Here is a 461,373-nt window from a genome sequence, read left to right as displayed (position 1 = left end):
CCTCTGCCAGGTCATCGGCGTTGGCCGGGTCACGGTAGGCGTGCAGGTGGGGAAGATCAGATCCGTTCATGGCGAGGCTCCGTGCAAGGCATTCGGTAGCCGCCACACAGAGGTGGCGGACGGTACGTGGTTCGAATCCGGGTTGACCTCAAGCCGGCGGGCGCGAACGCCCCCACGCACCGCCCGCCATAGCCGGCAGACGGATTGCCAGCCGGTGGACGCCGACTGGCAAGCGCAATCACTCAAGGTCAACACGGGATTCGAAACCCGGCCACCCGTTTTCGGTGGCACGCCATCTGAGCCCGCGTCGCTGGGCAATGCCAATCAGAAGAGTTGCAAATAGCTCAAGATTGGAGACGCTTTCGGCATTGAACCACGCTGTTAAGTACTGGCAGCGCTGATTGCCGCGATGATCCACCGCGACCAGGCAATCTGCGACAGGCGTCGTGGTTGGGTGAAGGAGTGGGGGACGGCAGGCGGTTCGAAAACGACAGGGCTGACGGCCCTACCAATCGGTGCATTCGCAGTCGGGGCTCCGGGTTGACGCTTTCAGCGCCCCGGCGCACTCTGAGTGCTCGGGTCGACAACCCGTTCAGGCGCCCAGCGGCACGGTGGAGTCAGGAGGTGAAACAGCCATGAGCCAACTCACCGACGGATTCGGGCGCAGCTTTCCCTACCTGCGCCTGTCGTTGACCGAGGCCTGCAACTTTCGTTGCAGTTACTGCCTGCCCGATGGCTACCAGGCCGATGGCCGCCCGCGCTTTCTGGCGGTGGACGAGATCGCCCGTCTGGTGCGCGCGTTTGCCATGCTGGGGATGACCAAGATCCGCCTGACCGGTGGTGAGCCGAGCCTGCGCAAGGATCTGGACGAAATCATCGCCACGGTGGCAGCCGTGCCGGGCATCCGCAAGGTAGCCATCACCACCAATGGCACGCTGCTGCCGCGTCGCCTGCCGGGCTGGCACCGCGCCGGCCTGACCGCGCTGAACGTCAGCATGGACAGCCTGCAGCGCGAGCGCTTCAGCACCATCACCGGCCACGATCGCCTGCCGGAAATCCAGCAGGGGCTGGAGATGGCGCAGGCACTGGGGCTGCCGGCCATCAAGCTCAATGCAGTGCTGCTGCGCGGCCTGAATGACGACGAGCTGCCGCAGTGGATGGACTTCCTGCGCGACCGTCCCTTCAGCGTGCGCTTCATCGAGCTGATGCGTACCGGCGACAACGAAGCCTATTTCCAGCGGCACCACCTGCGTGCCGAACACGTGATCGATCAGCTGCATGCCGCCGGTTGGCATGAGCGCCCGCGTGCGGCCGATGCCGGCCCGGCGCGTGAGTTCAGCCACCCGCAGCATCGCGGCACGGTGGGCATCATCGCCCCGTACTCGCGCGACTTCTGCAAGGGTTGCAACCGCCTGCGGGTGACCGCCAAGGGCGACCTGCGGCTGTGCCTGTTCGGCGAATTCGGCGTGCCGCTGCGCCCGCTGCTGCAGAGCGACGACGACCAGGACGCGCTGCTGGCACGCATCACCACACAGCTCGGCCTGAAAGCGGCCGGGCATGGATTGCATCAGGGCCAGACCGGGTTGACCCCGCACCTGGCGTCGATCGGAGGATGAGGAACACGATGAGTGGTGAATTGACTGCGGCCTTCCACATGGCCGATGTGCGCGACAAACGCGTTACCCGCCGCCGCGCGGTGGCGGTGGGCGAACTGCATGCTGGCCCGGTGGCCTACCCGCTGATTGTCGAGCGCCGCCTGCCCAAGGGCGACGCGCTGGTGATGGCCGAGATTGCCGGCCTGCAGGGGGCGAAGATGGCCTCGATGCTGATGCCGTTGTGCCACCCGCTGCCGCTGGAGCTGGTGCAGGTGTACTGCGCGCCAGTGCCGGAGCGGCAGTCGATCCGCGTGTGGTGCGAGTGCGCCAGCGAGGCCCGCACCGGTGTGGAGATGGAAGCACTGGCCGGGGTGAACGCCGCACTGCTGACCCTGTACGACCTGAGCAAGCCGGTGGAGCCGGCGCTGCGCATCGAGGGCATCCGTCTGCTGTTCAAGGAAGGCGGCAAGCGTGGCCTGTGGCTGCATCCGGATGGTATGGACGACGGTGAGCGCGAGCGCTTCAGGCCGCGCCCGCCGAAGGGCTTGAACGGTGCTGCCTGTGCGGTGATCACCCTGAGCGATCGCGCGAGCGAGGGCACGTATGCCGACGAGTCCGGCCCGAAGCTGGTGAGCGGGTTGCAGTCGCTCGGTGGCGAGGTGGTGGCTGCCGAGGTACTGCCCGATGGCATCGAGCCGCTGGCGGGACGCCTGCGTGCGCTGGCGGGCGAGGGCGTGCGCCTGTGCCTGTGTACCGGCGGCACCGGGCTGGGCCCGCGCGACCTGACCCCGGAGGCGCTGCGTTCGTTGAACGCGCGACCGGTGCACGGGCTGGCGCAGATGGTGCGTGCGTTGAGTGCGCAGCACACGCCGATGGCCTGGCTGAGCCGCGCTGAGGTGGTGCAGCTGGATGACATGCTGGTATTTGCGCTGCCGGGTAGCCCGCGTGCGGCTGCGCAGTGCCTGGACATTCTGGCGCCGGTGCTGGGCCACGCGCTGGCGATGGTCGATGGCGGTGGCCACGCATGATCGCCTACAGCGAAGCGCTGCAGCACCTGATGGAGGCAGCCACACCGCTGCCAGCCGAGCGGCTGACGCTGCATGAGGCGGGTGGTCGCATCCTGGCCACGGACATTATCAGCGGGCAGTCGCTGCCGCCGTTCGACAATTCGGCGATGGACGGCTTCGCGCTGCGCGCCAATGGCACGCCCTTCGAAAGCGGTACCGGGTTTGCGGTGCAGGGCTGGCAGGCCGCAGGCGATGCCGGTGTCGAGGGCGGCGAGGGCGCATGGGAAATCATGACCGGCGCGCGCATGCCGGTCGGGCTGGATACGGTGGTGCCGATCGAGAACGTTGAGATCCTCGCCAGCGAGGATGGCCGTCCGACCCGCATTGCGTTGAAGAGCGCGGTGAAGCCTGGCCAGAACGTGCGCCTGCGTGGACAGGATGTGGAAGAGGGCGAGCGCGTGCTGCAGACCGGGCAGGCGCTGGACATCAACGCACGCACCCTGTTGCACGCCATCGGCGTGGCCGAGGTGGCGGTGGTGGCACGGCCGAAGGTCGCTGTCATTGCCACCGGCAAAGAGCTGGTGACCGAAGCGGCGCAGGCGCTCGACTCCGGACAGATCCGTGACAGCAACCGGCCCTATCTGATCGGCCGCCTGCAGGCCGCCGGTGCCGAGGTGGTGTGGCAGGGCACGGTAGGTGATGAGGTGGCTGCCTTCGATGCAGTGCTCGATGACGCGCTGGCGGCAGGGGCACAGGTGCTGGTGAGTACCGGTGCGGTGTCGGCGGGCCGCTACGACTTCATTCCCGATGCGTTGCGCGCGCGTGGCGCCCGCATCGTGTTCCACAAAGTGGCGATCCGCCCGGGCAAGCCGCTGTTGTTTGCGGTGCTGCCCAATGGCGCGCTGTATTTCGGTCTGCCGGGCAACCCGGTGTCGGCGGCAGTGGGGCAGCGCTTTTTCGTTGAACCGGTGCTGCGTCGCTTGCTGGGCCTGGCCGCCGAGCCACTGCTGCAGCTGCCGTTGCAGGCCGACGTGCGCAAGCCGCCGGGCCTGCGCTTCCACGCGCGGGCGCGGGTGGAAGTGGACGCGCAGGGGCGCTTGAGCGCACGCGTGCTGGCGGGCCAGGAATCGTTCCGTTTGAAATCCATGCTGCAGGCCAACGCCTGGGTGGTGCTGGAGGGCGAGGGTGACCTCGCCACGGCCGGCACACCGGTGCGCGTGCAGGGCTGGGGCCATCAGGACCCGCTGCAGCTGGCGACCCAGGAGTCGTTATGAAACAGGTGAATCTGCAGTTGTTCGGTGCGTTTTCCGATCTGGATGCCAGCCGCGAGATCGCGCTGGAGGTGGCCGGTGGCACCGTGGCCGATCTTCGCCAAGCGTTGCGTGAGCTGTTGCCGGTGCGCTTTCCCGGTTTCCGCGCCGGGTTGCTGGACTATTCGGCCTTCGCCGACCAGCAGCGCGTGCTGCGTGACCACGAAGCGTTGCCCGCCGATGGCAAGGTGGCGATCCTGCCGCCGGTGAGTGGGGGCTGAGCCATGAGCAACGTGACTGCGAAAGTGGTGGACCGCGCGCAACGCGCCATCGACCCGGCCGAAGGCATCGCAGCGGTGTCCGACCCGGCATTCGGCGGCATCGATGTGTTCATCGGCAAGGTGCGCGACTTCAATGTGGGGCGGCCGGTGACCGGCATCACCTACGACCTGTTCGAACTGCTGGTGCTGAACGAGATCCAGCGCTTGGCGGCAGAGATCGAGGCGACGTTCGGGCCGAAGCTGAAGCTGTATGTGGCACATGCCAAGGGCCGTCTGGGCATTGGCGATGTGGCGGTGGTGGTGGCCGCAGGCAGCCCGCACCGTGATGAAGCGTTCCGCGCGTGCCGACAGTTGATCGAGGCGGTGAAACACCAGTGCCCGATCTGGAAACAGGAACATTACGAAGACGGCGACAGCGAGTGGAGCGAAGGCTGCACTCTTTGCCGCGCCGACAGTGAACCGGCACATGAGCACCACTGACGGCAGTAGATCCACGCCATGCGTGGATGGCGCCTTCTCCGCGCGCCCGGCAGAAGCAGCCACGCATGGCGTGGCTCTACTGAGGCGTACCTGCACGGTTGCGCCATGCGTGGATGGCGCCTTCCCCTCGCGCCCGGCGGAAGCAGCCACACATGGCGTGGCTCTACCGTGAGTATGACCTTGCCCAGCCCCATCGCCGGTATCGTGCTGGCCGGTGGCCTGTCCAGCCGCATGGGCCGCGACAAGGCGCTGCTGCCCTGGCAGGGGCGCACGCTGCTGGAGCACATGCGCGGCACGTTGCGGCTGGCAGGGGCAGACCGTGTCTGGGTGAGCGGACGTTACCCGGCCTTCGGCGGCGTGCCCGATCAGATCACACGGTGCGGGCCGCTGGGCGGCCTGTACAGCGTGGCGATGCAGATGCCCGATGGCCCGGCCTGGGTGGTGCCGGTGGATACACCCCGGTTGACGCCAGCGCTGCTGCAGCAGTTGTGTGACCGGCACAGCGGCGCTTGCACGATCTTTGAGGGTCATCCGCTTCCGATGCTGTTTAATGTAGGCAACGAAAGCCGCACGATCCTCGAAACCATGATCCACGATCCCCTAGGCCCGCGCTCCCTGCAGGCCCTGCAACACCGGCTGGATGCGCAGACCCTGCGCTTGGCCCATGCCGATGAAGGCGCCTTGGTCAACTGCAACACCCCTACTCAATGGGAGGGCGTTGTCTCATGAAGGTGCAGCTGCAGGAACAGACAATGCGCCTGCGCCTGGACGAGGCCGAGCTGGCCACGCTGCTGGTGGGTGAAACGGTGGAGAACCTGACCCGGTTCGGCGGCAGCGGCGGCTGGGGTACGGCCGTCTCGCTGCATGGTGGCGAATCGGCCGTGCTGCTCGACAGCGGCACCGATTGCCGCCTGGTGCTGCCACGGTCGGCGGTGGAGGATCTTGCCGGACGCCTGCCGTGCCGCGATGGCCTGGCCTTTGCGCTGTACCTGGATGACGGCACCACGCTGCAGCTGCAGTTCGATGTGGATGTGCGCGACAGCGTGCGTCAGCGCGGCCCGGGCCGACGCGGGACCCCGCCCGCGGCGTGACGCACGCAACGCCCGGGCGGCGGCGGGCCGTGCCGTATGATGGACGCTTCCGTTCGAGCGTTGTTGTGATGTCTTCGATGCCGCCCCCGCAGCTGCGCCCCGGCAGGGCAACGCCCAATCCCGCTGCCGCCGATGACGGCGATGCACTGCATTTCTGCAGTACGTGCGCGTTCTCGGATGCGTGTACGTCGCAGGGCTACGACAAGGCTGCCCTGGGCGAGCTGCATGTGCTGGTTGACCATGTCGGCCCGTTCCATGCCGGCGACTACCTTTTCCGTGCGGGCGAGCCGTTCGACTCGATCGCGGCGGTGCGCGCGGGCATGGTCAAGACCTTCGTCGACGACAGCCAGGGCAACGAGCAGGTGCTGGGCTTCGCGTTGCCGGGCGAGGTGATCGGGCTCAACGCCATTCACGGCTCGCGGTTTCCGTGCAACGCGGTCGCGCTGGACACGGTGTACCTGTGCCGCATTTCCTTCCCCAAGCTGAGCCTGCTGGCCACCCGCATGCCGGGTCTGCAGGCCAAGTTGTTCAGCCTGCTCAGCGCGGAGATCGGCAAGGTCGCCACCCTGGCGGCCAATCATCGCACCGACGAGCGCATGGCGGCCTTTCTGCTGGACATGTCCGAGCGCTATGCACGGCGCGGGTTCTCCGCGACCCGCTTCAACCTGACGATGGCCCGCACCGAAATCGCCAACTACCTGAGGATGGCGCCGGAGACGGTCAGCCGGGTGCTGCGTCGGCTGAGCGATGAGGGTGTCATTGCAGTCAATCAACGTGAGATGCTGCTGCTGCAACCCGAGCGGCTGGCGGCGCTGGCCGTGGCCAGGGATTCCGAACCGGACTGAACACGGCCAAGGAGCCGATATGAAGACGCTGGGCGTGTTGTTGCTGGGGATGCTGGCTGCACTGCCAGCGTGGTCGGCCGAGCTGACCGTGTCGGCGGCATCCAGCCTGACCGAGAGCTTCCGCGAGCTGGGCGCAGCCTATGAGAAGGCAAACCCGGGCAGCAAGGTCGACTTCAACTTTGCTGCCTCCGGCGTGCTGCTGCAGCAGATCGCGCGGGGCGCGCCGGTGGATGTGTTCGCCTCGGCTGATGAAACAACGATGGACCAGGCGGCGCAGCAGACGCTGCTGGCAGCGGGTACGCGTGAGGTCTTCGCAGTGAACGCGCTGTGGGTGGTCGTGCCGCCGCAGGCGAAGGCGCCGCCGCGCGCACTGGCCGATCTGGCGGGTGCCGCCGTGCAGCGCATCGCACTGGGCAACCCGGACAGCGTGCCGGTGGGTCGCTATGCAAAGGGTGCGCTGCTGGCCGCAAAGCTGTGGCCGGCAGTGCAGGGCAAGGTGATCAGCACGCAGAACGTGCGGCAGTCGCTGGATTACGTGGCACGGGGCGAGGTGGATGCGGGCTTTGTCTACGCCACGGACGCGCAGGCAATGCCGGATCGCGTGCGGCGCGCGTTCGAGGTTCCGGTTGCCGGACGCATCGCCTATCCGCTCGCGGTGGTGCAGGCCAGCACGCAGCCAGCGGAAGCCAAGCGCTTCGCTGCCTTCGTGCGCTCGGCGCAGGGCCAAGCGATCCTGCAGAAGCACGGATTCGGCAAGCCCTGACGGATGGACCTGGACTGGAGCGCACTGGGATTGTCGTTGAAGGTGGCCGGCTGGGCTACCGCGATCAATCTCGTTGCAGGCGTGGCACTTGGCGCGCTGCTGGCGCGACGGCGCTTTCCCGGTCGGGAACTGCTGGATTCGATACTGACCCTGCCGATGGTGCTGCCACCGACAGTGCTGGGCTACTACCTGCTGGTGCTGATCGGGCGCAATGGCCCGATCGGTGCGTGGCTGCAATCGTGGTTCGGCATCAACCTGGTGTTTACCTGGCAGGCGGCGGTGATCGCTGCCGCGGTCGCGTCACTGCCGTTGGTGTTCAAGCCGGCACGCGCCGCATTTGAAGAAGTAGATGGTCAGCTGGAGCAGGCCGCACGCACGCTGGGTGTGTCCGAAGCGGCGGTGTTCTTCCGCATCACCCTGCCGCTGGCATGGCGCGGAATTCTGGCTGGTCTGCTGCTGGCGTTCGCACGGGCGATGGGTGAGTTCGGCGCCACGCTGATGGTGGCCGGCAGCATTCCCGGCCGCACGCAGACGCTGTCGATCGCCATCTATGAAGCGGTGCAGGCGGGGCAGGATGGCAAGGCCAATGCGCTGGTGATACTGACGTCGGTGGTATGCATCGTGATCCTGCTGCTGGCCGCACGACTGGTGGGTGGGCGCCGCCGGGAGCTGCGCGATGTGGCTTGACCTGCAGGTACAGCGACGATTGCAGGCGTCCGGCCAGACCTTCGAATTGGACGTGGCACTGCAGTGCACGCAGCGGCAGGTGGTGCTGTTCGGGCCCTCGGGTGCCGGCAAGAGCCTGACGCTGAAAGCGGTGGCCGGCCTGTTGCGCCCGGAGCATGGACATGTGCGCCTGCACGGGCAGACGCTGTTCGATGCAGATGCTGGGATCGATCTGCTACCGCAGCGTCGTCGACTGGGTTACGTATTCCAGGATTACGCGCTGTTCCCGCACCTGAGCGTGCGCCAGAACGTGGCGTTCGGGCTGCAGCGCGGCTGGTTGAACCCGCAGCGCGGGACCCGCATCGAGGCAGTTGAGCAGTGGTTGCAGGCGTTCCGTATCGAGCATGTGGCGGATCTGCTGCCGTCACAGGTATCCGGTGGCCAGCGCCAGCGTACGGCGTTGGCGCGTGCGCTGGTGACGCGGCCGCAGGCCTTGCTGCTGGACGAGCCGTTCGCAGCGCTCGATCACGACCTGCGCCAACACCTGCGTCAGGAGCTGGAAACCGTGCTGGATGAAACCGGTATTCCGCTGCTGCTGATCAGCCACGATCCGCAGGATGTGGCGGTGTTCGGCCAGCAGGTGGCACGCGTGGTGGATGGGCGAATCGTCGGCGATTGACGCGTGGCGGATGGCCGCATCGTCGATGATTGACGCGTGGCGGTAGTGCCGGCCGCTGGCCGGCAGCTTGGTAGTGCGGAGAGCAGCCGGCCAGCGGCCGGCTCTACCCGGTAGGGAGGCTCCCCTCAATACAGCTCGCAGTGGGCGCGGCCCTCGCCGCGCAGGGCGTCCCAATGGCCCTCACCGCCGATCGCGTCGATGGCGTCGCGCACAGCGCCTTCCAGGTGGCTCTTGTTGCCACACAGGTAGATGTGGCCGCCACGGGCCAGCACATCCTGCATCTGCGCACCCTGCTGCTGCAGCACATGTTGCACATAGACCTTCTGCGCCGCATCGCGCGAGAACGCGGTGTGCAGACCAGCCAGTACGCCACGCGCCTGCCAGTCCTGCAGCTGCTCGCGGTACAGGAAGTCGTGCTCGCGGTGCTTCTCGCCGAACACCAGATGGACCTCCCGTGCATCGCCGGTGGCCTGCAGTTCCTGCATCAGGCCCATCAGCGGCGCGATGCCGGTACCGGTGCCGACGAGCAGCAGGGGTGCATTGCCGCTGTCGGGCAGGTGGAAGCCCGGATTGGAGCGGCAGTACACGCGGGCGGTTTCGCCGCCGTGCAGCAGGCCGCCGGTGGCAGTGCCGAAGCGTTCGCGGCCACGCAGGGTGTAGCGCACTTCGCGCACGCACAGGCTCAGCTGATCATCGTGCGGATGCGAGGCGATGGAATACGCACGGGGCAGGCGTGGCGACAGGATGTCGCGCAGGCGGGCCAGCGGCACGCTGTCCGGGGTGGCGTGGTCCTGCAGCACGTCCAGCAGGTCCAGGCCATGCAGGTAGGCCTCCAGTTCGCGCTTCTGGCTGATCTTCAGCAGGCCCTTCAGTACTTCGCTGCCGCCCAGCTTTGCCAGCTCGCGCAGCACGCCCTTGCTGAGCAGGCGCAGCTCGCGGTCGCGCAGGGCATCGACGGCGCTGGAATCACCCAGCCAGGTGGCCAGTGCCTGCAGCAATGCCGGATCGTTTTCCGGAACCAGATGCAGGGTGTCGCCGGCCCGGTAGACCATGCCGCTGCCGGCGATGTCCAGCTGCAGGTGCCAGGCCGCAGGGTCACAATGGCTCAGGCGTCGCCGTTCGACGATGCGAGCGTTGAAGGCATTGTCTTCGCCATAGGCCGTCACCTGCAGGCGGAGATCCTGGCCCGCAGCCGCATCACCCTGCAGTACCTGGCCCAGCACCGGCCGCCACTGCTGGAAGAACTGCTCGTAGCCGAGGTCGGCATCGACACGGTGCAGCAGCGGTTGGGCCTGACGCTCGCTCAGCGCTGCATCCAGCGCCTTGGTGAAACCGCAGAAGCTGGGGTAGCCGGTATCACCCAGGCCGAACACCGCATAGCGCAGACCGGGCAGGGCGGGCGCTTGGCGCAGCGACTCGAAGAAGCTCTCGCCATTGGCCGGCGGCTCGCCGTCGCCGAACGAACTGGAAATGGCCAGCAGCACATCGCCGTGGCCGAGACTGGCCACATCGATGTCGTTGAACGGAAGGACCTGCGGCCCATGCGGCTGCAGGTCCGGGTCTGCGCCCAGGCGCTGGGCCAGGGCGCGGGCGTTGCCCGACTCGGAGGCAAAACCCACCAGCAGCCGGCTGATGGGCATGCGTGAGGGGATGGCGTTCACGCAGCCTCGTAGAAGTCGTCGAACTTTTCCTTGCTGAACTCAACCAGGTCGTAGTTCTGCATCAGGTCGTTCACCACGCGGCGGATGCTGATGTACGAGGTGATGTTGCCATCGGCATCGAACAGCGGCTGCACGGTGGTGTCGACCACGTAGAGCACGCCGCCCTTGCCCAGGTTGGGCACGATGCCGGTCCAGGTCTTGCCGGCCTTGATGGTGTCCCACATGTCCTTGTAGACGGCCTTGGGCACGTCCGGATGGCGGACGATGCTGTGCGGCTGGCCGATCAGTTCCTCGCGCGCGAACCCGGTGAGCGTGCAGAACAGGTCGTTGGCATAGGTGATGTTGCCCTGCAGGTCGGTGGTGGAGATCACCATCACGTTCTGCATGGCATTGAGCAGCTGGGCGTTGTCGGGGGTGTAGCTCATCGCAGGTCCTTTGGATGCCGGTGACGCCGGCGTATTGGGTTCCTGCATAGAGATACGCGCCCGCGGCGGTGGGCGGATTGATATAGGTCAAGCGTGTGCCGCGAGGGTCCTGCGACAGGCTGTCGCAGGCCAGGTGTTGATGGTCTGTAAAGCCGAACAAGAGCTCGGCTTTACAGGAAATCCTGCTCACCCCATCAGATACCGCAGCACACCCGCCGATACCACGCCGATCAGCACCGTCGGCAGCATCGACAGCCGCGTGGCCGCAATCAGGGTGATTGCCAGCGCGGCCAGATCGGCTGGCTGGTCGGACACGAAGTCCGGGGCGATCACCGAGATCAGCACGCAGCCCGGGGCGGCTTCCATCACCGTCACCGCGCGCTTGCTCAGGGTACGGTTGCGCAGCGCGAGAAAACCGATGATGCGGGTGAGATAGGTGGCGGCGGCCATCAGGATGATGGTCAGCACCGAGGTCCAGTGGATCAGGCCGTTGAAGATCATGCGTCCTTCTCCGCCAGCAGCCAGGCCGCGGCGAGACCGGCCAGCGCGCCGCTGGCTACGTACCAGGCGCCGGGCACCAGCAGGTACGTGCCCGCTGCCACCACCAGGCTGACCAGCCATGGCCGGGCGGCGCGCATGCCTTGCCACATGCCACGCAGCAGCACCAGGAACACGGCGGGGAAGGCCATGTCGAAGCCGTAGGCATGGATGTCGCCGAGCAGCGGGCCGACGATCGCGCCCAGCGCGGTGCACAGCACCCACACGGTGTACAGGCCGGCCGATACGCCGAGGTAGTAGGCCAGGCTGAAGCCCAGTGCGCGGCGGCGCGCATCGGCCACGCCCAGTGCCCAGCTTTCGTCGCACATGAAGAACAGCGCCGGCAGCACGCGACGGCGCGGCAGGTGCTGCAGCATCGGGGCCAGGCTGGCGCCCATCAACAGGTGGCGGCTGTTGACCAGTGCGGTGATCGCCACGATCAGCGCGATGTGCGGCGGCGAGGTCCACAGTTCGACCGCGGCGAATTCAGACCCGCCAGCAAAGTTGAGGCCGGTCATCAGCGGCACTTCCAGCGCCGACAGACCCTTCTGGGCGGCCTGGGCACCGAGCACCAGGGCAAAGGGAATGAAGCCGATCATCACCGGTACGGCGGCGCGCAGACCGCGCAGGAATTCGGCGCGAGGTGCGGTGTCGCAGGCGGGATCAGGCAGGGGCAGGGTGGTTCGGGCGTCCATGGATCAACAACGAGTGGGGGTGACCCATGCTAACGGCCTGTTCACGAAATCGGGTTGCGTTGATGCCATTGGTTCGGCCGAAGGTGCAATATCATGCGGTGATCCGGTCAAGGAGTGAAATTCCATGCAGTACCAGCTCGACAACCTGGATCGTCGCATCCTGGACGCCCTGCAGCGCGATGGTCGCCTGCAGAACCTGGAGCTGTCCCGCCAGGTGGGGCTCTCGCCGTCGGCCTGCCTGCGCCGGGTTCGCCTGCTGGAAGAAGGCGGTTACATCGATCGCTACGTGGCGCTGCTGAATGCGGCCAGGATCGGCCGGGGGTTCACCGTGTTCGTGCGTGTCTGGCTGCGCGGCCAGGACGAGGACACCACCAATCACTTCATCAACAGCATCAAGTCCTTCCCGGAAGTGCTTGAATGCCATCTGATGGCTGGCGACTGTGACTTCCTGCTGCGGGTGGCGGTGGCCGATCTCGACGCGTACCGGCAGTTCCAGATCCAGCACCTGAACCGCATCGCCGGGGTGCAGAACACCAAGACCGAAATCCCCATGCAGCGGATCAAGCAGACCACTGAACTGCCGGTCTGAACCGACCCTGCGCGTCCCCTGCGCCCCGCCGTCATCGCAATGACACGTGACGCCGCTACGGTTTGACCCGCTTGCCGGCCGTGTGCAGGTCGACCCACCTGGTCGCACCGCGTTCCGCCGCTGCAGCCGATGTCGCTGCCGAGGGTCATGTGTTCTACGTCAGGGGGCTGAATGGACAGCATGCAATCAGACGTTGGAGGGTGGCCGCCGCCGGGTTGCTGTTCGCCTTCGCTGCTGCCGCACAGGACGACATCCGTTCCTATGACATTCCCGCGCAACCGCTGGAACAGGCGGTCGAGCGCTTCAGTGTCGTCAGCGGGTGGTCGGTGATGTATCCCGGCGATCTCGGCACCGGCCGCAGCAGCCATCCGGTGCAGGCCAGCCTGCCGCCACTGCAGGCGTTGCAGGTGGTGCTGCAGGACACGGGTGTCGAGGCCGAGCTGATCGGTGCACAACGCGTGGTGCTGCGCCGCGGTGCACACGCGGCCACCGGATCCTCCCTGACCGATGTGGCCGCCGACCCGGGGCAGCGTCGCCGCTTCGGCGACCTGCAGCAACGGCTGCGCACCGCTTTCTGTGGCGACCCTGACCTGGCGCCGGGTGCCTATGCGGCGACGCTGCGCTTCCGCATTGCCAACGATGGACAGGTGCTGGACCCCGAACTGCTTGGCGGCAGCGGCAGCGCACGCCGCGATGCGCGCCTTCTGCAGGCGATGCAGGCCCTGCGGTTGGGCGCCGATGCTGCCGCGCTGCCGCAGCCGGTGACCCTGCAGATCCGTCCTTCCAGCGCGGGCCACGACTGTGGCCGGCGCCCGCCCCAACCATGACGTCAAGGAATCGAACATGAGCAACAGCACGGCTGGGGCGGTGGACCTGATGGACCATCTGCTGGGCGCCTACGACGAACTGAAGCGCCGACTGGTGCGCAAGCTGGGCTCGGAAGAGCTGGCCGGCGACGCGCTGCAGGACACCTGGATGCGCCTGAGTACGCGTCGACACCGCTTGGACCCGGTACAGAACCCTGCGGCGTATCTGCTGCGCATGGCGATGAACACCGTGATCGACCGCCAGCGCGCCGACCATCGCCTGCTGAGCCTGGAAGAAGTGGATACGCTGATGGACATGGCCGATCCCGGCCCGGGGCCGGCACAGGCGGCCGAGCAGGAGATGGCGCTGGAAGACATGGTCGGCCTGCTGCAGCGGATGCCCGAGCGGCGTCGCCGGATACTGCTGGCGATCCGCGTGGACGGCCTGCAGCAGCGCGATGTGGCCGAGCATCTGGGGGTGTCGCTGCGGCTGGTGCAGCGTGAGCTGAAAGCCGCACAGGATTACTTGGCCGAACGCAGCGGGCAGGGGCGGTAGGTGCGGTTCTGAGGCACGGCATCCGTCTACACTTTGACGCCGAGCAGAACCCCGCAGCGTGCGGGGACGGCAAGAGCCCTCATGGACGCTGACGATCAACCACACCGCCCGCTCGACGCCGTGGAGCGCCAGGCCCACGCGTGGGTGGTGCGGTTGACCTCGGGCGAGGCCACGGCGGCCGATGGCCGGAAATTCCGCCAATGGTGTGAGGCCGATCCTGGCCATCGGCACGCCTTTGCCCGCGCGAAGCGGCAATGGGAACAGGTACGCCTGGCCGGTGAGCAGGTGCCTGCCGCCGCACGCCAGCCGCCAGCGGCAACCCCGGCGCAACGCTGGAGCCGGCGCGCGTTCCTTGGTGCAGCCGTGGCGGCACCGGCAAGCCTGGCCGTGGTGGCCGCGCTGCACCCGCCGCTGGGCCTGTGGCCTTCGGTGACGGCGATGACGGCCGATTTCCATACCGGTACCGGCGAGCGGCTGCTGGTTGCGCCGACGCCGCATCTGAAGATCGAACTGGATACGCAGAGCAGCCTGCGCCGGCGCACAGACGCGCTGGGTGAGGGCTTCGAGCTGGTGCAGGGACAGGCGGCGATCGACGCCGCAGCGGGGACACGTCTGGCATTGTTCGCCGGTCCGGGCTGCCTGGTGGCCGACGAAGGTGCAGCACGCCTGGATGTGCGCAACACCGATGGCCAGGTGCGCGTGACCTGCCTGCGCGGCAGCGTTCGCATCGAGCATCCGCAAGGTCGCCTGCAGCTGCAGGCCGGACAGCAGACGGTGTATGACGAGCGCCTCAGCGGCGTGGTGGCCGAAGCCGTAGCGGCCGAAGTCAGCGCCTGGACTGAAGGCATGCTGGTGTTCCGCCGCGCGCCGCTGCGTGAGGTGGTGGCCGAGATCAACCGCTACCGGCGCGGCAAGGTGCTGCTGGGCGAATCGGCACTGGCGCGCGCCCCGGTCAGCGGCCGCTTCCGCATCGATGATCCGGATGCCGCACTGGAGCAGCTCGGGCAGACCATGTCGCTCGGCCTGCGTCGCTTTCCCGGTGGAATTGCCGTCTTGGGGTAAGACCCTGGCTGCGCGCAACGCGCGCGGTCGCTGCATGCATGGAGAGGCCAAGGATGCGCAACGAGACCATCGGTGTGTTGGATCTGCGCCGCAATCTGTCGGCGCTGCTGGAAACCACCCAGCGGCGGCCGCTGATGGTGCACCGCTACGGCGCGCCGTGGGTCTGCGTGGTATCTGACCCGCAGTGGCGACAGCAGGCGGTGTTGCTGGAATTCGAGCCGCAGGACCATCCGTTGGCGATGCTGTTGCGGCTGCAGCGGCAGGCGCTGCCGCTTTCCGAATCGGGAGCGCTGCCAGCAGCGGCATTGGCGCGCGCGCTGCTGCTGATGGCGATGCATGGCATCGAGGGACTTTCGGCGCTTCACGATCACGTGCGCTACCACCGCTTGTGGCACTGGTTTGTGGCCGCCAGCGATGCGCAGATGGAGGGATGGCAGCTGCCGCTGCTGCAGGCGTCGATGGCGGCACTGTTGGATGACCCTGATGCGATGCACGCACTGGCTGCATTCGCACAGCGCAGCGACGTTGCCGTGCTGGCCCGGCGCTGTGGTGGCGATGCTCCGCGCCTGGACCTGGAAGCCTGCAGGCGGATGACGCTGCGGTGACATTCCCGCGATGCTGCCACGCACTGCTCAACATCGCGTTCGTGCTGTCGCTTCGGTTGCCTTGCTGACGTCTTCTGCAGAGTACGACGCTCCCGCGTCGCGGAGCGCAGGCGACGCCGATGAACGACAGTCGCAGGATCAGCATGCTGGAGCTGGATCGCCACCTGAGCCAATCGCTGGAGCAGGCGCGGCATGCGCCATTGAATGTGCAGCGCTACGGACAGCCATGGGTGTGGATGCTGTCCAGCGATGCCTGGGCCGATGCGGCGCGATGGTCGGCGCTGGATGCCAGTGGGCATCCGCTGATGCTGCTGCGGCAGGTGCTGGACGCGCGCCTGCAGCCATGGCCTGAATCGGCCATGGCCACGCTTGCACAGGAGTGCGGGGAGATGCGCATGCTGCAGCGTGCGGTGCTGCTGGTCGCGCTGCGTGCCCCCGGCAGTGCGCAACGCCTGCACGACGATCTTCGCTATCACCAGGTGTACCGGCAGTTCATCGGCTTCGACCATGGCATGGCCTGGTCGCCCCTGCAGTGCATGCGCCTGCTGCAGGCGTGCGCCACGCCACTGCTGCAGCACTGCGTGGACGACACGCTTGCGCGTGTTCCGTCGTCGCTGCTGGACGCTGCCTGCGTGGCCAATGCACGCCGCGTGGGTGATCGGCTGCAGGAACAGCGGATTTCTGCAGGATGTTTATCGTACTGACACATGCGCCGCTGACCATGGGGCAGCGGTCTCTTCCAGGATGATGAGGGCGGAACAATGGCAACGCAGATGGGTGGTCGCAGGGCTCGGCAGCAGGGCTTCAGCCTGATCGAGATCATGGTGGTGGTGGTCATCATCGGCATTCTGGCTGCACTGATCGTGCCCCGGTTGATGGATCGCCCTGATCAGGCCCGCGTGGTGGCTGCACGCCAGGACATCGCCGCGCTGATGCAGGCGATGAAGCTGTATCGGCTGGACAATGGTCGCTACCCCAGCGCCGAGCAGGGGCTGCAGGCGCTGGTGAAGCCACCGCAGGGCAGTGCTGCGATGCCGGTCACGCCGTATCTCGACCGCCTGCCGGATGACCCGTGGGGGCACCCGTACCAGTACCAGAACCCCGGTGCGCATGGTGATATCGATGTGTTCTCACTGGGGGCCGACAGCAAGCCCGGCGGTGAGGCCGGCAACGCGGATATCGGCTCCTGGCAGTTGTGAGGCCAGACAATGGCACGCCGGAAAATTCCAGATTCATTTGCCCGCCAGCAGGGCATGGCGGTGATCGTGGCGATGCTGGTGGTGGCACTGGTGGCGATGATCGCCACCGCGCTGCTGACCCGTCAGTCGGCACAGCTGCGTGCGGTACGCAGCGATCAGCTGCGCATGCAGGTGCGTATGACCGTGGATGCGACGCTGGAGCGCGCGGCGCAGCAGTTGCGTGACGACGCGCGTGAGCAGTTGACCACCGTTGGCAGTGGACGCTGGGCACGGCCGCTGCAACTGCAGGTGCCATTACCTGTGCACCTGCAGCTGGTGGACGCGCAGTCGATGTTCAACCTGCGTACGCTGCTGGCCGACGGCCAGCCTGCGGCAGAAGCGATGCGCGCGTTCACCACCCTGTGTGCCGGGCAGGGGCTGCCTCGCGGCGCATGTGCCAGCGCCGCAACGCAGATCCAGTCGCGCCTGCGCGATGGCGAGCGACAGGCGCGCGCACCGTTGCCGCGCGAGTCGCTGATCGAGCAGGTGCTGGCCGGCGCCGATCCGCTGGCGGTCCAGGCACTGGCACGGCGTACGGTGGTGCTGCCTGCGCAGACCCTGGTCAACGCCAATACAAGTGATATCGCCGTACTGCAGGCGATTGCACCCGGGGTGGACGCCCCACGCCTGCAGGCGCTGCTGGGCGAGCGCGATCGTGGCCACTGGCTGCTCAATCGCGGTGACATCGCCAACCGGCTGCAGCTGAGCAGCGAACAGATGGCGTTGATGCCGCTGGGTATCCACAGCGAGTGGTTCCTGGCGGTTGGCGAGGTGCAGGCAGACGGAGCCTCGGTGGATTTCCGCGCATTGATCTGGCGCGAGTACCGCGACGACAGCGTACGTGTGCAACGGGTATGGACAAGGATCGGTGCATGAGCACGCAGCTGAGAATGCGCCTGCCGGCGCTGGATCGATTGGATGGGGACAGCGCGGTTGAGTGGACGCAGCTGCACAAGGACCGTGTGCTGGCAACGGGCAACGACCGTCTGTCGACGCTGGGCCAGCGCTTTCCGCAGGCGGTGGTGCATGCGAGCCTGGACCCGCAGGACCTGATCCTGCTGGAGCTGCAGCTGCCGCCGCTGTCCGGGCGACGCCTGCAGGCGGCCCTGCAGGGCGAAGTGGAAGCGATGCTGCTGGATGATCTGCAGGAGGTCGCGCTGGGCCATGGCACGCAGGCGGCCGATGGCACGGTGGCGGTGGCGTGGCTTGGTCTGCAGGCAATTGCGCGGGTACAACAGCAATTGCAGGACTGTGGGCTGCAGTTGCAGGCGCTGCATCCAACGCCCTTGCTGCTGCCGTGGTCGGCCGGGCAGGCCACCTTGCAGGTGTGTGGCGAACACGTGCTTGTTCGCTGCGGCCGTGATCGTGGCTTCGTGCAATGGTGCAGTGGGCGTGATCTGGCCTCGGTGATGCAGGTGCTTGCCGCGCGGCTGCAGCAGGCTGGCGTGCAGGCCGTTCAATGGATCGATGCTGTACCCACTGCCTGGGCCGAGCGCCTGCCAGCCAGCGTACTGGCGCAGGCGGTGCAGTCCAGCGGTCCGCTGCCGGGCTGGTCGTTGCCGCTTCCGGCCACGGGAGCAGGTGCGCCGCGTCTGGCCATCGGCCTTGCGTTGGCAGCGGTAGTGCTGGCTGCGATGGGTCTGCAACTTCAGGTATCGCGCTGGCATGGCGAGGGTGAAGACCTGCGGCAGGACATGGCGCGGCAGTTCAACACGCACTTCCCGGAGATCCACGATGTGGTCGACCCGGTGTTGCAGGCGCGGCGGGCACTGGCAGTACCGGCAGCGCCACGCGCACTTCCTGCCGTGCAGCAGCAGGTTGCCAGCGTGCTGCGGGCGATCCCTGAGTTGGCTGGCCAGGTTCGCAGCCTGCGCTATCAGCCGGGCCAGCTGGACATGGAATTGGACGCCGACGCGCAGGCGTTGGCCGAGGACGCGCAACGGCTGGAGCGCTGGCAACAGGCGACGCAGGCACAGGGGCTGCAGCTTGCGCGCGAAGCCGGTGGCCGGTTGCGGATCAGCAGCGGGGCCGCGCCATGACCGCAGCCGGGTTGCGCCCAGCGGCCTCTCTGCGTGGATTGCAGCAGCGTTGGCAGCGGCTGGCGGCGCGCGAGCGCGCGATGCTGCTGATGATGTCTGCAGCGATAGTGGCGGCTGCACTGTGGCTGGGCTGGCTGCAGCCGCTGCTGAAACAGCGCAGCCATTGGCAGGCTGAACTGCCACGGCTGCAGGCGCAGTCGGCGGCACTTGCACCGCTGCTGCGCGCCCGTGAACAACAGCAGCAGGTGCGCAGCCAGCGGCCTACGCTTGCCGGGCTGCGCCAACAGATCGCCGCTGCCGGCCTGGCTGGCAGTCTGCATATCGAAACGCGTGACGGGCGCTGGCACCTGCAGGTGCAGGCTGTGCCCGCCGATGCGCTCTGGAACTGGCTGCTGCCCTTGCTGGCCGATCCGGCCATCGAACTGCAGCAACTGCAACTGCAACGCACAGGGGACGCGAACATGCCGGCGGCACGGATTTCCGGAAACATCGTGATGGCCGCCAATGGCGGTGGCCATCCATGAAGTCGATGCGCAGCCTGGGCTGCAGCGCGGTACTGGCACTGGTGGTGGGCCTGGCCCATCTTCCGGCGGTGCAGGCGCAGGACGCCAGTGGCGAACCCGTGCAGTTGAACCTGGTGGACACCGACATCGGTGGGGTGCTGCGCATGGCGGCACGCTTCACCGGCCGCCAGTTCCTGGTCGACCCACGGGTGACCGGCAAGATGACCGTTGTCTCCGATGGGCCGGTCAGCCGTGTGCAGGCTTACCAGCTGCTGCTGGGTGCATTGCGCATGCGCGGCTTTGCCGTGGTTGAAGGCGGGGGCGTCAGCCGGGTGGTGCCACAGGCCGATGCCAAGCTGCTGGGCGGTCGTGTTGGTGCTGGCGGCGCGGGAGGCGAGATAACCACGCGCACGTTTGCCCTGCGCTACGAGAGTGCGGCGGCGCTGGTGGCAGTGCTGCGGCCGATGATCACCGCGGACAATCCGATTACGGCGAATCCAGGCAACAACACGCTGGTCATCACCGACTACGCCGACAACCTTGAGCGCATCGCGCGGGTAATCGCCAGCGTGGATACGCCGGCCGGCATGGACACCGACGTGGTCAAGCTGCAGCAGGGCATTGCCGTGGACGTGGCGGCGATGGTCGCCCCGTTGCTGGATGCGCAGGGCGCGGAGCCGGCGCAGAAGGTGGTGGTGATGGCCGACCCGCGCAGCAACAGCGTGCTGCTGCGCTCCAGCAGCCCGGGCCGGACACGCCTGGCGCGTCAGCTGGTGGAGAAGCTGGACAAGGCCCAGGATGAGTCCGGCAACCTGCATGTGGTGTACCTGCGCAATGCCCAGGCCACCCAGCTGGCCGGGGTGCTGCGTGGCGTGGTGGCAGGGCAGAGCGATGCGCCGGCGATGGGCAGCAGCGACGGCATCACCGCATTGCCGGGCGAGACCAGCCGCAGCGCCAGCACGCCGGCGCAACCTGCGCAGGGCAAGAGCAAGGGCAATGCGCTGGAATCGCCGCGGCTTGACCCGGGTCGTCGCGAGCCGATCGATGCCGGCAGCAGCGGTTTCAGCCAGAACGGCATCTCGGTGCAGGCAGACATCGCCACCAACACCTTGCTGATCTCTGCCCCGGAGCCGGTGTACCGCAACCTGCGGCGGGTGATCGACCAGCTCGACCAGCGCCGCGCACAGGTGCTGGTGGAGAGTCTGATCGTGGAGGTCAACCAGACCGATGCCGCTGAACTGGGCGTGCAATGGATGCTGGGCAACGGCCGCACGTTCGGTGGCACCCATTTCGGCGGTACCACCGGGGGCAGTGGCATCAGCACCACTGCGCGCACCACGCTGGATGTACTGCCGAAGGACGGCCTGAACATCGGCGTGATCGACGGCACGATCAACCTGCCGGGCGTCGGCCAGATCCTCAACATGAAGGCGCTGGCCAACGCCCTGCAGAGCAAAGGCGGCGCCAACATCCTCTCCACGCCGAACCTGATGACCCTGGACAACGAAGCGGCCAGCATCATGGTCGGGCAGACCGTGCCCTTCGTCAGTGGCCGCTATGTGACCGACGGTGGCGGTGGCAGCAACAACCCGTTCCAGACCATCGAACGCGAGGACGTGGGCCTGAAGCTGCGGGTGCGCCCGCAGATTTCCGAGGGCGGCACGGTGAAGCTGGACATCTACCAGGAAGTCAGCAGCATCGATGCGCAGAGCTCGGGCAGCGCGGGCATCATCACCAACAAGCGGGCGCTGGATACCAGCGTGCTGCTCGATGACGGCCAGATCATGGTGCTGGGCGGCCTGCTGGAAGACAGCGTCAGCCATGGCCGCGATGCCGTGCCGGGGCTGGGGAAGATTCCGGTGCTGGGCGCGCTGTTCCGCAGCGACACGCGCAAGCGGGCCAAGACCAACCTGATGGTGTTCCTGCGCCCGCACGTGGTGCGTGACCCGGCCGCTGGACAGCGCCTGACCCGCGACCGCTATGACTACATGCGCAATGCACAGGCCGCTGCACAACCGGTACAGAGCTGGGCATTGCCCGCACTGTCGGCACCGCAGCTGCCGCCGCAGGACCTGTCGGTGCTTGGCCAGGGCAATGCGCGTGATGGCCAGGGCCAGCCGTTGCAGAATGGCAGCCTTGCGGCGTTGTATCCGGCCGGCGAGGGCAATGTGCAGGTGGTGCAGTACGCGCAGGGGCTGGATGCGGCACGTGCGACCCAGGCCGTGGCACAGGTACGCGCGCTTGGCCTGCAGGCTTATGCCGAGACCGCGCCGGGCGAAACGGGACAGCGTCTGCGGGTGCGGGTGGCGCGCGACCCGGCCACGCTCGACCCGGCACTGCAGCAGCTGCGCGGGCTGGGCTACACCCCGGAACTGGTCATCGGGCCATGAGCATGCCCGTGCCGTTGCCATTGCTGCCGTACGCCTGGGTGCGCAGCCACGGGGTGATGCTGGCCGAAGCAGGTGGCGCGCCGGTCCTGCTGGGCACCGCCGAGACCGCCGCCTGGGCGGTGGCCGAGCTGCGACGCCGGCATGGGCCAGTACCGTTCCAGGTGCTGGATGCAGCGGTCTGGCAGCAGCGGTTGGGCGAACAGTATCGTGACGGTGGCGATGCCGCTGCGGTGGTCGGCGCGGCCGAAAGTGAAGTCGATCTCGACCGGCTGATGCAGGACATGCCCGAGGTGACCGATCTGCTGGATGCGCAGGATGACGCACCGGTAATCCGCATGATCAACGCGCTGCTGGCGCAGGCCGCGCGCGATGGCGCCAGCGACCTGCACATCGAACCTTTCGAAACGCATTCGGTGGTGCGCTACCGCGTCGATGGCACCCTGCGTGACATGGTACAGCCACGGCGTGCGCTGCATGCGGCGCTGGTATCGCGCATCAAGATCATGGCCCACCTGGATATCGCCGAGAAGCGCCTGCCGCAGGATGGGCGCATCGCCATCCGCGTGGGCGGCCGACCACTGGACATCCGCGTGTCCACGGTGCCGACCGGACATGGTGAGCGCGCGGTGTTGCGCCTGCTGGAGAAGGATGCCGGGCGTCTGCAGCTGCAGCGGCTGGGCATGGCCGACGACACCCTGGCCACCTTCACCGGGCTGATCCGCCAGCCGCACGGCATCGTGCTGGTGACCGGGCCGACCGGCAGTGGCAAGACCACATCGCTGTACGCCGCATTGGGCCAGCTCGACAGCAGCACCAGCAACATCCTCACCGTGGAGGATCCGGTGGAGTACGACTTCGCCGGCATCGGCCAGATCCAGGTCAACGCACGCATCGGCATGAGTTTCGGCACGGCATTGCGCGCGATCCTGCGCCAGGATCCGGACACCATCATGATCGGTGAGATCCGCGACCTGGAAACGGCGCAGATCGCGGTGCAGTCGTCGCTGACCGGTCACGGCGTGCTGGCGTCACTGCATACCAATGATGCGATCTCGGCGGTGACCCGACTGGCCGACATGGGCGTGGAACCGTTCCTGCTGGCCTCATCGTTGCGCGGCGTGCTGGCGCAGCGGCTGGTGCGCAGGCTGTGCCTGCAGTGCCGGCGTGCCGAACTCGATACAGAGGGCCGCACCGTGTGGCGGGCGGTAGGCTGCTCCGCCTGCGCGAACAGCGGCTACCGCGGGCGCACCGGCATCCATGAGCTGTTCGTAGTGGACGAGCGCGTACGGGCGTTGATCCATGAAGGGCAGGGCGAACCGGCGCTGCGTGAGGCCGCGCGCCGTGCCGGCATGCGCACCCTGCGCCAGGATGGGCAGCGCTGGGTCGACAGTGGGGTGACCACGCTGGAGGAAATCCTGCGCGTGACCGGCGACGACTGAGGCGCGCATGGCACTGTTCGACTACCAGGCCGCCAACGCACAGGGGCGCATCGAGAAAGGGCAGCTGGACGCCGACAGTGCGCGCGGCGTGCGCCAGCAACTGCGTGGGCGTGGGCTGACACCGGTACAGGTGTCAGCCGCACGCAGTGCTGGAAGTCGCTGGGGCGCGCGCAGGCTGTCGGCCAGCGAACTGGCCTGGGCTACACGGCAACTGGCCAGCCTGCTGGCCGCCAGCCTGCCGCTGGAAAGCGCATTGAGCGCGGTGATCGAACAGGCCGAACGCCCGCACGTTGCGCAGGCGCTCACCGCAGTGCGTGGCGATGTGCGCGCCGGTCAGCGGCTGACTGTGGCGCTGGCGGCGCGGCCACGCGACTTTCCGGCGATCTATCGTGCGTTGGTGGGTGCCGGCGAGGATTCCGGCGATCTGGCCCGGGTAATGGAGCGCTTGGCCGACTACATCGAAGAGCGCAACGCGCTGCAGGCGAAGGTGCTGACGGCATTCATCTACCCGGCAGCGATCAGCCTGGTGTCGGTGGCGATCGTGATCTTCCTGCTCAGCTACGTGGTGCCCCAGGTGGTGACTGCATTCGTGCAGGCGCGGCAGACGCTGCCGATGCTGACCCAGGTGATGCTGGCGGCCAGTGCTTTCGTACGCGCGTGGGGCGTATGGACGGGGATAGGCATCGGCGCACTCGTGGTGGGCTGGCGGCTGGCACTGCGGCGACCGGATCTGCGCCTGCGCTGGGACAGCCTGCTGTTGCGCGTACCGATGGTGGGGCGCTTCGTGCTGGGCGTGAACAGCGCTCGCTTTGCATCGACACTGGCGATCCTGCTGGATGCCGGTGTGCCCTTGCTGCGCGCACTGGATGCCGCACGACAGACACTGGGCAACGCGCTGCTGGCGCGCTGTGCGGATGATGTGGCCGCACGCGTGCGCGAAGGAACCGCGCTGGGCGCTGCGCTGAAGGTGCAGAAGGTGTATCCGCCGATTCTGGTGCATCTGGTGGCCAGTGGCGAGAAGACCGGTTCGTTGGCACCGTTGCTCGACCGCGCCGCACAGACCATCTCGCGCGAGATCGAACGCCGCGCGATGGCACTCACGGCATTGCTGGAGCCAACGATGATCCTGGTGATGGGCGGCGTGGTGCTGACCATCGTGCTGGCCGTGCTGATGCCGATCATGGAAATGAACCAGTTGGTGCAATGACGTGCATCCACGCATGGCGAGGATCCACCGACGTCCGGATTCTCCACACAATCCTCCACACCTTTTTCCGATCTTCCACAGGTTTCTTAAGCGGCCTGTCATCGGCGACGACCAGCATGTCCCTGTCGCCGCAGAGTGGGCTGGGAGGCCCTCGGCGGCAGCAGGCGTGTAGTGACCGTTCCTCCCTTGGTGTTTCACCTTCGCAGTAAACCCTTCAGGAGAAGATCATGAACAAGTACAAGACCCTGGCCGCGCTGGTTGCTACCGCGCTGCTCGCCACCGTCGGCGCCGCTTCGGCCCAGACCGCTGTCACCGGTGGCGGCGCCTCGCTGCCGGCCGACCTTTACAAGGGCCAGACCGACAGCATCCTGCCGGCCAACTTCAGCTACGCCGTGACCGGTTCGGGCACTGGCAAGAAGGCCTTCCTGGAAAACAACTCGGCGCTGTTCTCGACCACCGGCACCGTGCATTTCGCTGGCAGCGATTCGGTGCTGAGCGGCACCGAGCTGAGCACCTACAACAGCACCTACAACGTCTCCACCGATGCCAACCGCTACGGCGCGCTGGTGCAGATCCCCTCGGTCGCCACCTCGGTCACCATTCCGTTCAACAAGGCCGGTTCGGCGGTTGACCTGTCGGTTGCCCAGATCTGCGGCATCTTCTCGGGCAAGATCACCAGCTGGTCGAGCATCGACAGCAACCGCAGCGGCAACATCCAGGTGGTCTACCGTGGCGAGAGCAGCGGTACCAGCGAGCTGCTGGCCCGCTTCCTGACCAGCGCCTGCCAGCCGGCCGACGTCTCCGGTACCACCCTGAAGCTGACCAACGGCGTGCCGGCGTTCTCGGTGCAGTCGACCTTCGCCAACCTGTTCACCAGCGTTCCGTCGAACTTCATCGCCGCTCCGGCTACCGGTGGCACCTCGCTGTACAACGCGGTGTACGCCGTTGACGGCCGCGTTGGCTACGTTGGACCGGACGTGATCCCGAGCCTGGTCGACGCCACCAAGGTGGCCAAGGTCAAGGGCTTCTCGCCGGATGAAGTGAGCGTGCAGGCGACCCTGGAAACCGCTGCTCCGCCGACCGGCGCCGCTGCTGAAAACCCCGCCAACTGGGTGCCGGTGTTCGGCAACCCGTCTGCTGGCTATCCGATCGCTGGCTACACCAACTTCGTGTTCGGTCAGTGCTACAAGAACGCCACTGTCGGCGCCAACGTCCGTGGCTTCCTGACCCGCCATTACGGCAGCGTCGTGGTCGCCGGCGTCGAGCAGGGCCCGAACGATGCGGCCATCCGCGCGCACAAGTTCATCCCGCTGACCAAGGCCTGGCGTGATGCGGTCCGTACCCGCTTCGCGACCGCCAGCAATGCCGGCGCCGTGAACAACCCGAGCACCTGCGCCAGCATCGGCCGTCCGCTGTAACTGTCTGCAAAGCAACACCTGCTGATCGAAGCGCCGGCCGAAATGCCGGCGCTTTCTTTCGTGGTGGCACCGCATCCGCGCTGAACTGTCGTCTTCACGCCGCGGCCACCGTCTATCAGGTGCAGGGCATGCGTAGCGCAGGCCCCCTTCGTACTCGCCGCCGCCAACGCGGCCCATCAGGTTGACGAGGTCCCCGATGTCGCACCCGCATTCGCCCGCTGCCCGTTTCTCCGCCTCCCTGTGGCGCAGCCACCCGATGGCCTGGGCCGTGGCCGTGGCGCTGGGCACCGTGGTTGCTCCTGCCAGCCAGGCGCAGCAGGCGTTCAGCCCCGGCTGGTTCGCCGACCGCGGCGCCGCCCAGGGCGCGGCAGCGCAGAGTGGCCGCATGCCCAATGGCGTGCCGATCCAGTTCCAGCTGCCTGCACAGCAGCAGGATGCGGCGCGACAGAAGCTGCAGCAGTCGATCGACAACCTCGGCACGGCCGCGCAGGCCATCGCATTGCAGCAGCGCATGCAGGAGCAGGCCAGGCAGGCGCGGCGCGAGGCGGGCTTCGTGGTGGCCGATGGGCTGGGCAAGGATGGCCTGAAGGTGGACGGGAATCCGCTGACCCGTGGCTGGATCAATGCCCGCGAAGCGATCCAGTCGCAGGGCGCCGACGGCCGGGTGCAGGTCAGCATCGAGCAGACCGCTGACCAGGCGATCCTGAACTGGGAAACCTTCAACATCGGTGGCAACACCACCCTCAAATTCCTGCAGAACCCGGACTGGGCGGTGTTGAACCGGGTCAACGACCCCAACGCACGGCCCAGCCAGATCCTGGGCCAGCTGAAGGCCAACGGCACGGTGTTCGTTGCCAACCGCAACGGCGTGGTGTTCGGCAACAACAGCCAGGTCAACGTCCGCAACCTGGTCGCCGCCGCAGCACGGATCAGCGACGCGCAGTTCCGTGACAACGGCCTGTACAGCGCCGACGCGAATACGTCGGCCCTCACCGATGCGGTGGGCAAGGTCATGGTTGAACGTGGCGCGCGCATCACCACCCATGAGCCCACCAGCGCAACGCGCGGCGGTGGCTATGTGCTGCTGGCCGGCCACAGCGTGGAAAACGCGGGCCAGATCGAGACGCGCAAGGGCCAGGCCCAGCTGGCGGCCGGTGACAGCTTCGTGATCCGTCGCGGCGTGGGCACGGCGCAGAACACGGCTTCGACCACCCGGGGCAATGAGATCGCTCCGCGCTTCGTCGCCGACAGCACGGCCGGCAGCGTTCGCAACAGCGGTCTGATCCAAGCGCGCGAGGGCGACGTCACTCTTGCCGGCCGCACGGTCGAACAGACCGGTGTAGCGGTGGCCACCACGACGTTGAACCAGCGCGGTACCGTGCATCTGCTGAGTTCGTCCTCCGACAGCAAGGGCAGCGTGACTCTGGCCACGGGTTCGACGACGGCGGTGCTGATCAAAGATGACGGCAAGACCACTGCGCTGGACAGCCAGCGTGATGCGCTCATCAAGGAGTCCGGTGAACAGGACAAGCTGCGCGGGGCCAGCAACAGCGGCACCTTCGACAACCTCTCGCGCCTGCAGGATCGACGCGAGCAGTCGCGCATCGAGATCGTCTCCGGCGGCGACGTGAACTTCCAGGCTGGCTCGCTGGCGGTGGCGACCGGTGGTCAGGTGATTTCCGATGCCAGCCGCCGCAGCTATCTGGACGATGGCGCCCGCGTCGACGTGTCTGGTGCGGTCGGTGTGCAGGTGGCAATGGAGAGCAACAACGTCAAGGTGAAGGTGCAGGGCAACGAACTGCGCGATTCGCCCGACAACCGTGACAGCGGCAAGCTGATCAGCAGCGAGGTGTGGATCGACCGTCGCCAGTTGACCGAGGTGGCCGCAGGCACGGGTGGCTATGAAGGCACTCGCTGGTATGCCGGTGGCGGCTTGCTGGAAGTGAGTGGCTACCTCGACAACCAGGGACATTCGATAGGCGAATGGGCCGCGCAGGGTGGCACCGTCCAGCTGGCTGGCAAGGAAGTCGTCAGCCACGCCGGTTCGCGTATCAATCTGGCAGGTGGCAGCCTCGATGTGCAGTCCGGCGTGGTCCAGCAAAGCTGGCTGCGTGGCCGCGATGGCCAGCTGTACCGTCTTGATGATGCCCCGGCAGAGATGCTGTACGACGGCCTGTACCGGGGCTTTGAGGTGAAGCAGGAGCGCTGGGGCGTCACCGAATCGTTCCGCAATCCGCTGGTGGCACCGGCGCAACGCTACGACAATGGCTACACCGTGGGGCGCGATGCGGGTCGGTTGCTGATCTCGGCGCCTACCGCCGTTCTGCAGGGGCAGGTGGACACGGCCGCCTTCCAAGGGCTGCAACAGACACGGCGACCCGATCAGGGGCAGGATGGATACGCGCAGGCGCAGACGGCGGCTGCCCGCAACGCTCAACTCTGGCTGGGCCGCTACGACAACACCGGGCGCAATGCGGTGTACGACTCGCACGTGCGGATTGGCGAGATCGCCGCCGACGGCCGCCCCTGGTCGCTGCAGGCGCCGGTGGAAGAGTCACAGCGCAGCACGGTGTCGCTGGACAGCAATCTCCTGAGCGCACAGCGCTGGGGCCGCGTCGACATCGCCACGGCGGGACGTATTGAACTGGATGGCACGCTCAGGCTGCAGGAGGGCGGGCAGCTTGCTCTCACCGGTAGCCGCGTCAGCTTCGGCGGTACCGTGCAGATCGCGGGTGGGCAGGTGGAGGCCGGCAACCTGCTTCCGGTGCTCGGTCGACCCACCGCGTTGCTGTCCGCCGGGCGTGGCGCGGTCGATGTTGCCTCTGGTGCGGGGTTTGATCTTGCTGGTGGTTGGAGCAATCCCTTTGCCGTGTCGGATGGGGGCGACACGCAGGCGTGGATTGACGGTGGACAGCTGCGCATCAATGTCAGCCATGACATCACCGTGGCTGAGGGCGCACGTATTTCGGTGGATGCGGGTGGCAGCATCGATGCAAAGGGCAAGGGCCGGGTAGGCAAGGGCGGCAGCGTCAGCCTGCTGGCGGCCAGCACCGATGTCGCCACCGATGGCAGTGGCCGGCTGCGTATCAGCGATGGCGTCCGCTTCAGTGCGCTCGGCAGCGGCAGCGGCGCCTTCACCCTTGCGACCGGGGGCAGGGTCGCCATTGGCGGTGCGGCGTCGGCGTCGGAAGCGCTGCGGTTGCAGGCACCGCTGTTCAGCAGCGGCTTTTCCCGCTACGACATCGGTGGCCACAACGGGCTGACCGTTGAAGACGGCGTGCAGTTGAATGTGGAACAACCGTTCCTGCGCCTGGCCGAGGGTGCGCAGAGTGCCTCGAGCCGTGAGCAGGGTCTGCAGGCATGGTCACCCTTGTTGTACATGGTGGATCCTGCCAGCGGTCGCGTCAGCCAGCGCGCGGGTGCGAGCCTGACGCTGCGCGCCGGGCATCTGCTGTCGGCCGGTGACCTGCACATCGGCAGCAATGCCGTGCTCAACGTCGACCCAGGGCAGTCGATCGAATTGTTCAGTTCCGGCGACATCAATGTAGCGGGCACGCTGAAGGCGGCGGGCGGTCGCATCCGTCTGGATGAAGCCTTCGATCCATCGACGGTGCGTGCCGACGGACGGCGCGAACGCCGCTGGACGATCGCCGACGGGGCGCTGCTGGATGTGAGCGGCGATGCAGTTTCCGCCGCCGATGCGCGCGGGCAGCTGCGCGGGCAGCTGCGCAAGGGTGGCACGATCGAGATCGGCGGCGCACTGGATTGGGAAGACCAGGACAGCGTGCGCCACCTGCCACCCGACACCTTCGTGGTGGTCGAGCGCGGGGCGCGACTGGATGCCTCGGGAGCATCGGCGCTGCTCGATATCGACGGCAGCGGGCGTATCCGGGTGGACAGTGACGGCGGCAGTATCGTGCTGCGCGCGGGCAATGCGCTGTATCTGCACGGTGTGCTTGAGGCGGCGGCAGGTGGCGAGCAGGCGCGTGGCGGCACGTTGGGCGTGGCCTTTTGGGGCGGCACCTATGGCAGCACGGCAAAAGATTCCGAGGTGCTGGCGCCACGGCTGATCACGCTCACCCAGAACACGCGGCAGACGGAGGTCCTGCCCGCGCGCCTCGAGTACGGTCACGCTGCGCTGTCGGTTCAGCAGATCAACGCGGGCGGCTTTGATCATCTCTCATTGTTCGGTGATGTGCGGGCGCAGGGCGACGTCAATCTGCGCATGGACCAGAGCCTGCGGATTCACGGCGTGAACGAGCGCTCACTGGGGTTCGCACCGGGCAACAGCGAGGGCAGTCGCCTGCAGCTGAGTGCGCCCTACGTCCGCCTTGCGCAGGGGCGCTGGTGGCAGCCGGCAGGCGAAGGCACGCTGCGCCCGCTGGAGGCATCGTTCGACGCGGGCAAGCAACATCGTTTCGATCTCACGGCTGACCTGATCGACCTGCGCGATGTCACCTGGCTGGCCGGCTTCGATCACGTCGACCTGCGCAGCAGCGGCGACATACGCATGCTGGCCCCGGTCGCCAGCAGTTCGCAGGAATCCACCCTTGCAGGCCCGGGGTCGATCGATATCAGCGCCGCGCGCCTGTATCCGGCGGCCCAGGCCAAGGGTCGCATCGTTGCAGGCGTTCCGACCATCGGCCCTTCTGGATTGCCGTCCTGGGAAAATCCAGAGGCCGTACTACGTATCCATGGTGTTGGCGGTGCCCCGCAACCGGTACCGGATTCGGTCTTCGGCAGCCTGGAACTGGTCGCGGCGACAGTAGTACAGGGCGGTAATGTCCAGGCTCCCTGGGGCCGGGTGCAACTTGGTGGCAGTCAGTTCAACGCAAACCGCGGCAGCCGGGTCGACCTGCTTGCCGGCAGCGTGACCTCGATCAGTGGCGCCGGCCTGGCGCTGCCATTCGGCGGCACGGTGGACGGTGTGACCTGGCGAAGAGGCGGTGCCGAATTCGATGTGCTTGGCCCCGGATCGGTCAATATCCCGATTGGTGTGGACATCGTAGCCAATGCGTTCAACGGCGCCACAGGCAGCGTCGTGGATGTTTCCGGCGGAGGTGAGCTGTCCGGCGCTGCTTTCGTGGCCGGGCGCGGCGGCTCGGTCGACATCCTGCGACACCCGTTGGCAGACGCGAATCCGCGCTATGGCTTCCGTCGCGCTGGCAACGCGGTCTATGCCATCGTGCCGGGGCGATCAGACGCGCAGGCACCGCTGGCGACAGCCGACGGCAGCACCAACCCGCGTGTGGGTCAACAGATCACCGTGCCTGCAGGCGTGCCCGGGCTCCCGGCCGGCACCTATACGCTGCTGCCGGCCACCTACGCCCTGCAGCCCGGCGCGTTCCGTGTCGAGATCGGGGCAGAGAGTGCGATCGGCAGCGCCCAGCCGGTATCGACAGGCACCGGCTCCTGGCGGCTCAGCGGCCATCAGGGTCAGGGTCTCGGCGGCGCGGTCTCGCCGCTGCTCACCGACCTGCTGTTGACGCCCGCGGAGACTGTACGGCGCCATGCCAGCTACAACGAAACACCCTACAGCGCATTCGTGCAGGGCGTGGCCGAACGCCGCGGTGAAGCGCTGCGCTGGCGACCGATGGATGCCGGCAACCTCAGCCTGATGCTCGGCGATGGCGCGGGTCGCATGGGCACACCGGCCGTCACCTTTGGTGGACTGTCCCGCTTCAGCCCAGGCAGCGCGCAGGGACGCGGTGGCATTCTTTCGGTCAACCTCCTTGTCCCGCAGGATGCCTTGCTCGAGATCGTCGGCGACGGGCGCGGCGTGCCCAGCACCGAACGCGGTGCCACCGTCTTCGATACAGCGCTCAATGCGTTGCGCCCGGCAACCTTGTTGATCGGCGGAACGTTCCGCCGCGATGCGACCACCAGCACAGTGGAAGGCAACGCGACGCGCCTGGCCGTGCGCAGCGGCGTCAATCTGCTGGCGCAGGAGGTGCTGCTCGCGGCTGCCTTCGGCGGCAAGGGCATTCTGCTGGAACAGGGGGCCTCGATCGACACCCTGTCCCAGGCCGATCCCTCGCGCGTGGACCAGGCCACGGCGCCCTACCTGGTCACGGGTGGATTGCTGGCGGTGTCCAACCAGCGCCTGACAGCGCTGAGCGCGCAGGGCGGTTCGGCGGCAGGGGCGGTGGCGATCGATATCGGTGGCTGTGCGGCGGGCTGCAGTGGGCAGACCCGTTTGCTGTCTGCTGGCAGCATCAATGTGGTCACCGACGGCGCCTTGAACATCGGTGATGCGGTGAGCTATGGCACCCGTCAGCTGGGCCTGGGCATGTCTGCGCTCAACCTGGGCAGTGCCGAGGCCATTGCAGCGGCGGCGGCGGCCGGCGGCCTGCCGGCCGGCATGACCATGAACCAGGATGTCCTGCAGCGGCTGCTGCGCGGCAACACTGCGTCTGGCGCGCCTGCGCTGGAAGCACTGAGCCTGACCGCGCGTGATGCGATCAACGTGTTCGGCAGCGTGGACCTGGACACCCGTGACAGCGCGACCGGGCGCAGCAGCCTGCGCAGCTTGGTGCTGGGTGCACCGGCCATCCACGGCTACGGTGCCGCCACCGACCGCGCACGCATCTTTGCCGATACGCTGGTCTGGGACGGTACGCTGGCGGGCACGACGTTGCCGGGCGGCGAACAGGCACAGCCGGGCGGGGAGGCGATGGTCGGTCGTCTCGGCAGTGGCCAGCTGGAGATCAACACGCGCACGCTGCAGTTGGGGCGAGCGCCGTTTACCCGGCCCAATTCGTCGGTGGCCGCCGATCGCCAGGTCCTCGGCTTTGCCGGGGTCACGCTGGCAGCGTCCGAGCGGATGCTGTTCTCGGGCAAAGGCAGTCTCGATGTTTTCCAGCAGCAAGGCGACTACGTGGCTGGCAGCGGCTGGCAGCTGACGGGAGGCGCGCTGGATATCGTCACGCCGCTGCTGACAGGCGATGCAGGCGCGCAACTGGCGATACGCAGTGGCGGCAACGTGCAGCTGCGCGGCGCAGGCGCCACCGCAGGCAATGACGCGCTGGGGGCGGAGCTGTCGATCAAGGCCGACCGCATCGCGATCGACAGCCGGGTGGCGCTGGCCTCCGGCCGGTTCGATGCCAATGCACGCGAGGGAATTTCGCTGGGCGGCAGCGCCGTGCTGGACCTGGCCGGCCGCAAGGTCAGCCTGTACGACGTGGACAAGTACAGCTGGGGTGGCGATGTCACGTTGTCATCCAGCGAGGGCGATATCAGCGCCGATGCGGCTTCGCGCATCGACGTATCGGCACGCAACAACCGTGGCGGTCGTTTGACGGTGCAGGCACTGGGCAAGCAGGGGGGCCGCGTGGCGCTGGCCGGAACACTGCTGGGCGGTGCAAGCGGGCGCTACGATGCCGGCGGCACCGAGGTGCCCTACGACGGCGCTGAACTGGTGTTGCGTGCACGCCAACTGCAGGACTTTGCCGGGCTCAACACACGGCTGACGAGCGGTGGCATTACGGGTGGCCGTGCCTTCCAGTTGAGCGAAGGTGACCTGGTGATCGGTAATGAAGTGAAGGCCCGCCACGTCGATATCAGCCTTGATGGCGGCAGCCTGCAGGTCAGCGGCCGCATCGATGCCAGCGGCGAACAGGTCGGCAGCATCCGCCTGTCGGCACGCGATGTGCTGCGCGTGGACGGCACGCTGGATGCCCACGGCAGCGGCCTGCGCGTGGACAGCTACGGCAAGATCATCGACAGCCCGAACCGGGCCACGATCGAGCTGACTTCGGCCAACGGGGGCCTGCAGCTGGGCGGTGCGTCGGCGCTGGATCTGCGTGCCGGCACCTCGGTGCCGGCTGGTACCGCTGCGGGGCAGAACGATGGACGTGCACGCGGCAGCGTCAAGCTCAATGTGCCGCGCGTGGGCACCGATGATGCGGCCATCGACGTGGCCAACGGCATCCGCATCGTCGGTGCCGGCGATATCCAGGTCAACGCAGTGCGCATCTATGATTCGGCGCCGCTGGCCAGCGCGCCGGACGTGCATGGCCATCGCCCGCAGGTGATCAACCAGCGCTGGCTGGATACGGTGGTGGACCCGGACAACAGCGTCTGGATGAACGGCGCGCTGGTCAACACCGGCCTGCAGCAGCGCACTGGGGCCTTGGGCAGCTACCGCCTGCGCCCGGGTGTGCAGATCGTGGCGCGGACCAGCGCCGACAATCCGCGCGGCGATCTGGTGGTGGCCGGCGATATCGATCTGTCCGGCTACCGCTACGGTCCGCAGTCGAACCGGATCGACCCGACGCGCCGGGGCTTCGGTGAATCCGCCGCGCTGGTGCTGCGTGCCGAGGGCGATATCAATATCTATGGCAGCATCAACGACGGCTTTGCGCCGCCGCCGGCCAATCCCGATGAGGACGGTTGGGTGCTGCTGGAGGGGCGCAGCGCAGGCTCGCCCAACACGGCCTTTGGCGGCGACCTGATCGTGCCTGGGGAGGGGGTCCAGCTGCAGCGCGGCACCGAGTTCCGTGCGGGCGCCACGTTGAACTATGCACTGCCGTTCGAGGCTGTGACGCTGCCCGTTGGAACCGAGCTGCCCGCGGAAATGACGTTGTCCGGGCAGCTGTTGCTGCCGGCGGGTACGGTGCTGGGCGCAACGGTGACAACCGATGGCGGCCAGGTGATGGCGGCCGGCACTGTACTTGCCCAGGCGCTGACACTGCGGGCCGGTGCGCGCTTGGGCGCGGGCTTCCGCCTGCGCACGCCAGCGCCGGTGGCCGCACAGGTGTGGCCGGCCGGCGTTGCCCTGCCGATGGCGATGAAACTCTCCGGTGCGCTGGATCTGCACGCCGGTGCGATCATCCCGTCGATGACCAGGGTGGAGCTTGCCGGCGACGCGCCGGTGAAGCTGCGGACTGCGGATGCCAGCGGTCGGCAGGGACGCAACTGGGCGCTGGCGGCGATGCTGCCCGAAGGCACCACGTCGTGGGATCTGACCGCGGTGGCGGGTGCGGATACCACCGCCGCCGACCCGCGCACCCGCCGCTGGGGCAGCGAGGGCAGCATCGTGCTGGCGGACAGCCACTACAGCACCATCGGCACGGTGACCACGACGACGGAATGGAAAGGGGATCGTCTCCTCAACCTCGAAGGGTCGCTGTTCTGGTGGGGAGATGACAGCCTGGTCGGCAAGTCGCCCAAGGAAGTCGCGGAGCTTCTGGGGGTGCTGGAAGAATCGGTCTGCAGCGACGGCCCCTACTGCATTGCGGCACCGCGCCTGGTAGACAAGGAAGGGTCCTTGCAGTGGTGGGGCGATGAATCGTGGGTCGGCAAGCCGGCATCGGAACTGGGTGTCGAGCTGGGCATGTCCGAAGAAGAGGTCTGCGCGACGATGGGCTACTGCTACGGCGGCGGCACGTTGACCGAAGTGACCACTTACGGCAAGCGTTTTGGCGCCCCTGCCTGGAGCGTGCTGCGAACCGGCAAGGGTGACCTCGCGCTGCTGGCTGCACAGGACGTGCGGATGAAGTCCGGATTCGGTGTGTACACCGCAGGCGCGCCGACCCATCTGGGAGATGGCGCGGATGCGCAGTTCAATGCGGCGCGCGCGGCAGCGCCGGGCAACACGCTGCTGTTGGGTGCGACGCAGGCGTCGGGCTCCTACAACGCGGCCATCGCCGGTTACCGGGCGTGGTATCCGGACCAGGGTGGCAATCTGCGCGTTGAAGCAGGCCGCGACATCATTGGCGATACCTGGAGCTTCCGTGCCGAATCGGGAACATCGCAGCGCGACCAGGCCCGGCATTCCAGCGCTGCAGTGGGCAACTGGCTCTGGCGCCAGGGCTCCGGGACCACCGGTGGTGTCGTGCAGAGTTCTACCAGCTGGTGGATCAACTTCGGAACCTACAGCACCGTCGGCGCCGAACGGGACGCGACGCCACGCCTGGTCGGCTTCACCGGTTTCGGCACATTGGGCGGTGGCAACCTGAGTCTGGATGCAGGCCGTCACATGGGCATGCTGGACAGCATGGGCAATGCGCTGGGCTATGAGATCTCACCCCATTCAAGCGCGCTGTCAGCCGCGGTCGGCTCCACCGGCCGGGTGGTGGGCGGGGTGCTGCATCTCACCGGTGGCGGTGACCTGGAACTACGCGGTGGCGGCGCCCTGAATCCTGGCCTGCGCGCCAGCAGCCGCGGCGGTGCGCCTGATCTGCAGGACCTGGACATCAACGGCGCGTTGACCAACACCCGCGGCAATACGCGCATCGATGCCTCGCGCATCGGCGGTATCAGCGCCGTGCAGACCAGCTACGGGCAACTGGGGCTGAAGGACCCGTTCATGGCCGACAGCCCGGCTGCGATGGCCGGTCCGGTGCTGGTGCTGGGTGATTCCACCGTACAAGTGCAGGCGCGAGGTGATGTGGTACTGGGCAGTGCCGCTGACGCAGGCCGCGTGCCGGTGGCCAATTTTAACGACATCGTGCTGGATGACGGCAGTCATGCCGCCGGTTCGAGCTGGTTCTCGCTGTGGACGCCGCGTACTGCGCTCGACCTGTTCTCCGCAGGTGGAAATCTCTCGCCTGGCCTGGTGGGAACGCAGCACGCCACGGGCAGCAACCAGGGCAAGGAGGAGCTGAACGTCCGCCCCAGCAATGGGGACATCTACCTCAACTACTGGCTGTATCCATCACGGTTCTCGGCCGTTGCCGCCTCCGGCAACATCCATCTTGCGAGCCTGCGCAGCATCGGCAGCACCGATGCCCAGGACATCATCCTGTTGGCGCCCTCGATGACGGGTCGGCTGGAAGTGCTGGCAGGAGGATCCATCCTGGCCGCCGACCGTGCCACCCAGATCGCACGCTCCAGCAGCGATGCGCGCATTCCCACGCCGTTTGATCCTGGCTTCATCGCGCAGGGACCAGGAAGCGTGGGGACAGTGCGCAGCAATGTGTCCGTGGACGGCACCGGCGTGAGTCCTCAGACATCGCTGCCGTTCTTCGCGTTCGGTCCCAATACAGCGCTCGGCACACTGCTGCCGAACGCTCCCACCGTGGCGAGCCGGTTCTATGCCGTTGCCGGTGACATCATCGGGTTGAGCAGTGGTGGCCGCCGACAGCTGATGCAGAACACCGGTACCGCGAACCGGACCCTGTTTGATTGGTATGAAGCGGGATCGGCGGTACAACTGCGCGCCGGTCGCGATGTGATCAATGCGAATGTCACCGCGCTCAACACCAGCGGTACCGATATCAGCGGGATCGACGCTGGGCGGGACATCATCCGCAGCAACCTGACGGTGGCCGGCCCCGGCAATGTCGAGGTGAATGCCGGCCGCCAAGTGCGCCAGGAAGAGGCCGGAAGCATCGTCAGTCTGGGAGGCGTCGCGCAGGGTGATACCCGCCCAGGTGCGAGCATTGCGGTGACGGCGGGCAACCAGAACATCGACTTCGATGCACTTCGCGTGCGTTACCTCGACCCGGCCAACCTGGCCGATCCGGCGCAGTCACTGGCGGCGCAGCCTGGCAAGGCGGTAAAGATCTACGACAAGGAACTGAAGCAGTGGCTGCAGCAGCGCTTCGGCACCGCTGCCGAAGGCACGCATGCGCTGGCTGCGTTCGATGCGTTGCCGAAGGAGCAGCAGCGCATCTTCCTGCGCCAGGTCTACTACGCTGAACTGCGCGAAGGTGGTCGTGAATACACCAATGCAGAAGGGTCGCGTTTCGGCTCCTATCTGCGCGGGCGCGAAGCGATCGCCACGCTGATGCCGGACAAGGATGCGACTGGCGCAACGATCAACCGTACTGGCGATATCCTGATGTATGGCGGCTCCGGTGTGCGCACCGAAGCGGGTGGCAACATCGAGCTGATGGCACCGGGCGGGCAGATCGTGGTGGGTGTGCAGGGCGTGGTGCCTCCGGCCAGCGCGGGCCTGGTCACCCAGGGCCAGGGCGACATCCGGTTGTTCAGCCAGGACAGCGTGCTGCTGGGCCTGTCGCGGGTGATGACCACCTTTGGTGGTGACATCCTGGCTTGGTCCGAGCAGGGCGACATTAACGCCGGCCGTGGTTCGCAGACCACGCTGCTGTACACCCCGCCGCGTCGCGCCTACGACACCTGGGGCAACGTGATTCTGTCGCCGCAGGCACCGGCCAGCGGCGCCGGCATTGCAACGCTGAACCCCATCGCCGAAGTGGCGCCGGGCGATGTCGACCTGATCGCGCCGCTGGGCACCATCGACGCGGGTGAGGCAGGTATCCGTGTGTCGGGCAACATCAACCTGGCGGCATTGCAGGTGCTCAACGCCGCCAACATCCAGGTGCAGGGCGACAGCAAGGGCCTGCCGGTACTGGCCTCGGTGAACGTCAACGCGCTGGCGTCGGCAAGCGCTGCGGCCAACAGTGCCAGCCAGGCCGCACAGGACGTGATGCGCAAGAGCCAGGACGATGCGCGGCGCAACCAGCCGTCGGTGATCAGCGTGCAGATTCTCGGCTTCGGCAGTGCCAGCAGCAGCATCGACCCGCCAGCACGCGGAAACACGGCCGCCGCCACGGGCTACGACGTCAACAGCGCCTTCCAGTTCCCGCAGGCGCGGGCAGACGCAGGCAAGCAGCCGACCCAGTAGACCCACGCCACGCGCGGATGGAGGAACGGTGCGGACCAAGGTCCGCACACACCACGCGCAGCACACAGGATCGGGCCAGCTGCCAGGGAGCGGTGGCGGCCCCAGCCAGGACGGCTCCGAGGGCAGGGAGCAGCCATCAGCGGTGAGGACCACCGACACGGCGTCGCCGGGCGCGGGACAGCGCCCGGCGACCGGAGGGGCTGGTGAACAACATCCACGCCACGCGTGGATGCAGCCCAGTAGATCCACGCCATGCGTGGATGCAGTTCAGTAGATCCACGCCATGCGTGGATGCAGTCCAGTAGATCCACGCCATGCGTGGACGCAGTTCAGTAGATCCACGCCATGCGTGGATGCTCCTCTCAGAGCGCCAACACCCGCCGGTAACTCAACGGCCCGCGTCCATCACGCAACCCCAACCTCAACTCCAGACCGGTCGCCGGCAAAACCTCCCCCTGGCTCGGCAGCATCGCCCAACCCACCCCCGGCTGCCACGCCCGCACCTCAAAGCGCTGCACATCACGCGCCACCATCAGCCCGCGCGTTGGCTCGGGCGCAGGCAGCGGATAATGATCGGACGGCGCACCGCTGGCACGCCACAACGTGCTGCCTTGCCGCCACCAGCGAACGCGCTGCCACTGCAGCCCGTCACTGCCGACGCTGCGGGTGATCTCCAAGGTGAAGCCGCCATCAGGGTGGCGCTCACTGGTCAACGACGGCGGCAGCAGCCGCGCAGGCTGATCGGCCGGACGTACCGCGCCGTTCATCAGCGCATCGTCGGCCCGCATCTCGATATCGCGCTGGAACTGCTGCAGCACCCGCATCGCCGTGCTGGTTTCGGCATCGGCCTGGCGCAGGCGCTGATCGGTGCTGGCCACACTGTCCAGTGCGCGCCAGCAGATCACCGCCAGCACGCCCATGATGGTGATGGCGATCATCACTTCGATCAGGGTGAAGCCACCCGCAGCGCGTTTCATGGCGCCGCCGTCCATGGCAGCTGCAGGCGCGCCAGCGATTGCTTCGGTGCATCTTCGGCCACCACGCTCAGCTCCAGCTGTGGTTGCCCGTCGGCGCCATTGCCGAGGTGCTGCTGTACCAGGAAACGCGTGCGCCCCTGGAGGCACAGCAGGCGTGCATCGCCGGGCGGCTGTGCGGCCAGGCGCAGCTCCTGCCAGCGGTCCTGCGCGCACAGCAGCGCCAGCCGACGGTCACGCAGGCGCGACTGGTCATCGGTCGCCACCGCCACCGAGCGCATCACCGCTGCCAGTGCGACCGCCACGATGGCCAACGCGATCAGCACCTCGATCAGCGTGAATCCGTGTTGCTTCCGCTTCACTGCACGACCTGCAATTGTCCGCTGCCATCATCACGAAGACGCAGTCGACGACCGTCCAGCGACAACGCCAGCTCCCACGGCACGCCGATCCATTCAGGACTCAGCTCGATGGCGGCAGCCGGTTGCACTTTTATGCCGTGGGTCTGCCACTGCTGGGGACGCAGCAGGTCATCGCGCTGCAGCTCGACCCAGCCTTCGCTGTCGCGGCGGCTGAAGCGATAGCCTTCTGCGCTGGCCTGCCAGCGGATGGGCCGACCATCGATGCGTGCTTCATCGCGGGCGACCTGCAAGCGCTGCGCCAACCGCTCCGCTTCCTGGCGCAGCTGCCGCGCAGGGTCGAGCAGGCTGCCAAGGCCAAGACCGATGCCCGCCGTGCAGATGCCGATGATGACCAGTACCACCATCAGTTCAATCAGGGTGAAGCCGCGTGGCCTGCGTTGCATCGGACATCGCCTCCCGTCCTTGCCGATAGCTGCCAGCGTAGGCGCGGATGATGAAACAAAAGCGTCAGCGACAGCTGCTAGCGTGGCCGCACAGGACCCTGGCGAAGGTGCGGAACATGGACGGCAGGTGTTGGGATCGCAATCGCATGCTGACCCTGCTGGCGGCGATGCTGCTGCTGGCCGTAGCGGGATACTGGGGCATGGCCCTGTTCATGGCGCCGGCTCACGTTGCCACCGCCGCTACGCAGGTTGCCGTGCCCGCTGGCCCGGCCTTCGACAGCACCGCAAGCGCGCCGTTGGTACGGCTGCTCTCGCCGGGTGCGGTGCAGACTGACGTGGCCGTGTTGGGCGTAATGGCTGGGCCACATGCGCCGCTGGCGCTGCTGTCGGTGGATGGCGCACCTGCCCAGGCCTATGCACCGGGCCAGCGTCTGGGCCCATCCACCGTGCTGGCAGCAATCGGCGCCAACGCGGTTGAGCTGCAGCAGGCAGGACAACCGCGCTCGCTGCCCGTGCCCGAACTGCCGCCGCTGCCCACCGATGGCATCGTCCCCGCCGCAGTGGGGCGGCACTGAACACGGCTCAGCGCGCTGGACGCTGCGGCACCACCGAACGCCCGAATGCATCACCCATGCGTTGCCGTGTGCCCTCCAGGTTGTACTGCAGCATCTGGTTGCCGGGCTTGCGCATCAAGCGTTCGGCCTCGGGAAGAGCAGGGCGGGCGGCTGCGTTTGGTGCCGGCGCCAGCTTGCGTTGCAGGCAGTCCCAAGCGGGGATGCGCTCGCCATTGACCTGTACTTCGATGCATGGCGCTGCATCTGCCTGTTTGGCAGCCTGGTCGGCCCGCGCCCAAGGCGAAGCCAGAGCCAGAACCAACGCCAGACAGAGGGCAGGGCGGATCGGCACGAGCAGGGTGATGTGCATCTTGAATCTCCCGAGGCGGCAAGGGCTCTGCAATGAAGACGTGTGCCATGCGCAGTGTCCGCCTGCGTCTGTTTCAGCATCGTCAACAGATGACAGTGCTGTCACAAAAATGTTGGCGGTTTTGACGCGGCCTGCACGTCCTGTTGGTAGACCCACGCGCCGCTCCCTGGCCATTCCCTTCGATACGACGCGATGCCTTCGATGACTCCCGTTCCGTGCCGTGCCGCTTGCCTTCCGCTGCGCCTGCATCCTTTGCTGCTGGCCCTGTCGTCGTTGCCATTTCCAGCGCTCGCGCAGGACGCCGCGCCAGCGCCCACAGTGAACATCAACGAGTACATCGTGCGCGGCAACACCGTGTTCGATGCACGTCAGATCGAACGTGCGGTCGAACCCTTCCTCGGCCCCGGCAAGACGCTCGCCGATGTCGAGAAGGCACGTGATGCAGTCAACGCGTTGTACCAGCAGGCCGGCTACCAATCGGTCTATGTGGAGCTGCCCGAACAGCAGGTCAACGCGGGTGTGGTGCTGCTGAAGGTGCAGCAGACGCCCATTGGCCAGCTGCGCGTGGTCGGTGCGCGCCATGACTCACCCGAACGCATCCGCGAACGGGTACCGGCGCTGGCTGAAGGGCGCGTGCCCAACTTCGACCAGGCACAGAGGGAGTTGACTGCGCTGAACGAAGGTGGCCGTCGCCAGGTGCTGCCGCTGGTACGCGAAGGCCAGGTGCCGGGCACCATGGATGTGGACCTGCAGGTGGAAGAAAAGTCGCCCTGGCGTGCCAGTGCGGCGCTCAACAACGACCACAGCGCCGATACCGAGAAGCTGCGCCTAAGCGCGTCGCTGGCCCACGACAACCTGTGGAAGCGCGGGCACAGCGCCAACATCGGCGTGTACCTTGCGCCGGAAGACACCAAACAGGCGAAGGTGTTCTCGGCGTCGTACACGATGCCGTTCGAAGGCACGCCGTGGAGCCTGGAGGCATCGGGCTACAAGTCCGACAGCCGCGTACTGAATGCAGGCGGGCAGGTCGGTACCGGTACCGGCACCAATGTGATCGGTAACGGTCATTCGATCGGCCTCAAGCTCAACTACCGCCTGATCGGCAGCAGCCAGTGGTGGCGCCAGCTCAGCCTCGGCGTGGACTTCAAGGACACCGAAGAAGACACGCAGATGGGCAAGGACAGCCTGAAGACGCCGCTGAAGTACGCACCGGTCACGCTGGCCTTCGTCGGCGTGCGCCAGGGCGAGAACGATCAGCTGAGCATCAACACGCAGCTGGTGGCCGGAACCCGGCGTCTGTTCGGCTATGGAAGCAACGCCACCGATTTCGGTCAGAAACGTTACTGGGCCGACCCGAGTTTCGTTGCGTTCAAGGCGGATGTTTCCAACACGCACACCTTCGGCAACGACTGGCAGTGGTATGCACGCGGCTCGCTGCAGGTGACCGATGCGCCGCTGGTCTCGGCCGAACAGTTCGCCGCCGGCGGCATGTACACCGTGCGTGGCTACCTGTCGGCCGAAGCGATCGGCGACTACGGTGGCCTGGCCAACCTGGAATGGCGTACGCCGGCATGGTCGCTGTGGAGTGGTACCGACCTGCGGCTGTACAGCTTCGCCGATGCGGCCTACCTGCGCCTGCGTCAGCCACTGCCGGAACAGCGCGACAAGTACAACCTGGCGTCGGTCGGGTTGGGCGCGCAGCTTCGCCTGGGCGAACACCTGCAACTGCGCCTGGACTACGCCTGGCCTTATGCCGATGGCCCGGTCACGCGCAAGGACGACCCGCGCCTGCATTTCAACATCAGCACCAGCTACTGACCCTTCCCTCGAGATGCGTTCTCCGGAGACCTTTTGCATGGACCGTCTGCTTTCCCGAATGTTGCTGCTGCTGGCTGCGCTGATCGCGCTGCCCGCCGCCGCGGCCGATGCCAACTGGTGGCAGGCCGAATGGAAGTACCGCAAGCCGATCACCGTCGATGCCGGTCCACAGGGGGCGGGGTTGGCCGGCAATCCCGGGCGTACGCCGCTGTTGCTGCGCCTGCATACGGGCAATTTCGGTTTTGATGGCACCCAGGACGGGGGCAATGACCTGCGCTTTGTTTCGGCTGACGGTCGCACCGTGCTGGCCCATCAGATCGAGCAGTTCGACCCGAACCTGGGCCTGGCGCTGGTCTGGGTGGACGTTCCGGCGCTGACCGCAACCGCGCCGCAGACGATCTGGATGTACTACGGCAACGCGAAGGCGCCGGACAGCGGCAATGGCCAGCAGGTGTTCGATCCGGACTACACGCTGGTCTACCACTTTGCCGAAGCCAATGCGCCGGCGCGTGATACCACGGCCTACGGCAACACGGCCGGGGCGGTAGTGCCTGCGGCGGAAAGTACGGTGATCGGGCGGGGCGTGCAGCTGGGCGCTGGTCCACTGCCGCTGCCGGCCAGTGCTTCGCTGGCACAGGAAGCGGGTGCGCCGCTTACCGTTTCTGCCTGGATCAAGCCGGGCGCGCTGACCACCGCGCAGGCGATCTATGCCCGGCGCGATGGCAGCGCCGAGCTGGTGCTGGGCATCGACAACCGCGTGCCGTTCGTGCAGCTCAACGGTCAACGCAGCACGCCGGCACAACCGATCCCGGAAGGACAGTGGGCGCATCTCGCGCTTACCGCCGAGAAGGGGGCGCTGCAGCTGTATCTGAACGGTCGCGTGGTGGCCCAGCTCAGTGGTGAGCTGCCAGCACTGGCCACCGCAGCGGTGGTGGGTGCCGACGCACCGGGTGCGACGCAGCCGCTGGCCAACTTCGATGGTGCGCTGGATGAACTGCGGATCTCACGGGTGGCGCGCCCGGCTGCGCTGTTGCTCGCCGATGCCACCGCGCAGGGCGCCGATTCGCGCCTGATCAGCTACGGTGCTGACGAGCAATCGGCCGGACAGAGCCACTTTGCCTTCATCCTCAAGGCGATGCCGTTCGACGCCTGGGTGGTGGTCGCCATCCTCGGCCTGATGATGCTGTTGTCATGGGCGATCATGATCGCCAAGAGCCGTCATTTCGGCCGCACCAGCAAGGCCAATGCAGTGTTCACCGAGAGCTTCAGCAAGCTCTCCGGCGTGCCGCTGCGCACCTTGTCCGAGATGGATCGGCAGGGCAAGGTGCCGACGGCGATGCACGACGGCTCGCTGTGGCGCATCTACCAGGTGGCCATCGATGAAATGCAGCAGCGCCATCAGCGCGACGGCAACTCCGGCTATCTGAGCGCGGCCACCATCGCCGCCATCCGCGCGTCGATGGATGCGGTGATGGTGCGCGAACAGGAAGCAATGGCACGGCGCATGAACTGGCTGTCGACCACCATCGAAGGCGCGCCGTATGTGGGTCTGTTCGGCACTGTGATCGGCATCATGCTGGTGTTCGTGGTGGCGGCGATGGCCGGTGCGGTGGACATCAACTCGGTGGCGCCGGGCATGGCGGCAGCGCTGCTGTGTACCGCCGCCGGCCTGGGCGTCGCGATCCCGGCACTGTTCGGCTACAACTGGCTGGGCGCACGCGCCGAAGCGATCGGCGCCGACATGGCGGTGTTCATCGACGAGTTCGCCGCCCGCCTGGCCGAAGAGCAGGACGGGCGCGGCCCGGCCGCGGTCCAGGGCTGAGAGACCGGCCATGGCCTACAAGGCGAAATTCGGCATCAAGAAGCGCGAGAAGGGCATCAACGTGACGCCCTTCGTCGACGTGCTGCTGGTGGTGTTGGTGATCTTCATCCTGACCAGCAACGCCTCCATTCCCGGCATCGAGGTCAATCTACCGAAGGCCAGCAACAGCACCGCACTGGAGAAGCCCAAGACCAAGGCGATCACCATCGACCCCAGCGGCCAGGTGTTCCTGGATGCCTATCCGGTGACGATGACCGAGCTGGAGGACCGCCTGCGTACCGAACGTGCGACCTCGCCGGATTTCCCGGTGATCGTGCGCGGTGATGCGCAGGTGCAGTACGCGCGTGTGGTCGAGGTGCTGGACCTGCTGCGGCGACTGGAGCTGGCCCAGGTCGGCCTGGTCACCGGCAAGGCGCAGGGCTGAGGCATGGCCGGCCATCGCCCCCCCCTGCAGGAGCCGGGTACGCGCGGACGCCAGTTGCTGGTGACGATCGCGCTGGTGCTGGCGGCGCTGCTGGTACTGGGTGTTGCCCTGTGGTGGCTGCTGTTCAAGGACACCGCCAGCACCCGCCGGCCGGTGGTGCAGCCGCCGATGCTGGCGTTGCCACCACCGCCGCCACCACCGCCGCCACCGGAAAAACCGCCCGAGCCGGAGACGCCGCCGGAAGAGACCGTGCCTGAGCCGGAACCGCTGGACCAGCCAACGCCGGCCGAAGAGCCGACGCCGACGCCGGACAATGCCGACCCGGTAACCATGGACGCCGATGCACAGGCAGGCGGAGACAGCTTCGGCATCCAGTCGGGCAGCGGCGGTGGCTCGTCCGGCGTTGGCCGCGGCGGTGCCGGTAATGCCAGCTATGGCCGCTACCTGGGCTATCTGATGCAACAGGCGATCTCGCGCGATGCGCGGGTCAAGCGCCTGGCGTTCCAGCTGCAGGTGAATGTGTGGCTGGCGCCGGATGGCCGGCTGGAGAAGGTCGAGCTGGTGCGTGGCAGCGGCAACGAAGAGGCCGATCTGGCCGTGCTCGATGCGCTGCGGCAGATCGGCAAAGTCGACCAGATGCCACCGGCGTCGCTGGATTTTCCCGCGCGCGTGCTGATCCAGGGGCGCCGCCCCGGCGCTTGACCGATGACTTCCGTGATTTCCCTTCTTTCGATGAGAACCGTGATGAACGACCACGACCGCGCTCGAACCGCATCCCGCCGCCCGCGGCCGGCCCGACGGGCGCTGCTGTGCTGCGCCGTACTGCTAAGCCTGGCCGTGCCCGCCAGTGCGATGGCGGCCGAAACCACCATGGTCAAGCTGATCAGGGGCCTGATCGCCAGTGGCGCACTCAAGCCCGAAGACGGCCAGGCCCTGCTGGTACAGGCCGAAGCAGAAGCGGCGGCTGCGCAACGTGTCACTGCGAGCGGCGCAGCCAACAGCGGCGGCGTGGCGCTGGAAGCGGGCGACGTGCGCGTACCGTACGTGCCGCAGAGCGTGCGTGATGGCATCCGCGATGAAGTGCGCCAGGACGTGATGGCGCAGGCCAAAGCCGAGGGCTGGGCCGCGCCGAACGAGGTGGCCGAGTGGACCAAGCGCATCAAGGTCACCGGTGACATGCGCGTGCGCAGCGAGTCGCGCTTCTACTCCGAGCGCAACAGCGACATCGAAACCAACTGGGCCTCGGTGAATGCCGGCAGCGGTTTCGATACCAACAACAATACCAACCTGCAGCTGCCGCCGCTGCTCAATACCCGCCAGGACCGCCGCAATCTGTGGCGCATCCGGGCACGGCTGGGCGTCGAAGCGATGATCGGCGAGCACACCACCGCAGGCGTGCGCCTGGCCAGCGGCAGCAGCAACGGGCCGGTGTCCACCACCGAACAGCTGGGCGGCGGCCTGGGCAAGAAGGACGTGTGGCTGGACCAGGCATGGCTGGCCTACAGCCCGGCCGACTGGGTGACGGTGCGTGGCGGACGCTTCGGCAATCCATTCTGGACCAGCGACACGCTGTTCTCCAACGACCTGAACTTCGATGGCCTGGCGGCCAACCTCAGGTACGACATCGCTGACGACGTCGGCCTGTTCGGCAACCTGGCGGTGGTGCCGTTGGAGTACACCTCCGACAGCGCTCCCAGCCAGAGCCGGGTGAAGACGCCCAACGAGAACAAGTGGCTGTCCGGTGCACAGGTGGGGGTGAACTGGCGCTTCAACGATGACAACAGCCTGCGTGCAGCGCTGGGCTACTACGATTTCAAGAACATCAGTGGGCGCCTGTCGTCGCCGTGCGCGCTGTATGCAGGCGCCGTCGGTTGCGATACCGACTGGTCGCGGCCGGCGTTCATGCAGAAGGGCAACACCCTGATGCTGATCCGCGATATCGCCCGCAATCCGCTGGATCCGGCCAACACGCCCACGCCGCAGTACGTGGGCCTGGCCTCGGCATTCCGTCTGGCGACCTTCAACCTGCGCTGGGATACACAGCTTGCGCAGGACATCGGCATGCGCCTGGACGCGGACTACATCCGCAACCTCGCCTATGACAAGCAGGCCATGTTCGCCCGGGCCAACAACGGCATCGTCAACAACTATGGCGCCGGTGGCACTGCCAGCATCGATACCTTCCGCAGCGGCGACACCGCCTGGATGCTGCAGGCCACCTTCGGTGCCACCGAGCTGAAGGAGAAGGGCCAGTGGCAGGCCCTGCTGGGCTACAAGCGGATCGAGGCCGATGCGCTGCCTGACGCCTACAACGATCCGAACTTCCACCTGGGCGGCACCAATGCGCGCGGCTACTACGTCGGCGGTGCCTATGCGCTGGATGCGCGCAGCTGGATCAGCGGCAAGTGGATGGCGGCCAAGGAAGTGTCGGGCCCGCCGTTGTCGATCGACGTTTTCCAGCTGGAGTTCAACACCGGTTTCTGATCGGACAGCGTGACCGCAGTCACGACAGGCGTGGCGGGGGCGCGGCGATGCGCCCGTCTAAGGAAGGAAGACCACGCGTTGCACAAAGGAGGAGTGGATGAGCCGTCGCAAGCTGTTCGAGAGTTCCGAGCCCGCCGCACAGACACTGGGCATCGGGCCGGCCTATGTCTCGGTGGAGGGGTTGCGCCAGCACCTGGCCGAATTCCTGCTGTATGCAGGGCGCCCGGTCGTCATCATGCGCGGGCGCAGCGAGGTCGGCTATTTCCTGCCGGCACGCTGCTGGCGGCAGCGCGAGGATGATCCGCTGGCTGCCGCTGCCGCCGATCAGCTGCTCGATGCCGCCGGCTTCCAGGCCGAAGACATCCAGCAGGTCGAACAGGAGTTCAACGCCATGCGCCAGCGCACCGTGCTGCATTCACGGCGTTGAGGGGCCAGTAGATCCACGCCATGCGTGGATGGGCTTATGCTGCCGCCCCGCGCTCGCTGGTGATCCGTGCACCCTCGCGCATCACCAGCGTCACCGGGGTCTTTTCCACCACCTCCAGCAGGCGCTGCCACTGCGCATCACTCAGCTCGGCGGTGGCATGCAGCACACGGTGCACATGGAAGCGCCCGTCCGCATCGCGTTCGGAACGCAGCTCGGCGTGGAACTCGCCCAGCTCCCAGCCCTTGCGCTGGGCATACATGCGCAGGGTGATGGCGGTACACGCGGCCAGCGAGGCCAGGTACAGGTCGAACGGGGCAAAGCCCTTGCCCTGGCCACCGAGCGAGGCGGGCTCATCGGTCGCAACATCGAAATGGCCGTTGCTGATGTGGTGCAGGTAGTTGTCGGCGGTTGAAACAATGCGTGCGTAGGCCATGGGAATCCCCGGTTGTAGCGCCGAGCCATGCCCGGCTGCAGGAGAAGGCGGCGCCAGCCGACGCCGGAGCCGCCACGGAATCACTCCGTACGATCGTACGAGAACTGGATGCCGGCGGTACCACCGGTTTCGATGAAGAGATTCATGAAGGCCGGCACCGTCTCCGCCCGTACCCAGTCGCGCTGCAGTTCGCAGAACAGCTGCGTCACGCTGATCAACTGGCCCCCGGCCTGTTCGATGCGGCGCAGCGCGGCATCATGCGCGGCCAGCGAGGTGCCGCCCACCGCATCGACCACCACGTAGACCTCATAGCCTTCCTTCAGCGCATCCAGTGCCGGGAAGGTGAGGCAGGCTTCGGTCCACAGCGCGGTCATGATCAGTTTCCTGCGGCCGGTGGCTGCCACGGCCTTGCGGAACTCGACGTCTTCCCAGGAGTTGATGGTGGTGCGGTCGTAGGTCGGGTAGTCGCCCAGCACCTTGCGCAGCTGCGGGATCGGCGGCTTGTTCAGGCCGGTCTGCACGTTCACGGTCGAATGCACGATCGGCAGGCCGTAGGCGACCGCCGCCTTGGCGGTGCCGACAATGTTGTTGACCAGCAGCTGGCGGTCCATCGATGCGATGGAGTTCACCTGTACCGGCTGGTAGTCGATGATGATGAAGGCGGAATTCTGCGGCGTCAGCAGGTGGTCGCTGACGGGGTCACGGATCGGTTCACTGGCCATGAGGGTGTCCTGGTCGGGGTTGGCTTGCGGTGGAGCCGGTGGCGTGCCGGCAGGCGGAAATCGCCGTGGATGCAGTGGGCTCAGCTGCGCTGCGAATCCAGCTGCTCGTGGTGCTTCTGCACGTCCTGCGCCTTCTGGTAGCTCTCGATCAGCAACTGGTAGTTGGGGAAGATCTGCGTGTAGATCGCAGCCCATTGCTGGGCGTCCTCACGGTTCCAGGTGCGCTGGATTTCCGAGGCGACCGCAGCGGTATCCATCGGCACCACGCCGGCCTGCACCACGCGCGCCAAGGTGATTTCCTCGGCCATCTTCGAGTAGGTGCCGGAGGCATCGACCACCGCGAACACCTGGTAGCCGTCGGCGACGGCGGCAATGGAGGGGAAGGCCATGCATACGCTGGTGATGGTGCCGGCGATGATCAGCTGCTTGCGGCCGGTGGCCTTCACCGCGGCGACGAACTCGGGGTTGTCCCACGCATTGATCTCGCCGCGGCGTGCCACGTACTGCGCATGTGGTGCGGCGTCGTGGATCTCCGGGATCAGCGGACCGTTCGGTCCCTGCGGTACCGACGCGGTGGTGATCACCGGCATCTTCGCCAGCGTGGCCATCTTCGCCAGTGCGGTGGCGTGCGCGCGCACGGACGTGAACGGCATGTCACCGATGGTCTGGAACAGGCCACTCTGGTGGTCGATAAGCAGCATCGCGGCGTTATCCGGGTCGATCACCGGGCGGGCGCCGTTGAAGTTGGAGGGGGTACTCATGGTCAGTTTCCTGGTTAGGGGGCGAAAGCCCGGAATGCGGCGGGCCGGTTGCCCGCCGCAAGGCACTGGATCAGTGCGCGATCTGGCCGAAGCGGCCGCCGTTGAAGTCGTTGACGGCCTGGCTGATCTCGGCCTGGGTGTTCATCACGAACGGCCCATAGCCCACCACCGGCTCGTCGATCGGTTCGCCGCTGAGCAGCAGCACGGTGGCGTCGCTGTCGGCGTCGATGAACACGTCGTCGCCGCTGCGGTCGAAGGTCACCAGCTGTGCTTCGCCGACTGCCTGGCCGCCGTTGATCCGCACCGTGCCCTTCAGCACCACCAGCGCCAGGGTGCGGCCATCGGCCACCGGCAATTCGGCGTGCTGGCCCTGCAGCAGGCGGATGTCCCACACATCCATGGGGGTATGGGTACGAGCCGGTCCAGCATGGCCATCGAATGCACCAGCGATGACGCGTACGCGGCCGGCGCCATCGGGCAGTGCCACCGAAGGAATCTGCGCATCGAGCAGGGTCTGGTAGCCCGGCGCGCCCATCTTGTCCTTGGCCGGCAGGTTCACCCACAGCTGCACCATGTCCAGCGTGCCGCCGCGCTTGCTGAATTCCGGTGTGTGGAATTCTTCATGGAGGATGCCGGAGGCAGCGGTCATCCACTGCACGTCACCCGGGCCGATGGTGCCGCCGGCGCCGGTCGAGTCGCGATGGGCGACTTCGCCTTCGTAGACGATGGTGACGGTCTCGAAGCCGCGATGCGGATGCTGGCCGACCCCGCGCGGGGTCTCGCTGGGCGGAAAGCTGTACGGCCCGGCGTAGTCCAGCAGCAGGAACGGGCTCAGGTGCTGGCCGTGGGTGTTGTAGGAGAACATCGAACGGGCGGGGAAGCCGTCGCCCACCCAATGCGGGCGGGGGGCGCTGTAGGTACCGGTGACACGCTTCATGGCGATCTCCTGACCGGGGCAACCGGTCGCTGTTTTTCGTTGCGGAGACGATATCGCCGTGACAATGGCCTCGGTAGTCGGCAGAATTTGCCGTCATAGTCCTATTTCGTGAACGATGAAGGCCCGGCAAGGGCCGCAGGAGATCGTCCCGTGTTCATCGCCGACATCCGCCGCTGCGACCTCAACGACCTCTTCTACTTCGCCATGGTGGTCGAGCATGGCGGCTTCTCGCAGGCAGGGCGTGCACTTGCCATGCCCAAGTCCAAGCTCAGCCGCCGCATTGCCTTGCTGGAGGAACGGCTGGGGGTCCGTCTGATCCAACGTTCCACCCGCCGCTTTTCGGTCACCGAGATCGGCCAGGACTACTACCGGCACTGCAAGGCGATGCTGGTGGAGGCCGAAGCCGCCGAGGAGGCCATCGCGCTGTCACGCGCCGAGCCACGGGGTACTCTGCGGCTGGCCTGTCCGATCGCACTGCTGCACGCGCGCATTGGCGACATGCTGGCCGACTTCCTGGCCCTGCATCCGCAGGTGACCCTGCAACTGGATGCCACCAACCGTCGCGTGGACGTGGTGGGCGAGGGCGTGGACGTGGCCATCCGTGTGCGCCCGCCACCCTTGGAAGACAGTGATCTGGTGGTGCGCGTGCTGGCCCGTCGCGTCTGGTGCACCGCTGCCAGTCCGACCCTGCTCAAGCGCCTGGGTACGCCGAAGGTGCCGGCCGATCTGGCGATGATGCCGACCGTGGACCTGGCATCGCCAGCACAGGTGCATGCCTGGGAATACGCCGGGCCAGAGGAGGTGACGGCCAGCGTGCACCACCGCCCGCGGCTGGTCAGCGATGACATGATCGCCCTGCGCAGTGCAGCGGTGGCAGGTGTCGGCGTGCTGATGCTGCCGCGGATGATGATCACCGACGAACTGGCCAGCGGCGCGCTGGTGCCGATCCTGCCGCAGTGGCAGCCCAGGCACGGCATCGTGCATGCCGTGTTCCCCTCACGGCGCGGCCTGCTGCCGGCGGTGCGCGCGTTGATCGACTACCTGGCCGAGCGCTTCGAGGCGCTGCAGGAACCGTAGGCAACACATCCACGCAATGCATGGATGAGGTTCGGGGATTCGCTTGCCGCGCATCGCCGCGCGGCCCACAATCCACGTCCGGACCGTCGCCATCACGCCCATCATTCCCCGGTCCGGCCTTGGCACTTATGTCTCCCAATGCCCTGGCGCTGATCGAGCTGTTGATCCGCGAGCGCCGTGCGTTGTCCCGCTTCATTGCCCGCTACCTCGACCCGGCCAGTACCGAGGACACCCTGCAGAACCTTTATCTGAAGGCCAGCAGCGTGCCCGGCGACCCGCCGATCCTGGAACCGCGCGGGTATCTGTACCGCATGGCTTATCACCACGCGCTCAACCGCAGCCAGGCCGACGCACGCGAACGGCGGGCGATGGCGGAGTACGCCAGCGACCTGGCCGATGCCAGCAATGATGGCGAGGCGCAGGCGCTGGACCAGGCCCAGCTGCGCGAGATCAGCCAGACCATCCTGGCGCTGCCGCCACAGGTGCGCGAGTGCTTCGTGCTCAACCGTTACTTGGGCCTGAGCGAGCGCGAGATCGCCATGCGCCTGGGTATTTCCAAGAGTGTGGTGGGCAAGTACGTGCTGCGCGCGGCCCTGCTCATCCAGCAACAGCAGCGGGGAAGCCACGCATGACCTGCAGGTGCCGTGGGCAGATGCCGCTCGCCGTTGTCTCAACTGTAAGGCGCACCCGTTGGTGGTGCCGCAGGCCACAATCATGACTACGTCCATACCCTCGCCGCGTCAGGCCAGGCAGGCGTTGCGCTGGGTGATACGGTGCAATGCGGGCCGGTTGCCGGAGCGCCAGCAACGCGCCCTGCAACGCTGGCTGCAGGCCGATTCCCGGCATGCCGATGCCTGGCGCCAGCAGCAGGCCTTCTGGCAAGGCCTGGATGCCGCCGGTCCGGATGTCCTGGCTGCGCTTCCGGAACTGACCGCCGAACCCGCGCTGCGGCCGCTGCAGGCACGTCGTCGACTGCCCTGGCTGCTGGCCAGTGCGGCGGTGCTGCTGCTTTCGGTGACAGCGGGGCCGCAGGCGTGGCTGCTGGTCCGAAGCGATGTGCGCAGCGGCAATGCGCCGCGCACGGTGCAGTTGCAGGATGGCAGCACTGCCATATTGGATGCAGGCAGCGCGCTGGCGCTTGATTTCAGCGCCGGCCAGCGCCGCCTGCAGTTGCTGCGTGGCAGCGCCTGGTTCCAGGTCGCGCACGAAGCACGACCGTTCCGGGTGGAGGCCGGTGGTGGCGAGGTCCGTGACATCGGCACGGCCTTCAGCGTTGCATTGCAGGATGCCGTGGTGACCACCGAGGTCAGCCAGGGCGAAGTCGAGATCCGGCCGGGACATGTCGCTGCGCAGCGGTTGCAGGCCGGGCAGGCACGCGCGTTCCGTGATGGCCGCTGGCTGCAGCCTCTGCAGCTGACCGATGTGGAGGCCATCGCACCGTGGCGACGCGGCGAGATCGTCATTGATGATCTGCCTGCGCAACAGGCGATCGAGCGCCTTGCCCGCTATCGGCGTGCGCCGGTCTGGGTTCTGCGCGGGCAGGGCGCACAGGTGGCGGTGAGCGGCTTGTTCCATCTGCAGCAGCCGGATGCGGCGATTGCCGCCGTGGCACAGCAGGCCGGCCTGCGCAGCCAGCGTCTGCCGGGCGGCGCGTTGTTGTTGTGGTGATGTCGAGGGGTTGCGGGTGGGCCCATCCACGCATGGCGTGGATCTATCAAGAGCCCGGGTAGATCCACGCCATGCGTGGATGATCTGCCGATCAACCAAAAAAACCGTGGGCAGATCCGGCCCCACCGTGTCTTTAGTGGTATAGCCAGAGCGAAACCGCGTTTCTTCTCAAGCCAACCGAACCGCGTGCACCCGATGTGCGCACGGTCCCGCCACCTTGAGGAGTCACCGTTCATGCCGTTCCCGGCATCCGCCCGTCATCGCCGCGCCACCGTCCTCGCCCTTGCAATCGCCACGGCACTGGTTCCCTTCGCATGGGCGCCGACCGCCCATGCCCAGGCCACTACCGCCTCCGTACGCACGTATGCCATTCCCGAACAGGCCTTGGCCGACGCAGTACGCAGCTTCGGCCGCCAGTCGCAGGTGCAGGTGGTGTTCCGCAGCGATCTGGTGGAAGGGCGGCGCTCGCGTGCAGTGCAGGGCCAGTACAGCCCCACCGAAGCACTGGACCAGTTGCTGCAGGGCAGTGGCCTGCGCGCGCAGCAGGAACCGGGCGGCACCTGGACCCTGCAGGCCGCCGCTGACGGCGGGGTGGTGGTCACCGACACCCTGAAAGTGGGCGGGCGCCTGCAGGCCGACGGCGGCGAAGCACGTGATCGTTGGGGATACGACGACGTGTTCGCGCTCGACCTGAGCACGGCCTATTCCGGGCGCGAACGCGTGGAGCGCTATCGCGGCGCCAACCCGGCCGACGTGGTCAAGGACCTGGTCGGTGTGTTCAGCGGCGACGCCCGCAACAGCGGCGCGCTGGACCTCAACATCCGCGGCATCCAGGGGCCGGGACGGGTGCCGGTCAGCATCGACGGTGGCGAACAGGCGCTGACCGTATGGCGGGGCTACAACGGCGTCAGCAACCGCAACTACATCGATCCCAACCTGATTGGTGGCATCCAGGTCATCAAGGGGCCAGCGTTGGTGCGCGATGTACACAGCGGTATCGGCGGAGCGATGGTCATCAAGACCCTCGACGTCGACGACATCGTGCCGGCCGGCGAGCGCTTCGGCGGGGAGCTGAAGATCGAAGGCAGCAGCAATGCGGTGTCACCGCGGCTGCCACGGCTGCACACCGGTGAGGACTACCGCACGGTGGATGGCTTCCCGCAGCAGTCGCCGAACTCGCCCTATGCTGACCGCACCTTGGTGGTGCCGGTGAAATCGCGCAGCGGTGACAACCCGCTCGATGGCGATGACCAGGCCTGGCGCCTGGCGCTGGGCTGGCGCGGTGAGCGGGTGGACGTGATGGCGGCCTACGCGTGGCGCAAGCGCGGCAACTATTTTTCGGGCAGCAAGGGCAGTGCCTACTACGACCAGGACCCGCGCGAGCAGTACGAATACCAGGGCATCGATTACATCACCACGCTGGCGCGCTACTTCAAGCCGGGTGATGAAGTCCCCAACACGTCCAGCGAACAGGAGTCGTGGCTGCTGAAGGCCACCTGGCAGATCACCGACGATCAGCAGCTCAAGGCCACCTGGCGGCACACGCTCTCGCACTATGGCGAGATCATGCCCTCGCGCATCCTGTCCGCACCGGATTACGGGCGCATCCAGTGGCCGCTCAGCCGGGTCGATTCCGATGCCTGGAACCTGGAATACCGCTGGCAGCCGGCCGGCAGTCGTTGGCTCGACCTGCGTGCCAATCTGTGGCGGACTGAAACCAACAGCGATACCTACACCGCCGGCGGTTTCCCCAACTTCGCCTCGGGCAACCCTGATTGGGATTCCAGCCGCAGCCCGATCCTGCGCAACACCGCTCTGGCCAATGCCCGCAACGACCGTACCGGTCTGACCCTGAGCAACCGCTTCGGCCTGCATTCCACGCTTGACCTGACCGTGGGCGGCAACTGGCAGTATGAAACGCTGCGTTCAGGCGATCCGTACTTCGGCGTGACCGACGGCTGGCGCATGTACCCGCGCGCCGGGCGGCGCCAGGAAGGCGAGGGCTACCTGAGCCTGGAATGGCGGCCGGTCGATTTCCTCACCCTCAATGCCGGCGTGCGCTACAGCCGCTACTGGGCCTTTGATGACTTCCTCGGCGAGCATCCCGAACTGCTGACCCGCGGGGTGGGCGGCAAGCAGGCGAGCTACCGGGTCAATGAGCTGCCGGAGCGCCCAGCCAGCGTGCAGGCGCAGGTGGATTCGCTCGAAACCGAGCGCGCCTTCTGGGAGAGCATCGGCATGGGCTGGTTCGTCGACGATGCGATCCGTGGCCTGCTGCAGAGTTACCAGACGCCACAGCCGGTGGAGCACACCATCGCCTGGCTGCCCGATGCCGACGGCAACTACTCCCGTGCCACCAATCCGTGCCTCAATGGCGAAGTGGCTGCCATCCCCGGCGCGCTGCCGTTGTTCCCCGGCAGCGACCAGGTCTGCAGCATCCGCAACACAGTGCAGTCGCGGCCGGTGGATGGACGCAATACCCGCCGTCGCGACCATGCCTGGCTGCCCACCTTCTCGGCAACGGTAAACCTGTCGCCGGCCGCGCGCATCTACCTGCGTTACAGCGAGGCGGTGCGCTTCCCGAGCATGTTCGAGAGCACCATTGCCTTCTCCAGCAGCCTCAATCCGCTGTATGCGCTCAAGCCCGAGCACGCCTACAACTACGAGCTGGGCTATGTACATAATCTCTCCGCGTTGTTCGGCGGCACCGCCGATGCCGACGTCAAGTTGGCCTACTACGTGCACAAGACGCGCGATGTGATCGAGCGCGACGCCTACTTCCTGTTCGACAACATCGACAAGCAGACCATCCGTGGCATCGAACTGCAGGCGCGCTTCGACAATCGACGCTTTTTCAGCGACCTGGGTATCGCGCGCACGCTGGAAAACGAGGTGTGCGACGAGAGCAGCGCGGTGCTGCTCGACGCCAACCGCGGGCTGGTGCCGAACTGCGTACAGGACGGTTTCGTGGGTGGCTACCTGCTGACCCAGGCGATTCCCAAGCTGTCGGTGAATCTGTCACTGGGCACGCGCCTGTTCGATGAGCGGCTGGAACTGGGCAGCCGCATCGTGCACTACCGGCGTCACGACAACCCCGACCTGCAGGTCTACCGCGATCGTCTGCTGGCAGGTGGCAGCAGCCTGCTCTGGCAGAACGTGCCGTTCACCTGGGGAAACATCACCACCGTGGATGCCTATGCGCGCTGGCGCTTCAACGACCACGCCAGCGTTGAACTGGTCGGCAGCAATCTCGGCAACCGCTATTACGTCGACCCGGCCACGCGCTCCACGCTGCCGGCGCCGGGTCGCACCGTCAAGCTTGCGCTCACTGCGCGCTTCTGAGTTCCACCGTTGCAAGCGTTGTACCTGTAGTTCCCTCAATCCAAGGAGTTTTTCCATGAAAATGATCTCCCGTTCCCTGCTTGCCGTCGCCGCCAGCCTGGCCCTGGCCGGTGCCGCCCACGCTGCCGATATCGTCGGTGCGGCCAGCGCCGTCACCGATCCGCAGTTGAACGTCAACGTCGGCGAATCGCAGGTCAATGGTGGCCCGCACTCGGCAGGCAAGGCCGGTATTGGCGTCGGCACCGTCTCGGGTGGCACGCGTGTGGACTTCCAGGGCTTGAGCGCCTACTCGGCACCCACCGTCATCAACGGCACCACCGTGCGCACCCTCGCCATGCCGATCACCGGCACCCCGGGCAGCCACGCCGGCATGGGCCACTTCAACTTCGTCAAGGTCGGTAGCGGCGATGTCTGGTTCGGCGAATGGTCCAAGGATGGCGCGGCTGGCGGCTTCAACAACCGCCAGGTCTATTTCGCCGGTGACCGCGCGGGCACCACGCTGCCGGCAGGCGTGGCCACCTACGCCGTCGCAGGCCTCAACAAGTTCAACGGCAGCAACCTGCTCAGCGGTACCTTCCGCGCTGACTTCGGCACCGGCCGCCTCAACGGCGCGCTGGCCGGCTCGGGCCTGACCGTGGCCGTGGCTGCATCGATCAACAGCGCCAACGCGTCGTTCGCCGGTTCGGCCACGGCCAACGGTACGGTTGCCGGCACCAGTCAGGGCCAGTTCTTCGGCGCCAACGCCGCCACCCTGGCCGGCATCGCCACCTTCGCCGGCAACAGCCAGTACGACACCGCCTTCGGCGGCAGCAAGAACTGATCGCCACGCCCCTGACGGGGCAGGGCAGGGACAAGCCGCGATCCGCCAGTCCCTGCTTCGGCCCGCGATAGTGCTTCAACCGGATCGAACATGCGCCACCTTCTCTTTCTTGTCGTCCTGCTGCTGGCATGGCCGCTCAATGATGCCCGCGCCCAGCAGGATGACCTGCGCCGCGTGCTCGAACAGGGCAGCGAGCTGCGTCATCAGCAGCAGGATCAGCAACGCCTGCGCCAGGCCGAGCACGAGCGGCCGACCATCACCCTCGATGGCCAGCAGTACCGCGTGGAGCGCACTGTCGACGACCTCGGCCAGGCGCTCTATCTCTCGCTGCAGCACCAGCAATGGCAGGCCGTGGCCGCCTTCCTGGCGGAGTACATTGAGCTGCCCGGCCACGATCCGCTGCTGCGCCACTACGCGCAGGGCGCGGTGGCGCGGGTGGCTGGCCAGCACCGCAGGGCCGCCGCCGAATACGAGGCCGTGCTCCCCGCGCAGCCGGACTTCCTGCCGGCGCGGCTGGAACTGGCGCGTGTCTACGCCGAAGACCAGCGCGACCGCGATGCCATCGCCCTGTTCGGGGCGATCGCAGCCGGCATCGATGGCGACGACCCTGCAACGACGGGCGTGCGTACGCGGGTGGACGGCTACCTGCAGGCCCTGCAGGCGCGCCAGCGCTGGAAGGGAGGGATCGCCGCTGGCCCCGCCTGGAGCGACAACATCAACCGCAGCTCGGCCAGCCGCACCTGCCTGTTCGGTGACGGCACCACTTGTTTCATCGAACGCCGGTTGCCCGATGCACAGGCAGCGTTCGGCCTGGACTATGACGCCAGCCTGGAACGGCGCTTGCCGCTGTCCGGCCACCATGGGCTGTACCTGCGCGGGCTGGCGTTCGGCCAGGCGTGGCGCGGGCACAGCGACTACAACGAGCTCAATGCCAGCGTGCAGGCGGGTTACAGCTGGCGCAGCGCGCGGCATACCGTACTGCTTGCACCCAGCTACGATTACCAGGGGCTGGGCAACCACGCGCTGCAGGGCGGTGCCGGCCTGCATGGCGAATGGCAGTTCGCCGTCGATGCACGCAGCCTGCTGAAGCTGGAAGCCGACTGGAAGCGCCAGCGCTATCGACAGCAGGGGTTGGCCAGCAACTACGACGGTGAACTGGCGGCGATCTATGCCACCTGGTTCCGTGCGCTCAACCCGCGCTGGACGGTGTTTGCCGGGGTCGACCTGAGTGACAGCAGTGCCGCCGATCCCGCCAATGGCTACCGGCAACGCGGCCTGCGCCTGGGCGCAGCGCGCCAGTGGAGCGGCACCACGGCCACCGTGTTCGTGTCGCTGCGCGAGCGGGACTACGATGCCTGGAGCCCGTTGCTGGAAGCGCGTCGGCTGGACAGCGAGCAGAACCTGATCGCCATCGTGCGCAGCGAGCGCCTGGCCGTAGCCGGGCTGGTGCCCAGCCTGAGCCTGCGTTACGCGCGCATCGACAGCAACGTGGACTGGCTGTACAGCCACGACCGCAGCCTGTTGAGCCTGAAATGGGAGCGGGCGTTCTGACCCGTCGGGGCGGGAGGGCGGGACGGTCCATTTATCCCCAATTTGGCCAAATTGGGTATAGTGGCCTCATATCCTTCCGCTGGAGCCGTGCCATGACCCTCCCGCTCGACCTGCCCGGCCTCGACAAGGCCCCGGCATCCTCGGTCAAGACCCGTGGCTGGCCCAGCCTGATGCGTACCGTGCGCGAGAAGCAGGCGCTGGTCATCACCAACCACAATCACCCCGAAGCGGTGATCGTGGACATCAAGACCTACCAGGAGCTGCTGGCCAGGGCCAGCGGCAGCGACACCGAAGAGCGCAGCGACGTGCTCTCGCGCCTGCGTACCGAGTTCGACCAGGCGCTGGCCGGGCTGCAGCAGGGTGAGGGGCTGGGCAAGGTGATGGGCAAGCCGATCCGCCGCGGCCACAAGGTCGCGCTCGGCCGTCCGCTCTGACTCATGGGGCGGATCCTGGCGTTGGCCGGCGTCAACGGCGCCGGCAAGAGTTCGCTGCTCGGGACCTGGCTGGAGGCCGACGGCCTGGGCTGGTACAACCCGGACAGCTTCACCCGACGGCTGGTGGAGGCGGGCTGGCCGTTGGCCGAAGCCAACGCTGAAGCGTGGCAGGAGGGCGCACGACGGCTGCGCCAGGCGATCGCCGACGGCAGCGACTTCGCCTTTGAAACCACCTTGGGCGGCAACACCATTCCGCGTCTGTTGCGGGAGGCCTGCAGCCAGCATGACGTGGCGATCTGGTTCTGCGGGTTGGCCACTGTCGAACTGCACGTGGCCCGCGTTGCGGCCCGCGTTGCTGGGGGTGGTCACGACATTCCGCAGGACAAGATCCGCGCACGTTTCGACTCCGCCCGCGAGAACCTGCTGGCATTGATGCCGCACCTGGCCGAACTGCATGTGTATGACAACAGCGCGCCAGCGGATCGCTACGGACGTGTTGCCCCCTTGCCGGTGCTGGCGCTGGATCGGCAGGGCCTGCAGTATCCGGTGTCGGTGGTGGAGCTGCTGCACACCCCGGACTGGGCCAAGCCCATCGTCATGCGCGCGATGGAACTGCATGCCGACAGCACGCCGCTTGCCGGCCCGCCTGTGCGATGATCCGACTCCGCAGATTCATTGATCGAGGGACAGGGATGTACGAGCGGAAGCACTGGCAGGCCATTGGCCTGCGCGCGCTGGTGGCGGCCATGGCATTGGCGGTGGCGGCGCCGCTGCTTGCCCAGGATGCAACGCCGGCTGACGCCAAGGACGAGGCGAAGAACGAGCCGATGAGCTACGACAAGGCACGTCGTGCAGCCGAGGCGTCCCTGCGCTTGCACCCGGGCACCGACAGCCAGTACGACTACCGCCCGCTGTGGGCCGGCAATGCCGACCTTGATGGCGATGGGCGCGCGGAAATCGTTTATCTCTACACCGCGACCCAGACCGGCAGCGCGATGCAGCTCAACGAACTGGTGGTGATGACCCCGCTGGCCGAAGGCGATGTACGGGTCCAGGCCGCGTCACCGGGAAAATCCGCCTATGACGACGAAACCTACGCGTTGATCCGCGCGTCCGGCTACGCCGATGACGCTGCCGTGCACATTCCCGGCGACATGGAAACGATCACCATGGACGGCGACCGTATCCGTGTCACCTTCAACAGCACCCGCAATTCAAAGCTGTGCGTGCGTGGCAAGGTCGCTTGCCCACCGGAAGGGCAGCATGCCTGGGTGTACCGCTGGACCCCGGGCAAGCTGACCCGCGCCGAGTAATCCGCATCACCGGCAGCGCCGGGCAATGCCCGGCGGATGCAGGGCATTCACCAAGGAGAACACCATGCACGGACCTGCATTTTCCCGTTCCATCCTGTTGCCCGCCGTATTCGCACTTTGCACGCTGGTTGGCGGTAACCCGGCATCTGCGGCGTCGACCGCATCGCCACCGAGCCTGGTACAGGCGTTCCACGCAGCCGAAGCGTCGCTGCGTCTGATCCCTGGCGATGACATCGAGAGTGATTTCCGCCCGGTGTGGACCGCCGTTGCCGATCTGGACGGTGATGGTCATGCAGAGGTCATCTATCTCTATACGTCGACCTATACGGGTGGCTCGTTTGCACAGAGCAATGTGATTGCGGTGATGACGGAACTGGGAGCGGATGATCCACGCGGCAAGGAAAACCCCAAGAGCCTGTCGCGGGTGGAAGCAGAGGACTTCGCCGCCATCCGCGCGTCAGGTTACGGCGATGATGCGGGCGAGCAGATTCCGGGTGCCGTGCATTCCATCAGGATCGAAGGTGACCGCATCATCGTCGCGTTCAAGGTCGTTGCCGGAGCGAGCACCTGCGATGTCGTGGGCTACAAGCATGTCTGCCCGCCGGATGGCGACTATGTCTGGACTCTGCGCTGGACGCCGGGCAAGCTGGCCCGCGCCGACTAGCGCTGCGCTGACGGCAGCGCCAGGCAATACCTGGCGCCACCTCAACCACTCAGGCCGGGGTCACCTGTTCCGGCTCGGCTGCGTCCGGCAACGGCGGCAGGGCGCGGTCCACCGTCACCGGCGCATCGCTCTTCAACAGCGCGGCCGCCTCCTTGTTGCAGCCCACGGCCGGCGGCGAACCGCGCAGCGGCAGGCCGGCGGTTTCCTTCACGAAGATCATCGTGATCAGGCCGATCACCGCTGCGCCCATCAGGTAGTAGGCCGGCACCAGCGGATCGCCGGTGCGTTCCACCAGCCAGGCGGTCACCAGCGGCGTGGTGCCACCGAACAGCGACACCGACACGTTGAACGCAATGGACAGCGCGCTGTAGCGCACCGGCGTATAGAACAGTGCCGGCAGCGTGGAGGGCATCGAACTGGTGAAGCACACCAGCGCCAGGCCCAGCAGCATCAGCCCGAGGAAGATCAGCCAGTCGTTGCCGCTACCCACCAGCAGCAGGCTCGGCACCGCCAGCACCAGCAGCGCGATGCAGGCGCCGATGATCATCGGGCGCCGGCCCAGCTTGTCGCTGAAAAGGCCACCGACGATGTTCAACGGCATCATCACCAGCATCACGATGATGATCAGCAGCAGACCCTTGCTCTCGGCATACCCCATGGTCACGCTCAGGTAGCTGGGCATGTAGGTCAGCAGCATGTAGTCGGTGACGTTGAACACCAGCACCAGGCCCATGCACACGATCAGCTGGCGACCGTGCACACGCAGCAGCTCACCCAGGCCCGGGCGCTCGTGATCGCGCTTCTCTGCTTCCTCTGCATAGGCGCGGAACGCCGGCGTTTCCTCCAGCCGCATGCGCATGTACAGGCCCAGCAGACCGAGTGGGCCGGCCACCAGGAACGGAATGCGCCAGCCCCAGTCCAGCATCTGCTCGCTGCTCAACAGCATGTGCAGTGCAGTGACCGTACCGGCACCGGCGATGTAGCCGCCCAGCGTGCCGAACTCCAGCCAGCTGCCCATCAGGCCGCGGTTGCGATCGGTGGAGTACTCGGCAATGAACGTTGCCGCGCCGCCATACTCGCCGCCGGTGGAGAACCCTTGCACCACGCGTGCAAGCAGCAGCAGCACCGGCGCCCAGATGCCGATGCGTTCGTATGAGGGAATCAGGCCGATGGCGAAGGTGCCCAATGCCATCATGATCATGGTGAAGGCCAGTACCTTCTGGCGCCCGTAGCGGTCGCCCAAAGGCCCGAAGACCATGCCGCCCAGCGGGCGTACCAGGAAGGCCACGGTGAACGTGGCGAACGCGGCGATCACCTGCGCGGTGGGGTTGCTGGACGGGAAGAACACCTGGCCGATGGTGACGGCAAGATAGCCATAGACACCGAAGTCGAACCATTCCATGGCATTGCCCAGTGCAGCGGCGCCGACGGCGCGCTTGAGCATGGGCTTGTCGACAACGGTGATCTCGTCGACCTTCAGATGGCGGCGGCGTTTGAACCAGCCGAAATGGGCGTGGGCATCGGAGTTGTCCTGCATGGGGACTCCCTTGGAAGAATGGAAATGGAGTGGAATGGGCGGTACGGATGTCCCGAAAGTCGGAAACGGCGATGCTGGCGCAGCAGGCGCAGGGGCATCGAATGGAAGGCCCGGAACGGGGCGAAAGGTGTGTGCAATAAAGGTGTGTGCGATCAAACGCCGCGCACGCAACAAGCATTGCCCGCTGCCAGAACGCGGGACAATCGGATGGGTCCGATTACGTGTCAGACCGCGTCAGTGCACGTGTGGTGGTGGCAGGCGCAGGGGGCAGGCGGGGCAGGGCCCGCAGGCGTCATCCGCCGGGATCCAGCGCGAGGCGATGGAAAGGCGAGGGGGAAGCAATGATGGAAAGCGAAGCGCCGGTCGGCAGTGCTTCCCGCATGCCAGCAACAGGTGCTGACGCGCAGTGGGTCGTGTCGATCATGCGTTCATGATAACGGTTACAGTGTGAGCGTGCCGAGAATCGCACCTGTATGAACGCAGCGTTCCACCTTGCCTGTTCATGCAGATGACCCGCGCACATCAAATGAACATGTTGTGCTCACCTCGCTCACGCCATGCCTTCTACGGTGGTCATGAACCAACGCAAGGAGTAACGCATGACCCGTCGCATTCCCGAAGGTACCCTGGTAATCGTCGCCGATGGTGGCTCGGCCCGCGTGTTCACCAACGTCGGCAGCGAGCAGAAGCTCACCCTGAAACAGGAAGGCGAGCTGCGCCTGCAGGACATCAGCGAGCAGGGTGTGTCCGGACAGGGGCCTTCCGGCGCGGTGCCCAAGGACATGTCGATTTCGCAGCTCAACGAAGCGACCTTCGCCAAGCAGGTGGCCGAACAGCTCAACGAAGATGCGCTCAACAACCGCTACGCGCATCTGGTGCTGATCGCCGATCCCACCACGCTGGGCCGCATCCGTCCTTTGCTGCACAAAGAAACGCAGGCGCGGTTGCTGGTCGACATCGCCAAGGATCTGACCAACGCGCCGCTGGAAGACATCCAGCGCACGCTGCAGGCGTAACCGGCATGCCCTTCATGCGTGATCATGTAGCCGCCGAGCCGGCCCGCGCTGAGGTGGATGCGCAGTCCGGTTGGTTGCTGCTGGAATTCGGCGCGCCGTGGTGCGGCCATTGCCAGGCCGCGCAATCGGCGCTGCAGGCCTTCGTGGATGCGCATGATCTGCCGCACTGGAAAATCGAAGACGGCAAGGGCAAGCCGCTGGGCCGCTCGTTCCAGGTGAAGCTGTGGCCGACGGTGATCCTGTTGCGTGACGGCAAGGAAGTGGCGCGCGTGGTACGGCCGGTGGATGCAGCAGACCTTGCAACGCTGCAGAGCGCGCTGCCGGATTGAAAGCCTCCTCTAGAGCCGAGCCCACGCTCGGCTCGTTCCGGCAGTTGCCGTAGTGCCAAAACACACCGAAAGCACCCAGCCGCGCCCGCAAGGTGAGAAGCCCCTTACCAGCTGTAACTCACACCCACCTGCGCACTGGTCTGGTGGAAGCCGCTGGCCTTCTGCAGCGACAGCCCGCCCCATGCTCCCACACCGTTGCCGAACGTCAGCGACGCACCGGCACTGAACTCGCCACGACGGCGTGGAATGCGTGCGTCTACCTGCTCGTCGTCCATGCGGATCTGCGACTCGGCGCGGGTGTGCAGCCAGTGGGCCGCGATGTATGGCTGTACTTCGGTGGCCCCATCACCCCAACGCGTCGCGCCGGACAGGCGCAGTCCGGCGCGGCCGAACAGACCGTCGGCATCGTCGGTGCTCACCACCGTACCGTTGGCTTCGGTGTGTCGGTGGCTGTGCCAACGGTTGTAGCCCAACTGCAGCTGCGGCTCCACGAAGATGCCAGCATTGCTGGTACCACCCACGCGGTAGGCGTAGCCGGCTTCAACGGTGCCCTGCCATGCACGGGTGCCATAGCGCTCGTCAACCAGCCCCACACCTTCCACGTGATTGCGGAACTGCGCGCGCTGCAGCGAGCCGTCCACGTAGAAGCCCGCATACGGGTCGACGCCGTGGCCGCCGCGCCAGGTGCCGTATACGCCCAGCGCCTCCCCCTCCACCTTGCCACGCGCGTAGTAGCCGGTAAGCGTGTTGGTGGAAGTGCTGCTGGCATTGCCGCTGGCCAGCATCAGGCCCACGCTGCTGCCGGAATCGTGACGCCACACATCGGCACCTACGGTCAGTGACTGGCTGTTGCCGCGGATGACCAGCTGACGGCTGACCGCCTCGAAACCACTGCGTGAACCCTCCACGCGTGCCCACGCACGGCCACCATTCTGGCCAGCCTCGCGCTCGTGGTAGCCGAGGCGGAACATCGTCTGCGCCGCCTGCAGGTTGGCCAGATAGGCGCCGGGTTCGGGGCGCAGCACAGGCGTCGGGGCGATTGGATCAACTGGATCGAGCGGATCTATTGGATCAACCGGATCAACCGGATCAACCGGAGGCGTGCAGCTGTTCGGATCTACGTCGCACGGATCGGGTGTAGGCGGTAGCTGTGAGCGCAGGTACCAGTTGCCATCGCTACCCGTTCCCTTGTGCAGGAAATAGTCGTACTGCCCGCCCACGGCACGGCCAGCCAGGGTGAACGTGCCGTTCGACGCGCCGCCCACCTGAATCAGCTCGATGCCTTGGACGGTCTGCGCACCGGCACCGCCCACATTGTTGACGCGTACATGGGCGGTGCCGCTGGTATCGCCGCCGATGATCAGCTTGTCAGTGGCTGCGCTGTCGCTGGCCAGCACGGTATTGAGGACAATCGTGCCACCGCTGCCGGTGAAATCGCCGAGTATGTTCAAGACGTGGAATGTATCCCCCCGTCCAAGCGCAATCAGGCCATCCTGGTCGAGCCGCAGGCTATCGATGTGGCTGTCGGCAGTCAGTTGCCACCGCGCATCCTGCACAGCAACTGCCCGCGCCTGGTCGATCTGCCCGATCAACGTAGCGCCATCACGCAGGGTGACATCCAGCGCGGCACCTGAGTGGCCCACCAGGTTGCCCACCAGATGAGAGGCAGACACCAACAGGTCCACCTGGGCGCCAGCCTGCGCGCGCAGGAGGGTGCCGCTGCCTGCGCTCAGTGTCGTGCCGCCGCGTAATTCGATTGGAATGACCGCCGAGGCAGCAGGGGTCACCAGGATCGCATCCCCCGCGCTTGCCTTGACCTGGACACCGTCCAGCAGGATGCGGCTGCCTTGAAGATTGGAATCCACGCGCAGTGCCGAAAGGGTTCCGTGGATATGACCGCCATATGCGGCGAGCGAACTGCCGCCCTGTAGCCGTAGACCGATGCCGTTGGAGCCCTCGCCACTCAGGTGACTGTCACGGAGCGTCAGACTGGCGGTCCCAGACAGCGCCACTGCAATGCCATCCGTCGCGAGGACAGAGGTACCCATCACGTGCGCCTGCGCGGTAGTCGCATTGTCGATGATCTGCAGCCCCAGCCTGCGGCCACTGAGGGTGCTGTTGGTGATCTCGGCGCTGCTGTCGGTCATGGTCATCGCGACATCGCCGGCCTGGATGTGGCTGTCGGTGATCCAGGCTTTGCTGTCCATCAGCTTCACCCCGGTACTGGCGAAGTAGTTGGTAGCCTCCACTCGCACATCATCGAGAAAAACCTGTGCGTTGTCAGCGGCGTCCACGCCAATCTGATTGGCGGTCACCGTGGATCGGCTGACATGCACCTCGGTGCTGCTGCGCAGCGCCTCGATGCCCGTGCCCGTTGCAATGATGTCGAGATCTTCCAGATGGCCCACGCTGTAGCGGAAACGCGCAGCAACCGTGCCCCTGCCGAGAGTACCCAACGTTCCACCACGGACTTCGACATGCCCGCGCGTGGCGATCACTTCATTGATGTGGGCATCGGTTGCCTTGAGGCGGGAATCGCTCACGAATGCGATCAGGGCTCGGGATTGGGGTGACAATTCGAGCAGCGCGCCATCGCTGATGAACCAGTCCTCGGCTCGATCACCGGGTTGGACAACATGGCTTGCATCAGGCCCCGATACGGCGCCAGCCAGCGCGTGGGGCGAAGGGATGACGAGCGCGGCCATCAGTGCCATGGGCAGCGTTCGTGCGTGCGGAAAAACTGGCATCGGGCGGATTGCCATGGTGTTGATCTTCTTGAACGGGGGGGGCTTGCCCCAGCCGATGCGCGAGTGGCGCTGCTCGAGCCGATACAGTGTTGAACGCAGGGGCCGCAGGCGCCATGCAATTTGTTGCAAAGAGCGGTGTGCGACGGGCGACCTTTCGTGAAACGGGAAGAAGCGCCTGCCGCGGCCGGACGCAGTTGCCTGCCGGTGTCCCTGACGTCACTCAACCGCACCGCAGCATGCCAGCGCTTCATCCCGGTGCTAGGATCTGATCACCACCTGAATCGATCCAAATGCCGATGCCCACGCTGGACCGTCGTCTCCTGATCGCTGTCGCCGCTACGGCGATGTTCGCCTCCGGCTTGGCTGTGGCCGCCCCGGCCAGGACTGCCGCCGACAAGGCCTATGCCTCGGTCGATCCGTTCATTGGTACCGGCGGCGAAGGGCATACGTACCCCGGCGCGACGGTGCCGTTCGGCATGGTCCAGCTCAGCCCCGATACGCGCATCCAGCCGCGTGAGAAGGCCTACGGCTGGGCGGCCGGCTATCGTTATGACGACAGCAGTATCGTCGGCTTCTCGCACACGCATTTTTCCGGCACCGGTCATTCAGACCTGGGCGACATCCTGCTCATGCCGTTCACCGGCAACCCGGGACTGGAGCGCGGCGACCCCGAAAAACCGCGCAGCGGGTATGCCTCGCGCTTCGGTCATGATACCGAGAAGGCTGAGCCGGGCTATTACGCGGTCACCCTGGACGACTACAAGGTGCGCGCAGAGCTGACCACCAGCGCACGCGTGGGCGTGCATCGCTACGCGTTCCCCAAGGGCACCGACGCCAAGGTGCTGCTGGACATGCGCACCAGCATGTACGACTACCCGGGCAAGATCCTGTGGTCGCGGGTGCGCGTGCGCGGCGATGGCACCGTCACCGGTTTCCGCGAGACCCGCGGCTGGGCCGCTGGCCGCCAGCTGTATTTCGCGATGCGTTTCTCGCGGCCGCTGGCCAGCCACGAACTGCACAACACCGAACAGGACATCGTCTACAAGGGCTTCGCACCCCCCGGCGAGAAGGACCCGACGCAGCGCGCGCAGATCGAGGGGCGGCAGCTGGTAGGCACCTTCGACTTCGGCAAACTGGATGCACCACTGGTGGTGAAGGTGGCGATCTCGCCGGTCAGCGAGGCCGGCGCCATCGCCAACCTTGATGCCGAAGTGGCCGACTTCGATTTCGACCGCGTGCGCGCGCAGGCAAAACAGGAGTGGACGCAGGCGTTGTCGGTGCTGGATATCGACGCGCCGGAGCACGCACGTCGCAGCGCCTACACCGCGCTGTACCACACGCTGCTGGGGCCGACGCTGTTCATGGATGCCGACGGCCAGTACCGTGGCTCCGACAACGCCGTGCACCAGGCCAAGGGCTATACGAATTATTCGACGTTCTCGCTGTGGGATACCTACCGGGCCCTGCATCCGCTGCTGACCCTGGTGCAGCCGGAGAAGCGCAACAGCGATTTCGTCAATTCCATGCTGGCCCATCATGAGCACAGCCCCTACGGGATGCTGCCGGTGTGGTCGTTCCACGGCCTGGAAGACTGGTGCATGATCGGCTACCACGCGGTGCCGGTGATCGCCGATGCCTACGTGAAGGGCATCCGTGGCTTCGACGCCGACAAGGCGCTGAAGGCGATGGTGGAGACCGCCAACTACGGACCGTATGACGGCATCGCGCAGTACCGTGAGCTGGGCTACGTGCCGATCGACGAAGAAGGTGAAGCAGCCAGCAAGACGCTGGAATACGCCTTCGATGACTGGACCATCGCGCGCATGGCGCAGGCGATGGGCAAGACCGATGTGGCGGCGACCTTCGACAAGCGCGCGGGCAACTGGCGCAATGCCTTCGACAAGGACACCGGCTTCATGCGCGCACGCAAGCGCGATGGCAGCTTCCGTACGCCGTTCGACCCCAGCGCCAGTGGCTACGGCACCGACTACACCGAAGGCAATGCCTGGCAGTACTCGTGGTACGTGCCGCAGGATGTGGCAGGCCTTGCAGCAGCGCATGGTGGCAGTGACAAACTGCTGGCACGCCTGGATGAGGTGTTCAACGCCAAGGTCGATCCGGCCATCTTCGAACACATGGAAGACATCACCGGCCTGATCGGCTGGTATGCGCATGGCAACGAGCCCAGCCACCACGTGGCCTACCTGTACTCGTATGCCGGCCAACCGTGGCGCACGCAGGCACGCCTGAAGCAGATCATGGACACCCAGTACGCCGACCGCCCCGATGGCCTGGCCGGCAATGATGACGTTGGCCAGATGTCTGCGTGGTATGTGTTCACCGCGCTGGGCTTCTACCCGGTGGCGCCGGGCTCGGGTGAGTACATCCTCGGCCGCCCGTTCCTGCCCAGGACCGCAATGCGGTTGCCGAACGGCAAGACCTTCACCATCGTGGCCGAAGGCCTGGACGACAAGCACACCTATGTGGGCAGCGTGACCCTCAACGGCAAGCCGTTGCAGCGCACCTTCCTGCGCCATGACGAGATCCTGGCCGGTGGCGAGTTGCATTTCACCATGCAGGCCGAACCGAACAAGGACTGGCCGGGGCAGGGCGCGCAGGCACCGTATTCGATGAGCCCGTGACGCAGCGCCCACCAAGGTGGGCGACTACCGATGTGGCGTGATCTGGTAGATGCCAACCTTGGTTGGCATGCGATCTACACCATCCCACCATTGGCCCGCAGCACCTGGCCATTGATCCAGCCACCATCGGCACCCGCAAGGAACGCCACCGCACCGGCGATGTCTTCCGGCGTACCCAGCCGCTCCAAAGGATTCATCTTCGCCAGCCGTTCAATCAGCTCCGGCGACTTCCCGTCCAGGAACAGATCGGTGGCGGTCGGCCCGGGCGCCACCGTGTTCACGGTGATGCCGCGCCCACGCAGTTCCTTGCTGAGTATCGCACACATGGTTTCCACCGCGGCCTTGCTGGCGGCATACACGCTGTAGTTTTCCAGCTTGATGCCAACCACGCTGGTGGACAGGGTGACGATGCGGCCACCGTCGCGCATGCGCCGCGCGGCCTCGCGCAGCACATTGAATGCCCCCTTGAGGTTGATGCCGATCACGCGGTTGAACAGTGCATCATCGCTGTCGGCCAGCGTGGCCAGTTGCAGCACGCCGGCACTGTTGACCACCACGTCGATGCCACCGAAGCGCGCCTCGATCGCGTCGAACAGGGCATGCACAGCCTGCGGGTCGGCCACATCGGCCTGCAGGGCCACGGCGTGGCCGCCATTGGCGGTCAGTTCGGCAGCCAGTGCCTCGGCCTCGTCGCGGCGGCCGGCATAGTTGATCACCACGGCGTGGCCGTCGGCGGCCAGACGGCGCGAGATGGCAGCGCCGATGCCGCGGGAGCCGCCAGTGACCAGGGCGACAGGAACGGAAGCAGGGGACGTCATGGCAGGTTCCAGAAGGTCGCGCCGGCATGGCGCAAGGCCATCTTCGTCTCTCCGCTGTCGCGGATAATCATGGATAATCCGGAAACATCATCCGGCCAGCCGAACAATGGACCGATTCACCGCCCTGCGTGCCTTCGTCCGGATCGTCGAGCGCCGCAGCTTCAGCCGTGCCGCCGAAGACCTGGGGCTGCCGAGGGCCACCGTAACCGACGCGATCAAGGCATTGGAGCAGCGCCTGGGCGCACGTCTGTTGCACCGGACCACGCGCGTGGTGGTGCCGACGCTGGAAGGTGAGGCGTTCTATGGCCGCTGTCTGCGCCTGATCGCGGACATGGACGATGCCGAAGCCGCGTTCCGTGACGTGTCACCGCGCGGGCCACTGCGCATTGAAGTGCACGGTACGCTGGGGCGTCACCTGCTGTTTCCGCACCTGCCGGATTTCCTGCAGCGTTACCCGGATATCGAACTGGAAGTCAGCGAGGGTGACCGCTATGTCGACCTGCTGCGGGAGGGCGTGGACGGGGCCATCCGCGTGGGCACCCTGGCCGACAGCGACCTGGCCGCGCGGCGCTTGGCGTTGCTGCGCGAGGTCACGGTAGCTTCGCGCGCCTACGTGCAGTCACACGGGCGGCCGGAAAACATCGCTTCGCTGGCGGCGGGACACCAGATGGTCGGCTACCGTTCCAGCGCCACCGGCCAGCTCATTCCGCTGGAGTTCCAGCAGGGTGGGCAGGTTCGCCACGTGCCGCTGCCGGCACGCGTGCGGGTCTCCGGTGCCGACGCCTTCCTCGGTGCCGCGCTGGCCGGGTTGGGCATCATCCAGGCACCGCGCTACCGGATGGACCCTTACATCGCGCGCGGGCAGTTGCTCGAGCTGTTGCCCGAGATGCCACCCACACCGAGCCCGGTCAGCCTGGTCTATCTGCGCAACCGCACGCCATCGCCGCGGCTGCGGGTGTTCATCGACTGGGTGGCGGCAGTGTTCGAGCACGCAGGCTGACGCCGACCTGCCGCTCAACCCAGGCCGGGCAGCGGCGCGTGCGATGACACCAGCTGGCGGTCGCTCAATGCCTGCCAGAACGCGGCGGGAATCGTCGCCGCGGCCAACGCCAGATTCTCGGCGATGCGCTCGGGACGGCTTGCACCGGGAATCGCCGCTGCCACTGCCGGGTGCGCCAGCGAGAACTGCAGCGCGGCGGCGCGCAGGTCCACCTGGTGTTCTGCCGCAACCCCGCGCAACGCCTGTACGCGGGCCAGCACCTCTGGCGTGGCGGTCTGGTATTCGTAATGCGCGCCGCCGGCGAGGACGCCGGAGTTGTACGGCCCGCCGACCACGATGCCGACTCCACGTGCAACGCTGGCCGGCATCAACCGCTGCAGGGCCTCTTCGTGGTCGAGCAGGGTGTAGCGCCCGGCAATCAGGAAACCATCCGGGTCGGCCTGCTGCAGCGCCATTTCGCAGGGCTGCACGCGGTTGACGCCCAGGCCCCAGGCCTTGATGACGCCTTCCTCGCGCAGGCGGGTGAGCGCCACGGCGGCGCCGTCCATCGCCTGGTGGAAGACCTCCTTCCAGGCATCGCCATGGAAGTCACGCGCCGGATCGTGGATCCAGACGATGTCCAGGCGATCGGTACGCAGGCGCTGCAGGCTCTCCTCGATCGCGCGCAGGGTGCCGTCGGCGCTGTAATCGTAGACGATGCGGTTGGGCAGGCCATGCTCGAACAGGCCGCCTTTCTCACCAAGGTCGCGCTGGGTGGTGTCTTCCACCTCGTCCAGCACACGGCGGCCGACCTTGCTGCTCAGTACATAGGCATCACGGTCGTGATGCTGCAGGGCCTCGCCCAGGCGCAGTTCGGCCAGGCCAGCGCCGTACAGCGGCGCGGCATCGAAGTAGCGGATGCCCTGCTGCCAGGCTGCTTCGACGGTATCCAGCGCCTCCTGCTGGGGGATGTTGCGGTACATGTTGCCCAACGGGGCGGTGCCGAAGCCGATGGGCGAGGGAATGGAAAGTCGCATGGGAATCTCGTGGGGAAGGGACAGTCAGTCGTGCGGGGGGCAGCGCCTGCAGCGTGCCCTGCATGCGGTGGAAGCGGCCATCGGTGGCGGTGAACCACGCCAGCGAATGGCCGTGCAGGAAGTCATCGACGTGCACCACGGTGGCACCGTCGGCTTCCTGCCAGGAAATGGCATAGACGCCCTCCGCAACCTGCCGCCACTCGCAGCTGGCTTCGCCGTGGGCACCGGCATAGGCACCGGAGACGATGGCGTAGTGCACGCGATGGCCATCAGCGCTGTAGCGGTTGTCGGCGGCCAGGCCGTCATAGCTGACCCGGAAACGGCGACCGGCGAACATCGGAGGGGTGGCACTCATCGGATCGCCACCGGGTTGATGTTGACCTGGGTGGAGCCGACGTACAGCGGCTGGCCGAGCACGAACAGGAATTCCCAGGCTTTGTCGCGCACAAGCGCGCGGCTGTCGATCAGTTCCAGGTTGTAGATGCCGCGCTTGGCCAGCATGTACTGGTTCACCGGGAACTCTTCGGCGCCGTGCGGGTTGGGGTAGACCTCCGAGGCCCAGGTGTCACCGCCGAAGGCGACGATGCCCTGGTCGGCCAGCCACTTCGCCGCGTCCATGCCGATGCCCGGCTCGACTTCCAGGAACTGCGTGTTGTTCTTGCCGATCAGCTCCAGCCAGCCGGTGTTGAACAGCACCACATCGCCCTTGCGCAGGGTGAGGTGCTGCCGCTTCAGTACGGTCTGGATGTCGGCAACGCTGAACTCGGTACCGCCGGGCACGATGTCCTTGCCGTAGTGCGCGGTCATGTCCAGCACCACGCCGCGTGTGACCAGCGGCGGCACCTTCTCCACGCCCAGCCTGCGCACGCCATCGACACTGACGAAGTCGGCGGCCTTGTTGCCGTTGTAGTAGACATTGTCGATTCCGATGTGGCCGATGCCGTTGAGCTGGGTGCCGACACCGGTCCAGGCGTTCACCAGTTCATCGTTGAAGGTGAATCTGTTCGGGCCCAAAGACTTGCCCGCCTGTTGCCCGACCTGCACGTTGTACAGGCGGAAGCTGCGATGGCGGAAGGCGGGCAGATTCTTGTCCACCGGTACCGCCAGCGGATAGGTCTGGCCGGTCTTCACCAGCGACACCGCTTGCTTGACCACATCGGCGGTGAGCAGGTTGGCCGCGCCGATCTCATCGTTCGCGCCGTATACGGAGGGATACCAGTCCGCAGCGAGAGCGGCGGAGGGCAGAGGGAGCCCGGCCAGTGCGAGCAGGGCCAGAGAGGTAATGTTCATTGCGGGGCTCCAGTGTCGGTCACGCGTGCGCCGCGAACTGCGGCAGCACGTACTCGGCGATTTCGTGGAAGGTCTCGGCCAAAGGCCGTTCGTTGCGGCGGAACTGCAGGCCGATGTGATCGACGCCGGCGGACTGCATCGCCTCCAGTTCGGCCAGCAGCGCGTTGCGGCCGCCGCGCAGGCCGAAGCGCCAACGCTGCAGCGGTGCGTCGGCCTGTTCCAGCAGATCCAGGTGGATGAAGCTGGCATAGGGTTTGCTGCCGGCCACCGCGCGCCATGCCGCCACGCGGTGGGCGTGTTCCTGGGGCGTGCCGGGGTAAGCCAGGCAGCCGTCCATATGCGCGCCGATCCAGGCCGGCTGCTGCTGCGCCAGGCCGGCCACCAGCAGCGGCAGCGCCGGACCACCGGCAGGCAGTACTTCCAGTCCCCGCGGCAGCCGTGCAGCGGTGCCTTCGCGCAGCAGCCCGATCTGCTCGCGGAAACGCGTGCCACGGGTGTCGAAGTCGCGGCCGAACAGCGGATACTCCACCGGCCGGTCGCCGCTGGCAACGCCCAGCAGCAGGCGATCACCACTGAGCTGCTGTACGCTGCGTGCCGACTTCAACGTCAGCAGAGGTTCGCGGATCGGCAGCACCACCGCGCCGGTCCCCAGCAGGATCTCTTCGGTGATGCCGGCCAGGTAGCCGAGATAGGTGAACACTTCGAACACCTGCGCGGCATCGCCGAACGCCGGGTCGTACACCGGCACGTCGCGCACCCACAGCGCACGGAAGCCGAGGCTGTCGGCCAGCCGGGCAAGGTCGGCGTGCTGCTGCAGGTCCGGTTCGCCCGGCAGGCGGCGCGCCGTGCGTCTTGCCTGTTCGCCCAGCGGCGTCCAGTCGTTGTCCAGCGGCGCTTCAATGCCAATGCTGAAGCCGCCCGCCTGCAGTCGTGTCAACGCAGTAGCCATCAGCGCGTGCTCCTCAGTCCCAGGCAGGCGCCAGGCCCGGCGGGTCGACTTCGCGGCCGTTGCGCTCGAGTGCGGCGATCGCAGCCATGTCTTCGGCATCCAGCCGCAGCTCGCGGGCAAGCAGGTTGCTGGCCAGGTTTTCGCGCTTGGTCGAGGAGGGAATGACGGCGTAACCCAGCTGCAGCGCCCAGGCCAGTGCGACCTGGGCCACCGTGGCCTGGTGCTTGTCGGCAATGGCGGCCAGCACCGGGTCCTTCAGTACCTTGCCGTAGGCCAGGGTCATGTAGGAGGTCACCGCGATGCCCTGTTCCTGCAGGAAAGCGGTCAATGCCGGGTTCTGCAGATAGGGGCTGAGTTCGATCTGGTTGGTGGCGATCTGGCCCTGGCCAACGACGGCGATGGCCTGGCGGGTCAGTTCGATGTTGAAGTTGGATACGCCGATCTGCCGGGTCAGGCCCAGCGTCTTCGCTTCGGCCAGTGCGGTCATGTACTCGCGCAGCGCGACCGCGCTGCCCGGTGCCGGCCAGTGGATCAGCAGCAGGTCGACATGGTCGGTGCGCAGCTTGGCCAGGCTCTCGCGCAGGCTCGGCAGCAGTCTGTCGGCGGCATGGTTGTCGACCCAGATCTTGGTGGTGATGAACAGTTCGTCGCGCGGTACACCGGATTCGGCGATTGCCTGGCCGACCTCGGCTTCATTGCCGTAGATCTGCGCGGTGTCGATCGCGCGATAGCCGAGCTCGAGGGCGTTGCGAACTGAATCGATGACGGTCTGGCCGGTCAGGCGGAACGTGCCGACGCCAAAGGAAGGAAGGCTCATGGGAACTCCAGCTGGGTAGGGAGCGGTGTGCTCCGATGGGGGCCAGTCTGGTCGCTTTACATTTGCAGATTAAGCCGTGTATACGGGAAATGCTTTTGCGCGGAGGTAAAGAATGAAAACGACCCTGGATGAGCTGAAGGCGTTTGTCGCCGTGGTCGACAGCGGCTCGATCACCGCCGCCGCCGAGGCGCTGGGACTGACCATCTCGGCCACCAGCCGTACCCTGGCGCGCTTGGAGGACAAGCTGCAGACCACGCTGCTGCGGCGGACCACGCGACGGCTGGAGCTGACCGAAGAGGGCGCGGCGTTCCTGGACTACGCGCGCACGATCCTGGCCACGGTGGACGAAGCCGAGGAACAGATGGCGGCGCGCCGGCAACAACCGGTAGGACGGTTGCGGGTGGATGCAGCCACGCCGTTCATGCTGCACGTGATCGTGCCGCTGCTGGCCGGCTTCCGCGAGCGCTATCCGCAGGTGCAGTTGGAGCTGAACTCCAACGAGGGCATCACCGACCTGATCGAGAAGCGCACCGACGTGGCATTCCGCATCGGCGTGCTGCGCGATTCCACCCTGCATGCGCGGCCGATCGGCCACAGCCGCATCCGCGTGGTCGCCAGCCCGGAGTACCTGCGGCAGTACGGTACGCCCACCCGCATCGCGCAGCTGCGCGCGCACACGCCGCTGGGTTTCACCCACCCGGGTTCACTCAACGAGTGGCCGCTGACCGATGCCGATGGCGGTCCATTGGTGATCCAGCCGGCCATTGCATCTTCCAGCGGAGAAACGCTGCGGCAGATGGCGGTGAACGGGCTGGGCATCGCCTGCCTGTCCGATTTCCTGACCCGCGAGGACCGGCGCGAAGGGCGCCTGGTACAGCTGTTCGCCAAGCAGACCCAGGAGGTCCGCCAGCCGATCAACGCGGTGTACTACCGCAACACCGCGCTGGCCGCGCGCATCACCTGTTTCGTCGATCACGTGACGCAGACGCTGGGTCAACGCCCGTTCGACGAATAGCGTCCTGGCGGCCGGTGCCTTGCGCGGCCCAGGTGCTGGGCGTGCAACCGGCCACGCGCTGGAAGGCCGCCGCGAACTTGCTGGGATTGGCGTAGCCGCAGGCCAGCGCGACCTCGGTGACGCGCTGCCCCTTGGACAGTGCGTACTGCGCCCAGTGCATCCGGCGCTGGGTCAGGTAGGCATACGGTGGCATGCCGGTAGCGGCGCGCAGGGCGCGGCTGAACGTGGTCGGTTCCATGCCGAGTACGTCTGCCAGCGCTGCGACATCCAGCGACTGGGAACGGTGTTCATCGATGAAGTCCTGCAGCTGGCGCAGCTGCCGCGATGGCAGTGGCGCAGGCATACGCGGCCGGGCGGGCGATTGGCCGGCAAGCTGCGCCAGTCGCCGCACCACTACCTCTGCACCGTACTGCAGGAACCCGGGCACGCAGGCGTCAACCTGTGCGCTGGACCATAACGCCTGCAGTACGGAGGCGATGACCGGGTCGCGATGCAGTCGCAGGGAAAGGGAAGGAATGTCCGGGAAGCCGCCAGGCGCATCACGCCACTGCGCGGTATCGATGGCCATTCCCAGCAGCTCCACCGCAGGGCTGGCGTAATGCCCATGATCGCCGGGCAGTACCACGTTGAACTGGCCTGGATTCCACGCCGCCTGCAGAACCCCGGCGCTGGTGCGTTGGTAAAGGTTGCCGCCACCGGCCAGCAGCAGGCCCAGCCGCAGCTGGTGCGGGTGCCCCATGGGGCCTTCGCTGGCCTGGAAGCCATGGCGTAGCAGAACGACCGAGCCATCCTCGCTGGTCACGGTTCCTTCCATGGGCAGGGTGGCTTCCCGGTGCAACTGGTCGGCGAGGGCGGGCATGGCAGGTCCAGGAATGGAGCAGCGCTGACTGCAATGGAGTGGCGGCGGATGCGGAATGTTACATGATAACAGTTTGCGCCAACCGGCCCGCCAGGCGCGTTTCCGTTCCTCATGAGGTTTCCCTTGAAAGCCCCCGTTTCCTCCGTTGCCCTCGTCGCAGCGTCGTTGCTCGTTCCTGCTCTTCCCGCCCACGCGCAGTCCGCCGATGCCACCACCCTCGATGGCGTGGTGGTCACCGGCTCCAAGCGCGATACGCCCTACCTGAAGAGTGACCTGTCGGTGACCGTGCTTGACCGGCAGGCGCTGAAAGAAGCCGGTGTCACCGAGTTCCGTGACCTGGACAAGCTGGCCCCCAATGTGAAGTTCAACGTGATGGGCCAGCTGAGCAACATGTTCATTTCCATCCGCGGCATCGAATCCAATCCTTTCCTGGTCAACCGCGCGTCGGTCTACATCGATGGCATTCCGTTCCGCGAGCTGAGCAACGCGGTACTCAACCAGGTCGAATCGGTTGAGGTGCTGCGGGGGCCGCAGGGAACCCTGTACGGCGCCAACAGCGAGTCGGGGCTGGTGCTGGTGCGAACGCGTGGCCCGGCCGATACCCGCGAGGGCGAGTTGAACGTGCGCAGCACCTGGTTCGGCAACGGCAACGGTACGGCCGTGGATGGCTTCCTGGCAGGCCCGCTGAGCAAGGACGGCACGCTGTCGGGGTCGGTGGCGTTCATGGGCTCCGATGAGGATGCCCACCTGAAGAACCTGACCCCGTATGGCGCGCGCGGCGAAGTGAAAGAGGGTTACCTGCAGGGCAAGCTGCGCTGGCGGCCCAGCGATTACGTGACCGTCAACGCCTTGGCCTATCACCTGCGCACGCGCGCACCGGGCATGTTCGAGTACGAGTACCTGCCGCTGGATACCGGCCTGTACAACCGCACCTATGGCGAGCGCCTCAATGGTGGCCGCCACGCAGGTGACTTCACCTACATCAACGACGCGCCCAAGCGCACCGAAAAGGACGAGACCGTTGCAGGTCTGAGCGCGCAGTGGCAACTGCAGGCAGGCACCCTGGATGTTGCCGCCTCGTACCGCAGCGAGGAAACCACCTCGGCCGGCTACGACTTCGACATGACGGCCAGCTCCGCGCTGGCCGGTTACATCTACGACAAGAAGAATGCATGGAATGCCGAGGCGCGCTTCAGCTCGCCCAGCGATCAGGCGCTGACCTGGATGGCCGGTGTGTCAACCTATCGCATCGACAAGGATTCGATCCAGGGCACCTTCGTCGGCCCGGCGCTGCGCGGGCTGGACAGTTACAACCTGGCGCCGCGGCAGACCTCCAAGGGTGAGGACTACAGTGTTTTCGCGACCGCCAGCTACACGCTGCCGGCACTGCCGAAGCTGACTGCCAGCCTCGGCATCCGCCACGAGCAGGCCCGCCGTTCCACCGAGCAGCGTGCCGGATTCCTCGACCTGGGTGCGGGGGGCCTGGTGCGCTACCGCGACGCCGCCCTGGCGCATACGTTCTCGGCGACGTTGCCGCGCGTCTCGCTGCGCTATGACGCCAGTGATGACCTCTCGTTCTATGCGGCCTCGGCCAAGGGCTACATCCCCGGTGGCTTCAACCTGGCCGCCGCGCAGAGCGATGTGATCAACGACAAGGTGCTCCGCTACGAATCCGAACGCATGTGGAGCCATGAAGTGGGCTTCAAGATGAACCTGGCGGGCGGCCGTGGCCATATCGGCGGCGCGCTGTTCCATATCAGCTCGGACAACTGGCAGGAAATCCAGGTGGCCACCGATGCCAACGGCCGGCCGATCTCCTCCGACTACGTGGGCTCGGATGCCTCGATACGCTCGCGTGGTGCAGAGCTGGAAGGCGTGTTTGAAGTCGCGCCCGGGTTCACGGTGATGGCCAATGTCGGCTATGTCGATGCGACGTACACCAAGCTGTGGGTGAGCCCGCAGGAGAACCTGAACGGCAAGCGGGTCAAGCTGACGCCGCACTACACCGGCTACCTGGCGGCGCGGTATCAGTTCGATTCCGGCATCTATGCCCGGGTGGAATCGCAGTTCACCGGTTCCAGCGCGCTGGACGAGCGCAACCGCGCGTTCCAGCCGGCCGTGGCCGTGCTGGGCGTGCAACTGGGTTACGAGCAGGGCCCGTGGAGCACGCGCGTGTTCGTGCAGAACCTGACCGACAAGCGCCGCATCAACGGCCTGATCTTCGACAACCTGGCCTTCGGCCGCGATGGCAACTACTACGGGCCGGTGGACAGCCCGCGCATTGTCGGTGCCGAGGTCGGCTACCGGTTCTGAAGGGTCATCAGCCGGCGGACCGCAGGGCCCGCCGGTTGCGCAGATGTGCGATGGCCAGCATCACCCCACCGCAGGCGGTGGCAGCGCCATGCCAGAGCAGCGATTCCTTCAATGGCAGGTACAGCGAGGCGGACAGCAGCAGGATCGCGCCTGCCATGGCCACGCACAGCGGCACGGCGCGTCGATGGCGGCGCTGGCCGGCGGCGGTGCTGAGCAGAGCGATTGTCGAGGCCAGCAGGGCGAACAGCCATTCCCAGCGCGACATCACCAGCAGCGCGGTCATCACCCCGTGGCCAGGGTGCTGGAACGAGCGCAGCGCCATCATCGCCGCAGGCGTGAACGCCAGCAGCAAGGGCAGGGCCACGCAATGCGCGGCACAGGCCAGCGACAGCCAGGCGCCTGCCAGATCGAAGCGGGGATGCCAGCGTGCCGAAGCTGGCGGCTGGGCGCGGGCCCTTGCGGGCGAGGTCGGGATGTGGTCCATAATGTTACATAGTAACAATACGGAGTCGCCCCATGAAACGTTCTGCCGTCCTTCTACTGCTGCTTGCTGCCCATTCTGCGAATGCCCACGACGTGCGCCATCACGATGCACATGTCCACGGCCAGGCCGATGTCGATCTGGCCGTGGACCAGGGAACGCTGGAACTGGCACTGCGTGCGCCGGGCATCGGCATCCTCGATTTCGAACGACCACCTGCCGACAGCCGCGAACAGGCCGCATTGGCGCGGGCGCGATCGATCCTGCAGAGCGGTAGCTGGGTCACGTTGCCGAGCGCTGCACAGTGCCGGCTGGACCATGCCGAGGCCACTGCGGAGGGTTTTGCACCCGTGGCAGTGGCAACGCCGCCAGGCCAGCACACGCACGCCGGATTCACCGTAGCACTGCGCTACCACTGCGCCAACCCGGCGGCATTGCGTGGGCTGGCATTGCCGTTGCCGACGCTGTTTCCGGGTCTGCATGAGGTGATCGTCAATACCGCAACGTCGACCGGGCAAGGCCGCAGCGTAGTGACTGCCGACAGCCTGCGGGTGCCGTTGGCGCCATGAACGAGGCCGCCATCATCGACCTGCAGGACGTGCAGTTCAGCTATGCAGGGCGCGCGGTGCTGGACATCGCACAGTTGCAGGTTCGCGCGGGCAGCAGCGTGCTGCTGCGCGGCACCAGCGGCTCGGGCAAGAGCACGCTGCTGGGCCTGCTGGCAGGCATCCTGCTGCCGGGCCGCGGCAGTATCCGTGTCGCCGGCCACGCGGTGAACACGCTCGGTGCCGCCGCGCGCGATCGTTTCCGCGCCGACCAGCTGGGCGTGATCTTCCAGCAATTCAACCTGCTGCCGTTCCTGAGCGTGCGCAACAACATCGCCCTGGGCGTGCGCTTCTCGCCGTTGCGCAATGCGCGCATCGACGGTGGGCTGGATGCCGAGATCGCGCGCCTGCTGCGCGCGCTGCAGCTGGACCCGGCACTGATGCCGCGTGCGGCGGGCACGCTCAGCGTCGGCCAGCAGCAGCGCGTTGCCGCTGCCCGTGCCTTGATCGGCCGCCCAGCGGTACTGCTGGCCGACGAACCGACCTCGGCGCTGGACCCCGACGCGGCCACGGCCTTCCTGCAGCTGATGTCCGCGCAGTGCCGCGCCGCCGGTACCACCGCGCTGGTGGTCAGCCACGATGACCGCCTGCAGCCGCTGTTCGACCAGGTGCTGTCGCTGGGTGATCTGAACCGGGCAGGGGGTGCACATGTTTGAGTTGGCCTGGGCCAGCCTGCGCAGCCGCGCCTTGAGCGTGAGCCTGACCGTGCTGGTCATCACTCTGAGCGTCGTCCTGCTGCTGGGGGTGGAACGCATCCGCACGCAGGCCCACGAGGGCTTTGCCAGCACCGTCTCGGGCACGGACCTGATCGTGGGCGCGCGCTCGGGGCCGGTGAACCTGCTGCTGTATTCGGTGTTCCATATCGGCGACCCGACCAACAACGTGTCCTGGCAGTCCTACCAGGAACTGTCCGCGCTACCGCAGGTGAAATGGGCAGTGCCGCTGTCATTGGGCGATTCCTGGCGTGGCTATCGGGTGATCGGCACCACTGCCGGATACTTTGAACATTACCGGCATGGCGCAGGGCATCCGCTGGCATTCGCACAGGGCAAGCCGTTCGACGACCTGTATGACGCGGTGGTTGGTGCTGAAGTGGCACAGGCGGCGCACATCGGCGTGGGCGCTGACATCGTGCTGGCCCATGGCACCGGTGCGGTAACCCTGGCCACGCATGCGGACAAGCCGTTCCGTGTGGTCGGCATCCTGCAGCGGACGGGCACGCCGGTGGATTCTTCCGTGCTGGTGTCACTGCCAGCGATCGAGGCGATCCATGTCGACTGGCGTTCCGGCGTGCAGCTTCGCAGCCAGCATGTCAGCGCCGAACAGGCACGCCAGCTCGACCTGACCCCGACCAGCATCACCGCCTTCATGCTGGGCCTGAACTCGCGCATCGCAACGTTCGGCGTGCAGCGCAGCATCAACGAGTATTCAGACGAAGCGCTGCAGGCGATCCTGCCCGGCGTGACCCTGCAGCAGCTCTGGCAGTCGCTGGGGACCGCCGAGCGCGCGTTGCAGTTGATCAGTGCGATGGTGGTGCTGCTGGGCATGGTTTCGCTGATGGCGCTGCTGGTATCGACGCTGCAGGAGCGCCGCCGCGAGATGGCGGTGCTGCGTGCTACCGGTGCGCGTCCGGCCTATGTCGCCTGCCTGCTGGTGGTTGAAGCCGTGGCCACCGCGACGATGGCCTGCGCGTTGGCGCTGGCGGTGCTGACCTGCGCCAGCGTGGTGGGGCGCAGCTGGGCGCTGGCCAATTTCGGTCTGTCGATCACCCACGTCTGGCCGGACGCGCGCGAACTGGCCTGGGTGGGCGGCGTGCTGCTGATCAGCGCGGTCGCAGGCCTGCTGCCTGCGCTGCTGGCCTACCGGCGCACCCTGGCCGATGGCCTGGCGCCTGCGTCATGAGCATGGGCGTCCGCGGGTTGCTGCTGGCTGCGGCAATGCTGCTGGTCGCCTGCACGCGGCCGACCGATACCGGTATGCAGGCACTGCCGCCGTCGCCGGTGCAAGACAGTGCCCGTGCCGAGAGCGAGCAGGAACTGGACTGGTTGCAGATGCTGCCGGGCGATGAACTGGCAGCACTGGAGCGCGGTGAGGGGCCGGAGGTGCAGCACAGCGGCAACCGGCGCATGGCCCAGTTCGGTACCTTCCGTACCGTGGACGCGGTACTGGATCGCGCGGTGCGGTTGCCGGGCTATGTCGTGCCCTTGGCCAATGCCGCAGATGGTCGACTGCTCGAATTCCTGTTCGTGCCGTACTACGGCGCGTGCATCCACGTGCCACCGCCGCCACCGAACCAGATCGTGCACGTGGTGCTGCCGCGGCCGATTGCCATGCCCGACATGTACTCGCCGTTCTTCCTGGCCGGCGTGCTGCGTGCCGAGCGGGTGGACGATGATCTTGCAGGCTCGGCCTACAGCATGGCCGGCGCCGAATTGAGGCCTTATGAACCGTAGCGCGAAGGTGTTTGCCGCTGTGTTTGCCGCTGTCCTGCTGGCGGGTTGTGGCCGGCCCGCCGTGGAGACCCCGCCACAGGCCAGCAACGCTGCCGCTCCGCCAGCGGCGCCGTCTGCAGTGATCGATCGCTGGGACGCGCTGATGCCCGGGGAGGACAGCTTCCAGCGTCCACCGCCGCAGATCGGGCTGTCGCGTGGTAACGGTTTGGATGGGGTAGGCGGATTGATCGACGACACCGGTTCGGGCTCGCTGCCGGGGCAGGCCATCGATCATTCCAGCCCTCTGCGCGCGCAGCAGTTCGGCTCGTCGGCGGTGGTCGATGGCGTTGATGGACGGGCGTTGGACCTGGATGGCTATGTGGTGCCGCTGGCGATGAACGACGCCGGGCAGGTGGACGAACTGCTGTTCGTGCCGTTCTATGGCGCGTGCATCCACGTACCGCCGCCACCGCCGAACCAGATCATCCATGTGACCCTGGCCACTCCGATCACGATGGGCGCGTTGTGGGATCCCTACCGGCTGTCAGGGCGCCTGCAGGTGAAGCACTTCGAGGCGGATATCGCCAGCGCGTCCTATGACGCAGCCGCGGCGACGCTTTCCGCGATCACCCGATGACCAGGCTCCGCGCACGCACCGTCGCGCTGCTGATGGTGGTGCTGCTGCTGGCAGGGACCGGCGTGGCGCTGCTGTGGAACGCAACGCACGCGCCCTCGCCACCGGCAGTGGCATTTCCCGCACCGGCGGCGGAAGCGCAGGCACGCATCGAACATCACATGGCTGCCGACAAGGCCTTTCGTGATGACCTGCTGTTCCTGCTGGTGGCGACGCTGCGCGACCGTTGCGAACCGGCGCAGGCGGGAGTGCTGGCACGCATGGCCAATCGTGCGTCGCTGCCGGTGTTGGCGGCGGTCAGCACCGTGACCACGCAGGATGCGAGCCTGGACCGGCCGATCTACCAGTACATCCAGCACCGCGCCGATGCCACCGGCTGCGGCCAGCCACTGCGCCTGCCGGCAGGCGATGGCGGCAGTGTCGAGGTGGATATCGAACAGTACGCACGCACCTTCCCGGACAGCTACTTCGATCCACAGCGCAGCAGTGCGCCACGTGACTTCGGCGGGCGCCCGCTGCCAGAACGCGCCGGCAACGCCTGCAACAGCGTGGTCTATTCGGTGCTGCCGCTGGGAGGGGTGGATTGGCGCTGCAGCACGCTGCGCAGCAACGCCCGTGCGCGGGTGCGCGCGTTGTGCGAAGACGAGATGCAGCGGCAGCACGGCCATCTGCGTGGCGAGCTGGATGCCGCGGTGGGACAGGCCATGCAGGACCCGATCGTGCAGGCGGTCGCGGCATTGCCCGCAGAGTGCAGGTAAGCCAGGGCCTCTCGGCAGCGGGTATCGCACCTCCCGGAAGCTGAATGGGGTTCGCTGGGACGCCCATAACTATACAGGACGTCCTGTATAGTTATGGGCGTACCCCTTCCCATCCAGGTTCCCATGGCTCTCTCCCAGCCCTTGGACGGTGCTCCGTCCCTGTCGCGCGCCCGCCGTTGGTCGCTGCTGTTCACCGTTGCCGCCGGCCTGCTGCTGGTCACGCTGGACAACTCGGTGCTGTACACCGCGCTGCCCACCCTGACCGAGGAACTCTCGGCCAGCGCTGGGCAGGCGCTGTGGATCATCAACGCCTATCCGCTGGTGATGGCCGGCCTGCTGCTGGGTGCTGGCACCCTGGGTGACCGCATCGGCCACCGCCGGATGTTCCTGATCGGCCTGGTGGTGTTCGGCATCGCCTCGTTGGCGGCCGCGTTCTCTGCGACCGCCGCGCAGCTGATTGCAGCGCGTGCCTTCCTCGCGGTGGGTGCGGCGGCGATGATGCCGGCCACGCTGGCATTGATCGGGCTCAGCTTCCATGAAGAGCGCGAGCGCAACATCGCCATCGCGATCTGGGGTTCGGTGGCCATCGTCGGTGCAGCCCTGGGACCGATCATCGGCGGCTTGCTGCTGCAGCACTTCTGGTGGGGCTCGGTGTTCCTGATCAACGTGCCGGTGGTGGTGGTCGCCTTCATCGCGACCCTGCTCCTGGCGCCGGAGGGGCAGCGCGACAGCACGCGGCCGTGGGACCTGCTGTCCTCGTTGCTGGCACTGGCCGCGCTGTCAGGCCTGGTACTGGCGATCAAGTCGCTGATCGCCACGCCGCCCTCGTACGGTGTGGGCGCTGTCTCGCTGCTGCTGGCGCTCATCGCCGGCTTCGCCTTCAGCCGTCGCCAGCAGCGGTTGCCGTATCCGCTGCTGGATTTCGCCATCTTCCGCAACCCGGCCTTCCTTGCCGGCACCCTCTCGGCAGTGTTCACCCTGTTTGCGATGGCCGGGCTGCAGCTGCTCACCACACAGCGTTTCCAGCTGGTGGCCGGCCTCAGTCCGTTGCAGGCGGGCCTGCTGGTATCGGTGGCGGCGCTGGGCAGCCTGCCCAGCGCGTTGCTGGGCGGCAGCGTGCTGCATCGGGTCGGCCTGCGCCCGTTGATCTGTGGCGGCCTTGCGGCTGGCGCGGTGGGTGTCGGCGTGGTGGCGCTGGGCTTCCCGCACGGCCTGGGCTGGGTGGTGGCCGGCATGGCGATCACCGGCTTCGGCATGGGTGCTGCGATCTCGGTGGCGTCCACCGCCATCCTCAACAACGTGCCACCGCATCGTGCGGGCATGGCCTCGTCGGTGGAGGAGGTGTCCTACGAGTTCGGTGGCCTGCTGGCGGTCGCGCTGCTGGGCAGCCTGAGCGCTGCGATGTACGGCGCGTTCCTGCCGGAGTCGGCGGACATTCCGGTCGCCGCGCGCGAGGGTTTCACCCAGGCATTGCACGTGGCGCGTGACACGGGTCAGGGTGAGTGGTTCGCCCTGGCCACCGCGGCCTACGATCGCGGTTACCAGATCGTGCTGCTGGTGATCAGCGCGGTGCTGGCGGCCGGCGCGGTGATCATCGCGCGCCTGCTGCGTGGACGTGCCGGTGGCCGCGACGGCGCTGCCGATCGCGTAAAATAGCGGCAATGAGAACCAGCAAGCGCGAGCGCATCCTCGACGCCGCCGTCAGCGTGATCAACCGCGACGGCGTGCGTGCGGTCACCTTTGAATCGGTGGCGGCCGAGGCGCAGTTGACCCGTGGCGGCCTGCTGTACCACTTCCCCTCGCGCGAAGCGTTGCTGCGCGGCATCGACGAGCACCTGGTGCAGAGCTGGGAAGCATCGATGGAGGCGCTGCTGGGCAAGTCCGCCGGCGAGGCCACTGCGCTGGAGCGCTACCAGACCTTCGTGCGCGTTTCGGCGCAGAGCGCCACCCGCGCCGAGCTGATGTTCATGCTGGACTCGGTGGACCCTGAGTTCCCCAGCGACCGGCCGTGGGCGCCGGTAGTGCAGCGCTGGGCACCTTCGCCACCGGCAGCTGGCAGCGACGACCCTGCGGCGCTGGACAATTTCGTGGCGCGGCTGGCCGCAGACGGCCTGTGGATCTACGAGGCCATGTACGAAGGGCAGCTGGACGAGAACGTGCGCGCACAGTTGACCGATCGGATCGGCGGGCTGCTCTCTCCCGAGCGGTCACCGAAGGACTAGCCGCGCGCTACAGCGCCGCCAGCCACGCGCGGGGCGAGAGCCCCAGGCGCTTGCGGAACGCCTTGGACAATGAAGCGGTATCGGCAAAGCCGACGTCGGTCGCCACCTGCTTGGCCGCTGCCCCCGCGCGCAGCTGCGTGCAGGCCAGGCTCAAACGCCAATCCAGCAGGTAGCTGGCCGGCGTGGTCTGCATCACGTCCTTGAACACCGCCGCGAACGCGCTGCGCGACAGCCCGGCGATGGCCGCCATCTTCGGCAGGGTCCAGGCCTGCTGCGGCGACTGGTGCAGGGCCACCAGCGTGCGTGCCAAGCGCGCATCGGACAGCCCGCGCATCAACCCGTGGCTTACCCCTGCAGCATCGGGATGATCGATCACCCAGCGCAGTACCTGGATCAGGGCAACCTCGAACAGCCGGTTGGTCAGCAGGCGCGAGCCGCAGCGTTGCCGGTCGGCTTCTGCGAACAGCAGGTGCAGGGTGCCGTCCAGTTCACCGATGGCCGACAGCGGCACCACCATCACCGGCGGCAGCGACTGGACGACCGGATTGCGCGCGCCGCCATCGAAATCGAGCGTGGCGCAGGTGAAATCAGGACCGTCCAGCGGCGCGTTGAGGAACACATGCCGCAGTGGCTGCGGGTACAGCAGCAGGCTGGGGGCGGTGACCTTCAGCTGGCGCGTGATGCAGTTCGCGTCGGGGTGATGCACCTCCATTTCCCCCTTTCGCAGGATATGCAGGAAGGCACGCCCCGGCTGCGGTTCGAACACGTGCCGTCCGCACAATGGGCCGGAATGGAACAGCGCTGCCTGCACCCGGAACCGTTCGAGCAGGGTCGACAGCCGGTCGGTCACATCGTCGGACGGTGGGGATGAGGGCGAGGTGGTGATCATGGATGAATGGACAACATATCTGGAGATAAATGCTCTATTCGTCCTGCGAGTCTACCTACGATGAGCCCATCGTCCAATCCCGGGCGCTATCGCAAGGAGTACCCCATGTCCCGCATTCCCCTGATCGACCCGACCTCGACCACGCCCGAGCGCCAGGCCCTGCTGGGCCAGGTCCACGCTGCCTTCGGCGCCACGCCGGCGATGTTCCGTGCCGTGGCCAACTCGCCTGCCGCGCTGCAGAGCATGTGGGGCGCATTTGGCGCGCTGGGTGCCGGCCGTCTGTCGCCGCTGCTGGGCGAACAGATCGCGGTGGCCATCGCCAACCGCAATGCGTGCGAATACTGCCTGGCAGCGCACACGGCGCTGGGGCGCAAGGCCGGCGCCAGTGGCGAACAGATGGCCGCTGCACAGATCGGCCAGTCCAGCGATCCGGCCACCGCCGCCGCCTTGGACTTCGTGCTGAAGGTGGTCGAGCAGCGTGCGCAGATTGCCGACGCTGACGTGCAGGTGCTGCGCGCGGCTGGTTTCGATGACGAGCAGATCGTAGAGATCCTGGCCCACATAGCGCTCAACCTGTTCACCAACTACGTCAACGTGGCCTTTGACGTGCCGGTGGACTTCCCGAAGGTGGCGCTGCGCTGAGGTCGCGCCGTCAGGCAGGCGGGTGGCCGTGCAGGCCATCCCCCTGCAACCGGTCCGGGTGGGTGTACACGTTGAAGCCCCCTTCGCGAGCGAAGCCCACCAGGCACAGACCGGCACTGCGGGCCAGATCGATGGCCAGCGCGGTGGGCGCCGAGACGGCCGCCAGTACGCTGGCACCGGCGCGAGCTGCCTTGCTGACCATTTCATAGCTGGCACGGCTGGACACCACCAGCAGGCCGCCATCAATGCTGTGTTCGTTGTGGTGCAGCGCACCGATCAGCTTGTCCAGCGCGTTGTGACGGCCGACGTCTTCGCGCACCCAGCCGATGCGGCCGCTGGCATCAGCCCACGCCGCTGCATGGGTCGAACCACTGGCAGCATTCATCGGCTGGTGCGGGGCCAACCCGGCCAGCGCCCGCTGCAGTGCAGCCGTCTGATACATGCGGCGGTCTTTTACCGGGGGCAGCGGACGCAGCACGTCCTCCAGTTGACGTGCGCCGCACAACCCGCAACCGCCACGACCAGGCAGCAGGCGGCCATTGTCGGGGTCCAGCCCTGCGCCAGGGGCGTCGGCGGACACGGTCATCTTCAGCTCGATGCCTTCCAGTTGTGGCTGCACCTCGGCGGACAGCAGCTGATCGGGGCGCTCGATCAATCCTTCGCTGAGCGAGAAACCCAGGGCGAAATCTTCCAGGTCGCATGGCGTGGCCATCATCACCGCGAAGGCGGCACCGTTGTAGCGCATCACCACCGGCACTTCTTCGGCGATCACGTCCACCTGTTGCTCCTGCCCTGTGCTGCGCCAGCGTTGCAACGTGCGCAGTGCGGTGCCGGCGGGCGGAGGAGAAGGCGGCGTCGATCCGGGCATGCGGCACATCCTGGGCAAAGCAGAAGGGCAGGCTACGCCCGCAGAATAGCGCAGCCTTCCAGTGAAGACGCGGCGGTAACCGTTGCCATGGCAGCCTGCGGTACCACAGCCGGGCTATGGCGCCGCGGTTGCCGGCGTGCTTGACTGGCCACGGCAGCCGGGCGCGGGCCCGGCACTGCAGGCAGGCACTCCACCAACGCAGGTTCCAACGCAGGTTCCCGACCATGTCCGAACAGAAGCCGCCGCGTTACAAGCCCTACAACCAACCGGCAGGCGGCTGGGGGGCCGCCGGTGCGACTGCCAAGGTGCTGCTGCAGCAGAGCGTGATCGGCAAGGGATCGAAGGCATTGCTGGCGATGAACCAGCCGGGCGGCTTCAAGTGCCCCAGCTGCGCGTTCCCCGATGCCGACCACCGCAAGAAGCTGGAATTCTGCGAGAACGGCGCCAAGGCCCTGGCCTGGGAAGCGACCCAGCACCGGGTGACCCGCGAGCTGTTTGCCCAGCACACCGTCACCGAGCTGATGGCGCAGACCGACTATTGGCTGGAACTACAGGGCCGGCTGACCGAGCCGATGCGCTACGACGCCGCCACCGATCACTATGTTCCCTGCGAATGGGACGAGGCGTTCGCGCTGATCGGCCGCCATCTGCAGGCTTTGGACAACCCCGACCAGGCCGAGTTCTACACCTCCGGCCGTACGCCCAACGAGGCGGCGTTCCTGTATTCGATCTTCGTGCGCGAGTTCGGCACCAACAACTTCCCGGACTGCTCGAACATGTGCCACGAGCCGACCAGCCGTGGCCTGCCGCCGGTGATCGGCGTGGGCAAGGGCACCATCGTGCTGGACGACTTCGAACACGCCGAGGCGATCTTCGTGATGGGCCAGAACACCGGCACCAACTCGCCGCGGATGATGAGCAACCTGGTGGAGGCGCGCAAACGTGGCGTGCCGATCGTGGCGGTCAACCCGATGCCGGAGCGTGCGCTGATCCGCTTCACCGAACCGCAGGACGTGGTGCAGATGGCCACGTTCGGTTCCACCGAGATCACCAGCGAATTCGTACATGTCCGCATCGGCGGCGACCTGGCGCTGATCAAGGGCATGATGAAGGTGATGTTCGAGCGCGAGGCCCAGGGCGAGCAGGTGTTGGATCATGCCTTCCTGGCCGAGCACACCGTTGGCCTGGAGGCACTGCGCGAGGATGTGCTGGCGCAGGACTGGGATGAGATCGTGCGGGTGTCAGGCATCGCGCAGGAGCAGATACGGCGCTGCGCGGAGATCTACATCCGTTCGCGCGCGACGGTCATCTGCTATGGAATGGGCCTGACCCAGCACCAGCAGGGTTCGCGGCTGCTGCAGCAGGTGGCCAATCTGCTGTTGCTGCGCGGCAACTTCGGCAAGCCGGGTGCGGGCATCGGCCCGATCCGCGGGCATTCCAACGTGCAGGGCGATCGCACGGTCGGTATCGATGAGAAGCCCACGGCACGCTACCTGGATCGTGTGCAGCAGGTATTTGGTTTTGATCCGCCACGCGAACACGGCCACCACGTGGTCGAGTCGATCGCGGCGATGCTGGATGGCAGCGCCAAGGTGTTCATCGGCATGGGCGGCAACTTCATCCATGCGGTGCCGGATACCGAACGCGCCTATGCAGCCATGCGCAAGCTGGAACTGACTGTTGGCATCGCCACCAAGCTCAATCGAGGTCATCTTGTGCATGGCCGCGACGCGCTGATTCTTCCGGTGGTGGCGCGCTCGGAGTGGATCCGCACGCCACTGGGGGAGCAGTTCGTCACCATCGAAGATGCGATGTCCAACGTGACGGCGTCGCGCGGCGTGCTGGAGCCGGCCAGCGAGCACGTGCTGCCGGAGGTGGAGATCGTCTGCCGCATGGCGATGGCAGCGTTGCCGGACAGCAAGGTGGACTGGGCCGCCTACATGCATGACTACAGGCCGATCCGCGACCTGATCGCGGCTGTCTACCCGGACATCTACGCGGGCTTCAACGAACGCATCCAGGCACTGCACGGTTTCCACCTGGACATTCCGCCGCGCCGACGCGTGTGGCCGACGCCCAACGGCAGGGCCAACATCCTGGTCATGCCGGGCCTGGAAGTGAACACGGTGGTCGATGACCCGGAGATGCTGCGGCTGGCCACGGTGCGTTCGCACGACCAGTACAACACCACCATCTACAGCTACAACGATCGCTACCGCGGTGTGTACAACGACCGCATGGTGGTGTTCATGAACATCGAAGACCGTTTGGCGCGCGGGCTCGGCAAGGAAGCCCTGGTGAGCCTGGAAACGATCAGCGACGATGGTGTGACGCGGCGCATCGAAGGCCTGACCGTGCTTGACTATCCGATGCCGCGCGGTGCGCTGGCCGGCTACTACCCGGAGCTGAACCCGCTGCTGCCGCTGGACTACTACGACCGCATCAGCGGCACGCCGGCGGCGAAGTCCATTCCGGTGCGGATGCGTGCGCAGGTCGAGGTGCCCGCGTAAGGCCCCGCCCTTACGATTTCTCGTTGTCGCTCAGCACGATGCTGCCATCCAGCAGCACAGGAACCATCTGGGTCCAGCCCTTGGCGTTGTAGTCGAGGCTGACCAGGTACACCCAGCCGCGCGCTGCGTCTTCGGTAGGCGGCGCAGCGTCGGCGGTGAACCGCTGCAGGCTCACCTCGGAGACCACGAAGTCATCGCCGGGATAGCGCAGGCGTATGTGGGCCAACGCTGCTGCCGTGGCTTGATGCACCGACAGTGGCGGCTCGGTGCGCGCCGGGTCGAAGGCGGGCAGCGTATGCAACCGCGTCGCGCCCACCTGCCAGCGCTCATGGGTGTTGTCGGCATCGCCGCTGGACAGCACGGTCCATTGGCGTTCGCCTGCCATGACCGGAAGGCCCAGCAACGCAGACAGCAGGAGGGCGGCAGGGGCGCAGCGGACAGGCATGGAAAAGCTCCGGTGAACGTCGTCCATGATGACACCAGGCAGCGACGACGGGCGCGTCGTGCGTCGGCTATCATCAGCCCGTGGATATATCCGGCCTGCTGCTGCGACTGATGCTGCTCCTGACCCTGGTGCTGAACGCACCGGCGCTGGCGCTTGCCTCGGGCGGCATCAACGGTCAGGCCAGCGATGGTCATTGCGGTACACCCCACGAGAGCGCCGACACGGGGATCACTGCCGCGCCCACATGCTGCGATGACCAGGACGCAGGCGCGTGCATCAGCGAGGTTTGCGAATGCGTGCCGGCCAGTGTGGCCATGCTGTCGTCGGCGGCAAGCCTTGCTGCATGGCCGCTGCGTGCAGTGCCCGGTAATGCGCTGCATATGGGTCATCCCGCGCCTGCGCTGCCGCACCTGATCCGTCCGCCAATCGCCTGATCGCGCGCAGGCATTGCGTGCCTGCGGCGCTGCAATACCCCCCTCATCTACCTGGCCCACGCGAATCCGTCGTGTGGGTGGCAGGCGCTCGCGCCTGCGATTGCAAAGGACAACCTGACATATGAACCGCACTCTTTCCCTGAGCCTGTTGCTTACCACCGTTCTGCTTGGCACCGCCTGCGCGCGCGCCTCCGAAGAGGCGGTGTCCTCGCCCGCAACCGCAACCGCAGCCGCCTCGGCAGTCGCGGTGACGGCTGAGGCGACGATCGATCCAGAACTGCCGCTGGCCATCGTCCACAAGACGGCCAGTTGTGGCTGCTGTGGCGTGTGGGCCGACCACCTGAAGGCCGCAGGCTTCCCGGTTGAGATACGCGACACCGATGACATGCATCCGGTCAAGCAGCGCCTCGGCGTACCGGCCGGCAAGGCGTCCTGCCATACCGCCGAGATCGGTGGCTATGTAGTGGAAGGCCATATTCCGGCCAGCGACATCAAGCGCCTGCTGAAGGAACGGCCGACGGCGCGTGGCCTGGTGCTGCCGGGCATGCCGGCCGGATCTCCGGGCATGGAAATGCCTGATGGCTATGTGCAGCCGTATACGGTAGAGCTGGTGCTGGCCGATGGCAGCACCCAGCCCTTCGCTCAGCACGGGCAGGGTGGCTGACAAGGTTCAGCGGGCGCGGCGGCGGATTGCCGCCGCGTCTGTTCAACGCTGCTTTTCGCGTTCCTTCTTCAGCTGCGCATCGAAATTGCGTTCGGCCGTGTCAGCGTAGCCCTTGCAGGTCATTGCCTTGGCTGCCGCCGATGCACCCGCACTGTAGTTCCAGCCGCTGGAACCGGGATGCGGGGTCAGCAGGATATCGCAGGGCAGGTCGCGCACCGTCGCGAAACTCCGACGGTAGTCATCGATCAGGTGCGGGTAGCGCGGGTTGTCCTGCAGTTGATAGCCCGGTGCGCTCAGGCTGTCGGCATAGACGATGCGAACGGGTTTTCCTTCGCGGGTGTCCGTCCAGGTCCAGGCGGTGCTGCCCGGGGTGTGGCCGGGCACGAAGTGCGCGGTGAAGTCGATGCCACCGAGCGAGACCATCTCGCCGTCCATGATGATCCTGTCCGCGGTTGCCGACGGATAGGTGATGCCGTCGCCGAAGTGCAGGTCGTTGCTGCCTCCGCGTGCCAGCAGCACCGCCGATTCGGCATTGGCCGCGATCTGCGCACCAGTACTGCGTTTGAGCGCTGCAACCGGGCCGGCGTGGTCGGCGTGGGCATGGCTGAGCAGGATCAGGCGCAGATCCTGCGGCGCAACACCGCGCGCTTTCATGTTGCGCAGCAGATGGTCGGCCATTTGCGGCATGCCGCCATCGAGCAGCACCGCGCCCTGCGACGTCTGCACCAGCAGCGCGGTCAGGTCTTCGGTGCCGATCTGCCAGGTGTGGTCGGCAATCTGCAGCGGTGCCATCGGCTGCAGCCAGGAGGCATCTACTGTGTAGGCGCGCAGTTGCGGAAGCGCTGGTTCGGCGGCGGCAACGTTGGCAACGGCGAGGAAGGTGGCGAGGGGGACGACGAGACTCTGCAGGCGCATGGCGATGGCTGATGGAGAAGGTGAAACGAGGCTAGCACGCAGTGCTGGAGGCCCGTTTCGCACATTTCTAATGGCAGGCATGAGCTGCATTGCATGCGCAGGGGAGCTGGTGCAGGACGGCGGGGTGAAAGGGCGAAGCCGTTCGCAGCACGCCGACCGCCGGCGGGGTAACCTGCCCGGACCACAAGGAAGGAGAAGACGCATGTGCATCGCGTGCAACCCGGGCGCCGCAGCGTATCTGCAGGCACGACGTGAGTTTCTCGGCGCCATGGTGGGGCTGGGCGTGCTGGCCGTCGGTGGCGCTGCGCTGTCACCTGCTGCCCGAGCAGGCGCCGTTGCGGCCGCTTCCGCAGGGCCCGCTGACCAGATTTTCCACAACGGGCCGATCATCACCATGGCTCCTCACCCGCACCCGCGCGCCGAGGCGGTGGCCGTGCGCGATGGCCGCATCCTTGCGGTGGGCGCGAAGGAGCAGGTATGGCAGCATCACGGGCCGAACACTGAGCTGGTCGACCTCAAGGGCCGCGCGTTGCTGCCGGGCTTCATCGATCCGCACATGCATTCGGCAATGGCCATTCTGTCCGAGTGGCTGGACGTCACTCCGTTCAGCACGCGTACGCTGGCCGATGCAATAGAGAAGATCAGCATGGCAGCCAGCGCGCTCAGGCCCGGCGAATGGCTGCGCGCGCAGGGCATCGACCCGTCGCTGATGCACGGTGACCCGATCACCATGGCGGCACTGGACAAGGCCGCACCGGACAATCCTGTGTTCGTGCTGGAGTCCAACGGCCATATCGCGTACAGCAACAGCAAGGGCTTTGCCGCAGCCGGAGTGACCGACGCCACGCCGGACCCGGACCAGGGAAGGTACATCCGCAGGGATGGCAGGCTGACCGGGCGCATGGAGGAGTCCCCGGCGATGAAGCCGTTCATGGCGGTTGTGCCGATGCCCAGCCAGGCGCGCTACGCCGAACTGGTCCAGCAGCTGTTCGCCGATGCAGCCAAGGCGGGCTGTACCAGCCTGCATGATGCGGGCATCGGCACCGGTGGCGTCTCCGACCTCGATCTGCTCAACACCGTGATGGCGGCCAATCCACCGGTGCGGTATTCCGGCTTCCTGACCTCGGATCTGATGGATGACTGGGTCAGGCTCGGGTTGAAGCCGGGCCACGGCAACGACACGTTCCGCCTGACCGGCATCAAGTTCTGGTCCGACGGTTCCAACCAGGCGCAGACCGGTTACCAGCGCGAGCACTATCTGCATTCTGACAAGCGTGGCGCGCTCAACTACACCCAGGACGAGCTGGTCGCCGGCGTCCAGCGGGCGCACGACCTCGGCTGGCAGATCGGCATCCACGCCAATGGCGATGCGGCCATCGACACCACGCTCAATGTGTACCAGGCGGTGTTGAAGAAGACACCGCGCAAGGATCATCGGCATCGCATCGAACACTGCAGCGTGCTGCATCGGGAGCAGATCACCCGGTTGTCGCAGCTGCAGGTCTCGCCGTCGTTCCTGATCGGCCATGTCCACTACTGGGGCAGAGCGTTCCGTGATGACATCCTGGGGCCGGAACGGGCAGCGTTGTACGATCCGTGCCGGTCTGCACTGAAGGGCGGGCTGCGGATTTCGCTGCACTCGGATTTCAACGTCACCACCATTGCGCCGCTGCGCTACATCGACAATGCGGTGAACCGGGTGATGCTCGATGGTGGCGAAGTGCTCAATCCCGACGAGTGCATCAGTGTCGAACAGGCGCTGCGTGCGGTCACCCTCGATGCCGCCTGGCAGTGTCGAACCGATGACATCGTCGGCAGCCTGGAGCCGGGCAAGTATGCGGACCTGGTCATCCTCGACCAGGATCCGCTGAGTGTTCATCCCAGCAAGGTCGGCAGCCTTACGGTGCAGGAAACCTGGCTGCAGGGCGTGCGGCGTTACAAGGCCTGATCCGACCGTGTGGCCCCGGCATGCAAAGTTGCCGGGGCCGCACGTTCCTGGCGTCCTCAGTAGCGGTACTGCCACCCCAGCGTCAGCACGCGTCCGCGCCCGGCAAAATAGCTGGGGTTGGACGGCGTGGTCTGCGAGTAGTAGGTGATGTACTGCTTGTTGGCGAGGTTCTGCACGCCCAGGGTGAAACTGCTCTTGTCCAGCGCATAGCGGGCGACCAGGTCGAACGTCGTGTAGCCCCTGAAGCTGGCCACCGGCGCGCCGCGCAGGTCGAAGTCGCGATCGAAGGCATGGCTGGCCTGCAGACGGGTGCTGAACTGCGAGGTCCAGCCCTGTTCCCAGAACGCGGTCAGCCGGTTCGGGGCGATGTTGACGCCCGCCAGGTCGCTTTCCAGTTGACCATCCAGGTTGGCGTCGTAGCGGCCATTGGCGCGGGCGTAACCGAGGCCGAGGCGGCTGTCACCCAGGCGCAGGCGCAGGTTGGTCTCGAAGCCTTCAACCCGCGTCGCCTGACGCTGCACGTTGTAGGCATCGATGCCTGCGTCATAGACCAGTACCGAACCCAGCTTGGATTCGGAGGTGTAGTACGCGATATCGCCGCTGACGCGACCATCGTCATATTCCAGCCCGATCTCGCGGTTGTCCGACACCACCGGTGACAGGTCCACCAGGTTGTCCACGCGCTGGCCATCGCGGTTGATGGCGCGCAGCACGCGGCCGACGTCGGCCACGGTGTAGCCTTCCGAATACGACGCGTAAGCGTTGAGGCGATCGTTGATGTACCAGACCGCGCCGAAATTGGGCAGCGTCTCGCTCATCGTCGGTTTGCCACCGGCCACCTTGCGTGCGCCGTAGCGGGGCAGGGTGGTGTAGTCGCCCACTTCCAGTTCGCCCTTTTCGTAACGCAGTCCAGCGGACAGCATCACGTGGTCGGTGGGCCACCACTGCAGTTGCAACAGCGGCGACAGGCTCTGGTAGGTGGTCAGCGGTACCCAGTTCAGGCCGCTGGCCAGCAGTACCTGGTGGGTGCGGTCACGCAGGCCGTCCAGGCCCAGGGTCACGTCCAGCGAGGTGTCGCCGATGCGGCGCCAGCTCTGGGTCAGCTTGAAGCCGCGTTTGTCCGATTCGTTCTGGGTCTGGTCCCAGGCGGCGTTGGCACCCGTGTTGCCCCACGGGTCCCACTGGCTGGCACCGTAGCGCCCCTCGAAATCCACCGCAAATAGCTGCGCCAGGAACTGGCCGCCGAACAGGTCGGCATTGCTGTAGTCCAGGGTCAGTGAACGTGAGCGGTTCATCGGCGGATCGAGCGGCGTATCGCCGGGTACCGATGTGGCCGGGCGACCGGTGCGGAAGTTGCCATCCACGGGCAGGTAGTTGTCCATGCCACGCAGTTCATAGCGATTGGCCATCAACTGCAGGCGTTGTCCCTCAGCAATGTTCCAGCCAAGCTTGGCGAAGATGTTGGTCGAGGTCGAATCCATCAGTTCGCCCTGCGCATTGGTGCCGATCGCACGGCCATCGCCGTCGTAGTACAGGCCCTGCCGCTCATGGGCCAGGCCGGCCACCAGGTCGAACTGTTCGCCGCGGATACCCACCAGTGCCGAAGCACGCTGGCCATCATCATCGCGGCGGCCTGGCGAAGCGGCGGTGAGCGACAGGTTGCTGTCCAGCAGGAAGGCGCCTGGATCGCTCGGCGCACTGCGGGTGATGATGTTGACGATGCCACCGGTGCCGCCGATACCCTGCAGCGCGTTGGCACCGTGGATCACTTCGATGCGTTCGATCATCGCCGGATCGATGGTATGTGAATCACGCGAGCCATCGCGCAGCGGCGTGGACTGTGGCACGCCGTCGACCATGTACAGGATGCCGCGCCCGCGCATGCTTTCGCCATAGTTGGACATCTTCTCGCGCGCCGGGGCGAAGGCCGGGATCTGCGAGGACAGCACCCGGGACACATCCGAGCCCAGTGCCAGCTGTTGCTGGATGTCCTCACGGGTGAGCACGGTGATGGTGTTGGGCATGGCGGTCTCGCCCTGCGGCATGCGCGCGGTGGACGCCGACACGGTCACTCTGCCGAGCGAAGTCGCGGCTGCCGGCGCTGCTGCCGTGCGCGGGCTGTCCGCTTTTGCCGCCGGCGTCGCGGTTGCGACCGCACTGCGGATCACGAATACGCCTGGCGAGCGTTCCTCGACGTCCAGACCCTGGCCGGCAATCAGCCGTTGCAGCGCCTCGCGTGGGGCATAGCGGCCGTCCAGCGCTGGTGCCTGGCGGCCGGCAACGCTGTCCGCAGCGAACAGCAACTGGACGCCGCTCTGCCTGGCCACCGCATTGAGTGACTGCTGCAGCGGGGCGGCTGGAAGATCGATGTCCACCGTGGTGGGGGCAGATTGCGCCGCGGCCGGAAGGGCGGCGCACAGGCTGACGGCCAACAGAGCAGGTGTCAGGCAGCGCAGGGCGGCGGGCAGGGCAATGCGGGTCATGCGGGGTCCTTCAGAGGGATTCATGCAGCAGCCGGATGAGACGGGCCACAACCCACCCTTTGGTGCGGAATTCAACGGCGTGATTCAACGGCGTGCGGAGATGTGCACGCTGCCATCGTCGCGGGGATGGACGGAGACGGGCAGGATCTCCGGCAGCAGCGCCAGCGCGGTGGCGGCATGGTCGCCATCGAACACGCCCGAAACCTGCAGCGTGGCCAGGCCGGGTTCGTCCAGTACGATCGCGCCGCGGTGATAGCGCTGCAGGCTGCGCACCACTTCGCTCAACGGGGTCTGCGCGAACTGCAGCCGGCCCTCGGTCCATTCCCCGCTGCCGGTGGCGATCGGCTGCGGTTGCTGGACCGGCCCCGTCCCTGCCAGCAGCTGTTGTCCAGGGTGCAGGCGCTGCTCGTCATCGCGGCCAGCCACGCGCACGCCGACCTTGCCGCGCCACAGGCGGACTTCACTGCGGTCACCGCGTCGATCCACATCGAACACCGTACCGTAGTTGCGCACCTGTACCGGTCCGGCATCGACCTGGAACCGGCGCCAGCGCGACGGCGCCACATCGAAGCGGGCGCGTCCGGAGACCAGCACCGTTCGGCGTGAACGCAGATGGCTGCGCACCTGCAGATGGCTGTCTGCATCCAGTTCGATGCGGCTGCCATCGGCCAGCAGCACACTGCGACGCTCGCCGATGGCCGTCTGGTAATCGTGCTGTTGCCAGCCGGGATCGAAAGCGTAAAGTCCGCCCAGTCCGGTTGCCAACAGCAGGCCGAGCACGGCGCCGCCGATCCGCCGGCTGCGATGAGGCCGATACAACTGCACCGGATCGGGCACCGGAAACAATGCTTTGAGAGTGTCCCGATGTTGTTCCAGCACACGATCGGGCGAAGGCGCGCCGGTCTTGTCCGGGCGTGGCGTGCGCGGGCGGCGTGGTGCTGTCACGTCAGCCCCCGCACATCCAGCAAAAGCCGGCAATCGACCATCGCCAACCGCAGATGCCGCTCGACGGCCTTCAGGCCGATGCCCATGCGCCGCGCAACCGCCGCCTGAGGCACGTCATGGATCTTGTGCAGGATGAACACCTGGCGGCGTCGACAGGGCATCGCACGGATGACCTCGACCAGTCGTTCCAGTTCCTGCGTGGCGACGGCCTGCCTGGCAGGGCCGGCGCCTTCGCTGGCGGCATCGGGCAGTTCGGCACGGGGTTCCACCCACTGGCGGCGCAAGTCTTCGGCACGGCAACGATCAACCGCGGCGTCATGCGCCATCCGCCGCAGCAGCGCCATCGGCTGCCGCACATCGGCCGGGGCCGGGCGTTCCAGCAGGCGGATGCAGACATCGTGCACCACCTCGCGGGCCAGCCCGGGTGAGGCGAAGCGACGGCGCAGGTAATCCACCAGATCCTCGTAGTGGCGCACCAGCGAGGACACCAGCGGCAGCGCAGGTGGTGGGGAGTGCGGTGGCGTGGACATCCGGGAAAGCGGCGCAGGCGGGAAGGGTGGGGCCACGCAAGGTCAGCCCTGCGCGGCGCCACGATAGTAATGGGAACTGTTCGCATTTGCTATCAGGTGTGCCACAGCGGGATTGTTCGTGGCCGCCGGAAAGTGAATCCACGATCACCCTCTGCAGCGCACACTCGGCCGCAGATAGGCTGCAGGGCAGCCATCGGGGAGAGTGACCATGCACGTGCTTCTGGTGATCGTCGGCGGGTTCCTGTTGCTGGGCGTCTTCGTCCTGTTCGGCAGGCTCTGGAGCACAGGCAGCTCACAGCTGCCAACGGCGCTGTTGGCCTTCATCGGCACCTGGCTGCTGGTGTCGGTGGCCAATCTGTGGGTGGGGGTCAGCCGGGCGGGCTATGCGGTGCGCGAGGAGCTGCCGATCCTGCTGCTGGTGTTTGCCGTTCCGGCGCTGGTAGCCGGCGTCATTTTCTGGCGGCTGGGCCGCTGAACCGAGGATCCGCGATGCCGGCAACACCCCGTCTTCCTGCGCTGCGTCGTCGCGACGGCCATCATGCGCGGGTGACCTACGAAGAACTGTTCTTCGATCTGGTCTACGTGTTCGCCGTCACCCAGCTCAGCCACCACCTGCTGCACCACCTGGGCCTGCTGGGCGTGCTGCAGACGCTGGTGCTGTGGTTTGCGGTCTGGCTCGGCTGGCAGTACGCGTGCTGGGTCAGCAACTGGTTCGACCCGGAAGCGCCGCGCATCCGCGGCCTGCTGTTCGTCACGATGCTGCTGGCGTTGCTGATGTCTTCGTCCATCCCCGAAGCCTTTGCCGGACGCGCGTGGATATTCGCTGGCGCCTACGCCACGATGCAGGTGGGGCGGACGCTGTTCGTCCTGCTGGAAGTAGGGCGCGCGCACCCGCTGGCCGCCAATTTCAGGCGCATGCTGGCCTGGGTCAGCGTTTCGGCCTGTTTCTGGCTGGCCGGTGCAGCGGTCGAGGGCAATGCGCGGCTGGCACTGTGGGCACTGGCCGTCGCCTGCGAATACATCTCGCCGATGTTCGGCTTCGCGTTTCCCGGCCTCGGCCGCTCGCGTACCCGCGAGTGGACCATCGAAGGCGGGCATCTGGCCGAGCGCTGCCAGCTGTTCGTGATCGTCGCACTAGGTGAGACGCTGCTGGCAACCGGCGGCGTGTTGAGCGAGGTGGAGCACTGGAGTGGAGAGGTGGTTTCGGCGGTGCTGGCGACCTTTGCCGGTACGATCGCGATGTGGTGGCTGTACTTCGGCATCTCCAGCCGGGACGCTACCGACACCATTACCCGTTCCGATGACCCGGGCCGCATCGGCGCCTACTTCCACTACGTGCACGCGCTGCTGATCGCCGGCATCATCGCCACCGCCGTCGGCAATGACCTGGTGATGGACGAACCGGAGGCGGCAGTGACCCTGCCGTATGCCGCGATGCTGGCGGCGGGACCGTTGATCTACCTGCTGGGCAGCGCGCTGTACAAGCGGGCGGTCTACGGTCGCGTGCCGCGCTCCCATCTGGCAGGGGCGGCGGCGCTGATCGTGCTCGGCTTCGTGCTGCCATGGATGCACCTGCTTGCCGCAGGGTGGTTGACCAGCATGGTGCTGCTGGCGGTGGGGCTGGCCGATACCCGGTTGAAGCGGAGCATCGCAGCGGCGCGCACGTAAGTGATGGTCTGCCCGGCAGACCTCAGCTCAGCACAGCTCCGCAGCCATCGCCGCCAGTCGGCTCACGGTGTTGATGTTGCGCGCGGTTCCTTGTGCGGCGAAGGGGATGCGCAGGCGCGAACCGGCCATGCCATCGCCGTAGTGGATGAACAGCTCGCGCTGGCCCAGCGCCAGCTGCTCTTCGCCAATGCCCGTCACACCGTGCAGCGGGTCCTTGGGCAGCGGCTCATCCATGAACAGGGCGACGACACGGTTGCCGGCAGCATCCCTGAAGGGGTTGCGAGCGACCACTACGGCCATCTCGGCAGCGGTACGCACCAGCACGCCCACCGGCTTGCCGGCATAGGCATGCAGGCGTTGTGCCAAGGTGTCGCGCACACCCGCCTCGTCGAGCGGGCTGCTGAACACGGCATTGCCGCTGGCGATATAGGTGCGGACATCGCGGAATCCTGCGCCCTGGCACATACCCACCAGTTCGGCCATCGGCAGCTTGCCCGTACCACCCACATTCACTGCGCGCAGCAGGGCCACGTAGGCGGTCATGGCGCGCTGCCCTGCAGCCGGTCATACATCCGCACCAGGTCGACCAGAGTGCGCGCGCCCATCTTGCGCATCAACTGCGCGCGACGCACCTTCACTGTGATTTCGCTGACACCAAGGTCAGCGGCGATCTGCTTGTTGAGCCGGCCCCGTACCACGCCGGCAACCACCTCGCGCTCCCCGGCGTTCAAGGTGTCCCAGCGCTGCCGAAGTGCACCCAGCACGTCACCCTCGCGGCGCCGCTGGCGATCGATTTCGATGCCCTTGTGGATGGCGTCCAGCAGCTCCTGGTCGCGGAAAGGCTTGGTCAGGAATTCGATGGCGCCTTCCTTGATCGCATTGACGCCCATCGCGATGTCGCCGTGCCCGGTGATGAACACCACCGGCAGCTGCAGGCCGTGGCTGCCCATGGTGCGATGGAAGTCCAGTCCGCTCTGGCCCGGCATGCGCACGTCCAGCACCAGGCAGGCCGGGGCGTCGTCGATGGTGTGGGCGATGAAGTCGCCGGTCGAGGCGAAGGCCCGTACCTGCAGGCCCATCGAGGCCAGCAGGTCTTCCAGCGCGGCACGCACCGATGCATCGTCGTCGATCACATAGACGATGGGAGCGGGTTCAACGGCTGTGGCGATGGGTTTACGCATGCGTACCTTCCGTGTGCGTGGGCAACTCGAAGATGAAACAGGCGCCGCCGCCTGTGGGGCGCTCGGCGCGGATATGCCCGCCATTGGCCTCGATCATCGAGCGACTCAGGCTGAGGCCCAGGCCCAGGCCGTTCGACTTGGTGGTCCAGAATGCATCAAATACGCGGTCAGGCTGATCCATGGGCAGGCCGATACCGCGGTCGCGCACGCTCAGGCAGACGTGGCCGTGCCCATCGTGCGTGGTCAGCAGCGACAGCCTGCGCTCGCCCGTGGGCGTACCAGCCATCGCGTCGACAGCGTTGAGGATGAGGTTGCCGATCACCTGCTGCACCTGCACGCGATCGGCATGGGCGGGGGGCAGATCGTTGCCCAGCACCAGCGCGACCGTCACACCATGCTGCTCCAGTTCGCTGCGCGACAGCGCCAGCATTTCTTCCACGGCCAGATTGAGGTCGAAGGCCTGGCGCTCTGGCGCAGCCCCTTGGGTCAGGCCGCGGATGCGGCCGATCACGTCACTGGCGCGATGGGCGTCGGCGACGATGCGGGCGATGGTCTGACGTGCCTTGTCCAGGTTCGGCGGATCCTGGGCCAACCAGCGCTGGCTGGCTTCGGCACTGCTGGCGATGGCCGCCAGTGGCTGGTTCACCTCATGCGCGATGGAGGTGGTCAGCTCGCCGACGGTGGAGGCGCGGGCGACCCGCAGCAGGCGCGCCTGTGCATCCTGCACCGCAGCCTTGGCCGCTTCCATCTTCAATGCCAGATACGTGGTGATGCCGATCACCAGCATGCCGATCGCCGAATTGACCAGGCCGATGCGGTAGGTGCCGAAGCGGGTCAGGAAGAAGCTGAGGCCGGTCAATGCGATGCAGACTGCCGCAAGCAGGATGAGGCCGCGTGCTGGCAGCCGCCGCGAGGCCGCCAGGATGACCGCCGCGTAGAAGCAAGCGGCGGCAACGGCGTAGTCGGTAACCGTATCGACCAGGAAGATGGCCGCCATCACGATGATCAGGGCCAGCACGACCAAGGGGCGGCGGGGCGACAGCGATGGCATCGGGACGGCTCCCTGGCGTGGGTGGAAAGGATAGCAAAGCGCTGTCCGGTCGATGCCGAGCTTGGTCGGCATGCACCAGAGGGATGCAGGGTAGTGCCGGCCGCTGGCCGGCATCCGCAGGATGTTCCCGCAGTTCATGAGGTTGCCGGCCAGCGGCCGGCGCTACCGGGCGTCATTCCTCCAGGCTGGCGTTCCAGAATCCCTGCAGTACACCCGGCGTGGCCGCCAGCGTTGCCAGCACGGCATCCAGCTCGCCGCCATCGACCGTGGTGGCGTACAGCACCGCTTCGATCTCGACATCGCGCTCGCCGAACGGGCGCTGGTCGACCGCGCGCACCGGGTACTGTGCCTGTTCCAGCAACAGCAGAAGCCGGTCCAGCACCTCGGCCTGCTGCTCACGCTGGCAGACCACGTTGATCGCGTAGGTTGCCTCGCTGAACGCCTCCGGCAACGGCTGCCGCTGGATACGGTTCACCACCGGCCGCAGCAGGGTGTTGGCGGCCAGCACGAATACCGCAGCCAGCACCGCTTCGGGCAGCAGCTTGATGCCGGCACAGGCGCCGACCGCCGCCGAGCCCCACAAGGTGGCTGCGGTGTTCAGGCCCGATACCTGGGCGCCATCCTTCATGATCGCGCCGGCACCGAGGAAGCCGACACCGGAGATCACATAGGCCACCACGTGCAGCGGCGATGGCGGACCGCCGTACATGTCGTGGAAGCGCACGGCCAGGTCGACGAACACCGCGGCGCCCACCGCCACCAGCGTATTGGTGCGCAGGCCGGCGGTGCGCTGGCGGAACTGCCGCTCCAGGCCGATCAGCGCGCCCAGCACGAAGGCGACGGACAGGCTGATCAGCGAGCTGAGGGTGGCGCCCGCGTTGAACGCGGGCAGATGGGGGTTGAGGTCCATGAGGGTTCTCCCTGCGCCAGGCGCGTTTACTGCCAGCCGTAGCGGCGGATGTAGAGCTTCTTCAGCGCGGTAGTCAGCACCGCATAGCCGAACAGGATCGCCACCAGGAACGGCCAGTAGCCGGCCGGCAGTGCCTGCAGCTTGAAGTAGCCCGCCAACGGGCTCATCGGCAGGATCACGCCGATCGCCATGATCGCCCCGGTCATCATCAGCAGCGGCGGCGCGGCGATGCTCTGCAGGAACGGCACCTTGGGCGTGCGGATCATGTGCACGATCAGGGTCTGGGTCAGCAGGCCGACCACGAACCAGCCGGACTGGAACAGGCCCTGGTCGGCCGGGGTGCGTGCATCGAACACGTACCACATCAAGGCGAAGCAGCTGAGGTCGAAGATCGAGCTGATCGGCCCGAAGAACACCATGAAGCGACCGATGTCTGCCGGGTTCCACTTCAGCGGCTTGCGTACCAGCTCCTCATCCACGTTGTCGAAGGGAATGGCGATCTGCGAGATGTCATACAGAAGGTTCTGCACCAGCAGCTGCAACGGCAGCATCGGCAGGAACGGCAGGAACGCCGAGGCCACCAGCACCGAGAACACGTTGCCGAAATTGGAGCTGGCGGTCATGCGGATGTACTTCAACATGTTGCTGAAGGTGCGCCGCCCCTGGATGACGCCTTCCTCCAGCACCATCAGGTTCTTTTCCAGCAGGATGATGTCGGCGGCCTCCTTGGCGATGTCCACCGCGCTGTCCACGCTGATGCCGATGTCGGCCGCGCGCAGCGCCGGGGCATCGTTGATGCCATCACCGAGGAAACCGACCACCTTGCCCTGGGCGCGCAGCTCGCGCACCAGCCGTTCCTTGTGCAGCGGCGTGAGGCGGGCGAACACGCGGTGTTCCTGCAGCGCACGCGCCACGGCCGCATCGTCCATGCGCTCGATCTGCGGGCCGGTGACGATCGTGTCGGCGTCCAGGCCGACCTGGGCACAGACCCGGGCGGTGACCAGCTCGTTGTCGCCGGTGAATACCTTTACTTCCACGCCGTGCGCGGCCAGCGCCTGCAGGGCCTGCGCTGCCGACTCCTTCGGCGGATCGAGGAAGGCCACATAGCCCACCAGGGTCAGATCGCGCTCGTCGGCCTGCGAGTACACGCTCTGGGTGGCCGCAGTCTCCTTCATCGCCACGGCCACCACGCGCAGGCCCTGTTCGTTCAGTTCCTCGGTGGTCTGCCGCACGCGGGCCAGGCGCTGCTCGTCCAGCGGCATGTCCTGGCCGTTCTCGCGTACGGTGCTGCATACCGCCAGCATTTCTTCCACCGCGCCCTTGCAGATCAATTCGTGATGGTCCTCGCGCTCGGATACCACTACCGACATGCGGCGGCGCTCGAAGTCGAACGGGATCTCGTCGACCTTGCGGTAGTCCTGCGACAGGCGCAGCGAGCTCTGCAGCTCCACATGTTCCAGCACGGCTCGATCGAGCAGGTTGATCAGGCCGGTCTGGAAGTGGCTGTTGAGGTAGGCGAAGGTCAGCACATCCTCCGAATCCTGCCCGAACACATCGGTGTGCCGCTCCAGCGCGATCTTGTCCTGGGTGAGGGTGCCGGTCTTGTCGGTGCACAGCACTTCCATCGCGCCGAAGTTCTGGATCGCATCCAGGCGCTTGACGATCACCTTGCGCCGGGACAACAGCACCGCGCCCTTGGCCAGCGTGGACGTGACGATCATCGGCAGCATTTCAGGGGTCAGGCCGACCGCCACCGACAGCGCGAACAGGAACGCTGCGGTCCAGTCGCCCTTCGTCCAGCCATTGACCAGCAGGACGAACGGCACCATCACCAGGGCAAAGCGGATCAGCAGCCAGCTGACACTGTTGACGCCAGCCTGGAACGCTGTCGGCGCACGATCGCTGGCACTGCTGCGCTGGGCGAGGGTGCCGAAGTAGCTGCTGTTGCCGGTCGCCAGCACCAACGCAGTTGCCGTGCCGGACACCACATTGGTGCCCATGAACAACAGGTTGGCCTGTTCCATCAGGCCAGCCTCGGCGTTGCCCGCCTGCACGAACTTCTCCACCGGCAACGATTCGCCGGTCATCGCGGCCTGCGCGACAAACAGATCCTTGGCCGCAAGCACGCGGCAATCGGCCGGGATCATGTCGCCGGCCGACAGCACGATATGGTCACCCGGCACCAGGTCGCGGATCGGCAGGTCCAGCAGGCGTGCCGGCCGCCGGCTGTGCAGTTGTGCGCCGAAGTACTGGTCGGCCACTTCTGCCGCTTCGGTGCCCGCAGCGCGGCGCAGCACGCGTGCGGTATTGCCCACCAGGGCCTTCAGCCGTTCGGCAGCGCGGTTGGAGCGACCCTCCTGCACGAAGCGGATCAAGGTGGACAGCACCACCATAGCGCCGATCACCACCGTCGCCTTGGCATCGTCGGTCAGCCAAGACACGGCGGCCAGCACCGTCAGCAGCAGGTTGAACGGGTTGCGATAGCACTGCCAAAGATGGCGCCACCACGGCAGCGGCTTCTCGTGGTCGACCTCGTTCGGGCCAAAGCGCAGCAGGCGCTCTTCGGCTTCGTGCGGGCTGAGACCATCGACGTGCGACTGCAGGGTGGCCAGCGCATCGGCTTCACTGCCCTGTGCGAGCGCGAGCAGTCCAGCGGTGAGCGTGGCGGGCGCGGCCTGCGTGCTGCCACGGCCGTAACCAGCTTCGGGCATCGCACGGCGACCGAACAGGTTGCCCGCGCGGCGGCTGCGCAGGAAGGCGTTGAACCAGGCGTTGAGCAGGCTCATGGGAAGGTCCTCTTGGAGCGGCGCCGGGCGTAACCGGCGCGTGGAGCGGAAGGGGCGGGGAGTCAGGCGTGGCGCATGGCCAGCACCGATGGCGACCAGGGCTGCATGCGCAGCCGTTGGCTGCCGCCGATGCACAGCGGCTTCATCGCATCGCGCAGCGGGTAGGGCAGGTGGCGCAGCACATTGATGCGCTCGCTGATCGGCAGCAGCGACAGCGCATCGGCCACCACCCGTGGCGAGCCGAGGGCCAGCGAACGGGCGAACAGGACAGGGCCGTGCTGCAGCAGCAGGCTGCGCAGGGCGGAAACATCGCGCTCACCGATCAGGCGGCGGACGGTGATGTAGAGAATCTTGTAGGACATGGGATTCCTCCGGGCAGGCGCTGCCCGGGGCTCCCATCGCTTACACGGACAGGAACCGGCCGTCAGTCGCCAGCAGTAAACAAGGGGACAGGCAAGGGCGCGCGTCGCGCCCGGCAGGGTCGGGATCCATCTGCGTTTCCGCGTGGGGCGGCCAGTCGCTGGCCAGTGGCGCTATTGTCCGCGCTCGTATTCAGCAGGCCTAGAGGCCCGTGGGTTAGCCCGGCTATACCTTGGTATAGAAAAAGGGGCCATTGGCCCCTTTTGTTCAGCTGCGGTCGGCGAAAGCGTCGGTGGCCCGCACCAGCGCATCGGTCGTGGCCGCTTCGTTGGCACTATGGCCGGCGATGACCATCTCCAGGGTGGCTTCCGGCCAGGCTTTGGCCAGGTCCCAGGCGCTGCGTGGTGGGCAGATGATGTCGTAGCGACCCTGCACGATGACGCCCGGCAGGTGGCGGATGCGCTCGATATCGCGCAGCAGCTGGCCGCGTTCCAGGAAGGTGTTGTGGCGGAAGTAATGCGCCTCGATGCGCGCCTTGGCCAGCGTATCAAGCGGATCGGTAGCGGACACCGCGTCGACGTCATGCACCAGCGTGGCGGCATTGTCTTCCCAGCCCAGCCAGGCCTGTGCCGCTGCGATGCGGATGGCTTCGTCGGCGTGATCCAGGCGCTTCCAGTAGGCTTCGAGCATGTTGCCGCGCTCGTCCTCCGGGATGTGGGCCTCGTAGCGATCCCAGCGCTCCGGGAAGATCCAGCGCGCACCGCCGTTGAGTTCGGCGAACCAGCGGTTCTCTTCCTCGCGGCCCAGGAAAACGCCGCGCACGATCAGCCCGGTGGCGCGATCGGGATGCGCCTGTGCGTAGGCCAGTGACAACGTCGAGCCCCACGAGCCGCCGTACACCAGCCAGCGATCGATGCCCAGGTGCTCGCGCACCTTCTCGATGTCGGCCACCAGATCCTGCGTGGTGTTGTCGCGCAGTTCGCCGAACGGCGTGGAGCGGCCGCTGCCGCGCTGATCGATCAGCACGATGCGGTAGCGCGCCGGGTCGAAGAAGCGGCGATGCGTGGGCGAGATGCCGGCGCCGGGGCCGCCGTGCAGGTACACCACGGGAATGCCCTCAGGTGTGCCGCACTCTTCGACATGCAGGGTGTGCAGCGCATCGACGGGCAGCGTGTGCTCGCGGTACGGGGTGATCGGCGGGTACAGCGTGCGCATGGCGATGCCTCACAAGCGGGGTGTACAAGGATAGCGGGGCGCATCGGCCAGCGTCATCCGTCTCATGTTCAAGTACTCTCTGCGTTCAAGGGGTAGCGCCGTCGATTCCTGGCGATATGGACCCGGCAGGAAGCAGAGGATGAATGGCATGAGCGCGCAGGATGTCGCTGCACGATACCCCACGGCGGGCGGCGCCCTCAGCAGCGGCGCCCGTGAGTCGATGAAGTGGCTCGCGTTGCTGTCGATGACCGGTGACCACGTGGCCAAAGTGATATTCGGTGGCTATGTGCCGGTGGTCAGCGAGCTGGGGCGCATCGCCTTCCCGCTGTTCGCGCTGGTGATGGCCTGCAACCTTGCCCAGCCGGGGGCAGATCTGGGCAAGTCGATCCGGCGCCTGTTCGCTTGGGGCCTGGTTGCGCAGCCGGTGCACGCGCTGGCCTTCGGCCACTGGTTGCCCCTGAACATCCTGTTGACCTTCGGCTTGTCCGCCGTGGCGGTGCATGCGCTGAGCAACAATCGGCAGCTGTTGCTGCTGGCTACCGCAGGCCTGCTGCCGTTCGTCGTGGATTACCAATGGGCGGGCGTCGTATTCGTGATGCTGGGCTGGATCGCCTTCCGGCACCGGGCGTACTGGCTGCTGGCATTCGGATTCGGCGGGCTGTGCTGGGTCAATGGCAACGGATGGGCGTTGCTGGCCATACCGCTGGTGCTGGCATTGGCCAAGGTGCCATGGGCGGTGCCCCGCTCGCGATGGGCGTTCTACGTGTACTACGTGGCGCACCTGGCGGTGCTGGCGGCCTATGCGCAGTGGCTGCGCTGAGTACCGCCATTCATCGCAGTGGTGAGCTGCCCCGATCGCGTCGCGGGTGTCATGCGAGGCCGCAACGCACGCCTGGCACGCTCGCCTCTACAATCGGCCCATGCCGACCACGCCAACCCTCGAAGATCTGTGTCGTTACGCCGTAGCCCGCACGCTGTTCACGCCGACCACGCTGCTGACCGCGATCCGTCGCCTGGGCTTCGTGCAGGCCGACCCCATCCGTGCGCCCGCGCGTGCCCAGGACCTGACCCTGCGGCATCGGGTGAAGGGCTATCAGGCCGGGGACCTGGAGCGCCGCTACAGCCGGCTGCCGATCGAGGAAGACTTCCTGGTCAACTACGGTTTCCTGCCGCGCGAACACCTGGCGTTGATGCATCCGCGGGTGTCCCGCAGGCCGTGGGACGCCGGCACGCGACGCAAGGCGGCCGAGGTGCTGGCGTTCGTGCAGGAGCGGGGTGCGGTGCATCCACGCGAGGTCGATCAGGCGTTCGCGCATGGCCGGGTGACCAACTACTGGGGCGGCACCAGCAATGCCAGCACCCACCTGCTGGACGGCATGCACTACCGCGGCATGTTGCGCATCGCCCGTCGTGACAGTGGTACCCGCATCTACGCCGTTGCGTCACATGCACTCGCCGAGGGCGGCAAGGCCGCACGCCTGCAGCGCGCCACCGCACTGATCGACCTGGTGGTGCGCAAGTACGCGCCGATGCCTTCGGCCAGCCTCACCTATCTGGCGCGGCTGCTTGGCTATGGCGCTCCACATCTGTCCGTTGAGATCCAGCAGGCACTGCGGCTGGCGCGCGAGCGACTGGCTGGCTGCATCATCGACGGAACAAGCTGGTACTGGCCGGCCGAGGAGAACCCCCGTTCGCGGCGCTACCAGGCCGATGAACAGGTGCGGCTGCTGGCACCGTTCGATCCCGTGGCCTGGGATCGGCGACGGTTCGAGCTGCTCTGGGGCTGGGTCTACAAGTTCGAGGCCTATACGCCGGCGGCCAAGCGTCGCTTCGGCTACTACGCGCTGCCGCTGTTGTGGCGCGACCAAGTGGTCGGCTGGGCCAATGTCACCGCCAGGGATGGCGCTCTGCAGCCGGATGTCGGATTCGCCAGTGCCTCACCCATGAAGGACGTTCTGTTCCGCAATGCGCTGGATGACGAACTGGAGCGGATGACGCGATTCCTCACCGGATGAAGTCTTGCCTTGAGGTGACAGCGGGCGCTGTTGCTAGTCGTCGCGCCGCTGCGTGCGCACCCGTGCACGCGCGTCGTAAAGCTGGCTGTCCGCATGATGGATGGTGTCAGCTACGGACTCACCCGGCGCGCTGACCGCCGCGCCCATCGAGAACGCCGTCGGCGACTGTGCTGCATTGGTGTCGTACCAGCCCTCCAGCAGGGCAAGGCGTTCGGACGCCGATGCGGTCAACACCACCAGGAACTCGTCTCCGCCCAGGCGGACCACGGTCTCTCCCGCGCTCAGTGGCGCCTTCAGGAAGGCGGCAAACTCGACCAGGATCGCGTCGCCGCGGCGGTGACCCTGCGCGTCATTGATCCGTTTGAAATCGTCGAGGTCGAATACCAGGCACGCCCACGTTCCGGCGGTCATCTCGTCGAGCCGGTGCAGGTAGCGGCGGTTGTGGCACTGGGTGAGTGGATCCTTCAGAGATAGTTCGCGCAGGCGCTGCTCCTGCAGGCGCAGTGCGGTGACATCCTGGGCGTGGCCAAGCACGAAGGGCGGCTGTCCCTCGCTGTCGAGCACGTTGTTGTAGGCCCAGTAGCGCAGCGTTCCATCGGCGGCAATGAGTTCGATGACGCCGGCATCGGTGTGGTTGGCTTCGATGCGTTTCAGGTAGGCATTGAACACATCGCGGCGCTCGGGCGGCATGTAGTCGCACAGGCTGCGGCCGATGATCTGGCGTTCCTCATAGCCCAGAGACTGCAGCGCCGCTGGGTTCACCGAGGTCAGCGTGCCATCCAGCGTATGCGTGCAGATCAGCCCCAGGCTGTAGTGGAACAGACGCCGATAGCGCACCTCACTCGCTTCCAGGGCGTCCAGCGCCGCGCGCTCTTCGGTGACGTCCTGGATCGCGCCCACCAGCCGCGGATGGCCCTCCACCTGCTGCCGGTTGCCCACCACGCGGGTCCAGATGCTGCGTCCATCGGCTGTGCTCATCGGCAGCTGCACCTCCCAGGGCGTGCCATCCTCCATGCAACGCTGCACGGCAGTCTGGATGATGCTGCGGCTGTCCTGGCGGTAGAACGACAAGGCCGATTCGAGTGTGGGCTGGTAGCTGGAGCGCACGCCGTGGATCTGCTTGGTCTCGCGCGTCCAGCGCACCTCACTGGTGTCCAGGTCCAGTTCCCAGCCGCCGACCTTGGCCGCGGTGTTGGTGCGCTGCAGGAAGTCCTCGCTGCGCTTCAGATCGCGATGCAGTGCCTGTGCCTGGTCGATCTGTTGCAGCAGTGCACTGCGCTGTTCAAGCACCTGTGTGGTGACCCGGCCAAGATGGACCATCAGTTCCCGTTGTGAAGGCGACAAGACGCCGGGTAGCGTGTCGAGCAGGCACAGTGTGCCGATGCGCGCGCCATGGGCGGTGGTCAGTGCTATTCCGGCGTAGTGGCGTACCCGGTGCCCTGCGGTGACCAGTGGACTGCTGGCGAACCGCGGGTCCTGCCGCGCATCTGCAATCTCCAGCAGCTCGTCCTGCTCGATGGCATGCGAACAGAACGAAATCGAGCGGGGCGTTTCGGTGATGTCTCCGAGCCCGATGCTGGACTTGAACCATTGCCGTTGCGCGGCAACGATGGAAATCAGCCCGATGGGCATGCCCGTGGCGGCGAGCGCGGCGGCAACGATGGCATCGAACACGGGCTCTGGCGGCGTATCGAGAACACCGAGGCGGTCGATCTCGAGGAGTCTGGAAGCTTCATCCATGGCAGGCACTGCGTCTCCGGCAGGGAAGGGCAGGTCACAGCGATCACGCTAGGGCGCGGCACGTTATGCCGTTGCGTGGAATAGTGATGCTGGTGTCAATGCTTTTTCAGTGATGGGTTTCATGCAGGTTTCCTTCGCGTTGCCGCGCGGGGCGCGCGTACCGAAACGTGACGATGGTCGCGCACATGCCAGCGCCAGGGAAAATCCACGGCGCGGGTGATGCCGATGCGCGGCCCCACCACCGGATCCTGCGGCGGCGACATGCCGTCGTCCAGTATCGTGATGCCGTGGCTGGCGGTTACCAGGTCGGCGCCGTCGAAGTGCCGGTCCAGGCCAAACGCCTGCGACAGCTTGCCGGGGCCACTGGCCAGGTCGTGGTCGCGGCGGGCGGCAGGTCGCAGCGGATACATCAGTTCCTGCCCGGCGACCGGCGCGGCGGCACGCAGCAGAACCGCAACACCCTCGCCGACGTCTCCGCAGACGACATTGCTGCCCCAGTGCATGCCATAGGTGAAGTAGACATAGAGATGGCCTGCTTCGCCGAACATGCTGGCGTTGCGCGCGGTCATGCCGCGCCAGGAGTGCGCCGCCGGATCGTCGCTGCCGGCATACGCCTCGACCTCGACAATGCGTGCCACGCGGCCATCGTTGCGCACCAGCAGTTTGTTCAACAGCTCTGGTGCGACCACTGTTGAAGGCCGCTGATAGAAGGCGCGCGGGAGCCGGGCCCCGTCAATGGGCAGCGCGGCGAACGTGGCATCTGGATCGATTTGCTTCGGCATGCTGGAATCATCGCCTGTCAGCGGTGAAGCTGTCGCCAGTGCGGCGTCAGTCCGCCGTGGCCGGACGATCGAGCGCGGCCCGGCGCGCGGCAAACACCTCCGGCGTCTGCGGTTTGATGAACAAGGCCACCAGTTCCGGGAACTCCTGTTTCACCGCAGACTCGATGCGGGTGATGCAGGCCTCGATCTGCGGCGTGGTGCGATCATCCTCGAATTCCGCACTGAGCATCGCCACCACCTGTTCCGGGCCCATCTGCAGGGTGGTCACACCGTTGGCGCGGCGCAGATCCGGGTCGGTCACGGCCACGGCCATGATCCGTTGCGCCACCGCCGGGTGGGCCGGCTCACCGATCAGCAGGCCCTTGGTCTCGCGCGCGAGCAGGAACGCGGTCAGCGCCAGCACACCGGCAATGCACAGCGAGGCGACCCCATCCAGCACCGGCATCTCCAGCAACTGCGCGGCCAGCAATCCGACCAGGGCGAAGCCGAGGCCGAGCAGGGCGGCACTGTCTTCCAGCAGCACGGTAAAGGTGGACGGATCCTTGCTGCGACGGAACGCCTCGAAATATCCCAGCGAGCCCTTGCTGCGGCGGAACTCGCGCAGCGCCACCCACCATGAAGCACCTTCGAACAGGATGGAGATGCCCAGCACGCTGTAGCTGATGGCGTGATTGGTGGCTGGTTCCGGCCTGCGGATGTGCTGAATGCCCTCGTAGGCAGAGACGCCGGCGCCTGCGGCAAATACCAGCAGGGCGACGATGAAGCTCCAGAAGTACAGCTCGCGGCCGTAGCCGAAGGGGTGCAGGGTGTCGGGGGCCTTCTCGGCACGGCGCAGACCGTACAGCAGCAACACTTCGTTGAGGGTATCGACCAGCGAGTGCACGCCCTCGCTGAGCATGGCCGAGCTGCCGGACAGGCCGGCGGCGATGAACTTGGCAATGGCGATGGCGAGGTTGCCTGCCAGTGCAGCATAGATGACCAGACGTGAGCCGGTGGGACGGGACATGGCAGCGCGACGGTGGAAGCGATGGCCGATGATCGCGCTGCCGCTGTCCCGGTGGTGTGCAGGACCGCCGCTGCGGGTCAGGGACGCTGTCGGGCACGCAGCATCAGCGCAAGCACCACGACACCCGCAGCGATGCTGGTATGCCCGGACAGGCTGGCGAGGCCGAAGCCAACGCCCTGCGCGAGGACTGCCGTGGCCAGTGCCAGCAGCAGCAATGCCCAGCCGGCAATGCGCCAGTGACGGCTGCGATGCCGCGCGAACGTATGGCCACACAGATCGCGCTGGTGGCGCTCCATCGCCAGGGCCAGGCAGACGAACCCTGCCAGCGAAAGCACGAACAACAGTGCATGCACCATCACCCGACCTCCGCTGCCGAACGCACGGATGCGCTTTGCGGCGCGGCCGATGCGCGCGGCCGTCGGGTCTTGGGCGTGAAGCGCCAGGCGCGCCATCCGATGTACGCATGCAGCATCGCCAACGCCAGCAGGGCCAGGTCCGCGCCGGCCCACGCCCAGTCGCCAGCGCCCAAGGACCGCCATAGCGGATGAGGGGTGCTGAACGCGGTCAGTGCGGGAAGCAAGGCAAGCAGGATGGCCGCCAGCGCGAACTGCTCGACCCACGCACGTTTGGGTGGGCGCAGGAGGGCATGGACGAACATTGCCGCCCACGCCAGGAAGAACACATGGACTTCCCACGCCGCGCGACCGGCCACCGCGACCGGCAGCAGGCGGTTGGCCCAGAAGAACGCCGCCATCGCCACTGACAGCCCAGCCACCGTGCCGATGTTCAGGCATTCGACCAGCCGGAAGCCGAAGTAGGGGCGTTGCGGATCGGGCAGCTGGCTGCGTCGCTTGACCGTCCACAGCACCAGCCCGCTGCCGACCATCGCCGTGCCAGCTAGGCTGACCAGGAAGTACAGCCAGCGGGTGGCCGCATCGGCAAACCGGCCCAGATGCAGGCCGTACAGAACGCCCTGGGTCTGTGCAGCGGCGCCCGAGGACTCCTTTGCCAGAAGGAGCTCACCGTGGCTGCCATCGAACAGCAGGTAGTTCGGGGTGGTGGATACGCGGGTGGACTGTGCGCGCACCACCGCCACCCGAGCCTGTGCATCCCCGGGGTTCTGGATCTGTATGCCGCCCACGCCGCCAGTGCCCCAGCGATGCTCTGCCTGGCGCACCATCGCGCCGATATCCGCCAATGGCGCAGCGCTTCCGGCGGCGGGATGTGGTGGCAGGAACAGCCGCATTTCGCTGACCACTTCGGCCTGCTGCCGTTTGTCGTCCAGTGTCGACAGCCCCCACGGCATGTACAACACCGCCAGCATCACCAGCCCGCTCCAGGTGATCATGAGGTGGAACGGCAGGCCCAGCACCGAAACGGCCGCATGGCCGTCCAGCCACGAGCGCTGGCCCTTGCCCCAGCGGAAGGTGAAGAAGTCGGCGAAGATTTTCTTGTGGGTGATGACACCACTGACGATGGCCACCAGCATGAACATCGCGCACACGCCGACGATCCACCGACCCCACATCGCTGGCATGTAATGCAGGTTGAAATGGAAGGCGTAGAAGAAGTCACCGCCGCTGGTATCGCGTGACTGCAACGGCGTGCCGGTGGCGGCGTCGAACAGACCCGAATCGAACCCGTGGCGACCGCGCCCACCCGGGCTGGCCCACATCGCTGACGCCCACGGCGTACGTTCGCTGGGCAGGGTGATGTTGATCTGGGTGACCGCAGGCGCGTTGGCAAGAACGTGGGATGTCAGACGCGTGGCAATGTCTGCCGCAGCGGGCAGGGCCTGCGGTGTGTTGATTTCCGGACGCGTGTAGCGGGAGATCTCATCACGGAAGTAGCTGGCGGTACCGGTGAGAAACATCGCGTACAGAATCCAGCCTGCCAGCAGGCCCACCCAGATGTGCAGGTCGGACATGGTCTGGCGGATGCCTCGCGGCATCGCCGCACGGGCGGCGGACGACCTCATGGGCCTGCTCCGGCAGAAACCCGGTAGACCGCCGGCAGCAACAGCATGGCGGCGATCCCCAACCCCAGCCAGGCCCGTGCCGCCGAGCGCACCGCGAATACCCAGATCACCGCGCCGGCATACAGCAAAAAGCTGGACAGCATGCCGGTAAACACGGCCTGTTGCGGATCAATCGGCAATGCGAGGGCCGCGACGCTGCACAGCGCAGCCAGGGCATAGCCGCCGAACAGTGCAGCAGCGATACGTGACATCAGCGGCAGCCATGCGGCTACCGGAACAATCCAGCGAGCATTCACGGAAACGAACTCCAGCGCGCCAGGCCCGAGGACCTGGCGCGGGTTGGCAGGCAATCAGAAATCAACGGTGGCCGACAGCAGCGCAGTGCGCGGCGAGCCCAGTCCAGAACCGAGGCTGCCGGCCCAGTACGACTTGTTGGTCAGGTTCTGTACGCTCGCCCGCAGCACCAGCGGATGGCCAGCGGCCTGCGTGGCGTAGCGCGCGCCCAGGTCGAACACCGTGCGGCCTGGTACCCACTGGCTGTTGTCGGCGTTGAGGTAGCCCTTGGACATGCTGATGGCGTTGCCGGTGAGGGTCAGGCCGGGCAGGGCGGGGACGTCCCATTCCGCGCCGAGCTTGCCCTGCCATTGCGGCGTGGCCGTGGCCAGTCGCCCCTCGTTGATGCCGCCCTGAGTGCGGGTCAGCTTCGGCTGCAGCCAGCCGATGCCGCCGAGCAGGCGCAGCTGGTCACTGACCTGCCCGAACACGGTCCATTCCACGCCGCGGTTGCGCTGCTGGCCACCGAACGAGAACACATTGCTGGCCGGGTCGGTATAGGAGCCGGGCTTCTCGATCTCATACACGCTGAAAGCGCTGGCCAACTGGCCGAAATCCATCTTCGCACCGATCTCGCGCTGCCGCGTCTTGTAGGGCGGGAACACTTCGCCGGCATTGGCGGCAGTGACCGGTGCCGTGGTGCCCTGGCTCAGGCCTTCGATGTAATTCGCATACAGCGACAGGCGTTCGCTGGCCTTGAACAGCAGCGCCCCTGCGGGCGTGTTGGCGCTGGCATCGTAACGCGCGGTGCGCTTGCCGGTTGCGCCATCCAGAGTGTCGCTCAGCACGGTCTGGCGGCGGATGCCCACGGTCAGCTGCAGCCGGTCGCCGGCGAAAGACAGCGTGTCGGCGATGCCGACGCTGGTGGTGCGCACTTCGCCGGTTTTCGGCAGCGAGGCGTCACTGAAGCTGCGATCCACCGCAGGGCCCCAGTGCGGGTCGTGGATGTTGGTCAGCCAGTCCCGCGGCAGCAGGTTGCGCTGGAAGCCAAACTTGTAGTCGTGGTGATACCACGCGGCGCTGAGCGCCAGCGCGTGGTCGACCGGACCGGTGCGGAAGCGTGCGGACAGACCGGCCTCGGCCGTGTCCTTGCTGTAGATGAAACGCTGATGGGCAAAGTTGTTGCGGAAGTCACCTGCGCTGTTGACGATCAGCGTGGTGCCACTGGCGATGGAATCGAAGTCGGTGTGGCCATGGCCGTAGGCTGCGTAGGCGGACAGCTGCTCGTTGATGTCGAACTCCCAGCGCAGCGCCGCTGCCTGGTCCTTGACGTTGCTGAAGGTCCAGTCCGGCGCGAACAGGGTGTCTGCCTTTGGTGGGCGCGGCACCGCCAGCCCCGCCGCCAGCGACACGCCACGATTCAGGCCATCAACATGGTCACGGCTGGCAAACAGATCCATCGATACCCGCGAGCGCTCGCCACGCCAGTCCAACCCCAGCGATGCCAGCTGCGATCTGTGCTGCTGGTTGCGCGTCGCGGTGTCGCCATCGCGGTGCACGGCATTGAGGCGCACGCCGAACTGCTTGCCGGCACCGAAGCGGCGGCCGATATCAAGATGACCGCCGAACTGGGCATCGCTGCCGTAGCTGGCGGTGAAGCGGGTCAAGGGCGTCTCGTCGGCCCGTTTGGGCACCAGGTTCACCGCGCCGCCCACCGAGCCACCGGGCGGCATGCCGTTGAGCAGCGCCGACGGTCCTTTCAGCACTTCGACGCGCTCGGCCAGCTCCGGTGTTACGCGGTAGTAGGGAATCAGTCCGTACAGGCCGCCAAATCCGATGTCCGACGAGGCCACGCCGAAGCCGCGGATGTTGAAGTAGTCGGTGATGCCGCCGCTCGAGCCGCTGCTGTAGACACTGGGATCGGTCAGCGCGATCACCCGCACCAGGTCCGGTGCCTGGATGTTGTCGATGAACTCGGCCGTGTAGCTGGTGGTGTTGAACGGCGTATCCATGAAATCGCGGGCGCCGAGCAGGCCGACGCGGCTGCCGCGTGCGAGCTGGCCTCCGGCGTACGGGGACGTCGGTGAGCGCTTGTCGGCACGGACGTTCACCGACGGCAACTGCGTGGCCCCCTGATCGGGCTCGGCCGCGTGTACCAGCGGTGCTGCCAGCAGCGATGGCAGCAGTGCCAGCCGTGCGGTGCCAGCCAGCAAGCGCAGGCGAGGAAGGGTGGGGATGGATGTCAGGCAGATCATGGGGGTACTCGTCGTGGGAAGCGGTGCGTTCGGCCAGCGCGGCGCCGTCGATGACCTGGGGGCAGGACGACGCGGGCTGCAGGGATGGCTGGCAGAGGGCACGCAACACCCTGCGACGGGCAGGGGACATCGGCGATCTGTGGCTCGGTGGAACGATCTCCGTGCTTCGGGGCGCGGAGGATGGAGCGGGTGGATGAGGGGCGGATCAGATGTCGTCGGCGAGGTCGTCGACATCCTGCAGGCCACCGCCACGTGCGAGTACGCGCTCGTAGTTGCGGCGGCGACGCTGGTCGGTCTCGCTGGTGGTCTCGCCGCGTTTCCAGTAGCCGGCAACTGCGACATCCGCTCGATCCAGGCCGATGTCATGCAGGAAATGGCGGCGCAGCTCACGCATTTCTTCACGCTCGCCGGCCGCCCACACCACGCTTGCCGCGCTGGTGCTGCGGGCGCGCGCGGTGCGCAGCAGCGGCGTCGGTGCAGCTGTGGAGGGTGCCTCGATACGGTGCAGGACCACGCCGGCAACCGTAGGCAGTTCGGCCACCGGCAGCGGTTCATCCGATGCAATCCAGGCCTCGGCGCGCAGGCCCTCAGGCCATTGCTGCAGCAGCGCGTACAGGGCGGGAATGGCGCTCTGGTCGGCGAACAGCAGCGCACTGGCGCCTTGCCTGTGTGGCACCTGCAGATGCGGGCGCGGGCCGGTCAGGGTGAATGTATCGCCTGGCTGCAACGCAGCGACCCAGGCCAGCATCGGCCCCGGAGATGCGTGCAGCACCACATCGAACACGAAGCGACCTGCGGCAGGGTCGACGCTGCGCACGGTATAGATGCGCGAGACATTGCCGAACGTGGCACCCAGCGCGATCCGCACCGCCGTGTTCGCGCGAAGCCAGGGTGCCAGATCGGCCTGCGCAGGCAGCTGCGCGGTCACCCGCAGCAGACTGCCGGCCGGTCGCGCTACATCGACGACGCCGACCCGCAACGACTGCAGGCCGCGATCGTGGTCCGCGCCGCGGAGAGGGCCGCGCGGATCTTCGGCAATGGAGGTGTCGGACATCGGATAGGGCCTGGAACTGCGCGAATGCGAATTAGTTACATCATAGTAAACTAATTTCACGCTGCCGCAACAATGCGGTTGCCGGCGCATTGACCAATCCGCCGGCGCTGACCACCATGGCGTGTAATCCATCCAGATGCCGCGCACCGGAGTTCCATGGCTGCACCGAAGAAGAGCTCGACGCGCGGACGACCGCCCAGCATCACCCGTGAGCGGATTGCCGACGCCGGCATCGAGATGACACTGCCGAAGCTCAGCTTCGTCGGCGTGGCCGCGTTGCTGGGCGTCAGCCATATCGCGCTGTACAAGCATGTCGCCAACCTGGCGGCGCTGCGCGAGCAGGTGGCCGAGGCCATCTTCGAGCGCTGGCAGGCGCCGCCGTTGGCCACGGGCAAGGGCGCGACGATCGAGGGTGATCTGTTCACCTTCCATCGATCGCTGCGCATGCTGGTCGAACATAACCCGGGCCTGGCGCCGTTCCTGGTCAGCCATGGTGCAAAGACACCGGAGATGGTCGAACGCATCCGCCAGCACCACGCCGCATTTGCGCGTGCCCACGACCTGCCGCTGGAACAGGCCGCCTGGCTGCTGTCCACCGTGGCGTACCACTGCGTGGCGTTGGCTGACACGGTGTATGCACGGCACGAGACGGTGGACACCTCACGCCGCGCCTACGACCCGGAGCAAGCCGAGGCCGAGTTCGATCGTGGCATGCAGGCGCTGATACGTGGCGCGTTGGCGATGTGCCGGGGCCAGGAAGCGGGGTAGGTTCGCTGCGTCGATTGCAGGTGCGGGCGCGGGGAGCGCCGCCCCGTGGCGACGCCACCCGGCGGGGTGCCCGCTAGTTCGGGGACACCAGGATCGCAGCGTCGAGCACCGGGAACGATTGCGGTGCCTGGCCCGACGAGGCGACCAGGCGGATCTCCAGCGTCGTCGAACCGCCGCCGGCAGCATCCGCGCGCAGCGCCCCCAGCGTCTGCGGCAGTGGTACGGCGAACGTCGTTGGATGATCGTGGCCCATGGCCGCCATGCTCGGCCCGAAGAATGAGACCGTGCCGGCGTAGTACGGACTGTCCGCGCTGACCGAGGTGACGTCGGCCGGTGCATTGATCAGCACGTCGAACTCGCGCGTGTTGTGCAGTCCATGGGGACGCTCGAGGGTCACCTCCGCAATCAGCATGCGCGGGCCGGTGGCCGCCAGATGCGCACGAACCGCTTCGTTGGGCACGGCTACACGCACGGCGCCGTCGGTCCGCTTGCCGCGCACCAGCCGCGCGGCCTTCGCGGCGTTCGGAGCCGTTGCGGCCTGCTCTGCGGCACGGACACCGCGGCCATAGACGTAGTCATAGTCGAACGCGGTGGTGGAGAAGAATTCCGCGGCCGGGCGCGTGCCGACGTAGCGGCCCTGGCCATTGACGAAGAAGCGGAACGGTTCGTCCATGAACTGCCGGCGTTCGGCAGCGTCGGTCGGCATGATCGGGCGGCCGAAGGCCTGCTGCCTGCGTGTCCACACATCCCACAGGCGATCCATGTTGGCGTGGTGCAGGTAGAAGATCGGATCCAGAGGCGACAGGAAGTTGGTCATGTTGCCGTAGGGGCCGGGATCGACGGCGCCGACACCGCCAATGCAGTTGTGCACCTTGTTGTGCGGGAAGCCTTCCAGCACCGAGAACTTGGTGGCCCCATCGGGCTGCAGCACGTGCGAGGTGGTGCGCGAGCTGGTGAAGCTGCGGCTGATGTCAGGGTTGTTGAACTCCACCGGTGACAGGCCGGCACGGATGGTGTCGGCGGACACGGCGGAGGCCGTCTTCGGGTCGAAGCCCGGGTGCTCGCGCCAGAGATAACGGGCGCCACAGGTAACCGCGTACGCCGCATTGCCGGAAATGCCGGTCTGTTCCTTGGCGTTGTAGCCGGTGACATCGTTCCAGACGTCTTCGGCGCTGTTGTAGCCTCGCAGCGACAGCTGCTGCCGCTGCCCACTGTCCAGGGTGTTCCAGTGGCGCTGCAACGCAGGCTTCATGAACTGGGTGAACACCGCCAGGTTGCGGGTGTAGGGTGTATAGGCCTTGTCGGTCGGGGTCAACAGACCGTCGAACATCACAACCGGAATCTGCGGAAGTTCAGTCCAGTCCCAGTACGGCATGGCGAACTGGCGATCGCCGCTGAGCTCGCGGATGGTCTGTTCGAAGTAGCCTACGTAGCCGCGGTGCCAGACATAGAACCACCAGTTGCCGTGAGGGCAATCCATCAGGTGCACGAACGCATTGCGGAACCAGTTGCGCGGGTCGTCAGCCGGCAGCGCCAGCATTGCCTGGATGCCGCGCGCATAACTGGCCAGCATGCGCTGGCCTTCAGGGCTGGTGACGTTGTAGCGGTGGAAGCGCGCCACTGCGGTACCGTCGGTCGCGCTCTGGGCACTGGCCAAGGCACTGGGCGCGAACAGCGATGCCAATGAGGCGGTGGCAGTGGTTGCTAGGAAATCACGGCGTGTATAACGCATAGCGTCCTCCCTGGTGATTGGTTCAACCGCGTCGGGTTACGAATCACTGCAAGGGCCCGCGGCTGCTGCCACGGGCCGGACGGAGACATCCAGCCCCGCCGCCCGGATCGACGGGCGCGAAGGCGCCGCCGGACCAGGCGGCAGCAGTATAGGCACGGCATTGCGCCCGGATCTGGGCAGTACGCCACAGTCATGGCCGGCCTTGGCCGGCCGGTTCGACTATTCCGGGCCGGTCTTCACCCGCGCCACACGCTTTCGATACTCATACACGTTGTCACCGCGGATCCGCTTTTCCTGCGTCCCGCTGATGCTGTCCACGCGACGATCCGAGCCGGTCACCGGCTGCGCCTCGACAGCGGTTTCGTGTTCGAACGAATGCGATTTGTCGGTGTTCCGGTAGAACCGGTACAGCGCCCAGTACAGCGCGGTTGCGCCGGCCGGGCCTGCAGCCAACAACCAAAGACCACTGTCATCACTCATGTGCTGGCCACCAGGAAGGCAATTGCGAGGGCTTCGATGATGGTGCCGGCGGTCAGCGCCGCCAGCAGCATCTTCCACTGCTGCACGGGCACGCTGCCCATGGTTTCACCGGTCCGGCCGTTCACCGCGATGTAGTGCAGCATGCCGCCGTTCTTGCCGGGCTGGTGGTACGAGTACAGCCACACCGGCAGGTACATGGCCACCCAGCGGGTGCCGTGCACCTCCAGCTGCTCCTGTTCCCAGCGAACGCCACGGTCATAGCGGCGCACCGTGCCTTCCACCTGCGCGCGGGCGATCGACAGCAGCTGGTCTTCCAGCCGCGGCCGCAGCTTTTCGACATCCAGGTTGCGCTTTTCCGAAGTGAAGCCCGCCAGGTAGGAGGCGTTCCATTTCACTGCGTTCTTGGTGTCGAACGGCAGGATGGTGTTGATGATGTTGTTGGTGTTGGCGCGCGTGTCGAGGTTGCCGCGCTCGGCCGACGATTCCAGTGGCAGGTCGTCCACGGTGAAATCGACCTGGCGTTCCACCTGGTAGATATCGGCGTCGTAGTAGGTCTGCTTGTTCTTTTCGCTGCCACGGGTGTATTCGCGTGTCTTGATCTCGCCCTTGCCGGCCACGGCCGCACTGACATTGCCGTCGACGATCATGTAGGGCAGGTACACACCCACCACATTTTCCGGGGTGAACTGCTCCTTGAACGCCTTGAGCGCGAACATCCGGCGCTTGTCGACGAACTGGCGGATGCGCGCGACTGCATCCTCCTTCTTGATGTGGAACGGCAGCACGGCGTCAGGCACGGCGCCGTTGGCGATCTGTTCGTTGACGCCGAACACGTGCCGGCACCAGTGGCAGCGCGCTGTCATCGTGCTTTCGGTGTTGACCGTGACTTCGGCGCCGCAACCGGTGCACTTGAAGGTCATCAGTGCCGAGGTGTCGGCATCGATATCGCGTGCGCCCGATGCGATGACGGTGCCACGCAGCTGGTCGATGGCTTCACCAAGCCCGAATTCCTCCTCCACCCGTGCGCCATGCCATTCGTGACGGCAGTACAGGCAGACCAGGATATCGGTGCCCAGCTTGGGCCGGATATCGGTAGCGCCGCACTTCGGGCAGCGGTTGAGGCCGTCTTTCAGTTCGGCCGCGGAGGTATCGATGGCGACCGGGTCGGGCGCCTCGACCTCGTTGCGGATGGCCTCAGGCAGCTTCGACGTATCGAGCGGGAAGCTGCCGGGCAGGGGAGGGACGTCCTGCGGCGAACCCGGCCCGTCCAGCACCGCCGCCGGCAGGGGCGGCGGTGCTGAAGCGGATCGGGGCAGCGGCGGAGGCGTGTTTCTGGGATCGGACATGGTAGTTGCGCGTCCTGCGTCTTCTTACAGCCCCAGCGCCTTGGCCTTCAGCGCGTCATAGTCGGTCTGGGTGATCAGGCCCAGATCCAGCATTTCCTTGGCCTTCTTCAGCTTGGCCACCGGGTCGTCGGCAGCCGGAGCGGCCGGGGTGGCTGGCTGCTGCAGGTTACCCGCGCCGAACATGCCCGACGCCATGCCCACACCGACAAGGCCGGCAGCTCCGCCGTTCTCGCCTGCGGACTGGATGCCCTGGGCAACGCTGGCCTGCAGGTTGGAATTGCCGCGCGAGCCGGACAGAGCATCGGCGCGCTGCACGGTTTTCAACAGCTCACGGGTGTTGGCGTCGTACTCGATCGAGACAATGGCGGTCTTGACGATGGCCAGGCCGCGATCGGACTTCCACTGGTAGCCCTGTTCGACGGCGGCCGACAGGCTCTGCGCAAAGCCCAGCGAATCCTGCTGCAGCTTGGTGATGCGGTTGCCCTTGCCCGGATCGTTGGTGTACAGGCTGAATGCCGGCGCCAGCGAACCCACCACTTCATTGAACAGCTGGCTGGCAGCGGCGTTGTCCAGATCGGTGAAGTCGAACACCTGGCCCGGTTGCAGGTAGCTGGCCGGAACGAAGTTCTTCACGAACAGGATCGGGTCGACGATCTTCAGCGTGTACGAGCCACGCGTGACCGCGCCTACCTGGGTGTTGAGGAAGCCGTCGTCCCAGTAGATTTCCGACTGGGTGCCGAAACGGTTGTCCGGCAGTTCCTTCAGCGAAACGAAGAAGGCGGCCTGCTGCGAGCCCGGCTGGCCGCCGAACTTGAAGCGCTCCCAGCTCTGCTTGATGAAGGTGCTGACCAGGCCGTCGCCGGCAAAGATCGACTGCGAGTTCAGATCATCCGAGCGCCACTCGTAGCCACCCGGCTCGGCGACGAAGGCGGTGATCGCGCCATCCTGGAACAGCAGCAGGCCATAGCCTTCCGGCACCACGATCTTCGAGCCGTTGCTGATGATGTTGGAGGAGCCGCTGGTGTTCGAGCCGCGCCCGGCATTGGTGCCCTGCGGCACCGCTGCAAACAGGGCTGCCGTGGACGGCAGGCCGGTCGGCACGGTGTAGAAGTCTTTCCATTGGTCAGCCAGCACGCCGCCGACTGCACCCTTCACCGCTTGTACCAGACCCATGACCCACTCCCTGTAGTTGCCGGACAGGCACCACGCCTGTCGTGCTCGGCTGACTATAGAGGAGGCAGGCTACGCCCGGCTAGCGGCCGGGCGAGCCCCCATTCATCTCGCCGTTGCAGGCATGCTGCGCCTGGAGGCCCCGCCGCAGCCCGCAGCAGCTGTAGAGCGTTTCACCGCACCGATTGCGGCACCCGGCGCAGCTTCTCGGTGTCGTACCCCATTGCCTTGATGCGGGCGACCGCCTGCTGATACTCGGCCTCGCTCACCTGCGGCGTACGCGCCATGTACCACACGTAGTCGCGCTTGCTGCGGGCCACGATGGTCTGGGTGTAGCCCTCGTCCAGCCAGGCAATGAGGTACTCGGCCTGGATGGGCCAGATGAACTGCATGCCCCAGACCGCACCATTGCCATGTTTCTCCACCCGACCTACCGGGTGCATCGACTTCTGTGGCGACTGGAAGCTGCCCTTGCGATAGGTGAAGGTGGTCTTGATGCGCCCATCGGCCTGCAGCGCGTAGCTCTCCACGGCGTCGAAGGCCTCGCGTTCGGGCCACGAAGGAATATGGGCAATGACATACCAGTCGCCCATGAAACGGGGCACGTCCACCTTCGGTGGCAGCGGGATGGGGCGGGTGTCGTGGCTGCTGCAGCCTGCGCCGAACAGGGCCACGGCCAGCAGCGTGAACAGTGGGGCGATACGCATGGTGGCAGTCTCCTTCAGCGCGGGCGGAACAGGTAATGGGCGACCAGCCATTGCTGGCCGTCGTCGTAGCCGAACAACTCGGCGCAGGCCATCCAGAACATGCGCCAGCGTTGCCACCAGATGCGTGCGGCGGTCTCGTCGCCATAGGTCTGCGTCAGGATCGGCAGCAGCTGTTCGCGGGCGGCATCCTGGTTGGCCAGCCAATGGTTGGCGGTGCGCTGGTAGTGGGTGCCATCCAGCAGCCAGCGCTGGTCCAGCACCAGATCACGTTGGAAGTGCAGCAGCGTGTCTGCGGCCGGCATCAGGCCGCCGGTGAAGAAGTGGCGGCCCATCCAGTTGTCGTCGCCCTCGGTCTCGAACGGATACATCAGTGTGCGATGCGCGAAGATGTGCACGAACAGTGCGCCGTCCGGCTTCAACCAGCGGGCGATGCGGCCCAGCAGGCGGTCGTAATTGCGCACATGCTCGAACATCTCCACCGACACGCAGCGGTCGAATGCAGCAGCAGGCAGGTCCAGCTGGTTGACGTCGCGGGTCAGCACCTCGACGTTGCCGAACCCGCGCGCCTCGCACTGCGCCAGGATATGGTCGCGCTGGCTATGCGAGTTGGACACGGCGGTGATGCGCGCGCTCGGGTAGCGCTCGGCCATCCACAGCGTCAGCGAGCCCCAGCCGCACCCCAGTTCCAGGATGTGCTGGCCGTCGGCCAGCCCGGCGCGCTGCCCGTACAACTCCAGCATCGCGTCCTCGGCCTGGTCCAGCGTCTCGCTTCCGGTACGGTAATAGCAGCTGCTGTACTTCAGGCGATGCCCGAGGCAGCCCTGGAAGAAGGCGGCGGGAACCTCATAGTGCTGGCGGTTGGCTGCATCCACGTGCAGGGCCAGCGGGCTGCTGGCCAGTTCGGCGATACGGCGGCTGAAGCGCTGCGACTGCTCCTCCATGGTGCCGGCCGACTCTTCGGCCAGACGTTGTGCGCAGAGGCGACGGATGCCCGCGCGGAGCGCCGCATCGGGCAGCCAGCCACGCTCGGCCCAGCCGGTGAGGCCGGCTTCCGTATCGGCAACCGAAGCAGGGGAAGGGGTGGCGCTCATCGGGAATGCTCCTTGGGGGTGCGCGGAAACCAGGGAAAGAACATCGGAGTGCTGCGCTGGTAGTCGCGGTAGTCATCACCTCGACTGCGCAGCGCCTGCTTCTCGGTAAAGGGAACGCCACTGAGGTAGCGCAGGAATACGTACATCAGCACCGGCCCGGTCCAGGCCAGCCACCACAGCGGCGACCCCACTGCCAGCAGTACATAGGTGAACCAGTGCAGCCACTCGAAGAAGTAGTTGGGGTGGCGCGTATACCGCCACAGCCCTTGGCGGCAGGTACGGCCCTTGTTGGCCGGGTCGGCACGGAAGCGTGCCAGCTGGCGGTCAGCCAGCGCTTCGCCACCCACACTCAGCAGCCACACGGCGACCGCCGCTGCGATCCAGCCAGGCATGTCGCTGCGCGGGTTGCTGGCCACGGCCACGAACGGCAGCGCAAACAGCACCACCAGCGCTGCCTGCGCCATGAAGAAGCCGAAGATCTTTCCCTGGTGGCCGTGCCAGTGCTCACGCAGATAGCGGTAGCGGCCGTCCTCTGCTTCGCTGCGCACACGGCGCCACAGATGCAGCGCAAGGCGGCTTCCCCACAGCCCACCCAGCACCGCCAGCGCAATGCGCGGCTGCAGCGCGCCATCGCCCAGCCATGCAAGCAGCAGGGCGCCTGCCGCCACCCCCTTTGCCCACAGCACATCGACGATGCCGATGTTCTGGTGCCTGCGCTGCCACGCCCAGCCCCAGGCCATGATCAGCACGGCGTACAGCAGTACCCACCACACGCTGTTCATCAGGTTGCTCCGATCAATGGGGTGTCGGGGTTGCCGGGCGTTCCGCGGCGGGCCACTGCGCACAGCAGCGACAACGCCACGCACCAGCCCAGCGCCAGTGTTGCCACGCCCTGCCAGGCCGGGGCGGTGAAATGCACTGCCTGGAAGCCGCGCGACGCTGACAGATAGGCCAGCGGCGCCAGCAGGCCGAGGGCCACAGGCAGCAGCCAGTGCCGCTGCAGGAAGGCCATCGACGCAGTCAGCGTCATCGCAAAGGCAGCCCACAGGGCGAAAATCCATGGAGGCGGCACCCAACCCAGCGGCGCAGCGGCGTACTGCACGCCACCACTGGCGGCAGCGCAGCCATCCACCAGCCAGGCACAGGCCAGCGCGAGCAGAAGCAGACGCAGGTCCAGGCGGGGCTGCGACGAGGTGAGCAGCTGACTGCCGATATACACGGTGGCTGACAGCAGGGCAGGCCATTGCCAGCCTCGGCCTGCGCCGGCAACGGCGCACAGCCACACCATCTGGTTGCCGATTACGTTGAGCCAGGTGCGGCGCATGTCAGCCGATCCGTTCGCCATGGGCATCCGCTTCGGGGCGGTAGCCAGGGCGTGCCAGCAGCAGATGCGACACGCCGATGGAGCGCTCCAGGAAGCCGCCCTCGCAGTAGGCCAGGTAGAACTCCCACAGCCTGCAGAATCGCTCATCGAAGCCCTGCGCGCGCACCGCGGGCAACTGTGCGAGGAAGCGCTGCCGCCAGGCGCGCAGGGTCAGTGCATAGGAATGGCCGAAGTCCTGCTGGGCGATCAACTGCAGGTCACTGGCCCGGGTCTTGGCAGCCAGGATGGCGTGGATCGAGGGAATGAAGCTGCCCGGAAACACGAAGCGCTTGATGTAGTCCACGCTGCGCCGCGCCTGCTCATAGCGCTGGTCCTCGATGGTGATGGCCTGCAGCAGCGCCACCCCCTCAGGTTTCAGCAGCCGCTGCAGGGTGGCCATGTAGGTGTCCAGGTACTCGGCACCGATGGCCTCGATCATCTCGATGGACACCAGCTTGTCGAACTGTCCTTGCAGGTCGCGGTAGTCCTGCATCAGCAACGTCACGCGATCCTGCAGGCCGGCTTCGCGCACGCGCTGCGCGGCCAGTGCGTGCTGCTCGGCGGAGATGGTGGTGGTGGTGACATGGCAGCCGTAATGCTGCGCGGCATGCACGGCGAAGCCACCCCAGCCGGTTCCGATCTCGACCACGCGATCACCCGGCCGCAGTCGCAGCTGCTGGCAGATGCGGTCCAGCTTGCGCCGCGACGCACTTTCCAGCGAGTCACCGGCATCGGTGAACAGCGCCGAGGAGTACATCAGGTCTGGCGACAGGAACAGGGCGAAGAAGTCATTTCCCAGGTCGTAGTGGGCGGCGATGTTGCGACGGCTGCCTTCACGGCTGTTGCGCCGCAGCCGGTTCCAGCCGCGCAGCAGCCAGCCACCGATCCGTGCCGGGCCGCGTTCCATGCCGTCGAGCAGGTCGCGGTTGCGTACCAGCAACTGCACCAGCGCCACCAGGTCACCGCAGCGCCAATCACCGTGGATGTAGCTCTCGCCGGCGCCAACGCTGCCGTTCGCGGCCACCTTGCGGTAGAAGGCCGGGTCATCGATGGTCACGGTCACGTGCAGGTCGCTGCCTGCGCTGCCCAACTGCACCTCGCCAAACGCGTCGCGCACGCACAAGCGACCGCTGCGCAGCGGCGCAAGCTGGGCCAGCAGGCGTCGGCGCAGGAAAGCATCCAGCGTGCCGGGCAGGGGCAGGGCGGCCGAGGGGGTCATTTCGTTCATCGCGGTTTCTCGGCAAGGGAAGGGTGGTCGTGCACGGGGTTGCGCTTGAGCCAGAGGCGCAAGGCCTGCCAGTGGATGGCGGTAACCACCTGTGCGCTCATCAGCGGGTAGCAGGCCAGCACCCGGGCAAGCCCACGGCCATCGATGGGCCGCCGCTGCATGCTCTGGGTCGCATCGAACTGTCGCTCGCCGTCGCGCCAGACCTGCATGTGCACCCGAAGGTCGTCAGCAGGTGCGGTGAAGCGCCAGTCATACGCACAATCCATCGGCATGAAAGGTGAAACGTGGAAGGCCTTGTCGAACTGCCAGCGTAGGGCGCGGCCCTGCCGTATCGCAGTTTCGACCGGAAGCACGTAGGCGTGTCGCTCCTTCCAGGGCGTATTTGTGATCTCGGCGACGATGCAGTCCAGGGTTTCGCCGTCAGCCTGGTAGCAGTAATAGAAGCTGACCGGGTTGAATACGTGGCCACCAAAACGCAGGTGGGTCAGCAGCCGCACCGGGCCGTCGGGACGCCGCCCGAGTACCGTCGCTGCATGGTCACGCAGTGCGTCGGCCAGGGAGGTCGCGGGATCGCCGAAGTAATCGCTGCGGCGGAACTCTGCCACGTTGCGGCGACCGACCGACCACAGCCAGCGCCCGGCAAAGACCTGGTCCAACTCGTCCAGGTCCAGCAGCAGCTGCGCGATCGGGTAGCGGAACGCGTGCGGATGCGGGTGGTAGCGACGATGCTCGACGTGCCCGAAGTAGATGGCGCTGGCGCTCACGCGGGCACCTCCGCCTGCTGTGCACAGTGGCTTCGGGATGAGCGCGCCTGCAGCGCGTCGACCACGCGGCGGGCACTGCGGATGCCATCCTCGTGGAAACCCCAGCCCCAGTAAGCACCGGCGAACCAGGTGTGGCGATGGCCCTGCACCTCGGCCCAACGCTGCTGTGCCTGTACTGCGCCGTGGTCATGTACCGGATGTGCGTACTGCAGGCGACGCAGTACCTTGGCCGGATCGATGGCCTCGCTGCGGTTGAGGGTCACCACCAACGGCGTGTCGCCGGGCAACCCCTGAAGCTGGTTCATGCAATAGCTGACCGTGCAGGGCGCGGACGGATCGCGCGGCACATGCGCATTCCAGGCTGCCCACGCCTTGCGATTGGCCGGCAGCAGTGAGGCGTCGGTATGCAGCACGGCCTCGTTGGGCTGGTAGCGGATCGCGCCAAGCACCGCGTGCTCAACTGGATCCGCGTCAGGCAGCAGGGCCAGGGCCTGGTCGCTGTGGCAGGCCAGGATCACTTCATCGAACCCTTCAACGCCGGTCGCGGTGTGCACGCGCGCGCCCCATGGCATGCGCTCGACCGCGTGCACCGGGCATTCCAGCCGTTCGTGCACCCGCCAGCGCGCACGTAGCGCATCGACGTAGCGTGCCGAGCCGCCCTTGACCACGCGCCACGGCGCACGTCCGGTCATCTGCAGCATCTGGTGGTTGGCCATGAACTGCACCAGGTAGCGCGCCGGGAAGTCCAGCACCTGCGCGGTGGGCGACGACCACAGCGCCGAGGCCATCGGCAGCAGATGCTCCTGCACGAACGCCTCGCCATAGCGCTGGGTGTGCAGGTACTGGCCAAGCGTCGGGCCATTTTCCTCGCCGAGCAGCAGCGGTGCGTCACGATAGAAACGCCGCAGGTCGGCCAGCATTCCCCAGAAACGCGGCGAGAGCAGATTGCGGCGCTGGCAGAACAGCCCGCCCAGCGATGTGGCGTTGTACTCCACCCCGCTGCGCTCACTGTGCATCGAGAAACTCATCGTGGTGGGCTGCGAGGCCACCCCCAGTTCATCGAACAGGGCCGACAGCAGCGGGTAGTGCAGGGCATTGAAGACGATGAAGCCGGTATCGACCGCCATCCTGCGACCATCCACCGTCACATCATGGGTATGGGTGTGGCCGCCCAGGTAGTCGTTGGCCTCGAACAGGGTGACGTCATGCTCGCCGTCCAGCCACCACGCGCTGGCCAGACCGGCGATGCCAGAGCCGATGATCGCGATGCGCATGTCAGTGCCTCGCCTTGGCCAGCACCCAGGCCGGGATCGGCTTGAGGCCCTTCACCAGGCCCAGCACGGCCATCACGCGCAGGCCATACCAGCTGATGTCGATCTCCCACCAGCGGAAGCCCTGGCGCGCGGTGCCGGGGAAGAAGTGATGGTTGTTGTGCCAGCCTTCGCCGAAGGTCAGCAGGGCCAGCCACAGGTTGTTGCGGCTGTCATCATGGGTCTCGAAGCGGCGCCGGCCGAAGCGGTGCGCCAGCGAGTTGATGGTGACCGTGGCGTGGAACAGCACGACGGTGGAGATGAAGAAGCCCCAGACCAGCAGCTGCGGGCCGGAGGTATGCAAGGCCGGGGCCATGCGCTCGAGTACAGCGCCGAGGCCATACAGCGCAGCGGCCAGTACCACCGGAACCACGGTGTCGAAGCGGTCCAGCCAGCGCAGCTCCGGGTACTTGGCCAGATCGGGGATGCGCTGCAGGTCAGTGGCAAAGGCGCCGCGGGTGAGGAACCATCCCATGTGGCTGCGCCAGAATCCGCGCTGGCGCGGGGAGTGCGGGTCCTGCGGTTGATCAGCGTGGCGGTGGTGATGGCGGTGGTGTGCCGCCCACCACAACGGGCCGCGCTGCACGCTGGCGGCACCGATGACTGCGAACACGAACTGCACGGTGCGCGACGCCTCGAACGTACGGTGCGAGAAGTAGCGGTGATAGAACGCGGTGATGGCGAACATCCTGATCGCGTACAGGAACACGGCGACGACGACGGCCGTCCAGGACACGCCCACCCAGATCACCCCGAGGCAGGCCACATGCAGCAGTGCGAAGGGCAGGGCGCGCAGCCAGTCGATGCGGTCATCCTGGCCGCCGTCCGCCGCCACTTCGCTTCCGGCATCGGTATCGAACCAGCGCTGGAAGGTGCGCAACAGGCGCGAACGTCTGCGGAGTGGAGGCGCTGCGGATGCCATGGACGGAAGCCCGAGGAAGTCGATTGCCTACCTCTACGCGTTGCAGTGCAGGTTGGATGCAGTGGATTGCAGCCGGCTGCGCTTTCACTTGGCCGTAACAATGCAACTCGCTACCAGTGGTCGCTGCTGTTCCATACGCCAGCGTTGCTCCGGCTGCTCGGTGGCGGCGGCGGCAAAGCGCACGGTCACCTGCGGATAGTCGCCACGTGCATCGCGCAGGTTGCTGGTGCCACGGAACTCCAATAGACGGCGATCGGCATCGGCATAGACGAGTGACAGGCGCGGGGCCACCGCACCGAACCAGGTATCAAGGCGGACGTCCATGGCGTGAGCGGCAAGCCCTTGCCAGCGCACGGGGCCGCGGTACTGCACCTGCACGGGATAGAAGCGCTGCCGCCCGGGCACCAGAAAAGGCAGGCTGACCGGCGTACCACCCAGCAGCGTCTGCCAGTGGGCCCGTACGGCGGCATCGAAGCCGGCATCGATCACGGCATCCGCCGGCAGAGGCAACTGCTTGGTTCGGGAGCGCGCGGAGGAATCTTCCTTCCAGTCGACATGGACCCCGTCACGGTCGACCAGCACGCGGGCCGCTTGGCCGCTGCGCGCGTCCTGCAGCACATAGCCCCGCGCTTGCGGCCGTGCGGCGGCCGGCATCTGCTTGCGGGCGAACGGTTGGCCCGCAGGGCAAAGGTAGTCCACCCAGCGCTCGCTGCCATCGCCGGCTCCGCGCTGCCAATGCACTTCGCGGTAGGCGGTGGCGCCGCCGGGCAGGGTGGCAATGCCTTCCGAACGCAACAGCGGCGCGGCGCCGACGGCGCAAGGCGTGAACAGCAGTAACCAGGCAAGACGCATCGGGGCGATCCATGGGAGGATTGCCAGGCTGTACGCACGCCAGCGCCGGCTGGATGCACGCTGGCAGCAATCCGGGGTGCATCCAACCGGCGCTGCTGTGCGTAGAGGGAAGGACTCCTCTTCACTCAACGGCTGCCCCCGCCGATGTACCGTCCTCCCGCCAGCCCCTCTCTTTCCTTCGACACCGCGCGGATCGTGTCCAGTTCACAGCAGCCCAGCAACGAGCCGACGAACTGGAACGGCGAAATGGACGGCGTCGCCCGGCTGCGCGATCGTGACTGCTTCATGCGCATCTACGACCATTTCATGCCGCGCCTGTGCATCTATCTGCGCGGCCTTGGCGCACCTGCGGCGGTGGCCGAAGAATTGGCCCAGGAGTGCCTGCTGCGCCTGTGGCTGCGCGCAGCCGAATTCGATCCCGCACAGGGCGCACTGAGCACCTGGCTGTACCGCATCGGCCGCAACCTGCACATCGACCGCGTGCGCCGTGAGCGCAGCTGGATGCAGGTGCAGGAAGCGGTGGAGGATGCCGCTGCTGGTGACGTAAGCGAACGCAGCAGCGCCGAACAGTTTGCCGACCATGCCCGTCTGCGCCAGCGTATCAACGAGTTGCCGGCCACACAGGCGCGCCTGGTGCGGATGTCCTATTTCGAGGCAAAGAGCCACAGTGAGATCGCACAGGCGTTGGGCATGCCGCTGGGCACGGTCAAATCGCACCTGCGAAGGGCGTTCCTGCAATTGCAGTCGAAGGTCGGGGGTGCGTCATGAACCCGCACCATCACCTGCATGAGTCGACGTTGATGAGCTACGCCGCCGGTGCCCTGCCGACGCCCTTGAGCATCGTCGCCGGCACGCATCTGGAACAGTGCCCGCACTGCCGCCAGCGCCTGCGCGAAGCGGAGGCCATCGGTGCCGCACTGCTGGAGCAGACCCAGCCGCCGGTAGCTGAGGCGCGGCGGGCAGGGCTGCGCGCCGCAATGCTTGCGCAGCTCGGTGAGGACCACGCCGGCATCGTACCGAGCCCGCTGCGGTCAATGCCGCCGGAACGGCCCGAGGCGGACCCGGACCATCTGCCGAAGTCGCTGCATCCTTACTTTGGCGATTCGCTGGGCCGGTTGCACTGGCGCTGGATGGCGCCGGGCGTGCATTGCATCCGGGCCGAGCAGATGCCTTCGCTGATCATGCTGAAGATCGCGCCGGGCAAATGCCTGCCGATGCACAGCCACGGCCGCAGCGAACTGACCCAGATCCTGCGAGGCTCCTACAATGATGCGCTGGGGTTGTTTGCGCCGGGCGATGTTGCAGACCTGGACGAGGACGTCGAGCACCAGCCGGTAACGGCGCCTGGTGTACCGTGCATCTGCGTGTCCGCGCTGGACGCGCCACTGGTGTTCAGTGGTTGGCTGGCACGCAAAATCCAGCGCTTCGTCAAACTCTAGTCTTATTCAAGGTAAACGGATGCACGAAACACGCCCACTGCGGATTCTGCTGACCGGTGCAACTGGACTGGTCGGGCAGGGCGTTGCCCGTGCCTGCCTCGCTTCGCCGCAGGTTGCGCGGACCGCAGCCTTGGTCCGCAGCAAGGCCGGGCTCGACGCTCGAATCGAGCAGATCGTGCTGGTGGATTTCCAGCAGGCCCGCAACGTCAGCCCGCAGTTGGGAGGTTTCGATGCCTGTTTCTACTGCGCCGGCGCGCCACCAGTCGGCACTGCCGAGGATGAGTATCGGAAGGTGACGCTCGATGCCACCCTGGCTGTGGCTGCAGCGTGGGCGGAAGCGAATCCGGACGGCCGATTCCTGTATGTCTCTGGCGCCCACGCCAATCCACACAGCCGGATCATGCCGCTGCGCATCAAGGGCGAGACCGAGACTGCATTGGCGCAACTCCCTGTGCGCACCGTCATGCTGCGCCCTGCCGGGGTACGCCCTGTCGCCGGGACTGGCACCCGCCATGCAGCATTGAAGCCGCTGTATCGCTTTGGCGGCCCCTTGATGGCGGCAGCCGGCCGCATGCTGCCCTCGTTGGTGACCAGCAACGAGGCCATCGGCCGCGCGATGATCGTGCTGGCGACGATGCCTGACCCACCACCGGTGCTGGAATGCGCGCAGATCAATCGGCTGGGTGCCGCTGCTGCTTCCTGACAGGCGCGGTGCACATCTGCTGCACATCGCCGGAACTACAGTCGTCGATCATCCTTCTGTGACGCATCGACGTGAACCTGCAGCCATCAGCTTCCCTGTTTCGCCCATCGCGCCCCGCACCTGACAACGGCCGTTTCGACCTGCTGGATGTCAACGCGCTGCAGGATCCCGGCAGCGGTCGCATCGTCCATCTCTATTCGCTGGTGGCGCGCTGCCTGTGCTGTGAGCTGGTGTTCAAGGCACAGGAAGGCGATGGACTGGTCAGCACCTCTGCCGCACGCGTGCTGCGTTGTCCGACCGGCTGCGGTGAGCAGGCCTTCAGGGGCAGCGCGCTGCGTCAGTGGCGCCAGGCATCCAACGCTCCGTAAACGGTGCATGGCTAGAGCACGGCCGGATTGGCCTGCCACACGGCGTAGTTGAGCGCGCTGGCGAACGCCACCCATGCCAGGTAAGGCAGCAGCAGCCACGACGCTGCCGGGCGCACGCGATGGAAGGTCACCACGGTCGCCACGATCAGCGCCAGCAACAGCAGGATGTCAGCGAACGCCAACGCCCCCTGTTTCCAGCCGAAGAACAGCCAGCTCCACAACACATTGAGGGCAAGCTGCAGCAGGTAGAGCGCCAGCGCAGGTGTGGCCGTGCGCCACCCGCCCTGGCGCCAGACCAGCCACGCCGCCAGCGCCATCAGTGCATACAGCACCGTCCACACCGGACCAAACACGCTGGCAGGTGGCGCCCATGCAGGCAACACGAGTCCAGCGTAGAAGTCCGCTGCCGAGATCGAGGCGCGGGCGCCCAGCGCTGCTGCCAGAAAAGTGACGAACACCCAGCCCAGAAGACCAACAACCTGCCTGCGGACATTCATGGTGTATCTCCTTCAGCACTGCCACCGGTTGTGACAGCGCGTTGTACGCAGATGCGTCGCGACTGGATGCGGTCTTCGGGTCAGTCGGCCGTGCCGCCGGCGCTGGACTGCGCAGGGGCTGGCAGCAACGCAGGCCGACCATCGAACCATTCGCGGGCGCCGGCCAGATGCCATTGCCGGCGCTGGCCATCCAGCTCGATGCCGGCGCCCAGCAGGCCCCAGCGCAGGTAGAGGTCGCCGCGCTTGCGCTGGTCCAGCAGATCCAGCCGTGCACGCAGCGAAAGACGCTCGTTCTCCGCCTGCAGCCCATCCAGTACCAGATGCCCGGCCCGCCAGCGCAGTCGGGTATGCGCGTCCACCTGGCCGGAATCGAGCAGGGACAAAGCCCAGCGCGGGTAATCGCTGCGTTCGGCAAACAGCGCCAGCAGCGGGCCGGCGTCGCGCATGGCAAGGTCCGCACGCGCGTCCACCTGGAAGGGTGACTGCGCATCGATGTCGCCACGGGCGACGGTGAGGCGGCCCCACCACGGTTGTGGTCGCTGCTGGTCACCGACCTGCACGTTACGCAGTTCGATCACGCTTCCGCCCAGATCGAACCGGCGCTGGCTGAAATCGCCACGCTTCAGCCTGCCATCAACCCGGGCGTCGCCCTGCAGGTCGAGCCCGGCCACCTGCAGGCGTGCGCGTTGACTGCGCAGGCGGACACTGCCGTTGCCGACCCGGCCCTGTGTATCAAGCTGAACATCGCCGCTCACCTGGCCGGCGCCTCCCAGTAGCCGCACCTGGCCGCTGCCCAGGTAGCGGTTGTAGGCGGTGAGGTCTGGAATGGTCGCGTCATCGAAGCGCAGCTGCGCACGCACACCCTTGCGTAGCTCGCGCAGGCGCCCGTCACCGGTCAGTGTCAGCGCCAGGTCGCGCCCATCGAACAGCGTGGCGCCTTTGGCGCCGCCCGCACGGGCATTGAACGTGGGGAGCTTCACTGCCAGCACGGCGCGCGTCGGCGTCCCGGCCTGCAGTTGGCCGTGGGCGCTGGCGGTTCCCTGCATGTGCACGCCGGCCACTTCGGCTACTGCCCGCGCCGCAGGAATGTCCACGCTGCTGCCGGCGGCCAGTTCGCCGTTCTGCAGGCGCAGGTCCGCGCGCAGCACGCCACCGCCCTGCAGTTGGAACCAGGGCTTCTGCACGAACAGTGCGGGAATCCAGTTGAGCGATGTGAAGGTCCATTCGCCCTTGACCGTGCCAGAGGTGCGTCCCAGCATCTCGCTGGGATCATCAAATGGAATCTGTCGCCCGGCGATGCTCAGGTCCGCGTCCAGTGCAGCGGCGATTCCTTCGCGTTGCGGCAACCGCGCCTGCAGACGGATATCGCGAGCGGCATCCAGCTGTATCGCCAGCGTTCCTCGATCCGGTGCGCCGGCCCCTACCTGCAACGGAACCCGCCAGACGGCATGACTGCCTGGCTGCAGTGCGCCTTGGTCCAGTGTGATCGAGGCCTGCAGCTGCCCCGGTACGGCGGCACTGGCAACGGCGGGTCGTTGCGTGTCCGTATCCAGGCGCAACCCCTGGCTGCGCGCCTGCATCTCCAGCGCAGCATGCAACAGGCCCAGTTTTGCCAGCCCCGGCGCCTGGTCGCGATAGTGCCGTGGATAGGAGAAATGCGTCTTCAACTGCATGTCGCCGAGCAGTTGGGTGCCGGCAAGGCTGACATCGGCATCAGCGAAGGCCACCTTCGAGTCCAGCAGCTCCGATGGTCCGCCGCGCAGCTGCTTGACGAAGCCGACGGTGCCGCTGCCCTGGCCGACGATCAACAGCTTGCCGACGCGGACGCTGCGGATGCTTTCGCTGTGGATGGCATCGAACCGCAACGTCCAGCCACGGTCGCCGCGCGGTGGAGAGGGAATGGCCTCATCCACGCGCGCGATCTCGGCGGCTACACCGGTCGCGTGCAGCGACGGCACGCGCACCTCGCGCTGGAACAGCGGTAGCACGGCGAGTCGTGCACTGGCCCTGTCCGCGCGCAGTACATACACCGTGTGATTGACGTGGCCGCGCATCTGCACGTTCCAGGCGATGACATGCCCCGGCAGCAGCGTGATCGCAGGCCCGGTGGTCATCACGAACTTGTGCGGCTTGCGGTTGGTGACCTGATCAAACAGGGGGGTATTGAGAAAAATGTTACCTGCGAGCAGATACAGTAGATACAGCCCCAGCAGGTAAGGCAGCAGCGTGCGGCCGTAGTGCAGCCAGCGCTGCGGGCGGGCGAGGGAGTGGGGCATGGACCCTCGGGGTGGAGTGGGATGGCCATCACTATCGTGGATGCTGCTGCGGCGTGATGTGAACGTGCTGCGCACGCAGCGTCCTATAATCGGCACGTCTCTGTTCAAGGAGGTCACGGCATGAATGCCCAGACCAGCAAGGAAGGCGCAACCCCGGATGCGCCGCGCGATGCCGCCACGGCGTCGTTCGATCCGACCTACACCTCGGCCAACAGCGAGGTCCGCGCTTCCGTCGGCGGTTACTCGGTCACGTTGAACGAAGGTGACGGCGCGCTGAAAGTGGGCGCTGAGCAGAAGCGCTCCGCGTCCAGTCTTGCATCGCAGTTCCAAGGTGCGTCGCTGAACATGGCGGGCAGCCCGACAGCCGATGGCGGCAGGGATTACCTGCTCACGATGGAGTCGGTGGTGGGTGCAAGCGTGAAGGGTGCCGGCTTCCAGGACACCAGCAGCACCGGTGTGCGCGGGCGCTACAGGGTCACCCTGCCCAGCGACGCCCTGGACGTCGATCCCACACGCATCAACCCGTTTGATCCGCAGACCATTCCCAAAGGTGGCAGCGTCACCCTGGATGGCCAGCAGTTCACCGGCACCGCACTGGAAGGCAGTTTCCGCAACATCGCCATGCAGAGCCAGACGACCGAGGCGAGCGGTGCCAGCTACCGCGTGGATCGCCTGGATGATGGCCGGGTGCGCGTTACCACCGGGCCGAACGAGGCGGTCGAGGCCTTCAATGGCATGGGCTTCAACGCAGGCAGGTTCAGCGCGATTGCCGGTCGCCAGGATGCGCTCGGTCACTCCGCCGTACGCACCGCCTCTTTTGATATGAATCAACCCGAAGGCCGCCAGGCCTATGAACAGTTCATCGACAACGGCACGATCAGTGGCCAGACCCCGGGCGTGCAGGATCTGGCCACGGTCGAGCGGCTGGGCATGAGTTCGCAGACCCGGCTGAAGGTCGGCTACGGCGACACGTTTGGCATGGATCTGGCGGGTGCACGCAACAGCGGTGACGTGGTGCAGGTCAGTCGCGAAGACGGCAGCCGCACCGAAGTGCGCAGTGTGCAGTACAACGGCAACCTGCCCGCAGCCCGGGTCAGCGCGTACGGCGCCGATGGCCAAGAGGACACGGCGCAGCGCCGCTACGAGTTCACGTTCGACCTGCGCGAGCCTGCGCAGGGCGAGCAGATCGCCGGCATGGTCAATGCGGCACTGTCCGGTGACCCCGCAGGTGATCGCGGGCCGGTGAAGACCGGCGAGCTGAACACACTGAGTTTCAGCGAGGCCCAGATGCGCACCCTGATGGAGCGCACCCAGTCGATGGTCAAGGACAACCCGATGCTGGGTCCGTCCTGGCAGGTCCTGGCAGAGGACGGCAGCGGCAAGCCGCAGCAGGATGTGGACGCCTTCGCCCTGGGGCTGGCGCGCAACCAGGGGCAATCCACCTACGGCATGGCCGAGCGAATGTTCCACATCGCCGCGGCTGGCGGCAGGGATCTGCAGAAGATCGACGCTGGCGTGCAGGGCGAGCACCTGCAGTCACTGGCGCCGCCGTCACCGCTGTTGCCCCTGAAGGACCCCCGGCACACTGCCAGCCCGGACCATGGCATGTGGCTGCAGAGCCAAGGCGCGGTGGGTAGCCTCGACCAGGCAATGGGGCGACAGCCCGATGAAATGAGCGAACGCCTTGGCATGGCACTGCTGGTAGCGGCCAAGGACAAAGGCCTGCAGCGGATCGACGAAGCTGTGCTCAGTGACGACGGCAGGTATGCGTTCGCCGTGCAGGGCCAGCCGCACGCTGCGGATCGGCAGATCGCCCGCGCCGAGACCGCGCAGGCGGTGGCGACGCCGGTTGAGGACCAGGTACGTCAGTTGCAGGATGCACCCGAGCGCAGTGGCGCCGCGCAGCAGGATGCCCGGCAGCAGGAGCAGGCCGTACAGGAGCAGACCGCGCGGGCCATGGCGCGCTGACGCGCGCACGGGCCGGCCGCGGTCATCGCGCGAATGAGCCCTCCGGCGGGCACTGGTGCTCGGCCGAATCGACGACCATGCCCAGGTAAGGTTCGTCGATGCCCTGTGCGGCCAGCAACCGGCGCTGCCAGCCTTTCGCGGCGGGCACGTCACTGCTGAGGCAGGCATGGCGGGCGGCGGCCTCCAGGTTCCATGCAGTGGGGTACTCGGCCAGGATGTCCTGCCACCCCTGTCGCATCAGCGGCCAGTCGACTGCCGAGTTCTGGAACAGCTGCTGCCCCGACACGCCTTCGCTGACCGATGCGTACAGGCGTGCATACAGGCTGGCGCGGCGGCGCTTGGATGTTCGTGCGATGGCATGCCGCGCGAAGGCTTCCATCTGCTGCGCATCGCCCTGCCAGTGCGGGGTGAAGCGCTGCATCGCGATCAGATACAGCGGGTCATGGTCGGGAAAGAGTGTACTGCCTTCGTCGACCAGCGCCATGAACGCGGCTTCGTCCACCCCTTGCCGCAACGCGATCAGGATGGACATTTCATACCAGTAGGGGTCGCGCTTGGCGATCGCCTTGTGCTCCTGCATATAGGCTGCTGCCACCGCGTTGTACTCGTTGAACTGCTGCCAGTCCTGCGCCGCCACCTCGTTCGCATAGCCATCGCCACGGAAACTCCAGGCAAGGTTGAGCGGCACGCGCGCGGCGACCAGGTGCGCCGACGGAGAACGCGGTGATTGCCGGATCCACCGCGCGGCCCACGCGGTCCAGTCATTCCACTGTTGTACGTCCTGATGCGCGGTGCCGATGCGGCGCGACATGCAGATGTAGAAACGACCGAGATTGGAATAGCCGCTGGCGTTGCGCTGGCCTTTGCGGAAGCGCTCGGCCATGGCATCCAGCGCCTTGAAGTCGTCGGCGTCCATCAGTTGTGCCACCTGCTCGCACAGGGCCAGTGAATCGGGATCTTCCGCAGCCCGGACGGGCGAAACGGAAAGACAGGCCACGCTCAACAGCGTACCGACGAAGTGCATCCTGCGCATCGGGATCGTCCTTGAAATTGGGGGCCGGAAATGGCTTCAAGCCGGCCCCGGCAGGCGCAGTATCCCACTGCCCGCCCCCCATCGGAAGCGCCGCGGCCTTCTGCGCTACGCTGGGCACATGTCCCAGAGCCCTGAACTGCTGCGCCGCCTGCTGCGCGCCAAGGACCACATGGACCGCGCCAGCCACGAAGACTGGCCGGTGGCACGGCTGGCGCAGGTCAGTGCGGTCTCCGCCGCCCATTTCGCACGCTCCTTCAAGGACGCGTTCGGGGTGCCGCCGCACCGCTATCTGCTCAGTCGACGCATCGAGCGCGCGGTCGCTCTGTTGCGCGATACCGACCTGCCGATCACCGAGATCGCGCTGCAGACCGGCTGGGCCAGCCTGGGCACCTTCGGCCGCATCTTCCGCGACATCACCGGCGACAGTCCGGGTGCCGTCCGCGACCGCGAGCGTGCCAGTGCCCCGGGCCAGGGCCCTGTACCCGAGTGCCATGCGCGTGCCTCGCAGCGCCCTGACCTGAAGATCGCAGTTTTGGAGAAGCGCCGCCGCAAGGGTCTTGTTAGCGTAGATCCCACCTGAGGGAGGATCCTATGACTGGCATGGTGAATGTGGTGGGGTTGTACGTGCACGACCAGGACGCGGCGCTTGATTTCTACGTCAACACGCTCGGCTTCCAGGTGCACACCGATGTTGGCAGCGGCGACTATCGCTGGTTGACGGTGCATTCCGGCGACAAGGATGGCTTCCAGCTGGGCCTGTTCAAGCCGGGGCCGCCGGTGCACGACGCCGCCACTGCGCTGACCCTGCAGCAGATGGTGGCGAAGGGCGCGATGCCACCCCTGGTGCTGGCGGTGGACGATTGCCGCGCCAGCTACGAAAACCTGCGGGCACGCGGCGTGGAATTCACCCAGGAGCCGGTGGAGCGCTTTGGCGCGGTGGATGCCGGCTTCCGCGATCCGTCCGGCAATGGCTGGAAAATGATCGAGCGCCCCGCAAGGACGCCGCAATGAGGGCCGGCGGCTGGGCGCGTCCCGTCCATCGCTGGACCTCGATCGTTTTTACACTGGCGGTGATCGCCAACTTCGTGGCACGCGGGATGGGGCAGGGCGAGCCCCCGGCGTGGATCACGTACTCGCCGCTGCCGCCGTTGTTCCTGCAGTTGTTCACGGGGTTGTATCTGTTTGCGTTGCATTACTGGCGTGGATCTGTCGGCTCGCGTGCCGAGGCTGCCCCCTGAGGCAGGTCAGCAGAGGTCATCCAGGCTGAGCTGTAAGGCGCGATGGCCCGGCGGAGTGCACTTCGCCGGGCCATCGGATACTCAGCTCAGATCACATCCGCTCGGCTGCGGCCAGCTGGCGCTGGGCAACATGTTCTTCAACGACGCCGGCGCATTGATCGCCACGTAGCTGGCGCCCAGCAGTTCTTCCAGATCCGCGATGGTGACCAGATAGCTGTCCAGGCTGCCCAGTCCCGTTTCATTGGGAATGATCCAGCTGATGGCCTTGGTGGTACCAGTGTTCGGATCCTTGGTGATGATGGTCTTCCAGAAGAATTCCGGGGTCGGAATGCCATGGCTGGCCAGGAAATAGTCATTGGACGCATCGCCGTAGACAACGCCGCCATAGACGTCGACCGGAGCGATGTCCCGATAGCATTCGGCCACGTTCTCGGCCTTGACCCAGATGCCCTGGTTGAAGCTGGAAACCTGCGGCACGATGTTGGTCATGTAGTTGGCGCGACGGATGTAAGTGGCGTCGTAGTCCATGTGATTGGACGTCACCAGATGGCCGCGGTCGTAGCCGGACTGCACGCTAGCATAGGACGCCGTGCTGGTCTGGCCGAGGCAGCCTGCCGGCAGGTCCGGGTCCCGGTAGAAACTGGACGGTCGCGCGGCTGAGCCGGTGTCCGCCACCAGTGTGTATTCGTACCGGGTCGCGCTGTGGATGCTGCAGTCATAGGTCAACACGAACCCGCCCTTGTTGAGGGTCACGACCTGGGCATGTGCGGCCCCGGCAAAAGTGCTGAAAACAAGGGCAAGGAAAAACGTGGCAAGGCGCATTGCGGATCTCCACGGATATGGGCAAGGCGCAGTCGTCCACCACGGCGGGCCAGGCCATTCCGTGTGAAGGACGATGCGGTGACAGGTATTGGGGACGCGACCCGGCCGTGGCCGGTATTGCCTGGGATCTCGACCGCGCACTGGCGTCAGGAAAGCTGTCGCGGTGTCGTTAGCGTCATTTTTTGGCGCCAACAGGTCAACGACCAAAGTGCGAAGGTGTGACTGCGCGCAAGCACTGGGCTCCTGTCAGATCAGGGCGCCCATGCGTGAAAGGAAGACCTGTTAGTGGCGTGCCTGGGCGATACCTGTCCGCAGGGTGTCTGCCGAGAATTAACGTGATGCATCACAGGCGCCAGGTCTGCACGGCCAGATGCCCCGTAGCGGCCCCACAGCGCGGGTGCATCAAGGCGGGCCAGCCCAGCTACATCGTCGACATGACGCACGAGATTGGACAAAGGCGCACCTGCGCGCTCCGTCCCTGGGTTCTTGACGCCGCCTTGGCAGCGGGCGTGGATACTTCCGCCGTCGTTCGTCGAGGAGGATCGAAAATGGGCAGCGCCCAGACCGTCATGACGCCGCGCATCCTGCGTGTGGACGTGATTCCGCTGGACTGCGGTGAAACGGCCGTGGTGGTGGAGTTGGTGTCGGCTCCCGGCAGAGCCTGGGAGAAGGCGCTGAAACGCGTCCTTTCAGAAACCGAGGGACTCGAATCGGCGCAGTCACGCTGCGACGGCCGCTTTGTCTATCTCATCGGGCTCGAGCCCGCAGGTCGCGGCATGGTTCATTGCGTGAACCAGCTCCTGGCTGCCACCCACGAGCGCGTTGCGCCGCCGAGCAGGCATTCCACGCCCCTGCGGCTGCAGCCTGCGGGCATCGTAGCCAGCGCCAGCACACGAGCTTCTTGTAACGGAGGGTGACGCTGAGCCCGCAGGTGCCGGGGGGGGAGAACGCGCGAACGCCGGAAGCGCACGCTGGAGGAGATCTCAGCGCTGACTTGAAGCGATGCGGGTTGCCCGCCTGCAGGCTGTGCCTTACTGCTTTGGCGGTGACTGCGCTGGCGCCTTGTTCTCACTGGCAGCGCCCGCTCCCGAGTCCTGTTCCTCGGAGGCAGCGGTACCACTTCCGCCGCCGGGCACGTTGCGCGCCGGTTCACTGGCTGGCGGGGTTTGCCGAACCGCATCGGCATGCTGTGCCTTATCGGTCCGTTCGCCCTGATCGCAGGCGGACAACGCCATCGCCGCCACGGCACAGAGCAGTAGTACCCGCATGGTCAGACTCCAGAGTGGAAAGCCCCTTGTTTCTAGCGCTGAGCGCGTTGTCCGGGCGTGACGGGGCCGCTTCGCCGCCGGCGGAAATATGCCACTCCTGGCGCTGAAATGGACGCCGCTTTGCCCTTCAAGGGCCGTCCCGCTCACCCCGTCACGACGAGCAGGTGCGCTACAGTTTCTCTCGTAGGTGCCCCCCGCGTCGCGGTCAGGGGCAGCCGAAGACGTGACGCATCAGGAGTCCACATCATGAGTGTTCCCGAGGGATTGGAAGGGAGTGGGCAAGGCCTGACGCGCAGAACCTTCCTGCTGGCCGTCGGCTCGGCTTCACTGCTGGTTGCCTGCAACGGCAAAGCGCCAGCAACTGTTGCCAGTGCCGCCCCTGCAAAGCAGGCGGACGGACGCTTTCTGCAGCTCTCGCAGGCGCTGACGGGCAAGACCGATCTCGATCCGGCGACCGCCGGGCGCATCGAAGCCGCATTCGCCAAGCTGCATCCCGAGATGCACGCCCAGTTCCCGGCACTCGCGGCGAAGGCGCAATACGTGCAAGGCCCTGAAGCACTGCTGGAGGCGGCAGGCGATGCACGCGCTACAGCACTGGCCATCATCACCGCCTGGTACACCGGCAGCGTCGGCAAGGGCCCGCAGGCCATTACCGTTTCCTATCGCGACGCGCTGATGCAGCGCCCCGTGGACGATGGCCTGTTCCCGCCGACCTACGCACAAGGCGGCCCTGCGTGGTGGACGGCTGCGCCGCCGCCGACGGTACGAGCGCACGGCTGAGCCAGCGCTTACATCTCTTTCCCGTAATTGATCTGGATTCCCCTCATGAAAGCTCCGGTTTTCCGTGATGGCGATGCCGATGCCGATGTTGTGATCGTCGGTTCGGGCGTCGTCGGCGCATTGATCGCCCATCAGTTGGTTCGTGCCGGAAAATCGGTTCTGGTCCTTGAAGCCGGCCCCCGCCTGCATCGTTCCGACGTGGTTGAGAACTGGCGGAACGTCAGCTTCGAGCGACGCATCGGCAGCGACTTCCAGGGGCCGTATCCGCAGTCGCCGCTGGCCACTGCGCCGCTGTATTTCCCGGCCAACGACTACGTGGGTCTGACTGGCCCCGATGCCAGCAGCTTCCACCAGGGCTTCATCAAGGCCGTGGGTGGCACCACCTGGCACTGGGCTGCCTCCTGCTGGCGCCACCTGCCGGTGGACTTCAAGATGCAGTCCACTTATGGGGTAGGGCGCGACTGGCCGATCAGCTACGACGACATCGAGCCCTACTACTGCCGCGCCGAGGAGGCCATGGGCGTCTCCGGGCCGAACGACCCGGGCAGGCAGAGCCCCTCCGAGCGCTCCAAGCCCTACCTGGCCGACATGATTCCCTGGGGCAACGGCGACAAGGTGTTCGCCGAGGTGGTCAATCCGCACGGCTACAACCTGGTGCCCATTCCGCAGGGCCGCATGGTCACGCCCTGGAATGATCGGCCCGCCTGCTGCGGCAACAACAACTGCCAGCCGATCTGCCCGATCGGCGCGATGTACAATGGCATCCATACCATCGAAGCGGCCGAGAAGCTGGGTGCGCAGGTATTGGCCGAAGCCGTGGCCTACAAGATCGACACCGATGCGCAGAACCGGGTGACGGCCATCCACTGGTATGACAACAACAAGGTCAGCCACAAGGCCACCGGCCGCAGCTTCGTGATTGCATGCAACGCCCTGGAAACTCCGCGCCTGCTGCTGCTTGCCGCCAACGAGCAGAACCCCAACGGCATCGCCAACAGTTCCGACCAGGTCGGGCGCAACATGCTTGATCATTCCGGTTTCCACTGCTCGTTCATTGCCGATCGCCCGATCTGGCTGGGACGCGGACCGGCGCAGTCCAGCTGCATGGTCGGCCCGCGCGATGGCGCCTTCCGTTCGCAGTACTCGGCCACCAAGATCATCCTCAACAACATCAGTCGCGTGGCGATCGCCACCGATCAGGCGCTGCAGAAGGGGCTCGTCGGCGACGCGCTGGATGCGGAAATCCGCCGTCGCGCAATCTTCGGCGTCGATCTTTCGATCAGCCTGGAACCGCTGCCGGACCCGAGCAATCGCCTGACGCTGTCGAAAACGCGGGTTGATGGCCATGGCCTGGCCTGCCCGGATATCCACTACTCGCTGGGAGATTACGCCCGAAAGGGCTATGACGAGTCCTGCAAACAGCTGCGGCATATCGGCTCGCTGTTCAACGCCGAAGAATTCGTCATCACCACCGCGCTCAATGCCAACAACCACATCATGGGCTCGACCATCATGGGTGCGGATCCGCGCGATTCGGTGGTCGATGGCGAATGCCGCGCGCACGACCACCCGAACCTGTGGTTGCCAGGCGGCGGCCCGATGGTGTCGGCCAGTGTGGTCAACAGCACCCTGACCATGGCCGCACTGGCATTGCGGGCTGCAGATGCCATCGAGCGTGCGGCATGAAGACCTTCGCGTCGGCTCTGCTGATGCTGCTGGCTGCAGCCAGTCAATCCGCGCGCGCAGACGAGGTCGCCGAACGTGGGCGCTACCTCTCGGTCGCCGCAGACTGCGTGGCGTGCCACACCAGCCCCAAGCAGGGCAAACCCTACGCGGGTGGCTACGCGATTGCGTCCCCGCTGGGTGAGATCTGGGCCAGCAACATCACGCCCTCCAAGAGCCATGGCATCGGCCTCTACAGCGAAGATGACTTCGCCAAGGCCGTGCGCGAAGGCGTGCGCAAGGACGGCGCTCATCTGTATCCGGCGATGCCCTATACCTCGTATGCCAAGCTGACCGACGAGGACATCCACGCGCTGTATACCTACTTCATGAAGGAGGTGGCGCCGGTCGATGAGGAAGCGCACGCGACCGAGCTGCCGTTCCCCTTCAGCATCCGGCAGTCCATGGCGGTGTGGAACCTGCTGTTCCTGGACAAGGAAACGTTCAAGCCCGATGCGGGCAAGAGTGCGCAATGGAATCGCGGCGCGTACCTGGTGGAGGGTCTGGCGCATTGCTCCAGCTGCCACAGTCCGCGCGGGCTGATGATGCAGGAAGTGGGCGGCAAGGCCTTTGCCGGCGGCTCGCTGGGTGACTGGTATGCACCCAACATCACCTCCCATCCCACCAGCGGTATCGGTGGTTGGAGCGATGCAGAACTGGCCCAGTATCTGAAGACGGGCCGCGTCGCCGGCAAGGCACAGGCCGGTGGCGGCATGGCCGAAGCGGTGAGCAACAGCCTGTCCAAGCTGCAGGACGAGGACATCGCCGCCATCGTCGCCTACCTGCGCACGGTACCAGCCGTGGCCGACCCTGACGCCACGCGGGCCGCCTTCGCCTGGGGCGATGTCGCCACCACGCCGGGCGAGCAACCAGTACGCGGCACAGGCGCCGCACTGGCATCGGGCGGAGTGCTGTATTCGGGCCTGTGCGCAAGCTGCCATGGATCGCGGGGCGAGGGCAGCAGGGACGGGTACTACCCCTCCCTGGTGCACAACACCACCGTCGGCATGACCCGCCCGCAGAACCTCATCGCCACCATCATCGGCGGCATCGACCGCGATGTGCATGGCGAACACGTGTTGATGCCGCACTTCTCGAAAGGCTCGTTCGTGCAGGACCTGAGTGACGCCGATATCGCAGCGGTGGCGACCTACGTGCGCACACAGTTCGGGCCGGGCGACCAGGTCACCGAGGCACAGGTGGCGCTGACCCGTGCCGGCGGCGAAAAGCCACTGCTGGCGAAGATCGCACGCTTGTGGCTGCCGATGCTCATCCTTGCCGGGCTGGCGCTGGTAGGCGTTGCGCTGCTGGTGCGCCGCGCCTGGAAGAAACGCAAGGACAGGAGGGCTGCAGCATGAAGCTGCTCTCCTTGAACGGCATCGGGCTGCTCCTGCTCGCGGTCAACGGGACGGTCTCGGCCGCCGAAGCGAGTGCCCCCGCCAAACCCAAACCAGTGGACAGCATCGTACAGACGCCGCTGAGTGCCGATTGGGCCGCACGCCTGTGGCTGCAGGACCGCGGCGTAACCCCAAGCGCACGCATCGTGATCGGCACTGGCGTCAACAGCGACGGCTACAAAGGCAGTGGCTGGTCCACCGCCGAGCACATCGACCTGGGCGCGACGATCGATACCGGCAAAGCACTCGGCTTCGACGGTACGCTGCGGGTGGTGTTCTCCGATCGCTTCGGCAACGCCATCAACGAGCGATCCACGGGCTCCTATATCCAGAACCAGGCCTTCTATGGCCAGGGCCAGAACCTGCGTTTCAACGAGCTCTCCTACGAGCGGCTGCTGCTGGACAAGCGGCTGAGCCTGAAAGGGGGTTTCTACTCGATGGGCAACGACTTCGGTGGCTTGCCCTACACCTGCAACTTCAACAACAACGGCCAATGCGGGCATCCGCTGGGCCCGATCTACAGCTCTGGTTGGCTGGACAACCCCACGGGCCAGTGGGGCCTGCGGGTGAAGTGGAACGATCCCTCAGGCTGGTACGCGCAGACCGGCATCTACGACGTCAATCCAACGCGCAAGCAGGCCAACAGTGGCTTCCGTGTTTCGACGAAGGGAAAGACCGGCTTGTTCCTGCCTGTGGAAGTGGGTTACAGCCATGGCAAGTCCGGTGCGGACTACGGTGGCACCTACAAGATCGGCTACTACCTGGACACCTCCAATGCCGATGACATTGGTAATCCGGCCGCGCCTCGCGCCTCGCATCGCAGCGGTTCGTACGTGCAGGCCGCGCAGCGGGTGTGGAAGCCCGAGGGCGATACGGTGCGCGGCATCTCGGTGTTTGGCGTGGCCACCCGTGCCGACGCAAAAACAGGCCTGATGCGCTACTCGTGGGAAGCGGGCGTGAGCTGGCGCGGCGTGATCGCGTCGCGCGAGGATGATGTGCTCAGTCTGGCCTGGAACCGGCTGGATATCTCCGACCGGCTCGCACGGCATCAGCAGCTGACCGGAAAGGATGTGCAGAGCAACGAGCAGTTCGTCGAGCTCAATTACGGTGTGCAGGTCGCCCCGTGGCTGGTGCTGCGGCCGGCGGTGCAGTACGTGGCACGGCCCGGCGCCTATGCCAGCCGACCCGACAGTTGGGTGTTCACCCTGCAGGCGCAGGCGACGCTGTAGGCGTATTCAGACCCGCGGCGCGGGGCGGCAGGCCCGCCGCCCCATGCTGCGGCGCAAGGTGTCAGCCACCATTCGCACTGGTACGGTCCAACCCGTTGCACCACCAACGACGGGGAGAGACGACGATGCGCAAGGTATTGCTGCTGTTGATCCTGCTGACCGGACTGGCGCCCACCGCCTGGGCCGCCACGGTCAAGACCACCCACCGCACCGTTCCCAGCTGGGACGGCACACCCCTTGGGGTCTTTGTCATCGAGCCCCAGGACGCGGGTGGCGGAAAGTACCCGCTGCTGGTGATGCCCAGCAGCTGGGCCGTGCCCAGCGTGGAGTACGTCGGGGTGGCGCAGTCGCTGGCCAAGCGTGGCTATGTGGTCATCAGCTACAGCTCGCGCGGCTTCTGGGAGTCCGGCGGGGCCATCGATATTGCCGGGCCAGCCACGGTCGAGGATGTCAGCGCATTGATCGACTGGGCGCTGGACAACACCCAGTCCGACCCGGCGCGGATCGGCGTCTCAGGCATCTCCTACGGCGCCGGCACCAGCCTGCTGGCGGCGGCACGCGATCCCCGCATCAAGGCGGTGGCCGCCCTCAGCGGATGGGCCGACCTGCAGGCGTCGCTGTACTCCAACGAGACCCCCAGTGCGCAGGGAATCGCGCTGCTGGTAGCTGCCGGCCTGGTCACCGGTCGCCCCGGGTCCGAGCTGGCCACGATCAACCGCAACGTCGTGGTCGGCAACTATCAGGGCGCAGTGGAATCGCTGTTGCCGGTGGCCGCGATCCGCAGCCCCGCTGCGAGCATCAACGATATCAACGCCAACCAGCCCGCCGTATTCCTGGCCAACGCCTTCAACGACAGCCTGTTCCCGCCGGGTCAGCTGGTGGATTTCTTCAACCAGCTGAAAGGCCCCAAGCAGCTGCAGCTGCGCCACGGCGACCATGCCCTCAACGAGGCCTTGGGCGCACTGGGCATTCCCAACGAGGTCTATGACTCGGTGGGCGACTGGTTCGACCATTACCTCAAGGGCGTGACCAATGGCATCGACCGCGAACCGGCGGTGCAGCTGAAGTCACAGAAGGGCAGCTGGAGCCGCTACCCGAACTGGCAGGCGACCAACAGCGGCGCGGTCAGCTACGCGCTGACCGCGCCCGGCGGCCTGCTTCTGCCCACCGGAGGCCTGGCTGAAAACGGGCGCAGCAATGGCTGGAACTACCGCATCGGCAGCGGCCTGCCTACCGCCGCCAATTCCGGCGTGGCGATGGTGTCCGGCTCACTGCAGATGATCAACCTTCCGCCGGGCGCATACGTGCCTTTCATCGGGCGCAACGCCGCCGGCGTCTGGCAGGGCCCGATCTACTGGAATGCACGCCGTCTGGATGGCGCGCCGGAAGTGCGCGTGACCGTCACCCCCAGCCGCGCCAACACCACGCTGTATGCCTATCTGTACGCGGAAGATGTGCTGGGCAATGGTCAGCTGATCAGCCACAAGCCCTACACCCTGCGCGGCGTTGCGCCGGGCCAGGCGACCACCCTCGATCTGCGACTGGAAGCAAGCAGCTGGAACATTCCGGCGGGCAGTCGCCTGACGCTGGTGGTCGATACGGTGGACCTGCGCTACGCAGGCATCAGTCAGCTGGGCGGGGCGGTGACCTTCAGTTCGCCCGCGTCAGCGCCATCGGTGTTGAAGGTGCCGTTGCATTGACTCCACGCCGCGCCCGCCATGGCGGGTGCGGCCGCTCCGGGGGCACACCGGCGGCAGATGCCGCGTGGTGTGCTCAAAGCTTGCCGGCCACTCTGTAGCGGGAGACACCCAGTTCGATCAGCACCTGCAGCTCATGAAGCAGAACAGGGTCCCAAGCATCGAAGTTGAAGCAGGACTTTCCCTGCATCCGCTTCTTCAGGGCCGGGCTGATGTCGGCCAGCAACTCGGGGAAGGTGTAGATGGGCATGAAGTGGAACGAATGCCTGCGAGCCGACGCCTTCACCGCGCCGAAGAACTGCGCCTTGCCCTTGGCGTCTACGTTCCTGCAATTGGCGTAGAAATGATCGTCCTCGTCATGCACGACGAGAAGATCGGTCTTGTAGGGAAGCAATAGATCACGCAGGGCGACGAACAGATCCGTCGCGGCGCCGTCCATGTTGAGATTCGACTGGGCAGCAGGTGCTTGCGGGATTTTCATGGAAGTAGCCCGGAAGGGAGCGCAGCTGGGAGATCGTGCGCAGGTTCTGCTGGGCCAGCCTATCACGGGGCAGTAAGACGGCAGCGGCAGATGGCTATGGACTTATAGCCACGAGCACCTGACCATGGCGCTCCAAGAATACCCCCGCAACCTGGCAGCTCGATGAAAACACTGGCTTTGATCGCACTTTCCCTCTCCATCTGCATCAGCCTGGCGGGTTGCATTGCGCCGTTTCGTGTAAAGGCGCGCGAGTATGCGACGGCCGATATGCCGCCGCCAGAAAAGCGCGATGCACCCGCTCCGTCAGCGCCACCGCAGTGATGCCCCGTCGGTCAGCATCACCCGCAGCAGCGGCATCGATTTAAACCCTTTCCGCGTGGACACTGGCGCGGACGGATTGGCCATATCGCGCAGCATCGTGCCGAAGGCCTCGGTGGTCATCGATGATCGCACTGAAAATACGGGTTCAGACGGTGTCACCACGCTGGACTACAGCACGCGCAACGACGTTGAGATCGGCGGGCTGGATACGCGCACGGGTCCTGTAGTGGTCGATTACAGGAACCGTCCCTTTGATGCGGTTCTGGGTTGGAAGTTCTTTGAAGGGAAGGTGGTCGAAATCGACTACGACCGGCAGCAGCTGGTCGTCCACCGCAATCTGCCGGATGTATCCGGATACACCCGCGCCAACGTCCGCTGGATCGATAATACGCCCGCAATCGAAGTCACGCTCGGCAATGGCGACGCCATCTTCAAACCGTGGCTGGCACTACCAGTACGTTGTCGTGGAGCCGGCCAGCAAGCAGTGGCTGCGCCTTGCGGTCGGCGCCATCGCACTGGCGTGCAGCAGGGCCAGGGCGCGGCGGCTTCAACCTTCCACGGCCTCTTGTGAACGGCGCGCGGTAACAGCACACTCCTCGCCAGCCATTCCCTTCAAGAGACGTCCATGGCCGTTCGCATCACCTGCCTGTGCGGCGCAAATGTCATTGAACTGCACGGTGCTCCCGCTGCGCAGGCGAACTGCCATTGCGCAACGTGCAGGGATTTCTACGGCGTTGCGATGCTCTCGGCCACCGCATGGTCGGCTGGATCGGTGGCCGTTTCAGGAGAGAACAACGCGCGCTTTCAACATCCGTCCAAACAGCTTTCCAAGACCTTCTGCCTGAACTGTGGCGATGTGTTGTTTGGCACCAATCGCCTGGGCATGCGCGTGGTTCCCAACGCTGTGGTTGCCCGAGCTGCTGATGGCGTACTGGATGCAGCGTTTGCGCCAACGATGCATCTGTTCTATCGGGAGCGTGTCATCGACGTTGCAGATGCGCTGCCGAAGTTCCTCGATGGGTGGGACGGCCCGCTTCATGCGAGCCAGGAACATCCGCAGCCATGTCCTGGCCCCTGAAGATGCGAGGAAGCAATTCCATGGATAAATCGTTGGGCAAGATCAAAAGGACTGCGCAGATGAGCTCGCCAATCAGCCAGGAACTGGTACTGGATACGCTCCGGAAGAGCCTTGAAGGCCTGCCCGCGACCAATGGTGTGGGCCTGCCGTTACTTGCAGTCTGCGCAGCATTTGATGACTTCAACGCGCTTTCCATTGGAAGGAAGCTTGATGAGGAAGCGCTTACCAGCCTGTTCCTGGGGCACCTGGGGTCGAGCATCCGCCATGCAAGCTGCATCTGGCCAGCAGGCGACGTTGGCGGCAATCGCATAGGTCTCCGCTGGCTCCATTACAGCCGCCCGGCAGAGAACGTTTTTGGCAGTGACTTTGCGTTGCTTATCGCGGCACCTGGGCAGGACGAGCGCTACCGGTTGGCGGTCTTCCAGGCCAAACGCTGCGATGGGTCTCCTGTTGACCTGAAGAGGGCACCCACCTGGGATCTGGGTGAAAGCCCCGATGGCAATGTGGCTCCACCATCGACCAGCCAGGCCGATAAGGAGCAACAGAACAAGGAATTGAAGGCAAAGCGTGTGGCGGAAGCCGACGCCGAGCTTGAACGCTATCTTGGGTGGTTACAGAAAACAGATGCCGTGCTTACGGCTGACGAGCTTTCGGAGATCGAACAGCGACAGCCTGGCAAATGCTGGCAACTTACCAAACTGGTCATCCTTTCCCTCAGGCTGAGGCACAAGTTCAACAGGCCGGCGGCGGCGAGCGTGAATTATGTGCTGTGGCCAGAGCAGACCGGCAAGCCTGTGACCTATGCGCCCGTGGCCCATGCCAGATTGGAGCGTCTGGTTGAGAGCAACAGACCTGCAACAGCGCCGGTGGCGCAGCAGGATACGGCTTCCGGGGAAACGCTTGGGCGTAGCAGGCAACGTCTGGAACCACCCACAGGCGAGCTTCGCACGCTTCTGATGACGTGGCTGACGGAAGACGGGGGCAGCGGCGACTCCTTGAGCGTGGACGAAGCTGCCGGCGCCTGCCAACTGATCACTGACTGTGTCGGCTCGGTCGCCATCGTCGATCTTCGCAGTTCAGGGCCCGCGCTCACCCTGGATAGCAAGATCGGGCTGGTAGAACCCGCTGCAGCACTGTCCACCTACGAACACGCGTTCGAAGGCACCGGGTACAGGCCCTGATGCAGATGGGCGAAAGGTGCACGGGCTCTGCGATGCTGCAACCCGCATCGTGCGGGTTTCCGCAGAACCGTCTTCGCCCTGCAGGTGCTGGCCTCAGCGGGCATCGGTGGCGCCACCCGAATCATGCAGGCTGCGCAGTCTCTTCTTGTTGATCTTGCCCACACTGGTGCGCTCCAGCGAATCCACAAAGCTGACGCGGTCGGGTATCGCGTAGCGGGAGATATCCCCAGAGCGGCTGCGCGCTGCGACCAGCTCGATGATCTCCGCTTCCGTCACATCACTGCCTTCCTGCCTGACCACCAGCGGCAGCGGTCGCTCACCCCATTTCTCATCGCTGATGCCGATCACGGCGACCTCGTTGACCGCGGGATGCAGGGCAATGATGTCCTCCAGGGCGAGCGAGGAGATCCATTCGCCGCCGGTCTTGATCACATCCTTGATGCGGTCGGCCACGCGCAGGTAGCCGCCGCCATCGATGTTGCCGATGTCACCGGTATGCAGGTAGCCGCCTGCCCACAAGGCCGCCGAAGCATCCGGGTTGTGCAGATAGCCCTGGGTGAGCCAGGGCGTGCGTACCACCACTTCGCCGGTAGCGATGCCATCGTGGGCAACGTCGTTCATGTCTTCGTCCACGATGCGCAGGTCCACCAATGGCACCGGAATGCCGGCCTTGGTGCGCAGTGACAGCTCCTCATCCGGGTCGTCCAGGGCGTGGGCATCAATCTGCGCGACGGTGAGCAGGGGGCAGGTCTCGGACATGCCGTAGCCGCCGAAGATGTCGATGCCACGGGCCAGTGCCTGCTGCGCCAGTGCCCGCGGCAGTGCCGCACCGCCGATGATCACTTTCCAGCTGCGCAGGTCGGTATCGGCCGCAGTGGCATGCCCCAGCAGCATATGCAGGATGGTCGGCACACAGTGCGAGAACGTCACCTTCTCGCGGGCGATCAGCGCCAGCAGCGTGCCCGGCAGATAGCGTCCGGGGTAGACCTGCTTGATGCCCAGCAGCGTGGCCACGTACGGCATGCCCCAGGCGTGGACATGGAACATAGGGGTGATCGGCATGTAGACATCGTCACGGTGCAGGCGCCCTTGACTGGATGCACTGCCGAGCGCGGCCATCGCCGCAAGTGAGTGCAGTACCAGTTGCCGATGGCTGAAGTACACCCCTTTGGGCAGGCCCGTGGTGCCGGTGGTATAGAACGTCGTGGCGCGGGTGTTCTCGTCGAAGTCGGGGAAGTGGGTGATGGGCGTGGCCTCGCGCAGCCCGGCTTCGTACTCGGTCACGAAACCTGCTGGCAGTGGGCCATCCTCTTCGTCCAGCAGCACGCGCGTGCGCAGATCCGGCAGCTGTTCGTCGATGGCTTCCAGCACCGGCAGGAACTCGCGGTTGGCCAGGAGTACCCGCGCGCCGCTGTGATTGAGCGTATAGGCAATCTGCTCAGGCGCCAGGCGGATGTTCACCATCATCAGCACCGCTCCGATCATCGGCACGGCGAAGTAACTCTCCAGGTATCGGTTGCTGTCCCAGTCCATCACTGCCACGGTATCGCCGCGCTTGACCCCCAGCGAGGTCAGCAGCCCGGCCAACTGGCCGATACGCGCCTGCAGGGTGCGGTAGTCGAAGCGCACCTTGTCGCCGTAGACGATCTCCTGCTGCGGACGCACGGCCAGCGGCGTCAGCAGCAGCTGCTTGATCAGCAGGGGATAGGCATGAGCCTCGGCGGCGGACGCGTCTGTAGCGGTGGCGAATGACATGTAAGGACTTCCTGGTGGGCGGCGTGTCAGCGGCTCGGGGTGGCCTGGATCGCGGGAATGGACAGCTGCTCGCGCATCAAGGGCGCTTCCGCGCGAGGGCTCGGCTGGATGAGCGCATCCTTCGGCAGTGCCTGCGTTGGGTCCTCAAGGTGACCCCATACCTGGTCCAGTGCCGCGAACAGGTAGGGCAGCAGCGGCACGTAGCGCTTGCGGTAATCCGGGAAGCCCAGCAGCGAGTCGAAGTGCTGTGCGTGGTTCACCCGCCAATAGGCGATCTGCGCCCCCGCCTTGCGCGCAAATGGCACGTAGCGATCGCTGGTCATGCTGATCGGCACCAGCCCATCGTCGATGCCATGGATCACCACGATCGGCAGGCCGCGACGCGGAGCCTGGGCGGTGGCCGCGGCGATGCCGGCGCGCACACGCCGTGCATCGGCGCTATCGCCATTTCCGAGTGCACGCAGGCAGTTCAGGCCACGCAGGGGGTCAGCTTCCGCGCCGGCAGCATTGCCATCCACCAGCATCACGCCACTGCCCGGCGGAATGCCGCTGCCCTCGCTCCACCAGGTTGCACGCATTTCGGCTGCGGCTGCGGCCGGTGTGCCGTCTGCCCCGGCGGCCGAGAAGCTGTACGCGCAGGGATGCTCGCCAGCACCGTAGCGCCCATAGGCCGACGAATAGGTGGCCGCGATGGCGCGCCACAGATCGAACCCGGTCGAGAACGCACCGGCGCGAAGTGCATCGGAGCTCAAGCCAGTGTCGTGCAGCTGCTGCCGTGCCGACCGTGCCTGTGCCGCGGTGTCATCACCTTGCACCAACCCGGCGGACTTCAGCGTGGCACATCGCTGGGTCCACACCGGCACAGCCTGCGCTCGCATCGGCGGTTGCGGCAGATCATCGTCTGCCAGCAGCGCGCAGGGCATCAGCAACGCGGCCTGGGTGACGAAGTCGTACAGTGGCGGTGCGCCTGCCACCGAGATATTGGGTTCGCCGGCCACCATTGCATCGAACCAGTCGCCTTCGATCTCCGCCGCACGCAGCACGGCGCCACCGCCATTGGATACGCCCACACCCAGTGTGCGCGTGTTGGCTGCCGTGAATGGCGTCGATTCCGGGTAGGCGCGCTCCAGGGCCTGCAGGCCGAACTGCAGCGCCTGCAGCAGATGCCCGCCCCAGTCTGCTTCCGGGTTGTCACCCGAATGGGCATGTTTGAAGGCGATTCCCTGGGTGGCTGCCGCACCCGCAGGAACAAAGGCCAGCGCACCTTGGCTTGCGGGCGTGCCGTCGTCCTGGAAGCCCGTCTTGGCGTCCAGATCGTAATAGTCACTGCCGGCGCCCTTGTCGGTGTAGGCGACGGCGCAGCCGTGGGCCAGGCCCCAGCTGCCGGCAACCGCAATCGCGCCATAGATGCCACGCGAGCCGGAAGACGCAGCGACGAGCAGGCAGCGCCGCGAGGCATCGAAGTTGTCAGGCACCTGCACCAGAACGCGATGGGGCTGGCGTGCGCCAGGAATGCGCGCATAGGCCGAGAACTCGCGGCCGGGTACCGCCTGCAGGCTGCCGTAGACATCGCCAAAGCCACCGCCGGGGGTCAGGTCGGCGATGCCACGCCAGGTGCTCCAGATCGCACGGCGCCGTGCCTCTTCGGCCGTGGGCTGGCCCGGGTTGCTGAAGGCTGGCGCGGCTGCCGAGCGCAGGGCGTCGATATCCAGTCCCGCGGTCAGCAGTTCATCGTTGCCGCGATGCACGGTTTGCCGCCACTGCTCGAACACCGGAACAGCAGTGATAGGGCGGGGCGCGGCAGCCTGGGCGGCGGAAATGCTGCCCACAAGAAGCGGCAGCGTGGCGCACAGCAGCGTAACGGGGCGATGGATGTTCATTGCTCCACCCTAGCAATCCGGGCGGCACACGCCAGCGTACCTTGGTACCCGTGCCCAGGCGCGGACGATTTGCTAACCTCGGCTGGACATGCCGACCCTGCTCATCGCCGACGACCACCCCTTGTTCCGCGCGGCGCTGCATCGCGCGGCCGAAGAGGCGGTGGCGGACCTGCAGATCAGCGAGGCCGATTCGCTGCACAGCGTGCTTGAAGCGATCGAGAGCCAGCAGATCGACCTGATGCTGTTGGACCTGCATATGCCTGGCAACCACGGTCTTGCCGGGTTGGCGACCATCCGTGCACTGCAACCGGGGCTGGCGATCATCATCGTTTCAGCCAATGAAGAGCCGCACGTGATCCGTCGTGCCATCGACCTGGGCGCAGCCGGCTACCTGCCCAAGAGTTCAGGGCTGACCGACCTGCAGTCCGCGCTGCAGACGGTGCTGGAGGGCGAGCGCTGGATTCCGGCGCTGCTGCGCGAGCCGGTGGCGCGGGTCGCGCCCTTCAGCAAGGACGCCGATCTTGCCGCACGCTTGTCCAGCCTGTCCGCGCATCAGTACAAGGTGCTGAGCCTGGTGGCCGAAGGGCTGCTCAACAAGCAGATCGCCGACCGGCTGGGCGTACAGTTGCGCACGGTCAAGGCGCACATGACCCGCATAATGGGCCGGCTGGGCGTGCGCAATCGTGCGCAGGCCATTCGTGTGCTGCACGAGATGGGGCTGACCGATCCCTCGCGGCAGATCGAAGAGACGCAGGACGCCTGACGCCTGGTCAGGCCTTTGCCGTAGCGGCCGTTGCCAGCAGATGGTTGATCGCCCAGCGCAGGGCCAGCGGCTTGAACGGCTTGTTCAGCAGCGACAGGCCCACGCTGCGCACTGCCTCGCGGGTGTCGCTGCCGGTGTCGGCGCTGAGAATCACCGTCGGCCGCGTTCCGTGGACGGCGACAAGGCGCTTCCACAGTGCGACGCCCGTATCGCCATCATCAAGGTGGTAGTCGAACAGCCACAGTGCCGCCTCCTGTGCTGAAGCACCCAGCGCATTGACATCGCGCGCCGCGATGACATCGCAGCCCCAGGAAAGCAGCATCTGTCGCATCGCCTCCAGCGCCTCCGGATCGTTGTCGACCACCAGCACGCGGATGCCCCTGATGCTGCTGTTGCCAGCGGCGGGTTCAGTGCGCGGTGCCGCAGGCGGTACTGCCCGCGCCACGGTGATTGAAAAGGTCGAGCCGCGGTCGAGCACGCTGTGCAATTGCAGCGGCGCATGCAGCAGGTCGGCGATGCGGCTCGCGATGGTCAGACCAAGACCGAGGCCCTGGCCGTTGCTGCGGTCACCACGATGGAATTCCTCGAACACCACCGCCTGCTGCTCCGGCGCGATGCCGGGGCCGCTGTCATGCACGCCGATCGATAGCGCCTGGCCATGCCGACGCACGCCCAGCAGCACGCCGCCATGGCGGGTGTAGCGGATGGCATTGGCCAGGAAGTTCTGCAGCACGCGGCGCAGCAGCAAGGGGTCGCTGTGTACCCACGCACGGGTCCGCACATGGCGGAACTGCAGGCCGCGCGCCGCTGCCAGCACGGCGAACTCCTGTGCAAGCGGGTCCAGTACGGTCGACAGCGCGAACGGGCGCGGATCGGCCACCAGTCCGCCGGCTTCCAGTCGTGAAATATCAAGCAGGCCCGAGAGCAGGTCGTCGGTGGAATCCAGCGCACCACGAATCTGGCGCAGGAAGCTGTCCAGGAACTCCGATTCGATGTGTTGCGACATGGCATCGGTGAGCAGCTGCGCCGCATGCAGGGGCTGGATCAGGTCGTGGCCAACGGCGGTGAGGAAGCGTGTCTTGGCCACGTTGGCCCGCTCGGCTTCATGCACGGCCTGCTCCAGCCGGGCGGTGCGGTCCTGCACCCGGCGCTCCAGGGTTTCGTTGCTGCGCTTGAGCGCGTCCTCTGCCCGACGGAAGGCGGTGACATCGGTGAAGGTGGCCACGTAGCCGCCACCCGGCATCGGGTTGCCGCGGATTTCGACGATGGTGTTGTCCGGGAAGATCCGCTCGGACAGATGCGGGGTACCGCGCCGCATGTGCACCACCCGGCGTTGCAGCGCCTTGTCGCGCGAGTCGCCAGGAGTGTCACCGATCTTCAGCTGTCCCAGCGCCCACGCCGTCAGGTTCGACACCGGCTGCCCCACCTGCAGCAGCTCCGGCGGGAACTTGAACAACGCGGCATAGCGACTGTTCCAGGCCACCAGCTGCAGCTGCGCATCGACCACGCTGATGCCCTGGCTCATGTTTTCCAGCGCGGCCTCCAGCAGCCGCTGGTTGAAGCGCAGCACCTGGGTGGCCTCACCGACCGCGCGGGTGACGGCGTCCAGCGGCGCAGCGCCACCATCGCGGGCCGCCTCCACCAGCAGCCGCGCCATGCCCGCACCGACCACGGCGGTCAGCTCGCGTTCGATGGCGGTGACCCGGTCGTGATCCAGCATCTGCCCGGCATGCCCGTCCATCAGTTGGCGTGCCCGTTCCTGGCCGAGGAAGCGACCGGCCGTCTTGCGCAATGATGCGGCGGCGACCGCGTCGCGCTGCCGAGGCATCGATGGGCGCACCGCACGCGACACCAGCACCACGGTCACCAGGTTGACCGCCAGGCTTGCGCCCATGCTGATGGCGATATGGCCCGGCTGCATGCGCAGCGAGAACATCGCCAGCCAGTGCAGCCCGTCTGGGCTGGCCGACGGCGGCGGGGCGGGGATCACCATCGGCAGCAGCACCAGCCACAGCCAGACCAGTGAGCCCAGCACGATGCCGGCGATGATGGCCAGGGAGGGCGTGCGCGGCCGGTACACCGCCAGCAGCACTGCCGGGGCCAGCTGCGAGAGGGCGGTGAACGACATCAGGCCGAAATCGCTGAGCGCTTCGGTACCGCTCATCGCGCGGCTGTACAGCCACGACATCAGGAACACGGCGAGGATGCCGGCGCGACGGAAGGCCAGCACGCGCGGTCGCAGATCGGCGGTGGTGACGCCGCCATCGACGCCGGCGAACAGCCGCGAGCCCACACCGTGGTTGCCGAGCATGATCGACAGGGTCAGCCCGGACAGGATCATCATGCCGGTGGCCGCGCTCAGGCTGCCCAGGTAGGCCAGCAGCGCCAGCAGGTGGTGGCCGCGTTCCTGCGGCAGGGCCAGTACATACAGGTCGGGCGACACCGAAGACGGCAACTGCGCGGCACCGGCCAGTGCCATCGGCACCGACGGCAGGCCGATCAACAGCAGGTACACCGGGAACAGCCAGCGCGCCGTCTTCAGGTCCGACGACTGGCGCAGTTCGACCACGCCCACGTGGAACTGGTGGGGCAGGGTAAACGCGGCCATCGCACCGAGCGCCACCATGGTCAGGTAGTCCGGCACCACTGCCTGCGGCGGCAGGTGCACCATTTTCTCAAGCAGCGGCGTGCCGGCCTTGTGTACCGACAGCGCGGCATACAGGCCGATGGCCAGCAGCGCGGTCAGCTTCAACAGCGATTCCACGCCCAGCGCGACTACGATGCCGCGGTTGTGTTCGGTCGCCGACGCTTTGCGTGCGCCGAACAACGTGGTGAACGCCGCCATCGTCAGAGCGAACCAGAACGACATGTCCAGCTGCCAGCCGACGGGCGCGAACTGGTCGCCGAGCAAGGCACCAAGGCCCTGGCTGACTGCTTTGAGCTGCAGTGCGATGTAGGGAATGATGCCGAACAGCGCGACCAGGGTGATGGTGATGCCCAGCCCTTGGTCGGCACGCAGCCGTGCGACCACCAGGTCGGCGATGGTTGCACTGTTGTGCTGTTTGGCCAGTCGTCCCAGCCGCACCAGGAACGGCAGGCCGAAGGCAAAAATGAGCGCCATGCCGATCAGTGTCGGCGGAATCGGAAAGCCCCACTGCACGCCCTGCGAGGCGGCCCCGTAGTAGGTCCATGCCGTGCAGTGCACGCCCAGCGACAGCGCGTAGATGGCCGGCCAGACCTTCGACAGCCGATGCCCCTGGCGCTCTCCCCAGAGGGCGACGCCGAACAGCAGCACGGTCCACGCGATGCAGGCGAACAGGACGATGGAGGGCGTCAACATCGCTCCAGTGTAGAGAGAACCGCGGCGGGCGGGCAGCCGGCCGGCGCTAGTCGGCGAGCACGATCAGCGACAGCTGTTCGGCGACCACGGCCACCTCACCGGTGGGGATCACTTCCACCGTCTTGTGCTGGGCCAGCAGCCACTGCCCGGGCCTGCGTGCCTCCAGTGACAGCAGCTGCGAGCGCACCCGCACCTCGGAACCGCTGGACACAGGCGCCAGGAAGCGGACCTTGTTCAAACCGTAGTTGAGTACGTGGGCGATGCCGGGGAAGCCGGCCAGGGCCGCCACGTCGTCCTCGACAGTGAGCGAGAGCAGAAGGAAGCCGTGCGCGATGGTCTGCCCGCCCGGCAAGCCGGTCTGTGCGCGGGCCGGGTCGGTGTGGATCCAGTTGTGGTCACCGGTGGCGTCGGCAAAGGCATCGATGCGCGACTGCGTGATGCCCGTGCTGCCGCTCAGCCGCTCGCTTGCTGCCCATTGCCGCAGTGCCTGCAGGGCAGCAGGCAACTCATCCGTTGAAACGTCGGCAGTCATCGCACACGCTCCAGCAACGCCAGGATCGCATCACGCGCCTCGGGTTCGGACAACATCGGCGCATGGCCCACCTCCGGCACTTCAACGAGGCGGGCAGTGGGCGAGGTGGCTTCCATCTGCCGCGCAACATCGGCAGGCAGGATGTCCGACAACGCCCCGCGGACCACCAGCACCGGCACGCGCGCGGTCAGGCCACGCACCGCGCGCCACAGCACCGGGCGCAGCAGCCACAGCACCCACGGCCGTGTGGTGCGGATCACCGCCGGGTCGTAGTCCAGTTCCAGCAGGCCATCGCTGCGCTGGCGGAAGGTGCGTACCGCCATCGCGCGCCAGTCGTCGGTGGTAAAGCGCGGAAAGGCAGCCTTGCCGATGGATTCCACATACGTCGTGGCCTGTGCCAGGTCCATCGGTGGCACGGGCTTGCCGGCGTACTTGCCGATCCGCGCCAAGGCTTCGCGCGGCACCTTGGGGCCTGCATCGTTCAGCACCGCAGCGGCGATCAGCCCGGGCGCACGCGAGGCGAGGGTGATGGTGACCAGCACCCCTAGCGAGGTGCCGACGAACACCGCCTTGTCGATGTTCTGCGACCGCAGCAGGGCCACCATGTCGTCGGCATATGCGCGCGGGTTGTAGCTGGACGGGTCCAGCGCACGTTCCGAGCCTGCGCGCCCGCGCAGGTCAACGGCGATCACCCGCCAGCCGACGGCGGTCAGCGACTGTGCAAGGGCATCGAAGTCGGCGCCATTGCGGGTCAGGCCCGGGATGCAGACCACCGTGCCACGGGGCGGTTGCCCCGCGCCCGGGGCATGGTCGCGCGCATGCAGGCGCAGGCCATCGTCACTCTTCCAGTACAGATCATCGTAAGACGGTGTCATGCAGACGCTTCCTAGAAATCGTAACGGACGCTGAGGCTATATTGGCGCGGCGGCCCATAGAAACCAATCAGCGTGCCGACCGCCGGGATGTTGTAGCCGGTGGTGCGGTATTCCTTGTCGGCCAGGTTGGTGCCCTGCAGTGAGAACGTCCAAGCATCGTCGAGCTTCCAGATCACGCCGGCATTGACCAGCCCATAGCCATCCTGGCGGATCACCGGGCTCAGGTCGGTGGTTGGCCACACTTCGCTCTGGTAGCTGTAGCTCACCCGTGCGGACAGGTTGCTCCCATTGGCCAGGTCGGTGCGGTATTCCACGTTCAACGCGCCCGAGAAGTCCGGTGCGTTGGTGAATTTCATCTGCTTGGCCACGTTGACGCCACGATCCATGTACTCGTCATACTTGGCGTCCAGCCATGCCAGGTTGCCGGAGATCAGCCAGTGCTGGCTGGGCAGGTACTGGTACTCGATTTCCAGGCCGTTGATGGTGCCGGCGCCGGCATTGGTGAAGTCGCCGAAGAAGGAATCGTCGACGCCGTCGCCATTGGTATCGATGCCGGTGAACACCGACAGCTGGATGTCCTTGTACTTGTTGTGGAATGCCGACAGGTTCAGGAACAGGCGCTGGTCGAGGAAGGCCATCTTGCTGCCGATCTCGAAGCTGTCCACGGTCTCGTCATCGAACGGCTCGGCCGAGCGCGGCACCGCCACAGCGTTGGCGCGGATGTTGTAGCCGCCGGACTTGAAGCCACGCGTGGCCAGGCCATAGACCATGATGTCCGGGGTGATCTGGTAGTCCAGCGACACCTTCGGCGAGACGTTCTTGAAGTTGGTCTTCTTGTCGAAATCGGCGGCGATGGCGATCGGGCGGGTGAACGTCGCATCCGAGTAGAACCGGTTGAGCACGATCGCGCGCTTGTCCTCGTCGGTGTAGCGCGCGCCGACATCCAGCTTGAGGCGGCTGGTCAGGTCGAACGTCCAGTCGGCATAGACCGCGATGCTGTCGGTGAGCACCTTGCCACGGGTGTCACCAAACTGCAGGTTGAAGAAGTTGTTGCGGATCTGGCCACCGGCCTCGCCACTGAACTGGTACACGCCCACCACGCCGCGCACGCGTCCGCCGGCATCGTAGTTCAGCTGCACCTCGTTGCTGACCTGGTCGTCGTGGTAAATGCCACCCACGTCGGCCAGTTTCACCGGCGTGGTGTCGAAGTCGATATTGGCTTCGCTGTCCGATTCGCGCTTGGCCACCACGTACTTCAGTGCAACGTCCTCGCTGGGCCGCCAGTTCACCGTGGCCGAGGCACCCTTGGTCTCCACGCTGTTGAGGTTGCGCATGCCCGAGCGGATGTCGTAGCGGTCATCCATCGGCGGGTAGGCGCGCACGAACGGATTGGGCGCCAGCATCTTAGAGCCACGCATACCGGACTGGTCATCGATCCAGTCCAGGGCGAACTGCACGTCGAAATCATCGCCCGCATAGGCACCCAGGTTGAAGCGTGCAGCATTGATCTGCTTGTCACTCACCGGTTGGTCGGTGAAGGTGTTCTCGCCGAAGCCGTCACGATTCATGCTGGCTACCGCCACGCGCGCACGCAGGCCGCTGTCGGCGCCGCCGATCGGGCCACCGATCGCCGCCTTGGCGTCGAGCTGGCTGTAGTTGCCCACGGTGATCTGGGCAAAGCCTTCGGTCTGGGTGGGCAGGCCGCGCGAGATGTATTTGATGGCACCGCCGATGGTGTTCTTGCCGTACAGCGTACCCTGCGGGCCGCGCAGCACCTCGATGCGCGAGACGTCGAACACGTCCAGCAAGGCACCCTGCGGGCGGGCGATGTAGACGTCGTCCAGGTAGATGCCCACGCCCGGGTCAGCGCCCCAGGTGGGATCGGACTGGCCGACGCCGCGGATGTAGGCCGTGACCGTGCTGCTGGCTCCGCGCGCCGCATAGATGGTCAGGTTGGGCACCTGTCCATCCAGGTCGCTGATGTCCTGGACATTCATCTTGTCCAAGGCTTCGGAAGTGAAAGCGGTGACGGCAACCGGCACCTCCTGCAGGGTTTCCTCGCGCTTGCGCGCGGTCACCGTGATGCTGTCCAGGTTGGTCGCCGAAGCGGTCCGGCCTGCCGCCGGCGTGCCCTGCGGTGCTTCCTGCGCCAGAACCGGCCCGGTGGCCAACAGCGTGCCGATCATCAGGCTCAAGCAATTCCGTTTCATTCGGTCCTCCCCCAAGGCAGATGGCCCATTGCCACCCATGCTGCCTAGGCTAGCGGCGCCGTGGCACACCGGCGAGTGGACCTAGGTCCAGTCGGCAGCGGTCGCCAGATCCGGATACTGGGCGCGTCCCCACCTGGAAGCGCCGTATGTCGTTACTGATCGTACTTGCAGCGCTGGCCTTCCTCATTCTGGTGGCCTACCGCGGTTACAGCGTGATCCTGTTCGCGCCCATCGCCGCACTGGGCGCCGTGCTGCTGACCGATCCCTCGCTGGTGGCACCGATGTTCACCGGCTTGTTCATGGACAAGATGGTCGGCTTCCTCAAGCTCTACTTCCCGGTGTTCCTGCTGGGCGCAGTGTTCGGCAAGCTGATCGAACTGTCCGGCTTCTCCCGCTCCATCGTCGGTGCTGCGATCCGGTTGTTCGGCCCGCAGCGGGCGATGCTGTCGATCGTGCTGGTATCGGGCCTGCTCACCTATGGCGGCGTGTCGTTGTTCGTGGTGGTGTTCGCGGTGTATCCGTTCGCCGCCGAGATGTTCCGCCAGAGCAACATCCCCAAGCGCCTGATTCCGGCCACGCTGGCGGTGGGCGGCTTCAGCTTCACCATGGACGCGCTGCCGGGGACGCCACAGATCCAGAACATCATTCCAACCACGTTCTTCGGCACCGATACCTGGGCGGCACCCGTGCTGGGAACGCTTGGCGGCATGTTCGTGTTGGCGGTTGGCATGGCCTACCTCGAGTGGCGCCGTCGCGTTGCGCTACGCAATGGCGAAGGCTACGGCGATCCGGCCACCCTGGTGAACGAGCCCACGCCGTTCGCCGGCACTCATCTGGCACATGCGGGCATTGCCGTGCTGCCGCTGGTGCTGGTGTTCGTCTCCAACAAGCTGTTTACCCTGGGCATGCCGCACTGGTACGGCGCCGAGCACAGCTTCGTACCGTCGATCATGGGCAGCGCCGCGCCGGTGGTGCAGAACGTGGCGAAGATCACTGCAATCTGGGCGGTGCTGGGTGCGCTGCTGGTGGGCATCCTGTCGGTGCTGGCGCTGGCCTGGCGCCCGGTGGTCGCCCAGTTTGCCGACGGCACCAAGGCGGCGATCGGTGGTGCAGTGCTGGCAGCCATGAACACCGCCTCGGAATATGGCTTCGGCGCGGTCATCGCCGCGTTGCCGGGTTTCATGGTGGTGGCCAACGCGCTGGGCTCCATCAAGGATCCGTTGCTGCACGAAGCGGTGACCGTAACCGGCCTGGCCGGCGTCACCGGCTCGGCATCGGGCGGCATGAGCATCGCCCTCGCGGCAATGTCGGAGACCTTCATCGCCAATGCACAGGCCGCCGGTATTCCGATGGAGGTGCTGCATCGCGTTGCCGCGATGGCCTCCGGTGGCATGGACAGCCTGCCGCACAACGGTGCCGTCATCACCCTGCTGATGGTGACCGGGCTGACCCATCGCCAGGCCTACAAGGACATTTTCGCAGTAACCATCATCAAGACCCTCGCGGTGTTCGTGGTGATCGGCATCTATTACGCCACCGGCTGGGTTTGACAGCGGCGTCGCAGCACCCTCTGGAAGGTCGGTCCACGAGGATTTCCGGTACCACTTCATCCACGACTCATGCATGAGGATCTGGTCATGAAATCTGGAATCGATTCAATCAAGGCGCTGACGCTGCTGCTGTGCACCTGGCTGGCCACGACGGGTGCCGCATTCGCAGCAGGTCCCGCCGGGCATTGGGATGTTGGCCTGTACGGCAATTTGTTCGGCGCCCGCGAGTACCAGGTATGGGTACCCGCCGGCTACGACGAAACGCAGCCGCTGCCCCTGTTGCTGGTGCTGCACGGCTGCGTGACCGGGCCGAACCTGATGGGCGAGGCCTCCGGCTTCAATGAGGTGGCGGATACCGAAGGCTTCATCGTGGTCTACCCGCGGCAGAACGTGACCTCCAATCCGGCACGCTGCTGGAACTGGCAGTTGCCGATCAACCAGGCGCGCGACAGCGGCGAGGCCTCGATCCTGGCCGGCATCGTGGATAAGGTGAAGGCGGGCTACAGCGTTGATCCGCATCGGGTCTACGTCACCGGTATTTCCGCTGGCGGGGCGATGACCTCGATCATGCTGGCCTGCTATTCGGATGTGTTCGCTGCGGGCGCGATCCATTCCGGCGGCATGTACAAGGGCGCGACCACGATCTCCGGCAGCGCCTACGCGCTGTTGGCCGGCAGCATCTACTCACCGGACAGCAACGGGCGGCTGGCCTGGCAGTGCTCGGGTTCGCCGTCACCGCGACCGATCCCGGTGCTGGTGTTCCATGGCACCGCCGACGCCACCGTGAACCCGGTGAATGGACAGCAGGCCGTGCGCCAGTTCCTGCAAACCAATGACCTGGCCGACGATGGCCTGGACAACGACTCGGTGAAGTATGTGCCGACCAACACTTTCCACGGACAGGTGCCGGGTGGGCGTGCCTATACGGTCGACACCTACACCTACGGTGGCAGGACGCTGGTCCAGCATTACGTGGTGCAGGGCATGGGTCATGCCTGGAGCGGCAGCCAGTCCGGGTTGCCGTTCACCGATCCCAAGGGGCCGGATGCCACGCTGATCACGTGGCTGTTCCTGAAGGATCAGCAGCGCTGAATATCGGGGCGCAAGGGTAGGGGAGGCGGCGCCAGTGCGGGAGTGGAGGGCTCCCGCACTGGCGCGCGGCCTCGTCCCGCTCAGCGCTGTGCCAGAAGCTCCTCGCGGATGATCTGTGCGCCCGCGCTGAGCGCGCGCAGTTTGCCTCTTGCCACATCACGCGACAGCGGCGCCATGCCGCAGTTGGTGCTGGGGTAGAGCTTGTCGGCATCCACGAACTTCAGCGCCTTGCGCAGGGTGTTGGCCACGTCTTCCGGCGTCTCCACCGTGCTGGAAGCCACATCAATGGCGCCCACCATCACCTTCTTGCCACGCACCAGTTCGATCAGGTCAATCGGCACGTGCGAGTTGTGGCACTCCAGCGAGATGATGTCGATGCTGGACGTCTGCAGCTTCGGGAATGATTCCTCATACTGCCGCCATTCCGAACCCAGCGTCTGCTTCCAGTCGGTGTTGGCCTTGATGCCATAGCCATAGCAGATGTGCACCGCGGTTTCGCATTTCAGCCCTTCGACCGCGCGCTCCAGGGCGGCTACACCCCAGTCGTTCACTTCGTCGAAGAACACGTTGAATGCCGGCTCATCGAACTGGATGATATCCACGCCGGCGGCCTCCAGTTCCTTCGCTTCCTCATTGAGGATCTTCGCAAACTCCCATGCGAGCTTCTCGCGGCTCTTGTAGTGCGCGTCATAGAGGGTGTCGATCATGGTCATCGGGCCCGGCAGTGCCCATTTGATCGGCTGCGTGGTCTGTCTGCGCAGGAACTTCGCGTCTTCCACAAACACCGGCTTCGGGCGGCTGACAGCGCTCACCACGGTGGGCACGCTGGCGTCGTAGCGATCGCGGATACGGACGGTTTCACGCTTCTCGAAATCGACGCCGTTGAGGTGTTCGATGAAGGTGGTGACGAAATGCTGCCGCGTCTGTTCGCCGTCACTGACAATGTCGATGCCGGCGTGCTGCTGTTCCTGCAGGGACAGGCGCAGGGCGTCCTGCTTGCCTTCATTCAGCGCTTCATCCTGCAGCTTCCAGGGCGACCAGAGCTTCTCGGGCTCCGCCAGCCAAGAGGGCTTGGGCAGGCTGCCGGCGGTGGAGGTGGGGAGCAGTTTCTTCGTCGACATTGCGTCTTGTGTCCTGGGGGCGAATGGAAAATCGATGGATCAGCGGGCGGCCCACTGCTCAAGCGCAGCGCGGTGCGGCTTGATGAAGTGCTCTTCAGTGAACTTGCCCTGCTTGACCGCGAGCTGGCTGCGCTCCTCGCGGTCGTAGACGATGCGGGTGGAGGAGTAGTCCTGATGCTTCAGGCTGGGCTGGTAGACCTTGCCGGCCACGGAATTGGCGTTGTAGATCTCGGGGCGGTAGATCTTCTGGAAGGCCTCCATCGTGCTGATGGTGCCGATCAGTTCCAGGTTCGAGTAATCACCCAGCAGGTCGCCCTGGAAGTAGATCGCCAGCGGCGCGACGCTGCCCGGCGGCATGAAGTAGCGCACCTTCAGCCCCATCTTGTCGAAGTACTGGTCGGTGGGGGAGAACTCGCCTTGCCGGTACTCCACGCCGAGGATGGGATGGTGGTTCTCGGTGCGGTGGTAGGTCTTGCTGCTGGAAACGCTGATGCAGATGACCGGCGCCTTGCTGAAGTTCGCACGGTAGGCCTCCGACTCCAGGAAGTGCTGGAACAGCTTGCCGTGCAGATCGCCAAAGCCGTCGGGAATGCCGAAGGTGGCCTTGCCCTCGTTGCTGGCGGGCAGTACCACGCTGAAATCGTAGTCGCGCACATACGACGAGAAGTTGTTGCCGACAATGCCTTCGGTGCGCGTACCGGTGAGGGTGTCGACGATGGTCGGCCGCAGCACCTCGATCAACGGGAACGTATCGCTGCCGTTGCTGCCATCGATGTGCATTTCCACGGAGATGATGTCCAGCTCGACCACATAGCGGTCCGCGCTCGGGTTGTCCCAGTGCGCGAGGTCGTTGAAGCGGTTGTTGATCATGCCGAGCGTGTTGCGCAGGTTTTCCTGGCGCGATTCGCCGCGGGCCAGGTTGGCGAAGTTGGTGGTGATGCGCGTGCCATCAGCAGGCTGGTAATCCTCGTTGAAAGGAATACGGGTGATGCTGAAGGTGAAATTGTTGGTCGTCATGGGCGGCGTTCCGGTTTGCGGGGTGACACCCGAATGCAGGTCGATGGCATTCGGCATTCAGAGAGCGGCAGCGGCCACAAGGGAAACAGGTGCTGCGCGATGGGAGAGGGCAAGCAACGGCATGGCCCGCTGTACCGCCAGGCGCGCCCGCTGGATCAGCGCTTCGTCGTGTACGCGGCCGTCGGCGAAATCGCGGTCGGTCGCGTAGACGCCCAAGGGCAGGGTGCGGGCCTGGAAGAAGCTGAAGAGCGGCCGCAGCTGGTGGTCGATCATCAGCGCGTGGCGCTCGCTGCCGCCGGTGGCGGCGAGCAGGATAGGGGTATCGACCAGCGCGTCCTGGTCGATGAAATCGAAGAAGTGCTTGAACAGGCCGGTGTACGAACCGCGGTAGACCGGCGTGGCCACCACCAGAACATCGGCCTGCTCGACAGCGGCCAACTGCCGCTCCACGGTCTCGGGCAACTGCGAGCGCCGCAGCGCACCAGCCAACTGCGGCGCCAGCTCACCCAGTTCAATCAGGTGCGGGTCGCAGGGAATGCCTTCGCCGATCAGGTCCAGCAGGTGCTCGGCCAGGGTCGCGGCTCGTGAGGGGCGCTGCAGCCCGCCGGAAACGGCGACGATACGGAGGGGGCGGGTCATCTCTTCGCTTTCAGCAGGGGAGGGGCACCTTCGGGTGATCTGCAAGGGCGCAGTCCTGCAGGCCGGCGGGGTGACCGGGCTGGAGGCATCCAAAGGCATGAGCCGATGCTAGCCAGCCCTTCCCATGACGTAAAATGGTATTACTTCACCAATCCATGAGTGAGATTCATCGTCATGTTGGAGCGGATCCATCTCAGCATCGTGCAGCAGGTCGAACAGCAAGGCTCACTGACCGCTGCCGCAGGCGTGCTCAACCTGACCCAGTCAGCCCTGAGCCACAGCATGAAGAAGCTGGAGCAGCAGCTGGGCACCAACGTCTGGCTGCGCGAAGGCCGCAGCCTGCGTCTGACCCAGGCGGGCCAGTACCTGCTGGCGGTGGCCAACCGGGTGCTGCCGCAGCTGGACCTGGCCGAAGAGCGGCTTGGCCAGTTCGCGCAGGGCGAGCGCGGCGCGCTGCGCATCGGCATGGAATGCCATCCCTGCTATCAGTGGCTGCTGAAGATCGTCTCGCCCTATCTGGCCACCTGGCCCGACGTGGATGTGGACGTCAAACAAAAGTTCCAGTTCGGCGGCATCGGCGCGCTGTTCGGCTATGAAATCGACCTGCTGGTTACCCCCGACCCGCTGCTGAAGCCGGGCCTGAAGTTCGTTCCCGTCTTCGATTATGAGCAGGTGCTGGTCGTGGCCAAAGGCCACGCCCTGGCAAAGGCGGACTACGTGAAGCCGCGCCAGCTGTCCCAGGAAATCCTGATCAGCTACCCGGTGCCATTCGAGCGCTTGGACATCTACAACCAGTTCCTGCTGCCGGCCGGTGTCACGCCGCGGCGCCACAAGACCATCGAAACCACCGACATCATGATGCAGATGGTGGCGAGCGGTCGCGGCGTGGCCGCGATGCCGCGCTGGCTGGTGGAGGAGTATGCCGCCCGCATGGACGTGGTGCCGGTGCGGCTGGGTGCGAAAGGCATTCCCAAGCAGATCTATCTGGGCGCGCGCGAGGCGGATACCGGCATCGATTACCTGCAGGCGTTTGTCGAGCTGGCACGGCACAGCTCCACCAGCGCCGGCATCCTGCGTGGAGCCGGCTGATGTCGGCTGGCATTGATCGCTTGGGGCAGCCGTCGAAAGGGCCTGTTGACCGCGCGCAGCGGGCGCAGGCCTTCGTCAGCGCCGTTTCGTTGGAGGTGAGCGCCAAGGCCATGCCTGCGCTGCACGCCGAGGCCGCGCGCATGGCACAGGGCACGACGGTCTCCATTCCCTACCTGCCAAGCGAGGACGACACCGCCCGGCTGGCTGCAGCACGCACGGTGCGCGAGCTGGGGTTCGAGCCGATGCCACACCTTTCGGCACGCCGCATCGGCTCGCGGGCAGCGCTTGAGCGCTTCATCGACCGTGCCGTGATCGACGCCGGCGTCGAGCGCTGTCTGGTGATCGCGGGGGATCTCTCCACACCTGCCGGGCCGTTCGCCGATAGTGCATCGATCATCGAGAGCGGCGTACTCGAGCGCGCCGGCATCAAGGTTGTGGCTGTGGGCGGGCATCCGCAAGGCCATCCGGTGATGAGCAGCGTCGATCGGTGGCGCGTGCTTGAACGCAAGTGCCAGCGCATTGAAGCACGAGGCATGGCACCGTCGGTCATCACCCAGTTCGCATTCGATGCCGATATCGTTCTGACCTGGTTGAATGAACTGCGCGCACGTGGCATCAGCCATCCGGTGCTGGTCGGTGCTCCCGGGCCCGCCAGCATCGCGCGACTTGTACGCTATGCGGCAATGTGCGGCGTAGCTGCAAGCACCTCGATGCTGTCGCGGTACGGCATCTCCATCGGCCGCCTGCTGGGTAGTGCTGGGCCGGATGTGTTCGTGGATCGCCTGGTGGACGGGTTGACCGAAGCCCATGGGCAGGTCAGCCCGCATCTGTTTCCCTTCGGCGGTATCGCACAGTCCATGGACTGGGTGGAGCACTACCGGAGGCATGCGGATGAGCTCATGACCCAGGACGGACGTCGCTCTCCGCATCGTCCATCCCCGGGCTGACCCGGCGGCCGATGTCCTTCAGGCGGGCGAGCTGGTCAACCATCGACGGTGCATCGTCGAGGCTGCCGACAAAGGTCCACAGGTAGGTCATCACCGCATAGACGTGACCCGGGGTCACACCATCGGTTGTGGCCAGGCGGCCAATGGTCAAGGCGAACAGCACCGCGGCCGCCGCGCCGACCACCACGAAGGCACTGGCTTCGCGATCTGACAGCAGGATGCGCAGCCGCGACAGCGTGGCGTAGTGACGGCGCAGCACCGATGGACTGACCCGGTCGACCAGCCGGATTTCATGCTCCAGCCGATTGTTCAGGCGGCCATGCAACTGCTCGTTGCGGCGAGCGAACGAGGGCAGCAACAACAGCGCACCGAGCAGGGCAATGAGACTGGCCGCGCCAACCAAGGGTTCGATCGCCAACAGCATCGCCGCCGCGCCGAACATGGAGACCAGCGCCGTAGCGATGATCGGCACGTGCTTCTCGAAGAAGTCGACGAACTCGCGGGCCAGTACCACGCGCGCCGCCGAGGTGGACGTGGCCTGGCCGAGACGCCGCTGTGCCTGCACCACATTCACCGCCAGATCGGCATAGATGCGGGTGAAGGTGCGGGTATCGACAGCACGGCGGGCGGCGCCCACCAGCCAGAACAGCAGCACCACGCCCGCGTAGGAAATGGCATGGCCGACGTTGCCACGGATGATCGCATCCACCGCGAAGCCTGCGAACAGTGGATACGCCAGCAGCAGCGAATTCTCCAGCGCCACCAGCGAGAAGGTGCCGGTGAGCTGCCAGGGATAGGTGCGCAGAATGACCTTCAATGTAGCGGCCGCATTCTGTTGGCCGATGCTGCCGGCCGCGGTGGCCGGATCGTGCGGGTGTTTCATGGGAACGCCTGGGCGGTTCGGGGGCAGGGCAGGGGCGGATGCCTGGCATCTCCCTGGTGGTTGCCAGTATCTGCAGCCCCTTGGAGTGGGCATGGAGGAACGATGGAGATCGCGTGGAGATGCCGGCGGCGTTCAGCGACGGGCGTGCACCGGCCAGCGGATCTCGAATACTGTGCCGCCCCGTCCGCTCGGACGGCACTGTGCCGTTCCGTGATGGGCCACGGCGATCGCACGCACCACGGCCAGGCCGAGCCCGGAGCCGCCACTCTGCCGCGACCGTGACACATCGGTGCGCTGGAAGGCATCGAAGATGCTGTCGCGCAGTTCATCCGGCACGCCGGGCCCGCCGTCGTCCACGGTCACGGCGCAGTGACCCTCGGCCAGCTTCACATACACCCGCAGCGGGCAAGGCGTAGCGTGGCGGCGCGCGTTTTCCAGCAAGGCCAGTACGGCTTGGCGGATGCGGGCCGGATCGCAGTCCGCCAGCGCGGCGCGCGCCTCCAGCGTCACTGAAAAGCCACTCTCGGCCAAGGCATCGGACATCGCTTCCACTACCGCAGCCACCTGCACGCTGACGTCGCTGCGCTGCAGGCGCAGGTCCAGATGACCACTTTCGGCCAGGCTCACCACCCGCAGGTCTTCGATGATGCGGGTCAGGCCTTCCAGCTGGGTCAACATGCTGGTGAACTGCTCCAGCCGTGGCTCGAACACACCATCGGCGATGCCCTGCAGACGACCGCGCAGAATGGTCATCGGCGTGCGCAGTTCGTGCGCGATGGCCGCGTTCCAGAACACCCGGTTCTGCGACATCCGGCTCAGGCGCTCGGCCATGGAGTTGAAGTCGCTGACCAGCGTGGCCGCTTCGGTCATCGAGGTATGATCGCCGCGCGCACGCGCATCCAGATCGCCGGTGGCCACCCGGCGCAGGCTTTCGGCCACCGAGTTCAAGGGGGTGATGATGCGCCAGGTCAGGCGCGAAGCGATCAGCGACGCCAATATGATGACCACCATGGCGGTCAGGCCGATCCACAGCCACTCCAGCCCCGACGGCAGCATCGTCTGCGGGGTGTCGTACCAGCGCGGGTAGAAGACTTCCATCAGGTAATAGAACAGATAGAAGCCGGCGATCGACAGCACCGTCGAACACAGCGATGCCACCACGATCGAAAGCGTGATCTGGCGACCTATGCTCTTGCCTTTGGTAGTCATCCGTCAGCCCAGCAAGCGGTAGCCAACACCGCGGATGGTGGCAGGAATACCGGTCACTCCTGCGTCCTCCAGCTTGCGGCGCAGCTTGCTTACGTGGCTGTCCACGGTGCGTTCCTGGGCATCGCCCTCAGGCAGGCAGGCGTGCAGCAGATCGGCGCGTGCATGTACCTGGCGCGGCGCGCGGGCCATGTGCACCAGCAGGCGGAACTCGGTGAGGGTGACGGTCACCGCATGTCCGTGGCCTTCGATATGGACTGTCACGTCGTGGCTGCGCAGGTCGATTTCGAAGGGCCCCTGGCGGATCACACCGTCGGTCGCCTCTGACGCAGTAGTGGCACTACGCCGCAGCACCGCCTGGATACGCGCGACGATCTCGGCCGGGTTGAACGGTTTGGCCACATAGTCATCGGCGCCTACGCGCAGGCCGGTCAGTTTGTCCAGGTCCTGGTCGAGCGCGGTGAGCATGATGACCGGGGTGTCGCCGCGCCGGCGCAGTTCGCTCAGCACCTGCCAGCCATCCAGCTTCGGCATCTGCACATCCAGCAGCACCAGGTCCGGGCGCAGCTGGCGGTGGCTGGCCAGCGCGGCCTCGCCGTCGATGGCCCGCGAACTGCGCATGCCGGAACGCGCCAGATAAGCACCGAGGATGTCGGCGATCTCGCCTTCATCTTCGGCAATCAGGATCAACGGCATCTGATGGGTGCGGATATCGCGCTTCATTGCAGGGCAGGGGGCTGACGACCCCAGCGAGGCTAGCGCCGATTGATGGAGGCACGGTCGAGATTGTGTCGAGATTGTGTGGACCGGGCCGGGGGATTCAGCGGCCGGTGGTGCACCTGAACGCACGCCTGGGCTCCACGCGATCTCCACACTGGCTCCAAAGAACGTCCACCTGCCGCTTCCACACTGGGGCCTTGGCGGTCGCGATGGGTGACCGCAAGCAGCCGGGCATCTTGATGAACACCCGCAGGACTCTGATGTTTGCCGCCGCCGTAGCCGTCCTTGCGGGCAGCGCAGGGTGGTGGGCGTTCGCCGATGGCGATGAGGGCGCCCTGATCACCGCGCCGGCAAGGGTAGCGGATCTGGAGAAGACCGTGCAGGCGGTGGGTCGGGTCAATCCGAAGGAACTGGTGGCGGTCGGCGCGCAGGTGTCCGGGCAGGTCAAACGCCTGCACGTGGTGCTGGGCCAGCGCGTGCACGCCGGCGACCTGATCGCCGAGGTCGATTCGCAGCCGCAGCGTATCGCCCTGCGCAGTGCGGAGGCGTCCACCAATGCGCTGCGCGCGCAGCAGACCGCCAGCCAGGCCCGCTATGTGCAGGCCAGTCGCATGCATGAGCGCCAGTCACAACTGGTGGCATCGCGGCTGGTCTCGCAGGAGGGCTTCGAGGCCGCGCGGGTGGCACGCGACGCGGCACGCTCGGAAGTGGCGGCATTGCAGGCACAGATCGACCAGGCGGTGACCCAGGTGGAAACGGCACGGATCAACCTGGGCTACACCCGCATCCTCTCGCCAACCGACGGCTACATCGTCGCCATCGTCACCAAGGCCGGGCAGACGCTGAACTCCATGCAGACCACGCCGACCATCGTGATGCTGGCACAGATGGACACGATGACCGTACGTGCCGAGATCGCCGAGGCCGATGTGGAGCTGATCGCACCCGGCCAGCCGTTGTGGTTTTCGACGCTGGGGCCGAGCGGGCGACGCTACGAGTCCCACCTGCAGCAGCTGGAGCCCGCGCCATCCTCGATTGCCGACGTCGCTGCCGGCAGCACAGGCGGCTCCGCGCAGACGCCGAAGGCGGTGTACTACGCAGGTCTGTTTGATGTGCCCAACCCTGGCCTGAAGCTGAAACCTTCGATGACGGTGAAAGTGACGCTGCAGCTGGCACGGGCCACCAACGCGCTGCAGGTACCGTTGACGGCGCTGACCGGGGTGGACAGCAAGGATGACAATCGCGGCACCGTGCGCGTGGTTGACGCCAAGGGGCGCGCCCACGAACGCGCGGTGACGACCGGCCTGCGCACCGCCACTGCCGTGCAGATCCTGTCCGGGCTGCGGGCCGGTGAGAACGTGGTGATCGGCCAGGCACCCAGCGGCGGCGAACCGCAGGCCACCAGCCTGCTGGGGACGTGAGCATGGCCACGCCTCTGCTTGAACTGCACGATGTATCTCGTGCCTATCGCTCGGCCGCCGGTGACGTGGTGGTGCTGAAGAATATATCGCTGCGCATCGACGCCGGCGAGTTCATCGCCATCATCGGCCCGTCGGGCTCGGGCAAGTCGACCCTGATGAACATACTTGGCTGCCTGGACCGGCCGACCGCAGGCAGCTACCAGGTGGACGGTGCGGCCACCGAGCAGATGCCGCCGGACGAGCTCGCGCGCCTGCGCCGCGAGCACTTTGGCTTCATCTTCCAACGCTACAACCTGATGGAGAACCTCAGCGCCCTCGAGAACGTGGCGCTGCCGGCGGTCTATGCGGGCGTGCATGCCGAGAGGCGCAACGCGCGTGCACGCGTGCTGTTGGAAACGCTGGGCTTGGGTGAGCGCGTCGCGAACCGGCCGAGCCAGTTGTCTGGTGGCCAGCAGCAGCGGGTGTCCATTGCCCGTTCGCTGATGAATGGCGGTGAGATCGTGCTGGCTGATGAACCCACCGGCGCCCTGGACCATGCCAGTGGTCAGCAGGTGATGGCAGAACTGAAACGCCTGCATGCGCAGGGTCACACGGTGATCCTGGTGACCCATGATGCGGCGATTGCCGCCAATGCGGCCCGCGTGATCGAGATTGCCGACGGCAGGGTCGTCGCGGACGGCGCGGTTGGCGGCCGAGTGACGGTGCACACCGGTTCTGCTCCCGGATCCGCAGGGTCACCCGCCAACGAACGCCGCTCGCGTCTGGATGCAGTACGCGAGGCTGCACGCATGGCGGTGCGCTCGATGTTGGCGCATCGCCTGCGCACCCTGCTGACCATGCTCGGCATCATCATCGGTGTAGGCGCAGTGGTGACGGTCGTTGCGTTGGGCAAGGGTGCACAGGCGCAGGTCGAGTCGCAGATCAACGAGCTGGGTGCCAGCACGTTGGAAATATTCCCCGGCGCCGATTTTGGTGATCCACGCTCGGGAGAGATCGAAACCCTGGTAGTTGGTGATGCTGATCATCTGGCAGCGCTGAGCTACGTGGACAGCGTCAGCCCGAACCTGAGCGGATCGGTGCCCGCGCTGCAGGGCAGCCGGCGTGCCAACACCCAGGTGCTGGGTGTCGGTGCGGATCTTCCGCGCGTGCGTGGGCTGCGCCTGAAGGCCGGACGCTTCTTCACCGAGCACGAAGTAGAGGCGTACCGTGCGGTGGGCGTAGTCGACCAGAAAGCGGCCACGGCGCTGTTCAGCGGCGAACCGATCGGCAGCACCGTGCTGCTGGGCGGCATGCCGGTGGAGGTCATCGGCGTGGTGGGGGCCAGCGCATTCGCCGGTGGAGCCACACCGACGGTGTATGTGCCGCATACCTCGGCCGCCTCACGTCTGTTGGGCAGCCAGCGCCTGGAGAGCATCACCGTGCGTGTGCGCGACAACGTGTCGACCACGGCCGCCGAAGCCCTGCTGGGCGCCGAACTGCAGCGCCGGCACGGCGGCCGCGATTTCTTCATCTACAACGCCGACCAGATCCGCAAGGCGGTGATGAAGTCCAGCCAGACCATGGCCGCGCTGGTGTCGGCCATTGCCGCGGTGGCACTGGTGGTGGGTGGGGTGGGGGTGATGAACATCATGCTGGTGTCGGTGAAAGAGCGCGTGCGCGAGATCGGCGTGCGCCTGGCCGTGGGCGCGCGGCAGGGCGACATCCTGCGCCAGTTCCTGATCGAGGCGGTGCTGATCTGCCTGTTCGGTGGCGTGCTGGGGGTGCTGCTGGCCTTCGGCGTGGGCGCGTTTTCCAGTGTGTTGTCGCTGGGCATGCCGTTCCTGTTCACCGCTGGACCGGTGCTGGTCGCACTGGCGTGTTCGTCGGCCATCGGCCTGGCCTTCGGTTACTTCCCCGCGCGCAGTGCCGCGCAGCTGGACCCGATCCAGGCGCTGGCGGCGGAGTAGGGGGCGAGCCTGCCCAGCCGTGAGAACAGGCACAGGCGTGGGCATTGGCCATCGGCTATCTTAGGGCCCCATTCCGTACCTCCCTTCCAGCGGCGACGCATGCACGCGACTTCGATGAGTGTCCGAAACAGGAGATGGCTCCGCTGCCTCGTGGTGTCCGCCGCGCTGTTGGCTGCAGGCTGCGCCAGCGAAGCGGCTCCAACAAAGGATCTGGGTGCGGAGATCGATGAGGTTGCCGCAACGCTGATCCAGCAGCCGTTGCTTCATTCGGCCTCGATCGGCGTCGTGTACCGGGGCAAGGAATTCATCCGTCATCGCGGCGACATGGAAACCGTGAGGCCAGGCCCTCCCACCGATGCGACCCTCTACGAGATCGGTTCGTTGAGCAAGACCTTGGCGGGCACGCTGATGGCAAATGCTGTCCTGGAACACAAGGTGGGTCTGGACGACGATGTTCGACAGTACCTGCAGGGGGACTATCCGAACCTGCAGTACAACGGCGAGCCCATCCGTGTCCGCCATCTGCTCTCGCACACCAGCGGCCTGCCGAACATGTTGCCGGAGCGTGCGAACACGGTGCTGGCGGACTTCACCGATCATCGTACCCCCGGCGAACTCAACGCCATCTACGCGCACTACGGCAAGGCTGATTTCTTCAAGGATCTGCACGCCGTTGAGATTGGCCAAGCGCCCGGCAAGGATTACGCGTACTCCAGTGCCGGCACCGAACTGACGGCGCATATCCTGGAAACCGTCTACAAGAGCGACTACGAATCATTGCTGCGCCGATTCCTTGGCGATTCCGCGGCAGTGACCGGCGTCAAGCTCAAGCTGAGCGACGACGAGGCGCCGCGGCTTGCAGTCGGTTATCACAGCGACAACCCGGTGCCGACCACGTCGATGCCGCAGTTGCCGTGGGGCGCATCCGGGAACGTAAAGGCGACTGTCCCGGAGATGGTGAAGTACCTCAGGTTCCAGCTGGCCAACGGGCCCGTAGTAAAGGAATCGCATCGGCCCTTGGTCAAATTCGATTCCGAGTTCAGCATCGGCTACTTCTGGAACATCGTCGCCGGCGATCAGCTGAAGGGCGTCTACTACGCCCATCATGGTGGCGTGCCCCGTTCGCAGTGCTACATCTACATCATGCCGAAGTACGATCTTGGCATCTTCGTCATCACCAACCAGAGCGGTGACCAGACGGCGCGCGCCATGGAGACGGCGATCGATACGCTGGTCGAGAGGATCGCCGCGCGGGAGGCTGCCGCTGGCAGTGAAGTTTCCCGATAGAGACTGTAATCTCCGTCTGTCCGGTGTAGTGCCGAATGGTGTTGGCACCCCCAGGCAGGAGCATTTCGCGTTGATCACCCGTACGTTGAACAAGGTTCTGCTGTTCGCAGGCCTTGCACTTGCCATGGCGCCCACCGCGCCAGCAGCAGAATCGATCCGCAAGGCCGTTCCCAAACAGGAAGACATCGATCGAGCGCTGGCGCTCGTGTCCTGCAAGGCAGATCACACCGCATTCCGGACCTTGGCCAATCAGATGCGCGGCATCGCAACCAGCGGGAAGTCATCGGCTGGCTGGGAGTCGATCGCCGGCAAAGGTGGCGGTTACAGCAACGCACTGGGCGATATGCCCGGTGTAGTCGCGGAAATGCAGCTTCCAGCACCGGTTCTCGTCTTCGGTCATCCGTCCAGACGGTTGATACTTTCGCGCAGCTCCGTAGTGGCTGTCTTTGATGAAGCCCTTGCTGCGGACCTCACCAAGGCCCTGTCCCTCGACGCGCCGGGGACGCAGGGTGCCCCCGCAGGAATGCGCGTCGTCCAGTCAACGCCGGAAGCCCAGGGCGACGGTATTGAAGTGACGGCACTGGTGGCCCAGCGCATCGAGGCCGACCCAGAGCCGATCGCCGTAGCCGGGTGCCTGTACTTCACACGGTGAGGTCCGGAGTCCTATCAGAGCCGATCAGGTAGCCGGCGAAGGGCAGTGCAGATCTACGTGCAGCGACATGTCAGAGTGCGCGAGAGCCGGCGTCTGGTACGCTCATCGGGGAGCCATTCCCAGACCTGTTTTCCCCGGCCTGCCCCAGGGAGTCAACAAGACACGGGCGTGGCGTTCAAGGGCTTCTGGGCTTCAGCCGTCGTTTCCATCCTTTCATCAGTCCCCACCGGGTCCTGTCGCACATCCATCGCCGGCGTTGATGCCTTCGGCTAGGCTTGCGCAGATGACCACAAGGATGAACGATGAACCGCTGGCTCTTTCTGCTATGTGCCGCACTCCCGCTCGCCGCCGGGGCGGTCGTCATCCGCGATGACGTTGACGATGCGAGGTATCGCATCGAAGGGTCCGTTTTTCCCGCACTGGCAGACATGCCGGGCGAGGGCCATGGCGTGCTCATTGCCCCGCAGTGGGTGGTGACCGCAGCGCATGCCGCACCGATGGAGGGGATGGGCGCAACGATCGCCGTCAATGGCAGCACGTACGGCGTCGAGCGCGTGTTCCTGCATCCCGGCTACAGAAGGATGCCCGAAGCCTTGGGTAAAGAGGCCCTGGCGACGGGAAATCCCTCCGGAATCCACGCTTTCCTGGCAGGGTCGGATGACATCGCACTGATCAGGCTTGCGGCACCGGTGAACAATGTCAGGCCGGTCGCTCTCTATCGCGGTGCGGCTGAGGTCACACAGATCGCAGCGCTGATAGGGAAGGGCGCCACAGGCAATGGCGCCGTTGGGCTGGTGCCCGGCGGTCCGCATCGCACGACGCTGCGGCGTGCATACAACGCAATTACTGGCGGTAACGATCGGTATCTCTGGTGCCGGTTCGATGCTCCTCCGCATGGTCTGCCGCTTGAAGGCGTACTGGGAAACGGCGACAGCGGTAGCCCACTGCTCATCAATAATCACGGAATCCTGTAGCTGGTGGGCCTCGGTTCCTGGATCACGGCCGTTCCCGAGCACGCGCTTGAAGCGGGCTTCTATGGCCAGGTTGTCTACAACGTACGTGTATCGCGTTACATCGACTGGATCGAGAGCGTAGTGCGCACCAGCGATGATGCGTCACGCTGATCCTCAGTTCGCCTCACTCTTTGAGGGGTAGTCGCGGTTGGGCGTTCAGCGCATCGCGCATGTTGTCGAGGTGGACCGCGGGGCGGGAACCCGCCAGACCTCTTCGCCCTCCTCGTCATCGCCGACGTAGAACGCGATGCGCCCATCCTCCTCGTAGCGGAGAGTAGGGCTGAAGGTAATGGTATCGATTTCGCTGCCCTTGCCGATGAAACGCATTTCGCCGCCACAAACAAAGTTCGAACCGGGCTCCTCTCCCAGCGCGCCACAGTTCAGTGGCGAGGATTCGGCACGCAGTCGTCGCGTTCGTGCCAGAGCGGCAGCTCCAGCGCATGGCGCTTCAGCATGGCCTGGATGCACGCGTGCGCCTGGTCTCTTTCCGCGTGCTCACACTGGTCCAGAATCTCTGCAGCCAGCGTTTCAAACTGCGGCCAGAACTGTGCCGGATGGCGCACCTGCGCCAACCAGTGCACCAGCATGTCGGCCAGCGCATCAAGCTGCACCTGTATTTCGGGGCGGACGTTCATCCCGGGGCCGCACTAAGATCAAGCGCAACACGGTAGTGATGACCATCGTCGCGCAGCGGGACGGTAAGGTCCGGCTGCAAGGCGCCATCCACATGCAGCGTTGGCTGGCCCTGCGCAGTGCGGGTCACCACGAACTCATAGAAGCTGCGACCGAAGCGGTAGCTCAGTTCGAAGGACGGCCAGTCATCGGGCAGGCACGGTGCAAGCGACAGGCGATCCCCTTCACGACGTATGCCCAGCAGGGACTCCACCAGCAGGCGATACATCCAGCCGGCCGAGCCGGTGTACCACGTCCAGCCGCCGCGCCCGACATGCGGAGACACGGCGTATACGTCGGCTGCCAATACATAGGGTTCGACGCGGTAGGTCTGGACCGCGTCCGGGTCCAGCGCGTGATTGAGCGGGTTGATCATGCCGGCCAGCTCCCAGGCACGCGCCGCATCGCCCTGCTGTGCGAATGCCATCGCCGCCCACACGGCCGCGTGGGTGTACTGGCCGCCATTCTCGCGCACGCCCGGTACGTAACCACGGATGTAACCAGGGTCTTCCGTGGTCTGGTCGAAGGGCGGATCGAGCAGCTGGATCAGCTGGGCGTCCTTTCGCACCAGATGCGTGTAGAGCGAATCCAAAGCTTGCTCAGCCCGCTCAGGCGCGGCGACACCTGACAGCACCGACCAGCTCTGGGAAATCGAATCGATGCGGCATTCCTGGTTCTGTGACGAGCCCAGCACTGCGCCGTTGTCGAACCACGCGCGGCGGTACCACGCGCCGTCCCAGGCATGCTGTTCCAGGTTCTGGCGCAGGCTTTCGGCTTGCTGTTGGCACCACTGCGCACGGGCGGCATCGCCACGCGCGTTGGCCAGCCCGATGAAGCGCTGCAGCGTGTCATGCAGGAAGAACCCGAGCCACACACTTTCGCCGCGCTGCTGGTCGCCGACGCGGTTCATGCCGTCGTTCCAATCGCCGCTCCCCATCAATGGCAGACCGCGCTCGCCGAGCAACCGGCAACCGCGCTCGAGGGCGCGGACGCAGTGCGCATACAGCGTGTCGCGCTGTGTCGACGGTGTAGGCAGGTCGTAATACCCTTCCTCTTCCGGCGTCACCGCGCGGCCCTCGATGAAGCCAACCACTTCGTCCAGCACGCCGGCATCGCCGGTGACCTCCAGATAACGGCATGCGCCTTGGGGCAACCACAGATAATCGTCCGAGCAGCGGGTGCGCACGCCGCGACCTTGCGGCGGGTGCCACCAGTGCATCACATCGCCTTCGGTGAACTGGTGTGCAGCGCACAGCAGCAGGTGTTCGCGGGTCAGGTCCGGGCGCGCGTGCACGAGGGCGAGCGCGTCCTGCAGCTGGTCGCGGAAGCCGAACGCGCCGCCTGACTGATAGTAGCCACTGCGTGCCAGGTAGCGGCAACCCAGGGTCTGATAGACCAGCCAGCCATTGGCCAATGCGTCCAACGCCGGGTCCGGCGTGCGCACCTGCACCGTGGCCAACACATTGCGCCAATGGATGCGCACGGCGTCCAGCGCGTCGATGGCCTCCTGAGCGCCCTGGCGGCTTCGTGCCAACGCCAGCGCTTCCTCGCGGTCGCGCCCTGCGCCAAGGCGGAAGGTCGTTTCACTGCGGTCGCCCGGGGCCAGCTCCAGCGGCACCTGGATCGCCGCGCAGGGATCCAGGCCCGCCCCCACCCGAGCATCCAGACGTTCGCGGCGCAACGCCGCCGGTGCGTGCAGGCTGCCGTTGCGGCCGATGAACTCCAGGCGATCACAGGTCCAGCCGCAGCCATCGGCATCGGTGTCGAAGAAGGCCATCCGGCCGCCGAAATCGGTGCTGTAGGCGTTGCGCGCCAGCAGCGCCCCGGTCTGGTGGTCGCGTTCGGTCACCACGTGCATGCGCGACTTCGCGCGCAGGTCACCCATCACCCATTCGACGTAGCCGATGGCCGACAGCCGCCGTGTGCTGCCCGACAGGTTGTGCAAGCGCAGGACCGAGAACTTCAGCGGTGCGGTGACATCGACGAAGACCCACAGCTCGCTGGCGATGCCGTCTTCGATGTGCTCGTAGACCGTGTAGCCGAAGCCATGGCGGGTACGGTACGCCCCGGTGCCCCGGCATGGCAGCGGCATCGGCGACCAGACACGGCCGGTGTCCTCGTCGCGCACGTAGAAGGCTTCACCGCCCGTGTCGGACACCGGATCATTGAGCCAGGGCGTCAAGCGGAACTCGTGTGCGTTCTCGAACCACGTGTAGCCTGGCGCGCTCTCGCTGACGACCGTGCCCAGGCGAGCGTTCGCGATCACGTTGGCCCATGGCGCTGGCGTCGGCGCGCCTTCGCGCAGCACCACGACGTATTCGCGGCCGTCCTCGCTGAAACTGCCGGTGCCGTTGTCGAACTGGCCAGCTCCGCGGTAGGGGAGGAAAGGCCACGGGTCGTCCACGTCTTCATCGTGTTCGGCGCCCGGGGGCAACCCGAAGTCGGGGCCCGAATCGGCGACGATGGGCAGCCCAGTGGTCGGCTCCGGCGACAGTGCCAGCTCCTGCTGCACTGCCTGTGGCGTCAGTGGCGGGATCCGTCGCGGGGGCAAGGGCTGACGCCCCACCTGCGCAGCCAGCGTGCCGTCCTCGTCGCTGATAACCGCCCGCGCCACCGCCTGCAGCAGAATGCGGTCCTCGTGGGTCATGTTCTGCACCGGCCGAACGAAAATGCCGCCAGGGCGGTCGAGCAGGCCGGTCTCCGAACTGGCGGCCACCATTCCCAGAATCTGGTCCTGCAGTTCCTGCCGATAGCCGGCCTTGCTGTCGTTCCAGATGACCAGGTCGGTGTTGAGTCCTTTCTGGCGCCAATAGGCGTGCGCCTGCACCAGTTGCCTCACCAGTTCCACGTTGTCCGCGTCGGTCACCTTGAGCAGCACGATGGGCAGGTCGCCGGAGATGGCATGGCTCCACAGCCCGGATTGTCCGCGCTGGTTCTGCAGGAGGACGCCGGCACCCGCGCGCAGCAGGGGACCGGCATACAGCACATGGCTGGCCAAGCGTTCGTACAGCGCCGCCTCGGCCTGACTGGCGTTGATCTGCCGGCGCACCACCTGGCTATGCGTCCACGCCAGGTCGAAGACGCGGTCGGCCAAGCGGCGATCACGGTATTTGTCTACCAGCACCTCGCAACCGGGGCGGTCGGCGCCGACGCCGTACACCATGTCCAGCTGCACGGTCTGCTCGGGCTCAAGCACCACGCGGACGCGGATCGCCACGATCGGATCGAGCACCGAGCCATCCGAGCCGGAGAGGTCGGTATCGGTGGTCAACGCCTGCGGCGTCCGCGGCGTGTTGCCACGGCCAAGGAAACGCGCACGGTCGGTTTCGTAGGAGATCGACACCACCTCCGCGTCATGCACCGCGACCAGATGGAACATCCACGGCGGTACTTCGTCGTGCGAACGGGGCCGGCGCGTGCACAGCACGGCCTGCTTGGCGGCCAGGATCTCGCTCTGCACGAAGAGATTGCTGAAGGCCGGATGCGCATCGTCGGCCGCCGCAGGTGCCAGCACCACTTCGGCATAGGTGGTGACTTCCACCGTACGCTGGCGACGGCTGCGGTTGGTCAGACGCAGGCGCCTGAGCTCGATGTCATCCTCGGCGGAGATGGCCACCTGCAGGTGGCTCTCGCAGCCGCGGCGCGTACCACGGAACTCCGCCTTGGCATCCGAGAAGATTGCCTCGTAATTGTCCACCGCCACGCAGGTTGGCTGGTACGCGGCAGACCAGAACTCGCCGCTGTCCACATCGCGCAGATAGCAGAACGACCCCCAGGCATCGGTGGTGCCGTCTTCGCGCCAGCGGGTGAGCGACAGGTCGCCGTGGCGGCTGTAGCCGCCACCGGCATGGGTCAGCATGCCGTGGTAGCGGCCGTTGGACAGCAGCTGGACCTCCGGGCGCGGGCCACCCGGGTCCCGCAGCACACGCAGGGACGTCTCGTGCTCGGCCATGGCCGAGTGCTCGCCCAGGGCTTCGACCTCATGCGGATGGAATACGCCGATGCGCGGGATGCGTTCCTGCAGCAACAGCAAGGTGGCCTGGAACTCGACATCGGCAAGGAAGCGGCGCTGCATCGGCTGGTCACGCAACAGGTAATCCAGCGACAGCAGGCCCATGCCCTGGTGGTGGGCCATGAACGAACGCAACAGCACGTGATCGTGCCCAGGCGGCAGCCGGGCGGGGGTGTAGTCGATCGCCTCGTACATGCCGAAGCGCCCAGAGAACCCCAGTCCTTCCAGCACCTGCAGGTTCTGGCACGCCGCTTCCGGCGCCACCATCAGCGCCATCATGCTGGCATAGGGCGCGATGACCCGATCCTGGCCCAGGCCACGCTTGAGCCCCAACCCCGGCACACCAAACGCCCGGTACTGGTAGTTCAGGCGGGCATCGACGGCGTTGTAACCGGATTCGGACACGCCCCATGGCAGGTTCAGGGTGCGACCGTAGACGATCTGCGCCTCGACCGCATGCCGTGCGGTCTGGTCCAGCAGCGTGTCCGGATAGCTGGGCATCACCAGTTGCGGCATGAGGTACTCGAACATCGAGCCACTCCACGACAACAGCGTCGGCGTGCCGTTGACCTCGGTGAGCATCCGGCCAAGTGCAAACCAGCTCTCCTGCGCCAACTGCCCTTGGGCGATGGCGACGAAGGCGCACAGCCGCGCTTCGGAGGCCAGCAGATCGTAGAAGCTGTTGTCGAGGCGGTGGTCGTCGACGTTGTAGCCGATCGAGAGCAGGTTGCGGGTGCGGTAGAACAGGAACCCGTATTCCATCAGCGAGAACTGCCCGGCGCGGTGCGCCAAGGCCTGCAACTGCTGGATGCGCGCGCGTGCATCCGCACCGACGGTACCGGGCAGCGCGGCCAGCTGGCGAAGGCTCGGCACCTGCGCTTCGTCGTCCGCATGGGCATCGGCGGGGAGGTCGGCAAGCGACGCCTGGGCAGCATGGCATTCGGCGGCGAACAGGGCTGGCCAGTGCAGCTCACCGTCCTCGGGCGATGGCGGTGCTGGCCATTGCGCCAACACGGCGTCGGCTAGACCGACCAGCTCCTGCAAGCGGGCGAGGATCTGCGCCGTTCCGACGGGGCGGTCGACACGCGCTGACGCCAGACGCTGGCGCAGGTGGTTGAGCGCCCCGCCCAGTGCCGCATCGTCGGGGCGATGACGCTGCCGTTCCTCTTCCAGTACACCGAGCGTATCGGCCAGGCCGTCGAACGTGTGCGGCGCCAACACCGGCGCGTCCACCAGCGCGAGCAGGCCCTGGCGCAGCGTCAGCAGATGCCCGGCCAGGTTGCCGCTGTCCACAGTGGAAACGTAGCGTGGCGGCAGTGGCGCCAGGGTTTCGGTGTCGTACCAGTTGAGGAAGTGGCCGCGATGGCGCGGCAGCTGGTCCAGCGTATCGAAAGTGAGGGCGGTACGTTCAGCAACCGCGCCCAGCTGCAGATAGCCGAAATCCCACGCCGACAGATTGGCCAGCAGGGACAGGCCGATGTTGGTTGGCGAGGTACGCCGCGCCACCACCAGCGACGGATGCTCCTGGATGTTGTCCGGTGGCAACCAATGATCCTGCTCGCGTACCCAGGCCTGGAAGAACGACCAGGTGCGCCGCGCCAGCCGGCCAAGGAACGCCCGCTGTGTAACGGAAAGCTCCGCCACGCTCGCAACCGGCGGCCGGCCCAGCCACGCCATCAACGCGGGCGCAAAGGTCCACGCCAGCAGCAAGGGCAGGGCGAGCGGCAGTGCCTGCGGACGCACGCTGGCCACCACGGCCACCAGCGCGAGCGCCAGCAGCGAGGCCGGCGCCATCACCCGCCATTCCGCGCCACGGTCGCTGCCCAGGCGGCGTTCGACTTCGCTGGAGGGGTTCCATTGCAGCAGGTGACGGCGTGTGATGGCCATGCGCCAGAGCGTGCGCAGCACCGCGTCACTGGCCAGCAATGCCTCAAATGGCAGACACGCGACCTGGGTGGCCGCGCGCAGCAACGACTGCAGCGTACCGCGCCCGACCTTGATGTAATGCGCTTCCAGCGGCGTGTCGTCCGGAACGCTCAGGGCATCGCGCAGCATGCCTATCAGCGGCGGCGCGAACCACAGCGCCAGCACCCACGCCGTCCATGCAACAGGGTTTCCGGCATACAACCAGCCCACCACCAGCAAGGCCAGGGCAGCGATCGGCACCAGGCTGCGGCGCAGGTTGTCCAGCAACTTGCCGCGTGACAGCAGACTGAGCCGGTTGCGTTCCCATCCCGGGCCCGGGCGCGGCGTCCACGGCATCAACCACGGCAACAGCTGCCAGTCACCGCGGATCCAGCGCGCACGGCGCTTGGCGTCGGCGGCGTAGCGCTCGGGGTAGTCCTCGTACAGGCGCACATCGCTGACCAGCCCCGCGCGTGCATAGCAGCCTTCCAACAGGTCGTGGCTGAGGATGCGGTTCTCGGGCAGGCGGCCCTCCAATGCATGCTCGAAGGCCTCGACGTCATAGATGCCCTTGCCGACGAACGAGCCTTCGTCGAACAGGTCCTGGTAGACGTCCGAGACCATGCGCGTATACGGATCGATGCCGGGCTCGCTGCCGAACATCCGGGCAAAACGCGAGGTGCGGCGCCGGCCCAGACTGGTACCCACGCTGGGCTGCAGGATGCCGTAGCCCTCCACCACGCGTTGCAGCGTCGGATCGAAGCGCGGGCGGTTGAGCGGGTGCGCCAGGGTGGCGACGAACGCGCGTGCCGCATCCCGCGGAAGTTGCGTGTCCGAATCCAGCGTGATGACGTAACGCACGCCGATCAGCGCGGCGGCGTCACCGACGATGCGCATGAACGCGGCCGCATCACCCAGGCGGAGCAGGGCATTGAGTGCGGCCAGCTTGCCGCGTTTGCGCTCGTGTCCCATCCACACGCCTTCACCCGGGTTCCATTGCCTGGAGCGGTGCAGCAGGTAGAAGCGATCACCGCGCTCGGGCGCGTAACGCCTGTTCAACTCCTCGATCCGTGCCGTGGCGTGCGCAAGCAGGGTGTCGTCCGTCGCCGCCGTGGCCTCCGCCGCGTCGAGAAAGTCCGTCAGCAGCACGAAGCGCAGCTGAGGGTCGCGGTTGGCCAGGAAGCGGACCTCCAGCGCTTCGACCAGCACGTCGATTCCGTCGGTGCTGGACAACATCGAGGGGACCGCGACCACGGTGGTGCAGGCGGCAGGGATGCCCTCGCTGAAATCCAGCTTGGGCAGCGGCCTGGGTGCGACCAGCACCGTCGCGGTCCAGTTCACCAGCACGATGCCCAGCTCACTGAAAACCAGCAGCCCCAGCAGCGCGGCCAGCCAGAGGGGTACCGCGCCACTGCCGGTTGCCAGCAGTCCAGCGGTGGCCAGGACCGCCAGCAGGGTGATCGGCAGCAGGTACAGCGCAAGCGGCACGCGATGTGCCAGTCGCCGTGCCTTGCGGTGGCGCGGTGCGGCCTCGGCCACCGCTTCAACGGTGGCGTCCACGCCTTCGCCAACCAGCCAGTAGCCCACGTGCGTGCGCGGTCCATCCGGCGGTGTCGCCGCGCGTGCCAGATCCAGCGCGATGGTGGCCACGCGCTCCTCTGCCATGCGGCTACCGCGGGCGATCTTCTCCACCACGTGGCGATAGGCATCGCGGGTGGCGAAATCCATCTGCGCATAGACGGCCATCGGGTCTTCCCGCAGCCGCTGCTCCACCACACTCATCTCTTCAACAAAGGTGCGCCAATCCATGGTGGACAGAAAGCGCAGGCTGCCGATGCTGTTGCCGATCGATACCTGATCGGCTGCCTGCTGCTGGCCCTCGGCGGCGACCAGTTCGTCGATGCGCTGCCCAGCCGCTGCCGCCCACTGTTCCAGCCAGGCGACGGGCATGGCCCATGCACCACCGCGCCCATGCAGCGAGCGCGTCAGTTCTGCGATGAACGCACCCGTCAAGGGCGGCGCGGAACGTGCCATGTCCGCAACCACCAGGACCACATCGGTAGGCGTCTCGGAAGCGGCTTGATTGAGGTTGTCCGCCCATTGCGAAGCGAGGCGACGGTCGGTCCCATCGCGCATCACCCGCGCCGCCATTCGCCGCAGGTTCTCCAGCAGGGCCAGGCGCAGCATGATCGGCACCGCCCACAGCTCACCCAGGCTCAGCGGCGCAAGCGACTGGTATGAGGCGATGAAACGGCCCAGCGTATCGGCGTCAATGCGGCCGTCGCCGTGCGCGATGGCCTGCATCGACAGTTCATACACCCGCGGCAGCCCGGCCGATGGGCCGGAGGCGAGTGAAGGCAGCTGCCGGCTGTAGCCACGCGGCAGATGGCGGCGCGCGGTCTGGATCTGTTCTTCGATCAGGTAATAGTTGTCGAGCAGCCATTCCCCCGCCGGAGTTACCGGCCGCTGTTCACGCACCACGCTGCTGAGCAACGTGTTGGCGTCTTCCAGCACACGCTCGTTGGCCTGCAGGCGATCAAGCAAGCGCTCCGGGCTGGGCCGCAACCGCACGCGATGCTGGCGTGCGAGCGCGCGGCCGTACACCTCCATCTGTTCAACGCTGTACAGCGCGGCACGCAGTGGGCCCTCGGTGGCCTCGATGGCGGGGACCGAGGCTTGTCGCTCACGCCAGCGCCAACGGACAAGACGACGCAGACGGAGCCAGCGACCAAAGAGACGACGAAGGTGGGGCATGGGTTACCGAGGGGAGGCAGGTCGCGTCCTGCATGGTTGCATTGCGGGTGCCGTGGTAGCTGTGAAGGCCGGGTCTGGTTCGCGTGGTCGGCGCTGCCATGGCGCCCATCCCCTGGCGCTTAAATCGCAAGTATCAGTAGCGGCTGATCCTGCAGACCGGGTTTCGACGCCCGGCCTCCCGTCTTCGCTGGCATGGCAAGGAATACCCAATTGCGCGTGATGCCACGCCACACGATGGACAGACATCTATATCTTCCATGCATTGGGCATATGCATTCCCGATCTTCTCCCCGCATGACCCGGAGGGTAGATTCCCCTGACAATCTGTCACGGAGTGACCCATGCAGACTCGCACGCGCCTTCGCACTCTGGTGCCCGGCTTCTCCTCCACACTGCTCTGGACTGCGGTTTCCCTCTGCACCACGACCGCCATGGCCAACGAGCCACTGCAGATCGATTCGCAAGGGAGCTTCCTGGCAGGTGGCACGACAAAGAAGGAATCTGGCACGTTCGATTCGTTGAAGCCCTCCCATCCGGAGGGCCAGAGCTACCACGGTGATCACGTCTATGCCTTCTACCAGAAGCCGGTGAATGCGCGTTCGCTGCCGATCGTGATGTGGCACGGTGCGGGCCAGTCTTCCAAAAGCTGGGAGACGACGGCCGATGGGCGCGAGGGCTTCCAGAACCTGTTCCTGCGTCGTCGCTTCACTACCTACCTGATCGATCAGCCACGGCGAGGCAAAGCCGGCCGAAGCATGGTCGAGGCGACGCTGAAGCCCGTGGCGGACGATCAGATGTGGTTCAACCAGTTCCGGATCGGCCTCTGGCCGAACTACTTCGGTGGCAGCCAATTCCCGAAAGGGGAGGCCACGCTTGACCAGTTCTTCCGCTCGGTCACGCCCAACACCGGCCCCTTCGACCTCGGCGTAGTGTCGGATGGGGTAGCGGCCGTGCTGCAGAAGACAGGGCCTGCGATTCTGTTTACCCATTCGCAGGCGGGCGGCCCTGGCTGGATGACAGCCATAAAGAGCCCCAACGTCCGCGCAATCGTCGCGTTCGAGCCTGGTAGCAGCTTCGTGTTCGCAAAGGACGATGCGCCGGCACCGATTCCCAGCGCGTTCGATACCGTCGCCCCCGCGCTGGTTTCGCCCGCGGAATTCAAGGCGCTGACCCGGATTCCGATTCTGGTGCTGTATGGCGACAACATCCCTGACAAGCCCGTTGACCTGCCCGCTCAGGACAGTTGGCGGGCCCGGTTGGAAATGGCCCGCGCCTGGCGTGATGCCGTCAATCGGCAGGGCGGTGATGTCACCCTGATCCATCTGCCGGACATGGGAATCCGTGGCAACAGCCACTTCCTGTTCTCAGACCTCAACAACGACCAGATCGCCGATCTGGTGAGTGAGTTCCTGCAGAAGAAGCATCTGGATCGTTGAGCCGGCCCGCCCCGTGCATCAATCACGCCATGGCGTGCGGCGCCTTGGATGCTGCGCCGCTCGCCAATTCGCCATTCATATCATGCATGCATGAGTGATATCCGGCTGATGCTCTGTTTCCATGAGTGCACGGGCGTTAGGTTAACGCCTGAACCCCACCAACGTCGGTCCGCAACACGCGCCGGCAGGGGTAACGTACAAACCCGGAGCACTTCAATGAAGCACATCGTGCGCGCCACGCTGTTGGCGATGTCTCTTGGCTTGGCAGCAGGCAACGCGTCCGCTGCCGACTACACGCTCAACCCCTTCAAATTGGCCTACGAAGGTGCGATCACGCGCAATGTGCCCAGTGAGGTCAACGTCCATTCGGTGTCCTATCCGCTGAATGGAATCGAGATCGCGGCAAACTTCTACACGCCCGCCAATTTTGATGCCTCGCGGAAGTACCCGACCATTGTGGTTGCCCACCCCAATGGCGGGGTGAAGGAGCAGGTGTCCGGCCTGTACGCGCAGCGTTTGGCGGAGCAGGGCTACATCGCCATTACCGCCGATGCAGCCTATCAGGGTGCGAGTGGCGGCCAGCCGCGCAGCGTGGACATGCCTTCCCACCGCATCGAAGACATCCACGGCATGGCGGACTTCATCAGTCGATTCCCCTGGGTCGACACCACGCGCCTGGGCTTGCTCGGCATCTGTGGTGGCGGCGGCTACTCGCTGGCGGCCGCGCAGACCGACAAGCGCTTCAAGGCCGTAGCCACGATCAGCATGTTCAACTCTGGCCGAGTGCGCCGCAACGGTTATGCGGACTCGCAGCTGGACACCGTCCCGCAGCGCCTGCAGCAGGCTTCGCAGGCGCGCGCACAGCAAGCCGCCGGCGGCGAAGTGCTGTACTCCGGCGACGCCAACCTCAGCGACGAGCAGATCGCCAAGCTTCCCTTCGATCTGTATCGGCAGGGCTATGCGTACTACTGGAAGACGCATGCCCATCCCAATTCCACCTTCCGCTACACGACCAGCAGCCTGCTGGACCTGATGCGCTGGGACGCCACCAACCAGATCGAACTGATCAACCAACCACTGCTGATGATTGCCGGCAGCAAGGCGGACAGCCTGTACATGACCCAGGATGCCTTCGCCAAAGCAACCGGTACCACCGACAAGCAGCTGGTGCTGCTGGAGGGGGCCACGCACATCGAGACCTACTGGGTGCCGAAGTACGTGGATGCTGCCGTCGCCTCGCTCACCACGTTCTATACCCGGACGCTTGCACCATGACCCCGCCTCGCAAATCTCCCGCGCAGACTGCGCTGCTGGGCGCTGCATTGAGCGTCGCGGCACCGTTCGCTGGCGCCGTCGAAACACCCACGCAGCAGATCACCCGGGCGGGAACGCAGTCGTCCGTTGCCGGTCCGGCAGCGACCTTCGTCGGCAAGGTGCGGGTAGATCCGCTGTTCCCGGCGGACGAGCAGGTGCGCGTCTCTTCCGCATACGTCAGCTTCGAACCGGGTGCGCGCTCTGCCTGGCACACCCATCCCGCCGGTCAGCGACTGGTGGTTACCTCCGGCGTTGGGCTGACCCAGGAATGGGGCAAGCCGGTGCAGCAGATACACGCCGGGGATGTGGTGGTGTGTCCGGCCGGGGTCAAGCATTGGCACGGTGCCGCGCCGCACAGCGCAATGACCCACCTCGCAGTAACCAGCGTGACAGATGGGAAATCGGTGGCCTGGCTGGAGCAGGTAAGTGATGACCAGTACCGTGAGGCATCAGCTGGCATCGAGGCACCCGTTGCCGGGCCTCTTTCGCCCAGGCAGCAGGCGATCCCGCTGATTGCCGCCGCTGCGGCCAGCAGTGACATGCCCCAGCTCAACACCGCGTTGGGCCGGGGGCTGGATGCCGGCCTGACCGTGAGCGAGGCAAAGGAAGTGCTCGTGCAGCTGTATGCCTATGCGGGGTTCCCAAAGAGCCTCAATGCCCTGGGCGAACTGATGAACGTGGTGCGCAAACGCGAGGAGCAGGGTATCGCCAGCGCACCCGGGAAGCCGCCCACCGGGAAGGCCCAGGTGGGCGATGCATTGCGCGCCGTGGGTACCGCAAACCAGACACGGATCTCCGGTGCCCCGGTGACCGGGCCGGTCATGGACTTCGCGCCCGTCATCAACCAGTTCCTGCAGACACACCTGTTCGGCGACATCTTCGAGCGCGACAACCTGGACTGGCAGAGCCGTGAGCTGGCGACGGTTGGCGCACTGGCCGCCATGCCCGGCGTGGAAGCGCAGCTGCGCTCACACATGGCGGCCAGCCAGCGCGTGGGCCTCAGCCGCGCACAGTTGCAGCACCTCGCCCAGCTGCTGGCACACAGCGGATATGCGGCCGCATCTGCCCGCGCAGTGCAGGCTCTGGAACAGACCCCGGCACCTTCGCCATGACCGTGCCGCCGTTCAATCCCGATAGCGCAGCGCGTCACGCAGCACCGTGAACGCAGGCGATGACTGCCTGCGGCTGGGGTAATACAGGTGGTAGCCGGGGAAGGAGGGGCACCAGTCCTGCAGCACATGGACCAGGGTGCCTGCCTGCACATGGGGGCGCACCAGATCCTCGGGCATGTACGCCAGCCCCAGGCCTTCCAGCGCGGCGCCCAGCCGCAGGGCAATGTTGTTGAACACCAGCTGGCCTTCCACGCGTACTTTAAGCTCCTGGCCCTTCTTCTCGAACTCCCAGGCGAAAATGCCACCGTGCGTTGGCAGGCGGATGGTGATGCAGTTGTGCCGGGTCAGGTCGTGCGGTGATCTAGGCTTCGGATGGCGCTGGAAGTAGGCAGGCGACCCGACCACGGCCATGCGCAGGTCGGGCCCGACGCGCACGGCAATCATGTCCTTGGCTACCTGCTCGCCCATGCGGATACCGGCATCGAAGCCCTCCGCCACGATGTCGGTCAGCCCGTAGTCGACAATCACCTCGATGTTCAGGTCGGGATTGGCCGGGAGCAGCTTGCCCAGTACCGGTTGCATCACGGTGAGCGCAGCGTGCTCGCCTGCGGTGATGCGCAGGCGACCGGCGGGTTTGTCGCGGTACGCGTTGAGCTGGGCAAGCTCGCTATCGATCTCCTCGAAGCGCGGTGCAATCACCCGCAGCAACTGCTCGCCGGCCTCTGTCGGCGAAACGCTGCGGGTGGTCCGCGCAAGCAGGCGTACACCCAAGCGCTCTTCCAGCTGGCGCATCGATCGGCTGAGGGCAGGCTGGGACATGCCCAGCTGGGCAGCGGCCCGGGTAAAACTGCGTTCCCGCGCCACCAGCGCGAACATGGCCAGCTGATCGTAATTCTCGACACTCATTGATGCGCACCGGGCATAAACGATATCCGATTATGCCTCTGCAGGAATGTGTTTTGGGGGCGTAGATTGGCGCCATGACGATTCCAACCCTCAACTCTGGTCGCCGGGCATTTCCTGGAGGCATTCGTGATGCAGGCCGACCAGGAGCGCAAAACCATGGAGAGCGTCAACGCCTGGTTGGCCACTCCGAACACTGCCCGATGAGGATTCGACCATGAAGTTCCGTTCCCTTGGACAAGGCCTTGAAGTTTCCGCCCTCGGCCTGGGCTGCATGGGCATGAGTTCGGCGTATGGCCCGGCCGCCGACAAGCAGGAGATGAAGGCGCTGATCCGCACAGCGGTTGAGCACGGCATCACCCATTTCGACACCGCCGAAGCCTACGGGCCCTTTGCCAACGAAGAACTGGTCGGCGAGGCACTGGCGCCCGTTCGCGATCAGGTGGTGATCGCCACCAAGTTCGGCTTCGACATCGACCCGGTCACCGGTGCCCGCGGCGCAGGCACCAACAGCCAGCCTGCACACATCCGGGCCGCTGTCGAAGCCAGCCTGAAGCGGCTGCGCACCGAGCGCATCGACCTGCTGTACCAGCATCGTGTTGATCCGCCGGTGCCCATCGAAGAGGTTGCCGACACCGTGAAGGCGCTCATTGCAGAGGGCAAGGTTGCGCATTTCGGCCTATCCGAAGCAGGCATGCAGACAATCCGCAGGGCGCATGCAGTGCAGCCGCTGACGGCTGTGCAGAGCGAGTACTCGCTGTTCTGGCGTGAGCCGGAAGCAGAGCTTCTTCCCTTGCTTGAGGATCTGGGCATTGGCTTCGTACCCTTCAGCCCGCTGGGTGCAGGCTTTCTGACCGGAAAGATCGACGAGCACACGCAGTTCGATGCAACGGATTTCCGCAATGCGGTGCCGCGCTTCTCCGCCGAATCACGCCGGGCCAACATGGCGTTGGTGGAGGTGGTGAAAGCGATGGCTGCAGAGAAGGGCGCCACGCCGGCCCAGGTCGCTTTGGCTTGGCTGCTGGCGCAGCGACCGTGGATCTCGCCGATCCCGGGCACGACCAAGCTCCATCGGCTGGATGAGAATCTGGGCGCAGTGGATCTGGTGCTCGATAAGGCCGACCTGGCGAAAATCGATAACGAAATGACGCAGATCAGGATCAGTGGCGCACGTTTGCCGGAGGCCGCGTTGAAGATGACCGGCAAGTAGGCATTCCTGCATCGCCTTGCTGCAGTGCAGAGGGGAGGGTGCAGGCTGTATCGCTGACACCTGTCACTTGTCCGGGCAATGCGTACCGCCAATAGTGAGCGCCACCGCCGCCTCCCTGGCCGGCGCTCACCGAAAGGACCTCCCGTGAACCTGCTGCAGCAACTCCTCTCGCAGACCCCCATCTGGGTCTGGGTGCTTCTGGCGTTCCTGGTCTCGCGCGGCATCGCGGCCATGCGACCGGGACAGACCTCGCTGCGGAAGCTGGCCATCGTGCCCGCGCTGTTCAGCGTCTGGGGCATCTGGTCGATCAGCCATCGCTATGGCGGCTCGCCAGTGGCGTGGGGCGAGTGGCTGGCCGGCATCTGCGCGGGCGCGGCATTGGGCTGGCTGCTGCTGCGCCGGGCGACGCTGACCGTGGACGCCTCCACGGGCACGCTGTGGCGCAGTGCCGACTACAGCCTGCTGCCACTGCTGTTGGTCACGTTCGTCATCAAGTACGGTTTTGAAACGGCGCTCGCCGTGGCGCCCGGCCTGAGCAGCAACGCAGGTTTCAGTGCCGCCTATCTCCTGCTGTCTGGCGGATTCACCGGCATCTTCATCGGCAAGTACTGCCGTTATCTGGCCGCGTTGCGCCGGGCGGCGCCCAGCGGGATGCAGCCTGCGGGCTGAGTCCAGCCCAGGATGAGGGGCGGTGCACGCGCTTCGGTCGCGCCCTCGCCACATTCACCTCGCAGCAGCGAAAATGCATCCTTGGGGGCGCTTTGATGCGCACCGCTCACTGCCTGCAGGAACGCAACGATGTCCAACAACCCTTTCGGAGAATCCTCGTGCGCTGCCGCAGCCGGCGGCTGCGTCGAGGTGCGCGGCGCGCGCGAGCACAACCTCAAGAATGTCGATGTCTCCATTCCGCGCAATGCGCTGGTGGTGTTCTCCGGGGTATCGGGTTCGGGCAAGTCATCGTTAGCCTTTGGGACGGTCTTCGCTGAGGCGCAGCGGCGCTACTTCGAGTCGGTTGCGCCGTATGCACGGCGCCTGATCGACCAGGCGGGCGTGCCCGATGTTGATGCCATCGATGGGCTGCCACCGGCAGTGGCCCTGCAGCAGCAGCGTGGCGCCAGCAATGCACGTTCGTCTGTGGGCAGTGTGACCACGCTGTCCAGCCTGGTGCGCATGATGTATTCGCGTGCGGGGGCATACCCGGCCAATCAGCCCATGCTGTACGCCGAGGACTTCTCACCCAATACGCCACAGGGTGCCTGCAGCACCTGCCACGGCCTTGGGCACGTCTACGAGGTGACCGAAGCGTTGATGGTTCCGGATCCGACGCTGAGCATCCGCGAGCGCGCCATCGCCTCCTGGCCGCCGGCCTGGCATGGCCAGAACCTGCGCGACATCCTGGTCACGCTCGGCTACGACATCGACATTCCGTGGAAGAAGCTGCCGAAGAAGGACAGGGAGTGGATCCTGTTCACCGAGGAAACGCCGACCGTGCCGGTCTATGCCGGCTTCACGCCTGCCGAGACCCGTACCGCGCTCAAGCGGAAACTTGAGCCCAGTTATATGGGCACCTACACCGGCGCCCGCCGCTACGTACTGCACACGTTTGCCAATACCCAGAGCGCGCTGATGCGCAAGCGGGTTTCCCGCTACATGGAGGGCAAGCTGTGCCCGGCCTGCCACGGAAAGCGCCTGAAGCCGGAGGCGCTTTCGGTCACCTTCGCCGGTGTGGATATCGGTGAATTCATGCGGCTGCCGCTGGATCAACTGGCGGATCTGCTTGAGCCCATCGCGCACGGCGATTTCAGCGCGCACAGCCGTGGCTCACGCAACAAAGGGGCCGCCACACGCCGCGATCGCGCCCAGCGAGCGGCCAGCGGTGGTGCCAGCCATGCCGCGGCCCCCGACGTACGACTGACCTCGGCATTGTCGGAAGAGAAGCGCTTGGCTGCACAGCGGCTCGCAAGCGGGGTCATGGCGCGTGTAAGGCAGTTGCGTGGCCTGGGCCTGGGGTATCTCTCGCTGGATCGCGCCACGCCGACACTGTCGGCCGGCGAGCTGCAGCGCTTGCGGCTGGCGACGCAGCTCAGCTCTTTGCTTTTCGGCGTGCTGTACGTGCTCGACGAGCCATCGGCCGGCCTGCATCCCGCCGACAGCCAGGCGCTGTACGACGCGCTCGACCGGCTGCGTGACGGCGGAAACTCGGTCTTCGTTGTTGAACATGATCTGGAGTTGATGCGCCGCGCGCAGTGGCTTGTGGATGTCGGCCCAGACGCGGGCGAGCATGGCGGGCGCGTTCTCTACAGTGGCGAGCCCGACGGTCTGCGGCTGGTCAAGGAGTCCCGGACCGCCCTGTATCTGTTCGACCAGATGCCGGCGGCCGCCAGCCGGCAGCGCAGCGCCAACAGCTGGCTGGAGCTGAAGGGCATCCACCGCCACAACCTGCAGGGCGTGGATGCGCAGGTGCCGCTGGGGTTACTGACCGCAGTGACCGGCATTTCGGGGTCGGGCAAGTCCAGCCTGATGGCGCAGGCGCTGCCTGAGCTGATGCTGCTGCACCTGGGGCATGAGCCCGCGGACGATGGCGCCGAGGGCGCGTCCACGGACGGGCCAACAGTGATCGAAGTGACGCGAGGTCGGTTGGCAGGCGATGTGGACGCCATCCAGCGGGTGGTGCAGGTGGATCAGAAGCCCATCGGCCGCACGCCACGGTCCAATCTGGCCACCTATACCGGGTTGTTCGACCACGTGCGCAAGCTGTTCGCCGCGACGCCGGCCGCACGCCGCCGGCGTTTCGATGCGGGCCGCTTCTCGTTCAACGTTGCCAAGGGCCGATGCGAGACCTGCGAGGGCGAGGGTTTCGTGAGCGTCGAACTGCTGTTCATGCCCAGCGTCTATGCACCGTGCCCCACCTGCCACGGCGCCCGCTACAACGAGGCCACGCTGAAGGTGCTGTGGAACGACCGCAACATCGCCGAAGTCCTGCAGATGACGGTTGACCAGGCGCATGCGTTCTTCATCGAGGAGGATGCCATTGCCCGCCCGCTGCAGCTGCTGAAGGAAATCGGTTTGGGCTACCTGAGGCTGGGCCAGCCGGCCACGGAACTGTCAGGCGGTGAGGCACAACGCATCAAGCTGGCGACCGAGCTGCAGCGCAGCCAGCGTGGGCGCACGCTTTACGTGCTGGACGAACCCACCACCGGCCTGCATGCGTCGGACGTGGACCGGCTGCTGGCCCAGCTGCAGCGGCTGGTTGAAGCCGGAAATACGGTGGTGATGATCGAGCATGACATGCGTGCTGTCGCGCAGGCGGATTGGGTGATTGACCTCGGGCCTGGCGCCGGCGCTGCGGGTGGCACCATCGTGGCCGAGGGAACGCCGCAGCAGGTCGCCCGCGCCAAGGGCAGCAGGACGGCGCCCTTCCTTGCGCGGGAGCTGGGGCAGGGCGACTGAGTCGAGGGCGGATCTGGATGGGTTGTTGATCGGCGGCTGGGCCATTGGCTGCCTTGTGGCCGGGAGCGGACTATGGCGAGGCCAAGGGGCGCCCGCGCCGAGTCGCCCCAGGAGAGTGCCCCATGACGCGCTTGTAGGCGCGACTGAACGCTGCCTGCGACGCGTAGCCGAGACGCTCTGCCACTACCTCGATGGAGAGGCTTTGGTGGGTCAGCCATTGACTCGCCAATTGCATTCGCAGCTCGGTCACGTACCGCAGGGGCGCGGTTCCAACAACGGTCTGGAACCGGTCTGCAAAGACAGAACGTGAGATGTTGGATTCTGCAGCCAGCGCTTCGACGGTCCAGTCACGCCCAGGGTCTTTGTGCAGGGCAAGCAACGACAGCGATAGACGAGGGTCGCGCATGGCCATGACCAAGCCGGATGCGCCGTCGCAACCGCGCTCGACCCAGTCGCGGACAATCATCGCGGCGACGGCATCCGCCAGTCGGGCGAGTATTCCTGCAAATCCAATACGTCCGGAGCACACCTCGCGCTTCATCGCGTCGACCATCGGCAACAGCCCGGGGAACTGAGTGCCGTTGCCATCGGCCAACATCACCGCCGGCATCACCTTGCTCAACCCTTGCATGCCACCCAGATCGAACACCATGCATCCGTGGAAAAGCACGGCGCTTGGCACGGCATGGGTGCTCGGGCACGTGTCTATCCCGCTCACCGTGTCACCCAGCGGAGCGGCGTCTATCGTTTCCAGGCACTGGACGGGATGGTTCTCGCCCGACAGCAACGCGTGTCCTTCTCCGCGGGGAAGAAGCACGACATCCCCGGCGGAGAGCACGTGTTGGCTGCCGTCCTCGCCACGAAGAATCGCAGTGCCCACTGCCACGTAATGGAAGTAGGCATGCCCTGGCTTCGGCGGAAATCCAAGCCCAAAGGTCGGCCCGGTCTGAATGCGTCGGTATTGAACGCCATGCAGTCGCATGCCGGTCAGCAGCTCGCTGATCAGGTCGGAGGGCAGGTGTGGGGCGTGGCTCATGGAGACGACTCGGGGTTTCGATCAAAAATGCAGGCCGAACAATCATAGATCATCCTGCCATGGCTCCCTAGACTCTCGGCTGCACGAATGCACTGGGATCTTTGATGAGCAATAACGTAGTGGATACCGCGGTCGCGCCTGATTCTGTGACCCGGGATAGCGGGGAGCCGTCGTCATCGGCATGGGTGGCCGTGTTTTCGCTGGCCATGGGTGTCTTCGGGCTGCTCACGGCCGAATACCTACCTGCCAGCCTGTTGACACCAATGGCGGCGGACCTGGATGTGTCGGAGGCGCTGGCGGGTCAAGCCGTGACGGTCACCGCGGTAGTGGCGCTGTTCGCCGGCCTGCTTGTGCCCCGGCTGACCCGTTCGATGGACAGGCGCTTGGTGCTGTTGAGTTTCACGGGTCTGATGATCCTCTCCAATGCCTTGGTGGCATTGTCGTCCAGCATGGGCGTCCTGCTGGTGATGCGCGTCCTTCTGGGCATCGCGCTGGGCGGTTTCTGGAGCATGGCAGCGGCCGTGGCCATGCGGTTGGTGCCGCCGCAGCGCGTGCCTCGCGCGCTTTCCATCATCTTCAGCGGCATTGCGGTCGGCACGGTGGTGTCGGTTCCCTTGGGGAGCTACCTCGGCGGGCTGCTGGGTTGGCGCAGCGCCTTCTGGGCGGCGACGGCGGTAGGTGCACTCACGTTTGCGTTCCAGTGGTTCACGCTGCCCCGAATGGCCCCGCGCAAGGCTGCAGCCCCAGAGTCGGTGGTGAGGCTCTTGCGCCGGCCAGGCGTTGCGGTCGGCATGTTGGGCTGTGTTCTGGCGCACACCGGTCAGTACTCGCTCTTCACCTATATCCGCCCGACGCTGGAGAGCTTGGGGCAGATGAGCGCCGATGGCGTGGCGCTGATTCTGCTCGGATTCGGCGTGGCGAACTTTGTCGGCACACTCCTGGCCGGCTGGCTCATGGAGCGCAGCTTGAAAGTCACGTTGGTGATCATGCCTGCCTTGGTTGGGGTAGCCGCGCTGGGCATGGTCCTGTTGCCGGTGGGCGTTGGCGGGCTGGCGATGCTGGTCGCGCTGTGGGGCCTGGCCTTCGGTGGCGTGCCGGTTGCGTGGTCGAGTTGGGTTGCACGTGCGGTGCCTGACCAGGCCGAGAGTGCCGGCGGGATGGTGGTCGCTGCTGTGCAGTCCTCCATCGCCGCGGGGGCCGCCTTGGGCGGTCTGGTGTTCGGGCTGGGGGGCATTGTTGCCGTTCTCACCGTTGCAGCGGCGGTGATGCTGCTCGCCAGCCTGCTCATTGCATTCCGGGTCAGGGTGAGCGCGGCGACGTTGTCGGCAGGTCCGGCGCTTCATATTTAGGCGACATCCGACCACTTCCGCTAGAGTGTCGCACCCCGTTTGAATTGGCGCTCGCACCCGAGCATGCGCTTAGAGGATGTCGTTGTTGTGTTGAAGGGTTTGGTGGTGTTGCTTCTGGTTTCTGCGTCGGTTCCTGGTGTGGCAGCAGAGCTGGTCGGCCGCGCGACGGTGACGGACGGGGACACCCTCACCGTGGCCAAGCAGCGCATCCGCCTCTGGGGCATCGATGCGCCTGAAAGCGCCCAGCAATGCACCGCCAAAGACGGACGTCCCTGGCCCTGTGGCCGGCGGTCCGCCGGCGTGCTGGACGCGTATCTGCTGGACAAGACCATTCGTTGCCAGCCCAAGGACACCGACCGCTACGGCAGGGTGGTGGCGGAGTGCTTTGTCCAAGGGACGTCGGTCAATCGGTGGATGGTGCGCTCCGGCTGGGCGGTCGCGTATCGCCAATACGCGACGGCATTCATCGCAGACGAAGCCGACGCGCGCCAGCATCAGCGGAACCTCTGGCAGGGGCCGTTCCAGATGCCAGCTGACTTTCGTCGCAGCAAGCGTGACCAGACGGTACGACAAGCCCCGGTGGCCGCGCAGCCGGCGCCGGGCGGATGCCGCATCAAGGGCAACATTTCCCGCCAGGGCAAGAAGATCTACCACGTGCCCGGCCAGCGGGACTACGAGCGCACCAGCATCGACCTGAGTCGCGGCGAGCGCATGTTCTGCAGCCCCGGGGATGCAATGCGCGCAGGGTGGCAGCCGGCGAGGCGCTGAGCTTCTCAGACCCTCCCATGCAGGCGACGGCGCAGCGCCCCTGCCGCCGCCGCGACGACCATCGCAGGCACCGCCAGCACCAGTGCATACACCAGTCCGGCCAGCAACAACGGGCCAAAGCCCGAGACCACGGCCACCACCGGCACCTGCAGCGCCATGAGCAACAGTCCCCATAGCCACGCCTTGCGGGGAAAACAGGCGCCTAGAACGGCGGCGATGCCCAGTGCGATGGGATAGACGACGGTCCAGAATGCAGGCGCGTCCCAAGGCTCGCCACCTGGCGTCCGCCAGGCCACCAGTACCCAGAACACCACGCCGACCTTCAGCGTGACAGCCGTTGCTGCAAGAAGATGTCCCGTCGCCCGCATCGTTGTTCTCCTGCACGAACATGCAGGATGCCACGATCGCGTTTCTCTTCGCGGAAACCAACCAGCGTGCCGAGCTCATTGATGCGTTCGGCAAGCTGTCTGGCAAGGGGTGGGAAGCTTTGCTCCTGAACGTACGGCGCAAGGCGAAGATGATATAGCGCGCGCCTGAGCCGCCCCGGCTTTACAGCTCCACCACCACTTTGCCCTTCGCCCGCCCGCTCTCCACATAAGCCAACGCGCCTTGGGTGTCCTGGAACGGAAACACCCGGTCAATGATCGGTGCGATCGCGCCGGATTCCACAAGCGATGTGATGGTGCTCAATTGCGCCCCATCGGCTCGCATGAAGACGAAGGTATACGTCACTCCCTTCTGCTTGGCCTTCCTGCGGATGCCACGGCTGAGCAGACGCATGACCTGCTTGAGCGGCCAGGCGAGCCCGCGCGTTGTCGCAAAGGCGGGCGTGGGCGGACCCGAAATGGAGATGAGATGTCCGCCCGGCTTGAGGATCTTCAGAGAGCGCTCCAGTTCATCCTTGCCCAGGCTGTTGAGCACCACATCGTAGTCGCGGAGTTCCGAGGCGAAATCTTGCCGCTTGTAATCGATGACGACATCCGCGCCCAGCTCCTTCACCCATGCGACATTGGCCGTGCTGGTCGTGGTCGCCAAGAAGGCTCCCAGATGTTTGGCCAATTGGATGGCCACGGTGCCGACGCCGCCGGATCCCGCCTGGATGAAGATCTTCTGTCCCGGCTTCAGCTGCGCGGTTTCCACAAGCGTCTGCCACGCGGTCAGTGCGACCAGCGGCAGCGAGGCGGCCTCCACCATGTTGAGGTTGCGGGGTTTGGGCGCTACAGAGCCCGCTTTGACCGCGATGAACTCGGCGAACGTGCCGATGCGATCATCGTCAGGACGTGCATACACCTCATCGCCCGGCTTGAACTGGGAAACGCCCGCGCCCACACGCTCCACCGTACCGGCCAGGTCGTTGCCCAGAATCAGCGGCAGGCGATACGGCAGGACCGCCTTGAACTCGCCACGCCGGATCTTCGTATCCAGCGCGTTGACGCTGGCCGCGTGCACGCGGATGAGCACATCGCCGTCGCGCAGCGGCGGCGTTGGTGCATCACCGACGTGCCCCGTTTCCTTCTTGCCATACCGGTCAATGAGGAAGGCTTTCATGCGCGGTAACGCTCCGCAACCTGCGCCTGGCGGAGATCCGAGAGCAGGCCCTGGCGCGATGCCTCCAGCGTGTCCCAGCGTGCGGCCACATGCAGCGGCGGAATGGTCACGGTCTCGCGGCGATCAAAGCCGACCAGGGCGGCATCAACCAGTTCGCCAACGTCCATCACTTCGGGCAGCGTGTTGATGTCGATGCCGGCACGCTCCCAGATCTCGGTGCGGGTGGCCGCCGGCAAGACGGCCTGCACGTAGACGCCCTGGGGCGACAGTTCCAGGCTGAGACCCTGCGAGAGGAACAGCACGAAAGCCTTGGTCGCGCCGTAGACGGTCATGCCAAGCTCCGGTGCCAGGCCGACGACCGAGCCGATGTTGACGATCGCGCCTTCGCCGGCGGTGGCCAATCGCGGTGCAATGGCAGCGGCCAGGCGCGTCAGGGCGAGGGTGTTCAGTGTCACCAGTTGGTCGATGCTGTCGGCCGATTGCGCGGTGAAGCCACCGGACTGCGCGATGCCTGCGTTGTTGATCAGGATGCCGATACGGGCATCGTCACGCAGGCGGGCTTCCACGGCGGCCAGATCGCTGCGCTGGGTGAGGTCGGCCGGCAGGACGTCTACGGCGACCCCGGTGTCCTGGCGCAGGCGCGCGGCCAGTGTTTCCAGGCGCGTCTTGTCGCGCGCAACCAGCACCAGGTCGTGGCCGCGGCGTGCGAAGCGTTCGGCGTAAACGGTGCCGATGCCGCTGGAGGCGCCGGTGATGAGGACGGTGGGAAGCTGGCTCATGGTGTGTCTCGTGGAATTGGAAGGGGCGAACGGCGTGTGCAGCGCGGCGCTGTCGAACGGGTTACTGCGGCGCCGTATCGGTCAATGCGGGGTAGTCGGTGTAACCCTCCGCACCGCCGCCGTACAACGTCGCTGGATTCAACGCGTTCAACGGCGCGCCGGTTTTCAGGCGTTCGACCAGATCGGGATTGCTGATGAAGCCGCGGCCAAACGCGATCAGGTCTGCATTGCCAGCGGCAAGGCGTGCGTTGGCCAGTTCAAGGTCGTAGCCATTGTTGGCCAGGTAGGTGCCGGTGAAACGTCGGCGCAGGCTGTCAAAGTCGAACGGCGCTACGTCGCGCGGGCCGCCGGTAGCACCTTCCACCACGTGCAGGTACACGATGCCCAGTGCGCTGAGTTGATCGACGATGTAGTCGTACTGCGGCTGCGGATCGCTGACGGTGGAAATCGCGTTGGCCGGAGAAACCGGCGAGATGCGCACACCGGTGCGGTCGGCACCGATCTGCTGCGCCACGGCGGCGGTGACTTCCAGCAGCAGGCGTGCGCGGTTCTCGACCGAACCGCCGTAAGCATCGGTGCGCTGGTTGGCGCCGTCCTTGATGAACTGTTCCAGCAGGTAGCCGTTCGCACCGTGGATTTCGACCCCATCGAAGCCGGCGGCGATGGCATTGGCGGCGGCCTGGCGGAAGTCGTTGACGATGGCCGGCAGTTCGTCGATCTCCAATGCGCGCGGCTCGGACACATCAACAAAGCCGTTGTGCACGAACGTCTTGGTCTGCGCACGGATGGCCGAGGCGGAGACGGGTGCGGCGTGGCCGGGTTGCAGATCCACGTGCGAGATGCGGCCCACGTGCCAGAGCTGCACGAAGATGTGCCCGCCACGTGCGTGTACGGCGTCGGTGACCTGGCGCCAGCCGTCGATCTGATCCTGCGTGTAGAGCCCGGGCGTGTCCTGGTAGCCCTGGGCCTGGGCCGAGATCTGGGTGGCCTCGGTGATGATCAGGCCGGCCGAGGCCCGTTGGGCGTAGTAGGTGGGCGCCAGCGGGCTGGGCACCAGGCCGGCATCGGCGCGGTTGCGCGTCAGCGGTGCCATCACGATACGGTTGGCCAGCGTCAGTGGGCCAAGGGGGTAGGGCTGGAACAATGTCGTGGTCGTCATCTGATGTGGGGCTGGTGGTCGTTGCCACAATGATGATGACCATAATCCATGATGTCAATGGTTTGATGATGAACGTAATCCATATGTGCTAGACTGCCGTCCTTCCGCAGCACAGCCCCTGGGGCATCGGGTCATGAAGGTCACCAAGGCACAAGCGCAGGCCAACCGGGCGCACATTGTCGAAACCGCATCCACGCTCTTCAGGGAGCGGGGCTACGACGGTGTGGGCGTTGCAGACCTGATGGCGGCTGCAGGGTTTACCCACGGTGGCTTCTACAAGCATTTCGGCTCCAAGACCGACCTCATGGCCGAAGCCTCCATCTGCGGCCTGGCGCAATCTGCCGACGCTGCGGCGGGCATGGATCTGGCTGGATTTCTTGGCTACTACCTTTCCCGGGAGCATCGGGATGACCCAGGCCACGGCTGCACGATGGCCGCGTTGAGTGCAGACGCCGCGCGCCAGCCGGCAACGGTCAAGGCAGCCTTTGCCGCCGGCATTGAAGCCCAGATAGGGCGCCCTGCCGGCGAGGATGAGCCGATGGGCGAGCACGCCAGCCCGGAGGCGCGTGCGCGCCGGATAGCCCTGATGGCCATGGCCGTGGGCGCGGTGGTGCTGTCCCGGTCCTGTCCGGATGATTCGCCGCTGGCGGACGAAATCCTGGATGCGTGCCGGGCGGCTGTCCTGGCGCGCCTGCCGGATGCATCCGATCCCTGAGTCGCGCCTGCGCGCGTGCGTCTGGGCCGTCAGCCGGTGCGCGCGATGCAGGCCGCCGTGCTTCGGTCCGACCTGGCACCACCGCGGACCTTAAGCGTCCCGCTTCAGCCAGCCCACCAGCGCCGAAAATGCCGGCGAGGGCTGCCGGCGGTTCGGGTAGTACAGGTGATAGCCCGGAAAAGGCACGCACCATTTGTCGAGCACGGCAAGCAGCCGGCCCTCGGCAATGTGATCGGCCACCATCGGCTCAGGCACGTACGCCAGGCCCAGGCCGTCCAGGGCGGCATTGATCACGTGGATCATGCTGTTGAACACCAGTGGTCCGTCGCCGCGCACGGTGAACTCCTTGCCTTTCTCCTCGAACTCCCACGCATAGATGGCGCCATTCGGCCGATGTCGGATGTGCACACAGCGATGTTGCGTGATATCGGCAGGCTTCCTTGGCTTGGCATGCTTCTCGAAATAATCGGGCGATCCAACCACCACCAGGCGCCAATCCGGCCCGACCCTGACCGCGATCATGTCCTTGCTGAGCGCCTCACCCAGCCGGATGCCGGCGTCGAAGCGCTGTTCCACCACATTGGTGAAGCCGTAATCGACGTAGAACTCCAGTGTGATGTCCGGATACTCGGCGAGGAATCCGGCAAGGCGAGGGCGGATGATGGTCTCCATCGAATCGTCCGTGCAGGAGATCCGCAGGGTTCCGGCCGGGCGATCGCGCAGATCCCCCAATGCCTCCACACTGGCGCCGATCGCCTCGAAGTGCGGTGCGATGGAGCGCATCAGGCGCTCGCCCGCCTCGGTCGGGGAGACGTTGCGCGTGGTCCGGGCCAGCAGCCGGATGCCCAGGCGCTCCTCCAGCAGCCGCATCGAGTGGCTGAGCGCAGAGGGTGTCACCCCCAGGCGAACAGCAGCCTTGGTGAAACTCTGCTCCTGTGCCACCACCAGGAAGGCTTGCAGGTCGTTGGTCTTCACGCTGCTCATGGGTCAATTGTGAGCTCAACTCAGTAATGCATCAACTTTCAGCCGGCTTATCGCGGTAGCAGGCGCCGCCTATCGTGGCGACCTGAGTTCCCACTGAGGCCGTCCGCACATGAAACCCACCACGCTGCTGCTGGCACTGATTGCCAGCCATTTCGTTCCGCAGTCGGCCGTGGCCGCCGAGGCACCGGTCACCGCAAGAACCGCCGGCGCCGACAATTTCTACAGAAGCGCCAGCGTAAAAGGCGAGCGCGTCAGCTTCCGCAACCAATACCAGATGGAGGTGGTCGGAACGCTGTACCGGCCTCAGGGCCAGGTGCGGGGTGCCCGCGCGCCAGCCGTGGTAGTCGGTCATCCGATGGGCGCAGTGAAGGAGCAGAGTTCACAGTTGTACGCGCAGAAGCTGACTGAGCAGGGCTTCGTTACGCTGGCGATCGACCTGTCCTTCTGGGGTGAAAGCGCCGGTACGCCTCGGCACCTGGTGTCGCCGGAGATCTATTCGGATGACATCAGCGCGGCGGTGGACTTCCTGAGCGCGCAGTCGTTCGTGGACCCGGAACGAATTGGCGGCTTGGGTATCTGCGGCAGTGGCAGTTTCGTGATCAGCGCTGCGAAGATCGATCCACGCATCAAGGCAATCGCGACGGTCAGCATGTATGACATGGGCGCCGCTGTGCGCCAGGGGTTGAACAACACGCAGTCGCTTCAACAGCGCAAAGCGATGATCCACGCGGCGACGAAGCAGCGCCTGGTTGAGTTCAACGGTGGGCAGGCCGCCTATGTGCCGGGCACCGTGAATACGCTGGATGCCGATACGCCGGACGTGCAGCGTGAGTTCTTCGATTTTTACCGTACGCCGCGCGGTGCCTATGCGGCCGCAGGCGAGCAGCCCGAACGAACCACCCAGCCGCTGTTCAGCAGCCTGGTCAAGTTCGTCAATTTTTATCCTTTCAACGATATCGAGACCATCTCGCCTCGGCCGATGTTGTTCATCTCGGGCGACCACGCACATTCCCGTGAGTTCAGCGAGGATGCGTACCGCAGGGCAGGGCATCCGAAGGAACTGTACTGGGTGAAAAATGCCGGTCATGTAGACCTGTATGACCGCGCCGACCTGATTCCCTTCGCCAGGTTGGCGACGTTCTTCCAGCAAGGCTTGGCTGGGAAATGAGCAGCAACGACGCAACGGCTGACCGGGCCAACTGGGGAGGTGTGCTGGCGATGACGCTGTGCGTGTTCGCACTGATCGCCTCTGAGTTCATGCCGGTGAGCCTGCTCACGCCCTTGGCGGCTGACCTCGGCGTGTCCGAAGGGCTGGCCGGGTATGGAATTGCCATCTCCGGCGCCTTCGCAGTGCTGACCAGCTTGTCGATCTCCCGGTTGGCCGTCAGCATCAACCGGAAGACGCTGCTGCTGACGCTCACCGCGGTGATGGCGGTGTCGGGCGTGGTGGTGGCGATGGCTCCCAGCTACCCGATGTACATGATGGGCCGGGCGCTGATCGGCGTGGTGATCGGTGGGTTCTGGTCGTTGTCTGCGGCCACGGCCATGCGCCTGGTGCCTGCAGCGCAGGTGCCGCGAGCACTGGCGATCTTCAATGGCGGCAACGCGCTGGCGACGGTAGTGGCTGCACCCTTGGGCAGCTATCTTGGCGGCGTGATCGGATGGCGCGGTGCGTTCCTGTGCCTTCTGCCTGTGGCAGCCATCGCGCTGGCATGGCAGTGGCTGTGTCTTCCTTCCATGCCCGCAGAAGGAAGGCAATCCCACGGCGGGGTACTGGCCCTGTTGCGGCGGCGGGTAGTGATGCTGGGCATGGCGGCGTGCGGCGCCTTCTTCATGGGGCAGTTTGCCTTGTTCACCTATGTGCGCCCGTTCCTGGAAAAGGTCACGGGGGCAGGGGAGTCCGCGGTTCCTCTGGTGCTGTTGGCCATTGGTGCAAGCGGCTTTGTGGGCACGCTCGCGATCGGGGCATTCATCAGGCGTGGCCTCTACCGCACACTGGTGGCTGTCCCGATCCTGATGGCGGTGATTGCCGTAACGCTGGTGCCCCTGGGTTCACACCTTTGGCCCACCGCCGTACTGCTTTCGGTATGGGGGCTGCTGGCCACGGCTGCACCGGTGGGCTGGTGGAGCTGGCTGGCACGCACGTTCACCAGCAACGCCGAGGCGGGCGGGGGGCTGATGGTAGCGGTGGTGCAGTGCTCGATCGCGGTGGGTTCCACCCTCGGTGGCCTGCTGTTGGACAGCGCTGGTTTCGCCAGTACGTTCCTGGCCGGTGCAGGCCTGCTGTTGCTCGCGGCCTTGCTTGCCTATGTCACGGCCGCCGATGCTGCATCCGCGTCCGGCTCGGCGGTTGCCGCGGAAGCCCGAGGCTGATGGGACGTTCGGCGTGGATCATTGGGCAGTTGCTTTCGCTTTGCCTTGCATTCGCGGCGGTGTCTGCATGTTCTGCCGAGCAGAATCAACACGCCGTTGCGCTCATGAAAACGGCGCCCAACCCGAAGGTCACTGCAATGAAGATCCGGCTGATCATCAACGACCAGACGCTGTCGGCCACGTTGGAGGATAGCGTTCCCGCACGCGAGTTCGCCGCCCAGTTGCCGATTACCCTTCAGCTTGAGGACTATGCTGCTACGGAGAAGATCGCGCAGCTCCCGCACCGCCTCAACATTGCCGGCGAACCAGACGGGATCACGCCAGTGGCCGGCGATATCGCCTTCTACGCGCCGTGGGGGAATCTGGCGATCTTCCACAGACCGTTCGGCTACTCGAAGGGGCTGGTGCTGCTGGGACGTATCGAAGGGGGCCTGCAGGCTCTTCGCACGGCGGGGCCGGTGGAGGCACGCATCGAGTTCGAGTGGCCGTCCGGCCGTATCCCCCTGCACACGACCGCTGCAGCAGGCGTCGAGCCGCGCGCGCAGTCGGCGTATCACGCTCAGCCGGCGGGCCAGCGGCGGGTGCTCACCTCTGGCGCACACGAAGGAGCAGCTATGAACATCAAATACAACGGGGTTTCTGCCACCGAACTGGATTCCCGCCAGCAAGCCATCATTCCACTCAGCGCCTCCGCAGCGGCCGGCGACATGACCGGCCTTCGGCAGTGGTTGAATCAGGGATTGGACGCAGGGCTGAGCGTGGTCGAAGTGCGCGAAGTCCTTGTGCAGGTTTACGCGTATGCGGGCTTTCCGCGGAGCCTGAATGCGTTGAGCGAATTGATGAAAGTGGCACAGGCACGCAGGCAGCGGGGCATCCAGGATGAGGCCGGCCGCGAGCCCGGCAGGCCGATTCCCAAAGGCGACGCCTTGCTCGCTGCAGGCACGGCCAATCAGACCAGGCTGGCTGGCGGCCCGGTCTCAGGGCCATTGTTCGATTTCGCACCCCAGGCAAATGAGTACTTGCGTACGCATCTGTTTGGCGACATTTTCGAGCGCGACAACCTTGATTGGCAAAGCCGCGAGTTGGCCACGGTCAGCATGCTGGCTGCGCTGTCCGGGGTGGAGCCCCAGTTGCAGTCTCACATTGGCATCAGCATGAACATAGGACTTCGCCCAGAGCAACTGTATGGGCTGGCTGCTGTTCTCGAAGCACGCTTCGGCCTGGAGGCGGCGGAACGTGTTCGTGTCAGCATTCACCGTCAGCTTGAGGCCCGGCACGAATGATGTTCAAGCAGGAGATACCGTCGAATGGCGCGCGCGCATTGGAGAATTGATTGAACAAGATGATCATCGGCACCTTGATCAGCATGGTGGCATGCTCCTTCAGTGTTGGCGCGCAGGAGGCACAGATGACAAGGCTCTCAAAGCTCACCATCAATGCAGACCATCTGCCGGCCTATCGGGATGCCTTGGCTGAAGAAGTTCGCGCTTCCATGGAGCTGGAGCCAGGCGTGCTGTCGTTGTACGCGGTCTTTGACAAGGAAGATCCGACCCGGCTGACCATCCTTGAAATCTATGCGAGTCGGCAGGCTTACGAACAGCATGTGAAGAGTTCGCATTTCCTGAAATACAAGAACGGGACGCTGCACATGGTCAAGTCACTGGAATTGGTCGATGTTGACCCACTTCTGCCGGCGCTGAAGATCAAGTAGCCGTCAGGTGGGGGCGATACCCAGGGGGCAGGCGCCTGCCGATAGGCTGCGGTTGTTGTTCACCGTCATCGTGGAGGACGGTCTTCGCCTGTTTCTGCAGGATCGGTGTCTCTATGAAAAGGCGGGGCAGCATCAGGTCCCGCAGAATGGCGTGCAACGGGGCGCTGCGGGTCATTGCCGGACACGGCGGCAGGTGCCTGTGATAGCGTGCCGGGATGAAGATCCTCGCCGTATCCGGTAGCGCTCGCCGGCTGTCCACCAACACTGCATTGCTGAGGGCGCTGGAAGAAATTGCCCCGCCGGATATCGCGCTGAGTACCTACGCTGACCTTGGCGGACTGCCCGTTTTCTCTCCCGATCTTGAAGATCTGCCCTTGCCTGACAGCGTCGTGCACTTCAAGCGATGCATTGAAGCCAGTGATGGCATTCTGATTTCAAGCCCCGAGTACGCAAGAGGCATTCCAGGCGGCTTGAAGAACGCCATGGATTGGCTCGTCTCGGGCGATCTTGTGGTTGCAAAGCCCATCGCCCTGGTGCATGCATCCCATCGCGGCGAAGACATGCTCGCGGCTCTGCGGCTTGTGTTATCGACAATCAGCTCCCGCTTCAACGAAGCACTGTTCCTGCGCTTCCCCTTCATGAAGATGGAGCCGGAGGCCATTGCCGATGCCGTAAGGCAGCCGGTCAATCGCGGACCGGCGGAGGCCTTTCTTCGGGAATTTGCCCGCTACTGCCGGCGACCAGAGGGCGATTGAACATGATCGTTGGTGCAGTCTGCTGACAAGGGCTTGCGGCGTCAGCGGTTCACCGGCACTTGCAGATGGGAATACCCCGCGGCCTCCACGAACTGCGGCAATGTCCACAGCTGGCCGTTGGGCCCCCACGTGCCATCGGCAACATCGCTCACCATGATCGAAGCGGCCAGCCGCTGCGTATCCGGCAAGGCCAGCGATTCCACAATGGCCTGGTGCACAACCGCCGCGTAACGGGATCGGTGCTGTTCGTCGAGTACGCCGGCAGGGGCCAGGACGTGGACCAGGCACGGAATGACGTGGAGGAAGTCGGCACTGCCGCCACAGCGCCAGAAGCCGGCCGGCACCTCCTCGGCAATCACCCAGCACAGGCTGCGTTGGCGAGGATCAGGTCCCAGGCCACTGCATTGCGTTGCAGCGGTGTTCACGGCGGCGATCATCCGCTCGCGCTGAAGAGCGGTCAGTGCGTCGGCGGGTGTCTTGATGAGGATGGTGGGCATGGATAGCGCTCGTGGGTGAGGGAGCGCCCATTCAACCGCGCGACGGCGCGGACCTGAAGTGGCTGATTTGCCAACAATCGCGCACAATCGGCCAATGCATGATTTCGTCCTGGTGGTGCCGCACGCCCCCTTTGCCTCCAGCGTCACCCTCACTCTCGATCTTCTGACCACCGCAACCAAGCTGGCGTGCCGGGTCGGGGTTGCACCGCCGCGCTGGCGGGTCTGTGCGGTGACGCCAGGATGCATTCCGCTTGGCAACGGCCTGCAACTGCAGGTGGAAAAGTTGCCTGTGCGTTCCTCTGCGCACGAATGCTGGATCCTGCCGGGCCTGGACATCGACGATGCCAGCCAACTCGATGCTCGCCTGAGCCAGCCGGACATCCCGCCTTTGCTGGCGGCGCTGCGTCGCCATGCCAGGGCGGGCGGCACGATTGCAGGCTCCTGTTCGTCCGTGTTTCTGCTCAACGCCGCCGGATTGCTGGAGGGACGCTGCGTGACCACAACGTGGTGGCTGGCCTCTGCGCTGCGGCGCGTGGCGCCCACTACGCGTGTGGAACCCGATCGCATGGTGCATGCGGATGGCCCGCTGGTCACCGCCGGCGCCGCGATGGCACACATGGACCTGGTGCTTTACGTCCTGCGCCAGCGCTTCGGCGAGCAGCTCACTGCCATGCTGGGCCAGGCATTGCTGGTCGAGCAGCGTCGCCTGCAGTCGCTGTACATGTCGCCGGCGATGATGGTGCCCGACAACAATCTGATAGCGCTGTTGACCAGCCACATTGCAGAAGCCCTGCCGGAACCAGTCACGGTGGGCACGCTTGCAGCGCGGGCCAACATGTCCACACGCACCCTCAACCGCCAAGTGAACAAAGCGCTCGGCTACGGGCCGCAGCAGCTCATCCAGTCGGTGCGCTTGAACCGGGCGCGGGTGCTGCTGGAAAGCGGCGGGCTTTCGGTGGAAGAGGTGACCGCGCAGGTGGGACTCGGCGATTCTGCGACGCTCAGGCGACTGCTGCAGAGGCGATTGGGCCTGAACCCCACCCAGGTTCGGCGATGAGGGGGCGCATCGCGAGGCGCCGGCTTGCGAACGCCCGTTCCGTTCGAGCGCACGCATTCATTCACAGGCCCTGTTCTATATTCCGGGCCACAACGCCGCATACTGCGGCGGCACCGGGAGTCTCCCCATGAAAGCCGGACGTTTGCTTGGCCTTGCCCTGGGCGCCGCAGTGACCCTGGTTGCCGCCCCTGCCTGGGCCGATCCGCCGCATCATGCACGTGGCAACGGACCGCCGCCCCATGCAGGCGGCCCTCACAAGCGCGACGCACCACCGCCGGGCTGGCAGAAGAAAGTATGGCGCCGTGGTGACCGCCTGCCGTGGGCCGAGGTCGACCGGCGCTACTGGGTGGACGACTACGCGCATTACCGTCTGCGCGACCCCGGCCGCGGCCAGCGTTGGGTACGGCAGTCCGATACAGACTATCTGTTGGTGGAGATCGCCACCGGCGTGATCATCGACGCCTTGCGTCGCTAGAGATTGCGGCAGAGGGCCCCAGGAGTCGCGCAGCCGCTCCGGGGCCTTGGCTTATGACCATGGCGGCCGGGCAGGCCTGGGCAGAATCCGCCTCAGGAGCGGGTCGACTGCGTGTCTTCCTGCCTCCGGCAGCAGCGCCTGGGAAGCAGCCTGCCATTTCACCGGATGCAGCAGGACCAACCGCCACACTCGCCACTTCCTTGGAGCCACCGGCGCTCGCAGAATCGCCCGATGTTCGATCTTCAACGTCTCCGCACCCGTATTTCAGCGATGGTGCTGACCGAAGGATGGCGCCGGCGCGCGGCATTGTGGAGCGGGGCGGTGGCGGTGGCGCTGGTTGCCATCGTGTTCGCCAAGGCCAGTGATGCCGCCTTCCATGTCTTCCAGCGTGTCATTGCCCATTCCCCCTGGTGGGCGTTGCTGCTCACGCCGGGCATCTTCGCGCTGCTGGCCTGGCTGACCGCCGGTGCGCTCAGGCCCACCCGTGGCAGCGGCATTCCGCAGGTCATCGCATCGCTGGAACAGCCGGACCCGGAATTCCGGCAGGTCAACCTCTCGCCTGCGGTTTCGGCGGGCAAACTGCTGCTGACCTCGCTGTCCCTGCTTGGCGGCGCATCGGTTGGCCGCGAAGGCCCCACCGTGCACGTCGGTGCCAGCCTGATGTACCTGTTCGGGCGCTGGTTCGGGTTCAAGGATCCCCGCGAGCTGTCGCACTTCCTGCTGGCAGGGGGCGCGGCCGGCATCGCTGCGGCCTTCAATACGCCGTTGGCGGGCATCGTGTTCGCCATCGAAGAGTTGAGCGGGCGCTTTGAGCACCGCTTCTCGGGCACCCTGCTCACGGCGGTCATCGTGGGCGGCGTGGTGTCCCTCGGCCTGCTGGGCAACTACACCTACTTCGGCCACGTCTCGGCGCTGCTGCCCCTGGGCCAGGCGTGGGGCGCCATTGTGCTGTGCGGCGTGGTCGCCGGCCTGCTGGGCGGACTGTTCGCCCGGGTGGTACTGCTGACCATGTCCGGTCATCCGCGCTGGTTGGGCAGGCTCAAGCGGGACCATCCGGTGCTACTGGCCGCGGCCTGTGGCTTGATCGTGGTGGTACTGGCGCTGATCTTCGGCGACGGCGCGTTCGGTACCGGCTATGAGCAGGCGCGCAGTCTCGTGCAGGGCCAGGCCATCGTCGGCCACGAGTTCGGGCTGATGAAGCTGCTCGCCAACCTGGCGTCCTACGTGGCGGGCATCCCCGGCGGTCTGTTCTCACCCGCCTTGGCGGTGGGGGCCGGGCTGGGGCACAACCTGGCGGTGCTGATGCCGGCGGTGGACCCGAAGGCGTTCGTGCTGCTGGGCATGTGCGCCTACCTGACAGGCGTAACCCAGGCGCCACTGACCTCGGCGGTGATCTCGCTGGAACTGACCGACAGCGGCGATCTGCTGCTGCCGATCCTGGCCACCGTACTGATTGCCCGGGGCGTGTCCGGCATGGTCTGCCGGGTGCCGATCTACCGCGGGCTGGCCGAACAGCTGCTGGCCAGCAGCGCAGTTGATGGCGGCCAGAAAGTCACAGCTGCACCACGCCCTGCGGACTAAGCCGCGCTCAGGTCTGCGCGCGCCACTGGCTCATCAGCATCTGCAGGAACCGCTCTGCGGTGGGCGAGAGCAGGGCACCGCGACGGCGCACGATACCGATGGTGCGCGACACCACCGGGTTGCCGATCGAACGCGTCACCAGCGTCGGATGATCGCCATCAGGGGTCGCCATTTTCGGCAGCACCGATACCCCGATGCCGGCCTCGACCATGCCCAGTGACGTGGACAGGTGGGTCACTTCGTAATGCCAGCTCAGCTTGAGGTTCTCGCGCGCCAATGCGCCGTCCAGCAGCGTGCGATTGCCACTGGTGCGATGCACGGTGATCAGCTGGTGCCCGGCCAGATCGGCCCATTCCACCGTGCGCTTGCGGGCCAGCGGATGATCGCGCCGGCACGCCAGCACGAATGGGTCCTCGGCCAGCACGTCGAAATCGAGATTGGGGTCGTTGGCGCCCATGAAGTTGATGCCGAACTCGACCTCGCCGCGCTCCACCGCCTGCAGGCCCTCGGTGGCCGGGATATCGAGGATGCGGAAGCGCACGTTCGGATGCGCCTCGTGGAAGCGCGCCATCACGCTGGGCAGGAAATAGAACGCCGCCGTAGGCAGGCAAGCGATGGTCACGGTAGCGCCGCGGGTGTCTTCGCGGCCGCGCAGTGAGAACAGCGATCCATCGAACTCTTCCAGCATGCGCCGCACCAGCGGCAGCAGGTTCTCGCCCACGGCCGTGGTGCTGACGCTGCGCGTGGTGCGCTCCAGCAGCGGCGAGCCCACCGCCTGTTCAAGCTTCTGGATGCGTCGGCTCAATGCCGGCTGGGAGACATGCAGGATCTCGGCAGCGCGATGGAAGCTGCGTGTTTCCGACACCAGCAGGAACGCGCGCAGATCCAGAATTTCGCAATTGATGCTCATCAGGTATCAATCATCCAAAAATCAGCAATTCACAGATCAATTGAGGTCATGCCAGTATCGAATCACAGAGGGGTCATTCATCCCCTATACGCATCAATCTATCACACGTATGTCCAACGATCTGCTCAGCATTCCCTGCGTATTGATGCGCGGCGGCACCTCCAAGGGACCGTTCTTCCTGGCCAGCGATCTGCCGGCCGATCCCGCCGAGCGTGATCGCCTGCTGCTGGAGGTGATGGGTTCGGGCCACCCGCTGCAGATCGACGGCATCGGCGGCGGCAACTCACTGACCAGCAAGGTGGCCATCATCGACCGCTCCTGCCGGCCCGATGCCGACGTGGACTATCTGTTCGCCCAGGTGCGGGTGGAGCAGCAGGTGGTCGATACCTCACCCAACTGCGGCAACATGCTGGCGGCAGTGGGCCCGTATGCGATCGAGCGCGGGCTGGTGCAGGCACAGGACCCGCAGACCGAAGTGCGCGTGCACAACGTCAACACCGGCAAGCTGATCATCGCCACGGTGGAAACGCCGGGCGGCAACGTGGTCTACCGGGGTGATACGCGCATTGCCGGCGCACCGGGCTCGGCCTCTCCGGTCCGGCTGTCCTTCCTGGATGCGGCCGGCGCACGCACCGGCAAGCTGCTGCCCAGCGGCCATGCCCGGGAAACCATCGACGGCGTGCCGGTCAGCCTGGTCGACTGCGCGATGCCGCTGATGCTGGTGCAGGCCGAAGACCTGGGCATACGCGGCGATGCCTCGCCTGCCGAACTGAATGCGGACGCTGCGTTCATGGCACGGCTGGAGGCGCTGCGTATCGAAGCCGGCGCCCGCATGGGCATCGCCGACGCCGGCACCAAGGTCATTCCCAAGCCGGTGCTGCTGTCCGCACCACAACACGGCGGGCAGCTGCAGGTGCGCTATTTCATGCCGCACCAGTGCCACACCGCGCTGGCCATTACCGGTGCGGTGGGCATCGCGACCGCCGCCGTCACCCCGGGCACGCTGGCCCACACTTTGGTCGGGTGCCTGCCGCTGCCCGGCAGCATTACCCTCGAACATCCGAGTGGGGCCCTGGAGGTGGGCCTCAGTCGCAGCTCGGACGATGCGCCGGTGGTCGCCAGCGTGGTGCGCACCGCACGTCGTCTGTTTGAAGGTCGCGTGTTCGCCACGTCGCCCGCGCCCGCCAGGGCCAGTGCTACCCAAGCCCGCCAATGGACGTCAGCGGCATGATCTGAAACCGGCCGGGCCGGCACAGCGGTGCTTGCCCGCCACCACAACGTAGATGCTTCACTCCTGGGAGGGATGATGTACAAGCAGTTCTTCATGGCCGCGCTGTGCGCGGTCGGCCTGGCCGCGGCCGGATGCAGCAAGCCGGACGCCACTGCCGCCGGCGGTGCCGCGCGCGGCGGCGACAATGCCCCGGTGCGCATCAGCGTCGGTTCCTACAACCTCAACAACCTGCCGTTCTTCATCGCCGACGCCAAGGGCTACTTCAAGGACGTCGGCCTGGAAGTGAAGACCGAGAACTTCGCCCAGGGTGGCTCCAAGGTGCTGCAGGCGCTGGTTGCCAACTCCACCGACGTGGCCGTCGGCTTCTACGACCACACCATCCAGATGCAGGCCAAGGGCAAGGACGTGGTCGCCTTCGTGCTGCTCTCGCGCAATTCCGGCCTGGTGATGGCCGGCCGCGAAGACGCCACGTTCGATCCGGCGCGCCCGCAGACCATCAAGGGCCAGAAGGTCGGCATCACCGCACCGGGCTCCTCGTCGGACTTCTTCGTGCGGCATTTCCTGGCCCAGCATGACATCCCGGTCGACAGCATCTCGCTGATCGGCGTGGGTTCCGGTGCCGCTGCAGTCGCCGCGCTGGAGCAGGGCAAGATCGACCTGCTGGTGAACTACGATCCTGCCGCCACCCTGATCACCGAACGCAAGGTCGGCAAGATCATCCTCGACGCACGCAGTGATGACGGCGCCCGCCAGGTCTATGGCGGCCTGTACCCGACCTCGGTGATGTACGCCAACCAGAGCTTCCTGGACAAGCGCCCGGAAGCGGCCGAAAAGATCGCCCGTGCCGAGCAGATGGCGCTGAAGTTCATCGCCGACAACAGCGCCGAGGACATCGTCGCGGCCCTGCCTGACAGCTATGTCTCCGGCGACCGCGCCACCTATGCCCGCGCCGTGGAGAACGCCCGCGCGATCTTCACCACCGATGGCCACTTCACCGCGGCCGATCTGGAAACGCCGCTGAAGGTGCTGCGCGAATTCAACACGGACGTTGCCAAGGCCAACATCGATCTGTCCAGGACCTACACCAATGCCTTCGTCGAGCGTGCCCACGCTGCGGCGCCGGCAGCCCAACGTTAAGCGGAGGTAACCCCATGGCCCTCAATGCCACCGTGCGCCAGCTCAACGGCGCGCCGCAGCTGGAGCCTGCACAGACCATGGTCGCCATCAACAAGGTGACCATGTCCTTCGGCGAATTCACCGCCGTGCGCGATGTCGACATCCAGGTGGGCGACGGCGAGTTCCTTGCCATCGTCGGCCCCACCGGCTGCGGCAAGAGCACCATCCTCAATTCCGTGGCGGGTCTGCTGACGCCGTCGTCCGGCGATGTCGCCATCGATGGCCGCAAGGTCAGCGGCGTGCAGGAATCGGTCGGCTATCTGTTCCAGCAGGATGCGCTGCTGCCGTGGAAGACCGCCTACCAGAACGTCGAACTGGGTCTGCGCTTCCGTGGCGTGCCTGAAGCCGAGCGCAAGGCCAAAGCCAATGCCTGGCTGGCCAAGGTCGGCCTGACGGGCTTCGAGCACCGCTACCCGCACCAGCTGTCCGGCGGCCAGCGCAAGCGCGTGCAGATGGCGCAGGCGCTGATCGTCGAGCCGAAGGTGATCCTGATGGACGAGCCGTTCTCGGCGCTGGACATCCATACCCGCCACCTGATGCAGAACGAACTGCTGCGGCTGTGGCAGGAGGATCGCCGCTCGGTGATCCTCATCACCCACGATCTGGAAGAGGCGATCGCGCTGGGTGACCGCGTGGTGGTGCTGTCCTCCGGCCCGGCCAGCCGCGTCGTGCGCAGCTTCGACGTGAACCTGGAGCGGCCGCGCAACGTAGCCGAAATCAAGCTGGACGAACGATTCACCGACCTGTACCGCGACATCTGGGCCTGCCTGCGCGGCGAAGTGGAGAAGAGCTATGCACGCCAAGACTGACAAATTCATCCAGTTGGCCCTGGTGGTCGCCGTGTTCGGCGGCTGGGAAGGCGGCATCGCGCTGGGCGTGATCGATCCGTTCTTCTTCCCCTCGCCAACGGCGATCGTGCAGCAGGCCTGGACCTGGCTGTCCGATACATCGTTCTACCAGCACGTCTACATCACCCTGACCGAAACCGCGCTGGGCTACATCATCGGCACCGGGCTGGGCGTGGCCGGTGGCGTGTGGCTCGGCCTGAGCCGCCGTTCGGCACGCATCCTCGATCCCTTCATCAAGGGCTTCAATGCGATTCCGCGCGTGGTGCTGGCGCCGATCTTCGTGTTGTGGCTGGGCCTGGGGCTGTGGTCGAAGGTGGCGCTGGCGGTCACGCTGGTGTTCTTCACCACCTTCTTCAACGCCATGCAGGGCGTGCGCGAAGTGAACCCGGTGGTGCTGGCCAATGCCCGCATCCTCGGCGCAGGCCGCAGCGACCTGCTGCGTCACGTGTACTTCCCGGCTGCGGCCAGCTGGATCCTGTCCTCGCTGCGCACCTCGGTCGGTTTCGCCGTGGTCGGCGCGATCATCGGCGAGTACCTGGGTGCCTCGGCAGGGCTGGGCTACCTGATCGCCCAGGCCGAAGGCAACTTCAATGCCGTGGGCGTGTTTGCCGGCATCATCATCCTGGCCGCCTTCGTGCTGGTCATCGACGCCATGCTGGATGTGGTCGAGAACAAACTGATCACCTGGCGCCCGAACGCGCAGACGCAGGCCACCAGCTGAGCGCGGCCGCTTGAGCCCGCTTGCCGCGCCGCCGGGCTGATCCGGCGGCGCGCGCCTCCTTCCCCGATCTTCCCCCGCACCACCGCAACAGGCCAGCGCCAGGCCAGGGGGCCGGCTGGCCGGAGAGAGAGACCATGAACCATTCCACCGTGCTGCTGCCGGCAGCGCTGTCGATCGCGCTTGGCCTGCTGTTGGCCACTGGCCATGCCGGCGCCCAGTCCACGTCATCACCGCCTGCGCCACTGAGCCAGGCCCAGCTCTCGCAACTGGTGCAGCAGCAGGCCGTGCAGATCCAGCAGCTGGAGGCGCGCCTGCGCGCTGTCGAGGGTGGGCAGGGCACTGCAGCCCAGTCACCGACAACGGCAACGCCCGCACCCGCGCTGGAAACCCGGGTTGCCGCGCTGGAATCGGGCCAGTCCAAACAGCCCAAAGTGTCCTGGTCGAAGGGGGCGCCGGAGTTCAGCAGCGCCGACGGCAGTGTCACCTTCCGGCCGCGCGGGCGTCTGTTTGTTGATGCCTCCAGTACCGACGGTTCCGCGGTGAACGACCGCAACCTGTCCGGCACCGAAATCCGTTCGGTGCGCCTGGGCGCCGAAGGACGTTACGGCATCCTCGGCTGGGCCGTCGAAGGCGATTTCGCCGACAACGTCGTGGCCTGGAAATCGGTCTATGCCACCGTCGATCACCGCCTGTTCGGACTGCCTGCCGACCTCACCGTCGGCAACCGCCTGAACGATCGCGGCATCGACGGCTCCAGCAGCACCTCCAACACACCCTTCCAGGACCGCAACGTGGTGGGCACCTTGATGCTGCCGCAGCGCGGGCTGTTCGGTGTCGGCCTTGCCGAGCGCGTGTACGGCAAGGGCTGGCACGCCAGCCTCTCGGTGGCAGGCAATGACCTCAACAACGCCGGCACCGACAACGACAGCCAGACCTGGGCCACGCGCGTGCACTGGAATCCCATCGAGAGCTCCACCGCGACGGTGCATCTGGGCGCATGGGCCTTCCACGAGGAGATCGCCGCCGGCGCCAGCAGCGTGGTGCGCAGCTCGGCCATCACCGGGCACTTCAACGATCTGGTCAAGATCACCCCGGGCGCGCTGCTGGGCGCTGAGCGCAGCACCGCCTATGGCGCGGAGCTGGCGGGCTTCTTCGGCCCGGCCTGGGCGACCGGCGAATGGGGCACCCGCAACCTGCGCGGCGCCGATGCCAGCGGTCGCTACGACCTTGACCATCAGGCCTGGGCCGTCTCGGCCGGCTGGTTCCTGGCTGGTGCCACGCCAGCCTATTCGGGCAAGGCCGGCACCTGGGGCCGGGTGAAGGTGGCCGACCCGGTCACGCGCGGCGGCAGGGGCGCGTGGGAGCTGAAGGCACGCTATGAAGACGTGGATTACGCCGAACTGCCCAGCGGCGGTACCGGCCATGCCTGGACGCTAGGCACGAACTGGTACCTCAACGATTTCAGTCGCGTGATGTTCGAGGCCATCCGCTGGCAGACGAACAACCGCAGCGGCACCGGGCCGGGGAAGGACGAAGGCACCACCTTCAACACCCGCCTGCAGGTGGCGTTCTAGGCCAGCACTGCGCCCGCGCCCTGATCAGAGCAGCAGCAACGCCCCGATCAGCGCGGGTGGCATCACCAACGCGCCGACCCGCAGGAAGTCGAGCGCGCTGACATGCTCGCCTTCGCGGCGCAGCGCCACCAGCCACAGCATGGTGGCCAGCGAGCCGGTCACCGACAGGTTCGGGCCCAGGTCCACGCCGATCAGCAACGCCGCACGCGTCTGCGCCGGCAGCTCGGCCATCTGCCCCAGCGAGCCGGCAGCCAGGCCGACCGGCAGATTGTTGGCTATGTTGCTGAGCAGTGCGGCTGCGGCGCCGGCCATCCAGCCTGCCTGGTGCGGCGAGGTCTGTGCCAGCGTCTGCAGGGCGCTGGCCGCCGTCTGGATGACACCGGTCTGCGCCACCGCTTCAACCAGCACGAACAGGCCGGCCACCAGCGGCAGCACGCCCCACGACACGTGACGCAACAGCGGCAGCGGGCCGCGGCGCTGGCGGATCGCCACCACCGCTACGCTCAATGCACCCGCACAGAAGGTGGCCAGGCCCAGCGGGCCATTCAGTGCGGAGGTCACCAGCAGCACCGTGCCGGTGAACAACACGCCCAACGCACTCAGCCGGCCACCCTCGGTAAGCGGGCGGTGCGCGGGTGCGGCGGCCAAGGGCTGCGCGATCTCGCGGCGATGCACCCAGCGCAGCACCAGATAGGTGGCGCCGATGGCAGCCAACGAAGGCAGCGCGAACTGCGCCAGCCACTGCAGCAGCGAGGGCATGTGGCTGCCATACACCACCAGGTTGGCCGGATTGGAAATGGGCAGCACGAAGCTGGCCGCGTTGGCGATGAACGCGCAGACGAACAGATAGGGCAGGGGATTGGCGCGGGCCGCCTTGCATGCCGCATAGACGGCGGGCGTCAGCACCACCGCCGTGGCATCGTTGGACAGGAACACCGTCACCACCGTGCCAACCAGGAACACCAGATCAAACAAGCGCCGCCCCGAACCGCCGGCATGCCGCACCGCATACAGCGCCAGCCAGTCGAACAGACCCTCGCGCCGTGCCAGCTCGGCCAGCACCATCATGCCGATCAGGAACAAGTACACATCCCGCCCTTCGGCTACCGCGTGCCAGGTCGTGCCGAGCGACACCGCCCCGAGCAGCGGCAGCAGCGCGGCCGCGCCCAGCGCCCACACGTATTCCGGAATACGGAACGGCCGGAACAGCAGGCCGACGGTGGCAACGGCCACGGCCGCCCAGATGATGAGGGGGGAATAGGAAGCGAGCATGGAGTAGGTGGGGTCTCAACTGCACCGGCGCGTAGCCAACAGCAACGCGCGCGCTGCACCGCGGCAAGTGCGAGAAAGCCGGCATCATACCCGGTAGATGGTTCATGCCATTCACGCGTGACGCGTCACGGTAATCCCGATCCCCGTACCCCACAATGCAACGGGTAGTGCCGGCCGCTGGCCGGCAAAACGCCACCCCAATCCAGTCCCGCCCACGATGTGGTGCCCGCCACAAACCCCAGCGGGGCAGAGGGCGCAATGGACATGCTCCCGCATCACCTCTGCCCATTGGATTCAGAGCAAATTCACGCGCAGTCCAGCGTAATCCGGCCACCCGCCACCGCTCTCAACCACCATCCTATGCAGACGTTTTCAGTGAACCAGCGGAGATCTTTCGGTGGCTAAATTCCTGCGGACAGGCGCCCTCCTGGCAGCGCTGCTACTGATCTCGGGCGCGGCCATATCCTCGACGCCTCCTCGTATCGCAGTCTATCGTGGCGAGGCGGGATGCGATGACTGCTCAGAGACCGTTCGACGCTCGATCGAAGCATCGGGAAAGTACCAAGTGGAGTACGTCGGGCCGGATGAGCCGCTGGACGTTACCCCTGAAAACCTGAAGCGTTTCGACCTCTACATCCAGCCTGGCGGAGGCCAGAACATCCCGGCTGCGCTTCGAGCTTTGGGCGGGCAGCGTTCAAACGCCATCAGGGCGTACGTCGATCAAGGCGGTCACTACCTTGGCCTATGTATGGGCGCGTATTTGGCGGACGCGAACAACCTGGGCTTGATTGACGAAGAACTGGACAGTGCCGTCGGCCGTCCCGGCTTCCCGGTGCATTCGATTGACGACGCCGCCGTTGCCGTGGAGTGGCTTGGGCATCAGGATCAGATGTTCTTCCAGGACGGGCCCTATTTCCCTGCATCCCCCTCAGCTGGGTTCAAGGCGCTTGGGCACTATGAAAATGGCGACATTAGCGCCGCCGCGTACCGATACGGCTCGGGAAAAGTTGTTCTGACTGGCCCGCACCCGGAGGCTGGCAGAGCGTGGTTTGAGCAAGCCGAAATCCCAGTGAGCCGAATGCCAACATCTGACGTTATGGGGAGCGTGCTAGCCGAGGCCCTGGCGCGATAGCGCTCGTCACTCACAACGCTCTTCCTCAGGCACGCCGCCAGCGACCATCAGCAGCAATCGATCCTGCACGGTTGGCTCCTGCACGCCCGCCAGGAACTGCTCCAGATAGCTCAATGGCTGCAGTGGCCACTCCAGCGTGGCCTGCAGGTAGAAGATCGCCGGCGCCCGTCGTTCGGCCCCAAGTGGCAGGCTGATCAACAGAAGGGACTGCTGCCTCTCCACGTACAGAACGGGCACACCCTTGCACTGAATCTGGAAGGAAGACGCTGCGTTCGGCCCATCCAGGAACTCGAAACCATCCCGTGCGCGCGCCTCTGCGAATCGGAGTGCGTGGCGGCGTAGCGTCGAGAACATCTCATCGGATACGCCCCGGTACGCGAGGATCTCTGGCTCTTCAGGCTCTGGCCAATGAATCAGAGCTGCAACGACCAGCGCCAGAAAAAGCACCCACATCATCCCGTGGTGCACCTTTATCTGCGGAGGGCGCACAACGAGCGTGCACTTCACCAGGGCAGCCTTCAGCCTTCCGGCTGCAGCCGTTCGCTTGCGTGGGCTGCGAGCCCCATACCGGCCATGATCAGCCCCTCCATCACCCGGTCGCCGACGTACTGGTCCGGCTCGCCGTTCTGGCGGGTGCGTTCCGCCGCCAGCAGCACTTCCAGCACCACCCGCAGACCCGTCAGCGAGCAGTCGGTGTCCGCCAGCGCCATCTGCCGGCCACGCAGCTGATGGCGCTCTGGCCACGGCTGGCCGTTGGCGGCAACGCCCGAGCCGATGCTGTGCAGCAGCGCGATGAGGGTGTTGGGATCCACGGCGGGCTCGGCCGAGGGCGCCTCGTTGATAGGCTGTGGGGCAGGGGAGTAAGACGTGGTCATGGCAGGGCTCCTTGCGTGCAGGCAGAAGCCGCCACCGATAAAGGTGGCGGACGGTGCATGGTTCGAAACCCCGTGTGTGGATGACCGGGCAGGCGCAAGGCCTCCACGCACCGCCCGCCATAGCCGGCAGACGGATTGCCAGCCGACACCGCGCGGGGCGGTGCCGGCTGGCAAGCGCAAACTACATCCACACAATCGGGGTTTCGAATCCCGGCCACCGATGCTCGGTGGCATGGCAAGGAATACGCCCGGTTGTGTGCGATGCCAATACAGTAAGGGCAATGCCGTCACCGTTTTCGACGTTTTCAGAATTGTTGCATGGCAGGGAAGGGCGCTAGAGGCTTGGCCTGCAAGGGCTGTCGACTATTGCCATTTACTGGGGACGTCGTTGCTGCCGCCCATCTTACGGTCCCGCGGGCGGGGCAGATGCGACAACTGGTCAGCAGAGTCGGGGCCCGTTAGAAGCTCTTTTGTCGTCGCCTTAGCTCGATCCAGCTAGACGGTATTGGACCCCACCACAGAGCTAGGCGATACGATCGCTTGTTAGCCGCACCCGATCGCCCTAAGATCGAGCTGAAATACAGAGTCATTCAACAGATAGTCAGGGGTCTATGGGAACTTCAGACGCAATTGCGGCCTTGGCGTTGATGGTCAGCCTTGCTTCTGCCTACATCAGTTTTAGGGCTTTCAAGCACTCTGTTAGTGTTCACGATCTGGAGTCAAGCTTGGCCTTTGATCGCGACAGATCCGAATTACTAGTGCAGGTCGAGCAAAGTCGCAAATTATTCTCTGCTGCAAGGCGAGAGATTGAGCAAACTCAGTTTGTTCTTTCGCAAGAGCCAGAGCAGATCCGGCTAGCATTAAACTGCTACGACAGTCTGTTCACAGAGTTCCTTCCAAAGCTTATCGGTGCTGAAAGGCAGGCATCCTTGCTATGGGAAGAGATCTTCAACTGGCGAGACAAGGCAGGGCGGAGCGCGTTCGTCCATCATACCCCACGATTTCGCTCGCTAATTGAAGATGATCGCGTGGTTCGCGATTCAGCCTTGTTCTGCAACAGCGAGGTTCGGGCTCAGCTTGCAAAAGCGCAAGACATGTATCGGAAGGGACAGTTAGCATAGCCTCCTCAGCAGCCAGCGCAGCTACTAGCGCCGCTTCTTGAAAACGATGAGCCGTCCCTTCTTCGGGTTCCAAGTGCTAACGATTCCTCGAATCTTGAGGTGCGTAAGCAGGGCAACATGGGCCGGATCATCCGGCACGCTAGGATTGTCTCGACCAGGCTTGGCTAATTTTCGGTAAGGATCACGCATGCCAACAAGTATCGCCTTCAGTTGATCTTCCGCGATGCTATCCAAGTGATCCCCAAGCAAGTGAACCATTAGGGTCGGAGACACTCCGGCCTGGGCGAACTTGATCATTAGCTCTAAAGGAAGTTCCCACCCATCCGTTGCAGCATACCGAGCGATCTCCACCATCGCTGGCAGGCTTGTTCCCTCAGCATACGTAACAGAATTCTCCATTACCGCATGCTTTACAGTCACGTCGACCAAGGCGCTTGCCATCAGCTTGGGCAGGTCAGGTCCAACCAAGGCCGGGCTCATATACTGCACAAAGCCATTCGACACTGATATGACGCGCTCCCGGGTGTCCCACGAAGCGGCTCTCAGATGCTCATACGTCGCAGCCTCGTCCTTAATGATCTTGTTCTTTACAAGGAGCGGGAACAGGTCCCCATCCTCAACCGGCACATCTTCTGCGGCGAACACTACGTCAAGCTTCCGTACGATCAAGGCGCGCAGCTTGGCTGCAAGCGTAGCTTTGGCCTGAAGCACTGCCATGGCCGCCCTGGACTTCTGCTCCGACCCCGAATCGCTCTCCACTCTGATGCCACGCTCGCGCTTCAGCACCGCAGCCAAACCCTCATCAACCTTACCGTAGTGATCAAGATAGGCAATAACATTGCGAAGGGACGCAGGAAATCTTCGTTGGGCGGCCAATACAGGGTACACGGGGGGTGGTGCATTGCTTAAGTCATCCACGACACACTCGGTAGAAGAGTGCTCTACGAGCGTGGCAATCAGCGGCATGGGCCGCTGACGGACATCCTGAAGGATCTGAGTGAATCGTTCGACAGATCGAATGGACCGCTCTTTTGGCTCCAGCAACTGGACATAAACTGGAAGATTGGCGACAAGATAGTTGTACACATAGATGCGCTTGCCGAGCAGAACATCCAGTGCGATATCTAAATCTCCGTCATTGATGCGCGCAAGGTTATCCCGGCTGATGGCATAGAGGTTGCGTGACGCAAGCTCTTGGACCAATGCGCGAGGCAGCGGGGTCAGATCAACAAGCTTCAACTGGGCTTTCGCGAAAAGCCATGCGACCCTTGCGGCAACATCCTGAACTTGTACTTTCTCGCTCAATAGGTCGGGGAGCTTGGAGTAGTTCTCGGCCAGATAATGGCGGACGGGCAGATCAGTCTTGTAGTCAACGCCAGCCTTCAACGAAGCCAGGGCAATCCCGACCAGCTCTCTCTGCAGAGTATCGGTGATCGGGTCAAGCGCGACCAACCATGTGAGAACACTAGGCGTTAGAGGCGCTAGCTGTCGGATGAGTTCGCCGCTGAACTCACCGCCACTCACATAAGCTCTCACGAAGGCGAGCTGAGCCTCTCCACCTTCAGCAATGGACTCGATCATGACCTTCGCGAGGCTTGCGCGAGCCTTGTCACGCAGGAGGTAATCAAGAAGTCGTATGTTGTAAAGCGCAGAATCGGCTAGGGAACCCGCACCGACTTCGAGGATGACAGCCTTCGCGTCCTCTTCCTCCAGCTGGAAATTGATATCTGCCTCTGCTCGCTGAAAATGATGAACAACGAAGTTCATCGCGGCAGATGTGGTGCGAGTTCCGTGGAAAATTGCGGTACAGAGCGCGAAGTTGCGATTGATGTGACCCGCACGCACCAGCTCAAAGGCAAGCCGAGAGGGGAGCACCTTACGCACCAACTCACGCAGGTCACCGACACCGAGGCGCGGCCATAGATCACGGCGCGCTATCAGCTCATGGATATCCGCGCGCCGAAGGAATCCCGCAACGTCCCCCAGCGCGGACAGGGATGCCACAACGGAGTCGCGATCGCTCTTGTCCCACTCGTCTTTAGAAAAGGGGCCGATGGCTGCCTGAAGGTTTTCACGTTGAAACGATAGAGTGGCAATGTGACTTTGACGGAAATACAGCTGCGCCTGGATCAAAGTGTCGTCTGTAGCCTCGATGAAATCGCGCCAGAACGAAGCGCCTTGGACGTCCTCGTCCGAAACAGAGCTCCCGCCTCTAAGCAGCAAAATGCGATCAAAGGCGTACTCGCTCGCCTTGGCGACCTGCTGGACAAACGCCGAGAGCTTCGTTCCTAAGACTTTGCTCCGCCCCTCAATCCCATCGATGGTGGAGAAGCGCTCAGACAGGCTCGCCGATTCAATCGCTACCGACCGCAATCCATCGCCCGACAACTTTCGTCCAACCCTGTAGAGTGCATCAAGGCGACTCGCTCCAAGACGGATGGCTTCGAAGTCAGATAGGTGCGTGCTCTTGTAGAGCATCATTGCAAACAGCTCGCTTTCAGATATAAGAAGGCGCTTTCCGTCCCCTGATCGAATCCGCTCGCGGAACAAGATGAACTCGTTACGGACGTTCTTGAGTAGGCGCATGTCTGGCACGTAGCGACTGACCAGATCGATTAGCTCAGGGCTGATTTCAAAGTCGTTGGAGCCGAAGAGCCGGATAGCAACGTTCTTGGCGTTGTAATGAGTTATGAACGGAACAACAGGAATGACCAAGTCAAAGAACTTGGTCCTGTTCGCACGACTGCTCTCCAGATGCGACTCTGCAGCGTCATCGCCATCCAGTCCAATAAGTCCGTTGACCTCCTGTATCCAGTGCGTCGGCGGCTTCTGTTCACCGGGCGAGCCCTTATCGGGATTCGTGCCGTCGGTAAAATGCGTCGCTTTGACGGGCTCCGCCTCGGCGTCCGCGCCCAGCTTCTCAAAGATGCTGTCCTTCATTGCATAGATGAAGCGCACTGGGCTGTTGCGACGAGCATTGAGCAAGGTATTCAGAGCTCTCAGTGTCTCAAATATGTGCGTATCGTCGAACCGGTCGATGTCCTCAAAGACAACGATGTTCCTCCCGGACACGTCGAAGAAGTAGAAGATCTCGTCAAGGTACTGGTCGAAGTAAGTCGGATTGTGCTTATCCAACGTAACAGTTGCCGGTCCCGCCGAAAGCTGTTTTACCGTCAACCTGCCGTAGGTAAGCCACCTGAATGAAAAGGCGAAAACTGCCGACGCGGCGAACACATTGAGATGGGCCCATTGGGACGAGCCACTCCAGCTGAGTGCGTCGGCAAGCTTGTCTGACCACCCCAGAAGCATAAATCCAACTGAGACCGCGACACCTATCAGGCACGCGGCAGCGACCTCCCAGGACGTGTCGAAGTGCTCGATTCGCTTGAATCTGGAGGCTGGCGTCTTCCGCGGATCTTCCCGATAGAGAAGCTGCTTGACGATCTCGCGCTGAATTCGATTGGTAACACTATTGGATACATCTGCAGGATCCAGTCCTGGAGCCGCAGGCGAAAGTGCTGAAAGGGAGATCTCCACGACCTTGTCAGGCGCTTGCTGCACTATACGCTTGAGAATACTGCTCTTGCCGACGCCATAGTTGCCAGAAAGGGCAATATTGCGCACGCTCTGGTTGCCGAGCGCATGCTGAATCTCTCTGAAGTACACCCCGTGGTCAGCTTCCTCGTATTCTGGGGTAAGAGGCAACAACCCCAAGGGAGGGGGCTCCTCCGGATACTCGTGCTCTTCCTTCCCAGTAGCGGCTTCTACGAATACAGCATCTGAGCTGAGGGAGGGGATCGACGCATCCTGAAATCCGTCCTCAGGCGAGTTTTGGCCGTTCATGACTTCCTGTCCAAGTGCCTCATGCGATATGCCAAGCGTAGCGCAGGCCGAGGCGTGGAAACAGTGGTCGGCCGGGGGCTCGGCCTTCGGTGCCGCACTCCCGTTGGACGCCCTGCGATCTTCACCAGCCCTCACTCCATCAGGTTCCCGGATTATGTCCGGCGTGCCATTACCTAACCGGACAATTGGATCTCCAATGACACAAACGAGGCCATTGAGCAGATGGAGATTTCGCATTGCTGCCAAGCGACGCCACCCACTGCAACGGAAGCGTGAGCATCGCTATGGATCGGGCGTTCGCTCGCCAGCGGCAGGGCTGAGGCGATAAGCTTCCCGCAGCTTTAAGGGGAAGCTCATGCTTAAAAGGATTTCAGCAGGATTGCTGCTTATTTCGCTTGCCTGCTCTGCGCAGGCTCAGTTGCAGTCCGCAACGGGCCCAAGAGCCAAGCCATTGCCGCCCGCGCCCAAGGCTGCCTACAACTCAATGTCGAAGAGCACCACGCCCTTCAACTGCCAAGAATTGGCATGGCCGAATCATCCGCATCCGGGTATGAAGGCCTACTGCGAACAAGTTGAGGCACGCACTCTGTCGAGTGAAGCCCAACGCGCAGGGCGTCCAGGTCCGTCGAACAGCGTTATCGGCCTGCCGCCCTTAGGTTCTGAGGCTTCCAGGCGTTCGGGAACCGCCTGCATCGGCGGTCAGGCGTTCCGAAAACTGCCGAACGGCTGGGAGCAGATCCACGCTCCCGCAGGCGGCTGGCAGCGCTGCCGCGAGCAGTGATTCGGAGGGAGGGATGTGGGAGGCGGCGCGCATGTGAACTGGCCAGCCTCGATTGGCGTGATTCGTCACGTCTGTACGCGCTTTGAAGTGAGCACTATGCTGCACCCACAAGCGCGCAGTTAATCTCAGGTGCAAAATGACTATCAGCAAGGAAGAGTCGAACCGACTTCGCGACGTGCGTGGAAGTGAGTTCTTTGAGCGCTATAACAATCCGAACCCATACGCGCACAGTCTCCTTCAAGGCCACCTTTTCATAGAAGAGCAACTTGAAGTGATTATCATGTCCGTGTTTTTAGAGCCCGAGGCTGTAATCGAGGCAAGGCTAAGTTTTTGGACCAAAATGAAGCTTGCACAGGCAGTGGCTGGCAGGAGTCTCGACATCTGGCCCGCACTTGAAAAACTCAACTCCGCTCGAAACGAGCTTGCCCATGGACGGGACCTGTCTATCCTTGAGAGAAGAATCGATGATTTCCTGAATGCAATGCCCGCCAAGGGAAAGCCGCATCATCAGAAAGATGTTTCGCGCACACGCAGATTGAATTTCGGAATAGTAAGGGCTGCCGCCTACATCTCTCGGACTGCAGAAGACTATCGTCCCACGGAGCCCGCCACTGCCGAATGATCTAGGGTGTAGGGGCGGCACCCCTGCGAAGACGCGTCACCCGTGCCGGTATGGTTTTGGCCCACGGTCCATATAGACCACATTGGAGGGTTCGGCGGCGGGGCCGCGATCACCCACGCCCAACCGCCGTTTCTGGCGAATTCTGAGCGCCTCGGCAAGGTAGATGTCGCTGGATTTCGTTGTGGCAGAAGCCGTTCGGGGCGGTACCGAATGCCGAAGAGGCCATCGGGCGGAATCTACCTGACGCGCCCGATGCCACCCACAGTGTCGAACGCCCCGCTGCTGGTCGCGGGGCATCAGCGCAATCACCCGCCGGCGGGGCAGGGCAGCGGTGCCGCCGCAGATTCTGCTCGCCGCACCAGACCCGCAAAGGTAACCGTTCCATGATGAGCAACGCCCAATTGAACCGAATCCCCGGCATCGAACTGCAGCTCTTCAAATGGATCTCGCTTGTCGAGGCCGACGAGATCCCCGACTGTGTTGAGCTCAAGCGCGCAGGCACCCGGATCTGGATCAAGCACGCGCGACTGGTGCTGGCCGGACTGGGTGATGACGTCCCCGTACTGACCCTAAGCAACATCCAGCTCAACCCCCGCCTCAAAGGCCGCGGTTGGCTGACCGAATTCATTGAGCTGTGCGATACATTGATTCCGTGGCCGGCGCTGTTTGTGGAGCGCGTACAGAATCCCAGGCTGCCCGCCTTCCTCAGACGCAAAGGGTTTATCGAACTGCAGCACGCCAACTTCTATCGTCCGTCAAAGGCCTGGCGAGCACGACACGGTTGGTCGCGCGACCAAGCCCTAGCCGCACAGCGGCAGGCTGACCGAGCACACGTAAGACCCCTATGGGAGAACCCCGACGCCATCGCCCATTTCATCGCACGACAGAAGGAGAAACCCCGATGACATCCACCATTTCCCGACGCGCGCACGCAGCCGACATGACCATGCTCGTGCTCTTCACCGCGCTGTTTCCGGTCATGTCAGCGCTGCATGCCCGGGTTTCCAACGAGCTGTATCACGTTCTGGCCGGCGTGCTGCTCGGCGGGATCGCCGCGCTTAGCCACGCCTTGCTCCACGATGGCTTCGTGCGCTGGCGCCACGCCGGTGTGGCGGGCATTGAACGGTCCCGTTCATTGCGGGTACTGCTGGTGGGGATGGTGTATCCCGTGCTCGGGCTGGTCAGTGGCGTGATTGCACTGTTTGGCATCACACCCAACGTCGGCCCGCACTACGCGATCGGTTTCGCAGCCGGCGGAGCGGTGATGGGCTGGCGCGCCAAGGCGGCGCTGGCGCAAAAACGAGCGCTGGGCCTGTGACCACGGGCGCCAGCGATGAGCGCTCACCGTGCTTGGCGGCAGCCACAATCCCGATGGATAGTCCGTGGCGAAGGCTCATAGATCTGCTCAGTGCTTGGGAATCAGGCCTGCTGCGCCGAGAGGATATCCTGTCAAGGCGCGAGATCGAGCTGCGGAGTCAGGGCAAAAAAGTACAAACGTAGTTGCGCCGCCAGCGAAAACGCAGTCGTGCCGAAGAGTACAAATTTACTTGGCGCAGAAGTACAGATTTAGTTGTCCCGTCAGCCGCAGCCATTGCTGATTGACGTAGAAGAGACGCCCCGCTGCAAATCCTTGATTTGCCTAAGAGAGCCGCCTGGATCGCGACCACTTCTCCGTCGTAGCTCGGCAGAAAAGTCTCCCCCTAATCCATGAGTGGAGGTTTAGATGCCCCGCATTGGCAGATGCGGCGGAAGATGTGCCCCCTAATCAGTGAGGGAGCGACCGATGATTCGACCTGATTGCCGGTGATCCAGCGGCATTGCGCCAGGGCTCTTATTCGTTTGGGCGCGTCTCAGTCATTGCGACTAGACGGAGGTAGAATGAATTCAATCAGAGGACGGCGAGGGCACTATGGATTGGCTGAAGACAATTCGCATCTACTGGCCAGCCACTGTAACGCTGGGGAGCTCGTTCATCGCGATGGCTCTCTTCGCACCCTTAAAGGCAAATCCGCTGACAGCTGGCATTTTCGACCTGCTGAAATGGCTGCCTATTGCCGGGATCGGCTTCGGAGTTTTTTACGGTGGCTGGATTACCTGGCGCCTTATGCAAGCGGAGCGCGGCGAGGGGCCCATATGCCCTAGGTGCAGCGGACCTCTCGGCTTCGTGAAGCATGCTCCATTCAGCCCTCATCGAACCTGTCTGGCATGCGGAAAGCACGCCAACGAGAGACACTATCGTTAGAGTGAAACATCACTTGATGCTGCGCGCTTGGTAGTGCGATCGAGCACGATTGCGCGCTGGACTAGCCAGTGCCTGCTTCAGGTTTAGCTGCAGTGGGCAACAGCAAAGGTGTCCCGCATGATTGCTGCTCTTTCAGGCTCTAATCTCTTCACTACCTATGCACCTATGCGGCGTCCGGTAGAGCTGGCTCCGCGTAACGCCGGTGCACCCCAGAAATCTGACGCCTTTCGGGTTCACCGACGGCCTGTTCTGGAGGCCCATCGCACAAGGTGCGCTGGGCCTTAGCGGTGGCCAGTCGCCCTTGGACCGAACATCGAATATGGCCTCAAGGTGGCGCGATTTCGGCCGATGAATGCCCTTCAACTTCCAGAAGTACGCACGAATGGGCAAGAAGAGAAAGGTGAGTCAGCGACCGAGTAGTGCCGCCTCACGAGGCCACGGTGACAACTCCAGCGTCGCTCCCAAGGTGACTACAAAGGACGATGAATTTGAGAAGGAACTGCGTGACTTTCTAGAACTGATGAAGGGCCTCGCGCTGGGTTTGGCAATGCTTGGTGGAGCGTTCATCGTTATGCGTAGCTCCATGCCAACTGCCTTGCGCGTCATCGGCCCGTGGGCATGCGCAACGCTGGGACTTTCCGCCGGAATGGCCTCTGCCCTGATCTATGCCCGTCACCGATTCAGCGTCAAGGGACAGCCCTTACCGATCGTCATTATTCGTGGATTTGGGCTGATCACGCTGCTTCTGACAATTCTTGGCACCTTCGTCGTGGCTGGCGAGATCAACCGACAAACTTCGGCACCTGGCAAAGCGTTGTTGGCTCCAACTACAACTTGCCCATCCAAGAGTGGAGAAGTAGTTGCTTCAGAGCGTAGCTAGAATCCTAGCGCCCGGTGACTGACCGGGTTCGCCGGCGGCGCGTTTGCTTGCATGTTCCCGGGGCCGGCACCGCCTCCAGCCCCTGAGCGAATCCGCGACTCAGGCTGGTGAGCATGACCGCCACTAACAGAAATGGATCCGCGCCCCTGGCAATCTGAAGCGAGACTTCATAGAAGCAGAAGTCATGCCGATGGAGCATGATTTCGAACTCCGGTCCCACAAAATCCGGCATCGCCTGGCATTCGCATCCTTGGCCGGCGCGTGTGGCAGGCACCCGAGGGCAGGGCGGGGGTGCCGAGAATGGGGAGCGGCACGCTCCCCATTTGGAACTCAAGCCTGATCGTCAACTAGCGCAGTTGGCCCGCTGTTCTTAACAGCCTGGATTCCTGCCTCGCGGGCTTGGGTGGATGAGTAGGTCTCACTGGTACCAATGCGCTCGCCATTAGCGGCCTTGAGGTTGAACATCGGTTGGCCGTTGGCCGCGCTCTTGCGCTCATAGCGCGAATCGTCAGGAGAGTTCGTCTTGACTGAAGCAATTCCAGTCAGTGCCCCTTGCTTTGAAGCGTACAACTCACTGGTGAGGATGATCTCGTTGTTGCCGGCCTTAAGGACAAAGCGGTACTGCGCTCCCGAACGACTCAGAACATATCGAGCTGCCATACAAGTTCCCCTAGCTGCGCCTGGATTGGCCAAGCGAATCTGTCAGAGGAAATCCCGAGTGTCTATCAGGGAAAGCCGCACCTCGATGAAAGATCGGCAGCATCCGGCAAAAACCCAAGTCACATCGACACTTACATAGCCCTGGCAAACATAAGATGCGTTGTGCCAAATAACGTATTGATTTAATTGACATCTTTAAAAGTCCACATTGCACGATGCCACTTCGAGGTGCCAGCCTGGTCCGGCAACGCCTGGCTAGTTGTGCGGGCTACATGGCTGCATTGCCGACGGCCCCATGGTGGTACAGCATCATGCAGAGCCACGACGGCACTGAGCATCAACGGCCGCAGCTATCAGAACGATTGCAGGCAGCTCATTTGATGCCTTGAGCAAGGATGATGGCGTGGAGATCAGCGGACACGACCGCGAGTCAACAAATCGCCTGCCTTGCAGTCTGTACAGAAGACTACGGGGTGACTCTTGGGGCGCTTCGGCAAAAATGTAGCCAACTTTTGAAGCAGTTGGGGCGAATGCCTGCTGCAGCGGGGGCGATTGCTCAAAGCAGCCCAACGACCCAGCCTGCGCCAGATATGTATCATTTCGCATAATGTATATTATGTTCAAAGCAGCAGGCCGTAGCCGATGCAACTCAGTCTGCCGCCCCCAGCGCCCCAGGCACCACCAAGTCCGCCACTGCCAGCCTCCGAGTCACCACATCCGTCGGAAACGCCAGATCCAGTCACCACAACGTGGCTCGGCAGCACATCCCTGCATCAACGCACGTGTACCAGCAGCCGACCACGCACTTTGCACCCGGTCAACGTTGAATTCTGAGCGCCATCCAGCCCCTCAGCCCTGCAGATTTCAACAACGCTCAAACGCAGATCCGTCGTGACGCGTCACGTTAACAGTCCTCACCAGCCCCGGCGAACGATCCAGAGCATCCAACGCCAGCAGACGCAGCCGGCCACCAGGCTGCGCAAACCCCGCGCCGATCACGACACAACGCTCCAACTTTTCTCGTTTTCCCTTTAGGAAAAGTCTCAAAAATTGAGCGTTTTCGATGCTCGACGCGACAGCAGCGCCAGAATGGTCGCCACGCCACTCGGCGCTGACAACACCCCCGCGCATGAACGGATTCCCTGCACCGCGCCGGCTTCGCCTGGCGCTGCTCGATGACCATGACGTCGTCCGCCGCGGCACCGCCTTTCACCTGGGCAACGACAGTCGCTTCAAGATCGTGGCCAGCCACAGTGACAGCCAGACTTTCATACTGGCCCTGCAGCAGTGCCACGCAGACGTGGCCATCATCGACATCACCCTTGCGCCCGCCGACATCAGCGGTGCCGAGCTGGTGCAGCATCTGCGGCGGTCGCTGCCGCGCGTAACGCTGCTTGGCTTTGCCGGCGAGAACTCGGTAGCGGTCATCAATCACCTGTTGGACGCGGGCATCAGCGGCTTTGTCGGCAAATCCGAGCCGCTGGCCGAACTTTCCGACGCGATCGTGCGCGTCGCCCAGGGCCTTTGCCGCATCCCGCCTTCGTGCAAGCTGCTGACACCCTGTGATGCCCTGAGCCGGAATGAGCGCGAGGTCATGCGCCTGGTCCTGGATGGGCTGACCGTTTCGGAGATTGCATTGCACAGGCACCGCAGCGTCAAGACCGTCAGCACACAGAAGGTTGCCGCCCTGCGCAAGCTGGGCCTGCGCAATGATGCGGAGATCTTCGCGATGCGGCAGCAATTGGAGGCCCTGTGATCGCGCTGCCGAGGCGCGTCCGCAACCCCATGCTGTTGGCGCTGCTCACCCTGCTTCCGTGCACGTCTGCGGGCGATATCCAGCATGAAGAATGGGGCTCTGGACGCGAGGTCCGGGTGGCCGCAGGACCCACGCTGCACCCGGCTCCCGACGACGCTACCGATCCCGAGGTGCTGCAGACGCTGGCGCATGGCTATGCCGCGCTCGTCGCCCGTCATTCCGGCCTGGCCTTCGTCGAAATCCCTTTTCCCAGTACCCTCGCGGCGATGATTGCCGTCTGCGAGGGACGGGCTGATCTGGCATTGGTGCAGGGCGCTGGCGATGGCGCACGCCTACCCTGCCCCAGCCTGGCGCCCTCGCGCAGCTTTCCGGGTGGCGCAAGCGTGCTCGCCGGTCGCATTGGCGAGCGCTTGCCGCGCCGTGTTTCCGATGTCGGCACGCTGCGGATCGCTGCCGTTGCAGGAGGCCCTTACCCGACGTGGCTCGCCGATCGGCACCCTGACGTAGCCGTCCTGCCCCAGCCCAGCATGCGGGCAGCGTTGGCGGCGGTGGATGCCGGCATTGCCGATGCGGCAATCGGCCTGGAATCCACGGCGGGCGCGATGACGCGGCGTCACTTTTCCCACAGCCTGCGCCTGCAGGTGCTTGATGCCAGTTTTCCAACCCAGCTGTATCTCCTGGCCAGGCGCGAAGACCAGGGGCTGCTTGAGCGCATCGAGGTGGCGCTGAATGACATCACCATCGAAGAGCATGCCCAGTTGCTGCGCCGCTGGGCCCAGCAGGCGCTGCCGATCGCGTTCGGCCAATCAGTACGCGAAGGTGTCGACCGCCTCGCACTCTGGCTGTTGCCAGTGGTGGCTCTGCTGCTGACGCTGCCGTTGCTGGCGATGCGCATACGGCGCCAGCAGCATGGTCGCGATCAGAGGCAGGCGCAGATGACGGGCATCATCAGCCATGAGGTGCGCAATTCCGCCCAGGCAGTCATGGCGTCAATCGACCTGTTGGGCCAAGCGCAACTGCCTGAAGGCCAGCGCGAGCTGGTGACCGCCGCGGCCAATGCCGGTCATACACTGCGCGGACTGCTCAATCGCGCAGTGGATTTCTCCCACTTGGTCAGCGGCACCTTCCGGCCAAGGCGGGTGCCCTGCGACGTTCCCGCGCTCTGCACGCAGGCGCTGCAGGCCATTGCGCCACAGGCGCAGAAGAAGGCACTGAGCCTGCAGTTTTCCGCGCCGCAGGCAACCTTCCCCACCCTGCTGACAGACCCGGACTGCCTGCGCCAACTGCTCGACAACCTGCTCGGCAATGCCGTCAAGTTCACCGACGTAGGTGGCGTTGAACTACGCCTCCAGCTTGATCCGCCGCCAAAGGCCGCGTCGCTGCTGATAGAAGTCATCGACAGTGGCATCGGCATTGCGCCAGCGCAGATGCGTGACCTGTTCAAGCCCTTCCAACAGGCCGATGCGGGCAGGCAGCGCGGTGGCAGCGGGCTGGGCCTGTCCATCTGCCGCACGTTGGCCGAAGCGATGGGCGGCAACCTGGACGCCTACAGCGTGCATGGTCGCGGCAGCCGTTTCATTCTTCGTCTGCCGGCACAGCGGGTGCCGGAAGACGTGCCGGCAACTCCGGCAGCCCCTGCCCCGCCGCCGTTGGCCGGTGCGCGCATTCTGCTGGTCGAGGATCACGCACTGAACCGACAGGTCATTGCAGCGCAGCTGCGACGCTGGGGCGCGACCGTGCTTGAGGCGGCAACTGCCGCCGATGCATTGTCGATGCAGGCGAAGGCACCCTGCCCGCTGGTGCTGCTCGACATCGGTCTGCCGGGAATGGATGGCTACGCGTTGGCTCAGCAACTGCGGCTGCATGAGGCAAAAGGCGCGCCCCGCGCCCGACTGCTTGCGCTCTCCGCCTTCACCGGTGGCGACCACGCGCTGCGCTGCCAGGCTGCCGGCATCGACGCCGTGCTGGTCAAGCCGCTGCAGATCGATGCACTGCTACAGGCGCTGGATCAGCCTGCACCCGTCCGTACCGGCGAGGGTATTGACCACGAACTGGCGGCCGCCTACGAAGAGGATATCGATCACGAACTGCAGTGCCTGCAGGAGGCGATCGGTAGTTGTGACGCTACGCGACTGCGCCATCACGCGCATCGCCTGCAGGGTACGTTGCAGATGCTTGGCGAGGGCGGCATGGCGGCGCTTGCCGGCGCACTCTGGGAACTGGGCGACCGCATGCCACCCAGGTGGACCGAGGCGGACCACCTGCTGGCCCAGATACAAACCTGGCGCGGCTCCCGGGTTGCGGGAGCCGCGCCAGCGCCCTGAATCAGGCGGCGTTGCGGCCCGCCTGACGGCGGGTCAGGTCGTTGAAGCGGCCCAGCGACATCAGGTGCTGGTGGATCAGCGCCAGCCAGCCGTTGCGGTGCCATTCGATGACCGTCGCGTCCGGAAGCGCGATGAACTTCTCGACGTCCACCACGAAGAAGCCGTTGAGGTTGAACTCACGGCCGTCGGGCAGGCGCACGGTGGCATTGCGCTCGACCAGCAGGCCGTTGTCGACCAGCGCCTTGGAGAACGCCTGGGTCTGTTCGTGTTCGCGGGTGAACTGGCCGCAGAACTCGAGTGCCTGCTGCACCATGTCGGTGGCCTTGCCATCGACGAACAGCGGCTGGCCTTCTTCGCCGCCACGGACGATGCGCGTGCTGTCTTCGTCGATGCCGAGCAGGAAGTCATTGTCCGCGCCGGTATCGATGAAGATGAAGGGATGACGGCGCAGGTAGGCCGGGATGTAGGTCTCGTCGTCCCACAGGCCATCGGTGATGAACAGGTTGTCGGTGGTCACACCCACGGCGGCCATCGGCACCGCGCTCGGGCCTGCGAACAGGATCGGGAAGTGGTGCAGCGCCAGCGAGAATTCGCCCAGCACCAGTGGAATGGAGTTGGCGTTGGCAGCGAACTCGAGCTTGCCCGGCAGGATGCGCAGATCGGCGTGCAGATCGGCCTGCAGCGGCACCGGACGGGTGTAGAACAGGGGCGCGCTGCTCGGCGCAGCTTCGGTGGTGGTGTCGCTGGTGGTGGTCATCGTGGAAACCATGTCGATCATGCGCGCCTGCCATCCCGGGCGCGCCAGCGGGAACAACCTGAATCCCGCATTATCAACAAGGCAGGTGACAACGGCCACCCCGCAGCCGACTTATTTCAGCTGCAACGGGTAACGCTGCCACAGAACGTGGACCAGAAAGCCGGCCAATTCGGTGTCGCGTGCACTGACCGCCGCGCGGATCTTGTCCAGCAGGACCATGTCGCTGCAGTGCCGCACGTCGGCGTGATTGGCCTGCCCCGCGCGACGCGCCCGGTAGCGTGCAGCCCGCTGCGCATCGCTCATTGCGTACCCGAACTTGGGCGGCCGACCGCGTTTGCGCGGCAGGGTCAGCTCCAGGGTTCCGGGATCATTGTCATCACGCATGGGCAGGGTGCGGGCGGCGGCAAGCAATGGGGGGTGCGCAATTTATCGTGAGGCATCACTTTAATCCAGCTTTTTCTGCAGTTTTGTTGCAATGCAGTGCAAGTGCGTCGTGCACGGATGGCACCCATCCACGCATGGCGTGGATCTACCGAAGGCCAGCAAGGCCAGCTTTGCAGTAGATCCACGCCATGCGTGGATACGGATCCCGCCAGCGCGCAAAAAAAGGGAGCCCGCGAACGGGCTCCCCTGCGCTTTCCTTACGATGCACGCACCGGCTCGTAGCCATGCAGATGCGATTCGCTGCTGGCGCGGCCCTGGCTCAGCGAACGCAACGAGGTGGTGTAACCGACCAGCTGCGCCAGCGGCGCGAAACCGCTGACTTCGGCGCGACCATCCTGGTCGTCGATGCGGGCGACGCGGCCATGGCGACGATTCAGATCGCCTACCACGTCACCCACCGAGGTCGACGGCGAATGCACCGTCACCGCCATCACCGGCTCCAGCAACTGCGTACCGCTGGCCGCCAGCGCGGCCTTGATGCCCTCGCTGCCCGCCCGATGGAACGCCATCTCCGACGAATCCTTCGCGTGGGTCTGGCCATCCACCAGGCTGACCTCGATGCCCACCACCGGGTGGCCTTGCGGCCCTTCCGACAGCGCGGCACGAACGCCCTTCTCCACCGCGGCGATGAAGTTGCGCGGCACCACGCCACCAACGATGCGGTCATTGAACACGACCTCGCCGTCGTCGCGCGGCGCCACATCCAGCACCACGTGCGCGAACTGGCCCTGGCCACCGGTCTGCTTGACCAACCGGCCCACAACACCTTCAACGGCACGCTGCGGCGTCTCCTGATACGCCACGCGCGGCGCGCCAATGCCGATGTCCAGTTTCCATTCGCTGCGCAGGCGCTCGACCATCACTTCCAGGTGCAGCTCGCCCATGCCCCAGGCCAGGGTTTCACCGGTATCGCGATCGGTTTCCACCCGGAACGAAGGATCTTCCTGGGCCAGGCTGGCCAGACCCTGCGCCAGCCGGATCAGGTCGGCCGCACGTGCCGGCTCCAAGCGCCATGCCAGCACCGGGGCCTGCGCCTGGATACTCTCCAGAAGCAACGGCTGCCCTCGCCCGCTCAGCGTTTCACCGCTGACCGCATCCTTCCAGCCCAGCACCGCCACGATGTCGCCGGCCACGGCCTGCCCGATGTCCTGGGTCTGGTCGGCCTGCACGCGCACCAGCCGGCTGATGCGGCGCCCTTGCGGATGCTGCGAGCTGGCCACGTTGTCGCCCACCTTCAAGGTGCCCGAGTACAGCCGCACGAAGCTCAACGCGCCGTGCTGCTGGTGGGTGATCTTGAACAGCAGGCCCGCCAACGGGCCGTCCGGGTCTGGCGGCAGCAGCACGGCGCCGCCCTCGCCTTCGGCCGTAGCGGCAGGACGATCCAGCGGCGACGGCAGGTAATCGACCACCGCATCCAGCAGCGTTTCGATGCCCTTGTCCTTGAAGGCAGCACCGGCCAGTACCGGCACGCCAGCACCGGCCAGCGTCGCGCGGCGGATCGCGGCGCGCAGCATCGCCGCGTCGATGTCGCGACCTTCCAGCCATGCCGTTGCCAGCACATCGTCATGGTCGGCCACGGCTTCGACCAGCGCATTGCGCTGCGGCCGCCACTGCGCGCGCTCGGCATCGCTCCAGGCTGTCACCGTCGCTGCGCCTCCGTCCTGCCAGTGCAGCACGCGGCCATCGACCAGGTCGACCCAGCCATGGAACTCGCCTTCGCTGCCCAGCGGCATACCCAGCGCCCACGGGCGCGCCCGCAGCTTGTCCTGCAGCTGCTCCAGCACGCGCTCGAACGAGGCGCCGATGCGATCCATCTTGTTGACGAACGCAATCAACGGCACGCCATGCCGGCGCGCCTGGCGCCACACGGTCTCCGATTGCGGCTGCACGCCGTCCACGGCCGAGAACACGGCCACGGCACCGTCGAGCACGCGCAGCGAGCGCTCGACCTCGATGGCGAAGTCGATGTGGCCTGGTGTGTCGATCAGGGTCAGCTGATGCAGTGGCAGATCGCGCGGCGCCCACTGGGCGTGCACGGCAGCAGCGCCGATGGTGATGCCACGCTCGCGTTCGATCGCCGAGAAGTCGGTGGTCGCGTTGCCGTCGTGCACTTCGCCGACGCGATGGATCTCGCCGGTCTTCCACAGAAGGCGTTCGGTAAGCGTGGTTTTGCCTGCGTCGATGTGGGCAATGATGCCGAGGTTGCGAAGACGCGACAGAGTATGGGTGTTCATGAGATGGGTTCCTGCTGGGCCAACTTCGGGGGCCGCACACCCCGGTTGGCTACAGGGTGTGCGGCTGGCGTTCGGTCTCGGCGATCTGGTGCATGGCACGTTCTCCTTGCGGGTGAAGCGGGTAGAGGGAGGGCGAAAACGAAAAGAGCGCCCCGGAGGGCGCTCTGTGGATGGTCCAGCGAAGGCCGCGATCAGCGGCCTCGTGGGGCTCCAGGCAGGCACGCCCGCTCCGCGCTTGCGCGGGTCAGGGTGAAAAACTTCAGGAGCGGCATCCGGTTCATGCGGCGCATTCTAGACCTGTGAATCTGGCGCGCAAGTGAATATTGCGCACATGGATGGAACGATGAGCCCCAAAGCAGAGCCACCGCATGGGTGGCTGCAACCCAGGACGCCAGGCGGCTTACTTGCAGTCGTGCAGACGGCGGGCATCACCCACGGTCGCGGCATGCTGCTCTACGGTCGACACCCAGCCCTTCAGGGGCATCGCCGGGTCGGTGCGCGGCTTGCGCGGACCGCCATGGATCAGCACTTCGGTCCAGCTGCCAGTTACTGGCAATCTCACCCCATGGCATATGGCGACTCATGCCGTTTCGCCGCCGCTTACTTGGTGAGCTCTGGTTGGCCAGACAAGCCCTCGTCGCAAGGATGTCGCTAAAGCCCCGCCGCAAAGCCTGCCTGCGGATCACTCGCTTGGACGTCGCAACAGCGCAAAGATCCGTGCAACCACGCTTTTATCGGGCAGATGGCAGACCTGGATCTGCGCACAAGGCTACAAGCACTTGCCTGGGCGACCAGGCGCACCCAATGATTTCGTACGCCACCTGCGCAAGCACCCGAAGATCGATCCCGAGAAGCAAACGGCCTGACTTTGAATATCCTCGCCCTGATACTGACATCGACCAATCTCATTCACATCTTCACCACTGGACCGGAATTTGTCCGAGAGAATCCAAAAAACTTCCACTGCAACCAGCCTGATGTAATCGCGAAAGCAGTGGAAAAAGTAAGATCCGAAGCCCGCGATCGCATGTATGTAGAGGGACTCTCCCAGCTTTCAACGCCCCGCAGATCAACCGACGACCTGGAGGAATTGGTTGATTCGATTCCAATCGATCTCAGAGTCACCCAGACCAAAGCGTCAGAAAGCGCCTTTGCGCTCATCGAGTGTGAAGCCACGATAGAGTTTGAAATTCCGGATCACACCATGAATGTGATACGCAGGGATCAACGCTCCAAGGACGTCACGACACGCGGCCACGCGCAACTCACCGACAAGGGAATTTTCTGGGGCAATTTTAGATTTGGGGTTGAATTTGACGGAAGGAGGCCAGCCATTGTCGAGCTGTCTGGCCTGCAATTTCCACAAGTCCTACTGTCAACCATTGCGATCACGATAGCGGACAGCGACATCATCCTTGAGCGTCGTCTGGCAGTGGTCGCTGCCGATTTCTACATTGTGGATAAAGACCTCAACTCCTTCTGGAGAGCGCTCTCGACACAGCAGCGCCTACGCATGCGGAGGTCGCAGCGCGAGTGGATTGTCGAGAAGGTGAGAACCTGCAGCGATGCTGATGGAAAAGGTTACGAGTCCCTGCCGATCGTTGAGAAAATTGACGCTCTCAATTGCCATCGCAGAATGACAGAGGAGCGCCTGACACTCCTTTACAACTAGCCGCGCCTCGCAGAAAGGTGCGGCCACTGCCGTCAACATCATAGCCTTGGGCCCGAGCAGGCCAGCCGCGCGTACTGGGCATTCAGCAGTACAACATAGGCACTCCTGACGCTCCACATCGGCTCCGCCCATGAACCCAGCCAGGACCGCGCCTCAAGACTGAATATCTTGAGTTCCCCAAACGCCCTTACTTGCAGTCATGCAGACGGCGGGCATCACCCACGGTCTCCGCATGCTGCTCTACGGTCGACACCCAGCCCTTCAAGGGCATCGCAGGGTCGGTGCGCGGCTTGCGCGGACCGCCATGGATCAGCACTTCGGTCCAGCTGCCGGTGGGTGCCAGCTCGGCCAGACGCGCGGCCTGGTCTTCATCGGTACTGAAGGTGTCGCCCGGCGAGGACGGCTTTGCGTTGTTGACCGTCGCCTGCTTGCGAACGCGCACACGCAGGGCGCCGTCCGGCATGCGCTGGGTGGCCACTTCGTAGCGCTCCACGCCGTAGGCCCACGTGGATTCACCGGGGCGACGCGTCTCGGTGCCGTCATCGGCCACTTCGATCGACTCGCCGGTGACCGCGCCCAGCGCAGCGATGCCGCCGAAGCCAGCCATCATCGCCTCGTAGGCCACCATCTGCCGCTGTTCGACCGACAGCTTGCTGGCGTCCGGCTTCATGCCAGGCAAATTGAGATAGGCCGCCTTCTTGCACAACAGCAGCACACGCTTGTCCTCCCAGGCCATGCCGATCTCACCATTGCCGAAGTACTCGGTGGTGAACGACGAAACCGCTGCGCCCTCGCCGGTCGAATGGCGCGTCTCGATCAGCGACGCCTGCTCGGATGCAGTCATCAACGAGACCTTGGTGGTCGCAGCGGCGCTTGCGGCGCCAACAACGCCGATCAAGGCGACAAACAGCGCGCAACGCGGGCGGGAGAGATTCATCAGGCCATTCCTTTGCAAAAAATCGAGCCGCACATGATACGCGGCACGGCCGGGCATGCCCGCTTCGCGTCAGGTAACCACCACCAACGGCACACCGCGACGTGGATGCTGCAACACCACCACGTCCTGCTGGTAGACACGCTGCAGATTGGCCTCGGTCAGCACCTCCGATGGCGTGCCGTCGGCCGCCACCCTGCCCTGCTCCAGCAGCACAATGCGATCGGAGTAGCCGGCCGCCAGATTGAGGTCATGCAGCACCACTATCACGCACGCACCAGCCTCGGCACATGCACGCACGCTGCGCAGAGTGCGCTCCTGGTGGCGCAGATCCAACGCAGCCGTAGGCTCATCCAGCAACAGCAAGGGCGTGTCCTGTGCCAGCACACGGGCGAAGGTGGTCCGCGCCGATTCGCCCCCGGACAGCTGCTGCACTTCGCGCAGGCGCAGCGCCTGCAGTTCGGCAGCATCGATCGCGCGTTCCACCTGCGCATCGTCCACCTGCGGATCCGGCGGATGCGGCAGGCGCCCCATCGCCACCACTTCCTCCACGCTGAAGGCGAAGCGCACGCCATGTTCCTGCGGCATCACCGCACGTTCGCGTGCAAGGGGCCCGGCCTTGTAGTCACGCAGCGGGCGTCCGTGCAGATGCACGTCGCCACCGTCGGCGCGCAGATCGCCGGCCGCCACCCCCAGCAGCGTCGACTTGCCGGCACCATTGGGCCCCACCAGCGCCGTCACCGTGCCCGGCTGGAATGCGAGGGTGATGCCATGCAGGATCTCGCGCTGTTGACGGCGCACCACCACGTCGCGCAATTGCAGAAATGCGCTCATGCGGCTGCCTTGCGACGCTGCTGCAGCACCAGCCACAGGAAGAACGGCGCGCCCAACGCAGCCGAGAACAGGCCCAGCGGAATCTCGGCAGGCGGGTCCAGGGTGCGCGCAGCGGTGTCGGCCACCACGATCAGCAGCGCACCCAGCAGGCCCGACAACGGCAGCAGCCAGCGATGGCCAGGGCCGACCAGCAACCGCGCCACATGCGGCACCACCAGGCCGACGAAGCTGATCGAGCCAGCGAACGCCACCGCAGAGCCCACCAACAGCGCACTGAACGCCACCAGCAGGCGTCGTGTACGTGCCACATCGAGCCCCAGGTGCTGCGCCTGGCGCTCGCCCAGCGCCAGCATGTCCAGCGGCGTGGCCAAGCGTTGCAGCGCAAATGCACCAATGGCGAACAGCGGCAGCACCGCCACCACATCAGCCCAGTTGGCCCGCGCCAGCGAACCCATCTGCCAGAACACCAGCGATTGCAGCTCGCTTTCGTTGGCGATGTAGGTCAGGAAACCGATCAACGCCGAGCAGAAGGCGGCCATCGCAATACCGACCAGCAACAGCGTGGCGTTGCCACTACCCTTGCCCGGCCGTGCCAGCGCATAGGTCAACCCGATCGCGGCGGCACCGCCGCCGAACGCCGCCACTGGCACCAGCCAGCCGGCTGCACCCGCGGCACCGAGTACGATCGCCGCCACGGCACCCAATGCAGCGCCCTGGCTGACACCAACGATGCCCGGATCGGCCAGTGGATTGCCGAACAGTCCCTGCAGGCTGGCACCGGCCATCGCCAGCGCCGCTCCTACCATGGCCCCCAACAGCGCACGCGGAATGCGCAACTGCCACACCACGGCCAGGTCACGACTGCTGACCGATTGCGGATCCAGCAGGCCCAGCTTTACCGCCAGCGCCTGCATCACCTCCAGAGGCGGCAACCGCAGCGGCCCCACGGCGAACGACGCCAGCACCGCGCCCAGCAGCGCGACCAGTGCAATCAACAACATCGTCCGCCCGCGACGGCGGCGTCGATCCGCAGGACTCATGCCTTCGGCAGCGCCGCCAGCGCCTTGGCCAACGCCAACGCGCCCGCACCGGAACCGATGCTGGCGTACTTCAGCTGTGCATCCGGCATCACCCAGACCCGGTTGGCCTGCCCGGCCGGGGTCTGCTTCAGCGTCGGATAGGCCTTCCACAGGCCCTCGGCACCGCCAAACAACTGCAGATCATGCTCGGTCACCAGGATCACTTCCGGTGCCGCCGCGACCACGCCTTCGTTGCTCAGCTGCGAATAGTTGGCCACGCCGGCCTCGGTGCCGATGTTGATGCCGCCGGCCAGCGCGATCAGCTTGGCCGACGCGCTATCGGCACCGGCCACGGTCGGTGAACCGCCTGCACCCGTCGCCGATACATGGATCACCCGCGGCGCATGCCCCAGGCCCTTGCCGATCGCGGCAGCCTCATCCAGCTGACGCTGCACCTGGGTGGCCAGGGTCTGCCCTGCATCCGCCACGCCGAGCACGGCGGCAATCTTGCGCACCTTGTCCGGTGCCGGCTGCAGGTCATCGATCACCACTGCAGGCTCGCCCACTTCGCGCAGCTTCTTTGCCAGTTCAGTGTGCCGGCGCAGGCTGTTGCCGATGAACAGCGAGCCCTGCAGGCTCAGCACGCCCTCCACGCCGGTGGTGCGGTTGAACAAGAACTGGTGCGGCGCGGCCAGGCCTGCCTGAGTCGTGGTGTTGGTCGGCGCGGCGAACACCTGCTTGCCCAGCCCCAGCGCTTCGATCACCGCGATGATGTCGTCACCGCCGGCAATGATCCGGCTGGTGTCATCCACCTCCACACCGGCGCCATCGTCGGACTGGACCTTGGTCGGCAGCACCGCCTGCTGCCCCGGCAGGGTCGGCACGTCATTGTCCGCCACACGCTGCCAGCCTGCGGGCAGCGCCCCGGCCTCGGTGGTGGCGGCAGTCGGTGCAGCTGCGTCGGGGCTGCCCGAAGACGGCGGCGCCTTGTCGCCACAGGCGGCCAGCACCAATGAAACGGCAAGCGGGAGCGCGCACAGGCGCAGGCGGGAAGCGATGTTCATGCAGGTTCTCCTTGCTGGCAGGGCAGCGGAGTGCTGCCCTGCCCTGTGGCTTACGGCTGACGCAGGCTGATGCGGGTGATGCGGTCACCCTTCGGATCTTCAGCGCCACGCGACTTGTTCACGGCGAAGACATTGCCCTTGCCATCGGCGCGGACATGGTTGGGGAAGGTGCCACCATCGAGGTTGCCGACTACCTTGCCATCGCGATCAACGGCGGTGACCGTACCGGCGCCGCGGTTGGTGACGTAGGCCAGGCCGCTCTTCGCATCGAAGGCCACGTTCAGCGCACCGGCACCGACCGGCACGTCGTGCACGACCTTGCCGCTGGCCACGTCGACGATCAGCAGGTTGTCGGTACCCTGCGAGGCTACGTAGAGACGGTTGCGCTGGGCATCGAAGGCCACGCCCGAGGCGCTGATCGAATTGCCCAGGTCGATGACCTTGTCGACCTTGCCGCTGGCCACATCGATCACCGCCGCTTCCGGCGTACCGATGCTGACCGTGAACAGCTTGCCGCTGGGCTCATCCAGCACCAGGCTCATCGGCACGAACTTCTCGTCGTCCACGCCGGAGGCCAGGGTGATCGGCTCCAGCACCTTCAGCGTCTTCGCGTCGAACACCGACAGGTGGTCTTCGCCAGCGGCCGAGGCGAACACCTTGCCGTGCGTGCTGTCGACCACGACGTCGCGGGCGTGCGGCACGGTGCCGACCGGGAACTGATGGACCAGCGACAGATCCGCCTGGCGATAGACGGCCACGGTGTCCTGGCGGGTGTTGCTGACCCAGACGTTGCCGTTGGCATCATCCACGCCCACGCCATACACCGCGAACACGGCACCGTTGGTGCTGCCCGGCACCTGCGCCGGGGTGATGGCCTTGGTCACCTTCAGCGACTTCGGGTCCAGCTTCAGCAGCTGCGACTGGGTGACCGGCGGGCGACCGACGGCCGAGGTCACGAACACCGCGTTGCTGGCGGCGCTGTAGGCCGACTGGTAGAGGCCCGGCACCAGCTTGTTGGACTGGGTGGCGAACTGCGCCTGGCCCGACAGCGGCAACTGCGGCGACACGCGCAGCTTCAGCACGGTTGCGGCGGCCGGCTGGCTGGCGCGCACCACCACCGGGTGGGTGCCCGGCACCGCGTCGGCCGGAATGGCCAGCTGGGTCTTGAAGTGGCCATCGGCATCGACCACCACCGGCTGGCTGTTGAGCACGGTATCGCCGCGCAGCAGGCTGACCTGCTGGCCCGGCACGAAGCCGCGGCCAGTGACGTCGGCGGTGCTGCCGGGAACCACGTTCTCACCGCGTGAGACAACCTGGCCCTTGAAGGTGGCGCTGGCCGGCTGGTCGAACACCGGCTGTGCGGTGGCGGTCACTGCCAGCAGCAGGCCGGCAGCCAGGGAAGTGAGACGGAAAGACGGACGGAACGACATGGAAGGCTCCTTGCACACGTAGGCCGCGCCTCGTGGCGCGGGATTCATCGGTTGCCTTGGCCGCTGCACATCGACAGTCCGCCTGGGTAGTGGGGTCGCACGGCATGGCCATGCGAGGGATTCATTCGGCGGCGTTGTCACCACCGGTTGGCTGGCCGTCACCGGCGCTGCGATCGGTCACGCCGTACAGCTCATGCAGGGCTGCGTGGAAGGACGCCGGCAGCATTGGGCCGTGGCCAAGGCCGGGGAATTCGCGGTACTGCACGCTCAGCCCCGGCACCTGGCCCAGGCGTTCGGACAGCTGCATCGCCGCATCCGGGGTGGCGCCACCAATGCGGCGCAGATGCGCGACCACGCGCGGATTGCTCATATCGCGTTTGCCGCGGTCGCCGACGCGCTCGGCGCCGCCGAGCATCAGCCACACCTTCGCGGGCTGACCGTGTGCGTTCTGCACGAACTGCTGCTCGACGTCGCCCAGCGGCGCGCCCTGGCTCCACCACAACGACGGACTGGCGCTGAGGTAGTATTGGAAGGCCGCCGGACGGGTGTACAGGCTGCTGAGCACGAACAGACCGCCCAACGAGTGGCCCCACAGCGCCTGCTGCTGGTGATCGATAGTGGCGCGGCGCTCGACTTCAGGCTTGATGCGGCGCTCGATCATGTCCAGGAACGCCGCTGCCCCGCCGCCGACGGCCTGGGTCTTGCCGCTTTCGTCATCGGCGCGATCTATCCACGCGGTGTAGTCGCGGGTGCGCGCAGCCGAATCGATGCGCAGATCGTTGTCGTAGCCGATCAGCACCAGCACCGGCGGCGCCTTGCGTGCGGCCAGCTCGGCCAGCAATGGCTGGTCCAGCACCATCGCCACGGCGTTGCCGTCCAGTGCGTACAGCACCGGCGATGGCGCCTTGGAGGCTTTCGCTGGAATCACTACATTCACCCGCCAGCGGCGTTGCTGGTCGGGACTGTCGATCACGAAACGCTCGAAACGATAGCTGGCCGCCGGCGCATCAAGCACGGTCTGGCCCATCTTCTGCAGCGGATTGCGTTGCTGCGCGTATGCGTACGGGGTAGCCAGGAGCAGACCCATCATCAAGGCGGCCAGGCCGGATAGCAGCGGGCCACGGCGCGGAGGCAGGACGGAAGACTTCATCAGTGACGGCGAAAGCGGCACACGGCCACCGGTTCACAAGGGATCGCAGTCTACCTTAAACGCGAATGATTATCACATCGATCAAACGTCACGCTGTGTATCACGCGCGCGACAGTGCGTGCGCCAACGCTTGCGCCAGAAGTCCGGGTTCATCTACTTTTCCTGCCATCGGGGCGCAGGAATCGCCCCGCCCTCGCGGGTGCCTGCCCGGCCCCTGCCCATCAGCTCCACAACCGCCATGGGATCGGATCCCATGATTGTGAGAACACCTTGAAGCACAAAGCACTGATCGCACTCGTTGCCGGCCTCCTCGCCCCGCTGGCCGGCCACGCCGCGCCAAGCCTTGCCGGGCTGTATTCGGCCTATGAAGACGCCGGCTATTCCTCCCTTGGCCTGGAAGAGCTCAACCAGACCGTGCAGTTCACGGCGGTGAGCCTGGGCGTCTCCAGCAACTTGCAGGGCGAGCCGGTCCTTGAGGCGGGCGACGAAGATGGCCAGGTGCTGGCCCGTCTCACCGCCTCCGATGACGAGCAGAACGCCAAGCTTGCCGCGATGGAGGAAGGCGTTTCCTTCACCGCCAGTTGCACGCTGCAGTTCAGCTCGGGCTCGGACTACTTGGCGCTGGGCGACTGCGTTCTGCAGTAATCGGTCCGGCCCCGCTGACAGCAGCGCAGAAATGACGAAGCCGGCTCAGAGCCGGCTTCGTTGCATGGGGCGACGTTGGCAACCTCAGGGGCCAGTAGGCACCGGGCCGTACGGGTTGTCCTGCGGCGTGCCTGGCAGCAGCGCAAAGATCAAAATCACCAGACCACCACCCGGCACCAGCGCCAGCAGATACAGCCAGCCGGACTGGCCGCAGTCATGCAGGCGGCGCACAGTCACTGCGATAAGCGGCACGATCGTGGCCAGCCAGAGCAGACCCACCAGTGCCAGTGCCCCGATCGTGATTCCGGCCATCCAGCTGGAATCGGCTTCCAGAACGAGGCCGGCAACCAGCGCCACCGTGAGCGAAAGCGTGCCTACCACGGTTGCCGCAAGCAACAGGAACAGCTGGAACATCCAGTACTCGCGGCGATTGGCGCGACCCTCGAACTGGGCGTAGCGCTTCAATGGCAGAATCATTTCCTGCACGGCATCGTTTCTTGAAAAACAGGGCCGCGCAGTCTGCCAAATGCGTACAGGCAGGGCAATGAGAAACCTTGCATGAAGCGAGCCGGGCTATGCGCCCTTGGCCGCCCTCGCCGCCTCGCGCGCGGCGCGCAGCCGGTCCAGCTTTTCCTTCAGCTTGATCTCCAGCCCGCGCGGCACCGGGTTGTAATACACCCGCTCGCCCATCGCGTCGGGGAAACCGGTCTGGTCCAGCGCGATGCCACCCTCGGCGTCGTGGTCGTACTGGTACTCGGCGCCGTAGCCCAGCTCCTTCATCAGCTTGGTCGGTGCATTGCGCAGGTGCAGCGGCACTTCTTCGGTGCCGCTGTCGCGCACATCGGCCTTGGCCTGGTTGAAAGCCGCATAGCCTGCATTCGACTTGGCGGTGCTGGCCAGGTACAGCACCAGCTGGGCGAAGGCGAGTTCGCCTTCCGGGCTGCCCAGCCGCTCGTAGATGTCCCACGCCTCCAGCGCCATGCTCTGCGCGCGTGGATCGGCCAGACCGATGTCTTCGATGGCCATGCGGGTCAGCCGACGTGCCAGATACGACGGATCACAGCCGCCATCGAGCATGCGCGTGAGCCAGTACAACGCGGCGTCAGGGTTGGAGCTGCGCACCGACTTGTGCAGTGCCGAAATCTGGTCGTAGAACTGCTCGCCGCCCTTGTCGAAACGGCGGGTACGGTCGGCCAGCACCTGGGTGAGGGTCTGCGGGGTGATGCGCCCGCCCTCCCCGCCCGCCAGTTCGGCGGCGATCTCCAGCAGGGTCAGCGCCCGGCGGACATCGCCGTCGGCCGCAGTGGCGATTTCCAGCAGCAGTTCCGGCGCGACCTCGATGCGCTCTTCGCCCAGTCCGCGCTCGGAATCGCCCAGTGCACGCTCCAGCGCTTCAACGATGTCGGTCGGCGAGACGCCTTCCAGCACATGCACACGGCAACGCGACAGCAGCGCGGAGTTCAACTCGAACGACGGGTTCTCGGTGGTGGCGCCAACGAACAGGATGGTGCCGCGCTCGATATGCGGCAGGAACGCATCCTGCTGTGCCTTGTTGAAGCGGTGCACTTCGTCGACGAACAGCACCGTGCGACGGCCCTCGGCGAAGCGCTGCGCGGCCTCGGCCAGCACCTGGCGCACTTCCGGCAGGCCGGACAGCACCGCGGAAATGGCGCGGAACTCGGCGTCGGAATATTCAGCCAGCAACAGCGCCAGCGTGGTCTTGCCGCAGCCGGGCGGCCCCCACAGGATCATCGAATGCACGTGACCGGATTCAACGGCGCGGCGCAGCGCGCTTTCCGGCGCGAGCAGACGCTTCTGCCCGACCATTTCGTCCAGGGTGCGGGGGCGCATGCGCTCGGCCAGCGGGCGCATGTGTTCCCGATCGACACTCAGCAGATCGGGACCGGGGAATGAAGTGGAGCGATGTCTTGGCACGTGCTCATTGTACCGCGAGAGCGTGCCAACCAAGGTTGGCACCTGCCAACGGCGGTAGCGCCGGGCCATGCCCGGCGGATCAGGATCGGTAGTGCCGGCCGCTGGCCGGCAACCTCGGAAATTGTCGGAAATGAGCCGTAGCCGTCGCAGCCAATCCACCGGTAAGCTACTGATTCAAAAGATCTCACTTCCCCGCGGCACCACGCGCCGACACCAGCGACCGAGAATCCGGAACTCAACCATCCAGGATCCACCCGTGCGCGATCCCGAATCCAATGTCCTTGAGTTCGTTGCCGGCTGCGCTGTCGATGCGGATATCTACTATCTCGCCGCCACGCTTGGCCCCGGGCATGAGTACTACGATCCAGATCCAGGCCCGCCGACCCGCATGTTTCTCTATCAGCGGCAGACAGAGGAAAAGTGGTTCTACCATGACCTGCCGGAGTTTCAGGTCATGTCCGTGCAACTTGTACCCGAGAAGAACAGCCGCCCTCGCCGAGTGCTTGCGCTGGACTTCCATGGGCAGCTGGAAGACTACTCCCGAGCCGGCGCGACGATAGAGTACATCTCGCCCGAGGGCCCCGGATTTTCGGGCGGCCTTACTGCTCTTCGACGGGTGGGCGAGGAGATTTTCTGTTGTGGCGTCGGCGGGATGATCTTCCATCGCACCGCAAGTGGGTGGCGGCAGCTTCCCACCAACTTCCCTGCGCGTGAGCGGATGGAGCCCGGGGGCGATGACGTTGTTGACGACTTCGAGAGCTGGCTCGACTGCGTCGGTCACCTGTTTGAAGCGGTAGACGCCAACCCACTACCAGAGAACCCTGCGGAGCGCGAAGCGGTTCTTCGACGACTGTTTGAAGACACGCGCTCCCAGCTCCGCGATCAAGGCGTGCGCTCCATTACGGAACAGGTCGAGGCCCTTTCCGCGGAAATGCTGAATGGTCTGTGTGGATCGGGATATGACGACCTGTATGCGGTCGGCCTTCATGGACTGATCGCACACTGGAATGGTTCGACCTGGCAGCTACCGGAGCCGTTAACCACCTCCCACTTGGTGCATGCAATGGTGACCGATGCAGGTGGCATTTTCCTGGTAGGCCACCAATCCACCATTGTCATGGGCGACATCACGACCGGCTTTGCATGCGTGCCGCACGAGATCAGCGAGGACGTCGATTTCTACTGCGCCTGCCAGCATGGCTCGCTGATCTACATCGGGTCAGAGAGCGGGCTGTACACCTACTGCCTCGAAACTGGAGGCGTCGAGCGTCTGTCGACTGGTCTGCCAGAGGAGCTGAGGGACGCAACCACCGTCGATATCAGCTCCGTCGATGGCGCGCTGTGGGTGCTGACATCCTGGGATCTGGCGCGATTTGATGGCAACAGCTGGCAGGTCATGTTTCATCCAGACAACGGATGAACCAGCCAAGGGCGTGTCAACCAAGGTTGACACCTACCGGAGCGATGGGTCGGGGCAGCGGTAATGCCGGCCGCTGGCCGGCAGATCAAAAGCGTGTCAACCAAGGTTGACACCCACCAGAGCAGGTAGCGCCCCGGAGCAGGTAGCGCCGGGCCACGCCCGGCGTCACGCATCAGTTGCCGATGACGTCGGTGCCGGCCGGCGGGGTGAAGCGGAAGGTGTTGGCGGCGAAGCTGGGGTTGCGCTTCCAGCCACTGAAGCTGATCACGGTGCGCTGACCGACGGCGTCGGTGATCTCCATCTTCGCCAGACCCTGGGCATTGAAGCCGAGTGCGGCGTACTGGAAGCTGGCTTCGGTATCGCGCTTCGGCGACAGCGACAGCCACTGCAGGCCATCACGGGTGGCGGCCTCTTCGCTCACGTCGTACTGCTGCTCCAGCAGCGCCGGGTTGATCAGCGCGGTCAGCGGGCTGTTCTGCTCTTCCTTGCCCTGCTCGCGCACGGTTGCCTGCTCCAGGTCCGGCTCGAACATCCAGACCTTCTTGCCGTCTGCCACGATCAGCTGTTCATGCGGGCGCACGTATTCCCAGCGGAACAGGCGCGGCGCCGACAAGGCAACGCGGCCGCTGGTGGATTCCTTGACCTTGCCGCGGCTGTCGAACACCTGCTGGCTGAACTGCCCATCCAGGCCCTTCAGGCCGGTGGTGAAGGTCTTCAGGTCATCACGGGCGCCGGCCCAGGCGCTGCCGGCGGCGGCGCAGGCCACGGCCAGGGTGGTGGTGGCGAGGAAACGACGGAGGCGAAGGTTCATGCAGGAATCCTGTGGGCGCGCGGCCAGGAAAGTTGGGTGCCAGTGTGCCCGGCAAAAGATGAATGGGCGATCAGGACGCCATTATGACGCCCTGAACGCCGATCGGCGATTCAGCTGCCAGCGCCCGGCAGCTTGCCGTACAGCACCTGGCCACGGAAGCCCCGGCGCACCTCGCGGAACAGCGCGCGGAAGGCGGCATAGTCCTGCGGCTGGCACAGCGCCTCGGCGCCGCGCACCGCGTTCTGCTGCAGGCGATGATGTACGGTCACTTCCTGGCCCTGCCGGCTCCAGTCGACCCGGTACTCGCCGGCCGCATTGGCAAACCGCTGGCTGCCGGGAATCGCGATGATCGGGGCATTGGCCGGGAACTGCAGGCGATAGGTTTCTTCGCGCAGGCTGGCATTGCAGTAGAACGGCGTCTCGTTGTCCGGTGCCGAGGCACTGGCATACAGCCCGCGCACCGATTCGCCGCCCGGCGGATCGGGTACGGCCATGCCGCCGGCCACGTCGAAGTCCACGTAATCCTCGGCCTGGAACGCCATGCGATAGCCGAACGGCCGGGTCAGGTCGACCGGCACACCCTGCAGCTGCAGCTGGCCGCGGCCATCGAAACCGGACGCGGCCATAATCGATTCTTCAGCGCGCGCGCGGTTCTGCGCATTGAGCTGGGCGAACTGCGCGCGCATGCCGATCTCGGCGTTGTCGCTCAGCTGCGGCACCGTCTCGCCACGCAGATTGCCCTGCGCGTCGAAGGTGAAGCGCACGTCCATCACCGTGGCGTTGCGCTGCGGGTCGTTGGCAGGTGTGCGCGCCAGGGTGGCATCGCGGGTGTGCAGCACCGGCGCGCCAAGGTCACCGTCGGGCAACTGGCCGAAGCGCGCCCAGGCACTGGTCGAGTCCAGGTACAGATCAAACTCGGGCACATAGGTGATGGCGTGGTTGAAGCGACCCAGCAGCGGAATCTTCGGCAGCGTCGGCCCACCGCCGGCACCGATCAGCACCGGCGAACTGGTGATGCCCTTGGCCGCCAGCAACGCTTCAAGGATCGTCACGTGGTCCTTGCAGTCGCCGTAGTGGTTGTCGAGGATGCTCTGCGCGCTGTTCGGCTCCAGGCCGCCATTGCCCAGGTACACCGCCACGTAGCGGATGTTCTGCGCGACCCAGCGGTACAGTGCGTCGGCCTGCGCGCGTCGATCGCTGACGCCGGCGGTGACTTCGTCGGCCAGCGCCTGGATCTCCGGCGTGACCTGCGCCGCCGGCCCTGCCTTGAGCTGATAGGCGCGGCCCATCTGCGCCCAGTCGCGGTAGGTGCTGGCCATGATGTTCGGCCCGAACTCCCACACCGCCGCGGACCAGTTCTGCGCCTGCATCGGCTCGCGGCGCTGGTAGCGCCAGCGCCATGTCGCCTGGCCGTTCTTGACCACCGGGCGATCGCTGCCCTGCACGCCGCGGCTGTCCACATGCATCGGCAGGTTGGCCGGCGCGCTCAGGGTCACCTCGGCATCGTCGTACTGGGTGAAGACGTTGAAGGTTTCCCACAGGCCGAAGTAGCCCGGGAAGTACGGCGTCAGCTGGGTGCGCCGCACCTGGTAGAACAGCCGCGTGCCCGGCGCCAGATTGGGGAACACGATCACCCGCACCTTGCGGTCGGCATACATCGCCGCCGAGGCACTGGAATAGCTTTCCTGGGTGTAGATGCGGTCGGCCGGGACCTCGCGGCGCTGGCCGTCGGCGGTCAGCGTGTAGGCGTTGACCACATCCAGCGTTTCCATCTTCTCGCTGTAGCTCAACCGCACCTGGCTGAACTGCTCCACCGCTGCCTTGGTCTTGAGCAGGATTTCGTAGGTTTCAGTCTGTACGTTGCCGGCATCGGCGCGCACCTGGTAGTCGGCGCGATAGCGGACAAAGCTGAAGTTGTTGCTGGCCTCGGCATCGCTGCCGGTGGACGGCGGCGCGACCGCGGGTGCAGCCGTCGCGGCGGCATCGGCCAGCGCCGGGCCGGCTGCCAGCAGGCAGGCCAGCGCCAGCACGCAGGAAACGGGTTGAAGCATGCGTCGGTTCCTTGGACGTCGGGAGAGCAACACGGCTTACTTCGGCGGCGGCGGTGCCAGCACCGTGCGGTCACCGTTGTGTTCGGGCGAACTGACCACACCGGCCGCTTCCATGGCCTCGATCAGTCGCGCCGCGCGGTTGTAGCCGATCTTCAGGCGACGCTGCACGCCGGAAATCGAAGCGCGACGGGTCTCGGTGACCACGCGCAGTGCTTCGTCGTACAGCGGGTCGGACTCATCGCCGCCGCCGGAACTGGTCTCCGGCAGGCCGGTCGCACCGACCACCACGCCATCGCCCATCGTCTGCACTTCGTCAAGCACGCCGTCGACATAGTCGGCCGGACCCATTGCCTTGAGGTGCTCGACCACACGATGCACTTCTTCATCGGACACGAAAGCGCCGTGCACACGCTCGGGCATCGCCGTGCCGGGCGGCAGGTACAGCATGTCGCCGTGACCGAGCAGCGTCTCCGCGCCGGACTGGTCGAGAATGGTGCGCGAATCGATCTTCGAGCTGACCTGGAAGGCGATGCGGGTGGGAATATTGGCCTTGATCAGACCGGTGATGACGTCCACCGACGGACGCTGGGTGGCCAGGATCAGGTGGATGCCCGCCGCACGCGCCTTCTGCGCCAGGCGCGCGATCAGCTCTTCGACCTTCTTGCCGACGATCATCATCATGTCGGCGAATTCGTCGATGAAGATGACGATGAACGGCAGCGTCTCCAACGGCCGCGGAGCCTCGCCCAGCTCCGGGTTCGGCTTGAACAGCGGGTCCATCATCGGCTGGCCGGCGTCCTGCGCGTCCTTCACCTTCTTGTTGAAGCCGGCCAGGTTGCGCACGCCCACCGCGCTCATCAGCTTGTAGCGGCGCTCCATCTCGGCCACGCACCAGCGCAGACCGTTGGCGGCCTCCTTCATGTCGGTGACCACCGGCGCCAGCAGATGCGGGATGCCCTGGTAGACGCTCAGTTCGAGCATCTTCGGGTCGATCATCAGCATCCGCAGGTCTTTCGGCGACGCCTTGAACAGCAGGCTCAGCACCATCGCATTGACCGCCACCGACTTGCCCGAGCCGGTGGTACCGGCCACCAGCAGGTGGGGCATGCGCGCCAGGTCGGCCACGGTCGAGCGGCCGGCGATGTCCTTGCCCAGCGCGAGGGTCAGCGAACTGGCCGACTTGTCGTATTCCTTCGAGCGCAGCAGCTCGGACAGGTAGATCATCTCGCGGGTGACGTTGGGGATTTCCAGGCCGATCACCGACTTGCCCGGAATCACATCGACCACACGCACCGACTTGACCGACAGGCCGCGGGCGATGTCCTTGTCCAGCGAACTGATCTGGCTGACCTTGATGCCCGGCGCCGGCTCGATCTCGAAGCGGGTGATGACCGGGCCGGGGTTGGCGCCGACCACCTGTGCATCGATGCGGAAATCCTTGAGCTTGAACTCGATCTGCCGCGACAGCGCATCGAGGGTTTCTTTGTCATAGCCGACGGGCTGCGGCTTGGGATCATCCAGCAGGGCCAGCGGCGGCAGGTCCGAGCCGTCGCCGTTGACGCCGCGGAACATCGGGATCTGGTTGTCGCGCTTGGCCCGATCACTCTTTTCGATCACCGGCTCGGGGCGCGGTTCGATCTTCACCGGTTCGCGCTTGGCGCGCACTTCGGCATCGGCCTTGCGCACTTCCTGGCGCTCCTCGCGCATCACGCGGGTCTGCTGCCACTCGGTCGCCTGCTCCTTCTTGCGCTCCAACAACGGCGCCAGCGACATCACGCCGCGACCGATCTTCTCCATCACCACGAACCAGGACAGGCCTGTAGCCAGGGTGATCGAGGCCAGCAGCAACACCAGCACGAACAGGTTTGCGCCCAGCGCGCCGAAGCCCACACTGAGCGAATTGCCGACCAGCTTGCCGAGAATGCCACCGGCATGGGACACGTCACCACTGAACAGGCGCACGTGCAGGAAACCGGTGCCTGCAATCAGGAAGCCGACCAGGCCGACCAGTCGCAACGCGGGGTCCAGATCGTTCTCGCCCTTGCTCTCGCGCTTGAGGCCGAACATTGCGATCCAGGCCAGTGCGCCCAGCACCACGGGCAGCAGGAAGGCGATGTAGCCGAACAGCTGCAGCAGCACGTCGGCGATCCACGCGCCCGCGCGGCCGCCCATGTTGTGGACCGGCGCGACCACGCTGCCGGTATGTGACCAGCCCGGATCGGTCGCTGAATAGGTGAAAAGGCTGGCAGCCAGATACAGCAGCGCCGGCGCGATGGCGATCAGACCCAGGTCGCGCCACAGGCGCTGACGGCGTGGATTGTCGGTCGTGGCCGCTGCCGCCGTGCGACGCGATGCCTTTTTGTCGTCGGACTTGGAGCGTTCGGGGACCTGCTTCGCCACCTTAGACCATACCTTTGGAATGCGCTGTTAGTGTTTGATAATAAACGAGACGGCGTCAGTTTTCAGTTATCCGTTGCCGCATGGGGGAGGACAGGGGCGGAAACCGCCCATGGATGGCGCTGTTCTGTTCATCGGCTTGAATCGCCCTGCCCCAGCCGCCACTCTATGACCAGCCAAGGATGCTGTGCAAACATCGCCGCGCCTTGTCCCATCTACCTTTTCGCGAGTCTACATGAGCACCAGCCTGCCCTCCCGCCACCAGCGTCTTGTCATCCTCGGTTCCGGCCCGGCCGGCTGGACCGCTGCCGTCTACGCTGCCCGCGCCAACCTGAAGCCGGTCGTCATCACCGGCCTGCAGCAGGGTGGCCAGCTGATGACCACCACCGAAGTGGACAACTGGCCGGGCGACGCCCATGGCCTGATGGGCCCGGACCTGATGGCACGCATGCAGGCCCACGCCGAGCGCTTCGAGACCGAGGTCATCTTCGACCACATCCATACCGCGGACCTGTCGCAGCGCCCGTTCAAGCTGATCGGCGACAGCCACGAGTACACCTGTGATGCCCTGATCATCTCCACCGGCGCGACCGCCAAGTACCTGGGCATCCCGACCGAAGACGAGTTCAAGGGCCGCGGCGTGTCCGCCTGCGCCACCTGCGACGGCTTCTTCTACCGTGACCAGGACGTGGTCGTGGTCGGCGGCGGCAACACCGCCGTGGAAGAAGCGCTGTACCTGTCCAACATCGCCCGCAAGGTCTACCTGGTGCACCGCCGCGACACCCTGAAGGCGGAAAAGATCATGCAGGACAAGCTGTTTGCCAAGGTTGCCGCCGGCAAGATCGAGACCGTCTGGCACCACCAGGTGGAGGAAGTTCTGGGCAACGAGGCCGGCGTGACCGGCGTGCGCGTGAAGTCGACCCTGGACGGCAGCACCCGCGACATCGATGCGCACGGCTTCTTCGTGGCCATCGGCCACCACCCGAACACCCAGTTGTTCGATGGCCAGCTGACCATGAACAACGGCTACCTGGACATCCGTTCGGGCCTGGGCGGCAACGCTACCCAGACCTCGGTGGAAGGCGTGTTCGCCGCCGGCGACGTGGCCGACCAGCACTACCGTCAGGCGATCACCTCGGCCGGCTTCGGCTGCATGGCCGCACTGGATGCAGAGCGTTACCTGGATGCACAAGGCAAGGCCAGCTGAGGCTGGCTTCTGTAGCGCTGAGTCATGGTTGACCGGGAAGGCCGACGCGAAAGCGCCGGCCTTTTCTTTTCAGTAGCGCCAGGTTCTTTTCAGTAGTGCCAGGCCATGCCTGGCAAGCATGACCCTGACCGCAACAAACTGGACCGGTTACGCAAACCCAGCTCGCACCCCACCTGCCCTATCCTTTCCCCCATGCCCAGCGCCCGCTTCCTCGACTCCCTACAGTCCGTTCCTGCTACCGACTGGGATGCCCTGCACGACGGCCGCAACCCGTTCGTCAGCCATGCCTTCCTGTCCGGCTTGGAAACCTACGGTTGCCTGCGCGAGGACTGGGGCTGGCAGCCGCAGCATCTCACCCTGTGGGACGGCGAGGCCCTGGTCGGCGCCATTCCCGGCTACCTGAAGTCCAACTCGCACGGCGAGTTCGTGTTCGACCACGCCTGGGCCAATGCCTATGCGCGCCACGGCCGCGACTACTACCCGAAGTGGCTCGGCGCGGTGCCGTACTCGCCGGTGACCGGCCCGCGACTGCTGGCCCGTGACGATTCGCAGCGCACCGCGCTGTTGACGGCACTTCGCGAACAGATGCCCGCACTCGACGTGTCGTCGGCACACATCAATTTCCACACGGCAGCTGACGAGACCGCCTTCGGCGACGACTGGCTGCTGCGCGAGGACATCCAGTTCCAGTGGCAGAACCCGGGCGACTGGAGCACGTTCGAGCAGTTCCTCGACGCCATGAACCACAAGCACCGCAAGAACATCCGCCAGGAGCGGGCCAAGGTCACCCGACAGGGCATCAGCTTCCGGGTAGTGCATGGCGACGAAGCCAGCCGCGCCGATCTGCAGGCGATGTATCGCTTCTACCTGCAGACCTTCCTGGAATACGGCAACGCGCCAGCGCTGACCGAGGCGTTCCTGCGCCACCTGGCGATTTCACTGGGCCGCGGGCTGGTGCTGTTCCTGGCCGAACAGGACGGTGAGCCGATCGCCGGCGCGCTGTGCCTGCGCGGCGGCGACACGTTGTACGGCCGCTATTGGGGCGGCGCCACCCTGCCCGGCCTGCACTTCGAGGCCTGCTACTACCAGGGCATCGAATACTGCCTGCGCGAGGGTGTGGCCCGCTTCGAGCCGGGCGCGCAGGGCGAGCACAAGCTGGCGCGCGGCTTCCTGCCGACGATCGTGCGCAGCCGGCACTGGGTGGCCGATGCGGAGTTTGCCGAGGCGCTGCGCGACTGGTGTCGACAGGAGCGGCGGGATGTGCGGCGATACCAGCAGGAGCTGCAGGGGCATAGCCCGTTTCGTGCGGAGCCGTAGCGTCGGGACGACTTGAGAAGATCAGTGCGTGCCAACCAAGGTTGGCACCTACCAGAGCAGAGAAGGTGCGTGCGAAGCGCGCCAACCAAGGTTGGCATCTACCAGAGCAATGGCACCCGCCAAGGCAATCGCGAGGACGCTGCGCTCAGGTGCACTGCCAGAAGTGCCCGCTCACCCGGCATTTCGCGCACCAGAAGCTGTAGAGCATGCCGCCACTCCCCCATAGCAACATGCCTTCATTGGTGGTCGGCAACGTTGAGTCGAGTTGCATCACGAAAGGCATCTGCTCGCCGCAGTCGATGCACGCCGGGTAGTGCGCGCTCTGCACCCAGCTTGGCGCGCCACCCACCCGTGACAGGTTCTGCCGATGATTGGACTGACCCCAGTCCTGCTGCTGCCAGCGAGGGCTGTCCATCGCGGCAAGACCAACCTCGGCCTGCATCAGGTCACCGCTGTCGGTGGGATTGATCGGCACTTCGCAGTGCTGGCTGGGGTGGCAGCTCGGCACGCCCTCCGCATCGTGACGATAGAAACGCACGGGCGGGTCTTCCCAGCCACAGCAGTCCAGGCACAGGCCCAGCGTGATCGAGCCGGTCGTTCCGTCCACCAGCGCCGCAGCATCGGTCTGCAGCAGGCGCTGCAGCGGTGCATGACAGCTGCCACACGAGGCATCGAGCGGGCCGCCCATGCGCCCCGCATGCTGCACCTGGCCACCATTCCAGGTGGGATGCAGCCGCCAGATCCGCTTGCGCCAGCCTGGTTCTTCGGCCACCTGCGCGCGATGTTGCTTGCTTCCGAAGCGCAGGTGCAGCGGTTGCTGTCCATGCAGGCGGTGCAGCCGAGGACCATCGGCCAGGCCCGCCCAGTGCGCCCAGACCTCCGCATCCAGATCGCTCCAGTCGGCGAGGTAGCCACGGGCGGCGGCATGGGTTTCCGGCTGGGTGGCCAACAGCACTGCCTTGGCGCGTTCCAGTTCGCGATCGTCGTCGGCCTCGGTCAACCGGTGCGCCCATTGCGCCGCGAGCGGCGGCGGCAGTGCCTGCCAGACCTGCGGGGCCAGTTGGATGTCATCCTCGATGGCGACCTCCAGCAGCGCCTCCCAATCGCCCTGCAACGTGTGCGGCGCCTGGTAGCTGGCGAATTCCAGCACGCTGGTCAGCAGCTCACTGCGCTCGCCCTCACGATAGCGCCGCCAGGCATCGATACAGACCGGCGCGACAGCTTCATCCGGCAGCAGATCCAGCGCCGTATCGAGAAAGGTGGAGCTGGGCGAGCGGCGATCCAGCGCCTGCAACAGCAGCGCGCCAAGCTGGGAGCGGTCTTCGCTGGCCAGGGTCAACAGCATGCCCAGGCTGTCATTGCGTGTGCGCGGCGCGTCGTGCGCATCAAGGATGGCGGTGATCGTGTCGCTCATGCGGGGCTCCTTGCCGGTGAAGCGTGATGGTGCCAGACATCGCGCATCGCCACGGCGAATACAATGCCGGCATGACCCGTCAGTTGCCCTGGCGCCTGGCCGATGCGCCGGATGCCCCCTTCCCGCCGGCCGAGACCGCGCTGCGCCAACCTGATGGGCTGCTGGCCGTGGGCGGTGACCTGCACCCGCTGCGCCTGCTCAACGCCTATGCCGGCGGCATCTTTCCGTGGTTCAGCGAGGGCGAGCCGATCCTGTGGTGGTCGCCGGACCCGCGCATGGTGTTCCGCACCGATGGCGTGCACCTGAGCAGCAGGTTCCGCCGGCAACTGCGCGGCAGCCACTGGGAAGTGACCGCCGATACCGCCTTCAGTCAGGTGATGCGTGCCTGCGCCAGCGCGCCCCGCCCCGGCCAGGACGGCACCTGGATCAGCCCGGCGATGGTGGATGCCTACAGTCAGCTGCACGACCTGGGTTTCGCGCATTCCTTCGAAGTGTGGGATCGACAGACGCTGGTCGGCGGCATCTATGGCGTGGCCATCGGCGCGATGTTCTTTGGCGAAAGCATGTTCAGCGGCGCCAGCGGCGGCTCCAAGGTGGCGCTGGCCGCACTTGCATCGACACTGCGCGGCTGGGGCTGGCCGCTGATTGATGCGCAGGTGGAGAATCCGCACCTGCTGCGCATGGGGGCCGAGCACCTGCCGCGCGCGCCGTTTCTGCAACAGGTGCGCAGCGCGGTACAGGCGCCGGGCCGGGAAGGCGCCTGGACCCGGCTGGTCGGGCGCGTGCCGGCAACGGATTTTGCCGGGGAATAACGCAATCTTTGCAAGCTGGGCGTTTGACGCGTAAAATGCTGCGCCTTAGGCCCAACGTGGCCGTTTTCTGAACCGCACAGGACTACATGTCGAAAGACGATTCCATCGAGTTCGAGGGCACCGTCAGCGAGACGCTGCCGAACACCACTTTCCGCGTTCGTCTGGAAAATGGGCACGAAATCATTGCCCACATCTCCGGCCGCATGCGCAAGAACTACATCCGCATCCTCACCGGTGACCGGGTCAAGGTTGAAATGACCCCGTACGACCTGACCAAGGGTCGTATCACCTACCGAATGAAGTAAGCGGCTGGCGCATTGCGCCACCCCGACAAGGCCAGCCCTGGACGCTGGCCTTTTGTCATGCCTGCGATCCGACCCTGCCGGACGGCACCCTGACCGAATGCACCGTGACATCGGTCAGCCATGCTTGCGGCAGATTCGCATTCGCGCCGGTGGCGGCATCGTGGCATTCGATCCAGTCCGGATCGCCACCCCTGCCCCCCGCCATGAACACGTCTTCCCTGCCCGCCGGCTTCGCCGCCCTCGCACTCGTCGCTGCCGCTCTGATCGCGCCCGTCGCCCGGGCCGCCGACTCGCCGTCGGCAACCACCGGCGACAGCTGCATTGCCTTGAGCGAGGACCAGCAGATCGTCCGTGCCGGCGCCGATCGTGATGTGCTGTTGCGCAATGGTGACCAGCACTACCGCGTGGTGTTCACCAATTCCTGCAAAAGCGCCGTCACCTCGCGCCGGCTGGCGTTTGAAACCCAGGGCGAGAGCAACCAGTTGTGCGACGGCTCACGCAGCGAGCTGAAGACCGACCGCGCCAACTGCGCGGTCGAGCGCATCGAGCCGCTGGAAGCCGCCACCTTCAAGCGGATGGCGCGCCAGCGCAGCCACTGAAGGGCTGACACGACAAGGGCGGCCTGAGCCGCCCTGTCGTTGCCTCCACTACCGGGCCATGCCCGGCGCCCCTTACTCCACCGTGGCTGGCAACAGCCGCTCCGGCTCGGCCTGCGCCTCGATCACCAGTTCGTCGTCGCGCACGTCGATGCTGACCTTGCCGCCGTTGACCAGCTTGCCGAACAACAGCTCGTCGGCCAGCGGGCGCTTGACCTTGTCCTGCAGCACCCGCGCCATCGGGCGGGCACCCATCAGCGGGTCGAAACCATGGTGGGCCAGCCAGTCGCGCGCGGTCGGCGTGGCCGACAGGCTGACGTGCTTCTCCTGCAGCAGCATCTCCAGCTCGATCAGGAACTTGTCCACCACGCGCAGGATGTGCTCGAAGCCCAGCGGCTGGAACTGCACCACCGCATCGAGGCGGTTGCGGAATTCCGGGGTGAACGCACGACGGATGGTCTCCATCGCATCGGTAGCGTGGTCCTGCTTGGTGAAACCGATCGAGCGCCGCGAGGCCTGCGCCGCGCCGGCATTGGTGGTCATCACCAGCACCACGTTCTTGAAGTTGGCTTCGCGACCATTGGTGTCGGTCAGCACGCCGCGGTCCATCACCTGCAACAGGATGTTGAAGATGTCCGGGTGCGCCTTCTCGATTTCATCCAGCAGCAGCACGCAGTGCGGCGTCTTGACGATCTTCTCGGTCAACAGGCCACCCTGGTCGAAGCCGACGTAGCCCGGAGGCGCGCCGATCAGGCGGCTGATCGAATGCGGCTCCATGTACTCGGACATGTCGAAACGGACCAGTTCGATGCCCAGCTGCAGCGCAAGCTGCTTGGTCACCTCGGTCTTGCCGACACCGGTGGGACCGGCGAACAGGAAGTTGCCGATCGGCTTTTCCGGATTGCCAAGGCCCGAGCGCGCCAGCTTGATGGCAGACGCCAGGGTGCCGATGGCCGGATCCTGGCCAAAGATCACCATCTTCAGGTTGCGCTCCAGATGCTGCAGCACATCCTTGTCGGTGGCGCTGACCTGCTTGGCTGGGATGCGCGCCATCTTGGCGACGATGACCTCGACTTCTTCGACGTCGATCAGCTCCTTGCGCTGGCCTTCCGGCAACAGGCGCTGGCGGGCACCGGCCTCATCGATCACGTCGATGGCCTTGTCCGGCAGCAGGCGGTCAGCGATGTGCTTGACCGACAGGTCGACGGCAGCCTGCAGCGCTTCATCGGCGTAGGTGACGCCGTGATGGGCTTCGTACTTGGACTTCAGGCCCTGCAGGATCTCGTAGGTTTCACCCACGGTCGGCTCGACGATGTCGATCTTCTGGAAGCGACGGGCCAGCGCCCGGTCCTTCTCGAAGATACCGCGGTATTCCTGGAACGTGGTCGAGCCGATGCAGCGCAGCTCGCCCGACGCCAGCGCCGGCTTGATCAGGTTGGAGGCATCCATGGTGCCGCCCGACGCCGAACCGGCACCGATGATGGTGTGGATCTCGTCGATGAACAGCACCGCATTGGGCACCTTCTTCAACGCGGTCAGCACACCCTTCAGGCGCTTCTCGAAGTCGCCACGGTATTTGGTGCCGGCCACCAGCGCGCCCAGGTCGAGCGAATAGATGACCGCATCGGCCAACACGTCCGGCACCGAGCCTTCAACGATGCGTCGGGCCAGGCCCTCGGCAATGGCGGTCTTGCCGACGCCGGCCTCGCCCACGTACAGCGGGTTGTTCTTGCGGCGGCGGCACAGGACCTGGATGGTGCGTTCGATCTCGTCGGCACGGCCGACCAGGGGGTCGATGCGACCGGCGCGGGCCTGTTCGTTGAGGTTGCTGGCGAACTCGGTCAGGGCATCGCCCTTGGGCTCGCCCTCGCCCCCTTCCATGCGGCCCTCACCCTCGGACGAAGACGGCTGCTCCCCCTCCTCGCCCAGCTTGGCGATGCCGTGGGACAGGTAATTGACCACATCCAGCCGGGTGACATCCTGCTGGTTGAGGTAATAGACGGCGTGGGAGTCCTTTTCGCCGAAGATGGCGACAAGCACGTTGGCGCCGGTGACCTCCTTCTTGCCGGAGGACTGCACGTGGTACACGGCCCGCTGCAGCACGCGCTGGAAGCCCAGGGTCGGCTGGGTATCGCGGCCATCATCTTCGGCCAGGCGGGACACAGAAGCCTCGATGGCCTGCTCCAGCTCCTGGCGCAGGCGGTCGGCATCGGCGCCACAGGCCTTCAGTACGGCCTGGGCGGACGGGTTGTCGAGCAGTGCCAACAGCAGGTGTTCGACCGTCATGAACTCATGTCGGGCCTCACGGGCGCGCTTGTAGCACTGGCCGATGGTGTGTTCGAGGTCTTTGCTGAACATGGATTACTCCGGCGGCAGTTGGGGACAATATGCGGCCTGACTACGCGATTTCCATCACCCTAGCGGATTGCGACGTTCAGATGGCGTTAGCGCTACGAACCGCTTGATCATCGTTCACTCCAGGACAGCACACTCACCATGAGCGAACCCTACCTGAGCCGCTGGCGATTGCGACGTGATGGTCCTTCGATCCGCACCCCCCATGCCCGGCTTTGGCCGGTGCTGACCGCCTCTGGCGAGGCGGCCATGTTGAAGGTGAGCACGGAGACAGAGGAACAGAACGGCCATCGCCTGCTGCGCTGGTGGGACGGTGCCGGTGCCGCACGCCTGCTGGCCCACGACGGACCGGCGATCCTGATCGAGCGGGCGCACGGCGATTCGCTGCGGCAACGCTCGATCGGGGGCGAGGACGACACCTGCACCACCATCCTGTGTCAGGTCCTGCAGCAGCTGCACCGGCCACGGAGCGCACCGCCAGAAGACCTGGTCTACCTGCGTAGATGGTTCGCGGATCTGCTGCAACCAAGGGCATCGCTGCCGCCATTGCTGGAACAGTGCAGATCGCTGGCGATGGCACTGCTGGAGAACGAGCAGGAGATACGGCCGCTGCATGGGGACCTGCACCACGACAACGTGCTGGATTTCGGCGCGCGGGGCTGGCTGGCCATCGACCCGAAGCGACTGATGGGCGACCGTGCGTTCGACTACACCACGATGTTCAGCAACCCCGACCTGTGCGGACCGGGCATCCACGTTGCGACACGGCCCGAGCGGTTCCATGCCCGGGTGGAACAGGTCTGCCGGCTGGCCGATATCGAGCGCACGCGGCTGCTGCGCTGGATCGCGGCCAGTGCCGGGCTGTCAGCGGTGTGGTTCAGAGATGACGGCGACCCGGCGGACGTCGATGAGGCGGTGGCCGGGATGGCCTTGCAGGCGCTGGCGGAGGCCTGATCCCCGTCTTCGGTAGGTGCCCACCTTGGTGGGCACGATGCGCCAGGCACCGGTACGCCTTGACGAAAGGCAGCCGAGCATGGGCTCGGCTCTACAGATCGGGAGGGTCAGGCCTTTTCCATCGTGCACAGCAGCGGGTGCTGGTTCATCCGCGCGTACTCGTTGACCTGGGCCACCTTGGTTTCGGCCACTTCGCGGGTGAACACACCGCAGACGCCACGGCCACGGGTGTGGACATGCAGCATCACCTGGGTGGCCTTGTCCAGGTCCATGTTGAAGAACTGCTGCAGGACGTCCACGACGAAATCCATCGGGGAGTAGTCGTCATTGAGCAGCATGACCTGATAGAACGGCGGCGGCGCCACTTCCGGGCGCGCGGGCTCCACGGCAACGCCGTGCTCGTGGTGGGAATCGGGGGCGGACTCGCGAGGCATCTGCCCATTATAAGGGGTGCGACGGCCCTGCGTCGGCCCGCCGCAGAATGGACGGCACGGACGCCCGCCGTCACAATTGCACCTTCCCACATTCTGGTTTCACAGGATCTTCATGAAAAGGACCCTTCTCACCGCCCTGCTGATCGCCTTGGCAGCTGCCGGCACCGCTGGCGCCGCAACCACCGCGGACAGTTCGAAGGCCGACAAGACTGTCGCCCGCCAGCTGGAAAAGCTGGGGTACACCTTCGAGGTGGACGAGGACGGCGATTACCAGATGGTGTTCGACGTCGAAGGCGATCGCACCCAGATCGTCTATGTGCGCTCGTCGGTGGAAGACTTCGGCACCCACAACATCCGTGAGATCTGGTCGCCGGGTTACACATCGCAGACCAAGCAGTTCCCGGTGGCCGTGGCCAACCGCCTGCTGGAAGACTCGCAGGACGCCAAGATGGGCGGCTGGGTGAAGCAGGAATCGACCGCAATGTTCGTGGTGAAGATCGACGCCGCCGCCACCTCCGACCAGCTCAGTGACGCCATCGATGCGGCCATCCGCACGGCCGATGCGATGGAGCTGGAGTTGACCAAGAAGGACGACCTCTGAGTTGAACACCTCGCCGGACCCGCGCTGGGCACCGCATGCAACCGTCGCCACCGTGGTGGTCGACGGCGGCCGGGTGCTGCTGGTCGAAGAGACCATCGAGGGCCGGCAGGTGCTGAACCAGCCGGCCGGGCACCTGGAGCCGGGCGAAAGCCTGGCCGAGGCCGCCCTGCGCGAGACCGTCGAGGAGACCGGCTGGACGGTGGAACTGACCGCCTTCATCGGCTGCTACCAGTGGACCGCCGCTGATGGCACCCCGTTCCTGCGCTTCTGTTATGCCGCGCGCCCGGTCTCGCACGACCCGGCGCAGCCGCTGGATGCCGGCATCGATCGGGCACTGTGGATGACGCCGGCCGAACTGCAGGCCGCCGCCGGACGCCAGCGCAGCCCGCTGGTCTGGCAGGTGCTGGCCGACTATCTGGCCGGCCAGCGCTACCCGCTTGCACTGGTCCGGGAGGTCGCATGAGCAGCCCACGGGTGATGGTTGGCGTGTCTGGCGGCGTGGATTCTTCCGTGGCCGCTTGGCGCCTGGTACAGCAAGGCGAGGCCGTGGCCGGTCTGTTCATGCAGAACTGGGCCGACGATGGCAGCGGTGACTGCCGCGCCGAGGACGATCGCCGCGATGCGGTAGCTGTCTGCGGGCTGCTGGGTATCCCGTTCCATTTCCGCGACTTCTCCAACGAGTACTGGCAGGGGGTGTTCGAGCACTTCCTGGCCGAGTACGCCGCCGGCCGCACGCCGAACCCGGACGTGCTGTGCAACCGCGAAGTGAAGTTCAAGCACTTCCTCGATGCGGCCCGCGAGCTGGGCGCCGAGCGCATCGCCACCGGCCACTACGCGCGCATTGCCCAGCGCGGCCATCAGTGGCTGCTGCTGCGCGGCGCCGACCGTTCCAAGGACCAGAGCTACTTCCTGCACCAGCTGGGGCAGGAACAGTTGGCGGCCACCCTGTTCCCGATTGGCGATCTGGAAAAGAGCGACCTGCGCCGGATTGCCCGCGACGTGAGCCTGCCCACCCACGCCAAGAAGGACTCCACCGGCATCTGCTTCATCGGCGAGCGCGATTTCCGCGAGTTCCTTGGCCGCTACCTGCCAGCCAAGACCGGACAGATCCTCGACCCCAGCGATGGCAGCGTGATCGCCGAACACCCTGGCGTCTTCTATTTCACCCTGGGCCAGCGCGAAGGTCTGAACATCGGCGGCGTGCGCGGCCGCCCTGCCGCCCCCTGGTATGTGGTCGGCAAGGACGTGGCCAGCAATGTGCTGTACGTGGACCAGGACCGTGACAGCCCCTGGATGCTGTCCAACCGGCTACGCTCGGAGACCGCGCACTGGATTGCCGGTGCGCCGCCAGCACGACGTTTTGAATGCACCGCGCAGACCCGCTACCGCCAGCCGGATGAGCCGTGCACGGTGGACGTGCTGGACGACGGCAGCGTGCAGGTTTCCTTCGCCCGGCCGCAGCGTGCAGTCACCCCCGGGCAATCCCTGGTGCTGTATGACGGTGAGGTCTGCTTGGGTGGCGCGGTGATCGCCGCCACCGACGCGCCGCTGGAACAGCGCCTGCGCACCACCCCTTCTCCTTTTGAGGTACTCGCTGCATGAGTTTCACTGTCGACGACCGCGTTCTGGCTTTGGCCGGCATTGCCCAGGCCCTGCAGCAGGTACGCCGTATCGCCGATACCGGCCATTCCGATGCCGCTGCCGTGCGCACCGCCGTGGACAGCGTGTTCCGCATCGATGCGTCCTCGCCGCAGGCGGTGTTTGGCGACCGGCACGCGCTGAAGTCGGGCCTGCGCCTGCTGCACAACCATTTCCGCAACCAGGGCCAGGACCCGATCCTGCCCAAGCTGGCCCTGTCGGTGCTGCAGCTGGAGCGCCGGTTCGTGCAGGACGGCGCCACCGTGAACAAGGTCGCCTCGGGCATCGAGCGCGCGCAGCAGCAGGCCACCGAGCTGGGCGACAGCGGACACCCCGATGTACTGGCCGCCCTGGGCGGCCTGTATGCGGACACCATCAGCCACCTCAAGCCGCGGGTGATGGTGCAGGGCAACCCGCACTACCTGGGCCAGGCCGGCGTGGTGGCCGAGATCCGTGCGCTGTTGCTGGCTGCCGTACGCGCCGCCGTGCTGTGGCGGCAGCTGGGTGGCAGCTACTGGGACTTCCTGCTGAGCCGCAAGGCGATGGTCGAGGCCGTGGACCGGCAGCTGGCGTGACTGTGTGGGGTCAGAGCCCTTTTCCGCGGAAAAGGGATCCGACCCCGCCGCCGCACCCGGGGTCGGATCCCTTTCCTGCAGGGAAAGGGCTCTGACCCCAAACCGCCCGGCCGCGCCGGAAAACCGGCGCATTCAGAATGCATTTCAAAGCACATCGACGTTAAAGAGAAAGGGGGTACGGCCGATACATCCTCCGTGCACCTCCCGAGAACGTCCATGTACTCACGCATTTTCATCCGTCTGGCCGCCCCCCTGGCTTTGACCCTGCTGCTCCCCTTCGCCATCGGTTTCGAATGGCCGGTCGCCCTGCGTTGGGCGATCCTGACCACGATGACGCTGAGCTGGCTCGGCTTTGCGTGGTGGACCGCCCGCGCCCAGGCGCACCGTTCCCCGGAACATGCCCGTGTCCTGCGTGAGCAGGACCAGCTGCTGACCGAACTGCGCAACTTCGTCGGCAACGAGATCGACGGTTCGCGTGGCGAAGTGGAACGCGCCCGTGACCTGATCCGCCAGGCCGTCTCCAGCCTCGGCGGCAGCTTCGATGCGATGAACCGCAAGTCGCGCCAGCAGAGCCAGGCGCTGTCGCGCATCGTCGACCGTGCCGGTGACGAAGGCGGCGCCGGCCTCGACGTTGCCCGCTTCGCCCAACACGCCAGCCACCGCATGGAACAGCTGGTGGAAGCGCTGGAACAGGTGAGCGGCCAGAGCAGCACCACCGTGCAGCACATCGACCAGATGGCGCAGCACCTGGATGGCATCTTCGCGCTGCTGGAAGACGTCAAGTCGATTGCCGACCAGACCAACCTGCTCGCCCTGAACGCCGCCATCGAAGCTGCGCGTGCCGGTGAGGCCGGTCGTGGTTTCGCCGTGGTTGCCGACGAGGTCCGCAACCTGTCCGAGCGTTCGACCACGTTCAACGAACAGATCCGCAAGCTGGCGCACAGCTCCAAGGACGCCATCGCCAAGGTCCGCGAGACGGTTTCGCACATGGCCTCGCGCGATATGGACCGCTCCCGTGAAGCGCGCCAGGAAGCGGCGGCGATGCTGGACAACGTGGCGCAGATCAATGCGTCGCTGGGTGACGGCATGCGCGAAGTGTCCGACTGCGCGCGTTCGATCGACGGCAGCGTGGCCGAAGCCGTTCGCGCCCTGCAGTTCGAGGACATCGCCACCCAGGCGCTGGGCGGCGTACATACCCACCTGGACCGCCTGACCGCAATCAACCGCGAAGCGGTGGCCCTGCAGGAACTGCTGCATCGCAACGGCGGCGTGTTCGACGAGGAAATCGCCTCGGCCCTGCAGCGCACCGGCAGCCGCCTGCGCGAACTGCGCAGCGAATGGGAACGCCCGCCGCACAAGCCGGTTGCCCAGCAGAGCATGGGCGCCGGTACGGTCGAGCTGTTCTGATCCTGATGTCCGCTGCCTCTTCCGGCAGCCTGCGAGGCCCCGGTTCTGCCGGGGCCTTTGCGTGTGACCCGCCTTTGGATGCATCCTGCAAGCGCACCATGACCCTGATCCGCGCCCTGTCCCCGATCAACGAGAACGAGCGCCCGCGCAACGCGGGCGTCCGTGAGCAGCTGCGGCAGCTGGAAGACGTGGCCCGCGAAGAAATACAGGAGCTGCAGCAGCTGGCCGATGCGCGCCCTGCCCCGGTTGTGGCCGGCGACGACCTGCTGGGGTTGGCGTGGGACCTGGGGCTGGATGGGGATGCGTTGAAGTAGATCCACGCCATGCGTGGATGGCCTTCACCATGGCATGATGCGCCGGTCCCGCTGACGGAAGACCGATGGCCATCGCACTGATCACCCTGCTGCTGGTCGAAGTCCTGCTGCTGGTGATGTGGACACCGTTCTTCTTCCGCGCGGGCATCGCCCTGTTCAACCAACGCATCGCCGCTACGCCGGCCGAGCTTTCACAGCTTTCGCTGGCCGGGTTGGAGCATGACCTGCCGACCGACACCTGGTTGCGCCTGGTATTCCATGCACTGCCTGACGGCAGCATCGCCTTTCGCGAGAGCTTCGCCCCCAGCTTCGGCGGTCGCTACTTTCCACTGATGCGCGGTCGGGTGGTGATCGACGCGCGGCGCCGGGAGGTGCGGGTGGTCGGACTGTGCAGCTGGTTCGCGCTGGGCCTGACGCTGATGATGGTTCCGATGATCCTGGTCCGGCCGGCGACGTCGCCGATGCTGGTGGCCTTGCTGCTGTTCTATATGGGCTTTTACATCCAGCGAAGACGCTATGCAGGCGTGGTCGAAGCGGTGCGTGCACGGCTGCGGTCCGAATTCCCGCAGAGGCTGGTTGCCGCGCCAAAGTAGATGCACGCCATGCGTGGATGATCGCGCGTGCAGGCATCAGTGCCGACCAAGGTCGGCACCTACCAGAGCCAGGCTCCGTCAGTAGATCCACGCCGTGCGTGGATGATCGCGCGCACAGGCATCAGCGCCGACCAAGGTCGGCATCTACCAGAGCCAGGCTCCGTCAGTAGATCCACGCCATGCGTGGATGATCGCGCGTACAGGCATCGGCGCCGACCAAGGTCGGCATCTACCAGAGCCAGGCTCCGTCAGTAGATCCACGCCATGCGTGGATGATCGCGCGTGCAGGCATCAGCGCCGACCAAGGTCGGCATCTACCAGAGCTAGGCTCCGTCAGTAGATCCACGCCATGCGTGGATGATCGCGCGCGCAGGCATCAGCGCCGACCGAGGTCGGCATCCACCAGAGCCAGGCTCCGTCAGTAGATCCACGCCATGCGTGGATGGTCGCGCGCGTGGGCATCAGTGCCGACCAAGGTCGGCACCCACCAAGGCAGGGTCGTGGCGCCTCAGCGAACCAGCACCACTTCGCTGGCGGCGTCGGTGCGGCCTGGGGCGAGGTGCTGCTGGCGCAGCCACTGGGCCAGGTCGCGCGGGCTGAGCGGGCGCGAGTACAGGTAACCCTGGATCTCGTCGCAGCCTTGGCGTCGCAGCATGTCCTCTTCCTGGTGCGTTTCCACGCCCTCGGCCACCACCTTCATGCCCAGCGCGTGGCCCAGGTGCACGATGGCCTGGGTGACCTCGGCGGTACCGGAATCATGCAGCATGCCCTGCACGAAACTGCGATCGATCTTCAGACGGCCGACCGGGAAACGATTGAGGTAGTTGAGGTTGGAGAAGCCGGTACCGAAGTCATCGACCGCCAGCGGCACGCCATGCCGTTCAAGCACATCGAAACAGTGGCGCAGGATGTCGGTGTCACGGATCAGGGCTGATTCGGTCAGTTCCAGCTCCAGCCGTTGCGGCGGCCAGCCGTGCGCGTGGCAGATCTCGATCACCCGCTCGGCGAAACCGCGATCACGCAACTGCACCGCTGACACGTTTACCGCAATGCGCTCGAAATGCAGGCCGGCGCGATCCCACGCAGCCGCCTGGCGACAGGCTTCGGACAACACCCAGTCGCCGATGCGGACGATCTCGCCGCACTTTTCGGCAATCGGAATGAACTCCGCTGGGCTGCAGTAGCCGATGCCCGGACGATGCCAGCGCAGCAGCGCCTCGATCGCCGGCGGCTCGCCGTGATGGGCGTGCAGCAGCGGCTGGTAGGCCAGGCTGAACTCGTCGCGCTCGATGGCGCCATGCAGGCCGTGCTCGATCTCCAGCCGCCGCTGGATCCGCGCCAAGGCGTCCTGGCTGTAGTATTGATAGGTGTTGCGACCGGCTTCCTTGGCCGCGTACATCGCCGCGTCGGCTGCGCGCAGCAGTGAATCGAAGTCGGTCTGGCTCTCGCCGAGCATGGCGATGCCCACGCTGGCGCCCACCTTCAAGGTGGTATCGCCACGGCGTAGCGGCTCGGCCAGCGAATTGATCAGCTTGCGCGCGACATGGCCGGCATCTTCCGGCTCTGCCAGATCGCGCAGGACCACGATGAACTCGTCGCCACTGAAACGGCCGAACAGGTCGTTGTTGCGCAGGTTCTGGTGCAGCCGGGTCGCGGCGGCCTTCAGCAGCGCATCGCCGGTGGCATGGCCAAAGCTGTCGTTGATGTTCTTGAAGCCGTCCAGGTCGATGAACAGCATGGCCAGCGAGGTGCCACGATCACGCGCTTCCTCGATGGCTTCGGAGGTCTGCTCACCCAGCAGTACCCGGTTGGGCAGCCCGGTCAGCAGATCGTAGTGCGCCAGCAGCTCGATGCGTTCGTTGGCTTCACGCTCGCGGGTGATGTCACGGAACAGGACCACGAAGCGTGGCGGCAGGCCATCGCGACGGTCCAGTTCAATCAGCACCTGTACCCAGACGCGCAGGCCGGATTGGCGGTAGAAGCACAGATCCAGCTGCTCAGGCAGGCCGCCACCGGCAATCCGCCCCAACGCGCCCTCGAAGGCCGCCCGCGAATCCTCTGCATACAGCGCCAGCGCCTGATCGAGAGTGATCGGCTCCTTGCGCAGGCCGTGGATGCGATAGCACTCCTCGGTCCATTGCATGTTGCGCGTTGCAACCTCGATCTCACAGCCGCCGATGCGTCCCAGCGCTGACACGCGGTTGAGCAGCTCGGTACGCCAGCGGATGAGCGCATCGGTCTGGTGCTGTTCGGTGATGTTCTGTACCTGCCCCAGCAATCGCTTGGGCTGACCGTCCATGTCCAGCAGCGGTTGCATCCACAGCCGCAGGTGCTGGGAGGGTTCGTTGCCGCGGGTCAGTTCCAGTTCGATGTTGGCGGCGCGGCCATCACGCCACAGGCGCCGCCAGGCGGCACGCAGTGCGCCGCGTGAGCGGGGGTGCAGCTGCTTGAGCCAGCGTCGCTGCCCCGGGATGCTGCCTTGCTGTAGCGCCAGCAGCGAGCGCAGCTCCGGCGACCACCAGAAGTGGCGGCTGTGCGGATCGAATGACCAGCTGCCCATGCTGGCGATGCGCTGGGCTTCGCGCAGATGCAGCTGCTGCTCCTGCAGCATGGCTTCCAGCTGCTTCTGCTGCTCGATGTCGGTATGGGTGCCGACCATGCGCAGCGGCTGGCCATCGGCGGTACGGGCCACCACCCGGCCGCGGTCCAGCACCCATCGCCATTGGCCATCGGCCTGGCGGAAACGGAACTGGGCGCTGTACTGTTCACTGTCGCCGCGCAGGTGTTCATCCAGTGCGGCGCGCACTTGGGTGATGTCGTCGGTATGCACGCGCGCCAGCATCTGGGTGGCGGTTTCCTCACCCAGCGCGGGCGTGCGGGCCACCCGGTCGCTGGGGATGTCCCAGTCCCACAGGCTGTGGCCGGCACTGTCCAGTGCAAGTTCCCAGCGACCGCCGCCGTCAACCGGCACCGGCTCGGGCACGCTGAGGGTGAAGGCGAGCAGATTGCCACTGCCGTCATGCACGGCGCGCAGGTGGCCATCGTAGTGGCCACGTGGGCCGCCCGGCAGCGTGCAGGCGACGATGCCACCGTCGGCGGCCAGCAGGCGCAGGTCTTCCAGCATCGGCGCGTAGGCGGCCACCGTGGCCGGCAGGCCATGCTCGCGCGCGGCCGGATTGGCCGCGAGCGGGCGCCCGCTACGGTCGACGATGACCAGCGCCGAGGCGAGCGGATGCTGCAGCAGGCTGGCGATGATCCCTTGGTCCACGCGATCTTGCTCCGGATGAAACGCCCGACAGCGGGGCACGCAGTGGTTAACGGCGCCTGCGGCGGATAATTGAGTGGCCAGGGCACACCCGCGCGGTAAGATGACCGGCACCCCTCTTCCCTGCCTACCTCCCTGCCCTGTCCATGCCCGTAGAACCGACCGGCACCGCCCCTGTTCCCGACCCGCGGATGGCGCAGGCGCTGGGTCGCGACCGTCGGCGCGTGGTGCTGAGCTATCTGGCGATGGCGCTGGCCTGGATGATCGCCACCGACGGCGCGGTGACAGCGCTGGTGCCCGACCCGCAGCAGGCGGCACTCTGGCAGAGCATGAAGGGCGCATTCTTCGCCCTGGCCAGTGCTGGCCTGCTGTACCTGCTGCTACGGCCGCTGGCCGAACACGTGCTGCACACCCATGCCCGCCTGCAGGCCTCCGAGCTGCGCCTGCGGCAGATGTTCGAAGGCAACCCGGGCCCGATCCTGGTCTATGACCTGGACAACCTGACCATCCTCGATGCCAATCCGGCCGCCTGCAGCACCTTCGGCTGGGACCGTGACGAACTTCTGGCACAGACCATCGACGTGCTCTGGCCACCGGGCCAGGACCAGGCGTTGCAGACCAAGCTGGAGGAGATCCGCGAGGCGCCCGAACAGCTGTGCATCCTGCGCGCACAGCTGCAGCTGCGCGACGGCAGCCTGCGGCAGATGGAACTGCGCTCGAACGCAATCGACTACGACGGACACACGGCGCGCCTGCTGATCGCCATCGACCGCACCGCCGAAGACCTTGCCCAGCTGCGGCGCGACCAGGCATTGGCGCGCGTGGAAGAGGCCCACGAACTGGCCCGGATCGGCGCATGGGAACTGAACCCGTCCACGGGCCAGGGCCGTTACTCCAACCAGGTCTATCGCCTGCTGGGCCGTCGCCCACCCGAGGCGCGGCGCTGGCACCGTTTCGACGAGCTGCTGGTGGCGGCCGACCCGGCCACTGCCGCACAGACCGATCAGGTGCTGGCCGGGCTGTGCTCGGGTGAGCAGGTGCAGGTGGATGTGCTGCTGCCGGTACTGGCAATGGATGGCCGCGCGCTCATGGTGCACCTGCGTGCGGCCAGCGGTGTGGATGAGGCGGGCCGAGACCGGATACTGGGCACCCTGCAGGACGTGACCGAGCGCGAACAGTCGCGGCGCCTGCTGCGCGAACGCGAGGAGCAGTTCCGCGAGCTGGTGCGGGTGCTGCCCGATGGCGTGGTGATCCTGTCCGACGAACATGTGCTGTACGCCAATGCGTGGGCGGCCGGCCTGTTCGGCTACGGCAGCCATGCGCTGCTGGGCGAGCCGTTGTCGGCGCTGGTGGCAGCTAGCGATCTGGCCCGGCTGCGCGCGCAGATGCGCGCTGGGCAGCCCCAGCACAGCCCGGGCCACAGCAGCGTGCTGGCCATGCAGCGCGCCGATGGCCGCAGCTTCCAGGCCGGCCTTGCGGTGGGTGACGTGCGCTACGGCGGGCGCGACTGCAAGCTGCTGATCGTGCGCGACCTGAGCGAATCGGAACAGACCCGCAGCGCGCTGGAGACCAGCAACCGCGAGCTGCAGGCGATGGCGGGCCGCTTGTTCTCGCTGCAGGAAGACGAGCGCCGGGCGATCTCGCGCGACCTGCACGATGACATCGGCCAGGCGATCACCGCGATCAAGCTTTCGGCCTATGCGGCGCAGGATGAGGACGACCCGCAACGGCGCGGCGAGGACCTGGCACAGATCGTCAGCCTGGCCGATACCACCGTCGCCAAGCTGCGCGACATCTCCACCCTGCTGCGGCCGCCGCAGCTGGATGCGCTGGGCCTGGAGGCGGCGTTGAGCTGGCAGGCGCGCGTGCTGTTCCGTTCGTCCAGCGTCGAGCTGCAGGCCGAGATCGAATCGCTGCCCACGCGCCCGGACAACAGCATCGAACAGGCCTGCTTCCGCATCGCCCAGGAAAGCCTGACCAACGTGCTGCGCCACGCGCGCGCCAGCCAGGTGGTGCTGCAGCTGCGCGATGTCGACCAGCGCGGACTGCACCTGATGATCCGTGACGATGGTGAAGGGTTCGACCCGGATGGCCCGCGCGGCCTGGGCCTGATCGTGATGCGCGAGCGCGCGCAGAGCGTGGGCGGCCATGTGCGGATCGAGTCGGCGCACGGCGCCGGTACCCTCGTCGATGTCCACCTTCCTTACCAGGCCGCTGTTACGGCGGCCGTAGAGTCAGCGGAATACTGAGCCCATGTGGAACCCCAACCTGCCCCCGGTCAGCATCGATGACGCACCTGATCGCCTCGGCGCCGGCAATCCCGAGCTGCAGGCAATGGTCGCCGAAGCCGCTTCCGGAGGCACCGCGCTGATGCTGATGCATGTGGACATCGACCACTTCGCTTCGGTCAACGAAAACATGAGCGCGGAGGTCGGTGACCAGGCACTGGTGCTGGTCGCCCAGCGCCTGCAGTCCTACCTGCGCGGACGCGGCAAGCTGTGGCGGCATGGCAGCGATGAGTTCCTGATCGCCGTGCCGCGAACTGCCGACCTGCCGCTGGCCGAGGATTTCGCCGAAGAGATCCGCCAGCAGATGGAGCTGCCCCTCTCGGTACTGCCCTATACGCTGTTCATGACCGGCAAGCTGGGCGTGAGCCTGTGCCCGGAACACGCCAGCAGCGCCTCGCGCCTGCTCGACCATGCCGAGGACGCGCTGTACCAGGCCGCCCGCGAAGGCGGCAATGCGGTGCGCATCCATGCGGTGGACACGCCGCCGAGCGCGCACAGCGAGAGCATCATCGCGCGGCAGATCGTCGATGCCATTCCCAACGGCGAACTGAAGCTGCGTTACCAGCCGCTGGTCAGTGCCCGCGATGGCCATGTGGTGGGCATGGAGGCGCTGCTGCGCTGGCAGTCGCCGACCCTGGGCATGCTGGTGCCGGAGCGCTTCATGCGCACCGCCGAGCGCCTGGGCATCATCGTGCAGATCGGCACGTGGGTGCTGGAAGGCGCGTTGAAGCAGGCCCGGCTGTGGCGCGATCAGGGCTTCGATGACTTCACCATCGCGGTGAATGTGTCGACCCTGCAGCTGTTGCGACCAAACTTCTTTGCCGAAGTGATGGGCGTGATCCAGGCGTCTGGCGTGCCGGCGCAGATGCTGACGCTGGAAATCAACGAAAGCGCGCTGACCAACAACGTCAACTTCGTCCACGAAACACTGGCCAACCTGCGCAACGAAGGCATCAGCCTGAGCCTGGACAACTTCGGCACGGGCGATTCCAGCCTGAGTGCGCTGGTGCGCTACCCGGTGGACAAGCTGAAGATCGACCGCAGCTTCATCAAGAGCGCACCGGCGGGCAATCGTGAAGCGGCGATTGCCCGCGCGATCATTGCGATGGGCCACCAGCTGGGCATGACGGTGATCGCCAACGGCGTCGAGTCGCAGGCGCAGCTGGGCTTCCTGCGCCGCAACGACTGCGATGTGTTCCAGGGCTATCTGTTCGGCGAACCGATGTCGGCCGATGCCGCCGGCATGACGCTGCGCCGCCGCTACCTGCGTCCCGAAGCGTTCGCCGAAACCCGACCGGACCGCACCCTGCTGCTGCTGGACGACGAGGAGAACGTGCTGCGTTCGCTGGTGCGCCTGTTCCGCCGCGATGGTTACCGCATCCTGGCGGCGGGCAACGTGCGCGATGCGTTCGATCTGCTGGCCATCAACGACGTGCAGGTGATCCTGTCCGACCAGCGCATGAGCGACATGAGCGGCACCGAGTTCCTGGGCCGGGTGAAGATGCTGTACCCGGACACGATCCGTCTGGTGCTGTCCGGCTATACCGATCTGAACACGGTGACCGATGCGATCAACCGCGGTGCGATCTACCGGTTCCTGACCAAGCCGTGGAATGACGACGAGCTGCGCAAGCACATCCACCAGGCATTCCGCACGTACGAGGAACAGCGGCGCAGCAATGGTGGGCAGGTTGCCGCAGAGCCGGTCGACGGCGGCGAGGATCGTTCACCGCTGCGCTGACCCTGCATACGGGTAGTGCCGGCCGCTGGCCGGCAATTGCGGGGCATCAGGTTTCACCGGGTTGCCGGCCAGCGGCCGGCACTACCGAACCGCTTTACCGCGGCTGCTTGATCGGCAGCACCAGGCGGAAGCGCGAGCCGACACCCGGGGTGCTGTCCAGGTCGATGCGGCCGTGGTGCTTGTTGATGATGCTGTAGGAGATCGACAGGCCCAGGCCGGTGCCGCTACCCACCGGCTTGGTGGTGAAGAACGGATCGAAGATGCGCTGGCGCAGTTCCGGCGAGATGCCACCGCCGGTGTCTTCGAATTCCACCCACACCGTGTCGCCGTCCACACCGGTACGCACGGTGATCGTGCCGCGCTCGGCGATGGCGTGGCCGGCGTTGAGCAGCAGGTTCATGTAGACCTGGTTCAACTCCGACGGCAGGCATTCCACCAGCGGCAGCTGACCGAACTCGCGTACCAGGTGCACCTTGTACTTGAGCTCGTTCCAGATGATGTTGATGGTCGATTCAAGGCCGGAATGCAGGTCGACCAGCTTCCACGACTCATCCCGACCGGAATAGGAGAAGTCCTTCAGGTCGCGCACGATGCGGGTGACCCGCTCGATGCCTTCGCGTGATTCGGCCATCAGCTGCGGCAGGTCGCGGCTGATGAAATCGATGTCCAGGCGGTCACGGATATCGTCGATTTCCGGGATCAACGCCTTCGGGTCCGGCGCACGCAGGGCACGCTCGTAAGCCTCGATCACCGTGAACAGACTGCGCAGGTATTCCTGCAGGCTGCCCAGGTTGGAGTGCACGTAACCGATCGGATTGTTGATTTCATGCGCCACGCCGGCGGCAAGCTGGCCGATGGAGGCCATCTTCTCCGACTGCAGCAGCTTTTCCTGGGTGCCGTTCAAGCGCAGGTACGCTTGGCGCAGTTCGGCATGGCGCTGCTGCAGCTCGCGCTCGTAGTCTTCCTGGCCTTCGATATGACGGAACAATGCCAGGTAGTGCCCCGAGCCGGGTTCACCATGGAAGTACAGATGGGCGATGACCACGCCCTCGCCCAGCGGCAGGCTGCCATTCCAGTGACCTTGCTGGCGCGCATGTTCAAGCGCATCCGGCGGCAGCAGTTCGCGCAGGCGCTGCGGCGGCGGCAAGGCACCTTCGTCGCTGCCCAGCAGGCTCTGTGCGGCCGGGTTGGCCAGGGCCACCTGTCCATCTTCGGTGAACAGCAGCAAGCCCTCGCGCAGGCGCTCAAGCAGGGCCTGCAGCACAGGTTGCGGCGGAAGGGGGGCGGTAACCAGAACGTTGGCGGCGGACACGGCGACTCGAGGCGATCAAACAGGCGCCCAATATACGCGCTCGTGCGGCGGCCCACAGCCGCCATCGGGCGGTCAGGCGACCGCCGGCCTGTCAGGCGATGGCGAGTGGCCGCCGCGCGGTGACGGTGTGCGACTGGCCCTTGGCATCGTACGCCGAGGACTCTTCGGTGCGGCCCATCTGGCGCAGTGCCCAGTTGACCTCGCGCCGGCGCCGCGACAGCAGCACCCCGTTGGCGCGGTTGCGCTCGGCCAGTTCCTGCAGCTGCTCGCCCTCGCCCACCGGTGGCGCGCCTTCCAGCGCACGCAGCGCTTCCAGCTTCGCACCGGTGGCACGGATCAGGGCGTGCACGTCGTGCTCGACCAGGGCCTGGCGTTCAACGTCCAGGGCCTGGGCAAGGCGCTGCAGCGGCTCGCTCATCGCCGCGGTCATCCTTGCAGCTGCTGGTCCAGTTCAAGCATGCGCGAAGCGATCGCGTCCGGATTGATCTTGTAGGTGCCGTTCTGCAGCGATTCGCGCACCGCTGCAACACGCTGGGCGTCGATCGCCGGGGCGGTGCTCAGCTCACGCTCGATGGCCTGCAGGTTGGTGGCTTCGCCGGTCAGGCGCAGGCTGTCAGCCGCCTCGACCGGACGTGCCGCCGAATCGGTGCTCACGCCGGGCTTGGCGGCCGGGGTGGTGACGCTGCGCAGTGCCTGGGGGACCTGCAGGTTGCCGTCGATTTTCTGGCTCATGGGGTGTCCTGGAGTTGCCGTACACAAGGGATAACGGCCACAGGGCCGTGATCTTTAGGGGAATTCTGCATTATTTCAACGCGCCACGATTACGTCACCGGCCGCGTCCACCGTGCCCTGCACGATACGGCGCGAGGACAGGTTTTCTACTGATACGCGCTCGTTCTGGCCGGCATCGCCCAGTGCGCGCCCGGCGATGCGGACCTCGACCGAACCACGCCGCGATACCAGCGCCACACTGTCTCCTCGCTTGATGAGACGCTGTGCGACCAGATCGTTGCTCGACAGCAGGGTTCCCGCCGGCAACGGCCGACGGGCGATGCGGCCGATCGCTGCGGCAGGATCGGCCAGCACTGCGCCGGCAATCCGTGCCGCGTCACGCTGGGCAGTACTGATATCGGCGGCGGCAATGGATTCTCCAGTGCCAATGCCACGGGTCAGCACCAGTACGGTCTGGTTGCGGCGCACCTTCACCGGCACGAACAGGCGCCAGCCGCCGGCATCCGGGCAGCTCACCTCCACCGTGGTGTTGGCGGTGGGCTGCACCTGCAATGCGCCGCCACATTTTGGAAGTCGCAGCGCATCGGCGACGACTGCCTCACCTTCGGTACCGGCCGCAAGGGTCGACAACGCTGCAGCGCGGATGCTGGCCACCGGCTGCCAATCGGCAGCGGTCGCCCACGGCGCGGCCACGGCCAGTGCAATGGCAAGGAAAGAAGCAATGCGGCGCATGGCGCCTCCTGTCGGTAAGACCTGGCCCAGACGCGTGCAAGCTGCGTGCCACAGGCAGAGGACGGAAATCCCCCGGGCCCGCCCCTGCACACAGGCCCTCAAGTTCCGCCCTGCCCGCGCCGATACAGCAGCCATGTCCCATGACCTGCTCAACCGGATCGACCAGCGAACCCGACTGGCCGGCCACAATCGCCTGGCGCTGCTGCTGTTCCGCCTCGGCGGACGTCAGCTTTTTGGCGTCAACGTCTTCAAGGTGCAGGAAGTGCTGCGCCGCCCGGAGCTGTTCCAGGTACCCGGCCTGCCCGGCCAGTTTGCCGGTGTGGCCGACGTACGCGGGCGCTCGGTGCCGGTGCTGGACCTGGGCCTGGCCATCGGCCACCCCGAGCGCGAGCCGGATGCGGACACCGCGCCCGGCTACCTGGTGGTGACCGAGTTCAACCGTTCGATCCAGGGCTTCCTGGTCAGCGGCGTGGAACGCATCGTCAACATCGCGGTGGAAGACATCCACCCGCCGCCGGAACTGGGTGCTGAGTCGAGCTACCTGACCGCGGTGACCCGCTTCCAGGGCGAGCTGATCCAGGTGATCGACGTGGAAAGCGTGCTGGCCGACATCGCCCAGGTCCGCGGCGAAGCGGTGCTCGACCCGGCCATGGCGATGCCCGCCGATGCCCCGCAGCTGCAGGTGCTGGTGGTGGATGATTCGCGGGTGGCCCGCCAGCAGATCCGCAGCGTGCTGGACCAGCTGGGGGTGGGCGCAACCCTGCTCTCGGACGGCAAGCAGGCGTTGGACCACCTGCTGCAGATCCATGCCTCGGGTGAAAACCCGGCCGACCGCTACGCCATGGTGATCTCGGACATCGAGATGCCGGCGATGGATGGCTACACGCTGACGACGGAAATCCGGCGCCACGCTGGCCTGTCCGGGCTGTACGTGCTGCTGCATACCTCGCTGTCGGGCGTATTCAACAATGCGATGGTCGAGCGCGTGGGTGCCAACGCCTTCGTCGCCAAGTATTCGCCGCATGAGCTGGCCGACTTCGTGCTGGACCGCCTGCGCAAGGTGGCGATGGCGGCGTAAGGCCGCCGCCCCGACACGGTAGTGCCGGCCGCTGGCCGGCAACCGCGGACACAACGGGGAGCCGGCCAGCGGCCGGCACTACCCCCTCAGGTTTGGCACACCGCTTGCAGCTTCCCGGGCAATGTTCCCGTGGGAGTGCACCGTGCGCAACCTGATTACCGACTACCTGGGCGTCCATGCCCAGGCAATGCCGTTGCGCGAACAGCGCATGAAGCTGATCGCCAGCAATCTCGGCAATGCCGACACCCCCGGCTACAAGGCCCAGGACCTGGACTTCGATTCGGCCCTGCGTCATGCCCAGGGGCTGGATGCCAACGGCCTGATGACCACCACCAACGAGCAGCACTACGAAATCAGTAGTGGCCTCAATCCGTTCCAGGTGGCCCGCGAGGGCGTACAGCCCAGCATCGACGGCAACACCGTCGACCCCGATGCCGAACGCGCCGCCTACGGCCGCGCCGCCCTGGAATACCGCGCCTCGCTGAGCTTCGTCGAAAGCAAGGTGCGTTCCATGCTCACCGCGATCACGGGGCAATAAGCCATGAGCAACCTGCCGATCTTCGATATCGCCGGCTCCGCGCTGCAGGCGCAGTCGGTGCGCATGAGCACCATCGCCTCCAACCTGTCCAACGCTGACAGCATCGCCGGCTCCGCCGACGCGGTGTACAAGCCGCTGGAACCGATCTTCCAGGCGGTCACCAGCAAGACCGACCCGAACATCACCTCGGTGCAGGTCAAGGAGATCACCCAGAGCAACGCGGCGCCGATCAAGCGCTATGAGCCTGGCCATCCGCTGGCCGACGGCGACGGCTACATCTACCAGCCCGACGTCGATCCGGTTGCGCAGATGGTCAACCTGATCTCGACCTCGCGCAATTACCAGGCCGGCGTGGAGATGTTGACCACCGCCAAGGAACTGGCCCTGGCCACCCTGACCATGGGCCGCTAAGGCCCGCTGCACCGGACACCGCCATGACCACTGCCGTCAACAACCAGAGCAACCAGGACGTCTACGCCGCACTCGGCCTGAACGCCCCCAACAGCAACGCCACCAAGAAGAAGAACACGTTGGACCAGGCCGACTTCCTGCGCCTGATGACCGAACAGCTGCAGCACCAGGATCCACTGAAGCCGATGGACAACACGCAGATGGTCTCGCAGATGGCGCAGATGTCGACCGTGCAGGGCATCACCGATCTGAACAAGTCGGTGAAGGGCTTCCAGGAGTCGATGGCCAGCGACCAGGTGCTGCGTGGTGCGGCCCTGGTCGGCCACCAGGTGCTGGTGCCGTCGGAAAAGCTGGTGCTGGAAAAGGAAGGTTCGGTGGAAGGCACCGTTGCCGCACCGGCCGCCGGCATCGTCACCGTGGACGTCACCGACGCCAACGGCGCCAAGGTCACCTCGATCAGCGTTGAAGCCAAGGCTGCCGGCGAGACCGCGTTCAAGTGGGATGGCAAGGATGCCAACGGCAAGCGCATGGAGCCGGGCAAGTACAACATCGTCGCCAACCACGTCGACACCACCGGCAAGAGCACCAAGCTGTCCACCTTCGTGCAGGCACCGGTGGAAAGCGTGACCGTCGGTTCCGACGGTCTGTACCTGAATCTCAAGGGCCTGGGCACGGCCCCTCTCGACTACGTGCTCCGCGTCAGCTGAGCCGCACCCACCGCATCCAACAGGAGCATCCCATGGGCTTCAACATTTCCCTGTCCGGCATCAACGCTGCCAACTCAGACCTGAGCGTCACCGCCAACAACGTGGCCAACGTCAACACCACCGGCTTCAAGCAGTCGCGTGCGGAATTCGCCGACCTGTTCGCCGCCACCAGCTACGGCCTGTCCAAGAACGCGATCGGCTCGGGCGTGCGTGTTTCCAACGTGGCCCAGCAGTTCATCCAGGGCAACAACGAGCAGACCGGCCGCAGCCTGGACATGGCCATTTCCGGTGAAGGATTCTTCACCATGAACATGAACGGCGCACGCGTGTACTCGCGCGCCGGCAACTTCCAGACCGACGCCGCCGGCTACGTGGTCAACCCGCAGGGTGCACGCCTGCAGGTGTTCGCACCGAACGCCGACGGCACCAACTTCGACGCCGGCCGCCTGGTCGACCTGCAGCTGCTGACCACCGACAGCCCGCCCAAGCAGACCAGCGAAGTCAAGGTTGGTTTCACCCTGCCGGGCAATGCCAAGCAGCCGACGGTGACCACCTTCGACCCCACCAATTCCAACAGCTACAGCCACTCCAGCGGCGGCATCACCGTCTATGACTCGTTGGGCGTCAGCCACACCCAGGTGTCCTACTTCGTGAAGGAAGCGGCCACCAACGCCTGGACGGTGCACAACTACGTCGATGGCCAGCCGGCCGGCACACCGACCCCGCTGACCTTCGACAACGCTGGCAAGCTGACCGCTCCGGCCAACGGCAGGATCAGCCTGGGCACCTTCACCCCGACCACCGGCGCTGGCGTGCTGAACATGACGCTGGATGTGAGCGGCTCGACCCAGTACGGCGAAAAGTTCGCCCTGCGCAACACCCAGCAGGATGGCTACGCAGCCGGCAAGCTCAACGAGATCACCGTTTCGGAAACCGGCGTGGTGTTCGCCCGCTATTCCAACGGCGACGACAAGCCGCTGGGCCAGGTGGCACTGACCAGCTTCAACAATCCGCAGGGCCTGGAACAGAAGGGCAACAACCTGTGGGTGGAGACCTTCGATTCGGGCACGCCGCGCACCGGCGCCGCCGACACCTCCAACCTCGGCAAGATCCAGGCCGGTTCGCTGGAATCCTCCACCGTCGACCTGACCGAACAGCTGGTCAACATGATCACCGCGCAGCGCAACTTCCAGGCCAACGCGCAGATGATCACGACCCAGGACCAGATCACCCAGACCGTCATCAACATCCGTTGATGACCTGCTGACCCTGTCACGGAACTCCCCGCATGGATAAAGCCCTTTACGTGGCGATGACCGGTGCCCGCGCCTCCCTGCAGGCGCAGGGAACGCTCAGCCACAACCTCGCCAACTCGGATACCCCCGGCTTCAAGGAAGCGCTGGCCAACACCGAAGCCTTCCCGATCCGCGGCCCGGGCTTTGCCTCGCGGGTGGATGCGCTGCACGTCGACGCCGGTTTCAACCGCACCGCCGGCGCGCAGCACATCACCGGCAAGCCGCTGGATCTGTCGTTGCAGACCGGCACCTGGCTTGCCGTGCAGTCCGGTGATGGCAGCGAGGCCTACACCCGTGGTGCCGCGCTGTCGGTGACCCCGAACGGTCAGCTGGTGACCTCCACTGGCCGTCCGGTGCTGGACGACAACAACAACCCGATCGCGATCCCGCCCTACCAGGCGATGGAGATCGGCAACGACGGCACGATCTCGATCATCCCGCAGGGCGAAGGCCCGCAGACGATGGCGATGATCGGCCGGATCAAGGTGGTGCAGGCGCCGGATGAACGCCTCGAACGCGGCCTGGATGGCCTGTTCCGCAATACCGATCCGCTGCAGCCGTTCGCCCAGGCGCAGGGCACGGCGGTGCACAGCGGCCAGCTGGAAGGCAGCAACGTCGATGCCGCCGGCGCGCTGGTGCAGATGATCCAGCTGCAGCGCCAGTACGAAATGCAGGTGCAGGTGATCAAGCACGGCGATGACAACGCGCGCAGCGCCAACAGCCTGTTGCGCCTGGGCAGCTGACGGAATTCCGGCACCGGCCTGCGCCGGTGCTGGCACGCCGCTTGCACTGCCTACCCCATGGGCCGCATCGCGCGGCCGGCTTCACCCAGACAGGACTCCGAAGATGAACCAGGCATTGTGGATCGCGAAAACCGGACTGGATGCGCAGCAGATGCGCATGTCGGTGGTTTCCAACAACCTCGCCAACACCAACACCACCGGCTTCAAGCAGGACCGCGCCAGCTTCGAGGACCTGTTGTACCAGCAGGTGCGCCAGCCCGGCGGTTCGTCTTCGGCACAGACCCAGCTGCCCACCGGCCTGCAGATCGGCACCGGCGTGCGCGTGGTGGCCACCGCCAAGAACTTCGAGCAGGGCAGCCAGCAGCAGACCGGCCGCGCGCTTGACGTGATGGTCAACGGCCGCGGCTTCTTCGAAGTGCAGATGCCCGACGGCAGTTCGGCTTACACCCGCGATGGCTCGTTCAAGATCAACCAGGACAGCGAGCTGGTCACCAACAGCGGCTACCCGGTGCAGCCGGGCATCCAGATTCCCGAAGGCGCGCAGTCGGTGACCATCGGTACCGACGGCACCATCAGCGTGAAGATGGCCGACGGTGCGGCATCGGTGGAAGTCGGTGCGCTGACCCTGACCGATTTCGTCAATCCGGCGGGCCTGCAGGCACGCGGCGAAAACCTGTTCCTGGAGACCACGGCTTCCGGCCCGGCACAGAACGGCAACCCTGGCCTTAATGGCCTTGGCACCGTGGTGCAGGGTGCGCTGGAAGGCAGCAACGTCAACGTGGTGGAAGAGCTGGTGTCGATGATCGAAACCCAGCGCGCCTACGAAATGAACGCCAAGGCGATCTCGACCACCGACTCGATGCTCGGCTACCTCAGCAACAAGCTCTGACCGCCCTCACCGGGAACCTGCCATGTCGCCCCTTTCTTCCTTCGCCCGTACTGCCCTCGCCTGCGCCGTGGCTGCCCTGCTCGGTGGCTGCGTGATCGCTGGCGACGTGCGCCCCTATCCGACGATGGCGCCGTTGCAGCCGATCATGCCGCCGCAGGCCGAACCGACCGCAGGCGCGATCTACGCCGCCGGCCCGACCCTGCAGCTGTATTCGGACCGTCGTGCGCGCGATGTCGGCGACCTGCTGACCATCACCCTGCTGGAAAACACCACGGCGCAGACCAGTGCAAACACCGCCACCAACAAGGAATCGAACCTGAGCCTCGGCACGCCGTCGATTCTCGGTGCACCAGTCACCTTGGGCGGCAAGGACATCCTGAGTGCAACCGCCAAGGGCGCACGCGACTTCACCGGCAAGGGCAACAGCGCGCAGAGCAACCGCCTGCAGGGCAACGTGACCGTAACCGTGGTGCAGCGCCTGCCCAACGGCAACCTGGTGGTGCAGGGGCAGAAGAACCTGCGCCTGAACCAGGGCGACGAACTGGTGCAGGTACAGGGCATCGTACGCCCCGGCGACATCAGCGCGGACAACACCGTGCCCTCCAGCCGCGTGGCTGAAGCGCGCATCGTCTATGGCGGCCGCGGCCCTGTCGCGCAGTCCAACGCGATGGGCTGGTTGAGCCGCTTCTTCAACTCCGGCCTGACGCCGTTCTGAGTATGGCCATGAAACTCTTCTTCTCTTCTTTCTGGCAGCGACGCGCTGCGTCGCTCTACTGCGCCGTGTTCATGATCTTCGCGGTGGTAGCCCCGGCCAGCGCCGAGCGCATCAAGGACCTGGCCCAGGTGGGTGGCGTGCGTGGCAATGCGCTGGTGGGCTACGGCCTGGTGGTCGGCCTGGATGGCAGCGGCGACCGTACCAGCCAGGCGCCTTTCACCGTGCAGAGCCTGAAGAACCTGCTGGGCGAACTGGGCGTCAACGTGCCGGCCAACGTCAACCCACAGCTGAAGAACGTGGCGGCGGTGGCGATCCATGCCGAGCTGCCGCCGTTCGCCAAGCCCGGCCAGCCGATCGACATCACCGTGTCCTCGATCGGCAACGCCGTGTCGCTGCGCGGTGGCTCACTGCTGATGGCGCCGTTGCGCGGTGCTGATGGCCAGGTCTATGCGATTGCCCAGGGCAACCTGATCGTCGGCGGCTTCGGCGCGCAGGGCAAGGATGGTTCGCGCGTTTCGGTGAACGTGCCCAGCGTCGGCCGCATTCCCAACGGTGCGACCGTTGAGCGCGCCCTGCCCGACGTGTTCGGTGCCAGTGGCGAAATCACCCTGAACCTGCACAACAGCGACTTCACCACCATCTCGCGGATGGTGGGTGCACTCAACAATGCCTTCGGCGAGGGCTCGGCTCGCGCGGTGGACGGCGGCACGGTTGCCGTGCGTGCGCCGACCGATGCCGGTGCGCGCATCGGACTGCTGGCCCGCATCGAAAACCTGGAACTGACCCCTGGCGCTGCGCCGGCCAAGGTGGTGGTCAACTCGCGTACCGGCACCGTGGTCATCGGCCAGCAGGTGCGGGTCGGCCCGGCGGCGATCTCGCATGGTTCGTTGACGGTGACCATCCAGGAAAACACCAATGTCAGCCAGCCCAACGCCTTTGCCGGTGGCCAGACCGTGGCCACGCCGCAGTCGACCATCACCGCCACCAACGATGGCAGCCGCATGTTCAAGTTCAATGGCGGCACCACCCTGGACGAGATCGTGCATGCGGTGAATGCCGTTGGCGCGGCGCCGGGTGACCTGATCGCGATCCTGGAAGCACTGAAGCAGGCCGGTGCCCTGAGCGCCGAGCTCGAGGTGATCTGACATGCGCATCACTCCCGCATTCGAACTGAGCCCCGCACAGCAGAACGACCCGGCGAAGATCGACAAGGTCGCGCGCCAGCTTGAAGGCCAGTTCGCGCAGATGCTGGTCAAGAGCATGCGTGATGCGAGCTTCGGCGATTCGCTGTTCCCGGGCGAAAACAAGATGTTCCGGGAGATGTATGACCAGAAGATCGCCGAGGCGATGACACGCGGCAAGGGTCTGGGCCTGTCGAGCATGATCACCCGCCAGTTGTCCGGCGCGCAGGCCGATGGCCCGGCACTGGATACCCGGGTGGACCCGGCCAAGGCCAGCCGCGCCTACCAGCTCAATGCTCCGGCGGCACCGTCGCTGCCGCTGCAGGATGCTGGCCAGGCCGTGCGCATGCTGCAGCAGATGGCGGCCGGTGTGCAGGATGGCGCGCAGTCTTCGGTCGCACCGATGGAGCAGGCGCTGGACCTGATTGCGGGCCGGGAAAGCAGCGGCATGCACCGTTCGCTGGGCACCGACGATCCCTATGCCGGCGCCATCGGTGGTGCCGATTGGGCCGCTGCCAGCGACCAGTGGGCGCCGACCGCCAGCAACCGCGGCAGCAGCGGCACCCCGGCCGATGCGCTGGCCACCCGCACCGCCGTCGCCCAGTTGGGCGCGCATACACCTGAAGGCTTCGTCGCCAGCATCTGGCAGCACGCGCAGAGCGCGGCCCAGGAACTGGGCGTGGACGCCCGCGCCCTGGTTGCCCAGGCAGCGCTGGAAACCGGCTGGGGCAAGCGCCAGATCAAGCATGCCGACGGCAGCACCTCGCACAACCTGTTCGGCATCAAGGCCACCGGCTGGAAGGGCCAGAGCGCCACTGCCGGCACCCATGAATATGTCGATGGCGTGCGCCGCAACGAGACCGCCAGCTTCCGCGCCTACACCTCGCCTGCGGAGAGCTTTGCCGACTACGTGCGCCTGCTGAAGACCAGCCCGCGCTACCAGCAGGCGCTGCAGGCCGGCACCGATGTGCAGGGCTTCGCGCGCGGCCTGCAACGCGCCGGCTATGCCACCGACCCGCGCTACGCGGCCAAGATCGCCGCGATCGCCGGCGGCCCGACCATCGAGCGCGCCGTGGCCGCCGTGGCCGACGCCGGCTCACGCATCGGTCAGACCTTCGCCAGCACCGCAACCGCGGCGCTGGGTATCACTCGTCGTTGAGGAACCCCATGTCCAGCGTACTTTCCACCGGTACCAGTGCCCTGCTCGCCTTCCAGCGTGCGTTGGCCACCACCAGCCACAACGTGGCCAACCTCAACACGCCCGGTTACAGCCGGCAGAAGGTCGACTTCGCCACTGCCACGCCGCAGAACTACGGCTACGGCGACGTTGGCAACGGCACCCGCATCGTCGACATCCGCCGCGCCGCCGACCAGCTGGCGATCTCGCGCCTGCTCGACAGCAGCGGTGAGCTGGCGCGGTTGAAACAGCTTTCGGGCATGGCCGACCGTGTCAATGCGCTGTTCTCCGACTCCGCCACCAATGTGGCCGGCGTGTGGTCTAACTTCTTCGATTCGGTCAGCGGCCTGTCGTCCAATGCCGCCGGCACCGCCGACCGGCAGAATCTGCTGGATGGCGCCAAGGCGCTGGTTACCCGTTTCGGCCAGCTCAACACGCAGCTGAACAACCTCAATGGCGAGGTCAACAACGGCCTGCAGGCCGGCGCCACCGAGGTCAACCGCCTTGCCGCGGAAATCGCGCAGATCAACGGTGCCATCGGCACCAATATCGCCAATGCCGCACCGGACCTGCTGGATCGTCGCGACCAGTTGATCTCGCAGTTGATCGGCTACACCGGTGGCACGGCGGTGGTCCAGGACGGCGGCATCATGAACGTCTACACCGCCGGCGGCCAGGCGCTGGTGGTTGGAACCACCGCGTCCAAGGTCACCACGGTGGCCGACCCCTACCAGCCCGAGCGCCTGCAGCTGGCGCTGCAGACCCAGGGTGGCACGATCAATCTGGACCCGAAGTCGGTAGGCGGTCAGATCGGCGGCATGCTGGAATTCCGCGATACCGTGCTGACCCCCGCCCAGGCCGAACTGGGCAAGCTGGCCATCGGCCTGGCCGAGAGCTTCAACAGCACCCACCGCCAGGGCGTGGACCTGTACGGGCAGATGGGCGGTGACTTCTTCAACATCGGTACCCCGCGCGTGACCGGCAACAGCAGCAATACCGGCACCGGCTCGATCAGCGCCAGCTTTGGTGACCTCGGCAAGCTGGATGCACAGAACATCGTGCTCAAGTTCGACGGCACCAACTGGGCCGCCAGCCGCGCCGACACTGGCGCCACCGTGCCGATGACCGGCACCGGTACCGCTGCCGACCCGCTGCTGATCAACGGCGTGAAGCTGGTGGTCGGCGGTGCGCCTGCAGCCAATGACCGCTTCCTGCTGCAGCCGACCGCAGGCGTTGCCGGCAGCCTGGAAATGGCGATCACCGATCCCTCGCGCATCGCCGCTGCCGCTGCAATCAAGGGCGCGGCCGCGCTGACCAACACCGGCACCGGCAAGATGAGCGGCGTTACCGTGACCAACGCGGCCAACGCCAACCTGCGCAATCCGGCGGCGATCGTGTTCACCTCGGCCACCACCTTCACCGTTGATGGCGGCCCGCCGCAGACCTATACCCCCGGCCAGACCATCAGCGCCAACGGCTGGAGCTTCGTGCTGGATGGCGTGCCGAAGAACGGCGATACCTTCAACATCACCCCGACCCCGGCCGGCTCGTCGGACAACAGCAACGCCACCAAGCTGTCCAAGGTGGAAGATGCAAAGGCGTTCAACGCCGGTACCGTCACCCTCAACGGCGCGCTGGGCGGCTTGACCACGCAGGTGGGCGCCGCCGCACGTTCGGCCGAGTACTCGCTGGACGCGCAGCAGGTCATCACCAACCAGGCACAGAGTGCCCGCGACGAAGTGTCCGGCGTCAACCTGGATGAAGAAGCGGCCGACATGCTGCGCCTGCAGCAGGCCTACCAGGCCGCCTCGCAGCTGATTTCCACCGCCGACAGCATGTTCCAGACAATCCTGGGAGCCGTGCGCCGATGAGCAGCCGTATCTCCACCAGCATGATGTACAGCCAGTCCGTTGCGCTGATGATGTCCAAGCAGGCCAAGCTGAGCCACCTGGAACAACAGATCGCCACCGGCAGCAAGATCCTCAGCGCCAAGGACGATCCGGTCTCGGCCGGCGCCGCCGTCGGCCTGGACCGCAGCCTGGCCGCGCTGGACCGCATGAAGCTCAACGCCGGCAACGTGCAGAACCGTCTGGGCGTGCAGGAAAACACCTTGGCCCAGGTGGGCGACATGATGGGGCGGATCAACGAGCTGACCATCTACGCCAACAATCCAGCGCTGGCACCGGCCGACAAGCAGTCGCTTGTCACTGAAGTCAAGGCGATCCGTGACAACCTGTTGTCGCTGGCCAACAGCAGCGACGGCACCGGCCGCTACCTGTTTGGCGGCACCAACGATGGCGACCCACCGTTCTCGCAGGTGGGCGGCAAGATCGTCTACAGCGGCGACCAGACCCAGCGCAAGGTTGAAATCGGCCCTGACACCTACGTGCAGGACGCTTTGCCCGGCAGCGAGATCTTCCTGCGCATCCCCACCGGCGATGGCTTCGTTGATGGTGGCCCGGTCGCCGGCAATACCGGCACCGGCGTGCTGACCAATGTCACCCGCGATGGCTCCAGCACCTGGAACGGCCAGTCCTTCAGCGTGCGCTTCACCGCCGCCGACCAGTACGAAGTACTGGATGCCGGCGGCACGGTAGTCGGCACCGGCAACATGAAAACCGGCGACGACATCGTCGTCAATGGCGTGCGCATGCACATCGATGGCAAGCCTGCTGCCGGCGACAGCTTTGCGGTCACTCCGTCCAGCAGCCGCGATATCTTCGGCACCCTGGATGCGCTGATCGGAACGCTGGAAGCCGACACCGGTTCGCCGGCAAAGCTGGCCGTGCAGCAGAACGCATTGCAGAGCAGCCTGCGTGATGTGGCACGCGCCGCCGAGCGGATGATCGATTCGCGCGCCGCGGGTGGCGCGCAGTTGAAGGCGCTGGACAATGCCGCCGACATGCGCGAAGCCAACGGCGTAACCCTGAAGACCACGCTGTCGCAGATGCGCGATGTGGACTACGCCGATGCAATGAGCCAGTACCAGCTGGAAAGCACGGCGCTGCAGGCGGCGCAGACGCTGTTCTCACAGATGCAGTCGATGTCGCTGTTCAACAAGATCCGCTGATTCCACGCGCCAGCGCTAGACCCGAAGGCCGCGATGCCAAGCATCGCGGCCTTTTTCGTTTGCGGCTGCCGCCGCACTCGCCGGGCATGGCCCGGTGCTACCGGCATGCCCGCCCGGCACGACGCGTCCACCCGGGCGACGCGGCATCGGGCAGCGCCGGGCCATGCCGGGCGGAACAGACCATCGTTCAGCTTGGCCGCCGACCGCCGATACCCCTTCCAACGCCAGCCGGGCCCTGCCCGGCCGCCTTTCCCGGGCGATCGGAAAACCCGGCGAAAACAGCCTTCCCGCACGAATTACGGTGTCAACGGAATTCCCGGCTAAAGGTTGTTGACAAAGCGCCGTTATTCATTTGGCAACGACGAAGCACACAGCCAAACAAAAAAACAGGCGGCGCTTCGTTTCTTTCACCAACGGGTTCCACATAAGAGGAGACGACCCCATGGCACAGGTAATCAACACCAATACGATGTCACTCAACGCTCAGCGCAACCTGAGCACGAGCGGCAACTCGCTGGCCACCACCATCCAGCGTCTGTCGTCCGGTCTGCGCATCAACAGCGCGAAGGACGACGCCGCCGGCCTGGCGATCTCGGAGCGCTTCAGCACCCAGATCCGCGGCCTGGACGTGGCCATCCGCAACGCCAACGACGGTATCTCGCTGTCCCAGGTCGCCGAGGGTTCGCTGAGCGAAGTCGGCAACAACCTGCAGCGCATCCGCGAGCTGGCCGTGCAGTCCTCCAATGCCACCAACTCCTCCAGCGACCGCAAGGCGCTGCAGGCCGAAGTGACCCAGCTGGTCTCGGAAGTGGACCGCGTGGCCAAGCAGGCCGACTTCAACGGCACCAAGCTGCTGGACGGCAGCTTCACCAGCCAGCTGTTCCAGGTGGGCGCCAACGCCGGCCAGGCCATTGCCATCAACAGTGTGGTCAACGCCAAGGCGGACTCGCTGGGCGCTGCCAGCTTCGCCAACGGCTACACCGGCACCGCGCTGGCGGCCGACAAGGCCACCGCCGATACCACCTTCTCGCAGCTGCAGGTGGTGGTGACCCCGCCGGGCGGCACGGCAACCTCGATCAACATCGGCGACATCTCGGTGAAGTCCGGTGAGTCGATCAGCGCCGCCACCGCGGCTGCGATCAACAACAAGCTGGGCGAAACCGGCGTGGTCGCTTCGGTCAACGCCGGAGTCATCAGCCTGGCCTCGGTCAAGGATGGCCAGACCTTCGCACTGGCAGCCGCCGGCCCGGTCTCCACCGTCCCCGGCGCGGTCGTCACCGACCTGGCCAACATCGGCCTGACCCAGAACGGCACCAACGGCGGCACCCTCACCGGCGTCACCAGCAGCTTCGTCAAGGATCTTGATGTCACCACCGCCGTTGGCGCCCAGAAGGCCCTGTCGATCGTCGACAAGGCGCTGGAGTCGGTCAACAGCGTGCGCGCCGACCTCGGCGCCATCCAGAACCGCTTCACCTCGGTGGTCGCCAACCTGCAGACCTCCTCGGAGAACCTGTCTGCATCGCGCAGCCGCATCCGCGATACCGACTTCGCCAAGGAAACCGCCGAGCTGACCCGCACCCAGATCCTGCAGCAGGCCGGTACGGCCATGCTGGCCCAGGCCAACCAGGTACCGCAGAACGTGCTCAGCCTGTTGCAGCGCTGACATGAGCCGCCCCCGGGGCACGTCGGGGGCGTCTAACCCAACTCACGTGCAACCGCTCAAGGACCTCTCCTCATGGCACAAGTAATCAACACCAACACGATGTCGTTGAATGCTCAGCGTAACCTGAGCACCAGCGGCAGCTCGCTGGCCACCACCATCCAGCGCCTGTCCTCCGGTTCGCGCATCAACAGTGCCAAGGACGATGCGGCCGGTCTGGCCATCTCCGAGCGTTTCGGCACGCAGATCCGCGGTACCGACGTGGCCATCCGCAATGCCAACGACGGCATTTCGCTGGCCCAGGTCGCCGAAGGTTCGCTGACTGAAATCGGCAACAACCTGCAGCGCGTCCGCGAGCTGTCGGTGCAGGCCTCCAACGCCACCAACTCCGCCAGCGACCGCAAGGCGCTGCAGTCGGAAGTGACCCAGCTGGTCAGCGAAATCGACCGCGTGGCCAAGCAGTCGGACTTCAACGGCACCAAGCTGCTGGACGGTTCGTTCTCCAGCCAGCTGTTCCAGGTCGGCGCCAATGCGGGCCAGGCCATCGCCATCGACAAGACCATCGATGCCAAGGCCAATGCCCTGGGCGGCGCGCAGTTCGCCAGCGGCAAGGTTGCCATCGCCCCCGCCGGCAGCGCCACCGCCGACATCGCCTTGACCGGCCTGAGCATCACCGACAGCAAGGGCGCCAAGGTCGACTTCGCTGACCTGACCGTCAAGAGTGCTGGCAGCGTCGCTGCTACCGGCACCGCCGCTGCCACCGCACTGGCCTCGCACATCAACGCCAAGATCGGTGAAACCGGCGTGCTGGCTGAAGTCGATGCCGCTGGCACCGGCGTCACCCTGAGCTCGGTCAAGGACAGCGTCGACAAGGACGGTGCCTACAAGGGCTTCACCGTCGCCGCTACCGGCGCGACCTACACCGACGACGTGACCGGCCCGGCAGTACCGGCCAAGAAGTTCGCCGACAAGATCGACGTGTCCACCGTGAAGGGTGCACAGCAGGCAATGGAAGTGGTCGACAAGGCCCTGGGTGCGATCAACAGCACCCGCGCCGACCTCGGTGCGATCCAGAACCGCTTCACCTCGGTGGTTGCCAACCTGCAGACCTCTTCGGAGAACCTGTCGGCTTCGCGCAGCCGCATCAAGGACACCGATTTCGCCAAGGAAACCGCCGAGCTGACCCGCACCCAGATCCTGCAGCAGGCCGGTACGGCCATGCTGGCCCAGGCCAACCAGGTGCCGCAGGGCGTGCTCAGCCTGCTGCGCTGATCTGCTCTCTGATCCATCACCGGGTGCCGGCTGAGGCCGCGCCCGGTTTCTGAAACACGTTCCACCTTCGCCAAAGGAAAAGCACCATGGCACAAGTCATCAACACCAATACGATGTCCCTGAATGCTCAGCGCAACCTGAGCACCAGCGGCAGCTCGCTGGCCACCACCATCCAGCGCCTGTCGTCCGGTTCGCGCATCAACAGCGCCAAGGACGATGCGGCCGGTCTGGCCATCTCCGAGCGTTTCGGCACGCAGATCCGCGGTACCGACGTGGCCATCCGCAATGCCAACGACGGCATTTCGCTGGCCCAGGTCGCCGAAGGTTCGCTGACTGAAATCGGCAACAACCTGCAGCGCGTCCGCGAGCTGTCGGTGCAGGCCTCCAATGCCACCAACTCCGCCAGCGACCGCAAGGCGCTGCAGTCGGAAGTGACCCAGCTGGTCAGCGAAATCGACCGCGTGGCCAAGCAGTCGGACTTCAACGGCACCAAGCTGCTGGACGGTTCGTTCTCCAGCCAGCTCTTCCAGGTCGGCGCCAATGCGGGCCAGGCCATCGCCATCGACAAGACCATCGATGCCAAGGCCAATGCCCTGGGCGGCGCGCAGTTCGATGCCGTGACCTTCACCGTGGCCGCTCCGGCTGACGGTGCGACCGGCGTGAAGGTTGCCGGCATGACCATCACCAACGCCTCCGGCGCTGCGGTGGCCATCGATGGCATCGATGTCGCTGCCCAGGGCGGTGCCGACGGCACCAAGACCCAGGACGCGGCCACCAAGGCCATGGTCGCTGCCATCAACGCCAAGATCGGCGAGACCGGCGTGCTGGCCGAGATCGACACCGCTGGTGGCGGCAAGATCAACCTGAGCTCGGTCAAGGACAGCGTCGACAAGAACGGCGCCTTCCTCGGCATCGCCGTGGAAACCGGCACCTGGACCGGCGCCGCCGGCCCGGCCGACATCGCTGCCAGCACCACGGCAGCGGCCAAGAGCTTTGCTGACAAGATCGACGTGTCCACCGTGAAGGGTGCACAGCAGGCAATGGAAGTGGTCGACAAGGCCCTGGGTGCGATCAACAGCACCCGCGCCGACCTCGGTGCGATCCAGAACCGCTTCACCTCGGTGGTTGCCAACCTGCAGACCTCTTCGGAGAACCTGTCGGCTTCGCGCAGCCGCATCAAGGACACCGATTTCGCCAAGGAAACCGCTGAGCTGACCCGCACCCAGATCCTGCAGCAGGCCGGTACGGCCATGCTGGCCCAGGCCAACCAGGTGCCGCAGGGCGTGCTCAGCCTGCTGCGCTGATCCACGGCAAGAAGGCGCCGCTACCGTCGGCTTGAACCGACGGTAGCGGCAACCCGACAGCCACGGCGTACACAGGTGCGGGCCATGCCCGGCCCGGGAAGCTTCCCGAACCGGCTTGGCATCGCCCGCCCCTGCGGACCTCTCTTTCAGCGTTGTGCATTTGACTGTACGTACCGGGCGGCTTCGTCTCCCCCCGATTGTCAGTAGCCTGATCCCTCCCCTGCATTGGGGGAGGGTTTTTTGCAGACCCCCGGCAGCCTGCGGTGAACCCACCCGCACCCTGCCCCAGACCTCCTGCAACCGGCGTGCCAGAACTGCCCCCGCGGCCAGTGGCACGGCGCATGCATCAACGAAGTCCTCAAGACCCAGCGGCGCAGGCCGCTATTTTCGTTGACGACGGGCCACCGCACGACGGCCAGGCCCGTATACCAGGAGAAACGACGTGGCAGACTTTGGATACGGTGGCATTGGCTCAGGGCTGGACATCTCCAGCATCGTCAACCAGCTGGTCGCGGCTGACCGCAAGCCGGCCGACAATGCGCTGAACCTGCAGCAGTCCAAGACCAAGATGCAGCTGTCGTCGATCGGCACGGTCACCTCGGCCTTCGACAAGCTGAAGACCGCGCTGACCGCGCTGAAGGCCACCACCGCCTTCGACACCCGCACCGTCAGCGCCACCGGCAAGGCCGGCCCCAACAACGCCAATGACGTGCTGACAGCGTCTGTGGCGCTGTACGACGTAGGCACCAGCAAGGCCGCCGCGTCCAACGGCACACATCTCGTCGAGGTGAAGAACCTGGCGTCGGCGCACAAGCTGATCGCTGACACGTCGGTACCCAAGACCGATACCTTCGGTGCCGGAACCTTGACGCTGACCGTTGGCGTGGGCGACAAGGCCAAGACCATGAACATCCAGGTGGAGGAAGGCGACACCCTCACCACCGTCCGCAACAAGATCGACGCCGCTGGCCGCAAGGAGGGCGTGCAGGCAACCCTGATCAGCTCCGGCGACAACCAGTACCTGTCCATCGCCCAGGAAAAGACCGGTGCGGCGAGTGCGATCAAGCTGGAGTACGGCGGTAGCGATCCGAAGCTTGGCGCCCTGGTTGGCAGCCTGAAGGAAAACACGCCTGCAAAAGACGCCCTGCTGACCATCGATGGCGTGGAGGTAACCAGCGCCAGCAACACCGTGGCCGATGCCGTGCCGGGCCTGACCCTGAACCTGAAGGAACAGGGCAAGAGCACGGTCGTCATCAGCACCGACACGACCGCGGCGACCAAGGTGATGCAGGAGTTCGTCACCGCCTACAACGCGGCACTGGCGGCGATCAACACCGAAACCAAGTACGACCTCAAAACCAAGGAAGCCTCCTCGCTGACCGGTGACGCGCAGATGCGCGGTGCGGCCAGCCAGCTGCGCTCGGTGATGAGCGCCGTGCTGAAGAACCTGTCGGCAGACGGCCTTGACCCCAAGACCCTGGGTCTGCAGACCCGAGGGTTCCCCAACGCCGATGGCAGCCTGGTACTGGACTCCACCAAGTTCGCTGCCGCGCTGGGCAGCCAGCCGGAAAAGATCCGCCAGGCGATCACCGGCGACAAAGGCGGCGCCGGCGAGCTGTTCACCATGGTCGATGGCTATGTCAACACAACGGTTGGCAAGGAAGGCGCCTTCGTGGCGCGCACCAAGAGCCTGAACAACACGCTGACCGACATCGACAAGCGTCGCAAGGCGCTGGATGTGCGCATGACCGGTGTGGAAGCACGCTACAAGAAGCAGTTCCTGGCGCTGGACAGCCTGATGGGCAAGCTCAGCCAGAGCAGCAGCGCGCTGTCGCAGCAGCTGGCCCAGTTGAACCGCTGAGGAAACACGCACGGCGCTCAAGTTTGGCGCCGTACGCACCGATAACGGACGCAACAGCAATCATCGCAGTGCCGGCGTCAACGGTCCCTTCGACCGCACCCCGGCACCCCGCGCAAGGGAGAATCACGAATGTACGGTTCCAGCCGTCAGTACGCCGAGCAATACCGCCAGGTGGGTGTGACCAGTGCGGTCGCCGATGCCGATCCGCACAAACTGGTGGCGCTGCTGCTGTCCGGCGCACTGGAGCGCGTGCGCCGTGCACAGGCCACCCTCGAGCAGGGTGACCAGGCCGGCAAGGGCAAGGCGATCGGCGAAGCATGCGCCATCGTCGCCCACCTCAACGGCTCGCTGGACCATGAAGCCGGCGGCGAGATCGCCGGCAACCTGTCGGCGCTGTATGACTACCTGCTGCAGCGCCTGACCGAGGCCAACCTGCACAACGACCGCGCTGCACTGGACGAATCGCTGCAGCTGCTGGGCGAGATCGACGGTGCCTGGAATGCCATTCCGCACGAACAGCGCCGTCCCGCGGCGGTAGCGCCATGAGCCTGCTTGAACTCAATGCGCAGCTGGATGCCTTCGAGAAGGCCCTCGACGAAGAGGCGTTCGAACAGGCCGACAGCCTGCTCGATGGCCATGACAGCACCCTGCATGCACTGCTGAGCCAACCGCTGGGCAGCGCCGACCACGCACCGTTGTCCGCGCTGCTGGAACGCCAGCAGAGCCTGCTTGGCCTGCTGCGCCAGCGCCGCGATGCGGTATCGGTGCAGATGCAGGATGGGCGCCGCTCCCTTCGCGCCGCGCATGCCTACCTGCAGGCAGAATCACTGGCATGACCGTCCTGCCGACCACGTCCCTGCATCATCCGGCCGAAAGCGAGCTGTTCGACGAAACACTCAGCTGCGAACTGGCCCTGCCCGCGGAGTTCCAGGCCGGCAGTGCAGTGGGCCGGACCAGCAGTGCCGAAGGCCTGCTGCGCAGCCTGGCGCTGGTCGAAGACAGTCGCGTCGACGAACACGAAGAACGCAGTGAAGCCAGCCTGCAGCTGCAGCGCCTGGAAGCCAAGGTGGACCTGACCATGGTCCTGCTCGGCCGCCTGATCCGCCAGCAAGGCCAGGAACCGACGTTGCGCCCGGTACGCTGGTCGCGCCGCGGCATCCGCCTGCAGCTGGGCCCGCGCAGTGGCAGCCTGCCCGGCCAGGCCGGCGTGGTCCGCCTGCAGCCCAGCGACTGGCTGCCCGACCATATCGACCTGCCGGTGGAAGTCATCGCTGAGGCTGCCGATGGCGGCGGTGGCCACTATCTGTGGCTGCGCTTCCATCGCCTTGGCGATGGCCTGGAAATGGCGATGGAACGGCATCTGTTCCGGCTGCATCGGCGCCAGGTGGCCGAGGCACGCCGGGCACGCTGAAATCTGCCACCCTGCAGGCGGACGGACGGCCCTTGGCGAGCCCGTTCAGCTAAGTTAAGGTGGTTCCCCCTCCCCAACCTCCAGCGTGCCTGTGCGAGTTCTCATCGTCGACGATCACACCCTTGTTCGCGCCGGCCTGGCGCGGCTGCTGCAGGGGTTTGCCGACGTGCAGCTCGTCGCCGAGGCCAGCAATGCCGAACAGGCACTGCAGATGGCCCTGCTGCACGCCCCGGACGTGGTGTTGATGGACCTGTCGCTGCCCGGCCGTACCGGCCTGGAAGCACTGAGCGACATCCGCCTGCGTGCACCCGGTACGCGCATCGTGATGATGACCATGCACGACGACGCCGCCCATGTGCGCGATGCCCTCGATCGGGGTGCCGTCGGTTTCGTGGTGAAGGATGCCGCGCCGCAGGAACTGGAGCTGGCGCTGCGTGCGGCGCATGCCGGCCAGGTGTTCCTGAGCCCGCAGATCTCCGCCAAGATGCTGGCGCCAATGCTCGGGCGCGAAAAGCCAACCGGTATTGCCGCACTGTCGCCGCGCCAGCGCGAAATCCTTCGCCGCATCGGCAAGGGCGAGAGCAACAAGGAAATCGCCGCCGACCTTGGCATCAGCGTCAAGACGGTGGAAACCCATCGCGCGCGCATGATGGAATCACTGGGCTGCCGTCGTGCCAACGATCTGCTGCTGCTGGCTGCACGCCACCAGCACGAGCTGGAATGACGTACGCGCGCCACGGGTAACGCCGTGGTGCTGCCCACAGGACGCGCGACGAAATACCGTCACCCACACGCATCCCGACGGAATTCCGTACAACCGGCGCGAGCAGCCATTACGGCGACCGACCACGAATCAACGATTTAGCGAGCGGGATCGTCAAATTCCCGCGCCGATGTGGGGAATTTCCTTACACGCTGTCGGGAACACCCCCAATCCCCTCAGGAACCCCCCGATTCCGCCCTTGCCGGATCAAAAGCAAGATGTGTTCCACAAGGCGTCGGGGAGCGGCGCCGGGGAACTGCAATGAAGGCTTCACTTTCGACCCAGCTGGGCCAACAGCTTCACCTCACCCCGCAGTTGCTGCAGTCGATCCGGCTGCTGCAGCTCGACGGCCTGCACCTGGAGCAGGAAATCCAGCGCTTGCTGGATTCCAATCCGCTGCTGGAAATCGAAGATGCCGAAGCGCCCGCGGCTGAAGCCACCGATGCCGCCAGCACCACGGTCGATACGGCCGCTTTCGACGAACTGCCCGAATCCTCGATGTGGGATGTGTCCGGCGCCAACTGGCAGGACGGCGACGACGACCGCATGGCGCGCATTGCCGCTGGCGAATCGAGCGACCCGCAGCTGCGCGTGCTGCAGCGCCTGGCGCTGGACCTGGACGAGCGCGAACTGGCGGTGGCCGCCTTCTGGCTGGAACACTGCGACGATGCCGGTTACCTGCAGGCGCCGCTGGCACAGCTGCAACTGCTGGCCAGCGCGCAGTTCGACATTGATGGCAACGGCGTTGAAACCATCCGTCAGCACCTGCTGCAGGGCGAGCCGGCCGGCATGGCCGCGCAGGACCTGCGCGAATCGCTGCTGGCCCAGTTGTGCAGCCTGCACGGCGTGGTGCCAGCCCGACATCTGGCCGCGCGCATTCTTGAGGGCGCGCTCGATGCGTTGGCCGCCCATGACTACCCCGCCCTCGCCCGCCAGCACGATGCCGAGATCGAGGACGTGCGCGAAGCCGTTCGCCTGATCCTGTCGCTGCAGCCGCGTCCAGGCGACAGCCTGCTGCCCGAGCGCAATGCAGTGGTGGTGCCGGACGTGGTCGCCTGGCACGCCGACGAACAATGGAAGGTGGCGCTGAACCCGGCCACCAGCCGCCGGGTGTCGATCAACAGCCAGTACGAACAAGCCCTGGCCGACAGCGGCGAAGCAGCCCCGGCACTGCGCGAGATGCTGCAGGAGGCGCGCTGGTTCAGCCGCGGCCTGTCGATGCGCTACGACACCCTGCTGCGCACCGCGCGGGTGATCGTCGAGCGCCAAGCTGCCTTCCTGGTACGTGGCGAGGAAGCCATGGCACCGCTGACCCTGAAGGAAGTGGCCGAGGAAATCGGCATGCACGAATCCACCGTTTCGCGCATCACCACCGGCAAGTACCTGCAGACCCCGCGCGGCACCTTCGAACTCAAGCACTTCTTCGCGGTGCGCCTGGAAGGCGCCAGCGTGTCCGGCCAGGCGGTCAAGGCCATGGTCCGCCGCCTGATCGACGCCGAACCTGCCGGCCGCCCGCTGGCTGACGAGGCCATCGCTGGCCTGCTGTCCCGCCAGGGGGTGAACATTGCCCGTCGAACCGTCGCAAAATACCGCGAACAACTGGACATCGCCCCGGCCCGCGAACGGCGCCGGGTCAACGCCAGGCAACCGCAGCTGGCCCGGGTGGGCTGAAAAGGATGTTGGACATGAACAAGCTCACAGTTCTGCTGGTCGATGACCACGAGGGCTTCATCAACGCGGCGATGCGCCACTTCCGCAAGATCGACTGGCTGCAGATCGTCGGCAGCGCCGGCAACGGCCTGGAAGCGATCGAGCGCTCGGAAAGCCTGCGCCCGCAGGTGGTGCTGATGGACCTGGCAATGCCCGAAATGGGCGGCCTGCAGGCCACCCGCCTGATCAAGTCGCAGGACGATGCACCGTACATCGTGATTGCCAGCCACTTCGATGACGTCGAGCATCGCGAGCACGCGCTGCGCGCCGGTGCCGACAACTTCGTCAGCAAGCTGTCCTACATCCAGGAAGTCATGCCGATCCTGGAAGGCCTCAGGGAGGATCGATCGTGAGCGAATCGCGCATCCTGGTACTGGACAACGACGCCGTGCGTGCCGAACGCACCGTCGCCCTGCTTGAATTCATGGACTTCAACCCGCGCTGGGTCTCCGACGCAGCGGATTTCGACCTGACGCGCCAGCGCCAGAACGACTGGATGGCGGTGATCGTCGGCAGCCTGGACGACAGTGCCGCCAGCACCGCGCTGTATGCCTGGCTGGGTGGCAGCAGCCTGCCACCGCCGGTGCTGCTGGCCGATGGCGACGCCGCTACGTTTGCCCACCAGCATGGCCTGCACGAAGCCAACATCTGGCCGCTGGAGGCGCCGCTGCGCCACGCGCAGATGGAAGCCCTGCTGCGCCGTGCCAGCCTCAAGCGCCTGGATGCCGAACACCAGGCCGGTGCCGTGCAGGAGCAGGGCCCGACCGGCAATGGCCCGGCGGTCAGCGCGCTGCGCACGATGATCGAACAGGTCGCCGCGTTCGACACCACCGTGCTGGTGCTGGGCGAATCTGGCACCGGCAAGGAAGTGGTGTCGCGCAGCATCCACCAGCGCTCGCCGCGCCGTGATGGTCCGTTCGTGGCGATCAACTGCGGCGCGATTCCGGCGGAACTGCTGGAAAGCGAGCTGTTCGGCCATGAGAAAGGCGCCTTCACCGGCGCACTGACCGCGCGCAAGGGCCGTTTCGAAATGGCCGAGGGCGGCACCCTGCTGCTCGATGAGATCGGCGACATGAGCCTGCCGATGCAGGTCAAGCTGCTGCGCGTGCTGCAGGAGCGCAGCTTCGAGCGTGTTGGCGGCAACCAGACCATCCGCTGCAACGTGCGCGTGATCGCCGCGACCCATCGCGACCTGGAAAGCCGGATTGCCGATGGCAAGTTCCGCGAGGATCTGTTCTACCGCCTTAACGTATTCCCGATCGACGTGCCGGCCCTGCGCGAACGTCGCGAAGACCTGCCGGCGCTGGTGGAAACCATCGCCACCCAGCTGGCGCGCACCGGCCGCGGCGAAGTGCGCTTCACCCCGGAAGCCCTGCAGGCACTGGCCGGTTACGAATGGCCGGGCAACGTGCGCGAGCTGACCAACCTGGTCGAACGCTTGGCGGTACTGCACCCGGGTGGCTCGGTGCGCGTGCAGGACCTGCCAGCACGCTATCGCGGCGATGCCGCACTGGCCGCCGTGGCGGTTGCCGCCGCGCCGCCAGTGGTCGCCAGCGAAGAGCGCCTGGACCTGCGCAGCTTCTCGTTCCACACCCCGGGCAGCGGCAACCAGCCGTCGCTCGAACACGGCATCGCGGTCAATCGCGCCGCAGCACCGGCCGCGCTGCCGGACGACGGCCTGGACCTGCGCAACCACATGGCCAACATCGAACTGGGCCTGATCAACGAAGCACTGGAACGCACCCAGGGCGTGGTCGCCCACGCCGCCCAGCTGCTTGGCCTGCGCCGCACCACCCTGGTGGAAAAGCTGCGCAAGTACGGCATCGAACGCGAGCCGGCCGAACTGGCCAGCTGACCCGCATTGCCAGCATGAAGGGGGCACGAACGCTTGGGCTTGCCCAGGCGTTGGTGTTTGTGGGGGATGTTGTTGCCGGGCTGCCGCCCGGCACCCGCAGAAGCAACAGCGGCGGATAAGCTGTTCGGGTTGGTGGACGGTGTGGGCTTGCAGGACACGCCGTAAACCCATCCTTGGGGGCTCGATGGCGCCATCCATGGCGCCAACGGTCCTGCAAGCCCACACCGCCCCACCTCTGACAGATTGCGGCGCATCGTCTCCCCTGGGTGTCTGACCTGGCAACTTGAGCACCCACGCATCCGACGGTTCTGCAGCAGCAGCCGGATTGCTCAGTAGATCCACGCCATGCGTGGATGACGGTGAGGGTACAAAGAACATCTCGCTGCTTTTGCACGTTTTCCTAAAGACAACGCCGCCGCAGTGCGCAGCATGGCAGGAACATCCCAAGGAGGTTCCGCCATGCATCGTCTTACTCTGCTTGCCGCCCTGCTCTGCCCGGCCCTGGCCGCGGCATCCAGCTGCGTCCTGCCCAACCAGCTCGACCAGCGCCAGTTCACCAATCTCAGCGATCCGCTGTACCAGCCGGACAATCCGAACGCCGGGCGCATGGTGCAGGTCAGCTTTGCCAGCCACCAGTACGCGCTGGACATCCTCGGCACCGACATCCGCATCGGCGGCAGCTACCGCTACCAGCGCTTGGCTCCGCACATCGCCGAGATCGAAATGATCGAAGCCCACCCCGCCGGACCCTCCCGCTACACCCTGCTGCTGACCTGCCTGACGGACCAGCAGGGTCGCTTCATCTACACCCAGCACGACGGCCCCATCGCACCACACCAGCGCCAGAATTCCGGACGCTGGACCCTGCAGCCATAGGCCAAAAAACCGACGCCGGTTCCATGACGCCGCCATCGGGGTCAGAGCCCGTTGCGTCGCAACGGGATCCGACCCCTTGTCGTTCCGACAGATCGCGGCCAACTGTCGAAGGCGGGGTGGGTCCGGTTGCGGGGGTGTCCGCGGCATGGATGCCGCGGCCAAGCCCCCATGGATGGGTTTACGGCGTCCCCCGCAACCGGACCCACCCCGTCCCCCCACGGAATGCAGGCTTTTGACGTTGACGTTGACGTTGACGTTGACGTTGACGTTGACGTCGATTCGGCAGGTGCAGGGCGCAGCCCTGCCAACACCCCCCAACCCTCACGTCACTGAACCGATCAGCGATTTCGGCACGGCACTTGCACTAGCTCCAGCAGACACCCCCATCCCTGTTTCTGGAACCGTTGCAGATGTCCCACTCCGTCACTTCGATCCTTTCCCAGATCCGCTCCTACCAGACCCAGGTGGGACAGCCCGCGCTCAACCCGCTGGCCGAAGCGCCGCGTAGCAATGCCCTGCCGGGCACGGTGCTGGATGCGCGGCAGGTCCAGCCTGCCAGCTTCACCGAAACCCTGCGCGGCGCCATTGCCGGCGTCAACGATGCGCAACAGAAATCCGGCGCACTGGCCAAGGCCTTCGAACTGGGTGAACCCGGCGCCGACCTGGCCAAGGTGATGGTCGCCTCGCAGCAGTCCCAGATCGCCTTCCGCGCCACCGTGGAAGTCCGTAACCGTCTCGTCCAGGCTTACCAGGACGTGATGAACATGCCGCTGTAAGGATAGAAACGCATGGCCCTGTCGCTCTCCAAGGAATCCCTGAACGCCGAAAAGGCGGGCCAGTGGTTCGACCGGCTGCAAAGCCTGCAGATCACCCGTCGGCTCGGACTGATGGCGATGATCGCCGTGGCCGTGGCGGCAGGCCTGTTCGTGTTCTTCTGGTCGCAGAAGCCGGGCATGGTGCCGCTGTACACCGGCCTGGACCAGAAGGCCACCGCTGAAGCGACCGACCTGCTGCGTGCCGCACAGATTCCGTTCCAGCTGGACCCGGCCACCGGTGGCATCACCGTGCCGGAAAAGAACCTGCACGATGCCCGCCTGAAACTGGCAGGCTCGGGCCTGACCGACAGCGGCAAGCTCGGCTTCGAGCTGATGGAGCGCGACCCCGGTTTCGGTGTCAGCCAGTTCGTGGAAAGCGCACGCTACCAGCACGCACTGGAAACCGAACTGTCGCGCACCATCAACACGCTGCGTCCGGTGCGTGATTCGCGCGTGCATCTGGCCATTCCCAAGCCCAGCGCCTTCACCCGCCAGCGTGATGTGGCCAGTGCCTCGGTCACCCTTGAACTGCGCGGCGGCCAGCAGCTGGAACGCAGCCAGGTCGATGCGATCGTGCACATGGTCGCTGCCGCCATTCCCGATCTGGCGCCGGAACGCGTCACCGTGGTCGACCAGAGCGGCCGCATGCTCAGCGTCAGCGACCCGAACAGCGAAGCGGCCGTCAACGCCGCCCAGTTCGAACAGGTGCGCCGCCAGGAAACCTCGTTCAACCAGCGCATCCGTGAACTGCTGGAACCGATGACCGGCCCCGGCCGGGTCAATCCGGAAGTCAGCGTCGACATGGACTTCTCGGTGACCGAAGAGGCACGTGAGCTGTACAACGGCGAGCCGCAGAAGCTGCGCAGCGAGCAGATGAGCGAGAACAGCAGCAGCACGCCGGGCCCGCAGGGCGTACCGGGTGCGACCAGCAACAGCCCGCCGGGCCAGGCCGCTGCACCGGCCACCGCGCAGGCACCGACCGAAAGCAGCAAGAACGCGACGCGCAACTACGAGCTGGACCGGACCCTGCAGCACACCCGTCAGCCGGCCGGCCGCATCAAGCGCGTGTCGGTGGCGGTGCTGGTGGACAACGTGCCGCGCGCCGGTGCCAACGGCAAGGTTGCGCCGCAGCCGCTGTCGGCGGCCGAACTGACCCGGGTCGAAGCGCTGGTCAAGCAGGCTGTCGGTTTCAGTGCCGAGCGTGGCGACACCGTGTCGGTGATGAATGCCCCGTTCGTGCGCGATACCACGCCGATCGAAGGTCCGGCCTGGTGGGAACTGCCGTGGGTGCACGATGCCGGCCGCATGCTGCTGGGTGCACTGGTGGTGATGGCGCTGCTGTTCGGCGTGCTGCGCCCGGCACTGCGCGGCATCACCGGGCAGAACCGCAGGAAAGAAGAACTGGCGCTGGAACCGCACACCGCGGACGTGCAGCTGGTCGATGACGATGGCACCCCGCTGCCGGCGCTTGGCGCCGATCGGGCAAGCCTGGGCGGGCAGGAAGCATTGGCCCTTCCGGTGGATTCTTATGAGGAACGACTGCGGATGGCGCGTGAAGCCGTGAAGACCGACTCCAAGCGCGTGGCCCAGGTGGTCAAGGGCTGGGTGGCCAATGACTGAGGTCGCCCCCCTGACCGGCGTGCAGCGCGCCGCCGTCCTGCTGCTGTCGCTGGGTGAACTGGACGCGGCCGAAGTGCTGCGCCACATGGAACCGAAGGAGGTGCAGAAGATCGGCATCGCCATGGCCACCATGTCCGACATCACCCGCGAACAGGTGGAACGGGTGATGGACCAGTTCAGCAGTGAGCTGGGCTCGAAGACCTCGCTGGGCGTGGGCTCGGACGACTACATCCGCAACATGCTGGTGCAGGCGCTGGGCAGCGAGAAGGCCGGCAACCTGATCGACCGCATCCTGCTGGGCCGCAACACCACCGGCCTGGACGCCCTGAAGTGGATGGACCCGCGCGCGGTGGCCGACCTGGTGCGCAACGAGCATCCACAGATCATCGCCATCGTGATGGCGCATCTGGAAACCGACCAGGCCGCCGACGCGCTGAAGCTGCTGCCCGACCGCACCCGTGTGGACGTGCTGCTGCGCATCGCCACCCTCGACGGCATTCCGCCCAATGCGCTGAACGAGCTCAACGAGATCATGGAACGCCAGTTCGCCGGCAACCAGAACCTGAAGTCGTCCAACATCGGCGGCGTGCAGTGCGCGGCCAACATCCTCAACTTCATGGACAGCGGCCAGGACCAGGCGATCCTGGGCGAGATCGCACGCATCGACGCGCCGCTGAGTGGCCGCATCCAGGACCTGATGTTCGTTTTCGACGACCTGGTGGACCTGGACGACCGCGAGATGCAGCTGGTGCTGCGCGAAGTCAGTGGCGAACGACTGGGCCTGGCCCTGCGCGGCGCCGACATCAAGGTGCGCGACAAGATCACCCGCAACATGTCCCAGCGCGCGGCCGAGATCCTGCTGGAAGACATGGAAGCGCGCGGCCCGGTACGCCTGTCCGACGTGGAAGTGGCGCAGCGTGAGATTCTGGCCATCGTCAAGCGCATGGCCGATGAAGGCACCGTCACCATCGGTGGCAGCGCGGAGGCGATGCTGTGAGCAACGTCGTGCGCTGGCTTGCCCCGGATCTGCTGGCCCAGCCCGAACCGGTGCTGGACCACGACGATGCCTTCGAACTCACCGAGCTGGACCCCGAGCATGAGCCGGAGCCGCCGCTGCAGCTGCCCACCCTGGAAGAAATCCAGGCGATCCAGGACAGCGCAGAGAAGGAAGGTTTCGACCACGGCCATGCCGATGGCTTCAGCCAGGGCCAGGCCGAGGTGCGCCGCCTGGTCGCGCAGATCGAGGGCATCCTCGACAACTTCGGGCGGCCACTGGCGCGCCTGGAAAATGAAGTGGTCGGCGCGCTCGGCGAACTGGCGGTACGCATCGCCGGTGCACTGGTAGGCCGTGCCTACGAGGCCGATCCGGCGCTGCTCGGGCAGCTGGTCGGGGAGGCGATTGACGCCGTCGGCGGCAGCAACCGCGAAGTGGAAGTGCGCCTGCATCCGGATGACATCACCGCCCTCGCCCCGTTGTTGACCCTGTCGCCGCAGCAGCGCCTGGTGCCTGACACCAGCCTGAGCCGTGGCGATCTGCGCGTGCATGCCGAAGCGGTGCGCATCGACGGAACGCTGGAAGCGCGCCTGCGCGGCGCACTGGATGCCGTGATCCGCCAGACCGGAGCCATCGCATGAACACCGATACCGCGTCGCCGTCGTCTCCGCCGGCCGACTGGACCATTCCCCGCAACCTGCGCCTGGCCAACCGTCTCGACGGCCTGAAGGTCGACACCGCGCACGGCCGCGGGCTGATCCGCGAAGGCGTGCTGCGCCGGGCGGTCGGCCTGACGCTTGAAGCGGTCGGCTGCGAAGCACCGCTCGGCGCCAGCTGCAAGGTGGAAGTGGTCGACGGCGGCTGGGTTGATGCCGAAGTGGTCGGCTTCGCCGGCGAACGCACCTACCTGATGCCCAGCGCCGAACTGCATGGCCTGCTGCCGAATGCGCGGGTGGTGCCGTCGGCACGACGTGGCGGCGTGGAAGTGGGCGAAGGCCTGCTCGGTCGCGTCATCGACAGCGATGGCGTGCCGCTGGATGGCAAGGGCCCGATCCGCGCTGAAGGCCACGTTGGCATGGCCGGCGTATCGATCAATCCGCTGGCACGCGAACCGATCACCCAGCCGCTGGACGTAGGCGTGCGCGCGATCAACGCGCTGCTGCCGATCGGCCGTGGCCAGCGTGTCGGCCTGTTCGCCGGCTCCGGCGTCGGCAAGTCGACACTGCTGGGCATGATGACCCGCTACACCGCCGCCGACGTAATCGTGGTCGGCCTGATCGGTGAGCGTGGCCGCGAAGTACGCGATTTCGTTGAAAGCACCCTCGGCGAGGAAGGCCTGCGCCGCGCGGTGGTGGTGGCGAGCCCGGCTGACCGACCGCCGCTGGCCCGTCTGCATGGCGCTTACCGCGCCACCGCCATCGCCGAGTGGTTCCGCGACCAGGGCCTGAACGTCCTGCTGCTGATGGATTCGCTGACCCGCTTCGCCCAGGCACAGCGTGAGATCGGCCTGTCAGTGGGCGAGCCGCCCACCACGCGCGGCTATCCGCCCTCGGTGTTCGCCAAGCTGCCGGCACTGGTCGAACGCGCCGGCAACGGCGCCAAGGGTCGCGGTTCGATCACCGCCTTCTACACCGTGCTGACCGAGGGCGACGATCCCCAGGATCCCATCGCCGATGCCGCGCGCGCGATTCTCGACGGCCACATCCTGCTCTCGCGCCGCGTCGCCGACAGCGGCCTGTATCCGGCCATCGACGTGGAATCGTCGGTCAGCCGCGTGGTCACGGAAATCGCCGACGAACCGTGGCGCCTGCGCATCCGCAAGCTGAAGCGGCTGGTCTCGGCCTACTCGGCCAACCGTGACCTGATCGCCATCGGCGCCTATCAGCGCGGCAACGACGCTGCGACCGATGAAGCCCTTGAGCGTTGGCCGGAAATCATGGAATTCCTGGGCCAGGATGTCGCCAAGGCCGCAGATCTACCGCACAGCCAAGCGGCGTTGCAGCGCCTGGTGGAACAAGAGAATGAGAGGCTGACATGATCCAGTCCAAGCGCATCGATCCGCTGCTGAAGCGGGCCCAGGAACACGAAGACGCGGTCGCCCGCGATCTGGCCGAACGCCAGACCGTGCTCGACACCCATCTGTCGCGCCTGGACGAACTGCGTCGCTATGCCGAGGAATATGCCTCGCAGCAGATGGCCGACGCGCAGATGGCCGCGACCAGTCCGGCGCAGCTGTTGAACCGGCGCGCCTTCCTGGACCGGCTGGACAGCGCGGTGGAACAGCAGCAGCAGACCGTCAACGGCAACCGCGAAAAAGTGGAAGCCGAGCGTGCACGCCTGATCCTGGCCAGCCGTGACAAGGCGGTGCTGGAACAGCTGGCCGCCAGCTACCGGGCGCAGGAAAAGGTGGTGACCGACCGCCGCGACCAGCGCGAGATGGATGACATCGGCGCACGCCGCGCGCGCCTGGCGCAGACCGAAGACCAGGATGATGGCGAGCAGGGAGGCCGGTCGTGATGCCCTCCCCCCTGAGCAGCAACGCCAGCGCACCGACGCCCGGCGGCAGCGGTAATGCCAGCAGTGCACGCACCTCGAGCAGTGATTCCGGCAAGGATTTCGGCCAGATGCTGCAGGGCGGTAGCGCGTCGACCGGAAATTCCAGCACGGCGGCCACCGGCAGCACCGGCAGCGGTCCGTCGAAGCCGGCCAACGCCACGTCAACATCCGATGGCAATCCGGGCAAGACGACGCCACGGCCGGGCGACGGCGAAAGCGCCGCCACTGACCCCGCGACATCGACCCCCGCTGTACCGGTAGCGTCGGCAGCCGCTGACGACAAGGACACCCCGGCAAGCGCGGACGACGCGCCATGGCCGCCACTGGGTTTGGCCGGTCTGGTACTGGCCGTGCCCACCGGCGTCGATCCGGTGCTTGTCGTGCCGCCGCCGACCGCCAGCGAAGCCGACGGCGGCGCGCTGCCCTCGGCCGCAGCGGCACTTCCGGCGGTCGCCGTGGCTGCCAATGCAGCACAGGGTGCGGCAGCGCCAGCCGCCAACGCATCGGCATCCGCTGCCGGCGACGGTGAGGCCAGTGGCCTGCCGTTGCCCGAGCTGGTGCTGGGTGGCAAGGCGTTGGATCGTGCCGATGACGGCGACAGCCTGCAGATCGGCGACCGCACGCCTCCGGCGCCGCTGCAGGCCCCGCTGCCCGCCGCGCTGCAGGACCTGAAGGCCGCACTGGCCAGCAATGCTGTCTTCAATGGCGAACCCACACCGAAGCCGGTGCTGGGCGACGATGGCTTCGACCAGGCCATCGGCGCGCGCATCGGCTGGCTGGCTGACCAGAAGATCGGCCATGCCCACATCCGCCTCAATCCAGAAGACCTGGGGCCGGTGGACGTGCGTCTGCAGATGAACGGCGACAAGGTGCATGCCAGCTTCAGCAGCCCGCACGTCGATGTCCGCCAGGCGCTGGAAAGCAGCCTGCCGCGCCTGCGTGAACTGCTCGGCGAGCAGGGCTTCCAGTTGGCTCATGCCGATGTCGGCCAGCAGCACAGTGGCGACGGTAATCCGGGTAGCCAGGCTGGCGGCGGTCGCGGTGGTGACGGAGAACCGTCACTGGGCGACACCACGGTGTCGGCGTCACAGTTGATCCGCCAGCGCGGGTTGTTGGACGCGTACGCCTGACAGGCGTGCCAACCAAGGTTGGCACCTGCCCAGAGCGGGACGGTTGGCAACCACCCATCAGTAGCGCCGGGCCGTGCCCGGCGGATTCCCGACATTCCGCCGGGCATGGCCCGGCGCTCCCGATATGAACACCCGACGGAATTCCGTCGCGCCCCTCGCCGACCACTCCGGCACACCCCTTGCATATCCCGGTGAAGCAACCCTCAGGAGCTTCACCCCGTGGCCGCAGCCGCTGACAAAACCAAGAAGACCGCCGAAAAGGACAAGACCGCCAAGCCGCGCAGTCCGATCCTGATCACCGCCCTGGTCGCCGTACTGGCCGCCGGCGCCGCCGGTGGCGGGGTGTGGTTCTTCACCCAGTCCAAGCACGAAGACAAGACCGCGCAGGCGCCGAAGAAGACCACCACTCCAGCCCCGGCGCAGTACTTCGCACTGGAACCGGCGTTCGTGGTCAACCTCAACGGTTCGATCGACGGCCCGCGCTACCTGCAGGTGGAAGTGCAGCTGATGACCCGCGATCCCGCGGCGCTGGAGGCGATCAAGACCCATGCCCCGGCCATCCGCGCACGCCTCCTGATGCTGTTCTCGCAGGTCAGCCCGCAGCAGATCGCCGACATCGCCGGCAAGCAGAAGCTGCAGGCCGATTCGTTGGCCGAAGTGCAGAAGGTGCTGAAGGCCGAGACCGGCAGCAACGGTGCCGACGACCTGTTGTTCACCAGCTTCGTGACCCAGTAAGGGCTCCCCGATGAATGACCTGCTGTCCCAGGATGAGATCGATGCCCTGTTGCATGGCGTGGACAGTGGCGCGGTCGAAACCGAGCCGGACGCCCCCAGTGGCGAAGCACGCTCCTACGATTTCGCCAGCCAGGACCGCATCATCCGCGGTCGCATGCCGACCCTGGAAATGGTCCACGAGCGCTTCGCGCGCCTGTGGCGGATCGGCCTGTTCAACCTGATCCGGCGCTCGGCCGAACTGTCCGTGCGCGGCATCGAGCTGATCAAGTTCAACGATTACATGCACTCGCTGTATGTGCCGACCAACCTGAACCTGATCCGCTTCAAGCCACTGCGCGGCACCGGCCTGATCGTGTTCGAACCGACCCTGGTATTCGCCATCGTCGACAACTTCTTCGGTGGTGACGGGCGCTACCCGACGCGCATCGAAGGTCGCGAGTTCACCGCTACCGAAATGCGGGTGATCCACCTGCTGCTGAAGCAGACCTTCGCCGACCTGCGTGAAGCGTGGGCACCGGTGATGGACGTGGAATTCGAGTACATCAACTCGGAGATCAACCCGCACTTCGCCAACATCGTGACGCCGCGCGAATACGTGGTGGTGTGCCGCCTGCACGTCGAGCTCGACGGCGGTGGCGGCGACATCCACGTGACCCTGCCGTACTCGATGCTGGAGCCGATCCGCGAACTGCTCGACGCCGGCATCCAGAGCGACCGCAACGACCGCGACGAGAGCTGGGGCCGCACCCTGCGCGAGCAGCTCAACGTGGCCGAAGTCACCCTGTCCAGCGTGCTGGCCAGCAAGCGCATGACCCTGCGTGACCTGACCCGGCTGAAGGTCGGCGACATCCTGCCGATCGACCTCAGCCCGCAGGTGCCGCTGTGCGTGGAGAACATCCCGGTGTTCACCGGTGAGTTCGGCGTCGCCAACGGCATGAACGCCGTAAAGATCACCGCTACCCATCCGCCGGGCACCCGTCCGCGCGTACCCGTCATCCAGGAAGACCCGCAATGAACGATATCGACGCCCTCGAACCGACCCCGGCACAGTTCACCAACCTGCAGGCCGATGAGGCGACCGGCCCGGATTTGAACCTGGACGTGATCCTCGACGTGCCGGTGACGCTGTCGCTGGAAGTCGGTCGCGCCCGCCTTCCGATCCGCAACCTGCTGCAGCTCAACCAAGGTTCGGTGGTGGAGCTGGAGCGTGGTGCCGGTGAATCGTTGGATGTGTTCGTCAACGGCACGCTGATCGCCCATGGTGAAGTGGTGGTGATCAACGACCGCTTCGGCGTGCGCCTGACCGATGTGGTCAGCCCCAGCGAGCGGATCCGGAGACTGCGTTGAGCCTGCTCGCCGCCACCGCGCTGGCCGTCGCCAAGACTGCCCCGCAGATCGGCCAGCATGCGCCGGCCGCACCGAGCCTGTTCGGTGCGGTGCTGGCCCTGTTGGCAGTGCTGGCCCTGGTCATCGGCCTGGGCTGGCTGCTCAAGCGCCTGCCCGGCAGCGGCTTCCGCCCGGCCGAGGGCATGAAGCTGGTGGCGAGCCTGAATGTCGGTGCCAAGGAACGCGTGGTGGTGGTCGAGGTCAATGGCCAGCAGCTGCTGCTGGGCGTGACTGCCGGCGGCATCAATGCTCTGCACACCCTGCCCGAACCGCTGCCGCCGCCTGCGCCGGTACGCGTACCCGACCTGAAGAACCTGCCGAATTTCGCCCAGCTGCTGCAACAGCGGCTGCGCAAGGACCCCTGACATGCGTCTGACCCGTTCCCGTCTTGCCACCCTGCTGCCGTGGCTGACCTTGATCGCCCTGTGCCTGCTGCCTGCGTTGGCGTTCGCCGCCCCGGGCGCGCCGACCACGCCGCTGCCGGACATCAACGTCGGCAAGATCGGCGGTGCGCCGGTCAGCCTGCCGCTGCAGACACTGCTGCTGATGACGGCGATCACCCTGATCCCGTCGATGCTGCTGGTGCTGACCTCGTTCACCCGCATCATCATCGTGCTGGGCCTGCTGCGGCAGGCACTGGGCACCGGCCAGACGCCGTCCAACCAGGTGCTGCTGGGGCTGGCCCTGTTCCTCACCTCGATGATCATGCTGCCGACCTGGGACAAGGCCTGGAGCACCGGCATGGCGCCCTACCTCAATGGCGAGATCGACTTCCAGACCGCCTGGACGCTGAGCACCACGCCGCTGCGTGCCTTCATGCTGGCGCAGATCCGCGAGACCGACCTGATGACCTTCGCCGGCATCGCCGGCCACGGCACCTACGCCAACCCCGATGCGATTCCGTTCCCGGTGCTGGTCGCCTCGTTCGTCACCAGCGAACTGAAGACCGCCTTTGAGATCGGCTTCCTGATCTTCATTCCGTTCGTGATCATCGACCTGGTCGTGGCCAGTGTGCTGATGTCGATGGGCATGATGATGCTGTCGCCGATGCTGGTCTCCGCACCGTTCAAGATCCTGCTGTTCGTGCTGGTGGATGGCTGGGTGCTGACCGTCGGCACGCTGGCGGCGAGCTTCAATCCGGCTTGATTGCAGGGCAGCCGGGCATGGCTCGGCTCTACATACACACAACGGAACGACGATGTCCCCCGAACTTGCCCTGACCGAACTGCGTGGCGGCCTGATCACCGTACTCTGGGTGGCCGGCCCGCTGCTGCTGACCGTACTGGTGGTCGGCGTTGTAGTGGGCGTGGTGCAGGCCGCGACCCAGCTCAACGAGCCCACCATCGCCTTCGTTGCCAAGGCCGCAGCGCTCACTGCCGTGTTGTTCGCACTGGGCAGCCTGTTGATCGGCCATCTGGTCGAATTCACCACGCTGCTGTTCCAGCGCATCCCGCACCTGATCGGCTAGACGGACGCGCACGCAGATGGATGCCGCCACCCAGATGGCTGCCGACGGCCTGAACGCCTTCGGCATGATCGGCACCGTGCTGTGGACCATGCTGCGCATCGGCGCGGTGGCCATGGCAATGCCGATGATCGGTACCCGTGCCGTGCCCGGCCGGGTGCGCGTGATGCTGGCCGGCACCCTGGCCATTGCATTGGCGCCCCTGCTGCCGCCGGTACCGGACTGGACCGGCTTCGACGCCGCCACCGTGCTGACCATTGCCCGCGAGCTGGCCATCGGCGTGGCCATCGGCTTCATGCTGCGGCTGGTGTTCGAGGCCGGCGCCATGGCCGGCGAGCTGGTCGCGCAGGGCACCGGCCTGGCGTTTGCGCAGATGAGTGACCCGCTGCGCGGCGGCACCTCCGGTGTCATCGGCCAGTGGTTCTACCTGCTGTTCGGCCTGCTGTTCTTCACCGCCAACGGCCATCTGGCGCTGATCTCGCTGGTGGTGGACAGCTACCGTGCCCTGCCCATCGGCGCACCGCTGCCCGATCCGCACGCCTTCTTCAGCATCGCCCCGACCTTCCTGCTGACAGTGCTGCGCGGTGCGCTGACCCTGTCCATTCCACTGACCGTGGCGATGCTGGCGGTGAACCTGGCCTTCGGCGTGCTGGCCCGCGCCGCGCCGGCGCTGAACCCGATCCAGCTGGGCCTGCCGGTCTCGCTGCTGCTGGGCCTGTTCCTGCTGACCCTGCTGGTGGGTGAAATGGGCCCTCCGGTGCAGCGCCTGTTCGATGCCGCCTTCCAGGCTGCCGGTGCGGTGACCCGCTGACGCGGTCGTCACGTTTTACTGCTTGCCGTCCCCCCCGGTGACCGCGTTAGAGTGAATGGGCAGGGACCAGGGGGGTCGCTGCAACCGGCGGCCCCAGGTCGCCCGCCTTACGCATGCCCCACCGTAGTTTTTCCGTTGACAGGCAGGTCCGGGAGACTGACGAATGCTGGTAGGCACGTACAACCCGTGGCTGGTGGCGACCTCATTGCTGGTTGCAGTGATGGCGTCCTATACCGCGCTGGCGATGGCCGGGCGCACCGTCACCGCGCCCGGCAAGGGCGCGACCTGGTGGTGGCGACTCGGCGGCGGCTTTGCGATGGGGTTGGGCATCTGGTCGATGCACTTCATCGGCATGCTCGCCTTCGACCTGCCCATTCCGCTGGGCTACGACCTGCCCATCACCCTGCTGTCGCTGGCACTGGCGATCGGCTCGTCGGTGTTCGCCCTCTGGCTGGTATCGCTGCGCACCCTGCCCCACCCACGCCTGGCCGGCGGTGCCCTGCTGATGGGCAGCGGCATCGCCAGCATGCATTACGTGGGCATGGCCGCGATGCGCATGCAACCGGGCATCGACTACCAGCCGGTGTGGCTGCTGCTGTCGCTGCTGGTCGCGGTGGCCGCGTCGTGGACCGCGCTGTATGTGGCCTTCCGGCTGCGCGCGCAGCACACCCGCATCGGCGACCGCCTGGCCGCCGCCGGCCTGCTCGGCCTGGCCATCGTCGGCATGCACTACACCGGCATGGCCGCCGCCCGATTCCCCGAAGGCAGCGTCTGCGGTGCCGCGGTGGGCGATGGCCTGCAGAACAACTGGTTGGCGATGCTGGTGGTGGTGCTGACCGTGGCGATCCTGGCGGTGGTGCTGGTGGTGTCCTGGCTGGACCAGCGGGTGGAGGCACAGCTGTTGCGCCTGCGCAATTCGCTGCTCAGCACCTCGTTGACCGACGCCCAGCAGGAACTGACCCAGGCCGCGCTGCACGACCCGCTCACCCGCCTGCCGAACCGGTTGCTGCTGCAGCGGCGCATCGTGCAGGCACTGGCCGAGGCCGAACAGGGCGGCAGCCGCTTCGCGGTGATGTTCATGGACCTGGATGGCTTCAAGCAGGTCAACGATGCCTATGGCCACCAGGCTGGCGATGCGCTGCTGGTTGCGGTGGCCGAGCGCACCCGTCAGCTGCTGCGTCCGCACGATCTGTTGGCACGGCTGGGCGGCGACGAATTCGTGCTGGTGGTGCGCATCGAGCATGATGAGGACTTGCCGACGCTGGCCCGGCGCATCCTGCAGGCGGTGGGTAGCGGCCCGCTGCTGCCGGACAACGAACTGCAGGTGACTGCCAGCATCGGCATCGCGATCTGCCCCGACCATGCCGCCAGCGAACGCCAGCTGATGGCCTTCGCCGATGCGGCGATGTACCAGGCCAAGGAATCGGGCCGCAATGCGTTCGTGCTGTTCGCCGACTGGATGAACGACAGCGCCGAGCAGCAGTTCCGCCTGCTGGCCGACCTGCGCCGGGCCATCGGCAGTGAGCAGCTGTTCCTGCATTACCAGCCGAAGATCCGTGTGGCTACGCAGAAGGTGGCCGGCGCGGAAGCGCTGATCCGCTGGCGTCACCCGGAACAGGGTCTGATTCCGCCGGACCGCTTCATCCGCCTGGCCGAGCGCAGCGGTGCGATCAACGAGATCGGCCGCTGGGCGCTGGACCAGGCCTGCCAGCAGCTGCGGCACTGGCACGATGCTGGCCATGACAGCTGGACGATGTCGGTGAACCTGTCGCCGGTGCAGTTCAGTTCCCCGCACCTGCTGCAGGACGTACGCGAGGTGATCGAGCGCTACGCGATCGCCCCGCGCAACCTGGTGCTGGAGATCACCGAGAGCACGGTGATGCGCGATACCGATACCAGCCTGCGCCTGCTGCAGAGCTTCTCCGCCCTGGGCGTGGGCATCTCCATCGATGATTTCGGCACCGGTTACTCCAGCCTGCTGTACCTGAAGCGCCTGCCGGCCACCGAGATCAAGATCGACCATGCGTTCGTGCGCGACCTGGAACACAGCGCCGAGGACGTGGTGATCGTGTCGGCCATCGTGGCGCTGGGCCATGCGCTGGACATGGATATCGTGGCCGAGGGCGTGGAGACCGCCGCGCAGCGTGCCTACCTGGAGCGGCTGGGCTGCGACTACCTGCAGGGCTTCCTGCTGGGCCGGCCGGTGGACGCAGCCCGCTTCATGCAACTGCACGACCTGCCGCGGCCACGGGTGGAACTGGCCAACGGCCCACCCCGTAACCCCCAGTAGATCCACGCCATGCGTGGATGGCCCGCGCCGCCGTCACGGAACGATTCTTGCACGCACCCCGGCATCCCCTGCTGCAGTGCCTGTGATGTCCGAGAACGAATCCGCCGGCGAAAAAACCGAACAACCGACAGAAAAACGCCTGCGCGACGCCCGCGAACAGGGCAACCTGCCGCGCTCGCGTGAACTGGGCACGGCCGCCGTATTCGGCGCCGGGGTGATCGCCGTGATGGCCATGAGCGGCTCGATGGCCAGCGGCGCCAGCGCCTGGATGCGCCATGCACTCAGCCCTGAACAGAGCCTGCGCCAGCACCCGAAGGCCCTGTTCGGCCACTTCGGCGAGCTGCTGCTGCAGCTTATGTGGGTGATCGCACCGCTGGTACTGGTCTGCCTGCTGGCCAGTTTCCTGGCGCCGGTGGTGATGGGCGGCCTGCGCTGGTCGGCCAAGGCAATGATGCCCGACATCAACCGCATGAATCCGATGAGCGGGCTCAAGCGCCTGTACGGCCCCGAAGCCGTGGCCGAGTTCATCAAGTCGCTGCTGCGCGTGGCCTTCGTCGGCGTCGCCGCCGGCATGGTCGTCTGGACCAGCTTCAACACCCTGCGCGGGCTGATCCACCAGCCGCTGGAAACCGCCATCGGCGACGGCCTGGGCTTCACCCTGCGGCTGCTGCTGGCCACCGCCGGCGCAATGCTGGTGCTGGCCGCCATCGACGCGCCGTACCAGCGCTGGAACTGGATGCGCAAGCTGAAGATGACCCGCGAGGAGCTGCGTCGGGAAATGAAGGAAAGCGAAGGCAGCCCGGAAGTGAAGGGCCGCATCCGCCAGCTGCAGCAGCAGATGGCCAACCGCCGGATGATGGAGGCGGTACCCACCGCCGACGTGGTGGTGGTCAACCCGACCCACTATGCGGTGGCGCTGAAGTACGAAGGTGGGGCCATGAATGCGCCCACCGTGGTCGCCCTTGGCGTGGATGAAACCGCCCTGCGCATCCGTGAAGTGGCCGACGGCAACAAGGTCGCCATCGTCTCTGCCCCGCCTTTGGCACGCGCCTTGTATCGGGAAGGCCAACTCGGCAAGGAAATCCCCGTGAGACTGTATTCAGCCGTCGCCCAGGTCCTCTCTTACGTCTACCAGCTGCGCAGCTGGCGGACCGGCCCGATGCCGTCCACGCCACATATCCAGGTTGATGAGTTCGGCAACGGGGGCCGCCCATGAACGCCCAGGCATCCGGCTTCAATACCCGTCGCGCACTTGAGATGATCCGCCAGGGTCTTGGCGCGCCGCTGATCGTGCTGGCCCTGCTGGCCATGGTCGTGGTGCCGCTGGCCGCGCCGGTGCTCGATGCGCTGTTCACCTTCAACATCGCCATCTCGCTGATGGTGCTGCTGGCGGTGGTCTACGTGAAACGCCCGTTGGACTTCACCATCTTCCCGATCGTGCTGCTGATCACCACCATGCTGCGGCTGGCGCTGAACGTGGCCTCCACCCGCGTGATCCTGCTCAATGGCCAGAACGGCCACGAAGCGGCCGGCAAGGTGATCGCCGCGTTCGGCGAATTCGTGATCGGCGGCAACTACGCGGTCGGCATCGTGGTGTTCGCGATCCTGACCATCATCAACTTCGTGGTCATCACCAAGGGCGCCGGCCGCGTCTCGGAAGTGACCGCGCGCTTCATCCTCGACGCCATGCCCGGCAAGCAGATGGCGATCGACGCCGATCTCAACGCCGGTTTGCTGACGCGCGAGGAAGCCAAGCTGCGCCGCGAGGAGGTCCGCGAGGAAGCCGACTTCTACGGCGCAATGGACGGTGCCAGCAAATTCATCCGCGGCGACGCGATCGCCGGCATCCTGATCCTGTTCATCAACATGCTGGGTGGCCTGGCCGTGGGCGTGCTGCAGCATGGCATGCCGTTCGGCGACGCCGCTGCCACCTACACCCTGCTGTCGATCGGTGACGGCCTGGTGGCGCAGCTGCCAGCGCTGCTGGTTTCCAGTGCGGTGGCGATGCTGGTTACCCGTGCCTCGCGCTCGCAGGACATGGCACAGGCAATGACCGGCCAGGTGTTCGGCCAGTACCGTGCGCTGGCCATCACCGCCGGCATCCTCGGCGTGGTCGGCCTGGTGCCGGGCATGCCCAACGTCGCTTTCCTGACGCTGGCCGCGATCCTCGGCTTCATCGCCTGGAAGGTCTACCGCAAGGGCCTGGCACCAGCGCAGGCCGACGCAGCGGCAGGTGAAACCAACGCACTGAACGCGCTGGGGCGCCCCGCTGCCCCCGCACCCACGGCGGAACTGAGCTGGGACGAGCTGCGCCCGGTCGATCCGCTGGGCCTGGAAGTCGGCTATCGATTGATTTCGCTGGTGGACAGCAACCAGGGCGGCGAACTGATGCCGCGCATCAAGGGCGTGCGCCGCAAGCTGACCCAGGACGTCGGTTTCCTGATTCCGTCGGTACACATCCGCGACAACCTGGAATTGCCGGCCAACGGCTACCGGGTACTGGTGCATGGCGTGCCGGTGGCCACCGCCGAAATCCATCCCGACCGCGAACTGGCGCTGGACCCCGGCAGTGCGCTCGGTCCGCTGGAAGGTATCGCCGGCAAGGACCCCGCCTTCGGCCTCGATGCGACCTGGATCCAGCCGCACCAGCGCGCCCAGGCAGAAACCCTGGGCTACACCGTGGTCGACCCGGCCACGGTGGTCGCCACCCATCTTTCGCACCTGATCCGCGAGCACGCGCCGGAACTGCTTGGCCACGAGGAAGTGCAGCACCTGCTGGCCAACCTGGCCAAGAGCGCGCCCAAGCTCGTCGAAGATCTGACGCCGAAGGCGCTGCCGCTGTCGGCGGTGGTGCGCGTGCTGCAGAACCTGCTGATCGAGCGCATTCCGATCCGCCAGCTGCGCAAGATCGCCGAAGCCCTGGTCGAACATGCCCCGCACAGCCAGGATCCAGCCACGCTGACCGCCGCCGTGCGCACCGCGCTGGGCCGCTTCATCGTGCAGGAGATCGCCGGAATGTCGGCGGAGCTGCCGGTGTTCACCCTCAACCCGCAATTGGAACGTGTCTTGCAAGAGTCCACGCAGGGCAACGGCGCCGCGCTGGAACCCGGACTCGCTGAGCGACTGCACCAGAGCCTGGCCGAATGTGTCAGCAAGCAGGAAGCCCGCAACGAGCCCGCGGTCGTGCTGGTACCAGGCCCGGTGCGTGCCGCGCTGGCCCGCCTGGTCCGCCACAGCGTTCCGTCGCTGTCGGTCCTGGCGTACAGCGAGGTGCCGGAGGACAAGCGCCTGAAGCTGGTCGGAACGATCAGCTGACGCCGCCCTGCAACGCGCCAGAAAACAGACACCACTTTCAAACACCCGCAACAGACAGATTCCAAGGGGAACCCGAACCGTGCAGACCACCGACCACCCGCGTTCTCCGACCGCCACTCCGCCGACTTCGTCCCGTGACCACAGCATGAAAATCAAACGATTCGTCGCCGCCGACATGCGCTCGGCCATGAACCTGGTCCGCAAGGAACATGGTCCTGACGCCGTGATCCTGTCCAACCGCCGGATCGAGGAAGGCATCGAGATCGTGGCCGCCGCCAATTACGATGAGAGCGCTGTGCAGCGCGCCCTGGAAGCGTCGCGTCGCGACGTGGCGCCGCCGCCCGCACCGAAGCCGCGCACCGCCGCCGACGCGGTGATCGCCGCGGTCACCCGCCGTCGCAGCAGCATGCCGGCACCGGAGCCGGTGGCAGCCACCACCTCGGCCGTTGCCGCCCTCGCCCGCGCCGCCGTCGGTGCTACCGGCCGCACCCTGGACAGCGCCGACGAGATCGTGCCGACCCGTGGCAGCACCGGCTTCGCCGCTACGCTGGCGCGTGCCGCCGTCAATGAATCGACGCTGCCGGAACAGATCTTCGCCCCGTTCGCCGACGCCATCGTGGCGCCCTCACCGGCCGCAGCCGCGCCGGTGAACCGCGCCCGCTTCCAGATCGATCCGCCGCTGGAAGACAGCGCGCAGCTGCCGGCAGTGTCGCCGCCGCCGTTGCCGGTTGCCATCCAGGCCGCCGTCACGCCCGCGGACGACGCAGCCCACGCACCGGTTGCCGCACAGCCGACAGAGGTTGCACCCGCACCGCTGCCGACCCTGGCGCCGGCGCCGGCGCTGACCCTGGTCGCCGACGACGCCGAGATCCGCCACCTGCGCCAGGAAGTGGCCGGCATGCGCCAGGTGATCGAGCGCGAAATGAACCGCTTCACCGATGAGCGCCTGCGCGGCTGCCCGGTGCGCGCCACCGCGCTGGACCTGATGGACGAGTACGGCTTCGACGCCGGCATCGCCCGCGACGTGGCCATGCAGATTCCGCTGGAAACCGAAGCACATCGCGGCCGCGGCCTGATGCTGGGGCTGATCTCGCGCAAGCTGCCGATCGCTCCGGTCGACCCGATGGAGGAAGGCGGTGTGATCGCCCTGGTCGGCCCGACCGGCGCCGGCAAGACCACCACCATCGCCAAGCTGGCCTCACGCTTCGCCGAAGCCCATGCGGCCCGCGATGTCGCCCTGGTCACGACCGATACGATGCGCATCGGCGCCCGTGAACAGCTGTACGGCTACGGCCGCCAGCTCGGCATCGCGGTGCACGAGGCCAACAGTGGCACCGACCTGGACCAGCTGCTGGAGCGATTGAAGGACTACAAGCTGGTGCTGATCGATACCGCCGGCCTGGGCCCGCGCGACCGTGCGCTGGCCGCCCAGCTGCAGTGGCTGCGCGCCGCCCGCCAGGTCCGCACCCTGCTGGTACTGCCGGCCAACACCAGCTTCGGCGACATGGACGAGGTGGTCCGCCGCTTCGGCGCGGCCAACCTGCAGGGCCTGGTGCTGAGCAAGCTGGACGAAACCGGCCGCTTCGGCAACGCCCTGTCGGTGGCCGTGGACCACAAGCTGCCGATCACCTGGGTGACCGATGGCCAGGACGTCCCGGACGACCTGCACCGGGCCAGTGCAGCCAATCTTGTACTTCGCCTTGAAGATTTGCGCCGCGCGGCCGATATGCCCTGCAACCCGGAGTTGAACCATGCCGTCGCGTGAGTACGCCAAGCTGACCACCACCTTCCCGCTGACGGCGACCCGCAGCGAGCCGCTCGGCCCTGTGCGCACGATTGCCGTGACCGGCGGCAAGGGCGGCGTCGGCAAGACCAACGTGTCGGCCAACCTGGCCGTGGCGCTTGCCGGCATGGGTAAACGCACCCTGTTGCTGGACGCCGACCTGGGCCTGGCCAACATCGACGTGATCCTCGGCCTGAGCCCCACCAATACCCTGGCCGACCTGGTCGCTGGCCGCTGCAGCCTGGATGACGTGATCATCGAAGGCCCGAACGGCGTGCTGGTGGTACCGGCCGCGTCCGGTCGCCGGCACATGGCCGAGCTGGCCCCGGCCGAGCATGTGGGCCTGGTCAACGTGTTCTCCGAACTGGAGCGCGAGCTGGACATCATGGTGGTGGACACCGCCGCCGGCATCACCGATGGCGTACTGACCTTCTGCCAGGCCGCGCAGGACACCGTGGTGGTGGTCTGCGACGAACCGGCCTCGATCACCGACGCCTACGCCCTGATCAAGGTGCTGTCGCGCGAACGTGGCGTGGACCGCATCCAGGTGGTGGCCAACATGGTGCGCGACCCCAACGAAGGCCGCGTGCTGTACGAAAAGCTGACCCGCGTCTGCGAGAAATTCCTCGCCGATGTCTCGCTGAACTACCTCGGCTGCGTGCCGCAGGACGACTGGCTGCGCCTGTCGGTGCAGCGCCAGCAGCCGGTGGTGAAGGCCTATCCGTCCAGCCCGTCGGCACTGGCGATCACCGAGATCGCCCGCCGCACCGCCCGCTGGCAGGCCCCGACCGAGCCGCGCGGTGGCGTTGAGTTCTTCCTCGAACGCATCATCAAGCAGCGTGGGGTGGCCGCATGAAAGGCGCCGCCCAGTACAGAGAGGTCCAGCGCACGGCGGCCAACGAGGTCATCGCCCAGCACTCGGACCTGGTGCGGCGCATCGCCCACCATCTGGCCGCACGCCTGCCGGCCAGCGTTGAAGTGGACGACCTGATCCAGGCCGGCATGATGGGCCTGATCGAAGCGTCGCGCAGCTACGACGCCGACCAGGGCGCCTCGTTCGAGACCTACGCCTCGATCCGCATCCGCGGTTCGATGATCGATGAGATCCGCCGTGGCGACTGGGTGCCGCGTTCGGTGCACCGCCGTGCCCGCGACGCCGCTGCCACCATCCGTCGCCTGGAGCAGAGCACCGGTCGCGCTGCCAGCGCCACCGAAGTGGCTGCCGCGATGGAGATGCCGCTGCCCGAGTACCTGCGCCTGATGGAGGATGCCTCGCGCGGCCAGGTGCTGAGCCTGGAGTCGCGCATTGAAGACCAGGGCGAACTGGACACCGTCGCCCAGGGCGGCCCGACCCCGCAGCAGGTACTTGAGCGCGGCGAGTTCGGTCGTGAGCTGGGCAACGCCATCGGCCACCTGCCCGAGCGCGAACAGCTGGTGCTGTCGCTCTATTACGAGCAGGAACTGAACCTGAAAGAGATCGGCGCAGTGCTCGGCGTGAGCGAGTCGCGGGTCTGCCAGATCCACGGCCAGGCGGTCCTGCGCCTGCGTGGCCGACTGAAGATTTTCGAGGCGGCCGACGCCGGCCTCGAGAGCTGATCAACAAAGGAACTCTGCTTTGAACAAGAACATGCGCATCCTGATCGTCGACGATTTCTCGACCATGCGTCGTATCGTCAAGAACCTGCTGGGCGATCTGGGCTTCACCAATACCGCCGAAGCCGAGGACGGGCATGCCGCGCTGTCGTTGCTGCAGAGCCAGCCGTTCGACTTCGTGGTCACCGACTGGAACATGCCGGTGATGACCGGCATCGAACTGCTGAAGGCGATCCGTGCCGATGCCAAGCTGAAGACCCTGCCGGTGCTGATGGTGACTGCCGAAGCCAAGCGCGAGCAGATCATCGAAGCGGCGCAGAACGGCGTGAACGGTTACATCATCAAGCCGTTCACCGCACAGACGCTGGAAGAGAAGCTCGGCAAGATCTTCGAACGCCTGGCGGCCAGCGCTTGATGGACACCACGGTCGACAAGAGCGCCCTTGCCCTGCGCCTGCAGGAAGCCCTGGACGCACTGGAATCCGGCGACGAAGCGGCCTGGCGCCAGCGCATCGACGGCCTGGTCGCGCTGCGTACCCAGCCGATGATGAGCGGCCTTTCGCGGCTGGCCCGCGAGCTGGGCCAGGCGCTGGGTGAACTGCCGACCGTGCCCGATGAAGCCGGCGAGCTGGACGACGCCTGCGCGCGCCTGGACCATGTGGTGGCGATGACCGAACAGGCCACCCACCGCACCCTGGACCTGGCAGAAGAATGCCGCAACCTGACCGAACAGCTGCGCGCCGATGGCCTGCAGCCGGGTCAGGACGTGCAGCTGGACCGCATCCGCCACAACCTCACCGAGATTGCCCTGACCCAGAGCTACCAGGACCTGACCGGACAGATCATCCGGCGCGTGGTGGGCATCGTCCGCCGCGTGCACGAAGGCTTCGGCGCGCTCGGCCTGCCGCCGGAACAGCATCGCACCGACCCGGAACTCGCCGGGCCGGCACTGAAAGGGCTGGACCGCCATGCGGTCTCGCAGAACGACGCCGACGACCTGTTGTCGGATCTGGGGCTGTAACCATGGGCGCGGTAGCCGACGACATCACTGCCGATTTCATCATCGAGGCCCAGGAAATCCTGGATCGCCTCGGCGAACAGCTGGTGTCGCTGGAACAGGCACCGCAGGACAATGAACAGCTCAACGCGGTGTTCCGTGGCTACCACACGCTGAAAGGCGGCGCAGGTTTCCTCGGCATCACCGCGATGGTCGAACTGTGCCACGCCGCCGAAGAGGCGCTGGGTGCCGCACGTGCCGGCCAGGCCGTATTGCAGGCCCATCACTTCGATGCCGCCCAGCAATCACTGGACTACCTGCAGTCGATGCTCGACGCGGTGTCATCGGGTACCGAGCCGGGCTTTGCCCCGCCCGAACTGGTGGCCCAGTTCGACGTGCATGGCGGTGGTGCGGCTGCCCCCTCGGCCGCGACGCCGGGTGCAGGCGGTGGTGACCTGATCACCGACGACGAATTCGAGGCCCTGCTCGACCAGCTGCACGGCGGCAAGGCGCCGGCACCCGTGGCGGCGGCGAAGAAAGCCGACGACATGATCAGCGAAGACGAGTTCGAGGCGCTGCTGGATCAGCTGCATGGCGGCGCCGCCCCGGGCAGCCACGCCACCGCAGCGATTGCTGCCGTACCGGCACCGCGACCGGCACCCTCGCCGGCGCCGCCAGCGGCCAAGCCCGCACCCAACAAGCCCGTCGCCGAAGCCGAACACACCGTGCGCGTGGATACCAAGCGCCTGGATGCCATCGTCAACCTGATCGGCGAGCTGGTGCTGTCACGAAACCGGTTGAAGACGCTGCGCACCCGCCTGCGCGATGAAGAGCTGGACCGCGCGGTGTCCACGTTGGATATCGCTACCGCGCGCCTGCAGTCGGCAGTGATGCGCACCCGCATGCAGCCGGTCGGCAAGGTGTTCTCGCGCTTCCCGAAGGTGGCGCGCGACGTTGCGCGTTCGCTGAAGAAGGAAGTGGACCTGGAACTGATCGGCGCCGAGACCGAGCTCGACCGCAACCTGGTCGAAGCGCTGGCGGACCCGCTGGTGCACCTGGTCCGCAACGCCATCGACCATGGCGTGGAAATGCCTGACCTGCGCGAAGCACAGGGCAAGCCGCGGATGGGCCACGTGCGCCTGTCGGCGCAGCAGGAAGGTGACTACGTCAGCATCGAAGTGCAGGACGACGGTGCCGGCATCGATCCGGAAAAGCTGCGCGCCAAAGCGCGCGAGAAGGGCCTGATCGATCCGGAAGCCGCCGCCCGCCTGAGCAGCGAGGAATGCCTGCACCTGGTATTCCTGCCGGGCTTCTCGACCAAGCAGCAGGTGACTGATATCTCCGGCCGCGGCGTCGGCATGGACGTGGTGCAGTCACGCATCCGCGAACTGAGCGGGCAGATCCAGATCCAGTCGGAACTGGGCCGCGGCAGCCGCTTCATGATCCGCGTACCACTGACTCTGGCAATCCTGCCGACCCTGCTGGTGCAGGCGGGCGAAGACGTCTACGCGCTGCCGCTGGCCCGCGTAATGGAAGTGCTGCACGCACCGCGCACCTCGCTGGGCTGGTTCGACGGCCGCGCCGTGCTTGACCGACGCTCGCACACGCTGGCGCTGGTCGACCTGCGGCAATGGCTGGATGTGACGCCGGCCGCCTCGCCCCTGCTGACCATCGTCGTACTGCAGGCCGGTGAAGCACGCTTCGGGCTGGTGGTCGACCAGGTGCGCGGGCGCGAGGAAGTGGTCATCAAGCCATTGCCCAAAGCCCTGCGCGGCCTGCGTGGTTACGCCGGTGCAACCTTGATCGGCGATGGTCGCATGGCGCTGATCCTGGATGTGGACGGACTGCGCAGCCCACACGACTGACCCGATTCCTGAACGCGACACGCAATAGCGCCGGGCCCGCCCGGCGACACAGGAAACTGTGAACTCCGTTACACCAGCTTCTCCCGGTGTCTCAAGTCCCATTCATACAAGCCGATACCGGACCCATGGATAGACTCAGCCTCATTGGACTTTTCCTCGCCCTGGCCTCACTGGTCGGCGGCAGCATCCTCAAAGGCGCCGGCCTGGCGTCGTTGTGGTCGCCTGCGGCGTTTGTGATCGTCATCGTCGGCACCATCGCCGCCATCCTGCTGCATACCGCGCCGGCGGTGTTCAAGCATGCGTTCAAGATCGTGCGCTGGGTCGTGCGCCCGCCGCACAGCGACCGTCGCGAACTGATCCAGCAGATCGTGGAATGGAGCAACATCGCCCGCCGCCAAGGCCTGCTCGGCCTGGAATCGCAGGTGGAAGCGCAGCGTGATCCGTTCCTGCGCAAGGGGCTGCAACTGCTGGTGGACGGCGTTGAACCCGAATCGATCCGGCACATGCTGGAAATCGAACTCGGCAGCCAGGAACACCAGGACCAGGCCGGCGCCAAGGTATTTGAGGCCATGGGCATCTACGCGCCCACGCTGGGCATCATCGGCGCCGTGCTCGGCCTGATCGCGGTGATGAAGAACCTCGCCGATCCGAGCAAGCTCGGCCACGGCATCGCCGCCGCGTTCACCGCAACCATCTACGGCATCGCCTCAGCCAACCTGCTGTTCCTGCCTATCGCCGCCAAGCTGAAGGGCGTGATCGCCCATTCCAGCCGCGACCGTGAAATGGTCATCGAAGGCCTGATCTCGATCGCCCAAGGCGAGAACCCGCGCAACATCGAAACCAACCTCTCCGGCTTCCTGCACTGACATGGCCCGCCGCAAGCACCACGAAGAGCACGCCAACCACGAAGCATGGGCCATCCCCTATGCCGACCTGATGACGCTGCTGCTCGCCTTTTTCGTGGTCATGTACGCGATCTCCTCGGTCAACGAGGGCAAGTACCGGATCATGGCTGACGCCCTCACCGATGCCTTCGGTGGTGCGCCGCGCACCATCAATCCGGTGCAGGTCGGCAACAAGCAGGTGCAGGGCGGCGGCTGGGACAGCCCGTCGGTGATCAAGTCCGGCACCAAGATCGGGCCGTCTGCTCCGGCGCCGTCGCACGACCCCACCCTGCTGCCGGCGATGGCCTCGCAGATGCGCATGCCGGTGTCGGTGCACAACCAGGAGCAGATCGCGCGGGCCGAGCGCCAGCTCAACAGCATCGCCGACCGCCTGACCGCTGCGCTGGCGCCGTTGATCGACCGCGGCATGATCAGTGTGCGCCGCACCGAACTGTGGATCGAAGTCGAGATCAACAGCGACATCCTGTTCCCGACCGGCTCGGCAGCGCTGGACGTGCATGCGCGCGACACCTTGGCCAGCCTGGCCGGTGTGCTGCGCGACGTGCCCAACAGCGTGCGCGTGGAAGGCCACACCGACAACGTGCCGATTGCCACCGCCACCTTCCCGTCCAACTGGGAACTGTCGGCCGGGCGCGCGGCCAGCGTTGTGCATCTGTTTGCCGACCAGGGCCTGCAGCCATCGCGGCTGGCGATGGTCGGCTACGGCCAGTTCCGCCCCCGCGAAGAGAATGACAGTGCGCAGGGACGCAATCGCAACCGGCGGGTGATGGTCATCATCCTGGCCGACACCAGTCATTCGGTGGACCCGCTGGGCGAACGCCTGAATGCCGCCACCGGGGCCAGCCGCAGCGCCAGCGAACAGGCCGCCGCAGCGCCGGCCACCACCCCCACTTCCCCCATCGCACCGGTGCAGTTGCCACCGGTGCCGGCTGGCAGCCGTGTCGGCGCCGCCGTTCCCCCGGCAATGAAGGAGTAATCCGATGCGCATCTGGGCAGTCGCCAACCAGAAGGGCGGAGTCGGCAAGACCACCACCACCCTCGCCCTCGGTCGCGGCCTGGCCGCGCTCGGCCACCGCGTGCTGCTGATCGATCTCGATCCGCATGCCTCGCTGACCCGCGCCTTCGGCGTACCGATCGAACCGGCACCGGCCGGTGTGCTGGAACTGTTCGGCGCACCACCGGCCGACCTGTCCACGCTCAGCCACGCCAGCAACATCGGCGGGCTCGATTACGTGTGCGCGCAGGCCTCGCTGGCCACACTGGAACGGCGCAGCGCCAACCAGCCCGGTCTCGGCCTGGCACTGCAGAATGCCCTCGCCCGCCACCAGGGTCAGCATGACTACATCCTGCTGGACTGCGCACCGACCTTGGGCCTGCTGATGATCAACGCGCTGGCCGCGGCCGATCGCCTGATCATCCCCACCCAGGCCGAGCCGCTGGCTCTGCATGGCCTGGATGGCATGGTCCGCACCGGTGAGATGGTCGAGCGTTCGCGCCGCCGCCCGCTGCCGATCTCGATCCTGCCGACGCTGTTCGACCGCCGCACCCGCACCGGCAATGAATCGCTGCGCGCGATGCAGGACCGCCACGCAAGCCGCGTCTGGGAAGATGCGATTCCGATCGATACCCGCATCAGCAATGCGGCCGGCCTGACCCTGCCAAGCATCGGCGAGGACTACCCGGGTCGTGGCCTGGCGGCCTATCGACGCGCGTTGAACTGGATCCTCGGTGAGGACGCACGCGCGCTGGAGCAGGCGGCATGAACACCACCGGCATGCTGGACGACTATCTGGACGAGCTGCTCGGCGACATTGCCGTCGCACCGGTCGCGGCTGATGCCGCGCCACGTCCTGTCAGCGCAGCGACCGACGCCCAGCGCGAGCCGACCTGGGACGATCTGCCGGCTGAAGTGATCTACGAAACCGACACCGTCGCGGCCGCCCCGGCCAGTGACGATGCTTCCCTCGAAGCCGCCTTTGACGCCGCTACCGCACCTGCGGCCGACGCCGAACGTGAGCCGACCTGGGATGATCTGCCGGCTGAAGTGATCTATGAAACCGACATCGTCGCGGCCGCCCCGGCCAGTGACGATGCTTCTCTCGAGGCCGCCTTCGACGTCGCTGCCGCACCTGCGGCCGACACCGAACGCGAGCCGACCTGGGATGATCTGCCGGCCGAAGTGATCTACGAAACCGGCACCGTCGCGGCTGCCCCGGCCAGCGACGATGCGTCCCTCGAAGCCGCCTTCGACGCCGCTACCGCACCTGCGGCCGACACCGAACGCGAGCCGACCTGGGATGATCTGCCGGCTGAAGTGGTCCATGAAACCGCGCCCGTGGCCGCTGCCCCTGTCGTACCGCCCGCGCCGGAACCCACCTGGGATGACCTGCCGGACGAAGTGATCTACGAAACCGACGCCGCTGACAGCCTCGCGCACACCGACAGCCCGGGATTGCAGGCCGCGTTCGAAGCCGCCGCCGACGGCGAGGTGGTTCCTGCCGTCGCAGCACCGACGGTTGCCAAGGCCCCAGCGCGCCCCGCACCGGCACCGGCAACGATGCCGTCGATGGCCCGCGCCGCCGTAGCGCCGCCGCCACGGATCGCGGTGGACACCCCATCAGACAACCGCCCCGGCACCTGGCAGGAGCTGCAGGCCCAGGCGCATCGGCCCGCCAGCAGCCCGCATCCGCAGAGCCGCCGTGCCGGCGAACGCACCTCGCGTTGGCTGCGCCTGCGCTGCGGCACCCAGGCCTACGCGCTGGAGCTGCTGAAAGTGCAGGAAGTGGTGCTGCCGGTGCCGCTGCTGCCCTTGCGCGGCACTGCCCCGGAAATGCTCGGCATCATGAACCTGCGTGGCCAGGTGGTGCCGGTGATGGATCTCGGCCTGCACCTTGGCGCGGCCTCTGCCGAGGATGACGCGCAGACCCGCATTGTCGTGCTTGAAGAGAACGGCGAGACCCTGGGCCTGCGCGTGTCCGCCGTGGAGGACGTCGCCAACCTGACCGACTCGCAGATCGAACCGCCCGATACCGCCCGCATCTGCCAGATCTCCAATGAACTGTTCCGTGGCGTGGCCCGCATCAGCCAGCGGCCGATGATCCTGCTCGACGCCACGCAGCTGCTGGGGTGAATCGACGCTCCGCGTCGATACCTCCCCTAAAGAACTGTCCCGCGGTGCCGTTATGAATGCTGGAACCGTTTGTCCGGAGCAACGATGAGCACTGTCGAACTGGGTGAGGATCTCGGCATCGAGAGCAGCACCGAGCTCAAGAACCGCCTTTCGCCCTTGGTGGCGGAAGCAGGCGACCTCACCCTGGATGCAAGCCAGGTCGGTCGCATCCACACCGCCAGCGTGCAGGTGCTGTGTGCCTTCGTGCAGGCCCGCCGCGAGGCAGGCCTGGGCACTGGCTTCCACGGTTGCACTGCAACCTTCCGTGACGCTGCACGCCTGTTGGGCGTCACCCAGGCCCTGGGCCTGGACGTACCCCATGACAACCTGAAATCTGTGGAGAACGCTGCATGAGCGCACGTATCTTGGTGGTGGACGATTCGGCGTCAATGCGCCAGATGGTTTCCTTCGCCCTCACCTCGGCCGGTTTTGCCGTCGAAGAAGCTGAAGACGGCGCGGTCGCGCTCGGACGTGCCAAGGGCCAGCGCTTCAACGCGGTGGTCACCGACGTCAACATGCCGAACATGGACGGCATCGCGCTGATCCGCGAACTGCGCCAGCTGCCCGACTACAAGTTCACGCCGATGCTGATGTTGACCACCGAATCGGCCGCGGACAAGAAGTCCGAAGGCAAGGCCGCCGGTGCCACTGGTTGGCTGGTCAAGCCGTTCAATCCCGAACAGCTGGTCGCCACCGTGCAGAAAGTGCTGGGCTGATCGCCCCGTACTGCTCCCCCTCTTCGCTTCCGGATCGCCACTGCCATGAGCATGGACCTGCAACGCTTCCACGCCACTTTCTTCGAGGAGAGCCGCGAAGGCCTCGACGCCATGGAGGCTGGCCTGCTGGCCCTGGAATCGGGACAACAGGACGCGGAGATCATCAACTCGGTGTTCCGTGCCGCCCACTCCATCAAGGGCGGCGCGGGCACGTTCGGCTTCGATGCCATCGCCGGGCTGACCCACGTGCTGGAGACGCTGCTGGATGAGCTGCGTGCCGGCAAGCGCGCACTGGAAGGCAACGCCGTCGATGCGATGCTGTCGTCGGTGGACGTACTGCGCGCCCTGTTGCGCGAGGCCGAGCACGGCCAGCCCGCCGATCCCGCAGCGGTTGCTGCGGTGAAGGCGCGACTGGAATCGGTGCTGTCCGGCCAGGCGCCCGCCGCCGCTGCACCCGCTGCCGCCAGCCAGGTCGACGACACGCCGGAAGCCTGGCAGATCGGCTTCGCCCCGGCGCCGTCGCTGTTCATGAGCGGCAACGACCCGCTGCGCATCATCCGCGAACTGGAACACCTGGGTTCGCTGCAGGTGGCCGCGCGCATGGATCGCCTGCCCGGCTTTGCCCAGCTCGACCCGCTCGAAGCCCACCTTGCGTGGGACCTGGGCCTGGTCGGCAAGGTGCCGCGCAGCAAGATCGAAGATACCTTCGCCTGGGTGCTGGACGACTGCGAACTGGACATCCGTCCGGCCGCACCGCCAAGCCTGGCCACGCAGGCACCGACTGCCGCGCCAGTGGCCGCCGCGCCTGCCGCTGCCGCACCGACGGCCAGCACCGGCGCCAGCCAGGAAGCGGAAACCTCCATCCGCGTCAGCGTCGACAAGGTCGATGCGCTGATCAACCTGGTTGGCGAACTGGTCATCACCCAGGCCATGCTCAAGCAGGTCTCGCACGCGCTGGATCCGGTCCATGCCGAGAGCCTGTTCGCCGGCCTGGACCTGCTTGAACGCAATACCCGCGACCTGCAGGAAGCGGTGATCGGCGTGCGCATGCTGCCGGTCGATGCGGTGTTCCGCCGCTTCCCGCGCCTGGTCCGCGACCTGTCCGGGCGCCTTGGCAAGCACGTGCGCCTGCGCACAATCGGCGAAGGCACCGAGCTGGACAAGGGCCTGATCGAGAAGATCGCCGATCCGCTGGTGCATCTGGTCCGCAACTCGATCGACCACGGCCTGGAAATGCCGGACGTGCGTCGCGATGCCGGCAAGGACGAGACCGGCACGATCACCCTGGCCGCCTCGCACCAGGGCGGCCATATCGTCATCGAAGTCAGCGACGACGGCCGCGGCCTGAACCGCGAGAAGATCCTGGCCAAGGCGCACGAACGCGGCCTGGCCGTGCCGGACAACCCCACCGATTCGCAGGTCTGGGACCTGATCTTCCAGCCCGGCTTCTCCACCGCCGACGCGGTCACCGACCTGTCCGGCCGCGGCGTGGGCATGGACGTGGTCCGCCGCAACATCCAGGCGCTGGGTGGCGAAGTGCAGATTGAAAGTGGCCTCGGCACCGGCACCCGTACGCTGATCCGGCTGCCACTGACACTGGCCATCCTCGACGGCATGACCGTGGCGGTGGCCGGCGAAACCCTGATCCTGCCGCTGGCCTACGTGCTTGAAGCACTGCAGCCGCAGCCCGACGACATCCGCAGCATGGCCGGCGAAGGCCGCGTGCTGCGCGTGCGTGGCGAATACCTGCCGATCCTGTCGCTGAGCGAATACTACGGCTATGGCCAGCGCGCCCCCGGCAGCGAATCGCTGGTGGTGGTGGTGGAAGGCGATGGCCAGAAGATCGCGCTGGAAGTGGACGAACTGGTCGGCCAGCAGCAGGTCGTGGTGAAGAACATCGAGAACAACTATCGCCGCATCGGCGGTGTCTCCGGCGCCACCATCCTCGGCGACGGCCGCGTCGCCCTGATCGTCGACATCGGTGGTCTGGTGCGTTCGCTGCGGGTGCCGCAGGCCGCCTGAGCCGCTCCACGCGCTGTGCCTGACCGCCGCCCTCCGGGGCGGCGGTTTTTGTTTGCGCGCGTGCACCACGACGTCCCCGCTCGAGCCTCACAGGGCTGCGCGGTCCACTGTGAACTCCGTCAACCTGCACTGTGACGTCCATCGCCCGCATGGTTTCGCCTGAAACCACGCTATCGATGCGCAAGCCCCGCCATAGCGTGCTTTGCGTTGCATCTCCCTACGCCAGCGAATGTGACATAGGTCCATAAAGTCCGTCGCACAGGCGCCGCTATCTCGACATGACGGCAATCACCGAACCCCCACCCGGCACGACCGTTCCCTCCTGCAACGACCTTTTGCCAGCGGTTTCGCCGCCGGTATTCTGCCCACCTTGGAGCACCCTGCATGAAGTGGTTCCACGATCTGCCCATCGCCCGCAAGCTGGCTGTGGGATTCACCCTGACCACCCTGATGACCGTCGTGCTGGGTGCGTTCGCCCTGGTCCGCCTGTCCGAAGCCAACGCGCAGCTCAGCGCCATGGCCTCCAACGATATTCCGTCGGTGCAGTACCTCGGCGAAGTGCGTTCGCAGCTGGGTGAATTCCGCACCTACGAACTGGCCCAACTGAGCATGCTGGACCAGCCGGAGAAGGTGGCCGACTACAACAAGCGCATGAACGACACCGCCAAGGTGGTGCGCGAACAGTTGGCGGCCTACGCCGCGCTGCCGGCCGGGGCCAAGGAGCGCGCGCTGTACCAGGCCGTGCAGGCCGACATCGATGGTTACTTCGCCGCCAATACCAAACTGCGCGAAGCCGCCACTGCGGGTGATGGCGAGGTGGCCAGGCAGATCTCCGACGAACAGTCGCGCCCGCTGCGCCGCAAGGCCTTCGAAGACCTCAAGGCACTGGGCGCCTACAGCAGCTCGCTGATGCAGGGCAAGATCGACGATGCCAACGCGACCCACCGCAACAGCATGCTGGCCATCATCGCCGCCATCGTGCTACTGGTCGTGGTCGCCGCCACGCTGGCCGTGGTCATCTCGCGCGCCGTGGTTGGCCCGCTGGGCAAGGCCGTGCAGGCCATCCAGGCTGTCGCCCGCGGCGACCTCAGCGTCACCACCCAGGCCACCGGCAAGGATGAAGCCGGGCGCATGCTGGCAGCCACCGCAGAGATGACCGCGATGCTGCGTCGCTTCTCCGAGCAGACCCAGCTGATGGCACAGATGCATGCCGGTCCCGATATCAGCCACCGCATTCCGGAAGATTTCCCGGGCGTCTATGGCCAACTCGCCGGTGGCATCAACACGGTGATCTTCGAACACCTCGATGCGATCCGTGATGCCATCGACGTGCTCAACCAGTACGCCACCGGCAACCTCGCCCCCGATGCACGCCGCTTGCCCGGCAGCCGCGCGATCCTGCACGAATCGATGGATGCGGCCAAGGCCAGCCTGCTGGCGATCAACACGCAGATCCAGCAGTTGGCATCGTCCGCCGCCGCCGGCGATTTCAGCCAGCGCGGCGACGCGCAGCGCTTCGATCACGATTTCCGCGTGATGATCGAGCAGCTGAACAGCATGATGCAGGTGGCCGACGGCAACCTGGGCCAGCTGTCGCAGCTGCTGCAGGCCATCGCTGCAGGCGACCTGACCGCACGCATGGACGGCCAGTTCCACGGCGTGTTCGCCCGCATGCGCGATGATGCCAACACCACGGTCGCCCAGCTGACCCAGATCGTCAGCCAGATCCAGGCCAGCACCTCGAGCATCACCCTGGCCGCAGGCGAAATCGCCTCGGGCAACAGCGACCTGTCGCGCCGTACCGAACAGCAGGCGGCCAATCTGGAAGAAACCGCCGCTTCGATGGAGGAACTGACCTCCACCGTGCGCCAGAACGCCGAGCACGCGCGCCAGGCCAACCAGCTCGCCATCGGTGCGCACGGCGTTGCCTCGCAGGGTGGCGAAGTGGTCGGCCAGGTGGTCATCACCATGTCGGCCATCGAAGCGTCCTCGAAGAAGATCGCCGAGATCATCTCGGTCATCGACGGCATCGCCTTCCAGACCAACATCCTGGCACTGAACGCGGCAGTCGAAGCCGCCCGTGCCGGCGAACAGGGCCGTGGCTTCGCCGTGGTCGCCAGCGAAGTGCGTACCCTCGCCCAGCGTTCGGCCGCCGCCGCCAAGGAGATCAAGGGCCTGATCGACGAATCGGTCGGCAAGGTCGCCGAAGGCTCCAGCCTGGTGCACCAGGCCGGCAGCACCATGGGCGAGATCGTCGCTTCGGTGCAGCGCGTCACCGACATCATGGCCGAGATCTCCGCTGCCTCGCAGGAACAGTCCGCCGGCATCGAGCAGGTCAACCAGACCGTGGTGCAGATGGACGAAACCACCCAGCAGAACGCCGCGCTGGTGGAAGAAGCCACTGCTGCTGCCCGGGCGATGGAAGACCAGGCTGCGCAGCTGGGCGAAGCCGTTGCACGCTTCCGCCTGGCCGCACCGAGTACAGGCAACGCGATGCCACGTGCAGCGATGGCCACAGCCGGCAGTGCCCCGCGCAAAGCGGCGCACGCCCCCATCGCCACGCCATCGCGCGTGCGCAAGCCCGTTGCGCAGCCGGCGCTGGCCGGCGACGGCGACTGGCAGGAGTTCTGATAGCAGCATCGGGGTGGCGCCACGCCACCCCGTTATCGGACAGGTAGTGCCGGGCCATGCCCGGCCCCAGCCTCGAGCTTGCCCGGCGACTCGTGGCGTGGCACAACAGGGCAGTCGAGCACGTTCGGTGCTACATAAATCCGCAACGCAGCCGATACTTCTTTAGAGCCACGCGGCCACACGCGTTGGCGCCCGCCCCTGACCACAGATTCCATGTCCGACGGCCACGACACTGCACTGCCCGAAGTCCACGCGGCCGACGCCGCCGACGACCGCTTTCTGGTCCGCAATCCCCGCCAGGTGCGGCAGCTGCTGCGTTCCCTGATCGAGCAGCGATCACTGATCAACGCCCATATCGACGGCCGCGATCGCTCTTTCCCGACCGCCCTGTTGGACCTGGACGAGGACGATGACGTGCTGCTGCTCGATGGCAGCCCGCAGGAGGCCTCCAACCGCGCCGCCGAACAGGCCGACCACCTGCTCTGCTTCGCCCAGCTGGAACGGGTGATGGTGCGTTTCCGCCTGCACGAACTGCAGCGCGTGGACAACGAAGGCCATGTCGCCTTCCGGGCACCGTTCCCCGAGGAGCTGGTGCATCTGCAGCGGCGTGAACTGTACCGGCTGGAGACCCCCATCACCGATTCACCGCACCTGCTGCTGCCACCGGGCGAGGCCCAGGCCGACGCGCTGTCGATGCGGGTGGTGGACATCAGTGGCGGCGGCCTGGCGGTGACCGTGCCCGTCGATTGCGCGATCTTCAGCCTGCAGCAGCGCTACCGCGCGCAGCTGTCGATGCCCGATGGGCCGGATCTGCAGATCGAACTTGTGGTCTGCAACCTGCTGCCGCAACGCCTGCCCAACGGCACCGAGGTCAAGCGCGTCGGCATGCGCTTCGACGAACTGCCACGCGGCGGCGACAGCGCCATCCAGCGCTACATCTTCCGCATCGACCGCCAGCGCAAGGCACGCCGCAACGGCGAGCTCTGACATCTGCCGGCCAGCGGCCGGCACTACCCAGGCAGTAGTGCCGGCCGCTGGCCGGCAACCCCGAAGCCGCGTGGATACCGGCCCCAGTAGATCCACGCCATGCGTGGATGGATGCCTAAAGTCCCCCACTACGGGGCCGATATCGAGCCTGACACCGGCACTTCCGGCAGAACCAGGACCCCTCGATGAACGACAAGAACAGCTCCGCCGCCGGCGCCGATGGCGAATTCCTCAGCTTCACCCTCGGTGCCGAGCACTACGGCGTGGACATCCTCAAGGTGCAGGAAATCCGCGGCTACGACGCCGTCACCCGCGTCCCCGACGCGCCGGACTACATCAAGGGTGTCATCAACCTGCGCGGCACCATCGTGCCGGTGATCGACCTGCGCCTGAAGCTGCGCCTGGAAGATGCCCGCTACGACGCCTTCACCGTGATGATCGTGCTCAACGTGGAAGACCGCGTTGTCGGCATCGTGGTCGACAGCGTCTCCGACGTGATCCCGCTGTCGGCCGAACAGATCCGCCCGACCCCGGAATTCGGCGCCGCCGTCGACACCCGCTTCATCTCCGGCATCGGCACCCACGATGACCGCATGCTGATCCTGCTCGATATCGAAACCCTGCTGGACAGCGCCGACATGGGCCAGACCCACGTCGTCGAAGACGCCGCCGCCTGAACAAACGGACCTTCTTCACGTTTCTGTTACGCAGCCCTTCAGTTCCCCCCATCCACGCCGATAGGGGGACAGAAGCCGGTCGCGCAGGAGCGCGCAGGACCGGATCCACCATCACCATCCCCGGAGAATCACCCCGATGAAGTCCCTGCTTGCGTTCGTTTCGGCTGCCGTCCTGGCCACCACCGCGTCCTCCGCCTTCGCGCAGTCGGCCGAGATGATTCCGCCGGAGATGGCGCCGCGCGCCGTCGGCAAGGACGGCATGGTCTGCGGCAAGGTCGAAAAGGCCCGCTTCGCAGAAGGTTCCGAAGGCCAGCCGACCTTCCTGTACATGGGCGGCGCCTTCCCGCGCCACACCTTCTCTGCCCGTATCGCAGGCGAGAACCGCGGCAAGTTCTCCTTCCCGCTGGAAACCCTGGAAGGCAAGACCGTGTGCGTGATCGGCAAGATCCAGCGCGATGCGTCGCGTGCGGAAATCGAAGTCAGCTCGCCGTCCAGCCTGAAGCTGGCCAACATCAAGTAATCCGCTGTCCGTCAGACCGCGCCGGCCAGCGTGCCGGCGTGGCTGTTGCAACCGGGCCCAGCGCCCGGCCGCGTCTGCCTTAGGAGATCGCAACGCCCATGCCGTGGATCAACAACCTGAAACTGATGCCGAAGCTCATGCTGACCTTCGGTGTCCTCTTGCTGGTGATGCTGCTGCAGGGCATCGTCGCCTACCGTGGTCTGCATTCGCTGAACAACGTGACCACCGAGCTTGCCGGTTCACGCATGGAGAGCATCCGCATGGCCGGCGAGATGCGCGGCATGCTCGGCGAGTACCGCAACAGCGCCTACCAGCAGCTGATCCGCGCCAGCGACGACGTCAAGGCTGACGCCCGCAAGCAGGCCGCCGAACTGCGCACCAGCATGGACACGTCGATCAAGGACTATCCGAAGCTGGTCGACAACGCCCAGCAGAAGAAGCTGTTCGACACCTTCGCCAAGGATTGGAAGGACGCGCTGGCCTCCTATGACAGCGTCACCGAAATGCTGGAGCTGGACCTGCCCGACGATGCGATCGACACCTTCGTCGGCGAGACCCGCACCAAGCACCGCAAGGCTGGCGCCGCGCTGGAAGCGCTGATCGCCGAAGACAACCGCCTCGCCCGCGCCTCGCGCGACGAAGCCGCCTCCACCTACTCCGCCTCGGCCGTGCTGACCGTGATCGCCCTGCTCGGCGGCGCCGCACTCGGCCTGGTGCTGGTGTGGCTGTTCGCCCGCGCCCTGGTCGGCAGCGTGCGTGGCGCCGTCTCGGTGGCCAACGACGTCGCCGGTGGCAAGCTCGATGGTCACATCGACGTCAGCCGCCAGGACGAAGTGGGCGAGCTGATGCAAGCCATGCAGCGCATGCAGCGCGACCTGCGCGAGCGCACCGAAACCGACCAGGCCATCGCCCGCGAGAACCTGCGCATCCGCACCGCGCTGGATTACAGCTCGACCGGCGTCTACCTGACCGACCCCAGCAACACCATCGTTTACAGCAACCGCGCCCTGCAGCAGACCCTCGCCCAGTACCAGGACGAGCTGCGCCGCGACCTGCCGGACTTCGACGTCCACGCCTCGCTGGTCGGCAAACCGGTCACCGTGCTCGAGCACCGTGGCGAGATGGACAACACCCTGCTGGCCAATCTCAAGCAGCATGGCGTTGCCCGCCGCCCGATGCAGTACGGCGACGCACAGTTCGCCCAGGTGGTGTCGACCATCCGCAACGAAGACGGCGACACCGTCGGCTACGTGGTGGAATGGCGCGACCGCACCCAGGAAGCGCAGGTCGAGGCAGAAGTGGCACGGGTGATCGCCCAGGCTGCTGCCGGCGACCTGTCCGGTCGCATCGATGCCAACGACAAGGAAGGCTTCTTCCTGCAGCTGGCCCAGCAGATCAACGGCCTGCTGGACGCCAACTCGGGCAGCATCGAACAGATTTCCGGCCTGCTCGCCGCACTGTCGCAGGGTGACCTGACCGTGCGCATGCATGGCGACTACCAGGGCGTGTTCGCCCGCATGCGTGACGACGCCAACGCCACCGCCGCACAGCTGAGCGAGATCGTCACCCGCATCAAGCAGTCCAGCCGTGCGATCAGCTCGGCCGCGGGTGAAATCGCGTCCGGCAACAGCGACCTGTCACGCCGTACCGAGCAGCAGGCTGCAAACCTGGAAGAAACCGCTGCCTCGATGGAGGAACTGACCTCCACCGTGCGCCAGAACGCCGAACACGCCCGCCAGGCCAACCAGCTCGCCATCGGCGCGCACGGTGTGGCCTCGCAGGGTGGCGAAGTGGTCGGCCAGGTGGTCACCACCATGTCGGCCATCCAGGCCTCGTCGAAGAAGATCGCAGAAATCATCTCGGTCATCGACGGCATCGCCTTCCAGACCAACATCCTGGCGCTGAATGCCGCAGTGGAAGCCGCCCGTGCCGGCGAACAGGGCCGCGGTTTCGCCGTGGTCGCCAGCGAAGTGCGCACCCTCGCCCAGCGCTCGGCCGCAGCGGCCAAGGAAATCAAGGGCCTGATCGACGACTCGGTCGGCAAGGTCAATGATGGCTCGGCGCTGGTGCACAAGGCTGGCGCCACCATGGGCGAGATCGTCGCCTCGGTGCAGCGCGTGACCGACATCATGTCCGAGATCTCCGCTGCCTCGCAGGAGCAGAGCGCCGGCATCGAGCAGGTCAACCAGACCGTGGTGCAGATGGACGAAACCACCCAGCAGAACGCCGCGCTGGTGGAAGAAGCCACCGCCGCCGCACGTGCGATGGAAGAACAGGCGGGCCATCTGAGCGAAGCGGTATCGATCTTCGTGGTCGACGAAGCCGAAGTCGTGGTCGCCGCCCGCACGCCGGCACCGCGTGCTGCTGCACCGGCAGCACCAGCGCCGATGGCACCGCCGGCCCGGCGCGTCAGCGGCGGTCGCCCGGCAGTGACCGAACTGGCCGACGGAGACTGGCAGGAATTCTGATTCCTGCCCGACCTGACGTACGAAGACGCCTTGGCCCTGCGCCGGGGCGTTTTCGTTTACGGAGTATCTGATTATCCAGCCAACGGCGAAGCCCCTCGGGGTGGTCGTGGAGAGCGGCGGATTTCCTTCGCTTGGGCCGGGAGGGTGGGTCGCGCAGGGGACGCCGTGAACCCATCCCTGGGGGCTTGGCCGCGGCATCCATGCCGCGGACACCCCTGCGCAACCCACCCTCCCGGCCACGGACACTTTCCGTGCGCGTCCACCCCGGATTGAAGAAAGAAAAGCAAAGAGCAAAGCCACAGCTGCAGCGCTTCCGGGGTCAGATCCGTTTTCCGCAGGAAAACGGATCTGACCCCTCTTTCCACCCGATGACAACAACGCTCTTGCCGTCCGAGCTAGTGAAACCCGAAGGGATGGGTCGGGGCGGTCAGGCGGGACCGTTGGCGCCATGGATGGCGCCATCGAGCCCCCATGGATGGGTTTACGGCGTGTCCCGCCTGGCCGCCCCGACCCATACCAGCACGTATCAACACAGAGTCATGAGCGCTGTTGCTGTTGCTGTTGCTGTTGCTGTTGCTTCAAAGCCTGCCGCAGGCAGCGCCGCAGCCGCCGCTGCAAGGAAACCTGAATACGTTCGAACAGCCCGCCTCAATCCCCCGCCCCCGCGGCCGATAACGGTCATGACACCGCTGCTCCCGCTAAGCATCGGCGCCCCCACCCACCACGACCCGGGTCCTGCTCGATGAATCTCCTGCATCGCTGGCAACACTACTTCAGCAATCTCTCCGTCCGACGCAAGCTCAATCTGCTCACGCTGCTGATCGCGCTGGGCGTGATCGCGCTCTCGGTGATCGCTGCCCGCATGCAGTACCTGGACCTGACCGATACCCGCAAGTCTTCGCTGAAGACCCAGGTCGAGCTGAGCTACGGCATCCTCGACCACTACCATCGCCTCGCCGGAACCGGCGAGCTCAGCGAAGAAGCCGCAAAAGCCGCAGCGCTGCAGGCGCTGGAAGTCATGCGCGCGCACAACGATACCTATTACTACAACATCTACGACACCGGCTATCACGTGCTCATGCACCCGTTCCGCAAGGATCTGGTGGGCAAGGACATGAAGGATTTCCGTACCGCCGATGGCATCCGCATCTACTACGACCAGATCGAAGCGGCCAAGGCCGGCGGCGGTTTCGTCGCCTACCGCTGGGCCAAGCCCGGCGAAAAGGGCGAGGTGGAAAAGGTGGCCTACGCCGGCCTGTTCAAGCCCTGGAACTGGGTGGTCAGCAGCGGCGTCTACATGGATGACGTGCAGCAGCAGGCACTGGTCTTCACCGCCATCATGGCCCTGGCCGGCGGCGTGCTGGTGCTGATCGTGCTGGCCCTGAGCTGGGTCATCGGCAACCGCATCGCGCGGCCGCTGAAGCAGGCCACCGCCGTGGCCGAAGGCATCGCCGGTGGCAAGCTGGACAGCCATATCGGTCCCCAACCGCATGACGAAACCGGTCGCCTGCTCGACGCCATGTCGCGCATGCAGCAGCAGCTGCACGCGGTCATCAGCGGCCAGCGCGAGATGGCACGCCGTCACGATGGCGGCGAGCTCAGCTACCGTATCGACGCCAGCGCCTTCCCCGGCGAATACGGGCTGATGGTGCAGGAAACCAACGCCCTGGTCGGTGGCCACGTGCAGACCCTGCACGATGTACTTAACGTGGTGCAGCAGTACGCCGTCGGCGACCTCAGCGGCGACATCGCCCGCTACCCGGGCGAGAAGGCGGCGATGACCACGACCGTCGACACGGTCAAGGCCAACCTCGGCCGCATCAATGCCGAGATCAAGCAGCTGGCCAGTGCCGCAGCCGCGGGCGACTTCAGCCAGCGTGGCGATGCCCAGCGCTTCGATCACGATTTCCGCACGATGCTGGAAAACCTCAACGCCATGATGGCGGTCAGTGATGACAACCTCGGCAAGCTCTCGCAGCTGCTGTCGTCCATCGCCGACGGCGACCTGACCGCGCGCATGCACGGTGACTATCAGGGTGTGTTCGCGCGCATGCGTGACGATGCCAACGCCACGGTCAGCCAGCTGACCCAGATCGTCGGCCAGATCCAGCTCAGTGCTTCCAGCATCACCCTGTCGGCCGGCGAAATCGCCTCGGGCAACAGCGACCTGTCGCGTCGCACCGAACAGCAGGCGGCCAATCTGGAAGAAACCGCCGCCTCGATGGAGGAACTGACCTCCACCGTGCGCCAGAATGCCGAACACGCGCGCCAAGCCAACCAGCTCGCCATCGGCGCGCATGGCGTGGCCTCGCAGGGTGGCAGCGTCGTTGGCCAGGTGGTCACCACCATGTCGGCCATCGAAGCGTCCTCGAAGAAGATCGCCGAGATCATCTCGGTCATCGACGGCATCGCCTTCCAGACCAACATCCTGGCGCTGAATGCCGCGGTCGAGGCTGCCCGTGCCGGCGAACAGGGCCGTGGCTTCGCCGTGGTCGCCAGCGAAGTGCGTACCCTCGCCCAGCGCTCGGCCGCCGCCGCCAAGGAGATCAAGGGCCTGATCGACGAATCGGTCGGCAAGGTCGCCGAAGGCTCCAGCCTGGTCCACCAGGCCGGCAGCACCATGGGCGAGATCGTCGCCTCGGTGCAGCGCGTGACCGACATCATGGCCGAGATCTCCGCCGCCTCGCAGGAACAGTCGGCCGGCATCGAGCAGGTCAACCAGACCGTAGTGCAGATGGACGAAACCACCCAGCAGAACGCCGCGCTGGTCGAAGAAGCCACCGCTGCTGCACGGGCGATGGAGGAACAGGCCGCGCAACTGGCCGACGCCGTGGCGATCTTCCGCCTCGACAACCAGGTTGCCGTCGCAGTGAAGGCGGTGACCGCCAAGGTCGCGCCGAAGGCCGCCAGCCCTGCGCCTTCGCGGCCGTTGTCGACGCCTGCACCGATCCGCCGTACCCACTCCAGCACCGTCGTCTCCAACGACGGCGACTGGCAGGAATTCTGATCCTCGCGGCGGCTGCGGCCGCCGCCCCGCCGATGGACACGTCACCCGTGCAGAGCCCTACCCCCATCGTCAGCGGTACGCGCGAATTCGAGTTCGCCGACCGTGATTTCCGCCGCGTCTGCGACCTGATCTACCAGCGCGTGGGCATCGCCCTCGCCCCGGCCAAGCGCGACATGGTGTACGGACGCCTGTCGCGCCGCCTGCGCACGCTGGGCATGCGCAGCTTCCAGCAGTACCTGGACCATCTGGAACAAGGCGATGGTGACGAGTGGCAGGCATTCACCAATGCGCTGACCACCAATCTCACCGCGTTCTTCCGCGAGCCGCACCATTTCGACAAGCTGCGCGAGGAACTGCAGCAGCGCAACACCCGCGGTCCGCTGCTGCTGTGGTCGTGCGCCGCCTCCACCGGCGAGGAGCCCTACTCGATGGCGATCACCGCCTGCGAAGCGTTCGGCACCCTCAAGCCGCCGGTGCGCATCGTCGCCACCGACGTCGATACCCAGGTGCTGGCCACCGCCGGGCGCGGTGTCTACAACATCGACCGTGTCGCCGGCCTCGATCCGGACCTGCGCCGCCGCTACTTCCAGCGCGGCAGTGGTCCCAACGAAGGCCAGTGCCGCGTGCTGCCGGCGCTGCGCGAGCTGATCGAGTTCCGCCCATTGAACCTGCTGGCGCCGCGCTACGACGTCGGCGGCCCATTCGATGCGCTGTTCTGCCGCAACGTGATGATCTACTTCGACAAGCCGACCCAGCGCGCGATTCTTGGCCGCCTGGTCAACCATCTGGCCGACGACGGTCTGCTCTACACCGGCCACTCGGAGAACTACCTGCACGCCGCCGATCTGATCCAACCCTGCGGCCGCACCCTGTACCGTCGCGCACAGGGAGCCGGCGCATGAATGCTGCGCTGCGCACCGACGATGTGATGCGGTACCAGGACGCACGCTTCAAGACCATCGCCGCCAAGCTGCTGCCCACCCAGTACCTGGTAGTGGATGACACCACCGCGCTGACCACCACGCTGGGTTCGTGCGTGGCGGCGTGCCTGCGCGACCCGGTACTGAAGATCGGCGGCATGAACCACTTCCTGCTGCCTGAAGGCAACGCTGGCGACGGCGCACCCGCGCGCTACGGCAGCTATGCAATGGAATTGCTGATCAACGACATGCTCAAGCGTGGCGCCCACCGCAAGCGCATCGAGGCCAAGGTATTCGGTGGCGCCAACGTGCTGAAGGGCTTCACCAGCAATCCGGTAGGCACGCGCAACGCCGAGTTCGTGCGCCAGTACCTGCAGGCCGAGCACATCCCGATCCTCGCCGAAGACCTGTGCGGCATCCATCCGCGCAAGATCTGGTTCTTCGCCGATACCGGTCGCGTGGTTGTGCAGCGCCTGCCGCACGCCCATGAAGCCGAAGTGGCCGCGACCGAATCGGCCGTGCGCGCGCGCCTGTCCAAGGCCCCGGTCACGGGTGGCGTGGAGCTGTTCGAATGACCCTGACCGGCAACGCCCCCTGCCGGGTCCTGATCGTCGACGACTCCGCGGTCGTACGGCAGATGCTTACCGAAATCCTGTCCAGCGATCCGGCCATCGATGTGGTCGGTACTGCCGCCGACCCGCTGCTGGCCCGCGAGAAGATCAAGCGCTTGGCCCCGGACGTAATCACCCTGGACGTGGAAATGCCACGCATGGATGGCCTCGCGTTCCTGGAAAACCTGATGCGGCTGCACCCGCTGCCGGTGGTGATGATCTCCTCGTTGACCGAGCGCGGCGCTGACACCACCCTGCAGGCTTTGGGTCTGGGCGCGGTGGACTTCGTTTCCAAGCCCAAGCTCGATGTGGCCCGCGGCCTGCAGGCCTATGCCGATGAAATCATCGCCAAGGTCAAGATGGCTGCGCGCTCACGGGTGCGCCCGCTGGTGCGCGTGGCCACACCCAAACTCACGCTGGACGCCGCTCCTGCCGTGCGTCCGGCAGCAACGCAGTTCCGCACCACCGATCGTCTGATCGCCATCGGCTCGTCGGCCGGTGGCACCGAAGCACTGCGCGTAGTGCTGGAAGGCATGCCCGCCGACGGTCCCGCGGTGGTGATGACCCAGCACCTGCCCGCCAGTTTCAGCACCGCCTTCGCCGAGCGTCTGGACCGCCATTCGGCCATGGCCGTACGCGAAGCCAGCGATGGCGAAGCAGTGCTGCCCGGCCACGCTTACCTGCCGCCCGGCGGCAAGCACCTGCGGATCATCCGCGACGGTGCGCGCTGGCGCTGCCGTGTCGATGACGGCCCGGCGGTGAACCGGCACAAGCCGGCGGTGGACGTGCTGTTCCGCTCGGTGGCACAGAGCGCTGGCGGCAATGCCATCGGCGCCATCCTCACCGGCATGGGTGACGACGGCGCGCGCGGTCTGCTGGAAATGCGCCAGGCCGGCGCCCCCACGCTGGTGCAGGACGAAGCCACCAGTGTGGTCTGGGGCATGCCCGGTGCGGCCTTCAAGCTCGGCGCGGCTGAGGAACAGGTGCCACTGGAACGCATTGCGGAACGGCTGTTGGCGCTGGCCCGCGGCTGACCGTCCACCGCATCGCACCGCCTCACCCTGTCTTCCAAACGCCGGCCCCGGAAGGGCCGGCATGGCTGTTTTGTTCTTCAAGGAGCTTGACCATGGCCCCGCGCCGTATTCCTACCCGAACCTCGCTACTGGCTACCGTGCTTTTGGCCCCGCTGGTGGCCGCCGCTGACGGGCTGCCGTCATCGCCGCAGGCCACACCGGCCACTGCCCCCGTCACCGATGGTGCCGCACCTTGGACCGAGCGCGTCCAGATCCAGAGCGGTCCGGATACCGGATCGCAGCGTGTCCACGCACCGGATGTAGCACTGCGCATCGTTACCCCCGATGACAGCGAGGCGCTCACCCCGAAGGGGCTGGCACTGCTCTTCAGCGGCAATGAGCCGGACTACTTCCGGCGTAATGCCCTGCCCGGCAGCATCGTCGAGAGCCAGGCCAGCCCCGCCATCACCCTCATGCCGTCGGTGGCCAAGGCACTGGTTGGCGGGTACTTCAGGCACGTCCCCGACGCTGTCCCCAACCAAGCCAGCACCCTGCGCTTCAATGCAGACAGATGGGCCCTGGTGCACCAGGGCAACACGCGGAAGGATCCCCTCTACCGCCTCAATCACTCCAGCACCATCCAGCAGCGCCGTGCCGACGGCACGCTGGCGGAAATCATCAGCTGCAATGACAGCGACAACCGGGCGACTCTGGACGCATGGCAAGCCAATGATTACGCGCGGCTCAAGGCGGCCGCACAGTTGATCACGATGAAATGCATCGAGAAGCTGGTCAAGAGAATCCCCGCGATGTACCCGCGCCCGTTGGCAGGTGAAGACCTTACGGCCTACGCTGACGGCGCCGCGCCGCCGGCACGGGTGCGCGTCTACGCCGCCCTGGGGCGGACCACCACCCTGTACACCGACGCCGCCTGCCGCGAAGACTACCGCGACAGGATCGACGTCAAGTACAACAACGCCGGCGACAAGGGCGTGCTCGGCATCCCCGTCACGGAAACCCTGCGCAGCAAGGAGAACGAGCGGTTCTCCATGCTCAGCTACCAGGAATACGAAGTACCCGGTGGCAAGCCGCTGATCTTCGAGGCACGCTTCGACGCAAGCAGTCGCCTGTACTGCGACGGCAAGCTGTCGGGCCAGTTCGTGGCCAGGCCCGGCCAGGATTACGAAGTGGAATTTGAAGTGGCCGACAAGATCTGTCGGCTGCATATCCGCCAGGTGCATGCCGACGGCAGCATGACACCGCAGCAGTCACGGGCGACCCCCACGATCTGTGAGGGCACCCGCGCGCCGGTCCGCATCGAGCCACGCCAGGACATGCAGGTGCTGCTGTTCAGCCCCGGCCAGCTGCAGATCCAGGATGCCAACCAGAGCAGCGCGCCGAAGCAGCTGAGTGACGATACGGGCAGCAGCGAGGCACTGCAGCAGATGCTGCAGCAGGCCAGCAGCAAGCCCGGCACGCGCCTGTGCGTGGTGGTACCGGCCACGGACTACAGCAGCGTCCTGCACGATGCCGTGCGCCAACGCGTACTGGATGCACCGCAGGTGTTGCCCAGTCTGTGGGAGGAAGCGGCATCAGTGAACCAGCGCCGCAATGCCGCCGCCGATGCTCCGCTCGACATCGCCACTGCGGTCAGCCGCTGCAAGGTGTTCCCGATCAAGGAATTCGCGGCGCACTGAGCTGCTGCCCGCTGGCCCGCCGCTGTCAGCGGGCTTCGACCACCAGGTGCGTCCTGCACCTAGCACCCGTTTTCCCAAGGAGTACCATCGTGGCATTACGCCCAACCTGCCTCACCGTCGCGATCGCGGCCAGCCTGCTGCTGGCCCCCTCGGCCCATGCCATCGACGAAGCGCCCGCACCCACGCCCGCTGCCGCCGCCGTGGCCACGACCGTGGCAGCGCCCGATCCGGCAACGGATGCCGCGCTGGCGCCCGTAGCATCGGACACTGTATCCACGGCTGCTGTATCCGTTGATGAAGCACCGGCAACCGTGGCCGTCGCCGAACCTGCCGCCGAGAATGTTGCAGCGGCTGCGGCGCCCGCCTCGGACCTCAGCAGCCTGCAGCGGGTGAAGGTCACCTCCGGTCTGGGACTTGGGCCCAATGGCAATCGACAGGGTGACTACGTTCTGCGCCTGGTAATGCGCGCCGACACCGCTGCCGTCACCGCGGCCAAGGTCGGTCTGTCTGCTCTGGCGTTCGTCACTGGCGTGGGTGACATCGGCACCAGCAACAGCTTCAGCAAGAACAACGTGCGTGGCGACGACATTCAATCCGTGCCCAGCCCGGCCTTCGGCGCATTACCCGGCATGATCCGCGAGCAGCTGGCACTCTATTTTGCGGCCCATCCCGGCGCCATTCCCAGTGACGAGCGCACCGTGGAAGCCAGCGCCGGTCAGTGGTCGCTGGTGTACCAGAAGCTCAGCGACGCAGAGACCCCGTATGAGCTGCGCCACGATGTAACCATCGGCTTCCCGCTGGTGCGCAAGCTGTTCCGCAGCGCCAGTGGCGGCCAGGGCGTGCACTGCCAGGACGAGGCGCGGGTTGCTCCGCTGCAGGAATGGCAGGCCGACGACTACGCCAAGGCGAAAGCTGCATCGCGTGAGTTCGCCGAAGCCTGCATCGTCCGCTTCGTCGCCGAGCTGCCGCGCCTGTTCCCCGACCACGGTGTGCTGCCGGAAACGGCCGCGGAACCGGAGCTGCCGACAGACACGCCGGCCGTGACCGAGGAATCGGCCGCCGTCACCCAGGCCTGACGGCCCCGGTAGTGCCGGCCGCTGGCCGGCAACGCGTCCGACCCCGCGCATCTGCCGGCCAGCGGCCGGCACTACCAGACATCATTCGCACAACAAAAACCCCTCGGCACTCACCGGGGGTTCTTCGTTTCAACGGGGCATCGGCCAGCAGCCGGCACTACCGCATCGGGCAGCGCCGCTCTTGGCCACGTCCCGGTGCAGCTCGACCTGGAGGAAATTCATGGGGCGTGGCGCTGCAGTATGCGCTTCACGGTTGCTTGAAGCTCACCGGGATCCGGACCTGTCCCGGCACCGGCACGCCATTCTTCCTGGCAGCGGTGTACGTCCATTTTTTCACTGCCACCAGTGCCGCCTCATCCAGCACGGCCCAGCCGCTGCTTGTTTCCACGACGGCATCAGCAAGCGTGCCGTCGGCGGCCACATGGCACACCACGATCGCCTCGCCCTCCAAACCGTCCCGATACGCCTGACCCGGATAGATCGGGGCCTTGCCGTATCGCGAGGACAGGTCCAGCTCCGCCGGCGTGTCCTGCGGCTCGACTGCAGCTTGCTCGGTAGAGGTTATCGCCGGCACCGGCTCGCACGCCACCAGGCAGAATGACACCGGCAACCGCATCACGCCGGCCACCCGTTCGCCGTCACGCACGGCTGCCTGATAGTCCCAGCGTTGGCTCGCCTTGACGTAGGCCGCATCGATGGCCTCCCAGCCGCTGCTCTCGATCACCTTCGTCGACGTCCACTTGCCCCGCGCGTCCACATGCATTTCCAGCAGCAGTGACTTCCTGCCCCGGGGCACCTTCTTGTACACCGCCGCCGGGAACCACGCGGGGTTGTTCGCCATTGAACTGATGCCTACTGTCGGTGGATCTTCGTAGGCGGCTGCAACGGATGCCACGCACAACAGCACGACGCCGGCCATCGATCTCACGGACGCACGGAGTGAACGACGGCGAACGGCGTCGGAGAGGGAAGGCACAGCAACGGGACGCATGAAATGCTCCGGACGGACAGCCCGATAGCAGAACATGGACATGAACACGTGTCACCCATTGGTCAGGCCAGGTGATGCGTGGAAGACGAGGCAGCAAACAAAAAACCCCCGGCTTTCACCGGGGGTTCTTCGTTTCAACGAGGTGCCGGCCAGCGGCCTGTACCACCCTCAGGCAGCGACCATGCAACTATGGACTGGCACTCGGAGATGAACTCGCCAGTATCGAACCGTCGGGCTTGATCAGATGCAGCACCTGACTGGTGCTCAAGGCCTCGAACAGACCGTCGTATCGCGAAAGAATCGAGGCGAATCCCCGTTCAAACCGCATTCTTCCCGTATCTGGGTCAAGAAAGTTGGCCACACGTTCACCGGCACTGCCCCGTTCAAGGACAATGACCACGCCATGCGCAACACTCACGTGATCGAAGCGGGGCGCAAGCCTCCAGCTCCCCTGCTCATCCAGCAGGCCCCAACGACCGTGCAGTGAAAGAGCATAGACCGTCGTGCCATCAGCCAACCGCAATGCTGAGGGACCAAACGCAGTGGAATCGGCCAGAACCTTGCCGCGTAGATCAAGAATGTGGTGCCTCGACCGCTCGAATGCCGCGACCAGATTGGAACCCAATGGTTCTATCCTGCGGTAGCGAGGAGGTATAAGCCAAGCGCCCGAGGCATCCGTGACACCCCACCCTTCATCGGCTTCTGCCAGCAGCAGGTTGTCATTCAAGCCCGTTCCGGTAAGGAAAGGCGCAAGCGCTCGATACTGGGAAGAAGAGATGCTGCCATCTTCCAGCATCATGAAGCGCAGACCGGTCTCTTCCGGAGCTTGATAGCTGATCATCCTGCGGTTCAACGGCCGCAGGCCTGCGCTGTACTCCGCCGAGCGTGGCGCGCCATCCAGATCTGCAATGTACTGGCCAGTTGGCGACCCGATGATCACATAGCCCACGCTTTCAGCGCGCTCGTCATTGCCCAGGCAGTGAGTCTCAGGTATCGGAAATCGCTGTCCCACGCGCATGAATACCTGGCATTCACCGTCTTCCGTCACTGCCGAAAGCAGGTGCTCGCCAGGGCCCAGCTTAAGCCGGCGATATTGACCCATCGGCACCAATTGGAAGCCGTGGGGATCCAGTACCGTGCTGCTCCCGCCCTGCGTGGCGAGCACGAACCCAGATCTGTTGAAGGTCATCTGGTCATGGTCTTGGCGACCTATCTCTGCCAATGATCGGTCGACCAGACCGAAGTGGACGCCATTGCGCGAAGCGATGGCAATTTCCCCATCATCATCAGCACTGAACTCACTGAAGACGGGGCCGGAATTTCCCTTTGCATCAAGGAAGCTCGTCGTGCAACGTTGCTCTTCCTTGTCGCAGAACTCTACAGCCGGAAGTCCGGCCCATGGCCTTGAGCGCAGGAGATCGCCCTGGGCTTTCTCCGCAAATCGACGAACCAAGCGGCCCCGTGCGTTGAAGAAATCTATTCGCCTGAATGCCTCGGGCGGGCCCCGCAGCAGGACCTCAGCCTCGATCAGCCCGTTGCCATGCACCTCGACGCTGTCGTAGTGCCCTTCCATGACGACCCGTCCTGCTGAGTTGATGACTCCCTTGTTCGTGCCTCTTTCGAAGACCGCTGCCCCATGCTCGAACCACCGGATGTGCTCCATTCCAAGATGTCCGGCCAGTTGCCGGCCCGTGCCATCCAGCACCACGCAGCGGCCCAGATGACAGAAGCCATGCCGCGTGGTCCTGTCGAATAGTGGCGACGGCTCGATCGCGTGTGGCATTGCAGACGCTGGCGTCGCTCCCACCGGTTGCGCACTGCACATAAGTACAGAGGCCAGAAGAACGCCCAAGGCTTGTGGGGTGACAGTGCGGCAATGGGTAAGGCTGGAAGTCCGCAGAAGTGAGTGGCGCATCTCAGACAAAGCCAAAAAGGGGGGCATTCACGGTAGGTGCCATGCAACGCCAGAGAAATACAACTTCTACGAAAGTGCCCCTGCACAAAAAAAACCCCCGGCTCTCACCGGGGGTTCTTCGTTTCAACCGGCTGCCGGCCAGCGGCCGGCACTACCCTCAGGCAGCGACCGTGTTGGCCACGTCCTGGTATTCCTCGATCTGGTCGAAGTTCATGTAGCGGTAGATCTCCGCGCCGCTGGCGGCGATCACGCCCACATCGGCCATGTACTCTTCCTTGGTCGGGATGCGGCCCAGACGCGAGCAGATCGCGGCCAGTTCCGCCGAACCCAGGTACACGTTGGTGTTGCGGCCCAGACGGTTCGGGAAGTTGCGGGTCGAGGTCGACATCGCGGTGGAGCCTTCACGGATCTGCGCCTGGTTGCCCATGCACAGCGAGCAGCCCGGCATTTCCATGCGTGCGCCGGTCGCGCCGAAGGTGCCGTACACGCCTTCCTTGGTCAGCTCGGACGCATCCATCTTGGTCGGCGGAGCCACCCACAGGCGGGTCGGCAGGTCGCGCTTGCCTTCCAGCAGCTTCGCAGCGGCACGGAAGTGACCGATGTTGGTCATGCACGAGCCGATGAACACTTCGTCGATCTTGGCACCCGCGACTTCGGACAGGGTCTTCACGTCGTCCGGGTCGTTCGGGCAGGCCACGATCGGCTCGTGGATGTCGGCCAGGTCGATATCGATGACGGCGGCGTACTCGGCGTCGGCATCCGGCTCCAGCAGCTCCGGGTTGGCCAGCCACGCTTCCATCTTCTCGATGCGACGCTGCAGCGAACGCGGATCCTGGTAACCCTCGGCAATCATCCACTTCAGCAGCGTGATGTTGCTGGTCAGGTACTCGATGATCGGTTCCTTGTTCAGGCGCACCGAGCAACCGGCAGCCGAACGCTCGGCCGAGGCATCGGACAGTTCGAATGCCTGTTCGACCTTCAGTTCCGGCAGGCCTTCGATTTCGAGGATGCGGCCGGAGAAGATGTTCTTCTTGCCAGCCTTGGCCACGGTCAGCAGGCCTGACTTGATGGCGTACAGCGGGATCGCGTTGACCAAGTCACGCAGGGTCACGCCCGGCTGCATCTTGCCCTTGAAGCGCACCAGCACCGATTCCGGCATGTCCAGCGGCATGACGCCGGTGGCAGCGGCGAAGGCGACCAGGCCCGAACCGGCCGGGAACGAAATGCCCACCGGGAAACGGGTGTGCGAGTCACCACCGGTGCCGACGGTGTCCGGCAGCAGCATGCGGTTGAGCCAGCTGTGGATCACGCCGTCGCCCGGACGCAGTGAGATGCCGCCACGGGTGGAGATGAATTCCGGCAGGGTGTGGTGGGTCTTGACGTCCACCGGCTTCGGGTAGGCCGCGGTGTGGCAGAACGACTGCATCACCAGGTCGGCCGAGAAGCCCAGGCACGCCAGGTCCTTCAGCTCGTCGCGGGTCATCGGGCCGGTGGTGTCCTGCGAGCCCACCGAGGTCATCTTCGGTTCGCAGTAGGTGCCCGGGCGCATGCCCTGCCCTTCGGCCAGGCCACAGGCGCGGCCGACCATCTTCTGTGCCAGCGAGAAGCCCTTGCCGGTATCGGCCGGCTGCACCGGCAGGCGGAACAGGTCGGTCGGGGCCAGGCCCAGTGCTTCACGCGCCTTGCCGGTCAGGCCACGGCCGATGATCAGCGGAATGCGGCCACCGGCACGCACTTCGTCGAACAGCACTTCGGACTTCACCTGGAACTCGGCGATCACTTCGCCGTTCTTCAGCGCCTTGCCGTCGTACGGACGCAGCTCGACGACATCGCCGTGCTCCATCTTCGACACGTCCAGCTCGATCGGCAGCGCGCCGGCATCTTCCATGGTGTTGTAGAAGATCGGTGCGATCTTCGAACCCAGGCAGACGCCACCGGCGCGCTTGTTCGGGATGTACGGAATGTCATCGCCGGTCCACCACAGAACACTGTTGGTGGCCGACTTGCGCGAGGAACCGGTGCCAACCACGTCGCCGACATAGGCCACCAGGTGGCCCTTGTCCTTCAGCGACAGGATCTGCTGGATCGGGCCGCGCTTGCCGTCTTCTTCCGGGGTGAACGCTGCGTCGTCACGCTTGTTCTTCAGCATCGCCAGGGCGTGCATCGGAATGTCCGGGCGGGTGGTCGCGTCCGGTGCCGGCGACAGGTCGTCGGTGTTGGTCTCGCCCGGCACCTTGAACACGGTGACGGTCAGGCTCTGCGGCACTTCCGGGTTGCTGGTGAACCACTCGGCATCGGCCCAGCTCTGCATTACGGACTGGGCGTTGGCGTTGCCGGCCTTGGCCTTTTCCTGCACGTCGTGGAAGGCGTCGAACACCAGCAGGGTCTTCTTCAGCGCGTCGGCAGCGATGGCGCCGACGCTGGCGTCGTCCAGCAGCTGGACCAGCGGTGCGACGTTGTAACCGCCCAGCATGGTGCCCAGCAGTTCGGTGGCGCGCTCGCGGCTGATCAGCGGGTTCTGCTCGCTGCCCAGTGCGATCGCGGCCAGGTACGAGGCCTTGACCTTGGCTGCGTCATCGACGCCGGCCGGCACACGGTGGGTCAGCAGGTCGAGCAGGAACTCGGCCTCGCCCTGCGGCGGGTTCTTCAGCAGTTCGATGACATCGGCCGTCTGCTGCGCGGTCAGCGGCAGGGGCGGGATGCCAAGCGCAGCGCGCTCGGCGACGTGGTGGCGGTAGGCTTCCAACATGACAACTCCCGGGTAATGCGTGAGGTGAATAAAAAGTGGGCTCAGGCTTGCGGCACGATCAGCTTCAGGCCCTTGAAGTAGTCGCGATAAAACGTGTCGTTCCAGGTGATCAGGCCATCGCACTGCAACAGGGCGTGCGCACCGATCATGAATTCGTCCAGGCCACGGCGCTGGCTGTTGCCGCGCTGGCGGTGGCGGCGGTGCATTTCACCTGCGCGCAGTGCCGATTTGGCTTCCAGCGCGTTGAAGTGCACGCCCATTTCTTCCAGCGCTTCCAGTACCTCGGCACCGCCGCGCAGGGCAGCGCAGATCTCGGCCAGGGTGGCGCCGCAGACCACCACGCGGCCGCCGACCAGGCTCTGCCGCAGGCAGGCTTCCACCGCATCGGCCTGCGGGCCGTTGCTGAGCAGTTCGACCAGCACCGGTGAATCAACGGCGATCATCACCGCTTACTCCTCGTCGCGCAGATCGCGCACGGCCGCGTCGGCCGATTCGAAACCGTCCAGCGAGAACTTGCCGCGGGCGCGGGAGATCGCATCGTCCACGCTCTTGCGCAGGATGATCCGGCTGCCTTCCAGCTCCACCTTCAGCAAGGTGCCCTTGGTCAGGCCGAGGGCATCACGCACCGCCTTGGGCAGGGTGATCTGACCGCGTTCTGCAACAGTGGCTTCCATCGGTAGGCCCTCCAGAGTATGCACAAATTATACATACTTCCCCTGGCATACTTCCACCCTGAACAGGACCGGGCACTCGTCAGCCCTTGCCTCGCAAAGGATCGGCCACAAACGTGACATACGCCATACACCTTCATCTGTAGTCTTGAACCGATGCCGCAGGCCGGACCTGGCCCAGGTGAATCCATTCAGCTACGGGTTCATACTGGGACGACCGGGGCCGCAAGGCCCGCGGCGACCGCAAGCAGGCCCGTCCACGTACGGGCCACTGCAAGCCATCCGCAAGAGGAGTCATCCCGCATGAGCGATTCGTTCTCCACCCGCAGCCAGCTGGACGTCGGCGGCAAGACCTACGACTACTTCAGCCTGCCCACGCTGGGCCAGCGCTTCGACATCTCCCACCTGCCCTACTCGATGAAGATCCTGCTGGAGAATCTGCTCCGGCACGAGGATGGCGGCGTCACCGTCGGCAAGGATCACATCGAAGCCGTCGCCCGCTGGCAGCCCAGCGCAGAGCCGGACACTGAAATCGCCTTCATGCCCGCACGCGTGGTGCTGCAGGATTTCACCGGTGTACCCTGCGTGGTCGACCTGGCCGCGATGCGCGATGCGGTAGTCAAGCTGGGCGGTCGCCCCGAACAGATCAATCCACTGATCCCCTCTGAATTGGTCATCGACCACTCGGTGCAGGTGGACGTATTCGGCAAGCCCGACGCACTGGACCTCAACGGCAAGATCGAGTTCCAGCGCAACCAGGAACGCTACGGCTTCCTGCGCTGGGGCCAGAAGGCCTTCGACAACTTCAAGGTGGTGCCGCCCAACACCGGCATCGTCCACCAGGTCAACCTGGAAAACCTGGCCCGCGTGGTGATGACCGCGGACAAGGACGGCAAGGCCATCGCCTACCCCGACACCGTGTTCGGCACCGACAGCCACACCACGATGATCAACGGCATCGGCGTGCTCGGCTGGGGCGTGGGCGGCATCGAGGCCGAGGCCGCCATGCTCGGCCAGCCCTCGTCGATGCTGATTCCGCAGGTGGTCGGCTTCAAGCTGACCGGCAGGCTGCCCGAAGGCGCCACCGCCACCGACCTGGTGCTGACCGTCACCCAGATGCTGCGCAAGCTCGGCGTGGTCGGCAAGTTCGTCGAGTTCTATGGCGACGGCCTGCAGCACCTGCCGCTGGCCGACCGCGCCACCATCGGCAACATGGCTCCGGAATACGGCGCCACCTGCGGCATCTTCCCGATCGACAATGAATCACTGACCTACCTGCGCCTGTCCGGCCGCAGCGAAGAACAGATCGCTTTGGTCGAAGCCTATGCCAAGGCGCAGGGCCTGTGGCACGACGCCAACAGCCCGCATGCGCAGTACAGCACCACGCTGGAACTGGACATGGGTACGGTGAAGCCCTCGCTGGCCGGCCCCAAGCGCCCGCAGGACCGCGTGCTGCTGGAAGACGTGCAGAAGAACTACCGCGACGCGCTGGTCGGCATGACCGCCAACCGTGACAAGCGCAGCGACGATGTGTCCACCTTCGTCAATGAAGGCGGCGGGGCCGCAGTGGGCAACGAGCAGTTGGCCAAGGGCTACGCCGACATCGAGATGGACGGCAGGAAGGTGCGGCTGAAGGATGGCGCGGTGGTCATCGCCGCCATCACCTCGTGTACCAACACCTCCAACCCGGCGGTGATGATCGGCGCCGGCCTGCTCGCCCGCAACGCGGCCGCCAAGGGCCTGGACCGCAAGCCATGGGTCAAGACCTCGCTCGGCCCAGGTTCGCGCGTGGTCACCGACTATCTTGAAAAGGCCGGCGTTCTCACCGAGCTGGAAAAGATCGGCTTCTATGTGGTCGGCTATGGCTGCACCACCTGCATCGGCAACTCCGGCCCGCTGCCGACCGAAGTCAGCGCTGGCATCGCCAGTGGCGACCTGGTGGTGACGTCGGTGCTGTCGGGCAACCGCAACTTCGAGGGCCGCGTGCACCCCGAAGTGAAGATGAACTACCTGGCCAGCCCGCCGCTGGTGGTGGCCTACGCGATCGCCGGCACCACCGACATCGACCTGACCACCGAACCGCTGGGTACCGGCAGCGATGGCCAGCCGGTGTATCTGCGCGACATCTGGCCGAGCAACAAGGAAATCGGCGATGTCATCGCTGCTACCGTCGGCCCGGAAATGTTCAAGCAGAACTACGCCGACGTGTTCAAGGGCGATACCCGCTGGAACACCATCGCCTCGCCGGACGGTGACCTGTACGCGTGGAGCGATGCGTCCACCTACATCAAGAACCCGCCGTACTTCGATGGCATGACCATGCAGGTCGGGACCATCGACGACGTGCACGGCGCGCGCGTGATGGGCCTGTTCGGCGATTCGATCACCACCGACCACATCTCCCCGGCCGGCAACATCAAGAAGGATTCGCCGGCGGGCCGCTTCCTGCAGGAACGCGGCGTGCAGCCGGCCGACTTCAACAGCTACGGCAGCCGCCGCGGCAACGATGACGTGATGGTCCGTGGCACCTTCGCCAACATCCGCATCAAGAACCTGATGTTCGGTGGTGAAGAAGGCGGCAACACCCTGTACTACCCGGCCAACGGCGGCCAGCCGGAAAAGCTGGCGATCTACGATGCGGCGATGAAGTACAAGGCCGACAACGTGCCGCTGGTGGTGCTGGCCGGCAAGGAATACGGCACCGGCTCCTCACGCGACTGGGCCGCCAAGGGCACCCTGCTGCTGGGGGTGAAGGCGGTCGTTGCCGAGAGCTTCGAACGCATCCACCGCTCCAACCTGGTCGGCATGGGCGTGCTGCCGCTGCAGTTCCGCAACGGCGAAAACGCGCAGTCGCTGGGCCTGGATGGCTCGGAAGTGCTTGATGTCACCGGTCTGCAGGATGGTGCCAGCAAGCGCGCCACGGTCACCGCGACCAAGGCCGACGGCACGAAGAAGACCTTCGAAGTCTCGGTGATGCTGCTGACCCCGAAGGAAGTGGAGTACTTCCGCCACGGCGGCCTGCTGCAGTACGTGCTGCGTCAGCTGGCTGCGCGTTGATCGATCGCACTGCATAGGCCGCGACAGAACGAAAGGGCCGGATCCTCACAGATCCGGCCCTTTGTCTTGAATATGTACCCTTCTATGTGCGCGACCCCTGGCAAGCACAGGCCATCCGCCCCTCGATTCACCGCGCGACGCCGTAGATCCGCCATGGCGCAGCCGTTGAACCGACATCGTAAACGAGCGCGCCCAGGCCCTTCGGCATGATCGTTTCGCCGTCGGCGGCATCGGCATTGACCACCGTCACCACCATCTCGAAGGCCGCGTGCGGTGCCTGGCCCATACGCGAGCAGACCACGCCGCGATCCTCGTAGTGCACTACCGGAGTGAATCCTGCGTCACCGCACACCACCGCGATGAAGCGATAGCCACGATCGTCGTCACTGCCCGGCATCAGCGCATGCGCCGCGTACGACACCCGTCCCTTCCCGCCCGCATAGGCCGGCACCTGCACCCTGAACTGACCAACGTCACCCACGGCCAGTACCGGGTAATCCACTTGCTGTAGAGGCGGCGGCAGTGGCTCAGCAGCGATGCCTCCCGCCGCGAGCATTAACAGGCAACACACGGAACGTCGCATCGGAAATCTCCGCCTTGAAGAGATATCCATGGTCGTATGCGACGGCATTCGACGTCTTTAGGAATGCAATGAAATCCACCGTGGACGTTGGTCGCTGCCGATCCGCCGCCGGCAACGACCCTATGCTCAGCGCCGCGGTGCATCCGGGTCGGTACGCAGCGCCTTCAACAGACCCCACATGTAGAACGCCAGGATGAACGAGAACGGCAGGCCGCACAGCACCACTGCCGTCTGCATCGCGCTGAAGTTGCCGGCCAACAGCAGGCCGACGCTGGCCACGGTGATGCCCACCGCCCAGAACACCCGCAACCAGATCGGCGCGTCATGCCCATCTTCCACGCCATCATCGACACGGCGCGTGCACAGGTTGGCGATCATCAGCGTGCCCGAATCGACCGGGGTCAGGAACAACACAAAACCAATCACCACCGCCGCACCGGCGACGTAGGGCGCTGCAGGCAGGTACTCCAGCAGCTTGAACAGGGTCATCGCCGCATCATGCTGGGCCACTTCGCCCAGTGCTGCCTGGCCGTGGTTCAGCACCAGGTCGATGGCGGTGTTGCCGAAGATCGACAGCCACGCCAGGGTGAAGCCGAGCGGGATCAGCAGCACGCCCATGATCACTTCGCGAATGGTACGGCCACGCGAGATGCGCGCCACGAACAGGCCCACGAACGGCGCCCAGGCAATCCACCACGCCCAGTAGAACAGCGTCCACGAGCCCATCCACTCACGCCCCTTCGGGTCATTGAGGTACATGTCGAAGCTCTTGCGCACGAACGCGCCCAGATAGTCGCCGGTGTTCTGCACCAGGCCATCGAACAGATGCAGGGTCGGTCCGGTCACCAGCACGAACAGCAGCAGCAGGCACAACAGGCGCACGTTGAGGTTGGACAACCAGGCGATGCCCTTCTCCACACCGGCAACGACGCCGATGGTGGCCACGACCATCATCACCAGCACGATCGCCACCAGCACCTGCGGCGTATCGGGCACGTTGAACAGGTAGACCAGGCCGGACTGCACCACCAGCGCACCGATGCCGAGGTTGGTGACCATCGAGATCAGCGTCGCCAGGATGCCGAAGCCATCCACCATGTCGCCGATGCGACCATGGATGCGCTCGCCGAAGATCGGGTACAGCGCCGAACGCAGCGCCAGCGGCAGGTTGCGGCGATAGGCGAAGTAGCCAAGCGCCACGCCGACCAGCGCGTACAGCGCCCAGCCATGCAGTCCCCAGTGCAGGAAGGTCAGCACCATCGCTTCGCGGCCGGCCGCAACCGTGCCGCCGGGCTGCCCGGGCGGGTTGAGGAAATGATCCAGCGGCTCGTAGGCGCCGTAGTACAGCAGTGCGATGCCGATGCCAGCCGAGAACAGCATCGACACCCAGGCCACGTAGCCGAACGCCGGCGATTCCTCGTTATGGCCCAGGCGGATGCGGCCATACGGCGAAAACGCCAGCCACAGCACGAACGCCAGGCAGGCCACGATCAGCAGCATGTACCACCAGCCGAACGCCGCCGAGACCTCGGTCTGCGCCCATTGCAGCCAGTGCTCGCTGGCCTCCGGGAAGAAGACGGTCAAGGCACCGAGGATGCCGATGGAGATTGACGAACTGAAGAACACGAAACGGTTCAAGCGCAGGGGCGAGCGCTTGGGATGAGCCAGGGAAGACATGGGGTCGTCTCATCAGTCCAAGGGGGCACATGGGCGGGGCCGGACCGGAAACCGGGCCCATGGCGTGGGGGCGCGACCGGCATCGTAGGGTTTATTGATTGAACGTTCAATCAATAAAAAGTATGATCTTCACCAGCCCGGCATTCCGGGTCGCAATCCGTGGAGAGACAATGCCGAAGAAAGGCGTGGAACCGGTCCGTCGCGAGCAGCTGATCCGGGCCACTTTCCAGACCATCGACGAGATCGGTATGGCCGATGCCACCGTCGCCACCATCGCGAAGAAGGCCGGCCTGTCCAGCGGCATCGTTGCCCATTACTTCGGCGACAAGGACGGCCTGCTCAATGCCGCGATGCGGCAGATCCTGCGTGAGCTGAAGGCCGCTGTCGCCCGCTATCGCGACGCTGCGGCCGACGACGCACGTTCACAGCTTCGCGCCATCGTTGATGGCAACTTCGACGACAGCCAGACCAACGGGACCGCCATGCGTGTATGGCTGACGTTCTGGGCCGCCAGCATGCACCAGCCGGAGCTGACCCGGCTGCAACGCGCCAACGACCAGCGTCTGTTTTCCAACCTCTGCCACCAGTTCAACCGCCATCTGCCGCATGCGCAAGCACGCCTGTCCGCACGCGGACTGGCCGCGATGATCGACGGCCTGTGGCTGCGCGGCAGCCTGGTCGGCGGTGATTTCAACGCCGACAAGGCCCGCCGCATCGCCTACGGCTACATCGATTTCCAATTGCAGGCCAACGCGCCCTGAGCGCGCCACGAACCCGCCCCACCCCTTCCAGGAGTACGCCGATGACCACCCTGCCCGTGCAACAGCTCTACATCCACGGCCGCCGCGTCGACGCCACCAGTGGCAAGACCTTCCAGACCGTCAACCCGGCCACTGGCCTGGTATTGGCCGACGTGCAGATCGCCAGCCAGGCCGATGTCGAGCGCGCGGTTGAAAGCGCGAGCGAAGGCCAGAAGGTGTGGGCAGCAATGACCGCGATGGAGCGCTCGCGCATCCTGCGCCGCGCCGTCGAGATCCTGCGCGAGCGCAATGACGAGCTGGCCCACCTGGAAACCCTGGATACCGGCAAGGCACTGGCCGAAACCACCACGGTGGACATCGTCACCGGTGCCGACGTGCTGGAGTACTACGCAGGCCTGGCCACCGCCATCGAAGGCATCCAGCTGCCGCTGCGCGAATCGAGCTTCTTCTATACCCGCCGCGAGCCGCTGGGCGTGGTCGCCGGCATCGGCGCCTGGAACTACCCGATCCAGATCGCCATGTGGAAGTCGGCCCCGGCGCTGGCGGCCGGCAATGCGATGGTGTTCAAGCCGTCCGAAGTGACCCCGCTGACCGCGATCAAGCTGGCCGAGATCTACACCGAAGCCGGCGTGCCTGACGGCGTGTTCAACGTCGTGCAGGGCCCGGGCCGCGAGATCGGCAACTGGCTGACCGAGCACCCGGTGATCGAGAAGATCTCCTTCACCGGCGGCGTCGCCACCGGCAAGAAGGTCATGGCCAGCGCCGCATCGTCGTCGCTGAAGGAAGTGACGATGGAACTGGGCGGCAAGTCGCCGCTGGTGATCTGTGACGACGCCGATCTGGACCGTGCCGCCGACATCGCGGTGATGGCCAACTTCTTCAGCTCCGGCCAGGTCTGCACCAACGGCACCCGCGTGTTCGTGCCGCGCAGCATGCTGGCCGCGTTCGAGGCCGCCGTGGTCGAGCGCGTCAAGCGCATCCGCATCGGCGACCCGATGGCTGCCGAGACCAATTTCGGTCCGCTGACCAGCTTCCCGCACATGGAAAACGTGCTGCGCTTCATCGAAAGCGGCAAGAGCGAAGGTGCACGCCTGCTGACCGGCGGCGGTCGTGCCACCGATGCCGCACTGGCCGATGGTGCGTACGTGCTGCCGACCGTGTTCTCCGACTGCCGCGACGACATGACGATTGTCCGGGAAGAGATCTTCGGGCCGGTGATGAGCATCCTCGCCTACGACGACGAGGACGAAGTGATCCGCCGCGCCAACGACACCACCTTCGGCCTGGCCGCAGGCGTGGTCAGCAAGGACATCAGCCGCGCACATCGCATCATCCATCGCCTGGAAGCCGGCATCTGCTGGATCAACACCTGGGGCGAGTCGCCGGCCGAAATGCCGGTGGGTGGTTACAAGCAGTCCGGCGTCGGCCGCGAAAACGGCATCTCCACCCTCGGCCACTACACCCGCATCAAGTCGGTGCAGGTCGAACTGGGCGACTACGCCAGCGTGTTCTGATCGGCGCGCCCTGAGCACCGCCCATCGTCCGGCCACCGCGCCGATCCGACATTCCGCCGGGACGCCTGCATGCAGCGCGCCCGGCCTGCAGGAGAGCAACCATGAGCACCCATAACGAGTACGACTACATCATCATCGGCGCCGGCTCGGCCGGCAACGTGCTGGCCACCCGCCTCACCGAAGACGCCGATGTCAGCGTGCTGCTGCTGGAAGCCGGTGGCCCGGACTACCGGCTCGACTTCCGTACCCAGATGCCCGCCGCCCTGGCCTTCCCGCTGCAGGGCAAGCGCTACAACTGGGCGTACAAGACCGATCCCGAGCCCTTCATGAACAACCGCCGGATGGATTGCGGTCGTGGCAAGGGTCTGGGCGGCTCGTCGCTGATCAACGGCATGTGCTACATCCGCGGCAACGCGATGGACTACGACAACTGGGCCGGGATGCCGGGCCTGGAAGACTGGGCCTACCTGGACTGCCTGCCGTACTTCCGCAAGGCCGAAACCCGCGACATCGGCCCCAACGACTACCACGGCGGCGACGGCCCGCTGCGCGTCACCACCCCCAAGGCCGGCAACAACGAACTGTTCGCAGCGATGGTCGAGGCCGGCGTGCAGGCCGGGTACCCGCGCACCGACGATCTCAACGGCTACCAGCAGGAAGGCTTCGGTCCGATGGACCGCACGGTCACCCCGAAGGGCCGCCGCTCCAGCACCGCACGTGGCTACCTGGACCTGGCCAAGCCGCGCCCGAACCTGACCATCGTCACCCACGCACTGACCGACCGCATCCTGTTCTCGGGCAAGCGCGCCGTGGGCGTGCAGTGGCTGCACAACGACCAGCCGCAGCGCGCCACCGCACGCCGCGAAGTGCTGCTGTGCGGCGGTGCCATCGCCTCGCCGCAGATTCTGCAGCGCTCCGGCGTCGGCCCGGCCGACCTGCTGCGCAGCCTGGACATCGACCTGGTGCACCACCTGCCCGGCGTCGGCGCCAACCTGCAGGATCACCTTGAGATGTACCTGCAGTACGAGTGCAAGAAGCCGGTCTCGCTCGCCCCGGCACTGAAGCTGTACAACCAGCCGGCGATCGGCGCCGAATGGCTGTTCCTGGGCACCGGCATCGGCGCCAGCAACCAGTTCGAGGCCGGCGGTTTCATCCGCAGCGATGCCGAATTCGACTGGCCCAACCTGCAGTATCACTTCCTGCCGGTGGCGATCAATTACAACGGCTCCAACCCGATCAAGGCACACAGCTTCCAGATGCATGTCGGCTCGATGCGCTCGCCCAGCCGCGGCCGCATCCAGGTACGTTCGAAGGACCCGCGCGAAGATCCCAGCATCCTGTTCAACTACATGTCGCACGACCAGGACTGGCGCGAATTCCGTTCGGCGATCCGGATCACCCGCGAGATCTTCGCGCAGCCGGCGCTGGCACCGTACAGCGGCCGCGAGATCTCGCCGGGCAGTGCCCTGCAGACCGATGCGCAGATCGATGCGTTCGTGCGCGAGCATGCCGAGACCGCCTACCACCCGTCATGCTCGAACAAGATGGGCCACGCTGATGACCCGATGGCAGTGGTTGATGGCCAGGGTCGCGTGCATGGCCTGCAGGGCCTGCGCATCGTCGATGCCTCGATCATGCCGCAGGTGGTCACCGGCAACCTCAACGCACCGACCATCATGATCGCCGAGAAGCTGGCCGACGTGATCCGTGGGCGTGCGCCGCTGCCGCGCAGCACTGCGCCGTACTTCAAGGCCAACGGGGCACCGGTGCGGTCGCAGGGCTGACGCAAGCGGCCTGCCGATGACGCGGGTAGTGCCGGCCGCTGGCCGGCATCCACCCGAACGCCAATCCCGTGCAAATGCCGGCCAGCGGCCGGTACTTCCGCAAATGCAGAGGCCCCTTGCGGGGCCTCTTCGCGTTTTCCCTACGGGGCGGTATGCTGCGGAGAGCGGTTCTGGCGGATACTGTCCGCGCCGCACCCATCATTACGTTTCCTGGAGGGGGAATATGAGTCTGGATCGTCCCTGGCTGCAGAGCTATCCGAAAGGCGTTCCCGCCGAGATCGACGTCAACGAATTCCATTCGGTAGTTTCGGTCTTCGACGCCTCCGTCGCGAAGTACCGCGACCGACCGGCCTACTCCAGTTTCGGCAAGACCCTCACCTACGGTGAGACCGATGCCCTGGTCGAGCAGTTCGCCGCTTACCTGCTGGGCGAGCTGAAGCTCAAGAAGGGCGACCGCGTCGCCCTGATGATGCCCAACTGCCTGCAGTACCCGGTGGCGACCTTCGGCGTGCTGCGTGCCGGCCTGACCGTGGTCAACGTCAACCCGCTGTACACCGCGCGCGAGCTGAAGCACCAGCTGGTCGACGCGGGGGTGGCCGCGATCGTGGTGGTGGACAACTTCGGCGACACCGTCGAACAGGTCATCGCCGATACGCCGGTCAAGCATGTGGTCACCACCGGCCTGGGCGACCTGCTCGGCACCAAGGGCGTGATCGTCAACTTCGTGCTGAAGTACATCAAGAAGATGGTGCCCAACTACCATCTGAAGGGCGCGGTGCGCTTCAAACAGGCGCTCAAGCTGGGCAGCCGCCACACCCTGCCGAAGGTCGAGATCGACCACGACGACGTGGCGTTCCTGCAGTACACCGGCGGCACCACCGGTGTGGCCAAGGGCGCGATGCTGACCAACCGCAACCTGATCGCCAACATGCAGCAGGCCTCGGCCTGGATCAGTGCATCGGGCATCGAGATGGGCAAGGAATGGATCATCACCGCCCTGCCGCTGTACCACATCTTTGCGTTGACGGCGAACGGCCTGGTCTTCATGAAGTTCGGTGGCTGCAACCACCTGATCACCAACCCGCGTGACATGAAGGGCTTCGTCAAGGAGCTCAAGTCGGTGCGCTTCACCGCCATCACCGGCGTCAACACGCTGTTCAACGGCCTGCTCAACACCCCCGGCTTCGACACGGTCGATTTCTCCTCGCTGAAGGTGACCCTGGGCGGCGGCATGGCCGTGCAGCGTGCGGTGGCCGAACGTTGGAAGAAGACCACCGGCGTCACCCTGGTCGAGGCCTATGGCCTGACCGAGACCTCACCGGCGGCCTGCATCAACCCGCTGACCCTGGCCGAGTACAACGGCTCGATCGGCCTGCCGATTCCGTCCACCGATGCCTGCATCAAGGACGACAACGGCAACATCCTGGCGCTGGGTGAAGTGGGCGAACTGTGCATCCGCGGCCCGCAGGTGATGAAGGGCTACTGGCAGCGTCCCGAGGAAACCGCCAAGGCCATCGACGCCGACGACTGGCTGCACACCGGCGACATGGCCAAGATGGACGAACACGGCTTCTTCTACATCGTCGACCGCAAGAAGGACATGATCCTGGTGTCCGGCTTCAACGTGTACCCGAATGAAGTCGAAGACGTGATCGCGATGATGCCGGGCGTGCTGGAAGTGGCCGCAGTGGGTGTACCGGACGAGAAGTCCGGCGAGGTGGTCAAGGTGGTCATCGTCAAGAAGGACCCGAACCTGACCGCCGAGATGGTCAAGGAGCACGCCCGGGCCAACCTGACCGGCTACAAGCACCCCAGAATCGTTGAATTCCGAAAAGAGCTGCCGAAGACCAACGTCGGCAAGATCCTGCGTCGCGAACTCCGCGATACGCCCGCCCCGTAAGGGTTTCCGGAAAGTTGAACGCGCTCAGGCCCGGGTCGGCAACGACCCGGGCCTTTTCGCGTGCGTAGGCCCGGGGCCGGTGTAGCATCGCCGCGTGAGTGGACCGTTCGGCCCGCCGGCCACCACCTTGATCTGCGGGCCGCACCGCCGAGGACCCTTCCATGAGTACCATCGAAAAGCTGCCCAGCAGCGGCTCGCCCTACGCCACCATCCGCACCCAGGACAGCGCCGACGGCGCCGCCCACTGGCTGTTCATGCACGCCGACGCCTCCACCGGCGTGCGCCCCTGCTGCCGCAAGGACATGCTGGACGAAATGTGGAGCTACATGAGCGCCATCACCCGCGGCCCGGCACAGCGCCACAGCGGCCAGCTGCGCCATTTCGTGCTGGCCTCCGACGCCGCCGCCTACAACCTGGGCGGCGACCTGGACCTGTTTACCCGCCTGATCCGCGAAGGCAACCGTGACCTGCTGCTGACCTACGCCCAACGCTGCGTGGAGGGCGTGCACCACCTTCACACCGGCTTTGGCGGCGACGTCCGCTCGATTGCCCTGATCCAGGGCGATGCACTGGGTGGCGGCTTGGAAATGGCCCTGGCCTGCCACACCATCGTGGCCGAGGAAGGCTGCGGCATGGGCCTGCCCGAAGTGCTGTTCGGCCTGTTCCCGGGCATGGGTGCCTACTCGTTCCTGTGCCGCAGGGTGTCGCCGCAGCTGGCCGAGAAGATCATCCTCGACGGCCGTGTCTACAGCGCCGAGGAGATGCACGCGATGGGCGTGGTCGACGTGCTGGTCAGGAAAGGCGAAGGTCGCAGCGCAGTCGAAGAGATGATCCGCCAGCAGCAGCGCCTGCCGCAGTCGTACCTGGCGATGAATGCCGCGCGCAACCTGGCGCAGGCGGTCAGCTATGACGAACTGCTGGAAATCACCAAGGTCTGGGTCGATTCGGCACTGGCGCTGGGCGATCGTTCGCTGCGCACCATGGACCGTTTGATCAAGGCGCAGACCCGACGCGCCAATCTGGATGTGGCCTGATACGTTCCCCTCCCCCGCAGGGTTCAAGCCCGGCTGGCCACCGGGCTTTTTTTATGGGGCATGCGGCATGGGCAAGCCGCCACACAGGCCAGGCAGGCCCGGCGCTAGCGTTCGCCGTCGTCGGCCACGCCACGTGCCTTGCGTTCAGCGCGCGCATCGAGCGCCTGCCGGCCTTCCTTGATCGCCCCCTGCAGCACCGCAAGACGCTGCCGCCATTCGGCTTTGAGCTGCCAGTCGGCCATCCGCATCAACTCACCGGCGCGGTTGGACGCACGCACCAGGCCCAGGTTGCTGGCCACGCCCTTGATCGCATGCGCCTGCTCGCGGAAAGCGCCCCAGCGTGCCGCTTCGCCATCAGCTTCGGCCTTGCGCAGGCACGACTCGGCATCGTCCAGGCACTGGCGGATGAACTCGCGCTCGAAACCCTCGCCCATTCCCAGCGACGCCAGTTCATCAAGCACGCCCGTATCAAGCACGCCATCGAGGTTGGTGACGGTGCGCACGATCGGCGGCGCACTGGTCTTGAGCTGGGCGTTGTTGGCGATCTCGGCCAAGGTGTCCAGCAGGCGCACGGCCACCACAGGCTTGGCCAGGAACGCATGTGCACCAGCCTGGGTGCAGCGCTGGATCGCTTCGGGAGTGACGTCGGCACTGAGTACCAGCACTGGCGTCCGCGGGCCGCCACCGGCCTGCATCACCCGCAGTTCCTTCAGCATGTCCAGGCCACTCATGCCCGGCATGTGCAGATCGACGATGGCCGCATCAAACTCGCTTTCAGCCAGTGCGTCGAGCACCGCCTCGCCACCATCGACGCACAGCACCTTGTGCCCTGCCTTCTGCAGCAGCCGCTGCAGCACCATGCGGTTGGCCTCGTGGTCGTCGGCGACCAGGATCTGCATGCTGCGCACCCGCGCGCGATGGCGCAGGAACGGATCGGCGAACGCGATGACGTTGCCGCCGGCACCACCTTCGTCGCCCGCAGCGAGGGTCGGCACCGCACCCGGGACCACCGGCTGCGGCGGCGCGAACGGCAGCTCCACCCAGAAGTGGCTGCCCTGCGGCGGGTTGTCCATGTACCCGATCTCGCCGTCCATTGCTTCGACCAGTCCCTTGGCGATCGTCGTGCCCAGGCCGGTGCCTTCATGGCGACGGGCCATGCTGACGTCGGCCTGCTCGAAGGCCTCGAACAGACGCGGACGCATCGCCGGTGCAACGCCGATGCCGGTATCGAGAATGTCGAAGCGCAGCCGCACCCCGCCCTGGGTGTCTGCATGGACAACGCCGACACGGATCTCGACCCGCCCGTGATCGGTGAACTTGACCGCATTGCCAGCCAGGTTGAGCAGGATCTGCCGCAGATGCCCGACATCGCCACGCAGTGTCGGCGGCACGGTCTCGGCCACCTTCACCCGATAGTCCAGACGCTTGGCCTTGGCCAGGGGCAACAGGATCAGGCCGATGGCCTGGATCACTTCGGAAAGGACGAAATCCTCGGCAACGACGCGCAGCTTGCCTGCCTCGATCGCCGAGATGTCCAGCACTTCCTCGACCAGCGCCAGCAGGCTGCGCGATGACGCCTGGATGGTACTCACGCACTCACGCTGTTCCTCGTCCAGGCGCGTGGTCGCCAACACTTCTGTCATGCCATTCAATCCATTGAGTGGGGTGCGAAACTCGTGGCTCATGTTGGCCAGGAATCGACTCTTGGCTTCGCTGGCGCGCCGCGCCTCGGCCATCGCTTCGGTCAACTGCCGCAGCAGCGTGGAAAAATACAGGGGAACCGCCGCCAGGCCAAGCCACAGGCCGATGGCCAGACGCGCGTTCTGCTGCCAGTACGGGGTGGTCAGTGCGGTACTGCCGAAGCTGACCATCGCCATCGCCACGGCCACATACAGGTAGTGGTTGCCGAAGCGCATGCCGTTGCCCACCGTCACCCACATCACCACGATGTAGACCCACGACAGCGGCTCGCCCATCTGGATCATGCCGGCGGCGATCAGCCCGTAGTCGGCCAGCATGCCCAGTACGCGCCGCGGATCGGAGCGCTCCGGTCGCCACAGCAGCCAGCCGAACAACAGCAGCGACAGGCTCAGTCCGGTCAGCACGATCGCCAGCACTCCCACATACTGGGTGTGCGGCAGTTCATGCCGCGCCGAAGGCAGCAACACGTACGCCAGGATCAGACTGATCAGGATGATGCGGACGATCTGCTGCCCATGCTCGCTGTCCTGGCGCTGGGACAGGCGCAGCCGCAATCGCGACAGCAGGCGTTTCACGCGCCCAGTCCCGGCCGTGCAGAAGCGGTGGAGTGCTCGGCGCAGATCTGCTCCAGCTGCTCGCGTCCACGCAGCAATGCATCCACGCAACGCGGATCGAACAGGCGCCCACGCTGGGCATACAGGTAAGCCATGGTGGCTTCCATCGTCCACGCTTCCTTGTAGGGGCGCGGCGAGATCAGCGCATCGAACACGTCGGCCACGGCGACGATGCGTGCCTCCAGCGGAATCGCGTCGCCGACCAGGCCATCGGGATAACCACTGCCGTCGTAGCGCTCATGGTGACGCAGCGCGATCAATGCGCCCACCTGGATGAAGCGGTTCTGGCTGCCACTGAGCAGTTCATGGCCAATGCGCGGATGCCGGCGCATGATCGCCAGCTCCTCATCATTGAGCTTGCCCTGCTTGAGCAGCACCGCATCGGGAATGGCGATCTTGCCCATGTCGTGCAGCGGCGCGGCCATTTCGATCAGCTTGACGTCGTCTTCCGGCAGGCCCAGCTGCTCGGCGATCAAGCCAGCCACGCGCGCCATCCGCTCAAGGTAGGCACTGGTACCGGCATCACGGAACTCGATCGCACGTGCCAGCCGCGAAAGCGTCTCGCGCTCGCGCTCCTCCACTTCGTGCATGCTGGCCAGCAGCCGCTGCTCCAGTGACAGCGCACGCTGCTTCACGTTCTCGGTCTGCTGGCGCAACTGCAACAGGTTGTAACAGCGTGCGCGCAGCTCGCGCGGACGGATCGGCTTGACCAGGAAATCGATCACGCCAGCTTCGAGCGCCGCCTGGCGGATCGGCTCGTCGCCGACCACGGTGATCAGGATCACCGGAATATCGCGATGTTTGGGCAGCCGGCGGAAGCGGCGGGCGAATTCCAGCCCGTCCATCTCCGGCATGCGGTAATCGAGAAGCAGCAGGTCGACCGGATACGATTCGCACCATGCCAACGCCGTCAACGGATCGCCGAAGTCATGCACGCTCAGTTCCGGCGCGATGTCCTCGATGACGTGACGAAGCATCGTCCGTGCGGAAGTCTGGTCATCGACGATGACGATATTCAAGGCGTTCTCTGCCTGCTTTCTCGACCATGCTGAAAGGTCAGCGCGCGAGGATACCCCGCCGCTGTGCACGCTGGCACCCTGCATCGGCTCGACTCCCGTCACAAGCTCCCCGATTCATGATCGTCGTCACAATGTGAAGCGGATTCTCCACATTGCGGCCTCCCCTGACGCCATCAAGCCATAGCCGGTGTCAAGGTTGTGCAATAACGATACGCCGAGTGCGGGACGCGTCAATCGCGCCGCCTCAAACCGAGACGGCGCGCACAAACAGACGGCGTAAAAGCCGCTTACTGCTCCGGACGCATGTACGGGAACAGCAGCACGTCGCGGATCGAGCTGCTGCCGGTCAGCAGCATCACCAGGCGATCGACACCAATGCCGAGGCCGCCGGTCGGCGCCATTCCATACTCCAGCGCACGGATATAGTCGGCGTCGTAGTGCATGGCCTCGTCGTCGCCCCCCTCCTTCGCCGCGACCTGCGCCTGGAAGCGCTGGGCCTGGTCTTCCGGGTCGTTCAGCTCGGAGAAGCCGTTGGCCAGTTCCTTGCCGTTGACGAACAGTTCGAAGCGGTCGGTATAGCCCGGATCATTGTCGTTGGCGCGGGCCAGCGGCGAGACTTCCACCGGATGATCGGTGATGAAGGTCGGCTGGATCAGGGTGTGCTCGACAGTGGCTTCGAAGATCTCCAGCAGCAGCTTGCCCCAGCCGTAGGACGGCTTGACGCGGATCTTCAAGCGCTCGCAATGGCGCAGCAGCGCGTCACGGTCGGTGCAGTCGGCCGCGGAGATTTCCGGGTTGTGGTGGCGCACCGCCTCGTCCATGCGCCAGCGGCGGAACGCCGGGCCCAGGTCGATGTTGGCACCGTCCCATTCAACCGTGGTGGAGCCGTTCACCGACTGCGCCACGTCACGGATCACGCCTTCGGTCAGGTCCATGATCTCGTTGTACGTGGCATAGGCCTCGTACAGCTCCATCATGGTGAATTCCGGGTTGTGGCGGGTGCTGACGCCTTCGTTGCGGAAGTTGCGGTTGATCTCGTAGACGCGCTCCAGGCCACCGACGGTCAGGCGCTTGAGGTACAGCTCCGGCGCCACGCGCAGGTACAGGTCAAGGTCCAGCGCGTTGTGGTGGGTGGTGAACGGCTTGGCCGCCGCGCCGCCGGGGATGTAATGCATCATCGGCGTCTCGACTTCGAGGAAGTCGCGGTTGTCCAGCCATGCACGCATCGCACGGATGATCTTCGAGCGCTTGATGAACACCGCGCGCGACTCCGGGGTCACGATCAGGTCGACATAGCGCTGGCGGTAGCGCTGCTCGACGTCGGCCAGGCCATGCCACTTGTCCGGCAGCGGGCGCAGCGACTTGGTCAGCAGGCGGATCGATTCGGCCTTGACCGACAGCTCACCGGTCTTGGTACGGGTCAGGCCACCTTCGACCGCAATGATGTCGCCCACGTCCCAGCCCTTGAAGGCGGTGTAGGCATCGCCCAGCACGCTGCCCTGCAGGAACAGCTGGATGCGGCCGGATTCGTCCTGGATCTGGGCGAAGCTGGCCTTGCCCATGACCCGCTTGGCCATCAGGCGACCCGCCATCTTCACCTGGCGGCCGTTGCCTTCCAGGGTTTCGGCGGTCCACTGCTCCGCATCGGCGAATTCTTCCTGCAGGCTGCCGGCGAAGTCCTCGCGGCGGAAGTCGTTCGGATACGCGATGCCCTGCCCACGCAGCGCTTTGAGTTTCTCACGGCGCTCGGCGATCAACTTGTTTTCGTCGACGGGGGGGGTATCGGTAGCTTCGCTCATGGATCTGCGGGAATCGTGTAGTGAGGGGGAGTCTTGCGCCCGGCACAGCCGGTTGCCCAGCATACCAAAAGCGCCCTGCCCCGGCCTCTGGATGGCCCCTCCCCGACCTTGTGCCGCCCTGCTCCGGTAGCCGCCAACCTTGGTTGGCGATCCAAGCCATGCGCGGCCCTGCTCTGGTAGCCGCCAACCTTGGTTGGCGCCCCACCGTGTGTCGACCAAGGTCGACGCCTACCGGGTCATGCCCCGGATTCACCCGTTCCCCGGGAACGCCTGCCGCAGCTCGTCCACCAGCACCCGCTGGTTCTCCGAGTAATCAATCGGCACCGACACCAGATGCACGCCGCCCGCCGTGAACGCGGCTTCCAGCGTCGGAATGAACTGCTCGATCGCCGTCACTTCGTGTCCCTGGCAGCCATAGGCTTCCGCGTATTTGACGAAGTCCGGATTACCGAAGGTCATGCCGTAGTCGGCGAAACCATCCACGGCCTGCTTCCAGCGGATCATGCCGTAGGCACCGTCGTTGAGGATCAGCACCACCAGGTTCAAGCCCAATCGCCGCGCCGTCTCCAGCTCCTGGCTGTTCATCATGAAGCCGCCATCGCCACACACCGCCAGCACGCGGCGTTGCGGGTACAGGATCGAGGCCATGATCGCCGAAGGCAGGCCCGCACCCATCGTTGCCAATGCGTTGTCCAGCAGCAGCGTGTTCGCTACCTGGGTGCGGTAATTGCGCGCGAACCAGATCTTGTACATGCCGTTGTCCAGCGCGACGATGCCATCGGCCGGCATCACCTGGCGCACATCGTGCACCAGTCGCTGCGGCGTGAAGCCCGCCTCTTCGGCGCGATCGGCGATGTGATCCAGGATCGTCGCGCGCAACGGCAGCAATGCCGCAGCGTTGTCGACCTTGCCTTCGATACGGTCGGCCAGCAGGGTCAGCGAGCGACCGATATCGCCGATCACCTCCACCTGCGGGAAGTACACCTGCTCCACCGCGGCCTGCGAATAGCCGATGTGGATGACCGTGCGGCCACCCGGGCGCATCACGAACGGCGGCTTCTCCGTCACCTCGTGGCCAATGGTCACGATCACGTCGGCCTGGTCGATGGCCATGTGCACGTAGTCGCGCTCGCTCAGCGCCGCCGTGCCCATGTACAGGCCCGAGCCACCGGCCACTGCGCCCTTGCCCATCTGCGTGGTGACGAACGGAATGCCGGCGCGCAGCACGAAGGCTGACAGCGCCTCGCTCGACTGCGGCCGCGATGCCGCTGAGGCGATCACCAGCAACGGCCGCTTGGCCGTGCGCAGGATCTCCGCGGCGCGCTCCAGCGCCTCCGGACTGGCGATCGGGCGATCAACCGGGTGTGGCGGAATCAACGCCACGCCCTCGACCTCCATCGCTGCGATGTCTTCGGGCAGCTCCAGCAGCACCGGACCCGGCCGCTCTTCCAGTGCAGTGCGGAAAGCTTCACGGACGATGGTGGGGATGGTGCGCGCCGACACGATCTGCCGCGCCGACTTGGTCAGTGGCTTCATCGTCGCCACGATGTCGACGATCTGGAAGCGCGCCTGCTTGCTGGCAACGATGCCCTTCTGCCCGGTGATCATGATCACCGGCCATGCGCCCAGCAACGCATACGCCGCGCCCGTGGTGAAGTTGAGCGCACCCGGGCCGAGCGTGGCCAGACACACGCCCGGCTTGCCGGTCAGGCGCCCGTAGGTGGCGGCCATGAACACCGCCGCCTGCTCATGGCGGGTGATGACCAGCTCGATGCTGGAATGGCGAAGCGACTCGACGACATCGAGGTTCTCTTCACCGGGAATGCCAAAAATGCGCTCGACGCCCTCGTTTTCGAGTGCGGCGACGAGCAGATCGGAACCCTTGGACATGGAATGACGTCCTTCTCGCAGTGCGTGATGATGGAACGTTGCAGGGATGCTGACAGGAACAGTGGATGGTCCGCGTCAACGACGGTCGAACCACACCGTCTGCGCGTTGACGAATTCGCGGATGCCGAAGTGCGACAGCTCGCGGCCGAAGCCACTCTTCTTCACGCCGCCGATAGGCACGCGCGGATCGGAGGCCGAGAAGCCGTTGACGAACACGCCACCGGTCTGCAGCCGGCGTGCCAGCTGCATCGCACGGGCATGGTCACCCGTCCACAGATTGCCGCTGAGGCCGAACTCGCTCTGGTTGGCCAGTTCCACCGCATGGTCGGCATCGCGCGCGCGGCTGATCGACGCCACCGGCCCGAAGGTCTCGGTGTCGAAGGCCTGCATTCCCGGCTCGACACCTGCCAACACGGTGGGTGCATAGAAGCTGCCGGGGCGATCAAGCTGCTTGCCGCCCACCAGCAACTGCGCACCCGCCTCGACGGAAGCACGCACCTGCGCATCAAGCTGTTCGAGCAGATCCTGGCGGGCCATCGGACCAATCCGGTTGCCGGCCTCGCGGCCATCGCCGACGGTCAGCGCCTGTACGCGCTCGCAGAACAACGCCACGAAGCGCTCGTACACCGGCGCTTCGACGATGATGCGCTTGCCGGCAATACACACCTGTCCAGTGTTCTGGAAGCGCGAAGCCACTGCGGCATCGACCGCGGCATCGAGATCGGCGTCGGCCAGCACGATGAATGGATCCGAGCCGCCGAGCTCGAGCACCACCTTCTTCAGCGCCTGCCCAGCCTGCGCGGCGATGCTGCGCCCTGCGGCGACGCTGCCGGTCAGGGTCACCGCCGCGATGCGGTCATCGGCGATGGCAGCGCTGGTGCCCTCGCGGCTGATGTTGGCAGCGATGAAGGTGCCCTCCGGCAGGCCTGCATCGCGCCATGCAGCGGCGAGCAGCGCAGCGGTGCCGACGATGTTTTCGGCAGGCTTCAGCAGGAATCCATTGCCGCCCATGAGGATCGGCACGGCCGCGCGCATCACCTGCCAGTACGGGAAATTCCACGGCATGATGCCGAGCACCACGCCCAGCGGCAGGTAGGAGACATAGGCCTTGTTGTCGGCCACCGCGGTCGGCTCATCGCGCAGGAATGCCGCACCGTTGTCGGCATACCAGTCACACAGCACCGCACACTTCTCGATCTCGGCCAGCGACTCGGCGTGGACCTTGCCCATCTCGGCGGTGGCCAGCGCGGCCAGGGGCTCACGGTCGCGACGCAGCACGGCGGCCATCGCACGCAGCACGCCCGCGCGTTGTTCGAGTGACTGCGCACTCCAGGCAGCAAAGCCGGCCTGGCCGCGATCAAGGATCGCTTCCAGCTCGGCGTCAGTGGCGAAGGGGTGGCTGGCAATCTGCTGGCCGGTGGCCGGGTCGCGGGAAATGGCAGCGGGGGCTGCGGGGGAGGCGGACATGCAGGTCTCCTGTTGTCTCGACAACGGGCGACTGCCCGTTTCCTGACAAGGAATGTGGACCCGTTCGGCAAAGGCAACAAGGCGTCTGTTTATCCTGTGACCTGCACTTACCTGCCTGAATGGGGCGGGGTTCCCCGCAGGGCTTGCAGCCCTGCACCCGCGCCTGCACCCGCGGTAGTGCCGGCCGCTGGCCGGCAGCCAGTAGTGCCGGCCGCTGGCCGGCAACCTCAGTAGCAACAGCAACGGCAACAGCGGCGCTCCGTGGGATGGCGGGGTGGGTCCGGTGGCGGGAGACGCCGTAAACCCATCCATGGGGGCTTGGCCGCGGCATCCATGCCGCGGACACTCCCGCCACCGGACCCACCCCGCCTTCGACAATTTCCCGCGGTCTGACGTAGATCCACGCCATGCGTGGATGAATGTCCATCGAAATCGAATATCTCGAATCGAAATCGAAAAGCATCCACGCATGGCGTGGATCTACTGGCCACCGGGAGACTGTCGAAGGCGGGGCGGTGTCGGATTGCGGGGTGTCAGCCGCATGGATGCGGCTGCCAAGCCTACAGGGACGTACTTGCGGCGTCCCCGCAATCCGACATCGCCCCGCCAACCCACGGATAGCCCGCTGTTGCGGTTGCTGTTGCTGTTGCTACTGAGGCTACCGGCAAGCGGCCGGCACTACCGCAGGTGCAGGGCTGCAAGCCCTGCCGGACAACCCCTTACCTGCGCGGCAGGTAGGTCACCAGGGACAGGTCATGCCGGCTCTCCGGCACCAGCGCCACATACTGCAGGTCCAGCAGCCCGCGCGTGGGATGGTTCAGCTTCTTCGCGCCCTCGTCGAAACGACGCACATCGTGCTCCGGCCACCACTCACGGAACTGCTCGCTGTGCGTGCCGATGTCCTCGGCCAGCGCCAGGAACGGCGCCTTGTCCGGCGCCTGCGCCATCGCCGCGCGGAAGCTGGCCAGCAGCCCGCGGGTCATTTCTTCCCAGTTGAGGATCAACGTTCTGTACGGCGGATACAGGAACATCAGCCGCAGCGTGTTGCGCTCATGCGGCGCCAACTGACCGTAGTCGACAAACAGATCGGCGATGGCCGGGTTCCAGGCCAGGATGTCGAAACGGGTATTGCGCACGTAGGCGGGGATCGGCTGCATCGCCTCCACCAGCTGGCGCAGGCCGTCGGTCACCGTCTCGTCGGGCGATTCCAGCGGCACCCCGTAGCCGGACAGCGCGAACGCGTAGGCGCGCTCGTCGTCGCTCATCCGCAGCACCTGCGCCAGGCGCTCCAGCACCTCGGGCGAGGCGCGCACTTCGCGGCCCTGCTCGATCCAGGTGTACCAGCTGACGCTGACCCCGATCGCGAGTGCGACTTCCTCACGCTTCAGGCCCGGCGTGCGCCTGCGCCCCGCTGGCAGCCCCAGCGTTGCTGGTTCGACCCGCGCGCGGCAGGCCTTGAGAAAGCCACCCAGTTCCTTGCGTTCGGCTTCACTGCGCATCATCACCCTGCCCTGCAGGTTTCAACAGCATTGCGGGACGCCCATGACGTCCCGCAACGCAGGGCCCGGGCAGCGGACGGTACCGCTGTCGCCGGGCACGCATCAGGCATCGATGCGCTTGGAGCCGACCGCCAGGCCGGCCTTCAGGCTGGCCTCGACGAATTCGTCCAGGTCACCGTCGAGCACCTTCTGCGTATCCGAGCGCTCGATGCCGGTGCGCAGGTCCTTGATACGGCTCTGGTCGAGCACGTAGTTGCGGATCTGGCTGCCCCAGCCGATGTCGGATTTGGTGGCTTCCACCGCATCACGCTCGGCGTTGCGCTTCTGGATTTCCAGCTCGTAGAGCTTGGCGGCCAGCATCTTCATCGCGTTGTCGCGGTTCTGGTGCTGGCTGCGGCCGGTCTGGCAGGCCACGACCGTGTTGGTCGGGATGTGGGTGATACGCACCGCCGACTCGGTCTTGTTGACGTGCTGACCACCAGCACCGGATGAGCGGTACACGTCGGTACGCAGATCGGCCGGGTTGATGTCGATTTCGATGTTGTTGTCCACTTCCGGCGACACGAACACCGAGGTGAAGCTGGTATGGCGGCGGTTGTCCGAGTCGAACGGCGACTTGCGCACCAGGCGGTGCACGCCGGTCTCGGTCTTCAGCCAGCCATAGGCGTAGTCGCCTTCCACGCGCAGCGTGGCCGACTTGATGCCCGCGACGTCGCCACCGGACACTTCCATCAGCTCGGTCTTCCAGCCACGCGATTCACACCAGCGCAGGTACATGCGCAGCAGGATCTCGGCCCAGTCCTGGGCTTCGGTGCCACCGGCGCCGGCCTGGATGTCGACGAATGCCGGTGCGGTGTCCATCTGGCCGGAGAACATGCGCTGGAACTCCAGCTTCTCCACGTGCGCCTGGTGCTTGTCCAGGTCGGCCACCACGGCCAGCGCGGTGTCCTCGTCCTGCTCGGACTCGGCCAGCTCCAGCAGTTCGGTCGCGTCGCTCAGGCCTTCCAGCACCGCGGCGATACCGCCCACGGTCTTTTCCAGGGTCGAGCGCTCGCGACCCAGGTTCTGGGCGTACTCGGCGTTGTTCCAGACGTCGGGGCTTTCCAGCTCCCGCGTTACTTCTTCAAGACGCTCTTTCTTGGCGTCGTAGTCAAAGATACCCCCGGAGCGACAACACGCGATCGGTCAGATCGGCGATGCGCTGGCGGACAGGATTCAGTTCGATCATGTCGGCGGTTATGCATTCAAAAGATGACTGCAAATGATACCGCAGCCCGGAGTGAACCGGCGCAAAAGCCGGGTTCGTACAGCCCCGGGCCTAACCGCCCAGCGCGTGCCGCAACAGCGGCAGCTGGCGCCGGCTGCACGGCACCCGGGCCCCGTCAGCCATGTGCAGCAAGGCCTCGCCGCCGTCCAGCGGCTCGATCGAGCGCAGCTGGTCACGGTTGACCAGCCAGCTGCGATGGCTGCGCAGGAACAGAACCGGGTCCAGCCGCGCTTCCAGCACCGCCATGGTGATCCGCAGCGGGTAGTCATGGCCGCGCACCCGCAGGTTCACGTAGTTGCCGGCGGCCTGGGCGTACTCGACGTCGGCCGTGGCCACCAGGAACTCCTTGCCCAGCTTGCGCACCAGGAAATGGTCGGGACGATCGACCGGTTCGACCGGCGGGCCCTCATCGGGGGCGGCGAGCAGGGTCGCTTCGCCCTGCCGGCGGCGACCGAACCAGGCCACGGCATGTACCGCCGAGACCAGCAGCGCGTAGGTCTGGATATCCTTGAAGAACTCGTAGAACCATTGTGCCGGCCAGTCCCCGAAGGTGTAGTGGCTGCCCAGCAAGGTATGCATCACCTTGCGCAGCACGACCATCGCGCTCACGTGCAGCAGCCACCACGCTACGGCGCCCAGCAGGTACGGCACCAGTCGGCGCCGCCAGGTGTCGGCATGCAGCGGCCAACGCGAGGCGGCGCGGATCAACAACGCCAACAGCAGCAGCGACACCAGCGCACTGCTGAATTCGTCGATCGTCACCGCCATCCACTGCGGTGGCAGTCCATCCCGTGCAGCCATCATTACCTTGGCCAGCACGTTGGCCGCCGCCGTACCCAGGAACAACACGACCCAGAACACGGCCGCCTGTCGCCCCAGCCTGCTGCTGCCCATCGGTTCGCCACGCACTTGCGGGTCCTGCTGGTTGTGCTCATCCATCGCTGGATTATCGCCAACCACAGCGCCGGTGACGCCCCCCATTCGTCCCCCAACCCCGCCATTGGGCCCTGCAGGGCATCCAGCCAGCCCCTCCTGCTGGCAACAACCCACAAGGACTTCCACCCTGCGAGGACGCCAACACGGATGCCGCCATGACCCGCCGCCACGACCTCGACACCCTGCGCATCGCCGCCTTCGGGCTGCTGATCCTCTACCACGTGGCCATGGCGTACGTGGCCGGATGGGACTTCCACCTCAAGAGCGCTCACGCGGCCGGGTGGCTGCAGTGGCCGATGATCGCGTTGAATCGTTGGCGTATGCCCCTGCTGTTCGCGATTTCCGGCATTGCGCTGGGCCTGTGCCTGCCCGCGTACGGCCGTTGGCAGTTCGCGTTGCGGCGCGGCTGGCGACTGTTGTTGCCGTTGCTGTTCGGCATCGTCGCGGTCGTCTCGCTGCAGGCCTACTGCGAGGCGGTGGACAAGGGAGACGTCACGCCGGGGCTCGGCGCCTTCCTGTGGCGCTACTGGCAATTCCGGCCGTGGCCGGGTGCCGGCTTCAGCGGTGCTGCCTATGGGTTCACCTGGAACCACCTGTGGTACCTGGCCTATCTGATCCCCTACACGCTGCTGGCGATCCTGTCGGCCAGCGTGTTGCGGCCGCTACGCCACCGCCTGCCGGATCTGCATCTGGGCGACCGCTGGATCGCCACGCTGAGCCTGCTGTTGCCGGTGCTGTGGCTGGCGTGGGCACTGCTGGTCATCCTGCCCGCGCACCCGCCAACCCATGCGCTGGTCGATGACCTGTACGTCCACGCCGAATCGCTGCCCCTGTTCCTTGGCGGCTTCCTTGCAGCGCGCTGGCAGCGTGGATGGGATCTGCTGGTGCGTGGCCGGCGGTTGACCCTGGTGCTGGCTGTGATCGGACTGATTGTCGAACTGGGCATCCGCGCACTGGCCCGGATGCCCGATGTTGGCGACCTGCCGGAATGGGTGCTGTCGCTGCCATGGGCGCAGACCGAGCGCGTCGGCCGCGCTATGTACACCTGGTGCGCCCTGCTGGCCATCTTCGGCTGGGCGCAGGTGCTGCTTGCCCGGCCATGGCGTGGCCTGGGCTACTGCCGCGAGGCGGTCTTCAGCTGGTACATCCTGCACCAGACCGTACTGATCGTATTGCTGTACTGGCTGCGACCGCTGCAGCTGGGCCCATGGCTGGAGCCGGTGCTGGTGATCATCGGCACCATCGGTGGCTGCCTGTTGATCCATGAACTGCTGGTGCGGCGTGTGCGCTGGCTGCGGCCGCTGTTCGGGCTGCGAAAAGACGCGCCTTCGCCGGCATTCACGGGTGTTGTGCCAGCACAGTGAGTTCTGGGCCCTTGTAGAGCCGAGCGCAGGCTCGGCTCTACTTCTGCAAGGCCAGGGCTGCAACAGCCACGCATGGCGTGGCTCTACTTCACTTCGAATTCGCCCACCAGCACGGTCTCGGCACGATCCTTCAAGCGCATCGTCACCATCTGGTCCTTCTGCTTCGGCGTACCCCAATGGGTAGTCAGGCGCAGCATCAGCGTCGTCGCGCCGGTCACCAGTTGCTGGCGACTGCCGAAGTAGTTCGCCTCCACCTTGTACTTGCCAGGCTTGGCGTTGCGCAGCGAGAACTGTTCCGGGCCATAGCCACCGGTGAAGTCCTGTGACATCTGCCCGCCCTGATAGGTCAGACGGTTGCCGTAGTAGGCGCGCTCACCGTTCGGGTCGGTCACCCACAGGTCCATGTCGCTGTTGTCGGCATCCCAGGCCAGTACCACGCGCAGGTCCAGCGGCATCGCCTGCAGCAGACGCGGGTCGATGCTCGTGGTGTCCAGCCGCGGCTTGCTGCCGGCCACCAGGTTGGTCAACTCGTCCAGGGCGATCAGCGCGATGCCGTCGAAACGGGAATCCCAAGGGCGCACGACCACCTGGTACAGCGGCGCCAACGCCTGCTGCGGCTTGCCCGCTGCAGCCAGTGCCAGGCCAAGGTCGCGGAAACTCTGCGGCTCCTCCTGACCCATCGCCAGCACCTGCTCGAACACCGGCACCGCCAGCGCCGGAGCGTCGGCCTGCAGCAACCGGTAGCCGAGCACGCGCAGCAGGTGGCGGTTGTCCAGCTCCATCTCGGCCAGGTTGGAGAGCACGCGCAGGGCAAGATCGCGCTGCCCCTGTTCGATCAACAGGTCGGCCACGTCGAGGAAGAATGCGCTGCTGTTGGCGTTCGCAGCTCGCTCGGCGAGATAGCGGTCGTACAGTTGCGACGACGCCCCCTGGCGCAGGCGGCGGGCAACCGGCGAATCCGATTGCCAGGCCGCCAATCTGATTCCCAGCTGGCCGTCATTGGCGGCGGCCGGTCCGGCAGCCATCGCATCGGCGGCGACCTCCTGCATCGGTGCCGGTGCCGGTGCAGGGCGTGCGACCGAACGCTGGCGCGCAGTGGCTGCATTCAACTGCATCTCCGCTGTGGCCGGTGCCGGAGCAGCCAGCATCGCCACTGGCGCCGGCGGGGCGCCCGCCGCCATCTCCAGCGCCTTCGAATCCGCCTGCGGCGGCGCCCCCTTCGGCCAACTGCGGCTCCACCACTGCTGGCGCTGCTGCCACTGCGTCACCACCTTGTCGAGGCGCTGGCGGTCGACCGCATCGCGGTCTGCCACCTGACGAGCGAAGCGCTGGTCATACTCGGCGCGCAGCTTGCCTGACGGACGGATCGCATAGCGCAGGTAGTCGTCCAGGGTTTCCAGCACGATCAGCGAGGTGTCCGGGCCCACCAGGCTGAACTGCTGCGACAGCAGCTGCATCGCCTCGCGGTTGCTGCGTCGATCGGTCGACAACTGCTGCAGGCGCGCCTGTGCCCACAGACCGACCAGCAGATCACCGTCTTCGTTCTTCTGCGTCGCGGGCAGTGCCTGCCACTCGCCGCCGGCCACGCGCACCCGCATCGGCACGCCTTCGGCTGCCAACCGCGCATGCAACCACAGCCAGCCCTGGGCCTGGCTGCGGCGATCGATCACCACATCCTGCACGCCACGGCCGGCATCGATCTGGACATCCAGCGGTACCGACAGCAGTTCCCGTGCGGCGGCATCGACATCGCTGCCGAGTGCCACGAAACTGCCGCCATGCGCCTCGCTCCAACCGCGCAGGCGGGTGGCATCGGTGCGTGCACCAGCACTGCTGATCGCGAACAGGCGCTGGTCGGCGGCCAACGCCGGCAGTGCTTCCGGCCCGTAGGTCAGCAGGCCGTCGCTGACCATCAGGTATTCCTTCACCTCGGGCTGCGGCTGCCACTGCGCCAACGCACTGGCACCGTCCGGCTGTACCGCCATCAACGCCCGGCGCAGTTCACTCCAGTCGCCGCTGCGGATACGGAACCGACGCATGGGCTCGGCACGATCACGCAGCACCGTCAGCGCGACACTGCCCTCGCCCATTGCCGCGAAATAGCGATCAAGCAGCGCGAACTCGCGGGTGCGATCGCGCTGGCCTGCGGAGCCGGAACCATCCCACAGCAGCCCCACTTCCGATGGCACCCGGCGCGGCGCGGCCGACGTCGGCACCGGCAGCTGTGCCAGCAGGTAATGACCGTCCTGCCAGCGTGCAACCTGCACCTGTGCCTTGCGCTCGGCCGGCAGCGTCCATTGCAGCTGGGCCGGCAACTGTGCGCCGCGCCCTTGCCAGTGCAGACGGCCATCGGCGATGCGGAACGGTGCGCTGCCAGTGTCAGCACCCCTTGGTGCCTGCACGTCCAAATCGACGGCGGCGGCGCTGGTGACGAACTGCAGCGGCAGCGTCCAACGCCAGCCCTGCCCGGCGTATGCCAGCGGTTCGCGTACGACCAGCTGCACGCGCCGGCTGCCGCCGGCCGGCAGTGGATACAAGCGCAGCCGGAACTGGTTGCCGGCGGTCTGCTCCAACAGGCCCGGATCGACGCCACGACGGGCGATCTCCTCGAACACCTGGCGACCGCGGTCCTTGGGCACCGGCACCGCTTCGCGCAGTTCGCCATTGATGTCCAGGGCGAAGCCGGTGATCTGCTGGCCCTCGCCCAGCGGGAACTGCAGCTCGCCTTCCAGCACGCGCTGGTTGGGGTTGTGGAACTCCAGGGTGATCCGGGTCTGGGCGATGCCTGCCTGCACCTCGCCCTCGATACGCGCCTGCCGCAGCTGCACGGGTTGTTCTGCCGCGGGTGCGATCAGCAACGGCGTGGACGTCATCGGCGGTGCCGGACGACGCGACGCCTGGGGCGAAGCCGGCCAGGTTGCCAGGGCCAGCAGCAGTACGGTGCAGCAACGGGCGAAGACCATGACAGGACTCCAGTGGGATCGTGATTGCTAGAACGCACCAAACGGGGGGATGGGGTTAACGCGATTCGATGCTGGCTCTTCGCTGCCCCTGGGCGCACCATGTGCGACTTCCCGATCCCGTGCAAGGATGCCCATGCGTTCCCCCCTGCTTCCCACCCTGCTTGCGCTGTGCTGGCCGTTGGCCGCCGGCGCCGTCGATGCGCCTGCCGGGCTGTATTTCCAGCATCACGATTGGGTCGTGGCCTGCGACAACACCCGCACCTGCCGCGCGGCCGGCTATGCCAGCGGCGATGACAGCACCCTGAGCATGCTGCTGACGCGCCAGGGCGGCCCCAATCAGGCCATCAGCGGCCGCGTGTCGTTGCAGCCGATCGACGACCAGCCCCAGCCGAAAGGCGCGCTGCACCTGCGCATCCAGCAGCGTGATCTCGGCGTGCTGGCGCCGGCCAAGGACACAGGCACCTATGCGCTGAGCCCGGCGCAGACCGCCGCAGTGCTGTCGGCGCTGGTGCGCGATGGCGGCATCACGGTTGTCGATGCCGCCGGCCATGCGTGGCCGCTGTCGGACAAGGGTGCAGCGGCTGTATTGCTGAAGGCCGACGAGTTCCAGGGCCGCGTGGGGACGCCGGGCGCGGTGATGCGCAAGGGCACTGCCGCCGAAAGCAGCGTGCCGGCCGCCGTCGCCAAACCCGTGGTGCGCAAGGCAGCGACCTTGTCGACGCCGCCGGACGACCCGGCATTCGCCAAGCTGGCCGCCTCACCGGCGCTGCGTGCAGCGCTGCGCGCCACCCTGAAAGAGCCCAGCTGCGAAGGCCTGCTCGACGCCGACCCGGATGTTTCGATCAGCAATTCGCCGCTGCAGATCCAACGTCTGGACGCCAAGCATCTGCTGGTCAACGTTCCCTGCTGGCGCGCCGCCTACAACACCGGCGATGGTTACTGGGTCATCGGTGAGAAATCGCCCTACCAGCCGCAGTGGGTGACCAGCGATGCGATCGACTACGGCGACGGGCAGATCGTCGCCTCGCACAAGGGCCGTGGTCTGGCCGACTGCGTGTCGGATGAAACGTGGACCTGGGATGGCACGCGCTTCGTCGCGACCTCAGCGATCAGCGGCGGCCTGTGCCGCGGCGTTCCCGGTGGAACCTGGGAACTGCCGACGCGGGTAAGCGAGGTCCGCTGACGCCCCCTTTCTTCATGCGGGCAGGCAGTGCTCGACGATCAGCTGGATCGCGGCGCCACCGCGATAATCATCGCAGGCCAGGCGATAGGCCAGGTGAACATGTTTGCCGGGCGCGTTACCGTGCCAGCCACCGAAGTGGATCGCGTTGATCGTGCCCGGTACGCCAGGCAGGCGCAGTTCCAGCTTCAGATGCCGCTCCTTCAGCACGCGCCAGTTGGCCACTTCGAAGTGGCCGTCGAACAGCGGCTCGGGAAAACCTTGTCCCCACGGTCCGGCCAGGCGCAGCGCATCGGCATGGCGATGATCGAGTTCGTCCGCTGCCAGTTCGCCGTCGCTGAGCACCTGCTGCTGCAGAGCCGCAGGGTCGAGCATTTCGAGCACGGTGGCGACGAAGGCGGCTTCGAAGTCGGCCAGATGATCCAGACGCATGCTCAAGCCGGCAGCCATCGCGTGACCGCCGAAGCGCTCGATCAAGCCGGGATGGCGTGCATCGACCAGCGCCAGCGCATCACGAATATGCAGGCCGGCGATCGAACGCGCTGAACCGCGCAGGGTGTCGGCACCCGGCTCGGCCGGCGCGAACGCGATCACCGGACGATGCAGGCGATCCTTCATCTTCGAAGCGACCAGGCCCACCACACCGGGGTGCCAATCCGCATCGAACAGGCAGGCCGCCACCGGACGCTGACCGGCGGTATCGAGCACCACCCGCGACAGCGCCTGTTCGGCGTCATCGGTCATCGACTGCTGCACCGCACGCCGTTCGGCGTTGATCTGCTCCAGCGTCTGCGCGATGTCACGGGCCTGCCGCGGATCTTCGGTGAGCAGCAGCGCGATTCCCAGCGCCATGTCTTCCAGCCGACCGGCTGCATTCAAACGCGGGCCGAGCCCGAAGCCGATGTCGGTGGCGGTCAGGCGTGCGGCATCGCGACCGCTGGCTTCGATCAATGCCTTCAGGCCGACGCAGCCCTGGCCGTTGCGCAACCGTCGCAGCCCCGCGCTGACCAGGGCGCGGTTGTTGGCATCCAGCACCACCAAGTCGGCGACGGTACCCACGGCCACCAGGTCCAGCAGCGTGGTCAGGTCCGGCCCCTTGCCATCGGCAAATACACCCGCTTCGCGCATCTGCCGGCGCAGCGCCATCAGCACGTAGAAGATCACGCCGACGCCGGCCAGCGACTTGCTGGGGAAGGCGTCGCCGTCCAGATTGGGGTCAACGATGACATCGGCCGGTGGCAGCTGCGGACCGGGCAGATGGTGATCGGTCACCAGCACCTGCCAGCCACGCGCCTTCGCTGCGGTCACGCCGGCATGGCAGGCGATGCCGTGATCGACGGTGACCAGCAGATCCGGCTGCAGCGCAGCCAGCTCGTCCACCAGCGACGGTGACAGACCGTAGCCGTGCACCATGCGGTTGGGCACGGCATGGAAGACATGCTGCGCGCCGAGCATGCGTAGACCGCGCACGCCGACCGCGCAGGCGGTTGCGCCGTCACAGTCGAAATCACCGACCACCAGGATGCGCTTGTCGGAGGCGATGGCCTCGACCAGCAGGTCCACGGCCGCATCGATGCCGGTCAGCAGCTCCGGCGCATGCAGGTTGCCCAGCTTGGGCAGCGCCAGCTCCGGCGTGTGCGCACCACGTGCGGCATACAGGCGGGCCAACAACGGCAGCGTGCCGTCCGGCCAGATGCCGGGTGCGGCGACATCGCGGCGGCGGATCATCGGCGTTTCGGAAGACGGCAGCGCAGCATCGGCGGCAAGGGACATCGGCATCGCCGGGTTACGGAAGACCCGCGCATGATACCCCGCTCGGCTTGTCAGGCTCTGCGCGGGCTTGGCGCAGGCGGGGTGATCGCCCATGCTTGTTCGCTTCTGAAACGGAATTCGCCATGTATCGCCCGCTGTCCGTACTGCTGGCCAGCCTCCTGCTGCCACTCGCCTCCCACGCCGGAAACACACCGCTGGAACCCGGTATCGAGTTCGTGCACCACGACTGGTTCCTGGCCTGCGACAACACCGGCACCTGCCGTGCCGCCGGCTATGGCCCGGAACAGGCTGACAGCCTGCTGGGCCTGATGCTGGAACGTGCCGGCGGCCCCGGCACGGCAGTGAAGGCGCGGCTGCGGGTCGGTGAGGATGGCGAAAGTGCAATGCCTGAAGGATCGATGCGCCTGCAGGTGAACGGCCGCGATCTGGGTCCCGTGCAGGACACCGGGGCCGACGACGCAGTGACGCTGCGACCAGCGCAGGTTGCAGCCCTGCTCGCCGCCCTGCCCGGCCAGGCCCGCATCGAGGTGGTCGACAGCAAGGGCACGCGCTGGCCGATCTCCGATCGTGGTGCCGCCGCCGTACTGTTGAAAATGGACGAGGTACAAGGGCGCGTGGGCACGCCCGGTGCCCTGATACGGCGTGGCACGCGTGCCGAAGCCAGCGTGCCGGCTGCGCGCGTCAAGCCGGTGATCGTGCGCGCCGCGCTGGCCGCTACTCGCCCCGGCGATAGCGCGCTGGGCAGCAGCGAAGCGCTGCGGGACGCCTTGATTGCCACGCTCGGCGAGAGCGACGACTGCCCGCGCTTGATCGAGTACAAGGGAACCCCGGAAATGGTGATCGAGCGGCTGGACGACAGCCATGTGCTGGTGCAGGCGCTGTGCCAGATGGGTGCGTACAACTACAGCAATGGCTTCTGGATCGCGCGCGACCAGCCCCCTTTCGCCCCGCAGACGGTCACGCTCGAAGCAGAGGGCTTCTCGCGCGTCGAGCGCACGCTGTACGCACGCTACAAGGGCCGCGGCATCGGCGACTGCGTTTCCGGCTCGGACTGGGCCTGGGATGGCCGCAGATTCCAGCCCAGCAGTGCCTTCAGCACCGGCCTGTGTCGTGGCATGCCGGGCGGACACTGGACGCTGCCGACGCTGGTCAGCGAGGTTCGTTGAGTGCGCGCATCTTCACTGCTGCGCACGCCGCTGCTGCTGGCCTCCCTCACTCTGGCATCGGCTGCCTCGGCCACCGAATCGCTCGGCACATCGTTCGTCGAGGGCGACGGCGTGATGGCCTGCGACAACACCCGCACCTGCCGGCTGGCAGCGTACGGTCCGTTGGCACCGCTGATGCTGAGCGTGCTGCTCGAACGCGCCGGTGGGCCACAGACAGCGGTCACCGCACGGCTGTCAATGGCCGAGGGCGCCGAGGACGCGCCACGCACCCCTGTGGCGGTGGCACCCGAAGGGACGTTGCGACTGCGCGTGGACGGAAGGGACATCGGTGCCATCGGCCACGGCGAAGCGCTCGATATTGGCCTTGAGCTGTCCGCGCACTACGTGACAGCAATGATCGATGCACTGCTGGAGGGCCGGCGCATCGAGATGAGCGATGCCTCCGGCCACGCGTGGCCGCTGTCGGATCGTGGCATCCGCACGTTGCTGCTGAAGATGGACGAAGCACAGGGTCGGTTGGACACCCCAAGCGCGCTGGTGCGCAAGGGCGCACAGCCAGAATCGAAGGTGCCGGCTGCAGTTGCCGCGCCACCCCTGAAGGCACCGCCCCGTCTGGTCGAAGCACATGACGACGATGGGCAGCTGGCTGAGCGGACAGATCTGCTGCAGCAACTGCAACCGGTGGCCGCCGCGCGAAACGCCTGCGATCGGGCGTCGTCGCGCCCACTGCGCATCGAACGGGTGGATGCCACCCATGTCCTTGCCATGTTGAGCTGTGCAACCGACCGCCACTTCGTCCCGGCGGGCACTTGGCTGATCCGCGACCGTCCACCGTTCGCACCCACGCTGATCTCACGGACCCCGCTGTTTCCGCTCTATCCGCACGCCGTGTTCCTCGAGGAAGGCTTTGTGACCGACACCGATGCCTGCGGGACGAACCGGCACTGGGCGTGGGATGGAACGCGTCTGATCCTGAGCGGGGCGTTTGTCGGCCACTACTGCAGCAGCCCGAGCCGCAGGCATTGGCAGCTGCCGATCTACGTCACCGACATTCGATAGCGCATGGGTCCGACACGGCCTGGCGCTACCGCCCTGCCTCAACCGTCGTGCAGCTGCCGAGGCTTCTTCCAGAACTGCCAGCGCTGGCCCTTGTCCAGCTGGAACTGCAGGCCATCCTCGAAATCCAGCACCAGCCGTTGCAGCTCACCACGCTTGAGCGCGGCCAACAGTGGCCGGATCGCGTCGTTGCCCAGCTGCTGCAACGAGCGCAGCTGGCGCAGGTCGACCAGTGCATCGACCGACTGTTCGCCATCCACCGCTACGCCTGCGGCCTGGGCCAGACCCTGCAGCAGCGCATCGCGGCTGCGCACCTGCGCGTGCGGCGTGGCCACCGATACCGGCATCACGCCGCCGCCCCAGAACCACAGCGAATTGATCGGCTGCTGGCCCTGAGCGGCGCGCTGCTGGTTCCACGAATGGGTGTGCAGCAGCACCTGCGCTTCGGTCATCAGCGCGCGCCAGCGGCGGCCCGCCTCACCCGGTGGCAGGTGCGAGAACAGATCATCACCCAGCACCTCATCCGGACTGTCGAACTCCGGTAGCTCGGTACCGATAGGCAGCCGCAGGTACCAGCGCGAAGGGTCGGGTGCATCCAGCACGAAGCCCGCATCCGCAAACAGCGGCTGCAACACGGGCAGCAGGGCCAATGTATCGGCCAGGCTGGGCCGCAGCGTTTCGCCTTGGCCCATCATGCGCGCGCCGTGCATGTCCGGCACCATGCAGGCCGGATCAGCACGCAGCCAGCAGGCGCCGGCGGCGTCGCCGACGTCGCGCTGGCGGGTCAACGCGGCCACCGGCCACTGCGGCGCGGCGACCGTGAAGTGACGCAGCAGCTGTGCCCGTTCACCGGCGTCGCCCTGCGAGGTGGTGGCGCGGCCCAGGGCGCGCGCCACATCATCCGGCAACGCAGCCACCGCAAAGCGGCTGCGCGCCGGCAACAGCAGGGTCGCCGTCGCCACGGATCAGTCCTGGTAGCTGACGCGGACGATCTCGTACTCGCGCTGGCCGGCCGGCGCATCGATCACGATCGAGTCACCTTCCAGCTTGCCGATCATCGCGCGGGCGACCGGCGAGGAAATCGCGATCAGGCCCAGTTTGATGTCCGCTTCCAGATCGCCAACGATCTGGTACTTCTTCTCTTCGTCCGATTCCACGTCGGCCAGGGTCACGCTGGCGCCGAACACCACCTTGGAGCCTGCATTGAGCTTGCTCACGTCGATGATCTCGGCATGCGAAAGCTCGCCTTCCAGCTGCTTGATGCGGCCTTCGATGAAGCCCTGTTCCTCGCGCGCGGCGTGGTACTCGGCATTCTCCTTCAGGTCGCCGTGCTCGCGCGCTTCGGCGATCGCGGCGATCACCTTCGGGCGCTTGACCGACTTCAGGTGGTCCAGTTCATCGCGCAGTCGCTGCGCGCCCTTCATCGTGATGGGTGCTCTCATGCGTTCAACTCCTTGTGCAGTTCCTGCAGCGACCAGACCGGGCCGGTACCGCGGAATTCCAGTGAATCCACCAGCGCCTTGGCGCCGGCAATGGTGGTCGAATAGGTGACGCGGTGCTGCAGCGCCTCGCGACGGATCGAGAACGAGTCGTTGATCGCGGCACGGCCTTCGGTCGTGTTGACGATATAGACGATCTCGCCGTTCTTGATCGAATCGACGATGTGCGGGCGACCCTCGACCACCTTGTTGATGATCTCGCAGTCCATGCCGTGCTGCTGCAGCCACGCCGCGGTGCCACGGGTGGCGACCAGGCTGTAGCCACGCGCCAGCAGCGCCTTGGCCACCGGCAGCACGCGCTTCTTGTCCGGGTCGCGCACCGACACGAAGGCCTTGCCGACCGGCGGCGCCTTGATGCCACCGGCTTCCTGCGCGCGCGCGAAGGCGGCGTTGAAGCTGCGGCCCACGCCCATCACCTCACCGGTGGAGCGCATTTCCGGCCCAAGGATCGGGTCGACGCCCTGGAACTTGGCGAACGGGAAGATCGCTTCCTTCACCGAGTAGTAGTCCGGCACGATTTCCTTGGTGGCGCCCTGCTCTTCCAGGGTCTTGCCCGCCATGCAGCGGGCCGCGATCTTGGCCAGCGGCATGCCGGTGGCCTTGGACACGAACGGCACGGTGCGCGAGGCACGCGGGTTCACTTCCAGCAGGAAGATGGTGTCGTTGCCTTCTTCGTCGGTCTGGATCGCGAACTGGGTATTCATCAGGCCCACCACGTTCAGGGCCTTGGCCAGCTCGACCACCTGGCGACGCAGCTCTGCCTGGGTTTCAGCCGACAGCGAGTACGGCGGCAGCGAGCAGGAGGAATCGCCCGAGTGCACGCCGGCCTCTTCGATGTGCTCCATCACGCCACCGATCAGGACGTTGCCCTGGGCGTCAGCGATGATGTCCACGTCGCACTCGACGGCATTGTCCAGGAAGCGGTCCAGCAGCACCGGCGAATCATTGGACACCTTCACTGCATCACGCACATAGCGGGCCAGGTCGGATTCGCCGTAGACGATCTCCATGGCGCGGCCGCCCAGCACGTAGCTCGGGCGCACCACCAACGGATAGCCGATCTCACGGGCCAGCAGCAGGGCTTCCTGGTCGTTGCGGGCGATGCGGTTCGGCGGCTGCTTCAGGCCCAGGTTGTCGACCAGCTGCTGGAAGCGTTCGCGGTCTTCGGCCAGGTCGATCGAGTCCGGGCTGGTGCCGATCACCGGCACGCCATTGGCTTCCAGCGCGCGCGCCAGCTTCAGCGGGGTCTGCCCGCCGTACTGCACGATCACACCCTTCGGCTGTTCCAGTTCGACGATTTCCAGCACGTCTTCCAGGGTCAGCGGCTCGAAGTACAGGCGGTCGGAGGTGTCGTAGTCGGTCGACACGGTTTCCGGGTTGCAGTTGACCATGATGGTTTCATAGCCATCCTCACGCAGCGCCAGTGCCGCGTGCACGCAGCAGTAGTCGAACTCGATGCCCTGGCCGATGCGGTTCGGGCCACCGCCCAGGATCATGATCTTGTCGCGGTTGCTCGGCGCGGCTTCGCACTCGTCCTCATAGGTCGAGTACAGATAGGCGGTGCCGGTGGAGAATTCACCTGCACAGGAGTCCACGCGCTTGTACACCGGACGCACCTTGTGGGCACGGCGCAGCGCGCGGATGGCGGCTTCATTGGTACCAGTCAGCTGCGCCAGGCGGGCGTCGGAGAAACCGGCACGCTTGAGCTTGCGCAGGCGCGCCGCATCCAGTGCATCGATGCCATCAGCCGCGACCTGGGTCTCAGCTGCGATGATTTCTTCGATCTGGTCCAGGAACCACGGATCGATGTAGGACAGCTTGAAGATATCTTCCACGCTCATGCCGGCGCGGAACGCATCGCCCACGAAGAACAGGCGTTCCGGACCCGGAGCCTTCAGCTCACGACGCAGGGTCTGCAGATCGTCTTCACTGGTCAGGTCCAGGCCGGTCGGGTCGAAGCCGACCTTGCCGGTTTCCAGGCCACGCAGGGCCTTCTGCATCGACTCCTGGAAGGTGCGGCCCATCGCCATCACTTCGCCCACCGACTTCATCTGGGTGGTCAGGCGTGCATCGGCGGCCGGGAACTTCTCGAATGCGAAGCGCGGAATCTTGGTGACGACGTAGTCGATGGACGGCTCGAACGACGCCGGGGTCAGGCCACCGGTGATCTCGTTCTTAAGTTCGTCCAGGGTGTAGCCCACGGCCAGCTTGGCGGCGACCTTGGCGATCGGGAAGCCGGTGGCCTTGGAGGCCAGCGCCGAGGAACGCGACACGCGCGGGTTCATCTCGATCACCACCACGCGGCCGGTGTCCGGGTTGATGCCGAACTGCACGTTCGAACCACCGGTATCCACGCCGATCTTGCGCAGCACGGCGATGGAGGCATCGCGCAGGCGCTGGTATTCCTTGTCGGTCAGGGTCTGCGCCGGGGCCACGGTGATCGAGTCACCGGTGTGCACGCCCATCGGGTCCAGGTTCTCGATCGAGCAGACGATGATGCAGTTGTCCGCGGTATCGCGGACCACTTCCATCTCGAATTCCTTCCAGCCCAGCACCGACTCTTCGACCAGTACTTCGGAGGTCGGCGACAGTTCCAGGCCGCGGTTGACGATCTCGATCAGCTCTTCGCGGTTGTAGGCGATGCCGCCGCCACTGCCGCCCAGGGTGAAGCTGGGGCGGATGATGGTTGGATAGCCCACGCGGGTCTGGATCTCCAGCGCTTCGTCCAGGGTGTGGGCAACGGCGGCAGTCGGGCACTCCAGACCGATCTCGCCCATCGCCACGCGGAACAGTTCGCGGTCTTCGGCCATCATGATCGCTGCGCGCTTGGCGCCGATCAGCTCGACGTTGTACTTCTCCAGCACACCGTTGTCAGCCAGGTCCAGCGCGCAGTTCAGCGCGGTCTGGCCACCCATCGTCGGAAGCAGCGCGTCGGGCTTCTCCTTGGCGATGATCTTCTCGACCGTCTGCCAGTTGATCGGCTCGATGTAGACGGCGTCGGCCATCTCCGGGTCAGTCATGATCGTGGCCGGATTGCTGTTGACCAGCACCACGCGGTAGCCCTCGTCACGCAGGGCCTTGCAGGCCTGGGCGCCGGAGTAATCGAACTCGCAGGCCTGGCCGATGACGATCGGGCCGGCACCGATGATGAGGATGGTCTTGAGGTCAGTGCGCTTGGGCATTTTCTTCTCTAAGTCAGTACAGCGTGACAAGGGGGGTGATCGCACGCTGTCGATCAGGAATCTTGATCCGCAGCGCCGCGCCAGGGGCAGCCGCGATGCGGAGGCTTACGGTCCATCGCGACGCCACCGGCGAACCGGCGGCGTACTGATCACGCCTTGGCCTGTTCCATCAGCGCCACGAAACGGTCGAACAACGGGCCCACATCAGTCGGGCCCGGCGACGCTTCCGGGTGGCCCTGGAACGAGAAGGCCGGCACGTCGGTACGGGCGATGCCCTGGTTGGTGCCGTCGAACAGCGAACGATGGGTCACCCGCAGGGTGGCCGGCAGGGTCGCTTCATCCACCGCGAAGCCGTGGTTCTGCGAGGTGATCATCACCCGGCCGCTGTCCAGGTCCTGCACCGGGTGGTTCGCACCATGGTGGCCATGGCCCATCTTGATGGTCTTTGCGCCCGAGGCCAGGCCCAGCAACTGGTGGCCCAGGCAGATGCCGAAGGTCGGGATCTTCACGTCGATGAAGGTCTTGATCGCGGCAATCGCGTAGTCGCACGGCTCCGGGTCGCCCGGGCCATTGGACAGGAACACGCCGTCCGGCTTCAACGCCAGCACCTCGGCGGCCGGAGTCTGCGCTGGCACCACGGTGACCTCGCAGCCGCGCTCGGCCAGCATGCGCAGGATGTTGGTCTTCACGCCGAAGTCGTATGCCACGACCTTGTACTGGGCCGGCACGCTGACGAAGGCGTTGGCGTCCAGGTCCAGCTGGCCCTCGGTCCAGACGTAGCTCTTGTCGGTAGTGACCACCTTGGCCAGATCCATGCCCTTCAGGCCCGGGAACTTGCGGGCGGCTTCCAATGCCTTTTCCACATCGATGCCGTCGCCGGCCATCAGCGCGCCGTTCTGGGCGCCCTTCTCGCGCAGGATGCGGGTCAGCTTGCGGGTGTCGATGCCGGCGATGGCGACCACGCCACGCTGGATCAGCCAGTCCTGCAGCGACACTTGGCTGCGCCAGCTGCTCGGGCGGCGCGGCACGTCGCGCACGATCAGGCCGGCCGACCACACCTTGGACGCTTCATTGTCCTGGTCGGTCATGCCGGTGTTGCCAATGTGCGGATAGGTCAGCGTGACCATCTGCCGGGCGTAGGACGGGTCGGTCAACACTTCCTGGTAGCCGGTCATGGCAGTGTTGAACACCACCTCACCGACGGACAGGCCGGGCGCGCCTACGGATTCGCCCTCGAATACGGTGCCGTCTTCGAGGACGAGGATTGCGGCTTGGGTCACGGAATTCTCACTTTGGCTACCGAGGGGGTGCCGAAGTCACGCCTGCGCTTCACGGAAATCCGGTTGCAAAAAAGCGCGGACGTACGGTCTGGGACCGGTCCGGCTTTCGTGATTCGGCGAGTGCGAATTGTAGCGGTGCCGGGGCGCTCGCGCCAGCGGTTATCGCCATTCATGAACAGGCGATTGCGCATTCATTTCAATCCGGGGCCGTATGTGGGCCTTGCCCCCGGTAGTGCCGGCCGCTGGCCGGCAACCACGGGGTGCCCGACGGCAAGGGGATTGCCGGCCAGCGGCCGGCACTACCTGCCTTATTCCAGCAGGTCCCGTACCCGGTAGCTGCCCGCCGCCCGGCCGTGCAGTTGGCGCGCGGCAAACAGCGCTCCGCGGGCGAAGATGTCGCGGTTGGTGGCCCGGTGCACCAGCTCGATGCGCTCGCCCAAGCCGGTGAACTGCACCAGATGCTCGCCGACGATGTCACCGGCACGCAGGCTGGCGTACTGCGCCGCGGCCCCGCCCCGCTGCGCCGCGGCGCCCAGGGTCAGCGCCGTGCCCGAGGGAGCGTCCTTCTTCTGCGTATGGTGCGATTCGACGATGTCGCAGTTCCAGCCGGCCAGCGCCTGCGCCGCACGCTCCACCAGCTCGTCCAGTACCGCCACGCCCAGGCTGAAGTTCGACGCCCACACCAGCGGGACCTTCATCGCCGCCGCCTCCAGCGCCTGGCGCTGCGCAGTGGAAATGCCGGTGGTGCCCGACACCAGCCCCGCACCGCGCTCCACGCACAGTGCCAGCAGCGCATCGAAGCCCTCCGGCAGGCTGAAGTCGATCGCCACGTCGAACACCGGCGCCCCCGGCAGCTCGCTGGCCGCGAAGAACGGCACACCATCGATCACCCGCTGGGCCGGCGCACGGCCGGTCACCGCGGCAACGATCTGCAGGGAATCAGGGTGTTCAGCGGCCAACCGCAACAGGGCCTGGCCCATGCGCCCGGAGGCGCCGTGAATAAGCAATCGCAGGGGAGTCTGGTTCATGCATGCAGGCTAGCGGCAGCACGCATGGTCCGGCAAGCGCTGTCGCTGCTACGCTGCGTGACCTTTTGCCATGGATTGCCTGGCCATCATGCAGATCAGTGAACAGCTGGTACTGGTCACCGGCGCCGGTCGCGGTCTCGGCCAGCACATCGCCCGCACCTTCGCCGCGCAGGGCGCGCGGGTTGTCATCAACTATCACCGCAGCGAAGCGGCCGCACGCGCACTGGCCAGCGAGCTGGGCGGCCAGGCCATCGCCCTGCAGGCTGACGTCACCGATCGCGCCCAGGTCGACAACCTGCTGCTGCAAGCCCTGGCGCACTTCGGCCAGGGCGTGACCACCGTGGTCAACAATGCGCTGGCCGCGTTCTCGTTCAATGGCGATGCCCGCGACAGCGCCGCCGACATCGGCTGGCCAGCCTTCCAGTCGCAGTTCGAAGGCAGCGTGCGCGGCACCCTCAATACGGTGCAGGCCGCCCTGCCCGGCATGCAGGCCCGGCGCTTCGGCCGGGTCATCAACATCGGCACCAACCTGTTCCAGAACCCGGTGGTGCCCTACCACGACTACACCGCCGCCAAGGGCGCGCTGCTGTCGCTCACCCGCACCCTGGCCGGCGACCTCGGCCCGCATGGCATCACCGTCAACATGCTGTCCGGCGGCCTGCTGCGCACGACCGACGCCAGCGCCGCCACGCCAGAAGCCGTATTCGACTACATCGCCGCCAGCACGCCGCTGCGCAGCGTCACCACCCCGGCCGAGTTCGCCGATGCCGTGCTGTTCTTCGCCAGCCCATGGGCGCGCGCCGTGACCGGCCAGAATCTGGTGGTGGATGGCGGCCTGGTGCGGGACTGAACGGATGCGCATTTCAGAGGTCGCGCGCCGCACCGGCGCCAGCGCCAAGGCGATCCGCCTGTACGAGGCTCGCGGCCTGCTGCCACCGGTGCCGCGCCTGAACCGCTATCGCGACTACAGCGAGCAGGACGTAGCCTGGGTGCAATTGATCCGGCAGGCGCTGGGACTGGGCATCGGCCTGGCCGCGATTTCCCGCCTGCAGCGCGATGACGGCCAGCTCGATTGGGCGGCGGTGCTGGTCCTGCTTGAGCGCCAGCGCACGACGATCGCTGCAGAGCGCGAACGCCTCGCCCGCGTCGAGATCGCGTTGCAGCAGGTGGGCGACGAACTGCGGCAATGGCTGCAGCAGGGCGACGGCACCTGCGTACTGGTCCTCGCTGGCTGCCCTGCCGCGGTTTGACTCTGCCCTTGGGGCATAGCGCAACGTCGGGTGCTTTCCAGCCCCCGAGACTACCGTGCCCCGCTCCATCCTGATCCTGCTTGGCCATCCCGACCGCGACAGCCTGTGCGGCGCCCTCGCCCAGCGATATGCGACCGCCGCCGGCAACGCCGGCCACCACGTGCGCATGATCGCCTTGGGCGACCTTCAGTTCGACCCGGTGCTGCGCCACGGATATCGTCAGATCCAGCCGTTGGAAGTCGACCTGCAGGACGCCGCCGATGCGATCCAGGCCTGCGATCATCTTGTGCTGGTCTACCCGACCTGGTGGGGGGCGATGCCGGCCCTGCTGAAAGGCTTCTTCGACCGGGTGCTGCTGCCAGGCTTCGCCTTCCGCTACCGGCGCGATTCGGTCTGGTGGGACCGGCTGCTGACCGGACGCAGCGCGCGGGTCATCACCACCCTGGACACGCCGCCCTGGTACTACCGCTGGATCTACCGCGACCCGGGCGTCGCCCAGATCCGCAGCACCATCCTGGAATTCTGTGGCATCCGCCCGGTGCGGGTCAGCCGCTTGGGCGCCGTGCGCAGCAGCACGGCCCAACAGCGAGAACGCTGGCTGGCTCAAGCGGCCGAGCTGGGTGCGCGAGCCGCGTAGATCCACGCCCTGCGTGGATGATCAATCAGCAGTGCGGACCAAGGTCCGCACCCACCAGGACTGGGTCGCAGTGCGGATCCAGGTCCGCCCCCATCAGAGCAGTTCAAGCCCTGCCCTAGTGCTGCTTCGGCGGCGTCGGTCCGCAGCTGTCACAGCCGCCACACGCGCCGCCACCGCCAGTGGCTGGAGGCGCGATCTTCCGGCCCAGCGCCTGCAGCCACGCCGCGCGGCCCGGCTTCAGCAGCGCCAGTGCCAGCGCCCCGCGCAGTTTGCGCACGGTGCCGGGCGCCTGCTTCTTCAGCACCACCCAGGCACTGACCAGCACGGCCACCGCGATGATCAGGTACTGGATCAGCAGGCCGGCGTCCATCAGCCGCCTCCCAGCGCCACGGTCACCTGGTAGGTGATCAGCGCCGCGACATAGGCTGCAGCAAACAGGTAGAACGCCGAGAAGCCCATCGTCTTCCACGAGTTGGTCTCGCGCTTGATGGTGGCCAGCGTCGAAATGCACATCGGCGCGTAGATGAACCACACCAGCAAGGCCAGGCCGGTGGCCAGCGACCAGCCATCAGCCACCACCGGCGACAGTGCGGAGATCGCCGCATCGTCATCGGCAGCCGACAGCGCATACACCGTCGCCAGCGAGGACACCGCTACTTCGCGCGCGGCAAGGCCCGGGATCAGGGCGATACAGATCTGCCAGTTGAAGCCCAGCGGCGCGAAGATCGCGGTCATCGCATGGCCGATCTGACCGGCATAGCTGTAATCAATGGCCGGCATCGTTGCATCGGCGGGTGCGCCCGGGAACGACAGCAGGAACCACAGCAGGATGGTCAGCGCCAGGATGATGCCGCCGACGCGCTTGAGGAAGATCATGCCGCGCTCGTACAGGCCAACGGCGAGGTCGCGCGGATGCGGAATGCGGTACGACGGCAGCTCCAGCATCAGCGGGTGCTCGCTCTTGTCACGGCGCCACTTCTTCATCACCCACGACATCACCAGCGCGCTGAGGATGCCGGCCACGTACAGGCCGAACAGCACCAAGCCCTGCTGATTGAAGATGCCGATCTTGCCGGCAGGAATGAACGCACCGATCAACAGGGCATATACCGGCAGCCGCGCCGAGCAGGTCATCAGCGGTGCCACCAGAATCGTGGCCAGGCGGTCACGCGGGTCTTGGATGCTGCGGGTGGCCATGATGCCCGGCACGGCGCAGGCGAAGCTGGACAGCAGCGGGATGAACGAGCGACCAGACAAGCCCGCCGCCGCCATCATGCGGTCCAGCAGGAACGCGGCACGCGGCAGGTAACCGGACTCCTCCAGCGCGAGGATGAAGGCGAACAGGATCAGGATCTGCGGCAGGAACACCACCACGCCCCCCAGGCCGGCGATGATGCCGTCGGTCAGCAGGCTGGTCAGCGGCCCCGCTGGCAATACGCTGGCGGCCAGTTCACCCAGCCAGGCAAAGCCGGCCTCGATGCCATCCATCAGCGGCGTCGCCCAGGCGAACACCGCCTGGAAGATCAGGAACATCACCACGACCAGGGTGATCAGGCCGAACACCGGATGCAGCAGCCAGCGGTCGAGCGTGTCGTCGATCTTCGCGGTCCGCGCCGGCATCCGCACGGCGGCGGCCAGGATGGCGCGCACCTGCGCGTGGTAGTCCGCGCCACTCTCAGCACCGGCCAGCGGTGCATCCAGATGCGGCACCATCGTGTCCAGACGTTCCACCAGCGCACGTGCGCCCTGCTTGCGCACCGCCACGGTTTCCACCACCGGCACACCGATCTCGCGTTCCAGCGCGGCAACGTCGATCTGGATGCCGCGACGCTGCGCGGCGTCGACCATGTTCAGGGCGATGATCATCGGCTTGCCCAGCTCGCGCAGTTCCAGCGCGAAACGCAGGTGCAGGCGCAGGTTGGTGGCGTCGATCACGCACAGAAGAACGTCCGGCGCGGCCTCACCCGGGTAGAAGCCCCGGCACAGGTCGCGGGTGATCGCCTCGTCGAGGCTGGCCGGATGCAGGCTGTAGGCGCCCGGCAGGTCGAGCACCGCGAACTCGCGACCGGACGGCGCACGCAGGCGGCCCTCCTTGCGCTCGACGGTGACGCCGGTGTAATTGGCGACCTTCTGCCGGCTGCCGGTCAGCTGGTTGAACAGGGCGGTCTTGCCGCTGTTGGGATTGCCGACCAGCGCGATGCGCAGCGGTGCGGCGGTTGCGGTGGCACTCATGCGCGTCCTTCCTGACTGGCCGGGTCGATGAGCACACGCCGGGCCTCACTGATACGCAGCGCGAAACGGGTGAACCCGACCTGCACCAGCAGCGGCTCGCCGCCGACCGGACCTCGCGCCACCAGGCGCACTTCCTCACCCTTGACGAAGCCCAGCTCGCGCAGGCGCCGGGCGATGGCATCGTTGGCATGCAGGTCCTGCACGGAATCGACCACGGCCGAGGCGTGCAGGGGCAGTTCGGACAGCGTCATCTAGCGTGTTCTCTGCTGGATGTAAATGGTTCTCGATTCTAACATTCCCGCGTCGCGTCATGGCCCATGACCAATGGCCCGCTATGATCCATACAGGTATGGAGCAACCCCGGAATCCCATGAACGATGCTTTGCAGATCGAGCGCAGTGGCGCTGTCCTGACCCTCTGGCTGAACCGGCCGGAGCTGCACAACGCCTTCGATGCCGGCTTGATCGCCCGGCTGACCGCGGCCCTGGAAGCGGCCGGCCGCGATGACACGGTGCGAACGGTGGTGGTGGCCGGCCACGGCGCCTCCTTCTCCGCCGGTGCCGACATGCAGTGGATGCGCGGCATGGCCACGGCCAGCGAGGCGGACAACCGTGAGGACGCCCTGGCCCTGGCCCGGCTGATGCGCACCCTGGACGAGCTGCCCAAGCCGACCCTGGCCCGGGTCCATGGCGCCGCCTTCGGTGGTGGCGTCGGCCTGGTGGCCTGCTGCGATATCGCCATCGCCACCAGCGCCGCCCGCTTCGGCCTGACCGAGAGCCGACTGGGCCTGCTGCCGGCAGTAATCTCGCCCTATGTGATCGAGGCCATCGGCAGCCGCCAGGCCCGCCGCTGGTTCGCCACCGGCGAGCACTTCGACGCCGACACCGCACTGCGTATCGGCCTGATCCACCATCTGGTGGAGCCCGAGCGACTGGACGAGGCGGTACAGCGGCAGCTGGCCCTGCTCGACAAGGCCGGGCCGATCGCCTCGGCGTCGGCCAAGCTACTGGTCCGCCAGGTTCGCGACGCCGATGATCGCGACAGGCTGGACCGTGACAATGCCGCCCTGATCGCTCGCCTGCGGGTTTCCGCCGAGGGCCAGGAAGGTCTGGGCGCCTTCCTCGACAAGCGCGCACCGCACTGGGTCACGGAGGCCTGACATGCTGGACCATATCGGTGTGAACAGCGGCGACCTGCCCCGCAGCAAGGCCTTTTTCCTGCAGGCGCTGGCACCGCTGCAGATCGGCCTGGTGATGGAGGTCACTGCCGAACAGACCGGCGCCCATGACCACGTGGGTTTCGGCAGCCACGGCAAGCCGTTCTTCTGGCTGGGCAATGCGGCACCGCTCAGCCAGGGTGTGCACGTTGCCTTCGTCTGCGGCGAACGTGCCCAGGTTGACGCGTTCCACGCAGCCGCCCTGGCCGCAGGGGGCCGCGACAACGGCGCACCCGGCCTGCGCCCGTGGTACCACCCGGACTATTACGCCGCCTTCGTGATCGACCCCGATGGCAACAACATCGAGGCGGTCTGCCACCTGCCCGGATAGGGCCTTCCGCCGCAACCCGCTACAGGCGTGGCCGCTTGTGCGACCCGCCTGCGTATCTCATCTGGCAGCCTGGTGAAGACCGGGCCGCCTCCGTTTCCCAGGAACCGCCGTGACCCCAGCCGATCCCATTCGCCCTGCCTGCTCCCTTCCGCCTGCCGCGGGAGTGCTGCGATGAGCGATTTCGTCCGCATCGTCGAGGTCGGCCCACGCGATGGGCTGCAGAACGAAAAGCAGGCCGTGGCCACCGCCGACAAGATCGCCCTGATCGATCGCCTGTCGGCCACCGGCCTGCGCACCATCGAGGCGACCAGCTTCGTCAGCCCGCGCTGGGTCCCGCAGTTGGCCGACGCGGCCGAGGTCTATGCCGGCATCCAGCGCCGCCCGGGCATCGCCTATCCGGTACTGGTGCCGAACGAACAGGGCTACGACCGTGCGCGCGCGGTCGGCGTGCAGGAAATCGCGGTGTTCACCGCTGCATCGGAAGCCTTCAACCGCACCAACACCAACGCCGGCATCGATGAGTCGCTGGCCCGCTTCAAGCCGATCCTGCGTCGTGCGGCGGCTGATGGCGTGCGCGTGCGTGGCTACGTCTCCACCGTGCTCGGCTGCCCGTACCAGGGCGAAGTGCCACTGGCCGACGTCGTGCGTGTGGCCCGTGCCCTGCACCAGATGGGGTGTTACGAAATCTCGCTGGGCGACACCATCGGCGTCGGTACGCCGCGCAAGGCCCGCGCGATGCTGCAGGCAGTGGCTGCCGAGATCCCGATGAGCGCGCTGGCCGTGCATTTCCACGACACCTACGGCCAGGCCATCGCCAACATCGCCGCCTGCCTGGAAGAAGGCGTGCGCGTGGTCGACAGCGCCGTGTCCGGTGCCGGCGGCTGCCCGTACGCGAAGGGCGCCAGCGGCAACGTGGCCAGCGAGGACGTGGTGTACCTGCTGCAGGGCCTTGGCCTGGAGTGCGGTGTCGACCTGCCATCGCTGGCCGAGACCGGCCGCTGGCTGGCCGGGTTGCTCGGCCGCGCTACCGCCAGCCGCGTCGGGCAGGCGCTGGCGGCGACATGAACGACAGCGGCCCGCGCGACCGTCCGGCCATCGGCGATGCTTCCGCCGCAACCGACGACGCGCTGGCCGCTCTGGACGCCGCGCTGGCCGCTTCCCCATCGCCGGCCCAGGCCAGGCTGCTGCGCAAGGCGCGGCAGGCCTTGGCCGATGCACAGCAGCGCGAACTGGATACCCAGGCCCGCTACGCCGCGCTGTTCGACGCCGTGCCCGACCCGGTCAGCATCCTCAGTGCCGAAGGCGTGGTGCTGGACGTCAACCGTGCCGGCATCGTCGCCTACGACCGCCCCCGCGAAGACATCGTCGGCCAACCCATCGAACTGCTCAACCCGGACCTGCCCAGCGACCACCTGCAACCGGTGTGGGAAGCGCTGAACCGCGGCGACACCTACGTCATCGAAGTAACCAACATGCGCGGCGATGGCAGTCGCTTTCCGGTGGAGGTGCATTCGGCCGGCTTCCAGGACCGTGGCCAACCCTGCATCGTCGCCGTCGCCCGCGACCTGAGCGGACGCTGGCGCGCAGAGTCCCGCTATCGCCTGTTGATGGAGTCGATCGACAAGGGCGTGATCCTGTTCGACCGTGATCTGCGCGTTTTGTCCGCCAATCCCGCAGCGCACCGCATCCTCGGCCTCACCGGCGGTGGCGTCGGCTTGAATTCGATGCTCGATCCCGAAGCCTGGATCATCGTCGACGAACACGGCCATCCGCTGACTCAGTCACAGTGGCCGACCAGCCGCTGCTTCCAGGCCGGGCGGATGATCCGCAGCACCATCATCGGCCTCTACCACCGCCCACGCGGCCGCATGCTGTGGTTGTCCACCACCAACGTGCCGGTGTTCGGCAACGGGTGCGACCAGGCCGACCATGTCTATGCGATGTTCAGTGACATCACCGAACTGAAGCGCAACAACACCCTGTTCGCACGCGCACAGTCACTGGCCCACATCGGCGGCTGGGAATGGGATCGCGGTCTGCAGCGCCTGTACCTCACCGATGAGGCACGGCGCATCGTCGGCCAGCCAGCCGATCTTGAGGACATGCCGGACCTGCTGGACTGTCTGCGCAGCGACGACCGCGCCGCCCTGCAGCAGGCGCTGGCTGACACCATCGAGCACCGCAGCAGCTTCGGCCTGGAGCTGCAGGGCCAGCGCCGCGATGGCCACTCGTTCTGGATCCGGATGATCGGTGAGGTCTCGGCGGGCGATGTCGATGCCGCGCGCATCACCGGCACCGTGCAGGACATCACCGAGCGCAAGCAGGCCGAGGAAACCCTGCGCGTGCAGGCCCGCACCGACCCGCTGACCGGCATCATGAACCGCGATGCGGTGCTGAGCGACCTCGGCGTGCGCATGGACAGCCCCAGCCACGACCGCGTGGCCGTGCTGTACATCGACCTGGACCGTTTCAAGGTGGTCAACGATCTGCTCGGCCACAACGCCGGTGATGAACTGTTGATCGAAGCGACCCGGCGCATCGCCACCGCGATCGGCACCGAGGGCCTGCTTGCACGCTTCGGCGGCGACGAGTTCCTGGTGATCTGCGACCTGCGCGACCAGCCGGACCAGGCCGAGCAACTGGCCGAGCGCATCACCGCAGCCTTCTCGGCACCGTTCCAGCTGGGCAGCGACGAATTCCCAGTCACCGCCAGCATCGGCATTGCCCGCGCCCCGCGCGATGGCAACCGGCCGCAGCAGCTGATCCAGAACGCCGACACGGCGATGTACGAGTGCAAGCGACGTACCCGCAACGGCTGGCAGGTGTTCTCCCCGGAACTGGCGCAGCGCCAGCACGACCGCCTGCAGATCGAGAGCCGGCTGCACAAAGCCCTCGATGGCGACGAGTTCCACCTGGTCTACCAGCCACAGGTCAACCTGCGCAGCGGCGCCACCATCGCCTGCGAGGCATTGATCCGCTGGCACAACACCCAGTTGGGGCCGATGCGGCCGGACCTGTTCATCCGCCACGCCGAGCACACCGGCGACATCGTGCGCATCGGTCAATGGGCGCTGCGCGAAGCCTGCCGTCAGGTCCGGCAGTGGCAAGACGATGGGCTGGGCCTGGTGCGGGTGGCCGTCAACGTTTCCTGGCGGCAGTTCGTCGGTGAGGACCTCGCGCGCTGGGTGCGGCAGGTGCTGGACGAGTTCGGCCTGCCCGGCAGCGTGCTGGAACTGGAGTTCACCGAGCGGGTGCTGATCGAAGATGCGCCGGACACCCTGCGCACCTTCGCCCGTCTGCGCGAGATGGGGGTGATGCTGACCATCGATGATTTCGGCGAAGGCTACAGCGCCCTGAACTACCTGCGCCGCCTTCCCATCCATGGGCTGAAACTGAGCCAATTGTTTGTAGAAGGCATCCCCCGCAACCGCTCGGATGTGGCGGTCTGCGAGGCGGTCTGCGCGATTGCCCGCAGCCTCGGCCTGGGCGTGGTTGCCGAGGGCGTGGAAACCGAGCCGCAACGGCAGTGCCTGCTCGACCTGGGCGTGACCGTCGGCCAGGGCTTCCTGTTCGCCCACGGCCTGCCCGCCGCGGACTTCGAACGTCGCCTGCGCCGCGCCCGCGAACTGGGCTGAGGCCGGCGGCGCAGTAAACAACGGCAGTTGTCTATGCTTCCGTTAGAATCAGTGACTATTGAATATCCAGGAACATGCAATGCAGCTGTCTTACGTACGTGCCGTGATCACTGGCGGCGTCTCCGGCCTCGGCCTGGCCGTGGCCCAGCACCTGGTTGCCCAAGGCGGCAAAGTCGCCCTGTTCGACCTCAACGACGCCAAGGGCGCGACCGCTGTTGCCGGGCTGGGGCAGGACAACGCCCGCTATTTCAATGTCAACGTGAGTGATGAAGCGTCCGTGTCGGCCGCCATCGACCAGGCCTGCGATTTCCTCGGCGGCCTCAATGTCGCCATGAACTGCGCCGGCATCCTCGGCGCGGGCCGCGTGCTCGGCAAGGAAGGTCCGATGCCGCTGGCCGGGTTCCAGGGCACGGTGATGGTCAACCTGGTCGGCAGCTTCAATGTCGCCAAGGCCGCCGCCAACCGCATGCAGCACAACGAGGCGGGCGTGGACGGCGAGCGCGGCGTCATCATCAACACCGCCAGCGTTGCCGCCTACGAAGGGCAGATCGGCCAGGCCGCCTACTCCGCCTCCAAGGGTGGCGTGGTGGCGATGACCCTGCCGATGGCCCGCGAGCTCTCGCGCTTCGGCATCCGCGTCAACACCATCGCGCCGGGCGTGTTCTGGACACCAATGGTCGATGGCATGCCGGAAGCCGTACAGGAATCGCTGGCGGCGTCGATCCCGTTCCCGTCGCGCCTGGGCAAGCCGGAAGACTTCGCCAGCCTGGTCGGCCACATCCTCGGCAACACCTATATCAACGGCGAGACCATCCGCCTGGACGGCGCCATCCGGCTCGCTCCGAAGTGATTCCCCCCGGGCGCCGGGACGGCGCCCTCCCCCAACGACCAACATCATCATGAAAGCCAACGACATCAAGAAGGGCAACGTCGTCGAGTTCAACAACGGCGTCTACCAGATCCGCGACATCGAGCGCAGCTCGCCGCAGGGTCGCGGCGGCAACGTCCGCTTCCGCTTCATCATGTACAGCGTGCCGGGCGGCAACAAGCTCGACGCCAGCTTCGATGCCGACGACAACCTGGTCGAAGTCGAACTGCTGCGTCGCCAGTCCACCTACTCGTACAAGGACGGCGATGCCTTCGTGTTCCTCGATGACGAGGACTACACCCCCTACACCCTGGACGCGGACGTGATCGGCGATGACGCCGGCTACATCACCGACGGCCTGACCGGCATCTACGTGCAGGTGATCGACGATCTGCCGGTGGCGATCCAGTTGCCGGCCTCGGTGGTGCTGGAAGTGGTCGAGACCCCACCGGAACTGAAGGGCGGCACCGCCACCAAGCGCCCGAAGCCGGCCAAGCTCAACACCGGCATCGAAATCATGGTGCCGGAATACATCGTCAACGGTGAGCGTGTGCTGGTGAACACCAGCACCGGCGAATTTGCCGGCCGTGCCGATTAACCGCGCTGCGCTGATCGCCTGCCTGTCCCTGCTTGCGGCGTGCTCGCCGCAGGCAGCGGACAGCACCGGTGACGTCGCCGCGGATGCGGTGACGCAGCCCGCCGCAGCGGACACCGCTGCCGCTGCGGTTACACCGGCTGCAGATGACGCAGATGCTGTGGCGACGCTGGCGGGCACCCTCGAAGAAGACCAACAGGCGCGGGTCGCGGCCGGTTGCACCGTCCCCGATGACGTCGGTTTCGTGCAGGACATCCGCATCTACTGCGACATGCCCGCCGATGTGCAGGCCTTCATCGCACGGGAGAACAGCTGTCAGCATTTCGCCGGCGAAGAAGCCTACGACGACGCCCGTCGTCGCGAGCTGGAAGCCGCTACTGCCAGGTTCTGCGACGATCGAGAGAAGATCTTTGCCGACCTGGTGGCCCGCCATCGCGATGACTGCGCGATCCGGAAGGCGTTGATCGGTGTGAACCTACGCTACGACCTGTCTCCCGATCTGGATCTGAAGCCCTGCGAGGGCTGACGCAAAAAAGGGGACGGATGGGATCACGTCATTTGTGGCAAAAACGACGTGATCCCATCCGTCCCCTTTATTCTTATTTGCCGCCGAAGTTGCCGCAGCCGTGGTACTGGCGCGTGCCCACGGTCAACATCGCCTTGGCCTCGAACGCTTCACCGCTCATGTCGTCCTGGCAGGTGGTGCGCTGGAAGCTCAGCTTGATGTCGGTGCCATCGGCCGCCTTGCCGACCCAGCCGTCCGCGCCCTCGGTCGGCTTGGCGACCGCGAAGCGGCGCTCGCCGTAGTCGACCTCCACCTGCAGGCCCGGCGCATCACCGTCGACGACGGCCAGCCAGCCCGGCTCGTTGCCGGTGGCACGGAACGCGGCGTTGCCGGCGCTGCCGTCGCCCTCGGTCGCTTCCACCGCGCCACACTCACGGTCCACCTCGCCCTTCAGACTGAGCAGCGCTTCGTCACTGCCGCGGGTCCAGAAGCTGTTGCCCTTGCCATCGGCATACTTCGCACCGGAGGCCGCGCGTTCGGAGGACATCGCGAAACTGCGTTCGCCGATCACAACCGTCGCTGCGTCTCCGCCGTTGAAGGTCGCACGCACGTCGAGGTCGCCGCAGCGATAGAGGGTTTCGCTGCCGCTGCCATCAACAGCAGCGAGCACCGGTGCTGGTGCTGGCACTGGCGTTGCGGCGACATCGCCTGCGCCACTGGAGGCGGGCGTCTGCGCCGGCTGGCAAGCGCTCAGCGCAAGGCCGAGGGAGGCAGCCAACAGACTGGGAATTACACGCATGGCTCGACTCCTTGTCGAAACTACAGAGACCTTGGACCCTACCATCTGCACGCAAACGGGGCCTGAAAGCCGCATGACCGTGTTCAGCCTGCCAACACCGTCATCGACAGCAGCTGCGCGCCACTGGCACCGGAACAGCTTGTCCAGACGCGCAGCAGGCGCAGGCGCTGCACATGTTCGCGTCCCAGCCAGTGCACATGCAGCTGAACATCGCCGGACAACAGCGCCAGGCGACCACACAACAGTGTTTCCACCGCATGCACCTGCAGCGCGTGAATCTGCAGACGGCCTTGTCGCCAGTCCTGCAACCAAGGCAGGTCGAGCATCCGGCCGCCCTGCCCGTCCATCATGAACAACACCGGTGACAGCAGTGCCGTTGCCGCACCATGGTCACCATCCAGCAACGCATCGCGCAGCTGCTGCTCCAACACGCGCAGCTGCGCCTCGTACAGGCCCTCAGGGCTCCTGCTTTCCATCCACCTGCTTTCCATCCACCTGCTTTCCATCCACGCTTCCTCCCGGCGTCGGCCGGCGTCGGCGCAGGCGCTGCGCAAGCCAAATCTGCGCACCCTGCACCACCACATAGAACACCGGCACGAAGAACACGGCCAGCACGGTCGCACTGACCATGCCGCCAAACACGCCGGTACCGATGGCCTGTTGCGTTTCCTTTGAAGCACCCTGCGCCAGCATCAGCGGCACCACGCCCAGCGCGAACGCCAGCGAGGTCATGACGATCGGCCGCAGCCGTAGGCGCGCTGCTTCGATGGTCGCCTCGACCAGGCCGCGTCCTTGCTGTTGCAGCTGGCGGGCGAACTCGACGATCAGGATCGCGTTCTTCGCCGAAAGCCCGATCACCGTGATCATGCCGACCTTGAAGAACACATCATTGGGCATCTCGCGCAGCAGCACTGCAGCAACGGCGCCGAGCAGGCCCAACGGCACCACCAGCATCACCGCAAGCGGAATCGACCAGCTCTCGTACAGCGCCGCCAGCACCAGGAACACCACCAGCATCGACAGCAGCAGCAACCACGGCGCCTGCGCGCCGGACTCACGCTCCTGCAGCGACTGGCTGGTCCACTGCAGGGCAAAGCCCGCTGGCAGCTGCTGCGCAAGGCGCTCCATCTCGATCATCGCCTGGCCGGTGGACACCCCACCTGCGGGTGCGCCGGACATATTCAATGCCGGGAACCCCAGGTAACGCTGCAGCTGCAGCGGCGCCTCGGTCCAGTGCGGGGTGACCAGCTCGGACAACGCCACCATGCCACCCTGGCTGTTGCGGACGTACAGCTTCATCACGTCATCCAGCTCCATCCGGTACAGCGCATCGGCCTGCATGATCACCTGCTGCATGCGCCCGCGATTGGGAAAATCGTTGACGTACTGCGAGCCCATCGCCGCCGACAGCGTGGCACTGATGTCGGTGAATGCCACGCCCATCGCTTCGGCCTTGGCGCGATCGATGTCCAGGCGCACATTGCTGCCCGCCGGCAGGCCATCGGCGTGCACTTCGGCCAGCAGCGGACTGGCTTCTGCCAGCTTCAGCAACTGCTGTAGGGCGGCCCGCAGCTCGGCCTGGCCCTGCCCGGTACGCGCCTGCAGCGCCAACGAGAATCCGGAGGAACGGCCAAGGCTGTCGATGGCGGGCGGCATCACACTCATCACCTCGCCTTCCGACACCGTCGCCATGGCCTGCTGTGCCGCCTTCACCTCATCCGCTGCGGTGCTGCCGCCGCGCTCACCCCAGTCCTTCAACATGGTGTAGGTCAGCGCCGCGCTCGGGCCGGAACCGGAGAAGCTGTAACCGAGGATGGCCTGGTTGGACGCGATCGCCGGCCGTGAGGCAACGTGTTGTTCGTAGGCTTCGACCACCGCCAGCGTGCGTTCGGCGGTTGCTTCCGCCGGCAGCTGGATGGAGGTCATGAAATAGCCCTGGTCCTCTTCCGGCAGGAACGCACCCGGCAACCAATGCAGGCCGATCAGCAGTGCCACCAGCAAGGCAGCAAACAGGCCCATCACCCGGCCACTGCGCCGCAGTACGGCCGCCACGCCCAGCTGGTAACGCTCGGTCATCCGCTCGAAGCCACGGTTGAACGCACCGAACAGACCGCCGCGGCCATGGTGGCCACGCGTGCCCTGGCGCAGCAGCGTCGCGCACAACGCCGGGGTCAGGCTCAGCGCCAGCAGTGCCGAGAACAGGATGGACACCGACATCGCCACGCTGAACTGGCGGTAGATCGCACCGACCGAGCCACTGGCCAGCGCCATCGGGATGAATACCGCCGTCAGCACCAGGGTGATGCCGATCACCGCACCGGTCAGCTCACGCATCGCCTTGATCGTGGCCTCGCGTGGCGGCAGGCCTTCTTCGGCCATGATCCGCTCCACACCCTCGACCACCACGATCGCATCGTCAACGATGATGCCGATGGCCAGCACCATGCCGAACATGGTCAATACGTTGATCGAGAAACCCAGCGCCAGCATCACCGCAAAGGTACCCAGCAGCGCGATCGGCGCGACCAGGGCGGGGATCAGCGTGTAGCGCCAGTTCTGCAGGAACAGGTACATCACCGCAAAGACCAGCAGCATCGCCTCGATCAGGGTCTGCAGCACCTTCTGGATCGAGACCTTGACGAAGGGCGCGGTGTCGAACGGAATGCTGGATTCAACACCCTGCGGCAGCAGCGGCTGCAGGTCGGCCATGCGTTCGCGCACAGCCGTGGCGGTGCGCACCGCATTCGCACCGGGGCGCAGCTGCACGCCGGCCGCCGTCGCCGGATAGCCATCTTCGCGCGTGCCCCAGGCATAGCTCTGCGCACCCAGTTCGACCCGGGCGACGTCACCCAACAGCACCCGCGAACCATCGGCACCGGCGCGCAGCACGATCGCCGCGAACTGCTCGGGCGTGGACAGCTGGCCTTCGGCACTCAAGGGCACGGTGATGCGCTGGCCGGGAACACCGGGCGAATCGCCGATGCGACCCGGCGAGATCTCCAGGTTCTGCTGCTCGATCGCGCTGGCCACATCGCCCATGGTCAGGCCGTAGCCGGTCAGCCGGGTCGGGTCCAGCCAGATCCGCATCGCCTGTTCGGCACCGAACAACTGCACGCGGCCGACGCCGTCGATGCGCCGCAGCTCTTCGATGATGTTGCGCGCCATGAAATCGCCCAGCGCCGCTTCGCTGACACTGCCATCGGGTGAGCGCAGGCCCACCAGCATCAGGAACCCCGAGTCGGCAGCCTCCACGAACAGGCCGTTCTGGCGCACGCTGCGTGGCAGGCGTGGCTCGATCGCCTTGATCCGGTTCTGCACGTCCACCTGTGCCAGCTCCGGGTCGGTGCCGGGCTTGAAGGTGGCGGTGATCGACGCTTCGCCGGAGGTATCCACCGACGATTCGAAGTACAGCAGGTGTTTGACGCTGGACAGCTCACGCTCGATCAGCCCGACCACCGCATCATTCAATGTCTGCGGGCTGGCGCCCGGATAGCTGGCATAGATGCTGACGCTGGGCGGTGCGACTGCTGGATAGCGCTCGACCGCCAGCCGCGGAATGGCCAGCACGCCGGCCAGGATGACGAAGATCGCCAGCACCCAGGCAAATACCGGGCGATCGATGAAGAATCGAGCCATGTCGTAGGTTCCTGGAAGGGCTCAGCCCTGGCTTGCGGATGTCGGCGTTGCGCTGGCGCTGGCGACCGGCACCTGCCAGTCGCGCGGATCGACCAGCACGCCCTCCTGCAGGCGCTCCTGGCCTTCCACCACGACCTTCTCGCCCGCCTTCAGGCCATGCCGCACCAACCATTGCCGGTTGACGCTGCCGTCCACCTCCAGCGTGCGGATCACTGCTTTGCCATCGGCGGCGATGACCCAGGCATAGGCCTGGCCACCGGCGCTGCGCAGCACCGCCTGTTGTGGCAGCAGCAGCGCGCTGGCCGGCGCACCGCGCGGCACCCGGGCACGCACATACATGCCCGGCAACAGCTGCCGCTCAGGGTTGTCGACCAGGATGCGCAGGATCACATCACCGGTGCGTGCATCGACATTGACACCGGAGAACAACAGCCGGCCGCGCTCGGGCAGCGGCGTACCCGCCGCGCCGATGATCGTCACCGGCAGCTCGCCGTCCACCGCACCGCGCCGCAGGGACTGCAGCTGCGATGCAGGCTGGCGCACGTCCACATAGACCTGGTTGATCTGCTGCACCACCGCCATCGGCTCGGCATCGGCGACGCCGACCAGCGCGCCTTCGGTCACCAATGCCTGGTCGATGCGCCCATCGATCGGTGCACTGACCGTCGCATAGCGCAGGTCGAGCTGGCGTCGCGCCAGGATCGCGCGTGCTTCGTTGACCGCTGCGCGGGCCTGCTCGTGCTCGGCGCTGGCATCGTCGCGATGCTGCTGGCTGACCGCCTGCGCGGCGGCGAGCGCCTGCAGCCGCTGTGACTGCAAACGACTGCGGCCAAGGGCGGCCTCGCTGCGCTGCAGGGCCGCCAGCGCCGAATCGACGTCGGCGCGGAACGCCGCCGGGTCGATCTGGAACAGTGGCTCCCCGGCATGTACTTCCGCGCCCTGCTCGAACATCCGGCGCTGCACGATGCCGCCGACCTGCGCACGGATCTGCGCGGTGCGCACCGCCGCCACCCGACCGGGCAGTTCATCATCGCGCTGCACCACCTGCGGGCCGACGGTAACCACGCTGACACGCGGCACGGCTTCGACGGTGGGTTCGGAGCGGGAGCAGGCCGTCATGGCCAAGGCGAAGGTCGCGACCAGCGCGACCGGAGTCCTGAAGGTTCTCATTGCTGTGCACAGTGCCGCAGACGCGGCTGACGAATCATGAAGCGCGCAGTGTGCGTGGCGATGATGGGGTTTCGATGGAGGAACTGTGGAGATACGATGGAGGGCAAGCACCTTCCGGCCTCGCCTTGCCATGCATGCCTCCCCTGCCCTCGCGGCGCTGGTCCTGATCGTCGAGGACGAAGCCGAGATCGCCGACATTCTTGCCGCCTACCTTGAACGCGAGGGCCTGCGCACCCTGCGTGCGGCCGATGGCCAGATTGCCCTGGACATGCATCGCAGCATGCGCCCGGACCTTGTACTGCTGGACGTGCAGCTGCCGCGGCTGGATGGCTGGAGCGTGCTGACCCAGCTGCGCCAGCGCGGCGAAACGCCGGTCATCATGCTGACCGCGCTGGACCAGGATCTGGACAAGCTGACCGCACTGCGGATGGGCGCCGATGACTATGTAGTCAAACCGTTCAACCCCGCCGAGGTGGCGGCGCGCGTTCGCGCAGTACTGCGGCGTACGCTGCGCAGTTCGCGGGCGGATGCGCCCAGTGCCCTGCGCGTCGGCCCGCTGCTGATCGACACCGCCACCCACGCGGTGCATGTGGAGGGCGACGGCTACAGCCACGAGCTGCTGCTGACCCTGACCGAGTTCAAGCTGCTGCATTGCATGGCATTGGCGCCGTCACGAATCTTCAGCCGCAGCGAGCTGATGCACGAATGCCTGCCGGAAAGCGAAGCGCTGGAACGCACCGTGGACAGCCATGTCAGCAAGCTGCGGCGCAAACTGGACGAAGTGGGCCTCACCCAGATTCCGGCCAGCGTGCGCGGTGTCGGCTACCGCCTGATGGCAGACCGCTGATGCGCCGCTCCGGGCTCAGCCGGCACATCATCGTGTCGATGTCGCTGATGGTCGTCGGCGTCATCGTGATGGTGATCCTCTCTTCGTGGCTGCTGTATGCGGTGCTGATCGAGTTCTTCCCGGCCAGCGCCGAAGAGCCGGAAGGATGGCTGCCGACTGGGCCTGAACTGGCGTGGATGGTCGGGGTGATCCTGACCGGGCTGGCGCTGGCGATCGCCGCCTCGTTCCGCCTGGCCCACCGCATCCTGTCGCCGCTCAATTCACTGGTGGACAGCGTACGTGCGCTGGCGGGCGGCGATCTCGGCGCGCGCGCCACGGCCGAGGCCAACTCCCCCGGCGAGGTCGCAGCGCTGGTGGACGACTTCAATGCGATGGCGCGCCGCCTGCAGCACATGGAAAGCGAACGGGTAATGTGGCACGCGGCCATCGCCCACGAACTGCGTACGCCGGTGACGATCCTGCGCGGCCGCCTGCAGGGCCTCGCCGAAGGCGTGTTCCAGCCTGATGAGTCGCAGTTCCGCAGCCTGCTGGCGCAGGTCGAGGGCCTGTCGCGGCTGATCGAGGACCTGCGGGTACTGAGCCTGGCCGACAATGCCCGCCTCGATGTGCGCCGCGCCCGCACCGACGTTGTGGCCGAAGTGCATTCGGTGATGACCCTGGTCGATCCTGCCTTCCGCAGCGCCGGCTTCGTGCTGGAGCTGGAAACCAGCCGCGAAGAGCACCCCGCCCATTGCGACCCGACGCGGTTGCGGCAGGCGCTGCTGGCCTTGCTGGAGAACGCGCGCCGCTATGCCAACCCGGGCAAGGTACGCATCGCCGTGCATGACACCGTGGCCCACGTGCAGGTGGCGATCGAGGACGAAGGCCCCGGTATCGACCCGGCCCTGCACGCGGACATCTTCAATCCGTTCATGCGCGGCGACGGCTCACGATCGCGCCTGGGCGGTGGCAGTGGCCTCGGCCTGGCGGTGGTCAAGGCCATCGCCGATGCGCACGGCGGCCAGGTCTACTGCACCCCGGGCACGGCCGGAGGCAGTCGCTTCGTCATCGAGCTGCCGCGCCAGTAGGCGGCACTTCGGCCGCCTGCTCACGTACGCGCGCACCCAACACAGCGAGATTGCGGTCGATGTCATCCAGCTCACGTCGCTGTGATGGCGGCAACTGCGCGCGCAACTGCACGCGAAGTGCCTGCCAGGCGGGTACGGCCTGTGCGCTGGCAACGTTCACGGCGCGTGCAACCTCTGCCTGTTCTTCCGCCTGCGGCAGGCCATAGCCCGCGTCAGCCAGCAATTGTCCGGGCCGCAACCACTGCCCGCTCTGTTCCAGCAAAGCGCGCAGTGAACGGGTGGCGCTGCTGTCCGGGTCGGCCAGCAACCGTCGCTTCAGTGCATCGCGTGATCGCAGTTCCGCGCGCCGCTGCGCGGCCTGTTCCAACAGCAGCAGGCCGGCACTGGCACGTACATCGCCGCGCAGCAACCACGGTGCGCGCTGTTGCGCCGGTAGCGCCAGCCATGCGCGCACATCGCGTGCCGGCAACGCCATCTGCGCTGCGGCAACCGAGAACAACTGCTGGTAGTGATCGCGCGCGGACGCAAAGTAGTAGCCCTGCGCTTGGGCCTGCCCGGGATCGGCCAGCACCTGCTCGTCCAGGGCATGCAGCCGCGCCAGCCGTCGCCGCAACCCGCGCGGGCTCAGCTGTGCCAGGCCGGCTTCGCCCAGACGCGGAACACCGGCCTGCAGCAGCTTCGCCGTTTCGACCGCGCAGTTGTTGCTGACGAAGTAATAGCGGCCGTCATAGCTCCAGTGCACTTGTGCAGTGCGCTCGAGCAGGCTGGCGATCTCGGTGCGGTCCAACTGCAGCGGCAGCGAGGCCAGTCCGCGCAGCTCTACCTTGGTGTATTCGTCCACCACCTGTTGCAGCGGCAGCACGAACAGGCGCGATGGATAGCCACCGGTCAGGCCGCGCCAGTTGGAGATCTGCACATCGCCGACGAAGGCGCGGAAGGACAGCACCCGATGATGCTCCAGGTCCAGCCTGCAGTCCGGTCCCGGTGCGCGGCCGGGACGGCAGATCACCAGCCGCAGCATGCTGTGGCCCCAACGGCTCATCGGCTGCGCATTGCCTTCGGCAAACAGATAGTCCACGGCGTACACCCGGGCCGGGTCCAGTGCCAGCAGCGAAGCGGCGCCCTCTTCCGCGTCGGCCTGCAACAGCGGAACGGTGCCCGCGCAGTGCGCCGCAGGCAACGATGGCGGCGTACCGAAGTGTGCGCGATACCACTGCGCCAATGCCGGGCGGCGGCACGCGAACTCTGCATCGAGCACGAAGTGTTCGGCGTTCACCGCCAGATATTCGGCCGGGTCGGTCAGTTCGTAGGCATCGGGGCTGCGGTCGCGGAAGGCATTGTCACCTCGGCCCAGATGCCATGGCTTGCGCTGCCAACCTGCAAGGTCACGCCAGCGGGCGCTGCGCGACCAGTTCGCGCCGCCACGGTCGGCGACGTGGGCCAGTTCATGCACCAGTGCGCTGCGCCGCGCGCGGCGGGCACCGGCCACGTCATCATCCAGCAGGTCGCGACGCAGCGCGATGCGTCCGGCGAAGGCGCGGCCATGTACGTTCGCGGGCAGGTCGTCACGCCAGCCGACCTTTACCTGCGCGGGCAATGCCCGCAGCAGGCCTTCCGGCAGCAGCGACTGCACATCACTCAGTGTCTGCGTCGCCACCTGCTGCTGCGCCGGGCTCAGCCCGGTCGGGTCCAGCTGCAGGCGCTCAGCCGCATGCGCAGCGTGAGCGATCAGCAGTAGAGCCACGCCATGCGTGGCTGCGTTCCGAACAGATGTCATGAGGTTGCCGGCCAGCGGCCGGCGCTACCCGGGCGCTGAATCAACGCGCCAGAAGCGCGCGCGCCAGCTGCAGGTCGCTCTGCTGCTGTGCAGCTGCATCGTGCTCGCGCAGGTGCACCAGTGCCGCCTGTAGGCGTGCGCCACGGATCTGGCCATCGCTGGCGACAAAAGCCGCCGCATCATCGCGCGCAGCCAGCACCACCTTGTCATCGCCCGAGCTGCTGCCCGAGGAACCCGAAGAGGCGCCCGTCGCCGACCCGGCCGAGGTGCCGGCAAAGCTCGAAGCGAAGCCGGCCAACGGCAGGGACAACAGGGCAAGCAGCAGAAGCGGACGGATCATGGTCAGGGAGTTCATCGATTGGGTGGGTGGAGCGTAACGGCTGGGTGAAGTCTTTGCCCGTGTCAAAGGTCGAACAATTTGCCGGGATTCAGCCGCCCTTCGGGATCGAACGCGCGCTTGACCGCCTTCATCAGCGCAATCTCGGCCGGGCCACGGGTGCTGTCCAGGTAGCCCTTCTTGACCAGGCCGATGCCGTGCTCGGCCGAAATGCTGCCATTGAAGCGCGCCAGCACCTGCGCCAGCAGCTTGGTCACGTGCTCGCACTGGGTCACGAAGTCGGCATCGCTGGTGTCATCCGGCTTGAGCACATTGATGTGTAGGTTGCCGTCACCGATATGGCCGAACCAGACCACATCGAAATGCGGGTAGGCGTCGCCGATCAGCGCCTGGGTCTCGGCCAGGAACGCCGGCATCGACGAGATCCGCACCGAAACATCGTTCTTGTAGGGCTTGTAGCGCGCCAGCGCCTCGGTGATGCCCTCGCGCAGGCGCCACAGCTGCGCCGCCTGGGCATCGCTGGCACTGATCACCCCGTCGCTGACCCAGCCATTGCCCATGCAGTCTTCGAAGGCGGCCATTGCCGCAGCTTCCTGCGCTTCATCGCCGGCAGCGAATTCGGTCACCACGTAATAGGGGTGTACTTCATCGAACGGTGCCTGCGCGCCGTGTGACAGCACGTGCTCCAGCGCACGGTCGGTGAAGAATTCGAAGGCCTGCAGCTGCAGTCGCGCGCGGAACGCGGCGAACACCTGCATCAGCACGTCGAAGCTGGGCAGCGCCAGCAGCATCACGTTGCTGGCCGGTGGCGGGTCAGTGAGTTTCACCGTGGCCTCGACGATCACACCCAGCGTGCCTTCCGAGCCGATCAGCAGCTGGCGGAAATCGTAGCCGCTGGAGTTCTTGATCAGACCCTTGTTGAGCTCGAGCAGTTCGCCCGTGGCAGTGACCACCTTCAGGCCAGCGATCCATTCGCGGGTATTGCCGTAGCGGATCACGCGGATGCCACCGGCGTTGGTGGCGATGTTGCCACCGATCGAACACGAGCCGCGTGCCGCGAAATCCACCGGATAGATGAGGCCATGTTCCAGCGCGGCATTGTGCAGCGCCTCCAGCGGCATGCCGGCCTGCACCACCAGCGTGCGATCAACCGCGTCGTAGGCCAGCACCTTGTTCATCCGCTCCAGGCTCAGCACCAGCTCGCCATTCGCCGCTACCGCGCCGCCGGACAGGCCGGTGCGACCACCGGACGGAACCACCGCTACACCCTCGGCTGCGCTCCAGCGCATCACTGCCTGCACTTCATCGACCGTGGCCGGCAACGCGATCGCCAGCGGCGCCGGCGTCCAGCGCCGGGTCCAGTCGCGACCGTAATGCTCCAGGTCGGCAGCGTCGGTCTTCAGCTTCAGGCCGGGACAGGCCTGCTGCAACGAGGCAATGCGGGAATCGGTCATGACGGTCCAGCGCGGGGCGTGAAGAACGGGCAAGCGTGCCAGCGGCTGGGCCCAGCGTCCAGCCCCGCAGCGCCTTCAATAGCTGCAGATGCAACCAATTGCGCACTGCACCATGGGCGTTCCGATCTGGCATAGTGATCAGCCCCCGTCCCACTGGCCGTGCCGCCCCATGTCGCCGAAGAAGACCTCGTTCCCGAAGCAGGATATCCGCGTACTGTTGTTGGAGGGGGTCAGCCAGACCGCCGTGGAGGTGTTCAGCGCCGCCGGCTACAGCCAGATCGAGGCGCACACCAAGGCACTGCCCGAGGACGAATTGAAGGCGCGCATTGCCGAGGCGCACATCGTCGGCATCCGTTCGCGCACCCAGCTCAGCGCCGAGGTGCTGGCCGAGGCCAAGCGCCTGATGGCGGTCGGCTGCTTCTGCATCGGCACCAACCAGGTCGACCTGGATGCGGCCGAGCTGGCCGGCATACCGGTATTCAACGCGCCCTACTCCAACACCCGCAGCGTCGCCGAGCTGGTAATCGCCGAAGCCATCATGTTGACCCGTGGCATCCCGCAGAAGAACGCCGAATGCCATCGCGGAGGCTGGTCGAAGTCGGCCAGCGGCAGCCATGAGGTCCGCGGTAAGGTGCTGGGCATCATCGGCTACGGGCATATCGGCACCCAGGTGGGTGTGCTGGCCGAATCGCTGGGCATGCAGGTGATCTTCCACGACGTGGAAACCAAGCTGTCGCTGGGCAATGCCCGTGCCGCGGCCAGCCTGGATGACCTGCTGGCGCGCGCCGACATCGTCACCCTGCACGTGCCAGAGACGCCGTCCACGCAGTGGATGATCGGCGCCACCGAGTTGGCGAAGATGCGCCCTGGCGCGCACCTGATCAACGCTGCGCGCGGCACCGTGGTCGACATCGATGCGCTGGATGCTGCGCTGGCCAGCGGCCACATCGGCGGCGCTGCGCTGGACGTGTTCCCGGTCGAGCCGAAGGGCAACGGCGATATCTTCGAATCGCCGCTGACCCGCCACGACAACGTGATCCTGACCCCGCACGTGGGCGGCAGCACGCTGGAAGCGCAGGACAACATCGGCATCGAAGTGGCCGCCAAGCTGGTGCGCTACAGCGATAACGGCAGCACCCTGTCGGCGGTCAACTTCCCGGAAGTGACCCTGCCCGAGCACGCCGACAGCCTGCGCCTGCTGCACATCCACCAGAACGTGCCGGGCGTGCTGTCCAAGGTCAACGAGATCTTCTCGCGGCACAACGTCAACATCGACGGCCAGTTCCTGCGCACCGACCCGAAGGTGGGTTACGTGGTGATCGATATCACTGCCAGCGAGGAACAAGCCAGCGCGGTGCGCGACGAGCTGGCGGCGATTCCAGGCACGTTGCGCACGCGCATCCTGTATTGAGTGACGCGCCTCCGGGCATGGCCCGGCGGAACGCATCCGGAACCACGCCATCCACGCATGGCGTGGATCTACTGGCAATGCGCCATCCACGCATGGCGTGGAACTACTGGTGGGGCAATCCCCTGGTAGATCCACGCCATGCGTGGATGGGTTTTCAGCGTGCCAGCCACCGCCGCGCCATCCGCTGCATCGATTCATCCGACTGCGGATCGCTGGCGACCTCGACCACCGGGCGCCAGGCCAGCTCCAGCGACTCTTCGCTGAGCACGAAATCCTCACCGCCCAGCGCACGGATCACGAAACGCACGTCGTAGTGCCAGTGCCCCGGTACGTCTTTGCGTTCCGGAATCCAATGCTTGTCCAGGTCGAAGATCGCCGGATCGTCCAGCACCAGCCCGGTCAGGCCGGACTCCTCTTCGGCCTCCTTCAGCGCCACCCGGGCCAGGTCGCGGTCGCCGTCGGCATGCCCGCCCAGCTGCAGCCAGCGCTGCAGCTTGCGATGGTGGGTCAGCAGCAGGCGCTGGCCGTCTGCGCTGACCAGCCAGCAGCTGGCGGTGAAATGGCCTGCCAGCCGCTCGCGGCGGAAAGCATCTTCCACATCGTCGATCAATGTGCCGAATTCGGCAGCCAAGGCGTCGTGGGCGGGTTCTTTGCGCGCATAGTCATGCAGCAGGCGGCGCAGGCGATCGTCAAGCACGGCAAGGGATTCGGTGGTTTCGCTCATGAATGCGGGGTGCCCGGAAAAATACCGGCCATTATCGCCGCTCATTGTTGCGTTTGCGCTTGTGCGGTGCCTTCAGCATTGGCTAAGGTACAGCGGGCCGTTTGCGCGGCCTTCACCATTCGGGCCGCTGGCAATGTACCGGCAGCCCTCCCAATCCGATCATCAGGAAGTACTGCATGCTGAAAGCTCTGTTGAGGGTCAAGCCGGTCGAACCGGCCGGGCACGTCGATGCCGGCGAACCCATCGAAGGCAGCCTGGACGGCGAAGCCACGTTGAAACGGACCCTCACGGCGAAACACCTCATCATGCTTGGCATTGGTGCGGTGATCGGCGCAGGTATTTTCGTACTCACCGGCCAGGCCGCGGCCAACCACGCCGGCCCGGCGGTGATGCTGTCGTTCGTCTTCGCCGGCATCGCCTGCGCGCTGGCCGGCCTGTGCTACGCCGAGTTCGCAGCGATGATGCCGGTCTCCGGCAGTGCCTACTCCTACTCCTACGCCACCCTCGGCGAGGGCATGGCCTGGTTCATCGGCTGGTGCCTGGTGCTGGAGTACCTGTTCGCCTCGGCCTCGGTCGCGGTGGGCTGGTCGGCGTACCTGATCAGCTTCATCACCACCACCCTGCACATGCCGTTCCCGGACGCGCTGAGTGCGGCGCCGATTGCCTGGAACGGGCACGAGTTCGCGGCGTCCGGCAAGCTGTTCAACCTGCCAGCGGTACTGATCGTGGCGGCGGTGACCGGCCTGCTGTACGTGGGCGTGACCCAGTCCGCGTTCGTCAACGCGATCATCGTCGCCATCAAGGTGTTCGTGATCTGCCTGTTCGTGGGCATCGGCGCGGCCCATGTGGACCCGGCCAACTGGCACCCGTTCATCCCGGAAAACACCGGCGTGTCCGGCGAGTTCGGCTGGAGCGGCGTGTTCCGCGCGGCCACCATCGTGTTCTTCGCCTACATCGGCTTCGATGCGGTCTCCACCGCCGCCGGTGAAACCAAGGACCCGCAGCGCAACATGCCGATCGGCCTGCTCGGCTCGCTGGCGGTGTGCACCATCGTCTACATCATCGTCTGCGCAGTGCTGACCGGCATGCTGCCGTACCACCTGCTGGGCACCGACAAGCCGGTGGCCACCGCGCTGGAAGCCTACCCGAGCCTGTCCTGGCTGAAGACCGCCGTGGAGATCGGTGCGATTGCCGGCCTGTCCTCGGTGGTGCTGGTGATGATGATGGGCCAGACCCGCATCGCCTACACCATCTCGCGCGACGGCCTGCTGCCGAAGGTGTTCGGCAAGGTGCACAAGCGCTTCCGCACCCCGTACTGGGCCACGATCGTGGTCGGCGTGATCGCTGCGGCACTGGCCGGCATGGTGCCGCTGAACGTGCTCGGCGAGCTGGTGTCGATGGGCACCCTGCTGGCCTTCGCCACGGTCTGCGTGGGCGTGCTGATCCTGCGCTACACCCGCCCGGAACTGCATCGCCCGTTCCGCGTGCCGCTGGTGTGGGTGATCTGCCCGCTGGGCGCGCTGTCGTGCCTGTTCCTGTTCTGGCAGGCGTTCGTGGTGCATTGGCACCTGTTCGTCGGCTGGACCTTGCTGGGCCTGCTGATCTACTTCGGCTACGGCATGCGCCACAGCAAGCTGGCCAAGTCGCCCTGATCCTCCCGACGGGCCGGCCCCTGCGCTGGCCCGTCGATATCCGCAAGCATTTCCGCCCGCGCCCGTTAACGGGGCGCACCGCACAAGACCACCACACATGTTCAAGCAACTGTGGGCCACCAAGCACCCGCATGCCGCCCATGAAGACGCCAACGGCCTCAGCCTGCGTCGCCACCTCGGCCCCTGGGGCCTGACCGCACTCGGCATCGGCGCGGTGATCGGCGGCGGCATCTTCGTCATCACCGGCCAGGCCGCCGCCAACCACGCCGGCCCGGCCATCATGCTGTCGTTCGTGCTGGCCGCGATCTGCTGTGCCTTCTGCGCCCTGGCCTATGCCGAGTTCGCGGCGATGGTCCCGGTCTCCGGCAGCGCCTATACCTATACCTATGCCACCTTCGGCGAACTCTCGGCCTGGTTCATCGGCTGGATGCTGGTGCTCGAATACGGCGTCTCCGCCTCGGCCGTGGCGGTCAGCTGGACCGGCTACTTCCTCAGCCTGCTCAGCCATTTCGACATCCATCTACCGGCTGCGCTGGTCAGCGCCCCATTGGACGCGCAGCTGCGCCCCACCGGCGCCATCGCCAACATCCCCGCCGCGATCCTGGTGCTGCTGCTGACCTGGCTCTGCTACGTCGGCATCAGCAAATCGTCGGCGATGAACATGGCCATGGTCATCCTCAAGACCGGCCTGATCGTGCTGGTGATCGTGGTCGGCTGGAAGTACGTGGACACCAGCAACTGGACCCCGTTCATCCCCGCCAACGAAGGCCCCGGCAAGTACGGTATGGAAGGCGTCCTGCGCGGTGCGGCGATGGTGTTCTTCGCCTACATCGGCTTCGAAGCGGTATCCGTGGCCGCACAGGAATCACACAAGCCGCAGCGCGACATGCCGATCGGCATGATGCTGTCGCTGGTGATCTGCACAGTGCTGTATATCGCGATGGCCGCGGTCATGACCGGCCTGGTGCCCTACCAGCTGCTGGGCACCGATGAGCCGGTAGTCACCGCCGTGGCCGCGCATCCGCAACTGGGCTGGCTGCGGGTGGTAGTGGAGATCGGTGCGTTGATCGGCCTGTCATCGGTGGTGCTGGTGATGATCATCGGCCAGCCGCGCATCTTCATGATCATGGGGCGCGACGGCCTGTTGCCGCCTGTGTTCACCAAGATCCACCCGAAGTACCGCACGCCGCACATCAACACGGTCATCACCGGCATCGGCATCGCCCTGCTGGCGGCGTTGTTCCCGTTGGACATCCTCGGTGAACTGACCTCGATGGGTACGCTGATCGCCTTCGCAGCGGTCTGTGCCGGCGTACTGATCCTGCGCCGCACGCAACCGGACCTGCCGCGTCCGTTCCGCATCCGGGGCGCGTGGTTGGTCTGCAGCCTGGGCGTGCTGAGTTGTCTTGCCCTGCTGTCGGCGATGACGATGCACAACTGGATGCTGATGGGCGTGTGGACGTTTGTCGGCTTCGTGATCTACTTCTTCTACGGGTTCAAACACAGCCGCCTGCGCGGGAAGTAAGGTTTTCTGCATTGCAGGGCCTGCGGCCCTGCACCCGCTGGGGCAACAGCAACAGCAACAGCGGGTCTGAAGGTTTGGCGGGGAGGGGTGAGATTGCGGGGGACGCTGCAAGTACGTCCCTGTAAGCTCGATCGCCGCATCCATGCGGCTCACGCCCCCGCAATCTCACCCCTCCCCGCCCCCGACAGCGTCCTGGCGCGTCCAGTGGATCCACGCCATGCGTGGATGAAGCGTTCCGGGAAATGAATGTTCGGGGACGAATCTGCTGTAGAGCGGAGCCATGCTCCGCTCCGAGCAAGCGCAGCGAAGCGACCCGCTTCTGCTCTTACTTCTTCATTCCGTGGCTGAGACGCACGGAACCTGTCCGTGGCCGGTCGGGTGGGCTGCGCAGGGGTGTCCGCGGCATGGATGCCGCGGCCAAGCCCCCATGGACGGGTTCACGGCGTCCCCTGCGCAGCCCACCCGACCGGCCAACCCACGGAATCTGCTTCTGACGCTAGCCACGAGGGGCTCAGCCGTTGGCCGAATCCAGTAAAATCGTCAGCATGGACACCCCCACCTTCCCCTACGACACCACCCGCCTGGGCGAACTGGCCCAGCTGCTGATCGACAACGTCCGCGAACTGGCCCAGGCCGGCTGGACACCTGCCACCAGCAGCAACTTCTCCCACCGCCTGGATGACCGCCACGCCGCGATCACCGTGTCCGGCAAGGACAAGGGCCGCCTGATCGAAGACGACATCATGGTGGTGGACTTCGATGGCAAGGCCGTCGGCCGCCCGCTGCGCCCGTCCGCCGAAACCCTGCTGCATACCCAGCTGTACCGCCGTTTCCCGGAAATCGGCTGCGTGCTGCATACCCATTCGCCGGTGCAGACCATCGCTTCGCGCCTGTACGCGCCGCAGCGCCATATCCGGGTGGAAGGCTACGAACTGCTGAAGGCCTTCGCAGGCAACAGCACCCATGAAATGGCCATCGACATCCCGGTGTTTGCCAACACCCAGGACATGGACGTGCTGTCGGCCCAGGTTGACGCGTTGCTCGACACCCAGACCCTGTGGGGCTACCTGATCGACGGCCACGGCCTGTACGCCTGGGGCCGCGACATGGCCGAAGCGCGCCGGCACATGGAAGCGTTCGAGTTCCTGCTGCATTGCGAGCTGGAACTGCGCAAGCTGCGCGGTTGATCCAGTGATGCAGATTCCCATCTGGAATCTGCGCCCTGCCCCCGCCCTGCTACCCTGTATTCCCCCCGAGACGTTCAAGCTGCCGCCATGAGCCGACTGCGCATCTACGACGACACCCGCCCCGAATCACCGCTGCTGGACACCCAGAACGGCGCGGTCATCGCTGCCGAACTGCAGAAGATCGGCGTCACCTTTGAGCGCTGGCAGGCCACCGCGCCGGTCGCCCCGGGCGCAAGCCAGGACGAGGTGTTCACCGCCTACCGCGCCGACATCGACCGCTTGGTCGCCGAGCGCGGCTTCAAGAGCGTGGACGTGGCCTCGATCGCGCCGGACAACCCGAACCGCGCCGAACTGAGGAAGAAGTTCCTCGACGAACACTTCCACAAGGAAGACGAAGTGCGCTTCTTCGTCGCCGGCTCGGGCCTGTTCACCCTGCACGTGGACGACAAGGTCTACGAGATCGAGTGCGTGAAGGACGACCTGATCGCCGTGCCCGATGGCACCACCCACTGGTTCGACATGGGTGATGAGCCCAGCTTCGTGGCGATCCGTTTCTTCACCGAGCCGGATGGCTGGGTCGGCCACTTCACCGGCACCGACATCGCGCAGAAATTCCCCCGTTACATTCCGACCCAGGCGTCCTGATCAATGCAGCCCCGCGTCATCCTGACCGACATCGAAGGCACCACCAGCAGCATCTCGTTCGTCAAGAACGTGCTGTTCCCGTACGCACGCCAGGCGCTGCCCGGCTTCGTCGCCGAACATGGCCAGCAGCCGGAGGTGCGTCGCTGGCTGGACGCGGTCGCCACCGAGATCGGCGGCGCCTGCCAGGACAGCCTGGTGGCCGAGACACTGCAGGGCTGGATCGACCAGGACCGCAAGCACACCGCGCTGAAGGCCCTGCAGGGGCTGATCTGGGATGCGGGCTACCGTCGTGGCGACTACACCGCGCACTTCTACCCGGAAGTGGCGCCGGTGTTGAAAGGCTGGCACGCCTCCGGCCTGCCGTTGTATGTGTACTCCTCCGGCTCGGTGCCGGCGCAGAAACTATTCTTCGGCTTCAGCGATGCCGGTGACCTCAGTCCGCTGGTATCGGGCTGGTTCGATACCGAAGTCGGTGGCAAGCGCGAGGCCGACAGCTACCGGAACATTGTGAAGTCCATCGGCGTTCCCGCTGGCGAGATCGTGTTCCTGTCCGACGTGGTCGAGGAACTGGACGCGGCCCGCGAGGCCGGCCTGCAGACACGCCTGATCGATCGACTGGACGACTACCCGATGCCACGCATCGGCGCAGCCGCCAACGGCCATGATCGCGTCGAGAACTTCCAGCAGATCCAGCTGTAAGCGAAGACTGGCAGATGCCAACCTTGGTTGGCATGCTCCTGGTGTGCCAACCAAGGTTGGCACCTACCAAAGCGTGTCCCTCAACGATCGTTGAGGGTGCGCACCTTCAACGCCTCGCGCAGCGCAGTCAGATCCACCGGTCCACGCACGGCGATGTCGCGGGTTTCGCCCGGCAGCAGGTCCAGCAGGTTGTCTTCCACCTGCACGTCGAGCGCGCCGAAATCGACCCAGGCCGCGCGCACCAGCGCTGCGCTCTGCAGCCGCAGGCGGTAGTGGTCACCGTCGATCGCCAAGGTTGATTTCAGCTGCTGGCGTGGCAGCACTTGGTCCTTGGCTTCGACGAATCCGACGACTTGCCGCGCCGTCACCTTGCCGTCCTGCAGCAGCTCGAACACCGCCACCGTCCGCACAGGGTCAGCACCGGCCAGTAATTCGGCATCCGCATAGTTGCCGATATCGGTCACCCCGGCAGCGACCAGCGTCACTGCCTGCTCGCGACGGCGCAGCACCTTGCCCTCCACGTCCATCACCTGCAGGCGCCACCGCGCATCGAGCGGCGCGGCCTGATCGTTGATCACGCGCACGCGTGTCCTGCCCTCATCGCGCAGCGCGGCCACGGTGACCGGGGCGAAGAATCGCCGAGCAGCAAAATGCAGCGCCTTCCAGCGGCCGAAATAGTCCACGCTCGACCACGAGGCACCGGGCCAGACGTCGTTGAGCTGCCAGTAAAGCGAGCCCATCGTGTAGGGCCGCGAAGCGCGATGATGCAGCGCCGCCATGGCGATGCCATCGGCCTGCATCACCTGGCTCAGATAGACGAAGTCCTCGAAGTCCTTCGGCATGCCGTAGCCCAGCTCGATGTAATGCAGCAGGCGCGTATTGCCTTCGCCGGCCATGAATTTCTGGTGCGCACGGATCACCGGACTGTCGATGCGCTGCTCGGCACGGGTGGCCATCTGGTCCACCGTCGCCACCGCAGGCCAGGCCTGCAGGCCGTACTCGGACATGAAACGCGGGGTCTCACGCAGATAGGCCTGCACCGGCAGCGCTGGATTGCCCCACACCTGCCAGTAGTGCTTGTCACCGCGGGTTGAGTCGTTGGCCTTCTCGTCCAGATCGTTGCTGGGCGAGCTGGACCAGTACGGCACACCCAGCCCGTCTTCGCCCACCACCTGGCGCAGGTCGTTGCCGAACAGGTCGACGTAGCCCTGCCAGACCTTCGCTGCGAACGCCGGATCAGCCGCCTTCAGGTCGCGGCCGTGGCCCCAATCCTTCCACGCTGTCTCTTCTTCATTGTTGCCACACCACAGCACGATGCTGGGATGGTGGCGCAGCCGGCGTACGTTGTCGCGCGCCTCGGCCACCACGTTGGCGCGGAATGCCGGGTCGTAACCCGGCTGCATGCCACCGCCGAACATGAAGTCCTGCCACACCAGCAGGCCCAGTTCGTCAGCAATATCGAAGAACGCATCGTCTTCGTAGTAACCGCCGCCCCAGTTGCGCAGCATGTTCATGTTGGCATCGCGCGCGGCGACCAGCACCTGACGCAGGCGCGCTGCATCAACGCGAGCAGGGAAAGCGTCGAACGGGATCACGTTCGCGCCCTTGGCGAAGATCGGCACCCCGTTGATGACGAAGGCGAAGCCCTGCCCTCCCTTGTCGTCCTGCTCACGGCGCAGCTCGACCGTGCGCAGACCGATACGCTGCTCGCGCTTCAGCGTGGAATCGGCGCCGCCGTCGAGCGAGGCCACTACGGTGTAACGATCCTGCGCACCGTGGCCCACCGGCCACCAGCGCCGCGGCTTGGTAAGTTCGACCGGCACGTCCACGCTGTTCTGGCCGGGTTTCAGCTCGACAGTGCGCTGCACCCGTGCAACGCTGCGGCCATCAGGATCACGCACCTCAACGTCCACCGCAACGGGACCGGCTACCGCGTCCTGCTCCACCTGCAGCACTACGGCCAGCGTTGCCTTTTCCGCATCAAGCGCATCAGTGCGTACGGCGAGGTCGGTCAACCGATGCGCGCCCCATGCCTGCAGGTCAACGCCGCGCCAGACACCGGCCGTGACGTAGCGCGGGCCCCAATCCCAGCCGAAATGGTAGGCCGGCTTGCGCGCGAAGTTGCCGACCATCGCGTCTTTGGGTTCGTCGCCGTAGGGCGAAGGATAATTGCCGGCGATCTTGTGCGGCATCGCCTGCACGCCCGGCAGCAGCGTGCGGATCGGCGAACGGAACACGATCTGAAGTTCATTGCCCTTCGCACGCAGGCGGCCTTCGACGCGGGCACGCCATGTGCGGTGGGCATTGTCGGCACGCAGCAGCGGCTTGCCGTTGAGCTTCACCTCGGCATAGGTATCCAGGCCATCGAAGCGCAGCTCGGCGTTGGGCTTGGCCAGGGTGACGGCGTCCACATCAAAACGGGCGCGGTACTCCCAGTCGGCCAGGCCGATCCACTGCAGCTCGGCTTCGGGCGCGCCAACGTAGGGATCGCGGATCAGCTCGTGCGCCAGCAGATCGGTATGCACGCTGCCCGGCACCGTGGCCGCGCGCCATTGCTGCAGGCCCGGATGCGCCGCGCCCTGCGCGTCGCCGGGCAGCAGGCGGAATTCCCATTGCGCCTGCAGCGGTGCGGCGGTTGCGGGGAATGCGGTCGCCGCGATCAGCAGCAGGAGCAGACGGACAACGAAGGGAAGGCGATGCACGTGATGCTCCTGTTTTTCTGCCAGGCATGGCCTGGCATTACTGCATTCGGACGATGTTCAACGAACGACGTTCAAAACCTCGTAACACGCGCCCATGGTGTGGTAATCGACCTTGCCAGCCGGGCTCTTCTCGTCGCTGTACTTATGGTTGTCAGCGTCGAGAATGCGGAACCACGCGCCGTACCGGTGGTCGACGAAATGCTCCCAGGAATATGCCCAGATACGGTCGTACCACTGCCAATAGCGGTCATCGCCAGTGCGCTTGGCCATCAGTGCGGCGGTAGCCAGGGTCTCGGCCTGCACCCAGAAATACTTGTCGTCGTCGCAGACGAAGCTGTCGCCGCCGATCGGCGCGCCGTCCATGCCAGGCTGGCGGCGCGACTCCGGGGCGAAGCCGTAATACAGGCCGCCGCGCGCCTCGTCCCAGCTGCGCTCCACGGCGACATCGAACAGATGCTGCGCGGTCGGCACCAGCCAGTCGGCCTGCACGTGGCGGTCCAGGATCAGCAGCAGCTTGGCCCACTCGGTCTGGTGGCCGGGCTGGAAGCCCCAGGGCCGGAACAGATGCTTGGGATCGTCCAGGTTGTAGTCCCAGTCGATGTTCCAGTTGACGTCGTAGTGCTCCCAGACCAGGCCACCGGCCTTGGCCGCCTGGCGGCGGGTCATGTTGTCGGCCAGTTGCAGCGCGCGCTCGACATAGCGCTGCTCACCACTGGCCTCGAATGCAGCCAGCATCGCCTCGCACATGTGCATGTTGGCGTTCTGGCCACGGTAGCCGGTGAAGTTCCACTGGCCGTCAGCCTCGTCCCTGTACAGGCCGTGCTCGGCTTCCCAGAAGCGCGCCTGCAACAGCTGCCAGGTCTCGTCCATCCACGTGCGGGCTTCTTCGATGCCCGCCTTCAACGCACAGCTGTAGGCCAGCAGCACGAAGGCCACGCCGTAGCAGTGGTTCATGTCGTCCTCTACCACGCCATCGCGCAGGGTCCAGGCGTAGCCGCCCGTAGCCGGATTGCGATGCACTTCGCGCAGGTAACGCACGCCATGTTCAACCGCATCGCGATACTCGGCATTGCCGAATTCGCGGTAGGCCATGGCGTAGTTGAAAACGAAACGGGTGCTGCTTACCAGATGGCGATGGCTGGCATCGTAGATGCTGCCGTCGTCACGGAAGTAGTGGAAGAAGCCACCCTTCGGGTCGATGCAGCGCGGGTGGTAGAACGCCATGGTGTCGGCGATGTGTGCGCGCAGGAAAGCGGGGGAACGGAAATCGGGCGAGGTGCTCATGCGGGAAGATCCTGTGCCTGCAGCAGCTGCTGCACTTCATCGAACGAGGGCATCGCAGCGAACGCGCCCTTGCGTGTCACCGCCAGCGCGCCAACGGCGGCGCCGAAGCGCAGCGTGGCGGCAATCGCCTGCGGGTCCTGGCAGAACGCGGCAAAGCCCGCACCTGTCCCACCCCGCTCCAGCAGCCCGACCAGCACGCCCCCAACAAAGGCATCACCGGCTGCGGTCGTGTCCACGGTGGGCACGCGGAAACTGGTGACCTTGCCCTGCGTTTCGCGGGTGTACCAATGCAACGTGGCGGCGCCGTCGGTGATGATCACCCAGCGTGCCTGCGCAGCCAGCAGCCGCCGCAGTACCAGTGCCTCGCCGTCATCGCCGAGCGGTGCCGCCAGGTACTCCAGTTCCTCGCGCGACAGCTTGACCAGGTCGGCGCGTTCCAGCGCCTGCCACAGCCGCGGTGTCGGGTCGACATTGGCTGACCACAGCGCCGGACGCAGGTTGAGATCCAGGCTGACCACCGCACCGGCCGTGCGCGCGCGATCCATCCCGGCGAACGTCGCCTCGGCGATGTCCGCTTCGGTCAGGCTGTTGGAACAGACATGGAAGCACTGCGCGCCATCGAAGCAGCCGGCCTTGAAGTCGCTGTCACGGAACAGCAGGTCGGCGGCAGGCGGACGGTAGAAACTGAAGCTGCGTTCGCCGCCCGCGTCCAGTGCCACAAAGGCCAGCGCGGTTTTGGCCGCATCGGTACGCACGATGTAGTCGGTGCCGACGCCGTGTTCGCTCAGGCTTTCAGCCAGGAAGTCGCCGAACATGTCGCGGCCAAGCATGCCGACGAACTGGGTCTTCGCGCCCAGCCGCGCGGCGGCAACCGCGACGTTGGCCGGCGCACCACCGGCGTACTGCAGGAAGGCGCGCGGGGTATCGGCCGAGGCCGGCGGCTGCGCTAGTAGATCGATCAAAATTTCGCCGAAGCAGACGATGGAACCCATTTTCGACTCAGCCTCCCTGCGTGCCGGCAGCCGGCGCGCGGGCGCCGACCAGTCCGTAGAAAATGATGTAGCCGTAGCACAGCAGCGGCAGGATGAAGCTGGCCTGCACGCCGATGTGGTCGGCCAGAATGCCCTGCAGGTAAGGCACCACGGCGCCACCGACGATGGCCATGATCAGCAGGCTCGAGCCCTTGCTGGTCAGCGGGCCCAGGCGCTCGATGCTGAGCGCGAAGATGGTCGGGAACATGATCGAATTGAACAGGCCGATTGCTACCACCGAGTACAGCGCGACATTGCCGGAAGTCATCATGGTCAGCGTCAGCAGGCCGACATTGACCAGCGCGAAGATCGCCAGCAGTCGGCTCGGCGAGAAGCGCGCCAGCAGCGCCGAACCTGCAAAGCGGCCGATCATCGCCATCGTCCAGTAGGCCGACACATAGTGGGTGGCTTCCTGCTCGCTGAAGCCGCCGATGGTGGGCATCGACAGATAGTTGACCAGGAAGCTGCCGATCGATACTTCAGCGCCGACGTAGAAGAAGATGCCGAGCACGCCAAGCAACAGATGGCGCTTGCGCAATGCATCGAAATAGCTGTGCTGGTGGCCGTGGTCAGCCTGCTCGGTGGTGTCGTTCAGCGCCGGCAGGCGGAACAGGAACACGAACAATGCCAGCAGCACCAGCGCGATGGCCAGGCCCACGTAGGGGCCCTGCACCGCGTGCGCCTCGGCGGTACGGTAGGCAAGCTGTTCGGCGGCCGGCAGCGCGGCAATCTGATCGCCGCTCATGGCCGTGTTGGACAGGATCAGCATGCCACCGAAGATCGGCGCAATGGCCGTACCCAGTGAATTCAGCGCCTGCGCCAGGGTCAGGCGGCTGGAGCTGGTCTGCTCCGGCCCAAGCAGGGCGACATACGGGTTGGCTGCTACCTGCAGCACGGTGATGCCGGTTGCCAACACGAACAATGCACCGAGGAAGGCGCCATAGACGCGCAGCTCGGCCGCCGGCCAGAAGCCCAGCGCACCGATGCCGGCGATCACCAGGCCGGCCACGATGCCCTTCTTGTAACCCAGCGCTGCCACCAGCCGTCCCGCCGGCAACGACATCAGGAAGTAGGTGCCGAAGAAAGTGAACTGCACCAACATTGCCTTGGCATAGTTCAGTTCGAACACCGCCTTCAGGTGCGGAATCAGGATGTCATTGAGGCAGGTCAGGAAGCCCCACATGAAGAAGATGGTGGTGACCACGGCCAGCGCCTTGCCGTTGGTAACGGCAGGCTGGTTGCCCGGGGAACCCGATGGGCGGGGCGTTGCGGAGATCGGCATGCGGTACGCGCCTCGATGCGCGAGAGGTCGTTGAAGCGTGGAAGGGTGCAATCAGTTCAGAAGCAGAGCATCAATTCGGGCGTGCGGCACTGCTTTCGCGGATGCGCAACTGTACCGGGGCGACCGTGCGCCGTGGTGGCGCATCCGGTTCCTCCAGCCGCTGCAGCAGCAGCGATGCCGCCTGCCGACCGCGCTCGCGCGGGTCGGCGGTCAAGGTGGTCAGCGGCGGCACGGCAACCGACGCTTCGGAAATGTCGTCGAAACCGGTCACCGCGAAATCACCGCCGGGACGGATGCCGCGCGAGTTCAGGCCCAGCATCAGCCCCAGCGCGACGGTGTCGTTGTAGCAGACTGCCGCGCTCGGCCGATGGCCGTCGACGAACAGTTCGTCGGTGCGCGCGGCCGCTTCCAGGCGGTTGGGTGCCGATTCGATCATCCAGCCCGGCGGCAGCGCCAGACCGGCTTCGGCCAGTGCCTGCTGGAATCCAGCGCGACGCTGGTGGCAGGAACTTGAGTCCGCATGGCCACCGAAGAACGCGATCTGGCGATGACCACGCTCGATCAGGTGGCGGGTGGCCAGGTAGGCGCCGTGCTGGTTGTCCAGGGTCAGAAAGTCCCACTCGGCGCCTTCCAGTTCACGGTTGAACAGCAATACGTTGGCATTGGCACCCAGCGCCTGCCGCAGCAGCGTGGCATCGCTGCCTTCGGCCGGCGACAGGATCAGGCCTGCAGGCGTGTGCTCCATCAGCGTGGACAGCACCGCCTGCTGGCGCTCGGGTGACTCGCCGGTACTGCCGAGCAGGGTCACGTAGCCGCGCCCGCCCAGTGCCTCGTCGACGCCAGAGGCGAATTCGGCGAAGAACGGGTTGGACAGATCGTTGATGACCAGGGCGATGCTGGACGAGGTCCGCCGCCGCAGGTTCGCCGCAGCGCGGTTGTAGACATAACGCTGGCGACGCAGCTCAGCCTCCACCCGGGCACGGGTGTCGACGTTGACCAGCGGGCTGCCGCGCAGCACCAGCGACACGGTCGCGCGCGAAACGCCGATGGCACGGGCGATGTCGGTCACCGTCACCGCCTTGCCGGAACGCTTGCTGGAACTGTCGCCGTTGTCGTTCATCGTCTTCCCGCACTCCGATGGATGCTCAAGCCTAATGGATCGCGGCCCTGTCGTGCCGTGCCGTTCGCTGGGTTGCCTCGAACGGCACAGCCCGGCTCAGTGCAGCTGGCTGCCCGGTGCCGCACACCAGGACACGGGCAGATCCTTCACCGCCGTGCCCCAGCCCTGCGTGGGCGCCGTGCCATCGAGGGCGAAACGCAGCTTCGGGCCCTGCTGCAGCTGGTTCCAGCCCAGCCATACCGGCGCATGTGCCTGGCCATCAACCTGGACACCCTGCACGTACTGCAGGCGGCGACCATCGGCGCCAGGCGCCTCGATGCGCAGGGTGCGGCCATTGCCCAGCTCGACCTCGACCTTGGCAAAGCGCGGCGTATGCAGCAGGAACTCGCCGCTGCCCGGCACCGCCGGGTACACGCCGATCGCACTGAACAGGTACCAGGCCGACATCGTGCCGAGGTCATCGTTGCCGGTCACGCCGTTGGGCGCATTGGTGAACAGCTGCTGCGCGGCACGCACCACCGCGGCGGTCTTCCACGGCTGGCCGATCAGCGTGTACAGCCACGGCGAATGCAGGTCGGGTTCGTTGTTGGGGTTGTAGCGGAACTGGTTGTAGTAGCTGTACGGCCCCACCACCCATTCCTTGCGGGCGGCATTGAGCGGGTCGGCCTGCAGCGCATCCATCGCGAAGAAGGCATCGAGGCGGCGGCCGGCCTGTTCGCGGCCGTCCATCGCTTCGACCAGGCCCGGCACGTCCTGCTGCGCCAGCCACTGGTACTGCCAAGCCGTGCCTTCATGGAAACCATGGTGCGAGCGCGGGCTGTAGTGGCCATCGGCCGGGGTGTACCACTGGCCATCCTCGGTACGCGGACGCGGGAAACCGGTGAAGCCGGTCTCGGCATCACGCACCTGCGGGTCCCACACCTTGCGCCAGTTGCGACCGCGCTCACGCAGCGTCGCCGCGTCCTGCGCATGGCCGAGGCCATCGGCCATCTGCGAAAGCGCACAGTCGGCCAGCGCGTATTCCAAGGTAGCCGAACCACCGTGGTGCGGATCAACGTCCATGCCCTTGGACGGGAACGCGCGGTCGTAGACCACGTAGCCCTTGTCCAGATAGGTTGGATTGCCGGAACGGCCGGCCATGCGCGAGTTCAGCGGCGGCGTGCCGAAGGCATTGCGGCGCAGCGCGTCCCATGCCTGCGATTCACGGCCTTTGAGCGCACCGAAGCGCCACAGGTCGACCATGAAGGGGGTGACCGGGTCGCCGGTCATGATGTTGGTCTCGAAGTTGGCATAGCCCCAGCGCGGCAGCCAACCGCCCTGCTCGTCGATCGCCAGCAGGCTGCGGCCAATATCGCGCGCCACGTCCGGGCGCGTCAGTGCCAGCCACTGGTTCTGCGCGCGGTAGGTGTCCCACAGCGAGAAGTACTCGTAGTAGGTCCAGCCATCGGCGCGATGGATGCCATCGTCGTAACCACGGTAGCGGCCGTCAGCATCGCTGCCGGTAAGCGGCTGCAGCAGCGCGTGATACAGCGCGCTGTAGAACACTGTGCGGTCATCGCCATTGCCACCCTGCACGCGCACGCGTGCCAGCTGCTCACGCCACGATTGCTGCGACAGCGCGCGCATGCGTTCGAAGCCAAGCAGCGCCCCGCCCTGCATGCCCTCGGCACGCAGGTTGTTGCGCGCACCTTCGGCGTCCACATGCGAAATCGCGCTGACGGCCGTGACCGACTGGCCCTTGGCCAGATCGAAGCTGAGCCACGCGCCATTTGGCTTCTGCTCGCCTTCCATGCTGTGGCGCGCGCCCGGCAGGCCGCCACCCTCGCCCCAGGTGCCATGCGCCTTGAACGGACGGTCGAATTCGATACGGAACCAGGTGGTGTATTGATGGCCACCGCAGAAGCTCTTGGTGACCAGCTTGCCTTCAACCACGCGGTCGCCCACCACGTCCACCACGCTGCCGATCACCGAGTGGCGCTCGTTGGCCTGGCCGACATTGACCAGCACATGGCCATCGCCCTGGCGCTGGCTGAAGGTGTAACGCTCGGCAGCCGCGCGCGTACGCGCCGTCGCCTCAGCGTCAATGCCGCCGTAACTGGTCAGACGCACCTTGTAGTAGCCGGCCTGGCCGATTTCGCCGTCATGGGTATAGGCCGAGGCATACGCCTTGTGATCGAACTGCTTGGGGTTGGCGGTATCGAAGTCGCCGCCGGGGCTGATGCTGCCGGTCACCGGCAGAATCGACACCTGCCCGCCCTGCTCCCAGCAACCGGCGCCGGACAGGAGGGAATGGCCGAAGCCACGGATCTTGTCGTCGTCGTAGCGCCAACCCGAATAGTGGCTGCCGATCGGGCTGACCTGTATCAGGCCGAACGGCGCCGAGGCACCAGGGAAGGTGTTGCCGTCATCCTTGCTGCCGATGAAGGTATTGACCTCGCGCTCCAGCGCGGCCGGTGCGGCCTGCAGCCAGGGCGTCACCGCGAGCGCCAGCAGGCAGGCGATGCGGGCCAGGGGCCGATGGGACAGTGCCGACAGGCGGCGGTCGGGACGACGGTGGGACAACCTGGTCACGGGCAGGACTCCTTGGCGGCAGGGCGGCAGCGAAGGACCGGCCGCACAGGCCGAGCCCTCGTTTCCATCGGTACAAATCCGCACCCCGGCGGATTTAGATCGATTCAAGTAGAGCATGGGAATTTCGCCCAATGCATTCTGCGGCGCAGCATGAGGGGTGGGCTTCGGCCGGGCTGCGCCCGGCACCCGCAGAGGCCTGAGCCACGGCAACAGCGGGCTACCGAGCTGGGCGGGGCGGTATGGGCAGGCAGGACACGCCGTAAACCCCGCTCCGCGGTCCGGCCCAGCCGCTGGCGGCTGTGCGTTCGTGCGCTTGCGAAGCAGTGCTTCGCAAGCAAAGCGCCCTCACCCATGGGGGCTCGATGGCGCCATCCATGGCGCCAACGGTCCTGCATACCCACACCGCCCCGCCCCTGACAGTTTCCTGATGTCTGGCAGATCCACGCCATGCGTTGATGGATGTTCCTACCGATTTCAAAATCATCGAATGGAATCGGATTTCATCCACGCATGGCGCGGATCCAGGTGTCGACCAAGGTCGACACCTACCAACGGCATCGGGAATCTGTCGAAGGCGGGGTGGGTCCGGTTGCGGGGGCGTGAGCGCCATGGATGGCGCGACCGAGCTTACATGGACGTACTTGCAGCGTCCCCCGCAACCGGACCCACCCCGACATCCCACGGAAAGCCGCTGTGCTGTTGCTGTTGCTGTTGCTGTTGCCGTTGCTGCTGCCCTGGCTTCGGCCTCGGCGGGTGCCGGGCGCAGCCCGGCCGGCCCACCCCCCTTTGCGCATGTAACCGCTTACAGCAATTTTCCCCGAAGGGTCATTTGCACGACACGTCACTGCCATATTGCGCAGCAACATGCACCGACGCCGTTGCCGTGCTAAAAATCGCCCCGCCCATCGCTTAGATCGATCCAAGACGACAGCGCGATGGCCCGGAGTTGGGGAGCAAGACAGGACGTGCCGCGCCATCTGCCAGACGCACATTGCATCTGCAGGGCGAAGGCAAGATCGGCATCACGAATTAGATCGATTCAAGTTTCCGCGTCAGTCAGTCACCGGATCAATCCAGGAGAGAGGGAGAGATGGCAATGAAGCATTCAACACGTACGCAGGGCCACGACGCGTTGTCGCTGGCCATCGCGCTGGCTCTAGCCGCCGCCGTCGCCCCGCTTGGCGCTTCCGCGCAGCAGGCGGCAACGACCGGCGCGCAGGACGCCACCACCCTGGACAGCGTCCAGGTCACCGGCTACCGCTACGCGATCGAAAAGAGCCTGCAGCAGAAGCGCGACGCCAACGCCGTGGTCGAAGTGATCACCGCCGAGGACGTCGGCAAGTTCCCCGACAAGAACGTGGCCGACGCGCTGCAGCGCGTACCCGGCGTGGTCATCACCCGCAGCGGTGGCGAAGGCAAGTCGGTCAGCGTGCGCGGCCTCGCGCCCGACCTGACCCTGACCCAGTTGAACGGCAACTTCGTCGCTTCGTCGGAAACCAACAACGAAGCCACCCGCTCGTTCAACTACACGCTGCTGCCGTCGAACATGCTGTCCAGCGCCGAGCTGTTCAAGTCGCCGGAGGCGCGCATCGACGAAGGCGGCATCGGTGGCACGGTGATCCTGCACACCCGCCGCCCGCTGGATATGGAAGCCAATTCCGGCTACGTGAACCTGGAAGGCACCTCGTCCGACACCAGCCACGACGTCGACCCGCAGGTGTCGGCGCTGTACTCCTGGCACAGCAAGGACGAACGCTTCGGCGTGCTGGTCGGCGTGACCCAGCAGAAGCGCACCAGCCGCACCATGGAAGCCAGCACCGAGGACTACCAGTGGTACGGCAACAACACCACCGCCCGCGATGCCAACGGCAACCTGCTGGAACAGGATGGCATCCACTACTGGTGGGGCCAGTCCGGCTTCAACAACCAGACCGGCAAGAACTACAGCGAGTTCTTCATGCCGACCTCGGTGAACTTCGCGGTGAAGGAAGAGAAGCGCGAGCGCAAGGGCGGCCAGCTGACCTTCCAGTTCAAGCCGATCGACAACCTCACCCTGACCGCCAACTACTTCCGCTTCGAGCTGCAGGGTGATTACACCCAGAACATGCTGAAGGTGCCGGAGTGGAACCTGGCCCGCTACAACGGCGATGGCAACTGGGCCGGTGGCCGCCTGCTCAACGGGCTCAGCTTCGACCCCAGCGGCAGCATCGTCACCGGTGCGCAGTACGAAAAGCTGGCCGGCAAGACCTACTACTGCAGTGAAGATGAAGCCGCAGCAGCCGGCATGAAGCCGGGCGGCTGGGGCCCGGATGACTGCACCATCCCTACCCCGCAGCTGACCGGTGGCTACAGCAAGGAAAAGGCGCTCTCGCAGACCGCCGACCTGACCATCGACTGGGACATCAGTCCACTGTGGAAGGCGTCGTTCACCGGCGGCCGCACGTGGTCCGAAGGCGGCCCGTCGATGAACTTCCGCATGTCTGCCAAGCCGCGCCGCAAGGTCGGCAATCAGTGGCAGTCGGGCAACCAGTACACCGCGTGGGACCTGACCGGCACGCCGTCGGTACAGTTCTCGCCGGACCTGCAGCAGCAGTTGATGGCCGGCATCGCCGAAGTTGATACCGGCTCGACCGATTCGTCGTGGATGCAGACCGAGGTCAAGCAGAACTACTTCCAGGCCGACGTCACCAAGATGTTCGAAGCCGGCTGGCTGGACTCGATCCAGTTCGGCGCCAAGTACCGTGACGGCCAGGTCCACCGCAACACCGGCAACACCTACTGGGTGTGCCCGGGCCTGGACCCGGCCGACTATGACAACAACCGCTACCAGGCCGGTTGCGATCCGACGGCAGGCAATGCCCAGCCGGGCTTCTTCCTGTCCAATCCGATCAGCAACATCACCGGTGGCTTCAACGCCAACGTGTTCCCGGGCATCAACTACCCGGCCTACATCGACTATCTCAACAAGACCTACGGCGGTTCGTACAACCGCACCGAGGAAGACTTCGTCTACGACGTCAACGAGAAGATCTACTCGGGTTACTTCCAGGCCAACTTCCGTACCGACCGCGTGCGCGGCAACGTCGGCGTGCGCGTGGTGCGCACCAAGCAGTTCGCCCAGTCCAGCGATTCGGTCGAGCGCTTCAACGACTACTTCGTGGACAACGCCAGCGGCGCACCGATGAGCTGCGATGATCCGGCCGCCGATCCGAACCTGCGCTGCCAGGGCGGCTTCGTGCGCCTGCCGGACAACCAGGTCCGCGACAAGGTCTACACGCTCAGCTCGCTGGACAAGACCTACACCGACTTCCTGCCCAGCTTCAACATCGCTTGGGACATCACCGACAACCTGGTGCTACGTGGTGCCGCATCGAAGGTGATCGCCCGCCCGAGCTACACCTCCATCGCCTACCCGGGCGGCCTGCGCTACGTCAGCGAGGAATACAGCAACGACCGCCGCGTCGCTGGCGGCACCGACACCCCCGGCTGGTATGGCTCGGGCAGCAACAAGGCGCTGGAGCCGTTCGAGGCCGTGCAGTTCGACCTGGGCCTGGAGTGGTACTTCAAGCCGGGTTCGGTGGCTGGCGTGGCCCTGTTCCGCAAGAACGTGGACAACTTCACCGTGCCGGTGGTGCGCGACCAGCAGATGACCGTTGGCGGGCAATCGGTGACGGTGCAGAAGTATGAAACCCAGGCCAACGGCCGGGACGGTGTCTCGCAGGGCGTGGAACTGTACGGTCAGTACACCTTCGACTTCGGTCTGGGCGTGCAGGCCAACTACACCTACAACGACACCAACCTGGCTTCGATCGTGCTGGATGGCGAAGAGATCGGTTCCTCGCCGCTGGTGGGCAGCGCCAAGAACCAGGCCAACGTGACCGTGTTCTACGAGAACGAGAAGTTCCTGGCACGCGCCTCGTACAACCGTCGCGGTGAAGTGGTCGGCGGTCTCAACAACGGCCTCACCACGTACACCAAGCCCTACGACCAGCTCGATCTGAACGTGGCCTACAACCTGACCCCGGACTGGACCGTTACCGCCTCGGTGCTCAACGCCACCAAGTCCGAGCTGCGCAGCTATCTGGGCAACGACAGCCAGGCCCGCCTGCTGTCCAACATCTACGCCGGCCGCCAGCTGTACTTCGGCGTGAACTGGAAGTTCTAAGGCCTCACCCCCGCCTGCGGGCGGGGACGATCCTCCACGGCAGCTGCGCTGGTAAAGGTGGCTGCCGTTTTTTTGTTCAGCGTATCGCTTGACCCTGCCATCGTTGGAACGTGCACACTGGCTCCACCCCCAGAGCATCAAAGGAGCTACAGATGGAATTCCATGTGGAAGGCATGACCTGCGGTGGCTGCGCACGCAGCGTGACCAAGGCGATCGAGCTGGTCGACCCGACGGCAAGCGTTTCGGCCGACCCGGCCAGCCGCCGCGTGCAGGTGCAGACCTCGGCCAGCGAAGCACAGATTGTCGCGGCACTGACCGAAGCGGGTTTCCCGCCGCGTACGGCCTGATCACCCTGCCAATTGCATGAACGATGCCCGCCCCGTGCAACTGCCGGGGCGGGCATTTTCTTTTCCGCAGGTCTTCCTCAGGTCCTGCGCGCGCGCCTGCGTACCGCCCCCGAGGGCGCCGCAACCGGCCCAGCGCCCTCCTCGCCCTCGCCCAGCCGCTGCAGGATCGGGCACTCGGGGCGATCATCGCCGGCGCAGCAGCTGATCAACGACTTCAACGTGTCGGCCATCTGCCGCATGTTCTCGATGCGCTGTTCCAGATCATCGATGTGCTGCTCGGCCAGGCGCTTGACGTCGGCGCTGTGCCGCGAGGTGTCGTTCCACAGGCCCAGCAGGTCGGTGATCTCGGCCACCGAAAAGCCGAGATCACGCGCGCGACGGATGAAACGCAGCCGATGCACGTCAGCCTGCGAATAGGCGCGATAGCCCGCTCCGGTGCGCTCAGCCGGCGGAATCAGGCCAATCTGCTCGTAATAGCGGATCATCTTGGCCGACACGCTGGATGCCTTCGATGCTTCACCGATGTTCATGCAATCGCTCCTTCAGTTGGCCGCATGTGATGCGTCCGCCATCGGCGCCTGGAAGCGCCGCAGGCGCAGCGCATTGCCGAGCACGAACACACTGGACAGCGCCATGGCACCGGCGGCGAACACCGGCGACAGCAACACGCCCCATACCGGGTACAGCGCACCCGCCGCGACCGGGATCAATGCGGTGTTGTAGGCAAAGGCCCAGAACAGGTTCTGGCGGATGTTGCCGATGGTCGCCTTCGACAGCGCGATGGCGTTGGGCACGCCCTGCAGGTTGCCGGACATCAGCACCACGTCGGCCGACTCCACCGCGACGTCGGTACCGGTGCCGATGGCCAGGCCGACATCAGCCTCGGCCAGCGCCGGCGCATCGTTGATGCCATCACCGACGAACGCGATCTGACCGTAAGCCGCCTTCAACCGGCGTACCGCCTCCACCTTGCCTTCCGGCAGCACTTCGGCCACCACTTCATCGATGCCGAGCTGGCGGGCGATGGCCTGTGCGGTAGCGGCGTTGTCACCGGTAATCATGGCCACCTTCAGGCCAAGCTGGTGTAGGGCGGCAATGGCGGCAGGTGTGCTCGGCTTGATCGGATCGGAAACGGCGATGATCGCCGCCAAGCGGCCATCGAGGGCGGCATACAGCGGCGACTTGCCTTCGTTGCCCAGGCGCTCGGCCAATGCAGCGAACGCACCGATGTCCACGCCCAGAGAACGCATGAAGCGATCGGCGCCCACTTCCACGCGTGCGCCATCGACGGTGGCACGCACGCCCATGCCGGTTACCGACTCGAAATCAACCATCGCCGGCAGCGCGATGCCCTCCTCCGTCGCCGCCTCGACAATGGCGCGGGCGATCGGATGCTCCGAGCGCGATTCCACCGCCGCCACCCGTGCCAATACCTGCGCGCGATCGAAGCCATCGGCGATCTCCAGGTCGGTCAGCAGCGGGCGGCCTTCGGTCAAGGTGCCGGTCTTGTCCACCGCCACCACCTTGGCGTCCTTCAACAGCTGCAGCGCCTCACCCTTGCGGAACAGCACGCCCATCTCGGCGCCGCGGCCGGTGCCGACCATGATCGAGGTCGGCGTCGCCAGCCCCATCGCGCACGGGCAGGCAATGATCAGCACGGCAACTGCATTGACCAGCGCGAAGGTCAGCGCCGGCGACGGCCCGAAGATCAGCCACACCAGGAAGGTAGCGAGTGCCGCCAGCATCACCGCCGGCACGAACCACAGCGTCACCTTGTCGACCACGGCCTGGATCGGCAGCTTGGAGCCCTGCGCCTGTTCAACCAGACGGATGATCTGCGCCAGCATGGTCTGCCCACCCACCGCCGTCGCACGCAGGGTCAGTGCGCCCTTCTGGTTGACGGTGCCGCCGACCACGCCGCTGCCGGCCGACTTCTCCACCGGGATCGGCTCGCCGGTGATCATCGATTCGTCGACGAAGCTGCGACCTTCAGTCACCTCACCATCCACCGGCACACGTTCGCCCGGACGCACCTCCAGCAGGTCGCCCAGCAGCACCTCGTTGATCGGGATATCGACGATGCGGCCTTCGCGGCTGACGTGCGCCACCTTGGCCTGCAGGTTGACCAGACGCTTGATCGCCTCTGACGTGCGGCCTTTGGCGCGCACCTCCAGGAACCGGCCGAGCAGGATCAGCGCGACGATCACCGCCGCTGCTTCGTAGTAGACATTCACCGTGCCGGCCGGCAACAGGCGCGGGACGAAGGTAGCCACCACCGAATAACCGAACGCTGCTGCGGTACCCACCGCCACCAGCGAGTTCATGTCCGGTGCCAGGCGCAGCAGCGCCGGGAAGCCCTTCTGATAGAAACGCCGGCCGGGAATGGCCAGGACCAGTGTGGTCAGCACGAACTGCAGGTACCAGCTGGCCTGCATTCCTATCGTGGACATCACCCAGTGGTGCATACCCGGGATCAGGTGCGAGCCCATTTCCAGCACGAACACCGGGGCTGCCAGCACGCTGGCCAGGATCAGGTCGCGTTTCAGCGCCACCCGCTCGGCATCCTTCTTTTCCGCCGCTTCCTCATCGACCTGGGTGCCACCATCGATCAGGTGCGCCGCGTAGCCAACCTTGTCGATCGCCGCCACCAGTGCGTCGATGCCGGCGACGCCACGCACGGTCGCACGTTCGGTGGCCAGGTTGACACTGGCCTGGCTGACGCCCGGCACCGCCAACAGCGCGCGCTCCACACGGCCGACGCAGGATGCGCAGGTCATGCCTTCCACGGCCAGTTCGGTGGTCGCAGCCGGTACCTCATAGCCCACGCTTTCCACCGCCTGGATCAGGGCGTCGCGGTCGATCGGGCCAGAGGAGCGGATGTCCGCGCGCTCGGTGGCCAGATTGACCGACACGCTGGTGACCCCCTCGACCTTGGCCAGGGCCGCTTCGACCCGGCCAACACAGCTGGCGCAGGTCATGCCGTCGATCGGCAGACTGAGGGTGGAAGCCGTCCCGGGGACGGCTGTAACGCTGGAGGTGCTCATGGCCTGGTTTCCCTGGTTCCATCTGGAGAGGTGACCAGCCTAGACCTTGCCATCGTGGGAAGGTCAAATCCACCCTGCCCGGCCAGCGGCTCATCCATCCCGCGCACGCCCAGTAGAGCCACGCCATGCGTGGCTACCCCGTGCCTGGCGCCGGGTCATGCCCGGCGCCGCCGTCCCTCAGAACGTGAACACATACTCCAGCGCGAACTCACGCCCCACCGCCCCCAACAGACGCGTCGGGGCGAAATCGTAGTCGACCTTGTAGGGGTCCTTGTGGTTCCAGCTGGTCGCGTTGAAAGCGTTGTTCACGTACAGATTGACCTTCATGAACTCGGTCACCTGATAGCCCACGTTGAAGTTCCAGGTGATGAAGGGCCCAACCCGGCCGTAGTAGCGCGCCGTCTGCTGCCCGGCGTTCGGGTTCGTATTGGCCGATCCATCCGGACGCGTGGCGGGCTCCAGGCAGTTCAGCGACGGGCTGTCGCTGGGTACGTAGCCATCGGCGAACGGCAGGCAGCCGCCGGGGTTGTCCAGGCGGTCGGTGCCCCAGTGGTAGCGCACGCCTGGCACCGAGCCGATGCGGTCGGCATACACGTTCGCATTCCAGTTGCCGCCCTGCCAGGCCAGGCTCGCGCGCAGCTTGCTGCGCAGGTCGCGGTCGCGGCGCTCGGGGTTCGGATCGTTGGCGTAGCGCTGCTCCTTCGTCGAGATCTGGTTGGTGTAGTTCACCCCCAGCTGGAAGCTGCCCCATGCGGCCGTCTCTAGACGATAGCGCGCGCTCAGGTCGATGCCACGCACTTCGCGGCTGGCCAGATTGAACGGCCCGCGCTCGATCGACACCAATCGGCCGCTGCTGTCCCGGTTCACCCGCGCGAGGATGCCGGCGCAGTACTCGCCACCCGCCGGATTCGCCCAGGGCGTACCGTCCATGTTCTTGCCGGTCAGGCAGCCGGCCTCGCTGGCCAACACTTCGTCCGCACCGACGTCGACGATCATGTCTTCCAGCTTGATCGCCCAGTAATCCGCGCTCATCGACAGGTTCGGCAACACGTCCCAGACGAAGCCGACCGTCCACGAATCACCGGTTTCCGAGCGCAGCAGTGGCGTACCCCGACGGTTCACGTCGAACGAATACCAGACATCGGTATTGCCCACGCCGCAGTTGTTGACCAGATACGCGCCGCTCTCGATGCAACGCAGGCGGTCGTAGGTCAGCACTTCGGAACTGCTGGCCTGACCCAGCAGGTAGTGCATGTCCGGCGCGTGGAAGCTGGTCGCGTAGGAGCCGCGCACCAGCAGCGACTCGAACGGGCGCCATTCCAGGCCGGCGTTCCAGGTGGTTTCCTTCTGCCTGCCGATATCCAGTGCCTCGCCACCGCCGTCGGCCTTGTAGCTGCCGTAACGGTCGTAGCGTGCAGCAGCGGTGGCGATCAGGCTCTCAGCCAACGGGATCTTGAACTCGACGCCGGCCGAATAGCGGGTGCGCTCACCGCCGCCACGATCAACGTTCTGCAGATCGAAATCGATGCCGGCACGCGGATCCGGGCTGAGGTGATAGCCCTGCTTCGCCACTTCGGCCACCGCCGCGAACGAGATCGGCCCGGCCCAGCCCTGGAACAGTTCACCGGTGATGTCGGCCGAGGCCTGGTTGACGTAGGAGGACGCGCGATTCTTCGCGACCGTGCCCATCTGCCAGTACTGGTCCGGCGTGATCGGGTTCCACCAGCGCGCTTCGTTCAATGCGTAGATGGCCTCACCGTCGCCGGTGGTGCCGAGCCGTGGGCCGAGGAAGAAGTCGTACGACTTCTGTTCGTCCACCACGTTCTGCCGCTCTTCAACGCGGTAGTAGGAACGGCCAACCGTGGCGCTCCAGTCAAAGCGATCGGCCAGGCGTCCACGCAGGCCTGCGCTGATATCCCACGACAACTCGCGGTTGGTATTGCGCAGCGTGTCCAGGCCACCGACTTCGTTCGGGGTGAACTGGCGCACACCGAGCACCGGGCGATTGCGGTTGGCATCCCAGTAATAGCCGTTGGCATCGTCGATCAACGAAACGCTCGGTGGATTGGTGCCCCAGATCGCCTCGGACCGGTACACCGCCAGGTTGCTCCAGGCCTGCAGGCCATCACCGAAATCGAAGGTGCCATAGAGATTGCCCGACACATTCTCCGAGCCGCCGGTCAGCAACCAGTTGGCGTAGTCGGCGCTCATGCCGCACAGGCGGCCGGTGTTGCTCACCGTATTGGCGTTGTAGTTGTAAACCAGCCGATCAGCGGTGTAGTACTCGCCGGCGAATTTCTCGCAGGTACCGTCCGGTGGTGCCAGACGCTGGCCATTGCTGGGGTCGATCAGCGCCAGCCCCGCGGTGGGACGGAAACCGACCTTGCGCTGTTCCATGTTCCAGGACGGGTACAGCGCGTCGTCAGCGTCGTCCATCTGTGGCCGGTCACGGCCGAACAGCGGATCGCGCTTGGTGTACTGCAGGGCGTACGTGACGCTCCAGTTGTCGCCGGTCTTGCCGCCCGCCCAGGACAGATCCCAGGTATCGCGCCCGCCTTCGGTGGAAGTGCCGCCGCGCACGCGCACTTCGTCGCCGTCGTAGTTGGTCTTCAGGATGACGTTGACCACGCCGGCGATGGCGTCCGAACCATAGATCGCCGACGCGCCGCCGGTCAGCACTTCGATGCGCTCCACGGCAGCGGCAGGAATGTTGCTGTAGTTGGAGAAATTGGTCTCGCCGCCATAGGGCAGCGGGTAGTCGGCCACACGGCGGCCGTTGACCAGCAGCAGGCTGCGGTTGGGGCCCATGCCGCGCAGGTTGAGGCCACTCGCATTGGGCGTGTGCGAGCCCCACTGCGATGCCGCTTCGACGGTGCCGGTCGCTTCGGTCAGGGTCTTCAGGGCGTCGTAGACGGTGACGAAGCCTTCCTTCTGGATCTGTGCGGCGGTGATCACGTTGACCGGGGCCGGACCCTCGACGCCGGCGCGCTTGATGCGCGAACCGGTGACGGTGACGGCATCGAGGTCCTTGGTGGACGACGTGGCCGCTTCCTGTGCGCCCGCTGCGAAGGGCAGCAAGGCAAGCACGAGGGCCTGGGACAGCAGATGACGACGGTTGCGGACGGACTGAGCCATGGGTGGTTGCTCTTGGATGGTGGACGCGCGGTCGGATGGCGATCCCGGGCGTTGAACCGATCCCTCTCGATTCGATCACCCTCCCCTGTGGATCGATCCAAACTAAAGCACAGCTGAACCGCGCCCGGCATGTGGCGACGCAACAACGCGCTCCGGCATGTCGCTATCGGTTCCAGGTATCCAAGAAAATCAAATATTTGCGATACATCGTTGAGAGAACGACGCACGAAGCGATGTCACGATTACTACAAACGCGCGCGGAACGGTTTTGTCCGCCTTCAACGATTTCCAAGGTCCGGTGGATCTGGAACAAACCAGCCATCGCGGAGGACGTAGTGGCTTGATGCGTTGCCTCCGGGTCCGATACCCCACCATTCGATGGTGAACCCGTCGTCCTGCCAGATCACGGAAGAAAAATCGGATTCACTGCCGGGGCTTCCCGCGTTCTGACTGGCGAGGGAGACGGTCTCCAGGCAGCTGCTGATGACTGCACTGCCACGTTCGATGGGCTTCGGCCGGGTCAATTCGTAAACGAACAAATGGATCTCGCGCCCCGCGCCACAGCGGCCCGTCGGATTGGAGGCGTTTGAATCGAACACCTGATACAGCGCCCGAAAGCGTTTGTTTCCAAGCATATGTACGCGAGTGTCGACGAACGCCCCTGTAGCAGAGGGTGCCAGCGTCACCCCGCTCAGCACGGCGTCGATGCTGTTTCCCTCCGGACCGGCCGCCTTCCAGATCAACACTGGTGGCTGTCCTTCATCTGCAGCTATTGCGGCGGTTGGCAGCAGACAGAGAAGTAGCAAGAGCAGTCGAGGCATGCGGAAGGAGGATCGTTGCCACAGGGAGTTGGACCCCACTGTCGACAATCCTGACTTGCTCGTCCATTCGGAAACACGGATGCCCCTGCTTTCCGCTGTTTGGCGGACGGACTGTCCATCCGCGCATGTCAGAAACGTCACTTTTTGGCAAAGGGTGCGAGTTCGGCAATGGGGTCAGAGCCCTTCTGCGAAGGGATCCGACCCCGGGCGACTCTCAGCCGTCCAGCGCCTTCCGCAGCGCGGTCACCGTCGCCGCGTCGGTCTGGCTCCAGTCCGGGTCCAGCCCGCGCAGGGCCGGGTTCTGGAACTGCATGGCCGAACGTCGTTGCCCCTTGGCCGAAGCATGAAGTTCGAGGCAGCCGGTCTGCCGCGCCACGGCGGCGATGTTGCCCGGACCAAGCCCGGCGCCGGCCATGACGCTGATCCTGCCGGCCGCCTGTGCGACCAGCGCGGCCAATACGTCGGCACCGGCTTCGGCGCTGGCCTGGCCGCCGGAGGTCAGTACCCGCTGGCAGCCCAGCCCGATTACCTGTTCCAGCGCCGCCGGCAGATCGCGCGCGGCATCGAACGCGCGATGGAAGGTCACCTGCAGCGGGCCGGCCGCCTGCACCAGTTCCCGGCACAGCGGCAGGTCGATGTCGCCCTGCGCATCCAGCGCACCGATCACCACGCCGTCGCAGCCCATCGCGCGGCACTGCGCGATATCACGCAGCATCAGCTCGGTTTCCAGCGCGTCGTACTGGAAATCACCCGGGCGTGGTCGCACCAGCACGAACAACGGAATCCGCAGCCGCTCGCGGGCAATGGCGATGCTGGCAAACGACGGCGTGGTGCCGCCCTCAGCGAGATTGTCGAACAGTTCGATGCGGTCTGCGCCACCGGCCTGCGCGGCCAACGCCGAGGCCACCGAGTTGCTGGCGATCTCCAGCGTCAGGCGCACGCTCACGCCTGCGTGCTCGCATAGATCGACGGCGAGTCGCGCAGGTCGTCCTGGCGCTGTGCATCGCACACTGCGTAGACGAAGCCGCGATGCAGCGCATAGGCACCGACCTCGCCCTGCTTGTTCATCGCCAGGAAGCAGACCTGCAGGGTCCTGCTCGCCTCGGGGCGCTTGCGCACCACGCGGTCGATCGCCTCGCGGCAGGCCTGTGCCGGCGAGCGCCCCTGGCGCATCAGCTCGACCACCAGGAACGAGGCCGCGTTGCGGATCATCTCTTCGCCTACACCCGAGGCCGTAGCGGCGCCCACTTCGTTGTCCACGTACAGGCCAGCGCCGATGATCGGACTGTCGCCCACCCGGCCGTGCAGTTTCCAGGCCATGCCGCTGGTGGTGCAGGCACCGGCCAGATTGCCCTTGGCATCCAGCGCCAGCATGCCGATGGTGTCGTGGTTGTCGCTGTTGCCGGGTAGACCGCGGCGCTCGGCATTGATCTGCGGCGCGTACTTCTCGGTCTTCAACCATTCGCGCCACGCCGCTTCGGCCTTCGGGGTCAGCAGGTGCTGCCGCTCGAAGCCCTGCTGCACGGCGAACTGCTGGGCGCCCTCGCCCACCAGCAGCACGTGCGGGCTGTTCTCCATCACTTTGCGCGCCACCGACACCGGATGCAGGATGTCGACCAGCGCAGCGACCGCGCCGCAGCGGCCATCACCGTCCATGATGCTGGCGTCCAGGCTCAGCACGCCGTCGCGGTCCGGGTTGCCACAATGGCCGACGGTGGGATTGCACAGTTCGCTTTCGGCCCAGCGCGCACCGGCTTCCACCGCATCCAGCGCACTGCCGCCCTGCGCCAGCACTTTCCACGCGGCCTGGTTGGCCGGCACGCCGAAGTCCCAGGTCGATACCACTTTGGCCCCGCCCTGCGTACGCGCCTTCACCACCGGCAACGCTGCCACGCCTGCGGCCAGTGCACCGGCCTGCAGGAACTGCCTGCGATCCACCATCTTCGCCTCCGTCTGCATGCTGCGCCCGCCGGCCCGATGCCGGCAGCGTCGATCAATCGTCCGCGCGGATCCGCGCTGCGTGCCAGGCTGCCGCACCGAGCACGCCCAGCTGACCATGTTCCACCCGCCACACCGGCACCTGGCGCAGCACGTCGGTCAGCACGCCCTTGTTGAGGAAGCGCTCACGGAAACGGCCGTCGGCCAGGAAATCCTGCACATGTGTGGAAATGCCACCGGCCAGGTACACCGAGCGCGCACCCACCGCGATCGCCGCGTCGCCGGCCAAGCTGCCCAGCCAGGCGCAGAACACCTGCAGGGTCTCCACGGCCAGCGCATCGTCGCCTTGCCGCGCCGCCGCGATCAGCGCTTCAGTGCTGGTCCACTGCGGCGCCACGCCGCGCAGTTCGCACAGGCAGGGATACAGATTCATCAGACCGCTGCCGGACAGCACACGTTCGTTGTCCACGTGCGGCCAGCGCTGCAGCAGCTGGCCCAGCACGTGCAGTTCCAGCGCGTTGCCAGCGCCCAATGCAGCGTGGCCGATCTCGCTGGCCAGCACCGGGCGCTCGCCATCGGCGAAGCGCAATGCCGCACCCAGGCCGGTTCCCGGCCCCAGTACCAGCGCCGGGAAGGTCGTGGCCGGATCGGCATCGCCGTTCAACGGCACCAGCGTGTCGGCCTGCAGATAGGGAATGGCCAGCGCCACCGCTTCGAAATCATTGATCAGCTGCAGGTCGGGCAGGCCCGACTCGCGGCGCGTCGCCGACAGCGACACCGTCCACGGCAGATTGGCGTTGATCAGGGTGTCGCCGTCGAGCAGACCAGCGATGGCGACCACTGCACTGGCCATCGGCTGGCCGAGGCTGGCGGTGAAATCGGCCAGGATCGCCGCCAGGCTGGAGTGGTCGGCACAGGCGTAGGTACGGTAGCTGCCCAGCCGCGGCGCCTGCCCCGGCACGGTCTCCGCCAGCGCCAGACGGGCGAAGGTACCACCGACATCGGCGACGACCAGGCTGCGGGGAACGCCGCTGCGGGCGGAGTCGGATGGAACCGGGGACGCTGCTGCAACGTTCACGCTGGCCTGCTTGGATCGATTGAATCGTCCCGATTCTCAGGCATCGGCCGGCCTTTGCCTAGCGCGGCGACAGCGGCACCCGGAGTCACATGCCTTCCTGCTCGGCCACCTGCACGCCATC

General features: G+C 66.0%; 397 protein-coding genes and 3 pseudogenes (2 of these 400 cut by a window edge). 238 read left to right on the top strand and 162 right to left on the bottom strand.

Annotation, left to right across the window (positions count from 1 at the left end):
* Positions 1-70, bottom strand: the 5' portion of a protein-coding gene (locus ACQ5SA_RS02550; RefSeq protein WP_499312472.1) for a hypothetical protein. Its footprint begins 305 nt before the window's first position; the window shows 70 of its 375 coding nt (coding positions 1-70); it begins with the start codon at positions 68-70; the stop codon falls past the left edge of the window.
* Between the two features lie 565 nt (positions 71-635).
* On the opposite strand from ACQ5SA_RS02550, the gene moaA reads away from it, so the two are divergent.
* From moaA to ACQ5SA_RS02495, 11 genes are all read left to right on the top strand, one after another.
* Positions 636-1,616: a GTP 3',8-cyclase MoaA gene (gene moaA, locus ACQ5SA_RS02545; RefSeq protein WP_380653954.1), complete on the top strand. Its 981-nt coding sequence runs from the start codon at positions 636-638 to the stop codon at positions 1,614-1,616.
* 8 nt (positions 1,617-1,624) lie between these two features.
* Positions 1,625-2,623: a bifunctional molybdenum cofactor biosynthesis protein MoaC/MoaB gene (moaCB, locus tag ACQ5SA_RS02540; protein WP_499312470.1), complete on the top strand. Its 999-nt coding sequence runs from the start codon at positions 1,625-1,627 to the stop codon at positions 2,621-2,623.
* Entirely contained in the window at positions 2,620-3,876 is a 1,257-nt protein-coding gene (locus ACQ5SA_RS02535) for a molybdopterin molybdotransferase MoeA (protein ID WP_499312468.1), read from the top strand. Before moaCB ends, ACQ5SA_RS02535 begins: the two co-directional genes overlap by 4 nt.
* Positions 3,873-4,133 (top strand): MoaD/ThiS family protein, encoded by a 261-nt coding sequence (locus ACQ5SA_RS02530; protein ID WP_049463966.1) that lies wholly within the window; start codon positions 3,873-3,875, stop codon positions 4,131-4,133. The genes ACQ5SA_RS02535 and ACQ5SA_RS02530 overlap by 4 nt, the downstream gene beginning before the upstream one ends.
* 3 nt (positions 4,134-4,136) lie before the next feature.
* Positions 4,137-4,613: a molybdenum cofactor biosynthesis protein MoaE gene (locus tag ACQ5SA_RS02525; RefSeq protein ID WP_499312466.1), complete on the top strand. Its 477-nt coding sequence runs from the start codon at positions 4,137-4,139 to the stop codon at positions 4,611-4,613.
* A 174-nt stretch (positions 4,614-4,787) separates the two neighbouring features.
* On the top strand, positions 4,788-5,342 hold the full coding sequence (mobA, locus tag ACQ5SA_RS02520) for a molybdenum cofactor guanylyltransferase (RefSeq protein WP_499313294.1): 555 nt from the start codon (positions 4,788-4,790) through the stop codon (positions 5,340-5,342).
* Positions 5,339-5,704: a hypothetical protein gene (locus ACQ5SA_RS02515; protein WP_499312464.1), complete on the top strand. Its 366-nt coding sequence runs from the start codon at positions 5,339-5,341 to the stop codon at positions 5,702-5,704. The genes mobA and ACQ5SA_RS02515 overlap by 4 nt, the downstream gene beginning before the upstream one ends.
* A gap of 68 nt (positions 5,705-5,772) precedes the next feature.
* Positions 5,773-6,549 carry a helix-turn-helix domain-containing protein gene (locus ACQ5SA_RS02510; protein WP_100465591.1) on the top strand — a complete coding sequence of 259 codons (777 nt, stop codon included), beginning with the start codon at positions 5,773-5,775 and terminating at the stop codon, positions 6,547-6,549.
* 19 nt (positions 6,550-6,568) lie between these two features.
* A complete protein-coding gene (modA, locus tag ACQ5SA_RS02505; protein ID WP_499312462.1) occupies positions 6,569-7,312 on the top strand; it encodes a molybdate ABC transporter substrate-binding protein in 744 nt (247 codons plus the stop codon).
* A gap of 3 nt (positions 7,313-7,315) precedes the next feature.
* Positions 7,316-7,999, top strand: coding sequence for a molybdate ABC transporter permease subunit (gene modB / locus ACQ5SA_RS02500; RefSeq protein WP_089235839.1), 684 nt, complete (start codon positions 7,316-7,318; stop codon positions 7,997-7,999).
* On the top strand, positions 7,989-8,657 hold the full coding sequence (locus ACQ5SA_RS02495; RefSeq protein WP_499312460.1) for a sulfate/molybdate ABC transporter ATP-binding protein: 669 nt from the start codon (positions 7,989-7,991) through the stop codon (positions 8,655-8,657). The genes modB and ACQ5SA_RS02495 overlap by 11 nt, the downstream gene beginning before the upstream one ends.
* 125 nt (positions 8,658-8,782) lie before the next feature.
* Here ACQ5SA_RS02495 and ACQ5SA_RS02490 read toward each other — a convergent pair whose 3' ends face one another.
* The 4 genes from ACQ5SA_RS02490 to ACQ5SA_RS02475 all read right to left on the bottom strand — a co-directional run bounded on the left by ACQ5SA_RS02490 (position 8,783) and on the right by ACQ5SA_RS02475 (position 11,975).
* Positions 8,783-10,297 (bottom strand): diflavin oxidoreductase, encoded by a 1,515-nt coding sequence (locus ACQ5SA_RS02490; protein WP_499313291.1) that lies wholly within the window; start codon positions 10,295-10,297, stop codon positions 8,783-8,785.
* A 17-nt stretch (positions 10,298-10,314) separates the two neighbouring features.
* Positions 10,315-10,743: a PAS domain-containing protein gene (locus tag ACQ5SA_RS02485; RefSeq protein ID WP_005409905.1), complete on the bottom strand. Its 429-nt coding sequence runs from the start codon at positions 10,741-10,743 to the stop codon at positions 10,315-10,317.
* 186 nt (positions 10,744-10,929) lie between these two features.
* A complete protein-coding gene (locus ACQ5SA_RS02480) occupies positions 10,930-11,244 on the bottom strand; it encodes an AzlD family protein (RefSeq protein WP_499312457.1) in 315 nt (104 codons plus the stop codon).
* On the bottom strand, positions 11,241-11,975 hold the full coding sequence (locus ACQ5SA_RS02475; protein WP_230110039.1) for an AzlC family ABC transporter permease: 735 nt from the start codon (positions 11,973-11,975) through the stop codon (positions 11,241-11,243). Before ACQ5SA_RS02475 ends, ACQ5SA_RS02480 begins: the two co-directional genes overlap by 4 nt.
* Positions 11,976-12,099: 124 nt before the next feature.
* Here ACQ5SA_RS02475 and ACQ5SA_RS02470 point away from each other — a divergent pair, with 124 nt between their 5' ends.
* The 15 genes from ACQ5SA_RS02470 to ACQ5SA_RS02400 all read left to right on the top strand — a co-directional run bounded on the left by ACQ5SA_RS02470 (position 12,100) and on the right by ACQ5SA_RS02400 (position 38,419).
* Positions 12,100-12,564, top strand: coding sequence for an Lrp/AsnC family transcriptional regulator (locus tag ACQ5SA_RS02470; RefSeq protein WP_025874361.1), 465 nt, complete (start codon positions 12,100-12,102; stop codon positions 12,562-12,564).
* A gap of 149 nt (positions 12,565-12,713) precedes the next feature.
* A complete protein-coding gene (locus tag ACQ5SA_RS02465; RefSeq protein WP_499313288.1) occupies positions 12,714-13,391 on the top strand; it encodes a TonB-dependent receptor in 678 nt (225 codons plus the stop codon).
* Between the two features lie 16 nt (positions 13,392-13,407).
* Positions 13,408-13,926 (top strand): RNA polymerase sigma factor, encoded by a 519-nt coding sequence (locus ACQ5SA_RS02460; RefSeq protein WP_499312455.1) that lies wholly within the window; start codon positions 13,408-13,410, stop codon positions 13,924-13,926.
* Positions 13,927-14,007: 81 nt separating this feature from the next.
* The gene (locus ACQ5SA_RS02455; protein ID WP_499312454.1) at positions 14,008-14,988 is read left to right on the top strand and encodes a FecR family protein; all 981 of its coding nucleotides are present in this window, start codon (positions 14,008-14,010) and stop codon (positions 14,986-14,988) included.
* Between the two features lie 53 nt (positions 14,989-15,041).
* Positions 15,042-15,593, top strand: coding sequence for a hypothetical protein (locus ACQ5SA_RS02450; RefSeq protein ID WP_499312453.1), 552 nt, complete (start codon positions 15,042-15,044; stop codon positions 15,591-15,593).
* Positions 15,594-15,712: 119 nt separating this feature from the next.
* Entirely contained in the window at positions 15,713-16,297 is a 585-nt protein-coding gene (locus ACQ5SA_RS02445; protein ID WP_499312451.1) for a hypothetical protein, read from the top strand.
* A 57-nt stretch (positions 16,298-16,354) separates the two neighbouring features.
* Entirely contained in the window at positions 16,355-16,792 is a 438-nt protein-coding gene (gene gspG, locus ACQ5SA_RS02440; RefSeq protein WP_499312450.1) for a type II secretion system major pseudopilin GspG, read from the top strand.
* A 9-nt stretch (positions 16,793-16,801) separates the two neighbouring features.
* On the top strand, positions 16,802-17,707 hold the full coding sequence (gene gspK, locus ACQ5SA_RS02435; RefSeq protein WP_499312448.1) for a type II secretion system minor pseudopilin GspK: 906 nt from the start codon (positions 16,802-16,804) through the stop codon (positions 17,705-17,707).
* Positions 17,704-18,870, top strand: coding sequence for a type II secretion system protein GspL (gene gspL / locus ACQ5SA_RS02430; RefSeq protein WP_499312447.1), 1,167 nt, complete (start codon positions 17,704-17,706; stop codon positions 18,868-18,870). Before gspK ends, gspL begins: the two co-directional genes overlap by 4 nt.
* A complete protein-coding gene (locus ACQ5SA_RS02425) occupies positions 18,867-19,394 on the top strand; it encodes a type II secretion system protein M (protein ID WP_230110049.1) in 528 nt (175 codons plus the stop codon). The genes gspL and ACQ5SA_RS02425 overlap by 4 nt, the downstream gene beginning before the upstream one ends.
* Entirely contained in the window at positions 19,391-21,763 is a 2,373-nt protein-coding gene (gene gspD, locus ACQ5SA_RS02420) for a type II secretion system secretin GspD (RefSeq protein WP_499312445.1), read from the top strand. The genes ACQ5SA_RS02425 and gspD overlap by 4 nt, the downstream gene beginning before the upstream one ends.
* Positions 21,764-21,765: 2 nt before the next feature.
* A complete protein-coding gene (gene gspE, locus ACQ5SA_RS02415; protein ID WP_499313285.1) occupies positions 21,766-23,202 on the top strand; it encodes a type II secretion system ATPase GspE in 1,437 nt (478 codons plus the stop codon).
* Positions 23,203-23,209: 7 nt separating this feature from the next.
* Positions 23,210-24,409: a type II secretion system inner membrane protein GspF gene (gene gspF / locus ACQ5SA_RS02410; RefSeq protein ID WP_499312443.1), complete on the top strand. Its 1,200-nt coding sequence runs from the start codon at positions 23,210-23,212 to the stop codon at positions 24,407-24,409.
* Positions 24,410-24,636: 227 nt separating this feature from the next.
* Entirely contained in the window at positions 24,637-25,827 is a 1,191-nt protein-coding gene (locus tag ACQ5SA_RS02405; protein ID WP_353098248.1) for a substrate-binding domain-containing protein, read from the top strand.
* A gap of 196 nt (positions 25,828-26,023) precedes the next feature.
* The gene (locus ACQ5SA_RS02400; RefSeq protein WP_499312441.1) at positions 26,024-38,419 is read left to right on the top strand and encodes a filamentous hemagglutinin family protein; all 12,396 of its coding nucleotides are present in this window, start codon (positions 26,024-26,026) and stop codon (positions 38,417-38,419) included.
* A gap of 362 nt (positions 38,420-38,781) precedes the next feature.
* Here ACQ5SA_RS02400 and ACQ5SA_RS02395 read toward each other — a convergent pair whose 3' ends face one another.
* From ACQ5SA_RS02395 to gspH, 3 genes are read right to left on the bottom strand one after another with little or no spacing between them, the layout of a single operon-like run.
* Positions 38,782-39,396 (bottom strand): prepilin-type N-terminal cleavage/methylation domain-containing protein, encoded by a 615-nt coding sequence (locus ACQ5SA_RS02395; protein WP_191077955.1) that lies wholly within the window; start codon positions 39,394-39,396, stop codon positions 38,782-38,784.
* Positions 39,393-39,755 (bottom strand): type II secretion system minor pseudopilin GspI, encoded by a 363-nt coding sequence (gene gspI / locus ACQ5SA_RS02390; RefSeq protein ID WP_499312439.1) that lies wholly within the window; start codon positions 39,753-39,755, stop codon positions 39,393-39,395. The genes ACQ5SA_RS02395 and gspI overlap by 4 nt, the downstream gene beginning before the upstream one ends.
* A complete protein-coding gene (gene gspH, locus ACQ5SA_RS02385; RefSeq protein WP_499312438.1) occupies positions 39,752-40,198 on the bottom strand; it encodes a type II secretion system minor pseudopilin GspH in 447 nt (148 codons plus the stop codon). Before gspH ends, gspI begins: the two co-directional genes overlap by 4 nt.
* Positions 40,199-40,314: 116 nt before the next feature.
* Between gspH and ACQ5SA_RS02380 the strand changes: the two genes are divergently transcribed.
* Complete coding sequence (locus ACQ5SA_RS02380; RefSeq protein WP_499312436.1) at positions 40,315-40,773, top strand: hypothetical protein; 459 nt, start codon at positions 40,315-40,317, stop codon at positions 40,771-40,773.
* A gap of 7 nt (positions 40,774-40,780) precedes the next feature.
* Here the strand turns inward: ACQ5SA_RS02380 and ACQ5SA_RS02375 are convergent, their stop codons facing one another.
* Positions 40,781-41,122: a hypothetical protein gene (locus ACQ5SA_RS02375; RefSeq protein ID WP_499312435.1), complete on the bottom strand. Its 342-nt coding sequence runs from the start codon at positions 41,120-41,122 to the stop codon at positions 40,781-40,783.
* Positions 41,123-41,323: 201 nt separating this feature from the next.
* Between ACQ5SA_RS02375 and ACQ5SA_RS02370 the strand changes: the two genes are divergently transcribed.
* From ACQ5SA_RS02370 to ACQ5SA_RS02345, 6 genes are all read left to right on the top strand, one after another.
* Complete coding sequence (locus ACQ5SA_RS02370; protein ID WP_499312433.1) at positions 41,324-42,940, top strand: ShlB/FhaC/HecB family hemolysin secretion/activation protein; 1,617 nt, start codon at positions 41,324-41,326, stop codon at positions 42,938-42,940.
* Between the two features lie 37 nt (positions 42,941-42,977).
* The gene (locus ACQ5SA_RS02365; protein ID WP_499312431.1) at positions 42,978-44,762 is read left to right on the top strand and encodes a DUF2341 domain-containing protein; all 1,785 of its coding nucleotides are present in this window, start codon (positions 42,978-42,980) and stop codon (positions 44,760-44,762) included.
* 10 nt (positions 44,763-44,772) lie between these two features.
* Positions 44,773-45,186, top strand: a complete 414-nt coding sequence (locus tag ACQ5SA_RS02360) for an ExbD/TolR family protein (RefSeq protein WP_265951371.1) — start codon at positions 44,773-44,775, stop codon at positions 45,184-45,186.
* Between the two features lie 3 nt (positions 45,187-45,189).
* On the top strand, positions 45,190-45,888 hold the full coding sequence (gene tolA / locus ACQ5SA_RS02355) for a cell envelope integrity protein TolA (protein ID WP_230110068.1): 699 nt from the start codon (positions 45,190-45,192) through the stop codon (positions 45,886-45,888).
* Positions 45,889-45,930: 42 nt separating this feature from the next.
* Positions 45,931-47,670: a putative porin gene (locus tag ACQ5SA_RS02350; RefSeq protein ID WP_499312429.1), complete on the top strand. Its 1,740-nt coding sequence runs from the start codon at positions 45,931-45,933 to the stop codon at positions 47,668-47,670.
* 97 nt (positions 47,671-47,767) lie between these two features.
* Positions 47,768-48,097: a hypothetical protein gene (locus tag ACQ5SA_RS02345; RefSeq protein ID WP_089235815.1), complete on the top strand. Its 330-nt coding sequence runs from the start codon at positions 47,768-47,770 to the stop codon at positions 48,095-48,097.
* A gap of 34 nt (positions 48,098-48,131) precedes the next feature.
* On the opposite strand, the gene ACQ5SA_RS02340 is transcribed toward ACQ5SA_RS02345, so the two are convergent.
* The 4 genes from ACQ5SA_RS02340 to ACQ5SA_RS02325 form a co-directional block, all read right to left on the bottom strand.
* The gene (locus ACQ5SA_RS02340; protein ID WP_499312427.1) at positions 48,132-48,530 is read right to left on the bottom strand and encodes an OsmC family protein; all 399 of its coding nucleotides are present in this window, start codon (positions 48,528-48,530) and stop codon (positions 48,132-48,134) included.
* An 80-nt stretch (positions 48,531-48,610) separates the two neighbouring features.
* Positions 48,611-49,252: a hydrolase gene (locus ACQ5SA_RS02335; protein WP_100465563.1), complete on the bottom strand. Its 642-nt coding sequence runs from the start codon at positions 49,250-49,252 to the stop codon at positions 48,611-48,613.
* A gap of 80 nt (positions 49,253-49,332) precedes the next feature.
* Entirely contained in the window at positions 49,333-50,013 is a 681-nt protein-coding gene (locus ACQ5SA_RS02330; RefSeq protein WP_499312425.1) for a hydrolase, read from the bottom strand.
* Between the two features lie 70 nt (positions 50,014-50,083).
* Positions 50,084-50,950, bottom strand: a complete 867-nt coding sequence (locus tag ACQ5SA_RS02325; protein ID WP_499312423.1) for a pirin family protein — start codon at positions 50,948-50,950, stop codon at positions 50,084-50,086.
* 150 nt (positions 50,951-51,100) lie between these two features.
* Between ACQ5SA_RS02325 and ACQ5SA_RS02320 the strand changes: the two genes are divergently transcribed.
* From ACQ5SA_RS02320 to ACQ5SA_RS02275, 10 genes are all read left to right on the top strand, one after another.
* Positions 51,101-52,027 (top strand): LysR family transcriptional regulator, encoded by a 927-nt coding sequence (locus ACQ5SA_RS02320; protein WP_499312422.1) that lies wholly within the window; start codon positions 51,101-51,103, stop codon positions 52,025-52,027.
* A gap of 128 nt (positions 52,028-52,155) precedes the next feature.
* Positions 52,156-52,659: an RNA polymerase sigma factor gene (locus ACQ5SA_RS02315; protein WP_499312420.1), complete on the top strand. Its 504-nt coding sequence runs from the start codon at positions 52,156-52,158 to the stop codon at positions 52,657-52,659.
* An 82-nt stretch (positions 52,660-52,741) separates the two neighbouring features.
* Entirely contained in the window at positions 52,742-53,695 is a 954-nt protein-coding gene (locus tag ACQ5SA_RS02310) for a FecR family protein (RefSeq protein WP_499312418.1), read from the top strand.
* 234 nt (positions 53,696-53,929) lie between these two features.
* Positions 53,930-57,037 (top strand): TonB-dependent receptor, encoded by a 3,108-nt coding sequence (locus ACQ5SA_RS02305; RefSeq protein WP_499312417.1) that lies wholly within the window; start codon positions 53,930-53,932, stop codon positions 57,035-57,037.
* 55 nt (positions 57,038-57,092) lie between these two features.
* Positions 57,093-57,857 (top strand): Slam-dependent surface lipoprotein, encoded by a 765-nt coding sequence (locus ACQ5SA_RS02300; RefSeq protein WP_488765249.1) that lies wholly within the window; start codon positions 57,093-57,095, stop codon positions 57,855-57,857.
* Between the two features lie 90 nt (positions 57,858-57,947).
* Entirely contained in the window at positions 57,948-59,408 is a 1,461-nt protein-coding gene (locus ACQ5SA_RS02295; RefSeq protein ID WP_499312415.1) for a surface lipoprotein assembly modifier, read from the top strand.
* Positions 59,409-59,500: 92 nt separating this feature from the next.
* The gene (locus ACQ5SA_RS02290) at positions 59,501-59,842 is read left to right on the top strand and encodes a type II toxin-antitoxin system prevent-host-death family antitoxin (RefSeq protein ID WP_089235803.1); all 342 of its coding nucleotides are present in this window, start codon (positions 59,501-59,503) and stop codon (positions 59,840-59,842) included.
* 3 nt (positions 59,843-59,845) lie between these two features.
* The gene (locus ACQ5SA_RS02285) at positions 59,846-60,499 is read left to right on the top strand and encodes an ATPase (RefSeq protein ID WP_100552649.1); all 654 of its coding nucleotides are present in this window, start codon (positions 59,846-59,848) and stop codon (positions 60,497-60,499) included.
* Between the two features lie 35 nt (positions 60,500-60,534).
* Positions 60,535-61,155, top strand: a complete 621-nt coding sequence (locus ACQ5SA_RS02280; RefSeq protein ID WP_499312414.1) for a hypothetical protein — start codon at positions 60,535-60,537, stop codon at positions 61,153-61,155.
* Between the two features lie 64 nt (positions 61,156-61,219).
* Positions 61,220-61,819, top strand: a complete 600-nt coding sequence (locus tag ACQ5SA_RS02275) for a hypothetical protein (protein WP_499312413.1) — start codon at positions 61,220-61,222, stop codon at positions 61,817-61,819.
* A gap of 49 nt (positions 61,820-61,868) precedes the next feature.
* Here the strand turns inward: ACQ5SA_RS02275 and proP are convergent, their stop codons facing one another.
* Positions 61,869-63,356, bottom strand: coding sequence for a glycine betaine/L-proline transporter ProP (gene proP, locus ACQ5SA_RS02270; RefSeq protein WP_108267459.1), 1,488 nt, complete (start codon positions 63,354-63,356; stop codon positions 61,869-61,871).
* Positions 63,357-63,955: 599 nt separating this feature from the next.
* Here proP and ACQ5SA_RS02265 point away from each other — a divergent pair.
* Together ACQ5SA_RS02265 and ACQ5SA_RS02260 are read left to right on the top strand one after the other, a co-directional pair.
* Positions 63,956-64,372, top strand: coding sequence for a baeRF12 domain-containing protein (locus ACQ5SA_RS02265; protein ID WP_089235798.1), 417 nt, complete (start codon positions 63,956-63,958; stop codon positions 64,370-64,372).
* A gap of 5 nt (positions 64,373-64,377) precedes the next feature.
* A complete protein-coding gene (locus ACQ5SA_RS02260; RefSeq protein WP_499312410.1) occupies positions 64,378-64,701 on the top strand; it encodes a thioredoxin family protein in 324 nt (107 codons plus the stop codon).
* A gap of 104 nt (positions 64,702-64,805) precedes the next feature.
* Here the strand turns inward: ACQ5SA_RS02260 and ACQ5SA_RS02255 are convergent, their stop codons facing one another.
* The gene (locus ACQ5SA_RS02255) at positions 64,806-67,244 is read right to left on the bottom strand and encodes an autotransporter family protein (protein ID WP_499312408.1); all 2,439 of its coding nucleotides are present in this window, start codon (positions 67,242-67,244) and stop codon (positions 64,806-64,808) included.
* Positions 67,245-67,738: 494 nt separating this feature from the next.
* Here ACQ5SA_RS02255 and ACQ5SA_RS02250 point away from each other — a divergent pair, with 494 nt between their 5' ends.
* A complete protein-coding gene (locus ACQ5SA_RS02250) occupies positions 67,739-70,090 on the top strand; it encodes a GH92 family glycosyl hydrolase (protein WP_499312406.1) in 2,352 nt (783 codons plus the stop codon).
* Between the two features lie 74 nt (positions 70,091-70,164).
* Here the strand turns inward: ACQ5SA_RS02250 and ACQ5SA_RS02245 are convergent, their stop codons facing one another.
* Positions 70,165-70,908, bottom strand: a complete 744-nt coding sequence (locus ACQ5SA_RS02245; protein ID WP_499312405.1) for an SDR family oxidoreductase — start codon at positions 70,906-70,908, stop codon at positions 70,165-70,167.
* Positions 70,909-71,014: 106 nt separating this feature from the next.
* On the opposite strand from ACQ5SA_RS02245, the gene ACQ5SA_RS02240 reads away from it, so the two are divergent.
* Complete coding sequence (locus ACQ5SA_RS02240; RefSeq protein ID WP_499312403.1) at positions 71,015-71,908, top strand: LysR family transcriptional regulator; 894 nt, start codon at positions 71,015-71,017, stop codon at positions 71,906-71,908.
* Positions 71,909-71,922: 14 nt separating this feature from the next.
* Here ACQ5SA_RS02240 and ACQ5SA_RS02235 read toward each other — a convergent pair whose 3' ends face one another.
* The 5 genes and pseudogenes from ACQ5SA_RS02235 to dkgB form a co-directional block, all read right to left on the bottom strand.
* Positions 71,923-72,924, bottom strand: a complete 1,002-nt coding sequence (locus ACQ5SA_RS02235) for an aldo/keto reductase (RefSeq protein ID WP_499312401.1) — start codon at positions 72,922-72,924, stop codon at positions 71,923-71,925.
* Positions 72,925-72,985: 61 nt separating this feature from the next.
* Positions 72,986-73,261, bottom strand: a pseudogene (locus ACQ5SA_RS02230) (MoaF-related domain-containing protein); the annotation flags it as partial.
* Between the two features lie 14 nt (positions 73,262-73,275).
* Positions 73,276-74,214, bottom strand: a complete 939-nt coding sequence (locus tag ACQ5SA_RS02225) for a cyclase family protein (RefSeq protein ID WP_499312399.1) — start codon at positions 74,212-74,214, stop codon at positions 73,276-73,278.
* Positions 74,215-74,233: 19 nt separating this feature from the next.
* A complete protein-coding gene (locus tag ACQ5SA_RS02220; protein WP_499312397.1) occupies positions 74,234-75,163 on the bottom strand; it encodes a TIGR03571 family LLM class oxidoreductase in 930 nt (309 codons plus the stop codon).
* A 13-nt stretch (positions 75,164-75,176) separates the two neighbouring features.
* The gene (gene dkgB, locus ACQ5SA_RS02215; RefSeq protein ID WP_499312394.1) at positions 75,177-75,980 is read right to left on the bottom strand and encodes a 2,5-didehydrogluconate reductase DkgB; all 804 of its coding nucleotides are present in this window, start codon (positions 75,978-75,980) and stop codon (positions 75,177-75,179) included.
* Positions 75,981-76,092: 112 nt separating this feature from the next.
* Between dkgB and ACQ5SA_RS02210 the strand changes: the two genes are divergently transcribed.
* Positions 76,093-76,995, top strand: a complete 903-nt coding sequence (locus ACQ5SA_RS02210; protein WP_499312393.1) for a LysR substrate-binding domain-containing protein — start codon at positions 76,093-76,095, stop codon at positions 76,993-76,995.
* Here ACQ5SA_RS02210 and ACQ5SA_RS02205 read toward each other — a convergent pair.
* Positions 76,937-77,854 (bottom strand): helix-turn-helix domain-containing protein, encoded by a 918-nt coding sequence (locus ACQ5SA_RS02205; protein ID WP_499312391.1) that lies wholly within the window; start codon positions 77,852-77,854, stop codon positions 76,937-76,939. The genes ACQ5SA_RS02210 and ACQ5SA_RS02205 overlap by 59 nt on opposite strands.
* A gap of 123 nt (positions 77,855-77,977) precedes the next feature.
* Between ACQ5SA_RS02205 and ACQ5SA_RS02200 the strand changes: the two genes are divergently transcribed.
* The gene (locus ACQ5SA_RS02200; protein WP_499312389.1) at positions 77,978-80,167 is read left to right on the top strand and encodes a TonB-dependent receptor; all 2,190 of its coding nucleotides are present in this window, start codon (positions 77,978-77,980) and stop codon (positions 80,165-80,167) included.
* A 7-nt stretch (positions 80,168-80,174) separates the two neighbouring features.
* Here the strand turns inward: ACQ5SA_RS02200 and ACQ5SA_RS02195 are convergent, their stop codons facing one another.
* A complete protein-coding gene (locus tag ACQ5SA_RS02195; protein WP_499312387.1) occupies positions 80,175-80,651 on the bottom strand; it encodes a MerC domain-containing protein in 477 nt (158 codons plus the stop codon).
* A gap of 32 nt (positions 80,652-80,683) precedes the next feature.
* Between ACQ5SA_RS02195 and ACQ5SA_RS02190 the strand changes: the two genes are divergently transcribed.
* The 8 genes from ACQ5SA_RS02190 (at position 80,684) to ACQ5SA_RS02155 (ending at position 87,299) form a co-directional block, all read left to right on the top strand.
* Positions 80,684-81,217 carry a ZrgA family zinc uptake protein gene (locus tag ACQ5SA_RS02190; protein WP_499312386.1) on the top strand — a complete coding sequence of 178 codons (534 nt, stop codon included), beginning with the start codon at positions 80,684-80,686 and terminating at the stop codon, positions 81,215-81,217.
* A complete protein-coding gene (locus tag ACQ5SA_RS02185) occupies positions 81,214-81,909 on the top strand; it encodes an ATP-binding cassette domain-containing protein (RefSeq protein ID WP_499312384.1) in 696 nt (231 codons plus the stop codon). The genes ACQ5SA_RS02190 and ACQ5SA_RS02185 overlap by 4 nt, the downstream gene beginning before the upstream one ends.
* Positions 81,902-83,155 carry an ABC transporter permease gene (locus ACQ5SA_RS02180; protein WP_108265243.1) on the top strand — a complete coding sequence of 418 codons (1,254 nt, stop codon included), beginning with the start codon at positions 81,902-81,904 and terminating at the stop codon, positions 83,153-83,155. The genes ACQ5SA_RS02185 and ACQ5SA_RS02180 overlap by 8 nt, the downstream gene beginning before the upstream one ends.
* Before the next feature lie 2 nt (positions 83,156-83,157).
* Positions 83,158-83,706, top strand: a complete 549-nt coding sequence (locus ACQ5SA_RS02175; protein WP_229979219.1) for a DUF3299 domain-containing protein — start codon at positions 83,158-83,160, stop codon at positions 83,704-83,706.
* Complete coding sequence (locus ACQ5SA_RS02170) at positions 83,696-84,322, top strand: DUF3299 domain-containing protein (RefSeq protein ID WP_499312382.1); 627 nt, start codon at positions 83,696-83,698, stop codon at positions 84,320-84,322. Before ACQ5SA_RS02175 ends, ACQ5SA_RS02170 begins: the two co-directional genes overlap by 11 nt.
* A 32-nt stretch (positions 84,323-84,354) precedes the next feature.
* Entirely contained in the window at positions 84,355-85,077 is a 723-nt protein-coding gene (locus ACQ5SA_RS02165) for a hypothetical protein (protein ID WP_499313279.1), read from the top strand.
* A 123-nt stretch (positions 85,078-85,200) separates the two neighbouring features.
* Positions 85,201-86,733, top strand: coding sequence for an MFS transporter (locus tag ACQ5SA_RS02160; protein WP_499312381.1), 1,533 nt, complete (start codon positions 85,201-85,203; stop codon positions 86,731-86,733).
* Positions 86,734-86,738: 5 nt separating this feature from the next.
* Positions 86,739-87,299, top strand: coding sequence for a TetR/AcrR family transcriptional regulator (locus ACQ5SA_RS02155; protein ID WP_499312379.1), 561 nt, complete (start codon positions 86,739-86,741; stop codon positions 87,297-87,299).
* Between the two features lie 7 nt (positions 87,300-87,306).
* On the opposite strand, the gene ACQ5SA_RS02150 is transcribed toward ACQ5SA_RS02155, so the two are convergent.
* The gene (locus tag ACQ5SA_RS02150) at positions 87,307-88,188 is read right to left on the bottom strand and encodes an AraC family transcriptional regulator (RefSeq protein ID WP_499312377.1); all 882 of its coding nucleotides are present in this window, start codon (positions 88,186-88,188) and stop codon (positions 87,307-87,309) included.
* Positions 88,189-88,293: 105 nt separating this feature from the next.
* On the opposite strand from ACQ5SA_RS02150, the gene ACQ5SA_RS02145 reads away from it, so the two are divergent.
* On the top strand, positions 88,294-88,830 hold the full coding sequence (locus ACQ5SA_RS02145) for a carboxymuconolactone decarboxylase family protein (protein WP_499312375.1): 537 nt from the start codon (positions 88,294-88,296) through the stop codon (positions 88,828-88,830).
* A 10-nt stretch (positions 88,831-88,840) separates the two neighbouring features.
* On the opposite strand, the gene fdhD is transcribed toward ACQ5SA_RS02145, so the two are convergent.
* Complete coding sequence (fdhD, locus tag ACQ5SA_RS02140; RefSeq protein WP_499312373.1) at positions 88,841-89,698, bottom strand: formate dehydrogenase accessory sulfurtransferase FdhD; 858 nt, start codon at positions 89,696-89,698, stop codon at positions 88,841-88,843.
* A 224-nt stretch (positions 89,699-89,922) separates the two neighbouring features.
* Here fdhD and ACQ5SA_RS02135 point away from each other — a divergent pair, with 224 nt between their 5' ends.
* Positions 89,923-92,208: an FdhF/YdeP family oxidoreductase gene (locus ACQ5SA_RS02135; protein WP_499312371.1), complete on the top strand. Its 2,286-nt coding sequence runs from the start codon at positions 89,923-89,925 to the stop codon at positions 92,206-92,208.
* Between the two features lie 10 nt (positions 92,209-92,218).
* Here the strand turns inward: ACQ5SA_RS02135 and ACQ5SA_RS02130 are convergent, their stop codons facing one another.
* Entirely contained in the window at positions 92,219-92,653 is a 435-nt protein-coding gene (locus ACQ5SA_RS02130) for a hypothetical protein (RefSeq protein WP_499312370.1), read from the bottom strand.
* 80 nt (positions 92,654-92,733) lie between these two features.
* On the opposite strand from ACQ5SA_RS02130, the gene ACQ5SA_RS02125 reads away from it, so the two are divergent.
* Complete coding sequence (locus ACQ5SA_RS02125) at positions 92,734-93,087, top strand: CopL family metal-binding regulatory protein (RefSeq protein WP_499312368.1); 354 nt, start codon at positions 92,734-92,736, stop codon at positions 93,085-93,087.
* Positions 93,088-93,208: 121 nt separating this feature from the next.
* On the top strand, positions 93,209-93,751 hold the full coding sequence (locus tag ACQ5SA_RS02120) for a DUF411 domain-containing protein (protein ID WP_499312367.1): 543 nt from the start codon (positions 93,209-93,211) through the stop codon (positions 93,749-93,751).
* Between the two features lie 42 nt (positions 93,752-93,793).
* Here the strand turns inward: ACQ5SA_RS02120 and blaL1 are convergent, their stop codons facing one another.
* Positions 93,794-94,666, bottom strand: coding sequence for a L1 family subclass B3 metallo-beta-lactamase (gene blaL1, locus ACQ5SA_RS02115; RefSeq protein WP_499312365.1), 873 nt, complete (start codon positions 94,664-94,666; stop codon positions 93,794-93,796).
* A gap of 202 nt (positions 94,667-94,868) precedes the next feature.
* Between blaL1 and ACQ5SA_RS02110 the strand changes: the two genes are divergently transcribed.
* Positions 94,869-96,614: an amidohydrolase gene (locus ACQ5SA_RS02110; protein ID WP_499312363.1), complete on the top strand. Its 1,746-nt coding sequence runs from the start codon at positions 94,869-94,871 to the stop codon at positions 96,612-96,614.
* Positions 96,615-96,670: 56 nt separating this feature from the next.
* On the opposite strand, the gene ACQ5SA_RS02105 is transcribed toward ACQ5SA_RS02110, so the two are convergent.
* The 3 genes from ACQ5SA_RS02105 to ACQ5SA_RS02095 form a co-directional block, all read right to left on the bottom strand.
* The gene (locus ACQ5SA_RS02105) at positions 96,671-99,097 is read right to left on the bottom strand and encodes a TonB-dependent receptor (protein WP_499312361.1); all 2,427 of its coding nucleotides are present in this window, start codon (positions 99,095-99,097) and stop codon (positions 96,671-96,673) included.
* Positions 99,098-99,181: 84 nt separating this feature from the next.
* On the bottom strand, positions 99,182-100,042 hold the full coding sequence (locus ACQ5SA_RS02100) for a FecR family protein (RefSeq protein ID WP_499312359.1): 861 nt from the start codon (positions 100,040-100,042) through the stop codon (positions 99,182-99,184).
* Positions 100,039-100,572, bottom strand: coding sequence for a sigma-70 family RNA polymerase sigma factor (locus tag ACQ5SA_RS02095; protein WP_499312358.1), 534 nt, complete (start codon positions 100,570-100,572; stop codon positions 100,039-100,041). Before ACQ5SA_RS02095 ends, ACQ5SA_RS02100 begins: the two co-directional genes overlap by 4 nt.
* 208 nt (positions 100,573-100,780) lie before the next feature.
* Between ACQ5SA_RS02095 and ACQ5SA_RS02090 the strand changes: the two genes are divergently transcribed.
* A complete protein-coding gene (locus ACQ5SA_RS02090; RefSeq protein WP_499312356.1) occupies positions 100,781-101,047 on the top strand; it encodes a hypothetical protein in 267 nt (88 codons plus the stop codon).
* A 14-nt stretch (positions 101,048-101,061) separates the two neighbouring features.
* Positions 101,062-102,240 carry a low temperature requirement protein A gene (locus ACQ5SA_RS02085; protein ID WP_499312354.1) on the top strand — a complete coding sequence of 393 codons (1,179 nt, stop codon included), beginning with the start codon at positions 101,062-101,064 and terminating at the stop codon, positions 102,238-102,240.
* A gap of 27 nt (positions 102,241-102,267) precedes the next feature.
* On the opposite strand, the gene ACQ5SA_RS02080 is transcribed toward ACQ5SA_RS02085, so the two are convergent.
* The 7 genes from ACQ5SA_RS02080 to pip all read right to left on the bottom strand — a co-directional run bounded on the left by ACQ5SA_RS02080 (position 102,268) and on the right by pip (position 109,743).
* Entirely contained in the window at positions 102,268-102,783 is a 516-nt protein-coding gene (locus ACQ5SA_RS02080) for a DUF1697 domain-containing protein (RefSeq protein ID WP_499312352.1), read from the bottom strand.
* Complete coding sequence (locus ACQ5SA_RS02075) at positions 102,780-103,421, bottom strand: response regulator transcription factor (protein ID WP_499312350.1); 642 nt, start codon at positions 103,419-103,421, stop codon at positions 102,780-102,782. The genes ACQ5SA_RS02080 and ACQ5SA_RS02075 overlap by 4 nt, the downstream gene beginning before the upstream one ends.
* Positions 103,414-104,472: a sensor histidine kinase gene (locus tag ACQ5SA_RS02070; protein WP_499312348.1), complete on the bottom strand. Its 1,059-nt coding sequence runs from the start codon at positions 104,470-104,472 to the stop codon at positions 103,414-103,416. The genes ACQ5SA_RS02075 and ACQ5SA_RS02070 overlap by 8 nt, the downstream gene beginning before the upstream one ends.
* Before the next feature lie 172 nt (positions 104,473-104,644).
* Positions 104,645-105,382, bottom strand: a complete 738-nt coding sequence (locus tag ACQ5SA_RS02065; protein ID WP_442243637.1) for an MgtC/SapB family protein — start codon at positions 105,380-105,382, stop codon at positions 104,645-104,647.
* Between the two features lie 26 nt (positions 105,383-105,408).
* On the bottom strand, positions 105,409-108,168 hold the full coding sequence (gene mgtA / locus ACQ5SA_RS02060; protein WP_499312346.1) for a magnesium-translocating P-type ATPase: 2,760 nt from the start codon (positions 108,166-108,168) through the stop codon (positions 105,409-105,411).
* 62 nt (positions 108,169-108,230) lie between these two features.
* Positions 108,231-108,530, bottom strand: a complete 300-nt coding sequence (locus tag ACQ5SA_RS02055; RefSeq protein ID WP_025874438.1) for a hypothetical protein — start codon at positions 108,528-108,530, stop codon at positions 108,231-108,233.
* A gap of 265 nt (positions 108,531-108,795) precedes the next feature.
* Positions 108,796-109,743 (bottom strand): prolyl aminopeptidase, encoded by a 948-nt coding sequence (gene pip, locus ACQ5SA_RS02050; protein ID WP_499312345.1) that lies wholly within the window; start codon positions 109,741-109,743, stop codon positions 108,796-108,798.
* Between the two features lie 148 nt (positions 109,744-109,891).
* Here pip and ACQ5SA_RS02045 point away from each other — a divergent pair, with 148 nt between their 5' ends.
* Together ACQ5SA_RS02045 and ACQ5SA_RS02040 are read left to right on the top strand one after the other, a co-directional pair.
* Positions 109,892-110,563, top strand: coding sequence for a TraX family protein (locus tag ACQ5SA_RS02045; RefSeq protein ID WP_499312343.1), 672 nt, complete (start codon positions 109,892-109,894; stop codon positions 110,561-110,563).
* Between the two features lie 100 nt (positions 110,564-110,663).
* A complete protein-coding gene (locus ACQ5SA_RS02040; RefSeq protein WP_499312341.1) occupies positions 110,664-111,758 on the top strand; it encodes a DNA glycosylase AlkZ-like family protein in 1,095 nt (364 codons plus the stop codon).
* A 33-nt stretch (positions 111,759-111,791) separates the two neighbouring features.
* On the opposite strand, the gene ACQ5SA_RS02035 is transcribed toward ACQ5SA_RS02040, so the two are convergent.
* The 8 genes from ACQ5SA_RS02035 to ACQ5SA_RS02000 all read right to left on the bottom strand — a co-directional run bounded on the left by ACQ5SA_RS02035 (position 111,792) and on the right by ACQ5SA_RS02000 (position 120,846).
* On the bottom strand, positions 111,792-113,498 hold the full coding sequence (locus ACQ5SA_RS02035; protein ID WP_499312339.1) for a sensor domain-containing diguanylate cyclase: 1,707 nt from the start codon (positions 113,496-113,498) through the stop codon (positions 111,792-111,794).
* A 119-nt stretch (positions 113,499-113,617) separates the two neighbouring features.
* Positions 113,618-114,280, bottom strand: coding sequence for a DNA-3-methyladenine glycosylase (locus ACQ5SA_RS02030; protein ID WP_499313275.1), 663 nt, complete (start codon positions 114,278-114,280; stop codon positions 113,618-113,620).
* A 46-nt stretch (positions 114,281-114,326) separates the two neighbouring features.
* A complete protein-coding gene (locus tag ACQ5SA_RS02025) occupies positions 114,327-115,286 on the bottom strand; it encodes a cation diffusion facilitator family transporter (protein WP_499312337.1) in 960 nt (319 codons plus the stop codon).
* 77 nt (positions 115,287-115,363) lie between these two features.
* On the bottom strand, positions 115,364-115,642 hold the full coding sequence (locus ACQ5SA_RS02020; protein WP_447934897.1) for a DUF3325 domain-containing protein: 279 nt from the start codon (positions 115,640-115,642) through the stop codon (positions 115,364-115,366).
* The gene (locus ACQ5SA_RS02015) at positions 115,642-117,264 is read right to left on the bottom strand and encodes a PepSY-associated TM helix domain-containing protein (protein WP_499312334.1); all 1,623 of its coding nucleotides are present in this window, start codon (positions 117,262-117,264) and stop codon (positions 115,642-115,644) included. The genes ACQ5SA_RS02020 and ACQ5SA_RS02015 overlap by 1 nt, the downstream gene beginning before the upstream one ends.
* Positions 117,261-117,614, bottom strand: coding sequence for a DUF3649 domain-containing protein (locus ACQ5SA_RS02010; RefSeq protein ID WP_499312332.1), 354 nt, complete (start codon positions 117,612-117,614; stop codon positions 117,261-117,263). The genes ACQ5SA_RS02015 and ACQ5SA_RS02010 overlap by 4 nt, the downstream gene beginning before the upstream one ends.
* Positions 117,615-119,792: a TonB-dependent receptor gene (locus ACQ5SA_RS02005; RefSeq protein WP_499312330.1), complete on the bottom strand. Its 2,178-nt coding sequence runs from the start codon at positions 119,790-119,792 to the stop codon at positions 117,615-117,617.
* Positions 119,793-119,997: 205 nt separating this feature from the next.
* Positions 119,998-120,846: a siderophore-interacting protein gene (locus tag ACQ5SA_RS02000; protein ID WP_499312328.1), complete on the bottom strand. Its 849-nt coding sequence runs from the start codon at positions 120,844-120,846 to the stop codon at positions 119,998-120,000.
* 156 nt (positions 120,847-121,002) lie between these two features.
* Between ACQ5SA_RS02000 and ACQ5SA_RS01995 the strand changes: the two genes are divergently transcribed.
* On the top strand, positions 121,003-121,614 hold the full coding sequence (locus ACQ5SA_RS01995) for a TetR/AcrR family transcriptional regulator (protein WP_499312327.1): 612 nt from the start codon (positions 121,003-121,005) through the stop codon (positions 121,612-121,614).
* Between the two features lie 73 nt (positions 121,615-121,687).
* Here the strand turns inward: ACQ5SA_RS01995 and ACQ5SA_RS01990 are convergent, their stop codons facing one another.
* From ACQ5SA_RS01990 to ACQ5SA_RS01930, 13 genes are all read right to left on the bottom strand, one after another.
* Positions 121,688-123,346 carry a tyrosinase family protein gene (locus ACQ5SA_RS01990; protein ID WP_499312325.1) on the bottom strand — a complete coding sequence of 553 codons (1,659 nt, stop codon included), beginning with the start codon at positions 123,344-123,346 and terminating at the stop codon, positions 121,688-121,690.
* A 219-nt stretch (positions 123,347-123,565) separates the two neighbouring features.
* Complete coding sequence (locus tag ACQ5SA_RS01985) at positions 123,566-123,826, bottom strand: hypothetical protein (RefSeq protein ID WP_089235750.1); 261 nt, start codon at positions 123,824-123,826, stop codon at positions 123,566-123,568.
* Positions 123,823-125,172 carry a TFIIB-type zinc ribbon-containing protein gene (locus tag ACQ5SA_RS01980; protein ID WP_353098808.1) on the bottom strand — a complete coding sequence of 450 codons (1,350 nt, stop codon included), beginning with the start codon at positions 125,170-125,172 and terminating at the stop codon, positions 123,823-123,825. The genes ACQ5SA_RS01985 and ACQ5SA_RS01980 overlap by 4 nt, the downstream gene beginning before the upstream one ends.
* Before the next feature lie 24 nt (positions 125,173-125,196).
* A complete protein-coding gene (locus tag ACQ5SA_RS01975) occupies positions 125,197-126,345 on the bottom strand; it encodes an SPFH domain-containing protein (protein WP_229978891.1) in 1,149 nt (382 codons plus the stop codon).
* 170 nt (positions 126,346-126,515) lie between these two features.
* Positions 126,516-127,049: a lipocalin family protein gene (locus ACQ5SA_RS01970; RefSeq protein ID WP_499312322.1), complete on the bottom strand. Its 534-nt coding sequence runs from the start codon at positions 127,047-127,049 to the stop codon at positions 126,516-126,518.
* A 14-nt stretch (positions 127,050-127,063) separates the two neighbouring features.
* A complete protein-coding gene (locus ACQ5SA_RS01965) occupies positions 127,064-128,140 on the bottom strand; it encodes an SAM-dependent methyltransferase (RefSeq protein WP_499312320.1) in 1,077 nt (358 codons plus the stop codon).
* Entirely contained in the window at positions 128,137-128,922 is a 786-nt protein-coding gene (locus tag ACQ5SA_RS01960; RefSeq protein ID WP_499312318.1) for a DUF1295 domain-containing protein, read from the bottom strand. Before ACQ5SA_RS01960 ends, ACQ5SA_RS01965 begins: the two co-directional genes overlap by 4 nt.
* On the bottom strand, positions 128,922-129,464 hold the full coding sequence (locus ACQ5SA_RS01955; RefSeq protein WP_499312316.1) for a DUF2878 domain-containing protein: 543 nt from the start codon (positions 129,462-129,464) through the stop codon (positions 128,922-128,924). Before ACQ5SA_RS01955 ends, ACQ5SA_RS01960 begins: the two co-directional genes overlap by 1 nt.
* A gap of 1 nt (position 129,465) precedes the next feature.
* A complete protein-coding gene (locus ACQ5SA_RS01950) occupies positions 129,466-130,731 on the bottom strand; it encodes a class I SAM-dependent methyltransferase (protein WP_499312314.1) in 1,266 nt (421 codons plus the stop codon).
* A complete protein-coding gene (locus tag ACQ5SA_RS01945) occupies positions 130,728-131,495 on the bottom strand; it encodes a DUF1365 domain-containing protein (protein WP_499312312.1) in 768 nt (255 codons plus the stop codon). The genes ACQ5SA_RS01950 and ACQ5SA_RS01945 overlap by 4 nt, the downstream gene beginning before the upstream one ends.
* Positions 131,492-132,769 carry an NAD(P)/FAD-dependent oxidoreductase gene (locus ACQ5SA_RS01940; protein WP_499312311.1) on the bottom strand — a complete coding sequence of 426 codons (1,278 nt, stop codon included), beginning with the start codon at positions 132,767-132,769 and terminating at the stop codon, positions 131,492-131,494. The genes ACQ5SA_RS01945 and ACQ5SA_RS01940 overlap by 4 nt, the downstream gene beginning before the upstream one ends.
* A gap of 1 nt (position 132,770) precedes the next feature.
* Positions 132,771-133,727 (bottom strand): acyl-CoA desaturase, encoded by a 957-nt coding sequence (locus ACQ5SA_RS01935; RefSeq protein ID WP_353098798.1) that lies wholly within the window; start codon positions 133,725-133,727, stop codon positions 132,771-132,773.
* Positions 133,728-133,811: 84 nt separating this feature from the next.
* Complete coding sequence (locus ACQ5SA_RS01930; RefSeq protein WP_499312310.1) at positions 133,812-134,579, bottom strand: hypothetical protein; 768 nt, start codon at positions 134,577-134,579, stop codon at positions 133,812-133,814.
* 144 nt (positions 134,580-134,723) lie between these two features.
* Here ACQ5SA_RS01930 and ACQ5SA_RS01925 point away from each other — a divergent pair, with 144 nt between their 5' ends.
* The 4 genes from ACQ5SA_RS01925 to ACQ5SA_RS01910 all read left to right on the top strand — a co-directional run bounded on the left by ACQ5SA_RS01925 (position 134,724) and on the right by ACQ5SA_RS01910 (position 137,089).
* Entirely contained in the window at positions 134,724-135,347 is a 624-nt protein-coding gene (locus ACQ5SA_RS01925; protein ID WP_089235738.1) for a sigma-70 family RNA polymerase sigma factor, read from the top strand.
* Positions 135,344-136,018: a ChrR family anti-sigma-E factor gene (locus ACQ5SA_RS01920; protein WP_230109378.1), complete on the top strand. Its 675-nt coding sequence runs from the start codon at positions 135,344-135,346 to the stop codon at positions 136,016-136,018. Before ACQ5SA_RS01925 ends, ACQ5SA_RS01920 begins: the two co-directional genes overlap by 4 nt.
* 19 nt (positions 136,019-136,037) lie before the next feature.
* Positions 136,038-136,721: an NAD(P)H-binding protein gene (locus tag ACQ5SA_RS01915; RefSeq protein WP_499312308.1), complete on the top strand. Its 684-nt coding sequence runs from the start codon at positions 136,038-136,040 to the stop codon at positions 136,719-136,721.
* Positions 136,722-136,792: 71 nt separating this feature from the next.
* A complete protein-coding gene (locus tag ACQ5SA_RS01910; protein WP_499312307.1) occupies positions 136,793-137,089 on the top strand; it encodes a hypothetical protein in 297 nt (98 codons plus the stop codon).
* Between the two features lie 11 nt (positions 137,090-137,100).
* Here the strand turns inward: ACQ5SA_RS01910 and ACQ5SA_RS01905 are convergent, their stop codons facing one another.
* Positions 137,101-137,586 (bottom strand): TspO/MBR family protein, encoded by a 486-nt coding sequence (locus ACQ5SA_RS01905; RefSeq protein ID WP_499312305.1) that lies wholly within the window; start codon positions 137,584-137,586, stop codon positions 137,101-137,103.
* An 80-nt stretch (positions 137,587-137,666) separates the two neighbouring features.
* A complete protein-coding gene (locus tag ACQ5SA_RS01900) occupies positions 137,667-139,862 on the bottom strand; it encodes a hypothetical protein (RefSeq protein WP_499312304.1) in 2,196 nt (731 codons plus the stop codon).
* A gap of 120 nt (positions 139,863-139,982) precedes the next feature.
* Here ACQ5SA_RS01900 and ACQ5SA_RS01895 point away from each other — a divergent pair, with 120 nt between their 5' ends.
* The gene (locus ACQ5SA_RS01895) at positions 139,983-141,830 is read left to right on the top strand and encodes an XVIPCD domain-containing protein (RefSeq protein ID WP_499312301.1); all 1,848 of its coding nucleotides are present in this window, start codon (positions 139,983-139,985) and stop codon (positions 141,828-141,830) included.
* 22 nt (positions 141,831-141,852) lie between these two features.
* On the opposite strand, the gene ACQ5SA_RS01890 is transcribed toward ACQ5SA_RS01895, so the two are convergent.
* Positions 141,853-142,863, bottom strand: a complete 1,011-nt coding sequence (locus ACQ5SA_RS01890; protein ID WP_499312300.1) for a hypothetical protein — start codon at positions 142,861-142,863, stop codon at positions 141,853-141,855.
* 118 nt (positions 142,864-142,981) lie between these two features.
* Here ACQ5SA_RS01890 and ACQ5SA_RS01885 point away from each other — a divergent pair, with 118 nt between their 5' ends.
* Genes ACQ5SA_RS01885 through ACQ5SA_RS01875 form a run of 3 tightly spaced genes read left to right on the top strand, consistent with a single transcriptional unit; the run spans position 142,982 to position 144,101 of the window.
* The gene (locus ACQ5SA_RS01885) at positions 142,982-143,443 is read left to right on the top strand and encodes a helix-turn-helix domain-containing protein (RefSeq protein ID WP_499312298.1); all 462 of its coding nucleotides are present in this window, start codon (positions 142,982-142,984) and stop codon (positions 143,441-143,443) included.
* 11 nt (positions 143,444-143,454) lie between these two features.
* On the top strand, positions 143,455-143,874 hold the full coding sequence (locus ACQ5SA_RS01880) for a VOC family protein (RefSeq protein WP_499312296.1): 420 nt from the start codon (positions 143,455-143,457) through the stop codon (positions 143,872-143,874).
* Positions 143,871-144,101, top strand: a complete 231-nt coding sequence (locus ACQ5SA_RS01875) for a hypothetical protein (protein ID WP_499312295.1) — start codon at positions 143,871-143,873, stop codon at positions 144,099-144,101. Before ACQ5SA_RS01880 ends, ACQ5SA_RS01875 begins: the two co-directional genes overlap by 4 nt.
* Positions 144,102-144,182: 81 nt before the next feature.
* Here the strand turns inward: ACQ5SA_RS01875 and ACQ5SA_RS01870 are convergent, their stop codons facing one another.
* Complete coding sequence (locus tag ACQ5SA_RS01870) at positions 144,183-144,923, bottom strand: DNA/RNA non-specific endonuclease (protein WP_499312293.1); 741 nt, start codon at positions 144,921-144,923, stop codon at positions 144,183-144,185.
* 548 nt (positions 144,924-145,471) lie between these two features.
* Here ACQ5SA_RS01870 and ACQ5SA_RS01865 point away from each other — a divergent pair.
* The 6 genes from ACQ5SA_RS01865 (at position 145,472) to ACQ5SA_RS01840 (ending at position 153,019) form a co-directional block, all read left to right on the top strand.
* A complete protein-coding gene (locus ACQ5SA_RS01865; protein WP_499312292.1) occupies positions 145,472-145,840 on the top strand; it encodes a hypothetical protein in 369 nt (122 codons plus the stop codon).
* Between the two features lie 597 nt (positions 145,841-146,437).
* Positions 146,438-146,971: a sugar dehydrogenase complex small subunit gene (locus ACQ5SA_RS01860; RefSeq protein ID WP_499312290.1), complete on the top strand. Its 534-nt coding sequence runs from the start codon at positions 146,438-146,440 to the stop codon at positions 146,969-146,971.
* Between the two features lie 45 nt (positions 146,972-147,016).
* Complete coding sequence (locus ACQ5SA_RS01855; protein WP_499312288.1) at positions 147,017-148,657, top strand: GMC family oxidoreductase; 1,641 nt, start codon at positions 147,017-147,019, stop codon at positions 148,655-148,657.
* Entirely contained in the window at positions 148,654-150,051 is a 1,398-nt protein-coding gene (locus tag ACQ5SA_RS01850; RefSeq protein ID WP_499312286.1) for a c-type cytochrome, read from the top strand. Before ACQ5SA_RS01855 ends, ACQ5SA_RS01850 begins: the two co-directional genes overlap by 4 nt.
* Positions 150,048-151,319, top strand: coding sequence for a carbohydrate porin (locus ACQ5SA_RS01845; RefSeq protein WP_499312285.1), 1,272 nt, complete (start codon positions 150,048-150,050; stop codon positions 151,317-151,319). Before ACQ5SA_RS01850 ends, ACQ5SA_RS01845 begins: the two co-directional genes overlap by 4 nt.
* 125 nt (positions 151,320-151,444) lie before the next feature.
* A complete protein-coding gene (locus ACQ5SA_RS01840) occupies positions 151,445-153,019 on the top strand; it encodes a CocE/NonD family hydrolase (RefSeq protein ID WP_499312283.1) in 1,575 nt (524 codons plus the stop codon).
* Between the two features lie 73 nt (positions 153,020-153,092).
* On the opposite strand, the gene ACQ5SA_RS01835 is transcribed toward ACQ5SA_RS01840, so the two are convergent.
* Positions 153,093-153,497, bottom strand: a complete 405-nt coding sequence (locus ACQ5SA_RS01835; protein ID WP_499312282.1) for a hypothetical protein — start codon at positions 153,495-153,497, stop codon at positions 153,093-153,095.
* A 289-nt stretch (positions 153,498-153,786) separates the two neighbouring features.
* Here ACQ5SA_RS01835 and ACQ5SA_RS01830 point away from each other — a divergent pair, with 289 nt between their 5' ends.
* The 3 genes from ACQ5SA_RS01830 to ACQ5SA_RS01820 are packed head-to-tail and all read left to right on the top strand — an operon-like array spanning position 153,787 to position 156,077.
* Entirely contained in the window at positions 153,787-154,389 is a 603-nt protein-coding gene (locus ACQ5SA_RS01830) for an aspartyl protease family protein (RefSeq protein ID WP_499312280.1), read from the top strand.
* A gap of 54 nt (positions 154,390-154,443) precedes the next feature.
* Positions 154,444-154,896 (top strand): GFA family protein, encoded by a 453-nt coding sequence (locus ACQ5SA_RS01825; protein ID WP_499312279.1) that lies wholly within the window; start codon positions 154,444-154,446, stop codon positions 154,894-154,896.
* 20 nt (positions 154,897-154,916) lie between these two features.
* A complete protein-coding gene (locus ACQ5SA_RS01820; RefSeq protein ID WP_499312278.1) occupies positions 154,917-156,077 on the top strand; it encodes a hypothetical protein in 1,161 nt (386 codons plus the stop codon).
* 93 nt (positions 156,078-156,170) lie between these two features.
* Here ACQ5SA_RS01820 and ACQ5SA_RS01815 read toward each other — a convergent pair whose 3' ends face one another.
* Positions 156,171-157,832 carry a fatty acid--CoA ligase gene (locus tag ACQ5SA_RS01815; protein WP_499312277.1) on the bottom strand — a complete coding sequence of 554 codons (1,662 nt, stop codon included), beginning with the start codon at positions 157,830-157,832 and terminating at the stop codon, positions 156,171-156,173.
* Positions 157,833-157,858: 26 nt separating this feature from the next.
* Positions 157,859-159,712: a 3-hydroxybutyrate oligomer hydrolase family protein gene (locus tag ACQ5SA_RS01810; RefSeq protein ID WP_499312273.1), complete on the bottom strand. Its 1,854-nt coding sequence runs from the start codon at positions 159,710-159,712 to the stop codon at positions 157,859-157,861.
* Between the two features lie 88 nt (positions 159,713-159,800).
* Between ACQ5SA_RS01810 and ACQ5SA_RS01805 the strand changes: the two genes are divergently transcribed.
* Positions 159,801-160,475, top strand: a complete 675-nt coding sequence (locus ACQ5SA_RS01805) for a response regulator transcription factor (protein WP_499312271.1) — start codon at positions 159,801-159,803, stop codon at positions 160,473-160,475.
* Between the two features lie 7 nt (positions 160,476-160,482).
* Here the strand turns inward: ACQ5SA_RS01805 and ACQ5SA_RS01800 are convergent, their stop codons facing one another.
* Genes ACQ5SA_RS01800 through ACQ5SA_RS01785 form a run of 4 tightly spaced genes read right to left on the bottom strand, consistent with a single transcriptional unit; the run spans position 160,483 to position 167,432 of the window.
* Positions 160,483-163,815, bottom strand: coding sequence for a hybrid sensor histidine kinase/response regulator (locus ACQ5SA_RS01800; RefSeq protein WP_499312269.1), 3,333 nt, complete (start codon positions 163,813-163,815; stop codon positions 160,483-160,485).
* Positions 163,816-163,861: 46 nt separating this feature from the next.
* The gene (locus ACQ5SA_RS01795; protein WP_499312266.1) at positions 163,862-164,347 is read right to left on the bottom strand and encodes a MaoC family dehydratase; all 486 of its coding nucleotides are present in this window, start codon (positions 164,345-164,347) and stop codon (positions 163,862-163,864) included.
* On the bottom strand, positions 164,344-165,222 hold the full coding sequence (locus ACQ5SA_RS01790) for an alpha/beta fold hydrolase (protein WP_353102063.1): 879 nt from the start codon (positions 165,220-165,222) through the stop codon (positions 164,344-164,346). Before ACQ5SA_RS01790 ends, ACQ5SA_RS01795 begins: the two co-directional genes overlap by 4 nt.
* A gap of 11 nt (positions 165,223-165,233) precedes the next feature.
* The gene (locus ACQ5SA_RS01785; protein ID WP_499312263.1) at positions 165,234-167,432 is read right to left on the bottom strand and encodes a TonB-dependent receptor; all 2,199 of its coding nucleotides are present in this window, start codon (positions 167,430-167,432) and stop codon (positions 165,234-165,236) included.
* 146 nt (positions 167,433-167,578) lie between these two features.
* On the opposite strand from ACQ5SA_RS01785, the gene ACQ5SA_RS01780 reads away from it, so the two are divergent.
* A complete protein-coding gene (locus ACQ5SA_RS01780; protein WP_499312261.1) occupies positions 167,579-168,982 on the top strand; it encodes a GntP family permease in 1,404 nt (467 codons plus the stop codon).
* A gap of 87 nt (positions 168,983-169,069) precedes the next feature.
* Entirely contained in the window at positions 169,070-170,074 is a 1,005-nt protein-coding gene (locus ACQ5SA_RS01775) for an extracellular catalytic domain type 1 short-chain-length polyhydroxyalkanoate depolymerase (protein WP_499312259.1), read from the top strand.
* An 80-nt stretch (positions 170,075-170,154) separates the two neighbouring features.
* Here ACQ5SA_RS01775 and ACQ5SA_RS01770 read toward each other — a convergent pair whose 3' ends face one another.
* Genes ACQ5SA_RS01770 through msuE form a run of 3 tightly spaced genes read right to left on the bottom strand, consistent with a single transcriptional unit; the run spans position 170,155 to position 172,851 of the window.
* Entirely contained in the window at positions 170,155-171,195 is a 1,041-nt protein-coding gene (locus tag ACQ5SA_RS01770; protein ID WP_499312257.1) for a methionine synthase, read from the bottom strand.
* A gap of 39 nt (positions 171,196-171,234) precedes the next feature.
* On the bottom strand, positions 171,235-172,212 hold the full coding sequence (locus tag ACQ5SA_RS01765; protein ID WP_499312255.1) for a DUF1852 domain-containing protein: 978 nt from the start codon (positions 172,210-172,212) through the stop codon (positions 171,235-171,237).
* 57 nt (positions 172,213-172,269) lie between these two features.
* Positions 172,270-172,851, bottom strand: coding sequence for an FMN reductase (msuE, locus tag ACQ5SA_RS01760; protein ID WP_499312254.1), 582 nt, complete (start codon positions 172,849-172,851; stop codon positions 172,270-172,272).
* A 174-nt stretch (positions 172,852-173,025) separates the two neighbouring features.
* Between msuE and ACQ5SA_RS01755 the strand changes: the two genes are divergently transcribed.
* Both ACQ5SA_RS01755 and ACQ5SA_RS01750 read left to right on the top strand, forming a co-directional pair.
* The gene (locus tag ACQ5SA_RS01755) at positions 173,026-173,940 is read left to right on the top strand and encodes a LysR family transcriptional regulator (protein WP_499312252.1); all 915 of its coding nucleotides are present in this window, start codon (positions 173,026-173,028) and stop codon (positions 173,938-173,940) included.
* The gene (locus ACQ5SA_RS01750; RefSeq protein ID WP_499312250.1) at positions 173,940-174,887 is read left to right on the top strand and encodes a methylenetetrahydrofolate reductase; all 948 of its coding nucleotides are present in this window, start codon (positions 173,940-173,942) and stop codon (positions 174,885-174,887) included. The genes ACQ5SA_RS01755 and ACQ5SA_RS01750 overlap by 1 nt, the downstream gene beginning before the upstream one ends.
* On the opposite strand, the gene ACQ5SA_RS01745 is transcribed toward ACQ5SA_RS01750, so the two are convergent.
* The 3 genes from ACQ5SA_RS01745 to ACQ5SA_RS01735 all read right to left on the bottom strand — a co-directional run bounded on the left by ACQ5SA_RS01745 (position 174,838) and on the right by ACQ5SA_RS01735 (position 177,699).
* Complete coding sequence (locus ACQ5SA_RS01745; protein ID WP_499312249.1) at positions 174,838-175,770, bottom strand: ABC transporter six-transmembrane domain-containing protein; 933 nt, start codon at positions 175,768-175,770, stop codon at positions 174,838-174,840. The genes ACQ5SA_RS01750 and ACQ5SA_RS01745 overlap by 50 nt on opposite strands.
* A 132-nt stretch (positions 175,771-175,902) precedes the next feature.
* The gene (locus ACQ5SA_RS01740; protein WP_499312247.1) at positions 175,903-176,979 is read right to left on the bottom strand and encodes an ATP-binding protein; all 1,077 of its coding nucleotides are present in this window, start codon (positions 176,977-176,979) and stop codon (positions 175,903-175,905) included.
* A 3-nt stretch (positions 176,980-176,982) separates the two neighbouring features.
* Complete coding sequence (locus ACQ5SA_RS01735; RefSeq protein WP_353099531.1) at positions 176,983-177,699, bottom strand: response regulator; 717 nt, start codon at positions 177,697-177,699, stop codon at positions 176,983-176,985.
* Between the two features lie 236 nt (positions 177,700-177,935).
* Between ACQ5SA_RS01735 and ACQ5SA_RS01730 the strand changes: the two genes are divergently transcribed.
* The 5 genes and pseudogenes from ACQ5SA_RS01730 to ACQ5SA_RS01710 all read left to right on the top strand — a co-directional run bounded on the left by ACQ5SA_RS01730 (position 177,936) and on the right by ACQ5SA_RS01710 (position 184,126).
* A complete protein-coding gene (locus tag ACQ5SA_RS01730) occupies positions 177,936-179,117 on the top strand; it encodes an efflux RND transporter periplasmic adaptor subunit (RefSeq protein ID WP_499312245.1) in 1,182 nt (393 codons plus the stop codon).
* 2 nt (positions 179,118-179,119) lie between these two features.
* Positions 179,120-181,063, top strand: coding sequence for a MacB family efflux pump subunit (locus ACQ5SA_RS01725; RefSeq protein WP_499312243.1), 1,944 nt, complete (start codon positions 179,120-179,122; stop codon positions 181,061-181,063).
* A 153-nt stretch (positions 181,064-181,216) separates the two neighbouring features.
* The gene (locus ACQ5SA_RS01720; RefSeq protein WP_499312241.1) at positions 181,217-182,350 is read left to right on the top strand and encodes a serine hydrolase domain-containing protein; all 1,134 of its coding nucleotides are present in this window, start codon (positions 181,217-181,219) and stop codon (positions 182,348-182,350) included.
* A 70-nt stretch (positions 182,351-182,420) separates the two neighbouring features.
* Positions 182,421-183,002: a hypothetical protein gene (locus ACQ5SA_RS01715; protein ID WP_230109475.1), complete on the top strand. Its 582-nt coding sequence runs from the start codon at positions 182,421-182,423 to the stop codon at positions 183,000-183,002.
* 302 nt (positions 183,003-183,304) lie between these two features.
* Positions 183,305-184,126, top strand: a pseudogene (locus ACQ5SA_RS01710) (trypsin-like serine protease).
* A gap of 45 nt (positions 184,127-184,171) precedes the next feature.
* Here the strand turns inward: ACQ5SA_RS01710 and ACQ5SA_RS01705 are convergent.
* The 3 genes from ACQ5SA_RS01705 to ACQ5SA_RS01695 are packed head-to-tail and all read right to left on the bottom strand — an operon-like array spanning position 184,172 to position 193,358.
* Positions 184,172-184,342 (bottom strand): hypothetical protein, encoded by a 171-nt coding sequence (locus tag ACQ5SA_RS01705; RefSeq protein WP_353099536.1) that lies wholly within the window; start codon positions 184,340-184,342, stop codon positions 184,172-184,174.
* A gap of 53 nt (positions 184,343-184,395) precedes the next feature.
* Complete coding sequence (locus ACQ5SA_RS01700; RefSeq protein WP_499312239.1) at positions 184,396-184,626, bottom strand: hypothetical protein; 231 nt, start codon at positions 184,624-184,626, stop codon at positions 184,396-184,398.
* Positions 184,627-184,646: 20 nt separating this feature from the next.
* The gene (locus tag ACQ5SA_RS01695) at positions 184,647-193,358 is read right to left on the bottom strand and encodes a glycoside hydrolase family 94 protein (RefSeq protein WP_499312237.1); all 8,712 of its coding nucleotides are present in this window, start codon (positions 193,356-193,358) and stop codon (positions 184,647-184,649) included.
* 341 nt (positions 193,359-193,699) lie between these two features.
* On the opposite strand from ACQ5SA_RS01695, the gene ACQ5SA_RS01690 reads away from it, so the two are divergent.
* The 4 genes and pseudogenes from ACQ5SA_RS01690 to ACQ5SA_RS01675 all read left to right on the top strand — a co-directional run bounded on the left by ACQ5SA_RS01690 (position 193,700) and on the right by ACQ5SA_RS01675 (position 197,220).
* On the top strand, positions 193,700-194,794 hold the full coding sequence (locus ACQ5SA_RS01690) for an alpha/beta hydrolase (RefSeq protein WP_499312235.1): 1,095 nt from the start codon (positions 193,700-193,702) through the stop codon (positions 194,792-194,794).
* A gap of 216 nt (positions 194,795-195,010) precedes the next feature.
* Entirely contained in the window at positions 195,011-196,069 is a 1,059-nt protein-coding gene (locus tag ACQ5SA_RS01685; protein WP_499312233.1) for an alpha/beta hydrolase, read from the top strand.
* A pseudogene (locus ACQ5SA_RS01680) lies at positions 196,066-196,554 on the top strand ((R)-mandelonitrile lyase); the annotation flags it as partial. The gene ACQ5SA_RS01685 and the pseudogene ACQ5SA_RS01680, both read left to right, overlap by 4 nt.
* A gap of 93 nt (positions 196,555-196,647) precedes the next feature.
* Positions 196,648-197,220 carry a carboxymuconolactone decarboxylase family protein gene (locus ACQ5SA_RS01675; RefSeq protein ID WP_499313271.1) on the top strand — a complete coding sequence of 191 codons (573 nt, stop codon included), beginning with the start codon at positions 196,648-196,650 and terminating at the stop codon, positions 197,218-197,220.
* Between the two features lie 12 nt (positions 197,221-197,232).
* Here the strand turns inward: ACQ5SA_RS01675 and ACQ5SA_RS01670 are convergent, their stop codons facing one another.
* Positions 197,233-198,126: a LysR family transcriptional regulator gene (locus ACQ5SA_RS01670; RefSeq protein WP_499312231.1), complete on the bottom strand. Its 894-nt coding sequence runs from the start codon at positions 198,124-198,126 to the stop codon at positions 197,233-197,235.
* 214 nt (positions 198,127-198,340) lie between these two features.
* Here ACQ5SA_RS01670 and ACQ5SA_RS01665 point away from each other — a divergent pair, with 214 nt between their 5' ends.
* The 3 genes from ACQ5SA_RS01665 to ACQ5SA_RS01655 all read left to right on the top strand — a co-directional run bounded on the left by ACQ5SA_RS01665 (position 198,341) and on the right by ACQ5SA_RS01655 (position 202,783).
* Positions 198,341-199,333 (top strand): aldo/keto reductase, encoded by a 993-nt coding sequence (locus tag ACQ5SA_RS01665; RefSeq protein ID WP_499312230.1) that lies wholly within the window; start codon positions 198,341-198,343, stop codon positions 199,331-199,333.
* 144 nt (positions 199,334-199,477) lie between these two features.
* Positions 199,478-200,002, top strand: a complete 525-nt coding sequence (locus ACQ5SA_RS01660) for a DUF6622 family protein (RefSeq protein ID WP_499312228.1) — start codon at positions 199,478-199,480, stop codon at positions 200,000-200,002.
* A 129-nt stretch (positions 200,003-200,131) separates the two neighbouring features.
* Positions 200,132-202,783, top strand: a complete 2,652-nt coding sequence (locus ACQ5SA_RS01655) for an excinuclease ABC subunit UvrA (protein ID WP_499312226.1) — start codon at positions 200,132-200,134, stop codon at positions 202,781-202,783.
* A gap of 70 nt (positions 202,784-202,853) precedes the next feature.
* Here the strand turns inward: ACQ5SA_RS01655 and ACQ5SA_RS01650 are convergent, their stop codons facing one another.
* Positions 202,854-203,819, bottom strand: a complete 966-nt coding sequence (locus ACQ5SA_RS01650; RefSeq protein WP_499312224.1) for an AraC family transcriptional regulator — start codon at positions 203,817-203,819, stop codon at positions 202,854-202,856.
* 104 nt (positions 203,820-203,923) lie between these two features.
* Between ACQ5SA_RS01650 and ACQ5SA_RS01645 the strand changes: the two genes are divergently transcribed.
* Both ACQ5SA_RS01645 and ACQ5SA_RS01640 read left to right on the top strand, forming a co-directional pair.
* On the top strand, positions 203,924-205,168 hold the full coding sequence (locus tag ACQ5SA_RS01645) for an MFS transporter (RefSeq protein ID WP_499312222.1): 1,245 nt from the start codon (positions 203,924-203,926) through the stop codon (positions 205,166-205,168).
* Between the two features lie 63 nt (positions 205,169-205,231).
* Positions 205,232-205,936: a thermonuclease family protein gene (locus tag ACQ5SA_RS01640; RefSeq protein ID WP_442243565.1), complete on the top strand. Its 705-nt coding sequence runs from the start codon at positions 205,232-205,234 to the stop codon at positions 205,934-205,936.
* Positions 205,937-205,941: 5 nt separating this feature from the next.
* Here ACQ5SA_RS01640 and ACQ5SA_RS01635 read toward each other — a convergent pair whose 3' ends face one another.
* The 4 genes from ACQ5SA_RS01635 to ACQ5SA_RS01620 form a co-directional block, all read right to left on the bottom strand.
* Entirely contained in the window at positions 205,942-206,304 is a 363-nt protein-coding gene (locus tag ACQ5SA_RS01635) for a hypothetical protein (protein ID WP_353101012.1), read from the bottom strand.
* A gap of 181 nt (positions 206,305-206,485) precedes the next feature.
* Complete coding sequence (locus ACQ5SA_RS01630; RefSeq protein ID WP_499312220.1) at positions 206,486-207,484, bottom strand: NADP-dependent oxidoreductase; 999 nt, start codon at positions 207,482-207,484, stop codon at positions 206,486-206,488.
* Complete coding sequence (locus tag ACQ5SA_RS01625) at positions 207,481-208,263, bottom strand: SDR family NAD(P)-dependent oxidoreductase (RefSeq protein ID WP_442243562.1); 783 nt, start codon at positions 208,261-208,263, stop codon at positions 207,481-207,483. The genes ACQ5SA_RS01630 and ACQ5SA_RS01625 overlap by 4 nt, the downstream gene beginning before the upstream one ends.
* A gap of 61 nt (positions 208,264-208,324) precedes the next feature.
* Positions 208,325-209,422 carry an alkene reductase gene (locus ACQ5SA_RS01620; RefSeq protein WP_499312218.1) on the bottom strand — a complete coding sequence of 366 codons (1,098 nt, stop codon included), beginning with the start codon at positions 209,420-209,422 and terminating at the stop codon, positions 208,325-208,327.
* Between the two features lie 133 nt (positions 209,423-209,555).
* Here ACQ5SA_RS01620 and ACQ5SA_RS01615 point away from each other — a divergent pair, with 133 nt between their 5' ends.
* Complete coding sequence (locus tag ACQ5SA_RS01615) at positions 209,556-210,137, top strand: TetR/AcrR family transcriptional regulator (RefSeq protein WP_499312217.1); 582 nt, start codon at positions 209,556-209,558, stop codon at positions 210,135-210,137.
* Positions 210,138-210,227: 90 nt separating this feature from the next.
* Here the strand turns inward: ACQ5SA_RS01615 and ACQ5SA_RS01610 are convergent, their stop codons facing one another.
* Positions 210,228-211,121 carry a LysR family transcriptional regulator gene (locus ACQ5SA_RS01610; protein WP_499312215.1) on the bottom strand — a complete coding sequence of 298 codons (894 nt, stop codon included), beginning with the start codon at positions 211,119-211,121 and terminating at the stop codon, positions 210,228-210,230.
* 109 nt (positions 211,122-211,230) lie between these two features.
* Between ACQ5SA_RS01610 and ACQ5SA_RS01605 the strand changes: the two genes are divergently transcribed.
* From ACQ5SA_RS01605 to ACQ5SA_RS01585, 5 genes are all read left to right on the top strand, one after another.
* Entirely contained in the window at positions 211,231-212,289 is a 1,059-nt protein-coding gene (locus ACQ5SA_RS01605) for an alpha/beta hydrolase (protein WP_499312214.1), read from the top strand.
* On the top strand, positions 212,286-213,494 hold the full coding sequence (locus ACQ5SA_RS01600) for an MFS transporter (RefSeq protein WP_499312213.1): 1,209 nt from the start codon (positions 212,286-212,288) through the stop codon (positions 213,492-213,494). Before ACQ5SA_RS01605 ends, ACQ5SA_RS01600 begins: the two co-directional genes overlap by 4 nt.
* A 137-nt stretch (positions 213,495-213,631) precedes the next feature.
* The gene (locus ACQ5SA_RS01595) at positions 213,632-214,777 is read left to right on the top strand and encodes a cyclophilin-like fold protein (protein ID WP_499312212.1); all 1,146 of its coding nucleotides are present in this window, start codon (positions 213,632-213,634) and stop codon (positions 214,775-214,777) included.
* 59 nt (positions 214,778-214,836) lie between these two features.
* Entirely contained in the window at positions 214,837-215,205 is a 369-nt protein-coding gene (locus ACQ5SA_RS01590) for a putative quinol monooxygenase (protein WP_353100825.1), read from the top strand.
* A 215-nt stretch (positions 215,206-215,420) separates the two neighbouring features.
* Positions 215,421-215,960 (top strand): NADPH-dependent FMN reductase, encoded by a 540-nt coding sequence (locus ACQ5SA_RS01585; RefSeq protein WP_353100809.1) that lies wholly within the window; start codon positions 215,421-215,423, stop codon positions 215,958-215,960.
* Positions 215,961-216,001: 41 nt separating this feature from the next.
* Here the strand turns inward: ACQ5SA_RS01585 and ACQ5SA_RS01580 are convergent, their stop codons facing one another.
* On the bottom strand, positions 216,002-216,457 hold the full coding sequence (locus ACQ5SA_RS01580; protein ID WP_353100811.1) for a hypothetical protein: 456 nt from the start codon (positions 216,455-216,457) through the stop codon (positions 216,002-216,004).
* A 94-nt stretch (positions 216,458-216,551) separates the two neighbouring features.
* On the opposite strand from ACQ5SA_RS01580, the gene ACQ5SA_RS01575 reads away from it, so the two are divergent.
* From ACQ5SA_RS01575 to ACQ5SA_RS01565, 3 genes are all read left to right on the top strand, one after another.
* Complete coding sequence (locus tag ACQ5SA_RS01575) at positions 216,552-217,514, top strand: GlxA family transcriptional regulator (protein WP_499312209.1); 963 nt, start codon at positions 216,552-216,554, stop codon at positions 217,512-217,514.
* Between the two features lie 127 nt (positions 217,515-217,641).
* Positions 217,642-217,989 (top strand): RcnB family protein, encoded by a 348-nt coding sequence (locus tag ACQ5SA_RS01570; protein ID WP_499312207.1) that lies wholly within the window; start codon positions 217,642-217,644, stop codon positions 217,987-217,989.
* A gap of 231 nt (positions 217,990-218,220) precedes the next feature.
* Entirely contained in the window at positions 218,221-219,570 is a 1,350-nt protein-coding gene (locus ACQ5SA_RS01565) for a chloride channel protein (RefSeq protein WP_353100815.1), read from the top strand.
* Between the two features lie 7 nt (positions 219,571-219,577).
* On the opposite strand, the gene ACQ5SA_RS01560 is transcribed toward ACQ5SA_RS01565, so the two are convergent.
* Positions 219,578-220,480, bottom strand: a complete 903-nt coding sequence (locus tag ACQ5SA_RS01560; RefSeq protein WP_353100817.1) for a LysR family transcriptional regulator — start codon at positions 220,478-220,480, stop codon at positions 219,578-219,580.
* A 109-nt stretch (positions 220,481-220,589) separates the two neighbouring features.
* Between ACQ5SA_RS01560 and ACQ5SA_RS01555 the strand changes: the two genes are divergently transcribed.
* From ACQ5SA_RS01555 to ACQ5SA_RS01535, 5 genes are all read left to right on the top strand, one after another.
* Positions 220,590-221,711 (top strand): 4-oxalomesaconate tautomerase, encoded by a 1,122-nt coding sequence (locus ACQ5SA_RS01555; protein WP_499312205.1) that lies wholly within the window; start codon positions 220,590-220,592, stop codon positions 221,709-221,711.
* Positions 221,712-221,786: 75 nt separating this feature from the next.
* Positions 221,787-222,848, top strand: coding sequence for an ABC transporter substrate-binding protein (locus ACQ5SA_RS01550; protein WP_230109554.1), 1,062 nt, complete (start codon positions 221,787-221,789; stop codon positions 222,846-222,848).
* Positions 222,849-222,862: 14 nt separating this feature from the next.
* On the top strand, positions 222,863-223,696 hold the full coding sequence (locus ACQ5SA_RS01545; RefSeq protein WP_089235669.1) for an ABC transporter ATP-binding protein: 834 nt from the start codon (positions 222,863-222,865) through the stop codon (positions 223,694-223,696).
* A complete protein-coding gene (locus tag ACQ5SA_RS01540; protein WP_089235668.1) occupies positions 223,680-224,456 on the top strand; it encodes an ABC transporter permease in 777 nt (258 codons plus the stop codon). Before ACQ5SA_RS01545 ends, ACQ5SA_RS01540 begins: the two co-directional genes overlap by 17 nt.
* A gap of 134 nt (positions 224,457-224,590) precedes the next feature.
* Positions 224,591-226,030, top strand: a complete 1,440-nt coding sequence (locus ACQ5SA_RS01535) for an OprO/OprP family phosphate-selective porin (protein WP_499312203.1) — start codon at positions 224,591-224,593, stop codon at positions 226,028-226,030.
* A 24-nt stretch (positions 226,031-226,054) separates the two neighbouring features.
* On the opposite strand, the gene ACQ5SA_RS01530 is transcribed toward ACQ5SA_RS01535, so the two are convergent.
* Positions 226,055-227,302: an arsenic transporter gene (locus tag ACQ5SA_RS01530; protein ID WP_499312201.1), complete on the bottom strand. Its 1,248-nt coding sequence runs from the start codon at positions 227,300-227,302 to the stop codon at positions 226,055-226,057.
* Between the two features lie 397 nt (positions 227,303-227,699).
* Here ACQ5SA_RS01530 and ACQ5SA_RS01525 point away from each other — a divergent pair, with 397 nt between their 5' ends.
* On the top strand, positions 227,700-228,434 hold the full coding sequence (locus tag ACQ5SA_RS01525) for a BPL-N domain-containing protein (protein WP_499312199.1): 735 nt from the start codon (positions 227,700-227,702) through the stop codon (positions 228,432-228,434).
* Positions 228,435-228,440: 6 nt separating this feature from the next.
* Here the strand turns inward: ACQ5SA_RS01525 and ACQ5SA_RS01520 are convergent, their stop codons facing one another.
* Together ACQ5SA_RS01520 and ACQ5SA_RS01515 are read right to left on the bottom strand one after the other, a co-directional pair.
* Entirely contained in the window at positions 228,441-228,941 is a 501-nt protein-coding gene (locus tag ACQ5SA_RS01520; protein ID WP_499312197.1) for a hypothetical protein, read from the bottom strand.
* 11 nt (positions 228,942-228,952) lie between these two features.
* Positions 228,953-229,309 carry a hypothetical protein gene (locus ACQ5SA_RS01515; RefSeq protein WP_499312195.1) on the bottom strand — a complete coding sequence of 119 codons (357 nt, stop codon included), beginning with the start codon at positions 229,307-229,309 and terminating at the stop codon, positions 228,953-228,955.
* A gap of 647 nt (positions 229,310-229,956) precedes the next feature.
* Between ACQ5SA_RS01515 and ACQ5SA_RS01510 the strand changes: the two genes are divergently transcribed.
* Entirely contained in the window at positions 229,957-230,430 is a 474-nt protein-coding gene (locus ACQ5SA_RS01510; RefSeq protein WP_499313264.1) for a hypothetical protein, read from the top strand.
* A gap of 24 nt (positions 230,431-230,454) precedes the next feature.
* Here ACQ5SA_RS01510 and ACQ5SA_RS01505 read toward each other — a convergent pair whose 3' ends face one another.
* On the bottom strand, positions 230,455-234,273 hold the full coding sequence (locus ACQ5SA_RS01505; protein ID WP_499312194.1) for a YobI family P-loop NTPase: 3,819 nt from the start codon (positions 234,271-234,273) through the stop codon (positions 230,455-230,457).
* Between the two features lie 917 nt (positions 234,274-235,190).
* On the opposite strand from ACQ5SA_RS01505, the gene ACQ5SA_RS01500 reads away from it, so the two are divergent.
* From ACQ5SA_RS01500 to ACQ5SA_RS01485, 4 genes are all read left to right on the top strand, one after another.
* Positions 235,191-235,676, top strand: coding sequence for a hypothetical protein (locus tag ACQ5SA_RS01500; RefSeq protein ID WP_499312192.1), 486 nt, complete (start codon positions 235,191-235,193; stop codon positions 235,674-235,676).
* A 383-nt stretch (positions 235,677-236,059) separates the two neighbouring features.
* A complete protein-coding gene (locus ACQ5SA_RS01495) occupies positions 236,060-236,581 on the top strand; it encodes a hypothetical protein (RefSeq protein ID WP_499312190.1) in 522 nt (173 codons plus the stop codon).
* The gene (locus tag ACQ5SA_RS01490) at positions 236,578-236,994 is read left to right on the top strand and encodes a hypothetical protein (protein ID WP_499312188.1); all 417 of its coding nucleotides are present in this window, start codon (positions 236,578-236,580) and stop codon (positions 236,992-236,994) included. The genes ACQ5SA_RS01495 and ACQ5SA_RS01490 overlap by 4 nt, the downstream gene beginning before the upstream one ends.
* A 1,306-nt stretch (positions 236,995-238,300) precedes the next feature.
* Positions 238,301-238,798: a hypothetical protein gene (locus ACQ5SA_RS01485; RefSeq protein ID WP_499312187.1), complete on the top strand. Its 498-nt coding sequence runs from the start codon at positions 238,301-238,303 to the stop codon at positions 238,796-238,798.
* 330 nt (positions 238,799-239,128) lie between these two features.
* Here the strand turns inward: ACQ5SA_RS01485 and ACQ5SA_RS01480 are convergent, their stop codons facing one another.
* Positions 239,129-239,458: a YegP family protein gene (locus tag ACQ5SA_RS01480; RefSeq protein WP_499312185.1), complete on the bottom strand. Its 330-nt coding sequence runs from the start codon at positions 239,456-239,458 to the stop codon at positions 239,129-239,131.
* A gap of 1,063 nt (positions 239,459-240,521) precedes the next feature.
* On the opposite strand from ACQ5SA_RS01480, the gene ACQ5SA_RS01475 reads away from it, so the two are divergent.
* Together ACQ5SA_RS01475 and ACQ5SA_RS01470 are read left to right on the top strand one after the other, a co-directional pair.
* Positions 240,522-241,214, top strand: a complete 693-nt coding sequence (locus tag ACQ5SA_RS01475) for a response regulator (protein WP_499312184.1) — start codon at positions 240,522-240,524, stop codon at positions 241,212-241,214.
* Between the two features lie 116 nt (positions 241,215-241,330).
* Positions 241,331-243,538, top strand: coding sequence for an ATP-binding protein (locus tag ACQ5SA_RS01470; RefSeq protein ID WP_499312182.1), 2,208 nt, complete (start codon positions 241,331-241,333; stop codon positions 243,536-243,538).
* A gap of 1 nt (position 243,539) precedes the next feature.
* On the opposite strand, the gene ACQ5SA_RS01465 is transcribed toward ACQ5SA_RS01470, so the two are convergent.
* The 4 genes from ACQ5SA_RS01465 to ACQ5SA_RS01450 form a co-directional block, all read right to left on the bottom strand.
* A complete protein-coding gene (locus ACQ5SA_RS01465; RefSeq protein WP_353098700.1) occupies positions 243,540-244,295 on the bottom strand; it encodes a SapC family protein in 756 nt (251 codons plus the stop codon).
* A gap of 111 nt (positions 244,296-244,406) precedes the next feature.
* The gene (locus tag ACQ5SA_RS01460; protein WP_025877210.1) at positions 244,407-244,679 is read right to left on the bottom strand and encodes a hypothetical protein; all 273 of its coding nucleotides are present in this window, start codon (positions 244,677-244,679) and stop codon (positions 244,407-244,409) included.
* A gap of 257 nt (positions 244,680-244,936) precedes the next feature.
* Complete coding sequence (gene fusA / locus ACQ5SA_RS01455; RefSeq protein ID WP_499312180.1) at positions 244,937-246,973, bottom strand: elongation factor G; 2,037 nt, start codon at positions 246,971-246,973, stop codon at positions 244,937-244,939.
* A 400-nt stretch (positions 246,974-247,373) separates the two neighbouring features.
* Positions 247,374-247,535, bottom strand: a complete 162-nt coding sequence (locus ACQ5SA_RS01450; RefSeq protein ID WP_499312179.1) for a hypothetical protein — start codon at positions 247,533-247,535, stop codon at positions 247,374-247,376.
* 306 nt (positions 247,536-247,841) lie between these two features.
* Here ACQ5SA_RS01450 and ACQ5SA_RS01445 point away from each other — a divergent pair, with 306 nt between their 5' ends.
* On the top strand, positions 247,842-248,645 hold the full coding sequence (locus ACQ5SA_RS01445) for a lysozyme inhibitor LprI family protein (RefSeq protein WP_499312177.1): 804 nt from the start codon (positions 247,842-247,844) through the stop codon (positions 248,643-248,645).
* Between the two features lie 187 nt (positions 248,646-248,832).
* Here the strand turns inward: ACQ5SA_RS01445 and ACQ5SA_RS01440 are convergent, their stop codons facing one another.
* From ACQ5SA_RS01440 to ACQ5SA_RS01415, 6 genes are all read right to left on the bottom strand, one after another.
* Positions 248,833-249,582 carry a hypothetical protein gene (locus tag ACQ5SA_RS01440; RefSeq protein ID WP_499312176.1) on the bottom strand — a complete coding sequence of 250 codons (750 nt, stop codon included), beginning with the start codon at positions 249,580-249,582 and terminating at the stop codon, positions 248,833-248,835.
* 69 nt (positions 249,583-249,651) lie between these two features.
* The gene (locus ACQ5SA_RS01435; RefSeq protein WP_380652239.1) at positions 249,652-250,413 is read right to left on the bottom strand and encodes a heme ABC transporter ATP-binding protein; all 762 of its coding nucleotides are present in this window, start codon (positions 250,411-250,413) and stop codon (positions 249,652-249,654) included.
* Positions 250,410-251,453 (bottom strand): FecCD family ABC transporter permease, encoded by a 1,044-nt coding sequence (locus tag ACQ5SA_RS01430; RefSeq protein WP_089241109.1) that lies wholly within the window; start codon positions 251,451-251,453, stop codon positions 250,410-250,412. Before ACQ5SA_RS01430 ends, ACQ5SA_RS01435 begins: the two co-directional genes overlap by 4 nt.
* Complete coding sequence (locus ACQ5SA_RS01425; RefSeq protein WP_499312174.1) at positions 251,450-252,496, bottom strand: heme/hemin ABC transporter substrate-binding protein; 1,047 nt, start codon at positions 252,494-252,496, stop codon at positions 251,450-251,452. The genes ACQ5SA_RS01430 and ACQ5SA_RS01425 overlap by 4 nt, the downstream gene beginning before the upstream one ends.
* A 50-nt stretch (positions 252,497-252,546) precedes the next feature.
* Positions 252,547-253,926 carry a Vgb family protein gene (locus ACQ5SA_RS01420; protein ID WP_499312173.1) on the bottom strand — a complete coding sequence of 460 codons (1,380 nt, stop codon included), beginning with the start codon at positions 253,924-253,926 and terminating at the stop codon, positions 252,547-252,549.
* 121 nt (positions 253,927-254,047) lie between these two features.
* Positions 254,048-255,076 (bottom strand): alpha/beta hydrolase, encoded by a 1,029-nt coding sequence (locus ACQ5SA_RS01415; RefSeq protein ID WP_499312171.1) that lies wholly within the window; start codon positions 255,074-255,076, stop codon positions 254,048-254,050.
* Between the two features lie 270 nt (positions 255,077-255,346).
* On the opposite strand from ACQ5SA_RS01415, the gene ACQ5SA_RS01410 reads away from it, so the two are divergent.
* Positions 255,347-255,721, top strand: coding sequence for a hypothetical protein (locus tag ACQ5SA_RS01410; protein WP_499312169.1), 375 nt, complete (start codon positions 255,347-255,349; stop codon positions 255,719-255,721).
* Between the two features lie 84 nt (positions 255,722-255,805).
* Here ACQ5SA_RS01410 and ACQ5SA_RS01405 read toward each other — a convergent pair whose 3' ends face one another.
* Positions 255,806-256,207: a DUF805 domain-containing protein gene (locus ACQ5SA_RS01405; protein WP_499312167.1), complete on the bottom strand. Its 402-nt coding sequence runs from the start codon at positions 256,205-256,207 to the stop codon at positions 255,806-255,808.
* Positions 256,208-256,294: 87 nt separating this feature from the next.
* Complete coding sequence (locus ACQ5SA_RS01400; RefSeq protein ID WP_499312165.1) at positions 256,295-257,593, bottom strand: replication-associated recombination protein A; 1,299 nt, start codon at positions 257,591-257,593, stop codon at positions 256,295-256,297.
* 319 nt (positions 257,594-257,912) lie between these two features.
* On the opposite strand from ACQ5SA_RS01400, the gene ACQ5SA_RS01395 reads away from it, so the two are divergent.
* Complete coding sequence (locus ACQ5SA_RS01395; RefSeq protein WP_499312163.1) at positions 257,913-259,076, top strand: hypothetical protein; 1,164 nt, start codon at positions 257,913-257,915, stop codon at positions 259,074-259,076.
* Between the two features lie 172 nt (positions 259,077-259,248).
* On the opposite strand, the gene lolA is transcribed toward ACQ5SA_RS01395, so the two are convergent.
* From lolA to ACQ5SA_RS01380, 3 genes are all read right to left on the bottom strand, one after another.
* Positions 259,249-259,887, bottom strand: coding sequence for an outer membrane lipoprotein periplasmic chaperone LolA (gene lolA, locus ACQ5SA_RS01390; protein ID WP_089241098.1), 639 nt, complete (start codon positions 259,885-259,887; stop codon positions 259,249-259,251).
* Positions 259,888-259,997: 110 nt separating this feature from the next.
* Positions 259,998-261,938, bottom strand: a complete 1,941-nt coding sequence (locus ACQ5SA_RS01385; protein ID WP_499312161.1) for a DUF3857 domain-containing protein — start codon at positions 261,936-261,938, stop codon at positions 259,998-260,000.
* Positions 261,939-261,974: 36 nt separating this feature from the next.
* Positions 261,975-264,338, bottom strand: a complete 2,364-nt coding sequence (locus ACQ5SA_RS01380) for a DNA translocase FtsK (RefSeq protein WP_499312160.1) — start codon at positions 264,336-264,338, stop codon at positions 261,975-261,977.
* A 232-nt stretch (positions 264,339-264,570) separates the two neighbouring features.
* Here ACQ5SA_RS01380 and trxB point away from each other — a divergent pair, with 232 nt between their 5' ends.
* Complete coding sequence (gene trxB, locus ACQ5SA_RS01375; RefSeq protein ID WP_230112082.1) at positions 264,571-265,542, top strand: thioredoxin-disulfide reductase; 972 nt, start codon at positions 264,571-264,573, stop codon at positions 265,540-265,542.
* Between the two features lie 192 nt (positions 265,543-265,734).
* Complete coding sequence (locus tag ACQ5SA_RS01370; protein WP_499312158.1) at positions 265,735-266,859, top strand: GNAT family N-acetyltransferase; 1,125 nt, start codon at positions 265,735-265,737, stop codon at positions 266,857-266,859.
* A gap of 145 nt (positions 266,860-267,004) precedes the next feature.
* On the opposite strand, the gene ACQ5SA_RS01365 is transcribed toward ACQ5SA_RS01370, so the two are convergent.
* The gene (locus ACQ5SA_RS01365; protein WP_499312156.1) at positions 267,005-268,273 is read right to left on the bottom strand and encodes a hypothetical protein; all 1,269 of its coding nucleotides are present in this window, start codon (positions 268,271-268,273) and stop codon (positions 267,005-267,007) included.
* Between the two features lie 71 nt (positions 268,274-268,344).
* Between ACQ5SA_RS01365 and aat the strand changes: the two genes are divergently transcribed.
* The 3 genes from aat to ACQ5SA_RS01350 all read left to right on the top strand — a co-directional run bounded on the left by aat (position 268,345) and on the right by ACQ5SA_RS01350 (position 269,989).
* Positions 268,345-269,085 carry a leucyl/phenylalanyl-tRNA--protein transferase gene (gene aat, locus ACQ5SA_RS01360; RefSeq protein ID WP_499313257.1) on the top strand — a complete coding sequence of 247 codons (741 nt, stop codon included), beginning with the start codon at positions 268,345-268,347 and terminating at the stop codon, positions 269,083-269,085.
* A gap of 86 nt (positions 269,086-269,171) precedes the next feature.
* Positions 269,172-269,390, top strand: a complete 219-nt coding sequence (gene infA / locus ACQ5SA_RS01355; protein ID WP_005409596.1) for a translation initiation factor IF-1 — start codon at positions 269,172-269,174, stop codon at positions 269,388-269,390.
* A 203-nt stretch (positions 269,391-269,593) separates the two neighbouring features.
* Entirely contained in the window at positions 269,594-269,989 is a 396-nt protein-coding gene (locus tag ACQ5SA_RS01350) for a hypothetical protein (RefSeq protein WP_499312155.1), read from the top strand.
* 72 nt (positions 269,990-270,061) lie between these two features.
* Here ACQ5SA_RS01350 and clpA read toward each other — a convergent pair whose 3' ends face one another.
* Positions 270,062-272,344 carry an ATP-dependent Clp protease ATP-binding subunit ClpA gene (clpA, locus tag ACQ5SA_RS01345; protein ID WP_230112089.1) on the bottom strand — a complete coding sequence of 761 codons (2,283 nt, stop codon included), beginning with the start codon at positions 272,342-272,344 and terminating at the stop codon, positions 270,062-270,064.
* A 138-nt stretch (positions 272,345-272,482) separates the two neighbouring features.
* On the opposite strand from clpA, the gene ACQ5SA_RS01340 reads away from it, so the two are divergent.
* Entirely contained in the window at positions 272,483-273,295 is an 813-nt protein-coding gene (locus ACQ5SA_RS01340) for an APH(6) family putative aminoglycoside O-phosphotransferase (protein ID WP_499312153.1), read from the top strand.
* A gap of 107 nt (positions 273,296-273,402) precedes the next feature.
* Here the strand turns inward: ACQ5SA_RS01340 and clpS are convergent, their stop codons facing one another.
* Entirely contained in the window at positions 273,403-273,729 is a 327-nt protein-coding gene (gene clpS, locus ACQ5SA_RS01335) for an ATP-dependent Clp protease adapter ClpS (RefSeq protein WP_025879127.1), read from the bottom strand.
* Between the two features lie 112 nt (positions 273,730-273,841).
* On the opposite strand from clpS, the gene ACQ5SA_RS01330 reads away from it, so the two are divergent.
* The 7 genes from ACQ5SA_RS01330 (at position 273,842) to ACQ5SA_RS01300 (ending at position 278,857) form a co-directional block, all read left to right on the top strand.
* The gene (locus ACQ5SA_RS01330; RefSeq protein ID WP_499312151.1) at positions 273,842-274,330 is read left to right on the top strand and encodes a hypothetical protein; all 489 of its coding nucleotides are present in this window, start codon (positions 273,842-273,844) and stop codon (positions 274,328-274,330) included.
* 1 nt (position 274,331) lies between these two features.
* Positions 274,332-274,793 carry an NUDIX hydrolase gene (locus ACQ5SA_RS01325; protein WP_108267592.1) on the top strand — a complete coding sequence of 154 codons (462 nt, stop codon included), beginning with the start codon at positions 274,332-274,334 and terminating at the stop codon, positions 274,791-274,793.
* On the top strand, positions 274,790-275,932 hold the full coding sequence (mnmA, locus tag ACQ5SA_RS01320) for a tRNA 2-thiouridine(34) synthase MnmA (RefSeq protein WP_089241078.1): 1,143 nt from the start codon (positions 274,790-274,792) through the stop codon (positions 275,930-275,932). Before ACQ5SA_RS01325 ends, mnmA begins: the two co-directional genes overlap by 4 nt.
* Positions 275,929-276,543: a high frequency lysogenization protein HflD gene (gene hflD / locus ACQ5SA_RS01315; protein WP_499312149.1), complete on the top strand. Its 615-nt coding sequence runs from the start codon at positions 275,929-275,931 to the stop codon at positions 276,541-276,543. The genes mnmA and hflD overlap by 4 nt, the downstream gene beginning before the upstream one ends.
* Positions 276,544-276,759: 216 nt before the next feature.
* On the top strand, positions 276,760-277,950 hold the full coding sequence (locus ACQ5SA_RS01310) for a methyl-accepting chemotaxis protein (RefSeq protein WP_100552494.1): 1,191 nt from the start codon (positions 276,760-276,762) through the stop codon (positions 277,948-277,950).
* A gap of 98 nt (positions 277,951-278,048) precedes the next feature.
* Positions 278,049-278,264 (top strand): hypothetical protein, encoded by a 216-nt coding sequence (locus tag ACQ5SA_RS01305; RefSeq protein WP_499312147.1) that lies wholly within the window; start codon positions 278,049-278,051, stop codon positions 278,262-278,264.
* 65 nt (positions 278,265-278,329) lie between these two features.
* Complete coding sequence (locus ACQ5SA_RS01300) at positions 278,330-278,857, top strand: hypothetical protein (RefSeq protein ID WP_499312146.1); 528 nt, start codon at positions 278,330-278,332, stop codon at positions 278,855-278,857.
* Between the two features lie 508 nt (positions 278,858-279,365).
* Here ACQ5SA_RS01300 and ACQ5SA_RS01295 read toward each other — a convergent pair.
* Positions 279,366-282,125, bottom strand: a complete 2,760-nt coding sequence (locus tag ACQ5SA_RS01295) for a bifunctional diguanylate cyclase/phosphodiesterase (RefSeq protein WP_499312144.1) — start codon at positions 282,123-282,125, stop codon at positions 279,366-279,368.
* Positions 282,126-282,268: 143 nt separating this feature from the next.
* On the opposite strand from ACQ5SA_RS01295, the gene ACQ5SA_RS01290 reads away from it, so the two are divergent.
* Complete coding sequence (locus ACQ5SA_RS01290) at positions 282,269-284,371, top strand: sensor histidine kinase (protein ID WP_499312143.1); 2,103 nt, start codon at positions 282,269-282,271, stop codon at positions 284,369-284,371.
* 4 nt (positions 284,372-284,375) lie between these two features.
* Positions 284,376-286,151: an EAL domain-containing protein gene (locus ACQ5SA_RS01285; RefSeq protein WP_499312141.1), complete on the top strand. Its 1,776-nt coding sequence runs from the start codon at positions 284,376-284,378 to the stop codon at positions 286,149-286,151.
* A gap of 94 nt (positions 286,152-286,245) precedes the next feature.
* Here the strand turns inward: ACQ5SA_RS01285 and ACQ5SA_RS01280 are convergent, their stop codons facing one another.
* The 4 genes from ACQ5SA_RS01280 to flgA form a co-directional block, all read right to left on the bottom strand.
* A complete protein-coding gene (locus ACQ5SA_RS01280) occupies positions 286,246-287,463 on the bottom strand; it encodes an ATP-binding protein (protein WP_089241061.1) in 1,218 nt (405 codons plus the stop codon).
* Positions 287,464-287,554: 91 nt separating this feature from the next.
* Positions 287,555-287,893, bottom strand: a complete 339-nt coding sequence (locus tag ACQ5SA_RS01275; RefSeq protein WP_280883747.1) for a flagellar protein FlgN — start codon at positions 287,891-287,893, stop codon at positions 287,555-287,557.
* Entirely contained in the window at positions 287,890-288,195 is a 306-nt protein-coding gene (gene flgM / locus ACQ5SA_RS01270) for a flagellar biosynthesis anti-sigma factor FlgM (protein WP_025879113.1), read from the bottom strand. Before flgM ends, ACQ5SA_RS01275 begins: the two co-directional genes overlap by 4 nt.
* Positions 288,196-288,270: 75 nt before the next feature.
* The gene (flgA, locus tag ACQ5SA_RS01265) at positions 288,271-288,927 is read right to left on the bottom strand and encodes a flagellar basal body P-ring formation chaperone FlgA (protein WP_099818409.1); all 657 of its coding nucleotides are present in this window, start codon (positions 288,925-288,927) and stop codon (positions 288,271-288,273) included.
* Positions 288,928-289,060: 133 nt separating this feature from the next.
* Here flgA and ACQ5SA_RS01260 point away from each other — a divergent pair, with 133 nt between their 5' ends.
* The 65 genes from ACQ5SA_RS01260 (at position 289,061) to ACQ5SA_RS00940 (ending at position 359,216) form a co-directional block, all read left to right on the top strand.
* Positions 289,061-290,005 carry a chemotaxis protein gene (locus tag ACQ5SA_RS01260; RefSeq protein ID WP_089241055.1) on the top strand — a complete coding sequence of 315 codons (945 nt, stop codon included), beginning with the start codon at positions 289,061-289,063 and terminating at the stop codon, positions 290,003-290,005.
* Between the two features lie 142 nt (positions 290,006-290,147).
* Positions 290,148-290,543: a flagellar basal body rod protein FlgB gene (flgB, locus tag ACQ5SA_RS01255; protein ID WP_089241053.1), complete on the top strand. Its 396-nt coding sequence runs from the start codon at positions 290,148-290,150 to the stop codon at positions 290,541-290,543.
* Between the two features lie 3 nt (positions 290,544-290,546).
* Complete coding sequence (gene flgC, locus ACQ5SA_RS01250) at positions 290,547-290,954, top strand: flagellar basal body rod protein FlgC (RefSeq protein WP_025879109.1); 408 nt, start codon at positions 290,547-290,549, stop codon at positions 290,952-290,954.
* A gap of 23 nt (positions 290,955-290,977) precedes the next feature.
* Positions 290,978-291,661: a flagellar hook assembly protein FlgD gene (locus tag ACQ5SA_RS01245; protein ID WP_089241049.1), complete on the top strand. Its 684-nt coding sequence runs from the start codon at positions 290,978-290,980 to the stop codon at positions 291,659-291,661.
* A gap of 32 nt (positions 291,662-291,693) precedes the next feature.
* A complete protein-coding gene (gene flgE, locus ACQ5SA_RS01240; RefSeq protein ID WP_089241047.1) occupies positions 291,694-292,917 on the top strand; it encodes a flagellar hook protein FlgE in 1,224 nt (407 codons plus the stop codon).
* 32 nt (positions 292,918-292,949) lie between these two features.
* The gene (locus ACQ5SA_RS01235; protein ID WP_499312139.1) at positions 292,950-293,699 is read left to right on the top strand and encodes a flagellar basal body rod protein FlgF; all 750 of its coding nucleotides are present in this window, start codon (positions 292,950-292,952) and stop codon (positions 293,697-293,699) included.
* 103 nt (positions 293,700-293,802) lie between these two features.
* Positions 293,803-294,588: a flagellar basal-body rod protein FlgG gene (gene flgG, locus ACQ5SA_RS01230; protein ID WP_025879105.1), complete on the top strand. Its 786-nt coding sequence runs from the start codon at positions 293,803-293,805 to the stop codon at positions 294,586-294,588.
* A 22-nt stretch (positions 294,589-294,610) separates the two neighbouring features.
* Complete coding sequence (gene flgH / locus ACQ5SA_RS01225) at positions 294,611-295,303, top strand: flagellar basal body L-ring protein FlgH (protein ID WP_025879104.1); 693 nt, start codon at positions 294,611-294,613, stop codon at positions 295,301-295,303.
* 2 nt (positions 295,304-295,305) lie between these two features.
* Entirely contained in the window at positions 295,306-296,448 is a 1,143-nt protein-coding gene (locus ACQ5SA_RS01220; protein ID WP_499312137.1) for a flagellar basal body P-ring protein FlgI, read from the top strand.
* A gap of 1 nt (position 296,449) precedes the next feature.
* Positions 296,450-297,643, top strand: a complete 1,194-nt coding sequence (gene flgJ / locus ACQ5SA_RS01215; protein ID WP_499312136.1) for a flagellar assembly peptidoglycan hydrolase FlgJ — start codon at positions 296,450-296,452, stop codon at positions 297,641-297,643.
* 8 nt (positions 297,644-297,651) lie between these two features.
* On the top strand, positions 297,652-299,532 hold the full coding sequence (gene flgK / locus ACQ5SA_RS01210; protein ID WP_230112119.1) for a flagellar hook-associated protein FlgK: 1,881 nt from the start codon (positions 297,652-297,654) through the stop codon (positions 299,530-299,532).
* On the top strand, positions 299,529-300,731 hold the full coding sequence (gene flgL / locus ACQ5SA_RS01205; protein WP_499312134.1) for a flagellar hook-associated protein FlgL: 1,203 nt from the start codon (positions 299,529-299,531) through the stop codon (positions 300,729-300,731). Before flgK ends, flgL begins: the two co-directional genes overlap by 4 nt.
* A 442-nt stretch (positions 300,732-301,173) precedes the next feature.
* Positions 301,174-302,394 (top strand): flagellin, encoded by a 1,221-nt coding sequence (locus ACQ5SA_RS01200; RefSeq protein ID WP_353100985.1) that lies wholly within the window; start codon positions 301,174-301,176, stop codon positions 302,392-302,394.
* A 72-nt stretch (positions 302,395-302,466) separates the two neighbouring features.
* Positions 302,467-303,663 (top strand): flagellin, encoded by a 1,197-nt coding sequence (locus tag ACQ5SA_RS01195; RefSeq protein ID WP_230112123.1) that lies wholly within the window; start codon positions 302,467-302,469, stop codon positions 303,661-303,663.
* Between the two features lie 86 nt (positions 303,664-303,749).
* Positions 303,750-304,967: a flagellin gene (locus ACQ5SA_RS01190; RefSeq protein WP_499312132.1), complete on the top strand. Its 1,218-nt coding sequence runs from the start codon at positions 303,750-303,752 to the stop codon at positions 304,965-304,967.
* Positions 304,968-305,409: 442 nt separating this feature from the next.
* Positions 305,410-306,828 (top strand): flagellar filament capping protein FliD, encoded by a 1,419-nt coding sequence (fliD, locus tag ACQ5SA_RS01185; RefSeq protein WP_230112127.1) that lies wholly within the window; start codon positions 305,410-305,412, stop codon positions 306,826-306,828.
* Between the two features lie 129 nt (positions 306,829-306,957).
* Positions 306,958-307,374 carry a flagellar export chaperone FliS gene (gene fliS / locus ACQ5SA_RS01180; protein ID WP_089241027.1) on the top strand — a complete coding sequence of 139 codons (417 nt, stop codon included), beginning with the start codon at positions 306,958-306,960 and terminating at the stop codon, positions 307,372-307,374.
* Complete coding sequence (locus tag ACQ5SA_RS01175) at positions 307,371-307,664, top strand: hypothetical protein (protein ID WP_025879004.1); 294 nt, start codon at positions 307,371-307,373, stop codon at positions 307,662-307,664. Before fliS ends, ACQ5SA_RS01175 begins: the two co-directional genes overlap by 4 nt.
* The gene (locus ACQ5SA_RS01170; protein ID WP_353101781.1) at positions 307,661-308,239 is read left to right on the top strand and encodes a PilZ domain-containing protein; all 579 of its coding nucleotides are present in this window, start codon (positions 307,661-307,663) and stop codon (positions 308,237-308,239) included. Before ACQ5SA_RS01175 ends, ACQ5SA_RS01170 begins: the two co-directional genes overlap by 4 nt.
* Positions 308,240-308,330: 91 nt before the next feature.
* Positions 308,331-308,963: a response regulator gene (locus ACQ5SA_RS01165; RefSeq protein ID WP_089241023.1), complete on the top strand. Its 633-nt coding sequence runs from the start codon at positions 308,331-308,333 to the stop codon at positions 308,961-308,963.
* Between the two features lie 300 nt (positions 308,964-309,263).
* The gene (gene rpoN, locus ACQ5SA_RS01160) at positions 309,264-310,673 is read left to right on the top strand and encodes an RNA polymerase factor sigma-54 (RefSeq protein ID WP_499312129.1); all 1,410 of its coding nucleotides are present in this window, start codon (positions 309,264-309,266) and stop codon (positions 310,671-310,673) included.
* Between the two features lie 14 nt (positions 310,674-310,687).
* The gene (locus ACQ5SA_RS01155; RefSeq protein WP_049460600.1) at positions 310,688-311,065 is read left to right on the top strand and encodes a response regulator; all 378 of its coding nucleotides are present in this window, start codon (positions 310,688-310,690) and stop codon (positions 311,063-311,065) included.
* Entirely contained in the window at positions 311,062-312,567 is a 1,506-nt protein-coding gene (locus tag ACQ5SA_RS01150; RefSeq protein WP_499312127.1) for a sigma-54 dependent transcriptional regulator, read from the top strand. The genes ACQ5SA_RS01155 and ACQ5SA_RS01150 overlap by 4 nt, the downstream gene beginning before the upstream one ends.
* A 459-nt stretch (positions 312,568-313,026) precedes the next feature.
* Positions 313,027-313,443 (top strand): hypothetical protein, encoded by a 417-nt coding sequence (locus ACQ5SA_RS01145; protein WP_353100041.1) that lies wholly within the window; start codon positions 313,027-313,029, stop codon positions 313,441-313,443.
* A 410-nt stretch (positions 313,444-313,853) separates the two neighbouring features.
* A complete protein-coding gene (gene fliE / locus ACQ5SA_RS01140) occupies positions 313,854-314,219 on the top strand; it encodes a flagellar hook-basal body complex protein FliE (protein ID WP_499312125.1) in 366 nt (121 codons plus the stop codon).
* Positions 314,220-314,231: 12 nt separating this feature from the next.
* Positions 314,232-315,878, top strand: a complete 1,647-nt coding sequence (fliF, locus tag ACQ5SA_RS01135; protein ID WP_229981023.1) for a flagellar basal-body MS-ring/collar protein FliF — start codon at positions 314,232-314,234, stop codon at positions 315,876-315,878.
* Positions 315,879-315,888: 10 nt separating this feature from the next.
* The gene (fliG, locus tag ACQ5SA_RS01130; RefSeq protein WP_089241304.1) at positions 315,889-316,875 is read left to right on the top strand and encodes a flagellar motor switch protein FliG; all 987 of its coding nucleotides are present in this window, start codon (positions 315,889-315,891) and stop codon (positions 316,873-316,875) included.
* Entirely contained in the window at positions 316,872-317,513 is a 642-nt protein-coding gene (locus ACQ5SA_RS01125) for a FliH/SctL family protein (RefSeq protein WP_425507291.1), read from the top strand. Before fliG ends, ACQ5SA_RS01125 begins: the two co-directional genes overlap by 4 nt.
* Positions 317,510-318,910 (top strand): FliI/YscN family ATPase, encoded by a 1,401-nt coding sequence (locus ACQ5SA_RS01120; RefSeq protein ID WP_089241013.1) that lies wholly within the window; start codon positions 317,510-317,512, stop codon positions 318,908-318,910. The genes ACQ5SA_RS01125 and ACQ5SA_RS01120 overlap by 4 nt, the downstream gene beginning before the upstream one ends.
* Complete coding sequence (gene fliJ, locus ACQ5SA_RS01115; protein ID WP_089241011.1) at positions 318,907-319,389, top strand: flagellar export protein FliJ; 483 nt, start codon at positions 318,907-318,909, stop codon at positions 319,387-319,389. The genes ACQ5SA_RS01120 and fliJ overlap by 4 nt, the downstream gene beginning before the upstream one ends.
* Complete coding sequence (locus ACQ5SA_RS01110; protein ID WP_499312122.1) at positions 319,389-320,558, top strand: flagellar hook-length control protein FliK; 1,170 nt, start codon at positions 319,389-319,391, stop codon at positions 320,556-320,558. The genes fliJ and ACQ5SA_RS01110 overlap by 1 nt, the downstream gene beginning before the upstream one ends.
* A 219-nt stretch (positions 320,559-320,777) precedes the next feature.
* Entirely contained in the window at positions 320,778-321,293 is a 516-nt protein-coding gene (locus ACQ5SA_RS01105; RefSeq protein ID WP_165377069.1) for a flagellar basal body-associated FliL family protein, read from the top strand.
* Positions 321,294-321,303: 10 nt separating this feature from the next.
* Positions 321,304-322,308 carry a flagellar motor switch protein FliM gene (fliM, locus tag ACQ5SA_RS01100; RefSeq protein WP_025878989.1) on the top strand — a complete coding sequence of 335 codons (1,005 nt, stop codon included), beginning with the start codon at positions 321,304-321,306 and terminating at the stop codon, positions 322,306-322,308.
* Positions 322,305-322,640, top strand: coding sequence for a flagellar motor switch protein FliN (fliN, locus tag ACQ5SA_RS01095; protein ID WP_099818392.1), 336 nt, complete (start codon positions 322,305-322,307; stop codon positions 322,638-322,640). The genes fliM and fliN overlap by 4 nt, the downstream gene beginning before the upstream one ends.
* Positions 322,637-323,044 carry a flagellar biosynthetic protein FliO gene (fliO, locus tag ACQ5SA_RS01090; protein WP_180167000.1) on the top strand — a complete coding sequence of 136 codons (408 nt, stop codon included), beginning with the start codon at positions 322,637-322,639 and terminating at the stop codon, positions 323,042-323,044. The genes fliN and fliO overlap by 4 nt, the downstream gene beginning before the upstream one ends.
* Before the next feature lies 1 nt (position 323,045).
* The gene (fliP, locus tag ACQ5SA_RS01085; RefSeq protein WP_499312119.1) at positions 323,046-323,825 is read left to right on the top strand and encodes a flagellar type III secretion system pore protein FliP; all 780 of its coding nucleotides are present in this window, start codon (positions 323,046-323,048) and stop codon (positions 323,823-323,825) included.
* A gap of 52 nt (positions 323,826-323,877) precedes the next feature.
* Positions 323,878-324,147 (top strand): flagellar biosynthetic protein FliQ, encoded by a 270-nt coding sequence (locus tag ACQ5SA_RS01080; protein ID WP_005413254.1) that lies wholly within the window; start codon positions 323,878-323,880, stop codon positions 324,145-324,147.
* A gap of 16 nt (positions 324,148-324,163) precedes the next feature.
* Entirely contained in the window at positions 324,164-324,955 is a 792-nt protein-coding gene (fliR, locus tag ACQ5SA_RS01075; protein WP_353100032.1) for a flagellar biosynthetic protein FliR, read from the top strand.
* Between the two features lie 163 nt (positions 324,956-325,118).
* Positions 325,119-327,245, top strand: a complete 2,127-nt coding sequence (locus tag ACQ5SA_RS01070) for a putative bifunctional diguanylate cyclase/phosphodiesterase (protein ID WP_353100030.1) — start codon at positions 325,119-325,121, stop codon at positions 327,243-327,245.
* A gap of 85 nt (positions 327,246-327,330) precedes the next feature.
* Positions 327,331-328,461, top strand: coding sequence for a flagellar biosynthesis protein FlhB (gene flhB / locus ACQ5SA_RS01065; RefSeq protein ID WP_230112653.1), 1,131 nt, complete (start codon positions 327,331-327,333; stop codon positions 328,459-328,461).
* Complete coding sequence (gene flhA, locus ACQ5SA_RS01060; protein WP_230112654.1) at positions 328,458-330,560, top strand: flagellar biosynthesis protein FlhA; 2,103 nt, start codon at positions 328,458-328,460, stop codon at positions 330,558-330,560. Before flhB ends, flhA begins: the two co-directional genes overlap by 4 nt.
* A 145-nt stretch (positions 330,561-330,705) precedes the next feature.
* The gene (gene flhF / locus ACQ5SA_RS01055; RefSeq protein WP_499312118.1) at positions 330,706-332,325 is read left to right on the top strand and encodes a flagellar biosynthesis GTPase FlhF; all 1,620 of its coding nucleotides are present in this window, start codon (positions 330,706-330,708) and stop codon (positions 332,323-332,325) included.
* The gene (locus ACQ5SA_RS01050; RefSeq protein ID WP_025878980.1) at positions 332,312-333,199 is read left to right on the top strand and encodes a MinD/ParA family ATP-binding protein; all 888 of its coding nucleotides are present in this window, start codon (positions 332,312-332,314) and stop codon (positions 333,197-333,199) included. Before flhF ends, ACQ5SA_RS01050 begins: the two co-directional genes overlap by 14 nt.
* Entirely contained in the window at positions 333,196-333,939 is a 744-nt protein-coding gene (locus ACQ5SA_RS01045) for an RNA polymerase sigma factor FliA (RefSeq protein ID WP_025878979.1), read from the top strand. The genes ACQ5SA_RS01050 and ACQ5SA_RS01045 overlap by 4 nt, the downstream gene beginning before the upstream one ends.
* Positions 333,940-333,958: 19 nt before the next feature.
* Complete coding sequence (gene cheY, locus ACQ5SA_RS01040; RefSeq protein WP_005413247.1) at positions 333,959-334,351, top strand: chemotaxis response regulator CheY; 393 nt, start codon at positions 333,959-333,961, stop codon at positions 334,349-334,351.
* The gene (locus tag ACQ5SA_RS01035; RefSeq protein ID WP_099818385.1) at positions 334,351-334,956 is read left to right on the top strand and encodes a protein phosphatase CheZ; all 606 of its coding nucleotides are present in this window, start codon (positions 334,351-334,353) and stop codon (positions 334,954-334,956) included. Before cheY ends, ACQ5SA_RS01035 begins: the two co-directional genes overlap by 1 nt.
* Before the next feature lie 2 nt (positions 334,957-334,958).
* Positions 334,959-336,797, top strand: coding sequence for a chemotaxis protein CheA (locus tag ACQ5SA_RS01030; protein ID WP_499312116.1), 1,839 nt, complete (start codon positions 334,959-334,961; stop codon positions 336,795-336,797).
* 125 nt (positions 336,798-336,922) lie between these two features.
* Positions 336,923-337,663: a flagellar motor protein gene (locus ACQ5SA_RS01025; protein ID WP_394197716.1), complete on the top strand. Its 741-nt coding sequence runs from the start codon at positions 336,923-336,925 to the stop codon at positions 337,661-337,663.
* Between the two features lies 1 nt (position 337,664).
* Positions 337,665-338,678, top strand: a complete 1,014-nt coding sequence (gene motD, locus ACQ5SA_RS01020; protein WP_499312113.1) for a flagellar motor protein MotD — start codon at positions 337,665-337,667, stop codon at positions 338,676-338,678.
* A gap of 4 nt (positions 338,679-338,682) precedes the next feature.
* Positions 338,683-339,465: a ParA family protein gene (locus tag ACQ5SA_RS01015; RefSeq protein ID WP_025878974.1), complete on the top strand. Its 783-nt coding sequence runs from the start codon at positions 338,683-338,685 to the stop codon at positions 339,463-339,465.
* Positions 339,462-340,832, top strand: a complete 1,371-nt coding sequence (locus ACQ5SA_RS01010) for a chemotaxis protein CheW (RefSeq protein WP_499312111.1) — start codon at positions 339,462-339,464, stop codon at positions 340,830-340,832. Before ACQ5SA_RS01015 ends, ACQ5SA_RS01010 begins: the two co-directional genes overlap by 4 nt.
* An 84-nt stretch (positions 340,833-340,916) precedes the next feature.
* The gene (locus ACQ5SA_RS01005; protein WP_230112661.1) at positions 340,917-341,225 is read left to right on the top strand and encodes an STAS domain-containing protein; all 309 of its coding nucleotides are present in this window, start codon (positions 340,917-340,919) and stop codon (positions 341,223-341,225) included.
* Complete coding sequence (locus tag ACQ5SA_RS01000) at positions 341,222-341,587, top strand: response regulator (RefSeq protein WP_025878971.1); 366 nt, start codon at positions 341,222-341,224, stop codon at positions 341,585-341,587. The genes ACQ5SA_RS01005 and ACQ5SA_RS01000 overlap by 4 nt, the downstream gene beginning before the upstream one ends.
* A gap of 45 nt (positions 341,588-341,632) precedes the next feature.
* Positions 341,633-343,609, top strand: a complete 1,977-nt coding sequence (locus tag ACQ5SA_RS00995) for a chemotaxis protein CheA (protein ID WP_499312108.1) — start codon at positions 341,633-341,635, stop codon at positions 343,607-343,609.
* 384 nt (positions 343,610-343,993) lie between these two features.
* Positions 343,994-346,240 carry a methyl-accepting chemotaxis protein gene (locus tag ACQ5SA_RS00990; RefSeq protein WP_499312106.1) on the top strand — a complete coding sequence of 749 codons (2,247 nt, stop codon included), beginning with the start codon at positions 343,994-343,996 and terminating at the stop codon, positions 346,238-346,240.
* 213 nt (positions 346,241-346,453) lie between these two features.
* Positions 346,454-347,227, top strand: a complete 774-nt coding sequence (locus ACQ5SA_RS00985) for a flagellar brake protein (RefSeq protein ID WP_230112664.1) — start codon at positions 346,454-346,456, stop codon at positions 347,225-347,227.
* 185 nt (positions 347,228-347,412) lie between these two features.
* Complete coding sequence (locus tag ACQ5SA_RS00980; RefSeq protein ID WP_099818377.1) at positions 347,413-347,904, top strand: chemotaxis protein CheW; 492 nt, start codon at positions 347,413-347,415, stop codon at positions 347,902-347,904.
* Positions 347,905-348,040: 136 nt separating this feature from the next.
* Positions 348,041-348,424 (top strand): hypothetical protein, encoded by a 384-nt coding sequence (locus ACQ5SA_RS00975; RefSeq protein WP_025878966.1) that lies wholly within the window; start codon positions 348,041-348,043, stop codon positions 348,422-348,424.
* 98 nt (positions 348,425-348,522) lie between these two features.
* Positions 348,523-350,892 (top strand): methyl-accepting chemotaxis protein, encoded by a 2,370-nt coding sequence (locus tag ACQ5SA_RS00970; protein ID WP_499312105.1) that lies wholly within the window; start codon positions 348,523-348,525, stop codon positions 350,890-350,892.
* Between the two features lie 742 nt (positions 350,893-351,634).
* Positions 351,635-353,899 carry a methyl-accepting chemotaxis protein gene (locus tag ACQ5SA_RS00965; RefSeq protein WP_230111158.1) on the top strand — a complete coding sequence of 755 codons (2,265 nt, stop codon included), beginning with the start codon at positions 351,635-351,637 and terminating at the stop codon, positions 353,897-353,899.
* Positions 353,900-353,931: 32 nt separating this feature from the next.
* Positions 353,932-354,801 carry a CheR family methyltransferase gene (locus ACQ5SA_RS00960; RefSeq protein ID WP_230111156.1) on the top strand — a complete coding sequence of 290 codons (870 nt, stop codon included), beginning with the start codon at positions 353,932-353,934 and terminating at the stop codon, positions 354,799-354,801.
* A complete protein-coding gene (gene cheD, locus ACQ5SA_RS00955; RefSeq protein WP_230111154.1) occupies positions 354,798-355,394 on the top strand; it encodes a chemoreceptor glutamine deamidase CheD in 597 nt (198 codons plus the stop codon). Before ACQ5SA_RS00960 ends, cheD begins: the two co-directional genes overlap by 4 nt.
* Entirely contained in the window at positions 355,391-356,464 is a 1,074-nt protein-coding gene (locus ACQ5SA_RS00950) for a protein-glutamate methylesterase/protein-glutamine glutaminase (protein WP_353100508.1), read from the top strand. Before cheD ends, ACQ5SA_RS00950 begins: the two co-directional genes overlap by 4 nt.
* Positions 356,465-356,556: 92 nt before the next feature.
* On the top strand, positions 356,557-358,140 hold the full coding sequence (locus ACQ5SA_RS00945; protein ID WP_353100510.1) for a hypothetical protein: 1,584 nt from the start codon (positions 356,557-356,559) through the stop codon (positions 358,138-358,140).
* Positions 358,141-358,229: 89 nt separating this feature from the next.
* Positions 358,230-359,216: a hypothetical protein gene (locus ACQ5SA_RS00940; RefSeq protein ID WP_353100512.1), complete on the top strand. Its 987-nt coding sequence runs from the start codon at positions 358,230-358,232 to the stop codon at positions 359,214-359,216.
* A gap of 247 nt (positions 359,217-359,463) precedes the next feature.
* Here ACQ5SA_RS00940 and ACQ5SA_RS00935 read toward each other — a convergent pair whose 3' ends face one another.
* The 5 genes from ACQ5SA_RS00935 to ACQ5SA_RS00915 form a co-directional block, all read right to left on the bottom strand.
* Entirely contained in the window at positions 359,464-360,135 is a 672-nt protein-coding gene (locus tag ACQ5SA_RS00935; RefSeq protein WP_353100513.1) for an energy transducer TonB, read from the bottom strand.
* A 259-nt stretch (positions 360,136-360,394) separates the two neighbouring features.
* A complete protein-coding gene (locus tag ACQ5SA_RS00930; RefSeq protein ID WP_353100515.1) occupies positions 360,395-361,990 on the bottom strand; it encodes a WG repeat-containing protein in 1,596 nt (531 codons plus the stop codon).
* Between the two features lie 289 nt (positions 361,991-362,279).
* A complete protein-coding gene (gene acnB, locus ACQ5SA_RS00925; protein ID WP_089240967.1) occupies positions 362,280-364,871 on the bottom strand; it encodes a bifunctional aconitate hydratase 2/2-methylisocitrate dehydratase in 2,592 nt (863 codons plus the stop codon).
* 41 nt (positions 364,872-364,912) lie between these two features.
* The gene (locus tag ACQ5SA_RS00920; RefSeq protein WP_353100518.1) at positions 364,913-365,314 is read right to left on the bottom strand and encodes a type II toxin-antitoxin system VapC family toxin; all 402 of its coding nucleotides are present in this window, start codon (positions 365,312-365,314) and stop codon (positions 364,913-364,915) included.
* A 6-nt stretch (positions 365,315-365,320) separates the two neighbouring features.
* Positions 365,321-365,545: an AbrB/MazE/SpoVT family DNA-binding domain-containing protein gene (locus ACQ5SA_RS00915; protein ID WP_025878955.1), complete on the bottom strand. Its 225-nt coding sequence runs from the start codon at positions 365,543-365,545 to the stop codon at positions 365,321-365,323.
* A 300-nt stretch (positions 365,546-365,845) separates the two neighbouring features.
* On the opposite strand from ACQ5SA_RS00915, the gene acnA reads away from it, so the two are divergent.
* Positions 365,846-368,599 carry an aconitate hydratase AcnA gene (gene acnA / locus ACQ5SA_RS00910; RefSeq protein WP_499312099.1) on the top strand — a complete coding sequence of 918 codons (2,754 nt, stop codon included), beginning with the start codon at positions 365,846-365,848 and terminating at the stop codon, positions 368,597-368,599.
* A gap of 127 nt (positions 368,600-368,726) precedes the next feature.
* Here the strand turns inward: acnA and ACQ5SA_RS00905 are convergent, their stop codons facing one another.
* Both ACQ5SA_RS00905 and ACQ5SA_RS00900 read right to left on the bottom strand, forming a co-directional pair.
* Entirely contained in the window at positions 368,727-369,212 is a 486-nt protein-coding gene (locus ACQ5SA_RS00905) for a hypothetical protein (protein WP_499312097.1), read from the bottom strand.
* A 96-nt stretch (positions 369,213-369,308) separates the two neighbouring features.
* On the bottom strand, positions 369,309-370,859 hold the full coding sequence (locus ACQ5SA_RS00900) for a BCCT family transporter (protein WP_353099261.1): 1,551 nt from the start codon (positions 370,857-370,859) through the stop codon (positions 369,309-369,311).
* A gap of 170 nt (positions 370,860-371,029) precedes the next feature.
* On the opposite strand from ACQ5SA_RS00900, the gene betI reads away from it, so the two are divergent.
* The 5 genes from betI (at position 371,030) to ACQ5SA_RS00875 (ending at position 377,852) form a co-directional block, all read left to right on the top strand.
* The gene (gene betI, locus ACQ5SA_RS00895) at positions 371,030-371,620 is read left to right on the top strand and encodes a transcriptional regulator BetI (RefSeq protein WP_230111136.1); all 591 of its coding nucleotides are present in this window, start codon (positions 371,030-371,032) and stop codon (positions 371,618-371,620) included.
* Positions 371,621-371,661: 41 nt separating this feature from the next.
* Positions 371,662-373,134, top strand: coding sequence for a betaine-aldehyde dehydrogenase (gene betB / locus ACQ5SA_RS00890; RefSeq protein WP_499312094.1), 1,473 nt, complete (start codon positions 371,662-371,664; stop codon positions 373,132-373,134).
* A 101-nt stretch (positions 373,135-373,235) separates the two neighbouring features.
* Positions 373,236-374,918: a choline dehydrogenase gene (gene betA / locus ACQ5SA_RS00885; RefSeq protein ID WP_499312092.1), complete on the top strand. Its 1,683-nt coding sequence runs from the start codon at positions 373,236-373,238 to the stop codon at positions 374,916-374,918.
* Positions 374,919-375,141: 223 nt separating this feature from the next.
* Positions 375,142-376,818: a long-chain fatty acid--CoA ligase gene (locus ACQ5SA_RS00880; protein ID WP_089240952.1), complete on the top strand. Its 1,677-nt coding sequence runs from the start codon at positions 375,142-375,144 to the stop codon at positions 376,816-376,818.
* A 161-nt stretch (positions 376,819-376,979) separates the two neighbouring features.
* The gene (locus tag ACQ5SA_RS00875; protein ID WP_180166977.1) at positions 376,980-377,852 is read left to right on the top strand and encodes a crotonase/enoyl-CoA hydratase family protein; all 873 of its coding nucleotides are present in this window, start codon (positions 376,980-376,982) and stop codon (positions 377,850-377,852) included.
* Between the two features lie 104 nt (positions 377,853-377,956).
* Here ACQ5SA_RS00875 and ACQ5SA_RS00870 read toward each other — a convergent pair whose 3' ends face one another.
* From ACQ5SA_RS00870 to ACQ5SA_RS00835, 8 genes are all read right to left on the bottom strand, one after another.
* Positions 377,957-380,128 (bottom strand): response regulator, encoded by a 2,172-nt coding sequence (locus ACQ5SA_RS00870; RefSeq protein ID WP_353099264.1) that lies wholly within the window; start codon positions 380,126-380,128, stop codon positions 377,957-377,959.
* Positions 380,125-381,270, bottom strand: coding sequence for a cyclic di-GMP phosphodiesterase response regulator RpfG (rpfG, locus tag ACQ5SA_RS00865; RefSeq protein WP_230111128.1), 1,146 nt, complete (start codon positions 381,268-381,270; stop codon positions 380,125-380,127). Before rpfG ends, ACQ5SA_RS00870 begins: the two co-directional genes overlap by 4 nt.
* Before the next feature lie 203 nt (positions 381,271-381,473).
* Positions 381,474-382,985 (bottom strand): lysine--tRNA ligase, encoded by a 1,512-nt coding sequence (gene lysS, locus ACQ5SA_RS00860; protein ID WP_100465258.1) that lies wholly within the window; start codon positions 382,983-382,985, stop codon positions 381,474-381,476.
* Positions 382,986-383,234: 249 nt separating this feature from the next.
* Positions 383,235-384,875: an acetolactate synthase large subunit gene (locus ACQ5SA_RS00855; protein ID WP_230111124.1), complete on the bottom strand. Its 1,641-nt coding sequence runs from the start codon at positions 384,873-384,875 to the stop codon at positions 383,235-383,237.
* Positions 384,876-384,950: 75 nt separating this feature from the next.
* Complete coding sequence (locus ACQ5SA_RS00850; protein WP_499312089.1) at positions 384,951-386,342, bottom strand: NAD-dependent succinate-semialdehyde dehydrogenase; 1,392 nt, start codon at positions 386,340-386,342, stop codon at positions 384,951-384,953.
* Positions 386,343-387,061: 719 nt separating this feature from the next.
* On the bottom strand, positions 387,062-387,844 hold the full coding sequence (locus tag ACQ5SA_RS00845) for a helix-turn-helix transcriptional regulator (RefSeq protein WP_100465254.1): 783 nt from the start codon (positions 387,842-387,844) through the stop codon (positions 387,062-387,064).
* Positions 387,845-387,943: 99 nt separating this feature from the next.
* Positions 387,944-389,069 (bottom strand): peptide chain release factor 2 gene (gene prfB, locus ACQ5SA_RS00840; protein ID WP_099818762.1). Its coding sequence is split into 2 segments (ribosomal slippage): positions 387,944-388,993 and positions 388,995-389,069, totalling 1,125 coding nucleotides; the frame shifts between segments, so codons are not numbered across the junction.
* Between the two features lie 90 nt (positions 389,070-389,159).
* The gene (locus tag ACQ5SA_RS00835) at positions 389,160-390,002 is read right to left on the bottom strand and encodes a LytTR family DNA-binding domain-containing protein (RefSeq protein ID WP_499313253.1); all 843 of its coding nucleotides are present in this window, start codon (positions 390,000-390,002) and stop codon (positions 389,160-389,162) included.
* A gap of 197 nt (positions 390,003-390,199) precedes the next feature.
* On the opposite strand from ACQ5SA_RS00835, the gene ACQ5SA_RS00830 reads away from it, so the two are divergent.
* Positions 390,200-391,408 carry an acyltransferase family protein gene (locus ACQ5SA_RS00830; protein WP_353099269.1) on the top strand — a complete coding sequence of 403 codons (1,209 nt, stop codon included), beginning with the start codon at positions 390,200-390,202 and terminating at the stop codon, positions 391,406-391,408.
* An 83-nt stretch (positions 391,409-391,491) separates the two neighbouring features.
* Here the strand turns inward: ACQ5SA_RS00830 and ACQ5SA_RS00825 are convergent, their stop codons facing one another.
* Positions 391,492-394,371 carry a DUF2135 domain-containing protein gene (locus ACQ5SA_RS00825; RefSeq protein WP_499312087.1) on the bottom strand — a complete coding sequence of 960 codons (2,880 nt, stop codon included), beginning with the start codon at positions 394,369-394,371 and terminating at the stop codon, positions 391,492-391,494.
* A 133-nt stretch (positions 394,372-394,504) separates the two neighbouring features.
* Between ACQ5SA_RS00825 and ACQ5SA_RS00820 the strand changes: the two genes are divergently transcribed.
* Entirely contained in the window at positions 394,505-395,554 is a 1,050-nt protein-coding gene (locus tag ACQ5SA_RS00820; RefSeq protein ID WP_353099271.1) for a DUF1176 domain-containing protein, read from the top strand.
* Between the two features lie 12 nt (positions 395,555-395,566).
* Here ACQ5SA_RS00820 and recJ read toward each other — a convergent pair whose 3' ends face one another.
* Positions 395,567-397,324, bottom strand: a complete 1,758-nt coding sequence (recJ, locus tag ACQ5SA_RS00815) for a single-stranded-DNA-specific exonuclease RecJ (RefSeq protein WP_499312084.1) — start codon at positions 397,322-397,324, stop codon at positions 395,567-395,569.
* A 122-nt stretch (positions 397,325-397,446) separates the two neighbouring features.
* Here recJ and ACQ5SA_RS00810 point away from each other — a divergent pair, with 122 nt between their 5' ends.
* Together ACQ5SA_RS00810 and ACQ5SA_RS00805 are read left to right on the top strand one after the other, a co-directional pair.
* Positions 397,447-398,490 (top strand): DUF1176 domain-containing protein, encoded by a 1,044-nt coding sequence (locus tag ACQ5SA_RS00810; RefSeq protein WP_353101228.1) that lies wholly within the window; start codon positions 397,447-397,449, stop codon positions 398,488-398,490.
* A complete protein-coding gene (locus tag ACQ5SA_RS00805) occupies positions 398,491-399,549 on the top strand; it encodes a DUF1176 domain-containing protein (protein ID WP_499312082.1) in 1,059 nt (352 codons plus the stop codon). It abuts the gene before it with no gap.
* Positions 399,550-399,587: 38 nt separating this feature from the next.
* On the opposite strand, the gene ACQ5SA_RS00800 is transcribed toward ACQ5SA_RS00805, so the two are convergent.
* The 5 genes from ACQ5SA_RS00800 to dapB all read right to left on the bottom strand — a co-directional run bounded on the left by ACQ5SA_RS00800 (position 399,588) and on the right by dapB (position 406,535).
* Positions 399,588-400,508: a phosphoglycerate mutase gene (locus tag ACQ5SA_RS00800; protein ID WP_230111102.1), complete on the bottom strand. Its 921-nt coding sequence runs from the start codon at positions 400,506-400,508 to the stop codon at positions 399,588-399,590.
* 3 nt (positions 400,509-400,511) lie between these two features.
* Complete coding sequence (gene greA, locus ACQ5SA_RS00795; RefSeq protein ID WP_207234049.1) at positions 400,512-400,976, bottom strand: transcription elongation factor GreA; 465 nt, start codon at positions 400,974-400,976, stop codon at positions 400,512-400,514.
* Positions 400,977-400,984: 8 nt separating this feature from the next.
* Positions 400,985-404,227 carry a carbamoyl-phosphate synthase large subunit gene (gene carB, locus ACQ5SA_RS00790; RefSeq protein WP_499312079.1) on the bottom strand — a complete coding sequence of 1,081 codons (3,243 nt, stop codon included), beginning with the start codon at positions 404,225-404,227 and terminating at the stop codon, positions 400,985-400,987.
* Positions 404,228-404,376: 149 nt separating this feature from the next.
* On the bottom strand, positions 404,377-405,507 hold the full coding sequence (gene carA / locus ACQ5SA_RS00785) for a glutamine-hydrolyzing carbamoyl-phosphate synthase small subunit (protein ID WP_499312077.1): 1,131 nt from the start codon (positions 405,505-405,507) through the stop codon (positions 404,377-404,379).
* Positions 405,508-405,815: 308 nt separating this feature from the next.
* Positions 405,816-406,535, bottom strand: coding sequence for a 4-hydroxy-tetrahydrodipicolinate reductase (gene dapB, locus ACQ5SA_RS00780; protein ID WP_499312075.1), 720 nt, complete (start codon positions 406,533-406,535; stop codon positions 405,816-405,818).
* Positions 406,536-406,623: 88 nt separating this feature from the next.
* Here dapB and ACQ5SA_RS00775 point away from each other — a divergent pair, with 88 nt between their 5' ends.
* From ACQ5SA_RS00775 to ACQ5SA_RS00765, 3 genes are read left to right on the top strand one after another with little or no spacing between them, the layout of a single operon-like run.
* Positions 406,624-407,385: a 3-oxoacyl-ACP reductase gene (locus ACQ5SA_RS00775; RefSeq protein WP_499312073.1), complete on the top strand. Its 762-nt coding sequence runs from the start codon at positions 406,624-406,626 to the stop codon at positions 407,383-407,385.
* Positions 407,386-407,389: 4 nt separating this feature from the next.
* On the top strand, positions 407,390-407,785 hold the full coding sequence (locus ACQ5SA_RS00770) for a MerR family transcriptional regulator (protein WP_353101239.1): 396 nt from the start codon (positions 407,390-407,392) through the stop codon (positions 407,783-407,785).
* Positions 407,786-407,840: 55 nt separating this feature from the next.
* Positions 407,841-408,422 carry an NAD(P)H-dependent oxidoreductase gene (locus ACQ5SA_RS00765; RefSeq protein ID WP_499312071.1) on the top strand — a complete coding sequence of 194 codons (582 nt, stop codon included), beginning with the start codon at positions 407,841-407,843 and terminating at the stop codon, positions 408,420-408,422.
* Positions 408,423-408,537: 115 nt separating this feature from the next.
* Here ACQ5SA_RS00765 and ACQ5SA_RS00760 read toward each other — a convergent pair whose 3' ends face one another.
* From ACQ5SA_RS00760 to ACQ5SA_RS00750, 3 genes are read right to left on the bottom strand one after another with little or no spacing between them, the layout of a single operon-like run.
* Entirely contained in the window at positions 408,538-408,792 is a 255-nt protein-coding gene (locus tag ACQ5SA_RS00760) for a DUF6587 family protein (protein ID WP_089240910.1), read from the bottom strand.
* Positions 408,792-410,654: a ferrous iron transport protein B gene (gene feoB / locus ACQ5SA_RS00755; protein WP_499312069.1), complete on the bottom strand. Its 1,863-nt coding sequence runs from the start codon at positions 410,652-410,654 to the stop codon at positions 408,792-408,794. Before feoB ends, ACQ5SA_RS00760 begins: the two co-directional genes overlap by 1 nt.
* Positions 410,651-410,905 carry a FeoA family protein gene (locus ACQ5SA_RS00750; protein ID WP_222389751.1) on the bottom strand — a complete coding sequence of 85 codons (255 nt, stop codon included), beginning with the start codon at positions 410,903-410,905 and terminating at the stop codon, positions 410,651-410,653. Before ACQ5SA_RS00750 ends, feoB begins: the two co-directional genes overlap by 4 nt.
* Before the next feature lie 119 nt (positions 410,906-411,024).
* Here ACQ5SA_RS00750 and ACQ5SA_RS00745 point away from each other — a divergent pair, with 119 nt between their 5' ends.
* The 7 genes from ACQ5SA_RS00745 to ACQ5SA_RS00715 all read left to right on the top strand — a co-directional run bounded on the left by ACQ5SA_RS00745 (position 411,025) and on the right by ACQ5SA_RS00715 (position 417,825).
* The gene (locus tag ACQ5SA_RS00745) at positions 411,025-411,813 is read left to right on the top strand and encodes an enoyl-CoA hydratase-related protein (RefSeq protein ID WP_499312067.1); all 789 of its coding nucleotides are present in this window, start codon (positions 411,025-411,027) and stop codon (positions 411,811-411,813) included.
* A gap of 1 nt (position 411,814) precedes the next feature.
* Positions 411,815-412,201 carry a VOC family protein gene (locus tag ACQ5SA_RS00740; RefSeq protein WP_230111084.1) on the top strand — a complete coding sequence of 129 codons (387 nt, stop codon included), beginning with the start codon at positions 411,815-411,817 and terminating at the stop codon, positions 412,199-412,201.
* A gap of 171 nt (positions 412,202-412,372) precedes the next feature.
* On the top strand, positions 412,373-413,266 hold the full coding sequence (locus ACQ5SA_RS00735; protein WP_499312064.1) for a hydroxymethylglutaryl-CoA lyase: 894 nt from the start codon (positions 412,373-412,375) through the stop codon (positions 413,264-413,266).
* Positions 413,263-415,836, top strand: coding sequence for a sensor domain-containing protein (locus ACQ5SA_RS00730; protein ID WP_499312063.1), 2,574 nt, complete (start codon positions 413,263-413,265; stop codon positions 415,834-415,836). The genes ACQ5SA_RS00735 and ACQ5SA_RS00730 overlap by 4 nt, the downstream gene beginning before the upstream one ends.
* A 79-nt stretch (positions 415,837-415,915) precedes the next feature.
* Positions 415,916-416,686: an SDR family NAD(P)-dependent oxidoreductase gene (locus ACQ5SA_RS00725; RefSeq protein ID WP_499312061.1), complete on the top strand. Its 771-nt coding sequence runs from the start codon at positions 415,916-415,918 to the stop codon at positions 416,684-416,686.
* 49 nt (positions 416,687-416,735) lie between these two features.
* Positions 416,736-417,302, top strand: coding sequence for an elongation factor P-like protein YeiP (gene yeiP, locus ACQ5SA_RS00720; RefSeq protein ID WP_089240894.1), 567 nt, complete (start codon positions 416,736-416,738; stop codon positions 417,300-417,302).
* Positions 417,292-417,825, top strand: coding sequence for a hypothetical protein (locus ACQ5SA_RS00715; protein WP_499313246.1), 534 nt, complete (start codon positions 417,292-417,294; stop codon positions 417,823-417,825). Before yeiP ends, ACQ5SA_RS00715 begins: the two co-directional genes overlap by 11 nt.
* 73 nt (positions 417,826-417,898) lie before the next feature.
* Here ACQ5SA_RS00715 and ACQ5SA_RS00710 read toward each other — a convergent pair whose 3' ends face one another.
* The 4 genes from ACQ5SA_RS00710 to ACQ5SA_RS00695 all read right to left on the bottom strand — a co-directional run bounded on the left by ACQ5SA_RS00710 (position 417,899) and on the right by ACQ5SA_RS00695 (position 423,409).
* Positions 417,899-418,603 (bottom strand): COG3650 family protein, encoded by a 705-nt coding sequence (locus tag ACQ5SA_RS00710; protein ID WP_353101151.1) that lies wholly within the window; start codon positions 418,601-418,603, stop codon positions 417,899-417,901.
* Between the two features lie 83 nt (positions 418,604-418,686).
* Positions 418,687-419,079, bottom strand: a complete 393-nt coding sequence (locus tag ACQ5SA_RS00705) for a nuclear transport factor 2 family protein (protein ID WP_353101152.1) — start codon at positions 419,077-419,079, stop codon at positions 418,687-418,689.
* Positions 419,060-422,239 (bottom strand): multidrug efflux RND transporter permease subunit, encoded by a 3,180-nt coding sequence (locus ACQ5SA_RS00700; RefSeq protein WP_499312058.1) that lies wholly within the window; start codon positions 422,237-422,239, stop codon positions 419,060-419,062. Before ACQ5SA_RS00700 ends, ACQ5SA_RS00705 begins: the two co-directional genes overlap by 20 nt.
* 21 nt (positions 422,240-422,260) lie before the next feature.
* A complete protein-coding gene (locus ACQ5SA_RS00695; protein WP_499312057.1) occupies positions 422,261-423,409 on the bottom strand; it encodes an efflux RND transporter periplasmic adaptor subunit in 1,149 nt (382 codons plus the stop codon).
* Between the two features lie 130 nt (positions 423,410-423,539).
* On the opposite strand from ACQ5SA_RS00695, the gene ACQ5SA_RS00690 reads away from it, so the two are divergent.
* A complete protein-coding gene (locus ACQ5SA_RS00690; protein ID WP_089240884.1) occupies positions 423,540-424,256 on the top strand; it encodes a response regulator in 717 nt (238 codons plus the stop codon).
* Positions 424,256-425,323, top strand: coding sequence for an ATP-binding protein (locus tag ACQ5SA_RS00685; protein ID WP_100465229.1), 1,068 nt, complete (start codon positions 424,256-424,258; stop codon positions 425,321-425,323). Before ACQ5SA_RS00690 ends, ACQ5SA_RS00685 begins: the two co-directional genes overlap by 1 nt.
* On the opposite strand, the gene ACQ5SA_RS00680 is transcribed toward ACQ5SA_RS00685, so the two are convergent.
* The 3 genes from ACQ5SA_RS00680 to ACQ5SA_RS00670 form a co-directional block, all read right to left on the bottom strand.
* On the bottom strand, positions 425,301-427,100 hold the full coding sequence (locus ACQ5SA_RS00680) for a DUF7844 domain-containing protein (RefSeq protein WP_499312055.1): 1,800 nt from the start codon (positions 427,098-427,100) through the stop codon (positions 425,301-425,303). The two genes, ACQ5SA_RS00685 and ACQ5SA_RS00680, sit on opposite strands and share 23 nt — an antisense overlap.
* Positions 427,101-427,140: 40 nt before the next feature.
* Positions 427,141-427,440 (bottom strand): DUF2388 domain-containing protein, encoded by a 300-nt coding sequence (locus ACQ5SA_RS00675; RefSeq protein ID WP_180166948.1) that lies wholly within the window; start codon positions 427,438-427,440, stop codon positions 427,141-427,143.
* A 62-nt stretch (positions 427,441-427,502) separates the two neighbouring features.
* Positions 427,503-428,891, bottom strand: coding sequence for a D-2-hydroxyglutarate dehydrogenase (locus ACQ5SA_RS00670; protein WP_499312054.1), 1,389 nt, complete (start codon positions 428,889-428,891; stop codon positions 427,503-427,505).
* Between the two features lie 169 nt (positions 428,892-429,060).
* Here ACQ5SA_RS00670 and serA point away from each other — a divergent pair, with 169 nt between their 5' ends.
* Entirely contained in the window at positions 429,061-430,302 is a 1,242-nt protein-coding gene (gene serA / locus ACQ5SA_RS00665) for a phosphoglycerate dehydrogenase (RefSeq protein WP_499312053.1), read from the top strand.
* 154 nt (positions 430,303-430,456) lie between these two features.
* Here the strand turns inward: serA and ACQ5SA_RS00660 are convergent, their stop codons facing one another.
* Positions 430,457-431,026: an NUDIX hydrolase gene (locus ACQ5SA_RS00660; protein WP_499312051.1), complete on the bottom strand. Its 570-nt coding sequence runs from the start codon at positions 431,024-431,026 to the stop codon at positions 430,457-430,459.
* A 176-nt stretch (positions 431,027-431,202) separates the two neighbouring features.
* On the opposite strand from ACQ5SA_RS00660, the gene ACQ5SA_RS00655 reads away from it, so the two are divergent.
* From ACQ5SA_RS00655 to mtnC, 5 genes are all read left to right on the top strand, one after another.
* Complete coding sequence (locus ACQ5SA_RS00655; protein WP_165377009.1) at positions 431,203-432,678, top strand: amino acid permease; 1,476 nt, start codon at positions 431,203-431,205, stop codon at positions 432,676-432,678.
* 97 nt (positions 432,679-432,775) lie between these two features.
* Positions 432,776-434,203 carry an amino acid permease gene (locus tag ACQ5SA_RS00650; RefSeq protein WP_499312050.1) on the top strand — a complete coding sequence of 476 codons (1,428 nt, stop codon included), beginning with the start codon at positions 432,776-432,778 and terminating at the stop codon, positions 434,201-434,203.
* Positions 434,204-434,748: 545 nt separating this feature from the next.
* On the top strand, positions 434,749-435,390 hold the full coding sequence (locus ACQ5SA_RS00645; protein ID WP_230111052.1) for a methylthioribulose 1-phosphate dehydratase: 642 nt from the start codon (positions 434,749-434,751) through the stop codon (positions 435,388-435,390).
* Positions 435,391-435,477: 87 nt separating this feature from the next.
* A complete protein-coding gene (locus ACQ5SA_RS00640; RefSeq protein WP_230111050.1) occupies positions 435,478-436,035 on the top strand; it encodes a 1,2-dihydroxy-3-keto-5-methylthiopentene dioxygenase in 558 nt (185 codons plus the stop codon).
* Positions 436,036-436,038: 3 nt separating this feature from the next.
* Entirely contained in the window at positions 436,039-436,734 is a 696-nt protein-coding gene (gene mtnC / locus ACQ5SA_RS00635; protein WP_230111048.1) for an acireductone synthase, read from the top strand.
* 80 nt (positions 436,735-436,814) lie between these two features.
* Here the strand turns inward: mtnC and ACQ5SA_RS00630 are convergent, their stop codons facing one another.
* The 6 genes from ACQ5SA_RS00630 to ACQ5SA_RS00605 form a co-directional block, all read right to left on the bottom strand.
* Positions 436,815-439,436: a beta-mannosidase gene (locus ACQ5SA_RS00630; RefSeq protein WP_499312047.1), complete on the bottom strand. Its 2,622-nt coding sequence runs from the start codon at positions 439,434-439,436 to the stop codon at positions 436,815-436,817.
* Positions 439,437-439,493: 57 nt separating this feature from the next.
* Positions 439,494-440,720, bottom strand: coding sequence for an AGE family epimerase/isomerase (locus tag ACQ5SA_RS00625; protein ID WP_353099046.1), 1,227 nt, complete (start codon positions 440,718-440,720; stop codon positions 439,494-439,496).
* The gene (locus tag ACQ5SA_RS00620; protein ID WP_353099047.1) at positions 440,717-441,712 is read right to left on the bottom strand and encodes a carbohydrate kinase family protein; all 996 of its coding nucleotides are present in this window, start codon (positions 441,710-441,712) and stop codon (positions 440,717-440,719) included. The genes ACQ5SA_RS00625 and ACQ5SA_RS00620 overlap by 4 nt, the downstream gene beginning before the upstream one ends.
* 7 nt (positions 441,713-441,719) lie before the next feature.
* Entirely contained in the window at positions 441,720-443,033 is a 1,314-nt protein-coding gene (fucP, locus tag ACQ5SA_RS00615) for an L-fucose:H+ symporter permease (RefSeq protein WP_499312045.1), read from the bottom strand.
* Positions 443,034-443,103: 70 nt separating this feature from the next.
* Positions 443,104-444,153, bottom strand: a complete 1,050-nt coding sequence (locus ACQ5SA_RS00610) for a LacI family DNA-binding transcriptional regulator (RefSeq protein WP_353099049.1) — start codon at positions 444,151-444,153, stop codon at positions 443,104-443,106.
* A gap of 96 nt (positions 444,154-444,249) precedes the next feature.
* Positions 444,250-446,724 carry a GH92 family glycosyl hydrolase gene (locus ACQ5SA_RS00605; RefSeq protein ID WP_499312043.1) on the bottom strand — a complete coding sequence of 825 codons (2,475 nt, stop codon included), beginning with the start codon at positions 446,722-446,724 and terminating at the stop codon, positions 444,250-444,252.
* Positions 446,725-447,814: 1,090 nt separating this feature from the next.
* Between ACQ5SA_RS00605 and ACQ5SA_RS00600 the strand changes: the two genes are divergently transcribed.
* Both ACQ5SA_RS00600 and ACQ5SA_RS00595 read left to right on the top strand, forming a co-directional pair.
* On the top strand, positions 447,815-450,889 hold the full coding sequence (locus ACQ5SA_RS00600) for a TonB-dependent receptor (protein ID WP_108266400.1): 3,075 nt from the start codon (positions 447,815-447,817) through the stop codon (positions 450,887-450,889).
* Positions 450,890-451,041: 152 nt separating this feature from the next.
* Positions 451,042-451,236 carry a heavy-metal-associated domain-containing protein gene (locus ACQ5SA_RS00595; RefSeq protein WP_353099051.1) on the top strand — a complete coding sequence of 65 codons (195 nt, stop codon included), beginning with the start codon at positions 451,042-451,044 and terminating at the stop codon, positions 451,234-451,236.
* A 77-nt stretch (positions 451,237-451,313) separates the two neighbouring features.
* Here the strand turns inward: ACQ5SA_RS00595 and cueR are convergent, their stop codons facing one another.
* From cueR to ACQ5SA_RS00555, 8 genes are all read right to left on the bottom strand, one after another.
* The gene (cueR, locus tag ACQ5SA_RS00590) at positions 451,314-451,766 is read right to left on the bottom strand and encodes a Cu(I)-responsive transcriptional regulator (RefSeq protein ID WP_499312041.1); all 453 of its coding nucleotides are present in this window, start codon (positions 451,764-451,766) and stop codon (positions 451,314-451,316) included.
* A 12-nt stretch (positions 451,767-451,778) separates the two neighbouring features.
* Positions 451,779-454,280 (bottom strand): heavy metal translocating P-type ATPase, encoded by a 2,502-nt coding sequence (locus ACQ5SA_RS00585; RefSeq protein ID WP_499312039.1) that lies wholly within the window; start codon positions 454,278-454,280, stop codon positions 451,779-451,781.
* Between the two features lie 177 nt (positions 454,281-454,457).
* Positions 454,458-457,415, bottom strand: a complete 2,958-nt coding sequence (locus ACQ5SA_RS00580; RefSeq protein WP_499312037.1) for a TonB-dependent receptor plug domain-containing protein — start codon at positions 457,413-457,415, stop codon at positions 454,458-454,460.
* Between the two features lie 278 nt (positions 457,416-457,693).
* Positions 457,694-458,161, bottom strand: a complete 468-nt coding sequence (locus tag ACQ5SA_RS00575) for a hypothetical protein (RefSeq protein WP_353099054.1) — start codon at positions 458,159-458,161, stop codon at positions 457,694-457,696.
* Positions 458,162-458,450: 289 nt separating this feature from the next.
* Positions 458,451-459,182, bottom strand: a complete 732-nt coding sequence (locus ACQ5SA_RS00570) for a copper homeostasis protein CutC (protein ID WP_499312035.1) — start codon at positions 459,180-459,182, stop codon at positions 458,451-458,453.
* Positions 459,179-460,177, bottom strand: a complete 999-nt coding sequence (locus ACQ5SA_RS00565; RefSeq protein ID WP_346578635.1) for a glycosylasparaginase — start codon at positions 460,175-460,177, stop codon at positions 459,179-459,181. The genes ACQ5SA_RS00570 and ACQ5SA_RS00565 overlap by 4 nt, the downstream gene beginning before the upstream one ends.
* Positions 460,178-460,229: 52 nt before the next feature.
* Positions 460,230-461,252 carry a glucokinase gene (locus tag ACQ5SA_RS00560; RefSeq protein ID WP_499312033.1) on the bottom strand — a complete coding sequence of 341 codons (1,023 nt, stop codon included), beginning with the start codon at positions 461,250-461,252 and terminating at the stop codon, positions 460,230-460,232.
* 85 nt (positions 461,253-461,337) lie between these two features.
* A protein-coding gene (locus ACQ5SA_RS00555) for a hypothetical protein (protein WP_025874818.1) crosses the window boundary here: on the bottom strand, positions 461,338-461,373 show its final stretch. The gene runs 249 nt beyond the window's last position; 36 of the gene's 285 nt are visible here — the last part of the coding sequence; its start codon lies beyond the right edge, outside the window; its stop codon occupies positions 461,338-461,340.

Source organism: Stenotrophomonas indicatrix (assembly GCF_050573115.1).
GTDB classification, from domain to species: domain Bacteria; phylum Pseudomonadota; class Gammaproteobacteria; order Xanthomonadales; family Xanthomonadaceae; genus Stenotrophomonas; species Stenotrophomonas lactitubi_A.
The sequence above is the reverse complement of the archived record's forward strand: the minus strand, read 5'-3'. Positions and strand labels throughout refer to the sequence as shown.

Excerpts from the sequence above, each read along its gene's own strand:
- ACQ5SA_RS02145 (WP_499312375.1), top strand. The coding sequence starts at position 88,294 with ATGTCCCGCATTCCCCTGATCGACCCGACCTCGACCACGCCCGAGCGC.
- ACQ5SA_RS01925 (WP_089235738.1), top strand. The coding sequence starts at position 134,724 with ATGTACCGTCCTCCCGCCAGCCCCTCTCTTTCCTTCGACACCGCGCGG.
- ACQ5SA_RS01005 (WP_230112661.1), top strand. The coding sequence starts at position 340,917 with ATGAGCACTGTCGAACTGGGTGAGGATCTCGGCATCGAGAGCAGCACC.
- ACQ5SA_RS01305 (WP_499312147.1), top strand. The coding sequence starts at position 278,049 with ATGACCCTGATCCGCGCCCTGTCCCCGATCAACGAGAACGAGCGCCCG.
- ACQ5SA_RS00985 (WP_230112664.1), top strand. The coding sequence starts at position 346,454 with ATGTCCGACGGCCACGACACTGCACTGCCCGAAGTCCACGCGGCCGAC.
- ACQ5SA_RS00945 (WP_353100510.1), top strand. The coding sequence starts at position 356,557 with ATGGCCCCGCGCCGTATTCCTACCCGAACCTCGCTACTGGCTACCGTG.
- ACQ5SA_RS02120 (WP_499312367.1), top strand. The coding sequence starts at position 93,209 with ATGAACCGCACTCTTTCCCTGAGCCTGTTGCTTACCACCGTTCTGCTT.
- ACQ5SA_RS01015 (WP_025878974.1), top strand. The coding sequence starts at position 338,683 with ATGCGCATCTGGGCAGTCGCCAACCAGAAGGGCGGAGTCGGCAAGACC.
- ACQ5SA_RS01000 (WP_025878971.1), top strand. The coding sequence starts at position 341,222 with ATGAGCGCACGTATCTTGGTGGTGGACGATTCGGCGTCAATGCGCCAG.
- ACQ5SA_RS02495 (WP_499312460.1), top strand. The coding sequence starts at position 7,989 with ATGTGGCTTGACCTGCAGGTACAGCGACGATTGCAGGCGTCCGGCCAG.
- ACQ5SA_RS01850 (WP_499312286.1), top strand. The coding sequence starts at position 148,654 with ATGAAGACCTTCGCGTCGGCTCTGCTGATGCTGCTGGCTGCAGCCAGT.
- lysS (WP_100465258.1), bottom strand. The coding sequence starts at position 382,985 with ATGAGCGAAGCTACCGATACCCCCCCCGTCGACGAAAACAAGTTGATC.
- ACQ5SA_RS02260 (WP_499312410.1), top strand. The coding sequence starts at position 64,378 with ATGCCCTTCATGCGTGATCATGTAGCCGCCGAGCCGGCCCGCGCTGAG.
- ACQ5SA_RS02310 (WP_499312418.1), top strand. The coding sequence starts at position 52,742 with ATGACTACGTCCATACCCTCGCCGCGTCAGGCCAGGCAGGCGTTGCGC.
- ACQ5SA_RS01645 (WP_499312222.1), top strand. The coding sequence starts at position 203,924 with ATGAGCAATAACGTAGTGGATACCGCGGTCGCGCCTGATTCTGTGACC.
- ACQ5SA_RS00960 (WP_230111156.1), top strand. The coding sequence starts at position 353,932 with ATGGACACGTCACCCGTGCAGAGCCCTACCCCCATCGTCAGCGGTACG.
- ACQ5SA_RS01865 (WP_499312292.1), top strand. The coding sequence starts at position 145,472 with ATGGGCAGCGCCCAGACCGTCATGACGCCGCGCATCCTGCGTGTGGAC.
- ACQ5SA_RS02180 (WP_108265243.1), top strand. The coding sequence starts at position 81,902 with ATGTTTGAGTTGGCCTGGGCCAGCCTGCGCAGCCGCGCCTTGAGCGTG.
- ACQ5SA_RS02040 (WP_499312341.1), top strand. The coding sequence starts at position 110,664 with ATGCCGACCACGCCAACCCTCGAAGATCTGTGTCGTTACGCCGTAGCC.
- flgK (WP_230112119.1), top strand. The coding sequence starts at position 297,652 with ATGTCCAGCGTACTTTCCACCGGTACCAGTGCCCTGCTCGCCTTCCAG.
- ACQ5SA_RS01310 (WP_100552494.1), top strand. The coding sequence starts at position 276,760 with ATGTACTCACGCATTTTCATCCGTCTGGCCGCCCCCCTGGCTTTGACC.
- ACQ5SA_RS01685 (WP_499312233.1), top strand. The coding sequence starts at position 195,011 with ATGAAGCACATCGTGCGCGCCACGCTGTTGGCGATGTCTCTTGGCTTG.
- ACQ5SA_RS01765 (WP_499312255.1), bottom strand. The coding sequence starts at position 172,212 with ATGACGACCAACAATTTCACCTTCAGCATCACCCGTATTCCTTTCAAC.
- ACQ5SA_RS01590 (WP_353100825.1), top strand. The coding sequence starts at position 214,837 with ATGATCATCGGCACCTTGATCAGCATGGTGGCATGCTCCTTCAGTGTT.
- ACQ5SA_RS01870 (WP_499312293.1), bottom strand. The coding sequence starts at position 144,923 with ATGCGCCTTGCCACGTTTTTCCTTGCCCTTGTTTTCAGCACTTTTGCC.
- ACQ5SA_RS01915 (WP_499312308.1), top strand. The coding sequence starts at position 136,038 with ATGCACGAAACACGCCCACTGCGGATTCTGCTGACCGGTGCAACTGGA.
- moaCB (WP_499312470.1), top strand. The coding sequence starts at position 1,625 with ATGAGTGGTGAATTGACTGCGGCCTTCCACATGGCCGATGTGCGCGAC.
- flhA (WP_230112654.1), top strand. The coding sequence starts at position 328,458 with ATGAACGCCCAGGCATCCGGCTTCAATACCCGTCGCGCACTTGAGATG.
- ACQ5SA_RS00905 (WP_499312097.1), bottom strand. The coding sequence starts at position 369,212 with ATGGATATCTCTTCAAGGCGGAGATTTCCGATGCGACGTTCCGTGTGT.
- ACQ5SA_RS00740 (WP_230111084.1), top strand. The coding sequence starts at position 411,815 with ATGCTGGACCATATCGGTGTGAACAGCGGCGACCTGCCCCGCAGCAAG.
- ACQ5SA_RS02375 (WP_499312435.1), bottom strand. The coding sequence starts at position 41,122 with ATGCACATCACCCTGCTCGTGCCGATCCGCCCTGCCCTCTGTCTGGCG.
- dkgB (WP_499312394.1), bottom strand. The coding sequence starts at position 75,980 with ATGAGCCTTCCTTCCTTTGGCGTCGGCACGTTCCGCCTGACCGGCCAG.
- ACQ5SA_RS00705 (WP_353101152.1), bottom strand. The coding sequence starts at position 419,079 with ATGGAAAGCAGGAGCCCTGAGGGCCTGTACGAGGCGCAGCTGCGCGTG.
- ACQ5SA_RS00655 (WP_165377009.1), top strand. The coding sequence starts at position 431,203 with ATGCTGAAAGCTCTGTTGAGGGTCAAGCCGGTCGAACCGGCCGGGCAC.
- ACQ5SA_RS00565 (WP_346578635.1), bottom strand. The coding sequence starts at position 460,177 with ATGGTGGATCGCAGGCAGTTCCTGCAGGCCGGTGCACTGGCCGCAGGC.
- ACQ5SA_RS01920 (WP_230109378.1), top strand. The coding sequence starts at position 135,344 with ATGAACCCGCACCATCACCTGCATGAGTCGACGTTGATGAGCTACGCC.
- ACQ5SA_RS00675 (WP_180166948.1), bottom strand. The coding sequence starts at position 427,440 with ATGATCCGTCCGCTTCTGCTGCTTGCCCTGTTGTCCCTGCCGTTGGCC.
- ACQ5SA_RS00875 (WP_180166977.1), top strand. The coding sequence starts at position 376,980 with ATGAGTACCATCGAAAAGCTGCCCAGCAGCGGCTCGCCCTACGCCACC.
- acnA (WP_499312099.1), top strand. The coding sequence starts at position 365,846 with ATGAGCGATTCGTTCTCCACCCGCAGCCAGCTGGACGTCGGCGGCAAG.
- ACQ5SA_RS01010 (WP_499312111.1), top strand. The coding sequence starts at position 339,462 with ATGAACACCACCGGCATGCTGGACGACTATCTGGACGAGCTGCTCGGC.
- ACQ5SA_RS02345 (WP_089235815.1), top strand. The coding sequence starts at position 47,768 with ATGAGCCGTCGCAAGCTGTTCGAGAGTTCCGAGCCCGCCGCACAGACA.
- ACQ5SA_RS02455 (WP_499312454.1), top strand. The coding sequence starts at position 14,008 with ATGGACGCTGACGATCAACCACACCGCCCGCTCGACGCCGTGGAGCGC.
- ACQ5SA_RS02525 (WP_499312466.1), top strand. The coding sequence starts at position 4,137 with ATGAGCAACGTGACTGCGAAAGTGGTGGACCGCGCGCAACGCGCCATC.
- ACQ5SA_RS02220 (WP_499312397.1), bottom strand. The coding sequence starts at position 75,163 with ATGGCTACTGCGTTGACACGACTGCAGGCGGGCGGCTTCAGCATTGGC.
- ACQ5SA_RS01725 (WP_499312243.1), top strand. The coding sequence starts at position 179,120 with ATGGCCACGCCTCTGCTTGAACTGCACGATGTATCTCGTGCCTATCGC.
- modA (WP_499312462.1), top strand. The coding sequence starts at position 6,569 with ATGAAGACGCTGGGCGTGTTGTTGCTGGGGATGCTGGCTGCACTGCCA.
- ACQ5SA_RS02150 (WP_499312377.1), bottom strand. The coding sequence starts at position 88,188 with ATGATCACCACCTCGCCCTCATCCCCACCGTCCGACGATGTGACCGAC.
- ACQ5SA_RS01830 (WP_499312280.1), top strand. The coding sequence starts at position 153,787 with ATGCACCCGCTCCGTCAGCGCCACCGCAGTGATGCCCCGTCGGTCAGC.
- ACQ5SA_RS01235 (WP_499312139.1), top strand. The coding sequence starts at position 292,950 with ATGGATAAAGCCCTTTACGTGGCGATGACCGGTGCCCGCGCCTCCCTG.
- ACQ5SA_RS02450 (WP_499312453.1), top strand. The coding sequence starts at position 15,042 with ATGCGCAACGAGACCATCGGTGTGTTGGATCTGCGCCGCAATCTGTCG.
- ACQ5SA_RS02425 (WP_230110049.1), top strand. The coding sequence starts at position 18,867 with ATGACCGCAGCCGGGTTGCGCCCAGCGGCCTCTCTGCGTGGATTGCAG.
- betB (WP_499312094.1), top strand. The coding sequence starts at position 371,662 with ATGACCACCCTGCCCGTGCAACAGCTCTACATCCACGGCCGCCGCGTC.
- ACQ5SA_RS01550 (WP_230109554.1), top strand. The coding sequence starts at position 221,787 with ATGTACAAGCAGTTCTTCATGGCCGCGCTGTGCGCGGTCGGCCTGGCC.
- ACQ5SA_RS01565 (WP_353100815.1), top strand. The coding sequence starts at position 218,221 with ATGTTCGATCTTCAACGTCTCCGCACCCGTATTTCAGCGATGGTGCTG.
- ACQ5SA_RS00600 (WP_108266400.1), top strand. The coding sequence starts at position 447,815 with ATGGCAATGAAGCATTCAACACGTACGCAGGGCCACGACGCGTTGTCG.
- ACQ5SA_RS02295 (WP_499312415.1), top strand. The coding sequence starts at position 57,948 with ATGCGCCACCTTCTCTTTCTTGTCGTCCTGCTGCTGGCATGGCCGCTC.
- ACQ5SA_RS02090 (WP_499312356.1), top strand. The coding sequence starts at position 100,781 with ATGCACGTGCTTCTGGTGATCGTCGGCGGGTTCCTGTTGCTGGGCGTC.
- ACQ5SA_RS02380 (WP_499312436.1), top strand. The coding sequence starts at position 40,315 with ATGGACGGCAGGTGTTGGGATCGCAATCGCATGCTGACCCTGCTGGCG.
- ACQ5SA_RS02250 (WP_499312406.1), top strand. The coding sequence starts at position 67,739 with ATGCCGATGCCCACGCTGGACCGTCGTCTCCTGATCGCTGTCGCCGCT.
- ACQ5SA_RS01435 (WP_380652239.1), bottom strand. The coding sequence starts at position 250,413 with ATGAGCGCATTTCTGCAATTGCGCGACGTGGTGGTGCGCCGTCAACAG.
- mobA (WP_499313294.1), top strand. The coding sequence starts at position 4,788 with ATGACCTTGCCCAGCCCCATCGCCGGTATCGTGCTGGCCGGTGGCCTG.
- ACQ5SA_RS01795 (WP_499312266.1), bottom strand. The coding sequence starts at position 164,347 with ATGACTGCCGACGTTTCAACGGATGAGTTGCCTGCTGCCCTGCAGGCA.
- ACQ5SA_RS02110 (WP_499312363.1), top strand. The coding sequence starts at position 94,869 with ATGTGCATCGCGTGCAACCCGGGCGCCGCAGCGTATCTGCAGGCACGA.
- ACQ5SA_RS02315 (WP_499312420.1), top strand. The coding sequence starts at position 52,156 with ATGTCTCCCAATGCCCTGGCGCTGATCGAGCTGTTGATCCGCGAGCGC.
- ACQ5SA_RS02300 (WP_488765249.1), top strand. The coding sequence starts at position 57,093 with ATGAAAATGATCTCCCGTTCCCTGCTTGCCGTCGCCGCCAGCCTGGCC.
- ACQ5SA_RS01580 (WP_353100811.1), bottom strand. The coding sequence starts at position 216,457 with ATGCCCACCATCCTCATCAAGACACCCGCCGACGCACTGACCGCTCTT.
- ACQ5SA_RS01620 (WP_499312218.1), bottom strand. The coding sequence starts at position 209,422 with ATGACGACCACGACATTGTTCCAGCCCTACCCCCTTGGCCCACTGACG.
- motD (WP_499312113.1), top strand. The coding sequence starts at position 337,665 with ATGGCCCGCCGCAAGCACCACGAAGAGCACGCCAACCACGAAGCATGG.
- ACQ5SA_RS01755 (WP_499312252.1), top strand. The coding sequence starts at position 173,026 with ATGTTGGAGCGGATCCATCTCAGCATCGTGCAGCAGGTCGAACAGCAA.
- ACQ5SA_RS01875 (WP_499312295.1), top strand. The coding sequence starts at position 143,871 with ATGAGGGCCGGCGGCTGGGCGCGTCCCGTCCATCGCTGGACCTCGATC.
- ACQ5SA_RS02405 (WP_353098248.1), top strand. The coding sequence starts at position 24,637 with ATGAACAAGTACAAGACCCTGGCCGCGCTGGTTGCTACCGCGCTGCTC.
- ACQ5SA_RS02020 (WP_447934897.1), bottom strand. The coding sequence starts at position 115,642 with ATGGTGCATGCACTGTTGTTCGTGCTTTCGCTGGCAGGGTTCGTCTGC.
- ACQ5SA_RS01930 (WP_499312310.1), bottom strand. The coding sequence starts at position 134,579 with ATGCGTCTTGCCTGGTTACTGCTGTTCACGCCTTGCGCCGTCGGCGCC.
- ACQ5SA_RS01080 (WP_005413254.1), top strand. The coding sequence starts at position 323,878 with ATGTCCCCCGAACTTGCCCTGACCGAACTGCGTGGCGGCCTGATCACC.
- ACQ5SA_RS00745 (WP_499312067.1), top strand. The coding sequence starts at position 411,025 with ATGAACGATGCTTTGCAGATCGAGCGCAGTGGCGCTGTCCTGACCCTC.
- ACQ5SA_RS02530 (WP_049463966.1), top strand. The coding sequence starts at position 3,873 with ATGAAACAGGTGAATCTGCAGTTGTTCGGTGCGTTTTCCGATCTGGAT.
- ACQ5SA_RS01440 (WP_499312176.1), bottom strand. The coding sequence starts at position 249,582 with ATGAATCTCTCCCGCCCGCGTTGCGCGCTGTTTGTCGCCTTGATCGGC.
- ACQ5SA_RS01610 (WP_499312215.1), bottom strand. The coding sequence starts at position 211,121 with ATGAGCAGCGTGAAGACCAACGACCTGCAAGCCTTCCTGGTGGTGGCA.
- hflD (WP_499312149.1), top strand. The coding sequence starts at position 275,929 with ATGAGTTTCACTGTCGACGACCGCGTTCTGGCTTTGGCCGGCATTGCC.
- ACQ5SA_RS00880 (WP_089240952.1), top strand. The coding sequence starts at position 375,142 with ATGAGTCTGGATCGTCCCTGGCTGCAGAGCTATCCGAAAGGCGTTCCC.
- ACQ5SA_RS02305 (WP_499312417.1), top strand. The coding sequence starts at position 53,930 with ATGCCGTTCCCGGCATCCGCCCGTCATCGCCGCGCCACCGTCCTCGCC.
- ACQ5SA_RS01670 (WP_499312231.1), bottom strand. The coding sequence starts at position 198,126 with ATGAGTGTCGAGAATTACGATCAGCTGGCCATGTTCGCGCTGGTGGCG.
- ACQ5SA_RS00995 (WP_499312108.1), top strand. The coding sequence starts at position 341,633 with ATGAGCATGGACCTGCAACGCTTCCACGCCACTTTCTTCGAGGAGAGC.
- ACQ5SA_RS00690 (WP_089240884.1), top strand. The coding sequence starts at position 423,540 with ATGCATGCCTCCCCTGCCCTCGCGGCGCTGGTCCTGATCGTCGAGGAC.
- ACQ5SA_RS01285 (WP_499312141.1), top strand. The coding sequence starts at position 284,376 with ATGTGGAACCCCAACCTGCCCCCGGTCAGCATCGATGACGCACCTGAT.
- ACQ5SA_RS00930 (WP_353100515.1), bottom strand. The coding sequence starts at position 361,990 with ATGCCACACGCGATCGAGCCGTCGCCACTATTCGACAGGACCACGCGG.
- ACQ5SA_RS01070 (WP_353100030.1), top strand. The coding sequence starts at position 325,119 with ATGCTGGTAGGCACGTACAACCCGTGGCTGGTGGCGACCTCATTGCTG.
- ACQ5SA_RS01275 (WP_280883747.1), bottom strand. The coding sequence starts at position 287,893 with ATGACCGCGGCGATGAGCGAGCCGCTGCAGCGCCTTGCCCAGGCCCTG.
- ACQ5SA_RS01960 (WP_499312318.1), bottom strand. The coding sequence starts at position 128,922 with ATGAACAGCGTGTGGTGGGTACTGCTGTACGCCGTGCTGATCATGGCC.
- ACQ5SA_RS02460 (WP_499312455.1), top strand. The coding sequence starts at position 13,408 with ATGAGCAACAGCACGGCTGGGGCGGTGGACCTGATGGACCATCTGCTG.
- trxB (WP_230112082.1), top strand. The coding sequence starts at position 264,571 with ATGAGCACCAGCCTGCCCTCCCGCCACCAGCGTCTTGTCATCCTCGGT.
- ACQ5SA_RS01485 (WP_499312187.1), top strand. The coding sequence starts at position 238,301 with ATGGGCAAGAAGAGAAAGGTGAGTCAGCGACCGAGTAGTGCCGCCTCA.
- ACQ5SA_RS02290 (WP_089235803.1), top strand. The coding sequence starts at position 59,501 with ATGACCCTCCCGCTCGACCTGCCCGGCCTCGACAAGGCCCCGGCATCC.
- ACQ5SA_RS02080 (WP_499312352.1), bottom strand. The coding sequence starts at position 102,783 with ATGACCGCCTACGTGGCCCTGCTGCGCGCAGTGAATGTGGGTGGTACG.
- ACQ5SA_RS01790 (WP_353102063.1), bottom strand. The coding sequence starts at position 165,222 with ATGACACCGTCTTACGATGATCTGTACTGGAAGAGTGACGATGGCCTG.
- yeiP (WP_089240894.1), top strand. The coding sequence starts at position 416,736 with ATGAAAGCCAACGACATCAAGAAGGGCAACGTCGTCGAGTTCAACAAC.
- ACQ5SA_RS01740 (WP_499312247.1), bottom strand. The coding sequence starts at position 176,979 with ATGACTACCAAAGGCAAGAGCATAGGTCGCCAGATCACGCTTTCGATC.
- ACQ5SA_RS01895 (WP_499312301.1), top strand. The coding sequence starts at position 139,983 with ATGAATGCCCAGACCAGCAAGGAAGGCGCAACCCCGGATGCGCCGCGC.
- ACQ5SA_RS00990 (WP_499312106.1), top strand. The coding sequence starts at position 343,994 with ATGAAGTGGTTCCACGATCTGCCCATCGCCCGCAAGCTGGCTGTGGGA.
- ACQ5SA_RS01675 (WP_499313271.1), top strand. The coding sequence starts at position 196,648 with ATGCCCCAGCTCAACACCGCGTTGGGCCGGGGGCTGGATGCCGGCCTG.
- ACQ5SA_RS01175 (WP_025879004.1), top strand. The coding sequence starts at position 307,371 with ATGAGCCTGCTTGAACTCAATGCGCAGCTGGATGCCTTCGAGAAGGCC.
- fliF (WP_229981023.1), top strand. The coding sequence starts at position 314,232 with ATGGCCCTGTCGCTCTCCAAGGAATCCCTGAACGCCGAAAAGGCGGGC.
- infA (WP_005409596.1), top strand. The coding sequence starts at position 269,172 with ATGTCGAAAGACGATTCCATCGAGTTCGAGGGCACCGTCAGCGAGACG.
- ACQ5SA_RS01510 (WP_499313264.1), top strand. The coding sequence starts at position 229,957 with ATGGTCAGCCTTGCTTCTGCCTACATCAGTTTTAGGGCTTTCAAGCAC.
- ACQ5SA_RS01950 (WP_499312314.1), bottom strand. The coding sequence starts at position 130,731 with ATGAACGAAATGACCCCCTCGGCCGCCCTGCCCCTGCCCGGCACGCTG.
- ACQ5SA_RS00900 (WP_353099261.1), bottom strand. The coding sequence starts at position 370,859 with ATGTCTTCCCTGGCTCATCCCAAGCGCTCGCCCCTGCGCTTGAACCGT.
- ACQ5SA_RS02365 (WP_499312431.1), top strand. The coding sequence starts at position 42,978 with ATGGACCGTCTGCTTTCCCGAATGTTGCTGCTGCTGGCTGCGCTGATC.
- ACQ5SA_RS02085 (WP_499312354.1), top strand. The coding sequence starts at position 101,062 with ATGCCGGCAACACCCCGTCTTCCTGCGCTGCGTCGTCGCGACGGCCAT.
- ACQ5SA_RS02245 (WP_499312405.1), bottom strand. The coding sequence starts at position 70,908 with ATGACGTCCCCTGCTTCCGTTCCTGTCGCCCTGGTCACTGGCGGCTCC.
- ACQ5SA_RS00820 (WP_353099271.1), top strand. The coding sequence starts at position 394,505 with ATGCGTTCCCCCCTGCTTCCCACCCTGCTTGCGCTGTGCTGGCCGTTG.
- ACQ5SA_RS01750 (WP_499312250.1), top strand. The coding sequence starts at position 173,940 with ATGTCGGCTGGCATTGATCGCTTGGGGCAGCCGTCGAAAGGGCCTGTT.
- ACQ5SA_RS02515 (WP_499312464.1), top strand. The coding sequence starts at position 5,339 with ATGAAGGTGCAGCTGCAGGAACAGACAATGCGCCTGCGCCTGGACGAG.
- carB (WP_499312079.1), bottom strand. The coding sequence starts at position 404,227 with ATGCCCAAGCGCACTGACCTCAAGACCATCCTCATCATCGGTGCCGGC.
- ACQ5SA_RS00625 (WP_353099046.1), bottom strand. The coding sequence starts at position 440,720 with ATGAGCACCTCGCCCGATTTCCGTTCCCCCGCTTTCCTGCGCGCACAC.
- ACQ5SA_RS02395 (WP_191077955.1), bottom strand. The coding sequence starts at position 39,396 with ATGAAACGCGCTGCGGGTGGCTTCACCCTGATCGAAGTGATGATCGCC.
- ACQ5SA_RS02350 (WP_499312429.1), top strand. The coding sequence starts at position 45,931 with ATGAACGACCACGACCGCGCTCGAACCGCATCCCGCCGCCCGCGGCCG.
- gspL (WP_499312447.1), top strand. The coding sequence starts at position 17,704 with ATGAGCACGCAGCTGAGAATGCGCCTGCCGGCGCTGGATCGATTGGAT.
- ACQ5SA_RS00850 (WP_499312089.1), bottom strand. The coding sequence starts at position 386,342 with ATGTCCGCCTCCCCCGCAGCCCCCGCTGCCATTTCCCGCGACCCGGCC.
- ACQ5SA_RS01365 (WP_499312156.1), bottom strand. The coding sequence starts at position 268,273 with ATGAGCGACACGATCACCGCCATCCTTGATGCGCACGACGCGCCGCGC.
- ACQ5SA_RS01480 (WP_499312185.1), bottom strand. The coding sequence starts at position 239,458 with ATGGCAGCTCGATATGTTCTGAGTCGTTCGGGAGCGCAGTACCGCTTT.
- ACQ5SA_RS00730 (WP_499312063.1), top strand. The coding sequence starts at position 413,263 with ATGAACGACAGCGGCCCGCGCGACCGTCCGGCCATCGGCGATGCTTCC.
- ACQ5SA_RS01490 (WP_499312188.1), top strand. The coding sequence starts at position 236,578 with ATGACATCCACCATTTCCCGACGCGCGCACGCAGCCGACATGACCATG.
- ACQ5SA_RS02510 (WP_100465591.1), top strand. The coding sequence starts at position 5,773 with ATGTCTTCGATGCCGCCCCCGCAGCTGCGCCCCGGCAGGGCAACGCCC.
- flhF (WP_499312118.1), top strand. The coding sequence starts at position 330,706 with ATGAAAATCAAACGATTCGTCGCCGCCGACATGCGCTCGGCCATGAAC.
- ACQ5SA_RS02035 (WP_499312339.1), bottom strand. The coding sequence starts at position 113,498 with ATGGATGAAGCTTCCAGACTCCTCGAGATCGACCGCCTCGGTGTTCTC.
- ACQ5SA_RS01805 (WP_499312271.1), top strand. The coding sequence starts at position 159,801 with ATGCCGACCCTGCTCATCGCCGACGACCACCCCTTGTTCCGCGCGGCG.
- ACQ5SA_RS02470 (WP_025874361.1), top strand. The coding sequence starts at position 12,100 with ATGCAGTACCAGCTCGACAACCTGGATCGTCGCATCCTGGACGCCCTG.
- ACQ5SA_RS01650 (WP_499312224.1), bottom strand. The coding sequence starts at position 203,819 with ATGAGCCACGCCCCACACCTGCCCTCCGACCTGATCAGCGAGCTGCTG.
- ACQ5SA_RS00660 (WP_499312051.1), bottom strand. The coding sequence starts at position 431,026 with ATGAGCGAAACCACCGAATCCCTTGCCGTGCTTGACGATCGCCTGCGC.
- ACQ5SA_RS01815 (WP_499312277.1), bottom strand. The coding sequence starts at position 157,832 with ATGTCATTCGCCACCGCTACAGACGCGTCCGCCGCCGAGGCTCATGCC.
- msuE (WP_499312254.1), bottom strand. The coding sequence starts at position 172,851 with ATGACCCGCCCCCTCCGTATCGTCGCCGTTTCCGGCGGGCTGCAGCGC.
- mtnC (WP_230111048.1), top strand. The coding sequence starts at position 436,039 with ATGCAGCCCCGCGTCATCCTGACCGACATCGAAGGCACCACCAGCAGC.
- ACQ5SA_RS01110 (WP_499312122.1), top strand. The coding sequence starts at position 319,389 with ATGCCCTCCCCCCTGAGCAGCAACGCCAGCGCACCGACGCCCGGCGGC.
- cueR (WP_499312041.1), bottom strand. The coding sequence starts at position 451,766 with ATGAACATCGGTGAAGCATCGAAGGCATCCAGCGTGTCGGCCAAGATG.
- ACQ5SA_RS01995 (WP_499312327.1), top strand. The coding sequence starts at position 121,003 with ATGGCTGCACCGAAGAAGAGCTCGACGCGCGGACGACCGCCCAGCATC.
- cheD (WP_230111154.1), top strand. The coding sequence starts at position 354,798 with ATGAATGCTGCGCTGCGCACCGACGATGTGATGCGGTACCAGGACGCA.
- gspE (WP_499313285.1), top strand. The coding sequence starts at position 21,766 with ATGCCCGTGCCGTTGCCATTGCTGCCGTACGCCTGGGTGCGCAGCCAC.
- ACQ5SA_RS01050 (WP_025878980.1), top strand. The coding sequence starts at position 332,312 with ATGCCGTCGCGTGAGTACGCCAAGCTGACCACCACCTTCCCGCTGACG.
- ACQ5SA_RS02195 (WP_499312387.1), bottom strand. The coding sequence starts at position 80,651 with ATGGACCACATCCCGACCTCGCCCGCAAGGGCCCGCGCCCAGCCGCCA.
- ACQ5SA_RS01775 (WP_499312259.1), top strand. The coding sequence starts at position 169,070 with ATGAAATCTGGAATCGATTCAATCAAGGCGCTGACGCTGCTGCTGTGC.
- ACQ5SA_RS00810 (WP_353101228.1), top strand. The coding sequence starts at position 397,447 with ATGTATCGCCCGCTGTCCGTACTGCTGGCCAGCCTCCTGCTGCCACTC.
- ACQ5SA_RS01940 (WP_499312311.1), bottom strand. The coding sequence starts at position 132,769 with ATGCGCATCGCGATCATCGGCTCTGGCATCGCCGGTCTGGCCAGCGCG.
- ACQ5SA_RS02400 (WP_499312441.1), top strand. The coding sequence starts at position 26,024 with ATGTCGCACCCGCATTCGCCCGCTGCCCGTTTCTCCGCCTCCCTGTGG.
- ACQ5SA_RS00970 (WP_499312105.1), top strand. The coding sequence starts at position 348,523 with ATGCCGTGGATCAACAACCTGAAACTGATGCCGAAGCTCATGCTGACC.
- ACQ5SA_RS02485 (WP_005409905.1), bottom strand. The coding sequence starts at position 10,743 with ATGAGCTACACCCCCGACAACGCCCAGCTGCTCAATGCCATGCAGAAC.
- fliP (WP_499312119.1), top strand. The coding sequence starts at position 323,046 with ATGCGTCTGACCCGTTCCCGTCTTGCCACCCTGCTGCCGTGGCTGACC.
- ACQ5SA_RS01465 (WP_353098700.1), bottom strand. The coding sequence starts at position 244,295 with ATGACCACCACCAGCGACACCACCACCGAAGCTGCGCCGAGCAGCGCG.
- flgG (WP_025879105.1), top strand. The coding sequence starts at position 293,803 with ATGAACCAGGCATTGTGGATCGCGAAAACCGGACTGGATGCGCAGCAG.
- serA (WP_499312053.1), top strand. The coding sequence starts at position 429,061 with ATGTCGCCGAAGAAGACCTCGTTCCCGAAGCAGGATATCCGCGTACTG.
- ACQ5SA_RS02280 (WP_499312414.1), top strand. The coding sequence starts at position 60,535 with ATGTACGAGCGGAAGCACTGGCAGGCCATTGGCCTGCGCGCGCTGGTG.
- ACQ5SA_RS02025 (WP_499312337.1), bottom strand. The coding sequence starts at position 115,286 with ATGTCCCGTCCCACCGGCTCACGTCTGGTCATCTATGCTGCACTGGCA.
- ACQ5SA_RS02535 (WP_499312468.1), top strand. The coding sequence starts at position 2,620 with ATGATCGCCTACAGCGAAGCGCTGCAGCACCTGATGGAGGCAGCCACA.
- ACQ5SA_RS01530 (WP_499312201.1), bottom strand. The coding sequence starts at position 227,302 with ATGCTCGCTTCCTATTCCCCCCTCATCATCTGGGCGGCCGTGGCCGTT.
- ACQ5SA_RS01825 (WP_499312279.1), top strand. The coding sequence starts at position 154,444 with ATGGCCGTTCGCATCACCTGCCTGTGCGGCGCAAATGTCATTGAACTG.
- ACQ5SA_RS01425 (WP_499312174.1), bottom strand. The coding sequence starts at position 252,496 with ATGAACATCGCTTCCCGCCTGCGCCTGTGCGCGCTCCCGCTTGCCGTT.
- ACQ5SA_RS02105 (WP_499312361.1), bottom strand. The coding sequence starts at position 99,097 with ATGACCCGCATTGCCCTGCCCGCCGCCCTGCGCTGCCTGACACCTGCT.
- ACQ5SA_RS02275 (WP_499312413.1), top strand. The coding sequence starts at position 61,220 with ATGCACGGACCTGCATTTTCCCGTTCCATCCTGTTGCCCGCCGTATTC.
- betA (WP_499312092.1), top strand. The coding sequence starts at position 373,236 with ATGAGCACCCATAACGAGTACGACTACATCATCATCGGCGCCGGCTCG.
- ACQ5SA_RS02205 (WP_499312391.1), bottom strand. The coding sequence starts at position 77,854 with ATGCCCGCCCTCGCCGACCAGTTGCACCGGGAAGCCACCCTGCCCATG.
- ACQ5SA_RS02165 (WP_499313279.1), top strand. The coding sequence starts at position 84,355 with ATGGTGGTGCTGCTGCTGGCAGGGACCGGCGTGGCGCTGCTGTGGAAC.
- ACQ5SA_RS01420 (WP_499312173.1), bottom strand. The coding sequence starts at position 253,926 with ATGTCGTTCCGTCCGTCTTTCCGTCTCACTTCCCTGGCTGCCGGCCTG.
- ACQ5SA_RS00710 (WP_353101151.1), bottom strand. The coding sequence starts at position 418,603 with ATGCGTGTAATTCCCAGTCTGTTGGCTGCCTCCCTCGGCCTTGCGCTG.
- ACQ5SA_RS02190 (WP_499312386.1), top strand. The coding sequence starts at position 80,684 with ATGAAACGTTCTGCCGTCCTTCTACTGCTGCTTGCTGCCCATTCTGCG.
- ACQ5SA_RS02055 (WP_025874438.1), bottom strand. The coding sequence starts at position 108,530 with ATGTCCTACAAGATTCTCTACATCACCGTCCGCCGCCTGATCGGTGAG.
- ACQ5SA_RS01595 (WP_499312212.1), top strand. The coding sequence starts at position 213,632 with ATGAAGATCCGGCTGATCATCAACGACCAGACGCTGTCGGCCACGTTG.
- ACQ5SA_RS00735 (WP_499312064.1), top strand. The coding sequence starts at position 412,373 with ATGAGCGATTTCGTCCGCATCGTCGAGGTCGGCCCACGCGATGGGCTG.
- flgC (WP_025879109.1), top strand. The coding sequence starts at position 290,547 with ATGAGCAACCTGCCGATCTTCGATATCGCCGGCTCCGCGCTGCAGGCG.
- ACQ5SA_RS00915 (WP_025878955.1), bottom strand. The coding sequence starts at position 365,545 with ATGGAAGCCACTGTTGCAGAACGCGGTCAGATCACCCTGCCCAAGGCG.
- ACQ5SA_RS01330 (WP_499312151.1), top strand. The coding sequence starts at position 273,842 with ATGAAAAGGACCCTTCTCACCGCCCTGCTGATCGCCTTGGCAGCTGCC.
- ACQ5SA_RS01035 (WP_099818385.1), top strand. The coding sequence starts at position 334,351 with ATGGACACCACGGTCGACAAGAGCGCCCTTGCCCTGCGCCTGCAGGAA.
- ACQ5SA_RS02360 (WP_265951371.1), top strand. The coding sequence starts at position 44,773 with ATGGCCTACAAGGCGAAATTCGGCATCAAGAAGCGCGAGAAGGGCATC.
- ACQ5SA_RS02030 (WP_499313275.1), bottom strand. The coding sequence starts at position 114,280 with ATGCCGAAGCAAATCGATCCAGATGCCACGTTCGCCGCGCTGCCCATT.
- ACQ5SA_RS01745 (WP_499312249.1), bottom strand. The coding sequence starts at position 175,770 with ATGAAACACCCGCACGATCCGGCCACCGCGGCCGGCAGCATCGGCCAA.
- ACQ5SA_RS02240 (WP_499312403.1), top strand. The coding sequence starts at position 71,015 with ATGGACCGATTCACCGCCCTGCGTGCCTTCGTCCGGATCGTCGAGCGC.
- ACQ5SA_RS00725 (WP_499312061.1), top strand. The coding sequence starts at position 415,916 with ATGCAGCTGTCTTACGTACGTGCCGTGATCACTGGCGGCGTCTCCGGC.
- ACQ5SA_RS02225 (WP_499312399.1), bottom strand. The coding sequence starts at position 74,214 with ATGAACATTACCTCTCTGGCCCTGCTCGCACTGGCCGGGCTCCCTCTG.
- ACQ5SA_RS00920 (WP_353100518.1), bottom strand. The coding sequence starts at position 365,314 with ATGATCGCCGTTGATTCACCGGTGCTGGTCGAACTGCTCAGCAACGGC.
- ACQ5SA_RS01840 (WP_499312283.1), top strand. The coding sequence starts at position 151,445 with ATGCGCAAGGTATTGCTGCTGTTGATCCTGCTGACCGGACTGGCGCCC.
- ACQ5SA_RS00640 (WP_230111050.1), top strand. The coding sequence starts at position 435,478 with ATGAGCCGACTGCGCATCTACGACGACACCCGCCCCGAATCACCGCTG.
- blaL1 (WP_499312365.1), bottom strand. The coding sequence starts at position 94,666 with ATGCGCCTGCAGAGTCTCGTCGTCCCCCTCGCCACCTTCCTCGCCGTT.
- ACQ5SA_RS02070 (WP_499312348.1), bottom strand. The coding sequence starts at position 104,472 with ATGCCATCGCTGTCGCCCCGCCGCCCCTTGGTCGTGCTGGCCCTGATC.
- ACQ5SA_RS02235 (WP_499312401.1), bottom strand. The coding sequence starts at position 72,924 with ATGCGACTTTCCATTCCCTCGCCCATCGGCTTCGGCACCGCCCCGTTG.
- ACQ5SA_RS01260 (WP_089241055.1), top strand. The coding sequence starts at position 289,061 with ATGTCCCATGACCTGCTCAACCGGATCGACCAGCGAACCCGACTGGCC.
- ACQ5SA_RS01665 (WP_499312230.1), top strand. The coding sequence starts at position 198,341 with ATGAAGTTCCGTTCCCTTGGACAAGGCCTTGAAGTTTCCGCCCTCGGC.
- ACQ5SA_RS01690 (WP_499312235.1), top strand. The coding sequence starts at position 193,700 with ATGCAGACTCGCACGCGCCTTCGCACTCTGGTGCCCGGCTTCTCCTCC.
- ACQ5SA_RS00585 (WP_499312039.1), bottom strand. The coding sequence starts at position 454,280 with ATGAGCACCTCCAGCGTTACAGCCGTCCCCGGGACGGCTTCCACCCTC.
- ACQ5SA_RS01800 (WP_499312269.1), bottom strand. The coding sequence starts at position 163,815 with ATGTTGACGCCCTCCATCGTCCTGTTCGCCTGCATCGCGTGGACCGTG.
- ACQ5SA_RS01195 (WP_230112123.1), top strand. The coding sequence starts at position 302,467 with ATGGCACAAGTAATCAACACCAACACGATGTCGTTGAATGCTCAGCGT.
- proP (WP_108267459.1), bottom strand. The coding sequence starts at position 63,356 with ATGCAGGACAACTCCGATGCCCACGCCCATTTCGGCTGGTTCAAACGC.
- ACQ5SA_RS00935 (WP_353100513.1), bottom strand. The coding sequence starts at position 360,135 with ATGGCCGGCGTCGTGCTGTTGTGCGTGGCATCCGTTGCAGCCGCCTAC.
- ACQ5SA_RS02045 (WP_499312343.1), top strand. The coding sequence starts at position 109,892 with ATGAGCGCGCAGGATGTCGCTGCACGATACCCCACGGCGGGCGGCGCC.
- fliR (WP_353100032.1), top strand. The coding sequence starts at position 324,164 with ATGGATGCCGCCACCCAGATGGCTGCCGACGGCCTGAACGCCTTCGGC.
- lolA (WP_089241098.1), bottom strand. The coding sequence starts at position 259,887 with ATGAACCTTCGCCTCCGTCGTTTCCTCGCCACCACCACCCTGGCCGTG.
- ACQ5SA_RS02005 (WP_499312330.1), bottom strand. The coding sequence starts at position 119,792 with ATGATCTGCCTGACATCCATCCCCACCCTTCCTCGCCTGCGCTTGCTG.
- ACQ5SA_RS01030 (WP_499312116.1), top strand. The coding sequence starts at position 334,959 with ATGGGCGCGGTAGCCGACGACATCACTGCCGATTTCATCATCGAGGCC.
- ACQ5SA_RS02135 (WP_499312371.1), top strand. The coding sequence starts at position 89,923 with ATGTCCGAACAGAAGCCGCCGCGTTACAAGCCCTACAACCAACCGGCA.
- ACQ5SA_RS01655 (WP_499312226.1), top strand. The coding sequence starts at position 200,132 with ATGTCCAACAACCCTTTCGGAGAATCCTCGTGCGCTGCCGCAGCCGGC.
- ACQ5SA_RS02065 (WP_442243637.1), bottom strand. The coding sequence starts at position 105,382 with ATGGACCTCAACCCCCATCTGCCCGCGTTCAACGCGGGCGCCACCCTC.
- ACQ5SA_RS01980 (WP_353098808.1), bottom strand. The coding sequence starts at position 125,172 with ATGTCCGATCCCAGAAACACGCCTCCGCCGCTGCCCCGATCCGCTTCA.
- ACQ5SA_RS00980 (WP_099818377.1), top strand. The coding sequence starts at position 347,413 with ATGAACGACAAGAACAGCTCCGCCGCCGGCGCCGATGGCGAATTCCTC.
- ACQ5SA_RS00830 (WP_353099269.1), top strand. The coding sequence starts at position 390,200 with ATGACCCGCCGCCACGACCTCGACACCCTGCGCATCGCCGCCTTCGGG.
- rpfG (WP_230111128.1), bottom strand. The coding sequence starts at position 381,270 with ATGCAGGGTGCCAGCGTGCACAGCGGCGGGGTATCCTCGCGCGCTGAC.
- ACQ5SA_RS01705 (WP_353099536.1), bottom strand. The coding sequence starts at position 184,342 with ATGCGTTTCATCGGCAAGGGCAGCGAAATCGATACCATTACCTTCAGC.
- ACQ5SA_RS01540 (WP_089235668.1), top strand. The coding sequence starts at position 223,680 with ATGCACGCCAAGACTGACAAATTCATCCAGTTGGCCCTGGTGGTCGCC.
- ACQ5SA_RS00695 (WP_499312057.1), bottom strand. The coding sequence starts at position 423,409 with ATGAGAACCTTCAGGACTCCGGTCGCGCTGGTCGCGACCTTCGCCTTG.
- ACQ5SA_RS01985 (WP_089235750.1), bottom strand. The coding sequence starts at position 123,826 with ATGAGTGATGACAGTGGTCTTTGGTTGTTGGCTGCAGGCCCGGCCGGC.
- ACQ5SA_RS00835 (WP_499313253.1), bottom strand. The coding sequence starts at position 390,002 with ATGGGCAGCAGCAGGCTGGGGCGACAGGCGGCCGTGTTCTGGGTCGTG.
- ACQ5SA_RS02490 (WP_499313291.1), bottom strand. The coding sequence starts at position 10,297 with ATGCCCATCAGCCGGCTGCTGGTGGGTTTTGCCTCCGAGTCGGGCAAC.
- ACQ5SA_RS00610 (WP_353099049.1), bottom strand. The coding sequence starts at position 444,153 with ATGAACGACAACGGCGACAGTTCCAGCAAGCGTTCCGGCAAGGCGGTG.
- ACQ5SA_RS01570 (WP_499312207.1), top strand. The coding sequence starts at position 217,642 with ATGAAAGCCGGACGTTTGCTTGGCCTTGCCCTGGGCGCCGCAGTGACC.
- ACQ5SA_RS02170 (WP_499312382.1), top strand. The coding sequence starts at position 83,696 with ATGAACCGTAGCGCGAAGGTGTTTGCCGCTGTGTTTGCCGCTGTCCTG.
- ACQ5SA_RS01300 (WP_499312146.1), top strand. The coding sequence starts at position 278,330 with ATGGCCATCGCACTGATCACCCTGCTGCTGGTCGAAGTCCTGCTGCTG.
- ACQ5SA_RS01820 (WP_499312278.1), top strand. The coding sequence starts at position 154,917 with ATGGATAAATCGTTGGGCAAGATCAAAAGGACTGCGCAGATGAGCTCG.
- ACQ5SA_RS01045 (WP_025878979.1), top strand. The coding sequence starts at position 333,196 with ATGAAAGGCGCCGCCCAGTACAGAGAGGTCCAGCGCACGGCGGCCAAC.
- ACQ5SA_RS02475 (WP_230110039.1), bottom strand. The coding sequence starts at position 11,975 with ATGGACGCCCGAACCACCCTGCCCCTGCCTGATCCCGCCTGCGACACC.
- flgA (WP_099818409.1), bottom strand. The coding sequence starts at position 288,927 with ATGCGCCGCATTGCTTCTTTCCTTGCCATTGCACTGGCCGTGGCCGCG.
- ACQ5SA_RS01370 (WP_499312158.1), top strand. The coding sequence starts at position 265,735 with ATGCCCAGCGCCCGCTTCCTCGACTCCCTACAGTCCGTTCCTGCTACC.
- ACQ5SA_RS01640 (WP_442243565.1), top strand. The coding sequence starts at position 205,232 with ATGCGCTTAGAGGATGTCGTTGTTGTGTTGAAGGGTTTGGTGGTGTTG.
- ACQ5SA_RS01500 (WP_499312192.1), top strand. The coding sequence starts at position 235,191 with ATGACTATCAGCAAGGAAGAGTCGAACCGACTTCGCGACGTGCGTGGA.
- ACQ5SA_RS00580 (WP_499312037.1), bottom strand. The coding sequence starts at position 457,415 with ATGGCTCAGTCCGTCCGCAACCGTCGTCATCTGCTGTCCCAGGCCCTC.
- fdhD (WP_499312373.1), bottom strand. The coding sequence starts at position 89,698 with ATGCCCGGATCGACGCCGCCTTCTCCTCCGCCCGCCGGCACCGCACTG.
- flgJ (WP_499312136.1), top strand. The coding sequence starts at position 296,450 with ATGCGCATCACTCCCGCATTCGAACTGAGCCCCGCACAGCAGAACGAC.
- ACQ5SA_RS00775 (WP_499312073.1), top strand. The coding sequence starts at position 406,624 with ATGCAGATCAGTGAACAGCTGGTACTGGTCACCGGCGCCGGTCGCGGT.
- ACQ5SA_RS01555 (WP_499312205.1), top strand. The coding sequence starts at position 220,590 with ATGTCCAACGATCTGCTCAGCATTCCCTGCGTATTGATGCGCGGCGGC.
- ACQ5SA_RS02160 (WP_499312381.1), top strand. The coding sequence starts at position 85,201 with ATGGCTCTCTCCCAGCCCTTGGACGGTGCTCCGTCCCTGTCGCGCGCC.
- gspG (WP_499312450.1), top strand. The coding sequence starts at position 16,355 with ATGGCAACGCAGATGGGTGGTCGCAGGGCTCGGCAGCAGGGCTTCAGC.
- ACQ5SA_RS01845 (WP_499312285.1), top strand. The coding sequence starts at position 150,048 with ATGAAGCTGCTCTCCTTGAACGGCATCGGGCTGCTCCTGCTCGCGGTC.
- ACQ5SA_RS02095 (WP_499312358.1), bottom strand. The coding sequence starts at position 100,572 with ATGTCCACGCCACCGCACTCCCCACCACCTGCGCTGCCGCTGGTGTCC.
- ACQ5SA_RS00975 (WP_025878966.1), top strand. The coding sequence starts at position 348,041 with ATGAAGTCCCTGCTTGCGTTCGTTTCGGCTGCCGTCCTGGCCACCACC.
- ACQ5SA_RS01155 (WP_049460600.1), top strand. The coding sequence starts at position 310,688 with ATGAACAAGCTCACAGTTCTGCTGGTCGATGACCACGAGGGCTTCATC.
- ACQ5SA_RS01145 (WP_353100041.1), top strand. The coding sequence starts at position 313,027 with ATGCATCGTCTTACTCTGCTTGCCGCCCTGCTCTGCCCGGCCCTGGCC.
- fliS (WP_089241027.1), top strand. The coding sequence starts at position 306,958 with ATGTACGGTTCCAGCCGTCAGTACGCCGAGCAATACCGCCAGGTGGGT.
- ACQ5SA_RS01415 (WP_499312171.1), bottom strand. The coding sequence starts at position 255,076 with ATGAAGTCTTCCGTCCTGCCTCCGCGCCGTGGCCCGCTGCTATCCGGC.
- fliJ (WP_089241011.1), top strand. The coding sequence starts at position 318,907 with ATGATCCAGTCCAAGCGCATCGATCCGCTGCTGAAGCGGGCCCAGGAA.
- ACQ5SA_RS02340 (WP_499312427.1), bottom strand. The coding sequence starts at position 48,530 with ATGGCCTACGCACGCATTGTTTCAACCGCCGACAACTACCTGCACCAC.
- ACQ5SA_RS02185 (WP_499312384.1), top strand. The coding sequence starts at position 81,214 with ATGAACGAGGCCGCCATCATCGACCTGCAGGACGTGCAGTTCAGCTAT.
- modB (WP_089235839.1), top strand. The coding sequence starts at position 7,316 with ATGGACCTGGACTGGAGCGCACTGGGATTGTCGTTGAAGGTGGCCGGC.
- dapB (WP_499312075.1), bottom strand. The coding sequence starts at position 406,535 with ATGAACCAGACTCCCCTGCGATTGCTTATTCACGGCGCCTCCGGGCGC.
- ACQ5SA_RS01120 (WP_089241013.1), top strand. The coding sequence starts at position 317,510 with ATGAACACCGATACCGCGTCGCCGTCGTCTCCGCCGGCCGACTGGACC.
- ACQ5SA_RS02265 (WP_089235798.1), top strand. The coding sequence starts at position 63,956 with ATGACCCGTCGCATTCCCGAAGGTACCCTGGTAATCGTCGCCGATGGT.
- ACQ5SA_RS01635 (WP_353101012.1), bottom strand. The coding sequence starts at position 206,304 with ATGCGGGCGACGGGACATCTTCTTGCAGCAACGGCTGTCACGCTGAAG.
- ACQ5SA_RS01885 (WP_499312298.1), top strand. The coding sequence starts at position 142,982 with ATGTCCCAGAGCCCTGAACTGCTGCGCCGCCTGCTGCGCGCCAAGGAC.
- ACQ5SA_RS02075 (WP_499312350.1), bottom strand. The coding sequence starts at position 103,421 with ATGCGTAAACCCATCGCCACAGCCGTTGAACCCGCTCCCATCGTCTAT.
- ACQ5SA_RS01625 (WP_442243562.1), bottom strand. The coding sequence starts at position 208,263 with ATGAGCCAGCTTCCCACCGTCCTCATCACCGGCGCCTCCAGCGGCATC.
- ACQ5SA_RS02330 (WP_499312425.1), bottom strand. The coding sequence starts at position 50,013 with ATGAGTACCCCCTCCAACTTCAACGGCGCCCGCCCGGTGATCGACCCG.
- ACQ5SA_RS01475 (WP_499312184.1), top strand. The coding sequence starts at position 240,522 with ATGCTCGACGCGACAGCAGCGCCAGAATGGTCGCCACGCCACTCGGCG.
- ACQ5SA_RS02445 (WP_499312451.1), top strand. The coding sequence starts at position 15,713 with ATGAACGACAGTCGCAGGATCAGCATGCTGGAGCTGGATCGCCACCTG.
- ACQ5SA_RS02000 (WP_499312328.1), bottom strand. The coding sequence starts at position 120,846 with ATGTCCGACACCTCCATTGCCGAAGATCCGCGCGGCCCTCTCCGCGGC.
- betI (WP_230111136.1), top strand. The coding sequence starts at position 371,030 with ATGCCGAAGAAAGGCGTGGAACCGGTCCGTCGCGAGCAGCTGATCCGG.
- ACQ5SA_RS02015 (WP_499312334.1), bottom strand. The coding sequence starts at position 117,264 with ATGAGGTCGTCCGCCGCCCGTGCGGCGATGCCGCGAGGCATCCGCCAG.
- ACQ5SA_RS00770 (WP_353101239.1), top strand. The coding sequence starts at position 407,390 with ATGCGCATTTCAGAGGTCGCGCGCCGCACCGGCGCCAGCGCCAAGGCG.
- ACQ5SA_RS01290 (WP_499312143.1), top strand. The coding sequence starts at position 282,269 with ATGCCCGTAGAACCGACCGGCACCGCCCCTGTTCCCGACCCGCGGATG.
- ACQ5SA_RS00855 (WP_230111124.1), bottom strand. The coding sequence starts at position 384,875 with ATGTCCAAGGGTTCCGATCTGCTCGTCGCCGCACTCGAAAACGAGGGC.
- ACQ5SA_RS00620 (WP_353099047.1), bottom strand. The coding sequence starts at position 441,712 with ATGGGTTCCATCGTCTGCTTCGGCGAAATTTTGATCGATCTACTAGCG.
- ACQ5SA_RS01890 (WP_499312300.1), bottom strand. The coding sequence starts at position 142,863 with ATGCGCAGGATGCACTTCGTCGGTACGCTGTTGAGCGTGGCCTGTCTT.
- ACQ5SA_RS00950 (WP_353100508.1), top strand. The coding sequence starts at position 355,391 with ATGACCCTGACCGGCAACGCCCCCTGCCGGGTCCTGATCGTCGACGAC.
- ACQ5SA_RS01630 (WP_499312220.1), bottom strand. The coding sequence starts at position 207,484 with ATGAAAGCCTTCCTCATTGACCGGTATGGCAAGAAGGAAACGGGGCAC.
- ACQ5SA_RS01585 (WP_353100809.1), top strand. The coding sequence starts at position 215,421 with ATGAAGATCCTCGCCGTATCCGGTAGCGCTCGCCGGCTGTCCACCAAC.
- ACQ5SA_RS01735 (WP_353099531.1), bottom strand. The coding sequence starts at position 177,699 with ATGAAGCGCGATATCCGCACCCATCAGATGCCGTTGATCCTGATTGCC.
- ACQ5SA_RS01220 (WP_499312137.1), top strand. The coding sequence starts at position 295,306 with ATGGCCATGAAACTCTTCTTCTCTTCTTTCTGGCAGCGACGCGCTGCG.
- gspH (WP_499312438.1), bottom strand. The coding sequence starts at position 40,198 with ATGCAACGCAGGCCACGCGGCTTCACCCTGATTGAACTGATGGTGGTA.
- ACQ5SA_RS02480 (WP_499312457.1), bottom strand. The coding sequence starts at position 11,244 with ATGATCTTCAACGGCCTGATCCACTGGACCTCGGTGCTGACCATCATC.
- ACQ5SA_RS01515 (WP_499312195.1), bottom strand. The coding sequence starts at position 229,309 with ATGACCACGTCTTACTCCCCTGCCCCACAGCCTATCAACGAGGCGCCC.
- ACQ5SA_RS00825 (WP_499312087.1), bottom strand. The coding sequence starts at position 394,371 with ATGGTCTTCGCCCGTTGCTGCACCGTACTGCTGCTGGCCCTGGCAACC.
- ACQ5SA_RS01505 (WP_499312194.1), bottom strand. The coding sequence starts at position 234,273 with ATGAACGGCCAAAACTCGCCTGAGGACGGATTTCAGGATGCGTCGATC.
- ACQ5SA_RS01190 (WP_499312132.1), top strand. The coding sequence starts at position 303,750 with ATGGCACAAGTCATCAACACCAATACGATGTCCCTGAATGCTCAGCGC.
- ACQ5SA_RS01835 (WP_499312282.1), bottom strand. The coding sequence starts at position 153,497 with ATGAAAATCCCGCAAGCACCTGCTGCCCAGTCGAATCTCAACATGGAC.
- ACQ5SA_RS01575 (WP_499312209.1), top strand. The coding sequence starts at position 216,552 with ATGCATGATTTCGTCCTGGTGGTGCCGCACGCCCCCTTTGCCTCCAGC.
- ACQ5SA_RS01535 (WP_499312203.1), top strand. The coding sequence starts at position 224,591 with ATGAACCATTCCACCGTGCTGCTGCCGGCAGCGCTGTCGATCGCGCTT.
- ACQ5SA_RS01965 (WP_499312320.1), bottom strand. The coding sequence starts at position 128,140 with ATGAGCGCCACCCCTTCCCCTGCTTCGGTTGCCGATACGGAAGCCGGC.
- ACQ5SA_RS00680 (WP_499312055.1), bottom strand. The coding sequence starts at position 427,100 with ATGACATCTGTTCGGAACGCAGCCACGCATGGCGTGGCTCTACTGCTG.
- ACQ5SA_RS01990 (WP_499312325.1), bottom strand. The coding sequence starts at position 123,346 with ATGCGTTATACACGCCGTGATTTCCTAGCAACCACTGCCACCGCCTCA.
- flgH (WP_025879104.1), top strand. The coding sequence starts at position 294,611 with ATGTCGCCCCTTTCTTCCTTCGCCCGTACTGCCCTCGCCTGCGCCGTG.
- ACQ5SA_RS01545 (WP_089235669.1), top strand. The coding sequence starts at position 222,863 with ATGGCCCTCAATGCCACCGTGCGCCAGCTCAACGGCGCGCCGCAGCTG.
- aat (WP_499313257.1), top strand. The coding sequence starts at position 268,345 with ATGACCCGTCAGTTGCCCTGGCGCCTGGCCGATGCGCCGGATGCCCCC.
- ACQ5SA_RS02210 (WP_499312393.1), top strand. The coding sequence starts at position 76,093 with ATGAAAACGACCCTGGATGAGCTGAAGGCGTTTGTCGCCGTGGTCGAC.
- ACQ5SA_RS01880 (WP_499312296.1), top strand. The coding sequence starts at position 143,455 with ATGACTGGCATGGTGAATGTGGTGGGGTTGTACGTGCACGACCAGGAC.
- tolA (WP_230110068.1), top strand. The coding sequence starts at position 45,190 with ATGGCCGGCCATCGCCCCCCCCTGCAGGAGCCGGGTACGCGCGGACGC.
- ACQ5SA_RS00700 (WP_499312058.1), bottom strand. The coding sequence starts at position 422,239 with ATGGCTCGATTCTTCATCGATCGCCCGGTATTTGCCTGGGTGCTGGCG.
- ACQ5SA_RS01955 (WP_499312316.1), bottom strand. The coding sequence starts at position 129,464 with ATGCGCCGCACCTGGCTCAACGTAATCGGCAACCAGATGGTGTGGCTG.
- ACQ5SA_RS02325 (WP_499312423.1), bottom strand. The coding sequence starts at position 50,950 with ATGAAGCGTGTCACCGGTACCTACAGCGCCCCCCGCCCGCATTGGGTG.
- ACQ5SA_RS01975 (WP_229978891.1), bottom strand. The coding sequence starts at position 126,345 with ATGGGTCTGGTACAAGCGGTGAAGGGTGCAGTCGGCGGCGTGCTGGCT.
- ACQ5SA_RS01615 (WP_499312217.1), top strand. The coding sequence starts at position 209,556 with ATGAAGGTCACCAAGGCACAAGCGCAGGCCAACCGGGCGCACATTGTC.
- ACQ5SA_RS02175 (WP_229979219.1), top strand. The coding sequence starts at position 83,158 with ATGGGCGTCCGCGGGTTGCTGCTGGCTGCGGCAATGCTGCTGGTCGCC.
- ACQ5SA_RS02370 (WP_499312433.1), top strand. The coding sequence starts at position 41,324 with ATGACTCCCGTTCCGTGCCGTGCCGCTTGCCTTCCGCTGCGCCTGCAT.
- fliM (WP_025878989.1), top strand. The coding sequence starts at position 321,304 with ATGAATGACCTGCTGTCCCAGGATGAGATCGATGCCCTGTTGCATGGC.
- moaA (WP_380653954.1), top strand. The coding sequence starts at position 636 with ATGAGCCAACTCACCGACGGATTCGGGCGCAGCTTTCCCTACCTGCGC.
- fliE (WP_499312125.1), top strand. The coding sequence starts at position 313,854 with ATGTCCCACTCCGTCACTTCGATCCTTTCCCAGATCCGCTCCTACCAG.
- ACQ5SA_RS01970 (WP_499312322.1), bottom strand. The coding sequence starts at position 127,049 with ATGCGTATCGCCCCACTGTTCACGCTGCTGGCCGTGGCCCTGTTCGGC.
- pip (WP_499312345.1), bottom strand. The coding sequence starts at position 109,743 with ATGCGCACGCTGTACCCGCCGATCACCCCGTACCGCGAGCACACGCTG.
- ACQ5SA_RS01605 (WP_499312214.1), top strand. The coding sequence starts at position 211,231 with ATGAAACCCACCACGCTGCTGCTGGCACTGATTGCCAGCCATTTCGTT.
- gspD (WP_499312445.1), top strand. The coding sequence starts at position 19,391 with ATGAAGTCGATGCGCAGCCTGGGCTGCAGCGCGGTACTGGCACTGGTG.
- fusA (WP_499312180.1), bottom strand. The coding sequence starts at position 246,973 with ATGAACACCCATACTCTGTCGCGTCTTCGCAACCTCGGCATCATTGCC.
- ACQ5SA_RS01025 (WP_394197716.1), top strand. The coding sequence starts at position 336,923 with ATGGATAGACTCAGCCTCATTGGACTTTTCCTCGCCCTGGCCTCACTG.
- ACQ5SA_RS00670 (WP_499312054.1), bottom strand. The coding sequence starts at position 428,891 with ATGACCGATTCCCGCATTGCCTCGTTGCAGCAGGCCTGTCCCGGCCTG.
- ACQ5SA_RS01600 (WP_499312213.1), top strand. The coding sequence starts at position 212,286 with ATGAGCAGCAACGACGCAACGGCTGACCGGGCCAACTGGGGAGGTGTG.
- ACQ5SA_RS01495 (WP_499312190.1), top strand. The coding sequence starts at position 236,060 with ATGATGAGCAACGCCCAATTGAACCGAATCCCCGGCATCGAACTGCAG.
- ACQ5SA_RS02155 (WP_499312379.1), top strand. The coding sequence starts at position 86,739 with ATGAGAACCAGCAAGCGCGAGCGCATCCTCGACGCCGCCGTCAGCGTG.
- ACQ5SA_RS00650 (WP_499312050.1), top strand. The coding sequence starts at position 432,776 with ATGTTCAAGCAACTGTGGGCCACCAAGCACCCGCATGCCGCCCATGAA.
- ACQ5SA_RS01935 (WP_353098798.1), bottom strand. The coding sequence starts at position 133,727 with ATGGCATCCGCAGCGCCTCCACTCCGCAGACGTTCGCGCCTGTTGCGC.
- ACQ5SA_RS00750 (WP_222389751.1), bottom strand. The coding sequence starts at position 410,905 with ATGACGCTGTCCGAACTGCCCCTGCACGCCTCGGCCGTGGTCGATTCC.
- ACQ5SA_RS01430 (WP_089241109.1), bottom strand. The coding sequence starts at position 251,453 with ATGAGTCCTGCGGATCGACGCCGCCGTCGCGGGCGGACGATGTTGTTG.
- mnmA (WP_089241078.1), top strand. The coding sequence starts at position 274,790 with ATGAGCAGCCCACGGGTGATGGTTGGCGTGTCTGGCGGCGTGGATTCT.
- ACQ5SA_RS01810 (WP_499312273.1), bottom strand. The coding sequence starts at position 159,712 with ATGAACATCCATCGCCCCGTTACGCTGCTGTGCGCCACGCTGCCGCTT.
- ACQ5SA_RS01860 (WP_499312290.1), top strand. The coding sequence starts at position 146,438 with ATGAGTGTTCCCGAGGGATTGGAAGGGAGTGGGCAAGGCCTGACGCGC.
- ACQ5SA_RS01340 (WP_499312153.1), top strand. The coding sequence starts at position 272,483 with ATGAGCGAACCCTACCTGAGCCGCTGGCGATTGCGACGTGATGGTCCT.
- ACQ5SA_RS00595 (WP_353099051.1), top strand. The coding sequence starts at position 451,042 with ATGGAATTCCATGTGGAAGGCATGACCTGCGGTGGCTGCGCACGCAGC.
- ACQ5SA_RS01785 (WP_499312263.1), bottom strand. The coding sequence starts at position 167,432 with ATGAAACGGAATTGCTTGAGCCTGATGATCGGCACGCTGTTGGCCACC.
- ACQ5SA_RS01855 (WP_499312288.1), top strand. The coding sequence starts at position 147,017 with ATGAAAGCTCCGGTTTTCCGTGATGGCGATGCCGATGCCGATGTTGTG.
- ACQ5SA_RS01905 (WP_499312305.1), bottom strand. The coding sequence starts at position 137,586 with ATGAATGTCCGCAGGCAGGTTGTTGGTCTTCTGGGCTGGGTGTTCGTC.
- ACQ5SA_RS00645 (WP_230111052.1), top strand. The coding sequence starts at position 434,749 with ATGGACACCCCCACCTTCCCCTACGACACCACCCGCCTGGGCGAACTG.
- fliN (WP_099818392.1), top strand. The coding sequence starts at position 322,305 with ATGAACGATATCGACGCCCTCGAACCGACCCCGGCACAGTTCACCAAC.
- flgL (WP_499312134.1), top strand. The coding sequence starts at position 299,529 with ATGAGCAGCCGTATCTCCACCAGCATGATGTACAGCCAGTCCGTTGCG.
- recJ (WP_499312084.1), bottom strand. The coding sequence starts at position 397,324 with ATGTCCCTTGCCGCCGATGCTGCGCTGCCGTCTTCCGAAACGCCGATG.
- ACQ5SA_RS01460 (WP_025877210.1), bottom strand. The coding sequence starts at position 244,679 with ATGCGTGATGACAATGATCCCGGAACCCTGGAGCTGACCCTGCCGCGC.
- ACQ5SA_RS02335 (WP_100465563.1), bottom strand. The coding sequence starts at position 49,252 with ATGGCCAGTGAACCGATCCGTGACCCCGTCAGCGACCACCTGCTGACG.
- ACQ5SA_RS00760 (WP_089240910.1), bottom strand. The coding sequence starts at position 408,792 with ATGGACGCCGGCCTGCTGATCCAGTACCTGATCATCGCGGTGGCCGTG.
- clpA (WP_230112089.1), bottom strand. The coding sequence starts at position 272,344 with ATGTTCAGCAAAGACCTCGAACACACCATCGGCCAGTGCTACAAGCGC.
- ACQ5SA_RS01200 (WP_353100985.1), top strand. The coding sequence starts at position 301,174 with ATGGCACAGGTAATCAACACCAATACGATGTCACTCAACGCTCAGCGC.
- rpoN (WP_499312129.1), top strand. The coding sequence starts at position 309,264 with ATGAAGGCTTCACTTTCGACCCAGCTGGGCCAACAGCTTCACCTCACC.
- ACQ5SA_RS00845 (WP_100465254.1), bottom strand. The coding sequence starts at position 387,844 with ATGATGCGCAGTGAAGCCGAACGCAAGGAACTGGGTGGCTTTCTCAAG.
- acnB (WP_089240967.1), bottom strand. The coding sequence starts at position 364,871 with ATGTTGGAAGCCTACCGCCACCACGTCGCCGAGCGCGCTGCGCTTGGC.
- ACQ5SA_RS01730 (WP_499312245.1), top strand. The coding sequence starts at position 177,936 with ATGAACACCCGCAGGACTCTGATGTTTGCCGCCGCCGTAGCCGTCCTT.
- flgM (WP_025879113.1), bottom strand. The coding sequence starts at position 288,195 with ATGAGCCAGAAAATCGACGGCAACCTGCAGGTCCCCCAGGCACTGCGC.
- ACQ5SA_RS01385 (WP_499312161.1), bottom strand. The coding sequence starts at position 261,938 with ATGCTTCAACCCGTTTCCTGCGTGCTGGCGCTGGCCTGCCTGCTGGCA.
- mgtA (WP_499312346.1), bottom strand. The coding sequence starts at position 108,168 with ATGAGCCTGCTCAACGCCTGGTTCAACGCCTTCCTGCGCAGCCGCCGC.
- ACQ5SA_RS01350 (WP_499312155.1), top strand. The coding sequence starts at position 269,594 with ATGAACACGTCTTCCCTGCCCGCCGGCTTCGCCGCCCTCGCACTCGTC.
- feoB (WP_499312069.1), bottom strand. The coding sequence starts at position 410,654 with ATGAGTGCCACCGCAACCGCCGCACCGCTGCGCATCGCGCTGGTCGGC.
- flgE (WP_089241047.1), top strand. The coding sequence starts at position 291,694 with ATGGGCTTCAACATTTCCCTGTCCGGCATCAACGCTGCCAACTCAGAC.
- gspK (WP_499312448.1), top strand. The coding sequence starts at position 16,802 with ATGGCACGCCGGAAAATTCCAGATTCATTTGCCCGCCAGCAGGGCATG.
- gspF (WP_499312443.1), top strand. The coding sequence starts at position 23,210 with ATGGCACTGTTCGACTACCAGGCCGCCAACGCACAGGGGCGCATCGAG.
- ACQ5SA_RS01695 (WP_499312237.1), bottom strand. The coding sequence starts at position 193,358 with ATGCCCCACCTTCGTCGTCTCTTTGGTCGCTGGCTCCGTCTGCGTCGT.
- ACQ5SA_RS01400 (WP_499312165.1), bottom strand. The coding sequence starts at position 257,593 with ATGCGCCCGCTGGCCGAGCGCATGCGCCCCCGCACCCTGGACGAAATG.
- ACQ5SA_RS01245 (WP_089241049.1), top strand. The coding sequence starts at position 290,978 with ATGACCACTGCCGTCAACAACCAGAGCAACCAGGACGTCTACGCCGCA.
- ACQ5SA_RS01780 (WP_499312261.1), top strand. The coding sequence starts at position 167,579 with ATGTCGTTACTGATCGTACTTGCAGCGCTGGCCTTCCTCATTCTGGTG.
- clpS (WP_025879127.1), bottom strand. The coding sequence starts at position 273,729 with ATGCCTCGCGAGTCCGCCCCCGATTCCCACCACGAGCACGGCGTTGCC.
- ACQ5SA_RS00685 (WP_100465229.1), top strand. The coding sequence starts at position 424,256 with ATGCGCCGCTCCGGGCTCAGCCGGCACATCATCGTGTCGATGTCGCTG.
- ACQ5SA_RS02285 (WP_100552649.1), top strand. The coding sequence starts at position 59,846 with ATGGGGCGGATCCTGGCGTTGGCCGGCGTCAACGGCGCCGGCAAGAGT.
- ACQ5SA_RS01900 (WP_499312304.1), bottom strand. The coding sequence starts at position 139,862 with ATGCCCCACTCCCTCGCCCGCCCGCAGCGCTGGCTGCACTACGGCCGC.
- flhB (WP_230112653.1), top strand. The coding sequence starts at position 327,331 with ATGTCCGAGAACGAATCCGCCGGCGAAAAAACCGAACAACCGACAGAA.
- ACQ5SA_RS01560 (WP_353100817.1), bottom strand. The coding sequence starts at position 220,480 with ATGAGCATCAATTGCGAAATTCTGGATCTGCGCGCGTTCCTGCTGGTG.
- ACQ5SA_RS02130 (WP_499312370.1), bottom strand. The coding sequence starts at position 92,653 with ATGCCTGTCCGCTGCGCCCCTGCCGCCCTCCTGCTGTCTGCGTTGCTG.
- ACQ5SA_RS00965 (WP_230111158.1), top strand. The coding sequence starts at position 351,635 with ATGAATCTCCTGCATCGCTGGCAACACTACTTCAGCAATCTCTCCGTC.
- ACQ5SA_RS01170 (WP_353101781.1), top strand. The coding sequence starts at position 307,661 with ATGACCGTCCTGCCGACCACGTCCCTGCATCATCCGGCCGAAAGCGAG.
- fucP (WP_499312045.1), bottom strand. The coding sequence starts at position 443,033 with ATGCCGATCTCCGCAACGCCCCGCCCATCGGGTTCCCCGGGCAACCAG.
- ACQ5SA_RS01770 (WP_499312257.1), bottom strand. The coding sequence starts at position 171,195 with ATGTCGACGAAGAAACTGCTCCCCACCTCCACCGCCGGCAGCCTGCCC.